General features: G+C 69.8%; 404 protein-coding genes, 9 tRNA genes, 1 pseudogene and 1 riboswitch (2 of these 415 running past the window's edge). Of the genes and pseudogenes, 193 read left to right on the top strand and 221 right to left on the bottom strand.

Annotated elements, in window-relative coordinates; translation table 11 throughout:
- Both D451_RS0112185 and D451_RS0112180 read right to left on the bottom strand, forming a co-directional pair.
- On the bottom strand, positions 1 to 589 hold the 5' portion of the coding sequence (locus D451_RS0112185) for an alpha/beta hydrolase (RefSeq protein WP_017534615.1). The gene continues 971 nt to the left of window position 1, outside the view; only the first 589 of its 1,560 coding nucleotides appear in the window; it begins with the start codon at positions 587 to 589; its stop codon lies off the left edge, out of view.
- A 77-nt stretch (positions 590 to 666) separates the two neighbouring features.
- Complete coding sequence (locus D451_RS0112180) at positions 667 to 1,839, bottom strand: DNA polymerase III subunit delta' (RefSeq protein WP_017534614.1); 1,173 nt, start codon at positions 1,837 to 1,839, stop codon at positions 667 to 669.
- Positions 1,840 to 2,293: 454 nt separating this feature from the next.
- Here D451_RS0112180 and D451_RS0112175 point away from each other — a divergent pair, with 454 nt between their 5' ends.
- Together D451_RS0112175 and D451_RS0112170 are read left to right on the top strand one after the other, a co-directional pair.
- Positions 2,294 to 2,953, top strand: a complete 660-nt coding sequence (locus D451_RS0112175) for a hypothetical protein (protein WP_241463325.1) — start codon at positions 2,294 to 2,296, stop codon at positions 2,951 to 2,953.
- A 107-nt stretch (positions 2,954 to 3,060) separates the two neighbouring features.
- Positions 3,061 to 3,882 (top strand): hypothetical protein, encoded by an 822-nt coding sequence (locus D451_RS0112170; RefSeq protein ID WP_017534612.1) that lies wholly within the window; start codon positions 3,061 to 3,063, stop codon positions 3,880 to 3,882.
- 51 nt (positions 3,883 to 3,933) lie between these two features.
- Here D451_RS0112170 and tmk read toward each other — a convergent pair whose 3' ends face one another.
- The 6 genes from tmk to D451_RS0112140 all read right to left on the bottom strand — a co-directional run bounded on the left by tmk (position 3,934) and on the right by D451_RS0112140 (position 14,962).
- Positions 3,934 to 6,042: a dTMP kinase gene (gene tmk, locus D451_RS0112165; protein ID WP_017534611.1), complete on the bottom strand. Its 2,109-nt coding sequence runs from the start codon at positions 6,040 to 6,042 to the stop codon at positions 3,934 to 3,936.
- A 393-nt stretch (positions 6,043 to 6,435) separates the two neighbouring features.
- The gene (topA, locus tag D451_RS0112160) at positions 6,436 to 9,261 is read right to left on the bottom strand and encodes a type I DNA topoisomerase (protein WP_017534610.1); all 2,826 of its coding nucleotides are present in this window, start codon (positions 9,259 to 9,261) and stop codon (positions 6,436 to 6,438) included.
- Positions 9,262 to 9,919: 658 nt separating this feature from the next.
- Positions 9,920 to 11,233 (bottom strand): hypothetical protein, encoded by a 1,314-nt coding sequence (locus D451_RS0112155; RefSeq protein WP_026125008.1) that lies wholly within the window; start codon positions 11,231 to 11,233, stop codon positions 9,920 to 9,922.
- Positions 11,234 to 11,556: 323 nt separating this feature from the next.
- Entirely contained in the window at positions 11,557 to 12,219 is a 663-nt protein-coding gene (locus D451_RS0112150) for a membrane protein (protein ID WP_017534609.1), read from the bottom strand.
- Between the two features lie 171 nt (positions 12,220 to 12,390).
- Positions 12,391 to 13,425, bottom strand: a complete 1,035-nt coding sequence (locus D451_RS0112145) for a hypothetical protein (protein ID WP_017534608.1) — start codon at positions 13,423 to 13,425, stop codon at positions 12,391 to 12,393.
- Between the two features lie 214 nt (positions 13,426 to 13,639).
- Entirely contained in the window at positions 13,640 to 14,962 is a 1,323-nt protein-coding gene (locus tag D451_RS0112140) for a M20/M25/M40 family metallo-hydrolase (RefSeq protein WP_014911468.1), read from the bottom strand.
- Positions 14,963 to 15,098: 136 nt separating this feature from the next.
- On the opposite strand from D451_RS0112140, the gene D451_RS0112135 reads away from it, so the two are divergent.
- Positions 15,099 to 15,186, top strand: a tRNA-Leu gene (locus tag D451_RS0112135).
- Between the two features lie 112 nt (positions 15,187 to 15,298).
- Here the strand turns inward: D451_RS0112135 and D451_RS0112130 are convergent.
- From D451_RS0112130 to D451_RS0112110, 5 genes are all read right to left on the bottom strand, one after another.
- Positions 15,299 to 16,552, bottom strand: coding sequence for an ATP-grasp domain-containing protein (locus tag D451_RS0112130; RefSeq protein WP_017534607.1), 1,254 nt, complete (start codon positions 16,550 to 16,552; stop codon positions 15,299 to 15,301).
- Between the two features lie 17 nt (positions 16,553 to 16,569).
- Positions 16,570 to 17,985, bottom strand: coding sequence for a methylaspartate mutase (locus D451_RS0112125; RefSeq protein WP_014911488.1), 1,416 nt, complete (start codon positions 17,983 to 17,985; stop codon positions 16,570 to 16,572).
- On the bottom strand, positions 17,982 to 18,404 hold the full coding sequence (locus D451_RS26450) for a cobalamin-dependent protein (protein WP_108914127.1): 423 nt from the start codon (positions 18,402 to 18,404) through the stop codon (positions 17,982 to 17,984). The genes D451_RS0112125 and D451_RS26450 overlap by 4 nt, the downstream gene beginning before the upstream one ends.
- 98 nt (positions 18,405 to 18,502) lie before the next feature.
- A complete protein-coding gene (locus tag D451_RS0112115) occupies positions 18,503 to 19,651 on the bottom strand; it encodes a hypothetical protein (RefSeq protein WP_014909382.1) in 1,149 nt (382 codons plus the stop codon).
- Between the two features lie 105 nt (positions 19,652 to 19,756).
- Positions 19,757 to 21,007: an MFS transporter gene (locus D451_RS0112110; protein ID WP_017534604.1), complete on the bottom strand. Its 1,251-nt coding sequence runs from the start codon at positions 21,005 to 21,007 to the stop codon at positions 19,757 to 19,759.
- 626 nt (positions 21,008 to 21,633) lie between these two features.
- On the opposite strand from D451_RS0112110, the gene D451_RS0112105 reads away from it, so the two are divergent.
- From D451_RS0112105 to D451_RS0112045, 12 genes are all read left to right on the top strand, one after another.
- Positions 21,634 to 22,380 carry an SDR family NAD(P)-dependent oxidoreductase gene (locus tag D451_RS0112105; RefSeq protein WP_014913549.1) on the top strand — a complete coding sequence of 249 codons (747 nt, stop codon included), beginning with the start codon at positions 21,634 to 21,636 and terminating at the stop codon, positions 22,378 to 22,380.
- A 45-nt stretch (positions 22,381 to 22,425) separates the two neighbouring features.
- Positions 22,426 to 22,752: a YciI family protein gene (locus tag D451_RS0112100; protein ID WP_014909441.1), complete on the top strand. Its 327-nt coding sequence runs from the start codon at positions 22,426 to 22,428 to the stop codon at positions 22,750 to 22,752.
- Between the two features lies 1 nt (position 22,753).
- Positions 22,754 to 24,067 (top strand): aminotransferase-like domain-containing protein, encoded by a 1,314-nt coding sequence (locus D451_RS0112095; RefSeq protein ID WP_017534603.1) that lies wholly within the window; start codon positions 22,754 to 22,756, stop codon positions 24,065 to 24,067.
- Positions 24,064 to 25,317: an ATP-grasp domain-containing protein gene (locus D451_RS0112090; protein WP_017534602.1), complete on the top strand. Its 1,254-nt coding sequence runs from the start codon at positions 24,064 to 24,066 to the stop codon at positions 25,315 to 25,317. Before D451_RS0112095 ends, D451_RS0112090 begins: the two co-directional genes overlap by 4 nt.
- 51 nt (positions 25,318 to 25,368) lie before the next feature.
- A complete protein-coding gene (locus tag D451_RS0112085) occupies positions 25,369 to 26,481 on the top strand; it encodes an LLM class flavin-dependent oxidoreductase (RefSeq protein ID WP_014909555.1) in 1,113 nt (370 codons plus the stop codon).
- 66 nt (positions 26,482 to 26,547) lie between these two features.
- Entirely contained in the window at positions 26,548 to 27,105 is a 558-nt protein-coding gene (locus tag D451_RS0112080; protein WP_017534601.1) for a flavin reductase family protein, read from the top strand.
- A gap of 16 nt (positions 27,106 to 27,121) precedes the next feature.
- A complete protein-coding gene (locus D451_RS0112075; protein WP_017534600.1) occupies positions 27,122 to 28,810 on the top strand; it encodes a GH3 family domain-containing protein in 1,689 nt (562 codons plus the stop codon).
- On the top strand, positions 28,807 to 29,703 hold the full coding sequence (locus D451_RS0112070) for an alpha/beta hydrolase (RefSeq protein ID WP_014911520.1): 897 nt from the start codon (positions 28,807 to 28,809) through the stop codon (positions 29,701 to 29,703). The genes D451_RS0112075 and D451_RS0112070 overlap by 4 nt, the downstream gene beginning before the upstream one ends.
- A complete protein-coding gene (locus tag D451_RS0112065; RefSeq protein ID WP_017534599.1) occupies positions 29,696 to 30,913 on the top strand; it encodes a mandelate racemase/muconate lactonizing enzyme family protein in 1,218 nt (405 codons plus the stop codon). Before D451_RS0112070 ends, D451_RS0112065 begins: the two co-directional genes overlap by 8 nt.
- Entirely contained in the window at positions 30,913 to 31,767 is an 855-nt protein-coding gene (locus D451_RS0112060) for a fumarylacetoacetate hydrolase family protein (protein ID WP_017534598.1), read from the top strand. The genes D451_RS0112065 and D451_RS0112060 overlap by 1 nt, the downstream gene beginning before the upstream one ends.
- A gap of 537 nt (positions 31,768 to 32,304) precedes the next feature.
- Positions 32,305 to 33,063, top strand: coding sequence for a hypothetical protein (locus D451_RS0112050; protein WP_017534596.1), 759 nt, complete (start codon positions 32,305 to 32,307; stop codon positions 33,061 to 33,063).
- A gap of 289 nt (positions 33,064 to 33,352) precedes the next feature.
- The gene (locus D451_RS0112045; RefSeq protein WP_017534595.1) at positions 33,353 to 33,997 is read left to right on the top strand and encodes a hypothetical protein; all 645 of its coding nucleotides are present in this window, start codon (positions 33,353 to 33,355) and stop codon (positions 33,995 to 33,997) included.
- A gap of 81 nt (positions 33,998 to 34,078) precedes the next feature.
- On the opposite strand, the gene D451_RS0112040 is transcribed toward D451_RS0112045, so the two are convergent.
- Positions 34,079 to 34,573, bottom strand: a complete 495-nt coding sequence (locus tag D451_RS0112040; RefSeq protein ID WP_017534594.1) for a hypothetical protein — start codon at positions 34,571 to 34,573, stop codon at positions 34,079 to 34,081.
- A 526-nt stretch (positions 34,574 to 35,099) separates the two neighbouring features.
- Between D451_RS0112040 and D451_RS26445 the strand changes: the two genes are divergently transcribed.
- From D451_RS26445 to D451_RS26440, 4 genes are all read left to right on the top strand, one after another.
- Positions 35,100 to 35,861 (top strand): IclR family transcriptional regulator, encoded by a 762-nt coding sequence (locus D451_RS26445; RefSeq protein ID WP_017534593.1) that lies wholly within the window; start codon positions 35,100 to 35,102, stop codon positions 35,859 to 35,861.
- Between the two features lie 5 nt (positions 35,862 to 35,866).
- On the top strand, positions 35,867 to 36,805 hold the full coding sequence (hutG, locus tag D451_RS0112030; RefSeq protein WP_241463323.1) for a formimidoylglutamase: 939 nt from the start codon (positions 35,867 to 35,869) through the stop codon (positions 36,803 to 36,805).
- Positions 36,802 to 38,001 carry a sodium/glutamate symporter gene (gene gltS / locus D451_RS0112025; RefSeq protein ID WP_017534591.1) on the top strand — a complete coding sequence of 400 codons (1,200 nt, stop codon included), beginning with the start codon at positions 36,802 to 36,804 and terminating at the stop codon, positions 37,999 to 38,001. The genes hutG and gltS overlap by 4 nt, the downstream gene beginning before the upstream one ends.
- Before the next feature lie 156 nt (positions 38,002 to 38,157).
- The gene (locus tag D451_RS26440; protein ID WP_014912668.1) at positions 38,158 to 38,418 is read left to right on the top strand and encodes a heavy-metal-associated domain-containing protein; all 261 of its coding nucleotides are present in this window, start codon (positions 38,158 to 38,160) and stop codon (positions 38,416 to 38,418) included.
- A 91-nt stretch (positions 38,419 to 38,509) separates the two neighbouring features.
- Here the strand turns inward: D451_RS26440 and D451_RS0112015 are convergent, their stop codons facing one another.
- From D451_RS0112015 to D451_RS0112005, 3 genes are read right to left on the bottom strand one after another with little or no spacing between them, the layout of a single operon-like run.
- Positions 38,510 to 39,451, bottom strand: a complete 942-nt coding sequence (locus D451_RS0112015) for an ArsA family ATPase (protein WP_017534590.1) — start codon at positions 39,449 to 39,451, stop codon at positions 38,510 to 38,512.
- The gene (locus D451_RS0112010; protein ID WP_014911971.1) at positions 39,442 to 39,723 is read right to left on the bottom strand and encodes a cory-CC-star protein; all 282 of its coding nucleotides are present in this window, start codon (positions 39,721 to 39,723) and stop codon (positions 39,442 to 39,444) included. The genes D451_RS0112015 and D451_RS0112010 overlap by 10 nt, the downstream gene beginning before the upstream one ends.
- 4 nt (positions 39,724 to 39,727) lie before the next feature.
- Positions 39,728 to 41,497, bottom strand: coding sequence for a carbon starvation CstA family protein (locus tag D451_RS0112005; protein ID WP_017534589.1), 1,770 nt, complete (start codon positions 41,495 to 41,497; stop codon positions 39,728 to 39,730).
- A gap of 141 nt (positions 41,498 to 41,638) precedes the next feature.
- Between D451_RS0112005 and D451_RS0112000 the strand changes: the two genes are divergently transcribed.
- A complete protein-coding gene (locus D451_RS0112000; protein ID WP_017534588.1) occupies positions 41,639 to 42,451 on the top strand; it encodes a hypothetical protein in 813 nt (270 codons plus the stop codon).
- A gap of 57 nt (positions 42,452 to 42,508) precedes the next feature.
- On the opposite strand, the gene D451_RS0111995 is transcribed toward D451_RS0112000, so the two are convergent.
- The 4 genes from D451_RS0111995 to D451_RS0111980 all read right to left on the bottom strand — a co-directional run bounded on the left by D451_RS0111995 (position 42,509) and on the right by D451_RS0111980 (position 46,641).
- Positions 42,509 to 43,873, bottom strand: a complete 1,365-nt coding sequence (locus D451_RS0111995) for a CoA transferase (protein WP_017534587.1) — start codon at positions 43,871 to 43,873, stop codon at positions 42,509 to 42,511.
- 166 nt (positions 43,874 to 44,039) lie between these two features.
- The gene (locus D451_RS0111990) at positions 44,040 to 44,771 is read right to left on the bottom strand and encodes a DUF6882 domain-containing protein (RefSeq protein WP_017534586.1); all 732 of its coding nucleotides are present in this window, start codon (positions 44,769 to 44,771) and stop codon (positions 44,040 to 44,042) included.
- A 9-nt stretch (positions 44,772 to 44,780) separates the two neighbouring features.
- Positions 44,781 to 45,446 carry a TetR/AcrR family transcriptional regulator gene (locus tag D451_RS0111985; protein WP_014909166.1) on the bottom strand — a complete coding sequence of 222 codons (666 nt, stop codon included), beginning with the start codon at positions 45,444 to 45,446 and terminating at the stop codon, positions 44,781 to 44,783.
- A 31-nt stretch (positions 45,447 to 45,477) separates the two neighbouring features.
- Positions 45,478 to 46,641 carry an acyl-CoA dehydrogenase family protein gene (locus D451_RS0111980; RefSeq protein ID WP_017534585.1) on the bottom strand — a complete coding sequence of 388 codons (1,164 nt, stop codon included), beginning with the start codon at positions 46,639 to 46,641 and terminating at the stop codon, positions 45,478 to 45,480.
- A gap of 168 nt (positions 46,642 to 46,809) precedes the next feature.
- Here D451_RS0111980 and D451_RS0111975 point away from each other — a divergent pair, with 168 nt between their 5' ends.
- Complete coding sequence (locus tag D451_RS0111975; protein WP_017534584.1) at positions 46,810 to 47,628, top strand: TIGR03084 family metal-binding protein; 819 nt, start codon at positions 46,810 to 46,812, stop codon at positions 47,626 to 47,628.
- A 31-nt stretch (positions 47,629 to 47,659) separates the two neighbouring features.
- Here D451_RS0111975 and D451_RS0111970 read toward each other — a convergent pair whose 3' ends face one another.
- The 3 genes from D451_RS0111970 to D451_RS0111960 form a co-directional block, all read right to left on the bottom strand.
- Positions 47,660 to 48,802 carry a hypothetical protein gene (locus D451_RS0111970; protein WP_238543897.1) on the bottom strand — a complete coding sequence of 381 codons (1,143 nt, stop codon included), beginning with the start codon at positions 48,800 to 48,802 and terminating at the stop codon, positions 47,660 to 47,662.
- A gap of 100 nt (positions 48,803 to 48,902) precedes the next feature.
- Entirely contained in the window at positions 48,903 to 50,102 is a 1,200-nt protein-coding gene (locus D451_RS0111965; RefSeq protein WP_017534583.1) for a DUF418 domain-containing protein, read from the bottom strand.
- Positions 50,099 to 50,734, bottom strand: a complete 636-nt coding sequence (locus tag D451_RS0111960) for a TetR/AcrR family transcriptional regulator (RefSeq protein WP_017534582.1) — start codon at positions 50,732 to 50,734, stop codon at positions 50,099 to 50,101. Before D451_RS0111960 ends, D451_RS0111965 begins: the two co-directional genes overlap by 4 nt.
- A 213-nt stretch (positions 50,735 to 50,947) precedes the next feature.
- Here D451_RS0111960 and D451_RS0111955 point away from each other — a divergent pair, with 213 nt between their 5' ends.
- From D451_RS0111955 to thiD, 3 genes are all read left to right on the top strand, one after another.
- A complete protein-coding gene (locus tag D451_RS0111955) occupies positions 50,948 to 52,180 on the top strand; it encodes a flavin monoamine oxidase family protein (RefSeq protein ID WP_017534581.1) in 1,233 nt (410 codons plus the stop codon).
- Between the two features lie 34 nt (positions 52,181 to 52,214).
- On the top strand, positions 52,215 to 53,390 hold the full coding sequence (locus tag D451_RS0111950; RefSeq protein WP_017534580.1) for an amidase: 1,176 nt from the start codon (positions 52,215 to 52,217) through the stop codon (positions 53,388 to 53,390).
- Positions 53,391 to 53,495: 105 nt separating this feature from the next.
- Complete coding sequence (gene thiD, locus D451_RS0111945; protein ID WP_017534579.1) at positions 53,496 to 54,299, top strand: bifunctional hydroxymethylpyrimidine kinase/phosphomethylpyrimidine kinase; 804 nt, start codon at positions 53,496 to 53,498, stop codon at positions 54,297 to 54,299.
- Positions 54,300 to 54,363: 64 nt separating this feature from the next.
- Here the strand turns inward: thiD and D451_RS0111940 are convergent, their stop codons facing one another.
- Both D451_RS0111940 and D451_RS26435 read right to left on the bottom strand, forming a co-directional pair.
- Positions 54,364 to 55,434, bottom strand: coding sequence for a ferric reductase-like transmembrane domain-containing protein (locus D451_RS0111940; RefSeq protein WP_017534578.1), 1,071 nt, complete (start codon positions 55,432 to 55,434; stop codon positions 54,364 to 54,366).
- Positions 55,435 to 55,509: 75 nt separating this feature from the next.
- Positions 55,510 to 56,010 carry a MarR family winged helix-turn-helix transcriptional regulator gene (locus D451_RS26435; protein WP_017534577.1) on the bottom strand — a complete coding sequence of 167 codons (501 nt, stop codon included), beginning with the start codon at positions 56,008 to 56,010 and terminating at the stop codon, positions 55,510 to 55,512.
- Between the two features lie 124 nt (positions 56,011 to 56,134).
- Between D451_RS26435 and D451_RS0111930 the strand changes: the two genes are divergently transcribed.
- The 3 genes from D451_RS0111930 to galK all read left to right on the top strand — a co-directional run bounded on the left by D451_RS0111930 (position 56,135) and on the right by galK (position 59,390).
- Positions 56,135 to 57,091, top strand: a complete 957-nt coding sequence (locus D451_RS0111930) for an EamA family transporter (protein WP_017534576.1) — start codon at positions 56,135 to 56,137, stop codon at positions 57,089 to 57,091.
- Between the two features lie 92 nt (positions 57,092 to 57,183).
- Positions 57,184 to 58,215, top strand: coding sequence for a galactose-1-phosphate uridylyltransferase (gene galT, locus D451_RS0111925; RefSeq protein WP_017534575.1), 1,032 nt, complete (start codon positions 57,184 to 57,186; stop codon positions 58,213 to 58,215).
- Positions 58,212 to 59,390 (top strand): galactokinase, encoded by a 1,179-nt coding sequence (galK, locus tag D451_RS0111920; protein ID WP_017534574.1) that lies wholly within the window; start codon positions 58,212 to 58,214, stop codon positions 59,388 to 59,390. Before galT ends, galK begins: the two co-directional genes overlap by 4 nt.
- 100 nt (positions 59,391 to 59,490) lie before the next feature.
- On the opposite strand, the gene D451_RS0111915 is transcribed toward galK, so the two are convergent.
- Positions 59,491 to 59,754 (bottom strand): GlsB/YeaQ/YmgE family stress response membrane protein, encoded by a 264-nt coding sequence (locus tag D451_RS0111915; protein ID WP_014912612.1) that lies wholly within the window; start codon positions 59,752 to 59,754, stop codon positions 59,491 to 59,493.
- A gap of 248 nt (positions 59,755 to 60,002) precedes the next feature.
- Between D451_RS0111915 and D451_RS0111910 the strand changes: the two genes are divergently transcribed.
- Positions 60,003 to 60,401: a helix-turn-helix domain-containing protein gene (locus D451_RS0111910; protein WP_017534573.1), complete on the top strand. Its 399-nt coding sequence runs from the start codon at positions 60,003 to 60,005 to the stop codon at positions 60,399 to 60,401.
- Positions 60,402 to 60,465: 64 nt separating this feature from the next.
- On the opposite strand, the gene D451_RS0111905 is transcribed toward D451_RS0111910, so the two are convergent.
- The 3 genes from D451_RS0111905 to D451_RS0111895 all read right to left on the bottom strand — a co-directional run bounded on the left by D451_RS0111905 (position 60,466) and on the right by D451_RS0111895 (position 62,492).
- Positions 60,466 to 61,077 (bottom strand): ATP-dependent Clp protease proteolytic subunit, encoded by a 612-nt coding sequence (locus tag D451_RS0111905; protein WP_017534572.1) that lies wholly within the window; start codon positions 61,075 to 61,077, stop codon positions 60,466 to 60,468.
- Positions 61,074 to 61,721: a ClpP family protease gene (locus tag D451_RS0111900; protein ID WP_026125006.1), complete on the bottom strand. Its 648-nt coding sequence runs from the start codon at positions 61,719 to 61,721 to the stop codon at positions 61,074 to 61,076. The genes D451_RS0111905 and D451_RS0111900 overlap by 4 nt, the downstream gene beginning before the upstream one ends.
- A 276-nt stretch (positions 61,722 to 61,997) precedes the next feature.
- On the bottom strand, positions 61,998 to 62,492 hold the full coding sequence (locus D451_RS0111895; protein WP_014911389.1) for a MarR family winged helix-turn-helix transcriptional regulator: 495 nt from the start codon (positions 62,490 to 62,492) through the stop codon (positions 61,998 to 62,000).
- Between the two features lie 248 nt (positions 62,493 to 62,740).
- Here D451_RS0111895 and D451_RS0111890 point away from each other — a divergent pair, with 248 nt between their 5' ends.
- Genes D451_RS0111890 through mnhG (D451_RS0111865) form a run of 6 tightly spaced genes read left to right on the top strand, consistent with a single transcriptional unit; the run spans position 62,741 to position 69,515 of the window.
- Positions 62,741 to 65,698, top strand: a complete 2,958-nt coding sequence (locus tag D451_RS0111890; RefSeq protein WP_017534571.1) for a Na+/H+ antiporter subunit A — start codon at positions 62,741 to 62,743, stop codon at positions 65,696 to 65,698.
- Positions 65,695 to 66,525: a Na(+)/H(+) antiporter subunit C gene (locus D451_RS0111885; protein WP_017534570.1), complete on the top strand. Its 831-nt coding sequence runs from the start codon at positions 65,695 to 65,697 to the stop codon at positions 66,523 to 66,525. The genes D451_RS0111890 and D451_RS0111885 overlap by 4 nt, the downstream gene beginning before the upstream one ends.
- A 2-nt stretch (positions 66,526 to 66,527) precedes the next feature.
- On the top strand, positions 66,528 to 68,186 hold the full coding sequence (locus tag D451_RS0111880) for a Na+/H+ antiporter subunit D (RefSeq protein ID WP_017534569.1): 1,659 nt from the start codon (positions 66,528 to 66,530) through the stop codon (positions 68,184 to 68,186).
- Positions 68,183 to 68,794, top strand: coding sequence for a Na+/H+ antiporter subunit E (locus D451_RS0111875; protein WP_014909047.1), 612 nt, complete (start codon positions 68,183 to 68,185; stop codon positions 68,792 to 68,794). The genes D451_RS0111880 and D451_RS0111875 overlap by 4 nt, the downstream gene beginning before the upstream one ends.
- Positions 68,791 to 69,108 carry a monovalent cation/H+ antiporter complex subunit F gene (locus D451_RS0111870; RefSeq protein WP_014911308.1) on the top strand — a complete coding sequence of 106 codons (318 nt, stop codon included), beginning with the start codon at positions 68,791 to 68,793 and terminating at the stop codon, positions 69,106 to 69,108. The genes D451_RS0111875 and D451_RS0111870 overlap by 4 nt, the downstream gene beginning before the upstream one ends.
- Positions 69,105 to 69,515, top strand: coding sequence for a monovalent cation/H(+) antiporter subunit G (gene mnhG / locus D451_RS0111865; RefSeq protein ID WP_017534568.1), 411 nt, complete (start codon positions 69,105 to 69,107; stop codon positions 69,513 to 69,515). The genes D451_RS0111870 and mnhG (D451_RS0111865) overlap by 4 nt, the downstream gene beginning before the upstream one ends.
- Positions 69,516 to 69,603: 88 nt before the next feature.
- On the opposite strand, the gene D451_RS0111860 is transcribed toward mnhG (D451_RS0111865), so the two are convergent.
- From D451_RS0111860 to D451_RS0111850, 3 genes are all read right to left on the bottom strand, one after another.
- The gene (locus D451_RS0111860; protein WP_026125005.1) at positions 69,604 to 69,981 is read right to left on the bottom strand and encodes a DUF779 domain-containing protein; all 378 of its coding nucleotides are present in this window, start codon (positions 69,979 to 69,981) and stop codon (positions 69,604 to 69,606) included.
- Positions 69,981 to 71,504: an acetaldehyde dehydrogenase ExaC gene (exaC, locus tag D451_RS0111855; protein WP_017534567.1), complete on the bottom strand. Its 1,524-nt coding sequence runs from the start codon at positions 71,502 to 71,504 to the stop codon at positions 69,981 to 69,983. Before exaC ends, D451_RS0111860 begins: the two co-directional genes overlap by 1 nt.
- A 112-nt stretch (positions 71,505 to 71,616) precedes the next feature.
- Positions 71,617 to 72,921: a GAF domain-containing protein gene (locus tag D451_RS0111850; RefSeq protein WP_017534566.1), complete on the bottom strand. Its 1,305-nt coding sequence runs from the start codon at positions 72,919 to 72,921 to the stop codon at positions 71,617 to 71,619.
- Positions 72,922 to 73,363: 442 nt separating this feature from the next.
- Here D451_RS0111850 and D451_RS28800 point away from each other — a divergent pair, with 442 nt between their 5' ends.
- On the top strand, positions 73,364 to 74,320 hold the full coding sequence (locus D451_RS28800; protein WP_014909239.1) for a hypothetical protein: 957 nt from the start codon (positions 73,364 to 73,366) through the stop codon (positions 74,318 to 74,320).
- A 94-nt stretch (positions 74,321 to 74,414) separates the two neighbouring features.
- On the top strand, positions 74,415 to 75,071 hold the full coding sequence (locus D451_RS0111840) for a hypothetical protein (protein ID WP_017534565.1): 657 nt from the start codon (positions 74,415 to 74,417) through the stop codon (positions 75,069 to 75,071).
- Positions 75,072 to 75,126: 55 nt separating this feature from the next.
- On the opposite strand, the gene D451_RS0111835 is transcribed toward D451_RS0111840, so the two are convergent.
- On the bottom strand, positions 75,127 to 75,309 hold the full coding sequence (locus tag D451_RS0111835) for a type II toxin-antitoxin system HicA family toxin (protein ID WP_234305798.1): 183 nt from the start codon (positions 75,307 to 75,309) through the stop codon (positions 75,127 to 75,129).
- Positions 75,310 to 75,344: 35 nt separating this feature from the next.
- On the bottom strand, positions 75,345 to 75,578 hold the full coding sequence (locus D451_RS0111830) for a type II toxin-antitoxin system HicB family antitoxin (RefSeq protein ID WP_014908519.1): 234 nt from the start codon (positions 75,576 to 75,578) through the stop codon (positions 75,345 to 75,347).
- Between the two features lie 242 nt (positions 75,579 to 75,820).
- Here D451_RS0111830 and D451_RS27320 point away from each other — a divergent pair.
- From D451_RS27320 to D451_RS0111815, 4 genes and pseudogenes are all read left to right on the top strand, one after another.
- Positions 75,821 to 76,795 (top strand): annotated as a pseudogene (locus tag D451_RS27320) (methyltransferase); the annotation flags it as partial.
- 220 nt (positions 76,796 to 77,015) lie between these two features.
- Positions 77,016 to 78,194, top strand: coding sequence for a beta-1,3-glucanase family protein (locus tag D451_RS0111825; RefSeq protein ID WP_017534563.1), 1,179 nt, complete (start codon positions 77,016 to 77,018; stop codon positions 78,192 to 78,194).
- Between the two features lie 155 nt (positions 78,195 to 78,349).
- Positions 78,350 to 79,486, top strand: a complete 1,137-nt coding sequence (locus D451_RS0111820) for a sensor histidine kinase (protein ID WP_017534562.1) — start codon at positions 78,350 to 78,352, stop codon at positions 79,484 to 79,486.
- Positions 79,486 to 80,088, top strand: coding sequence for a response regulator (locus D451_RS0111815; protein WP_017534561.1), 603 nt, complete (start codon positions 79,486 to 79,488; stop codon positions 80,086 to 80,088). The genes D451_RS0111820 and D451_RS0111815 overlap by 1 nt, the downstream gene beginning before the upstream one ends.
- A 20-nt stretch (positions 80,089 to 80,108) precedes the next feature.
- On the opposite strand, the gene D451_RS0111810 is transcribed toward D451_RS0111815, so the two are convergent.
- The 3 genes from D451_RS0111810 to D451_RS0111800 all read right to left on the bottom strand — a co-directional run bounded on the left by D451_RS0111810 (position 80,109) and on the right by D451_RS0111800 (position 82,593).
- A complete protein-coding gene (locus D451_RS0111810; RefSeq protein WP_017534560.1) occupies positions 80,109 to 80,588 on the bottom strand; it encodes a hypothetical protein in 480 nt (159 codons plus the stop codon).
- A 130-nt stretch (positions 80,589 to 80,718) separates the two neighbouring features.
- Positions 80,719 to 81,771: an enoyl-CoA hydratase/isomerase family protein gene (locus tag D451_RS0111805; RefSeq protein WP_017534559.1), complete on the bottom strand. Its 1,053-nt coding sequence runs from the start codon at positions 81,769 to 81,771 to the stop codon at positions 80,719 to 80,721.
- A gap of 228 nt (positions 81,772 to 81,999) precedes the next feature.
- Positions 82,000 to 82,593 (bottom strand): TetR/AcrR family transcriptional regulator, encoded by a 594-nt coding sequence (locus D451_RS0111800; protein WP_017534558.1) that lies wholly within the window; start codon positions 82,591 to 82,593, stop codon positions 82,000 to 82,002.
- 495 nt (positions 82,594 to 83,088) lie between these two features.
- Here D451_RS0111800 and D451_RS0111795 point away from each other — a divergent pair, with 495 nt between their 5' ends.
- Both D451_RS0111795 and D451_RS0111790 read left to right on the top strand, forming a co-directional pair.
- Positions 83,089 to 84,192, top strand: coding sequence for a WD40/YVTN/BNR-like repeat-containing protein (locus D451_RS0111795; RefSeq protein WP_026125003.1), 1,104 nt, complete (start codon positions 83,089 to 83,091; stop codon positions 84,190 to 84,192).
- 1 nt (position 84,193) lies between these two features.
- On the top strand, positions 84,194 to 84,478 hold the full coding sequence (locus tag D451_RS0111790; RefSeq protein WP_017534556.1) for a MoaD/ThiS family protein: 285 nt from the start codon (positions 84,194 to 84,196) through the stop codon (positions 84,476 to 84,478).
- An 8-nt stretch (positions 84,479 to 84,486) separates the two neighbouring features.
- Here D451_RS0111790 and D451_RS0111785 read toward each other — a convergent pair whose 3' ends face one another.
- Positions 84,487 to 85,731 (bottom strand): DUF418 domain-containing protein, encoded by a 1,245-nt coding sequence (locus tag D451_RS0111785; RefSeq protein WP_017534555.1) that lies wholly within the window; start codon positions 85,729 to 85,731, stop codon positions 84,487 to 84,489.
- A 137-nt stretch (positions 85,732 to 85,868) separates the two neighbouring features.
- Here D451_RS0111785 and D451_RS0111780 point away from each other — a divergent pair, with 137 nt between their 5' ends.
- The 3 genes from D451_RS0111780 to D451_RS0111770 all read left to right on the top strand — a co-directional run bounded on the left by D451_RS0111780 (position 85,869) and on the right by D451_RS0111770 (position 88,896).
- On the top strand, positions 85,869 to 87,086 hold the full coding sequence (locus D451_RS0111780; RefSeq protein ID WP_017534554.1) for a sensor histidine kinase: 1,218 nt from the start codon (positions 85,869 to 85,871) through the stop codon (positions 87,084 to 87,086).
- Positions 87,083 to 87,733: a response regulator gene (locus D451_RS0111775; RefSeq protein WP_017534553.1), complete on the top strand. Its 651-nt coding sequence runs from the start codon at positions 87,083 to 87,085 to the stop codon at positions 87,731 to 87,733. Before D451_RS0111780 ends, D451_RS0111775 begins: the two co-directional genes overlap by 4 nt.
- A 149-nt stretch (positions 87,734 to 87,882) precedes the next feature.
- Positions 87,883 to 88,896 carry a zinc-binding dehydrogenase gene (locus D451_RS0111770; RefSeq protein WP_017534552.1) on the top strand — a complete coding sequence of 338 codons (1,014 nt, stop codon included), beginning with the start codon at positions 87,883 to 87,885 and terminating at the stop codon, positions 88,894 to 88,896.
- Between the two features lie 72 nt (positions 88,897 to 88,968).
- Here the strand turns inward: D451_RS0111770 and D451_RS0111765 are convergent, their stop codons facing one another.
- Positions 88,969 to 90,435: an SDR family oxidoreductase gene (locus D451_RS0111765; protein WP_026125002.1), complete on the bottom strand. Its 1,467-nt coding sequence runs from the start codon at positions 90,433 to 90,435 to the stop codon at positions 88,969 to 88,971.
- 149 nt (positions 90,436 to 90,584) lie between these two features.
- Between D451_RS0111765 and D451_RS0111760 the strand changes: the two genes are divergently transcribed.
- Both D451_RS0111760 and D451_RS0111755 read left to right on the top strand, forming a co-directional pair.
- On the top strand, positions 90,585 to 91,346 hold the full coding sequence (locus D451_RS0111760; RefSeq protein ID WP_017534550.1) for a hypothetical protein: 762 nt from the start codon (positions 90,585 to 90,587) through the stop codon (positions 91,344 to 91,346).
- A gap of 53 nt (positions 91,347 to 91,399) precedes the next feature.
- A complete protein-coding gene (locus D451_RS0111755) occupies positions 91,400 to 92,074 on the top strand; it encodes an HAD family hydrolase (protein WP_017534549.1) in 675 nt (224 codons plus the stop codon).
- Here the strand turns inward: D451_RS0111755 and D451_RS0111750 are convergent.
- From D451_RS0111750 to D451_RS0111690, 13 genes are all read right to left on the bottom strand, one after another.
- On the bottom strand, positions 92,050 to 92,343 hold the full coding sequence (locus D451_RS0111750; RefSeq protein ID WP_014910635.1) for a DUF6221 family protein: 294 nt from the start codon (positions 92,341 to 92,343) through the stop codon (positions 92,050 to 92,052). The genes D451_RS0111755 and D451_RS0111750 overlap by 25 nt on opposite strands.
- Positions 92,344 to 92,448: 105 nt before the next feature.
- Positions 92,449 to 93,357: a transporter substrate-binding domain-containing protein gene (locus D451_RS0111745; protein WP_017534548.1), complete on the bottom strand. Its 909-nt coding sequence runs from the start codon at positions 93,355 to 93,357 to the stop codon at positions 92,449 to 92,451.
- A 21-nt stretch (positions 93,358 to 93,378) separates the two neighbouring features.
- Positions 93,379 to 95,130, bottom strand: coding sequence for a hypothetical protein (locus D451_RS0111740; RefSeq protein WP_036568006.1), 1,752 nt, complete (start codon positions 95,128 to 95,130; stop codon positions 93,379 to 93,381).
- Positions 95,091 to 95,777 carry an FHA domain-containing protein gene (locus D451_RS28265; protein ID WP_026125000.1) on the bottom strand — a complete coding sequence of 229 codons (687 nt, stop codon included), beginning with the start codon at positions 95,775 to 95,777 and terminating at the stop codon, positions 95,091 to 95,093. The genes D451_RS0111740 and D451_RS28265 overlap by 40 nt, the downstream gene beginning before the upstream one ends.
- Positions 95,778 to 95,786: 9 nt before the next feature.
- Entirely contained in the window at positions 95,787 to 97,133 is a 1,347-nt protein-coding gene (locus tag D451_RS0111730; RefSeq protein ID WP_017534545.1) for a vWA domain-containing protein, read from the bottom strand.
- Complete coding sequence (locus D451_RS0111725) at positions 97,117 to 98,379, bottom strand: PP2C family protein-serine/threonine phosphatase (RefSeq protein WP_014909997.1); 1,263 nt, start codon at positions 98,377 to 98,379, stop codon at positions 97,117 to 97,119. The genes D451_RS0111730 and D451_RS0111725 overlap by 17 nt, the downstream gene beginning before the upstream one ends.
- A gap of 17 nt (positions 98,380 to 98,396) precedes the next feature.
- Positions 98,397 to 100,688 (bottom strand): serine/threonine-protein kinase, encoded by a 2,292-nt coding sequence (locus D451_RS0111720; protein ID WP_017534544.1) that lies wholly within the window; start codon positions 100,686 to 100,688, stop codon positions 98,397 to 98,399.
- Positions 100,685 to 101,872, bottom strand: coding sequence for a hypothetical protein (locus D451_RS0111715; protein WP_241463322.1), 1,188 nt, complete (start codon positions 101,870 to 101,872; stop codon positions 100,685 to 100,687). Before D451_RS0111715 ends, D451_RS0111720 begins: the two co-directional genes overlap by 4 nt.
- A gap of 196 nt (positions 101,873 to 102,068) precedes the next feature.
- Positions 102,069 to 102,608, bottom strand: coding sequence for an AAA family ATPase (locus D451_RS0111710; protein ID WP_017534542.1), 540 nt, complete (start codon positions 102,606 to 102,608; stop codon positions 102,069 to 102,071).
- Positions 102,609 to 102,747: 139 nt separating this feature from the next.
- Positions 102,748 to 103,557 carry an HdeD family acid-resistance protein gene (locus tag D451_RS0111705; protein ID WP_014913048.1) on the bottom strand — a complete coding sequence of 270 codons (810 nt, stop codon included), beginning with the start codon at positions 103,555 to 103,557 and terminating at the stop codon, positions 102,748 to 102,750.
- A 224-nt stretch (positions 103,558 to 103,781) separates the two neighbouring features.
- Complete coding sequence (locus D451_RS0111700) at positions 103,782 to 105,068, bottom strand: citrate synthase (protein WP_026124999.1); 1,287 nt, start codon at positions 105,066 to 105,068, stop codon at positions 103,782 to 103,784.
- Positions 105,069 to 105,841: 773 nt separating this feature from the next.
- Entirely contained in the window at positions 105,842 to 107,464 is a 1,623-nt protein-coding gene (locus tag D451_RS0111695; protein ID WP_017534539.1) for a peptide chain release factor 3, read from the bottom strand.
- Between the two features lie 136 nt (positions 107,465 to 107,600).
- Positions 107,601 to 108,317 (bottom strand): TetR/AcrR family transcriptional regulator, encoded by a 717-nt coding sequence (locus D451_RS0111690; protein WP_026124998.1) that lies wholly within the window; start codon positions 108,315 to 108,317, stop codon positions 107,601 to 107,603.
- Positions 108,318 to 108,456: 139 nt separating this feature from the next.
- Here D451_RS0111690 and D451_RS0111685 point away from each other — a divergent pair, with 139 nt between their 5' ends.
- Positions 108,457 to 109,611 carry an acyl-CoA dehydrogenase family protein gene (locus tag D451_RS0111685; protein WP_017534537.1) on the top strand — a complete coding sequence of 385 codons (1,155 nt, stop codon included), beginning with the start codon at positions 108,457 to 108,459 and terminating at the stop codon, positions 109,609 to 109,611.
- A gap of 54 nt (positions 109,612 to 109,665) precedes the next feature.
- Here D451_RS0111685 and D451_RS0111680 read toward each other — a convergent pair whose 3' ends face one another.
- Both D451_RS0111680 and D451_RS0111675 read right to left on the bottom strand, forming a co-directional pair.
- Positions 109,666 to 110,481 (bottom strand): NAD(P)H-binding protein, encoded by an 816-nt coding sequence (locus D451_RS0111680; RefSeq protein WP_026124997.1) that lies wholly within the window; start codon positions 110,479 to 110,481, stop codon positions 109,666 to 109,668.
- 95 nt (positions 110,482 to 110,576) lie between these two features.
- Positions 110,577 to 110,822 carry a hypothetical protein gene (locus D451_RS0111675; RefSeq protein WP_017534536.1) on the bottom strand — a complete coding sequence of 82 codons (246 nt, stop codon included), beginning with the start codon at positions 110,820 to 110,822 and terminating at the stop codon, positions 110,577 to 110,579.
- A gap of 179 nt (positions 110,823 to 111,001) precedes the next feature.
- Here D451_RS0111675 and D451_RS0111670 point away from each other — a divergent pair, with 179 nt between their 5' ends.
- The 4 genes from D451_RS0111670 to D451_RS0111655 all read left to right on the top strand — a co-directional run bounded on the left by D451_RS0111670 (position 111,002) and on the right by D451_RS0111655 (position 115,348).
- Positions 111,002 to 112,186 carry a sensor histidine kinase gene (locus D451_RS0111670; RefSeq protein WP_017534535.1) on the top strand — a complete coding sequence of 395 codons (1,185 nt, stop codon included), beginning with the start codon at positions 111,002 to 111,004 and terminating at the stop codon, positions 112,184 to 112,186.
- Positions 112,183 to 112,872 (top strand): response regulator transcription factor, encoded by a 690-nt coding sequence (locus D451_RS0111665; protein ID WP_187294556.1) that lies wholly within the window; start codon positions 112,183 to 112,185, stop codon positions 112,870 to 112,872. Before D451_RS0111670 ends, D451_RS0111665 begins: the two co-directional genes overlap by 4 nt.
- Positions 112,873 to 112,971: 99 nt before the next feature.
- Positions 112,972 to 114,408 (top strand): glutamate decarboxylase, encoded by a 1,437-nt coding sequence (locus D451_RS0111660; RefSeq protein ID WP_017534533.1) that lies wholly within the window; start codon positions 112,972 to 112,974, stop codon positions 114,406 to 114,408.
- A gap of 22 nt (positions 114,409 to 114,430) precedes the next feature.
- The gene (locus D451_RS0111655; RefSeq protein ID WP_017534532.1) at positions 114,431 to 115,348 is read left to right on the top strand and encodes a glutaminase; all 918 of its coding nucleotides are present in this window, start codon (positions 114,431 to 114,433) and stop codon (positions 115,346 to 115,348) included.
- A gap of 22 nt (positions 115,349 to 115,370) precedes the next feature.
- Here the strand turns inward: D451_RS0111655 and D451_RS0111650 are convergent, their stop codons facing one another.
- The 14 genes from D451_RS0111650 to D451_RS0111585 form a co-directional block, all read right to left on the bottom strand.
- Entirely contained in the window at positions 115,371 to 117,083 is a 1,713-nt protein-coding gene (locus D451_RS0111650; RefSeq protein ID WP_017534531.1) for a serine/threonine-protein kinase, read from the bottom strand.
- Positions 117,084 to 117,346: 263 nt separating this feature from the next.
- Positions 117,347 to 118,447: a cytochrome P450 family protein gene (locus D451_RS0111645; protein ID WP_017534530.1), complete on the bottom strand. Its 1,101-nt coding sequence runs from the start codon at positions 118,445 to 118,447 to the stop codon at positions 117,347 to 117,349.
- A complete protein-coding gene (locus D451_RS0111640; protein ID WP_017534529.1) occupies positions 118,444 to 119,730 on the bottom strand; it encodes a cytochrome P450 family protein in 1,287 nt (428 codons plus the stop codon). Before D451_RS0111640 ends, D451_RS0111645 begins: the two co-directional genes overlap by 4 nt.
- Positions 119,731 to 120,002: 272 nt before the next feature.
- Positions 120,003 to 122,291 carry a heavy metal translocating P-type ATPase gene (locus tag D451_RS0111635; RefSeq protein ID WP_017534528.1) on the bottom strand — a complete coding sequence of 763 codons (2,289 nt, stop codon included), beginning with the start codon at positions 122,289 to 122,291 and terminating at the stop codon, positions 120,003 to 120,005.
- 18 nt (positions 122,292 to 122,309) lie between these two features.
- Positions 122,310 to 122,495, bottom strand: a complete 186-nt coding sequence (locus D451_RS0111630; RefSeq protein ID WP_017534527.1) for a hypothetical protein — start codon at positions 122,493 to 122,495, stop codon at positions 122,310 to 122,312.
- Between the two features lies 1 nt (position 122,496).
- Positions 122,497 to 122,706 carry a heavy-metal-associated domain-containing protein gene (locus D451_RS0111625; RefSeq protein ID WP_017534526.1) on the bottom strand — a complete coding sequence of 70 codons (210 nt, stop codon included), beginning with the start codon at positions 122,704 to 122,706 and terminating at the stop codon, positions 122,497 to 122,499.
- A 281-nt stretch (positions 122,707 to 122,987) separates the two neighbouring features.
- Positions 122,988 to 123,587, bottom strand: a complete 600-nt coding sequence (locus D451_RS0111620; protein WP_014911005.1) for a GNAT family N-acetyltransferase — start codon at positions 123,585 to 123,587, stop codon at positions 122,988 to 122,990.
- Positions 123,588 to 123,789: 202 nt separating this feature from the next.
- Positions 123,790 to 125,295 carry an alanine/glycine:cation symporter family protein gene (locus D451_RS0111615; protein ID WP_017534525.1) on the bottom strand — a complete coding sequence of 502 codons (1,506 nt, stop codon included), beginning with the start codon at positions 125,293 to 125,295 and terminating at the stop codon, positions 123,790 to 123,792.
- 145 nt (positions 125,296 to 125,440) lie between these two features.
- Positions 125,441 to 125,728: a GNAT family N-acetyltransferase gene (locus D451_RS0111610; protein ID WP_014911052.1), complete on the bottom strand. Its 288-nt coding sequence runs from the start codon at positions 125,726 to 125,728 to the stop codon at positions 125,441 to 125,443.
- Between the two features lie 135 nt (positions 125,729 to 125,863).
- Complete coding sequence (locus tag D451_RS0111605) at positions 125,864 to 126,802, bottom strand: DUF5996 family protein (RefSeq protein ID WP_014908784.1); 939 nt, start codon at positions 126,800 to 126,802, stop codon at positions 125,864 to 125,866.
- Positions 126,803 to 126,855: 53 nt separating this feature from the next.
- A complete protein-coding gene (gene narI / locus D451_RS0111600; protein ID WP_017534524.1) occupies positions 126,856 to 127,608 on the bottom strand; it encodes a respiratory nitrate reductase subunit gamma in 753 nt (250 codons plus the stop codon).
- Positions 127,605 to 128,336 carry a nitrate reductase molybdenum cofactor assembly chaperone gene (gene narJ, locus D451_RS0111595; protein WP_017534523.1) on the bottom strand — a complete coding sequence of 244 codons (732 nt, stop codon included), beginning with the start codon at positions 128,334 to 128,336 and terminating at the stop codon, positions 127,605 to 127,607. Before narJ ends, narI begins: the two co-directional genes overlap by 4 nt.
- On the bottom strand, positions 128,333 to 130,099 hold the full coding sequence (narH, locus tag D451_RS0111590; RefSeq protein ID WP_017534522.1) for a nitrate reductase subunit beta: 1,767 nt from the start codon (positions 130,097 to 130,099) through the stop codon (positions 128,333 to 128,335). Before narH ends, narJ begins: the two co-directional genes overlap by 4 nt.
- On the bottom strand, positions 130,096 to 133,782 hold the full coding sequence (locus D451_RS0111585; protein WP_017534521.1) for a nitrate reductase subunit alpha: 3,687 nt from the start codon (positions 133,780 to 133,782) through the stop codon (positions 130,096 to 130,098). The genes narH and D451_RS0111585 overlap by 4 nt, the downstream gene beginning before the upstream one ends.
- Before the next feature lie 173 nt (positions 133,783 to 133,955).
- On the opposite strand from D451_RS0111585, the gene D451_RS0111580 reads away from it, so the two are divergent.
- Positions 133,956 to 135,149, top strand: coding sequence for an MFS transporter (locus tag D451_RS0111580; protein WP_017534520.1), 1,194 nt, complete (start codon positions 133,956 to 133,958; stop codon positions 135,147 to 135,149).
- Between the two features lie 84 nt (positions 135,150 to 135,233).
- Here the strand turns inward: D451_RS0111580 and D451_RS0111575 are convergent, their stop codons facing one another.
- Complete coding sequence (locus D451_RS0111575) at positions 135,234 to 135,959, bottom strand: rRNA methyltransferase (RefSeq protein WP_017534519.1); 726 nt, start codon at positions 135,957 to 135,959, stop codon at positions 135,234 to 135,236.
- A 79-nt stretch (positions 135,960 to 136,038) separates the two neighbouring features.
- Positions 136,039 to 136,113 (bottom strand) — tRNA-Asp (locus D451_RS0111570).
- 98 nt (positions 136,114 to 136,211) lie between these two features.
- On the opposite strand from D451_RS0111570, the gene D451_RS0111565 reads away from it, so the two are divergent.
- Positions 136,212 to 136,619 carry an RNA-binding S4 domain-containing protein gene (locus D451_RS0111565; RefSeq protein ID WP_014908956.1) on the top strand — a complete coding sequence of 136 codons (408 nt, stop codon included), beginning with the start codon at positions 136,212 to 136,214 and terminating at the stop codon, positions 136,617 to 136,619.
- 45 nt (positions 136,620 to 136,664) lie between these two features.
- Here D451_RS0111565 and D451_RS0111560 read toward each other — a convergent pair whose 3' ends face one another.
- Entirely contained in the window at positions 136,665 to 137,453 is a 789-nt protein-coding gene (locus tag D451_RS0111560) for an alpha/beta fold hydrolase (protein WP_017534518.1), read from the bottom strand.
- 246 nt (positions 137,454 to 137,699) lie between these two features.
- Here D451_RS0111560 and D451_RS0111555 point away from each other — a divergent pair, with 246 nt between their 5' ends.
- The 3 genes from D451_RS0111555 (at position 137,700) to D451_RS0111545 (ending at position 139,430) form a co-directional block, all read left to right on the top strand.
- Positions 137,700 to 138,629, top strand: coding sequence for a PP2C family protein-serine/threonine phosphatase (locus D451_RS0111555; RefSeq protein WP_017534517.1), 930 nt, complete (start codon positions 137,700 to 137,702; stop codon positions 138,627 to 138,629).
- An 88-nt stretch (positions 138,630 to 138,717) separates the two neighbouring features.
- Positions 138,718 to 139,215: a DUF2975 domain-containing protein gene (locus D451_RS0111550; RefSeq protein WP_017534516.1), complete on the top strand. Its 498-nt coding sequence runs from the start codon at positions 138,718 to 138,720 to the stop codon at positions 139,213 to 139,215.
- Positions 139,215 to 139,430 carry a helix-turn-helix domain-containing protein gene (locus D451_RS0111545; RefSeq protein ID WP_017534515.1) on the top strand — a complete coding sequence of 72 codons (216 nt, stop codon included), beginning with the start codon at positions 139,215 to 139,217 and terminating at the stop codon, positions 139,428 to 139,430. The genes D451_RS0111550 and D451_RS0111545 overlap by 1 nt, the downstream gene beginning before the upstream one ends.
- Before the next feature lie 56 nt (positions 139,431 to 139,486).
- Here the strand turns inward: D451_RS0111545 and D451_RS0111540 are convergent.
- The 4 genes from D451_RS0111540 to D451_RS0111525 all read right to left on the bottom strand — a co-directional run bounded on the left by D451_RS0111540 (position 139,487) and on the right by D451_RS0111525 (position 141,480).
- Positions 139,487 to 139,560, bottom strand: a tRNA-Phe gene (locus tag D451_RS0111540).
- A gap of 29 nt (positions 139,561 to 139,589) precedes the next feature.
- Positions 139,590 to 139,664: transfer RNA gene (locus D451_RS0111535), tRNA-Asp, on the bottom strand.
- Between the two features lie 92 nt (positions 139,665 to 139,756).
- Positions 139,757 to 139,829, bottom strand: a tRNA-Glu gene (locus D451_RS0111530).
- A gap of 91 nt (positions 139,830 to 139,920) precedes the next feature.
- On the bottom strand, positions 139,921 to 141,480 hold the full coding sequence (locus tag D451_RS0111525) for a metallophosphoesterase family protein (protein ID WP_086003592.1): 1,560 nt from the start codon (positions 141,478 to 141,480) through the stop codon (positions 139,921 to 139,923).
- Between the two features lie 85 nt (positions 141,481 to 141,565).
- Between D451_RS0111525 and D451_RS0111520 the strand changes: the two genes are divergently transcribed.
- Together D451_RS0111520 and D451_RS0111515 are read left to right on the top strand one after the other, a co-directional pair.
- Complete coding sequence (locus D451_RS0111520) at positions 141,566 to 141,916, top strand: metallopeptidase family protein (protein WP_014911118.1); 351 nt, start codon at positions 141,566 to 141,568, stop codon at positions 141,914 to 141,916.
- 226 nt (positions 141,917 to 142,142) lie between these two features.
- A complete protein-coding gene (locus tag D451_RS0111515) occupies positions 142,143 to 143,480 on the top strand; it encodes an MFS transporter (protein ID WP_014912026.1) in 1,338 nt (445 codons plus the stop codon).
- A 165-nt stretch (positions 143,481 to 143,645) separates the two neighbouring features.
- On the opposite strand, the gene D451_RS0111510 is transcribed toward D451_RS0111515, so the two are convergent.
- The 11 genes from D451_RS0111510 to D451_RS0111460 form a co-directional block, all read right to left on the bottom strand.
- Positions 143,646 to 143,906: a PspC domain-containing protein gene (locus D451_RS0111510; RefSeq protein ID WP_014908525.1), complete on the bottom strand. Its 261-nt coding sequence runs from the start codon at positions 143,904 to 143,906 to the stop codon at positions 143,646 to 143,648.
- 186 nt (positions 143,907 to 144,092) lie between these two features.
- Complete coding sequence (locus D451_RS0111505; protein WP_017534513.1) at positions 144,093 to 144,704, bottom strand: TetR/AcrR family transcriptional regulator; 612 nt, start codon at positions 144,702 to 144,704, stop codon at positions 144,093 to 144,095.
- 226 nt (positions 144,705 to 144,930) lie between these two features.
- On the bottom strand, positions 144,931 to 146,133 hold the full coding sequence (locus D451_RS0111500; RefSeq protein ID WP_017534512.1) for an aminotransferase class V-fold PLP-dependent enzyme: 1,203 nt from the start codon (positions 146,131 to 146,133) through the stop codon (positions 144,931 to 144,933).
- Positions 146,134 to 146,253: 120 nt separating this feature from the next.
- Positions 146,254 to 147,228: an arsenic resistance protein gene (locus tag D451_RS0111495; protein ID WP_017534511.1), complete on the bottom strand. Its 975-nt coding sequence runs from the start codon at positions 147,226 to 147,228 to the stop codon at positions 146,254 to 146,256.
- Positions 147,229 to 147,316: 88 nt separating this feature from the next.
- Positions 147,317 to 148,189, bottom strand: a complete 873-nt coding sequence (locus D451_RS0111490) for a sulfite exporter TauE/SafE family protein (RefSeq protein WP_152472864.1) — start codon at positions 148,187 to 148,189, stop codon at positions 147,317 to 147,319.
- A 137-nt stretch (positions 148,190 to 148,326) separates the two neighbouring features.
- A complete protein-coding gene (locus D451_RS0111485) occupies positions 148,327 to 149,706 on the bottom strand; it encodes an MBL fold metallo-hydrolase (RefSeq protein ID WP_017534509.1) in 1,380 nt (459 codons plus the stop codon).
- 113 nt (positions 149,707 to 149,819) lie between these two features.
- Complete coding sequence (locus D451_RS0111480) at positions 149,820 to 150,392, bottom strand: rhodanese-like domain-containing protein (RefSeq protein WP_017534508.1); 573 nt, start codon at positions 150,390 to 150,392, stop codon at positions 149,820 to 149,822.
- Between the two features lie 240 nt (positions 150,393 to 150,632).
- Complete coding sequence (locus D451_RS0111475) at positions 150,633 to 150,884, bottom strand: metal-sensitive transcriptional regulator (RefSeq protein WP_014912014.1); 252 nt, start codon at positions 150,882 to 150,884, stop codon at positions 150,633 to 150,635.
- A gap of 223 nt (positions 150,885 to 151,107) precedes the next feature.
- Positions 151,108 to 151,569, bottom strand: a complete 462-nt coding sequence (locus tag D451_RS0111470; RefSeq protein WP_051067464.1) for an NUDIX hydrolase — start codon at positions 151,567 to 151,569, stop codon at positions 151,108 to 151,110.
- Positions 151,570 to 151,660: 91 nt separating this feature from the next.
- Entirely contained in the window at positions 151,661 to 152,323 is a 663-nt protein-coding gene (locus D451_RS0111465; RefSeq protein ID WP_014911812.1) for a response regulator, read from the bottom strand.
- Positions 152,320 to 153,483: a sensor histidine kinase gene (locus tag D451_RS0111460; RefSeq protein WP_017534505.1), complete on the bottom strand. Its 1,164-nt coding sequence runs from the start codon at positions 153,481 to 153,483 to the stop codon at positions 152,320 to 152,322. Before D451_RS0111460 ends, D451_RS0111465 begins: the two co-directional genes overlap by 4 nt.
- 329 nt (positions 153,484 to 153,812) lie before the next feature.
- Between D451_RS0111460 and D451_RS0111455 the strand changes: the two genes are divergently transcribed.
- Together D451_RS0111455 and D451_RS0111450 are read left to right on the top strand one after the other, a co-directional pair.
- Positions 153,813 to 154,739, top strand: a complete 927-nt coding sequence (locus tag D451_RS0111455) for an alpha/beta fold hydrolase (protein WP_017534504.1) — start codon at positions 153,813 to 153,815, stop codon at positions 154,737 to 154,739.
- A 227-nt stretch (positions 154,740 to 154,966) separates the two neighbouring features.
- Positions 154,967 to 155,566: a DUF4333 domain-containing protein gene (locus D451_RS0111450; protein ID WP_017534503.1), complete on the top strand. Its 600-nt coding sequence runs from the start codon at positions 154,967 to 154,969 to the stop codon at positions 155,564 to 155,566.
- Positions 155,567 to 155,986: 420 nt separating this feature from the next.
- On the opposite strand, the gene D451_RS0111445 is transcribed toward D451_RS0111450, so the two are convergent.
- Positions 155,987 to 156,349 (bottom strand): hypothetical protein, encoded by a 363-nt coding sequence (locus D451_RS0111445; protein ID WP_017534502.1) that lies wholly within the window; start codon positions 156,347 to 156,349, stop codon positions 155,987 to 155,989.
- Positions 156,350 to 156,389: 40 nt separating this feature from the next.
- A complete protein-coding gene (gene ctaD / locus D451_RS26430) occupies positions 156,390 to 158,066 on the bottom strand; it encodes an aa3-type cytochrome oxidase subunit I (RefSeq protein ID WP_017534501.1) in 1,677 nt (558 codons plus the stop codon).
- Between the two features lie 520 nt (positions 158,067 to 158,586).
- Between ctaD and D451_RS0111435 the strand changes: the two genes are divergently transcribed.
- Complete coding sequence (locus D451_RS0111435) at positions 158,587 to 158,832, top strand: hypothetical protein (RefSeq protein ID WP_241463320.1); 246 nt, start codon at positions 158,587 to 158,589, stop codon at positions 158,830 to 158,832.
- 51 nt (positions 158,833 to 158,883) lie between these two features.
- Here the strand turns inward: D451_RS0111435 and D451_RS0111430 are convergent, their stop codons facing one another.
- Positions 158,884 to 159,207, bottom strand: coding sequence for a hypothetical protein (locus D451_RS0111430; RefSeq protein ID WP_017534500.1), 324 nt, complete (start codon positions 159,205 to 159,207; stop codon positions 158,884 to 158,886).
- A gap of 159 nt (positions 159,208 to 159,366) precedes the next feature.
- Positions 159,367 to 159,741, bottom strand: coding sequence for an ArsR/SmtB family transcription factor (locus D451_RS0111425; RefSeq protein ID WP_017534499.1), 375 nt, complete (start codon positions 159,739 to 159,741; stop codon positions 159,367 to 159,369).
- Positions 159,742 to 159,836: 95 nt separating this feature from the next.
- On the opposite strand from D451_RS0111425, the gene D451_RS0111420 reads away from it, so the two are divergent.
- Positions 159,837 to 161,654: an MFS transporter gene (locus D451_RS0111420; protein WP_017534498.1), complete on the top strand. Its 1,818-nt coding sequence runs from the start codon at positions 159,837 to 159,839 to the stop codon at positions 161,652 to 161,654.
- Between the two features lie 53 nt (positions 161,655 to 161,707).
- Here the strand turns inward: D451_RS0111420 and D451_RS0111415 are convergent, their stop codons facing one another.
- The gene (locus D451_RS0111415) at positions 161,708 to 161,926 is read right to left on the bottom strand and encodes a hypothetical protein (RefSeq protein ID WP_014911533.1); all 219 of its coding nucleotides are present in this window, start codon (positions 161,924 to 161,926) and stop codon (positions 161,708 to 161,710) included.
- A gap of 165 nt (positions 161,927 to 162,091) precedes the next feature.
- On the bottom strand, positions 162,092 to 162,679 hold the full coding sequence (locus D451_RS0111410) for a TetR/AcrR family transcriptional regulator (RefSeq protein WP_017534497.1): 588 nt from the start codon (positions 162,677 to 162,679) through the stop codon (positions 162,092 to 162,094).
- Positions 162,680 to 162,856: 177 nt separating this feature from the next.
- Between D451_RS0111410 and D451_RS0111405 the strand changes: the two genes are divergently transcribed.
- On the top strand, positions 162,857 to 163,528 hold the full coding sequence (locus tag D451_RS0111405) for an NAD(P)-dependent oxidoreductase (protein ID WP_017534496.1): 672 nt from the start codon (positions 162,857 to 162,859) through the stop codon (positions 163,526 to 163,528).
- 238 nt (positions 163,529 to 163,766) lie between these two features.
- Here D451_RS0111405 and D451_RS0111400 read toward each other — a convergent pair whose 3' ends face one another.
- A complete protein-coding gene (locus tag D451_RS0111400) occupies positions 163,767 to 164,879 on the bottom strand; it encodes a hypothetical protein (RefSeq protein ID WP_017534495.1) in 1,113 nt (370 codons plus the stop codon).
- A gap of 219 nt (positions 164,880 to 165,098) precedes the next feature.
- A tRNA-Lys gene (locus D451_RS0111395) sits at positions 165,099 to 165,174 on the bottom strand.
- A gap of 313 nt (positions 165,175 to 165,487) precedes the next feature.
- Here D451_RS0111395 and D451_RS0111390 point away from each other — a divergent pair.
- The gene (locus tag D451_RS0111390; protein WP_017534494.1) at positions 165,488 to 166,144 is read left to right on the top strand and encodes a response regulator transcription factor; all 657 of its coding nucleotides are present in this window, start codon (positions 165,488 to 165,490) and stop codon (positions 166,142 to 166,144) included.
- Positions 166,145 to 166,171: 27 nt separating this feature from the next.
- Here the strand turns inward: D451_RS0111390 and D451_RS0111385 are convergent, their stop codons facing one another.
- On the bottom strand, positions 166,172 to 167,500 hold the full coding sequence (locus D451_RS0111385; protein ID WP_017534493.1) for a sensor histidine kinase: 1,329 nt from the start codon (positions 167,498 to 167,500) through the stop codon (positions 166,172 to 166,174).
- A 90-nt stretch (positions 167,501 to 167,590) separates the two neighbouring features.
- Positions 167,591 to 169,528 (bottom strand): serine hydrolase domain-containing protein, encoded by a 1,938-nt coding sequence (locus D451_RS0111380; protein WP_017534492.1) that lies wholly within the window; start codon positions 169,526 to 169,528, stop codon positions 167,591 to 167,593.
- A gap of 376 nt (positions 169,529 to 169,904) precedes the next feature.
- On the opposite strand from D451_RS0111380, the gene map reads away from it, so the two are divergent.
- Positions 169,905 to 170,681, top strand: coding sequence for a type I methionyl aminopeptidase (gene map / locus D451_RS0111375; protein WP_014912567.1), 777 nt, complete (start codon positions 169,905 to 169,907; stop codon positions 170,679 to 170,681).
- A gap of 116 nt (positions 170,682 to 170,797) precedes the next feature.
- On the opposite strand, the gene D451_RS0111370 is transcribed toward map, so the two are convergent.
- Genes D451_RS0111370 through D451_RS0111360 form a run of 3 tightly spaced genes read right to left on the bottom strand, consistent with a single transcriptional unit; the run spans position 170,798 to position 174,638 of the window.
- Positions 170,798 to 172,294 (bottom strand): NCS1 family nucleobase:cation symporter-1, encoded by a 1,497-nt coding sequence (locus D451_RS0111370; RefSeq protein ID WP_017534491.1) that lies wholly within the window; start codon positions 172,292 to 172,294, stop codon positions 170,798 to 170,800.
- Positions 172,295 to 172,331: 37 nt separating this feature from the next.
- Entirely contained in the window at positions 172,332 to 173,843 is a 1,512-nt protein-coding gene (locus D451_RS0111365; RefSeq protein WP_017534490.1) for an NCS1 family transporter, read from the bottom strand.
- Positions 173,844 to 173,903: 60 nt separating this feature from the next.
- A complete protein-coding gene (locus D451_RS0111360) occupies positions 173,904 to 174,638 on the bottom strand; it encodes an aspartate/glutamate racemase family protein (RefSeq protein ID WP_017534489.1) in 735 nt (244 codons plus the stop codon).
- 124 nt (positions 174,639 to 174,762) lie between these two features.
- Here D451_RS0111360 and D451_RS0111355 point away from each other — a divergent pair, with 124 nt between their 5' ends.
- From D451_RS0111355 to D451_RS0111340, 4 genes are all read left to right on the top strand, one after another.
- The gene (locus tag D451_RS0111355; RefSeq protein WP_017534488.1) at positions 174,763 to 175,434 is read left to right on the top strand and encodes a helix-turn-helix domain-containing protein; all 672 of its coding nucleotides are present in this window, start codon (positions 174,763 to 174,765) and stop codon (positions 175,432 to 175,434) included.
- Positions 175,435 to 175,581: 147 nt separating this feature from the next.
- Positions 175,582 to 176,685 carry a CdaR family transcriptional regulator gene (locus tag D451_RS0111350; RefSeq protein WP_036567997.1) on the top strand — a complete coding sequence of 368 codons (1,104 nt, stop codon included), beginning with the start codon at positions 175,582 to 175,584 and terminating at the stop codon, positions 176,683 to 176,685.
- Between the two features lie 52 nt (positions 176,686 to 176,737).
- Positions 176,738 to 177,970: a glycerate kinase gene (locus tag D451_RS0111345; RefSeq protein WP_017534486.1), complete on the top strand. Its 1,233-nt coding sequence runs from the start codon at positions 176,738 to 176,740 to the stop codon at positions 177,968 to 177,970.
- Positions 177,971 to 177,982: 12 nt separating this feature from the next.
- A complete protein-coding gene (locus tag D451_RS0111340) occupies positions 177,983 to 179,344 on the top strand; it encodes a GntP family permease (RefSeq protein ID WP_017534485.1) in 1,362 nt (453 codons plus the stop codon).
- 92 nt (positions 179,345 to 179,436) lie between these two features.
- Here the strand turns inward: D451_RS0111340 and D451_RS0111335 are convergent, their stop codons facing one another.
- Complete coding sequence (locus D451_RS0111335; RefSeq protein ID WP_017534484.1) at positions 179,437 to 179,946, bottom strand: SRPBCC family protein; 510 nt, start codon at positions 179,944 to 179,946, stop codon at positions 179,437 to 179,439.
- On the bottom strand, positions 179,943 to 180,248 hold the full coding sequence (locus D451_RS0111330) for an ArsR/SmtB family transcription factor (RefSeq protein WP_017534483.1): 306 nt from the start codon (positions 180,246 to 180,248) through the stop codon (positions 179,943 to 179,945). Before D451_RS0111330 ends, D451_RS0111335 begins: the two co-directional genes overlap by 4 nt.
- Before the next feature lie 96 nt (positions 180,249 to 180,344).
- On the opposite strand from D451_RS0111330, the gene D451_RS0111325 reads away from it, so the two are divergent.
- The 3 genes from D451_RS0111325 to D451_RS0111315 all read left to right on the top strand — a co-directional run bounded on the left by D451_RS0111325 (position 180,345) and on the right by D451_RS0111315 (position 182,765).
- Positions 180,345 to 180,812, top strand: a complete 468-nt coding sequence (locus D451_RS0111325) for a MarR family winged helix-turn-helix transcriptional regulator (protein WP_017534482.1) — start codon at positions 180,345 to 180,347, stop codon at positions 180,810 to 180,812.
- A gap of 158 nt (positions 180,813 to 180,970) precedes the next feature.
- Complete coding sequence (locus D451_RS0111320; protein WP_017534481.1) at positions 180,971 to 182,191, top strand: MFS transporter; 1,221 nt, start codon at positions 180,971 to 180,973, stop codon at positions 182,189 to 182,191.
- A 61-nt stretch (positions 182,192 to 182,252) separates the two neighbouring features.
- Complete coding sequence (locus D451_RS0111315; protein WP_017534480.1) at positions 182,253 to 182,765, top strand: DinB family protein; 513 nt, start codon at positions 182,253 to 182,255, stop codon at positions 182,763 to 182,765.
- Between the two features lie 72 nt (positions 182,766 to 182,837).
- On the opposite strand, the gene D451_RS0111310 is transcribed toward D451_RS0111315, so the two are convergent.
- On the bottom strand, positions 182,838 to 184,451 hold the full coding sequence (locus D451_RS0111310) for an MFS transporter (RefSeq protein ID WP_017534479.1): 1,614 nt from the start codon (positions 184,449 to 184,451) through the stop codon (positions 182,838 to 182,840).
- Between the two features lie 398 nt (positions 184,452 to 184,849).
- On the opposite strand from D451_RS0111310, the gene D451_RS0111305 reads away from it, so the two are divergent.
- From D451_RS0111305 to D451_RS0111260, 11 genes are all read left to right on the top strand, one after another.
- The gene (locus tag D451_RS0111305; RefSeq protein ID WP_017534478.1) at positions 184,850 to 185,650 is read left to right on the top strand and encodes an ABC transporter ATP-binding protein; all 801 of its coding nucleotides are present in this window, start codon (positions 184,850 to 184,852) and stop codon (positions 185,648 to 185,650) included.
- The gene (locus D451_RS0111300; protein WP_017534477.1) at positions 185,647 to 186,555 is read left to right on the top strand and encodes an ABC transporter permease; all 909 of its coding nucleotides are present in this window, start codon (positions 185,647 to 185,649) and stop codon (positions 186,553 to 186,555) included. The genes D451_RS0111305 and D451_RS0111300 overlap by 4 nt, the downstream gene beginning before the upstream one ends.
- Positions 186,556 to 186,599: 44 nt before the next feature.
- Positions 186,600 to 187,697: an ABC transporter substrate-binding protein gene (locus tag D451_RS0111295; RefSeq protein WP_017534476.1), complete on the top strand. Its 1,098-nt coding sequence runs from the start codon at positions 186,600 to 186,602 to the stop codon at positions 187,695 to 187,697.
- Positions 187,698 to 187,824: 127 nt separating this feature from the next.
- A complete protein-coding gene (locus D451_RS0111290) occupies positions 187,825 to 188,079 on the top strand; it encodes a DUF2795 domain-containing protein (RefSeq protein ID WP_014910634.1) in 255 nt (84 codons plus the stop codon).
- Positions 188,080 to 188,139: 60 nt separating this feature from the next.
- Positions 188,140 to 189,912, top strand: a complete 1,773-nt coding sequence (locus D451_RS0111285; protein ID WP_241463318.1) for a serine/threonine protein kinase — start codon at positions 188,140 to 188,142, stop codon at positions 189,910 to 189,912.
- A 158-nt stretch (positions 189,913 to 190,070) separates the two neighbouring features.
- Positions 190,071 to 190,226 carry a hypothetical protein gene (locus tag D451_RS28930; protein ID WP_017534474.1) on the top strand — a complete coding sequence of 52 codons (156 nt, stop codon included), beginning with the start codon at positions 190,071 to 190,073 and terminating at the stop codon, positions 190,224 to 190,226.
- On the top strand, positions 190,227 to 191,063 hold the full coding sequence (locus D451_RS26425) for a siderophore ABC transporter substrate-binding protein (protein WP_017534473.1): 837 nt from the start codon (positions 190,227 to 190,229) through the stop codon (positions 191,061 to 191,063).
- A gap of 79 nt (positions 191,064 to 191,142) precedes the next feature.
- The gene (locus tag D451_RS0111275) at positions 191,143 to 192,132 is read left to right on the top strand and encodes an ABC transporter permease (protein WP_017534472.1); all 990 of its coding nucleotides are present in this window, start codon (positions 191,143 to 191,145) and stop codon (positions 192,130 to 192,132) included.
- 22 nt (positions 192,133 to 192,154) lie between these two features.
- Complete coding sequence (locus tag D451_RS0111270) at positions 192,155 to 193,189, top strand: iron chelate uptake ABC transporter family permease subunit (protein ID WP_014909579.1); 1,035 nt, start codon at positions 192,155 to 192,157, stop codon at positions 193,187 to 193,189.
- Positions 193,186 to 193,941 (top strand): iron ABC transporter ATP-binding protein, encoded by a 756-nt coding sequence (locus tag D451_RS0111265; RefSeq protein WP_017534471.1) that lies wholly within the window; start codon positions 193,186 to 193,188, stop codon positions 193,939 to 193,941. The genes D451_RS0111270 and D451_RS0111265 overlap by 4 nt, the downstream gene beginning before the upstream one ends.
- 19 nt (positions 193,942 to 193,960) lie before the next feature.
- A complete protein-coding gene (locus D451_RS0111260) occupies positions 193,961 to 194,833 on the top strand; it encodes an aminoglycoside phosphotransferase family protein (protein ID WP_017534470.1) in 873 nt (290 codons plus the stop codon).
- A 16-nt stretch (positions 194,834 to 194,849) separates the two neighbouring features.
- Here D451_RS0111260 and D451_RS0111255 read toward each other — a convergent pair whose 3' ends face one another.
- Positions 194,850 to 195,767 carry an alpha/beta fold hydrolase gene (locus D451_RS0111255; RefSeq protein ID WP_017534469.1) on the bottom strand — a complete coding sequence of 306 codons (918 nt, stop codon included), beginning with the start codon at positions 195,765 to 195,767 and terminating at the stop codon, positions 194,850 to 194,852.
- 332 nt (positions 195,768 to 196,099) lie between these two features.
- Here D451_RS0111255 and D451_RS28260 point away from each other — a divergent pair, with 332 nt between their 5' ends.
- From D451_RS28260 to D451_RS0111220, 8 genes are all read left to right on the top strand, one after another.
- A complete protein-coding gene (locus D451_RS28260; protein WP_014911087.1) occupies positions 196,100 to 196,270 on the top strand; it encodes a hypothetical protein in 171 nt (56 codons plus the stop codon).
- Positions 196,271 to 196,383: 113 nt separating this feature from the next.
- Positions 196,384 to 199,281, top strand: a complete 2,898-nt coding sequence (locus D451_RS0111250) for a DUF4040 family protein (RefSeq protein ID WP_017534468.1) — start codon at positions 196,384 to 196,386, stop codon at positions 199,279 to 199,281.
- On the top strand, positions 199,278 to 199,586 hold the full coding sequence (locus D451_RS0111245) for a sodium:proton antiporter (RefSeq protein WP_014912702.1): 309 nt from the start codon (positions 199,278 to 199,280) through the stop codon (positions 199,584 to 199,586). The genes D451_RS0111250 and D451_RS0111245 overlap by 4 nt, the downstream gene beginning before the upstream one ends.
- Positions 199,583 to 201,106, top strand: coding sequence for a monovalent cation/H+ antiporter subunit D family protein (locus D451_RS0111240; RefSeq protein ID WP_017534467.1), 1,524 nt, complete (start codon positions 199,583 to 199,585; stop codon positions 201,104 to 201,106). The genes D451_RS0111245 and D451_RS0111240 overlap by 4 nt, the downstream gene beginning before the upstream one ends.
- Positions 201,103 to 201,480: a Na+/H+ antiporter subunit E gene (locus D451_RS0111235; RefSeq protein ID WP_017534466.1), complete on the top strand. Its 378-nt coding sequence runs from the start codon at positions 201,103 to 201,105 to the stop codon at positions 201,478 to 201,480. Before D451_RS0111240 ends, D451_RS0111235 begins: the two co-directional genes overlap by 4 nt.
- Entirely contained in the window at positions 201,480 to 201,737 is a 258-nt protein-coding gene (locus D451_RS0111230) for a monovalent cation/H+ antiporter complex subunit F (RefSeq protein WP_017534465.1), read from the top strand. The genes D451_RS0111235 and D451_RS0111230 overlap by 1 nt, the downstream gene beginning before the upstream one ends.
- Entirely contained in the window at positions 201,734 to 202,096 is a 363-nt protein-coding gene (gene mnhG / locus D451_RS0111225; protein ID WP_017534464.1) for a monovalent cation/H(+) antiporter subunit G, read from the top strand. The genes D451_RS0111230 and mnhG (D451_RS0111225) overlap by 4 nt, the downstream gene beginning before the upstream one ends.
- Before the next feature lie 115 nt (positions 202,097 to 202,211).
- Entirely contained in the window at positions 202,212 to 203,414 is a 1,203-nt protein-coding gene (locus tag D451_RS0111220) for an MFS transporter (protein ID WP_017534463.1), read from the top strand.
- A gap of 165 nt (positions 203,415 to 203,579) precedes the next feature.
- Here the strand turns inward: D451_RS0111220 and D451_RS0111215 are convergent, their stop codons facing one another.
- Together D451_RS0111215 and D451_RS0111210 are read right to left on the bottom strand one after the other, a co-directional pair.
- Complete coding sequence (locus tag D451_RS0111215) at positions 203,580 to 205,145, bottom strand: SLC13 family permease (RefSeq protein WP_017534462.1); 1,566 nt, start codon at positions 205,143 to 205,145, stop codon at positions 203,580 to 203,582.
- Positions 205,146 to 205,238: 93 nt separating this feature from the next.
- The gene (locus D451_RS0111210; protein WP_017534461.1) at positions 205,239 to 206,804 is read right to left on the bottom strand and encodes an SLC13 family permease; all 1,566 of its coding nucleotides are present in this window, start codon (positions 206,802 to 206,804) and stop codon (positions 205,239 to 205,241) included.
- Positions 206,805 to 207,059: 255 nt separating this feature from the next.
- Here D451_RS0111210 and D451_RS0111205 point away from each other — a divergent pair, with 255 nt between their 5' ends.
- Positions 207,060 to 208,010: a TAXI family TRAP transporter solute-binding subunit gene (locus tag D451_RS0111205; protein WP_017534460.1), complete on the top strand. Its 951-nt coding sequence runs from the start codon at positions 207,060 to 207,062 to the stop codon at positions 208,008 to 208,010.
- 10 nt (positions 208,011 to 208,020) lie between these two features.
- Here the strand turns inward: D451_RS0111205 and D451_RS0111200 are convergent, their stop codons facing one another.
- The 4 genes from D451_RS0111200 to D451_RS0111185 form a co-directional block, all read right to left on the bottom strand.
- Positions 208,021 to 209,424: a sensor histidine kinase gene (locus D451_RS0111200; RefSeq protein WP_017534459.1), complete on the bottom strand. Its 1,404-nt coding sequence runs from the start codon at positions 209,422 to 209,424 to the stop codon at positions 208,021 to 208,023.
- A gap of 1 nt (position 209,425) precedes the next feature.
- Positions 209,426 to 210,094, bottom strand: coding sequence for a response regulator transcription factor (locus D451_RS0111195; RefSeq protein WP_017534458.1), 669 nt, complete (start codon positions 210,092 to 210,094; stop codon positions 209,426 to 209,428).
- A gap of 182 nt (positions 210,095 to 210,276) precedes the next feature.
- On the bottom strand, positions 210,277 to 210,711 hold the full coding sequence (locus tag D451_RS0111190) for a DoxX family protein (protein ID WP_014908188.1): 435 nt from the start codon (positions 210,709 to 210,711) through the stop codon (positions 210,277 to 210,279).
- A 189-nt stretch (positions 210,712 to 210,900) separates the two neighbouring features.
- Positions 210,901 to 211,407, bottom strand: a complete 507-nt coding sequence (locus D451_RS0111185) for a MarR family winged helix-turn-helix transcriptional regulator (protein WP_017534457.1) — start codon at positions 211,405 to 211,407, stop codon at positions 210,901 to 210,903.
- Between the two features lie 609 nt (positions 211,408 to 212,016).
- Here D451_RS0111185 and D451_RS0111175 point away from each other — a divergent pair.
- Positions 212,017 to 212,259: a hypothetical protein gene (locus D451_RS0111175; RefSeq protein ID WP_014913016.1), complete on the top strand. Its 243-nt coding sequence runs from the start codon at positions 212,017 to 212,019 to the stop codon at positions 212,257 to 212,259.
- A gap of 92 nt (positions 212,260 to 212,351) precedes the next feature.
- On the opposite strand, the gene D451_RS0111170 is transcribed toward D451_RS0111175, so the two are convergent.
- Both D451_RS0111170 and D451_RS0111165 read right to left on the bottom strand, forming a co-directional pair.
- Positions 212,352 to 213,173 (bottom strand): hypothetical protein, encoded by an 822-nt coding sequence (locus D451_RS0111170; protein WP_017534455.1) that lies wholly within the window; start codon positions 213,171 to 213,173, stop codon positions 212,352 to 212,354.
- A gap of 173 nt (positions 213,174 to 213,346) precedes the next feature.
- Positions 213,347 to 214,633: a L,D-transpeptidase gene (locus tag D451_RS0111165; RefSeq protein WP_014911396.1), complete on the bottom strand. Its 1,287-nt coding sequence runs from the start codon at positions 214,631 to 214,633 to the stop codon at positions 213,347 to 213,349.
- A 328-nt stretch (positions 214,634 to 214,961) separates the two neighbouring features.
- On the opposite strand from D451_RS0111165, the gene D451_RS0111160 reads away from it, so the two are divergent.
- A complete protein-coding gene (locus D451_RS0111160) occupies positions 214,962 to 215,285 on the top strand; it encodes a DMT family transporter (protein ID WP_017534454.1) in 324 nt (107 codons plus the stop codon).
- Between the two features lie 31 nt (positions 215,286 to 215,316).
- Complete coding sequence (locus D451_RS0111155; RefSeq protein WP_014912109.1) at positions 215,317 to 215,940, top strand: TetR/AcrR family transcriptional regulator; 624 nt, start codon at positions 215,317 to 215,319, stop codon at positions 215,938 to 215,940.
- Here the strand turns inward: D451_RS0111155 and D451_RS0111150 are convergent.
- The 6 genes from D451_RS0111150 to D451_RS0111125 form a co-directional block, all read right to left on the bottom strand.
- Positions 215,920 to 217,962, bottom strand: coding sequence for an ABC1 kinase family protein (locus D451_RS0111150; protein ID WP_017534453.1), 2,043 nt, complete (start codon positions 217,960 to 217,962; stop codon positions 215,920 to 215,922). The genes D451_RS0111155 and D451_RS0111150 overlap by 21 nt on opposite strands.
- Positions 217,963 to 218,145: 183 nt before the next feature.
- A complete protein-coding gene (gene dacB / locus D451_RS0111145) occupies positions 218,146 to 219,753 on the bottom strand; it encodes a D-alanyl-D-alanine carboxypeptidase/D-alanyl-D-alanine endopeptidase (RefSeq protein ID WP_017534452.1) in 1,608 nt (535 codons plus the stop codon).
- A gap of 234 nt (positions 219,754 to 219,987) precedes the next feature.
- The gene (locus D451_RS0111140; RefSeq protein ID WP_017534451.1) at positions 219,988 to 222,213 is read right to left on the bottom strand and encodes an ABC transporter ATP-binding protein; all 2,226 of its coding nucleotides are present in this window, start codon (positions 222,211 to 222,213) and stop codon (positions 219,988 to 219,990) included.
- Positions 222,210 to 223,136, bottom strand: coding sequence for an ABC transporter permease (locus D451_RS0111135; RefSeq protein WP_014911617.1), 927 nt, complete (start codon positions 223,134 to 223,136; stop codon positions 222,210 to 222,212). The genes D451_RS0111140 and D451_RS0111135 overlap by 4 nt, the downstream gene beginning before the upstream one ends.
- Positions 223,129 to 224,139 carry an ABC transporter permease gene (locus tag D451_RS0111130; protein ID WP_014911460.1) on the bottom strand — a complete coding sequence of 337 codons (1,011 nt, stop codon included), beginning with the start codon at positions 224,137 to 224,139 and terminating at the stop codon, positions 223,129 to 223,131. Before D451_RS0111130 ends, D451_RS0111135 begins: the two co-directional genes overlap by 8 nt.
- An 82-nt stretch (positions 224,140 to 224,221) precedes the next feature.
- Positions 224,222 to 225,928 carry an ABC transporter family substrate-binding protein gene (locus D451_RS0111125; RefSeq protein WP_026124991.1) on the bottom strand — a complete coding sequence of 569 codons (1,707 nt, stop codon included), beginning with the start codon at positions 225,926 to 225,928 and terminating at the stop codon, positions 224,222 to 224,224.
- A 639-nt stretch (positions 225,929 to 226,567) separates the two neighbouring features.
- On the opposite strand from D451_RS0111125, the gene D451_RS0111120 reads away from it, so the two are divergent.
- Complete coding sequence (locus tag D451_RS0111120; protein WP_014910595.1) at positions 226,568 to 227,041, top strand: hypothetical protein; 474 nt, start codon at positions 226,568 to 226,570, stop codon at positions 227,039 to 227,041.
- 145 nt (positions 227,042 to 227,186) lie between these two features.
- Positions 227,187 to 227,801 (top strand): rhomboid family intramembrane serine protease, encoded by a 615-nt coding sequence (locus D451_RS0111115; RefSeq protein ID WP_014912491.1) that lies wholly within the window; start codon positions 227,187 to 227,189, stop codon positions 227,799 to 227,801.
- Between the two features lie 77 nt (positions 227,802 to 227,878).
- On the opposite strand, the gene D451_RS0111110 is transcribed toward D451_RS0111115, so the two are convergent.
- The 5 genes from D451_RS0111110 to dcd all read right to left on the bottom strand — a co-directional run bounded on the left by D451_RS0111110 (position 227,879) and on the right by dcd (position 233,628).
- Positions 227,879 to 228,811 (bottom strand): glycine betaine ABC transporter substrate-binding protein, encoded by a 933-nt coding sequence (locus D451_RS0111110; protein WP_017534449.1) that lies wholly within the window; start codon positions 228,809 to 228,811, stop codon positions 227,879 to 227,881.
- 584 nt (positions 228,812 to 229,395) lie between these two features.
- The gene (locus tag D451_RS0111105; RefSeq protein ID WP_014912923.1) at positions 229,396 to 230,325 is read right to left on the bottom strand and encodes a glycine betaine ABC transporter substrate-binding protein; all 930 of its coding nucleotides are present in this window, start codon (positions 230,323 to 230,325) and stop codon (positions 229,396 to 229,398) included.
- A gap of 49 nt (positions 230,326 to 230,374) precedes the next feature.
- Positions 230,375 to 231,595: an ABC transporter permease gene (locus tag D451_RS0111100; protein WP_017534448.1), complete on the bottom strand. Its 1,221-nt coding sequence runs from the start codon at positions 231,593 to 231,595 to the stop codon at positions 230,375 to 230,377.
- Complete coding sequence (locus tag D451_RS0111095; protein WP_014910182.1) at positions 231,592 to 232,620, bottom strand: quaternary amine ABC transporter ATP-binding protein; 1,029 nt, start codon at positions 232,618 to 232,620, stop codon at positions 231,592 to 231,594. The genes D451_RS0111100 and D451_RS0111095 overlap by 4 nt, the downstream gene beginning before the upstream one ends.
- A 417-nt stretch (positions 232,621 to 233,037) precedes the next feature.
- A complete protein-coding gene (dcd, locus tag D451_RS0111090; protein WP_014911499.1) occupies positions 233,038 to 233,628 on the bottom strand; it encodes a dCTP deaminase in 591 nt (196 codons plus the stop codon).
- A gap of 136 nt (positions 233,629 to 233,764) precedes the next feature.
- On the opposite strand from dcd, the gene D451_RS0111085 reads away from it, so the two are divergent.
- The 5 genes from D451_RS0111085 to D451_RS0111065 all read left to right on the top strand — a co-directional run bounded on the left by D451_RS0111085 (position 233,765) and on the right by D451_RS0111065 (position 236,114).
- Positions 233,765 to 233,838: transfer RNA gene (locus D451_RS0111085), tRNA-Gly, on the top strand.
- Positions 233,839 to 233,970: 132 nt separating this feature from the next.
- Positions 233,971 to 234,228 (top strand): hypothetical protein, encoded by a 258-nt coding sequence (locus D451_RS0111080; protein WP_152472854.1) that lies wholly within the window; start codon positions 233,971 to 233,973, stop codon positions 234,226 to 234,228.
- Between the two features lie 171 nt (positions 234,229 to 234,399).
- Entirely contained in the window at positions 234,400 to 234,579 is a 180-nt protein-coding gene (locus D451_RS0111075; RefSeq protein ID WP_241463317.1) for a hypothetical protein, read from the top strand.
- A gap of 746 nt (positions 234,580 to 235,325) precedes the next feature.
- The gene (locus tag D451_RS0111070; RefSeq protein ID WP_014911489.1) at positions 235,326 to 235,649 is read left to right on the top strand and encodes a MerR family transcriptional regulator; all 324 of its coding nucleotides are present in this window, start codon (positions 235,326 to 235,328) and stop codon (positions 235,647 to 235,649) included.
- A 156-nt stretch (positions 235,650 to 235,805) separates the two neighbouring features.
- Entirely contained in the window at positions 235,806 to 236,114 is a 309-nt protein-coding gene (locus D451_RS0111065) for a hypothetical protein (protein ID WP_017534445.1), read from the top strand.
- Between the two features lie 7 nt (positions 236,115 to 236,121).
- On the opposite strand, the gene D451_RS26420 is transcribed toward D451_RS0111065, so the two are convergent.
- Positions 236,122 to 237,042 carry a nucleoside hydrolase gene (locus D451_RS26420; protein WP_241463316.1) on the bottom strand — a complete coding sequence of 307 codons (921 nt, stop codon included), beginning with the start codon at positions 237,040 to 237,042 and terminating at the stop codon, positions 236,122 to 236,124.
- A 337-nt stretch (positions 237,043 to 237,379) separates the two neighbouring features.
- Here D451_RS26420 and D451_RS0111055 point away from each other — a divergent pair, with 337 nt between their 5' ends.
- The 8 genes from D451_RS0111055 (at position 237,380) to D451_RS0111020 (ending at position 243,565) form a co-directional block, all read left to right on the top strand.
- Positions 237,380 to 238,000, top strand: coding sequence for a hypothetical protein (locus D451_RS0111055; protein ID WP_017534443.1), 621 nt, complete (start codon positions 237,380 to 237,382; stop codon positions 237,998 to 238,000).
- A gap of 311 nt (positions 238,001 to 238,311) precedes the next feature.
- On the top strand, positions 238,312 to 238,566 hold the full coding sequence (locus D451_RS28580; RefSeq protein ID WP_241463315.1) for a hypothetical protein: 255 nt from the start codon (positions 238,312 to 238,314) through the stop codon (positions 238,564 to 238,566).
- A 410-nt stretch (positions 238,567 to 238,976) separates the two neighbouring features.
- Positions 238,977 to 239,270: a lactococcin 972 family bacteriocin gene (locus D451_RS0111045; protein WP_017534441.1), complete on the top strand. Its 294-nt coding sequence runs from the start codon at positions 238,977 to 238,979 to the stop codon at positions 239,268 to 239,270.
- Positions 239,271 to 239,286: 16 nt separating this feature from the next.
- On the top strand, positions 239,287 to 239,589 hold the full coding sequence (locus D451_RS0111040) for a lactococcin 972 family bacteriocin (RefSeq protein WP_014912390.1): 303 nt from the start codon (positions 239,287 to 239,289) through the stop codon (positions 239,587 to 239,589).
- A gap of 19 nt (positions 239,590 to 239,608) precedes the next feature.
- Positions 239,609 to 239,911 (top strand): lactococcin 972 family bacteriocin, encoded by a 303-nt coding sequence (locus D451_RS0111035; protein WP_017534440.1) that lies wholly within the window; start codon positions 239,609 to 239,611, stop codon positions 239,909 to 239,911.
- 57 nt (positions 239,912 to 239,968) lie between these two features.
- A complete protein-coding gene (locus D451_RS0111030) occupies positions 239,969 to 242,020 on the top strand; it encodes a bacteriocin-associated integral membrane family protein (protein ID WP_017534439.1) in 2,052 nt (683 codons plus the stop codon).
- 24 nt (positions 242,021 to 242,044) lie between these two features.
- The gene (locus tag D451_RS0111025) at positions 242,045 to 242,731 is read left to right on the top strand and encodes an ABC transporter ATP-binding protein (RefSeq protein ID WP_017534438.1); all 687 of its coding nucleotides are present in this window, start codon (positions 242,045 to 242,047) and stop codon (positions 242,729 to 242,731) included.
- A gap of 96 nt (positions 242,732 to 242,827) precedes the next feature.
- Complete coding sequence (locus tag D451_RS0111020; protein WP_017534437.1) at positions 242,828 to 243,565, top strand: hypothetical protein; 738 nt, start codon at positions 242,828 to 242,830, stop codon at positions 243,563 to 243,565.
- Between the two features lie 24 nt (positions 243,566 to 243,589).
- Here D451_RS0111020 and D451_RS0111015 read toward each other — a convergent pair whose 3' ends face one another.
- The 6 genes from D451_RS0111015 to D451_RS0110995 form a co-directional block, all read right to left on the bottom strand.
- Complete coding sequence (locus D451_RS0111015; RefSeq protein WP_017534436.1) at positions 243,590 to 244,711, bottom strand: PQQ-dependent sugar dehydrogenase; 1,122 nt, start codon at positions 244,709 to 244,711, stop codon at positions 243,590 to 243,592.
- A 34-nt stretch (positions 244,712 to 244,745) separates the two neighbouring features.
- The gene (locus D451_RS0111010; RefSeq protein WP_017534435.1) at positions 244,746 to 245,909 is read right to left on the bottom strand and encodes an FUSC family protein; all 1,164 of its coding nucleotides are present in this window, start codon (positions 245,907 to 245,909) and stop codon (positions 244,746 to 244,748) included.
- Positions 245,910 to 245,978: 69 nt separating this feature from the next.
- Positions 245,979 to 246,572 (bottom strand): O-methyltransferase, encoded by a 594-nt coding sequence (locus tag D451_RS0111005; protein ID WP_017534434.1) that lies wholly within the window; start codon positions 246,570 to 246,572, stop codon positions 245,979 to 245,981.
- A 275-nt stretch (positions 246,573 to 246,847) separates the two neighbouring features.
- Positions 246,848 to 247,549, bottom strand: coding sequence for a Crp/Fnr family transcriptional regulator (locus tag D451_RS0111000; RefSeq protein WP_014912800.1), 702 nt, complete (start codon positions 247,547 to 247,549; stop codon positions 246,848 to 246,850).
- 255 nt (positions 247,550 to 247,804) lie between these two features.
- Entirely contained in the window at positions 247,805 to 248,200 is a 396-nt protein-coding gene (locus tag D451_RS28405) for a hypothetical protein (protein WP_193789609.1), read from the bottom strand.
- Complete coding sequence (locus tag D451_RS0110995; RefSeq protein ID WP_275040952.1) at positions 248,197 to 248,709, bottom strand: ATP-binding protein; 513 nt, start codon at positions 248,707 to 248,709, stop codon at positions 248,197 to 248,199. Before D451_RS0110995 ends, D451_RS28405 begins: the two co-directional genes overlap by 4 nt.
- Positions 248,710 to 248,978: 269 nt before the next feature.
- Here D451_RS0110995 and D451_RS0110990 point away from each other — a divergent pair, with 269 nt between their 5' ends.
- Entirely contained in the window at positions 248,979 to 249,743 is a 765-nt protein-coding gene (locus D451_RS0110990) for a GntR family transcriptional regulator (RefSeq protein WP_017534432.1), read from the top strand.
- Complete coding sequence (locus tag D451_RS0110985) at positions 249,740 to 250,171, top strand: NUDIX hydrolase (protein WP_017534431.1); 432 nt, start codon at positions 249,740 to 249,742, stop codon at positions 250,169 to 250,171. Before D451_RS0110990 ends, D451_RS0110985 begins: the two co-directional genes overlap by 4 nt.
- A 45-nt stretch (positions 250,172 to 250,216) precedes the next feature.
- On the opposite strand, the gene D451_RS0110980 is transcribed toward D451_RS0110985, so the two are convergent.
- From D451_RS0110980 to D451_RS26410, 5 genes are read right to left on the bottom strand one after another with little or no spacing between them, the layout of a single operon-like run.
- Positions 250,217 to 251,398 carry a VWA domain-containing protein gene (locus D451_RS0110980; protein ID WP_017534430.1) on the bottom strand — a complete coding sequence of 394 codons (1,182 nt, stop codon included), beginning with the start codon at positions 251,396 to 251,398 and terminating at the stop codon, positions 250,217 to 250,219.
- Positions 251,395 to 253,710 (bottom strand): DUF5682 family protein, encoded by a 2,316-nt coding sequence (locus D451_RS0110975; protein ID WP_017534429.1) that lies wholly within the window; start codon positions 253,708 to 253,710, stop codon positions 251,395 to 251,397. The genes D451_RS0110980 and D451_RS0110975 overlap by 4 nt, the downstream gene beginning before the upstream one ends.
- Entirely contained in the window at positions 253,710 to 254,840 is a 1,131-nt protein-coding gene (locus D451_RS0110970) for an ATP-binding protein (protein ID WP_017534428.1), read from the bottom strand. The genes D451_RS0110975 and D451_RS0110970 overlap by 1 nt, the downstream gene beginning before the upstream one ends.
- Positions 254,841 to 256,343 carry a DUF5691 domain-containing protein gene (locus D451_RS0110965; protein WP_017534427.1) on the bottom strand — a complete coding sequence of 501 codons (1,503 nt, stop codon included), beginning with the start codon at positions 256,341 to 256,343 and terminating at the stop codon, positions 254,841 to 254,843. It lies immediately after the preceding gene.
- On the bottom strand, positions 256,340 to 257,587 hold the full coding sequence (locus D451_RS26410; protein WP_026124988.1) for an SWIM zinc finger family protein: 1,248 nt from the start codon (positions 257,585 to 257,587) through the stop codon (positions 256,340 to 256,342). Before D451_RS26410 ends, D451_RS0110965 begins: the two co-directional genes overlap by 4 nt.
- 560 nt (positions 257,588 to 258,147) lie before the next feature.
- Between D451_RS26410 and D451_RS0110955 the strand changes: the two genes are divergently transcribed.
- On the top strand, positions 258,148 to 259,530 hold the full coding sequence (locus tag D451_RS0110955; RefSeq protein WP_017534426.1) for a cytochrome P450 family protein: 1,383 nt from the start codon (positions 258,148 to 258,150) through the stop codon (positions 259,528 to 259,530).
- A 650-nt stretch (positions 259,531 to 260,180) separates the two neighbouring features.
- Positions 260,181 to 261,365 (top strand): carboxylate-amine ligase, encoded by a 1,185-nt coding sequence (locus D451_RS0110950; RefSeq protein ID WP_017534425.1) that lies wholly within the window; start codon positions 260,181 to 260,183, stop codon positions 261,363 to 261,365.
- Between the two features lie 105 nt (positions 261,366 to 261,470).
- Here the strand turns inward: D451_RS0110950 and D451_RS0110945 are convergent, their stop codons facing one another.
- Together D451_RS0110945 and D451_RS0110940 are read right to left on the bottom strand one after the other, a co-directional pair.
- The gene (locus D451_RS0110945) at positions 261,471 to 262,466 is read right to left on the bottom strand and encodes a carbohydrate kinase family protein (protein WP_017534424.1); all 996 of its coding nucleotides are present in this window, start codon (positions 262,464 to 262,466) and stop codon (positions 261,471 to 261,473) included.
- A complete protein-coding gene (locus tag D451_RS0110940) occupies positions 262,463 to 263,734 on the bottom strand; it encodes an AGE family epimerase/isomerase (RefSeq protein ID WP_026124987.1) in 1,272 nt (423 codons plus the stop codon). The genes D451_RS0110945 and D451_RS0110940 overlap by 4 nt, the downstream gene beginning before the upstream one ends.
- 179 nt (positions 263,735 to 263,913) lie before the next feature.
- Between D451_RS0110940 and D451_RS0110935 the strand changes: the two genes are divergently transcribed.
- Positions 263,914 to 264,762, top strand: coding sequence for an SDR family oxidoreductase (locus D451_RS0110935; protein ID WP_017534422.1), 849 nt, complete (start codon positions 263,914 to 263,916; stop codon positions 264,760 to 264,762).
- Here the strand turns inward: D451_RS0110935 and D451_RS0110930 are convergent.
- From D451_RS0110930 to putP, 5 genes are all read right to left on the bottom strand, one after another.
- Positions 264,755 to 265,588, bottom strand: a complete 834-nt coding sequence (locus tag D451_RS0110930) for an alpha/beta fold hydrolase (protein ID WP_014909098.1) — start codon at positions 265,586 to 265,588, stop codon at positions 264,755 to 264,757. The two genes, D451_RS0110935 and D451_RS0110930, sit on opposite strands and share 8 nt — an antisense overlap.
- 85 nt (positions 265,589 to 265,673) lie before the next feature.
- Entirely contained in the window at positions 265,674 to 267,014 is a 1,341-nt protein-coding gene (locus tag D451_RS0110925) for an acyltransferase family protein (RefSeq protein ID WP_026124986.1), read from the bottom strand.
- Between the two features lie 617 nt (positions 267,015 to 267,631).
- Positions 267,632 to 268,462, bottom strand: coding sequence for an ammonia-dependent NAD(+) synthetase (nadE, locus tag D451_RS0110920; protein ID WP_017534421.1), 831 nt, complete (start codon positions 268,460 to 268,462; stop codon positions 267,632 to 267,634).
- Between the two features lie 108 nt (positions 268,463 to 268,570).
- On the bottom strand, positions 268,571 to 269,155 hold the full coding sequence (locus D451_RS0110915; RefSeq protein WP_026124985.1) for a putative glycolipid-binding domain-containing protein: 585 nt from the start codon (positions 269,153 to 269,155) through the stop codon (positions 268,571 to 268,573).
- Between the two features lie 122 nt (positions 269,156 to 269,277).
- The gene (gene putP, locus D451_RS0110910) at positions 269,278 to 270,852 is read right to left on the bottom strand and encodes a sodium/proline symporter PutP (protein WP_017534420.1); all 1,575 of its coding nucleotides are present in this window, start codon (positions 270,850 to 270,852) and stop codon (positions 269,278 to 269,280) included.
- Between the two features lie 395 nt (positions 270,853 to 271,247).
- Between putP and D451_RS0110905 the strand changes: the two genes are divergently transcribed.
- A complete protein-coding gene (locus tag D451_RS0110905; RefSeq protein ID WP_014912394.1) occupies positions 271,248 to 271,427 on the top strand; it encodes a hypothetical protein in 180 nt (59 codons plus the stop codon).
- Between the two features lie 87 nt (positions 271,428 to 271,514).
- Here D451_RS0110905 and D451_RS0110900 read toward each other — a convergent pair whose 3' ends face one another.
- The 6 genes from D451_RS0110900 to D451_RS28795 all read right to left on the bottom strand — a co-directional run bounded on the left by D451_RS0110900 (position 271,515) and on the right by D451_RS28795 (position 282,791).
- Positions 271,515 to 272,735, bottom strand: coding sequence for an acyl-CoA dehydrogenase family protein (locus D451_RS0110900; protein ID WP_017534419.1), 1,221 nt, complete (start codon positions 272,733 to 272,735; stop codon positions 271,515 to 271,517).
- A gap of 268 nt (positions 272,736 to 273,003) precedes the next feature.
- Entirely contained in the window at positions 273,004 to 274,080 is a 1,077-nt protein-coding gene (locus D451_RS0110895; RefSeq protein ID WP_014908832.1) for a ribonucleotide-diphosphate reductase subunit beta, read from the bottom strand.
- 104 nt (positions 274,081 to 274,184) lie between these two features.
- Positions 274,185 to 276,725: a ribonucleoside-diphosphate reductase subunit alpha gene (locus D451_RS0110890; RefSeq protein ID WP_017534418.1), complete on the bottom strand. Its 2,541-nt coding sequence runs from the start codon at positions 276,723 to 276,725 to the stop codon at positions 274,185 to 274,187.
- A 144-nt stretch (positions 276,726 to 276,869) separates the two neighbouring features.
- A riboswitch (cobalamin riboswitch) is annotated at positions 276,870 to 277,069 on the bottom strand.
- A gap of 319 nt (positions 277,070 to 277,388) precedes the next feature.
- Positions 277,389 to 277,961, bottom strand: a complete 573-nt coding sequence (locus D451_RS0110885) for a hypothetical protein (RefSeq protein WP_014908700.1) — start codon at positions 277,959 to 277,961, stop codon at positions 277,389 to 277,391.
- A gap of 26 nt (positions 277,962 to 277,987) precedes the next feature.
- Positions 277,988 to 279,688 carry an NYN domain-containing protein gene (locus D451_RS0110880; protein ID WP_017534417.1) on the bottom strand — a complete coding sequence of 567 codons (1,701 nt, stop codon included), beginning with the start codon at positions 279,686 to 279,688 and terminating at the stop codon, positions 277,988 to 277,990.
- Between the two features lie 187 nt (positions 279,689 to 279,875).
- Entirely contained in the window at positions 279,876 to 282,791 is a 2,916-nt protein-coding gene (locus tag D451_RS28795; RefSeq protein WP_026124983.1) for a sigma-70 family RNA polymerase sigma factor, read from the bottom strand.
- Between the two features lie 230 nt (positions 282,792 to 283,021).
- Here D451_RS28795 and D451_RS0110870 point away from each other — a divergent pair, with 230 nt between their 5' ends.
- Positions 283,022 to 283,783, top strand: coding sequence for a hypothetical protein (locus D451_RS0110870; protein WP_017534416.1), 762 nt, complete (start codon positions 283,022 to 283,024; stop codon positions 283,781 to 283,783).
- Positions 283,784 to 286,006: 2,223 nt separating this feature from the next.
- Here the strand turns inward: D451_RS0110870 and D451_RS0110860 are convergent.
- The 5 genes from D451_RS0110860 to D451_RS0110840 form a co-directional block, all read right to left on the bottom strand.
- The gene (locus D451_RS0110860; RefSeq protein ID WP_017534414.1) at positions 286,007 to 286,879 is read right to left on the bottom strand and encodes a coiled-coil domain-containing protein; all 873 of its coding nucleotides are present in this window, start codon (positions 286,877 to 286,879) and stop codon (positions 286,007 to 286,009) included.
- Between the two features lie 11 nt (positions 286,880 to 286,890).
- Complete coding sequence (eccD, locus tag D451_RS0110855) at positions 286,891 to 288,216, bottom strand: type VII secretion integral membrane protein EccD (protein ID WP_014913391.1); 1,326 nt, start codon at positions 288,214 to 288,216, stop codon at positions 286,891 to 286,893.
- A gap of 84 nt (positions 288,217 to 288,300) precedes the next feature.
- Positions 288,301 to 289,278, bottom strand: a complete 978-nt coding sequence (locus D451_RS0110850; protein WP_017534413.1) for a TNT domain-containing protein — start codon at positions 289,276 to 289,278, stop codon at positions 288,301 to 288,303.
- A 49-nt stretch (positions 289,279 to 289,327) separates the two neighbouring features.
- A complete protein-coding gene (locus tag D451_RS0110845; protein WP_014912421.1) occupies positions 289,328 to 289,621 on the bottom strand; it encodes a pore-forming ESAT-6 family protein in 294 nt (97 codons plus the stop codon).
- A gap of 25 nt (positions 289,622 to 289,646) precedes the next feature.
- A complete protein-coding gene (locus D451_RS0110840; RefSeq protein ID WP_014909589.1) occupies positions 289,647 to 289,976 on the bottom strand; it encodes a hypothetical protein in 330 nt (109 codons plus the stop codon).
- 765 nt (positions 289,977 to 290,741) lie between these two features.
- Here D451_RS0110840 and D451_RS0110830 point away from each other — a divergent pair.
- The 7 genes from D451_RS0110830 to D451_RS0110795 all read left to right on the top strand — a co-directional run bounded on the left by D451_RS0110830 (position 290,742) and on the right by D451_RS0110795 (position 303,597).
- Positions 290,742 to 291,083 carry a DUF6507 family protein gene (locus tag D451_RS0110830; protein WP_017534411.1) on the top strand — a complete coding sequence of 114 codons (342 nt, stop codon included), beginning with the start codon at positions 290,742 to 290,744 and terminating at the stop codon, positions 291,081 to 291,083.
- A 135-nt stretch (positions 291,084 to 291,218) separates the two neighbouring features.
- Complete coding sequence (locus D451_RS26405) at positions 291,219 to 294,383, top strand: hypothetical protein (protein ID WP_017534410.1); 3,165 nt, start codon at positions 291,219 to 291,221, stop codon at positions 294,381 to 294,383.
- A gap of 21 nt (positions 294,384 to 294,404) precedes the next feature.
- The gene (locus D451_RS0110820; RefSeq protein WP_026124982.1) at positions 294,405 to 295,295 is read left to right on the top strand and encodes an immunity 49 family protein; all 891 of its coding nucleotides are present in this window, start codon (positions 294,405 to 294,407) and stop codon (positions 295,293 to 295,295) included.
- Positions 295,296 to 295,625: 330 nt separating this feature from the next.
- Positions 295,626 to 296,459 (top strand): immunity 49 family protein, encoded by an 834-nt coding sequence (locus D451_RS0110815; RefSeq protein ID WP_017534408.1) that lies wholly within the window; start codon positions 295,626 to 295,628, stop codon positions 296,457 to 296,459.
- Between the two features lie 108 nt (positions 296,460 to 296,567).
- Positions 296,568 to 298,013 (top strand): DUF6177 family protein, encoded by a 1,446-nt coding sequence (locus tag D451_RS0110810; protein WP_017534407.1) that lies wholly within the window; start codon positions 296,568 to 296,570, stop codon positions 298,011 to 298,013.
- Positions 298,014 to 298,179: 166 nt separating this feature from the next.
- Positions 298,180 to 302,163: a type VII secretion protein EccC gene (locus D451_RS0110805; protein WP_017534406.1), complete on the top strand. Its 3,984-nt coding sequence runs from the start codon at positions 298,180 to 298,182 to the stop codon at positions 302,161 to 302,163.
- Between the two features lie 861 nt (positions 302,164 to 303,024).
- Positions 303,025 to 303,597: a hypothetical protein gene (locus D451_RS0110795; RefSeq protein WP_017534404.1), complete on the top strand. Its 573-nt coding sequence runs from the start codon at positions 303,025 to 303,027 to the stop codon at positions 303,595 to 303,597.
- Positions 303,598 to 303,618: 21 nt separating this feature from the next.
- Here D451_RS0110795 and D451_RS0110790 read toward each other — a convergent pair whose 3' ends face one another.
- Genes D451_RS0110790 through cutA form a run of 3 tightly spaced genes read right to left on the bottom strand, consistent with a single transcriptional unit; the run spans position 303,619 to position 305,248 of the window.
- Positions 303,619 to 304,275 (bottom strand): GNAT family N-acetyltransferase, encoded by a 657-nt coding sequence (locus D451_RS0110790; protein WP_017534403.1) that lies wholly within the window; start codon positions 304,273 to 304,275, stop codon positions 303,619 to 303,621.
- Between the two features lie 53 nt (positions 304,276 to 304,328).
- The gene (locus D451_RS0110785) at positions 304,329 to 304,910 is read right to left on the bottom strand and encodes a hypothetical protein (protein WP_017534402.1); all 582 of its coding nucleotides are present in this window, start codon (positions 304,908 to 304,910) and stop codon (positions 304,329 to 304,331) included.
- Positions 304,907 to 305,248, bottom strand: coding sequence for a divalent-cation tolerance protein CutA (gene cutA / locus D451_RS0110780; RefSeq protein WP_026124980.1), 342 nt, complete (start codon positions 305,246 to 305,248; stop codon positions 304,907 to 304,909). Before cutA ends, D451_RS0110785 begins: the two co-directional genes overlap by 4 nt.
- A gap of 123 nt (positions 305,249 to 305,371) precedes the next feature.
- On the opposite strand from cutA, the gene pyrE reads away from it, so the two are divergent.
- Entirely contained in the window at positions 305,372 to 305,905 is a 534-nt protein-coding gene (gene pyrE, locus D451_RS0110775) for an orotate phosphoribosyltransferase (protein ID WP_017534400.1), read from the top strand.
- A 59-nt stretch (positions 305,906 to 305,964) separates the two neighbouring features.
- On the opposite strand, the gene D451_RS0110770 is transcribed toward pyrE, so the two are convergent.
- Positions 305,965 to 306,351, bottom strand: coding sequence for a RodZ domain-containing protein (locus D451_RS0110770; protein WP_026124979.1), 387 nt, complete (start codon positions 306,349 to 306,351; stop codon positions 305,965 to 305,967).
- A 415-nt stretch (positions 306,352 to 306,766) separates the two neighbouring features.
- Here D451_RS0110770 and fbaA point away from each other — a divergent pair, with 415 nt between their 5' ends.
- The 8 genes from fbaA to D451_RS0110730 all read left to right on the top strand — a co-directional run bounded on the left by fbaA (position 306,767) and on the right by D451_RS0110730 (position 315,896).
- Entirely contained in the window at positions 306,767 to 307,789 is a 1,023-nt protein-coding gene (gene fbaA, locus D451_RS0110765) for a class II fructose-bisphosphate aldolase (RefSeq protein ID WP_014912124.1), read from the top strand.
- 140 nt (positions 307,790 to 307,929) lie between these two features.
- Entirely contained in the window at positions 307,930 to 308,346 is a 417-nt protein-coding gene (locus D451_RS0110760) for a DUF3151 domain-containing protein (protein ID WP_014909881.1), read from the top strand.
- A 204-nt stretch (positions 308,347 to 308,550) separates the two neighbouring features.
- On the top strand, positions 308,551 to 309,834 hold the full coding sequence (locus tag D451_RS0110755) for an adenylosuccinate synthase (RefSeq protein WP_014912392.1): 1,284 nt from the start codon (positions 308,551 to 308,553) through the stop codon (positions 309,832 to 309,834).
- Positions 309,835 to 309,879: 45 nt separating this feature from the next.
- A complete protein-coding gene (purD, locus tag D451_RS0110750; RefSeq protein WP_017534398.1) occupies positions 309,880 to 311,130 on the top strand; it encodes a phosphoribosylamine--glycine ligase in 1,251 nt (416 codons plus the stop codon).
- Positions 311,131 to 311,215: 85 nt separating this feature from the next.
- A complete protein-coding gene (locus D451_RS0110745) occupies positions 311,216 to 312,121 on the top strand; it encodes a phosphoribosylaminoimidazolesuccinocarboxamide synthase (RefSeq protein ID WP_017534397.1) in 906 nt (301 codons plus the stop codon).
- 373 nt (positions 312,122 to 312,494) lie between these two features.
- Positions 312,495 to 313,790: a UDP-N-acetylglucosamine 1-carboxyvinyltransferase gene (gene murA / locus D451_RS0110740; RefSeq protein ID WP_014911077.1), complete on the top strand. Its 1,296-nt coding sequence runs from the start codon at positions 312,495 to 312,497 to the stop codon at positions 313,788 to 313,790.
- Positions 313,791 to 314,040: 250 nt separating this feature from the next.
- Entirely contained in the window at positions 314,041 to 315,306 is a 1,266-nt protein-coding gene (locus tag D451_RS0110735; protein ID WP_026124978.1) for a hypothetical protein, read from the top strand.
- Between the two features lie 80 nt (positions 315,307 to 315,386).
- Entirely contained in the window at positions 315,387 to 315,896 is a 510-nt protein-coding gene (locus D451_RS0110730) for a hypothetical protein (protein ID WP_017534396.1), read from the top strand.
- A 17-nt stretch (positions 315,897 to 315,913) separates the two neighbouring features.
- On the opposite strand, the gene hisC is transcribed toward D451_RS0110730, so the two are convergent.
- The gene (gene hisC, locus D451_RS0110725) at positions 315,914 to 316,996 is read right to left on the bottom strand and encodes a histidinol-phosphate transaminase (protein ID WP_017534395.1); all 1,083 of its coding nucleotides are present in this window, start codon (positions 316,994 to 316,996) and stop codon (positions 315,914 to 315,916) included.
- Positions 316,997 to 317,110: 114 nt separating this feature from the next.
- Between hisC and D451_RS0110720 the strand changes: the two genes are divergently transcribed.
- On the top strand, positions 317,111 to 317,812 hold the full coding sequence (locus D451_RS0110720; RefSeq protein WP_014909434.1) for a hypothetical protein: 702 nt from the start codon (positions 317,111 to 317,113) through the stop codon (positions 317,810 to 317,812).
- A 31-nt stretch (positions 317,813 to 317,843) separates the two neighbouring features.
- On the opposite strand, the gene D451_RS0110715 is transcribed toward D451_RS0110720, so the two are convergent.
- Together D451_RS0110715 and D451_RS0110710 are read right to left on the bottom strand one after the other, a co-directional pair.
- On the bottom strand, positions 317,844 to 318,839 hold the full coding sequence (locus tag D451_RS0110715) for a MauE/DoxX family redox-associated membrane protein (RefSeq protein ID WP_014912118.1): 996 nt from the start codon (positions 318,837 to 318,839) through the stop codon (positions 317,844 to 317,846).
- A 3-nt stretch (positions 318,840 to 318,842) separates the two neighbouring features.
- Positions 318,843 to 319,805 carry a hypothetical protein gene (locus D451_RS0110710; protein ID WP_187294553.1) on the bottom strand — a complete coding sequence of 321 codons (963 nt, stop codon included), beginning with the start codon at positions 319,803 to 319,805 and terminating at the stop codon, positions 318,843 to 318,845.
- A 387-nt stretch (positions 319,806 to 320,192) separates the two neighbouring features.
- Here D451_RS0110710 and D451_RS0110705 point away from each other — a divergent pair, with 387 nt between their 5' ends.
- From D451_RS0110705 to D451_RS0110695, 3 genes are all read left to right on the top strand, one after another.
- Positions 320,193 to 320,720, top strand: a complete 528-nt coding sequence (locus D451_RS0110705) for a SigE family RNA polymerase sigma factor (RefSeq protein WP_017534394.1) — start codon at positions 320,193 to 320,195, stop codon at positions 320,718 to 320,720.
- Positions 320,721 to 321,021: 301 nt separating this feature from the next.
- Positions 321,022 to 322,965: an ABC transporter ATP-binding protein gene (locus D451_RS0110700; RefSeq protein WP_017534393.1), complete on the top strand. Its 1,944-nt coding sequence runs from the start codon at positions 321,022 to 321,024 to the stop codon at positions 322,963 to 322,965.
- A gap of 106 nt (positions 322,966 to 323,071) precedes the next feature.
- Positions 323,072 to 323,158 (top strand) — tRNA-Ser (locus tag D451_RS0110695).
- A gap of 82 nt (positions 323,159 to 323,240) precedes the next feature.
- On the opposite strand, the gene D451_RS0110690 is transcribed toward D451_RS0110695, so the two are convergent.
- Complete coding sequence (locus D451_RS0110690; protein WP_017534392.1) at positions 323,241 to 323,495, bottom strand: hypothetical protein; 255 nt, start codon at positions 323,493 to 323,495, stop codon at positions 323,241 to 323,243.
- Positions 323,492 to 324,340: a hypothetical protein gene (locus D451_RS28790; protein WP_017534391.1), complete on the bottom strand. Its 849-nt coding sequence runs from the start codon at positions 324,338 to 324,340 to the stop codon at positions 323,492 to 323,494. The genes D451_RS0110690 and D451_RS28790 overlap by 4 nt, the downstream gene beginning before the upstream one ends.
- Positions 324,341 to 324,621: 281 nt before the next feature.
- Here D451_RS28790 and D451_RS0110680 point away from each other — a divergent pair, with 281 nt between their 5' ends.
- Positions 324,622 to 325,011, top strand: a complete 390-nt coding sequence (locus tag D451_RS0110680; RefSeq protein WP_017534390.1) for a DUF2267 domain-containing protein — start codon at positions 324,622 to 324,624, stop codon at positions 325,009 to 325,011.
- A gap of 84 nt (positions 325,012 to 325,095) precedes the next feature.
- On the opposite strand, the gene D451_RS0110675 is transcribed toward D451_RS0110680, so the two are convergent.
- On the bottom strand, positions 325,096 to 325,899 hold the full coding sequence (locus tag D451_RS0110675; protein WP_017534389.1) for an aminotransferase class IV family protein: 804 nt from the start codon (positions 325,897 to 325,899) through the stop codon (positions 325,096 to 325,098).
- A gap of 25 nt (positions 325,900 to 325,924) precedes the next feature.
- Here D451_RS0110675 and D451_RS0110670 point away from each other — a divergent pair, with 25 nt between their 5' ends.
- The gene (locus D451_RS0110670) at positions 325,925 to 326,308 is read left to right on the top strand and encodes a MerR family transcriptional regulator (RefSeq protein WP_241463314.1); all 384 of its coding nucleotides are present in this window, start codon (positions 325,925 to 325,927) and stop codon (positions 326,306 to 326,308) included.
- Between the two features lie 37 nt (positions 326,309 to 326,345).
- On the opposite strand, the gene D451_RS0110665 is transcribed toward D451_RS0110670, so the two are convergent.
- The 11 genes from D451_RS0110665 to eccD (D451_RS0110615) all read right to left on the bottom strand — a co-directional run bounded on the left by D451_RS0110665 (position 326,346) and on the right by eccD (D451_RS0110615) (position 350,842).
- A complete protein-coding gene (locus D451_RS0110665; protein WP_017534387.1) occupies positions 326,346 to 329,630 on the bottom strand; it encodes a right-handed parallel beta-helix repeat-containing protein in 3,285 nt (1,094 codons plus the stop codon).
- Positions 329,631 to 329,724: 94 nt separating this feature from the next.
- Complete coding sequence (locus D451_RS28175) at positions 329,725 to 331,344, bottom strand: hypothetical protein (protein WP_026124975.1); 1,620 nt, start codon at positions 331,342 to 331,344, stop codon at positions 329,725 to 329,727.
- A gap of 92 nt (positions 331,345 to 331,436) precedes the next feature.
- Positions 331,437 to 342,896, bottom strand: coding sequence for a WXG100-like domain-containing protein (locus tag D451_RS27880; protein ID WP_020379953.1), 11,460 nt, complete (start codon positions 342,894 to 342,896; stop codon positions 331,437 to 331,439).
- 11 nt (positions 342,897 to 342,907) lie between these two features.
- Entirely contained in the window at positions 342,908 to 343,267 is a 360-nt protein-coding gene (locus D451_RS0110650; RefSeq protein ID WP_014910582.1) for a hypothetical protein, read from the bottom strand.
- An 81-nt stretch (positions 343,268 to 343,348) separates the two neighbouring features.
- Positions 343,349 to 343,654, bottom strand: coding sequence for a YbaB/EbfC family nucleoid-associated protein (locus D451_RS0110645; protein ID WP_274517537.1), 306 nt, complete (start codon positions 343,652 to 343,654; stop codon positions 343,349 to 343,351).
- Entirely contained in the window at positions 343,575 to 346,652 is a 3,078-nt protein-coding gene (locus D451_RS28785; protein WP_026124974.1) for a hypothetical protein, read from the bottom strand. Before D451_RS28785 ends, D451_RS0110645 begins: the two co-directional genes overlap by 80 nt.
- Before the next feature lie 87 nt (positions 346,653 to 346,739).
- A complete protein-coding gene (locus D451_RS0110635; protein WP_017534385.1) occupies positions 346,740 to 347,141 on the bottom strand; it encodes a hypothetical protein in 402 nt (133 codons plus the stop codon).
- Positions 347,142 to 347,247: 106 nt separating this feature from the next.
- Entirely contained in the window at positions 347,248 to 347,544 is a 297-nt protein-coding gene (locus D451_RS0110630; protein WP_017534384.1) for a WXG100 family type VII secretion target, read from the bottom strand.
- A gap of 68 nt (positions 347,545 to 347,612) precedes the next feature.
- On the bottom strand, positions 347,613 to 347,942 hold the full coding sequence (locus tag D451_RS0110625) for a WXG100 family type VII secretion target (RefSeq protein WP_014911019.1): 330 nt from the start codon (positions 347,940 to 347,942) through the stop codon (positions 347,613 to 347,615).
- Positions 347,943 to 347,967: 25 nt separating this feature from the next.
- On the bottom strand, positions 347,968 to 349,419 hold the full coding sequence (gene eccB / locus D451_RS0110620; protein ID WP_017534383.1) for a type VII secretion protein EccB: 1,452 nt from the start codon (positions 349,417 to 349,419) through the stop codon (positions 347,968 to 347,970).
- A gap of 25 nt (positions 349,420 to 349,444) precedes the next feature.
- The gene (gene eccD / locus D451_RS0110615; RefSeq protein WP_014908538.1) at positions 349,445 to 350,842 is read right to left on the bottom strand and encodes a type VII secretion integral membrane protein EccD; all 1,398 of its coding nucleotides are present in this window, start codon (positions 350,840 to 350,842) and stop codon (positions 349,445 to 349,447) included.
- Between the two features lie 355 nt (positions 350,843 to 351,197).
- On the opposite strand from eccD (D451_RS0110615), the gene D451_RS0110610 reads away from it, so the two are divergent.
- The 4 genes from D451_RS0110610 to D451_RS0110595 all read left to right on the top strand — a co-directional run bounded on the left by D451_RS0110610 (position 351,198) and on the right by D451_RS0110595 (position 358,242).
- On the top strand, positions 351,198 to 355,145 hold the full coding sequence (locus D451_RS0110610) for a type VII secretion protein EccC (protein WP_026124973.1): 3,948 nt from the start codon (positions 351,198 to 351,200) through the stop codon (positions 355,143 to 355,145).
- Positions 355,146 to 355,214: 69 nt separating this feature from the next.
- Positions 355,215 to 356,351, top strand: coding sequence for a S8 family serine peptidase (locus tag D451_RS0110605; protein WP_017534381.1), 1,137 nt, complete (start codon positions 355,215 to 355,217; stop codon positions 356,349 to 356,351).
- Positions 356,352 to 356,509: 158 nt separating this feature from the next.
- Entirely contained in the window at positions 356,510 to 357,409 is a 900-nt protein-coding gene (locus D451_RS0110600) for an ABC transporter ATP-binding protein (RefSeq protein WP_017534380.1), read from the top strand.
- Positions 357,406 to 358,242, top strand: a complete 837-nt coding sequence (locus D451_RS0110595) for an ABC-2 transporter family protein (RefSeq protein WP_014912945.1) — start codon at positions 357,406 to 357,408, stop codon at positions 358,240 to 358,242. Before D451_RS0110600 ends, D451_RS0110595 begins: the two co-directional genes overlap by 4 nt.
- Before the next feature lie 43 nt (positions 358,243 to 358,285).
- Here the strand turns inward: D451_RS0110595 and D451_RS0110590 are convergent, their stop codons facing one another.
- Positions 358,286 to 358,891, bottom strand: a complete 606-nt coding sequence (locus tag D451_RS0110590) for a response regulator transcription factor (protein ID WP_014910940.1) — start codon at positions 358,889 to 358,891, stop codon at positions 358,286 to 358,288.
- Entirely contained in the window at positions 358,888 to 360,081 is a 1,194-nt protein-coding gene (locus D451_RS0110585; RefSeq protein WP_241463313.1) for a sensor histidine kinase, read from the bottom strand. The genes D451_RS0110590 and D451_RS0110585 overlap by 4 nt, the downstream gene beginning before the upstream one ends.
- Before the next feature lie 508 nt (positions 360,082 to 360,589).
- On the opposite strand from D451_RS0110585, the gene D451_RS0110580 reads away from it, so the two are divergent.
- The 3 genes from D451_RS0110580 to xdhC are packed head-to-tail and all read left to right on the top strand — an operon-like array spanning position 360,590 to position 365,248.
- The gene (locus tag D451_RS0110580) at positions 360,590 to 362,053 is read left to right on the top strand and encodes a xanthine dehydrogenase small subunit (RefSeq protein WP_017534378.1); all 1,464 of its coding nucleotides are present in this window, start codon (positions 360,590 to 360,592) and stop codon (positions 362,051 to 362,053) included.
- Positions 362,050 to 364,437, top strand: a complete 2,388-nt coding sequence (gene xdhB, locus D451_RS0110575) for a xanthine dehydrogenase molybdopterin binding subunit (RefSeq protein WP_017534377.1) — start codon at positions 362,050 to 362,052, stop codon at positions 364,435 to 364,437. Before D451_RS0110580 ends, xdhB begins: the two co-directional genes overlap by 4 nt.
- A 1-nt stretch (position 364,438) precedes the next feature.
- Complete coding sequence (xdhC, locus tag D451_RS0110570; protein WP_017534376.1) at positions 364,439 to 365,248, top strand: xanthine dehydrogenase accessory protein XdhC; 810 nt, start codon at positions 364,439 to 364,441, stop codon at positions 365,246 to 365,248.
- Between the two features lie 510 nt (positions 365,249 to 365,758).
- Here the strand turns inward: xdhC and D451_RS26400 are convergent.
- The 5 genes from D451_RS26400 to D451_RS0110545 all read right to left on the bottom strand — a co-directional run bounded on the left by D451_RS26400 (position 365,759) and on the right by D451_RS0110545 (position 368,814).
- Positions 365,759 to 366,805 (bottom strand): helix-turn-helix domain-containing protein, encoded by a 1,047-nt coding sequence (locus D451_RS26400; RefSeq protein WP_017534375.1) that lies wholly within the window; start codon positions 366,803 to 366,805, stop codon positions 365,759 to 365,761.
- Complete coding sequence (locus tag D451_RS0110560; RefSeq protein ID WP_014908989.1) at positions 366,802 to 366,969, bottom strand: BldC family transcriptional regulator; 168 nt, start codon at positions 366,967 to 366,969, stop codon at positions 366,802 to 366,804. Before D451_RS0110560 ends, D451_RS26400 begins: the two co-directional genes overlap by 4 nt.
- Before the next feature lie 126 nt (positions 366,970 to 367,095).
- Positions 367,096 to 367,599 carry a helix-turn-helix domain-containing protein gene (locus tag D451_RS0110555; RefSeq protein WP_017534374.1) on the bottom strand — a complete coding sequence of 168 codons (504 nt, stop codon included), beginning with the start codon at positions 367,597 to 367,599 and terminating at the stop codon, positions 367,096 to 367,098.
- 140 nt (positions 367,600 to 367,739) lie between these two features.
- On the bottom strand, positions 367,740 to 368,573 hold the full coding sequence (locus tag D451_RS0110550; protein WP_026124972.1) for an SAM-dependent methyltransferase: 834 nt from the start codon (positions 368,571 to 368,573) through the stop codon (positions 367,740 to 367,742).
- Positions 368,563 to 368,814: a hypothetical protein gene (locus tag D451_RS0110545; protein WP_017534372.1), complete on the bottom strand. Its 252-nt coding sequence runs from the start codon at positions 368,812 to 368,814 to the stop codon at positions 368,563 to 368,565. Before D451_RS0110545 ends, D451_RS0110550 begins: the two co-directional genes overlap by 11 nt.
- A 1,011-nt stretch (positions 368,815 to 369,825) precedes the next feature.
- Between D451_RS0110545 and D451_RS0110535 the strand changes: the two genes are divergently transcribed.
- From D451_RS0110535 to D451_RS0110520, 4 genes are all read left to right on the top strand, one after another.
- Positions 369,826 to 370,668 carry a helix-turn-helix domain-containing protein gene (locus D451_RS0110535; protein WP_241463312.1) on the top strand — a complete coding sequence of 281 codons (843 nt, stop codon included), beginning with the start codon at positions 369,826 to 369,828 and terminating at the stop codon, positions 370,666 to 370,668.
- Positions 370,580 to 370,840 (top strand): DUF397 domain-containing protein, encoded by a 261-nt coding sequence (locus D451_RS27300; protein WP_394296796.1) that lies wholly within the window; start codon positions 370,580 to 370,582, stop codon positions 370,838 to 370,840. Before D451_RS0110535 ends, D451_RS27300 begins: the two co-directional genes overlap by 89 nt.
- A gap of 209 nt (positions 370,841 to 371,049) precedes the next feature.
- Positions 371,050 to 371,259 (top strand): DUF397 domain-containing protein, encoded by a 210-nt coding sequence (locus tag D451_RS0110525; protein WP_017534368.1) that lies wholly within the window; start codon positions 371,050 to 371,052, stop codon positions 371,257 to 371,259.
- Positions 371,252 to 371,437 carry a DUF397 domain-containing protein gene (locus tag D451_RS0110520; protein WP_017534367.1) on the top strand — a complete coding sequence of 62 codons (186 nt, stop codon included), beginning with the start codon at positions 371,252 to 371,254 and terminating at the stop codon, positions 371,435 to 371,437. Before D451_RS0110525 ends, D451_RS0110520 begins: the two co-directional genes overlap by 8 nt.
- Positions 371,438 to 372,759: 1,322 nt before the next feature.
- Here D451_RS0110520 and D451_RS0110515 read toward each other — a convergent pair.
- The 3 genes from D451_RS0110515 to D451_RS0110505 all read right to left on the bottom strand — a co-directional run bounded on the left by D451_RS0110515 (position 372,760) and on the right by D451_RS0110505 (position 376,432).
- A complete protein-coding gene (locus tag D451_RS0110515) occupies positions 372,760 to 373,539 on the bottom strand; it encodes a hypothetical protein (RefSeq protein WP_017534366.1) in 780 nt (259 codons plus the stop codon).
- A 1,235-nt stretch (positions 373,540 to 374,774) separates the two neighbouring features.
- Positions 374,775 to 375,599, bottom strand: a complete 825-nt coding sequence (locus D451_RS0110510; RefSeq protein ID WP_017534365.1) for a helix-turn-helix domain-containing protein — start codon at positions 375,597 to 375,599, stop codon at positions 374,775 to 374,777.
- A gap of 323 nt (positions 375,600 to 375,922) precedes the next feature.
- Positions 375,923 to 376,432 (bottom strand): DUF6879 family protein, encoded by a 510-nt coding sequence (locus tag D451_RS0110505; RefSeq protein WP_241463311.1) that lies wholly within the window; start codon positions 376,430 to 376,432, stop codon positions 375,923 to 375,925.
- 173 nt (positions 376,433 to 376,605) lie between these two features.
- On the opposite strand from D451_RS0110505, the gene D451_RS0110500 reads away from it, so the two are divergent.
- Positions 376,606 to 377,148, top strand: coding sequence for a DUF6879 family protein (locus D451_RS0110500; RefSeq protein WP_017534363.1), 543 nt, complete (start codon positions 376,606 to 376,608; stop codon positions 377,146 to 377,148).
- Between the two features lie 723 nt (positions 377,149 to 377,871).
- On the opposite strand, the gene D451_RS0110495 is transcribed toward D451_RS0110500, so the two are convergent.
- Positions 377,872 to 378,174, bottom strand: coding sequence for a hypothetical protein (locus D451_RS0110495; protein ID WP_017534362.1), 303 nt, complete (start codon positions 378,172 to 378,174; stop codon positions 377,872 to 377,874).
- A 211-nt stretch (positions 378,175 to 378,385) separates the two neighbouring features.
- On the opposite strand from D451_RS0110495, the gene D451_RS0110490 reads away from it, so the two are divergent.
- From D451_RS0110490 to nshR, 3 genes are all read left to right on the top strand, one after another.
- Positions 378,386 to 378,949 (top strand): RNA polymerase sigma factor, encoded by a 564-nt coding sequence (locus tag D451_RS0110490; protein ID WP_017534361.1) that lies wholly within the window; start codon positions 378,386 to 378,388, stop codon positions 378,947 to 378,949.
- On the top strand, positions 378,937 to 380,013 hold the full coding sequence (locus tag D451_RS0110485; RefSeq protein WP_017534360.1) for a CU044_5270 family protein: 1,077 nt from the start codon (positions 378,937 to 378,939) through the stop codon (positions 380,011 to 380,013). Before D451_RS0110490 ends, D451_RS0110485 begins: the two co-directional genes overlap by 13 nt.
- Positions 380,014 to 380,178: 165 nt before the next feature.
- Complete coding sequence (nshR, locus tag D451_RS0110480) at positions 380,179 to 381,000, top strand: NshR/TsnR family 23S rRNA methyltransferase (RefSeq protein WP_014913237.1); 822 nt, start codon at positions 380,179 to 380,181, stop codon at positions 380,998 to 381,000.
- Positions 381,001 to 381,042: 42 nt separating this feature from the next.
- On the opposite strand, the gene D451_RS26395 is transcribed toward nshR, so the two are convergent.
- Positions 381,043 to 383,010: a M3 family metallopeptidase gene (locus D451_RS26395; protein WP_017534359.1), complete on the bottom strand. Its 1,968-nt coding sequence runs from the start codon at positions 383,008 to 383,010 to the stop codon at positions 381,043 to 381,045.
- A 223-nt stretch (positions 383,011 to 383,233) separates the two neighbouring features.
- The gene (locus tag D451_RS0110470; protein ID WP_017534358.1) at positions 383,234 to 384,784 is read right to left on the bottom strand and encodes an ABC transporter substrate-binding protein; all 1,551 of its coding nucleotides are present in this window, start codon (positions 384,782 to 384,784) and stop codon (positions 383,234 to 383,236) included.
- A gap of 380 nt (positions 384,785 to 385,164) precedes the next feature.
- On the opposite strand from D451_RS0110470, the gene D451_RS0110465 reads away from it, so the two are divergent.
- Positions 385,165 to 386,826 carry an ABC transporter ATP-binding protein gene (locus D451_RS0110465; RefSeq protein ID WP_017534357.1) on the top strand — a complete coding sequence of 554 codons (1,662 nt, stop codon included), beginning with the start codon at positions 385,165 to 385,167 and terminating at the stop codon, positions 386,824 to 386,826.
- A complete protein-coding gene (locus tag D451_RS0110460; protein ID WP_017534356.1) occupies positions 386,823 to 388,565 on the top strand; it encodes an ABC transporter ATP-binding protein in 1,743 nt (580 codons plus the stop codon). The genes D451_RS0110465 and D451_RS0110460 overlap by 4 nt, the downstream gene beginning before the upstream one ends.
- A gap of 56 nt (positions 388,566 to 388,621) precedes the next feature.
- Here the strand turns inward: D451_RS0110460 and D451_RS0110455 are convergent, their stop codons facing one another.
- Both D451_RS0110455 and D451_RS0110450 read right to left on the bottom strand, forming a co-directional pair.
- Positions 388,622 to 389,023, bottom strand: coding sequence for a VOC family protein (locus D451_RS0110455; RefSeq protein ID WP_017534355.1), 402 nt, complete (start codon positions 389,021 to 389,023; stop codon positions 388,622 to 388,624).
- A gap of 91 nt (positions 389,024 to 389,114) precedes the next feature.
- Positions 389,115 to 389,681: a GNAT family N-acetyltransferase gene (locus tag D451_RS0110450; RefSeq protein ID WP_017534354.1), complete on the bottom strand. Its 567-nt coding sequence runs from the start codon at positions 389,679 to 389,681 to the stop codon at positions 389,115 to 389,117.
- A gap of 141 nt (positions 389,682 to 389,822) precedes the next feature.
- On the opposite strand from D451_RS0110450, the gene D451_RS0110445 reads away from it, so the two are divergent.
- Positions 389,823 to 390,392, top strand: coding sequence for a DNA-3-methyladenine glycosylase I (locus tag D451_RS0110445; protein WP_017534353.1), 570 nt, complete (start codon positions 389,823 to 389,825; stop codon positions 390,390 to 390,392).
- Positions 390,393 to 390,438: 46 nt separating this feature from the next.
- Here the strand turns inward: D451_RS0110445 and D451_RS0110440 are convergent, their stop codons facing one another.
- On the bottom strand, positions 390,439 to 392,079 hold the full coding sequence (locus D451_RS0110440) for an ABC-F family ATP-binding cassette domain-containing protein (protein ID WP_017534352.1): 1,641 nt from the start codon (positions 392,077 to 392,079) through the stop codon (positions 390,439 to 390,441).
- Positions 392,080 to 392,230: 151 nt separating this feature from the next.
- Here D451_RS0110440 and D451_RS0110435 point away from each other — a divergent pair, with 151 nt between their 5' ends.
- The 4 genes from D451_RS0110435 to D451_RS0110420 all read left to right on the top strand — a co-directional run bounded on the left by D451_RS0110435 (position 392,231) and on the right by D451_RS0110420 (position 395,748).
- The gene (locus D451_RS0110435; protein WP_026124969.1) at positions 392,231 to 392,863 is read left to right on the top strand and encodes a TetR/AcrR family transcriptional regulator; all 633 of its coding nucleotides are present in this window, start codon (positions 392,231 to 392,233) and stop codon (positions 392,861 to 392,863) included.
- A 154-nt stretch (positions 392,864 to 393,017) separates the two neighbouring features.
- Complete coding sequence (locus tag D451_RS0110430) at positions 393,018 to 393,995, top strand: daunorubicin resistance protein DrrA family ABC transporter ATP-binding protein (protein WP_017534351.1); 978 nt, start codon at positions 393,018 to 393,020, stop codon at positions 393,993 to 393,995.
- The gene (locus D451_RS0110425) at positions 393,992 to 394,855 is read left to right on the top strand and encodes an ABC transporter permease (RefSeq protein WP_017534350.1); all 864 of its coding nucleotides are present in this window, start codon (positions 393,992 to 393,994) and stop codon (positions 394,853 to 394,855) included. Before D451_RS0110430 ends, D451_RS0110425 begins: the two co-directional genes overlap by 4 nt.
- A gap of 122 nt (positions 394,856 to 394,977) precedes the next feature.
- Positions 394,978 to 395,748, top strand: a complete 771-nt coding sequence (locus D451_RS0110420; protein ID WP_017534349.1) for a TetR/AcrR family transcriptional regulator — start codon at positions 394,978 to 394,980, stop codon at positions 395,746 to 395,748.
- Between the two features lie 31 nt (positions 395,749 to 395,779).
- Here D451_RS0110420 and D451_RS0110415 read toward each other — a convergent pair whose 3' ends face one another.
- The 4 genes from D451_RS0110415 to zwf form a co-directional block, all read right to left on the bottom strand.
- A complete protein-coding gene (locus D451_RS0110415) occupies positions 395,780 to 396,286 on the bottom strand; it encodes a thioredoxin domain-containing protein (protein ID WP_014908675.1) in 507 nt (168 codons plus the stop codon).
- Between the two features lie 200 nt (positions 396,287 to 396,486).
- Complete coding sequence (locus tag D451_RS0110410) at positions 396,487 to 397,125, bottom strand: bifunctional 4-hydroxy-2-oxoglutarate aldolase/2-dehydro-3-deoxy-phosphogluconate aldolase (protein WP_017534347.1); 639 nt, start codon at positions 397,123 to 397,125, stop codon at positions 396,487 to 396,489.
- Between the two features lie 79 nt (positions 397,126 to 397,204).
- The gene (gene edd, locus D451_RS0110405; protein WP_017534346.1) at positions 397,205 to 399,025 is read right to left on the bottom strand and encodes a phosphogluconate dehydratase; all 1,821 of its coding nucleotides are present in this window, start codon (positions 399,023 to 399,025) and stop codon (positions 397,205 to 397,207) included.
- Entirely contained in the window at positions 399,022 to 400,503 is a 1,482-nt protein-coding gene (zwf, locus tag D451_RS0110400; protein ID WP_017534345.1) for a glucose-6-phosphate dehydrogenase, read from the bottom strand. The genes edd and zwf overlap by 4 nt, the downstream gene beginning before the upstream one ends.
- Positions 400,504 to 400,710: 207 nt before the next feature.
- On the opposite strand from zwf, the gene D451_RS0110395 reads away from it, so the two are divergent.
- From D451_RS0110395 to D451_RS0110385, 3 genes are all read left to right on the top strand, one after another.
- Complete coding sequence (locus D451_RS0110395) at positions 400,711 to 401,898, top strand: ROK family transcriptional regulator (RefSeq protein ID WP_017534344.1); 1,188 nt, start codon at positions 400,711 to 400,713, stop codon at positions 401,896 to 401,898.
- Positions 401,899 to 402,172: 274 nt separating this feature from the next.
- Positions 402,173 to 402,862, top strand: coding sequence for a hypothetical protein (locus D451_RS0110390; protein ID WP_014911663.1), 690 nt, complete (start codon positions 402,173 to 402,175; stop codon positions 402,860 to 402,862).
- Positions 402,863 to 403,327: 465 nt separating this feature from the next.
- A complete protein-coding gene (locus tag D451_RS0110385) occupies positions 403,328 to 405,037 on the top strand; it encodes an LCP family protein (RefSeq protein WP_017534343.1) in 1,710 nt (569 codons plus the stop codon).
- Between the two features lie 240 nt (positions 405,038 to 405,277).
- On the opposite strand, the gene D451_RS0110380 is transcribed toward D451_RS0110385, so the two are convergent.
- Complete coding sequence (locus tag D451_RS0110380; protein WP_017534342.1) at positions 405,278 to 406,324, bottom strand: hypothetical protein; 1,047 nt, start codon at positions 406,322 to 406,324, stop codon at positions 405,278 to 405,280.
- A gap of 341 nt (positions 406,325 to 406,665) precedes the next feature.
- Positions 406,666 to 407,496 (bottom strand): hypothetical protein, encoded by an 831-nt coding sequence (locus D451_RS0110375; RefSeq protein WP_017534341.1) that lies wholly within the window; start codon positions 407,494 to 407,496, stop codon positions 406,666 to 406,668.
- Positions 407,497 to 407,809: 313 nt separating this feature from the next.
- Here D451_RS0110375 and D451_RS0110370 point away from each other — a divergent pair, with 313 nt between their 5' ends.
- A complete protein-coding gene (locus D451_RS0110370) occupies positions 407,810 to 409,564 on the top strand; it encodes a GAF domain-containing sensor histidine kinase (protein ID WP_017534340.1) in 1,755 nt (584 codons plus the stop codon).
- A 217-nt stretch (positions 409,565 to 409,781) separates the two neighbouring features.
- On the opposite strand, the gene D451_RS0110365 is transcribed toward D451_RS0110370, so the two are convergent.
- The 6 genes from D451_RS0110365 to D451_RS0110340 form a co-directional block, all read right to left on the bottom strand.
- On the bottom strand, positions 409,782 to 410,789 hold the full coding sequence (locus D451_RS0110365; RefSeq protein WP_017534339.1) for an ABC transporter ATP-binding protein: 1,008 nt from the start codon (positions 410,787 to 410,789) through the stop codon (positions 409,782 to 409,784).
- Between the two features lie 3 nt (positions 410,790 to 410,792).
- Positions 410,793 to 411,653 carry an ABC transporter permease gene (locus tag D451_RS0110360; RefSeq protein WP_017534338.1) on the bottom strand — a complete coding sequence of 287 codons (861 nt, stop codon included), beginning with the start codon at positions 411,651 to 411,653 and terminating at the stop codon, positions 410,793 to 410,795.
- Entirely contained in the window at positions 411,646 to 412,452 is an 807-nt protein-coding gene (locus D451_RS0110355) for an ABC transporter permease (RefSeq protein WP_017534337.1), read from the bottom strand. The genes D451_RS0110360 and D451_RS0110355 overlap by 8 nt, the downstream gene beginning before the upstream one ends.
- A 144-nt stretch (positions 412,453 to 412,596) precedes the next feature.
- Complete coding sequence (locus D451_RS0110350) at positions 412,597 to 413,340, bottom strand: SDR family oxidoreductase (RefSeq protein WP_036568032.1); 744 nt, start codon at positions 413,338 to 413,340, stop codon at positions 412,597 to 412,599.
- Between the two features lie 114 nt (positions 413,341 to 413,454).
- Entirely contained in the window at positions 413,455 to 414,093 is a 639-nt protein-coding gene (locus D451_RS0110345) for a DAK2 domain-containing protein (protein ID WP_193789607.1), read from the bottom strand.
- Between the two features lie 14 nt (positions 414,094 to 414,107).
- Entirely contained in the window at positions 414,108 to 415,103 is a 996-nt protein-coding gene (locus D451_RS0110340) for a dihydroxyacetone kinase subunit DhaK (protein WP_017534334.1), read from the bottom strand.
- A 327-nt stretch (positions 415,104 to 415,430) separates the two neighbouring features.
- On the opposite strand from D451_RS0110340, the gene D451_RS0110335 reads away from it, so the two are divergent.
- The 9 genes from D451_RS0110335 (at position 415,431) to D451_RS0110295 (ending at position 427,718) form a co-directional block, all read left to right on the top strand.
- Positions 415,431 to 416,630: a DUF418 domain-containing protein gene (locus tag D451_RS0110335; RefSeq protein ID WP_017534333.1), complete on the top strand. Its 1,200-nt coding sequence runs from the start codon at positions 415,431 to 415,433 to the stop codon at positions 416,628 to 416,630.
- A gap of 123 nt (positions 416,631 to 416,753) precedes the next feature.
- Positions 416,754 to 417,515 (top strand): L,D-transpeptidase family protein, encoded by a 762-nt coding sequence (locus D451_RS0110330; protein WP_014913200.1) that lies wholly within the window; start codon positions 416,754 to 416,756, stop codon positions 417,513 to 417,515.
- 146 nt (positions 417,516 to 417,661) lie between these two features.
- Entirely contained in the window at positions 417,662 to 418,408 is a 747-nt protein-coding gene (locus D451_RS0110325) for a protein phosphatase 2C domain-containing protein (RefSeq protein WP_017534331.1), read from the top strand.
- Positions 418,409 to 418,836: 428 nt separating this feature from the next.
- Positions 418,837 to 419,298 carry a hypothetical protein gene (locus tag D451_RS0110320; RefSeq protein WP_017534330.1) on the top strand — a complete coding sequence of 154 codons (462 nt, stop codon included), beginning with the start codon at positions 418,837 to 418,839 and terminating at the stop codon, positions 419,296 to 419,298.
- Between the two features lie 158 nt (positions 419,299 to 419,456).
- A complete protein-coding gene (locus tag D451_RS0110315; RefSeq protein WP_014908322.1) occupies positions 419,457 to 419,981 on the top strand; it encodes a PadR family transcriptional regulator in 525 nt (174 codons plus the stop codon).
- Positions 419,978 to 420,703: an ABC transporter ATP-binding protein gene (locus D451_RS0110310; protein WP_017534329.1), complete on the top strand. Its 726-nt coding sequence runs from the start codon at positions 419,978 to 419,980 to the stop codon at positions 420,701 to 420,703. Before D451_RS0110315 ends, D451_RS0110310 begins: the two co-directional genes overlap by 4 nt.
- A complete protein-coding gene (locus D451_RS0110305; RefSeq protein WP_017534328.1) occupies positions 420,700 to 423,054 on the top strand; it encodes an FtsX-like permease family protein in 2,355 nt (784 codons plus the stop codon). Before D451_RS0110310 ends, D451_RS0110305 begins: the two co-directional genes overlap by 4 nt.
- Before the next feature lie 54 nt (positions 423,055 to 423,108).
- A complete protein-coding gene (locus D451_RS0110300) occupies positions 423,109 to 425,898 on the top strand; it encodes a DEAD/DEAH box helicase family protein (RefSeq protein WP_017534327.1) in 2,790 nt (929 codons plus the stop codon).
- A 128-nt stretch (positions 425,899 to 426,026) separates the two neighbouring features.
- Positions 426,027 to 427,718 carry a choice-of-anchor I family protein gene (locus D451_RS0110295; RefSeq protein ID WP_026124967.1) on the top strand — a complete coding sequence of 564 codons (1,692 nt, stop codon included), beginning with the start codon at positions 426,027 to 426,029 and terminating at the stop codon, positions 427,716 to 427,718.
- 157 nt (positions 427,719 to 427,875) lie between these two features.
- Here D451_RS0110295 and D451_RS0110290 read toward each other — a convergent pair whose 3' ends face one another.
- Entirely contained in the window at positions 427,876 to 428,190 is a 315-nt protein-coding gene (locus D451_RS0110290) for an ArsR/SmtB family transcription factor (protein ID WP_020379952.1), read from the bottom strand.
- Between the two features lie 196 nt (positions 428,191 to 428,386).
- Here D451_RS0110290 and D451_RS0110285 point away from each other — a divergent pair, with 196 nt between their 5' ends.
- The 4 genes from D451_RS0110285 to D451_RS0110270 are packed head-to-tail and all read left to right on the top strand — an operon-like array spanning position 428,387 to position 433,463.
- Positions 428,387 to 429,994: an ABC transporter substrate-binding protein gene (locus D451_RS0110285; RefSeq protein ID WP_017534326.1), complete on the top strand. Its 1,608-nt coding sequence runs from the start codon at positions 428,387 to 428,389 to the stop codon at positions 429,992 to 429,994.
- Entirely contained in the window at positions 429,982 to 431,025 is a 1,044-nt protein-coding gene (locus D451_RS0110280) for an ABC transporter permease (protein ID WP_017534325.1), read from the top strand. The genes D451_RS0110285 and D451_RS0110280 overlap by 13 nt, the downstream gene beginning before the upstream one ends.
- Positions 431,018 to 432,790 (top strand): dipeptide/oligopeptide/nickel ABC transporter permease/ATP-binding protein, encoded by a 1,773-nt coding sequence (locus tag D451_RS0110275; RefSeq protein WP_017534324.1) that lies wholly within the window; start codon positions 431,018 to 431,020, stop codon positions 432,788 to 432,790. Before D451_RS0110280 ends, D451_RS0110275 begins: the two co-directional genes overlap by 8 nt.
- Entirely contained in the window at positions 432,774 to 433,463 is a 690-nt protein-coding gene (locus D451_RS0110270; RefSeq protein ID WP_017534323.1) for an ABC transporter ATP-binding protein, read from the top strand. Before D451_RS0110275 ends, D451_RS0110270 begins: the two co-directional genes overlap by 17 nt.
- A gap of 54 nt (positions 433,464 to 433,517) precedes the next feature.
- Here the strand turns inward: D451_RS0110270 and D451_RS0110265 are convergent, their stop codons facing one another.
- Genes D451_RS0110265 through D451_RS0110240 form a run of 6 tightly spaced genes read right to left on the bottom strand, consistent with a single transcriptional unit; the run spans position 433,518 to position 438,290 of the window.
- Positions 433,518 to 434,288 carry an urease accessory protein UreD gene (locus tag D451_RS0110265; protein ID WP_014909026.1) on the bottom strand — a complete coding sequence of 257 codons (771 nt, stop codon included), beginning with the start codon at positions 434,286 to 434,288 and terminating at the stop codon, positions 433,518 to 433,520.
- On the bottom strand, positions 434,285 to 434,986 hold the full coding sequence (gene ureG, locus D451_RS0110260; protein WP_051067462.1) for an urease accessory protein UreG: 702 nt from the start codon (positions 434,984 to 434,986) through the stop codon (positions 434,285 to 434,287). The genes D451_RS0110265 and ureG overlap by 4 nt, the downstream gene beginning before the upstream one ends.
- A gap of 40 nt (positions 434,987 to 435,026) precedes the next feature.
- On the bottom strand, positions 435,027 to 435,743 hold the full coding sequence (locus tag D451_RS0110255) for an urease accessory protein UreF (RefSeq protein WP_017534321.1): 717 nt from the start codon (positions 435,741 to 435,743) through the stop codon (positions 435,027 to 435,029).
- 8 nt (positions 435,744 to 435,751) lie between these two features.
- Positions 435,752 to 437,461: an urease subunit alpha gene (locus D451_RS0110250; RefSeq protein ID WP_017534320.1), complete on the bottom strand. Its 1,710-nt coding sequence runs from the start codon at positions 437,459 to 437,461 to the stop codon at positions 435,752 to 435,754.
- Positions 437,458 to 437,991 (bottom strand): urease subunit beta, encoded by a 534-nt coding sequence (locus D451_RS28950; RefSeq protein WP_017534319.1) that lies wholly within the window; start codon positions 437,989 to 437,991, stop codon positions 437,458 to 437,460. Before D451_RS28950 ends, D451_RS0110250 begins: the two co-directional genes overlap by 4 nt.
- A complete protein-coding gene (locus D451_RS0110240) occupies positions 437,988 to 438,290 on the bottom strand; it encodes an urease subunit gamma (protein ID WP_017534318.1) in 303 nt (100 codons plus the stop codon). Before D451_RS0110240 ends, D451_RS28950 begins: the two co-directional genes overlap by 4 nt.
- A 957-nt stretch (positions 438,291 to 439,247) precedes the next feature.
- Here D451_RS0110240 and D451_RS0110235 point away from each other — a divergent pair.
- A complete protein-coding gene (locus D451_RS0110235; RefSeq protein WP_017534317.1) occupies positions 439,248 to 439,727 on the top strand; it encodes a hypothetical protein in 480 nt (159 codons plus the stop codon).
- Between the two features lie 25 nt (positions 439,728 to 439,752).
- Here the strand turns inward: D451_RS0110235 and D451_RS0110230 are convergent, their stop codons facing one another.
- Positions 439,753 to 439,995, bottom strand: coding sequence for a hypothetical protein (locus tag D451_RS0110230; RefSeq protein WP_017534316.1), 243 nt, complete (start codon positions 439,993 to 439,995; stop codon positions 439,753 to 439,755).
- Between the two features lie 563 nt (positions 439,996 to 440,558).
- Here D451_RS0110230 and D451_RS28070 point away from each other — a divergent pair.
- Positions 440,559 to 440,699 (top strand): hypothetical protein, encoded by a 141-nt coding sequence (locus tag D451_RS28070; RefSeq protein ID WP_161628222.1) that lies wholly within the window; start codon positions 440,559 to 440,561, stop codon positions 440,697 to 440,699.
- Here the strand turns inward: D451_RS28070 and D451_RS0110220 are convergent.
- The 4 genes from D451_RS0110220 to D451_RS0110200 form a co-directional block, all read right to left on the bottom strand.
- A complete protein-coding gene (locus D451_RS0110220) occupies positions 440,692 to 441,054 on the bottom strand; it encodes a hypothetical protein (protein WP_014910472.1) in 363 nt (120 codons plus the stop codon). The genes D451_RS28070 and D451_RS0110220 overlap by 8 nt on opposite strands.
- A 675-nt stretch (positions 441,055 to 441,729) precedes the next feature.
- Positions 441,730 to 441,936, bottom strand: coding sequence for a hypothetical protein (locus D451_RS0110210; protein WP_152472843.1), 207 nt, complete (start codon positions 441,934 to 441,936; stop codon positions 441,730 to 441,732).
- Positions 441,937 to 442,039: 103 nt separating this feature from the next.
- Positions 442,040 to 442,115 (bottom strand) — tRNA-Arg (locus D451_RS0110205).
- 159 nt (positions 442,116 to 442,274) lie between these two features.
- Positions 442,275 to 443,528: an aspartate aminotransferase family protein gene (locus tag D451_RS0110200; RefSeq protein WP_014913256.1), complete on the bottom strand. Its 1,254-nt coding sequence runs from the start codon at positions 443,526 to 443,528 to the stop codon at positions 442,275 to 442,277.
- A 160-nt stretch (positions 443,529 to 443,688) separates the two neighbouring features.
- Here D451_RS0110200 and D451_RS0110195 point away from each other — a divergent pair, with 160 nt between their 5' ends.
- Positions 443,689 to 445,152, top strand: coding sequence for an NAD-dependent succinate-semialdehyde dehydrogenase (locus tag D451_RS0110195; protein WP_017534313.1), 1,464 nt, complete (start codon positions 443,689 to 443,691; stop codon positions 445,150 to 445,152).
- 66 nt (positions 445,153 to 445,218) lie between these two features.
- On the opposite strand, the gene D451_RS0110190 is transcribed toward D451_RS0110195, so the two are convergent.
- From D451_RS0110190 to D451_RS0110175, 4 genes are all read right to left on the bottom strand, one after another.
- Positions 445,219 to 445,917 (bottom strand): GntR family transcriptional regulator, encoded by a 699-nt coding sequence (locus D451_RS0110190; RefSeq protein WP_014911865.1) that lies wholly within the window; start codon positions 445,915 to 445,917, stop codon positions 445,219 to 445,221.
- A gap of 96 nt (positions 445,918 to 446,013) precedes the next feature.
- The gene (locus tag D451_RS0110185) at positions 446,014 to 446,760 is read right to left on the bottom strand and encodes a maleate cis-trans isomerase family protein (protein WP_014911557.1); all 747 of its coding nucleotides are present in this window, start codon (positions 446,758 to 446,760) and stop codon (positions 446,014 to 446,016) included.
- Positions 446,761 to 446,848: 88 nt separating this feature from the next.
- Positions 446,849 to 447,688, bottom strand: a complete 840-nt coding sequence (locus tag D451_RS0110180) for a maleate cis-trans isomerase family protein (protein WP_014910575.1) — start codon at positions 447,686 to 447,688, stop codon at positions 446,849 to 446,851.
- 95 nt (positions 447,689 to 447,783) lie between these two features.
- Positions 447,784 to 448,266 (bottom strand): DUF3830 family protein, encoded by a 483-nt coding sequence (locus tag D451_RS0110175; RefSeq protein ID WP_026124966.1) that lies wholly within the window; start codon positions 448,264 to 448,266, stop codon positions 447,784 to 447,786.
- Between the two features lie 326 nt (positions 448,267 to 448,592).
- Between D451_RS0110175 and D451_RS0110170 the strand changes: the two genes are divergently transcribed.
- The 11 genes from D451_RS0110170 (at position 448,593) to D451_RS0110120 (ending at position 458,162) form a co-directional block, all read left to right on the top strand.
- Positions 448,593 to 449,621 (top strand): D-2-hydroxyacid dehydrogenase, encoded by a 1,029-nt coding sequence (locus D451_RS0110170; protein ID WP_014912812.1) that lies wholly within the window; start codon positions 448,593 to 448,595, stop codon positions 449,619 to 449,621.
- 26 nt (positions 449,622 to 449,647) lie between these two features.
- Complete coding sequence (locus D451_RS0110165) at positions 449,648 to 451,168, top strand: amidase (protein ID WP_017534311.1); 1,521 nt, start codon at positions 449,648 to 449,650, stop codon at positions 451,166 to 451,168.
- 286 nt (positions 451,169 to 451,454) lie between these two features.
- Complete coding sequence (locus D451_RS0110160; RefSeq protein WP_014913384.1) at positions 451,455 to 452,126, top strand: response regulator; 672 nt, start codon at positions 451,455 to 451,457, stop codon at positions 452,124 to 452,126.
- A gap of 294 nt (positions 452,127 to 452,420) precedes the next feature.
- Positions 452,421 to 452,957 (top strand): DUF1062 domain-containing protein, encoded by a 537-nt coding sequence (locus D451_RS0110155; RefSeq protein WP_017534310.1) that lies wholly within the window; start codon positions 452,421 to 452,423, stop codon positions 452,955 to 452,957.
- 184 nt (positions 452,958 to 453,141) lie between these two features.
- Positions 453,142 to 453,372, top strand: a complete 231-nt coding sequence (locus tag D451_RS0110150) for a hypothetical protein (RefSeq protein ID WP_014911946.1) — start codon at positions 453,142 to 453,144, stop codon at positions 453,370 to 453,372.
- Entirely contained in the window at positions 453,369 to 453,773 is a 405-nt protein-coding gene (locus D451_RS0110145) for a type II toxin-antitoxin system VapC family toxin (protein ID WP_017534309.1), read from the top strand. Before D451_RS0110150 ends, D451_RS0110145 begins: the two co-directional genes overlap by 4 nt.
- A gap of 155 nt (positions 453,774 to 453,928) precedes the next feature.
- A complete protein-coding gene (locus tag D451_RS0110140) occupies positions 453,929 to 454,303 on the top strand; it encodes a superantigen-like protein SSL4 (RefSeq protein ID WP_014912455.1) in 375 nt (124 codons plus the stop codon).
- The gene (locus D451_RS0110135) at positions 454,293 to 455,924 is read left to right on the top strand and encodes a sensor histidine kinase (protein ID WP_014911494.1); all 1,632 of its coding nucleotides are present in this window, start codon (positions 454,293 to 454,295) and stop codon (positions 455,922 to 455,924) included. Before D451_RS0110140 ends, D451_RS0110135 begins: the two co-directional genes overlap by 11 nt.
- Positions 455,921 to 456,580 (top strand): response regulator transcription factor, encoded by a 660-nt coding sequence (locus tag D451_RS0110130; protein WP_014911085.1) that lies wholly within the window; start codon positions 455,921 to 455,923, stop codon positions 456,578 to 456,580. Before D451_RS0110135 ends, D451_RS0110130 begins: the two co-directional genes overlap by 4 nt.
- 113 nt (positions 456,581 to 456,693) lie before the next feature.
- On the top strand, positions 456,694 to 457,293 hold the full coding sequence (locus D451_RS0110125) for a DUF4956 domain-containing protein (protein WP_036568031.1): 600 nt from the start codon (positions 456,694 to 456,696) through the stop codon (positions 457,291 to 457,293).
- A complete protein-coding gene (locus tag D451_RS0110120; protein WP_014910772.1) occupies positions 457,290 to 458,162 on the top strand; it encodes a polyphosphate polymerase domain-containing protein in 873 nt (290 codons plus the stop codon). The genes D451_RS0110125 and D451_RS0110120 overlap by 4 nt, the downstream gene beginning before the upstream one ends.
- A 206-nt stretch (positions 458,163 to 458,368) precedes the next feature.
- Here D451_RS0110120 and D451_RS0110115 read toward each other — a convergent pair whose 3' ends face one another.
- The 3 genes from D451_RS0110115 to D451_RS0110105 all read right to left on the bottom strand — a co-directional run.
- Positions 458,369 to 458,653, bottom strand: coding sequence for a hypothetical protein (locus tag D451_RS0110115; protein ID WP_014908637.1), 285 nt, complete (start codon positions 458,651 to 458,653; stop codon positions 458,369 to 458,371).
- 414 nt (positions 458,654 to 459,067) lie between these two features.
- Complete coding sequence (locus D451_RS0110110) at positions 459,068 to 461,116, bottom strand: heavy metal translocating P-type ATPase (RefSeq protein ID WP_017534307.1); 2,049 nt, start codon at positions 461,114 to 461,116, stop codon at positions 459,068 to 459,070.
- A gap of 186 nt (positions 461,117 to 461,302) precedes the next feature.
- Positions 461,303 to 461,373, bottom strand: partial view of a phosphatase PAP2 family protein gene (locus tag D451_RS0110105; protein ID WP_036568029.1) — the 3' end only. The gene runs 685 nt beyond the window's last position; only the last 71 of its 756 coding nucleotides appear in the window; its start codon lies beyond the right edge, outside the window; it ends in the stop codon at positions 461,303 to 461,305.

Below are 461,373 nucleotides of genomic sequence, written 5' to 3'. Positions count from 1 at the left end.
TGTTGCGCATGAGGTCGGGCGCGTTCTCCTCGCAGGCCTCGACGAACGACCGGCTCGTGTCCTCGATCTGCTCCAGGCCCTCGGGGCTGAGGTCGGCGAGGTCGTCGGCGCCCCGCCCGGTGCCGTAGTCGGTACCGAGAAGGTCGTCGATCTCCTCGGTGTCCAGACAGGTCAGAGGTGTACTGCGGCCCACACCCCGAGGGTCGAAGCCCACCACGTCGAAGTTCGCGCGCACGGCCTCGCTCACGGTGTACGGAGAGTGATCGACGAAGTCGTATCCGGATCCCCCCGGACCACCGGGGTTGACCACCAGGGACCCCAGGGCCTCGTCCCCGGTCGCGGGGACGCGCTTGACCGCGATCTCGATCCGTTCCCCATCGGGGGCGTCGTAGTCCATCGGCACTTCGAAGACCGCGCATTCACTGCCGGGAAGGCCGCTCTCGCACTCCTCCCAGGCGAGTTCCTGCTCGGTGAACTCCACGGGCGCCCCGCCGTCCTCACCTGCCGTGTCCCCACCACCGAGACCACATCCGGAGAGCAGCACCGCTCCGGCGAGCAGTGTCGCCCCCACACGCACCCTGGCACCCACCCGTATCCGCCTCCACTCGTCGTCGTGCCCCGATTCTCGCGGATCGGGCCGATACCCGGCCCCTGGGGCCGCGGTGTTCAACCCGCCAACAGGGCGGAGGTCATCGCCTCCATGGCGATCTGCGGATGCACGTTGGCGGCGATCCGCTCACGACAGGCCATGATCGCGTCGATACGGCGGAGCGTGGACTCCGGGGTACCCGCGCGGGCGATCCGCTCCAGGTCCCCGGAACGTTCCCCGGTGGACAGCTCCACGGTGGCCCCGAGTTGGAGGGCGAGCACGTCCCGGTAGAAGGCCGCCAAGTCGAGCAGGGCCCGATCGTAGGAATCGCGTTTGATCCGGGTGGCCCGACGTTTCTGGCGCTCGTCCAGGTCCTTGAGGGCACCCGCCGCGCCCCGGACCGCCTTGGCCACCCCCTTACCGGTGGAGCCCTCGCCGAAGGCCGCCTTGAGCTCGTCCTTCTCCTTCTCGTTGAGGGCCGTGGTGAGCGCCTTGGACTCCTCCTCGGCGATCTCGTACAGCCGGGCGGCCGCGGTGACGCAGGCACCGAGCCCGTCGAGCCTCGCCGGGATGGCCAGCACCTCCTCACGGCGGCGACGCGCCTCCGGGTCGGTGGCGAGCTGCCGCGCCCGGTCCATACGGCCGGCCGAGGCCCGGGCCGCCGATTCGGCGGTGACGGTGTCCACGCCCTCGCGCATGACCAGGGCGTCGACGATCTGGCGGGTGCCCGGGGTGGCGAGGGTGACCAGCCGGCACCGGGAACGGATGGTGATCAGCAGGTCGTCGGGGGTGGGCGTGCACAGCAGCCACACCGTTCGGGGAGAGGGTTCCTCCACCGCCTTGAGCAGGGCGTTGGAGGCCGCCTCCGTGGCACGGTCGGCGTCCTCGAAGAGCACGATCCGGAAGTTGCCGCCGGACGGCTTGGAACCCGCGCGCAGGACCAGGTCACGGGTGGCGGCCACACCGAAGCTCAGCCCGCTGGGGCGTACGTAGAGCACGTCCGGGTGGGTGCCGGCGAGGACCTGATGGCAGGAATCGCAGTGGCCACAGCCGCCGTCGGGACATTGAAGGGCCGCGGCGAAGGCCCGCGCGGCCTCCTCCCTTCCGGACCCCGGCGGGCCGGTGAACAGCCAGGCGTGCGTCATCCCGGCGCCCTTCCCGCCCGCGATGAGGTCGGCGGCGCCGGCGACCGCCCGACTCAGCTGTGCGCTCGCCGCCTCCTGGCCGACGAGGTCGTCGAAGACCGTCAAGCTTGCCCCCCGGGCCACGTGGAATGTCCGTCCCCAGGATAGAAGTCCCCGACGACACCCGGACCGTTTTCCACAGCCCCTCTTCCCTGTGGGCCTTCGGCCGTCGCACCTCCCAGGGGGCGAGGCCGGCAGCGGCCAGAACCCAACCCTTCGGGCATTTCGACTAGATTGGTGCTCGACCACACGCGCCCGCTCCGCATCCGTGGCATCCCCCTGTCCCCCGAAACGGTCGGAGCGACCATGTCCCAGCCACCTCCCCCACCGCACCCGCCCCACGGCCACGGCCCGGGCTCCCCGTACCCCCAGGGCCCTTACGGCCCCGGGCCGCACGGACCGTCCCAGAACCCCCCCTGCGCCCTCCCCGAAGCGGGGTATGTCGACCGGCGCGAAAGCCGCTCTCGGCTGCGGAGGGGCCGTCGCCATCCTTCTCGTCCTCCTCTTGATGGGGGCGTGTATGTCGGTGCTCTCGGACGACCCCCCTCGTGAGCCCCGTGCCACGTCCGCACCGGAGGCCGTCACCGAGGCGGAGAACGAACAGGCCGTGGAGGAGGAAGAGGAGGAGGAGCCGGCGTTCCCCGAGCCCGAGACGTTGGAGTACAGCGGGGTCGGCGACTCCGTCGTCGAGATCGACCTCCATGACGACGCCCGCATCGCCACCTTGAGCCACGGCGGAGCCTCGAACTTCACCGTGCGCACCCTGACCTCCGGCGGCGACAACAGCGACATGCTCGCCAACGTCATCGGCGCCTACGAGGGCCGGGTCCTCTACAACGCCGGCGAGCGCGAGGAGGCCGCCGCCTTGGAGATCAGCGCGGACGGATCCTGGGAGATCACCCTGGAGCCCCTGTCCACCGCCGTCTCGTGGGGAGAGGACGAGGACGAATTCGTCGGTGCCGGAGACGAGGTCGTCCAACTGGCCTGGACCCCCGAGGGCATCACCGCTCTGAGCATGACGCACGACGGAGCGAGCAACTTCGCCATCTGGAGTTACACCAGCACCGACCGGGACCTGCTCGTCAACGAGATCGGCGCCTACGAAGGAGAGGTCTCCCTGGCCGCGGGCACGCTGCTGCTCGCGGTGACGGCGGACGGGAACTGGACCTTCACCCGCTGACCCGATGAGCCGGGCCGGGGGCGACCGCCTCCGGCCCGGGCCACGACGGGGATCCTTCGAGCGGTCACAATGGGAGCCTCGTCGTCCCCCGAGAGCACGGAGTCCTCGTGACCGCACCCCCTCCCTCCGGACCCGCCTCCCACCGTCTGTCCACCGGAACCCTCGTCGCGCTGGGCGGCGCCGGTCTGGCGACCGTCTTCCTCGTCCTGGTCACCATCGCCGCCCTCCTTCGATCGGTCCCCGACGGCGCCTCGGAACCCCCTACGGCCGACGCCTCGCCCACGACCCCCGAGACGACCATTGAGGCCGGTGGGGTGGACGACGAGCCCACCGAACGGAGGGGGACACCGGAGGCGATCGATCCACCGCCCTTCCCCGAACCCGAGACCCTGTCGGGCTCCGGCACCGGTGACACCCTCCTCGACCTGGGAGACCCCTTCGAGGACACCCGGATCCTCTCCTTCCGCCATGAAGGGGAAGGAGAGTTCATGGTGTGGGCCATGGAATCCGACCGCGAGACCATGAACCGGGTGGAATGGGCCGAGGGCCCCTATGAAGGACGTCGCCTGCTCGGCCCGTCGTTCCAGCACGAGGAGATCGCCTACCTGAGCGTCGAGACCGAAGGCGCCTGGGAGCTCGTCGTGGAACCTCTGACGGCCGCGGTCCCCTGGGAACCGGAGGACGATGTCTTCTCCGGCTCCGGTGACGAGGTCGTCCAGCTCTGGTGGGCGCCCAACGACATGGACGACCTGAGGATGACCTACGAGGAGGAGGGGCCGTTCAGCGTCAGGAGCCGGACCCTGGAGGACCTCGGCGACTCGATGGTCCTGTCGGACGGGCCCCTCGACGAGAGCGCGCCCCTGCGGGAGGGGACGGTCGTCCTGGAGATCGGGGCCCGCCGCGGCGGCGACTGGACCCTCACCCGCTGACACGACGAGGGCCCCTCACCGAAGATCGGCGAGGGGCCCTCGATCACGCTCCTATTCGGGCTTGATCACCGGGATCATGCCGGTGACCGCCTCCGAGTCCGCGTCGATCGGGTCCGGCAGCAGCGGACGCACCCGTCGCTGGATCTCCCGGGCGATCTTCTCCTGCGGTTCACGGGCGTCCAACACCAGGTACCGCTCCGGGTGCTCCTCGGCCAGCGCCCGGAAGCCCTTGCGGACCCGGTCGTGGAACTCGACCGACTCCGACTCGATCCGGTCGGCCGGGCCGCCCAGACGGGACAGGCCGTCCTCGGGCCGTACGTCCAGCAACACCGTCAGGTCCGGGACCAGGCCCTGCGTCGCCCAAGAGCTGATCTCCTGGACCTCCTCCGTGTCCAGGGAGCGCCCGGCGCCCTGGTAGGCGAGCATGGAGTCGATGTAGCGATCGCTGATCACCACCGCGCCCCGGCGCAGGGCCGGAAGGATCTCCTGCTCCACGTGGTCGGCCTTGTCGGCCGCGTAGAGCAGGACCTCGGCCCGGTCGGTGATGTGGGAGTTCTCCCGGTCGAGCAGGATGCCGCGGAGCCGCATCCCCAGCTTGGTGGCGCCCGGCTGCCGGGTGCCCACGACGTCGAAGCCCTGTTCGCGCAGCCACACCGTCAGGTCGCGGACCTGGGTGGACTTGCCCGCGCCCTCGCCGCCCTCCAGGACGATGAAGGTGCCGGTGATCTCGGGGCGTTCCCCCTCGTCGACCTCGGGGTCGATCCCGCGCAGGGCCGCGAACAGTTCCGGCAACAGGCCGGGGCCGGCCTCGGGGTCGTCGCCCTGGGCCTGTCGATAGCTCACCACGGCCAGGATCAGGGCGAGGAGACCGCCGACCAGCAGCACCACTCCGCTGCCGTTCAGGTCGTAGCTGAGCGGGCCTCCCAGCGGGATCTCGTGGTCGCCGGCCAGACCGGCCGCCAGCGGGGCCAGGATCGCCGCCGCGAGCAGGGCGATCCGGCCGGTGGCGTGCAGGAGGGCGAACGCGGGCTCGCGCTGTTCGTCCTCCACGTCGATCTCGATCAGCCGGGTCCCGGTCGCCCAGGTCAGGCCGGCGCCCATACCGAGGACCAGGGCCAGGACGGCGGACAGGACCATGTCGCCGATCGCCCCGGTGATGATCAGGGCCAGCGCGACCGGCACCACGGACAGGCCGAGGAAACGGCGGCGGCTGAACTTCTTCAGAACGCGCGGGGCGGCCACCAGGCCGAGGCCCAGACCGAGGAAGAGCGCGGCGACCAGGACACCGAAACCGGCGTTGCCCGCGCCGAGGTGCTCCACGTGCGGACGACCCACGCCGATCACCAGACCGCCGGCGGCCGCGGTGACCGCCAGGGCGATGACCACGCCGCGCGCGAGCGGGCCCGAGCCGACGGCCTCACGGCCGCGGCCGATGGAGCGCAGCAGTTCGGCGTCGCGGTTGGGGCTCAGCAGGGTCTTGGAGACCGCGTGCTTGGGCAGCGGCAGGGCCGCGACGACGATCGCGGCGACGAAGAAGGTGAGGGCGTTCAGGTAGAGGGCGACGTCCGCCTCGGGGGCGGCCATCGAGGGCATCAGGACGCCCAGCAGGTTGCTGATCGAGGCCAGGGCCGCGAAGAGCAGGGCCGCGATCGGGGCGGCGCCGTAGGTGGCCAGGAGGGTGAGCCGGTTGGCCTGCCCCAGCATCCTCTTGGGGACCAGACCGGGGATGGTCGCGTCCCTGGCCGGGGTCCAGAAGAGGGCGACGATCTCCGCCAGGAGGCCGGCGATCAGCAGCCACTGGAGGGCGAAGCCCGGGAACAGCAGACCGACGACGGGGATGGAGACGTAGAGGAGGCCTCGCAGGACGTCGCCGCCGACCATCGTCCACCGCCGGTCCAGCCGGTCGGCGACGATCCCGGCCAGGGGGCTCAGGAGGATCGCGGGGGCGAGCTTGATGGCGACGACCGCCGCCACCGCGAGGTAGTGGACGAGGGGGGAGCCGTCGGCGGTGAAGATGGCCGCGAGGGACACCATCGCCAGCAGGCTCAGCCAGTCACCCAGGCTGGAGAGGGAAAGCGAGACCCACAGCCTTCGGAAGGGTGTGATCGCGAGGACGTTCTGCGCCTCGGCCGGCGCTCCCAGGGGTGCAGATCTGCTCATAGCGCTCAAGATTATCGACGAGGGGGATAGGACATGACGGGCATCGGACACCTGTCCAAGAAAACGGGGGGCGCCTCTGGGGTGCGCACTCGTTTCAGCGCCCCCACCGGTCACACTCAGCGTAGTACGGAAGCCCCACCCCCGACAGGCCGTCAGGTTCCGTATACGTCACGAAACCCCCACGGTGCACCCTCGACCCGACCACCCGCCCTCCCACCTCAACCCAGGGGGTTGCCCGAACACGGCCCGAAGCGCCGGCGGAGGGCCGAAGCGAACACTTTCGGACCCCAGCCCCAGCAGGGGGTAACCCGCACCCACCCTCCCACCTCAACCCCCGGAGACCCCGAAACGAAGCGGAGGGCCAAAGCGAACACTCCCGGCGCCCGAACCTCTTTACTCGCCGGTCTTGGGTTCTCCGGTCTTCTTGGCGGCCGTCTTGCGCGTGGTCGCCTTCTTGGTGGTGGTCGTGGTCGTCTTCTTCGTCGTGGTCTTCTTGGCGGTGGTCTTCTTCGCCGTCGTCTTCTTGGCCGGGGCCTTCTTCTTGGCGGGTGCCTTGGCCCGGCGTTCGGCGAGGAGTTCGGCGGCGCGCGCGTCGGTGATCGACTCGACCTCGTCGCCCTTGCGCAGGGAGGCGTTGATCTCGCCGTCGGTGACGTAGGGGCCGAAGCGACCGTCCTTGACGACCATCTTGGCGCCGGAGGCCGGGTCCTCGCCGAGTTCGCGCAGCGGCGGGGCCGCGGCGCGGCGGCCACGCTGTTTGGGTTGGGCGAAGATGGCACGGGCCTCGTCGAGGGTCACCGTGAACATCTGCTCCTCGTTCTCCAGGGAGCGGCTGTCGGTGCCCTTCTTGAGGTAGGGGCCGAAACGACCGTTCTGCGCGGTGACGTCCTCACCGTCGAGCTGCCCGACCACACGGGGCAGGGACAGCAGGCGCAGCGCGTCCTCCAGGGTGACCGTGTCCAGGTCCATGCTCTTGAGCAGGGAGCCGGTACGCGGCTTGACCTTGGCCTTCGCCTTGCTCTTGGGCTTGGTCTCGCCCTCGGACTCCTCCGGTTCGGGGATGATCTCGGTGACGTAGGGGCCGAAGCGGCCGGACTTGGCCACGATCGTGCGCCCGGTCTCGGGATCGGTCCCCAGTTCCCGGTCTCCGCTGGGCTGGGCGAAGAGCTCTTCGGCCTTCTCCTTGGTGAGCTCGTCGGGGGCCAGGTCCTCGGGCACGTTCACCCGGACGCCCTCACGGTCCAGGTAGGGGCCGTAGCGTCCCACGCGGAGCACGATGTCGGTGCCGGGCAGCGGCAGGGAGCTGACCTCCTTGGGGTCGATCTCGGACAGGTGGTCGCCCACCAGGTCCTTGAGACCCGTCTCCTCCTCGCCGCCGGGGGCCCGGCCCCCGAAGTAGAACCGGCGCAGCCAGGGCAGGCTCTCGGTCTCGCCTCGGGCGATGCCGTCGAGGACGTCCTCCAGGCGCGCGGTGAACTCGTAGTCCACCAGGTTCCCGAAGTGCCGCTCCAGGAGCTGCACCACGGCGAAGGCGAGGAAGGAGGGCACCAGGGCGGTGCCCTTCTTGAACACGTAGCCGCGGTCGAGGATGGTGCCGATGATGGAGGCATAGGTGGAGGGGCGGCCGATCTCCCGCTCCTCCAGCTCCTTGACCAGCGTGGCCTCGGTGTAGCGCGCGGGCGGGCGGGTGCTGTGGCCCTCGGCCTCCAGGCTCTCCGCCTTGACCGGGTCGTCCTCGGACACGGCCGGGAGGCGACGCTCGCGGTCGTCGAGGTCGGCGGCCGGGTCGTCGGAGCCCTCGACGTAGGCCTTGAGGAAGCCGTGGAAGGTGATGATCTTGCCGCCGGCGCTGAACTCGACGACCTCTCCGCCACTGGAGGTGCCCTCGATGCGGACGGTGACGGATTCTCCGATGGCGTCCTTCATCTGGGAGGCGACGGTGCGCTTCCAGATGAGTTCGTAGAGCCGCAGCTCGGGGCCGCTGAGACCGGTCTCGGCGGGGGTGCGGAAGCTGTCGCCCGCCGGACGGATGGCCTCGTGCGCCTCCTGGGCGTTCTTGACCTTCTTGGCGTACACGCGCGGCCGGTCCGGCAGGTAGTCGCCGCCGTACAGGCGTCGCACCTGGTCGCGTGAGGCCTTGATCGCGTTGTCCGACAGCGTGGTGCTGTCGGTTCGCATGTAGGTGATGTACCCGTTCTCGTACAGCCGCTGGGCGACCTGCATGGTCTGCTTCGCGGACAGGTTGAGCTTGCGGGAGGCCTCCTGCTGGAGGGTGGTGGTGCGGAAGGGCGCGTAGGGCGAACGGCGGTAGGGCTTGCGTTCGACCGAGGAGACCGCGAATCCGGCGCCGGACAGACGTTCGGCGAGCCCGCGCGCGGCGGCCTCGTCGAGGTGGCGCACGTCGCGGTCGGAGCGGATGGTGCCCTGGGCGGTGAAGTCTCGGCCCGCGGCCACGCGCTTGCCGTCGACGGAGGCCAGGGTGGCGGGGAAGGTGCTGGGACCGTCGACGGTTCCGGAACCGGTGGCGTCGAAGACCGCCTTGAGGTCCCAGTACTCGGCGGAGGTGAAGGCCATCCGCTCGCGTTCGCGCTCGACCACCAGGCGGGTGGCCACGGACTGGACGCGCCCCGCGGAGAGCTTGGGCATGACCTTCTTCCACAGCACGGGTGAGACCTCGTAGCCGTAGAGACGGTCCAGGATGCGTCGGGTCTCCTGGGCGTTGACCAGACGGGCGTTGAGGTCGCGCGTGTTGTTCGCGGCGTGCCTGATGGCGTCCTTGGTGATCTCGTTGAAGACCATCCGTCGGACGGGGATCTTGGGCTTGAGCTCTTCCAGCAGGTGCCAGGCGATGGCCTCGCCCTCGCGGTCCTCATCTGTGGCGAGCAGGAGTTCGTCGGCCTCGGCCATGAGCTCCTTGAGCTTCTTGACGTGGGCCTTCTTGTCGGTGTTGACGACGTAGAGGGGTTCGAAGTCGCCGTCGACGTCGACGCCCAGCCGTGCCCAGGGCTTGCCCTTGTACTTGGCGGGGATCTCCGCGGCCTTCGTCGGCAGGTCACGGATGTGACCGATGCTGGACTCCACGACGTAGCCGCGCCCCAGGTAACCGGCGATGGTCTTGGCCTTGGCCGGTGACTCGACGATGACGAGAGCGGTGCCCGCTCCCTGGCGTCCGTTGTCCTTCGAGCCGTTCTTGCCGGCGCTGCCCTTCGTGGGTGGCACGCTGTTTCCCCTACGTCTAGCCTTACGTGTTTCTGTCGGCCGCGGTCCTTCGGCTCCCGTGGGAACCGACAGTAACCGAACTACAGGCATTCCCCCGTCGGTGAGCGGATCGGGGCGGCCTCGTGAGGGATCGTCCCTCGATGGTCCGTCACCCTCGCACCCACCGGCATCCGCAGAATAAGCGCTCAGGGAACCGGTACCGGCCCGTAATGAGCGAGAGCGACCATGGCGTCCCTCTCGTCGCCGCCGCCATCGACTCGGACGAGCACTTCGAACACACCATATTTATGACTTGCGTCACACTTGTCGACGGTAGGCGTGTCTTGACCCTGGGAATGCGGCGAGTCCTCCCGGTTATTCCCGGGAGGACTCGACTCACGTCACGGGCCTCCGATCGTCACCTTCCCCTCTCCGCAGTCCACCGCGTTCCTCACGGAACGGAGAGAGCGAAGGCGACCCCTCGACCCGACGCGTACGGCATCCGCGTGCCGCTCGCGGGACCGGTGCTTCGAACGGCGATCCCCACCTTTTCCGGAGAAGCCCGACCCACCGCAGTCCACCGCTTTCCTCACGGAACGGCGGGTCGTTCCTCCCCGGTCCGGCGGGCGACCGTGTCCGGCGCACCCCCCGCGTGGGCCCTCAACGGCCCACGTCGGTCCTACAGACCGACGCCCACGGCGCCCAGCAGGTCACCGACCGGGTCGACGGACGGGATCTCGGAGGCGTCGGGCAGCTCGGAGGCGCGCTCGGGCGCGTGCGTCTCGACGGCCTGGGCGGTGGTCTCGCTCAGGTCGTAGCCGACGGGCAGCATGTCGGAGACGGGCACCTCGGGCAGCTGGTCGACCAGCGGCACGCCGTCCAGAGCCGAGGACTGGGCCTCGGTCTCGGCGCTCTGGTGCACGACCTTGGCCTCGTCACCGGTGGAGCTCGCGCCCGCGACGCCCGCCACCGCGGCGACGGCGTTGCCGGCCACGTTCACGGGGATGTCGGCGTCGGCGACGAGCTGGTTGCCGCCGGCCAGGGAGGCGTTGCCGGAGCTGCGGACGTCGTTCTCGACCTCCTTGATCGTGGCCCCGCTGTCGGTGGAGGCCGCGCCGGCCACGCCGCCGACGGCGCCGATCGCGTTACCGGCCACGTTCACGGGAACGTCCAGGTCGGCGACGAGCTGGTTGCCGCCCAGCGCCGAGCCGTTGCCGGAGGTGGCCACCGACTGGTGCTCGCGGACGGGCGCCGACTGACGCAGCACGCCGGCGTCCACACCGGAGGTGTCGGGCAGGATGCTGGCGTTCGAGACGGCCTCGCCGAGCAGGTCGGCGGCGGTGATCGCCTCGCTCTGGTGCTCGACCGGCGCGCTCTGGTGCTCGACGGGGGCGCTCTGGTGGTTGCGCACGATCGCGTCGGCGTCGGTCGCGGCCGCGCCGGCCACGCCGCCGACGGCGCCGATGGCGTTACCGGAGATGTTCACGGGAACGTCCAGGTCGCCGACGAGCTGGTTGCCGCCGATCAGGGACCCGTTGCCCGAGGTGGCGACGTCCGGGTCGTCGTGCTTGTGGTGGTGCCCGTCGTGCACGACCTTGGAGTCGCTGCCGGTGGAGGAGGCCCCCGCCACACCTCCGACGGCGCCGATGGCGTTACCGGTGACGTTCACCGGCACGTCGCCGTCGATCACGAGCTGGTTGCCGCCCAGAACCGAGCCGTTGCCCGAGGTGTGCACCTCGTTGTGCTGGTGGTCGATCACCTTGGCGTCGGAGCCGGCGCTGGAGGCGCCGGCCATACCGGCGACGGCGCCGATGGCGTTGCCGGTCACGTTGACGGGAACGTCGGCGTTGACGACGGCCTGGTTGCCGCCCAGGACCGAGCCGTTGCCCGAGGTGGCCGCGTCGGAGTCGGCGAAGGCCACGCCGGTGCCCAGAGCGACGAAACCGGCCGCCAGGAGCATGGACTTCGCGGAGGTGCCAGCCCACTTACGCATGTGGGAAGTCCTTTCGAGGAAACGAGTAGATGAGAAGGTGTCGTGCGTGGGCCACAGGCCGTTCCACGTCCCTGGATGGAACGCGGGCCTTCGACCGAGGCCGGGGATCATCCGGTCGGCTCCGCACCTGGTCGGTGCGTGGTCTGCCGGTCTGTCGGGTGCGGTCGCGTCGCGTTCTCGCTGGCTGCGTTCACGGACGCCCTCACCCCGTCGATCAGCTCCGCTCTGGTTGAGCGGCGGCTGACGTGAACCCCGAGCACGTGGCCTCGGCCGGTGCTACGGGACTCGCGTCAACCCCCGGGCCCGAAGGCCCGGGAGGCCGATCAGGCTCGGGCCCTGCGGCGCTTGCCGAAGAGCAGCAGACCCACGCCGGCGGCGACGGCCAGGGCGGCGGCGGCCGCCATGCCGGTCAGCGAGCTCTGGTCGGCGCCGGTGACCGCGAGGCGGCTGTCGTCGCCCTCCGGAGCGGCGGGGCCGTCGGCCATCGCGGGGGCCGTCGGAGCGTCCGTGGCGGGGGTTTCGGACACCGGAGTCTTCTCCTCTTCGGTGACCGTTTCCTCTTCCTCGGTCTGGCCGTCGCGGTCGTCCTCGGGGGTCTCGGACGGATCCGCGGGAGGCGTCTCCCCGACCGGGCCCTCGGGGGTCTCCGGAACGCCCGGGGTCTCCTCGTCCTCGGGGACGTGGCCCTCGTAGCCGCCGTCGTCCTTGTCCTTCTCCTTCTCCGGGGTCTTCTCCGGGGCGGGGTCGTCCTTCTCGACGACCTTGGCCTCACCACCGGCGCAGGAGGCGCCGGCGATGCCCAGCACCGCGATGGCGTTACCGCAGAGGTTGACCGGCACGTCGCCGTCGACCACGAGCTGGTTGCCGCCGCCGAGCGAACCGTTGCCGCTGGTGACGGTGTCGGCGTAGGCGGTGCCGCAAACGGTGGTGGCCAGGAGTCCGGCGGCGATCAGGGCGGTGACTCGGGCGTGGATCGTCTGGTTCATCGGGTGTCGTGTCCTTTGGTCGACGAGGAAGAGAGAAGAACTGTTCGTCACTCGTGGACCGCGGACGGTTCCCGACTCCAAGAGCCCGGGAGAGAAGCACGCCCACCTCGAAGCGGTGGAGCGGCTGTGCGTGAGACGCACCGACCGGCCGCGATCCCTGCGGGGGAGCGACTAGTCGGGCGAGTAGGAGGGGTCGTCCGCGGCGTCGCGGACGACCAGGGTGGGGTCACCGGGAAGGGCGACCCGCTGGATCCGGAACACCAGGTGCCCGGAGCGGTTCATCAGGAACCCGGCGGCGCCGGGAGCGGGGAAGGACGGGGCCGACGCACCGGTGGCGTCGGGTCCGGCCTGGTGCTGGGAACCGCCGCCGATCAGGCGGACGCGCTCGGCGGAGGCGTCCTCTTCGGCGGTCTGTCGAGCGACGGACTGCGCGGCCTCGGCGGCCACACGCCATCCGGCCTCGACCACGTGGACCGGGACTCCGGCCTCGATCGGGGAACGGTGCCGTTCCCCCTCCTCGTCCTCACGCTGGGCGCCGGGGCGCTCTTCGGGGACGGAGGACGGTTCGGTCTCGTCGGAGGCTCCGAGGATCGGCAGCCCCAAGGGCGCGCCGGCCTCGGCGACGGAGTCGGACAGACCGTGGCCGACGGACTCGGAGAGCCCCTCGGTGACGCTGTCGACCAGGGCGGCCTCGCGCAGGGACTCATCGGTGGCCTCCACGACGCCCTGGCCGGTACGGGCGACCCCGCCGACGAGGCCGGAGGCCCCGCGCGCGGTCCCGTCGACGACCCTGGCGGTGTCGGTGACGACGTCGTCGGCGACCGAGCCGATCGCCGATCCCTCGATGGCCGAGGAGACGCCGCCGTTCCGGAGCTCTCCCACCGGCAGACCGGAGGTGTGCGGAGAGACGCCGTCGGCGAGGGCCTCGGTCGAGTCGGTGACCCGGGCCGTGGTCTCGGAGAGACGTCCCTGCCGGACCTCGTCCGCGGCCGTCTGTCCCGTACGCTCGGCGACCTCGCCGACCCCCAGGACACTGTCGACGAGACCGCCGGAGTCGGCGGTGGTCTCGCTGTGCGCGACACCCATGCCCCCGGCCAGCCACGCGACGGCGACGATCCCGGACAGGAGCAGCAGACGGGCGTAGGCACCACGGGCGTTGCGAGCAGCGAGGCCGTTGAACGGCCACCCCCGACTCGCGAGCACCATGGATGCCCCTTTCCTCGTCACTGCCACCGGACGGTCCCGTACGGGCACTCGGCCCGCGGTCGCGCTTCGATACCCCGGGAGATCCCGAAGCACCCTCGCACTGAAAGCAACCGTAGCATCACGTTGAGTGATCTCAGGTGGAAAAACGAACCGTGCTGAGAATTTCTCAGCACGGTTCGTCCCAGTTCAGGGGCCTAAGCCCGAAAAATTTCGGTCAGCTCATGTCAATAAAACGGTCCAGGACGCGGACACCGAACTGGAGGCCGTCCACGGGGACCCTCTCGTCCACTCCGTGGAACATGCCGGCGAAGTCCAGCTCCGGCGGCAGCCGCAACGGAGAGAACCCGTAGTTGCGCACCCCCAGCCTGGAGAAGCTCTTCGCGTCCGTGCCCCCCGAGAGGCAGTACGGGACCGCCTTGGCCCCGGGGTCCTCCGCCAGCAGCGCCTCGGACATGGCGTTGACCAGGCCGCCGTCGAAGGACGTCTCCACCGCGGGCAGGTGGTGGATGAACTCGCGACTCACCTTCGGGCCGAGCAGCTCGTCGATCTTGGCGAAGTACTCGTCCTCGGTGCCCGGCAGGAAACGACCGTCCACCTGCGCGGTGGCCTCACCCGGGATGACGTTGGCCTTGTAACCGCCGCCGAGCACCGTCGGGTTGAGGGTGTTGCGCAGCGTGGCGCCGATCATCTTGGCGATCGGGCCCAGGCGCGCCACCGTGGCGTCGACGTCCTTCTCATCGAAGGGGATCCCGAACTCCTCGCAGATCTCCTCCATGAAGGTCCGCACGGTCGGGGTGAGCTGGAGCGGGAACTCGTGCTCCCCCAGCCTGGCCACCGCGGCCGCCAACTCGGTGACGGCGTTGTCCTTGTTGGTCATCGACCCGTGTCCCGCGGTGCCGCGCGCGGTGAGCTTCATCCACGCGATGCCCTTCTCCGCGGTCTCCACCAGGTACAGGCGCCGGTTCTCGTTGACGGTGAACGAGAAACCGCCGACCTCGCTGATGGCCGAGTCGCAGTCGGCGAACAGCTCGGGGTGCTCGTTCACCAGGTACTGGGCGCCCCAGGTGCCGCCCGCCTCCTCGTCCGCGAGGAAGGCCAGCACGATGTCGCGCGGAGGACGGCGCCCGTCGCGCAGCCGCTGCCGCAGCATCGCCAGGACCATCGCGTTCATGTTCTTCATGTCGACCGCCCCGCGGCCCCACACGCACCCGTCGGCGACCTCGCCCGCGAAGGGATGGTGCGTCCAGTCCTCGGGGGCGGCCGGCACCACGTCGAGGTGACCGTGGATGAGCAGTGGCGGACGACCGGAGTCCTCGCCCGTGATCCGCGCCACGACGTTGCTGCGCCCGGGGTGCTTCTCGTAGATCCTCGACTCCACCCCGACCTCGTCGAGACGGCCGGCCACGTACTCCGCGGCCTTCCTCTCTCCGGGCCCGGAATGGTCACCGTAGTTGGAGGTATCGAACTCGATGAGCTCTCGGCACAGGTCGACGACCTCGTCCTCCGCCGCGCTCAGATCCCTGGTCGGTTCCACCATCTGGTTCTCCCGTCTCCGGCCGCACCTTTCGTCCTAGACACTGCCACGCCCACCCCTCGGCGGAAAACCGGTTCAGGCGCCCTCAGACCTTTGCTATGGTTGAACCTGTTCGGCGCGGGAAGCGCCAGACACCCACGTCCGGGTGGCGGAATAGGTAGACGCGCTAGCTTGAGGTGCTAGTGGCCGTTAAGGCTGTGGGGGTTCAAGTCCCCCCTCGGACACCAGAGAAGGCCCTGTTCGCAGGGCCTTTTTTCATGCCTCCGTTCGATCGGAGGCGGTACCCGCGCGCACGTCGCGGGCACCACCCCCTCAAGAGACACCGTTCGATCCGTCCGGTCAGCCCTCCACGGGCTCCGTGACGAACCGCACCGACTCCTCCAGCGCCCGAACGAGGTCCCGGGCCTCCTCCGGGGTGTCCGCGCCGACCAGGATGTGCGCCACCCGGTTACCGACCGAACGGTGCGGTTCGATGACGGCGCCCGGAGCGATCGCCAGCTCCGCGTGGATCACGTTCGGATGGGCCAGCACCTCGTCCCAACCCTCGACCGCCACCAGACGGCCCGAGGGCGGGGTGAGGAACCGGATCGCGGCCCCCCGGCGAGGCCGGAGCGCCTCCAGGTCGACGGGGGCGCCCAGCGCGTCGTCGTAGACCAGGCCGAACCATTCCAGACCGGGGATGACGTGCGGCAGCATGCGATGGATCCAGCCGCCCGCGTTACGGACGTGGACCTCGCCCAGGACGACGCCGCGCTCGGTCCACCACAGCTCCACGTGGAACTGCCCGTAACCCAGCTCCAGCGCCGTGAGGGCCGCCACGACCTGTGTCTCGATCTCCCGCGCGGTCTCATCCGGGAGGATCGCGGGGATGACGTACTCGGTCTCGAAGAAGTTCGGCGGCGGCAGCAGCTCCTTCGAGGTGAGGGCGAGGACATGGGGGGCTCCCCCGAGGAAGACGCCCTCCGCGCTGTACTCGGGCCCCTCCACGAACTCCTCGACGATGAAGGCGCCCCGGCTCCCCTCCGGGAGGAACTCCAGCGCGCCGGCGAGGTCGTCCGGGCCGGCGATCCGGGTCACCCCCTCACTGCCCATGGCGTCGCGCGGCTTGACCACCCAGGGCCCGGTGGACCCCTCCAGGAAGTCGTACGCCTCGGCCACGTCGGAGCAGACCAGGAAACGCGGCTGGGGGAACCCGGCGGCGGCCAGCTCCGCTCGTGCCTCGTCCTTGGTCCGGACCCGGTGGACCGCCTTCGGGGAGTTCCCGGGGCGCCCCAGCGCGGCCGCGACCTCGGCCACCGCCTCCTGGGCCATCTCCCGTACCCCGAAGACGACATCGAAGCGGTTCCCCGCCGCGACCTGTTCGCGCGCCCACGCCGCGCTCGCGCCGCGGACCTCGAAGTCGACGGCGGAGGCCTCGTCGGCCAGCTCGGTGATGGACGGCGTCGCCGCCAGGGTGGCCTCCTGGTTCGTGACGTGGACCTCCAGGCCACGCTCGCGTGCCTCACGGATCGCCGTTCCGACGACGTCGACGGCGAGGGTGGCGTTTCCGGCCCCTCCGACGAAGAGAAGTCGGGGACGAGGCTGATCTGTCATGTGGATTCCTCTGTGCATCAGGTGTGGCGGTACTGCTCTACGACCTCGGGGTCGGGCCGGGTCGGTGCCCCGGCGCCCTCCCCGAAGATGTTCAGGAAGTGGTTGATGTCGGAGGTCAGGCCCTTGACCATGGCCCCCATGTCGGAGGGGTCGCCCCGGTCGGCGAGGCTCTCCCTGTTGCGACGGAGCGTGCGTTCGGAGAAGGGCAGCGCCCCCGATTCCAGGTAACGGATGGCGCCGTCGGGCGCTCGGCGCGGGATGATCGCCGAGCGCGCGTACCGGCTGGCGCTGAAGGGGATGTCGAGTCGGCCCCGTTCGAAGGCGGACTCGATCCCTTCGTAGAGGTCGGGGGCCTCGAGGACCGGCTCCACGATCTCCGCCACCTCTTCCAGGACCCACTCCAGTTCGGCGCCCACGCGGTCCTCGTCGAAGGAGATGAAGTCCAGGAGCGGGGAGTTGGCCCGGGAGGCGAGCAGGAGACCGTCGATGTTGGCGCGTGTATCGGGGATCCCGTAGGCCTCCAGGTAGGTCTTGGTGATCAGCTTGGTGGCACCGCCCAGTCGGGCGAGCAGCGCTCCGTAGAGGATGAGGTCCTCGGCGTGCGACCTCTCCTTGGGGAAGAGCCCCATGAACTCGTGCAGTACCGCGTGGACCTCCACCTCCTCGGGGAGGTAGCGGGCCGCCAGGACGGGGATGGCCCGCAGGGCGGCCACGTCCTGCTCGAAGTGACCGCCCTGCGGGTAGGCCACGGAGACGCAGCGCACGCCCTCCCGGGTGGACGCCACGGCCTCCAGAACGCTGATGGCCAGGGATATCGACGGGGGCACGAGCACGGCGGTGAGCGTGCCGAACAGTTCGCGGTCGATGGTCAGACCTCGCTCGGCCAGTTCTCCGCAGAGCGCGTCCACGTCCCGCCACGCCGCCAGCGACTCGCTCAGGGGCACCGCCTTCGAGTAGGGGAGGTTGTACGAGATCCCTCCCCCTTCGAAGGAGGTGATGCCCGAGGCCACCGAGGTCTCGAACAGTCGGCGCGCGTCGGGGGAACCGTGCCGCACTTCCAGGGGTACGGACACGGCCTCGTTCAACTCCCGCCCCCTGGGCCATCCATGCGTGACCAGGGGGTATCCGTTGAGTTCGGCGGGGTTGCGCAGGAGCACGGCGCGGGCGTTGTCGAAACGTCGTAGGCGGGTGTGGGAATCGATGGTGAGCGTCAGGATGTCCGGCCGGGCATGCCGTTCCAGGTCCCGCAGCAACGTGGTCATCTGGCTGTGCGACCCCACACCGCAGCGCGGTTGCAGGGCCACGCGTCCCGCGTCGCGCGCCGCGCGCAGGACCTCCGCGGCGGTCGGTTTCCCCAACCCTCGGACGTAGGCGATGGTCTCCGCGAGCGGCGGAGGTTCCGGGGGGATCGGCGGAGGCGAGACGCCGTTCACCGGACCTCGGCCGGCCGCGCGCTGGGGGAACGGAATCCGTCCAGGGTGGCCGGGAGCAGCTCCGGATCGGACAGGATCATCTCGACTCCGAGCGCGTGGAACCGCTCATCGTCGACCGCTTCCTTGTTGCTTCCCACCGAGAGGTTGCCGCCGAGGATCACCGGGCAGCCCAGCAGGCCGTCGGCCCGGGCCGCGGGCAGGTCCTGGAGGTCCTCGTAGGCGTGTCCGTTGAGGCTGCCGATGATGACGGCCTCGGCGTCGGGGTGTTCGTCGTACGCGGTGGCGAACTCGGCGATCGAGGTGCAGGCGCCGAGGTTGACCACGTGGAAACCCTGGGAGCGCAGGGAGTGGGCGATGAGTTGGTTGGCCACGACGTGGGCGTCGCTGGCCGCCATGCCGAGAATGACTGTTCGGGTCACGGGTTCGTTCCTCATGTCATGTGCGACTCTCGGAGGTCTGGTGGGCCTGTCCGTGCGACGGTCTCGGCGGAGGAGAACCGGGCCGCGGGCACGTGGGATCAGTCGTCGAACGCGGCGAACAGTTCGCGTTTGCTGACCTCGCGCAACCGTTCGACGTCGTACTTCTCCGGGTCGGCGACGGACAGCGAGTCGAAGACCAGGTTGACGGCGGGGACCAGTCCCCAGGCCTGGTGGTAGGGCGGCCAGCCGGGGCTGCCCCGGTCGGCGTCCAGTTGGCGTTCGAAGATGTAGTTCGCCCACTTGGGGGTGGCCGGGTAGCGGTGGTGGTAGTCGTGTACGACCGTGTCCCCCGTCAGGACGAGGTAGCGCGCGGGCGCGTGCACGAACAGCATGCGCGTGGTCCATCGGGCCCAGGCCGCGAGGCGGCGGGCGGTCGGCAGATCGGGTGAGGGGGCGGGCTCACCGATGAAGATGGCGTTGGTCAGGCTGCCGAAGTACTCCTTGCCCCGGTGCACGGTCACGTCCTGGGAGGGGAAGGTGTGCTTGACGCAGAGACGCAGGGTGTTGCTCACCTGGAACAACGGGAAGAGCGGGACGATCCAGGCGACGAGCAGGATGTGCCAAGTACCGGTGACGATGGTGATGGTCGCGGCTCCGCCGTAGAGGGTGACCGCGATCGCCTTCTCCCTGATGTCCGACCCGTGCCAGAAGGACCGGATACGGGCCACCATGAAGTTCAGGTGGAACCAGGGCGAGAAGATCTTGCCCAGGACACGGCGCCACATCCGACGGCGGGTCATCCCCGGGTGCAGGTCCAGGCTCACCAGGAACGCCTGGACCGTGGGGTCGCGCAGCGTCATGTGGTGTGCCGCGTGATGGTCGCTGACGTGCTCTTTGCTGTACCGACCGAAGTGCTGGATGATCAGCAGACCCGAGGTGGCCCGGCCGATCGCGGCGTCCAGACGACGCCGACGGTACATATTGCGGTGAGCGCACTGGTGGTAGACCATCATCCGCAGGTTGCGCATGCCGTGCAGAGTGACGGCCCAGCCCGGGAGCAGGAGCAGGAGCCAGAAACCGGAGAGGACCAGACCGACGGTGCTGATCACGGTACCGATCAGCATGGAGGAACAGGCTCCGGCCAGGTGGAATCCGGGTGTCCACCAGCTCAAAGGACCCTGTCCGGAGATCGGCTTTCCGGTGAATATCGTGAGCGGATACTGGAGGAATCCGGGAAGGACGCGCATGGTTTCACGCGGATCCGACCTGTCAGCGTGATCTTTTGCCTCTAAACCATTTCCAACGGTTGTCATAACATTCTCCTCGTGGGAGGTGTCGATTCGTTCGAAGGATCATGATTCTGCGTTCTGCGGCTGTTCTTCGGGAAGTTCACGGAGTTTGACGACCGGCGACAGGAAAACCGGAATAAAGGCCGTCGCCATGAATACGCCACCCACCCACAGGGTGGCCTGCACTCCGATCAGTTCACCCAGTACACCGGAGAGCGCCGCGCCGATCGCGAGCGCACCGGTCAGGAGAAATCGGAAGGTGGCGTTCATTCGGCCGAGCAGACGGTCGGCGGTCATGCGCTGGCGCAGACTGACGCCGAGCACATTATCCATACCGATCTTGAACATGGCCAGGAACCAGCCGGTTCCGGCCAGGTAGAGCCAGACGCCCTGGCCGACCAGGGGCACGAGCAGGCCCGCGGGCGCCAGACACAGACCGACGACGCCGAGGGTCCGCCCGTAACCGAGTCGGGCCGCGACCGGTCGGGCGCATCGGGCCCCGCACAACAGGCCCACGCCACCGGCGGCCCAGAAGAGCCCCAATGTGGCCGACGACAGGCCGAGCTCACGGACGAACCAGATCGGGAGCATGGTGTTGACGACCGACGAGCCCAGGTTGGCGAGGGCCGCGGTGATCGCGAGGGCCCGGAGTTCCCTCTTGCCGAACACGTGCCGCAGCCCCTCCCCGATCTGGGCCCGCAACGGGGGTCCCTTCTCGGGGGCGGGCGCCGGGGGCGTGTGCCGTAGAGAGGTGAGTCGTAGGGCCGAGGCCAGGTAGGAGCAGGCACTGACCGCGAGGGCCACGGGTGCGGTGAGCAGTGCGACCAGAGCGCCGCCCGCGCTGCGACCGGCCACGTTGCCGGCGGCGATCAACGTGTTGATGTCGGCGTTGGCCTGGACCAGGCTTCGGCGGTCGACCAGAGAGGGCAGGACACTCTGCGATCCCACGTCGAAGAACACCGTGGCGCAGCCGTTCAACAACACGATCGCGTAGAGGTGGATCAGGGTCAGGGAGTCCGCCCACCAGGCGAGCGGCACGGTGAGGAACAACAACGCCCGACACAGGTCGGCGGTGATCAGTACCCGTCGATGGCTGATCCGGTCCACCCAGGCGCCGGCGGGTAACCCGATGAGGAGGAACGCGACGGTGCTCAGGGTCGCGAGCGCGCCGACCTGTCCGGGGCCGGCGTCCAGGGCCGCCACCGCGACGAGCGGCACGGCGACGTAGCTGACGTTGGTGGCGAGTTGACTGAGCGTGGAGGCGGTGAACAGCACACGGAAGTCACGTACGCGCCAAGGGGAGTCGGGTCGCATGGTCCGCCCATCCGATAGTGGGTGCTCGATCGCTGCTCAGGTACCTCGCCCACCGATGGTGCGGACGGACACCCATTCCCGTTTCTCGTGATCAATGGCCGATACCGGCCACGTATGTGAAGAACAATGGCCGAATCCAGCCACAAGAGGGCCTACGAACGACCCGAACCGGACATCAGTGCAGTGGAAAGGAAATTCCTCCGCGGTCGATTTTCGCGGAGTCGCACTCCCCAGATCGTGATCATGGCGCCTGAACTGCAAAGATTCAAAAAACATAAGTCGCATTTCCGATATGCGCGGCCATCAAGGTACCCACTTCCCTAGAGAAGTAGCAATGTGATTCAGGTCACATTGACGGCGACTTTAGGCTGTTGCACGATCGATTGCGTATCCCACGGCCACCAAGAGCCCTTTTCTCCGGCGCATTAATAAGCCCTCGAAAAGACCGGGAAAATTCAGCACCGGATTGCATCACCGACGATTCCGAGGCGAATCCGGTACCACCTTCTCCGCCCACGGCCGATCGAGCCGTCATCTCTGGTGCGAGCCCCCGATCCACCGGTACGGGCGACCCGGCAGAACGACTTTCCAGCACGCCATATCCCACACAGGCCAGGTGAAAGTAAGTGACCGCACGTACCGCCCTCATGATCGGCGCCGCAGGTGGAATCCTCTCCGAGGTCGCCCGGGAGCTCGCCGCCGGGGGACACCCCCTCGTCCTCTTCGACAAGGACGAGGAGGCCGTCACCCGTCTGGCCGAGGAGCTGTCGCCGAGGACGAAGGTCGAAGCGATCGTCGGCGACGTCACCGATGTCCCCGCCGCGGAGCGACTGCTGACGGAGATCACCGAACGCCACGCCCCCTCGATCCTCGTCAACGGGGTCGGCGGCGACACCCGGATCATCGGCTACGCCGACCTGGAACACCACCACTTCGAGCAGACCCACCTGGAGAACGTGGTCGGTACGTGGATCGCGATCAAGGTGGTCGCTCCACGCATGGTGCGGGACGGTTACGGCCGCATCGTCAACTTCGCGTCGACGGGCGGACGTACGTTCAGCCGTTTCAACAACGCCGCCTACGTCGCCTCGAAGGCCGCCGTCATCGGCATGACCAAGCAGATGGGGCATGAACTCGCCGGCACTGGTGTGGTCGTGAACGTGGTGGCCCACGGGCCGATCGCCACCGAGCGTGTGGCGGGCGCCCTCGAGCGTCGCGACGAGGCGGAGCGGAAGGCCGTCCTGGCCCGACTCCCCATGGGCCGGTACGGCACGGTCGCCGAGGCCGCCGGGAGCGTACTGCACCTGTGCTCCGAGAGCGCCGGCTACTCGACCGGATCCGTCATCGACATCAACGGCGGACTTTACATGTGAGGGCCTTCCCCGCCCTCGGTAGGAAACATCGCACAAGGAGCCGGTATGGCGAAGTTCGTCGTCGAATTCGAGTACAACGTGGACCGGGAGGGTCGCCAAGGCCTGCATCCGGCCCACGCGGAGAACCTCTATCGCCTCGCCGAGAGCGGCGTCCTGCTGCTCGGCGGCCCGGTCATCGGTGACAACGCCGGGCTTCTGCTCTACGAGGTGGCGGACCGCGAGGAACTTCGGAAAGTGCTGGACGAGGAGCCCTACGTCCGAGGCGGGGTCGTCGCCGGAACCCGGATCAGGGAATGGGCACCGGGCAAGGGCGCCTGGATCTCCGTACCCGACCGCGCCGAAGAGGCCCTCTCCTCGGAAGGTGGTCGCTGACATGCTCTCGTTCGATCATGATTCCCTGCACGCCGGGGTCGTCGACCCCGAGATGGGGTCCATGCGCGTCCTCAGCGAGACCGCGCTGCGTTTCCCCGACTCCCTGTCGTTCTCGTCGGGAGCCCCCTACGACGGGAACCACGACCTCACCGATCTCTCCCGCCACGTCGAGCGGTACATCGAGCACCTACGCGCCAAGGGCCTTCCCGAGGAACGCGTCACCCGGCTCCTCTTCCAGTACGGGCCGGTCAACGGCCTCATCCGGGACGAGGTCGCCCTGATGCTGAAGCAGGACGAGGACATCGACGTTCCGCCCGAGGCCGTCATGATCACGCACGGGTTCCAGGAAGCGGCCCTGGTCGCCCTGCGCGGCCTGATCACCTCGGCCGACGACGTCCTGCTGTCGGTCTCGCCCGCCTACGTGGGCATCCGAGGCGCGGCGCGCATGCTCGACGTCCCCGTGCACGGGATCCTCGAGGGCCCGGACGGGCTCGACCCCGAGGCGGTGGCCGAGGCCGCCCGCCGGGTGCGGTCCGAGGGCCGGAGGGCCGTGGCCCTCTACCTGGTGCCCGACTTCTCCAACCCGTCCGGCACGGTGGTCCCCCTCGCGGCCCGCCGCCGGCTGCTGGAGGTGGCCGCCGAAGAGGACCTCGTGATCCTGGAGGACAACCCGTACGGGCTCTTCGCCGCCGAGGGCGCCGCGCTCCCCACACTGAAGTCCCTGGACACCGATCGTCGGGTCGTCTACCTGGGCTCCTTCGCCAAGTCGACCTTCCCCGGGGCCCGCCTCGGCTACCTGGTCGCCGACCAGGAGGTCATCGATTCCGAGGGGAACACCCGTACCCTCGCCGAGTCCCTCTCCCCGGCCAAGGCCATGTTCACGGTCGGCTCCTCCACCCTCTCTCAGGCCGTGGTCGGCGGGATCCTCGTCGAGAACGGCTACGACCTGCGCTCCGCCACCCGTGAACTCGCCGCGATCTACCAGGAGCGACTGAGAGCGGCCCTGGACGCCCTGTCCGAGCACTTCCCCGACGGCGGTGACCACGGGGTCACCTGGAACACCCCGAGCGGCGGGTTCTTCCTGGTCCTGAAGGTCCCCTTCGTCGCCGACCTCGCGGCCATGGAACGTTCGGCCCGTGACCACGGGGTGAGCTGGGCCCCCATGAGCATGTTCCACCTCGACGACGACGGCGGGCGTCGTGAGATCCGCATCGGCTTCAGCAACCTCGCCCCCGACGCGATCCGCGAAGGGATCGCGCGGTTGGCCGGCTTCATCGAGAAAACCCCGCACGACACACCTGAGGAACGGTCTTGAACCCCGAAGCGCCCACCGCCGTCGTCGTCGACGGCTACTCGGCAGGAAACTTCTACCCGGGGGCCTTCGCCTCCGTCGGCGCCCGGGTGGTCCATGTACAGAGCACCCCGGAACTCATCCCGACCATGCGCGCCCCCGAACTCTCCGCCTACGCGGAGAACATCGTCTGCTCCGACGAGGAACGACTGGTCGAACTCCTGCGGCCCTACGATCCGATCGCCGTGGTCCCGGGTCAGGAGTCCTCGGTACGGGTGGCCGACCGGCTCAGCGCAGCCCTCGACGTGAAGTCCAACGGCACGGCGCTCTCCCCCGCCCGTCGCGACAAGTACGAGATGATCGAGACGCTGCGCCGGGCCGGGGTGCGCTGCGCCGACCAGATCAAGAGCGACGATCCCGAGCTGCTCGTCAAGTGGGCGCGGGACCGCGGCGCCTGGCCCGTGGTGGTCAAGCCGGTCGGTTCGGCCGCCTCCGACGGCGTGTTCGTCTGCGATGACGCCGAGGAGGTCCGGACCGCCGTCGAACGGAACCTGGGCTCCCGGGACATCTTCGGCTCCACCAACACCGAGGTACTGGTCCAGTCCTACCTGGAGGGGACGGAGTACATCGTCGACACCGTCGGAGCCGACGGCCATCGCCACGTCGCCGGGGTCTGGCGGTACGAGAAGAGGCCGTTGCCCTCCGGGCAGAGGGTCTACGACCGGGAGATCCTGCTGGCCCCGGACGAGGCGCCGGTCCCGGAACTCATCGCCTACGTGGACGAGGTCCTCGCGGCGTTGAACATACGGTGGGGCCCCGCCCACGCCGAGGTCATCGTCACCGACCAGGGGCCGGTCCTGGTCGAGATCGCCGCCCGTCTCAACGGTCTGGTGCACCCCGGCTTCCAAGAGCTGTGCCTGGGCGTCGACCAGGCCGGTCTCTCCGCGTTGGCCTACGCCCACCCCGAGAGGTTCGTCCGGGAGTACGGCGGCCGGACCTACCGCAAGCTCCGGTCCGCCTACAGCTACAACCCGGCCACCACGCTCGACGGTGTCCTGGAGAGCGTGGACCAGGACGTCCTCGCGCGGATCAACGAACTGCCCAGCGTGTTCCTGACCAGTCCGAAGTACGGGCCGGGCGATCGGATCCGCCCCACCACGGACCTGCTCTCGGCCGCCATGCGCATCTATCTGACCTCGGACGACGAAGATCGGCTCGCCGCCGATCATGAGGCGGCCCGCGCCCTCCAGGGGTCGCTCTACCGCCTGGCCTGACCTTCGGGCCCCACCATCGCCCCGCCCCTCTCCTCTACCGGAGGCACATCCGTGCACAGTCGTATAGGTATCTTCCTGTCCCCCGTCCACGAGACGGGACAGGACCCGCATCTGGCGATCCAACGCGACCTCGACCTCGTGGAGCTCGCCGACCGCCTGAACTTCGACGAGGCCTGGTTCGGCGAACACCACACCCTGGGCTGGGGTCTCGTCGGCGCCCCCGAGACCCTGATCGCCGCCGCGAGTCAACGCACCCGGCAGATCAGGCTCGCGCACGGCGTGGTCCCGCTCTCCGGCCACCACCCCTTCCACGTCGCCAGTCGTGCCGTACACCTGCACCACCTCTCCCAGGGCCGCTACATCCTGGGCGTGGGCCCGGGCGTCCCCTTCGACGCGCCCATGTTCGGCCTCGACGGGGCGACCCAGCGCAGGCGTCTGGACGAGGCGCTGCCGAGCCTTCTCGAGCTGGTCAACGGCGAGGGTGTCGTCGACCAGAAGACCGACTGGTACGAGCTGCGGAACGCCAGACTTCAGCTGCCCCGGTTCGGACCCGACCCGATCGAGGTCGCGCTGGCCACCTCCGGCACCTCGGTGACCAGCCCCCGCCTCATCGGCCGGTACGGACTGAGCATGACCTCCTTCGCCCTCCCGTTCGCGCTGATGACCCCGGGCGCCCCGGACCACATCGGCCTGGCCCAACAGTGGAAGTACGCGGAGGAGGCCGCCGAGGAGTTCGGCCGGACCCTGGACCGCGATCGATGGCGCATCGCCCTTCCGGTGCACGTCGCCGAGACCCGGAAACAGGCGTTCGACGAGGTCCGCGAGGGCTACGACCGCTGGTTGTTCGAATACTTCGGCAAGGCGGCGGGACGCGACGTCCAGCCCCCCGGTGTCCCTCGGGAGCAGCTCCTGGAGGCCCGGGTCGAGGCCGGCGGAGCCCTCGTCGGCTCCGTGGACGACGTGGTCGCCGGCATCCGGAAGATGCAGGAGGCCACCGGAGGCTTCGGCACCCTCCTGGTCTACGCCGCGGACTGGACCACCTACGAGAACACCGACCGCAGCCTCGAACTCCTGGCGCGCCACGTCGCCCCTCGGATCAACGGTGCCGCGGACCGGCCGCGGGAGGCCGTGGACCGGGCGATCGCCGCCCGTTCCTCCCGGTAAGACCTCGATGACCCGTCACGGCCGGGCGTCCGGGAACGAACGGTGGAACAAGGGGAGAGCATCCGCATGACGCAACAGAGCACGTCGGCGCACCGTCCCCTGGACCGGCGTCTGTTCCGGGACGTCCTCGGCCGTTTCGCCACCGGGGTCGTCCTCATCACCACGCGTACGGAGGACGGCCCCGCGGGCATGGTCGTCAACTCCTTCACCTCCGTCTCACTCGACCCTCCGCTCGTCGCCTTCTGCGCGGCCCGCACCTCGACCACCTGGCCGAGGATCCGGGCGACCGGAGACTTCGCCGTCAGCATCCTCGGAGAGGGGCACGTCGACCTCTGTCGACGTTTCGGCGTCCGCGCCGCCGACCGGTTCGCCGGACGCGGCTGGACGTCCACCCCGGCCGGCCACCCCGTCCCGGCGGACGGGCTGGGCTGGCTGGACTGCGCGATCACCGTGGTCCACCCGGCGGGCGACCACGAACTGATCATCGCCTCCACCATCGACGGCGCACCGACCGGACCGGCCGAACCCCTGGTGTTCCACGGGAGCCGGTTCCGTGTCCTGGCACCCGAGAAACCCACATCGACCGAGCCCATGACCCACCGGCGTACAGGAAGACCGAGCTGAGAAGGAAGCTGACATCGTGGGCAGTACGCAGTGGCAGAAGCACTGGCGCACGCGCCGTGTCCCTTTCGCGGAGGAATGCCGGCGGGCCGGGGAGGCCTTCCTGGTGGACCTGAAGGACCCGGCCACGGCACAGAGGCGGGTCCTCGACGACGTCATCGCCCTGTGCGCGGACTCGCTCCATTGGAAGGAGCGCGGTCACGACGTCCTCACGACGGCCCCGGACGCCTTCCGGGACACCCTTCCCGTGATGCGCTACGACGACTTCACCGAAGAGATCGACCGTGAGATCCGGACCAAGGGCGGAACCCTCTCCTGTAGCCCCGTCCTGCGCTGGTTGAAGACGAGCGGGACGACGGGCGTCCCCAAACGTGTCCCCTACACCCTGCACTGGCTGCTCAAGTACCGTATCCCCGCGATGCGGGCCATGTGGGGCGTCTACCTGGAACACCACCCCGAGATCCTCGCCCACCCGTACGCGGCGCTCGACACCCAGACCGTCTACGAGGACGTCGACGACTTCCTGGCCGGCGTCCCCTATCAGGCCATCAGCAACCGCCATCCGAAGATCAACGCCCGGGACTGGAACCCGCCGTGGTCCGCCGCGCCGTGGTTCGGCACCGCCGCGCCCTCCTCGCACTCCGGGCGGATGTACCACCGGATCCGCCACTTCCTCGGCGAGGACCTGCGCTTCGTCTCGGCCATCAACCCGAGCACCCTGATCTCGTTACGCGACCTCATCGTCGAGCACGGAGAGGACCTGGTCCGCGACCTCGCCGAGGGCACACTCGAAGGTCGGCCCCACACCGACCCCGACCCCGAGCGGGCCCGCCGCTTCCAGGCGGTCCTGGACCGGGGCGAGTTCACGCTCAAGGACGTCTGGCCGTCGCTGAACACCTACAGTTCCTGGTTGTCGTCCTCGGCCAAGCTCTACCTGCCCCGGTTGGAGGCCGTCCTCCCCGGGGTGTCCGCCATGCCGTTCATGAGCTGCGGAACCGAGGGGGTGACCACCATCCCCGTCGACGACTCCCTCGACAGCCAGCCTCTGGCGGTCGGCCAGGCCTTCTTCGAGTTCGTACCGGCGGAGACGGACCTGGGCGCCCTGCTCGACGCGGGCGAGCGGGTCGAGACCCTGCTGTTCGACGAGGTGGAGGAGGGTCGCGACTATCACCTGATCATGACCCAGGCCAACGGCCTGTACCGACTGTGGACCGGCGACGTCTACCACGTCGACCGGTTCGTGGACGGAACCCCGTGGGTGCACTTCGTCCACCGGGACGGGATCTTCCACTCCTTCACCGGGGAGAAGATCACCGAGACCCAGGTCACCAGGGCCATCGAACGGGCCATGACGGCGGCCGGACGTTCGGTCGGGCTCTACCTGTGCGGTCCGCGCTGGAGCGAGCCGCCGTACTACGTGATGGTCGGCGAGATCTCCGACCCCGGCGAGGAACAGGACCGTCTCCTGTCGGAGGGGGTGGACCGCGCGCTCCAGGACATCAACATCGAGTACGCCTCCAAGCGCACCAGCGGCAGACTCGCCCCGCTCACCTTCACCACCGTCCCGCACGGCGGCATCGCCGCCTACGTCGAGTCCCGCCGGCAGCGGGGCAACACCACCCAGTACAAGTACAAGCCCTTCCAGCAGGACACCGACTTCGCCGCCGACATCCTCGGCGACACGGCATCGACGGGAGCGCACCGGTGATCGAGACCAAGAGGCCGCCTCAGAACGTACGTCGAGAGATCATCACGCTGTCGGCCGACGACGGTGCCCGGCTGGCCCTCCACCTGTGGCGGCCCCGACGCCGCCCCAAGGGCGCGGTCTTCTACTTCCACGGGTTACAGAGCCACGCCGGGTGGCTGTGGGAGGTGGGGCCCCGGTTCGCGGACAACGACATCGCCTTCTTCGTCCTGGACCGACGCGGCAGCGGGGTCAGCGACGGCCCCCGCAACGAGATCCCGGACGTGGCCACCGTCATCTCCGACTACACCGTCGCCCTGACCCACGTTCGCGAGACGATCGGCGACGACGTCCCCCTGTCCCTCTTCGGGCACTGCCTGGGAGGGTCCTTCCTGGCCGCCCTGGTGCACCACGCCGACTTCACCGTCCGCTACGAGGCCGCCGTCTACTGCTCGACGTGGCTGGGACGGCTGCACTCGCTGCTCGGCGAGAGCGAACGGGCGGCCCTGGCCGCCGACACCGGAACCCAACTGTGGGACGCCGGTCTGCGGTCGGAGGACTTCACCGCGGTACCCCGTTACCAGCGGTTCATCGACGACGACGATCTCGCGATCCGGTCGATCACCCGCCGCTCCCGCGGCACCCTCCTGGAGCTGGAACGCCTCTACGTCGACCCGGACCACCCGGACCGGAGTGAACCTCCCCGTGTACCGACCGTGTTCGTGTCCGGGCTGACCGACCCCTTCCTCGACCTCGACGACAGCCGCCGCGTGTTCGACCGGATGGTCACCGAACGGGGCACGATCATCCATTTCCCGACCGATCGGCACTACCTCTTCTACACCGACGTCCGGGACGACCTCGTCGACTGGGCGTCCACCCACACCCTGCTCCAAGGCCTGGACCGGGATGTCTGAGTCCGGGGCCCGGCTGTACCGGGCGGCGCCGCCGATGCTGGCCCGGTTCGACCACCCGGCGGCCCGCCGTTCCACCGCCGACGGCCTCGTCCTGAGTCTGACCGTCGACGGCACGACCGGGGTCGGAGAATGCGCGCCGCGTTCCTACGTCACCGGTGAGACGACCGCGAGCGTGGGCGAGACCCTGCTCCGGGTCCCGATGGACCGGTTGTTCGCCCGGTTGAGGTCCGTTCCTCCGGAGGATCTCCTGGAACGGCTACGGGAGGCGCCCTTCGAGGAGGTGTTCGCGGAGGTCCTGAGTCCCGCCGTCGCGGGCGGTGCCCCCGGACGGAACAACAACCTGATCTGTCTGATCGAGACGGCCGTGCTGGACCTGATCGCCCGCCGCCTCGACCTCCCCGCCACCGACCTCGTGCCCGATCCGATCCGAACGTCCTCCGAACCGTCGATGCTTCCGATCTCCCAGGTCCTCGATCTGGGAACCGACGTCGACACCTTTCTGAACGAGCGCGGGCCCTTCCACTTCGTCAAGGTCAAGGCCTCCACCGACCTCGAACAGGACGTCCGTACGATCACGGCGATCCGGGAGCGGCTGGGCCCGGAGATCCCCGTCATGGTCGACGCGAACATGAGCTGGACCTCCGAGACCGCCGTGCCGAACGCCCTCCGGCTGCGCGACGTCGGGGTGGACCTCCTGGAGGAGCCGCTGCCCCCTCGTTCCTGGAAGGACCTTCGCGTCCTACGTCGGGAGACCGGCGTCCGCGTCATGTTGGACGAGTCGGTCCTCACTCTCGCGGACGCCCGGACGGCCGTGGACACCGAGGCGTGCGACGCCGTGAACGTGCGCGTCGCCAAGAACGGCGGCCTGTCCGCCTCGTCCCGTCTGATCTCGTACGCCCGGGGCACGGGCCTGGCCTTCCAGATCGGTGTACAGGTCGCGGAGGTCGGGCCCCTGATCAACGCCGGACGGGCCCTGGCCTTCCGCGCCCCGGACGCACTCACCGTCGAGGCCGGTCAGTCCGACCGCTTCTTCGCCGACTCCGACGTGATCGTCTCACCGCGCCCCCTGGTGGACCGCCGGACCAACACCCTGGCACCGCCCCCCGGCCCCGGCTTCGGTATGCGCCTGAACGCGTCCGCCGAACGCTGGGCCTCCCGGTCCTGGTACCACGACCGCTGGATCCCCGCTTCCTCCGAGGTGACCTCCTGATGCCCACCCTGTACGAATGCGTCCACCGGGGCGAGCGCCACTTCGGCCTCGACTCCCCCGGGGCCACCACCCTCCACCTGTACCCGCTCGGCGATCTCGATCTCCAGTCCACCCTGCTCGCGGCGAACGGCGACGTCCCCGCCCTCACCGAGGCCCTGACCCGGGGGCGTGAGGCGACACCCGTCCCCGCCTCCGACGTACGGCTCCGTCCGCCACTGCTGCCGGACTCCGTCGGCGACGCGCTGGTCGGTGGTTTCATGGCGACCCATCACGCCAAGGTCGACGCCGCCGAGAACACCATGCCCAACTGGTTCTTCAAGGGCCTCGGCGACGTCCTGAAGGTCCCCGGAGAGACACTGCGCGTACCGTCCGGAGCCGTCGCTTTGACGGAGGAGGCGGAGGTCGTCCTCGTCTACCTCACCGACCCCTCCGGAACCCCGCGCTACGTCGGCCACACCTTCGGCAACGACCTGACCGACATCGGTCGTTTCAAGCGGAACAACGGGCACCTCTCCTACGCCAAGCTCTGCGACGCGGGGATCTCCCCCTGGCTCTTCCTGGACGCCCCGCCCCGCCACGTCACGGGTCATGTCACCATCGAGCGGGACGGCGGACCCGTGTGGCAGGGCGCCTTCACCACGGGGACCAAGGCCATCCTGTACGACGTGCCCGAGATGATCTCCGGTCTCTTCGCGTACGAGGCGCTGCTCGCTCCGGGGCGTGTGCACTACGTCTACCTCGGCGCCGACCGCAGCAGCTTCCACAGTGGGTTCTCGATGGAGGGCGGTGACCGGATCGAGATGAGGTTCGGCACCCACGACGTCCTCCTGACGAACACGGTGGCGGCCCACTGAGCCCGAGACCCCTCTGCCCGACACCGGAGAAGGCCCTGTTCGCAGGGCCTTTCTCATGTCCCGATCCCTGCGCGGGAACGACGGACCCGGGCGAACGCTCGAAAAAAATCCTCATTCGGGAGAACCTCGGCGCCCCGACCGCCATCAGAACGCCCGAAAAGGAACAATGAGAGCACGCGGGACGACCCGCGAAGCGAAGGAGATAAAGCGGAACACGTGACCCGGGGTTCGATATGGAGAATCCCCCGGTACAACGGTCCGATCAGCATCCGAGAACGGTGTTCTCACCGCGGTCGGAACCGTGGAACGTCGACTGCGACGTCCACCCGATGAGACGAAGACCGAGGTCGAAGCGGATCTCGTCAAGGAACGCCGGCAGGGGCGCGCCCTCGTGAAGCGCGCCGGATCCGAATTTTTCGAAACACCGCGACCCGCCCTTCGCGCGTTTCCACATCCCCCGAAAATTCCGATGCCGTCATGGTCATGCCCGAATACCCGCAATTCAGCATCTCCTTCCGGGGGAAAGAAAGGAAGCGCATGAAGCGCGATATCCGCAACACCGTCCTGGCCCTCGCGACCTCCGGTCTGGTGATCGTGGGCTCCGCGGCCTGCTCCTCTCAAGAGGTGATCGACGCGGTGACGTCGTCCGACTCCGGACGGTCGGAGGCCTCCGATCGGACGGGAGAGGACGCGCTCATGGGACAACTGGAGTACCTCGCCCCGGGCGAGTTCGTCATCGACGGCCAGGCGTTCTTCGTCAGCGAGGAGACCCGCTATCTGGGCGGCCTCGACGTCTGCCCCGCCGAGGACGGGGTCGACGACGTCGGCTTCGGCGTCGTGGAATGCGACCTGGAGTCCTTCGAGGCCGCGGCCCAGGGGGAGGCCCCCGTCCACGTCAAGGCCGAGGCGGAGTCGGGTGAGAACGACGAGATCATCGCCGTGACGATCACCGAGTACGACAGCGAGACCCCGAACGGCTCCGGCGCGACGGACACCCCCGAGTCGGCTCCGGTCCCCGAGGACGGCGCCGCGGACGGGGCCTCCGAACTCGTGAGCGGCGACCTGGAGTACATCTCCCCCGGTGAGTACATGGTCGACGGCACGGCGTTCTACGTGGCCGAGGACACCGTGATCCACGCGGGCCTCTACGCCTGCGCCGGGGGCGTCCAGGACCCCGACACCGGCGACGTGATCTGTGACTTCGACCGGTTCGACGCCACCCTCGCGAACGGGACCGCCATCACGGCCGAGGTCGAGATCGTCGACGGCGTCGCCCTGTCGATCACCGAGTACTAGAACGTCCCTCCTCGTCGACGGGGCTCCCACCAGAAGCCCGGCGGCCCATCGGTCTCGCGAAGCGTGAGGCCGATGGGGTGCCGCGGGGTTCGGGAGGCGCACTCGATCGGACTCGACGGGGGACCGATCGAGCCCCGCCCCGAACACCGGAGAAGGCCCCGCGGGGCAGGGCCTTCTCTCGTGTCCGGGCTCTTTCCCACGGTCCGGGACCGAGCGTGTACGGCCGCACTCGCGAAAGGTGCGATAGTACGCATGACCCCCGCCCCCTTCATGACTCAGGAGTCCCCCCATGCGCCCTACCGGTCCTGGACCGTTTCTCCTCGCCGGAACCGCTCTCTCACTGGCCCTGACCGCCTGCGGCGGGATCGGAGGCGCGGACACCGAGACCGCCACGGAGGTCGACACCACCGGATTCACCTACGGTGACGTCCCCACCGAGAACCAGAGGGGCCCCTCCATCGACGAGTCGCAGATGCCGCCCGAGCCCGAACGCGGCGCTCCCCGGCACGAGATCAACGCCCACAACGCCCTGGTCAAGGTCTCGGAGATGAACTGGACCGCCGACCCCGACGCCACCTCCGAGTGCCCGCCGGACGTCGACCTCCAGGTGGAGAAGAGCTATAGCTGCGTCGTCACCTACATGGGCGAGGAGTTCGAGTACCTGGTCGAACTGGACGAGGAGCGGAGCTCGGAGAACTACGCGGCGGAGAGGGCCCGCCTGGTCACCGGACCGATCATCGTCGAGCAGCTGGAGCACACCATTCGCGTGTACAGCCTCCTGCCCTACATCGACTGCGGGTTCGAGGGCGAGGTGGCGGTCGCGGTCCTCGACGAGCATGTGAGCACCTGCACGGCCCTGGACGGCGCGACCGGTGAGACCAAGGAGTACGAGATCACCTACGGCCTGTCCGGTACGGCCGTCACCCCGCTCTGACCGCCGGGACGTCGTCCCATCGTCCTCGAAGAGGAGAAGGGGTCCGCCGACGGCGGACCCCTGACGATCGTTCGAGCACGGTCAACGGCCCGCCGCGACGGCGGCCTTCTCCCTGCGGTCGCGCAGCAGGGTGAGGACCCCGAGGGTCACGGTGGTGATCAGGCCCAGGATGGGCAGGCCGATCCAGGTGAGCCCCCACAGCATCTGTCGGGTGGAGGCGGTCTCGACCACGTGCATGGAGGCGACACCGAACTCGGTCTCGTCGTTGGAGCAGGAGAGCTTGTGGGTACCCGGCTCGACGACCGTCAGGACGTGGACCAGGTTCCACTCCTCCGCCCCGTAGGAGAAGGTCCCGGCACCGCGCATCTGGATCTCGCCCGGGGTACCGGACGGACGGTGGAACGAACACCCTCCGCCGAATGAGCGGCCGTAGACCCCGAGCTCTCCCAGGTGTTCCTCTCCGAGTTCCAGCTCGACCTCGAGGTTCTGTTCGGTCTCGGTGATGAAGTCCGGAGTGGGCTGACGTACCCAGGGGCCCAGGGCGAGGAGGACACCGAAGACCACGACCGTGGCCACCAGGGAGATCAGACTCGCGATGTATCCGCCCCGTAGACCGCGCCCCGCAGGAACATGCGGGACGGGTGGTGCTGCGGACGGCTGTGGGGGCTGGGGGGAAATAGACATGCCCGACATCATGTCAGTGAAGCGTGACAGGACGCGACGAAAACTCCGCCCCTCCGTCTCCGTCACGGGCGGCGGGGAGCGAACGGTGTGGAGGCCCACCGAAAGCCGAGGAAGGCCCCGCCCCGCGGGGCCTTCTCTCGTGTCCGGGCTCTTCTCCCACCCGCTCCCCCGCCTTGGGGGATCCTCGACCCGCTCTTTTCCCTCGTCACCGCCCCGGCGGGCCTCCTTCCTCCGCGAGGCCCCGCCTGAGCGCAACCTCACAGAACCGATCCCTCTTCGGCCCGCGCACCGGAACATAGCCTTCTCATTGGATGAGAATTTGCCCTTTTCATCCCTTTTGTCCGATCCATAGAGTGGGCCGGCCCCGAGTCCGCACCGCAGCTCGGAGCTCGCTCGGTCCGGGAAAGGGGGGGGCGCCATGTCCGCCGAAGCGACACCCGCGGATCCGGCCTCCGGCAACTCGGGGCGGACCACCGATCGCCTGCTCGGCGTACTGATGGTCTTCGCCGAGGCGGAGAGGGCCACCGCCGCGCAGGTCGCCGAGATCACCGGCATCCCGGTCAGCACCGTCTACCGAATGCTGGACCGGCTCTCCTCGACCGGGTTCGTGCAGCGTGTCGGCACCGGCCCCGACTACGGGGCGGGCCCCGTGGCGGTCCGGTTCGCCGAGAGGTACCGCAACGGCGCGCTGGAGCGCACCTCCATCGGTCCCCGACTGGAGCGGCTCTCGCACGAGTCCGGCGAACTGGCGGCCTTCATGGTGCCGGTCGGCACCGAAGCGCTGTGCGTGGACGCGGTCGAAGGGGCACGGGTGCTGCGCTGCTGCTACACCCGCGGAGCCGTGCGGCCTCTGCTGCGCGGGGCCACGGCCGAGGCACTGCTGGCCCACCTCCCCGACTCCCGACGCGAGGAGGTGTACGCCGCCTACCGCCTCCCCTCCGAACGGGTGCGGGCCCTGGAGGCCGCCCACCCCCTGGTGCGGGAACGGGGCGTGGCGATCAGCGAGAGCGCCCTCGACGAGGGCGTATGGGGCGCCAGCGCCCCTGTTCTCGACGATTCCGGCTCCCTGAGCGGGGTCGTCACCGTGATGGCCCCGGCGGCGCTGACCGAGCGCCGACGCCCCTACTACGTCCGTCTCGTCAAGGAGGCGGCGCGTGACTTGAGTGGAGGAACGATTTGAACAGGGTGGATCCCCCCGTCTGGACCGGACGCGACGACGGCCCGGGCGCCGAGCACCGGCGCTGGCACAACACGGTGCGACCGCTCGACCGCGCCGATCGGACCGGGACCGCGATCGTCGGCTTCGCCTCCGACGAGGGTGTGCGCAGGAACAAGGGCCGCACCGGTGCCGCCGAAGGCCCCGCCGCCCTGCGCCGTGCGCTCGCACCGCTCGCCCTCCACCGGGACGAGGCTCTGTACGACGCCGGAGACGTCCGTGTGGACGACGGCGATCTGGAGACCGGCCAGCGCGCGCTGGGCTCCGTGGTGGCCGAGGCCATGAGGGCCGGGCACTTCCCCATCGTGTTCGGGGGAGGCCACGAGGTCGCCTACGCGAGCTACCTGGGCCTGGACGGGGGCCTCGGGACGGACCGGACCCGCACCCTGGGCGTACTCAACATCGACGCCCACTTCGACCTGCGCGAGGAGTCCGAGCCCACCTCCGGAACACCGTTCCTTCAGATCTCCGAGGCGGAGAAGGCCCGGGGACGGGACTTCCGCTACGCCGTCGTCGGCATCAACGAGGCCGGGAACACCCCCGTGCTGTTCGACCGCGCCGACCGGCTCGGCGTCGAGTACCTCACCGACGACCGGTGCACCGCCGCCCACCTGGAGCGGGTACTCGACTTCGTCCGTTCCTTCCTCGACACGGTGGACGACGTCTACCTCACGCTCGACCTGGACGCCCTGCCCGCGTGGGTCGCGCCCGGGGTGAGCGCCCCCGCTCCGCTCGGCGTTCCGCCCGAGGTGGTGCAGGCCGTGGTCGAGGAGGTTGCCGCCTCTGGACGGCTGGCCCTCTTCGACGTGGCCGAACTCAACCCGTCCCTGGATGTGGACGGCCGGACCGCGCGCGTCGCCGCGCGCATGGTGGACCGCGTACGCGCGGGCAGAAGGCGGAGCGTATGAACATCTCCCTGGACCTGATCCAGACCACGACGCTGGCCGTCGCCCTGCTGCTCCTGGGCGAGTTCGCCCGGCGCCGTATCGGTTTCCTCCAGCGGTTCAGCATCCCCGGTCCGGTCATCGGTGGTTTCGCCTTCGCACTGGCCGTTCTGGCCCTGCGGGAGACCGGCGTGGCACAGCTGGAGCTGGACACCACGTTGCAGGACCCCGCGATGATCGCGTTCTTCACCACCATCGGTCTGGGGGCCAGTGTCAGCCTGCTCCGCAAGGGCGGCAAGCTGCTGATCGTCTATCTGCTGGCGTGCTGGACCCTGGCGATCCTCCAGAACGTCGTGGGCATCGGTATGGCCACGGCGCTGGGCCTCGACCCGGTGCTGGGCGTGATGGCCGGTGCCGTCGCCCTGGAGGGCGGCCACGGCGCCGCCGCCGCGTTCGGCCCCACCGCCGAGGCCCTGGGGACCGACGGCGCCACCGCGGTCGCGATCGCCGCGGCCACGTTCGGCCTGGTCGCCGGTGGTCTGCTGGGCGGGCCGATGGCCTCCTGGCTGATGAAGCGCCACGGAGTGAAGGTGCCGTCGGCCGCCGACACCGCCGCGACCGGAACGGTCGAGGTGGAGGAGAAGGAGGAGCCGGTCGGCTACGGCCCCCTGGTGAACACCGCCGTCCTGATCGGTGCGGTGATGGTCGCCGGGGTCGCGCTGGGCACGTGGTTCAGCGAGACGACCGGGTTCGTGCTGCCCTCGTACGTGGGCGCCATGGTGGTGGCCGCCATCGTGCGCAACGTGGGCGACCGGTTCGGCCTTCGCATGCACCAGGGCGCCCTGTCGCTGGTGTCGTCGCTGTCGCTGGGCCTGTTCCTGACCATGGCCATGATGAGTCTGAGGATCTGGGACCTGTACGCGCTGGCCCTGCCGCTGGTACTGCTCCTCGCGGTCCAGGTGATCGTCCTGCTGCTGTTCGTCGCTCTGGTGGTCTTCCGCCTGCTGGGCAAGAACTACGACGCCACGACGATGGCGGCGGGCATGGTCGGTCACGGTCTGGGCGGCACCCCCAACGCGATGGCGAACATGGACGCCTTCAACCGCCGTTTCGGGGTCCGTTCGGAGAAGGCCTTCCTGATCGTTCCGCTGGCCGGCGCGGTGTTGATCGACATCGTGGCGCTGCCGTGGATCGTGTGGTGCATCAACGCGGTGGCCTGACCGGAGACCGCCTCATGAGCGGCCCCGCGCCCTTTCCGGTGCGGGGCCGCTCCGCGTTCCCGGCCTCCCATGGTCCACCCAGATACCAGCAGGGGGTATATTCATCTCGGCCCCTCATACCTGGTAGGGGTATATGAGACCGAAGGAGACCCTTCCATGTGCACCACCTGCTCCTGCTCCACCGACTCCGCCGGTTCCACCGCCGCCACCGAGGACGCCCGGACCTATGAGGTCGAGGGGATGACCTGCGGCCACTGCGTGAACTCGGTGAGCACCGAGATCGGCAAGGTCTCCGGGGTCACCGACGTGACCGTCGACCTGGCCGAGGGTCGGGTCCGCGTCGAGGGCTCCGACTTCGGCGACGCCGAGATCCGCGCCGCCGTCGAAGAGGCCGGCTACAAGGTCGTCGGCGCCTGAGCCGCGCCGCGCTCCCGCCGTTCGCCACGTGAGCGGGAGCGCGTCCCGTCCCCGACCACCGGAGGAACGAGGTCCCGACCGGCTGAGGGGGTCAGGGGAGGCGTTCGACCAACGCGCGCAGGGCGTCGGGGCCCAGGGGTTCGCGTTCGCTCAACGCCAGTTCGACGGTGCCCTGGGCGGCGAAGCGTTCACGGACGGCGGTCAGGACCTCGTGGTCGGCGTCCCCGGGCACCTGGTTGATCACCACGGTGCCCAGACAGAACCCGGTCTCCGCCAGTTCCCGGGCCGCGCGGTCGGTCTCGGCCAGGACCATGCGGCGGGGCACCAGCACCAGACGGACCTCGGCGTCCTCACGGAGGCGTTCGGCGGCGCGTTCCAGCTTGCGGCGACGCGCGTGCAGTCGCTCCAGGAGGGGGTCGTCCTCGTTCTCCCCGGAGCCGCCGACCACCCCGACGACGAAGCGGTCCGCGTCGATGGCGCGTTCGCGTTGGCGGGCCAGCCCCTGGACCCAGGGGGTCAGCAGTTCGGGCAGGTGGAGCAGGCGTAGAAGGTGGCCGGTGGGCGCGCTGTCCACCACGAGCCGGTCCCATCGTTCGGGGACCTCCTCCATGGTGTCCATGAGCAGATCGGCCAGGGCGGACTCGGCCATGCCGGGCCCCGCCGCGGCGTGTTCCAGGTGGCGGGTGACCGCCGGCAGGATCTCGCGGGGCAGGGCGGCGGCCGCGTCGTCGCCGATCCCCCGTACACGTCGACGCAGAGCCGCGTCGGCGTCGGGTTCACGGGCCCACAGGTTCTCCGTGACCGGAACGGGGTCGTCCCCGAGGGGGAGGGCGAGGGCGTCACCGAGGGAGTGCGCCGGGTCGGTGGAGACGAGCAGGGTGCGCAGCCCCCGGTCCGCGAGGCGGAGCGCGTGGGCGGCGGCCATGGTGGTCTTGCCGACCCCGCCCTTGCCTCCGAAGAAGACGATGCGGGGCGCGGTGGGCTCGACCTTCTCGGCCGTTCTCGGCCCGCGTCGACCGAACATCAACAGCACACCCCCGGTCCACCCAGATCGTCGCGCCCCATGCGCTGGTGCCATTCGTGCAGATCGGCCACCATGTACGGGATCAGGTCGAGGGTCTCATAGGACACGGGCCCCTCCACCCCCAGGGTCTCCAGGAGCAGCAGGGCCCGCAGGGTGTCCTGCTGGGTGCGCGCCTCTCGGCGGATCTCCTGACGCCAACGAGAGGCGAAGACCGCGTCGTGGAAGGCCTCCACCCGTCTCCAGGCGTCGCGTACACGAGAGAGCGCACCCAGCGGGGTCACGTTCCTACTTCTCCTTCGTCTCGGAGGTCTCGGTCTCTTCGGCGACCTCGTCCAAGGTCTCCTCCTCGCCTCCCGGAAGGTCGCGCTGGATCCACGCCTTGCGCAGGGCGATCCCGGCCTCGACGACCAGCCAGATGGCCAGACCGAAGATGACGAAGTCGAGCGGCGCCATCAGGAACAGGTCGATCGCGGAGTCCGAGCGCAGGAACTCGATCAGGTTGACGATCAGCGCCCACGAGGTCATGAACAGCAGGAAGACCAGCGGGATCAGGATCGCGAGCGGGTTGCGCCTGCGCTTGGTCACCCACACCGCGATCACGGCGAGCGCCAGGCCCGCGGTGAGCTGGTTGGTGGTGCCGAAGAGCTGCCACAGCGTACCGAAGGCGAAGTCGCCGGGGATGAGCGCCAGGCCCAGCGGAACGACGGTGGCGACCAGGGTGGCCAGGGTGAGGTTGCGGGCCAGCGGACGGAAGCGGACGATCTCGGCGATCTCCTGGACGATGTAGCGCTGAAGGCGCACGCCGGTGTCCATGGTGGTGGCGGCGAAGCTGACCACCACGACCACGGCGAAGATGACGCCGACCTGGAGGGGGATCCCGAGGTTGGCGGCGAACTGCCCGACACCCTCGACGAAGTTCCCGGTGGCCCCGGCCGAGGCCGTGCCGAAGTCGCTGTAGATGAGGTTCCAGTCGGCCAGCGGCGACGCCGAGGCGGCGACCACGCCGGCGGTGCAGGCGAGGATGGAGCAGACCGCGAGGGTTCCCTCGCCGGCGGCGCCCAGGTATCCGACCATCCGGGTGTCGGAGGGCTTGTCGATCTGCTTGGCGGTGGTCCCGGAGGCGACGAGGCTGTGGAAGCCGGAGATCGCGCCGCAGGCCACGGTGATGAACAGCAGCGGGAACCAGGACGGGGAGTCCGAGGGGACGTCGGTGTTGATCGCGGGGGCCACGACCTTGTCCCAACCGATCAGGACTCCGAGGAAGATGACCACGAGGGCCAGCAGCATCTGGTGCAGGTTGATGTAGTCGCGCGGCTGGAGCAGCATCCACACCGGCAGTCGGGACGCCAGGAAGGCGTAGACGAACAGCAGGAGGACCCACAGCGTGTTGGGGGTCGTGCCGATCGCCTCGGCGATGCCGTCGAGCTGGATCGGGACCCGGACGCCGAGCGGGATGCACACGTACACCAGGATCAGGGCGACCAGGGAGGGCAGCAGGGCGGCCGTGCGTTTCCGGTAGACGACCTGGCCCACGCCGATGGCCAGCGGGATCGCGACCAGGATCGACAGGACCGACTCCGGGTAGGCCACGAAGAGGTTCGAGATGACCACGGCGAAGACAGCGTTGACCATGGTCAGCAGGAAGAAGATGATCACCAGGAAGAGCGTCCTGGCGCGCTTGCCGATGACCTCTCCGGTGAGGGTCCCGATGCTGCGGGCCTTGTGACGGACCGACAGCACGAGGGAACCGTAGTCGTGCACGCCGGCGGCGAACACGGTGCCGAGCAGGACCCACGCGAGCGCGGGGCCCCAGCCCCAGAACACGGCGACCGCCGGGCCGACGATGGGGGCGGCGCCGGCCACCGAGATGAAGTGGTGGCTGAAGACGACGTGACGGTTGGTGGGGACGAAGTCCACACCGTCCTTGTAGGTGTGCGCGGGGGTAACGAACCCTGGCTCCAGGGCGTACACACGGTCCGCGAGGTATCGCGAATAGTAACGGTAGCCGAGGGCGAAGACCGCTACGGACGCGAGGAGGACGAGGGCAGCGGGCATGGCCGTTGCCTACCTTTCGCATTCCGGGCCCGAATCGACGTTCTTTACCCTGGCCCTTCGCCCGGTATCACGCCGACTCGGACGATGGGTTAAAGTCACCAGAAATTAGCATGTGACTTCTCCGACTATGAAGGTCCGACCTTGAAAGACCTGATCACGGTTTGGCAGCGGTCCACCGTCGCGGAACTCTGTTGGATCTCCTCCTCCGGCCCCACAGGCGTTCCGGTGGTTCCGCTGATGTGGCGCGAGCGCCCCTGCGTCGCGCTCCCCTACTCGCTCGCGACCGCCGCCCTCACGCTCGGAGATCGTCGCGTCGCCTTCAGTGTGACCGAGGAGGGGGCAGGGGGGACCGGAGGGGTGGTCGGTGTCGGCCCGGTCGAGGTCGTCGAGGACCTGGAGGGGCGCGTCTTCGTCGACGCCCTGGTCGATCAGGAGACGCTCAAGCACCCGCCGACGCGGCTGCGGGCGAACAGCCTCCTGGCCCGCCGGGAGAACTGGTGGTGGGTACCGCGCGTGATCGTGTCGCTCGCCTCGGTGGAGGTCGAGCGGGAGACCCGTCCGCGTACACGCTCCTCCGACGCCCTCCTGGTCCGCGACCGCTCCGGCGTTCCCGAGGTCGAGGTGGTCACGGCCGACGATTGGTCGGACCAATCGGGGTCGAAGACGGCATTGTGGGCCCGAAATGGAAAGTCGTTGGAAGGGTCCGACGAACCGGCGTTCGCCTTTTCCCATCAGTACAGTCCCGATTTCGAACGTTGGGAACGTTGGTCCCGTTCGGGACGGCTCGAAGGCGAATATCTGCTGGTCGAGGAGGCGGAAGGGGCACCGGTCGGCACCGCCCCCTCCGGCCCGTTGCCGCCCTTCCGTCTCTGGGAGCGCTTCGGCAACCACCGATCGCTGGCGCGCGCCTGTCGACGGGGCATCGCCGAGGCCGAGGCCCGCCGTTCGGCCTGATCCCGGCCGCCCTTCGAGAGGTGTGGGCCCGCCCGCCCCACGGGCGGGCCCGTGCCGTCACGCCCAGGCTGCGGGGTCGGTGCCCCAGCGGCCGGCGGGGTGCCGCCAGTCCCCGGGGCCGCCTTCGTAGTGGATCGGCGGGAGGGCGTACCGCAGCCGCCCATAGGGGGACGAGGTCTCGGTCAGCCACGCCTCGGCGTCGTGGTGGCCCTCCGGCACCGGTTCCGGGACGACGTCGTGCAGCAACCAGGAGGCGGTACCGGCGAGGGAGAAACGCAGTTCGCGCCCCAGACCGTCCCCCTGCCGTTCGGTGAGCGCCCTCAGCACGCCCGCGGCCACCAGGTATCCGGTGCCGTGGTCCAGGGCCTGGGCGGGGAGGACGCCCGGTCGGCCGTCCGCGGGCGCCTCGATCGCCGCGATCCCGGTGGCGGCCTGCACGAGGCTGTCGAAGCCCCGCCGATCGGACCAGGGGCCCTCCCACCCCCAGGCGCACAGTCGGGCGACGATCAGTCCGGGGCGGCGGGAGATCAGTTCCCTCGTGGAGAGTCCGTACCGGTCGAGGGCGCCCGGGCGGTAGCCGGCCACCACCACGTCGGCGGTCTCCAGCAGCCCCTCGAGGACACCGCGGCCCTCGGCCGTGCCCAGGTCCACCAGGGTCGAGCGTTTGCCCTGGCCGGTGTCGATGTGACTGTCGGGGTCCTCCGGGGTGGCGGGCGGGTCGACCCGCAGCACGTCCGCGCCGAGGAGGGCGAGCGTCCGTGTGGCGACGGGGCCGGCGATGACCCTCGTCAGGTCCAGCACGCGCACACCGGACAGGGGGAGCGGTCCCGGCCCCAGGTGTCGTCCTCCGCTCTCTCCGAGCGTTCCGATCTCGACCAGGGGCGGGCGGTCCTCGGGAGGGGATCCGCGTTCGGGGGCGGGCGCCACGGCCACGGCCAGGCCGCCCGCCGCGTACACCCGTTCCTGGACCTCGACGGCGGACGTCTCGGCCAGCGTCGCCGCGAGTGTCTCGGGGTCGTCGTGGTCGCCGAGTTCGAGCGCCTCCGTCAGGCGCCGGCGATGGTGGGGGTAGTTGGCGTGGGTGCGCACCCAGCCGTCGGCCGTCCTCCAGAACCCGGAGAGCGGGGCGAAGGGCGTCGGCGCGCGGCCGTCGATCCGCAGATGTCGTTCGCTGATGAAGGCGGTGGCCACCGCCCCCGCGTCCACTCGGACACGCGGCGCCGGCCCGCCGTTCCGGGCCGCCGCGAGTTCCGCGGCGGCGAGGGAGCACGCTCCGACCGTCGCCCCGGCCGCCTCACGGACCGGCAGCGTCGCGGGCAGCACCGCTCCGGCGGAGACACGGGAGATCGGGACAGGGGGGTCGTCCGATCCGCCGAGTGCCCTCCAGACCCGGGCGGTCGTCTCGTCCGTCTCATGGTTCATGGGGTCATGCTCGCAGAGGGGCCGCGCGAAGGCGGAGCTCGGGGCGGATCGTCGGCGGGCACAGAGCCACCGCCTCGACCGGTGTCGAGGCGGAGGGCTCCCCCGTTCGTCCACGCTCATCGATCCGACCGGCCCTTCCGAGACGGAGGGGTCCGGATATGGAGGGTCAACCGGTGGTCGACGCCCCCGACAGGTTCCCCTCGATCCCCGAGATCCGGTTGTGCTCGTCGAAGGACACCTCGAAGGTGAAGTCGGCCCCTCCGAGGGTGATGCCGCTCCGCTCCGCGTCGACGAAACGGGGAGAGAGTCCGCGCAGGCGGGCGTAGGTGTACACGGCGCGCTTGTGGTCGAACAGCCGCAGACCGGAGATCCCCTCCTGGAGGATCCGCATGACCCGGGTGGAGACGGGGGCGGGCAACCTCAGGTCGGGGTGTTCGATGATGAAGGCCACCCGGGTGCCTCCGCCCGCGTCGCCGTTGTAGGAGAACCAGCGGCCGGTGAGGAGCTTGGCCGCCTCCGTGAGGGGGTGCAGCGCCAGGTGGGCCTCCTCCGGGGATCCGGGCAGGGAGACGAAGGGGACCTCGGGGTCGGCCAGTTCGGGTATCTCGTTGTCGCGGCCGAAGTCGCGCACGGCCGCGCCGAGGGCGGTCAGTTCCTCGGGGAAGCCGGAGGGGTTGGCCCAGCCCCACATCCAGGATCGGGGGCCGGGGGCGGCGCTGCCCAGGAGGTGGAACCGTTCGCAGATCAGGGGGCGCTCGCCGGTGAACTCGAAGCGGGCCGCCTGGAGGTCCACGTGCCAGTTGTGCTCGCCGAGGAACTCCTCCAGGTGGATCTGGTGTTCCAGGGAGAGCAGGGCCGCGTCGTCGAGCATGTCGGGAAGGGTGTGTTTCTTGCTCATGCGGTGATGCTATTTCCCGTCGCGGACACCGACCTCCTCCGGGCTCCGGGGAGGGTCCTCGTAGGCCAGGCCGATGCCTCGGGCCCACAGCCGGGTGGCGGTCTCCACGACCACCTCGGGGTCGTGTTCCTCCCCGTACAGGTAGAGCATCCGGGCCGTGTGCTCCACCATCCCGCCGAGCATGCTCGCCGTGGCCGCCACGTCGATGTCCGAGGAGGCGACCCCTTCCTCCTGGAGTCTGCGGGTGCCGGCGACGATGCGTTCGACGAACAGGCCCCGGATCTCCAGGAAGAGGGACCGGAAGAGGGGGTGCCTGGGCGAGATCTGTTCGATGACCTGCATGATCCGGGCGTTGTCCCGGTAGGCGTCCAGGAACCGACCGGTGGCGTGTCTGATGCGGTCGATCGGCTCGGTGCCCGGGGGCGCCGCCGAGCGGGCCGCGTCGAACATCTCTCCGGCCACCCCCTTGGCGACCTCGTGGAAGATCGCCTCCTTGGAGTCGAAGTAGGTGTAGAAGCTTCCGTAGGCGACACCGGCCCGACCGGTGATGCCGGCGATCCGGGTGTCCTCGAACCCTCGCTCCTCGAAGACCTCCCGCGCCGCCTGGACGAGCGCGCCCCGTTTACGGCGGCCTCGCTCGGTCGGCGGTCGCCCGGTCGTCGCCCGTCCGTTCACCGGTCGCCCCCTCTCCTCCCGGTTCGAAGGGTCAACGCAGAGGGAGGAACTTCGCGATGACCTCGTTCATGATCTCGTAGGTGCCGCCTCCGATGGAGAACACCCGGGCGTCCCGGTAGTGGCGTTCCACCTCGGTCCCGCGCATGAAACCCATCCCTCCGTACAGTTGGACGGCGTCGTCGACCACGCGGTCCATCGCCTCGGTCGCGGTGTTCTTGGCCATCGCCACCTCCGCGATGAGCGGTTCCCCGTCCTGGAGCCGTTCGGCGATCCCCCGAACGTAGGCGGTGGCGACCTCGGTACGACGGTGCATCTCCACCAGCCGGTGCCGCAGGACCTGCCGTCGGGCCAGAGGGCCGCCGAAGGCCTCCCGTTCGCGCACCCACTCCAGGGAGAGGTCGACGCAGCGCCGCGCGACCGCGCAGGCCTGTACGGACAGGCCGATCCGCTCGCTCGCGAACTGATCCATGATCTGGTAGAAACCGCGGTCCACCTCCCCCACCAGCCGATCGGCGGGGACCCGGACGTCGACGAGGGACAGCTCGGCGGTATCGGAGGAGTGCCAGCCCATCTTGTCCAGGGCACGGGTGACGGTGAAGCCGGGTGTGCCACGTTCCACGACGAAGAGCGAGATGCCCTCGTGGCCGGTGTCGGAGGTGCGCGCGGCCACGGTCACGAAGTCGGCGCGACAGCCGGAGGTGATGAAGGTCTTGCTCCCGTCGAGCACCCACTCGTCCCCGTCGCGGACCGCTCGGGTGCGCAGCCCGGCCACGTCCGACCCGGCACCGGGTTCGGTGATGCCGAGCGAGCAGATCGACTCCCCTTCCAGAGCCGGTCGGACGTAGTCGCGCACCAGGTGTTCGCGTCCGTCGGCGACCAGGGCCGGAAGGGCGATGGTGTGGGTGAACAGCGAGGCCAGGACCCCGGTGGGCACCCCGGCCAGGACGGCCTCCTCGGAGACGACGAGCTGGTCGAGCATCTCGCCCGCCCCTCCGACGGACTCGGGCTGACCGAGGCCGAGCAGTCCCAGGCGTCCCGCGGCCCGATGCAGGTCTCGGGGGAGACGCCCCTCCTCCTCCCATCGGTCCACATGGGGCAGGATCTCCCGGGCGGCGAAGGCACGGACCGTCTCACGGAGCGCGGCCCGCTCGGGGGTGTTCCAACGGTCGGTTCTCGGGGTGTCGGTCGCGTTCATCGGCGCACACTCGCATCCGTGTTCTGGGGGCGGACCTGGGTCGGGGCCTCTCGGTCGCCCGGAGGTGCGCGCCCACCCCTGGGAGACCCGGATCACCTTTTGTTATGGTGCGCGCAACATGACATGTCGGTCAACTCCGTTGTCCGGCCGCCACCGTGAGGAGACACCGTGGTCGACGTACACGCCCTCATCGAGGATCTGCGCGCGGAACAGGAGGAGTTGGCCGGTCTGTTGGCCGGGCTCTCCCCCGATGACTGGGCCACGCGCACCCCCGCGCCCGGTTGGGACGTCACCGACCAGGTCGCGCACCTGGCCTTCTTCGATCGGGCGGCGACGACGGCCCTGACCGACGAGGAGGCGTTCGCGCGAACACTGGCCGAGGCGGCGGCCGACCCGGAGGGGTTCGTGGACTCGGCCGCCGCTCCCCTGGCGGCCCTGCCCCCCGAGGAGCTGCTCCACCTCTGGGTCCGGTCCTCGGCGGACCTGCGCGAGGCGCTGTCCCGGGCTCCGGCCGGGACACGGGTGCCCTGGTTCGGCCCGCCGATGAGCGTGGCGTCGAAGGCCACGGCCCGCCTGATGGAGACGTGGGCTCACGGTCAGGACGTCGTGGACGCCCTGGGGGCGTCCCGTGAGCCCACCTCCCGGCTCGCGCACATCGTCCACCTGGCGCTGCGGGTCCGTCCGTACAGTCACATGGTCCGGGGGCTCCCCGAGCCGGCGGCCCCGGTGCGGGTGGAACTGACCGCCCCGGACGGCGGCCTCTGGAGGATGGGGCCCGAGGAGGCCGTGGACGTGGTGACCGGGGACGCGCAGGAGTTCTGCCTGGTCCTCACCCGCCGTCGCCACGTGGCCGACACCGACCTGCGATCTCGGGGGGAGGCCGCCGAGGAGTGGCTGGCGATCGGGCAGACCTACGCGGGCGGCCCCGGCGAGGGACGTCGTCCCGGACAGTTCGCCGAGACCGCGCGGACCGACGGGCCGAGTTGACCGCCCCGTCGACTTCGTTCGAAGGTCTCCGCTACATCAGGCTCTGGAGGAGGGGACCGAACTCCTGATCGGCGGTGTGCAGGGAGACCGACCTGGTCTCGTGGTCGACCTCGACGCGCACCTCGGACAGACGGGGAAGACCGTTCTCGGTGGTCCCCGGACGCCACCAGAACAGCTTGTCGGTGACGGGCTTGTCGGTGTCCGCGACGAAGCGCTCGGTGATCCCCTGGAGGGTCTCCATGGCCTGGATCGGGTGCGCTGTGCCCAGGACGTGGGCCATCACCACGGGCGGGGACGGGAACACCACGAGCGCGCCGTGCTCGGTCTCGCCCAGGTGACGGGCCAGCTCGTGCAGTCGGGCGTTGACGTAGAAGCCGCCCTCGGAGCCGATGTGCACGATCGGCACGTCTCCCGCGTTCATGCGGGAGACCTCGACCGGTTCGCTCAGGGAGCCCTCGACCGCCTGCGCGAAGGCCTGCTCCTCGGTGAGGCCGAGGTCGGAGAGCTCGCCGCGGTTCAGCGGTCGCATGCTCTCGGGCGAGTCCGCGACCACGGTCTCCACCACCCCGGCGGCGAACGGGCGGGTCAGGAGCCGCTCCATCACCCCTTCGGGGAAGGCCGTCTCCGGGTAGAGGCGCGAGCGCAGGGTCTCGCGGGGCGGGGCCTGCCGAGAGGTCACCTGGCGCGCCCGCTCCTCGAAGGAGGCGACGAAGTCGGCCGCGGCCTTGGACGCGGTGCCCTCGTCGGCCCCTTCGAGCGAGGCGAGGAGATCCTGGACGTTCTGCCGGATCCCCGTGCCGTCGGACATCGTGACGACCAGGGAGTCCGGGAAGTCGAAGTGGGCCCTGATCCCGCGCTCGGAGAAGGCGGACAGCAGGGCGTTGCGCCCCAGGTCCGTGGAGAGCGGAGGGTAGTGGGTGCCCACGGGGACCCCTCGTGAGCGGAGCTGCCGCAGCATGCCGAAGACGATCTGCTCGGCGAACTCCGAGTGCAGCTCGGGCGGGTGTCCGAGCACCTCGGAGACGGTGTCGGCGTAGTCGATGGCCAGGGGGTCGTGGCCCGGGATCGGGATCCGCATCCCGGTGGGCGGGAGCGCTTCGATCTCCACTCCGTACCGGGCGTAGGTCGAGGCCAGCAGGTTCAGGAAGGCCGCTTGGGCGTTCTGTGGGGGCATGTTCATGATGATGCTCCGGTGACGTCCGTCGTTGTCGTTCTCTGACGATTTCTCGTGTGGAACCGGGGGGCCGGCGTTCCGTTCCTTCTTCGCACAGGGTTCAGCGTGCCCGGGCCAGGACCTTCTTCTGGAGGGCCTCCAGGGGGCCGTGCTCGAAGCGGCGCAGCCACAGTGACGCGCCGACCAGGAGCGACAGGGACAGAGCCGCCCACAGCCCCATGACCCAGCCGGGGCCGGTGTCCGCCATCCGCTCGGTCAGGCCCAGGCCGAAGCCGTAGCAGAGGAACATCAGGACCACGTTCTGTGTGACGTATCCGGTCATCGCCATCCGGCCGAGCGCGCCGAGCCCGGAGGCCAGGGGGCCCCGGCCGGTGACCCGGTCCAGTACCCATCCCACCAGACCGATCAGACCCAGGGCCACCAGCGGTGCCGCCACGTAGCGGTCCAACAGGAACCAGTTCGGGCCGGCCAGGGAGGTGATCAGCGTCAACGGGACGCCCAGGCCGATCCCCCATCTCGACAGTCGGGTCCGGATCCGCCGTCCGGTCTCGTCCGCCCCGAAGGCCCCGGCACGGAAGAGGCGCACCCCCAGCAGGAACATGAACACCATCAACCCGAAGGTGATGATCGGTTCGATCCTCAGGGCCAGGGCGTTGTCCAGCCGGAAGGCGACCAGATCGGTGTAGGAACCGTGGGCGTAGAGGTCGATCGCCTCGGCGGGCACCCCCGTGTCCTCTTCGGGGAAGGCCGTCAGCGCGGCGGTCAGGAGCCCCATCGCGGCCAGGTGCAGGGAGAGCGACAGCCACATGACCGTGTTCCGCACCCGTTCCGAGCGGGTGAGCAGCCAGGCCACCAGCAGGGAGAGCACGGCGTACCCCATGAGCACGTCGGCGGCGAAGACGAGGGTGAAGTGCACCGCCCCCTCGACGAAGAGGAAGAGCGCCCGCCACTTGTAGGGACCCGGCCACCGTCCCGCCCGGCGGGAGGCGGACCGGTACTGGATCGCCAGACCCACCCCGAACATGAGGGTGAGCAGGGCGAGGAACTTGCCGTTGGCGACGGTCCGCAGAAGCCCCTCCGCGAGCGTGCCCACCGAAGGGGAGTCGAGGAAGGCGGCCATGGGGGTGATCCCGTCATTGCCGTAGAGCATCACCGATTCGCCGCCGGGAGCGGTGAACAGCCAGACGTTGGTGGCCAGCGTGCCCAGGATCGCCACCCCGCGCAGCACGTCGAGCAGGGGGAGTCGCCCGCTCGTGTTCCCCGGCTCAGCCGGTCTCGTGGCTCCGACCGTTCCGGTCATCCCCGGTCCCCTTCCGTGTTCCGTTCGTCGGTGTCCTCGCCGGCCGTGAAGAGCCGGTCGAGGTGGCGCCGGAGCATGGCGCGGGAGTCGGCGTCCCCGTACAGATCGGGGTTGGTCAGTTGGTGCATGGTCAGTCCATCGATCAGGGCGTCGAAGGCGCGCGCCTCCTCGGCCGGGTCCAGCCCTTCGGCCAGTTCGCCGCGTTCCCGTGCCGCGGTGAGGACCCGGGTGAACATGTCGATCACCGCGCGGGTGGCCTCTCCGTGCATGCGCGCCATCTCGGGGTCGGTGATGGTGGCGGGCAGGAACTCCAGCCAGACGGTGAGCTCCAGACGCCGTTCCTCGTCCTGTGGGAGGAGGGTGAGGGCCAGGCGGTAGGCGAGGTCGTGGATCGGTGGGACGGGGTCCACCGCCAAGAGCCGCTCCTCGCCCCGCCGGTAGAGGTGTTCGACACCGAAGCGCAGGAGCGCGGTCTTGCTTCGGAAGTAGCGCTGGACCAGGCCGACGGAGACCCCCATCTCGTCGGCGATGTCGGCCAGTGTGGTCCGGGCCAGGCCTTTGCGCGCGACGGTGCGCAGCAGGGCCTCGGCGACCTGGATTCGTCTCTCGTCATGGTCCGCGGTGCGTGGCATATAAAAATATTATGGGCATATTTTTATGTCCGCAACCTCTCCACGGCCCGGAGGCCTCCCGGTGCCGTCCCGGTGCCCGGCCGCCCCGATAATGCGGAGGCGGCGTCTCGACGGGTGAGGCGCTCACGAAGGTCTGGGGAGGCGGCGTTGACCACGGATGTCCACGGGTCGAAGGGAGGCCCTTCGCCTCCACTGAGCCGAAGATCCCTGCTGTTGGGCGGAGCCGTGCTCCTGGGAGGGGCGGTGACGGTGGGCGCCTCGTTCCGGACCCTGGGAGAGCGGTGGGACGTCGTCGTGATCGGCGCCGGGGTGGCCGGGCTCTCGGCCGCGCGCAACCTGAGCGACCACGGACTTTCGGTCGTGGTGGTGGAGGCCCGGGACCGGATCGGCGGCCAGTTGTACACCGACCGCGGCTTCACGTCGGTCCCGGTGGAACTGGGCGCGGGCCTGATCCACGGCCGTGACGCCTACACCTGGGAGCTCGTGGCCGAGGCGGAGGCGGAGACCGTCCTGGTCGGCCCCTCGGACCAGATCGCCGACCCTCTGCCGACCCCCGAACCTCCCCACGACGCCGAGGACGCCGCCGCCTATCTGACCCGCCTCGGGATCCCTGAGGACCGCTGGCCCCCGGTGTCCATCGACAACGAGCCGATGCACCGGTGGAGCGCCCGGTGGATGCACGACTCCGGACTCTTCGACTGGTGGTCGACGCCCCGGGAGAACTTCCGGGTGCCGGACGGCTACGACCGGATCCTCTCCCCGCTCGCCCATGGCCTGGACATCCGTCTCTCGCACGCGGTACGCCGGGTCCACTGGTCGGACCGGGGTGTGGTGCTGTCGGTGGACGCCCTGGAGGGGCCGACCGAGATCCGGGCCGACCGTTGTGTGATCACCCTGCCGATCGGGGTGCTCAAGTCCGGTGACGTCGTCTTCTCCCCCGAACTCCCGGACGACCACCATGAGGCGCTCCGGGCCTTGGACCGCACCGACGCCCTGAAGCTCGTCTACGAGTTCGACCGACCGGTCTTCCCCGCCGAGGAGGACGTGCTGGGGTGGGACGAGGACACCGGGTTCGTGTTCTGGTGCCTCTCTCGCGAGGATCCGGAGGTGGTGGTGGCCTGGGCCGCCGGGAAGAACGCCCGCCGGTTGACCGCCATGACGGTCGAGGACCGGTTCGCCGCCGGTCTGACGGCCCTGGCCGAGGCGTTGGACGAGACGATCCCGGAACCGGTGGCCCGGACCACGCACGACTGGGCGATGGACGAGTTCAGCGCGGGCGCCTACCTGTTCGTCCCTCCGGGCGCGCACGACGCCCCCGCCGCCCTGGCCGCCCCTGTCCGCGGGGTCCTGTACTTCATGGGAGAGCCCACCACCGGCGAGAACACCGTCGAAGGCGCCTACGTGAGCGGTTATGACGGCACCGATCTCCTCATGGCCGACCTGTGAGCGAACGCCCCCGCCCGAGCCCCGGGGAGGGCGTGTGACCCGAAGGACCGACACCGATCTCGCTTCCCTCGGAGCCGGAGAGACCGCCCACCTGGTGCGTTCGGGGCGCGTGACGGCGGTGGATGCGGTCGGCGCCGCCCTGGAACGGATCGACCGGGCCGATCCCCGACTGCGCGCCTTCACCGAGGTGTGGCCGGAATCCGCCCTGTCCAGCGCCGCCGCGATCGACCGGGCGGCGCGCCGTGGCGAGGTCCTTCCCCTGGCCGGGGTGCCGTTGGCGGTCAAGGCCTCCGAAGGGATCTCCTCGGTCCAGGCCGAGCGCCTGATCGCGGCGGGGGCCGTCCCCGTGGGGGCGGCCTCGATCCCCGGCCCGGGGACGGACTGGCGGACCTGGGGGGACACCCCTCGGGGGCGCACGGTGAACCCGTGGTGCTCCGACCTCTCCCCCGGCGGCTCCTCGGCAGGGTCGGCGGTGGCGGTCGCCGCCGGGCTCGTCCCGATGGCCACCGCGAGCGACGGGGCCGGATCGACCCGGATCCCCGCCGCGTGGTGCGGGGTCGTCGGCTACAAGCCGACCAACGGGCTGTTGCCGGCCCGCGACCGGGCCCGGCTGAACTCGGGCGGTCCGATCACACGCTCCCCCGCCGACGCCGACCTGTATCGCAGGGTCGTCCTCGGCGGTCCCGCGGTGAAGGCCCCGGTCACCACGCTCCGGGTGGGCTGGTCCGCCGACCTCGGGTTCGCCGACACCGACCCGGAGATCGCGCGCGTGGCCCGTGACCGACTACGGGCCTGGGAGGAGCGCTTGCCCGGCATGGAGGTGGTGGACGTGACGCTCGTGCTTCCCGACCCGGCCTCCTCCTGGTCGGCCCGGCGGAGCGGAGACGCCTCGGCGCGCCACGGCGGCCGATACGCCCCCTCGGCCCTCGCCGCCCTCCTCTCCGAGGTGGACCTCCTGGCCACCCCCACGACCCCGAACCCGCCGCATGGGCACGAGGGCCCGGGTGGCACCATGAGTGTGGATCTGACCTGGGCGTTCAACCTGACCGGACATCCGGCTCTCAGCCTTCCGGCGGGCTTCGACCGGAACGGTGCGCCCGTAGGTGTTCAGCTGGTCGCCGACCACCATCGCGACGGTGATCTGCTCGCCGCCGCCCGTACCTTCGAGGACGTCGGCGCGCTGTTCTCGGCGCCCCCGTCGGACGACTGATATGCCTGAAATGACCAGTTGTGATGCAATGTCCAGTGGGTTCGTGACCCGTCAGGGCCCCGACACCGCGCAACAACACAACGAACAGAGGGAGGTTGGTGTTCGATGACCAACCGCGCGTACGTGATCGCAGGGTCGGAGGCCACCGGCGGAGCCGGGATCCAGGCCGACCTCAAGGCCTTCCAGGAACTGGGCGTCTACGGTGTCGGAACGATCACCTGCATCGTCTCCTTCGATCCCGCGAACTCCTGGGGACACCGCTTCGTCCCGGTCGACCCGGGCGTCATCGCCGACCAGATCGAGGCCGCGACGTCCTGCCACGACCTGGACGTCGTCAAGATCGGCATGCTCGGCACCCCCGACACGATCGACGTCGTGTCCAAGGCCCTGCGCGAGCAGGAGTGGCGTCACGTGGTCCTCGACCCGGTCCTGATCTGCAAGGGCCAGGAGCCCGGAGCCGCGCTCGACACCGACAAGGCCCTGACCGCGCAGATCCTGCCGCTGGCCACCGTCATCACGCCGAACCACTTCGAGGCCCGCACGCTCGCCGGGATGGAGAGCCTGGAGACCGTGGACGACCTCATCGAGGCCGCCCGCCGGATCCACGAGCTCGGCCCTCGGCACGTGATCGTCAAGGGCGGGACCGAACTGCCCGGCCCCGACGCCGTCGACGTCCACTTCGACGGCGAGGAGGTCACCGTGCTGAGCGCCCCCAAGATCGGCGAGGAGCGGGTGAGCGGTGCCGGCTGCACCTTCGCGGCCGCGATCACCGCCGAACTGGCCAAGGGCGCCGAGGTGGGCGACGCGGTCCGCACCGCCAAGACGATGGTCCGCGCCGGGATCACCGACCGGCTGACCACCCACGCCCCCTTCGCCTCGGTGGTGCCGATCGCCCCCACCGAGGCCTGACGGCCCGGGTCGGGGCGGACGTTCCGCCCCGACCCGGAGTCGTGGTGTCACGGGAGGGGATCCGTCAGCGGGTCCTCTCCCTCTCTCGTGCCGCTCCGCCTCGGGGCGGGCGTGACCACGCCATGGCCACCGCCGTCCCCAGGATCAGGAGCAGGACGACCAGACCGCCCCAGACCATGCCCTGGTCGACCAACATCTCCCCGGCCGGCACGTCCGGCGAGCGACCTCCATCGTTGCCGGTCGCGACCACCCCCACCAGGAGCACGAGGGTGCCCGCGAGCGCCAGACGCGCGCCGGCCACGCCCAGCGCCCGGGCCCGTCCGAGGAGGTCCTCACCGCTCCACCGGAACCGTTCCTCCCGACGCAGCGGGGCCAGGAGACGGGCGAGCAGGAGCGCCGCCACCGGGATCTGGAGGAGCCACACCACCGTCCGGAACCAGCCGTCGAACCACACGTTGGTCCCGTACAGCAGGGTGTGCCAGACGCTCAGCACGTACACGACGATGACGAAGCGGTGCAGTACCCGCCATACGCGGGGGCCGGTCCAGGAACGGACGTAGTAGGCCAGGCCGAGCGGGATGGCGAGGTAGAAGGCGATCAGACCGATCAGGATCGCCACCTGGCCGGTCCCGGTCGAGTATCCACCGGGTACGAACACGTCCACGAAGGCGGAGAGGAGTCGGCCGCCCGGGCCGAGACCCTCCTCGTCGGCGCGGACCAGTTCGATGAAGAACGCGAGCATGTGCGCGAACATCAGCCCGATGGTGGTCAGGGAGGTGACGCGGTGCCAACGTTCCCACCGCGCGTGCGTGATCGGGGACCCCGATACCGGGGCCGAGGAGCGGATCAGGCCGAACATGATGGTGATCCACGCCCAGAGCAGCGCCGACCATCCGAAGGCCTGACAGACGATGTAGAGCCAGTACTCGCGCAGGTCGGCGAGGAACGGCATGACCATGATGGTCTGCGACGTGCCGGCCTCGATCCGGACGCAGAGGATCGCGAAGATGAGCGCCGTCACCACCAGCGCGGCGCCGGTGTCCGGTATCAGACGGCGGAGGTCGGCTCGGAGCGTGGCGCGATCCACCCGGGATCGTCGGCGCGCCGCCGACGCGGGTTCGGTTGTTTCGGACATGGGGGACCTTCCGTAGCGGGAACCACCATGACAGCGGATCCGGCCACGCGAGGCCACCCCCGTAACAGAGCGGGACTATTCGGGCGCGCCATCTCCCAGGGAGAGCAGGAGTTTGCGCAACAACCCGACCAGCCTCTCCTGTTCGTCGGGGTCGAGCCCCTCCAGGAGAACAGCTTCGCCGGCGACGTGTCCCTCCACGACGCGGTCGACCGTGGCCAACCCCTCGTCGGTGAGCCCGACCAGGACACGACGCCGGTTGTCCGGATCGACCTCTCGGTGGACCAGGTCGCGTTTGACCAGCCGATCCACGCGGTTGGTCATCGCGGAGGAGCCCACCATCGTCATCCGCACCAGGTCCCTGCCGGTGAGCCGGTAGGGGGCGCCGGCCCGGCGCAGGGTCGCCAGAACGTCGAACTCCCAGCGTTCGAGGCCCTCCTCCGCCAGGAGGTCGCCGATGCGCCGCCCGAGGATCTGTTGCAGGCGGCCGGTCCGGCCGATGATCGCCATGGGCGAGACGTCGAGGTCGGGACGTTCCCGGGCCCACTGCGCGAGGAAGAGGTCGACGGCGTCGTTCATCCGGCGATCATAGCGACGCGCGCTTGACGGTCTCGTGAGCACGAACATAATCTTTCGACATCGAAATATTCGATATCGAAAGGTAAGCCATGACACCCCCCGCCCGAAGACGGGAGGTCCTCCGGTGAACGGCCGGGGACGGATCGCCGTCGACTCCCTGCTCACCGCGCTGGCCCCCGTCGTCTGGGGCAGCACCTACCTGGTCACCACGGAGTTCCTGCCGCCCGACCGCCCGCTCCTGGCCTCCCTCGCCCGCGCGCTGCCCGCGGGCCTGATCCTCCTCGCCCTCTCCCGTGCCCTGCCCACCGGTGTCTGGTGGTGGCGCTCCCTGGTCCTGGGCACCCTCAACATCGGTGCCTTCTTCTACCTGCTCTTCGTCGCCGCCTACCTGCTCCCCGGCGGGGTGGCCGCCCTCGTGCTCACGATCCAACCCGTCATCGTCCTGTCCCTGTCCTCCCTGCTCTTGAGCGAACGGATCCGCCCCGCCCACCTCCTGGCCTGCCTCCTGGGCGCCGTCGGCGTGGGGCTGCTCGTCGTGGGTCCCGAGGCCGCCCTCGACCCGATCGGCGTCCTGGCCGGAGTGGCGGCGGCGATCTCGATGGGGACCGGTCTGGTCCTGACCAAACGCTGGGGACGCCCCGAAGGGGTGGGCCTGCCGGGGGTCACCGGCTGGCAGCTCACCGCGGGAGGGATGGTCCTGCTGCCCGTCACCCTGCTGGTGGAAGGGGTGCCGAGCACGATCTCGGCGGTCGAGCTGGCCGGGTTCGCCTACATGAGCCTGATCTGCGCGCTGCTGTCCTACGTCCTGTGGTTCCGCGGCCTGGAACGGCTGCCCACACTGGCGGTCTCCTTCCTCTCCTTCGCCAGCCCGGTCACCGCCACCCTGCTCGGCTACCTGGTCCTCCACGAGACGCTCACCCCGATCCAGGGGGCCGGGGCCGCGGCCGCGATCGGGGCGGTCCTGCTGGTCCAACTGACCGCCCACCGACCACCACCGCGACGCGCCCCGAAACGGCGCGCCTCATCGGTCGTCGGGGCACGGTCCGGTGGTTTCAGGGACGAATCCCCCCACGACCTTTGACAGGGTCACGGTGGCCCTTCAGACTCTCCTCCGACAGGACCGGACCACCCGCGGAAGGGCGCGGGTCCGGCCGCACGACGTCGGGAGCCCGGATGAGGAAGACCAGCGCCCGTCTGGCCGATGGCCGGGAGATCGTCTACTACGACGAGTCCGACCACGGCGACCGCGCGCACGTCGACCCCCGGGCCCTCCCCGCACGCCCCGCCGGCTCCGAGATCCGCCTGGACCCCTTGACCCGGGAACCCGTGGTGGTCGCCGCGCACCGGCAGGACCGCACCCACCTGCCGCCCGACGACCGCTGCCCCCTGTGCCCCTCCACCTCGGAACGGCACACCGAGATCCCCGCGCCCTCCTACGACGTGGTCGCCTTCGAGAACCTCTTCCCCGCGCTCGCCGGAGACCGGGGTCGCTGCGAGGTGCTCTGCTTCTCCGACGAGCACGACACCTCCCTGGCCCGTCTGGGCCCCCGGCGGATCCGCACCGTCGTCGACGCCTGGGCCGACCGCAGCGCCGTGCTCTCGGCACTCCCCGGCATCGAGCAGGTGTACTGCTTCGAGAACCGCGGACCGGAGATCGGGGTGAGCCTGCACCACCCGCACGGCCAGGTCTACGCGCTTCCGTTCGTCACCCCGCGCACCCGCGACGTCCTCGCCTCCGCCCGCGCCCACCGCGAGGAGACCGGCGGCGACCTGTTCGAGGACGTCCTCGCGGCCGAACGGGCGGGCCCCCGGGTGGTGCTGGAGAACGGCCACTGGACCGCCTTCGTCCCCGAGGCGGCCCGCTGGCCCGTCGAGGTGCACCTGTACCCGCGCCGCCCCGTCGCGGACCTCCCCGACCTCGGCGACGCCGAACGCGACGCCTTCGCCGAGCTGTACGCCGACCTCCTCGCCCGGCTGGACCGACTGTTCGACCTGCCGCTGCCCTACATCGCCGCCTGGCACCAGGCCCCGCTCCACGACGCCGAGGCCCGCTCCCTGTCCCGGCTGCGGCTGGAGGTGTTCTCCGTTCGCCGTGCCCCCGACCGCCTCAAGTACCTGGCGGGCACCGAATCCGGCATGGGCGTCTTCGTCAACGACGTCGCCCCCGAGACCACGGCGCGACTGCTCCGGAAGGCCGGCCGGTGAACGCCGACGACGGGCAGCCGGGACCGACCGTCCGGGCCGAACGGGCCGCGGAGGGGTTCCGGAGGGCGTTCGGGCGTTCCCCCGAGGGCGTGTGGGAGGCGCCCGGAAGGATCAACCTGATCGGTGAGCACACCGACTACAACGACGGCTTCGCCCTGCCCCTCGCCCTCCCCCGTACCCTGACCGTCGCCGCCGCCCGCCGCGCGGACGGTGTGTGGCGGTCACGGTCGCCGCGCTTCTCCGAGACCGTCGAGACGGACGGGGAGGCGGCCCCCGGTTCGGTCGACGGCTGGGGCGCCTACCCCACCGGCTGCCGGTGGGTCCTGCTCGACGAGGGACACGACGTCGGCGGGATGGACCTGTTCGTGGACGGCTCGGTCCCCATGGGCGGCGGACTGTCGACGTCGGCCGCGTTGTGCTGTGCCGCGCTGCTGGCCGCCACCGATCTGTACGGGATCGACGCCGATCCCGGGGAGGTGGCGCGGTGGGCCCGTCGGGCGGAGAACGACTTCGTCGGCGTCCCCTGTGGCGCCATGGACCAGCTCGCGGTGATGGCCTCCCGCGAGGGACGGGCCCTGTTCCTGGACTGTCGTTCCCTGACCACCGAGCCGATCCCCTTCGCACCGGACGAGCACGACCTGTCCCTGCTGGTGGTGGACACCCGCGCTCCGCACCGGCTGGTGGAGGGCGCCTACGCCGAGCGTCGGCGCTCCTGTGAGAGGGCCGCGCGCGCCCTCGGGGTACCGGCGCTTCGGGACGTCGACCTCGCCGGGCTGCCCCGGGCCCTGGACCGGCTTCCCGACGACCGGGCGCGCGCCCGGGTCCGGCACGTGGTGACCGAGAACGCCCGTGTGTTGGAAACGGTGGCGCTCCTACGTGAGGGGCGGGTCCGCGAGATCGGCCCCTCGCTCACCGCCTCGCACGTCTCGCTGCGCGACGACTACGAGGTGAGCGTGCCCGAGGTGGACACCGCCGTCGAGGCCGCCCTGTCCGCCGGCGCGTTGGGCGCCCGGATCACCGGGGGCGGGTTCGGCGGCTGCGTCATCGCCCTCGTGGACACCGACCGGGTGGCCTCCTGTGTACGGGAGGTGCGCTCCGCCTTCGCCGAGCGCGGTTTCGGGGAGCCGTCGTCCTTCGCAGCGCCCCCATCGGACGGGGCCCGGAGACTGCGCTGACCTCCCTCTCCCGGTCCGGAGACGAACGTCCGAGGCCGCCGGAGCGACTCCGGCGGCCTCGGATCGGGTCTTGGGCGCGACTGTGCGGTGGCGAGGTGGATCAGGCGGTACGTCCGGTGTTCTTGGAGTACATCCCGTCCACGAGGTAGACGATCCCCGCCGCCACCAGGACCTGGACGATCAACACGAACCAGAAGGCGTCCCAGATCATGGTGCCGATCCATCCGCCGATGAACGCGGCCACGATGCCCAGGACCAGGGTCAACCAGATCGGCAGATGCTGTTTACCCGGAATGACGAGTCGTCCCAGAGCGCCGATGATCAATCCGACGATGAGCGCGCTGATGATGCCGGTGATCTCCACGGGACCTCCCCCAGTAGACGCCCTCCCCTCGTTCCCCGTCACATGGGCCGGAACACCGGTTTCCTTCCCGACCTACGAACCTTTTGCCATGATTTGAGTGCCATGAGCACTCCGGCGTCTCCCGTCCGGATGTCCCGGCGTCACGGGGTTCTGCCGTGCGCAGAAGGGCGGACCGACCCCTCCCTCGGGACGGGGCGTCGGGCGTAGGGTCGAAGGGACGGAACGATCCGACCGCCCTGGAGGCACCCATGAGCGAGAGCGTCCTGCGCTCCTTGGACGATGCCCGCAGGGGCGAGCGTCCCGCCGAGCCCGCGGAGGAACCGCTCATGCGCGACCTCGTCGGCGAGCTGCTGCGCCGCACACGCCTGGAACGAGGGCTCACCCTCCGCGAGGTGGCCGAGGACTCCCAGGTGTCCCTGCCCTACCTCTCGGAGATCGAACGCGGACGCAAGGAGGCCTCCTCCGAGGTCCTCGCCGCGGTCTACCGTTCCCTGGGACTGAGCATCGCCGACGTGCTCGGAGAGCTCTATCGGCGTACCGCGCTCGCCCGTTTCGAGCGTGTGGGCGACCGGTCCACGGTCCTGACCCCGGCCTCCGCCCCGTCGACCTCCGCCCACAGGACCGTGGTCCTGTCCCTGGCGGCCTGAGGCGCTCCCCTTCCGCATCGGGGTGGAGCGACCTCCGTCGCCCCACCCCGTCGACCGTCTCGGCTCAGCCGGCCGGAGCGACCTCGCCCCGACCGGAGATCACGTTGTCCACCAGCCCGTACTCCCGGGCCTGGTCGGCGGTGAAGATCTTGTCCCGGTCGGTGTCGGCCCGCAGGCGTTCCCGGGGCTGACCGGTGTGCCGCGCGAGGATCTCCTCCACCTGGGAACGGACCCGCAGGATCTCCGCCGCCTGGATCTCCAGGTCGGCGGCCTGCCCCCGCCCCTCCCCGGAGGGCTGGTGCAGGAGCACGCGGGAGTGCGCCAGGGCGGCCCTCTTGCCGGGAGCGCCCGAGGCGAGCAGCACCGCGGCGGCCGAGGCCGCCTGACCCATGCACACCGTGGCCACGTCGGCCCGGACGAAGCCCATCGTGTCGTAGATGGCGGTCAGCGCGGTGTTGGATCCCCCCGGAGAGTTGATGTAGAGCTGGATGTCCGTCTCGTGGCTCTCGTGGTCCAGGTGCAGCATCTGTGCCATGACCACGTTGGCGACGTCGTCGTCGATCGAGGTCCCGAGGAAGATGATCCGTTCGGACAACAGTCGGCTGAACACGTCGAAGGAGCGCTCCCCGTTCGGGGTCCGCTCGATCACGGTCGGGATCGTGTAACGGCCGCTCATCGGGCGCCCCCTCCTCGGACGAAGCCGGGTGCGGTCCCGCCGAGACGCAGGCCGCCGCCCATCTGTTCGGCGCTCTCGATCACGTGGTCGATGAAGCCGTAGTCCCGGGCCTCCTCGGCGGTGAACCAGGCGTCCCTGTGCTGGTCGGCCGCGATGGTCTCCTCGCTCTGCCCGCTGTGTCGGGCGATGAGCTCGATCATGGTGCGCTTGGTGTGCGCGAGGTTCTCCGCCTGGATCGCGATGTCCGCGGCGGTCCCGCCCAGCCCGCCCGAGGGCTGGTGCATCATGATCCGCGCGTGGGGCATGCTGTAGCGCTTGCCCGGTGCGCCCGTGCAGGCCAGGAACTGTCCCATGCTGGCCGCGAAGCCCATGACCAGCGTGGAGACGTCGTTGGGCACGAAGTTCATGGTGTCGTAGATGGCGAGTCCGGCGGAGACGACCCCGCCGGGGCTGTTGATCGCCAGGGTGATGTCCTTGTGCGGGTCCTCGTCCGCCAGGAGCAGGATCTGCGTACAGACCCTGTTGGCGCTCTCCTCGTCCACCTGGGTGCCCAGCAGGACGACGCGGCTGCGCAGCAGGCGCGCGGAGAGCTGGTCGTCGAAACTCCCGCTCGGTGGGGTCTCCGCGGCGTATGTGGTCGGCATCGGCACTCCTCGGTCCGGCTCTCTTCCCGGGGGCGGACCGTGTGTCCGTCCGGGCCGGTGCCTTCAGCCTGCGCCGGGATACGCCGCGGTCTCCACCTTTTCGGCCGGGGGCAGATCTGCCCAGGGCAGAGGGGCGGACGAGCCGAGGGACGATGCTCGAAGAGCGTCGGTGGGGAGCCGGGCCCGTGATCGTTCCGTGTGTTCCTCGACACCCTCGTTCCGTCCGAGGGAGGGGCGGGCCCGGGTTCTGGGGGCCCGTGTCGTCGAGGCGCTGGATCAGCTCTCGTCTATGGCGGACCTCAGGTCGCGCAGGACGTCGAGGACGATCGGCCGTAGTGCCGGCCTGATCGCGTCGAAGACCTGTCGCTGTTTGTGCTCCATGGATTTGCGGCGCTCGGCCAGGACGCGCTCACCCTCGCAGGTGAGGGCGACGACGGTGCTGCGTTCGTCACGTTCGGACCGGCGCCGGACCATCATCCCCTTGCGCTCCAACTGCTGGATCATCCGGGTCGCGGACGGCGACGATACGCCGACGATGTGAGCGACGGCACCGACACTCGGTCCGTCCATGCCGCGTACCGCCTCCATGAGCAGCGACTGTGTCAGTGTGATCTCCTCGGCACCGCGATGCCCATGTCCGCCCCGGGAGCGGGCGTGGAGCGCCGCGTTGATGAGTTCTGTCCACACACGCTGGAACTCCTCGAGTTCCACCTCGTTCGAATCGGTGGATACCCGCTGCTCAGAGCGGGTCTCAGGGGTCTCGTCGAGCACGAAACGGTCCTCGCAGGATGGGCTCTGCGCGCGGGTCCCCGACCCGCGCGGTGGTTTGACGCATGTGTAGTCTAGCTATTAAATAGCTTGCGCACGCAAGTTCAAGTAGATCCATGCCCTCTCAAAACGGTAGCGACACCCCCGTCCACTGATCCGGTTGTGGGCGGCTGTCTGCTGCGAGGGCAGTGGACGTCCGTCCGAACACCCGGGCGGGCCCGGACCGGTCCGGGAGGGGCGCATTGACAACAGTGCTGGTCGCGCATTTCATCACCGCTGCGGTCGCACCGTTACTGGTGCGTCTGTGGGGGCGTAACGGCTTCTATGCCCTGGCGGTGGTCCCTGGACTGTCCACCGTGTGGGCCCTCTTCCAACTCCCGACCATCCTCGCCGGAGGCACCCTCTCCGAGTCCGTGGCGTGGGCCCCGCAGTTCTCGCTGCGGCTGGGCCTGTACATGGACGCGCTCGGTCTGGTCATGACCCTCATCGCCGCCGGCGTGGGCACGTTGATCCTGGTCTACTGCGCGCGCTACTTCGGCGACTCCGAATCCGGGCTGCCGCGCTTCGCGGGTGTGTTCGTCGCCTTCGCCGGCGCCATGCTCGGGCTCGTACTGGCCGACGACCTCATCCAGCTCTTCATCTACTGGGAGCTGACCACGGTCTTCTCCTACCTCCTGGTCGGGCACAAGGCCGAGTCCCAGGAGAGCCGCCGGGCGGCGATGACGGCCCTGACCGTCACCACCTTCGGCGGTCTGGCGATGCTGGTGGGCATGATCATGCTCGGCGAGACCGCCGGGACCTACGTGATCTCCGAGATCGTCGCCGACCCGCCCGAGAGCGGAGCGGTGGTCACCTCGGCCCTCGTGCTGATCATGATCGGCGCGATGTCCAAGTCGGCCCTGTTCCCCTTCAGCCTCTGGCTTCCCGCCGCCATGCAGGCTCCCACGCCGGTCTCCGGCTACCTGCACGCCGCGGCGATGGTCAAGGCCGGTGTCTACCTGGTCGCCCGCCTCACGCCCGCTTTCGGGGACGTCCCCGTCTGGCAGGTCATGGCGGTGACCTTCGGTGTGGTCACCATGATCTTCGGCGGCTGGAAGGCGCTCCGCCAGTTCGACCTCAAGCTCGTCCTGGCCTACGGCACCATCAGCCAGCTCGGTTTCCTCATCGCCCTCCTCGGCACCGGAACCCGCGCCGCCGCCCTCGCCGGTCTCGCGATGGTCGTCGCGCACTCCCTCTTCAAGGCCCCGCTGTTCCTCGTGGTCGGCATCATCGACCACAGCACCGGAACCCGGGACCTGCGAGAACTCTCCGGTCTGCGCAAGTCCATGCCCGGCGCCTTCTGGGTCTCGATCGTCGCCCTGGCCTCCATGGCCGGGCTGCCCCCCACCGCGGGCTTCGTCGCCAAGGAACTGGCCTTCGGCGCCTACACCCACGGTGGTCGGTTCGACGCCCTGATCCTGACCGGCATGGTCCTGGGCTCCATCTTCACCGTCGGCTACAGCCTTCGGTACCTGTGGGGCGCCTTCTTCGACAAGGAGGGCGTCTCCCCCACCCCGGTCCACGCCCCCGGAGCGCTCTTCCTCGCGCCCGCCGTGGTCCTGGCCGGGCTGAGCCTGCTCGGCGGCCTGTTCTCCAACCCGGCCGACCCGCTCTTCGCCACCTACGCGGACACCGTTCCGCAGGGTCCCGGCGAGGAGTACCCCACGTACCTGACGCTGTGGCACGGCTGGGAACTCCCGCTGCTGCTGTCGGCGATCTGCGTCGTGGGCGGTCTGGTGCTGTTCTACTTCCGCCACGGGGTGGCCTGGCTCGGCAATCGCACGGCCCTGTTCAACCCCGAACGCAACTACCGACGCATGATGGCCGGGCTGGAGACGTTGGCGCTCCAGGTCACCGGTAGCACCCAGCGTGGTTCGCTGCCGGTCTACCTCGGCACCATCCTGGTCGTCATGGTGGTCTCCGCGACCATCCCGGTGTTCACCGGACGCCTGTGGGAGCTTCCCGCCCCGCAGATCCGTCTGTGGGACACCCCGGTGCAGATCATCCCCGCCGCGATCATCATCGTGACGTCGCTGCTGATCCTGTTCGTCCGTCGCCGCCTCTACTCGGTCATCCTGGTGGGCATCGGCGGATACGGCGTGGCCTGCATCTACTACCTGTTCGGCGCCCCCGACATCGCGCTCACCCAGTTCCTGGTCGAGACCGTCAGCCTGGTCGTCTTCGTCCTGGTGCTCAGGCGTTTCCCGACCTACTTCTCCGCCCCCGCCCTGCGCGGGCGTCGGACCTGGAACATGGTCATCGGAGCGGCCAGCGGTGTGCTGGCGGCCGCGATGACGTGGTTCGCCCTGGCGGGACGTCAAGAGCCGTCCATCTCCGAGCTCTACCCGGAGGCGGCCGAACGGGCCGGTGGGGAGAACATCATCTCCGTGCTGCTGGTCGACCTTCGTGCGTGGGACACCATGGGCGAGATCTCGGTGCTGGCCGCGGCCGCGGCCGGCGTCGCCAGCCTGATGTTCGTGCGCCGCCGGGCCCAGCCCCGCAAGGCCCCCGGTGGGGTGATGGCGCTGTCGGTCACCAAGCCTCCGGCGCCCTCCACCGAGCAGGGCCGGGTGGACCTGGGCGAACTCCGATTCGCGCCCAAGGACATCCGGGTCAAGCCCGTATGGAACCGCACCTGGCTCCCCGGGGCCGCCGCCCTGCCCACCGAACGCCGATCGGTCATCTTCGAGGTGGTCTCGCGCTTCCTCTTCCCGGTGATCATGATCCTCTCGGTGTACCTGCTGCTCACCGGCCACACCGACGTCGGCGGCGGTTTCGCCGGCGGCATCGTGGCGGGTGTCGCCTTCATCGTCCGCTACCTCGCGGGCGGCAGGTTCGAGCTCTACAACACCGCGTGGGTCCAGCCGGGAGCCCTCATCGGCGCCGGTCTGGCCCTGGCCACGGGCACGGCGATCGGAAGCGCGATCTTCCTCGGCGACGTCCTCGCCGGTGCCCACGGATACGTCGACTTCGGCATCTTCGGAACGGCTCACCTGACCGTCTCGATGATCTTCGACATCGGTGTGTACCTGCTGGTGATCGGCCTGATCCTGGACATCCTGCGCAGTCTGGGCGCCCGCATCGACGAACAGATCGAACGGGACGCCGCCCTCGCCGGGGAGACCGAGGGTCCCGAGGCCCGCGAACGAGCCGAGGAGGTCACCTCGTGAACGAGTCACCCAGCCTGACCCTCGTCGTCGTCATCGGGGTCCTCGTCGCGGTCGGCGTCGTCCTCCTGCTGGAGCGCAGCCTCACCCGTGTGCTGTTGGGCTTCATCGTGATGAGCAACGGCGTCAACCTGATGATCCTCGCCATGTCCGGGACCCCGGGCAAGCCGCCGATCCTGTGGTTCAGCGGCGGCGAGGAGATGAGCGATCCACTGCCACAGGCGATGATCCTGACGGCGATCGTCATCACCCTGGGCCTCACGGCCTTCCTGCTGGCGCTCGCGTACCGGAGCTGGCAGTTGGAGGGCAACGACGAGGTCCAGGACGACGCCGAGGACCTCAGGATCGTTCAGGGCGAAGGGCGTCGCGCCGTTCGCCAGCGCTTCCTCAAGGAGCGACGCAAGCTGCGGGCGGACATCCGTCGTCAGCGCGCCGAACTCCAGGCCACCATCGCCGCGGCCGACGCCCAGGAGCTGGCCGAGCAGGCCCGCATCAAGGCCGAGATCGCGGCGGCCCAGGCCGAACTCGCCAGGTTCGAGGTCGAGGCCGAGGACGGCGAGGCCGATGAACGGTCGCAGGAGACCGTGCGTCGTCTCACCTACCGCCAACAGAGCATGGTCAACCAGGTGACGGAGCTGCGCGGCCGGATTCGTCTGGGCCGCAAGCGGCTTCGCGAACACCGGCGCGCCGACCGTGCCGCCGAGCGAGAACTGTGGCGCGAGCTGCGCCGCCGGATCCGCTCTCAGCGGCGGCAGGCACGGCAGACCATGCGGGCAGAGCGCGAACGCCTGGCCCGCGCTGAGGACAGCGACCTGCAAGGGAACGACTGACCATGGGATGGGACTACTTCGCCGGAATCATGCACTACCTCATCCCGCTGCCGGTGGTGCTGCCGCTCTTCGCGGCCGGGGTGAAACTCGCGCTGGGCATCCGCTGGCCCCGGGTCCAGCAGTGGCTGAGCGTCATCTCCCTGGCCCTGGTGCTGTTGATCGGTGCCGCCCTGATGGTGGGCGCCCACATGTTCGGTCCGCAGGTCGTGGCGGTCGGCGGCTGGGAGGCCCCGGTCGGCATCACCCTGGTGGCCGACCGGTTGTCCGCGCTGATGGTGACGGTCTCGGCCACGGTCACCCTGGCCGTGCTGGTCTACTCGATCGGTCAGGGCATGGCGGGCAAGGCCGAGGTCGCGCCGCTCTCGGTGTACCAGCCGACCTACCTGATCCTGGTGGCCGGTGTCTCCAACGCCTTCCTCGCCGGTGACCTGTTCAACCTGTACGTCGGGTTCGAGATCCTGCTGACCGCGAGCTACGTGCTGCTGACCCTGGGCGGGACGCAGTCGCGGATGCGGGCGGGCGCCATCTACGTGGTGGTCTCGCTACTGTCCTCGGTCCTGTTCCTGATGGCGATCGCGCTGATCTTCGGCGCGACCGGCACGGTGAACATGGCCCAGCTCGGCGAGCGGCTTCCGGAGATCCACACGGAGCTACGGCTGGTCCTCGAGGTGATGCTCGTACTCGCCTTCGGCATCAAGGCGGCGGTGTTCCCGCTGGCCGCCTGGCTGCCGGACTCCTACCCGACGGCGCCGGCACCGGTGACGGCGGTGTTCGCCGGCCTGCTCACCAAGGTGGGCGTGTACGCGATCATCCGTGCCGAGACCCTCATGTTCCCCGGGACCCAGCTCAACACCATGCTGATGTGGGTCGCGCTGGCCACGATGATCATGGGCATCCTGGGCGCGGTGGCGCAGACCGACATCAAGCGTCTGCTGTCGTTCACCCTGATCAGCCACATCGGCTACATGGTGTTCGGCGTGGCCCTGGGGACGGAGCTCGGCCTGGCGGGCGCGGTGTTCTACATCGCCCACCACATCACCGTGCAGACCACGCTCTTCCTCATCACGGGACTGATCGAACGCAGGGGCGGATCCACGTCACTGGACCATCTGGGCGGTCTGGCCAAGATCGCGCCGCTGCTGGCCATCCTGTTCTTCATCCCGGCGATGAACCTGGGCGGCATCCCACCGTTGTCGGGCTTCCTCGGCAAGATCGGTCTGCTCCAGGCCGGTGTGGACGTGGGCACCCCGCTGGCCTACACCCTGGTCGGCGCCTCGGTGCTCACCAGCCTGCTGACCCTGTACGTCATCGCCCGGGTGTGGAACTACGCCTTCTGGCGGACCCCCTCCGAGGGCACGGTGGCCGAGCCGGGCACCGTCCTGGAGGACAGTGAGGACGACGACACCTCGACCGCGGCCCTGGGCCCGGGCGAGGCCGTCGGCCCGTCCTCCCGTCTGGGCGCCACCTCGACGGTGGACACCCCGGTGGTGACCTCCGTCGTCCTGCCCAAGAGCATGGTCGGCGCCACGGTGGCCCTGGTCGCCTTCGGTCTGGCCATGACGGTCTTCGCGGGGCCGCTCATCGCCTACTCCTCGGACTCCGCGGTCGAACTGTTGCAGCGCACGCCCTACATCGAGGCGGTTCTCGGAGGTTCCCAGTGAACGACCTGAAGACCCGGAAGAAGGCGGGGGTGAACGCTCTACGTCGACGTCTGGGCAAAGTACAGATCCCGGTCGCGCTCGGGATGACGCTGGTGTGGATGATGCTCTTCAAGGGCTTCCAGCTGCGTCCCGAGGCACTCGGTACAGCGGCGGTGGGGTTCCTGGTGTCCGTGGGCATCATGATGCTCTTCCCGCTGCCGCCCATCTCTCCCGGTTTCCGTTTCTGGCCCCTCCAGTGCGTCCGCCTGTTCTTCTACGTCCTCGGCAAGATGGTGGTCTCCAGCTTCCAGGTCACGGTCCAGGTGTTCCGCCCCGGCCCTCCGGTCAAGAGCTCCGTCGTGGCGGTGCGGCTGCGCACCGACGCCGACCTGATGCTGGTGTGCACCGCGATCACGGTGACGGTGATCCCCGGCAGTGTGATCATCGAGGTCGCCCAGCCGGAGAAGATCCTCTACGTCCACGTCCTGGGCGCCGAGGACGAGGAAGAGGCGGAGAAGGCCAAGGAGAACATCCACATGCTGGAGGAGCGCATCGTCCGGGCCCTGGGCACACGCGAGAACATCGCCGATCTGGAGGCCGCCCTGGCCGCCGGGAAGGGGAGCGCATGAACATCCTCTGGACCATCGTGGCGGTCCTCCTCGGTGCCGCCGCCCTGCTGGGCACGGCCCGTCTGCTGATCGGCCCCAGCATCCTGGACCGGGCCCTGTCCGTCGACGTGCTGCTGGCCTCGGCCCTGACGGGGCTGGGCGCATACGCGGCCTTCAACCGTGACCCCACGGTGCTGCCCACCCTGCTCGTCCTGTCGATCCTGGGTTTCGTCGGTTCCATCAGCGTCTCCAAGTTCGTCGCCCGACGTCCCGAGGAGCACGCCGACAACCCCGTGGAACCCACTGAGGACTCCGGAGAGAGGAGGACGTCGTGAGCGATCAGCTCGTCACCGTCCTGGACTGGGCCGCGATCCTGTGTCTGCTGGCCGGTTCCCTGCTCTCCTTCGTCGCCGCGGTCGGCCTGATGCGCTTCCCCGACCTCTTGTCGCGCATGCACACCGCGGCCAAGCCGCAGATCCTGGGCATGCTGCTGGTGTTGGTGGGGATCGGGCTGCGGATACTGCCCGTGGAGGAGACCGGCGTGTTCGACTTCGGCACGCTGATCCTGGTGGGCCTGTTCCAGGTGGTCACCGTCCCCGTCGCCGGTCACATCGCCGCGCGGGTGGGCTACCGCACCGGCCGGATCCGGCGTGATCTCGTGGTCACCGACGAACTGGCCGAACGTCTGGACTCCAAGCACCGGGCGAACGAGGGCCCCGAGCCGGACCCCGCCCAGGGCTGAGCCCCGAAGCCACGGAGGACACGGGCGGGCCCGTCGGGAGTACTCCCCACGGGCCCGCCCTTTCCCCTCTGGCATGGGACCTCGTCCATCACCCCCCGTCGTCCATCAACCGGGACCTGACCAGGAACCGTCTCCCGGTCGGAGACTCCAGCGAGAACCCCGAACCGCGCCCGGGGACCACGTCTATGGTCAGGTGGGTATGACGCCACAGCTCGAACTGGGAACGCGACATCCACACCGGCACCGGCTCGGGCAGACCGACCTCCAGGTGCCCGAGGAGCACGTCGGCGGAGCCGACGCGGAACTCCCCCGCCGGATAGCACATCGGCGCGCTGCCGTCGCAACAACCACCGGACTGGTGGAACATCAGCGGACCGTGCTCGGCGTGGAGCTCCCGGATCAGGTCCGCGGCCTCGTCGGTGACCGCCACCCGCTCCACCGCCCCGTCCCCTTCCGGGGGCCGCATCAGAACAGCCCCATCGCCTGGTCCGAGTAGCTGACCAGAAGGTTCTTGGTCTGCTGGTAGTGGTCGAGCATCATCTTGTGGTTCTCCCGGCCGATCCCCGACTGCTTATAACCGCCGAAGGCCGCGTGCGCGGGGTAGGCGTGGTAGTTGTTCACCCACACCCGACCGGCCTGAATGTCGCGTCCGGCCCGGTAGGCGGTGTTGCCGTCCCGGGACCACACCCCCGCGCCGAGCCCGTACAGGGTGTCGTTGGCGATACCGATGGCGTCCGCGTAGTCGGCGAAACGGGACACCGACACCACCGGACCGAAGATCTCCTCCTGGAAGATCCGCATCGTGTTCCGACCCTCGAAGACGGTCGGCGTGATGTAGTAGCCGCCGGCCAGGTCGCCCTCCATCTCGGCCCGCTCCCCGCCGGAGAGCACCTTCGCCCCCTCCTTGCGGCCGATGTCGATGTAGGACAGCACCTTCTCCAGCTGGTCGTTGCTCGCCTGCGCGCCGATCATGGTCTCGGTGTCCAACGGGTCCCCCTGCCGGATCCGACCGACCCGGGCCAGGGCGTCGGCCATGAAGCCGTCGTAGAGGGAGTCCTGGATCAACGCGCGCGAGGGACAGGTGCACACCTCGCCCTGGTTGAGAGCGAAGAGGGTGAAGCCCTCCAACGCCTTGTCGTAGAACGCGTCGCGTTCGGCCGCCACATCGGCGAAGAAGAGGTTGGGGCTCTTGCCGCCCAACTCCAGGGTGACCGGGATGAGGTTCTCGGAGGCGTACTGCATGATCAGCCGCCCCGTGGTCGTCTCACCGGTGAAGGCGACCTTGCGCACGCGCGGGTTGGCCGCCAGCGGCTTGCCGGCCTCGACCCCGAACCCGTTGACGACGTTGACCACGCCGGGCGGCAGCAGGTCGGCGATGAGGTCGATCAGCACCATGATCGAGGTGGGCGTCTGCTCGGCGGGCTTGAGGACCACGGCGTTGCCCGCCGCCAGCGCGGGGGCGAGCTTCCAGACCGCCATGAGGATCGGGAAGTTCCACGGGATGATCTGGGCGACCACGCCCAAGGGCTCCTGGAAGTGGTACGCGACGGTGTCCCCGTCGATCTGGGAGGTGTGACCCTCTTGGGCCCGGATCGCACCGGCGAAGTAGCGGAAGTGGTCGATGGCCAGCGGGATGTCGGCGGCCAGCGCCTCGCGGACCGGCTTGCCGTTCTCCCAGGACTCGGCGACCGCGAGCCGCTCCAGGTTCTCCTCCATCCGATCGGCGATCCGGTTGAGGATCAGCGCCCGCTCCGCCGGCGAGGTGCGTCCCCAGGCCGGCGCGGCCGCGTGGGCGGCGTCGAGGGCGAGTTCGACGTCCTCGGCCCCGCTGCGGGCGGCCTCGGTGAAGACCCGTCCGGTGACGGGGGTGGGGTTCTCGAAGTAGCGTCCCCCCACCGGCGCGACCCACGCGCCGCCGATCCAGTTCTCGTAGCGCGACGCGTACTCGACGACGCTTCCGGGCGTGCCGGGCGGAGCGTAGATCGTCATGCGGTTGCCTCCTTCGATCCGGGCGCCGATGCTCGCGCACCGGCTCCGCGTGCCCACGGAACAAGAGGTCGTGACGCTAGTCACCCGGAGGTTGCGACCACGTTGCGCGCTCTCAGAGGCCGAGCCTGCGCAGCCGCCCCCGCAGGACCGCGTGACGTGGCGCGTCGGGTTCGACCGCACCGAGCGCCGCCTCGATCGCCCGGGGATCGTCCCGCCACTCGGGTCGCTCCACCCACTCCGCCAAGGCCCGGGGGTCGGCCCGCGCCGTGAGGACCTCGCACATCTCGGCGCGGAGTTCCTCACGCGCCTCGATCACCCCGGGCGCCTCGGAGCCGGGCAGGACGTGCCCCTCGTAGAGCTCGACGGCGCCCCGATCGTCGCCCTCGAGGAGGCACCGCCGTACCCGGTCGACGTCGGTGTCCAAGGGGTGGAGCAGGCGATAGGGCCGGGAGGCCAGCAGACCGGGTCCCAGCAGGCGACGGAGACGGGACATCTCCGCCCGGACCGTCACCGGGGCGACGCCCCGCTCGTGCAGCAGGGCGCCCAGAGCCTCACCGGTCAGCCCGCGCGGATGCCGGGTCAGCAGCAGGAGGATCTCCGAGTGACGCGCGCCGAGCTCGATCGGTCGCCCCTCCGTTTCGAGTCGCCCCCGGTCCCGGCCGAGAACGCACAACCGGGTCGGGGGCGGGGCTGCGTTCGGCCGCGCGGGCCCCGCCTCGTCCCCGTACGGGGAGAGCCCGTTCCGGGCCGGCGAGGTCGAGCGTCGGACGCGGATCTCCATCTCGGCGGCGGTCGCCGCCGCACGGACCAGGGCCAACGCCTGCGGAGAGGCCAGATGATCGTCGCCGGTCAGGTCCAGGACCCCCAGAAGCTCCCCCGTGTCAGGATCGCGCAGAGGCGCCGCCGAACAGCTCCAATGCTGAACGCCCCGACTGAAGTGCTCACTGGCGAAGACCCTCACCTCGTGGCCGAGGGCGAGGGCGACCCCCGGGGCGTTGGTCCCGGCCGAGCGCTCGTGCCAGTTGGCACCCTCAACGAAGTGCAGTTCCTCGCCTTTGGAGCGCAGGCCGTGGTCGCCCTCCACCCACAGCAGACGCCCCGACGCGTCCCCCACCGCGAGGAGCTGCGGCCCCGGAGCGTTCTCCAGGAGAAGACGCCTCAGCAGCGGCAGGGTCACGGCCAGAGGGTGGCGCTCACGATGACGGAGCAGGTGGGAGCCGGTGAGTTCGAGCGGCGGGAGGGTCCGGTCAGGGTCCACCCCGTGCAGGACGCTGCGCCGCCAGGACTCGCCCACCATGGGGCGCACGGCGTCTCCGAGGCGTCCGGAGCCGGTGAAGCGCTCGTGCGCGACGGCCACGTCCCGGCGCACGGTGTCGGGATCGGTCCCCCAGGACCACGCCTTCCATGAGCCCGCCATCGGCGTCCCTCCGTCACGGTCTCCCAGGACCCGATTGAAACCGCGCGGAGGGCATCTGACAAGGGGGTTCGGCCGGTTCTACCGGCGAGTCGCCCCGTTCTCTCCCCCTCTGTCCCGAACCGCGTCTCATGGACGCGAAGGCCCGCGCCGGAGCGGCCGCGCGAAGCGTCGGGCTTCACCCGATTCACGCCCTGTCAGCGGATTCTGCGACACTGCGCACATGGCACATCCCCCTCCGCGACCACCCATGCCCCGAGGTCCCTCCCGGCGGGTGCCCGGACCCGAAGGATCCGGTACGTGGGCGCCTCCCCGTGCGCGGAGAGGCCTCGTCCCACTGCTTCCGCTCACGGCCGTCGTGGTCGGGGTCGTCACCGCGCCGCGGCGCAGGGCACCTCACGCGTAACGGCCCCCGAAACCCCGAACGACACGGAACGGCACCCCGATGAACCACCCCCCTGAGTACCCGGCCATGTCCGAGACGCCCCCCGCTCCGCACGCCCCGCCCCCGGAACCGGATCCGAAGACCGTCCGGCCGAGCCGGCGCTGGTACTGGATCGGCGGCTCCCTCCTGCCCGCGGCCCTCCTCTTCACCGTCGTGGTGCTGACCCTCACCGAGTGGTACGACGTGCCGTTCTGGGTCGGTCTCATCTGCATCGTGCTCCTGGTCCTGTCGGTCCCCGCGAGCCTCGGCGTCGTCATCACGACGTACGCGGTCCGCGCCAACAGGATCTCGAGGGCACGGGCCGAGCGCGCACGCGTGATCAACGCGCCCCACGGGTACCCCTCCCCGATGGCTCCGCCCGTCGGCCCGCCCGTCCCCCGTACCCCGGCCATCCCCTCCGCCGACGTCCGGCCTCGGCGCCGTTGGTTCCTGTTGGCCCCGTTCTTCCCCCCGGTCCTCGTCGGTGTGGCGCTGCTCCTGCTCTCCCTGTTCGGGATGAACGCCTTCACCTCCACCGAGACGCCCGGTCCCCGGTCCGACGAGGTCGAGGGGTACGGCTCGACCACGTTCGTCGTCGACTCCGAGGACCTGGACTCGCTGGGCCTCTACGTCTCCCCGCGCGACGCGGAGGAGGTCACCTGCTCGTTCGAGGAGTCCTACACCCTGATCCGCTTCGCCGAGCGGCCCGTCGGCCACAGCTGGGACGACCGACGGCTGATGTACTCGTTGGAGGTCTCCTCCCCCGGCGAGTACACGATGACCTGCCAGGGCCCCTCGGAGGCCTCGTACGTCGTCGCCGAGACGCGCACCGCCCACGAGGACGATCGCCGCGGCGCGACGACCTTCCTCGCCCTCATGGCCGGAGCCGGCCTGGGCGTGCTGGCGATGATCGCGACCGTCATCACCATCGGGGTCCGTCGAGGGACCTACAGGGAGCGGATGGCCCGCGGGGCCTGAGCCCCCGCCCGGCCCGGTGGAGACGCCCACGCGCAACGAAACCGGGCCGGCGGGCATCCCAAGGGGTATCGGTCGTCCGGCGAGGAGGAGCCCCGTGAGCGTTCCGTACCCCCCTGCGCAGGGGCCCTACGGCCCCGCGCCGATCCACATCGATCCGAAGGAACTACGTCCCGGACGCGTCTGGTACATCGTGGGCGCCCTGGTCCTGGTCTGCGCTTTCGTCACCGCCCTCGTCGGCTTCGTGTTCTCGATGTTCTCCACCGTGGCCCTGCCCGACTTCGAGGCCCGGGCGAACGCGGGCGAGGAGGTCGTCTTCACCGTCGACGAGACCGACTTCCAGCTCGGCCTCTACGCCTCTCCCACCGGCGACCAGGGCATGTGCTCGCTCGTCCTGCCCGACGGCACCGAGGAGAGGTTCGGGTGGCCGGGCTACAGCCACTACGTGGAGGTCGGCGGCGAACGTTGGGAGCTGGTGGGCTCTCGAGGGATCGGTGAGGCCGGCGAGTACACCCTGACCTGCGAAGCGGAGCCCGGTGTCGACACGTTCGCGGTGGCCGACATCGGTGACGGCGGGGCCGGGTTCGCTCGAGGCCTGCTGTCCTCGTTCCTATGGGCGCTCGGCGCGCCGCTTCTGGGGATGGCGATCGGACTCCCGGTCCTGATCGTCACGGGCACCCGCCGCAGCCGGCACAAGCGTCGTCTGATGACCGAACGCCGCCAGTGGCCCCACGGCGGTCCCCACCCCGCCTGAACCCGGTTCTTCTTCCGATCGGCCCCCGGAGCCGTGCGGATCGACGGCGGACCGCTCAGAGGAGCTTGCGGAGCTCGTCCGCCGTCAATCCGGCCTGCTTGAGGATCGAGACCGTGGTCCCCCTCTTGAGTTCCTTGTGCAGTGGCACGATCACCACACGAGAGTCTCTTCGAAGCTTCGCATGGTCACCCTTGGTCCGAACATGCTCGAAGCCGACCTTCCGAAGCGCGGCGACCACTTTGGCACCGGAGGAGATCGGTATGTGGGAAGGGCTCACGCAGGCAAGCGTATGTCGATCTCCGTCGCTTTACTGGCCGTTCGCTCCAAGTGGCGCACGGCTTCCTCATCGTCCTCGAAGTACAGTTCCAACGCTTCGGTGAGCGCGGCCAGCGCTTCCTGTTCCGTCTCCCCCTGGGAGGCGATCTCGACGTCCACCGCGCGAGCCACGTAGCCACCGGCATCGTGGTCGGGCGTCACCGTGACGGCCAGGTGCAGTGTGCGGTGCATGATGCCAGCGTAACCCCGACCACGTCGAAACGTGTTGGCATTCGTCGGCAACGGTCGCCGACCGCCGGTAGACGTTGCCGACATGGGAACCGACCACATGCCCTGGGCCCGCGGGCCGTCTCCGACCTCGACGCTCCGGGGGCCACGTCCGCGATAGGCCGGGGCCCCTTGTACTCGGAGGGCGGATTCCTGGGTAGGGCGTCATCGGAAACGACCGTGGACGAACCCGCACAGGGGGCCCGATGGACGGAACGAACGCGCGCGCCCGGACCGGTGAGGTCGACCCGAGAGAGGCGGCCGACCGTCTCTGGGCACTGGCCAGCCCGGTCACGCCGATGGCGATCCGCGCGATCGCGACGCTGCGGGTCGCCGACCATCTGAAGGACGGGCCGCGTACCGCCGCCGAACTCGGCGCCTCGGTGGGGGTCGACCCCGAGGGGCTGGCCCGGGTGCTGGGGTACCTGGTCCGTGAGGGCCTGTTCACGCGGGACGGCGACCGGTTCTCCCTCACCGAGGTGGGCGCGGCGCTCCGGTCCGACCACCCGCACTCCCGGCTCGGTTGGTTCACCGCCGACGGCGCGCACGGGCGGGCCGACCTGTGCCTGGCCGACCTGGCCGAGGCCCTGCGCAGCGGAGAGAGCGCCTACTCGCTGCGGTTCGACGGTTCGACGTTCTGGGCCGATCTGTCCGACGACCCCGCGCTGTCCCGTTCCTTCGACGAGCTGATGGCCTCCCGGATGGCCGACCTGGCCCGGACCCTGGTCGGACTGTACGACTGGGACGCCTTGGAGCACCTGGTGGACGTGGGCGGTGGCGACGGCACTCTGATGCGGGCGCTGTTGCGGCGCGCGCCGCGGTTGCGCGGGACCGTGGTGGATCTGGCCGGCCCGGTGGCTCTGGCGGGCGAGGCCTTTCGGGCCGCGGGCGTGGCCGACCGGGCCGACGCCGTCGAGGGCGACTTCTTCGAACCGCTGCCCGTCCACGGAGACGCCTACCTGTTGTGCTGGGTGCTGCACGACTGGGACGACGACGCGGCCGTCGAGATCCTGCGACGCTGCGCGGAGGCGGCCGGGGTCGGAGGTCGGGTACTGGTCGCCGAGTACGGCGACGAGGGCCGGAAGGGTCGTGGGAACCGGGTGAGCGAGCTGGACCTGCGCATGCTGGCCTATTTCAACGGGCGGGAGAGGGACACGCGCGCCCTGTCCGATCTGGCCTCGAAGGCGGGGCTCCGCCTCGTGTGGAGCGAAGAGGAGAACGGGGCCGCGCTGCTGGAGTTCACCCCCGAAGGGAGAGTGATCCACGCCACACTTACACCTGTCACCACGGGTGACTCCACCGCCACACGAATCATCCCCCTTACCCCCATTGACGTGCGCTCGTGTTCCTGGCTCCATGGGGCCCACCTCTTCGAACCCGCTACTAGAGGAGAGAACGAACATGATCGACCGCAGGCTCTTCCTGGGTGGAGCGTCGCTCGCCGCCGCCACCCCCCTGCTGGGCGCCATCGCCGCCCCGGAGGGTTCCCGCCTCCTCCGACCCGCCTCCGCCACGACCAATCTGGGAGCGCTCCCGGTCAGCGTGACCAACGACAGCGGCCGCTACGGAGACGACGAGGTGCTGGTGTACATCGTCGGTACCGACCTGACCACGGGCCGGCACTGCCGGGTCGACGCGGACGGGACCCCGCACCCCGTGAGCCTCGACGACAACACCGACGACGGATACACGGACTACTCCATCCCCTTGGGCGCGCTGCCCGACGACATGACGCTCCCCTACATGTCCGGGCGGATCTACCTGGCGCTGGGCGGAAAGCTCGGGATCCGGATCGTCGAGGACGGCGACGGGAACCCCGCCCTGCAACTGCCCGCCGGTTGGGTGGAGGACGACGACGCCTTCGACGTCCTGCACGACACGGTGGAGTTCACGCACAACGAGGACGGGATGTTCTGCAACACCTCGATGGTGGACCAGTTCAGTGTCCCGATCGGTATCCGGCTGACCGGCGACGCCGACCAGAGCACCGGCTTCCTCCTGCCCGGCGGACGGGACGCGATCTTCGAGACCCTCTCCGCCGACCCCGTCTTCTCCCCGCTGGTTTTCGACGACCACCGTGTCATCGCCCCCGGTCACGCGCTCGACGTCGGACTCTTCCCGAACGACTACTTCGACCCCTACGTGGACCGCGTGTGGTCGCGCTACACGGACACCGACCTGAGGGTCACCACCAACGCGGGCACCTTCACCGGACGGGTCCAGGGCGACGAGCTGCTGTTCGACGGAGGCGTGGCCCCCATCCCCAGGCCGACCACGCGGGACGTGTTCTTCTGCGACGGGGCCCTGGCCGCCCCCAACGACGGGATCACCGGACCGGTCGCCGCCATCGTGGGCGCCGCGCTCAACCGTTCCACCCTGGCGGACATCGCCGAGCAGCCCACCGACGACCCGGCCGGGTTCTACCTGGACGAGATCGCCAACCACTACGCCGCCGTCTTCCACGAGCACACCGAGGACGGTAAGGCCTACGGGTTCGCCTTCGACGACGTGGCCGACTTCGCCTCCTACGTGCAGGACCACGCCCCCGCCGGCCTGGAGATCACCCTGACCCCGTTCTGATCGGATACCGCCCCGTCGTCCGCCCACGAGCGGGCGACGGGGTTCCGGTGTGACGTGGAGAGGCCCGGAACGATGACGCCACGTCACTGGTCGGCGCCCATCGGCGAGAGAATACTGAGGGTCGATCCCCGCAGTTCGACCGAGAAGAGCCGCACGTGACCACCGAGCCGGTCGAGACGACGCGGAGCCGTCTGCACGACCTGAACCTCCACATCGTCTCCGCCTCCCTCTCCTCGATGGGCGCCCTGCTGGCGGCCGTCGACGCCAAGACCTGGTGGCAGGCCCTTCTCCTGGCGATCGGGCTGACCGCGGCGCTGACGGCGGTCTCACGACGGACCGCGGGACGTCTCTCCGTCCTCCTGCCCTGCCTGATCGTCACCACGGCCCTCTGGTTCCTCGGGACGACGGTGGCGGACTCCCCGACGGCGGCCTACGGTTTCGCGATCGTGAGCGCGGTCGTCGCCTACCGGCTGCCGGCCCACCGGAGGGCGGTGACCCTGGGCGCGTTCCTCGTCCTCCTCCTGGGGATCGCGGTCCGACCGCTGTTCTCCGACGAGAGCCTCGTCGACCAGATGCTCGGTTATGTCGCCGTCCCCCTGAGCGTGGCCCTGACCGGGGTCATCATGGTCCACCTCAACCAGGTGATCTCCGAGCTCGTCACGGAACTGGACCGGGCCCGCGAGCATGAGGCGGAGCTGGCCGTGGCCCGGGAGAGGGTGCGGTTCGCCGGCGACCTGCACGACATTCAGGGCCACACACTGCACGTGGTGAAGTTGAAGACCACGCTGGCCCGCAGGCTGGTGCACGTCGACGCCGAGCGGGCGGAACGGGAACTGGAGGAGATCCACTCCCTGGTCGGCGACACCATCCTCCGTACCAGGGAGCTGGCCTACGCCCAACGTCGGCTCAACCTGTCCGTGGAGCTGGAGAACGCCAAGAACCTCTTCGAGGCGGCCGGGATCCGGGTGGAGGTCGACCGTGAGGGCGAGGTGGACGTACGGGCGGGCGAATCGCTCGGTCAGGTCCTCAGGGAGGCCACCACCAACATCCTCCGCCACTCCGAGGCCGAGCGGGTATGGATCTCACTGTCGGAGTCGGGGATCCGTGTGGTCAACGACGGTGCCGGTCCGGGCCCCACTCCTGAGCTCGGCGGGCTCGCCGTCCTCAGGGAAAGGCTCATCGACCAAGGGGGCGAATTGACCGTGGAGCGCGAGGCCGGACGGTTCACGACGGCGGCCTCTCTCCCCCGACCGCTCTCCGACATCTCCGCGACGACCGAGAAGGACCGTTGATGACCACCGTCGTACTCGTCGACGACGAGGCCCTACTGCGCAAGGCGTTGGCCGCGCTGCTCCCCCTCGAAGGCGAGATCACCGTTCTCGCCGAGGCCGAGGACGGCGCGCGGGCCGTGGAGGCCACGCTCTCCCACCGGCCCGACGTGCTCGTCATCGACCTGGAGATGCCCGGGATCGATGGGCTGGGGGCGGTCGAGAGGATCCGGCGAGAGCTCCCGGACCAGGTGGTCCTCATGCTGACCCGGCATGCCAGGCCCGGTGTGCTCCGCAAGGCGTTGCGGCTGGGTGTCCGGGGGTTCGTCGGCAAATCCGCCGAACCGTCGCATATCGCCACCGTGATCGCGACCCTGCACGAAGGTCGCCGGTGGATCGACCCGGAGGTGTCCGCGCTCGCCGTCATCGACGATTGTCCGTTGACCGAACGCGAGGTCGACGTGCTGAGGGAGACGGGCGAGGGGTACTCGGTGGCCGAGATCGCCGCCCGTCTCCATCTGGCCGAGGGCACGGTGCGCAACTACCTGTCGAACGCGATGAGCAAGACCCGGACGCGGACCCGGCACAAGGCGGCCCGGTACGCGCGCGAACACGACTGGCTCTGACCCCTCGGGAACCGGGAGGGTCAGACGGCGCCGGGGCGCGGGGCCGGGTACTCGGTCTCCCGGTACCAGTCCTCGGCCGAGGCGCTCTCGTTGAGCACCAACACCACGATCATGAGGATGAGAAGAGGTGCGAAGTCCCCTCCGGAGAACAGGGCCAGAGCGGCGCCGACACAGCCGAAGACCGCCGTGATCCGTACGAGCAGGCGGGTTCGACGGCCTCCACGCCCCAGGGTCGAGGCCACGTAGAACTCGAAGGCGATCAGCTCCACGACGGCCATGAGGGAGGAGACGAAGGCACCCGTGTAGAGACCGGGATACCCCTCCGCCTGAAGCTCGGGGACGACGTCGAACACGGCCGTGTCCCACGTGACCCTCCAGACCTCCGAGCCGCTCGTCGGCCCCCACCCGGTCAGGACGGCGAGGAGACTCAGGACGCCCAAGGTCGCTCGAATGTAGAGGATCACCTGGATCGCGGTGATGGTTCCGGGCCTGGGGGACATGGGGAGGTCCTCCTCCGCGCTGCTCTGGGCCGAGGCCCTTCGCCCCGGGAACGTACTCCCCTGTGACGGGCCCGAGGGGCGGCCGGTTCGGGACGGGGTCCGGGCGATCCTCCACCCGGACCCTCTCACGTCAGACCAGGCCCAGCGGTCCGCTCGGCGCGGGCGCGAAGGCGCGCTCGACATCGGCGTCGTCGACCTCGGCCAGCGTCGACGGCGTCCAGGCGGGGTTCCGGTCCTTGTCGACCACCTGGGCCCGGATGCCCTCGGCCATGTCCGGCCCGTTCAGGGCGGCGCAGGAGACCCGGTACTCCTGTTCCAGGACCTCCTCCAGGGACCCGGCCCGCCGGGCCCGTCGGAGCGCGGCCAGAGTGGTCTTCACCGAGGTCGGCGACCTGCTCTCGATGGTCGCGGCCGCCTCGGCGGCCTCCGGGGCGCCGTGGGCGCGCAACCGTGCGACGATCTCCTCGGCGTCGTCGGAGGCGTAGCAGGCGTCGATCCACTCCCGGTCGCGTTCCAGCGTGCCCGCCGCGGGCTCCTCGACGAAGCGGGCCACCACCTCGGCGATGGCGCTCTCGGAGTCGATGGCGGTGAGGGCGACCGCCAGTTCGGGCAGCCGCTCGGACGGTACGTGGTGATCGGCCAGGCCCACGTGGACGGCGTCGGCCGGGCCGACGGCGGTAGAGGTCAGGGCGAGGTGGGTGCCCAGTTCTCCGGGGGCGCGGGACAGCAGGTAGGTGCCGCCCACGTCCGGAACGAACCCGATGGTGGTCTCGGGCATGCCCACCTTGGAGCGCTCGGTGACCACACGAACGCCTCCGTGCGCGGAGACGCCGACACCGCCGCCCATGACCACACCGTCCATGAAGGCGATGTAGGGCTTGCCGTAGCGGGCGATCCGCGCGTTGAGCAGGTACTCGTCCCGCCAGAACCGCGCGGCGCGGTCGTCCCCGGCCAGAGCGCTGTCCCGCATGGCGCGGACGTCGCCGCCCGCGCACAGGCCGCGTTCACCGGCGCCGTCGATGAGCACCGCGACGACCGACCCGTCCTTCTCCCAGCCGTCGAGGGCGTCGGAGAGCATGAGGACCATCTCGTGGTCGAGGGCGTTGATGGCGCGGGGGCGGTTGAGCGTGGCGCGGGCCAGAGCGCCCTCGACCCGCAACAGCACCTTGGAGTCGTCGGTCATCGGGCGGCCCCGTCTCGTCCACGGACGATGGTCGGGTTCATACTCATGATCTCGTCGGTCCCTTCCGGATCTCGAACACACCCTCGGGTCGCGCACGATCCTCTCAGGGGCCGTCCCGTCGGGGCGGTCCGCCCCCGGAAGGTCGCCGCGGCTCCCCCGCCCGGCGCGTGAGCACGACGTACGACCCGCGACCACGGCCTCGTTCCCGGGGTCGCGGGTCCTCGTCGATCATCCTCCGAGAGAGCGCAGCAGCCCGTGGGCCTCCTCCACGTGTGCGGGGTGGGCCTCGGGGCTCTCGGCGAGTCTCATGGCGGTGAGTTCGCAGGCCATCGCCGTGTGGGCCGCCAGAACCGCGACCTTCTCGACCGCTCCGGCCTCGACCAGGGCTCCGGCCAGCCGTAGCGCCCGCTGTTGGCGGGTGAGCAGGTAACGGGATCTGAGGTCGACGCTCTCCCGGAGCAGCCGGGCCAGGACGGCCGAGTGCGCCGGAGAGAGCACGGCGTAGGGCTTGGTGACGGTGTCGGCCTCGCGGAGCAGGGCCAGTGCGGCCCCGAGGTCGGAGCCCAGGGGGCGACCCGCCTTGTCGCGCACGTAGGCGCACATGCGGTCCACCTCGTCGCACTCGTCGGCGAAGAGCACCTGTTGTTTGTCGCCGAAGTACCGGAAGAAGGTGGTCCGGCCGACCTCGGCCCGCTCGGCGATGGCCGCGACGGTCACGTTGTCGAATCCGTGTTCGGAGAAGAGTTGGAAGGCTGATGACACGATCATGGCCCGCGCCTTACGGCGTTTGCGCGCGTGGAGCGTGTCGGAGGGGTGTTGCATGAGGCGACCCTATCGATGGAACTCGGTACTTCTCGGTACGCGGGACCGACCATTGGGACGGTGGTCCCTAAACGGACGCGGAAGATCGAGGTGGCGGGAAATCGTCCGGGCTGTTCTAGGGATGGGATGCGTGCGGCACCCGAAGGCCTGGAGGATCTTCGGGGCACCGCTTGTTGGCCCGGGATTTTATTGCAAAGCGTTGGGAGACCGACAACCGCCTTCCGCTGAACGACGAAACCTCTGATCGGAAAGGGTTCCCCCCTGAGGGAAGTTATCCCTCCGGAGGGGTCTCTTTTCCGAGCGGCGCGAATAAACCACCTCGAGTAAATCGTTCGGGTTCCTAACTATTGACTTTTCCATGCGTCCGGAACCCGCCAACCAAGGACATATCTACACCTTCCGGACAGGCTCCCCCGGGGAACCACGGGTGAACGACCGGCGAATGTCACACCCCTGTGTCACAGTGGAGATCTAGGTCACATCATGGGGGGCGTGATGACGTATCTGCTGATCATCGGAACGCGCAAGGGCCTGTTCACCGCGCGCAGCGAGGATCGACGTTCGTGGGAGGTGCTCGGACCGCACCGGCTCGACGAGAACGACGACGCCGGAATGAGCCCGGTCTACACGGTCGGGATCGACCCGCACACGCACCGTCTGCTCGTGGGGACCGAGAGCTGGCACTTCGGCCCGAGCGTCTGGCACAGCGACGACCTCGGCCGCACCTGGACCGAGCCCGGCACCGCGCCGATCGCGTTCCCCGAGGACACCGACGCCTCCCTCGTCCGCGCCTGGCAGTTCGCCTTCGGCCCCGAGCCCGGAACCGTCTACGCGGGCGTGGAACCGCACGCCCTCTTCCGCTCCACCGACGGCGGCGACCACTTCACCCTGGTCCGCTCGCTCTGGGACCACCCGCACCGGGCCGAATGGTTCCCCGGCGCCGGAGGGGCCGCCATCCACACCGTCCTGCCCGGCGTCCTCGGCTCGGGTGAGCGCTTCCCCGAGGCCATCACCGTGGCCATGCCCACCGGAGGCGTCTACCAGAGCTCGGACGACGGGGAGAGCTGGGCGCCCACCAACCGGGGCATCTCCGCCGGGTTCCTCCCGGACCCCGAGCCCGAGTTCGGCCAGTGCGTGCACAAGGTGACCGTCGCGCCGGACGGTTCCTTCTACGCGCAGAACCACCACGGGGTCTATCGCAGCGCCTCCCCCGCCACCGAAGGGTGGCGGCCGATCGAGACGGGGCTGCCCACCGACTTCGGCTTCGCGATCGTCGCCCACCCGCATCGGGCGGAGTCGGCCTTCAACTTCCCCGTGGTCAGCCAGGAGGTGCACCTGCCACCGGAGAACCGGCTGCGCGCCTACCGCACCGACGACTCCGGGGAGAGCTGGCGGGCGATCGACGCCGGACTGCCCGAGGAGCCCTACTTCGGGATCGTGCTGCGCGACGCGGCCTGCACCGACGGGGCCGAGGTGCCCGGGTTCTACTTCGGGACCCGCAACGGCGACGTCTACGCCCTCACCGACGACGAGGAGCGCTGGCACCGTGTGGTCGCCCATCTGCCCGACGTGCTGTGCGTCCGGGCCGCGGAGGTGTGAGATGCGGGTGATCGTGCACCTGCCCGGTCTGTTGCGCTCCGACGCCGACGGGGCCGCCCACGTCCCGGTGGAGGTCGACGGCCCCGTGGCGTTGCGCGGGGTCCTGGACGCCCTGGTCGCGCGTCATCCGGGGCTGGATCGCAGGATCCGGGACGAGCGTGGGCTGTTGCGCAGGTACGTGAACGTGTTCGTGGACGAGGACGAGTGCCGGACCATCGGTGGTCTGGACGCCCCCGTCCACGACGGTGCCGACGTACGCCTGCTGCCCTCCGTCGCCGGCGGCTAGGGAGTGTTCTAGGCCGCGGTTCCGGTGCCGCCCGCGCTCGGAGCGGACGCCACGGCCTCCGTCTCGGCCACGCCCGTCTCGCGCCGCCGCATCGGCATGGGGCGCAGGTGGACGAGGCTCCTCCAGACCCACTCCAGGGGGCCCAGCCGGAACCGGCCCAGCCACCAGCGCGCGACCAGGGCCATCACCACGAAGTAGGTCACGCCCAAGGCGTAGTGGGCGAGCGTCGGGAGCTGCCCCTCGAAGGGCTTCAACACCAGGAACACCGCCGTGCTCGCCAGGTAGACCGTGAGCGTCATCCGCCCCAGCGGGGTCAGCGCCCCCAGGGCCCGGGCGACCCGGCCGTCCCGGCGGACCAGCCACCACACCAGTCCCAGGTAGAACAGCGCCCCGCCCATACCGGTGAAGGTTCCCGAGAGGGAGGTCATCATCTGGGCGCCCGGCTCGATCACGGGCATGCCCTCGGGGGTCATGATCGGCACCCCGTCGGCGTCCATCCTCATCGGGAAGAGCAGGTCGGAGCCGAAGAGGACCACCAGACCCATGACCTGCATGAGAAGGCCCGACCAGATCATCCGGCCGATCAGCCGGGTCCGCCCGGCGAAGTCGGGGTCGAGTTCGGGACGGCGGGCCAGCCACACGCCCACGCAGAAGAAGCCGAGCGTCTGCGGCACCAGGACGATCAGGACGCCCAGGTCGGCGCCCCCGAGGTCCAGCCCGTACTCGAACAGGGGGGCGACGGCGAACAGGCCGACCGCGGTCCAGAGCGGGCGCGCGACCGACCCCCGCAGCAACAGCGGCATCAACGGAGCCAGGAACAACGCGGTGATCGAATAGTGGGTGAGGATGTCACCGGAGAAGACCAGCAGGTGCGGGACGCCGAAGAGCACCCCGAGGACCGCGTAGCGGCGCAGCATGAGCACCAGGGGACGGCCGCCCCGACGGGTGGCGGAACGCCAGGCCAGGACGGCGCCGATCCCGAGCAGCACCATGAGCATGGCCCGGGCCTTGCCGGACATGATCAGGGTCAGGACACCGTCCACGATCGAGGTGAGGGTCCCCGTCTCCCGTTCGCCGACCATCTCCGCCGTGAAGGCGACGGCGGTCACGTTCATCATGACCACGCCGATCATCGCCAGCGCTCGGGCGACGTCCAGGAACGCCACTCGTTCCGTCCGGGCCGGAGGGCGCGCGACCGCGCCCTCGTGTGTCGTCGTGTCCCCGTCCTGGGGGGAGCGGACCGCTTCGTTCATGGGACTCCTCCTCGTCTGCCCGACGAGCTTCGCTCGGCGAGGGTCCCGCGCACATCGACCGAACAGCGGAAAGGTCCGACACCCGCTAGTCCTTTCGGCGGATGTCGACCCCGGCCCGGCGACCTAGTCTGGCCACCATGGCATTGAGCAGGTACCTTCCGTTCGACGCCCGGCCCGTCCTCGGAGCGCGCACGGGGGCGTTCCTGGTGTTCCTGGCCATGGCCGCGTTGTGGTCCCTGGATCTGAGGACGGTCCTGTCCTCGCGGCGGATCACCGACTGGATGGGGCCGCCGCACTCGGCCATGGACTTCGCCCCGGTGATCTCCGGGGCGGTGTGCGTCGTCCTCGTGCTCCTCGTGCTGTGGCCGCCTCGGGGGCACTGGACCACCTTCGTCGTCGGGGCCGCCGTCCCGCTGGTCGTCATCACGACCTCGGTTCTGCTGTGGCCGCTGCCCAAGGGCACCTTCGGCTATCCGATCGTCGCGTCCGAGGGCGTCGGCATGGTCGTGGCCGCGTCGCTGGTGGCCCTGCGCGGTCGGGTCTGGCAGATGCCGGTGGTGGCGACGCTGGTCTTCCTCGCGGTCTGCTCCGACTACCTGCGCGAGCCCTACGTCCTCGACGCGGAGAACGCCCTGCTCGTGGCCGTGCTCGGCCTGGCCCCCGGGCTGTACCTGCGCTGGCGCGCGGTCGACCGTGACGCCCGGGTCCGGCGGATCCGTGCCGAGGAACGGCTGGCCATCGCCCGCGATCTGCACGACGTGGTGGCGCACGAGGTGACCGGGATCGTGGTGCGGGTCCAGGCCCTGCGCCACGTGGCCGACCGCAGACCGGAGATGGTGCGGGAGGCCCTGCCGGAGATCGAGGAGGCGGGCGGCCGGGCGCTGGAGTCCATGCGCGGGATGGTCTCGCGGCTGCGCGGCCCCGAGGAGGCCCCGCTCGCCCCCGACCCGGCCGAGGGTCTGGCGGCCTTGGCCGCGCCGGCCTCGCCCGGCCGTCCTGAGGTATCGGTGCACGCGGACGCCGACGTCGCCGATCTGCCGGTGGAGGTGGGCACGGCGATCCTGCGTATCGCCCAGGAGTCGGTGACCAACGCCCTGCGCTACGCGCGCGGAGCGGATCGGGTCACCGTGGTGGTGGAGTCCGACGACGACACGGTCCTGCTCCGGATCACCGACGACGGTCGGGGAGGAGCACGGAGCGGTGGGCCCTCCGGAGGCGGGCACGGTCTGGTCGGCATGGCCGAGCGCGCCCGCATCCTGGGCGGTACGTTGTCGGCCGGGCCCGACGGATTCGGGCAGGGCTGGACGGTGCGGGCGGAGATCCCCGTATCCGGAGAGAGGGAACGAACACGGTGACGATTCGGGTACTGCTCGCCGACGACCAGCAGATGGTCCGTACGGGGTTCCGTTACATGTTGGACGCCGAGGACGACATCGAGGTGGTGGGCGAGGCCGGGGACGGTGTCGAGGCCGTCCGGCTCGCCCGGGAGCTGCGTCCCGACGTGGTCCTCATGGACATCAGGATGCCGGGGATCGACGGGCTCTCGGCCACCCGTCGGCTGGCCGGGCCCGGTGTGGTCGACCCGTTGAAGGTGGTCGTGGTCACCACCTTCGACATGGACGAGTACGTGCACGCGGCGTTGACCGGGGGCGCGGTCGGCTTCCTCCTCAAGGACGCCGGACCCGCGCTGCTGATCGAGGCGGTGCGGGCCGCGGCCCGTGGGGACGCGCTGGTCTCTCCTCGAATCACGGTCCGGCTGCTCCGGCACTTCGCCGAGGCGGGGGCGCCGACCCCGGCCCCGGACACGGGCGGGTTGACCCCGCGCGAGCTGGACATCGTGCGTTCGGTGGCCCAGGGGCGCACCAACACCGAGGTCGCCTCGGAGCTGTACGTCACCGTGAGCACGGTCAAGACGCATCTGGCCCGGGTCCAGGAGAAGCTGGGCGCGCGCAACCGTGTGGAGGTGGCCGCCTGGGCCTACCGCAACGGCCTCATGGAGTGAGCGGAGAGTCGTCCCGATCGGCCCGCTTGACGAAAAAGTAGGCGGGTTCTGACCCTTATCGCCCGTGTCGTCCACGTACCACCGAATACACGAAGCGTGATGATCGTGGTGGAGATCGTGCCGCCGATACGACTGTGAGGGAATGACCTATGGCCACCATGCGCGCGGCCCGGTTGAACATCACCGATCGGACCCTGAGCGTCACCGACGTCCCCCGTCCGACGCCGGGCCCCGGTCAGGTGCTCGTTCGTGTGAAGGCCGCCGGGGTGTGCCTGTCCGATGTCCACCTCATCGACGGCGGCCTGTCCCCGCTCTACCTGAAGGGCGACACGGTCACGCTCGGTCACGAGGTGGCCGGGGTCGTCGAGGAGACCGGACCGGACGTCACCGACGTCTCCGTCGGCGACCGGGTCGCGCTCCAGGCCGGCGAGCACGATCGCCGCGGCCGGGTGCTCACCCGAGGGGTGGACTACGACGGCGGGTGGGCCGAGTACGCGTTGGCTCGCGAGGACACGCTCGTGCCGATCCCCGACGATCTCCCCTTCGAGCAGGCGGCGATCATCCCGGACGCGGTCTCCACCCCTTGGGCGGCGGTCACCACCACCGGCGACGTGCGTCCCGCCGAGGCGGTGTGCGTGTGGGGCGTGGGCGGGCTGGGCGCCCACGCCGTCCAGCTGCTCCGTCTGGCCGGGGCCGCGCCGATCATCGCCGCCGACCCCGATGAACAGGCGCGTGAACGGGCGCTCGCCTTCGGCGCCGACGTGGCCCTGGACTCCACCTCGGCCGACTTCCTCACCAGGATCGGTCAGCTCACCCACGGTCGGGGGCTGGACGTCGCCTTCGACTTCGCCGGGGTGCCGATCGTCCGTGAACAGGCCGTCCAGGTGTTGGGGGAACACGGCCGTCTGGTGCTGGTGGGGCTGACCAACAAGCCGTTGGAGGTCCAGGACGGCACCCGCTTCAGCTATCTGAGGCAACAGGTCCTCGGCCACTACGGCTCCGAGGGCCGGGACGTCGTCCAGTTGGTCGACCTCGTACGCGCGGGCCGGCTGGACTTCTCCCGTTCCATCAGCGGGGTCTTCAGCCTGGAGCAGGCGCCCGAGGCCGTCGAACGCCTTCAGAACCGGGTCGGTTCCCCGGTCCGGCTGGTCCTTCGCCCCTGACCCGGATCGCACGACGCCGGCCGCCGCCGGGACCCTCCGGCGGCGGCCGCACCCGTGTGAGGACCGGTCTCCCTACCAGTCGGCCGGGCGGTAGTCCTTGAGGAAGCAACCGTGCAGGTCCTCGCCCAGCTCGCCTCGGACGATGGGGTCGTAGACACGGGCCGCGCCGTCCTCCAGGTCCAGCGGGGCGTGGAAACCGGCCTCGGCCAGCCGCTTACGCTCCGGGTGCGGCCGCTCGTCGGTGATCCACCCGGTGTCGACGCTGGTCATGAGGATGCCGTCGCTCTCCAGCATCTCCTCGGAGCTGGTCCGGGTGAGCTGGTTCAGAGCGGACTTGGCCATGTTCGTATGGGGGTGGCCCGGCCCCTTGTAGCCGCGGTTGAAGACGCCCTCCATCGCCGACACGTTGACGATGTAGGTACGACGGGCCGAGGAGGCCGCCAACGCCGGGCGCAACCGGTTGACCAGGAGGAAGGGCGCGCTCACGTTGCAGAGCTGCACCTCCAGCATCTCCACCGGGTCGATCTCTCCGGCCCTTCGGGTCCAGCTGTTGACCGGGGCCAGGTCGGGCACCAGGCCGCCCGCGTCGATCGCCCCTCCCGCGTGGGCCCGGTCCGGGTGGGCGGCGCCGGTGGTCAACGCCAGCGAGGTCAGCATCTCCGGGGTCAACGTGTGCGGGGCGACCCGGGCGATCTCCGTCTCGTCCGCGCTCTCCAGCGCCTGGGGGCGCACTCCACCGAGCACGAGGGGTTCGGGGAGCCCGGTCCCGGTCAGCGGCTCCGCCTCGGCCGCGATGAGCGGCGCGTAGGAGTCGGGAGAGCGCCGCACGGTCTGCGCGGCGTTGTTGATGAGGATGTCCAGTGGCCCCCGCTCCGCCACCGAGTCGGCCAGCCTCAGCACCTGGCCGGGGTCGCGCAGGTCCACGCCGATCACCCGCAGCCGGTGCAGCCACCGGTCGCTGTCGGGCATGGCGGCGAACCGGCGCACCGCGTCGTTGGGGAAGCGCGTGGTGATCGTGGTGTGGGCGCCGTCGCGCAGCAGCCTCAGGGCGATGTACATGCCGATCTTGGCCCGGCCACCGGTCAACAGGGCGTTGCGCCCGGTCAGGTCGGTCCTGGCGGCGCGACGTTCCCGGTTGAAGGCCGCGCACTCCGGACAGAGCTGATGGTAGAAGGCGTCGACCTCCTGATACTTCTGCTTGCAGATGTAACAGGGGCGGGCCTTGCGCAGGACCCCGGCCAGGGCCCCGGCGCTGCCGCTGGTCAGGGCACGACCGTTGGTCTCGTCGTCGATCCGGTCGGGTGCCGCCGTGGCCGTGGCCGCGAACACCGCCGCGTCGTGGACCTTTCGAGACTCCCTGCGTTCCCTGCGCCGCCGCTCCTTGAGGCTCTTGAACAGTCGGGCCGTGGCCCGCTGCAAGGTGATCGAGTCGGGGTGGTCGTCGGGCAGTTCCTCGGAGCTCGCCAACACCTCCAGGCACACCCGGAGTCTCTCCGGGTCGATACCCTCGACCGTCGTCCGCCCCACCGTCTCCGTCATCTCCGCACCCGTCGCCGTTCCCGAGCTCGTTCTCAGATCATCAGGAACCCTATGCGCAGGAACCGGCCACCGAGGACACACGGAGACCGCGCGCTCGCCGACCGGAGGCCGACGACGTCTTCTCCGAGGTCACACCATATGATCACGACATGTCGACCTCATCCCCCTTCGATCACTCTCGTCCCTCGGACACCCCGCGGAAGGACCCGGTGGCGGAGAAGGGGGATACAAGGCCCGTCGGCTGTGTTCCGACGCTCCTCACCTTCCTCACCTGCGGCGCTCTGGCACCCTTCACCTTCGCCTACATCGGTCTGCGCCACCGGCACAAGGGGGCCCTGGTCGGAGCGGTCTGTGCCTTCCCGGTCTTCCTGTACATCGGCCTCGGCGACGAGACCACCGTGCTCTGGAAGAGCGTCGCCGGCTGCTACATCGTGATCACCCTCATCGCCTCGTTCCTCCTGTACGGCGCGCTCGCGAACGAGGGCGCCCCGAAGGCCCCCGCCTCGGAGGACGACCCCGGGAACGAGCGGTGGCGCGGTGGGATCGACCACGAGAGCCCCGTGGACGCCTCCGTGCGGGAACGCAACGAGCGGGCGATGAGACGCGTCGCCGCCGGGGTCCGGCTGCGCGCCGAGGCGCGAAGACTCCTGGAGGAGGATCCGAGGGCCGCTCGCGAGCTGGGCGTGGGGCGTCCGGACCTGGACACCGGCTACGACGACGGCGGGCTGGTGGACCTCAACCGGGCCCCGGTCGAGGCGATCGCCGATCTTCCCGGGCTGACCCACGAGCAGGCCCTCGCCCTGGACCGGGCCCGTGCGGCGGCCCCGTTCCTCTCCCTGCACGACGCGCTGATCCGGGCCGACCTCCCACCTCACCTGGAGGACGAGATCCACGACCACGTCGTCTTCTGAGACCGCGGGTGGGTAGGTAGAGGGGACCCGGCCCCCACCCCCTTGGAGCCACGATGACCGGACGTCCCGAAGCCCTGGTGTTCGACGTACTCGACACGCTCTTCCCGCTCGGCCCCCTGGAATGGCGGTTCCGCGAGGCCGGCATCCCTCGCGTCCTGATCGCCCGCTGGTGCGACCACCTGATGAGGGACGCGTTCGCCCTGGCCCTTCTGGGCGAGGAGTACGGCTTCGAGGACGTGGCCAGGGGATCGCTGCGGGCCATCACCGGCCACCAGGTCGCCCCGGCCGCCGAGGACGCCATCGTCGCCGGTCTCACCCGGCTCGAACCGCGCCGTGAGGCCGCCGAGGCGCTCTCCCTGGCTCGGGACGCGGGTGTACGGACGGTGGTGGCGAGCCCTCTCGACGAGGCCGGGACCCGGTCGCTCCTGGAGCACGCGGGTCTGGATGTGGAGGTGCCGCCGACGACCGGTACGAGGGTGTGGAGGCCTTCTCCGTCCGCCTATCGCTCCGTCGCCGACGCCTTGGGGGCGGGGCCGGGCCGGTCGGGTCTGGTCACCGCCCACGGTTGGGACGTGGCGGGCGGGCGGGCCGCCGGTCTGGTGACGGGCTGGTCGTCCCATCTGGAGGGGCGTTTCCCCGAACTCTTCGGCGAGCCTCACGTCCGGGGGCACGACCTCGTCACGACGGTCGAGGCCCTCCTGGTCTACTTCTCCCAGGAGGGGTCGTAGTGGGGGTGGCCCCGGTAGACGGCGGCCAGGTGTTTGATGGCCAGTCGCCAGGCCAGGAGTTCCGACCAGGGGTCGCCCTCGACCTGAGCCCCGGAGCCGTCGATGATGCGCATGCTCGCGCCGTGCGCCTCGGTGTAACCCTGGAGGATCCCGCGTTTGGCCGTCACCTCGGCCAGCGCTCGTTCGCGACCGCGTGATCCCACGGGCACGGCCTTGGACGCACGTTCGTCCTCGTCCAGACGTGCCTTCAGGAACTCGACGATGGTCAACGGACAACTCCTCCTCTGTGCCTCCAAAGTCCTACATTCGGTTCAGTATCTTGCATACGACTCTTTCGAGCCACCCCGGCCGCCCGCTCTCACGGCCGGTCCCGGCTATTCGCAGCCCTCGAACTGCGGCACGTTGTAGGTCCGCTCCTCACCGTTCTCGTCGAACTCCTCGATACCGGTCCCTTCGAACCACTTCTCGAACAGTTCCTCGGCGGTCCCGTCCCGGTACATCGTGCTGATCGCCTCGTTGACCCTCTCGCAGGCGGCCACGTCCCCGTAGGGGAGCCCCACCCCGTACTTCTCGTCGGTGAAGGGGTTGTTCACCAGACGGAACTCGCCCGGATACTCGGTCATGAAGCCGGCCAGGATGAGGTTGTCGGTGGAGACCGCGTCCACCTCGCCCTCGGCCAGGAGCTCGATGCACCGGCTGTAGCTCTCGATCTTCGATTCCTCGCGCACATCGATGCCGAGGCCGGCGGTGATACGCGAGGTCGAGTAGGAGCCCTCTCCCTGACAGATGGTGCGGCCCTCCAGATCACGGGCCTCGAAGACCTCATCGTCGTCGGCGCGCACGAGGATGTCCTGTTTGGCCACGTGGTACGGACCGGCGAAGGTCACCCGGGTCTTGCGTTCGGGGGTGATGGAGTAGGTCGCCACCACCATGTCGGCCCGCTCGGGCGTCCCCGTGGGGTCGGTCTCGGGCGTGGGGGACCCGCCCGGCCCGGGTCGGGCCAGGAGACCGTCGCGCCGGGCCGAGGTGGTGCCGATGAACTCCACGTCCTCGATCCCCATGTAGTCGGCGATGTAGCGGGCCACGTCCACGTCGTAACCCTCCAACTCCCCGTCCTCGCCCCGGTCCCCCAGCCTGGGCTGATCCTCCTTGACCGCGATGACCAGGGAGTCCGCGTGGATCAGGGACTCCTCTTCACGGTCGGCGGAGCAGGCCGAGGTCACCGACAGGACGGCGACGGCCAGGGCCGAGACGGACCTCGCCCGGCGATGTCTGAACCACATACGGCTGTTCCCCGTCTCTCGTCAGCGATATTCGGCGAGCCGCGGCCGGACCCCGGCCACCACCAGGGCCAGTAGGACCACGGAGCCGACCGGAAGGCCCCAAACCCACGGGGCCACCCTCGCCTCTCCACGGGCGATCGCGGCGTCGAACCGTTTCTCCCGGTGCTCGGCGATCAGCCCGTCCAAGGCGACCGTGTAGCTCTGGAAGGCCCCTTCCTCGGGATCGGTCTCACCCGGCCGTTCCTTCGGACCGATCACGCCCAACCGGATCTCGATCGCCTTCTCCAGGTCCCCGTCCCTCATGGCCTCGCGCATCTCCCGATCCTCGGCCTGGAGATCGTCGTAGGCGTCCAGCACCCGGGCCAGTCTGGCCTCCTGTGCCGCCGAGGACCGCTCCTCGTCCCCCCGGCCCAGGTAGCCGAGGGCCCCCGGGTCGTTCTGGAGTCCTTCGAGTTCCTCGGGGGGCTCGGGGAAGGCCTCGGCCACCTCTCCGACCCTCTCGTAGTAGTCCTCCAGGGTGTCCGCCGGGCGGAACAGCACCTGTTGGGAACGTTCCAGGTAGACCTGTTGGTGGTTGTCGGCGCGTTCCACGTCGATGAGGTAGCGGCTCTGGTCCGCCTGCATGTCCATGCTGACGGCCCCGGCCCGGGCCAACGCCATGACCTCCTCCAGCCCCTCCTCCTTGGCGATCCTCTGCTGTTCGGAGCCGCTGCCGAGCGTCCAGACGACCCCGACGGCGAGCAGGATCGTTCCGGCGCTCGCGATGAGCAGGGGGATGTTGAGGAGGCGGCGGAAACGTGCTCTCAGATAGACCTGGAGCCCGACCAGGAGCACGAGCGCGGCGATCCCCCCGGCCCCCACCCACACCTGGCCGAGGAGCATCGAGGTCCGACCCTCCTCGTGGTCGACGCGCACGATCGCCGAGGATTCCAGGCCCAGGTTGAAGGCCTTGGGCAGGAGTTCCTCGTGCATCACCCGCGTCGCCTGCCGATAGGCGGCGAGGGCCTCGGGGTCCACCTCCCCGGGTGCCGCTCCGGCCATCTCGTTGAGTCGAAGCGCCTCCCCGACCAGCCGCTCGTAGGCGCCCATCCGGTCCAGGACGGCCCGGATGTTGTGATCCTGGGTGGTCCCGCCCTCGTTCTCCGACCCGACGTTCTCGTCATCGTCGTTCGTGCCCTCGTCCGCCCCGGCCTCGGCGCGCGTCACATCGCCCCCGGCCTCCCCGGTCCCTTCGGTCTCGTGGGTGGCGCTCGCGCTCGCCTCCGCTTCGGGGGCGGCCTCGTCGGAGGTCTTGCTCTCGGCGAGCAGGGCCGCCTCGAGAATGGCGTCACCCGCCTCCTCCCGGTTGGCCTCGTACTGTTTCAGGGCCCCCTCCCTCTGGGGTTGGAGGGCCTCGTCGGTACCCATGAGCAGCAGGTCGGCGACGCAGGCGTCCATTCCGGCCAGCGACAGATAGAGCTCGGTGGTGGCCATCGCCTGGGGGCCCGCCTCCTCTCCGAGAAGGGAGAGACTGCCCCGGGCCCGATCGAGCGTGACGGCCGAGGCCGCGAACAGCCCCACGATGGCGACGACGCAGAGGAAGGAGAGCGTCCACACCCGCACAGGGGTGGTGCGCAGGGCGGCGAGCGCCCAGGCCCGGCCGCCGCGCAGTCTCCGGACCGAGAGGTCCGTGATCGGGCGCGGGGAGACGCCCTGTTCGGGACGTCCCGCTCCCGACTCTGGTTCGGGGGACTTCAACGGCTCCACCCTTTCTGGAGGATGATGACGGTCCATGCGCCGAGGTAGATCCGGTCGCCGTCGTTGAGGGGGACCGCCACGTCACGACCGATGGGGTCGGCGGTCCCGTTGATCGTGGTCCCGTTGGTCGAGCCGGGGTCGATCAGGGCCCAGGTCCCTCCGGGGCGGGCCAACAGGACCGCGTGGATCTGGGAGACGGCGGGATCCCCCCCGGTACCGCCCAGATCGATCTCCGGCACGAGACCTCGGGCGCGGTTCCCCCGACCGACGCGCACCCGCTCTCCTTCGAGGGGCACCCCGCGTCGACGGAGTCCGACCGGGAAGACGATCCGTTCGGGGTCGAGCATCCCCTGGTCCACCATGTACTGGTAGTAGGCCGGGTCTGCGCCGACGATCGCACGCCAACGCGCTCCCCCTCGGCCGCCCTCGTTCACGGGGGGTTCGGCGGCGCGGGCGGAGAAGTCGTACCCGCACTCCTCGCAGAAGCGGCCGATCCGGGGCGTGCGGCACTCAGGGCAGGGGCCTCCTCGTTGCGCGGATCCGGGGGGCGGGGGGCGGGGCGGTCCGGCGGGACCGTGCCACGCCGGGGTGGGGGGTGTGTCGGACGGGGCCCGAAGGCGTCGCCCACAGATGTCACAGAAGTCGATGGCCGTGGAGTGATGCCCGGACGGGCAACTCGGCATGGGTCCCTCCTACACGGGTCCGGGGGTACCGTCGCCGACCCGTCCGTTCATCCGGGGTCGTGTGCGTACGGTCCGAGTCGAGTCGATGTCGAGGGTCATCTCGTCGACCTTGTCGACGCCGGGTTTGAGGCGGACGGTCCCGGTGGACGGATCGAGCACGTCGACGACCCGTCCGAGCAGCCTCTGCGTCTCCTCGTCCCCCGCCCCGTGCGCGAGCTCCACTGCGCGTCCGAGCCGAGTGGTGGCGGTCGCCTCGTCTCCTCCGCGCCGGGCCGCGAGCCCGTCCTGGATCGCCCGGGCCATCTCGACCCGGCCGGTGTAGTGGGCCACCCGGTTGTGGATCCCGGTGGTGCGGTCCTCGTCGGCGGTCCATTCGGCGAGGATGTTCCCCGAGGCCGGGATCCGGTCCTGCTCCGGTGTGGGGCCGGGCAGGACCACGCGCACCCATCCGGCGCGCAGGCGTCGACCCGGGGCTCCCGGTTCCACCTCGACGCAGATGTGATAGTCGCGGTTCTCGGTACCCCACGATCCGGTGGGGTGGTCGCGGGCCATCGGGACCCGTTCGACACCGCGTTCGGTGAGGTCCTGGACGGTGGGCGCGACCTGCTTGACGTAGCGCACGATGGAGTTCTTCGGGGTCCACAGCCGTAGCGCCACGTCGGCCACCGTCTTGCTCATGGAGGTCCGGGTCATCGCCCGGAAGTCGGCCGCCATGTCGGCGGGATCGGCGATGATGTCGGGGCCGGAGCCGAGGAACGCGGAGTCGATCCGGCGCAACTCCTCCACGTCCCAGTCGGTGCCCACACCGCGACAGTCGCAGACGAACGCGCCCTCGAACCGCCGGAGCACCTCCTCGAAGGAGTCGAACATCTCGTTGTTGCGACCATCGGTGAGAAGGATGGCGTGTTTGATGCCGTCGACACCCTCGAACAGGCGCGCGGCCCTGGTCAGCCAGACCCCCATCCGAGTGCCTCCGTCCGCCTCCAGCCCTCTCAACGCCTCCAGGGCCTCGGCCCGGGTCGAGGCGTCGAGCTCCACCGTCCGTTCGTCACGGGGGTAGATCATCCGCGCCTCGTGGGAGCCGCCGATCACCGCGAACCGGACCCCGTCGCGCAGCGTCTCGACGGCCGCGCGCGCCGCCCGTCCGGCCGCCTCGATCTTCTCGCCGTACATGGAGCCGGAGGTGTCGACGATGATCACCTCGCAGGCGCGCACGGAGGGATCGACGGACTCCGGCCCCCGCGAGGACACGTTCACGATGGCGTGCACCTGCCCTCCGCCCGGCGGCAGGCAGGGGTTCTGGAGGACCTCGACCCGGAACTCCGGTTCGGTGCCGAGGTCAGGCGTGCGCGACACGGGCACCTCCCGGGGATACAGGGATGACGACGACCGTGATGTTGTCCTTGCCTCCCGCCCGTAGGGCGAGTTCGACGTAGGTACGCGCGGCCTCCCGAGGCCGTTCGCCGGCGTGGGGCACGGCCTCGGCCAGCTCACGCGCCTCCGGGTGGTAGTTCCAGAGACCATCGCTGCACAGCACGACGGCACCCGGCCCGGTCGGGGCCACGGTGGACACGTGCGCGTCGATCTCGCCCGAGTCCGCCCCCATCCATGCGATGAGCGCGTGGGCGTTGCCCGAACGCATGGCCTCCTCGCGGGAGAGGGCTCCCATCTGCACCATCGCCTCGCTCCAGGAGTCGTCCCTGGTGAGCAGGGTCGAGGGGCTGGAGCCGGGGCCGTCGGCGAGCCAGTAGGCGCGACTGTCCCCGACCCACCCCACGGTGACCGTGCCCGCTCCGGGGTCCACGACCGCCGACACGAACGTGCAGGCCGGGGCCGAGGAGGGGGAGTCCGCGATGGCGGAGACGGCCCGTGCCGCGCGGGTCATGGCCTCACCGGTGGCCTCGCGGGGCTCGACGCCTCGACGCATCCCTTCGGCGAGCACCGCCACGCCCGCCTCCGCGGTGACCCTGGAGGCCTCGTCCGAGCGGGGCGAACTGGACACCCCGTCGCACACGACGGCGACGATGGTGCCCGGAGCGTGGGGGGCGTCGTCCGCGACCGCGCGGATCGCCATGGCGTCCTCGTTGCGCCTGTGTCGCAGCCCCCGATCGCTCACCCCGTGGGCCACGCCCGCCCGCGTCTCGACGTGGTCGCGCCCCGAGGGTTGCAGGAGGGCGCACTTCTCGCAGTAGCCGGTGACGACCCGTCCGGGACACCAGGCGCAGCGGCCGGGGTCGTCCGTCGAGGACGCTCCACCGGTCGAGGGGCGAGGCCGTTCCGCCTCGGTCGGGGCGGGGCCGCTCCCCCGCTCCGGTCCCGGAACGACGGTGTCGCGCCGGATGTTCAGGGTGACCTGCGCGTCGGGTTCCTCGCGAAGGTCGTCCGGGGTCGCCCCGGCCAGACTCTCCTGGGGGACGGTGGGCATATCGTCCAGGGACAGCACCTTGGTCTCCTGCGCGTCCCCGTTCGAACGCCCGTCCCGCCCGGCCTCCGCGGAGGCACGCGCGCGCACCTCCTCCGGAAGACCGCGGCCGCAGCCCTCGCAGAAGACATCGCCCGCCGACACACGGTCGGAGCATGCGGGACACCGCACCATCGTCATCGCCGTTCCTTCGCTTCTCACCACAGCGTCACAGGGCGCCGGGAGTTCGCCCTGTCGACGAGTCGGTAGCGTTCCGCGAGCCTCCCGGACCGATGCGCCAGAGAACGGTAGCGCCGTTCCAGGTCGGTCCGGACACCCCGCGAGGTGAACGGGCCGCCCAGGAGCAGGCCATCGGGCGGAGGGGCTCCCCCCTCCTCCAGCCAGGCCAGGGCCGACTCCAGGACCCGGACCGCCAGCCGGTCGGTGGACTCCCCGTCCAGGCCGAGCCGCTCCAACCGTTCCCCCGCCCTGATGAGGTCGGTGCCGTCACCGTCCTCGGTGGCGAGCAGGGAGATCAGGGCGGTCTGGGCACGAACGTACAGGCTGGACAGTTCGGGCACCGTGTCCAGGACCCGCAGGGCCGAGGCCCGATCGCCCTGGGCGATACGGATCCGGGCCAGGCCGAAGGCGGCGCTCACATAGGAGTGGTCGGTGGACCACACCGTCGCGTACTGCCGGGCCGCGATCTCGTGCTCCCCCGTGCGTTCACAGGCGATGGCCAGTCCGAGCTTGGGCGCGCTCTCCCCGGGCAGATGGGCGTAGAGCTCGTCGAAGTGGTCCCGTGCCTCGTGGAAGCGCCCCATGCTCAACTCGGCCACGGCCAGGTACCACATGGTGCGCCAGTCGCCGGGGATCGTGGTGCTGAACCTCTGGAGGACGTCGAGGGCGGCGCCGTGGTCGCCGACGGCCAGCAGCGCCCGGGTGAGGGCCAGCAGCGTCTCCGGGGTGAGCTCCGTGGCCGATCGGAGGGTCGGGATCAGCTCGGTGGCGGGCATGCCCGCGAAGCCGCGCAGGAGCTGCGCCGCGGGGTCGGACTGGTCGATCAGGGGCGCGGGCAGCAGGGCGGAGGCCTCGGTGGGCGAGGGCGGGGCGAGCACGCGGTCGACGTCGCGCGTCCCGGTCTCGGCGCCGCCGGTGTAGTTCTCCGGACCGAAGAGCACCGAGGCCGCGGCGTGGGGCGTGCCCTCGATGTCGGAGAGGACCTCGCGCAGCACCCCGGTGAGCTGATCGGCCATGTCCCCCGCGTCGTGGAAGCGGACGTCGGGCGACAGGTGGGTGGCCCGGCGAAGGAAACGGTCGAAGGACTCGTGGCGCCTGAGCAGGGGGGCCTCGTGCGCGGACGGGAGGCTGTGGAGGTGCTCGCGGGAGAAGGGGAAGTGGAGGGAGAGCACGGCCAGGGTCCGGCCCACGGAGTACAGGTCCGCGCTCACGCTGGGTCCGGGCCCCCGGAGCTCGGCCTCGGGGACCCGATAACCGGGGGTGGTGTAGACCGGGCTGACGGTGTCGTCCATCCGTCGGACCCCGCCCAGGTCGATGAGCTTGATGAACTCCTCGCTCTGGATGACGTTGTCCGGCTTGAAGTCGCAGTAGAGCAGGCCCCTGGTGTGCAGATGGCCCAGCGCCCTCAGACACTCCAGCCCATAGGCGATGACCTGTTCGACGGGTAGGACCTCGGTCCCGGTGCCCTGCTCCCTGCGCTCCTCCAGAAGTTGCCGCAGGGATTTGCCCCCCACGTACTCCATGACGATGTGCCCGCCGGGGATGCCGGTGCGCGGGTCCGGATGTTGGGAGAAGTTGATGATCTTGACGATGTTGGGGTGCTCGACCTCGGAGAGGAAGGCGCGCTCGGCCGCGGCCGCCTTGTGCGCCTCCGCGTCTCCCGCGTTGAGCAGCCCTTTGAGCACGACCCACCGGTCGTTGACGTTGCGGTCCCGGGCCAGATAGATCCAACCGAGCCCGCCGTGGGCCAGGCAGCCGAGCACCTCGTACTGCCCTCCGACCACGTCTCCCCTGACCAGTTTGGGGACGAAGGAGAACTGGGTGCCGCACTGGCGGCAGAAGCCCTCGGTGCGCCCCGGCCGGTCTCCGAGGGCCCGACCGACCTGATCGCCGCAGCCGCCGCAGAAGCGGTTCTTCTCCGACACGACCGGCGCGACCATGATCGCCTCGGAGGGGTCCTTCGTCGGGACCGGCGGGATCTGGACCAGACCCATGCCGAGCATGCCGCGCCGGGCGCCGCGCCCGAGGGAACGTACCCCGCGCCCGCCGTCCAAGGTGTCGGAGACGCTTCCGGGGTCGGATCGGCCCGAGATCCGGATGTCGTCGGAACCGATCGGATGCGAGAACGCGAAGGGTTCGCCGGGGCTCGGCACCGGCGCGGGGCGCCGCGGCCCCTGCTCCCGGTCCGTCCCGACGGGCTCCAGCCCGCACACGTCGCAGAAGCCGTCCTCGATCCGCCCCCGACACCCGGGGGACGCGCACTCGCTCATCCGCTCGCACCGTCCCGGTCCCCGGCCTCGTCGTCCGGGTCCCGGCCGTTCGCGAGTTCTCGGAGCGTCCTGTCGTACACGGTCAGGGCCGTGGTGGCCGCCCTCAGATCGCTGGGCGCGCTCCACAGTTCCCAGTGCGCGCGTACGTACGGGGCGACGAGACGACGGTGGCCGTCCAGCCCCAGACGCGCCGCGAGGGCCCGGCAGGAGTCCAACCGCCCGCGCAGTTCCGCCCGGCGCTGAAGGAGTTCGGTGAGGACCCGACCCTGCTCGCGGAGGGCGTCCTCGACGTCGTGGACGGCCTGCTGGATCCGGCCCAGCCGGCTTCCCAGCTCCCGCCAGTCTCCCCGGTCGCGCAGCTCGTCCATCTCGGCGACCGCGGCCCGAAGGCCGGGGACCGGGTCGAGGCGTTCGCTCGCCTCCGGAGAGGAGATCTTCTCGACCACGCGGGCGCGAAGCCTCTCGGTGCGCAGGGCGGCCTGTTCGACGTCGTCGATGGCCCAGGTGAGCCGCCGGACGCTCTCCTCATAGGAGTCGCGCATGCGCAGGGCGTCGCGGAGCTCGCCGCGTGTCCGGTCCAAGGCGTCCCGGAGCAGGAGCAGCGCGGAGGTGTCCACACCGTCGTCGACGACCAGGGCGAGCGGGTCGCCGTGCACGGTCTCCCCGATCCGTTCCAGGTTCTCCCGAAGCCCTTCATGGGCGTCCGCGGGCAGCTCGACCATGTCCGAGAGGGTGCAGACCTCCTTCCACATGGCCTCCAGCTCGCCGAGCCTGGGTTGGAGGACGTCCCACGCCGTCTCGATCGCGGAGACGGTCTCCGTGACGGCCTCGTAGTCGCCGGTCATCCGGGCGACCGCTTCGGCCGGGGCGACGTTCTCGCCCGTGGGAAGGGCGACGGACGCACCGGTGAGGAGGAGATCGAGTTCGGCCCGTGGATCCTCACCGCCGGCACCGCGTACGTGAGCGGCTCGCTCGACCACGGCGGAGAAGGCCTCGTGGCTCTTCCACAGGCGTTGGACCCGGGCGATCTCCGGTTCCCAGCGGCGTCTGGTCTCACCGGTCAGATCGGCGCCCTGGATCAGGCGATAGGCCCCGTGCCGGTCCAGTTCGGCGAGATCGAGGGCGACGCGCGCCGCCTCACCGCGAACGCGGTTGAGCGCGTGATCGATCCCCTCCCAGCTCATGGCCGGTCTGTCGAATTCGGACGCGCTCGCCACCTGCCGGATCACCCCCACCGAGCCGCCGTACTCCGACTCTCCACTCTTCGTGCTTAGAACGAGTGTGGCGTCGCACCCCCCGAACCACAAGGGATTCCCGCGTTACGGCCACGTACGGCCACACGTGTGTCGAGGGCTCCCCCGAGGTGTTCCGCCGATCCGGTCATCCCCGGGCGAGGGTGTCCAGAACGAAGCGGGCCCGCTCGACTACGGGGACCCTGGGCAGGAGGACGACCTCGTAGCCGCAGGAGGGGTAGGCCTCGCGCATCGCCTCGAAGGTGCGTTCGGCCTCCTCCGGGGACTGGTGCCGTTCTCCGTCTCCGGAGAAGATCTCCGGCCAGGGCGGGGCAAGGAGGACGCGACGGTGGTAGCGGAACAGTCGGGCGGCCTCCCGTACGTGCTCGGGGACGGGACGCCCTTGCAGGAGGTGGTAGCCGATCAGATCGGGCACGCCCCGATCACAGAAGACCGGCCCGTCGAGGAGGGAGGCCTCGCGGTGCGAACGGATCTCCCAGGAGAGCATCAGTTCCGCGAAGAGGGCGTCGTCCCGCCAGGCCAGACCCGGGCCGTCGATGTCCCGCTGGTCGCGGATGATCGCCCGCCCGGCCTCCACCGTACGCGCGTACCCGAGCCCGGCCAGGTGATCGATGAGCGTCGTCTTGCCCGAACCCGGGCCTCCGGTGACGACGACGAGATGGTCCATGAGGGGTCCTTACGTTCTCTGGGGGTGGCGCCCGGACGGGCCGGGACACGGAGGAGGGCCGAGCCGATCGCCCCGGTCCTCCGGGACGGCCGACTCGGCCCTCGATCGATCTCGGTGGGACGTACCCCCTGGAATCCTCTCAGAGGGCGCCGGGGTCGTCGGGGCGCTTCTTCGGCGCGCGGTGACGCCCCGCCCTCGGGTCGACCGTCTCGTTCTCCTCGGTGTTCTCACGCGGGGCGTTCCGGTCGCCTTCGTAGCCGGCGCGGTAACCGTCGGCGTACCCCTCGTCGAAGGGGCTCACCTCCCGCTCCTCCTCGGAGGTCCCCTCCGTCTCGGCGGTCGTCCGATCGTCGGCGTCCGCGGTCATCGCGCCGCCCTCGTCCTCGGCGAGGGTGTCGGCCGACCCCTTCAGACGGAAGCCGGCCACGGCCATGACCACACCGAAGACGATCGCGTAGACCGCGACCACGAGGACGACGGCCTGGGCGCCGGCCAACGGCCAGAACCACAGCATCAGACCGAAGATCACCGACAGGGCTCCGACGAAGATCAGCATCCATTCGGAGTCGATGCGGGAGCGCAACCGTACGGCCGTGACCATCTCGGCGATACCGGTGACGATCGCCCAGGCACCGATCAGGAAGACCAGGGCGAGGATCGCGACGACCGGCCAGAAGAGCGCCCCCAGACCGAGCAGGACGCCGATCACCGACTGGACGATCAGAGGCGTCCTCGTGCCCGGCTCCGCCCGGTAGGCGAAGACTCCCAGGGCGATGCCGTCCACGAGCGCGTAGACACCGAAGACGATGGCCAGGGCCAGCAGGGTCATCCCGGGCCAGATCAGGGCCAGAAGGCCGAAGATCACGGCCGCGCCACCGCGTACGACCAAGACCCACCAGTGCCGGCTCAGCTCACCGAGCATGTCACCGGCCAACGCGTTCCGGACCATGAGCAGATCCCCCCTCGTGCGGCCCCGCATCTGTACGGGGTTGCTCTTTGCCACTTCCCTCAACGTCGCACACTGATGACAGAAAGTACGCAAAGGACAAGGAAAGGGAGGTTCTACACCCGTCTCACGTGACCCACGCGACCCCCGGACACACGATCGCCCGCCCACGTCGTCGACGTGGGCGGGCGGTCACGCGTGTGCCCGCGAGGGGCGTTCGGGCGCGGCTAGCCCTGACCGGGGTAACGGCGCTCGCCGGAGCCGATGTAGTGCTGGCGCGGGCGCGCGATCCGGAAGGCCGGGTCGTGGAGCTGCTCGCGGTAGTGGGCGACCCAGCCGGGCAGACGGCCGATGGCGAACAACACGGTGAACATGTTGGTCGGGAAGCCCATGGTGCGGTAGATGACGCCGGTGTAGAAGTCGACGTTCGGGTAGAGCTTGCGCTCGGTGAAGTACGAGTCCTCGAGGGCGGCGGCCTCGAGCTTGAGGGCCAGCTCGAAGAGCTCGTCCGGGTTCTCGTCCCGGTCCAGGATCTGGCTGGCCAGAACCTTGATCTCCTTGCTGCGCGGGTCGAAGTTCTTGTAGACCCGGTGACCGAAGCCCATGAGGCGGACCTCGCGGGCCTTGACGCGCTCGAGGAAGTCGTCGATGGAGATACCGGAGTCGCGGATCTCCTCCAGCATCTCCAGGACGGCCTGGTTGGCGCCACCGTGGGAGGGGCCGGAGAGGGCGTTGATACCGGAGGCGACGCTGGCGAAGATGTCCGCCTGCGAGGAGCCGACGACGCGCACGGTGGCGGTCGAACAGTTCAGCTCGTGGTCGGCGTGCAGGATGAGCAGCATGTCGACGGCCTTGCTGAACAGGTCGCCCAGCTCGCCGCTCGCGGCGTTGTCGCCGAAGGTCATCCGGATGAAGTTGTCGACGTAGCCGAGCGAGTCGTCCGGACCGATCGGGGCCTCGCCGATCGAGTTGCGGTAGATACGGGCCGCGATCGTCGGCAGCTTGGCCATCAGCCGGATCGTGGCGAGTTCCACCTGGGCGTCGTCCGAAGGGTCGACGCTGTCGTCGTAGTAGGCGGCGAGGGTGTTGACGGCACTGGCCATCAGCGACATCGGGTGACCGTTGCGCGGCATCGCGTCGATGAACGCGCTCATCTCGGCCGGGATGTCGGCGTTGTCACGCAGCTTGTCGGAGAATTCCTTGAGCTGGGCGGGCTCGGGGAGCTCGCCGTAGATCACGAGGTAGGCCACCTCGAGGAAGTTGCTGTTGACGGCGAGGTCCTCGATCGAATACCCGCGGTAACGCAGGATCCCGGCCGCCCCATCGATGTAGGTGATCTTCGAGCTGCACGAGGCGGTGTTGCCGAACCCCGGGTCCAGGGTCGTCATACCGGTCGACCCCAGCAGGGTCTTCAGCTCGATGGTGCTCTCACCCTCGGTACCGGTGAAAACCGGCAGCTTCAGCACGCCGCCCTCGTAGTGGAGCTCCACCGTGCGCTCTTTGTCATCGCTCATGCCCGAGGTCAACCTTTCCAGGCGGGGGATACGTGAGGTGCATCGAACGCGGGGCGATCCGCCGCCACGTTCTTGATTCACTCGTTATTGTTCTGTTTTGTTAAACGACAGTTAAGCAAAATCATATAAGTTTCACCGATTCACGAACAGGTGACATGCAACACATACCCAGACGTGAGGATAATTACCACAGGGTGAAGATTTACAAACTTTGCCGACCATCGATAACACCGCGATCGCCCTGAGACACGACGGACGGTGACGGGGTTCTCCCGCCCACCTCCCGCCGGCCTCCTGGACCGGTCCCCTGGGCCGCTCGAGCCCCACCCGCACCCCCCGGCGGGAACGTCCTTCACAGATCCGGACATACCCTGATGGGGCCTGGTGCGACCAGGTGTTCGAACACGCCCTAGTGGCCTGGAATCAGGGTACCTTCGCCCTGATCAAGAGGGTCGACGCGGGGTGCCCCGGACTCGGTGATCTTGGCCTCTGATCCGCACCCCTGGAGCCCCCGAGGCCACAGGAAGCACCTTTTCCTACCCATCCCGTGGAGCGGATATGTGTGCCGAGAACGAGATTTCACACTCGTTCGGAGAAGAGGGCACATCGACCCCGTCGGTGTGCCGTCGGGAACACCGACCTTGGTCCCGAACCGGCTCGGCAATTGCCCTGGAAGAAGGCACCGGGAGATACAACCGGTGACGCCCGCGAACGCGTGGTGAACAACGGGAACGACCTTTGCCGAAAAAGGCGGGCGGGTCGCCGAAGGCCGACTACGACTCGTCGACACCGCCGGCGAGCAACGCCTCCATCCACAACGACGGATGGTCGCGCTCGATCACCTTGAGACGCCACTTGTTGTGCACCAGCACCAACAACTCGTCGTCGGAACGACGACGCAGCACCTCGGCGCCGGACAGCCCGTGCAGCACCGGAGCGGACTCGGCGTCGGTGCGACGCGCCACCGAGTAGTCCAGCGGCGAGACGTCGATCGGGCTGCGGAACTCCTGCTCCATCCGGTGCTTGACCACATCGAACTGGAGGGGGCCCACCGCGGCCAGGACCGGGGCCTGCTCACCGCGCACGTCCGAGGTCAGCACCTGGACGACGCCCTCGGCGTCCAGCTGGGCGATCCCCCGCTGGAACTGCTTGTACTTGCCCGCGTCCTTGGCCCGGGCCACCACGAAGTGCTCCGGGGCGAAGCTCGGGATCGGCGGGTAGATCACCTTGGGGCCGTCGTAGAGGGTGTCCCCCACCGACAGCGCCTGGGCGTTGACCAGGGCGATGACGTCGCCCGGGAAGGCCGTGTCGATCGTGGAACGGTCCGCGCCGAAGACCGCCTGGGTGTACTTGGTCGCGAACGGACGCCCCGTCACCGCGTGGGTGAGCACCATCCCGCGTTCGAAGCGCCCCGAGCTGACCCGGACGAAGGCCATCCGGTCGCGGTGGTTCTTGTCCATGTTGGCCTGCATCTTGAACACCTGGCCGGAGAACGGGGTCTCCACCGCCCGGGGCGCGTCCTTCTCGTCGACCTTGGCCGAGGGCGCCGGGGCCAGTCCCACGATCGCCTCCAGCAGCTGACCGACGCCGAAGTTGGACAGCGCCGCGCCGAACAGCACCGGGGAGGACTCCCCAGCCATGAAGGACTCGGGGTCGAAGTCGGCGCCCAGCGCCTCCAACAGCTCGATCTCCTCCTGAGCCTGGGTCCAGGCGTCCAGCTCGACCTCGGCGGCGCGGTCGGGGTCCAGGACCTCCTCGATGGCCTTGCGCGCGCCACCGGGGGTCCGGGTCATCTTGGTGTAGGTGCCCGAGCGACGGTCGACCAGCCCCCGGAAGTCGCCGGCGATGCCCACCGGCCAGTTGAGCGGGGTGGGACGCAGACCGATGCGCTGCTCGATCTCGTCCAGGAGCTCCAGCGGCTCCCGGCCCGGACGGTCCCACTTGTTGACGAACGTGATGACCGGCATCTTCCGGGCCCGGCACACGTCGAACAGCTTCAGGGTCTGCGGCTCCAGGCCCTTGGCCGAGTCCAGCAGCATGATCGCGCAGTCGACGGCGGAGAGCACCCGGTAGGTGTCCTCAGAGAAGTCGGCGTGACCGGGGGTGTCCAACAGGTTGAGGACGCGGTCGTCGTAGTCGATGCGCAACGCGGCCGAGGTGATGGAGATCCCTCGGTCCTGCTCCATCTCCATCCAGTCGGAGGTGACCCCGCGACGGTCGCCCTTGCCGTGCACGGCGCCGGCGGAGGAGATGGCCGCCGAGTGCAGCGCCAGGGCCTCGGTGAGCGTCGACTTACCGGCGTCCGGGTGGGAGATGACGGCGAACGTCCTCCGTCGGGCGGCCTCGTGGGCGACCTCGGTCTCCTGCTTGGTCGCGCCCGTCGTGTCCACGCTCATCCCCGCCGTTCGCCTCGCTTCGTCTCGTCTCCCGTTTTCCGGCCCCGTCCAGACTACGCTCGCGCGGGCGCGCGAACGACCGGAACCGATGGGAGAACGCACACGTGGAGGTCGCGCCGGGAAGCCGCCGGAGGGCTCACCCTCGTTCGTCGACCGCCGAGGCCACCCTCCGCAGGAGTTCCGCGCGTTCCACGCCGCTCGGATAGACCGCCACCAGGACCCGGTCCTCGCGTCCCTCGCCCCCTCGCGGCCCCTCGAACAGCGGCCCGGCCATGGCGCGGACCCGTCCCATGGCCCGGTCGAAGCGTTCCCAGATCCCCTCCGCCTCCGGGTCGCGCAGCCAACCGCGCAGCACGTGGTTGTGCGCGGCGATCAGGGCCGCGGCGACCACCTCCGCCTCCAAGGAGGGGCGCCCGCCTCCGGCGTGCTCGGCCAGATGGTGGCTGAAGGCCGCCTGGTAGCGCGCGGTCATCGCCACCTCCCGGTCGCGCAACCGATCGTGGGCGCGCACCAGCCGGTAGCGGGGCACCGTGATCTCGGGGTCGCGCACGTATCCCTGGAAGACCAACCGCGCGGCGGAGACCACCGTGTCCAGAGGAGGTTCCGGAGAGGCCTCCATGTAGCGCACGACCGTCTCGAACAACTCGTCGTGCTCGGCGAAGAGGACGTCCTCCTTGGAGCCGAAACGTCGGAAGAGGCTCCTGCGGCTGACCCCCGTGGTCTCGGCGATGCCCGCCATCGTGGTGGCCTCGTAGCCCTCCTCGGTGAACAGCCGCACCGCGGCCAGGACCACCTCGCGGGTCTCGGCGCGCTGCTGTCCGCCGCGCGCGGCGCGTTCGCCGTTCGAACCCATGACCGTCTCCTCCCCACCGGAGTGCCGGCGCGCCTCGTTCACGACCGCCGCCCCGGGCGGTGTACTTCACCACCCCCACCCTCTATTCTGGCACTGAATGCCATACAGCGGCACTTAGTGCCAGACACCGGGGAAGAACATGAGCGACTTCGACCTGTTCAAGACCAGCGAGGAGCACGAGGAGCTGCGCGCGGCGGTGCGCTCCGTGGCCGAGGACAAGATCGCGCCGCACGCCGCCGAGGTGGACGAGAAATCGGCCTTCCCTCAGGACGCCCTCGACGCCCTGACCGCGACGGACTTCCACGCCGCGCACATCTCCGAGGACTACGAGGGTGTGGGCGCCGACGCCCTCGCGACCTGCATCATCATCGAGGAGGTCGCTCGCGTGTGCGCCTCCTCCTCCCTCATCCCCGCGGTGAACAAGCTCGGCACGATGCCGCTGATCCTGGGCGCCTCCGAGGACGTCAAGCGGCGTTACCTGACCCCCGTGGCCCGCGGCGAGGCGATGTTCTCCTACGGCCTGTCCGAGCGCGAGGCCGGTTCCGACACCGCCTCCATGCGCACCCAGGCCACCCCGAAGGGCGACGACTGGGTGCTCAACGGCCAGAAGTCGTGGATCACCAACGCCGGTGTCAGCGAGTACTACACGGTGCTCGCCGTCACCGACCCCGAGGGCCGCCGCGGCCGCAACGTCTCGGCGTTCGTCCTGCACGCCGACGACGCGGGCTTCACCCTGGGCGAGCCCGAGCGCAAGCTGGGCATCAAGGGCTCCCCCACCCGTGAGCTGTTCTTCGACGACGTGCTCGTCCCGGGCGACCGCATCGTCGGCGCCCCCGGCGAGGGGCTGAAGATCGCCCTGCGCACCCTGGACCACACCCGCGTCACCATCGGCGCCCAGGCCGTCGGTATCGCCCAGGGCGCCTTGGACCACGCCGTGGCCTACGTCAAGGAGCGCAAGCAGTTCGGCAAGGCCATCGCCGAGTTCCAGGGCGTCCAGTTCATGCTGGCCGACATGGCGATGAAGCTGGAGACCGCCCGCCAGATGGTCTACGTGGCCGCCGCCAAGTCCGAGCGCAACGACGACGACCTGGCCTTCTACGGCGCGGCCGCCAAGTGCTACGCCTCCGACGTCGCCATGGAGATCACCACCGACGCCGTGCAGCTCCTGGGCGGCGCCGGCTACGTGAAGGACTTCCCTCTGGAGCGCATGATGCGCGACGCCAAGATCACCCAGATCTATGAGGGCACCAACCAGATCCAGCGCATGGTGATGGCCCGCCAGCTCCTCAAGTAGGCCGCGTTCCCCGGCCCAGGCCGTGTCCGTCGACACGGCCGGGGCCGGGGTCGTTCAGAGCACGGACTCCCGGATGAACTTGGCCATCGGCACCGGATCCCGTCCCAGGGCCCGGCGCACGTCGTCGGTGACCCGGGCCGCCTTTCCGTCGGCGATGGCCCGGAAGCGCTCGTTGAGCGTGTCCACGTACCGGTCGGACCAGCCCATGTTCGTGGCCCGGAAGTAGAACCCGGCCTCGTCCACCTTCTTGTACCGCCACACGGGGCTCTCGGTCCCCTTGGTCATCCGCACCACGTCGCGGAAGGAGACCGGGTTCGGGCCGGTGAGCGTGTACTCGTGCTCGTGGTGCCTCTTGTCGGTGAGGGCCGCGACGACGGTGTCGGTCACGTCCTTGGCGTCCACGAAGCTGACCTCGGCGCGCTTGGACAGCGGCAACTCCAGACGCCCTCGGCGCGAACGGGCGATCCGGGCGAAGAGCCCCTCGGTGAAGTCCTGGTCCAGCCAGTTGGGCCGCACCACGGTCCACTGATCGAACAGTTCCCGGATCCTGCGTTCCAGGACACGCTGTTCGGAGTCGGGCGGACCGCTCTCGGCGCCCATGGCGGTGACCAGTACCGCGGTTCCGACCCCTTTCTCGACGGCCCGTTCCATGAAGGCCCCGGCCCTCTCTGCCAGCCCACTGGCCATGGGGACCGTCACGAACAGGCTCTCCACCCCCTCCAAGGCGTGGTTCCAGCTGCCGGTGTCGGTCCAGTCGAGCCGTACCTCACCGTCCCTGGAGGCCCCCGCGGCGGGCAGGCCGCGTCTGCGCAGTTCGGTCAGGACACGTCGACCCACCTGTCCGGTGGCGCCGGTGACCAATGTGCTCATCGGGTGATCCCCCAGGTTCACGCACGGCTGCTCCGCCTGTCGACGCTACCTAGTGCCACGCGTGAAACGGGCGTGAAACGACACGACCGGAGGAATCAGGTGAGTCCTCTGCGGCGTGGGGAGAGCGATTCCATCGCCACGACGAGCACGATCCCGCAGACGGCGAGCCCGAGACCGGCCAGGAGCGCGTTCTCTTCGAGCCGGGGGATCGCGGACACGACGTGACGATCGAAGGCGTTGAGCACGACGCCCATGATCGGCTGGGCCCAGATCCGGTCGATGGCCCCGCTGACGCCCATGAGGAAGAGGAGGACCCCCAGGCCCTGGAGTACCTTGCGCATGACAGGAGCCTAGGAAGACGCCCCCCTCCGCCGGATCGGTCGACGGTGTCCCCCTCCCTCGCCGAGGTCGTTTCCTTCGGCACGGGGACACGACCAAAGTAGGATCCCGCGCGGCCTTCGGTATCGAGTCGCCGCGCCCTTCTCCCCCTCGACGCGTACGCTGCCTAGACTCCGAGGCGATGAACGACACGACCTCCTCCCGGCAGCGGTACCGACGCGGAGCGCGGGACTGGGTCGTGGACTCCCTGATGTTCCTGACCGCGCTGGGTTTTGGGTTCCTGGGGGCGATGACCCTGCCCGGCGAACCCGCCCCGCCGTCCCCACCGGACCCTTTCCGGGTCGCCGAGCAGCTCACCGCCCTGGCCGCTTGCACCGCCCTGTGGTGGCGACGCCGGTGGCCGGTACAGATCGCGGTGGCCCTGGTCGCTGTCTCCGCCTTCTTCCCGCTCGCCGGTGGAGCGATGCTGGTCGCCCTGTTCTCTCTGTGCGTCCACCGCCCGCCCAAGGTGGGGCTGGCGGTGTTGGCGCTGAGCTTCCTCTCGTCCTACATCGGCGCCCTGGTCCATCCCGACCCGTACGACACACCGTTGGTGACGGCGTTCCTGTTGAGCGCGGTCTTCCAGGGCGCGGCGGCCGGTTGGGGGCTTTCGGTACAGCACCGTCGTCAACTGTTCGACTCCCTACGGGAGCGGGCCGTGCACGCCGAGGCCGAGGCACGGTTGCGGGCCGAACGGGCACAGCATCGTGTCCGGGAGTCGATCGCCCGCGAGATCCACGACGTGCTGGGGCATCGCCTGTCGTTGCTCAGCGTGCACGCGGGCGCTCTGGAGTACCGGCCGGACGCTCCCCCGGAGGAGATCGCCCGCTCCGCCGGGGTGATCCGGGAGAGCGCGCACCAGGCCCTCCAGGACCTGCGCGAGGTGATCGGGGTACTGCGCGCGCCGGTGGGCGAGCTCCCCCAGCCCACCATGGCGGACCTGGACCAGCTGGTGTCCGAGGCCGGGAACACGGGGGCGGGCGTGGAGTTCGTGGAGGAGTACTCCGGCGAGGTCCCCGAGCGGACCGGGCGCACGGCCTATCGGATCGTCCAGGAGGGACTGACGAACGCGCGCAAACACGCGCCCGGATCCGATACCCGGGTACGGATCTCCGGCGGCGCGGGAGAGGGCCTGACCGTGGAGGTGGTCAACGGCGCCCCCGCACCGCCCACGGGGAGCGGTCCGGCCCGTTCCGAGAGGACGGGGGCCGGGCAGGGGCTGGTCGGTCTCGCCGAACGGGTCTCGTTGGCCTCGGGAAGATTGGAGCACGGGCGGACGGACGATGGTGGATGGCGCCTCTCCGCCTGGCTACCGTGGTCGGCATGAGCGAATCGGACGACGAGCGGCGGATCGGCGTGGTGATCGTCGACGACGACGCCCTGGTCCGGGTGGGCCTGGTGATGATGATGGGCGGCGCGCCCGACATCCGGGTGCTGGCCGAGGCCGAGGACGGAGGCCGGGTCGTCGACCTGGTCGAGCGCCACTCCCCCGACGTGGTGTTGATGGACATCCGTATGCCCTCGGTGGACGGGCTGACCGCCACCGAGTCGTTGCGGGCCCTCCCGGACCCGCCGGAGGTCCTGGTGCTCACCACCTTCGACGCCGACGAGCACGTGCTGCGCGCCCTGCGCGCCGGCGCCGCCGGGTTCCTGCTCAAGGACACACCGCCGAAGGAGATCGTGGAGTCGGTCCGTCGGGTGGCCCGGGGGTTCCCGGTGCTCTCCCCCTCCGTGACGCGGAGGCTGATGGACCGAGTGGCCGACGCCGATCACAGCGAGCGCGCGGGGCGGGCCCGGAGCCGGTTGGCGGTGCTCAACGCGCGGGAGACCGATGTGGCCGTGGCGGTGGGGCAGGGGCGGTCGAACGCCGACATCGCCTCTCGGCTGTTCCTGAGCGTGCCCACGGTGAAGACGCACGTGTCGAACATCCTCACCAAGTTGGGGCTGAACAACCGTGTGCAGATCGCGCTGCTCGTGCACGACGCCGAGTTGCTCGACGACGAACAGGACTGAACCCGACACTCCGGACAAGACTGCACCTTCTCCTCATCCGCCCCTCAGGTCACATACTGGTGGTGTTCATCACATCACCACCAGCGTGAGAGGTGCGCCATGAGAGGTCCCGCTCCCGACGAGGACGTCTACGCGGAACGACTGATGCGGCGAGGAGCGCCCAAGGGGGACTTCCCCGAACGGGGCACCGAGGCCCGCGTCGCCTACCAACTGGTGCACGACGAGCTCATGCTCGACGGGATCTCCCGAATGAACCTCGCCACCTTCTGCACCACCTGGGTGGAGCCCGAGGTCCGCATGCTGATGGACGAGTCGATCGACAAGAACATGATCGACAAGGACGAGTACCCGCAGACGGCCGAGCTGGAACGCCGCTGCGTGCGCATGCTCGCCGACCTGTGGCACGTGCCGGAGCCCTCCGACCCCGTGGGCATCTCCACGACCGGCTCCAGCGAGGCCGCCATGCTCGCGGGCCTGGCCGCCAAGTTCTCCTGGCGGGCCCGGCGCGAGGCCGAGGGGCGCCCCACCGACCGTCCCAACCTGGTCTGCGGCCCCGTCCAGGTGTGCTGGGAGAAGTTCGCCCTCTACTTCGACGTGGAACTGCGGCGGATCCCCCTGAGCGGCGACACCTACGTCATGACGCCCGACGACGTCGACCGGTACTGCGACGAGAACACCATCATGGTGGTCTGCAACTTCGCCCAGACCTTCACCGGCCTGTTCGAGGACGTGAGCGGTGTCGCGGCGGCCCTGGATCGTTTCGAGGAGCGCACCGGGCACGATATCCCCCTGCACGTGGACGGGGCGAGCGGCGCCTTCACCGCCCCGTTCGTCTCCCCCGACCTGGTCTGGGACTTCCGGCTGCCCCGGGTCCGTTCGATCAACGCCTCCGGGCACAAGACCGGTCTGGCACCGTTGGGGTCGGGTTGGGCGATGTGGCGGAGGAAGGCCGACCTGCCAGAGGAGCTGGTCTTCCAGGTCGACTACCTGGGCGGGAACCAGGCCACCTTCAACCTGAACTTCTCCCGCCCCGGCGGTCAGGTCGTCACCCAGTACTACGACTTCGTACGACTCGGTCGCGAGGGCTACCGGATGATCCACTCCGCCACGCACGAGACCGCCCGCCACCTGGCCGAGGGGGTTCGGGCGATGGGGCCGTTCGACCTCGTCCACGACGGACACCCGGACCGGGGGATCGGCGCCGTGTCCTGGAGGCTGGTCGGCGACGAGCCCTTCACCCCGTACGACCTCGCCGACCGACTCCGGACCCGGGGTTGGCTGGTCCCCGCCTACCCGTTGCCCGCCGACCGGGACTCCGAGGCCGTCCAACGGGTACTGGTCCGCCACGGTTTCAGCCGCGACATGTCCGACCTGCTGTTGGAGGACATCGAGAGCGCGATCGAGCACCTGCGCACCCACCCGCCCTCGGTCCCGCTCGGCAGGGACGAGGCCGGCGGGTTCAACCACGGCGCCCGTTCCGTCATCGATCGCGCCGACGTCCCGAGCCCTCGGCCCGCCCGGGAGTCACGACGGTGAACCGCGTCGGAGAGGGGCCGACATGAGCGAGTACTACGACGGGGTCCTCGACGAGGTGATGGAGCGGGTCCGGCCCTACGTCGGAGCGGGGACGGTCGCCGACTACATCCCCCAGCTGGCGAAGGTCGACCCGGAGCAGTTCGGGTTCACCATGGCCACCGTCGGCGGCGATCTGCACTCGATCGGCTCCGCCACCACCCGGTTCTCCATGCAGAGCATCACCAAGGTGTTCACCCTCGCCCTGGTGATGGGGCGCTCCGACCACAACGTGTGGGCCCGGGTGCACCGCGAACCGTCCGGGAACGCGTTCAACTCGCTCTACCAGTTGGAGTTCGAGAACGGGATCGCCCGCAACCCGTTCATCAACCCGGGCGCCATCGTCGTCACCGACCAACTGTTGAACGACACCGGTGACGCGTTCACGGCCCTGCGGGACCTGCTCCGTGAGGAGACCGGCTCACCCGACCTGGACACCGACCACAGGACCGCCGCGTCGGAGCTGGCCACCGGGGACCGCAACCGCGCCCTGGCCTACCTGATGTCCGGCTTCGACAACATGCTCGAGCCGGTACCGGAGGTGCTCGACCACTACGTGCGCCAATGCGCGATCACCATCAGTTGCGAGGAGCTGGCCCTGGCCGGACTCCTCCTCGCCCGTCACGGACGACGGGCCGACGGCACCTCGCTGCTCGACCAGGGGCAGGCCCGCCGCATCATGGCGCTGATGCTGACCTGCGGCACCTACGACGCGGCGGGCGAGTTCGCCTACCGGATCGGCCTGCCCTGCAAGAGCGGGGTGGGCGGCGGGATCCTCGCCATCGTCCCCGGCCGCTACTCGCTGGCGGCCTGGGGGCCGGGGCTGGGCGAGAAGGGCAACTCGGTCTCCGCCGCCCTGGCGTTGGAGGCCTTCACCGACATCACCGGTTTCTCGGTGTTCTGAGCACCGGTGACGTCGGATCCGATCAGTCCGCGGGGACGAAGGACTCCGAGATCCGGTCGAGCAGGGCGTGGTTGACCGACTGCGACTCGGGACTCACCAGGAACAGCGCGTAACCGATGTCCTCGGTGTGGAAGCCGCGGTTGATCGCGTGCATCTCGCCGTTACGACCGCTGAAGGTGAACTCCCAGTCGGCCGCGCTGACGTAGTCCCCGGCCCATTCGGCGTCCACGTCCTCGATCCCGATGAGCGAGTAGCCGGAGAAGTTCTGCCGGCCGATCGGCTCGAAGTCGCGCCAGTCGTCGCCGGCGTCGTCGTTGGGGTTCGACGTCTGATCGACGAGGAGGTAACCGCCGTCCGGGTTGCGGAAGTAGACCATGTGCTGCTGACGGTCGATCTCCCAGCCCTCGGGAACGTCCACGGAGAAACCGCTGGAGTCCTCGTGGCGGACGAGGAAGTCCCAGGGGTCCTCCTCTTCCTCCTCGGGCTCCTCTTCGGGTTCCTCCTCGTCCCGGGCGGACTCGTCGTCGGCCGGTTCCTCGGACGCCCCCGCGTCGGCTCGGTCGACGGGGTCGGGTTCCTCCTCGGCCCCGACCGCCGAGGCGACGTCCCCGGGGCTGCTCGCGCTGAGGTAGACGGTCGTGGCCACCCCGCCGAGCAGGAGGAGGAACACGAGCGTCAGGGCGGCGACGACGAGGGGGCGGGGCCGCCGTCCGCCCGTCTTCCGGGAGGCCTTGGGCGGCGGGGGCGGGATCGCGGGTCCGGCCCCGACCGCCTGGTCCACCGGGCCCTCGGGGGTTCCGGCGGCGTGCTCCGTCCCGCTCACGACCCCGGCCGGTTCCGGTTCGGGCTCCACGATGGCGGGCGCGGCGGCGACGGTGGTGGCGGTGACCGAGGGCGCGGCGCCCGCGGAGTCCCGGATCCCGCGCAGGAGGGAGCGGACCTCGCCGATGGAGGGCCGGTCCTCGGGACGCTTCTCGCACAGGGCCTCCAGGACGGGACGGAGCTCTCCCGCGTTGGGGCTCTCCGGCAGGTCCTGGGTGACGATGGCGGTCAGAGTGGCCATGGGCGTGGGTCGTTCGAAGGGCAGGGTGCCCTCGACCGCCTGGTAGAGGGTGATGCCCAACGCCCACATGTCCGAGGCGGGCGTGGCCGAACGACCGTGGGCGATCTCCGGCGCCAGGTAGCTCGGCGAACCGATGAGCAGGCCGGTGCTGGTCAGATGGGTGGCCCCGTCCAGATGGGCGATGCCGAAGTCGGTGAGGACCGCACGGTCGTTCCCCGCGATGAGCACGTTGCCCGGCTTGATGTCGCGGTGCACGATGCCGCGGTTGTGCGCCTCGGCCAGACCGGCGGCCATCTGTTCACCGATGTCGGCGGCCCGCTTCACGGTGAGGGCGCCGTCCGAACGGATGAGGTCGCCGAGGGAGGGCCCTTGGACGAGTTCCATCACGATCCACGGGCGTCCGTCCTCCTCTGCCACGTCGAACACCGTGATGATGGACGGGTGGCTGAGCTGGGCGGCGCTGCGCGCCTCGCGGATCATCCGGGTCCGCAGGACCTCGACCTCGTGCGCGGGGAGGCCGGGCGGTGTGGTCAGCTCCTTGACCGCGACCGGGCGGTCCAGAAGGGTGTCCGTGCCGCGCCAGACGCGGCCCATACCGCCCTCGCCGATGATCTCGTCCAGACGATAGCGGTCGACCAGGACACGTCCGGGGTCTGCTTCCGAACTGTTCATATGTGCGCAATCCTCGGGAGGGCCCGTTCACGTCGAAGGCGGGTACGTGACACGGGGCGGGGCAGGGGTACAGGGGACGGCTCGGGGGATCATGTCGAGTGTAGAAGCCGCTTCCCCTCCTCGGTGCTCTCTTCCAGGTGTGTGTGATGTTCCCGGGCGGGGTTCGAGGTACTCCGTACCGCCTCTGAGATGCGAGGACCCCGCCGAAAGCCACCACGATGACCTCGGCGGGGTCGATATGTCGGGCGTGTCCCGCGCCGACGTCAGGGTCTCGGGCGGACCGGCAGGGTCTCCAGGCCGTCGATGATGAAGGAGGTCATGGGAGCGGGCGCCCCGGTGGAGGGCGCCACCCGGAGCCCGGGGAAACGCTCGAACAGCCTGGGCAGCGCCTCACGGGCCTCCAACCGCGCCAGACCGGCCCCGAGGCAGAAGTGGCGCCCTCGGGAGAAGGACAGGTGCGAGGTGTCCTCACGGGTGACGTCGAACTCACCGGCGGTCGGCCCGTACCGTTCGGGATCCTTCCCGGCGGAGGTGTAGCCGAGCAGCAGCGGCTCCCCCTTGGGCAGGTGGATCCCGGCCAGCTCCATGTCCTCGGCGGTGTAGCGCATCGGAAGGTACGCGGCGGGGCCGGCGAAACGCAGCGTCTCCTCGATCGCCCGGTCCCAGGAGATCCCTCCTTCCCTGACCAGGGCGAGCTGGTCACGGTGGGAGTCGAGCATCGACACCGCGTTGACGATGAGGTTCATCGTGGTCTCGTGGCCGGCGCTGATGAACAGCACCAGGTTCCAGATGAGCTCGTTCTCGGTGAGCGCGTCGTCCTCGTCCCGGGCTGTGATGAGGGCGGTGGTCAGATCGTCTCCGGGGACGGCCCGTTTGGTCTCCACCAGGACGGTGAGCAGTTCCCACAGCTCACCGAAGATCGCGAAGGCCTCCTCGGGGGCGACGCCCTGGTCGAAGAAGGCGTTGACCAGACGATGCATCCGGGGACGGTCCTCCTCGGAGAGGCCGAACAGGTCGCCGATCACGGTGAGCGGCAACGGTTCGGCGAACGATCTCTTGAGGTCGACGACACCGTCCTCGCTCGCGGCGGCCTCCCGCTCCACGTCGTCCAGGAGCCTCTCCACGATGTCGACCACCGCCGGGCGCAACCGTTCGACCCGGCGCGGGGTGAACGCCTTGGAGACCAGCCTGCGCAGGCGGGTGTGGTCCTCGCCGTCCTTGGCCAACATGTTGTCGTTGACGATCCAGGAGATCAGCGGCCAGTCAGGCGGGATCTCACCGGCCGCGAAGGCCCTCCAGTGCCTCTTGTCCTTCTGGACCCTCGGGTCGGCCAGGGCCTCGACGACCGCGTCGTGCGTGGTCACGACCCATGCGTCCACCTCGCCAGGAAGGCGGACAGGTACGACAGGGGCGATCTTCCTGAGGTGCTCGGATTGGGAGCGGATGTTTCCGGGCGCGAGTGCGACTCGTTCCACGGTTCTCCTTCCTCGGGGGGTCTGGGCTCGGGTGGTCTGGGGGCGAAGTGGACGGGGAACCCGACCGGGATCCAGGACAGAGAGGAGAGGTGCCACCGGAGTTCCTCGCCGGGGAGCGCCGGGCTCAAACCCGGCAGCCGGTCGAAGAGGACGCGGAGGGCGATGACGGTCATCGCGGTGGCCTCGTCGCTTCCGGGGCAGCGGTGGTGCCCCACTCCCCAGGCCACGTGGGCGCGGTTCCTGGACGTGGCCATCCGTTCGGCGTTCTCCTCCACGAAGAACCGGTTGGAGGCGGCGAAGCCGAGCAGGATCGGCGAACCGGCCTCGATGACCCGACCGTCGTCCAGGGTCACGTCGGCCCGCGGGTAGATCACCGGGTAGTTGGTGATCGGCGGGTCCTCCCACAGCACGCGGTCCACGATGTCGGTCAGGGCGGTCGGCGAGGGGGCCCGGTCCCCGGGCAGGTCGGGGTCGGCCAGGGCGGCCCTGATCCCGGAGCCGATGAGGTTGGCGGTGGGTTCGTTGGCCGCGGCCACCACCAGGAGGAGCTGCATGATGACCTCCTCGTCGGAGAGTCCCGCCGGGTGCCGGATGAGCCGTGTGGTGACGTCGTCGCCGGGTTCGCGGTGTTTGGCCGCGACGACCTCGGCCAACGCCTTCTCCGCCTCGGTATTGGACCTCTCGGGGTCGATACCGAGCCAGAGGTTGCGCATGGCCTCGACGAAGCGCCGCCCCTGGTCGTGGTCGAACCCGAACAGGTCGTTGATGACCATGAGCGGGAGCATCCGCGCGTACTCGTTGAGGACGTCCGCCGTGCCGCGTTCGCAAAAACCGTCGATGAGCTCCCCGGCGCGGAGTTCGGTGGCCCGCTTCAGTCGATCGACGCCGACCTCCTTGAGGCCGTCGGTGATCGCCCTGCGATAGCGGCGGTGTTCGACACCGTCCACGAAGAGCGCGTTGGCCCGGGGCGCCATCATCGGCAGGAGTCCCGAATCGGGGGCGATACGCCCTTCGGCGAGGTCACGCCAGAGTCGAGGGTCGCGGCTGAACCTCGTGTCGTCCCTGGACCAGGAGATGAGGGTGGCGTAGTCGGTGACCAGCCAACCGTGCACCCCGGGCTCCAGTTCCACCGGGACGATGGGGCCGTGTTCGGCCCTCATCTCGGCGTACACGGCGTAAGGGTCCGGATGGGGCTCGCTCCGGTACAGCCGGGCTCGGGGGCATGTGGATCTCACGGGGACCTCGTTCGGACACTCATCGGAGAATGACCACGCCGTCACTCTCCGGAACGACACGGAACACACGAAAGCCGCTGAGGTTCGTGCGAACCCCCCTACGGGCGGGGGTCAAGCGCAAACCCTAGCGGCTCCACGTGCGGGTGACGAGAGTGCGAAACCCTGTCACACCGGGCTTTTCAGCCCTTATCGTGCGCGATTTCGTTCCCTTATGCCCCGGTCTCCTCGGTCAGTGGACGGAAGCGGCGCAGGCGCTGGCTATTGGTCACCACGAAGACACTGGACAGTGCCATCGCGGCGCCCGCGAGCATCGGGTTGAGCAGCCCCGCGGCGGCCAACGGAAGGGCGGCGGTGTTGTAGGCGAAGGCCCAGAACAGGTTGCCCTTGATGGTTCCGAGGGTGCGGCGGGACAGACGGACCGCGTCGGCCGCGGCCCTCAGGTCGCCCCGGACCAGCGTCAGGTCGCTGGCCTCGATCGCCACGTCCGTGCCCGTGCCCATGGACAGTCCCAGGTCGGCCTGGGCCAGGGCGGCGGCGTCGTTGACCCCGTCACCGACCATCGCGACCGTACGCCCCTCGGACTGGAGCCGCTCGACCACCGCGACCTTGTCCTCCGGCATGACCTCCGCGATGACCTCCTCGATCCCGACCTCCTCGGCGACGGTGCGCGCCACGGCGGCGTTGTCACCGGTGAGCAGGATCGGCTTCAATCCCAGGTCACGGAACTGACGGATCGCCTCGGCGCTGGTGGGCTTGACCGTGTCGGCCACGACCAGCACGCCTCGCGCCCGGCCGTCCCAGCCCACCGCGACCGCGGTGCGCCCCTCGGACTCGGCCCGGGAGAAGGCCCGCTTCAGTTCCTCGGGAAGCTCCTGGGACCACTCCTCCAGCAGCGCGACCCGGCCCACCAGGACGGCGTGACCGTCCACGACGCCCTGGACGCCCCGCCCCTCGATGTTGGCGAAGTCCTCGGGGGTGGGCAGGTCGCCGACGCGCACGGTGGCGCCGGTGGCGATGGCACGGGCGATCGGGTGCTCGGAGGCCTTCTCCAACGCGCCCGCCAGACGCAGGACCTCGCCCTCGTCCTCGCCCTCGGCGGCGGTGACCGAGGTCAGCGCCATCTTGCCGGTGGTCACGGTGCCGGTCTTGTCCAGCACGACGGTGTCGACGCGCCGGGTGCTCTCCAGCACCTCGGGGCCCTTGATCAGGATGCCGAGCTGGGCGCCGCGGCCGGTCCCCACCATGAGGGCCATCGGCGTGGCCAGGCCCAGGGCGCAGGGGCAGGCGATGATGAGCACCGCGACCGCGGCGGTGAAGGCGGCCCCGGCGGGGTCACCGGTACCGAGCCAGAAGCCCAGGGCTCCGACGGCGATCATGATGGCGATCGGGACGAAGACCCCGGAGACCCGGTCGGCGAGCCGCTGCACGGCGGCCTTGCCGTTCTGCGCGTCCTCGACCAGACGCGCCATCTGGGCGAGCTGGGTGTCGGAGCCGACCCGGGAGGCCCGGACGACGAGACGGCCGCCGGAGTTGACGGTGGCGCCCACGACGGCGGATCCGGGCTCGACCTCCACCGGCACGGACTCGCCGGTGAGCATGCTCATGTCGACGGCGGAGCTCCCCTCCTCCACCTGTCCGTCGGTGGCGATCTTCTCGCCGGGACGGACCACGAAGCGGTCGCCGACCTGGAGCCGGTCGACCGGCACGAGTTCCTCACGCGCCGAGGGACCCTCGCCCCGCAGCACGGTGACCTCCTTGGCGCCCAACTCCAGAAGGGCGCGCAGGGCGGCTCCGGCGCGACGCTTGGAACGCGCCTCGAAGAACTTGCCGAGCAGGATGAAGGAGGTGACGCCCGCCGCGACCTCCAGGTAGACGTTGGCCGAGCCGTCGGTGCGGGCGATCGTGAACTCGAACGGGTGCGTCATCCCCGGGACCCCCGCGTTGCCCAGGAAGAGGGCGTACAGGGACCACAGGAAGGCCGCGGTGACACCCAGGGAGACGAGGGTGTCCATGGTGGCGGTGCCCAGCTTGAGGTTCTTCCATGCCGCGATGTGGAAGGGCAGCGCGCCCCACACCACCACGGGCGCGGCCAGGGCCAGGGAGGCCCACTGCCAATAGGTGAACTGGAGCGCCGGGATCATCGCCATGAGGATGACCGGGGCGGACAGCAGCATGGAGACCAGAGCGCGGTTCCACAGGGCCCGCGTGGGGTCGGCCGGGTCGGCGTCGGCCTCGGCGGAGCCCTCGCTCCGCTCCGGGGTCGGCACCGTGGCCGTGTAGCCGGCCTTCTCGACCTGGGCGACCAGGTCTTCGACCGAGGCCGGTTCTCCCTCGAAGGTGATCTTCGCCTTCTCGGTGGCGAAGTTGACGCTGGCGGTGACGCCCTCCATCTTGTTGAGACGTTTCTCCACCCTGTTGGCGCAGGCGGCGCAGGTCATCCCACCGATCGCCAGTTCCACCGGCCCCGCCCCGGCGGGAGCCGTCTTGATGTCGCTCATCTGCCCCTCCAGGCATCGTCAGTGTTCGGTGAGGTCCTCTGGGCCCTGGTCCTGTCCGCCCGGCGGGGTCCCCTCCACGCTCTCGGCGTGGGTGTCTCCCCCGTCCGGCAGGACGGGGCCGGCCAACGTGCCGGCCCCGAACGCCGCGGCGAACACGACCACGAGACCCACGACGTAGAGTGCGAGTTTCGCGGTCACGCCCATGTCAGCCCGCCACCTCGTAGCCGGCCTCGTCGATGGCGGCGCGCACGGCGGCGTCGTCGATCGGACCCGCGGCGGTGACGGTGACCTTCTTGCTCTCCAGGTCGACCTTGACGTCGGTGACGCCGGAGACACCGGTGACCTCCTCGGTGACCGAGTTGACGCAGTGCCCGCAGCTCATGCCCTCGACGGTGTAGACGGCGGTGTCGGCCATGGATTCCTCCCGGTGTGCTCGCCCGCTCTTTCGCGGGCCCGTTCCAACACGGCCCAATATACCCCTAGGGGGTATGTGTATGTCAAATGTCGACGACGCCTCGTCGACGCCCGATCCCCAGATTACCCCCAGGGGGTAACAAGAGAGGGCAAAACCCCAGGTGGAACAGGAGAAGCCCCCGAGAGAACGGATGACCCGTCATCCGACCCTCGGAGGCCCTGGACACTCCCCGGCGCCCTCATGGCGCCACATACCCTACCCCCGTATCACCGGGGCGCACCTCAACCCGGCTTCAACTCCAGACGGGCCACCACCCGTTCGCTCAAGTGGTGCTGGGCCAGGGTGAACCCGACACGACGGAACATCTCCACCGTCCCGGTGTAGACCTCGGCGCTCGGGGCGCGCCCACCCGCCGTATCGACGGGATAGGCCTCCAGGACCCGGGCGCCGTTGGCCCGCGCGTACTCGATGGCACCCTCCAAGAGACGGCTTCCCTGACCACGCCGGCGCCGCTTGGGCGGCAACCAAAAGCAGACGAGGGACCATACGCCCGGCTCCTCGGGGTCCGCCGGGCGCAGGGTCCGAGACCGGGACAGACGGATGAAGTCCTCCCGAGGGGCCACGGACACCCAGCCGCAGGGCCCGTCCTCGTCATAGGCGATCAGGCCGGGCACCCGACCGTCCAGGGTGAGCCTGCGCAGCTCCTCCTTGTTGTCCACGCCGCGCCGGGAACGGTCGCAGGACACGCTGGCCGTGTGGTCCTTGGCCCTCCTCCGGAAGAACGTGCACCAACAGTGCCCGTATGCTCCGGTCGGCCCGAACAGGTTCTCCAGGTCGTTCCACCGCTCGGCGGTGGCCGGCTCGATTGAGACGATGGACATCGGACTCCCTTGCGAGGCACAACTTTAACCGCCACAACTGTGATCCAGCACACTAGCGGTGATCCGTGGTGACCGAAAGAACACGGATGCCCGAGAACGCCCACTGTTAGGGGTTTGTGCGTATTTTCGGGTGAATCAAGTGCCCCTGAATCACCGAAGGGGCGCGCCCGGAACCCGGACGCGCCCTCTCGACGACGATCGGTCAGGAATCCCGACCCGCGGGCTCACGGCCCTCGGTCGCCGGCTCCTCCCGAGGCTCCCAGCACTCCACACCGCGGATGTCGGGCATCCGGTCACGGGTGAACACCGGGTCCTTGCCCTGCTGACGCTGCACGGTGTAGTCCTTCAGCAGACGGCAGGCGATCACCGTCAGCGGGGCGATCGCGATCAGGTTGACCAGCGCCATCAGGCCCATCGTGGTGTCGGCGAGCGTCCAGACCAGGTCGATCGAGCCCAGGGAGCCCAGGAAGGTGGCGACGAGGAAGACCACCTTGTACCCGAAGAGGACGTTGCCGTTGCCGCTCAGGTACTCCACGTTGGACTCGCCGTAGTAGTAGTTGCCGAGCACCGAGGTGAACGCCACCAGGAAGATGATGAGCGTCATCAGGTGCAGCGCCCACGGACCCAGCATCGACATCAGGGCCATCTGGGTCATGTCGCCCTCGAAGGTCCCGTCCAGGTTGCCCTGGTAGCCGAGCAGGATGATGAAGGCCGTCACCGAACAGACCACCATGGTGTCCAGGTAGACGCCGAGGGTCTGCACCAGCCCCTGCTTGACGGGGTGGGTCACCGAGGCGCTGGCCGCCGCGTTCGGCGCCGAGCCCAGACCGGCCTCGTTGCTGAACATGCCTCGACGCACACCCTGGATGATGACCACGCCCAGGGCCGCGGCGGCGAACTCGCCCAGTCCGAAGGCGTTCGCGACGATCGACGTGATCATGCCGGGCACCAGCTGCCAGTGCATGACCATGATGATCAGACCGATCACGACGTAGAGGGCCGCGAAGAAGGGCACGAGCGCCTGGGCGGTGTGGGCGATACGGCGGACGCCGCCGAAGATCACCAGTCCGGTGAGCAGCACGAGCAGGGCGCCGATGACCACCGAGAAGATCGTGCCGGTCCCGGCACCGAGCTCACCGACGGAGTTGGCGACCGTGTTGGTGATGGTGTTGCTCTGTACCGCGTTGAAGACGAGCGGGAAGGTCATGATGAGGATGACCGCGAAGACCACGGCGAGCCAACGGCTGCCCAGTCCCCGTTCGATGTAGTAGGCGGGCCCGCCCCGGTATCCGGCCGGGTGCCGCACCTTGTAGAGCTGCGCGAGCGTCGACTCCACGAAGCTGGCGGCGCACACCACCAGCGCCATCACCCACATCCAGAAGACGGCGCCGGGGCCGCCCAGGGAGATGGCGACGGAGACGCCGATGATGTTCCCCGTGCCCAGACGCGCCGCGGCGGAGATGAAGAAGGCCTGCAACGAGGAGACGGCCTTCTTGCCGTCGGGAGCGATCTCCGGCTTGTTGCCCAGCACCCGGAACATCTCGGGGAAGAGCCGGAACTGCACGAAGCCGGTCCGGAAGGTGATGTAGAGGCTCACTCCGACCAGGAGCGGGATGAGGATCCACGCCCAGAGGACGTCGTCGTTGAACGTACCGATCATCTCGGTGAGACGAGCGTCGATCGTCGGTGCTGCGTCGGCGAGTATCACGAGGTGGGGGCTCCTTACAGGAAAAAGGGAACCGCCACCCCATGCCCACACGAAAGGACAGAACACCGACGAAGGCACTAAAGCGGCCCGATGTTCACACTTTCGTTACCGCTTCGGAGGCATAACGGCCTGTCGAACGGGCCGTTCACCCCTCGTGGACGAGATCCGCGTACTCCGGGTTGCGCTCGATGAAGGACTGGGCGAAGGGGCAGATCGGAACGATCCTCAGCTTCCGCTCACGGATCATGTCCAGGGACTCGCGCATCAACGTGCCGGCCACTCCGCGCCCCTCGAAGGCGGGTTCCACCTCCACGTGCGGAAGCGCCAGGACCCCCTCGGCGATCAGGTGGTAGGCGGAGAAGCCGATCACTCGGCCGTCCGTGCTCACCTCGAACCGCGACCGTTCCGGTGCGTCGACGACGGTCAGTTCCATGCCTGTGCCCCAACTCCGTGCGTCCGACACGCACGGAGTGTGCGCGTCGAGGTCCTGCAAAGGAAACGTTCCCATATCCCCCGCTCGCGCACACATCGGGCCCCGGCCCGCTCCCGCCGGGGCCGTCCGTCCGGGTCAGTGACCGGCCAGATAGGGGTCGGTCACCCCGCCCGGGCAGGCGAGGGCGTCGACGTCCCAGCCGAGTCTGCGGGCGCCCGCCAGGTAGGCGCTCTGGAGGAACTCCAGGACGGTGGCCCGCGGATCCTCGGTCTCGCGCGCGTCCGCGTAGCGCAGCAGCGCCAGGTGCCCGTGCCCGCTGGGCCTCCACTCCGCGAACGAGGGGCTCAACGGTTCCTCGGTGAGCCCCTCGGGCTCGGGCGCCGCGTAGGCGTAGAAGCAGGGTTCGGGGACGTTGTCGTCACCGAACCAGAAGCCGAAGCTCACCACCTCGCGCGAGTAGGCCTCGCGCACCAGCTCCCCCGCCTCCTCCGGCTGCACGATGGTGTGCGCCGAGAAGCGGGTGACGGCGATGTCGAAGGTGTGCCAGAAGTGGTGCACGGGGCTGGTCTTACCGGAGAAACCGGACGCGAACTCCTCCAGGATCAGATTGACCCGGCTCAGGATCCGCCAGTACCGCGTGGCGTGTTCGGGCACGTAGACGGCGTGCTCGTGGTCCTCAGCGAAGGGACGGTCGGCGTCGGGCAGGTCGAACGGGAACGCGACCGGGATCCCGCCGTCCACCCCCAACGAGTCCAGCGCCGATTGCAGACGCAGGTAGAACGAGGCGACGCTGTTCCCTTGGAGGGGGAACGAGGCGGTGTCACCTTCCAGGTTGCTCGCGATCAACAGGTGGCGGACGAAATCGAAGTCGATGGTGAAGATCGGGTTGCCGTCCACCATCCCCATCGGTCGGGTGGTGATCCCGCTTCCGGTCAGGTGGAAGGGCACGTTCCACCAGTGGTTGCGTCGCGGGCTGTGCTGTAGGCGGACCTTGCCCACGATCTGCTCGAAGCGGTGGACGGTCTGCTTGGTCTCGTTCCACTCTTCGAGCGGGAACGCCGGGAAGAGCTCCATGGATACTCCATAGGTGATGTGCGTTCGGCCGGCCGAGGCGCCCTCGTGCCGGTTCACCAGCCCCGTCGGGCCGGCCGTCGGGCCTGGCCCGCGGCGGCCGGTTGCGGGTCGCGGGTGCGGTAGACGACGTAGGGGCGGAACAGGTAGCCGACCGGCGCGCTGAAGGCGTGGACGAGCCGGGTGAAGGGCAGCAGGGCGAACAGCCCCAGTCCCATCAGGGCGTGCAGCTTGTACGGGGCGTCGGAGGCGGCCATGGCGGCCACGTCGGGACGCAGGATCCAGATCGAACGGAACCACGGCGACACCGTCTCCCGGTAGTCGCCGGTGCGTCCGCCCGCGAGCTCCACCCCCGCGAAGTACACGGTCATGCCCAGACCGGTCACGATCGCCAGGACCAGGACCACGTACATGAGCTTGTCGTTGCGGGTGGTGACGCTGAAGACCGGACCCGTGGTCCGCCTCCGCCAGACGAGCAGGGCGATCCCGGCGAGCGTGCAGAACCCCGCGATCAGCCCCAGGGAGAGCGCGCTCACGTGGTAGAGCGTGTCGGAGACGCCCAGAGCGCGCGTCCAGGTGTCCGGGATCAGCAGACCCACGACGTGGCCCACGATGACCACCAACAGACCGAAGTGGAAGAGCGGGCTGCCGATCCGCAGCAACCGTGACTCGTACAGCTCCGAGGAGCGGGTGGTCCAGCCGAACCGGTCGTAGCGGTAGCGCCAGATCAGACCGCCCACCACGAGCACCAGCACCACGTAGGGCAGAACGCCCCACAGCAGCAGGTCGACCGGACCGTACCCGCTCATGCGTTCCTCCAGGTCACGTCCGTCAGCGGCAACGGCTCCCGGGGGCGCACCACCCTGTAGGGCTCCATCCCCACGTCCTCGGCGGGCGGCCCCTCGGAGGCCAGACGGCGGGCGCGTTCCTCGTCGGCGGGGCGAGGCGAGGGGAGCGTGCTCCGGACCGCCTCGATCACCCCCGCGTAGGGGGTGCCGTGCTCGCGCAGGGCCTCGGACAGCAGGTCGAGACCGGCCCGGTGCAGGACCAGCAGTTCCTGACCGGCGTCGGCGTCCCCCCGCGCGGCGAACTCCAGCATCACGGCCAGGTGGTCGGGCAGCTCACGGGCGTGGACCCGCCAGCCCGCCTCCGAGTAGACCCGCTTGATCTCCGCCAACGCGTGACCTCGGCGGCGGGTGTCCCCGTCGGTGTAGTAGGTCATGTGCAGCGCCCTGCGACGACGCAGGTCGAACACGTCCACGTAGTGCGCGGACAGTTCGAGCTCCGGCGTGGTGGAGGCGTGCTCGCAGAACCCCAGCAGTTCGGAACGGGCCGACCCCCGGGGCAGCTCCGCGACGGCGCGCGCCACGAGCGGCAGCTGTTCGAAGAAGGTCTGGTCCGGGTAGCCGAGCAGGACCGAGGCGGCCTGGTGGGTGACGGCGCGGGCGTGCGCGCGGCGTTCGGCCCTCGCGGCTCCGAGCCAGCCGGGTCCGGTACGCGTCCCGTCGTCGTTCGTGCCGTCGGTGGTGGTTCTCATGTCCGACCCTCCTCACGCGGGCCGGGATCCCCGCCCCGTTCGTCGTCGGTGTCGCCACCCTCGCGGGGTGGGAAGAGTCCGTCGGGACGGCCGTTGCCGTCCCAGTTCAGCAGGTTGACGCGGCCACCGGTACCCGATCGCCCCTCGGCGGTCTGCCGTTCGCGAAGCGCGTGGAAGGTCTCCACCGACGCCTCGTCGGGACGTCCGGAGGCCTCCCCGAAGGGGACCTCGCCGCCCATCCCTCCCATGCCGGGGCCGCCGTCGAAGTCCAGGGAGCACCCGACCTCCTCGATGACCCCCCGGTCGGCCTCGTCCACCCCGTAGGCGGTCGGTACGACGTACCGCTCGTCGTACTTGGCCAGGGCCAACAACCGGTACATGTCCTCGATCTCCCCGCCGGTCATGCCGACGTCGGAGGCGATCGACTCGTCGCGTTCCTGTCCCAGGTTGATCCGGCGCATGTAGGAGCGCATGGCGGCGAGCCTGCGCAGCACCAGGTCGACCGGGCCGGTGTCCCCCGCCGTGAACAGTTCGGCCAGGTACTCGACGGGGATGCGCAACGTGTCGATGGCCCCGAAGAGGTTGTCCTTGTCCTCACCGTCGTGACCGGTACGGGTGAGCGTGTCCACCACCGGGGACAGCGGCGGAATGTACCAGACCATCGGCATGGTGCGGTACTCCGGGTGCAGCGGCAGCGCCACCCGGAAGCGTTCGGCCAGCGCGTAGACCGGTGAGCGGGCGGCGGAGTCCACCCAGCGATCCGGGATGCCGTCGCGGCGGGCGGCGGCGCGGACCGCCGGGTCGTCCGGATCGAGGAAGACCCCCAGTTGGGCCTCGTAGAGGTCCTTCTCGTCCTCCACGGAGGCGGCCTCACCGACCCGGTCGGCGTCGTAGAGGACCACCCCCAGGTAGCGCAGGCGTCCCACACAGGTCTCGGAGCAGATGGTCGGCATGCCCACCTCCACCCGCGGATAGCAGAAGGTGCACTTCTCGGCCTTGCCCGTCTTGTGGTTGAAGTAGATCTTCTTGTACGGGCAGCCGGTCACGCACATACGCCAGCCCCGGCAACGGTCCTGGTCGACCAGGACGATCCCGTCCTCCACCCGCTTGTAGAGGGCCCCGCTCGGACAGGTGGCCACACACGACGGGTTCAGGCAGTGCTCGCAGATGCGCGGCAGGTAGAACATGAAGGTGTCCTCGAAGGACAACCGCACCTTGTCGCCGAGCCTGCGCACGATCGGGTCCTGAGAGGCCAGTTCGGGGCCGCCGCCCAGATCGTCGTCCCAGTTGGCGCTCCACTCGACCTTCATCGGTCTTCCGGTGAGCGCCGAGCGGGGCTCGGCCACCGGGAAGTCGTCGCCCGCCGGAGCGTTGATCAACGTGTCGTAGTCGTAGGTCCAGGGCTCGTAGTAGTCCTGGATGGAGGGCATCACCGGGTTGGCGAAGATCGTGGCCAACCGTTTGAGCCGTCCCCCCGAACGCGGCACCAGTGTCCCGTCGGGCCGACGGACCCAGCCGCCCTTCCAGCGTTCCTGGTCCTGGTAGGTCCGGGGATAGCCCTGGCCCGGGCGGGTCTCCACATTGTTGAACCAGGCGTACTCGACGCCGCTCCGGTTGGTCCACGCCTGCTTGCAGGTGACCGAGCAGGTGTGGCAGCCGATGCACTTGTCGAGGTTCATCACCATGGCGACCTGCGCCATCACCCGGCCGATCGGTCTGGTGTCCCTCTCCCCCGTCGAACGGGACGTTCCGGCGTCCTTCATCGGTACCGCACCTCCGTCACGCGCTTGCGCACGACCGTGACCTCGTCGCGCTGGTTCCCCGTCGGCCCGAGGTAGTTGAAGGCGTAGGTGAGCTGCGCGTAACCGCCGATGAGGTGGGTGGGTTTGACGAGCAGTCGGGTGAGCGAGTTGTGGATGCCGCCGCGACGTCCCGTGGTCTCGGTCTTGGGCACGTCGATGGTGCGCTCCTGGGCGTGGTGCATGTAGACCGTCCCGGTCGGCATCCGGTGGGAGACCACCAGGCGGGCCGCCACCACACCGTTGCGGTTGACCGCCTCGACCCAGTCGTTGTCGGAGGCCTCGATGGCCTCGGCGTCGGCCACGCTCATCCAGATGGTGGGGCCGCCCCGGGACAGGGTCTGCATGAGCAGGTTGTCCTGGTATTCGGAGTGGATGCTCCACTTGGAGTGCGGGGTGAGGTAGCGCACCACCACCTCCAGTTGTCCGGTCGGCCCGAGCCGGGGCTCGCCGAAGAGCGACGACACGTCCAGTGGCGGCCGGTACACCGGCAACGCCTCGCCGAACTCGTGCATCCAGTCGTGGTCCAGATAGAAGTGCTGGCGCCCCGTGAGCGTGTGCCAGGGCTTGTCGTGCTCGAGGTTGATGGTGAAGGGCGAGTAGCGACGGTCCGAGGACTCCTTGCCCGACCATTCCGGGCTGGTTCCCACCGGCGTGGGGCCCCGCGCGGCGTCGGCGAAGACCACCCTGCGTTCGGCGGCGTGGGCGATCAGCTCGTCCATGTCGGTCCCGGTGCGCGCGGCCAGACGTTCGAACCCCTGGGCGGCCAGACGTCCGTTGCTGGTCCCCGACAGCGCGAGGATCATCTCGCAGACCTTGACGTCGGTGTCCAGGGAGGGGCGCCCATCGGCGACCCCGCCGCGCACGGCCCCGTTGCTCTCGCGGAGCCAGTCGATCTCCCGGTCCGGTGTGAAGGAGACCCCCTTGACCGGCAGCCCCTTGCCCTCCGCGAGCGGCCCCAGCGCGGCCAGTTTCTGGGCGACGGCCGCGTAGTTGCGACGGACCGGGACGATCCCCGGCATCGTCCGGCCCGGGACGGGGCGCTCCCCCGCCTCCTTCCAGTCCGGCGGCACACCGTGCGGCTGGGCCAGCTCCCCCTCGGTGTCGTGCTGATGGGGGACGGCCACCAGGTCGGTGACCTCGCCGAGGTGGTCGACCGCCAGCTCGCTGAACACCCTCGCCAGGGAGTGGAAGATGTCGAAGTCGGTGCGGGTCTCCCAGGGCGGATCGATCGCCGGGTTGAAGGCGTGCACGTAGGGGTGCATGTCCGTGGTGGACAGGTCGTGCTTCTCGTACCAGGTGGCGGCGGGAAGCACGATGTCCGACAGCAGGGTGGAGCTGGTCATCCGGAAGTCGAGGGTGACCAGCAGGTCGAGCTTGCCCTCCGGTGTCTCCTCCCGCCAGGTGACGTCCCTGGGCCGGTGGTCGGGCCCGGCCGGTTCGCTCTGAAGGTTGGAGTGGGTGCCCAACAGGTGTTTGAGGAAGTACTCGTCTCCTTTGGCCGAGGAACCGAACAGGTTGGACCGCCAGAGCGTGAGCGTCCGGGGCCAGTTGGCCGGATCGTCGGGATCCTCGGCGGCGAAGCGCAGCGTGCCGTCGGCGAGCTGGTCGGCCACGTACTCGGCCGGATCCCGCTCCCGTTCCAGGGCCTCCTTGCCGAGCTGGATCGGGTTGCGGTTGAAGGTCGGATAGGAGGGCATCCACCCCATCCGGGCCGAGGCGGCGACCAGATCGGCGGTGTGCCTGCCCCTGACCCGGCCCGGCCCCAGCGGGGACATGAGCGCGTCGGCCTTGTAGGTGTCGTAGCGCCACTGGTCGGTGTGCAGGTACCAGTAGGCGGTACCGGCCATGAAGCGCGGCGGACGCGACCAGTCCATCGCCGAGGCGTAGGCCGCCCAGCCCGTGGCGGTACGGCACTTCTCCTGACCGACGTAGTGCGCCCACCCTCCGCCGTTGACGCCCTGACAGCCGGTGAGCAACAGCAGGGTCAGAAACGAACGGTAGGCGTTCTCCCCGTGGAACCACTGGTTGGTGCCGGCCCCGAGCACGATCATCGCCCGTCCCCCGCTGGCCTCGGCGGTGTCGGCGAACTCCCGGGCGATGCGCACCGCCCGGTCGGCCGGAACCGAGGTCAGGGTCTCCTGCCAGGCCGGGGTGCAGGCGCCGTCCGGGTCGTCGTAACCGGCGGGCCAGACACCCGGAAGGCCCGGACGGGAGACCCCGTATCGGGCCAGGAGCAGGTCGAAGACGGTCGTGACCAGACGACCGGCGACCCTGCGGACCGGAACGCCCCGGATCTCGACCTCGGCCGAGCCGTCGGGGGTGTCGAAGCGGGGCAGGGCGACCTCGGCCGCCTCGGCGCCCGCCGCGTAGAAGGTGAGTTCGGGGACCCGGCCCTCCAGGTCCAGGTTCCACCGGCCCTCGCCGTCCTCGCCCCAACGGTGACCGATCGTGCCGTTGGGGGCGACCGGGGCCTCGTCGCCCTCGGCCCAGAACAGCGGCTTCCAGTCGGCGTTGGCCGTCTCCTCCTCCCCCTCCAGGTCGGCGGCGGTGAGGAACTTGCCCGGCACCAGACGTCCGTCGCGTTTCTCCAGGGCCACGAGGAAGGGCAGATCGGTGTAGGCGCGGGCGTACTCCAGGAACCGCGGGGTGGGCTTCTCGACGAAACGTTCCCGCAGGATCACGTGCCCCATCGCCATGGCCAGCGCCCCGTCGGTGCCCGGATGCGGGGCCACCCACTCGTCGGCGAACTTCGCGGCGTCGTTGTAGTCCGGGGAGACCACGACCACCTTCTGGCCCCGGTAACGGGCCTCGGCCATCCAGTGGGCGTCGGGCGTACGGGTGACGGGGACGTTGGAGCCCCACAGGACGAGGTAGGCGGCGTCCCACCAGTCACCGGACTCCGGGACGTCGGTCTGGTCGCCGAACACCTGTGGTGAGGCCACCGGCAGGTCGGCGTACCAGTCGTAGAAGGACAGCATGGAGCCGCCCAGCAGGTTCACGAAGCGCGCGCCCACGCCGTGGGAGACCATGGACATCGCCGGGATCGGCGAGAAGCCGGCGATCCGGTCCGGGCCGTACCTCTTGATGGTGAACACGTGGGAGGCGGCCGCGATCTCCAGGGCCTCCTCCCAGGTGGTGCGGACGAGCCCGCCCTTGCCGCGCGCGCTCTGGTAGCGGCGGCGCTTGGCGGGGTCGGTGGTGATCTCCTCCCAGGCCGCCACCGGATCGCCCAGACGTTCCCGGGCCTCCCGGTACATCTCGAGGAGGACACCGCGCGCGTAGGGATAGCGGACCCGGGTCGGCGAATACGTGTACCAGGAGAAGGCGGCGCCCCGGGGACAGCCCCGAGGTTCGTACTCGGGACGGTCCGGACCGACCGACGGATAATCCGTGGCCTGCGTTTCCCAGGTGATGATTCCGTCTTTTACATAGACATCCCAGGAACAGGAACCGGTGCAGTTGACACCGTGTGTCGAACGCACCACACGGTCGTGGCTCCAGCGGTCGCGATAGAAGACATCGCCCTCACGTCCGCCATGCCTGACCTGGGCCCGGTCATGATCGAGCGGCTCCGATCCGGTCAGGTAATTCCCCAATCGGAGAAGGGCATCGCCCGCCCCACCGCTTTTACCCTGTTCCGCCATGAAGACGACACTCCATTTGCCCACCCGTTGCCAAGACGAAGAGAAGAACCCGGGAAAGCACTTCCGGCCCCGACCACATTCCGTTAATAAATATGCCTCGTACGGCACGGATGTCACGTTTCCCACACCGCTCGGAGCGACAATCTCGATAGCCGACATATGAAGGAGCCGTAATGCGAGCGGAAGTCGGGGAGCGGACCACCCGCTCCGGGACGGCGGGTGGCAACCTCGCCCTGGCGACGGCGGCGTTCGCGCTGACCTTCTGGGCCTGGAACCTGATCGGCCCTCTGTCACGCACCTACAGCCAGGAGTTGAACCTGACCCCGGCCCAGACGTCGATCCTGGTCGCCTTCCCCGTCCTGGTGGGGTCGCTCGGCCGCATCCCGGTGGGCACCCTCACCGACCGCTACGGCGGCCGGGTGATGTTCACGGCCCTGTGCCTGCTGAGCATCGTGCCGACCTTCCTCGTCGGCCTCTCCTCCGCCTCGTACGGAATGCTGCTGTTCTGGGGCTTCTTCCTCGGCGTCGCGGGCACCTCCTTCGCGGCGGGCATCCCGTTCGTCAACGCCTGGTACCGCCCCGAGAGGCGCGGGTTCGCCACCGGCGTGTTCGGCGCGGGCATGGGCGGTACCGCGCTGTCGGCCTTTCTGACGCCCCGCCTGGTGGAGGGCCTGGGGCTGTTCACCACCCACCTGCTGATGTGCGTCGCCCTGGCCGTGATGGGCGTGGTCATGTGGATGTTCGCCCGTGACGCCCCCGAATGGCGGCCCCGGACCGAGCCCGCGCTCCCCCGCATCCGCGAGGCCCTCAAGCTGAAGGCCACCTGGCAGGCGTCGGCCCTGTACGCGCTGGTCTTCGGCGGTTTCGTGGCCTTCTCGACCTATCTGCCGACCCTGCTCACCACCGCCTACGACTTCGCTCAGACCGACGCGGGCGTGCGTACCGCCGGGTTCGCGGTGGCGGCGGTCGTCGCCCGACCGGTCGGAGGCATCCTGTCGGACCGGATCGGGCCCGTGAAGGTGTGCCTGATCTCCTTCTTCGGCACCTGTGCCTTCGCCCTGGTGCTGGCGCTGCACCCGCCCGCGGAGTTCCCGGCCGGACTCTCCTTCACCCTGATCGCCGTGACGCTGGGGCTCGGCACCGGGGCGGTGTTCGCCCTGGTGGCCAAGTTGGTCGAACCCTCCCGCGTGGGCACGGTCACCGGTCTGGTCGGCGCGGCGGGCGGCCTGGGCGGCTACTTCCCGCCACTGTTGATGGGCGTGGTCTACCAGGCCACCGGGGCCTACACGCTCGGCTTCGTCCTCCTGGCCCTGGTCGCGCTCCTGGTGGCCCTGTACACGACGCGGGCCTTTCGCCGGGTGGGGTGAGGCCGCCGCGCCCGATGGGGGCGGTGCGGGACGGACGTCCGTTCCGCGCCGCCCTCGGCTCGTCCACAGGCTGTGGACGGCCCCCTACAGGGCGGCCAGGTCCCGGGCCCGGAGCAGGACCGCCGAGCGGTTGCCGACCTTCACCCGCTCCAGCGCCCGCACCCCTTCGGGGAGGCGGACCCGGCGGGTACGGGCCGTCACCACCACCACGGAGTTGCGGGGCAGCACCCGACCCATCGAGGCGAGCAACCCGTGGACGGGGTCCTCCGGCGCCTCTCCGTCCCAGTGCGTCATCTCGCCATAGGGCACGTCGGTGATCACCAGATCGGCGTCGACCGGCTCGGTGAGGGAGAAGACGTCGGCCACGGCGGACTCGTGCGGCAGGTCGCCGCCCATCGCCGCCAACCCCGCGGCCAGGTCCCGCGCCGCCTCGGCCCGCTCCACGAAGGCGACCCTGCCGAAATCGCGCGCCGAACGTCGCAGTTCGCGCTCGCGTTCGGCCAGTCCCTCTGCGGTGAGGAGTTCGAGGTTGCGCGCGGCGATGCCGACGGCGTCCGAGGACACGTCGCTCGCGCGCACGTGGGTGAGCAGGTCGCGGTGGAGCAGGCCCAGGACGGTCACCAGATAGCCGCTGCCGCAGCAGGGGTCCCACAGGCGGACCCGGTCGCCCTCGACGTGCACCATCGCCCGCTGGAGGAGTTCGTCGGCCAGTCTGACGGGGAAGCCCGGGTATCCCGGTGCGGATCGCAGTACCTGTCCGCTCGCCAACGCCGAGTGGTCCGCACGCTCCGTGGCGTACCGGTAGCTCACAACCGTCCCCCGTCTCGCCTACAACGTCCCCGACAACGCCGAAGGCCCGGTGTCGGCGGACACCGGGCCTTCGATGCTGCGGTCCTGACGGGATTTGAACCCGCGGCCTCCACCTTGACAGGGTGGCGAGCACTCCTAACTGCTCCACAGGACCTCGTTGCGTGTACAACTCTAGCGCGACTTCGGAGCGCTTCGTACCGCCGGCGCCCTAGAGTGACTCGAAAGCCGTTCGTACGACGAGAGGATCCCGGCGTGACCGACCCGTCCACCCCTCTGCCCTCCGGCCCCGACACCACCCGGGTGGACCGGTGGCTGTGGGCGGTACGCCTCACCAAGACCCGCTCCGACGCCGCTCAAGCCTGCCGTGGCGGGCATGTGCGCGTCAACGACCGCCCCGCGAAGGCGGCCACCACGGTCAAGGTCGGGGACCGGGTGAGGCTGCGCCTGCACGGGATCACCCGGATCGTGGATGTGACCCACATCATCGTGAAGAGGGTCGGGGCGCCTCTCGCGGTCCGCTGTTACGACGACCTCACCCCCACCCCGCCGCCGGAGGCGACCGGGCCGGTGATCCGCCGCGACCGCGGGGCCGGGCGCCCCACCAAGAAGGACCGCCGCATGCTGGAGCGCCTGCGCTCCGACGTCCCCCCGCCCGCCTGACCCGAGCGCCCCCTGTCCCGGCTCCATCGGGCTGATCCGCTCCCTCTAGGACAAGGGGTGGTCGGCGAGGAAGTCGACGACCGCCTCGGTGGCCTTGGGCGCGGCCTCGTGCGGGTAGCCGTGCCGGGCGCCGGGCAGGATCAACGTCCGGGCGTCCGGGATCCGCTCGGCGAGCAGTTCGGCGTTGGCGACCGGGGTCAGCTCGTCGTCCTCGCCGTGCACCACCAGGGTCGGCGCCTGGATCAGCGGGAGGCGGTCCCACCCGTCGTGCTTGAGGCTGGCCTCGTAGTGACGACGCTGGGCCCGCAGCGGGTTGCGCGGAAGGATCCGGGCGACCGTCTCCGGGTGGGAGTCGGCCCACTCGGGCGTGTAGAAGAGGTGGGCGATGAGGACGCGCCCCTCCTCGGTGTTGGCCTTGCGAAGGGCGACCGACGCATGGTGGGGGCGCTCGACCTCGTTGTCCCCGCCGGGCGCGGTCGACCCCAGCACCAACGCCCCGACCCGTTCCGGCGCCGACGCGGCGAGGGTCTGGGCGACCTTGCCGCCCATGGAGAAGCCGTACACGTGGGCCCGGTCGATCCCCAGGTCGTCCAGGACCGCCTGGGCGTCCCCGGCCAGCAGTTCCATGCTGTAGGGCCCGTCGACGGGAGCGTCGCTGCCGCCGGTTCCGCGCAGGTCCATCCGCACCACACGGTGGTGTTCCGCGAGGTCGGTGTACACCCCCTCCCACATCTCGTGGTCGAGGGATTGTCCGTGGATGAGCAGCAACGGCTCACCCGCCCCGTGGACGTCGTACCAGAGGCGGGTTCCGTCGGCGGCGATCGCGTGGTTCACGTCAACGGACACTACCGGACATAAACGTCGAACGACCTGGGCGATCCCCCTCGACGGAGGGCACGGTAGGGTCTCCCACTGGTCGTGGTGGAGCACGGAAGGGGCCTCGTGGGGCACAGGCGCGTGACCGGGCTCGCACCCGGCCGTGAGGCTCCCCGCATCGGGGCACGTTCCACCCGTTCGGTTCGAACCGAACCCCCCTCGACGAGCATCTTCCCAGTACCCACCACCGGTTGAGGAGCGCGTATGAGAACCCCTGTCATCGCCGCCGACTCCGACCAGGGTCCGCGAGCCGACCAGGAGGACGCCCACTCCCATCGGATCCTCACCCCTTCCGAAGGGTGGTGCGCCTCCCTGGCCGACGGCTTCGGCGACCACCCGCGGACGGGTGAGGCCGCCGAGCTCGCCGCCCGCACCGCCACGGAGGCCGAGGGGAGCGCCCTGGACGCGCTCCGGGCCGCGTCCGAGGCGATCGCCCGCGTCCATCCGGGAGCGGACTGCGCGATGGTCCACGCCCGCCAGGGCGACGCCGACGACCTCGTCGACATCGCCTGGGTCGGCGACTGCCGCGTCTGGACCTGGAGCCCCTGCGAGGGGCTGCTGCGGCACACCAGGGACCATACGCAGGGCCAGAGGATGCGCGACCGGGGCATCTCGGACCATCTCGCCCGGATCCGCGACCACGCGCTGACCCGCTCCGTGGCCACCGTGCTCCCGGACGACATCGGCACCACCACCGCGCCCGCGGCGGAGCTGGTCCTGTTGACCTCCGACGGCGTGCACGACCACGTCGACGAACTCCTCCTCGCCGAGTTGGTCGACGAGCACGCGGACACCCCCGAGGCCCTCGCGCGCGTCCTGATCGAGGCCGCGCGGGAAGGCGGAAGTCACGACAACGCCACCGCGCTGGTCGTCCGGTCGCCGATGCGCGTCTCGGAGCATCCGTCCCGTCAGGAACTGATCCTGGGCGGGCTGGACCTGGTCGGCGGCTTCGATGAGGAGGAGCCCGCACTGCGCAGGCTCGCCGAGGATCGTGCCGTGGGGATCGCCTGCGACGGATTCCTGTCGCGCGACGGCGTCACCTACTGGTGCACGAAGGACTCCGACCACACGGACCACCACGTGAGCTGGCACGGGGTCACCTGGGCCGAATCGGAGTCGTACCACGTCTCCTGAGCACCCGCCTCAAGAATGGTGATCCACGTCACTCACAGAAACCCGTTCATCTATTGATTTTCGATAGGAAACGATCGATAGTCGATATATGGATCGCTACTTCATCATCCTGCTGCGCGCCGCCGCCCTCGCGGCGATCCTGGTCGGACTCTTCGGCCAGTTCGTGGTCATCCCCGGCATGGCCGCCGACGAGGTCGCCCTCGTCCCCCAGTACGCCCCCTTCGCCACTCCCTACGTGACGGTCGCCGTCCTCATCGTGGCCTGCGTCCAGGTCGCCCTCGGCGCCGTGTGGGCCCTGCTCGGCATCCTCGACCGCGACGCCCTCTTCACCCCCAGGGCCTTCCGGTGGGTGGACGTCATCATCGGCTCGACGGTCGTGGCGACCCTGCTCACCGCCGGGATCGCGGTACACCTGACCGTGGCGGACATCCCCGCCCCCAACGGCAACATGGACGTGATCGGCGCGATGGGCGCGGCGATGGTGACCACCGTCGTGGGCGCCGCCCTCGCGATGCTGCTGGTCCTGATGCGCGGGCTGCTGCGCAAGGCGACGAACCTCCAGACCGAGATGGCCGAAGTGATCTGATGGCGATCATCGTCGATCTGGACGTCCAGCTCGCCCGCCGCGGCATGTCGGTCGGAGAGTTCGCCAAGGCCGTGGGGATCACCCCCGCCAACGTCGCCGTGTTGAAGAACGGCCGGGCCAAGGCGGTGCGGTTCAGCACCCTGGACGCCATCTGCCGTGTCCTGGACTGTCAGCCCGGGGACATCCTCCGCCGGGTCCCGGACGCACCGGAGTGAACGGGCCGGACATGACGAACGCCCGGGGTCCGTGGCCTCCCGGGCGTTCTTCGATGTGGCTAGGGGCGGGGTCGAACCGCCGACCTTCCGCTTTTCAGGCGGACGCTCGTACCGACTGAGCTACCTAGCCGCGATCACCGACGATGTCGGCGATACCTGCGGTCCTGACGGGATTTGAACCCGCGGCCTCCACCTTGACAGGGTGGCGAGCACTCCTAACTGCTCCACAGGACCTTGTGGCGCTTCCACACCCGGCCGGTCCGACCCGGTGTGTCTCGCTGCGGTTCCCATTCTGCCAGATGTCCGGCAGTGGTCTGACCGCTTCGTACCCCCAACGGGATTCGAACCCGCGCTACCGCCTTGAAAGGGCGGCGTCCTAGGCCGCTAGACGATGGGGGCCTGTGTGACCCCCTCAGCATAGGGGAGATTCGCACCAACTCCAAAGTGATAACCGAATCCCGACGAATCCCCTGAAGAGCCGGGTCCCGGGTCAGGACGAGGGCTCCTCGCTCGGAGAACCCTCGTCCTCGTCTTCGGGCACCTCACCGACGACACGGTCCGGGTCGGCCTCGATATGCCGTTCGACCTGCGCGGACGTGAGGCCGATCCCCCCGAGATCGATGTCGTCGCGCGCCTGGAGTCTTCCGGTCTCGGCGTCGAAGTACAGCACGGAGGCCTGATAGGGCGTGGGCCGTCCCCTGCCCTGTTCCAGACCGCTCAGACCCGCGCCTCCGGTGGATCCCTGTACGAGGAACCGGGTGCCCAGGTCGGTGAGCTCGGTGGATCTGCTGTGCTCGTTCCCGGCCAGGGCCAAGGGGACCACCCCGTCGAACGGGCGGGCCTGGGTCCTGGTGTGCAGGATCGCCACGTCCACGTCGTCGTCTCCTCCGGCGATCGACGCGGCCTGCTCCTCACCCAGCGCCGCCACTCCGGCGGCGTCGGGGTTGAGTCGGGTGGCGTCCGGGGTGAACCGGGGATCGCCCGCCCCGTAGAAGGTGAGTCCTCCGACCTCGGCCACGTCGTCGTCGAGGACCACCGCGTTGGGCTGGGCCGCGACCGCCCGCTGCGTGCCCATCGAGTCGTGCTGTCCGCGCACCCAGACGTAGGGCACGTCCAGCTTGCCGATCTCCTCGGCGAAGGCGTCCTCGGCGGCGCTGCCCCGGTCGGTCAGGTCGCCGGAGTCCACGATCACGTCCACCGCGTACTGCTCCCGCAGGGTGCCGATGATGCTCCAGGACGCCGGGTTGAGCTGGATGTCGGACACGTGCAGGACGCGGATGACCGACTCGTCCTCGTCGTAGACCGGCAGGGTCGAGGTGGCCTCGTAGATCATCGCCACGTTGCCGACGAGGCCGGCGAGCTGCTCCTGGTACTCGCTGAACCGACTGACCACGTCGTCGGCGCTGCCCACCACCTGGGGAGCGCCCGCGATGAGACCCGTGTAGCGCGGCTCGGCGATGGCGCTGGGGTTGAAGGTCAGGGCGGCCGCGCCCCCGGAGGCCACCAGGACGACCAGGGTGATGAGGGCGCTCGCCAGGGCGCGCCGGGCGTTCCGGAACAGCAGGAACCCCATCAGGGCCGCCCCGAGGACCGCCACGATCAGAGAGCGCAGGACGAGGGCGATCACGCCGTCGGTGAGGTCGGCTCCGATGCCCGCCGCCATACGGTCGATGGCCTCGGGGTCGGTGAACATCTCCTCCGCGGCGGACAGACGGATGTCGGTGATGGCCGCCTCGATCCGCAGCGGCGCCGCGTGGGTGTCGAAGGCCAGCTGCCCCAGTGGGGCGACATTGACGACCGTCTCCCCGTGCCACTGCGGGCTCAGCGAGAAGGTGACGTCGGCCGGGCCGATGGGGGTGACCACCTGGCCGCCCAGGGCCAGGCCGAGCCAACCGCCGAGCAGACCGGCCACGACGACACAGCTCCAGCGCCACGGGCGTCCGGAGCGCCATCGGCCCAGGGTCGCGCGCACACGGCCGAGCAGCTCGCGCGTGCGGTCGAGGGCACCACGAAGGTCGTAAGCGCGGATCTGTGACAACACATCCCCCATCATGCCGTTGCCGGGGGCCGTTCCCAATGCTTCCTCCCGCGCAGAGTGTTATGTCTCTTCCGCCCCGCGCCGTGGAGGCCCCACAATGACAGGTGTGGTGGAACTGACACGTAGGGACTTCGAGGAACTGGTCGCCGACGCCCTGGACCGCATCCCTCCCGAACTGGCCCGGCTCATGGACAACGTGGTGATCACGGTCGAGGAGGAGTCCGAGGAGGGGCTCCTGGGCCTGTACGAGGGGATCCCGCTCACCGAGCGGGGCGACGCGTACTTCGGGGTGCTCCCCGACCGGATCTTCATCTACCGGAACAACATCTGCGGGATCTGCGATACCCCGGAGCAGGTGGTGGAGGAGGTCCGCGTGACCGTGATTCACGAGATCGCGCACCACTTCGGGATCGACGACGACCGTCTCACCGAGCTCGGCTGGGGCTGAGGCGCCCCTGGCCGGAAGTCCGCCGCTCCACCGCCCTCACCTGCGAGAACGATCCGTGCATCGCGTGGGTTCCCCGCGCAGAACAGCATTCACGGGTGTTACCGGGAGCAACGAATCAGATACGAATACTCCTGACCCGCTTGCAGGCCGGCCCGCGTTCCGGAACCGTTGGTCATGGGGATACGACTCAGCGTGATCACAACCCGGTAACAGTAGGGAGTGCCCGGTGGGCGATCCGAACATCGATAGGGACCCCGGTGACGAGGAGCGCGCGCCCTCCACCGAACGGGACGACACATGGCGGAGCAGTTACCGCGACGTCATGGCGATCGGCGAGTTCCGTTCCATCTGGCTGGCCCACGCCCTGTCGGTGATCGGCACCAACCTGCTGAACATCGCGACCGCGCTGCTGGTCTACAAGGTCACCGAGTCGGCCTTCGCGACCGGTGTGACGCTCGCGCTGAACTTCCTGCCGCCGTTGATCGGCGGCCCCTTGCTCTCCGGGCTCGCCGATCTCCTGCCCAGGCGTCGGGTCATGGTGGCCTGCGACGTCCTGCGGGCCTGCGTCATCGTCCTCATCGGCGTACCGGGCATGCCGATCTGGGCGATCTGGTGCCTGATGTTCTTCTCGGTCCTGCCGGGCATCCCCTTCGCCGCGGCCCGCGCGGCGCTGCTCACCCAGATCATCCAGGGCGAGCGCTACGTGGCCAGCACCACGATCATCCAGTTGACCGCCCAGTTGGGCATGCTCATCGGTCTGATCGCGGGGGGTATGACGGTGGCCGTCGTGGGCCCCAACGTGACGGTGATGGGGACGGGGCTGCTCTTCGCCCTGTCCGCGCTGATCCTGCTGGTGGGCGTCAAGGCGCGTCCGCTGCCCCCGCGCGAGGAGGCTCCGTCCGACGGTCCGGCTACGACGGGACGCCGCCCCCACCTGCTGTCGATGTTCCGGGACGGCGCGAAGCTCGTCTTCTCCGACCCCAAGCTGCGGGTACTGATCCTGATGGCCTGGCTCGCCGGTCTGTACGGCATCCCCTACGGGTTGGCCACGCCCATGGCCGCCGAGGCCGGCGGCGGCCCCACCGCGGCGGGGTTCATCATGGCCGGAGCGGCGATCGGGGCGTTGTTCGGCGGCCTGATCCTCACCCGTCTGGTCCCTCCGACGACCAGGATCGGATTGCTGGGGCCGCTCGCCGCGTTGACGTCGGTCCCGCTCCTGCTCTGGGTCTTCCAGATGCCGCTGTGGGCGATGGTGCTCGCCCTGGCGGTGTGCGGCGCGGCCGGCTCCTACCAGTTCGTGGCCAACGCGGCCTTCGTCCTGTGCGTACCCCGGGAGGGGCGGGCCCAGGCGTTCGGCCTGGCGGCCTCGGGCATCCAGGTGGCCCAAGGGGTCGGCATCCTGGTGTCCAGCTACTACGTGGAGTCCTTCGGCACCGGTCCGGTGATCGTCACGGCCGGCGCGGCCTCCCTGGTCCTCGGCGTCCTCTTGGCGGTCCTGTGGTCCCGCCGGTCCGCTGAGGTCATCGCCCGTATGGAGGAGACCGAGTCGGAGAAGGCGGCCTAGACCGCCCGGCCGGCCCTCTCCGACCTCACGGTCTCACGGGTCGGGGTCAGCACTCCGTACCCCCGTGGTCACCACGGGGCTCGCAGGCCTCTTCGGCCTCGTGCTCCTCGCACTGGACGCGCGCGTCCCGACGTCGCCAGTCGGGGTGTGCCCTCAAGCTCCACATCATCGATCACTCGGCTTTCCCTGGAAGTTACGGATGATCTGCTCCAGCAGAGAACGGCGCTCGCTCTCGGCCGGCATCAGCAGCCAGGCCACGATATAGACGAACACACCACTGAAGCCCAGCAGGGTGAAGACCGCGAAGAGGACACGGATCAGGGTGGAGTCGATGCCGGTGTAGGCGGCGATACCGCCGCAGACACCGGTCAGGAAACGGTCGGAATCACTGCGCTGGAGTCGTTTGCTCCCGAAGTTCTCGCTCATGGTTCCAGCCTGCCCGTTCGGTGCGACGTTTCCCATCGGGGACAGCCCTGGGCCGCCCCTGACTTCCACCCCCCGGCCCTTCCGGGGGAGGGTCCTCGGCGGGGCCGAACCCCGCGTGAGGTGTGACGGATGGGGCTGGTGTGACGTTCCGGAGATCTGGACCACACATGTCGGCGAAGGCCTCGATCAGGGGCGCTCGTCGCGCCCGAAGGCCTCTCCCAGGGAGCGGAAGGCGTGCCGCAGAAGGGTACGGGCCGCCTCGATATCCGGATCGTCCCCGTAGGGGACACGCTTCATGGTGTGCCGGATGACGGACATCGCGGAGGCGGCGATCAGCGAGGAGCGGATGTCGTCGGCGGGGGTGCCGGAACGTTCCGCGATGGCGGCGGCCAGTTCCTGTTCGGCCCGATGCAGTCGGGCGAGGAAACCGGGCAGAAGCTGGGGTTCGCGGTCCAGGAGCTCCTTGCGTCGGGCGGCCTCGGCCTGGTGCGTGGCGAGGTCTCCGGAGCCCAGGAGGGAGTCGATGAGCAGGTCGATGAGGTCTTCGACGAAGTCGCCGGTGGGCCCGCCCTCGACGAACACCTCGCGTTCGTGTTCACCGGGTGTGAAGGGTCCGTCCCCGAGGAGGGCCTCCTCCTTGGTGGCGAAGTAGTTGAAGAAGGTGCGCGCGGAGACCTCGGCCGCGGCGGCGATCTCCTCCACGGTCACGTTCTCGAGTCCGCGCTCCAGGGTGAGCCGAACCGCGGCGCCCTGGAGTGCACGCCTCGTGGCCTGCTTCTTTCTCTCTCGCAGCCCCATCGGTCCTCCCCAGTACACGACCAATAATTTCAGACCGTGCAAACATTCTCAATGTGTATTTTTTCACCCAACGCACGCGGGTCCGGCCCTTACGGACCGGACCCGCGTGCGGAGCGTGCCCTTGGGGGCACGCGTTGCTAGAAAGTACACGACGGCGGTGACACGGGGTAAGTGTCGAAGGCCCCGCGTGAACGCCCGTCGGCACCGGACCCATGGGGGATCCGGGCTACGCTCCCCCGTTCCGGGCTCCTCGGACGATGCCCTCGACGAGCTCCAGCGCCCGGTCCACCCTCTGCGGGGTGACGAAGTAGTGCGGCGAGGCCCGGACGATCTCCGTCAGGCCGCGCCGTTCCATATCGATCCGTGTCGACGCCTCTCGGCTCACCGTCACGGTCACGTCGGCGCGCGCCAGGGCGGCCACGACCTCGGGCGCCGGCACGCCCTCCACGTCGAACGTGACGATCCCCGAGTGTCGGGCCCCCAGGTCGTGCACTCTCACACCCTCGATCCGGGCGAGCCCCTCGCGCAGCCGGCCGCTGATGCCCCGGACCGCCTCACGGATCTCCGGGACGCCGAGTTCCAGGGCGTACCGCGCCGCCTCGATGAGCCCGAGCCGGTCCGCGATGCTCGATTCCCAGAGCTCGAACACCTTGGCGTCGTCGCGGGCCCGTGTCCGGTCCGGAGCGGTCCACTCCCCGCCGTGGTGGTCGATCTCGTCCAGGATCAGATCGTCCAGGATGGAGCGGCGCGCGTACAGGAAACCCGTCCCGCGCGGGCCGCGCAGCCATTTGCGTCCCGTCCCGGCGATGAAGTCGGCCCCGGTCTCGTCGGCTCGGCACGAGATCTGGCCCACGGACTGGCATCCGTCCAGGAGGACGAGGGCCCCCACGTCGTGGGCGGCGTCCACCACCTCGCGTACCGGGTTCAGCAGGCCGCCGTTGGTGGGGGCGTGCACGAGGGAGACGAACCTGACCCGCTCGTCCAGGAGTTCGCGCAGCGCGGTCGGGGAGACTTCTCCGGAGGGGTCGGAGGGAACGACCTCGACGCTCGCCCCGACCGCCTCGGCCCGACGCAGCATGGCGACGGCGTTGCCTCCGTATTCGACCTCGGTGATCAGGATCCGGTCGTTCTCCTTCAGGGGGATCGACCGGAAGGCCGCGAACCACGACCGCGTGGCGCTGTCGGTGAAGGCGATCTCCTCGGGGGCGCATCCGAGCAGTTCGGCGAAGACGGAGTAGCCCGCCTCCAGGTCCTCCTCCCGTTCCGCCGCCGCGCGGTAGCCGCCGATCTCCGTCTCCCTGCGCAGATGGTCGACGACGGTGTCGGCCACGCGCGCGGGCGCCAGGGAGGAGCCCGCGCTGTCCAGGAAGACCTGGCCGTTCCGGCAGCCGGGGGTGTCGAGTGCGGTCGTCTCCGGGTCGATCGTCATGTGCTCCACCGTTCCTCGTTCACCGGGGGGTCGCGCGCCCTCCCAGAGGGGGTGGAACGAGAGGGGCGCCGGGATCCTTGTTCCCTCGCACACCCCTCCCACACCCGGCCCGGGCCCGGCTCAGCCTCGGGAGGCCCGCTCCCCACGGGCCTCGCGCACCCGCACCAGTTGGGCCAGGAGGGCCAGCACCGGCAGTTCCAGGAGCGGCCCCACGACCAGGGCGACCGCGATCAGCGGCCGGTCGGGGAAGGCCGCCACCGCGATGGCCAGCGCGATCGGCGAGTTGCGCGCGGTGACCGTCATGGTCAGTGTCACCCGCTGTGCCGCGGGCAGTTTCAGGAGGCGGGAGAGCCCGGTCGCGATCAGGGGCAGCAGGACGAAGAAGATCAGCAGGGGCGGCACCAGGACCAGGAGGTCCGCGGCGTGGTCGAGCACGACCCGGGCCTGCCAGGCGAACATCGCGAACACGGCCGCGTACAGCAGGGGGAGCACGAGGGTTCCGGCCGGGGAGAGGATCCGGCGCTCCCGCCAGTCGGCCCCCTTCCAGCGCTGCGACGCCCAGCGCAGCAGCATCGCCAGGGCCAGCGGCACCACGAGTACCAGGAGCACCGACTCGGCCAGCGTGCCCACGTCGACCATCGCGGCCCGTCCGCCCAGCAGCAGCACGTACACCGGCAGCAGGAGGAGCTGAAGGACGAGGTTGACCGGTAGCAGGGCGGCCGCGATACCGGTGTGACCGCGCGCCATGGCGGTGAAGACCAGATACCAGTCCGTACAGGGGGTCACCAACAGCAGCAGGAGTCCGATGCGCAGGTCGGGTTCGCCGCCCAGCAGTCCGGCGCCCAGCGCCCAGGCCAGGGCCGGGGTGAGGACGAAGTTCAACACCAGACTGACGACCACCAGGGTCCTGGCGTTACGGACCTCGCCCACGTGGGCGGCGTCCATCTGCACGAAGACACAGGCGAGCATGGCCAGCAGGGCGGGCAGCACCACGTGTTCGGCGGCCGGGCCGATGGGCAGGAGCAGGCCCGCCCCCAGACCGGCGAGGGCCGCCAGGGCCACGAAGAGGCTCTGGAGGCGTTCGGCCAACGACATGGGTTCAGTTCTCCTTGAGGGGGACCGGCCCTGTCCACGGTAGACCTTCGAGTCGACTCGAAGGGTCGCCCCGGTCCCCGGGCCCGGGTCAGAGACCGCCGGCGCCGCTCGGGGCCGTTCGAAGAGGACAGCCCTCCCAGAGAAGGCGGCACATGAGGGCGGCGCCCGCCATCACCGCCGCGACCACGGCCAGGGCGAGGCCGATCACGCCCGGAAGTTCCTGGACGAGGACGAACAGGCCCATCACCAGGACGAAGACGCCGAACCCCTTCCTCAGGGCGGCCTCGGGCACGCGGGAGGTCAGCCGTGCGCCCAGGAGCGCGCCGACGACGGCCGCGGCGGTGATCGCCAGCATCGGCCCCCAGTCCGGGGTCACCGTCGTGAGGTAGCCGGCCAGTCCGGCGAAGGACTTCATGGAGATCACGAGCAGGGAGGTCCCGACCGCCACCGGCATGGACAGTCCGCCGAGGAGTGCCAGGGCGGGCACCACGAGGAACCCTCCTCCGGCTCCGACCAGACCGGTGACCACCCCGACGACCACGCCGTCGAGAACGATCCTCCGCAGCGGGAGTCTCCGCTCGGCACCGTCACCGGTGGACGTGGAGGCGCCTCTTCTGCCTCGGAGCATCGCGGCCGCGGTCGCCACCATCATGAGAGCGAAGGCGACCATCAGCAGGGTTCCGGGAAGGTGCCCGCCGACCAGCCCGCCGAGGAAGGCGCCGACCATGCCCGCGGCGCCGAAGACCGCTCCGGTGCGCCACTGGACGTTCCCGCGGCGCGCGTGGGCGACCATGCTGGTCAGCGAGGTGACCCCGACGACGAACAGCGAGGCGGCGATGGCCTCCTGTGGGGCCATGCCCGCGACGTAGGTCAGCAGGGGGACCATCAGGATGGAGCCGCCTCCCCCGAGCAGCCCGAGGGCCAGGCCGACCACCACGGCGAGGCCGATCACGACGATCATGTACATCCGTCTCTCACTCTCTCTGTGACGTGGAACCGCGCGGACGGCCGGAGGACGACGGTCGTCGGGGCGGCGGGGCGGGGCCCGTCCTCGTGGCGGTCATGCCGACGGGGGCGGGCCCCACCGTTCGCGAACGGTCAGCGGTTCAGGAGCCAGGCCGGGTAGCCGCCTTCGAGTTCGACCACGTCGTGGCCGGCGCGGCGCAGGGCCGCGGCCGCCACCGAGCTGCGCAGACCGGACTGGCAGTAGCTCACGATCGGCCCTTCGGGCAGGGTGTCGCGGTGCCACAGGACTCGGCCCGCGCTGAGCTGTCGCGATCCGGGGATGTGGCCGGACGCGTGCTCGCCCTTGTTGCGCACGTCCAGGACGAGGGCCGACTCGAAGCCCTCCAGCTCCTCGGCGGTGATGACGCTCGGCACGGTCTCGGGCAGCCCGGTCAGACCGGTGGTGTAGCCGGCGACCTCGTCGATACCGACCCTCATCAGGTGGTCGCGGAACCGGTGGGCGGTCTCCTGGTCGGACGCCAGCAGGACGAGGGGACGCGATTCGGTCTCCGGGTCGTAGGCCCAGGCCCCGAAGGTGGCCGCCTTGTCCGGGCCGGGGATGTGCAGCGCGCCGGCCACGGTGCCCCGGTGCACCTCGGTGTGCGGACGGGTGTCGACGAAGACGATCTCCTCGGCGTCCAGTGAGGCGCCGACCTCCTCGGTGGAGAGTTCGGGGAGCGGCGTCGACCGGCCCAGGATCCGCGGCCCCTCCTTGTTCTGCCGCTTCATCCGGGCGAAGTAGGCGTGGGCGTCCGGCTGTCCGCCGAGCAACTCCTCGACGAACCCCCGCTCGTCGTTCTCTCGCAGGTAGGGGGCCCACCAGGCGTTGAGGCGTTCGTATCCGACCGTGGTGGAGGGGAGGGCGCCGAGCGCCTTCCCACACGCGCTTCCGGCGCCGTGCCCGGGGTGGATCTGGACGTGGTCGGGCAAGGCCAGGAGGACGTCGCGCAGCCCCGCGAACAGCAGGCGCGCGCCCTCGAAGCGGGTGTCCACCTCCCCGGCCGCCTCGTCGAGCAGGTCGGGGCGGCCCACGTCACCGGCGAACACGAAGTCGCCGGAGAGCAGGTAGCCGGGGTCGTCGCTGAACGCCCCGTCGGTGATGAGGAACGACAGGTGTTCGGGGGTGTGCCCCGGGGTGTGCACCGCGCGCACCGTGACGTTGCCGATCTCGATGGTGTCCCCGTCGTACAGGCGCTCGGCGGCGAAGCCGTACTGCCAGTCCTTTCCGCCCTCGCCGGAGACGTGGATCCGGGCTCCGGTGGCCTCGGCGAGCTCTCGGGTGCCCGAGAGGTAGTCGGCGTGGATGTGGGTCTCGGTCACGTGGGTGATGCGCATGCCGTGTCGTTCCGCGAGGGCGAGGTACTCGTCGACGTCGCGGCGGGCGTCGACCACGATGGCCTCCCCTCGTGCCTGGCAGCCGATGAGGTAACCGGCCTGGGCGAGGTCCTCGTCATAGACGCGTTCCAACAACATGGCGTCTCCTTCCGGGTGGGGTGTTCTCTTCGATCCGATGGATACTCCGGGGAGTATCCGAACGTCGTGGTGCGGTGTCGGTCGCGAGCCCGGTGGGGCCCGCTAACCCACGGTCAGCGTCGGCCGCCGATGCGGGCGAGGGAGTCCTCGATGTCGACGTGGTTCTTCGGCTGGTTGTAGGGCAGGCGCGTCAGGGCCATGCCCATGGCGCAGGTGTCGGTCACCGCCGCGAAGGTCAGCCCGGCTCCGACGAACCCGGCGATGGCGACGGCCGGGGTCCACCACAGGGAGGCCACCGCCGAGACGAGGACGATGCTTCCGGCCACGAGCCGGACCTGCCGCTCCAGGGCCCATCTGCTGCGCCCCTTGACGACGGCGCCGCCCTGGGACTCCCAGGCGTTCATGCCGCCGTCCAGGACCACCGTGTCGCTCAGGCCGGCGGCGGCCAGGCTGTCCTGGCAACCGCGCGCCCTCTGCCCGGACTGGCAGACGAGGACGAGTCGGCCGCCGGCGTCGGCCACGATCCGCTCCAGGTGCCGGTCGACCCGCTGGGACGGCAGGTTGATCGCCCCGGGGATGTGCGAGCTCTCGTACTCGGCCGGGGTGCGCACGTCCACCACGAGGGTGTTCGGGTCGGACTCGAACAGGGTGCGGACGGCGTGGACGCCGATGGTGCGATCGGACATGGGTTCTCCTTCGTCAGGGTGGTCGGATACACCGGGGAGTATCCGTGGGTCGGGGTTCGGCGCCTCGCGCAAGGAAGAAAGGCCCGGACCCGCTTTTTCTTGGGTGGACCCCCTCGGCCCGTGTCACGGGATCGGGTCGTCGGCGACATTCTCGCGCCGCAGATCCTCCCATACACCGGGGGGTATCCTGGTCTCACACGTGACCGACGATGATCGGCTCACGCTCGCCCCTCGACCGGATCAGGCCAGGGACAGGAACAGCTTCTCCAGCTCGGCCTCGGTCAGCTCCGGCTCCTCGCCCCGCTCGCGCGCGGCGTTGCAGTGGCGCATACCGCCGGCGACGATCTTGAAACCGGCCCGGTCCAGGGCCCGGGAGACGGCGGCGAGCTGCTGGAGCACCTCGGCGCAGTCCTCGCCCTCCTCGATCATCGAGATCACACCGGAAAGCTGCCCTTGGGCCCGCTTCAATCGGGTCAGGGCGTCGCCCACCATCTCAGGCTTCATCTGGGTCCCTCCTCGCTCACGGAACACAACATACCCCCGGGTGTATATCTTCGCCAGTGATCGACCGCACACCGACGACGTCGCGCACCCCTCCCCCATCACACGAGACCCGTAGGGAACGGGGTTCCGCGCGGTTCCGAGGAGGATGGGAGGCCCGGGGTTCGTGACCACCCTCATATCGAGGGCGATCGTACCGGCCCGCGGGTCCGGCTCAACCGGAACGGCGTGAGAAGACCTCCCCCGCCAGGATGCGACGCAGTGCCGCCGCGCAGTAGTCGACCATGTCCACCGGGGGCTCGTCCGGCGACCACCAGCGGATCTCATCGTGCTTGTGCGGCTCCCGGTTACGGGGGACACCGGTCCATTCATGGCACAGGAAGAAGAAGTGGACCCACCCCCGCGGCCCTCGCCCGTCGTGGACGACGTGGACGAACCGCAGGTCGTCGGCGCTCACCCCGATGCCGAGCTCCTCCGCGCTCTCGCGCAGGGCGGCGGTCACGACGTCCTCCCCCGGATCCACCTTCCCCGCCACCCCGGCGTGCCACAGCCCCGGGGCGTACGGCAGGTCGGGGCCGCGCCGGGTCAGCAGGATCCGCCCCTCGCGGACCGGGAACACCTGCACGCTCAGCGCCGCCTCCCCGGAGAGGCGGGCCTCGCCTCCGCTTTCGTTCATGGGGCCATCATGAACGCCCCCGACGACGGAACGGTCGATGGGACCCACGCCCCTCCCCTTCGGGGACGGCCCGAGACGCGACCGCCCCCGATCAGGTCGCCAATCCGTGCCGGTAGGCGTAGACCACGGCCTGTACCCGGTCGCGCAGCCCCAGTTTGGTCAGGATGCGCGAGACGAACGTCTTCACGGTCTCCTGGCTGATGAACAGGCTCCGGGCGATCTCCCCGTTGGACTGCCCGTCGGAGATCAGGCGCAGGACCTCCAGTTCACGGGGGGTCAGCGGAAGGTCGTCGGGGATGGTGTCCCGGGTGGGCCGGATCCGGGCGGCGTACTTGCCGACCAACTGCCGAGTGACCTCGGGGTCCAGCAGGGCCGACCCCGTGAACACCGTACGGATGCCGTGCAGAAGCCGATCCGGGGGCGCGTCCTTGAGCAGGAACCCGCCGGCGCCCGCGCGCAACGCCTCATAGACGTACTCGTCGAGGTTGAACGTGGTCACCACGAGGACCTTGATCGGATGGTCGACCTCGGAACCGGCCAGGCGCCGGGTGGCCTCGATACCGTCGAGGACCGGCATACGCACGTCCATCACGACGACGTCGGGGCGCAGACGTTCGGCGAGCTCGACCGCGCTCTCGCCGTCGCCGCACTCGCCCACGACCTCCATGTCGGGTTGGGCGCCGATGATGGTGACCAGGCCGGTGCGGATCAGTACCTGGTCGTCGCAGACCAGGACGCGGATCGGAGCGCTCACTCTCCCTCACCCGCCGAGACCCCGGCCGGGATACGGGCGCTCACGGTGAAGCCGCCGTCCTCGCGCGGGCCCGCGGTGAGGTCGCCGCCCAGGACCTCGACGCGTTCGCGTAGACCGATCAGGCCCCGCCCGCTCCCTGCGGGCACGACGCCGGAACGGCCCACTCCATCGGTGCCGACGTTCACGGTGATCTCCTCCGGGCGGTGATGGACACGGACCGTCGTGCGGCTTCCGTGCGCGTGTTTGAGGGCGTTGGTCAGGGATTCCTGCACGACACGGTGGGCGACGAGGTCGGCGCTGCCGCGCGAGGCGGCCGGGGTGCCCTCCTCGGTGAACTCCACCGGCTGGCCGGCCTTGCGGGCCTGTTCCACCACGGCGAGCAGACCCTCGTCGTCCTCGGGAGCGGGGGTGGTGTGGTCGGGGTTGAGCACGTCGAGGAGGTGGCGCAGATCGGAGATGGCCCGCCGTCCGGTGTCGGTGACGGAGGCGAGAGTCTCGTCGAGTCTGTCGGGGGCCGCGGTCAGATAGCGCGCCGATTCGGCCTGGACCACCATCGCGGTCACGTGGTGGGTCACCACGTCGTGGAGTTCGCGGGCGATACGGGTGCGTTCGGCGGTACGGGTGGCCTCGGCGAGCAGGCGTCGACGTTCGGCCTCGGCGATGCGGGTGGAGCGCAGCCACGAGCCGATCCCCCAGGCGAGCGTCAACGCCAGGAAGAACACGACGTACTCGGGCAGGGTCTCGCCCTCGCCGACCCGGTGCAACGCGACCGACAGCAGGACGTAGAAGACCGAGGCCGCCACCACGGCGGTACGTCGGTACACGTGGAGGTGGGCTCCGACGCTCACCAGCGCGATGGGCAGCGCGGTGCCCGCGAACAGGTGGTAGCCGGACAGCTGGTCGAGGGCGAAACCGATCGACACCAGCGCCAGGCACACCGCCGGCCATTTCCTACGCACCGCCAAGGGCAGGCACTGGAGGGCGGCGGCGAGGAGGCCCAGGGAATCGAAGGGGCGCTCGGCCACTCCCCCGAACTGGGTGCCGTGGCCGTGGAGCGAGGGGATGAGGGAGAAGGCGAGGAGCAGCAGACCCAGGGGGAGGTCGCGCACGGTGACGTCGAGTCGCCGCCAGAGTCTTTGGAGCCGCCGGAGTCTGGTCACCGGGGCAGTGTAGTGGCGCTGTCCGCACCCCTGGAGCGCCTGTGAGCGAGGATCTCCGGCCGCCGTGGCATCGGATTCCGTGCCCGGAGGGAGGCCATTCGAGAGGAGGGGAACGTCGACGCAGGTGGGGCCGTCGCCGAAGGGCGACCCGGGCTTGTCCCCCATGAGAGCCACACGCGAGTGTCCACTCTGTGGTGACGACCCCGGATCGCGGAATCCGTAACGTTCTTCTCGGTCGCGGCACACCGGCCGCGGAGCGGGACACTCCCCCCGCACCGCCCGGAGCGCGCCCCCGCTCGCCACCCCCGATCCCCTTACCGGAGGCCCTCATGACCCGCACCACTCGGACCACCGCTCTGACCGCCCTGCTCTCCGCCGTGGCCGTCACTAGCCTCACCGGATGCTCGATCGCGTCCGAGGTCCGGGACGGGCTCGGCGAGGTCCGGACCGACCTGGAGTCCGCCGCCGAGGAGGTCATGACCGAGGGACAGCTGTTCACCGGCACCAAGATGCTGGAGGTCGAGGGCGGTTCCGTGAACGTCTCCTGCTCCGGCGCCCCGGTCCAGGACCGGCCGGTGATCGTCCTGATGGCCGGCATGGGCGACGGGCTGGACACCCTCGCCGACATCCAGGAGACCCTGAGCGAGCAGGACCGGGTCTGCTCCTACGACCGCTTCGGCGAGGGTGAGAGCGATCAGCCGACCGGTCCGCAGACCATCGACGACGGCAAGGCGACGCTGCGCGCGGTCCTCGACGACATCGCCGGCGACCAGGAGGTCGTGCTCGCGGGTCACTCGCTGGGCGGGCTGATCGCCGCCCGCTACGCCCCCGACGACCAGGACCGGGTGAAGGGGCTGGTGCTGTTGGACGCCACCTCCCCGACGATGATCGACGACATCACCAGGGTCATCCCCGAGTCCGCCACCGGTGAGGGCGCCGAGGTACGGGCGCAGAACCTCGCGATCTTCCAGGGCGAGAACCCGGAGAACATCACCATCGAGAGCGACCCGGAGGTGCGTTCGGCCGGGGACATCCCGGTGGAGATCGTCCGGCACGGTGTCCGGTACCTGGGCGAGATCGCCGAGTACGGCGACGACCTGGAGCGCGTGTGGACCGAGGGCCAGGAGAAATGGCTGGAGGTCTCCACCGCCGGCCGGCTCTCCGTCGCCGAGGAGAGCGGCCACTACATCCACGTCGACCAGCCCGAGGTCGCCCTCGACGCCATCCGCACCGTCACCGACCAGGCCGCCGGGTAGACCAGACCGCCGGCTAAGGGACCGGCGGGTCTGTGAACGGCGTCGCCCGCGAACACGGGCGGCGCCGTTCGTCATGTCCGGGATCGGAACCGTGACTCCTACGAGCGCCTCGCGCACCCTGAGCGACGAAAAGGACGGAATACATATCGTTTCGACGCGAGGTGGAACCAGAACGCCCCGGTCGGAGTCCATGACCTCGGTATAGCGACGAACATCGGGAGTTCACGATGCGGCAGATCCACCGTCAGGGAATCATCACCGGAGCGATCCTCGGAGCTCTGCCTCTGCTCCTGACCACCGGTTGCTCGTTCGAGTTCAGCCTGGGCGGCCCCTCCGCGGTGGACGCCGCGGAGGTCGCCGAACGGTCCAGCGAGATGTTGGAAGAGCAGATCGGTCAGGCCCCGGACGACCTCACCTGTGGCGAGGACCTGCCGGCGGAGGTGGGCGCGGAGATCCGCTGCGAGCTCACTCACGGTGGGGAGAGCCTCGGCGTGACCGTTACGACGACCGAGGTCGACGGGAACGACGTGCGGTGGGACGTCGTGGTCGACGACCTCCCGGCCGAGGAGGAGACGGCGGCCGCCGGGAGCGATGGCCGGGTCCCCGCGAGCGAGGTGGCGCGCGTGTCGGCCGAACAGTTGGCGGCCGTGGTCGGGCAGGAGCCCGAGGAGCTCACCTGTTCCGAGGGGCTTCCGGCCGAGGTGGGCGCGGAGATCCGCTGCAACCTCGTGGACGGCGGTATGAACTACGGCGTCACCGTCACGACGACCGCGGTGAACGGGACCGATGTCGAGTGGGACGTCAAGGTCGACGACGCCCCGCTGTAACCCCCGGCGAGGCCCCCGTACACGTCGGGTGCCGTGGGCGACGTCGCCCACGGCACCCGAGGATGCTAGGGAGTGTTTTCGTGGATGCTTTCGCAGGCACCGGCGGAGCCGGTCCTCAGCGAGCGGCCGCCGGGCGATCTCTCACCGGACGACGAGCGAAGCCGCCCCTACTGTGCCCCGCTACGCGAGCTCCGCAGGGTCGCACAGCGGGGGCCCGCCCGGGTTCGGCTGTCCTCGTCCGTGCTTGCTTTGAACGGGCGGCGCCGCGAGAGGAAGCCCGGCACCGCGTGAAACACCACGCGCGTCAGCGCGACCGGTGAAGGGTGGTGGCGGGTGACGTGGAGTTCGGGCTGCGCCGTAGGCGTCCGTTGAGGGTGGTGGCGGGTGACGGGTGGGCGGAATGATCCACAAAAGCACGACCTATTCGGGGGTCCCGGTCTGGCCTCGGTAGACGAGGTTGCGCAGACCCGTCACCGCGTAACGGGCGCCACCCCCGTCGGGGGACCGGAGGACGAGGACGTCCGTGCTCGGGTTCACGCGGTCGAGGGGGATGCGGGCCCCGTCCCAGGGGCCGCCGATCACCTCGAACGTGCCCTGGAACCGGTCCTTCGCGCAGAGCAGCACGACGACCAGGAGTTGGACCGCGCCCGCGACGACGAACAGGACGTTCCCGGTCCAGGTCCAGACCATCGTCAGACCCGCCATCGACAGGAGCAGGGCGAAGACCACGACGGCGTGGCCTCTCTGGGAAGCCCCTCCGCTCCCTCGGGCCTCGACGTTCACGACAGGTTCTCCTCTCCGTTGACCATGGGATGTTCGTGCCTCAGTCCGCCCGACCGCGTTCCGGATCGGTCCGGGCGGGCGAGCCCACGTACGGATGGTGCAGGTCGAAGGCGGGGCGCTCGGAACGGATCCTGGGCAGCGTCGTGAAGTTGTGTCGCGGCGGCGGGCACGAGGTGGCCCATTCCAGCGAGCAGCCGTAGCCCCATGGGTCGTCGACCTCCACCTTGGGGGCGTTGCGCACGGTCAGGACGATGTTCCAGATGAAGATGAGCGTCGAGGCGGCGAGCACGAAGGACGAGATCGAGGAGATCCGGTTGAGCTCGGTGAAGCCGTCGGTGGGCAGGTAGTCGGCGTAACGACGCGGGAAACCGGCGACCCCGAGCCAGTGCTGCACCAGGAAGGTGCCGTGGAAGCCCAGGAAGAGCAGCCAGAAGTGGAACTTCCCGAGCTTCTCGTTGAGCATCCTTCCGGTGAATTTGGGCCACCAGAAGTAGAAGCCCGCGAACATCGCGAACACCACGGTGCCGAACACGACGTAGTGGAAGTGGGCCACCACGAAGTAGGTGTCGGTGACGTGGAAGTCCAGCGGGGGCGAGGCGAGGATGACCCCGGTCAGACCACCGAAGAGGAAGGTCGCGAGGAACCCGAGGCTGAAGAGCATCGGCGTCTCGAAGGTGAGCTGGCCGCGCCACATCGTGCCGACCCAGTTGAAGAACTTCACACCGGTCGGGACCGCGATGAGGAAGGACATGAAGGAGAAGAACGGCAGCAGCACGGCACCGGTCGCGAACATGTGGTGCGCCCACACCGTGATCGACAGTCCGGTGATCGCGATGGTGGCGGCCACGAGGCTCTTGTAACCGAAGATCGGCTTGCGGCTGAACACCGGCAGGATCTCGGTGACGATGCCGAAGAACGGCAGGGCGATGATGTACACCTCGGGGTGGCCGAAGAACCAGAACAGGTGCTGCCACAGGATGGCGCCGCCGTGCGCCGGGTCGAAGACGTGGGTGCCGACGATGCGGTCGGCGCCCATGACGATCAGGGCCGCGGTCAGGACCGGGAAGGCCAGCAGTACCAGAACACCCGTGAGCATGGTGTTCCAGGTGAAGATCGGCATGCGGAACATCGTCATACCGGGGGCGCGCATGCACAGACCGGTGGTGATGAAGTTGACCGAACCGAGGATCGTGCCCAGACCGGAGACGATGAGGCCCATGATCCACAGGTCGCCGCCCAGACCCGGGGAGCGGACCGCGTCGGCCAGAGGATGGTAGGCGAACCAGCCGAAGCTGGCGGCGCCGCCCGGGGTGAGGAAGCCTCCGATGGTGATGAGTCCACCGAACAGGAACAGGTAGTAGCTGAACAGGTTCATGCGGGGGAAGGCCACGTCGGGCGCCCCGATCTGCAAGGGCATGATCACGTTCGAGAACCCGATGAAGAGCGGGGTCGCGAACAACAGCAGCATGATCGTGCCGTGCATCGTGAACATCTGGTTGAACAGCTCGTTGGAAACGACCTGATGCCCCGGAGAGAACAGCTCCATGCGCATCACCAGCGCCATCAGGCCACCGATGAGAAAGAACGAGAACGAGGTGATCAGGTACATGTACCCGATGACCTTGTGGTCGGTCGATGTCAGCCATGCGACGATGATCGAACCCTTTTTCCCCACCCCCTCGGGGGCGGAGGTCCGGGTTTCCGTCTCAACCGTCATGAGGATCCTCCTCAGTTCGTACGAAGAGGAGTCCGACCGGGGAGCCGTGAAGAACGGAGCGAGAACCGCGGGGGAGGAAGACGGACATTCTCCCGCCCCTACCCGGGATCGCTCCTCGAGTTGCACGGCCGGACGGCGACTCGACCTCGATATCCGATACCGGCTCGATGGACATTTCGTTCTCGCCGGCGACTCATGAGCGTTCCAGCCACTCGTCGCCTCAACCTAACAAGCGAAGCCACCCGACCTCGGGAAATGAGAGAAACCCGGCGCGCCCTTTTTTCAGAACACGGAGTTTCCCCCATATGCGATAGAGGAACGTCCGATCCCCGTCGACTTGGAATCGGATAATCGAATACCCTATTTCTCGCCATGAAGGCCGTAGTTCCCCATAAGAGCGGACGTCGCTCCGTGTTCTCCCGCCCTTGCACGGGCATGCTGGGACAGGAGGGGCGTTCGAGCCCGCGCGACCTCCGACCGACGGGGCGTCGGAAGGTGCGGGAGACCTCGGGGAGGGGACATGCCCGACGACGACACGCGAACGGGGGGCCGCTGGGGAAGGCCCAGGGTGTGGGTCGTGGTCGTGCTGATGATCGCCGCGTTCCTCGCGGGCGGGGTGGCGTTGACGCTGGGCCCGGCGTGGGAGTGGGTGCTGGCCGCGGCGGTGGTGTTCCTGCTGGGAGGCCTGGTCGCCGTGCCGATGGGTGTCTTCAGGGCCTCGGTCCGCGATGAGGGCGGACGGTCGAACGATCCTCGCGATCTCTGACCCGTCCGCCCTCCTCGTTCCGTCCGGCCTCGGCCCGGCGCATGCCGGGGCCTACCGAGCCTGGTGGCGCCGGGGCAGCGCCCGACCGCGGGCCTGGCGCCCCCCGGGAACGGGGAAGCGGTGGCGCGGGGCCCGACCTCGGCGCGGATCCCGAGGGGCGCCGTCCCCCTTGCCACGGGCACGAAGGGCCTCCAGCGGAGCTCCCGTCATGGGGGTGACCTCGAGATCGATACCGGTGAGCGGGGACACCCGTCCGATGTGGTGACCTCGCTTCGCGGCGTCGGCGTGTTCGTGGGGCATGTTCGCTCCCTGGGTGTCGTGAGGGCGGTCCTGACCGTCGATCGAGGTGACGACGGGGAGGGCGGGGTTTCGCATGCGTCTCCTTGAAGGGGTACTCCCGTGGCCGATCGACCACTATGCTTAAAGTACTACGATCAAAGTACTTCAAACGTAGTGGTTTGTCGAGCCGTCGATCGGATCCTCTCGAAAAGAGGAGAGAGGCCCAGGCCGAAGCCGCCGGAGAGACGAAGAGGACTAGCCCTCGCTCGCGGGACTCCAGGCGAGGACGAGGTCGATCAGCCCGGGGAAGCGGTGCCCGAGGTCGTCGAGGCGGACACGGCTGCGCCGCTCGAGGCCGTATTGGCGCTGGGTGATCACCCCGGCCTCTCGAAGGGCCTTGAAGTGGTGGGTGAGGGTGGACTTCGGGCGATCGAAGCCGAACCAGCCGCACGTCTGGTCGAAGTCCTCGGATTCCCGCAGGAGCCGCTGCACGATCGTCAACCTCAGGGGGTCGGCGAGCACGCCCATGACCCGTTCCAGCCGAATGTTCTCGACCGCGGGTTCGGGCAACCGCTCCGGCAGGTCGTCGGGCTCTCGGTCGAGACGGTACGTCGCTGCGAGGTTCGGCATGCCCCCACGGTACCTCCAGTACGAGTTGGTTCGTACTTGCTCTATAGTTCGAGTTTATTCGTACTAGTACGAGAAATATCGAACTGGGGGAGTTCATGCGGAGGACCGAGACCGAAGGGCGGGGGATCACCTGGTCGATGGCGGCGGCGATGACGGTGACGACCGTGTTCGTACTGTCGAACGCGCCCACCCCGCTGTACGTGTCCTGGCAACGCGAGTGGGGGTTCTCCTCCGGCACGCTGACGATGGTCTTCGCCTGCTACATGGTCGGACTGGTCGGATCCCTGCTCGTCGCGGGTCGACTCGCCGACCGGTACGGACGGCGGGTGGTGCTGATCCCGGCGCTGATCGCCGCCGTGCTCTCCGGACTCCTGTTCCTCCTCGCCCAAGGGGTGGCCTGGCTCCTGGCCGCGCGTCTGCTCGCCGGGATCTCGGTCGGCGGCGCCGTCACCGCCGGGATGGCCGCCGTGGTCGATCTGGCGCCCGAGGGTCGACGTCGGATCGGCGGGCTGATCGCCTCGGCGTCGATGGTGCTCGGCGCCGGCCTCGGCCCGCTCCTGGCCGGGATCACGGCACGGAACTCCGACTCCCCACAGATCTGGGTGTTCACCCTGGTCACCGCCCTCGCCGTCATCGCTCTAGGGGTCGGTCTACTCCTGCCCCTCCCCCACCCCGATCGCTCTCTCCCCTCGGGCGAGGGAGGACCGTGGCGGTGGCCGAGCCCGCCGCGGAACCGACGGCGCGAGCTGGTGTGGGGCGCGGCGACCTTCGCCCCCGGGATCACCGCGACCTCGTTCGTGCTCTCCCTGGGCCCCTCGGTGCTCGCCGGCCCGCTCGGGGTGGGAGATCCGCTGGTGGCCGGGCTGATCGCCTGCGTCATGTTCCTCGTGGCGACGGGCGTCCAGTTCGCGGTCGGACGCCTGTCGACACGCACCCACCTGGCCGTGAGTTCGGTGGCGGCGATCGCCTCGATGGCCCTGCTGGCCGGCGCGGTGACCGTCACCCCGGTGTGGCCCCTCTTCCTGACCTCCGCGCTCCTCGCGGGCGCCGCCCAAGGACTCGGCCAACTGGCCGGTCTGACCTTGATCGCCACCCGCGTCCCCCACGAGCGGCGGGCGGAGTCCAACGCGGCCCTCAACATCGCCGGATACGTGCCCGCGGGGGCGCTGCCCGTGGCGACCGGCCACCTCGCGGACGCCACCGGCCTGGGCGCCGCGGTGGTCGTGTTCGCCGTCGTCCTGGGCGTCTTCGCCGCCCTCGCCCTACCGATCGTGCGGCTGAGCACCGCACGTCACCCGAACCGATCCGAGAAGAGACGACAGAAGGAGCACGAGATGGAGAAGAACGGCGTGGAGCCACCGGAGCCGGGATCGACGCTGGTGATCGTCGCCCACCCCGACCTGGGATCCTCCCGTGTGAACTCGGCGTGGGTCCGCGCGTTGACGGAGGAGGGCGGCACCACCGTCCGTGTTCTCGCCGAGGAACGCGGGGTCGACGGTTTCGACGTTCGGGCCGAGCAGCGGGCACTCGCCGCCCACGAGCGGATCGTCCTCCAGTTCCCCTTCCGCTGGTACGGCGCGCCTCCGATCCTCGCCGAGTGGCTGGAGGTCGCCCTGGAGCGCGGATGGGCGTACGGCCCCGGCGGTCACGCGCTGGAGGGCAAGGAGTTGAGCATCGCGGTGTCCACGTGGTCGCGCGCGGACGACTACACCGTCGACGGCCGCTACCACCGGGTGATGAGCGAGTTGACCTCGCCGTTCGAGACCATCGCGGCCCGGGTGGGCATGCGCTACCGTCCGGGGCACTTCCTCCACGGGGTCGGGGATCTCACCGATGAGCGGTTGGCGGACGCGGCGCGCGACTACGCCCGCTGGTCCGCCGGTCGAGAGGACGGGGCGCTCCGGAAGGTGTGACCCCCGCGGTGTTCGGGAGGGCGGCCCGCCCTCCCGAACCGGCCGTCACCAGGTCATCCGGGCTTCTCCTCCAGGCGCAGGGCGACGCCCAGGGCGAAGAAGGTGGGCGCCCACTGCCCGACGAAGATGCCCCATCGGTCGGCGCGGTCGGTGCCGGCGTCCTCCTTCTTCTTCGACAGGGCCCAGGTCAGGAACGACAGGCCGATACTGGCGGTCCCGGCGGCGTAGGCCATCTCGGAGGTGACGCCCATCTCGGACAGCTTGGCGATCATGGTCTCTCCCTTTGGTCGGGTCTCGGTCCATGCTCACCTGCCCGAGAGCCCGTCAATATAGGCGCGCCTCGGGGTAAAACCTGCCGTGCCCTTCTTCGGGCGGCACCGACGCTCCGGAACCGCGGCCCTCGGGTATGCCCCTCTCGGTCCGACCCTCGGGGCCCGTCAGGGTACGCGCGCCAGGCGTCGCGCCGCCTCCACCACCGAGGCGCGGCGCCTGGCGTGCTCCTCTTCCGTGGGTTCCCCGGTGATCATCCGCGCCACCTGGGGGACCGCCGTCCACCAGCCGGCCAGCGACAGGATCAGGAAGGTGAGGTGGTCGGCGTCGATCGACCTCGTGATCGTTCCGTTCTCCTGGCCCTCGGCGACGGCGACGGCCCTGTGGCCGTAATGCTCGCGGCGTGACTCCTCGTCCGGCACCTCTCCCTCGAAGACCAGGCCCTCCCAGCGGAGGAGTCGGTTCAGTTCGGGGCGTTCGCGGTGGTAGTCGTACACGCGTCCCGCGTAGTCGCCGATCTCCTCCTCGGCGAACGACTCGACCGGAACCGCTCGGGCGACCTCGGCGAGCTCGTCGCGCAGCACGGTGGCGAAGAGGCTTCTCTTGCCGCCGAAGTAGTTGTACACCCGTTCCTTGTTCACGCCGGCGGACTTGGCGATGCGCTCGATGGTCGTGCCATCGGGCCCGAAGCGTGCGAACTCATCGACGGCCGCCTCCTTGATCTTTCGCTTCGTGCCCTCGGTGTCCCAGGCCATGCGGCGGCTCCAGTGTGCGACGAACTTCCAACGCGAGAGTTGTTATCGGTGGATCACGCTACTACGCTCAACTACAACGTTGTAGTTGGAGATTGGAATCGCGATGCCCCCTCAACGGCCTTCCGCTCTCTGCGTCACCATGTTCGACCGTTCGACCAGGAAAGAGGGTGTCAAGACATGACCCGGGTAACGATCCTCGGAGCCACCGGACGATCCGGTTCGGCGGTCCTCGAACTGCTGCCCCCTCACACCCGGATCACCGCGGCTCTTCGAAGGCCGGGTGACCGACCCCGACTTCCGACGACGGAACGGGAGGTCACCGAGGTCGTCGTGGACGTCGAGGACCCGGCGAGTCTGCGACGGGCCGTCGCCGACGCGGACGTCGTGGTCAACGCCGTCCGTATGCGCGGGGACATCGACCCCGCCGCTCTGGTCGAACTGCACGAACGCGTCATCGAGGCCGCGGACCCGCCCTCCAGCCCCGCCCCGTTCATCGTCACCGTCGGCGGCGCGGGATCGCTGCGGCTGCCCGATGGGACACGCTTCTGGCAGAGCCCCGCCTTCCCGGAACGCACCCTGCCGCGAGGGAGGGCGCACGCGAGGCTCCGCGACCACCTGGAGGAGGGGCGCGGTGGTGAGAACTGGGCGTACCTGATCCCACCGCCCGCCTTCGACCCCGACGGGCCTCGCACGAACAACCACCGCGCCTGGCCGGGGACGGCCGACGAGAGCTCCTCCCTCGAACGGTCCATCGGCTACGTGGACTTCGCCGAGGCCGTGTGCACGGCGGTGGAGGAGCGCTGGGCCGGTACCCGGCTGGTGGCCGGACCCGAGACCCGCCGGGTCTGACCCCTGGGCGGAACACGTGTCGAACGTCCGCGCGGAACGATCGAACGGCCGTCTCACGCGAAAAGCGTGTCGTTCCCTCGTTCAGAGGGCGGGTTCGGTCTAGCTTCGTGACGTTGTCGCCACAACACGGCCGTGGGGGAAGGGGGTCCCCGTCTCCGGCGGCCGCCCCCTCTTCCCCACGAACACGAAGCCCGCACGTGGACCTCGGTCCTCACGTGCGGGCTTCGGTACTTCCTCGTCACCGAGAGAGCTGTTCGTTCTCCTCATGGAACATGACCAGGACGTCGTTGGCCTCTCCGGGAAGCCGCTCCGAAGGCTGCAAGGGGGTGGGCACCTGGAGCGGGATGAGCTGCGAGGGCATCGGACGTGTGGAGGGAGCCGAGTGCAGCATGTGCTCGATGTTGTCGGCGTATCCGGCGAAACCCTCGGACTCGTGCCACGGGAAGCCCACACCCTGCGTACTGAGCGGGTCGAACCCCCACCGTGCGATCCTCGCCCGGGACTCCTGCTCCAGGGTCGGGTCGTTCTGGGCGGCCCGCTGCCTGACCTTACGGGCGATGACGAGCCCGATGCACGTGCCGGCGGCCAGCACCAGGGGCACGATCGACGGCGGGGTGTTCTCGACCGGCCTGATGGCCTCGCAGTCGGACTCGTTCATGATGATGTTGTCCGGATCGGCGAGGATGTCCAGGCACTCCTCGTAGGTGATGCTGCCGTGGGCCCTCTCGGAAGAACCTCCACCTGTCGCCTGTACGAGCCCATAGAAGAACAACTGGAAACCGAAGGAGATCGCGCACAGGACGGCCACGGCGAAGGCGACGAACGAGGCGATCCTGAGACCGTTCTGCTTCAAACGGGCCGGGTGGTTCCTGATGCGCTGCTTCTCACCTTCGGGAACCTCGGCCCGCGTCCGCTCGATCGCGTTCGCCCACGCGGTGCTCCAGGTCCGTTCACGGCTCCGCAGGAACGGGAGGAGGGAGACGGCGCGTTCCTGCCATTCGACGAACGCGACGCCTTCCGGTGTCTGCCGCCACATGGAGAACTCGTGCCGGGCGGTCTGCGCGGACACCGCCTGTTGAAGGGCATGCTGTTCCTGCTGAAGCCGGTGCTGCTCGTTCTGGAGGGCGAGCTGCTGCTTCTGTGTCCTCAACTGCCGCGCGCTGTTCATCGCGGTGATGCCGTTGAAGACCATGTTCACGCGGTTGGTGTACGCGATGCCTTTGAGGAGCTGGGTGTTCTGCGCCGCCGACCGGGCCGTGGCCGCGGACGAGTCCTCGATGTTGCTCAAGTGCTCACGCGACCGTTGGGTCTCGTCACCGATACGCCGCAGATGGTCTCTGTTGCTCCGCATGCCGTCATCGGGCCTTTCTACGTGGGGGGTTCAGGTGGCGTCGCCGATGACACAGTGCGGCGAGGGGAAGGGGGTCGGTCGATGAGGATCGTGGCCGAGGGCCGAGGATCAGCGTAGCGAAACGCCCGTTTCCGAGCCATCGCGAACGGACCGCGAACCCCGGGAACGCGAAAACCCCAGGGCGAGAACGCGCTACCGCACTCTGACCTGGGGTTTCTCTGGTAGGCCCCCGGGGGATCGAACCCCGAACCCACGGATTAAAAGTCCGTTGCTCTGCCGATTGAGCTAGAGGCCCATAGCGCATCTGATGTGAACAGGGAAGATGCCACCAGCGCCATATCCTACCGGATGCCGATGCGGCATAGGAGCACAGGACTCCCCCTCTATGAGCGGATATGAGGCGAGGGCTCCGATTTTCTCCCCACCGACCTCTTCAGGCCGAGGAAGCGCCCTCGGCCGGTTCGTGTACGCACAAGGCGCCGAGGCCCACACCCCTCTCCCCAGAGCCCGCGCTGATAGCATCGCGGTCGCTCGTGGCACGCTCGAAAGCCCTACCGGGCCGAGAGTTCGAGGCCCACGCTCACCCCTCTACGCGAAGGCGGCACTCCATGATCAGGGTGGTCCTGGTCGACGACCAGTTCGTCGTCCGGGCGGGTTTCCGGGTGATGTTGGAGATCGCCGAGGACATCGAGGTGGTCGGCGAGTGCGCCGACGGCCCCTCCGCCGTCGAGCTGGTCGAACGGCTTCGCCCCGACGTCGTCTGCATGGACGTGCGCATGCCGGGCGGCGACGGCCTGACCGCGACCCGCGAGATCCTCGCCCGCTCCTCCGGAAAGCCCCCGGCGATCCTCGTGGTCACCACCTTCGACCTCGACGAATACGTCTTCAAGGCCTTGGAGGTCGGCGCGAGCGGGTTCATCCTGAAGGACACCCCGCCCGACGACCTGGTGGAGGCGGTGCGCCGGCTCGCCGACGGCCACGGCCTGGTCGACCACACCGTCACCCGTCGCGTGATCGCCGAGTTCGCCAAACGCAGGTCCATGAACCGCGAGGAGACACAGGCCCATGGCCTGCTCACCGAACGCGAACTCGACATCGTCCGCCTGCTCTCCCGAGGCATGTCCAACGTGGAGATCGCGGAGAGCCTCACCATCGAGCCGAGTACCGTCAAGTCGCACCTGGGACGGGTGATGACCAAGATCGGTGTCCGCGACCGCTTGCAGACCGTCGTCTGGGCGTACCGCAACGGTGTCGCGACGCCGTGACCCTGTCCCCCACGCTTCGGGTGTCTCTCATCTGAGGGGCAGGATGAGCCGGACGCTCCACCCGCCCGTCTCGGTCGGCCCCGTCTCCAGGGTCGCCCCGACCAGGTCGGCCCGTTCCCGCATCCCGATCAGGCCCAGACCGCGGGAGACCTTCGCTTCTTCCTCTCGTTCCACACCGGGATCGTTGTCGACCCGGAGCTCGACCTCCCTCTCCCCTCGGGCCAGCTCCACCCGCACCGGCGCACCCCAGGCGTGGTCGCGCGCGTTGGCCAACGCCTCCTGCGCCACCCGGTAGAACATGACGTCGGCGACCGGCGGCAGCTCCAGGTCGGGTCCGCTCCGCTCCAGGACCACCTCGACGCCCAACTCGCGTTCCGTCTCGACCAGACGGTCGAGCACGGCCACCCCGGGGACGGGCGCGTCGCTCTCACCGGCGGCCTCTCCCCGACCCCCGTCCGGGTACTCTCCGGGATCCCGCAGGGCCCCGACCACCATCCGCAGGTTCTCCAGGGTCTCCTTGCCCTGACGCCGGATCCACCCGAGGGTCGGTGCGAGCGCCGGGGCGTCCCGGTCCGCCAGCTTCTCGGCCGCACCCGCCTGCACCACCATCCCCGAGAGGTGATGCGCGGCGATGTCGTGCAGTTCCCGCGCCATACGCGTGCGTTCGGCCCGGAGGGCGCCGTTCACCCGCTCCCGTTCCCGTTCGACCAGCCGGACCCGCTCCTGATGAACGTAACGCCTCCTCATGGAAACGTCGTTACCGACCAGACCCGCCACCCCGAAGACGAGGGCGGCGGACACCACCTGGGAGAGGCCCGCTATCACCGGGTCCGTCACGAGCGCGGGCGGTGCGAGGGAGGCGAACGGAGGCAGAGCGAACACGGCACCACAGACCCCGAAGACGAGCGCGATCGTCACGAGTACCCGGATGAACCGCTTCAAGGAGAGGGCGGTACCGCAGGTGTAGGCGGCGATGAACGGCGCCGGCCCCTGAAAGGTGGCGTCGGCCGGCAGGAGGAGCGTCATGCCGAGCTGGGCCGCCGCCACGATGGACAGACACAGGAGCGGGACACGCCGACGCAGACACAGGGTCAGGGACTGCACGACGGTCAGGGCGACGAGCACGGCCACGGCGGCCGGAGCGAACGGGGTCTCCTCCGCCCGGGCGAGCACCACCACCGAGTAGAGGAGGGCGATCGAGACCAGCGTGACGAACACGCCCAGAAGCAGGTCACGGCCGAACGCTCCGCTGAAGCCCGCGCGGGTGAGGGCGGCGTCGAACCGCGCCGTCATCCGGGAGGTGGGCGCCAGGGGCGGGCTCTGTGTCTCGGGGAGGGCGGGGGCGTCACGCCTCATCGTTTCCGTCCGGGTGGTGAGTGGGGGTGGGGCCGCGACAGCGAGGGCGGGGCACCCGATCCGAAACCGGTGATGCCCCGCCCAGGCTACTCAGAAGGTCACGCTGCCGGTCACCATCCCGTGCATGGTGGCGATCCAGCCGAGGCCCATCAAAGCCGCCAGGACGAGCACGCTACCGACGCAGCGCTCCAGTCCCTGCTTCCGTCGGATGTCGTCGAAGACCACCATCGCCGCGGAGAGGACCCCGAGCAGTCCCAGACCCTGCACGACCTGGAAGATTCGCAGCGTCCCGAAGGAGATCGGCTGGAAGCTCAGGGCCATCGATAGGGTGACCCCCCAGCCGGCCAGGGCGAGCAGGGAGAGGACCACGGCGACCCGGGTCAGGACACGTGCCCACCGACCGGTCTTATCGCGCTTGGGCCTGGACAGTCGCAGGCGGACGAGGGTGCCGATGGGCCAGGAGAGGACCGTGATCAGCAGGATCAGCACCGAACCGGCCAGGACCGACAGGACCACCGTGCCCGGGGTGTCCTCGTCCGCCGGCAGGAAGGTGAAGGCCGTGGTCCCGATCGCCCTGACCTCGCCGTCGACGACGTCCGCCGCCAACGTCCGGTGCCCGTCGACCTCACGCCACACCCAGGGTTCGACCTCCATGTACTCCGTCGGCCGCCCGGTCTCGGGGCTGGTCAGGACGATCGTCCCGTCCTCCGTGGCGACGATCCGAGCCTCGTCCAGGGCGTAGAGCAGCGAGACGAAGTTGCTGTGGATGGAACGTGAGGGCCGGTAGTTCCCCTCCAGCATCGCGGCGTGCTCCACCGCCGTGGACTCGACCTGACCACCGTCGGCCTGCTCGCCCGGGAAGTAGCGGTCGGCGAACCCCTCGGCCACGGCCAGGCGCAGGCTGTGGCTGGCGAGCCCGGTGTTCCCGCTGCTGTTCAAGGTGATGAAGATACCCGCGTTCTGCTCGGGGTAGATCTGCATCTCGGAGTGGAAGACGTCGGTGTCCCCTCCATGGCTGATGATCCGGTTGCCATTGCGCTCCTCCAGGAAGAAACCGAGCCCCATCTGGCCGCCGCCGGCGACACCGCCGAGACTCTCCTCGTCCAGGGCCGGTTCCCCCATGAGGGCGATCGTCTCGGGTTCCAGCAGGTCGGCGCCCTCGGCGTCCTCCATGTAGACGCGCATGAACTCGGCCATGTCGGTCGCGGACGACGTCAAAGACCCCGCCGGGGCGTCGGAGACGGTCTCGAACCGCTCGACCGGCGGCCCGTCGGCGGTGTCGTAGGCCTGCGAGAGCCGGGGGGCGAGGTCCTCCGGCAGGGGCTGGCGAGCGGTGGAGGAGTCCATCCCGGCCGGGACCAGTACGTTCTCCTCGACGTACTCCTCGAAGGGGACCCCGGCGACGTTCTCGACGATGTATCCGGCGAGGGCGATGCCGTAGTTGGAGTAGGCGGGCGTGGTCCCCGGCTCGTAGACCTGCTCGGGCGGATCGTTCATGACGACCTCGCGCAGATCCACCTCCTCGCCTTCGGAGAGCATCGCGTTGGCGATCCGCTCCTCGAAACCACCCGTGTGCGAGAGCAGGTGGCGCAGGGTGAGGTCCTGGTCGAAGGAGCGCTCCACCTCGAAGTCGAGGTACTCGTCGACGTCGGTGTCCAGGTCGAGTTCACCCTCCTCGACCAGCCGCATGACGGCGGTCGCGGTGAAGACCTTGGAGATCGATGCGATCCGGAAGAGCGTCTCCTCCGGGTCGACGGGCGTACCGGCCTCGAGGTCGGAGTACCCATAGCCGCGGGCGGTGAGCAACTCGCCGTCCGCGACGACGCTCACGGACGCCCCCGCGATCCGTGTCTCGTTCAGTTGGGCGGGCAGGAGCCCGTCGAGCCAGGCGTCGACGTCCTCCTTGGTGAGGGTCGCGTCGGCGCTCTCGGGATAGGCGACCCTCGGCGCGGGGGCGGGGCCGGTCTCCGAGGCCCCGGCGCAACCGGTCATGACGATCGCGGTGATCCCGGCGGCGACGAGCGCCATGAGGCGGTGGGGAAGCCTCCGGGACGCTCGTCCATCGGGGGGCGGACTGGTCGCGAACACGTACTGCTCCTGAGGATCGAGGTCTCGGGGCGAGGGGGTGGACCTCGCCCGCGGTGGGTGATCCCAGCATCGTGAAGACCGGTACGTCGGGTCTTCTGCCGTGAGTCGGCACTTGGTCTACGACCTTTGGGGGACCCCGATCCCCCACGTGTCGGTGTTCTCGGGCTTCTCGGGCCTTCGACCAGCGGTTCTGCCGCGCTTACCGGAAGCATCTCCGAACACCGCCTACCCTCGGTCTTCGGGGGAGGGGTGGTGATCCGTCCCGTGATGCCGATTACAATACCGGTATAGTTATTGGAGCACGAGAGGGCGCCGCATGATCGAGATCCTGAAACCCGAAGACGTGGAACGCGCGCGGAAGACCGGCGCCCTGGTCGCCGAGATCCTCCAGACCATGAGGACCCGCGCCACCGTCGGCACCAACCTCCTGGACATCGACCGCTGGACCAAGGAGATGATCGAGGAGGCCGGGGCCGAGTCCTGCTACGTCGACTACGCGCCCTCCTTCGGTGAGGGCCCCTTCGGTCACTACATCTGCACCGGCGTCAACGACGCCGTTCTCCACGGGCGCCCCCACGACTACACGCTCGCCGACGGCGACCTGCTCTCCCTCGACCTGGCCGTCCTGCTCGACGGGATCGCCGCCGACTCCGCCATCAGCTTCATCGTCGGCGAGACGCACTCCCCCGAAGACGTCGCGCTGATCGAGGTCACCCAGCGCGCCTTGGAGGCCGGGATCGCCGCCGCCCGCCCCGGGGCCCGCACCGGCGACATCTCCCACGCCATCGGCACCGTCCTGCGCAAAGCCGGCTACCCGATCAACTCCGAGTTCGGCGGCCACGGCATCGGCTCGACCATGCACCAGGACCCGCACGTGGCCAACACCGGCAAGCGCGGCCGCGGCTACAAGCTGCGCCCCGGACTGCTGCTCGCCCTGGAGCCCTGGGTCATGCGGGACACCGCCCGGCTCGTCACCGACTCCGACGGCTGGACGCTGCGCAGCGCCACCGGCTGCCGCACCGCGCACAGCGAGCACACGGTCGCCATCACCGAGGACGGCGCCGAGATCCTCACCCTGCCGAAGAAGGCCTGAGCCCACGGCTCGACCCCGCGCGCACGCACGACGCCCCCGCTCACCGGTGAGCGGGGGCGTCGTGCGTTCTCCCCTGCCCTCGAAGGGCGAGGACCAGGGGTCATGCGGGATACGCATCAGGCCTTGACGGCCTTCTTTCCGGCGGTCCGCGTGATGGCGTAGTGCAGGGCACCGCCGAGCAGCGCCCCGAAGATCCACACGAAACCGGACCACTCCGCCAGCGCGGGCAGCCACACCGCCGTGACGGAGAAGACCGAGGCCAGACAGAACGCGAACAACGCTCGCAGGTTCCAGCCCTTGGTGTAGTGGTACTCGCCGTCGGGCGACGCCGAGTAGAGGTCGTTCAGGTTCAACCGTCCCCGCCGCAGCAGGTAGTGGTCGGCGACGATGATCCCGTACAGCGGAGCCAGCACCGCCCCGAGGGTGTCGACGAAGGCGGCGATGCCGATCCCGTCGATGAAGGCCACCCACAGTCCGCCGATGGCGAAGCCGACCGCACCGGTGATGAGCCCGCCGGTCCTGGCGCTGATCTTGGCCGGCCACAGGTTGGCCAGCCCGTAGGCGGGCGGGATGAAGTTGGCGACCAGGTTGATGCCGACGGTGGCGATGAGGAAGGTCAGCGCCGCGACGACCGTCAGCCAGATGTTGTCGACGCGTTCGACGATGTCGGCCGGGTTGGTCAACGCCTCCCCGTAGAGCACCGAGGAGCCGGCGGTGATGATCAGGGTGAGGAAGGAGAACACGGCCAGGCTGACCGGCAGCCCCCACAGGTTGCCGCGCCGCATCGCCTTCTCGGATCTCACGAACCGGGAGAAGTCCCCGTAGTTGACGACCACGGCGGCGAAGTAGGCGACCATCGTGCCGACCACGGCCGAGAACGCGGCGAGCGTTCCGCCCGGGTAGTCCCCGTCGCCGGCGAACACGGTGCCCAGCGCGGAGAACAGCTCTCCGCCGGCCATGTACCAGATGACCCCGGCCAGGGCGATCATGACGACGTACACCGCGGGCCCGGCCCAGTTCAGGAAGGTGCCGATCCAGGCCATCCCCTTGGTGAACAGCGCCACCTGGAGCACGGCGACGATCACGTAGGAGATCCACCCGACCGCCGACAGACCGAGGAAGGTCCCCTCCGGTCCGGGGCCGAAGAGCGCCGTGATCAGCAGCGCCACCGCCGTGGAGGCGAAGTAGGTCTGCGCGCCGTACCAGAAGGTGGCGGTGATCCCTCGGATCAGCGTCGGGAACTGGGTGCCGTGCACGCCCATACTGGCGCGGGCCATGACCGCGTACGGGATCCCGTATCGGACGCTGGGTCGCCCGACGAGGTCGCACAGGAACATGACGATCACACCGGCGAGGATGATCCCGCCGAAGACCGCCCAGCCGTTCAGCCCGTAGGCGATGAACAGGGTCGCGGCGAGGGTGTAGCCGAACAGGCTCTGGATGTCGTTCGTCCACACGTTGAAGATCTCGAACGTGCCCCAGGACCTCTTCTTCCGGGGCAGCGGCGCGAGGTCGTCGTTGTACAGGCCCGGATCCGGGTCGTGGACGGTCAGGTCCGGTCCGGCGGCGGAGCCCGTGGGCTCTCCGCGCGCCGTGTCGGTGGGTTCGCTCATGGTCGACCTCGAACTGTCGTGGTGGTCTGGGGGTGGGTCACAGGTCGGTGCGGGTGTCGTCGCGGGCCAGGTCCTCGGTGTCGACGCGGCGGAAGCCGCCGCGTCCGGAGTCGTGGACCCAGCTCTTGCCGACGCTGGTGGCGAGGTAGGTGTCGGGGTGTCCCTCGGTGATCTCCGCCTGCGGGAACCGGGGCAGGATCCAGGTCCGCATCAGCACCAGGTAGGCGACGAAGGCGATGGGGAAGGCGATCACGTAGGCGTAGTCGGGTTGGAGGAGGGAGATCCCGGAGGCGAGGAACCAGGCGATGACGGCCGCCGGGTTGAAGCCTCGCGTGTAGCGGTACTGGCCGTGGGAGTCGAACAGGTCGGGCACGTTCAACCGGCGGCGGCGCAGGACGTGGTAGTCGGCGATCATGATCCCGGCGATGGCCGCGATGAACCCGCCGTAGTAGGACAGGAACGAGAACAGGTTGTCCAGGAGCAGCCACGGCATCACGGCGGTGCCGACCACCCCGGCCAGGACCACGGCCATCCGGTAGGACAGGTAGGGCGCGGCGGCGTTGACGAAGTTGAGCGCCGCGGGGATCACGTTGGCGGCCGTGTTGGTGGACCACTGGGCGAGGACCACCATCAGCAGCAGGAGGCCGAGCACGAACCCGGTGCTCTGGCCCTGGATGACCTCGATCGGGTTCCACAGGCCGGTGGTGATGACGGAGACGGCGCCGATGAAGGAGATCCACGCCTGCATCACCGGCAGGACGATGAACTGCGCGAGGAGGATACTGCGGTTGCGGCGCAGGAAGCGGCGTTCCTTGGGCTCGACGGCGACGAAGCGGGTGATGCTGGGGATGTCGACGGCCAGCGGCGCCCACACGACCATGTTGATGATGAAGAACGCGACCAGCGTCATGTCGTCGCTCTGGGAGGCGAAGGTCCAGATGTTGGTGCCTTCGAGGTCGGCGATGCCGTCGAGCGTGTAGTACATCCACAGGGAGATCGCCAGGATGCAGGGGGCGGCGATCGACGCGAGCCGTTCGATGGCCTTGATGCCGAGGGCGACGTTGACGATCTGCACGGCGAGGAACAGCGCGTACCAGAGCGGCCAGGAGCTGAACCCGGTCCAGTACTCGACCAGGCCGTTGATGGCCAGCGCGCCCAGGTAGGTCTGGATGCCGAACCAGCAGGCGGCGACCAGACCTCGGGAGACCGAGGGCAGGTGGGTGCCCAGGGTGCCGAAGGGCGCTCGGAGGTAGACCGAGAAGGACAGTCCGTGTTCGGTGCCGATGTCGGCGGTGAGGGTCATGATCACCGACAGGGTCAGGGTCGCGGCGAACACGACCAGCATCACCATCGGCAGGGAGAGACCGCCGGTGATGCCGTTGGCCCCGTACTGGAAGGTCGCGATGACCACGGCGAGGCCGATCCAGATCCAGACGAAGCCCCAGAGGGAGATGGGTCGCTGGGTGATCCAGGTGGGCAGGATGGATTCTTCGAGGAGGTTGTCGGCCGGGGTGTCACCGGTTCTGGAGGAGGGGACGGGGGCGTTCATAGGGGGCTCCGCTGTTCTTCAGGGGACGGGAGGTGCAGCGGTGGCGGTGGTGGGTCCGCCTCAGAGGCCGAGCGCGGTACTGATCGGCCAGTGGGTCACGGTCTTGGGCCGGGGTGCCGCGAAGGTGCTGATCTTGCTGGTGGTCAGGCCGAGACCGACGAGGGATTCGGCGAGGGCCACGGCGGCGGCGACGCCGTCGACGACCGGGACCCCGCAGGCCTCGCGGACGGCCTCGTCGAGTCCGGCCATGCCGCCGCAGCCGAGGACGACGGTCTCGGCGCCGTCCTCCTCGACCGCGGCCCTGGCCTGGGCGGCGACGGTCCGGACGGCGGCGTCGCGGTCGGCCTCCAGTTCGAGGACCCCGAGCCCGCTGGCGCGGATCGACGCGCATCGGGAGTCGAGTCCGGCCTGCGCGAGCCGTGCCTCGATCTGGGGCACCGTGCGGCGCAGGCTGGTGACCACGGAGTAGCGGTCGCCGATCATGACGGCCACGTGGGCCGCGGCCTCGGTGATGTCGACGACGGGCACGGAGCAGAGTTCCTGAAGCCCCTCCTTGCCGTGTTCGCCGAAGCCGGCCTGGACGACCGCGTCGTAGGGGTGTTCGTAGGTGGCGACGCGGTCCATGACGGCGACCGCGGACAGGTGGCTCTCGAAGTTGCCCTCGACGGACTCGGGGCCGAAACGCGGGGTGAGCGCCTCGATCTCGGTGCCCGGACGGGCGACGGCGCGGGCCTGGGATCCCAGAGCCTCGGTGACCGCCTCGGAGGTGTTGACGTTGACGAGCAGGATGCGCATGGGGGGTCCTTCCGGTTCGTCAGGGGACCAGGGGGTGACGTCCCACACATTTGAAGCTATTACTTCACACCTCCTGAAGCAATAGCTTCAAGCCGAAGAACGGGAATCTATACTGGGCGACACGATGGACGACGCCACGAGACCCCCTGACTCCCCGCCCTTCGACGGGAAGCGCTTCGGCCGGCGCATCCGGGAACTCCGCACGGAACGCGGCCTCTCCCTGAGCCGGCTCGCCGAACGCCTCGGCATCAGCGCCAGCGCCCTCTCCCAGATCGAACGTGGCAAGATGCGCCCCTCGGTGACCCGGCTGTACCAGATCATGACCGAGCTGGACGTACCGATGGCCTCGGTGTTCGGAGGGGAGGTCGACGCTCCGCCCGATCCCGACGCCTACAGCACCCCGTTCGGCGAGTCACCCGGACCGCACTGGGACCCGCCGTCCTCCGGCACCGCCACCACCGGCGGCGTCGCGTTGAGCCGCCGGGACGACGCCGCGACCCTGGAACTCGACCACGGGGTGCGCTATCGACGGCTCACCCCGGCCTCGGTCCCGGGCATGAACTACTTCGAGTCGGTCTATCCGCCCGGCTCCTACTCCAGCCAGAACGCCGAGTTCGTCCGCCACGGCGGCCACGAGATCGGCAACGTGGTGAGCGGCGTCCTCACCGTGGACGTGGGCTTCGAGAGCTACCAGGTCCGCGCCGGCGACTCGATCATGTACCCCTCCACCACCCCGCACCGCATCTCCAACCAGGGCGACGAGGACGCCGTCGCCATCTGGCTCAACCTCGGCTGACCGACCGCGCCCGGCGTATGTGCACAACGCCGTCCCGTCCACCCCGGACGGGACGGCCCGACCCCCGTGTCGGTGATCACCCTGTTCCTCCCGGATACGGGACCCAGGAGACGCCCCTCCCGGCCTTTGTCCCCGTATCCTTGGGTTATGCCCGAAGACCGGCGGCGGGCGCCCTTGAGCAGCGAACTCGCCCAGCGGGTGGTCGACCTCATCGCACCCACGATCAGTTACAACATCAACGTGATGGACGAGCACGGGACGATCATCGCCTGTCTCGACCCCTCCCGGGTGGGCAGTCTGCACAGGGGGGCGCAGCGGGCCATCGCCGAACGCCGCAGCGTTCTGGTGACCGTCCCCGAACCCGGCACCTCCGACCGCCCCGGCGCCAACGAACCCCTCTTCATCGACGGTGAGCTGCGCGGGGTCGTCGGCGTCACCGGCAGCCCCCGCGAGGTCGCTCCGTTGGCGAGGGTGGTCGCCCTCACCGTCCAGCTGCTCATCGCCCAAGAGCACGCCCAGGACGCGGTGAGCAGACGGCACACCGAGGCCCGCGACCTGATCGCGGCGCTGAGCTCGGGCACCACCCGCCCGGAGGACGCCCGGGGCCGACTCACCTCCGCCGGCCTCAACCCGCCCTGGTCACTGGCCCTGTGGGCGGCGGGCACCTCGCGCCCCGACGGCGGGGCCACCCCTCCCCCGCTGGCCGAGAGCGCCGCCGCGCGGGTGAACGGCAAGGGCAACCGCAGGGCCGCCGTGCTGCACGGCGCGTTGTGGCTGATCGGCAGTGGTCGGGCGCCCTCCCCGGACGCACTGCGGCTGCCGGCGGAGAGTCGGCACACCCAGGCCCCCATGACCGACGATGTCGAGGCCCTGATGTCCTACGCGGAGGAATCACGGGCGCTCTGCCGCCGGGTGGGCCTGTTGCCCACCGTGCGATGCCCCGAACCCTGGTCACGGGAGATCGCGGTGGCCGTGGCGCACCTGCCACGCCGCACGCTCCATCGGATCGCCGCGCGGGTCTCGACGCTCACCGACGCCCAACGGCGGACCGTCGTCGCGATGGCCTCGACCCACTCGATGCGCGAGGCCGCCGACGCCGTGTTCGTGCACCGCAACACGCTGCTCCAGCGGGTCGAGCGGATTCGTGAGGCCACCGATCTGGACGTCCGGGAGCCGGCACACCTGACCACATTGCAGATGTGTCTCTACGCCGAGGCCGCTTTGGGCACTTCGCACATATTCACCGTGTGAACCTTTGGGAAGTCTGGGCGCACCGCCGTCGAAATGTCCCGAATCGGATTCTATGCTCTGCGTCATGTCCAAGGAGATGCGCGAACAAGACGAGACGACGGACGCCGTGCGCGTCGTGGCGATCCCCGACTCGTTCAAGGGCAGTGCGTCCGCGATCGAGGTCGCGGAGGCCATGGCCGACGGAGCCCGGGAGGCCTACGCCGACCGGGGTGTCGCCGTGTCCGTCCACACCCTGCCGTTCGCCGACGGAGGCGAAGGGACCCTCGACGCCCTACTGGGCGCCTGGGGCACCAAGGCCCTCACCGTCGACACCACCGACGCCCTCGGCCGCCCCACCCGGGCCCGGTACGGGGTCTCGGCCGACGGTCGCACCGGCGTGGTCGAGGCCGCCGAGGCCAACGGCCTGCCCGGTGTCGCCGACGTTCCGCTCCAGGCACGCACGGCGAGCAGCCGAGGGGTGGGCCCCCTCGTCTCGGCCCTCCTCGACCAGGGCGTCGAGGAGATCCTGCTGTGCATCGGAGGCTCGGCCTCCACCGACGGCGGAACCGGCATGCTGAGCGCGCTCGGCGTGCGTTTCCTGGACTCCGAGGGCTCCGAACTCCCCGACGGGGGCGGAGAGCTCACGAACCTGGCCTCGCTGGACCTGTCCGGGCTCGACCAGAGGGCCCGCTCGGTCCGCTGGCGCATCGCCTGCGACGTCACCAACCCGCTGGTCGGGGAGCGCGGCGCCGCGGCGGTCTTCGGTCCGCAGAAGGGCGCCTCTCCGGAGGACGTCCGGGTGCTCGACGCCGGGCTGGCCCGTCTCGCCGACGTCCTGGCCGAAGCCACGGGACAGGACCTGCGCGAGGTCGAGGGCATGGGTGCGGCCGGAGGAATCCCCGTGACCATGTCCGCTCTCCTGGGCGCCGAACTCGTTCCGGGTTCGCGTATGGTCGCCGAGGTCCTCGACGCCGACCGGCTGCTGGGCGAGGCCGACCTCGTCCTCACCGGCGAGGGACGGTTCGACAGCCAGTCCCTCGGCGGCAAGGTGGTCGACGCGGTGCGTCGTCTCACCCCCGAGCACGTGCCCGTCGTGGTGATCGCGGGCAGTGTGTCGGTCACGGCGGAGGAACTCCGCCGCTCCGGGGTCACCGCGGCCTTCTCCATCGCCCGAGGTCCCCGGACTTTGGAGGAGATGCGGGAGGAGACCCTTCCCGAGATCACCTCGACGGCCTACCAGTGCTGTCGGCTTCTCACACACCCAGCGCTCCCGAGCACCGTGCAACCTGTGCCGGGCACCCACTAAGGAACCACGCCCGTGATCGACCTCCTCATCCTCCTCCTCTTGGTGGCGGGCATCGTGCTCGTCACCGCGCGGTGGAAGATCAGCCCCTTCCTCGCGCTGATGGGCGCCGCCATCATCGGCGCCTTCGCCTTCCGTCTCCCGGCGGACGAGATCGTCACCACCGTGACGACGTCCTTCGGGAACACCCTCGGCAACATCGGTCTGGTCATCCTCTTCGGAACCATGATCGGCGTGATCCTGGAGCGCTCCGGCGCCGCGATCGCGATGGCCGAGGCGTTGATCCGGGTGATCGGCACCCGCTTCCCGAATCTGACGATGACCATCATCGGTTACATCGTCTCCATCCCGGTGTTCTGTGACTCCGGGTACGTCATCCTCAACTCGCTGCGCAAGGCCATCACCGTGCGCACCGGCGTCTCCGCGCTGGCCACCTCGGTCGCCCTGATGACCGGTCTGTACGCCACGCACACGATGGTGCCGCCGACCCCGGGCCCGCTGGCCGCCGCCGAGAACCTCGGCATCACCGACAACCTCGGCCTCATCATCGCCGTGGGTCTGCCGGTCTCGGCCGTCGCCGCGCTCGCCGGTCTGGTCTACGCGACCTTCCTCTCGAAGAAGGAGTTCACGCCGCTCCCCGCCGAGAGCGAGAAGGACATCACCACGCAGTCCTACGAGGAGCTGCGCGAGAGCTACGGCAAGCTGCCCAACGCCTTCCTGGCGTTCTTCCCGATCCTGCTGCCGCTGGCCCTGATCTGCGCCGGCTCGATCGCGAAGCTGCCCTCCCACCCGATGGGCGAAGGCACCGTCTTCGACGTCGTGGCCTTCCTGGGCACCCCGGTGATCGCCCTGATCATCGGCCTGTTCTCCGCGATTCTGCTGCTGCGCGGCAACGGCAAGATGGCCCGCTTCAACGAGCAGATCCACGAGTCGATCCGCGTCTCCGCCCCGATCCTGCTGATCACCGGTGCCGGCGCGGCCTTCGGTGGCGTGCTCGCCGCCTCCTCGATCACCGACTTCCTGTCGGAGAACCTCACCGGTCTGGGCCTCGGCCTGGCCGTGCCGTTCCTGATCGCGGCGGCCCTCAAGAGCGCGCAGGGTTCGTCCACCGTGGCGATCGTCAGCACCTCGGCCATGCTCTCCCCGATCCTCGGTTCGCTCGGCCTGGCCTCTCCGGAGGGCATGGTCCTGAGCGTCCTCGCGATCGGTGCGGGCGCGATGGTCGTCTCCCACGCGAACGACTCCTACTTCTGGGTCGTCTCCCAGCTCAGCCGCATCCCGGTGGCCACCGCGTACCGCACGCTCACGGTGGCGACCGCCATCGAGGGTCTGGCGGCGTTCGGCGCGATCATGGTCGCGAGCGTCTTCCTGTTGTAGGACGCACGACCGTGTGAGCGGGCCCGTCCGGTGAGGGCGGACGGATCGGAGCCCGGGTGGAGGAATCCATCCGGGCTCTTTCGCGTGCGCGGTCAGTCTCGGAGCTCGACGGCGTAGAGTCCGGCGATCTCCTCGACGGAGCCCCACACCGTGTCGGTGGGCTCTCCATCGGCGGCCAGGGCCAGAGCGTCCAACATGACGTGCCAGCCGACCGCGAAGTCGACGGCGGGTTCGGGCACGAGCTCACGGTGCACGAGGGTGAGGCGGGTGCCGCCGGGGGCCTCCTCCAGCTCCCAGCGGACCACGGAGTCGGGCACACCCTCCCAACTCCAGCCGTGGACCAGCAGTCCGCTCCGTCCCGGTGGCACGACCTCGGTGACCGTTCCGGTGGCCGTACCCTCGTCGCCGAAGTCGAATCGGGCCTCGCCGCCCACGCGCGCGTCGATGGCGCAGCCGGGGAGCCAGCGGTCCAACCGCTCCGGTTCGGTGATCCAGGCCCACACCCGCTCCGGAGGATGGCCGAGCAACCGCTCGAAGCGGATCCCGAACGCTCCGTCGTCGCCGATGCCGAGTGTGCCGCGAAGGTCGCGCGCGTCGCTCATGTCTCTCCCTCGTCCATCGCCCTCTCCAGAGCGTCCAGGGCCCGATTCCAGCGCCCTCGCTGTTCGTCGAGCCAGTCGCCCACCTCGTCCAGGGCGGGCCCGTTGATCGAATAGAGCCGTCGTCGTCCGAGGTCGCGTACGACCAGCACCCCGGCGTCCACCAGCACCGCGAGGTGCTGCGAGACCGCCGGACGACTGATGGCGAAGTGCGCCGCGATCTCCCCGGCGGAGCGTTCTCCTTCGGACAGGATCTCGACCACGCGTCGGCGGTTCGGCTCTCCGATCGCCTCCAGAACATCCACGTTTTTATGTAAGCAGTGGCTTACGCTTTTGGTCAACCCCCGCCACGAAGGCCACACCGGGGGGCCATCCGCGGGAACACGACCTAGCCTGGGGGTGTGGACGCAACCTCGAACGACGCGGGACAGAGCACCGACGACGGCATCCCCGGACTTCTGGTCCGCCTTCTCAACATCAGCCAACGCCTGGGGCGGTACGCCGCCCAGGAGACCGGCGAGCGCACCTCCCCCGCCACCTGGCGGGCGTTGAGCGTGCTCCAGGAGAAGGGACCCCTTCGACTGGGGGTCCTGGCCGAGCACTGTCGGGTACGCCAGCCCACGATGACCACGATCGTCGAGGCGCTCATCCGCGACGGCCACGTCCTGCGACGCCCGGACCCGGACGACGGCCGGGCCCATCTCCACGAGCTGACGGGGACGGGCGAGGCCGCCCTGGAGGACTGGCGCGACCGGGCCGGGCGAGCACTGGAGCCGCTGTTCCACGACCTCACCGGGTCCGAGCGGGCCCTGTTGGCCGAGACCGTCGAGCTGTTGGACTCCCGACTGCGCGAGCCTACGGAGCGCTGACCCGGACCGTCGCCTCCCCTTGGTGCGCGGGATCACCCTCTCGCCCCCTGTCCGAACCCTCCCACGAGTCTTAACATAGGAAACCTATATAGATTTCCTATACAAGAACGGGGACCTCCGACCGGACGGCCGATCTCCCCCTCGGACAGGAGGCAGCGATGGTGGCGGGCACGACCCGAGAGCACACGGAGGCGAAGGAGGCCGCCTCCACCTGGGTGAAGGAGGAGTCCTCGATCCTCCACCAGCCGCGGGCGGTGTGGGCCGTCGCCTTCGCCTGCGTGATCGCCTTCATGGGCATCGGACTGGTGGACCCGATCCTGCCCGCGATCTCAGCGAGCCTGGACGCCACCCAGACCGAGACCTCCCTGCTGTTCACCAGCTACCTCGTGGTCACCGGCCTCACCATGCTGTTCACCAGCTGGGTCTCCAGCCGCATCGGCGCCAAGCGCACCCTGCTCCTGGGGCTCGGACTCATCGTGGTGTTCGCCGCCCTGGCCGGGCTGTCCACCAACGTCGAGCAGGTGATCGGCTTCCGCGCGGGCTGGGGCCTGGGCAACGCCCTGTTCATCTCCACCGCCTTGGCCACCATCGTCGGCGCCGCCTCCGGAGGCGCCTCCTCCGCGATCGTCCTCTACGAGGCCGCGCTCGGCCTGGGCATCGCCACCGGCCCCCTGCTGGGCGGGCTGCTCGGCGGCATCAGCTGGCGGGGCCCCTTCTTCGGCACCGCCGCGCTCATGGCGATCGGGTTCATCGCCGTCTCCGTCCTGCTGCGTTCCGGTGACGAACGCCCCACCCCGATGCCGATATCCGCGCCCTTCAAGGCCCTGCGCGAACCCGGGCTCCTCGTCCTGGCCTGCGCCGCGCTGTTCTACAACATCGGCTTCTTCGTCCTGCTCGCCTACACACCCTTCCCCCTGGGCCTGGACGAGATGGGGCTGGGCCTGACCTTCTTCGGCTGGGGCCTGGGCCTGGCCGTCACCTCGGTCTTCCTCGCCCCGGCGCTGACCTCGCGGTGGCCGCGCACCCACATCCTGTGGACGACGCTGCTCCTGCTCGCCGTCGACCTCGTCGCCGCCGGACTGTTCATCTCCTCCACCCCGGGCCTGATCACCTGCATCGTGGTGGGCGGACTCCTGCTGGGCGTACTCAACACCGTGCTCACCGAGAGCGTCATGGAGGCCACCGACCTGCCCAGGGCGGTCGCCTCGTCCTCCTACTCGGCCGTGCGCTTCCTCGGTGGAGCGGCCGCGCCGCCCGCCGCCTCGGCGATCGCCCAGGCGCTCTCCCCCGGGGCCCCGATGTACGCGGCCGCCGTTTCGGTGACCATCGCCGCGCTGATCGTCCTCGGCGGCCGGAGGATCCTGAACCGCTCCCACTGACGGCTCGCGGGCCCCGGAAAAGGAGTACCGTTCCCGGGGCCCGCCTGGCAGGATCCGATGAATGTCCGATCCTCGCCGTGACCTCCTGCTCGACCAGTACGAACTGACCCGGGCCCTGTTCGAATACCACCTGGAGCGGCTGCTCCCCGACGATCACCTCTGGGAGCCCGCTCCCCTCTGCTGGACCGTCCACCTCGACGATCGAGGCCACTGGGTGCCGGACTGGGCCGACGAGGAACCCGACCCCGTGCCGGTCCCGACCATCGCCTGGCTCACCTGGCACATCGGCTGGTGGTGGTCGACCACCCTCGACCACACCCTGGGGCGCCCTGTCCGCGAACGCACCGACGTCCACTGGCCCGGCGGGGAAGAGGCCGTGACCTGGATGCGCGAGCTCTGTGAAGAGTGGGCCGAGGCCCTGCGGGAGATCGACCTCGACGCACCGGCCGCCTTCCCCTGGCAGGGGGCGCCCGGTCGGACCAACGCGCACACCGCGGCCTGGGTCAACGCGGAGCTGATGAAGAACGCCGCCGAGATCGGCCAGCTCCGCATGGCGCGGGCCGCCTCCGCCTGAGACGCGTCGGGGCCGGAGCCGTCCGGTCGGCTCCGGCCCCGACCGCTCCCGCTCCGAGCGGGAGCGGAGGGTTCACCGGTTCAGGTGCGCGAGGTCGTGCTCCTCGTCCTCCGCCGCGCCGCTCTCCGAGGCGCGGTCCCCATCGGTCTCCTCCGTGGCGTCGAGACGGGTGTGGCGCAGCAGCCACAGGACCCCGAGGCCGGCCGGGACCAGGACGACCGCACCGAACACGTAGCCCGTCTGGACCGCCGTGGTGAAGGACGCGAACGCCGTGTCCAACAGCCCCGAGGCCTCCTCCGCCGGGAGCCCCGCGGCCACGCCGACGGCACCCCCCACGCTCTCCCCGGCCGCTTCGAGGTCCTGGGGCGAGAGGTCCTCGACCCCCGGGCCGGTCAGCCCGCTCCGGTAGACCAGCGTCGACAGACTGCCCAGTACGGCCAGGCTCAGCGCGTACCCGAGACCGCTTCCGACGTCGGACATGGCCGCCGCCGACCCCGCCCTGCGCACCGGGGCGCTCACCACGATGAGGTTGGCGCCGAGGGTGAACAGCGGGCCCAGGGCCAGCGCCAGCACCGAGGCGGCCACGATCAGGGGGATCACCCCGGCCCGCCCCACCATCAGACCCAGCGCGAGCGCCGACCCCGCTCCCAGGAGCAGTCCGCCGCCCATCGCGTAGGAGGGACGGATCCAGCGGACGAGCAGCGGCGCGACCATCCCACCGACGATCGAGGCGACCGCGGGGGCGATCATCAGCAGACCGGCGTGCCCGGGAGAGATCCCGAGCGTGGTCTGGAGGTACTGCACGAGCAGCATGTCGGCGGCCCCGATCCCCAGGAGCATGAGCAGCATGACGCCGAGGCTCGTCGAGAAGGCGGGGGTGGCGAACAGGCGCATGTCCATGAGCGGCTCGGGAAGGCGCAACTGTCTTCGGACGAACACCACCGCCAGGACCAGACCGACCGCCACCGAGGTCGTGTAGGGCCAGAGCGGACCGCCGCCGGAGGAGACGCTCTCGGCGATCTCCTGGAGTCCGTAGACGAGGGCGATGATCGCGGCCATGGACAGCAGGACGCTGGGGATGTCCACACCGCCCTCGATCTCCTCCTTCCGCGACGGCAGCAACGGGGCGAAGAGCAGGAGGAGCGCCGCCACCGGAACGTTCAACAGGAAGACCGCACCCCACCAGAAGTGCTCCAGGACGAGCCCGCCGAGCGGAGGACCGAGGGCCATACCGGTGGAGAAGGAGCTCATGACGACCGCGACGGCCAGGGAGAACTGCCGCGCCTCGGCGAACATGACCCGGAGCAGGGCCATGACGCTGGGCATGATCGTCGCCGCGGCCACCCCCATGAGCGCCCGGGAGGCGATCAGCGCCTCGGGGGTCGGGGAGAAGGCCGCCGCCAGAGAGGCCAGACCGTAGAGGGCGATCCCCGTCATCAGCAGACGACGGCGCCCCACCTTGGAGCCGAGCCAGCCCATCGTGAGGGCCAGGCTCACGGCGAGGAACTCGCCCGCGTGCAGGAACCAGAGCATCTGGGTGCCGCTCGGGGAGAGGTCCGCGGTGATCGAGGGCAACGCCAGGAACAGGACCGTCATGTCGGTGGCGACCATGAGCAGCGGCAGCGTCATCACCGCCAGTGCCAGCCACTCCCGCCATGTGGCGCGTCGGGGGATCTCGGTACTCACGGGGGCCTCTTTCTCTCGGGGCGGAGCGTGAGACCGACCGTAGAACCTCGACCTCGCTTGAGTTCAAGCGGTCCCCTCCGCGCTGTGCCCCATCCCACCCCCCCTCCGAGACGCTGGGAACACCCCTTCTCCGGCCGGACCAGCGGTAACGGGATCGACCCGGCCCCGACGGGGTACGAGTCCCTCCGGGAACACCCCCTCTGAACAGGGTGAACAAGCGCACAGCAGCGAGCAGGAAGAGACTTTCGTGCACTATCGTCACTTTGGTGGGGACCCGCAGGCGGGTGTCACGGGCCGGATCGACGGCCCCGGCCCGCCCGAGGACGAACACCTGGAGAGTGCACAGTGCGACACCACACCCGGGCCCGGCACGCCCGGCCGAGCCTCACGGACCCGCGGTGACCGCCGGGATCGAGGTGCGCGGCCTCACCAAACGCCACCCGGGCGCACGGCCCGACCGGCCCGCGCTCCAGGACATCGATCTGGAGATCCCCCACCGTCGCTTCGTGAGCCTCATCGGCCCCAGCGGTTGCGGCAAGTCCACGCTGCTGCGGATCCTCGCCGGTCTGGAGGGGCACGACACCGGGAGCGTCTCCCTGCTCGGTGAGAGTCCACGGCGGGCCAGTCGCCGCAAGGCCATCGGCCTGGTGTCGCAGACCCCCGCCCTGCTCCCCTGGCTCACCGTCCGCGCCAACGTCGCCCTTCCCGGCAAGGTCAACCGGCGTTCCGGCAAGGAGGTCGACCCGCCCGACGAACTGCTGCGCGCGGTCGGGCTCGAGGACGCCGCCGACCAGTACCCGCACCAGCTCTCCGGCGGCATGCTCCAGAGGGTCGCGGTCGCCCGGGCCTTCGCCCTGCGCCCGGACGTGCTCCTGATGGACGAGCCCTTCTCCGCCCTCGACGAGTTCACCCGCGAGGCGCTCCAGTACCAGCTCCTGGGCCTGTGGCAGCGCCGCGCGACCACGGTCGTGTTCGTGACGCACTCCGTGCGCGAGGCGGTCGTGCTCTCCGACGAGATCGTCGTGATGTCGGCCCGCCCCGGCCGTGTGCACGAGGTCCTCGACGTCGACCTGCCCCGGCCACGGGACAAGGACATCGTGAAGGGACCGCACATGCACGACCTGGAGGACCGGGTCCGCGCCTCGCTCCAGCGCGCATGGAAGGCCGGCGCGGCCCCCGACGACCTCGTCCCGCTGTGAGAGAGGAGGCGGGCATCGTCACCCGCACCACCGGACCGGACGAGGGCCGCGCCGTCGGCGTCACCACCTCCGGCCCGGCCAAGAACCGTCCGACGCCGGAGACGTCCCCTCCGGCCGTGTCCCGTGCCCGGCGCCGCTCGGTGTTCCACCCCTTCGTGTGGTCGCCGGCCGTCGTGGTCCTGCTCGTGCTGGCCGTCGCCTGGTCGGCGGTGGCCGACGCGCACCCCTACCTGTTGCCCCGGCTCGGGGAGGTCGGGGCGGCCCTGACCGGCGACCCGGCGCTCTTTCTGACCAACGCCTGGGCCACCCTGGGCATCGCCCTGGTCGGGGTGGGCGTGGGCGCCGGCTCGGCCTTCCTCCTGGCTCTGCTGATGTCGGAGATCCCGGTGGTGCGACGCGCGGTGATGCCGTTCGCGGTGGTCCTGAACGTCACACCCGTCGTCGCCATCACTCCGGCCCTGGTCGTGGCCTTCGGTTTCGGCATGACCCCGAAGGTGGTGGTCACCGCGATCATCACGTTCTTCCCCGTGCTGATCAACGTCGCCACGGGTCTGCGTTCGGTGCCCGTGCCGGTTCTGCACGTCTTCAGGACCCTGCACGCCTCGCGCTGGGAGGTGCTGCTGCGCCTGCGCATCCCCAACAGCCTCCCCTACACCCTGGCCGCGCTCCGGGTCGTGCTCCCGTTGTCCCTGGTCGGCGCGGTGGTCGCCGAGTTCGTGGCGGCGGGCTCCTCCGGCGGGTTGGGCACGATGATCCGCAACTCCGCCTCCACCGCCCGACTGGACCACGTCTACGCCGGGGTCGCCTGTCTGGCCGCGATGGGCGTGCTGCTGCTCGCCCTGGTGACCCTGGCCGAACGGCGTCTGCTGTTCTGGCACGAGTCCCGCCGTTCCACCCGAGCCTGAACCAGGCCCTCCAGCGCTCCGCACCGAAGAGAGAGATCCTCCGTATGTCCGCTCACGACCGCCGCCGGTCCCGCCTTCTCGGCCCGGCCGCCGCGCTGGCCGCCACCGCCCTCCTCGCCACGGCCTGCGGCGGCGGGGACGACGACGCCCGGGACGTCGCCGTGATCATCGACCAGGAGCGGTGCGACACCAACCGCGAGGCGGGCCCGATCACCTTCGTGACCGGCTACCACTACCAGGCCTCGGTCACCCAGCTGGAGGTCGTGGCGGCGGAGGCCATGGGGCTCTTCGACTCCCTCTGCCTGGACGTGACGATCCAGCCGGGCAACGGCGACCTGATGGGCAACGCGCAACTCGTGTCCGCCGGCACCGCCCACTTCACCGCCATGAGCAACGAGGCCGAGGTCCTCCAGGCCGACGCGCGCGACCACCGCATCGTCGGGCTGGCCACCTACGGGCACGTGCCCATCGCGACCCTCCTGACCGGAACCGACGTGAAGGACCTCACCGACCTGGAGGGCGGGACCCTGGGCCACCAGAGCCTGCTGCCCGCGCCCTTGGAGGCGATGCTGGTCGCCGCCGACGTCGACCTCGACTCGATCGAGCAGGTCGAGGCCGGCTACGACCCCGGGGTCCTGCCCCGAGGTCAGGTCCAGGCGCTCACCGGTTTCCGCTCCAACGAGCCCCACCGCCTCGACGCCATGGGCGAGGAGTACACCCAGTGGCTGCCCGAGGACTTCGGTGTCGTGGGCTCCTTCGGGGTGATGGTCGCCTCACCCGAATGGACCGAGGAGCACCCCACCGCCACCGAGGACTTCCTTCGTGCCGTCGCCCGGGCCTTCGACCACTGCTCGGAGGAGGCCGAGGAGTGCGTCGGATACGCGGCCGACCTCGACCTGGCCGGTTACGACACCGAGCACAACCTCCAGGTGTGGGACACCGAACGCGATCTTGTGGCCTCCTCGACGCCCGAGGGCGAGCCGCGCGGCTTCGTCGAACTCGAACTGACCGAGCGGGAGGGGGAGACCCTTCTGGACAACGGAGAGCTCGACGAGATCCCCGACCTGGGGCCGCTCTTCGACACCCGCTACCTGGAGGCCGTCCACGATGGCGGCGACCCGATCTGGCCCGACGAAGGCTGATCCGATGCCGTGACCTGCGGGGTTGAGGCCTTTCACGTCCGGGTAGTCCCCTCTGTGTCCGTGCGGGGCCGGCCGTGCTCCGCCCCGGCGGGTCACGGCCGGCCCCTTTCACGATCGAGGGGGCGACATGGGCGTCGAACGCGGTATCGAGGGGCTCCGACGGATCCTGGAGGGGGTGCGCTTCCCCGTGACCCGGGACACGCTGATCGACACGGCGTTGGAGGCCGGAGCCGACGAGGAGATCGTGAGCGCCCTGCGCGCGGCCCCCGCGGCCGAGTACAACGAGCCGAACGAGGTCCTGCGCGCGGTCCCGTTGCCGGATACCGAGCCGGGAGCGCACACCGAGTCGGCGCGGGCACGGGAGCGGGATCGTCGCACCTGATCCGACGGGTCCGTCGGGGTGCCCCCGGGGCGGTCGCGTGTTCGGTATGTTGGCCCCGTCATGCCCCGCCCCGGGGCGGCCCCGGCCCCCGTCCCCGAGTCTCGAAGGTTCCCGGTGACACCCCCCTTGGAAGCCCTACAGCCCCACGATCCCGAGCGCCTCGGCGATCGTCGCCTCCTCGGGCGCCTCGGCTCCGGTGGGCAGGGCACCGTGTACCTGGCGGTCGAACCCTCGGGACGGAGGGTCGCTGTGAAGACCCTCTCTCCGGAGGGGATGACCGATCCCGGGACGCGAAGACGATTCGAGCGGGAGGCCGAGGCCGCCGCCCGGGTGGCCTCCTTCTGTACCGCGGCGGTGATCGACGCCGACTTCACCTCCCCACCGGCCCACATCGTCAGTGAGTACGTGGAGGGCCCCACTCTGCGCAGGACGGTCCTCGACGAGGGTCCTCTGCGCGGTGGGGACCTGACCCGTCTGGCGGTATCGGTGGCGACCGCGTTGGTGGCCGTGCACGAGGCCGGCATCGTGCACCGCGACCTCAAACCCGGCAACATCCTGATGGCCCGAGGCGGACCTCGGGTGATCGACTTCGGGATCGCGCAGATCATCGAGGGTTCGGGCACCCTCACCCAGTCCACGATCGGCACCCCGGGGTACATGTCGCCGGAACAGATCGCCGACGGCCGGGTCACGGCCGCCACGGACGTATTCGCCTGGGGTTCGGTGATGGTGTTCGCCGCGACCGGGAAGGCGCCCTTCGAGGCGGCCACGGTGCCGGGGGTCCTGCACAAGGTGCTCAAGGTGGACCCGGACCTGGGCGGGCTGGCCGAGCCGCTGCGCTCACTGGTCGCCGCGGCCCTGGCCAAGGATCCCGAGCGGCGGCCGTCCTCCCTGGACGTCCTGCACAGTCTGTTGGGGCGAGGGCCCGTGTCCACGCCCGCCCCGGTCGAGGAGCCGGCCCCCGACCTCGACACGCCCGCCCACGCCGTTCGGCCGACCGCCTCCGCCGAGTCGCCCGAGACCGCCGCGCTCCCCCCGCCCTCGGGCCCACCGGTCGTGGAGGCGGCACCCCCTATCACCGAGACCGCGCCCGCCGTGCCGGCATCGGCCGAAGCACGACCCACCGCCGTTCCTTCCGAGGGCCCCGCGCCACGGGTATCCGGTCCATCGCCCGGGGTCTCCCTCTCCCCTGATTCCCCTCCCTCCCAGGAGACGCACAAGCCCCGTAGCGACGCTTCGGGCGTACCGCTCCCCCCGGACGACGAAGGCTCGCCCCCCGAATCCGACGGTGGCGACGGGGCACCGCCGAGAGAGCGCCCCTCGGTCTCCGTACCCGCCGGACCGCGGCGTCCGGGCCGCAAGGGTCCGCTCATCGGGGGTACCGCTCTGGCCTTGGCCCTGGTCGCGGCCCCGGTGGTCCTGAGCCTGCGCGCCCTCGGGGGCGAGGACGTCTTCGCCCCCTCCCCCACCTCTCTGGAGTTCGGCTCCGAGGTCGACGGGACCTGGGCGGGGGTGAACGGCTCGGGGCAGCGCGTCGTCGTCGAGATCGCCGAGGGCGCTGCTTCGGCGACGCTCTCGGTGCCGGAGCGCGAACAACAGGGCTGTTCCGGCACCGTCTCCCTGGAGAACTACACCGACCGCGGCTACGAGTCGGGCCTGGACGGCATCGAACCCGGGGCGTGCTTCGACGACGCGCGGTGGTCCATGGCCTCGCTCAACGCTGCGGAGGTCTACTCGACCGGCGAGGGCACCGTACGGATCGACCTGTACACGCTCTCCGACATCTCCGGTTCCGAGCCGACCGAAACGCTCACCCTGCACCCGGACGAGTGACGCCACCGCCCGATCGGAACTTCACAGCGACCTTCCCGACCCGCTCACCTCGGCCTTCGCCATTGAGAAGAACCTCTCAAAGGGGACCCCCGTCTCCTTTTCGTGACAATGGTTAGGTTAGGCTCTCCTTCGTTCACACACGTGGAGGAGAAATCGCCATGAAGTCCCCCGGGCATCCCATTACCGCGCTCTCACTGACCCTGGCGTCCGCCCTCCTGCTCGCCGGCTGCTCCGCCGGCGCTCAGGACTCCGAGGACTCCGTGGCCGCCGAAGGCGAGACCATCGAGGTCGAGGACAACAACGGCGCCCAGTAGGTGGCCACGCCGCCCACCTCGGTCGTCGCCCTCGACAACCGCACCTTCGAGACCCTCTCGGACTGGGGTGTCGAGCTGTCCGCCGCCGCCGTGTCGCTCATGCCCGACACCATCGACTACATCGAGGACGACTCGATCCTCGACGTCGGCACGCACAACGAGCCCGACCTGGAGACGATCGTCGCCGCCGAGCCGGACCTCGTCGTCAACAGCCAGCGCTTCGCCCAGTACCACGACGACATCGCCTCCCTCGTGCCCGACGCGACGATCCTGGAGCTCGACCCGCGCGAGGACGAGCCCTTCGACGCCGAGCTCAAGCGCCAGATCACCGTGCTGGGCGAGGTCTTCGACAAGCAGGACGAGGCCGAACAGGTCATCGCCGACTTCGACGCCGCCGTCGAGCGGGTCGAGGCCGCCTACGACGAGGACCAGACCGTCATGGCCGTCACCACCTCCGGTGGCGAGATCGGCTACCTGGCCCCCGGCGTCGGTCGTACCCTCGGCCCGGCGTTCGACATCTTCGACCTCACCCCGGCTCTCGAGGTCGACGGCGCCAGCGACGACCACCAGGGCGACGACATCTCCGTCGAGGCGATCGCCGACTCCGACCCCGACTGGATCCTCGTGATGGACCGCGACGCCGCCGTCGCCGCCGACGAGGACGGCTACGAGACCGCCGAGAACATCCTCTCGGCCTCCGAGGCGCTCTCCGGCGTGTCCGCGGTGAAGGACGAGCAGATCGTCTACATGCCCGTCGACACCTACACCAACGAGGGCATCCAGACCTACACCGAGTTCTTCAACGCGTTCGCCGACGCGCTGGAGGCCCGAGGTTGATCCGGTCCGACCGAAGGGAACGTGCCGGCGGTGCCACCGTCACCGCCGGCACGTACCGATGTGAGAGGTGCCCCCGGCGATGACGACCGTGACCTCGCCCCCGTCGCGTCCACGGAACAAGGGCCGCCTGTTCGACTGGAAGCTGCCGGTCGGCATCGCGGTCGTGGGCGCGCTGCTCGTACTGTCGCTGTTCACCGGCGTGTACGACGTCTTCGGCGCCGAGGACGGCGGCGAGATGTTCGCCATCACCCGTATCCCCCGCACGATCGCGCTCGTCCTGGCCGGCGCCGCCATGGCCATGTCCGGCCTGGTCATGCAGCTGCTGACGCAGAACCGCTTCGTCGAACCGACGACCACCGGCACCACCGAGTGGGCCGGGCTCGGGCTGCTCACGGTCATGATCCTGGTGCCGGGCGCGAGCATCACCACACGCATGTTCGGCGCGGTCCTGGCCGCGTTCATCGGCACGATGGTGTTCTTCCTCTTCCTGCGCCGCGTCACCCTGCGCTCCTCGTTGATCGTCCCGATCGTGGGCATCATGCTGGGCGCGGTGGTCAGCGCGGTGTCGACCTTCATCGCGCTCCAGACCGACATGTTGCAGAACCTGGGCGTATGGTTCGCCGGCAGCTTCACCTCGGTCCTGCGCGGCCAGTACGAACTGCTGTGGATCGTGGCCCTCGTGGCGATCGCCGTGTTCGTCATCGCGGACCGGTTCACGGTCGCCGGCCTGGGTCAGGAGATCTCGACCAACGTCGGTCTGAACTACAACCGGATCATCCTGCTGGGCACCACGCTCATCGCGATCGCCACCGGTGTGGTGACCGTGGTCGTGGGCAATCTGCCCTTCCTCGGGCTCATCGTCCCCAACGTCGTGTCGATGCTGCGCGGCGACGACCTGCGCAGCAATCTCCCCTGGGTGTGCCTGCTGGGGATCGGGATCGTCACCGTGTGCGACCTGATCGGCCGGACCATCATCATGCCCTTCGAGGTCCCCGTCTCCCTCATCCTCGGAGTCGTCGGGGCCGCCGTCTTCGTCCTTCTCCTGTTGAGGCAGCGTCGCCGTGGCTGAGATGACCGCTTCCCGCTCTCGCGTGACCGAGCCGCCCGCCGCGGCACCGTCCCCCGCTCGAACCTCCCGCACCCTGTCCACCGGGCGTGCCCGCCGCCGTTACTGGACCATCGTCACGGTCCTCTCGATCCTCGCGGTCGGCTTCGCCTTCGGGCTGCTCGCCTGGAACAACCCGATGCCCGTCGGGTCGGACGGCTTCTGGCGCATCGCCGAGATGCGCTCCACCAACCTGGTGGTCATGATCGTGGTCGCGATCTGCCAGGCCGTGGCCACGGTGAGCTTCCAGACCGTCACCAACAACCGCATCATCACCCCCTCGATCATGGGGTTCGAGGCCCTCTACATCGCGATCCAGACCACCGCCGTGTACTTCCTCGGCGTCGCCGGGATCATCGCGATCCAGGGGGTCTCGCAGTTCCTGCTCCAGATCGCGCTCATGGTCGGGCTCTCGATGCTGCTGTACGGCTGGCTGCTGTCCGGCAGGTACGGCAACCTCCAGGTCATGCTGCTGATCGGCATCGTCATCGGTGGCGGCCTGGCCTCGGTCTCCACCTTCATGCAGCGACTGCTCACCCCGAGCGAGTTCGACGTGCTCGCCGCCCGCCTGTTCGGCAACATCGCCAACGCCGACGCCTCCTACCTGCCGATCGCCGTCCCGCTGTGTCTGGGCGCGACCGCCGTGCTGCTGTGGAGTTCACGACGGCTGAACATCGTCGCGCTCGGTCGTGACGCCAGTGTGGGTCTGGGACTGAACCACCGCCGCGAGACCATGCGCGTGCTGTTCCTGGTGTCGATCCTGATGGCGGTCTCGACCGCCCTCATCGGCCCGATGACCTTCCTCGGGTTCCTCGTGGCCACCCTCGCCTACCAGTTCGCCGATACCCACGACCACCGGTACGTGTTCCCGGTGGCGGTGCTGACCTGCTTCGTCGTGCTCAGCGGCGCGTACTTCGTCATGCGGAACATCTTCTACGCGAACGGCGTGGTCTCGATCATCATCGAGCTCGTCGGCGGTCTGGTGTTCCTGTTCGTCATTCTCAGAAAGGGCCGGCTGTGATCACGCTGAAGGGTGTGCGCAAGGACTACGGCGGCGAGGTCACGATCGGCCCCGTGGACCTGGAACTCCCCAAGGGCGGCCTGACCGCGCTCGTGGGCCCCAACGGTGCAGGCAAGTCGACCCTGCTGACCATGATGGGCCGGCTGCTCGGTCTCGACGAGGGCACCATCGAGATCGCCGGGTACGACGTGGTCGAGACCGCGTCCAAGGATCTGGCCAAGATCGTGTCGATCCTGCGGCAGGAGAACCACTTCGTCACCCGCCTGACCGTGCGCCAGCTGGTCGCCTTCGGCCGCTTCCCCTACTCCAAGGGGCGCCTGACCGTGGCCGACGAGGAGATCATCAGCCGGGCGATCGACTTCCTGGACCTCACCGACCTGGAGCACCGCTATCTCGACCAGCTCTCGGGCGGCCAGCGCCAGCGCGCCTACGTGGCGATGGTGCTCTCCCAGGACACCGAGTACGTCCTGCTCGACGAGCCGCTCAACAACCTCGACATGCGCCACTCGGTGCAGATGATGAAGCACCTGCGCCGCGCGGCCGAGGAGCTGGACCGCACGATCGTGATCGTGCTGCACGACATCAACTTCGCGGGGCACTACGCCGACCGGATCTGCGCGGTCAAGGACGGTTCCGTCGTCGAGTACGGGACCCCGGAGCGGATCATGACCGACGAGGTGCTGACCCGGGTGTTCGAGACCCCGGTGACCGTCGTGGACGGCCCCAACGGCCCCCTCGCGGTCTACTACTGAGCCCGGTGACACTGGAACCATGCGCACCCCCGAAGCGGAGGTCGACGTCACCCCCGCGCTCGTCCGTTCCCTCCTCCACGACCAGCACCCCGACCTGGCCGACCTGCCGATCGAGGCCGTCGCCCACGGTTGGGACAACGTCCTGCTGAGGCTGGGCGAACGGTTGTGCGTGCGCATGCCCAGGCGCGAGGCCGGCGCCCGGCTCATCGTGAACGAGCAGCGATGGCTTCCCGAGATCACCGCGCGGGTGGGCGTGCCCGTTCCGGTCCCGCTGCGCACGGGCTCACCCGGTCGGGGCTACCCCTGGTCCTGGTCGGTCGCCCCGTGGTTCGAGGGACGTACGGCGGCGGAGGCCCCGGTCGGCGAACGCGGCACCCTGGTCGAACCCCTCGCGATCTTCCTGGAGCGGTTGCACGTGCCCGCGCCGGAGGAGGCGCCGAGGAACCCGGTCCGAGGCGTCCCCCTGCGCGATCGCCACGCACGGATCGTCGAACGTCTCACCGGGTCCTCCCACCCTCGAGCGGTCGAGCTCCTCGACCTGTGGAACTCGCTGGTCGACACCCCGGCCTGGAAGGGGCCCGCCCTGTGGCTGCACGGCGACCTCCACCCGGCCAACGTCCTGGTCGACGACACGGGACTCGCGGCCGTACTGGACTTCGGCGACCTCACCTCGGGAGACCCCGCCACCGACCTGGCGACCGCGTGGACGACCTTCGGCCCCGAGGACCACGCACGGCTGCGCGACCGGATCACCGGAGTGGACGACCACACCTGGTCCCGGGCCCGTGCCTGGGCGGTCGTCTACGCCTCGGTGCTCATCACCACCACCGACGACCACCCTCTCCTGGCCGCCATCGGCGAGCACACCGTCGTTCGCCTCCTGGACCGCTGAGGCGCGCGGAGTCCCCTCAGGGGGCGGTGGCCTCGTCCTGAGCGATCCCGTCCCCTCGACCGTCGGCGTGGGTGACCAGCTCCCGGACCTCCTCCGGGAACTCGTAGGGGGCCAGATGGCCCGCGCCCGGCAGGACGCACAGCTCGGTGTCGAGGAACCTGCGGGCCGGAGCGTGCAGCCGGGACGGCGGGAAGAACGTGTCGTCCTCACCGGTGACCACGGCGACGTTGTGGCCCTGCCAGGCCAACAGCGCCTCGGTGGACAGCGGCCCCGGCGCCAGGCTGGTACGGCACTCACGGCCCACCATCGTCATCCACCCCGCGAACGGATGGACGGGGTGACGGAAGTCCGGTCCGCTCATGAGGTTCAGCAGCCTGCTGCTCTTGTCGTCGCGGGGGCCGACCATCCACGGAAGGGCGACGCGCATCAGTTCGGGCGAGGTCGCGGCGTGCGTCAGCCCCGCCGGGCCGACCAGGACCAGCCCCTTGACCAGCGCGGACGGAGTCCCGGCCAGGGCCACGGCCGCGCCGAGGGAATGACCGAGCACGATCGCGGGGCGGTCCACCAGCGTGGGCAGCACCTCGTCGAACCAGGCGCCGTAGGCTCGGGCCCGGTGGCCCTTGGGGCGGACCCCACAGCTCAGCCCAGGCTGGCCGGGCAGGTCGACCAGGACGACGTCGCGTTCCTCGCTCATGTCCGAGGCGGGGGAGGCGCTGAGCGCGCTGTTGAAGTTGGTGCCACTGAGCACCACCACCGGCGCGCCGCGACCACCATCGAAACGGAAGGCCCGCGTGGGGCCGAGCGAGGTGGGGATCTCGGGGAGGGAGCGCAGATCGGGGTACTCCGAGAGCCGGTCCTCGCACCAGCCTCGGATTCTTCTCTCCGCCGACTCCGAGCGGTAGACGCGCGCGCCGTGAACGGTGGTCTCCGACATGGGCACCTTGGTTTCGGGTAGGGGACAACGCCTTCGCCGACCAGTCTTCCCGGCACACCTGAACAGGACCATATGCCCTCGAAGCTCCGGTGTACCCAGGTTGAGGCCATCCGATGCCGAGTCGTGGGCGAAGGGTTATTTTACCTGTTCAGGGGTTATATTGAAGGGAACGCCCACGCGTTGACGAGGGATTTTCCCAAAGAGAAACCATCTCGAACTGGACATACTCCCTCGTATCAACGAACATGGGCGCGGCGTCACTCGCCGCTCAAGGTGTGCCGGGAAGACTGGTCGGCGTCCTGACCGACCCATGTCACCGGAGCGACCAACGCATGACGCCCGACCTCTCCGCGCCCCGCCGCGCCCTGCGGCGAAGCCGCTTCTCAGAGCCGTCCGTCCTCCCGGACCAGCACGGCCTTCCCCTCGGCACCAACGGATACGTGACGTCCTGGGGCACCAACGCCCACGGCGAGCTCAGTGCCTGCCCGCCGGGGTCCGTCTGACGTCCAGACCCCCCGAGAACCACCTTCCGCTCCGTCACACCGCGTCCGTCGGCCGGGCCCTCATCGGCTCCCCCGGCCCGCCTCGTGGTGCTCAGCCGTGAAAGGACAGTGGCGTGGTGCTGCTGCTTCTCCTCATCGTGCTCGCCGTGACCGTCGCGAGCACCCCTTTACTGAACAGGTACCTGGGGCGTGACTCCGGATGGCCCATAGCCGCCGTGTTCCTCGCCCTGACCGTGCTGGTCGCCCTACAGGCGCCCCAGGTCCTGGGCGCGGGCACTCCGCTGGAGTTCTCCCGCCCCTGGATGCCACAGATCGGGGTCGAGTTCAGTCTGCGGATGGACGGCATCGGTTGGCTGTTCACCATGCTCGTGACCGGTATCGGCTCGCTGATCATGGCGTACTCCACCCGGTACTTCCCCTCGGGTCCCAGGCTCGGCTTCTACTTCCTGATGTCCCTCTTCGCGTTCGCGATGACGGGACTGGTGCTGGCCGACGACATCGTGCTGCTCTTCGTGTTCTGGGAGCTCACCACGATCGCGTCGTTCTACCTGATCGGACTGTCCGGCCCCTCCGCGAGCCGGCCGGCGATCCGCACCTTCCTGCTCACCGCCATGGGCGGGCTGGCCCTGCTGGGCGCGGTCGTCCTCCTGGTCGTGCGCACCGGCACCACCAGCCTGAGCGAGATCCTCGCCGACACCTCGTGGACCGGTGACACCGTCTTCGTCTCGGTGGTGGCCCTGCTGGTGATCGTGGCGGTCTTCACCAAGTCCGCCCAGTTCCCCTTCCACTACTGGCTGCCGGACGCCATGGCGGCCAGCACCCCCGTCAGCGCCTACCTGCACGCGGCCGCGATGGTCAAGGCCGGCATCTACCTGGCGATGCGGTTCACCCCGGCCTTCGGCGACGTCCTGCTGTGGAACGTCGTGCTCATCACCGCGGGTCTGATCACCGCTCTGATGGGCGCGATCTTCGCCCTCCAACAGACCGACCTCAAACGGCTGGCGGCCTTCTCGACCGTGAGCCAGCTCGGTCTGCTGGTGGCGGTCATCGGTGTGGGCACCCCGGCCGCCCTCGTGGCCGCCGCCGTGCACACCGTGGCGCACGCCCTCTTCAAGTCGGCCCTGTTCATGGTCGTCGGTCTGGTGGACATCCGAACCGGCACCCGTGACCTGCGCAGGCTCGGCGGCCTGCGGCACCGTATGCCGGTCACCGCGACCGTGGCGACGCTGTCGGCCCTGTCGATGGCGGGCATCCCGCCGCTGCTCGGCTTCATCAGCAAGGAGAACCTGTTCGAGTCGTTCCTGCACGCCCCCGGACCGGGCTGGTTCGGCCCGCTCGCCGGTGTCGTCGCGGTCGGCGCCTCGGTGTTCACCTTCGCCTACTCCTTCCGCTTCGTGTACCGGACCTTCTTCGGTACCTCCCGTAGCGAGGAGGGGAGCAGGGAGGCCGCCGCCACGGAGGCCGGTTCCGGCTTCTGGCTCCCGGCGGTCATCGCCTCCTTCGGCGGTCTGCTGCTCGGCCTGACCGTCCCGGCGCTGGACCCGATGGTCGACGAGGTGGCGTTCAACGCCACCCACCAGGCGGCCGACGCCCACCTGCTGCTGTGGCACGGCTTCAACGCCGCGTTGTTCATGTCGATGGCCGCCATCGGTATCGGCGCCCTGGTCTCCTGGCGCCTCCGCGTCGGCGACACCGTGGCGGGCCGGGACCTCATCCCCTTCACCGGGGTGAACGTCTTCGAGGCGATCCACAGTGGGATCATCCGCCTGGGCCGCCGCACCGGCGACCTCACCCGCAGCGACTCGCCCGCCTTCCACCTGGGCGCCCCCACCGTGCTGATCGTCGCCCTGGCCGCGGTCGTGGCGGTGTTCGGTCTGGACCTGCCGTCGCCCGCCGGACAGACCACCATGGGCCTGGACTGGGTCCTCGTGGGCCTGATGGCCGTCGCCGTCCTGGCCGCGACCATCACCCGCTCCCGGATGGCGGGTCTGACCCTGGTCGGCGTCGCCGGCTTCACCGTGGCGCTGTGGCTGTTCTTCCTCGGCGCCTTCGACGTGGCCCTCACCCAGTTCCTCGTGGAGATCCTGACGGTGGTCGTCGCCGTCCTGGTCCTGCGTCGACTGCCCCGCCGGTTCCACCCGGTCAAGGCCGGACGCAAGGCCCTGACCGCGGTCATCGCCATCGCGGCCGGGCTGAGCGCCGGTGTGGCGGCCTACGCGATGACCGGACGTCGAGAACTGTCCGCCGTCGCGGAGTACATGCTGGAACACGCCCCGGCCGACACCGGCGGCACCAACGTCGTCAACACCATCCTGGTCGACTACCGTGCGCTGGACACCTTCGGCGAACTGGTCGTCCTGGGCGTGGCCGGGCTCATCATCATCGCGGTGCTGCGCTCCAGCGACCTGCTGCCGGTGCACGCCTCCCGCCAGGTCGTGGTGAGCACCGACAACGCCGCCTACCCGGCCGCCGACAACACCGTCCTGATGCGGACGGTCGGCCGCTACCTGATGCCGCTGCTGGTCGTGTGGTCGCTGTACCTGCTGTTCCGTGGACACAACGAGCCCGGTGGCGGTTTCATCGCCGGTCTCGTGGGGGGTTCGGCCTTCGCGCTCCTCTACCTCGCGGCGCCCAGCGACGCCAGGGCCCGTATCCGACTCGCCTACCCGGCGATCATCGGTGCCGGTGTCGTGGTCGCGGCCTTCTCCGGGTTCCTCGGTTTCGTGGACGGTTCCTTCCTCAAGCCGCTGCACGCGGAGATCCCGCTGGCCTGGGGCGACTACTTCCACTTCACGACCGCCTTCGTGTTCGACGTCGGCGTCTACCTGGCGGTCATCGGTGTGCTGCTCACCGCGCTCAACGAACTCGGTCTCGAACGCGGCACCCCACCGGGCCGCTCCGGGACCACGACGGCGCCGTCGAAGGACGAAGGCGACGACGAGGAGTCCGCTCCCGCGGTCGAGAGCGACGCCACCGTCCTGAACGGCTCCACCTCCGGAGGTAAGCGATGACCCTCGCCATCACCATCGGGATCATGGTCGCGGGGGGCGTCTACCTGATGCTCCAGCGCGGCATGGTCCGCATCGTCCTCGGCCTCCTCCTGGTGGGGCACGCGGTGAACCTGCTGATCATGTCGGCGGGCGGCGTGTTCCGCCGGGACCAGCCCCTGGTCGGGTCCGGGACGACCCCGTTCATGGCCGACCCGTTGCCCCAGGCCTTCGTGTTGACCGCGATCGTGATCGCCTTCTCCATCGCGATCTACATGCTCACCCTCGCCGCCTCCGGTAGCGACGACGACACCGAGGACGCCTCATGAATTCCGCGTTGCTCCCTCTCTTCGTCGCGGTCCCCCTGGCTTCGGCGGGGCTGCTGACCTTCCTACCGGGGCCGCTGTGGTTGCGCAGGACCCTGTTCCTCGCCCCCAGCGCGTCCGTCATGCTCGCGGCCTCGTGGCTGATCTGGCTGACCCGTGACGGCGCCGTCTACGCCCACAACGTGGGGCTGTGGCCGAACGGGATCGCGATCCCGTTCGTCGCGGACGTCTTCAGCGCGCTGATGCTGTGGACCACCTCGCTGTTGGCCCTGGTCTGTTCGATGTTCGCGGTGGCCACCGGGGACGACAGGAAGACGTTCTTCGCGCCCCTGGTGCTGGTGCTCACCGCCGGTGTCTCCGGCGCCCTGCTCACCGGCGACATCTTCAACATGTTCGTGTTCATCGAGGTCATGCTGTTGCCCTCGTACGGACTGTTGGCGATGCTCGGCGCGTTGGGCCGCCTGCGCGCGGGCCGCATCTACGTCACCGTCAACCTGCTCACCTCGACGATCTTCCTGGCCGGCGTGGCCCTGGTCTACGCCGCCGCCGGCACCGTCCACCTGGGCGAGCTCGCCGGAGCCGCCAAGGAGTCGCCCATGGTCGCGGTCGGCATGGGCGTGGTCATCCTCGCCCTGTCGATCAAGGCCGCGGTCGTCCCGGTGCACGGCTGGCTGGCCCGCACCTATCCCTTCGCCTCCCCGGCCATCACCGCCCTGTTCTCCGGGCTGCACACCAAGGTCGCGATCTACGCGATCTACCGCCTGTACGCCTTGGTCTTCGACGGCGACTCCAAGTTCCTGTGGATCGGCGTCGTCGCCTTCACCCTCACCATGCTCATCGGTGTGCTGGGGGCCGTCGGCGAGAACACCACCCGCTCCATCCTGGTGTTCCACATGATCAGCCAGATCGGCTACATCCTGCTGGGCGTGGCCCTGTTCACCGAGATCGGCCTCATGGCCGGTGTGTTCTACCTGATCCACCACATGATCGTGAAGGCGTCCCTGTTCCTGTCGACGGGGGCGATCGAGCACACCCACGGCACCGGGGCCCTGGATCGATTGGGCGGGATCGCCAAACGCGAACCCCTCCTGGCACTGGTGTTCATGGGTGCCGCCTTCTCCCTGGCCGGGCTGCCGCCCTTCTCCGGCTTCGTCGCCAAGCTGACGTTGGTCATCGCCGCCGTGGACGACGCCCAATGGACCGTGGCGGTCGTGATGATCGGGGTCAGCCTCATCACCCTGATGTCGATGCTGAAGATCTGGGGCGGTGTCTTCTGGGGCAAGGATCCCCGGGAGGAGAACGGTGACGGGACCCCCGTCGCCGTCGGCTCGAACGGCTCCACGGTCACCGAGACGATCGCCCGACCGAAGATCAAGGCCTCCCTGATCATCCCGGGCCTGATCCTGACCGCGACCACCCTGTGCATCGGCCTCGGCGCCCAGGTCCTGCTGGACCTGAGCGCGCAGGCCGCGGCCGGACTGATGGACACCTCCGGATACGTCGAGGCGGTGCTGGGACGATGACCTACCTGACATGGGCGCTACGGCTGCTCTGGTTCCCCTTCTACGCCGGAGGGGAGATCGTGAAGACCTCCTTCCAGGTCATGTGGGACATCGTGACCCCGGGCAGTTCGGCCACCCCGGCCTTCGTCGAGGTACCGATCCGTGCGACCGGCGATCTGGAGGTCACGATGCTGGCCAATCTCATCTCCCTGACCCCGGGGACGGTGACGGTGGCCGTACGACGCGACCCCTCCACCCTGTGGGTGCACGGCCTCTACGTGGAGGACCGGGAGTCCTTCCAGAAGGAGATCCACGCCATGGAGGACCGCATCCTGGCGGTCACCCGTCCCAAGGGCGCCCCCGAGGGCGCGAAGAGCAAGGGGGGACGTAGCTGATGGAGATCATCGACATCGGTATCGGCGCGATCGTGCTGGCCATGGCCGTCGCCACCTACCGCATCCTGATCGGCCCCTCGGCCGCCGACCGGGGAGCCGCCTCCGACGTGGTCTTCTTCGGGTTCGTCGGCCTGGTCGCCATGCTGGGCTTTCGCCTGGACACCGAACTGGTCGTGGACATCGTGGTGGTGTGCTCCCTGATCGGGTTCCTGGCCGCCCTGTCCCTCGCCCGTCTGATCACCGGAGGCAAGCGATGAGCGTGCTGAACACCATCGGGATCGCCTGCATGATCGCCGGAGCCCTCGTGTTCCTGGTCGGCGCGATCGGCCTGCTCCGGCTGCCCGACTTCTACGCGCGGCTGAGCGGGGTCACCATCGCCGGCGCTCTGGGCACCGCGCTCCTGCTGCTCGGGCTGCTGCTGCACTACCCGTCGGTGGAGAACACGATCAAGATCGGCCTGGCCCTGCTGATCCAGTTGGCCACGGCGGCTGTGGGCGGCAACGCCATCGCCCGCGCGGGCTACCTGACCAAGGTGGAGCCGACCGAGATCACGAAGTTCGACGATCTGGCCGAATCCTCGGCCGGAGCCCCGGCCGAGGGCGACGACAAGGCCTGAACCGGCCGCCACGAGGGCCCCACTCCCGGGAACGGGGGTGGGGCCCTCGTCCCGTTCTCCATGTTCGGGGCTAGCCTTCCGGGGAACCCTCTCCTCCCCTCCCCGACGAGGTCGTATGCGCAATCCCTCCACCGACCGCACCGGGCCGCAGGCCGTCCTGGCGCTCGTCGCCCTGTTCATGGTCGCCGCCTCCCTCCGTCCCGCGTTGACCGGCGTGGGCGCGGTCCTGGAACAGATCGGGGACACCACCGGTCTGTCCTCCTCGGCCCTGGGCCTGCTCGGAGCACTGCCACTGCTCGGTTTCGCGATCGTCTCCCCCCTGGTCCACGGTCCGGCGAACCGGTGGGGCGTGGACCGGCTGGTGCTGGTCGCGTTGGTGGTGTTGTGCGCGGGGATCGCCGTCCGTTCGCTGCCGCCGATGCCGGCCCTGTGGATCGGCACCGCGATGATCGGTGTCTCCGTGGCCGTGGGCAACGTGCTCGTTCCGGTCATCATCCGACGCGACCGGCCCACCCACATCCCCCTGCTCACCGGGGTCAACACGGCGGTGATGAACTCCTCCGCTGCGCTGGCCGCAGGGCTGGCCTTCCCGCTGTCCCTGGTCCTGGGCGGTTGGCGCCCGGCCCTGGCGCTGTGGGCGGGTCTGGTCGCGGTGGCGGCCCTGGTCTGGGCGACACGGATGTACCGCTTCCCCACCCCGGCGATGTCCGTCCCCGCCCCCGTGGCGGGGCGGCCGGCGCCCGCCCCCGAACCCGAAGCGTCGGTATGGCGTTCGGCGAAGGCCTGGCAGGTCACGCTGTTCATGGGGTTGCAGTCGACGAGCTTCTTCACCCTCATCAACTGGCTGCCGACCGTCGAGGCCTCGCGTGGGGTCGCCCCCGCCACCGCCGGCTGGCACCTGTTCGGTTTCCAGATCGCGGGGATCCTCGCCGGGCTGGCCGTCACCGCGGTGATGGGGCGTCGGGCCGAACAGACCCCCGCCTGCCTGGCCGTGAGCGTGCCCATGGTCGTCGCCATGGCCGGCCTGCTGTGGCTGCCCCAATGGAGCCTGGTGTGGATCCTGATGGCCGGTGGGAGCACGGGCGGAGCCATCGTGGTGTCCCTCGCCCTGATCGCGCTGCGCGGAGGTACCCACCTGCGCACCGTCCGGCTCTCCGGGATGGCGCAGTCCATCGGCTACCTGCTGGCCGCGGGCGGCCCGGTGGCGGCCGGCGCCCTCGGACAGGCCACCGGCCGGTGGGAGACCGTCCTGCTGCTGGTGGGAGCGGTGGGCCTGGCCCAGACGACGGTCTCTCTGGCCGCCGGACGTCCCGAGTGAGCCGAGCGCCCCGGGCATGAGGAGGGGCGCCCCGCCCGCGTCCGCCGGACGAAGGCGGAGGTGGGCGGAGCGCCCCTGGGGTCCCGGGCGGTGTCGGTGTGGAGGGGACACCGCCCGGGGCGGGCCGCCCGTCTCTCTCTTCCGGACGGCCCTGGCTCGTGGAGACTAGAGGGAGACCCCCAGCGCCCAGCTCATCAGGCCGTACATCGCGAACATGATCATGATCAGCGCGGTCAGGTTGAACCACAGACCCGCGCGAAGCATCTCGGTGATCTTGACGTAGCCCGAGCCGAAGGCGATGGCGTTCGGCGGAGTGGCGACCGGGAGCATGAAGGACATCGAGGCGGCCAGGACCGCCGGGATGACCAGCGCCAGGACGTCGACGTCCATACCGACCGCGACACCGCCCATGATCGGCAGGAAGGTGGCGGCGGTGGCCGTGTTGCTGGTGAGCTCGGTCAGGCAGAGCACCAGGACGGTGACGGCCAGGATGAGCACCCACATCGGAACGCCTTCGAGGACGGCGACGCGGGTACCGATCCAGGTGCTCAGACCGCTGGAGGTGAACTGGCCGGAGATCGCGATACCGCCGCCGAACAGCAGCAGGATGCCCCAGGGCAGCTTCAGCGCGGAGTCCCAGTCGAGCAGACGGTTCTTCCGGTCCACCGGGATGATGAACAACAGGGCCGCGACGATCATGGCGACCATGGCGTCGGAGACACTGCCGATCCACGGGAAGACCGAGGCGAAGGCGTCGTTCTTGGCCAGCATCGGGGCCGCGATCCAGGAGAAGGCGGCGAAGCCGAAGACCAGCAGCACGAGCTTCTCGGCGCGCTTCATCGGGCCCATCTTCGAGAGCTCCTCGGCGATGAGCTCCTGGGCGCCCTCGATGCGCTTGACCTTGGGCGGGTAGATGAGCTTGGCCAACAGAACCCAGGCGATGACCAGGAAGATGATCGCCAACGGCACGCCCGCGAGCATCCACTCGCCGAAGCCGATGTGGATGTCGTGGTTCTCGGCCAGGTAGCCCACCATCAGGACGTTGGGCGGGGTGCTGATCAGGGTGGAGACCGAGCCGATGGACGCGGAGTAGGCGATCGCCAGCATCAGGGCGGTCGCGAAGTTCGCGTCGGTCCTGCCGTCGCGCAGCTGGGTGACCAGACCGATGACGGAGAGGCCGACCGGCAGCATCATCACGGCGACGGCGGTGTTGGACACCCACATACCGATGACGAAGGTGGCGGCCATGAAGCCACCGATGAGACCGACCGTGTTCGAACCGACCTTGGAGACGATCAGCAGCGCGATGCGACGGTGCAGGTCCCACTTCTGCATCGCCAGGGCCAGCATGAAGCCGCCCATGAACAGGAAGATGACGTCGGAACCGTAGGACGCGGAGACGTCCGGGACCGCCACACCGTCGATGAGCAGCGGGAAGAGCACCAGCGGCAACAGGGAGGTCGCCGGGATCGGGATGGGCTCGGTGGCCCACCAGATCGCGATCCACGCGGTGACCGCCGCGACGATCGACCCGTTGACGGACATGACCGTCTCGGTCTCGCCGTCACCGAGCGGCAGCGGCATCTCCGGCATGACCAGGTAGATCAGCAGACCGATGAGCGGTCCCGCGACGAAACCGATCACCCGTGAACGATTGGTGCGTTCCCCGGGCGTGCCCTTCTCCTTCTCGGGCTCTGTGCCCGTTTCCCTCGTTTCGGTGTTCGCCGCCATGGCGGGTCCTCCTGATCGTCGTCTGATCTCGATCGGTGTGGGTCGAAAAGGGCCGCCCGTCTCTCTCTTCCGGACGGCCCTGGCTCGTGTCGGCTACAGGGAGATCCCCAGAGCCCAGGTCATCAGGCCGTACATCGTGCCGAGGACCAGGAAGAGCGCGATCAGGTTCAGCCACAGGCCGCCCTTGATCATCTCGCCGATCTTGACGTAGCCCGAGCCGAAGGCGATCGCGTTGGGCGGCGTCGCCACCGGGAGCATGAAGGCCATCGTGGCGGCGAGCGCGACCGGCACCACCAGGGCGAGGACGTCCATGTCCATGCCCATCGCGACACCGCCCATGATCGGCAGGAAGGTCGCGGCGGTGGCCGTGTTGCTGGTGAGTTCCGTGAGGAAGAGGACCAGCGCGGTGACGGCGAGGATCAGCACCCAGGTGGGCACCCCGGACAGGAAGGAGACCTGGCCACCGACCCAGGCGCTCAGCCCGGACTTGGTGAACTGGGCGGAGATCGCCAGACCGCCGCCGAACAGCAGCAGGATGCCCCAGGGCAGCTTGACGGCGGTGTCCCAGTCCAGGAGCTGGGTCTTACGGTCCACCGGGATGAGGAAGAGCAGGACCGCGACGGTCATGGCGATACCGGCGTCGCTGACGCTGCCCAGCCACGGGGCGACCGAGGCGACGGCCTCGATGTCGGCGATCATCGGGACGAAGATCCAGGACAGGGCGGCGAAGGCGAAGACCGCCAGGACCAGCTTCTCGCCACGGGACATGGCGCCCATCTTGTCCAGCTCTTCGCGGATGAGCGTCTGCGCGCCCTCGACCTTCTTCACCGCCGGCGGGAAGAGACGGGTCAGCACGAACCACGCGATGAGCATGAAGACGGCGGCCAGCGGCACACCGGCCATCATCCACTGGCCGAAGCCGATGCTGATGTCGTGGTTGTCGGCCAGGTAGCCGACCATCAGGACGTTGGGCGGGGTACCGATCAGGGTCGCGACCGAACCGATCGACGAGGAGTAGGCGATACCCAGCATGAGCGCGGTCGCGAAGTTCGCGTCCGTACGACCGCCCCGGAACTGGGCGATCAGCGCGATGACGGAGAGGCCGACCGGCAGCATCATCACGGCGGTGGCGGTGTTGGACACCCACATGGTGATGAACCCGGTGGCGATCATGAAGCCGCCGATGAGACCGACCGTGTTCGAGCCGACCTTGGAGACGATCGTCAGGGCGATGCGCTTGTGGAGATTCCACTTCTGCATGGCCAGGGCCAGCATGAAGCCGCCCATGAACAGGAAGATCGTGTCCGATCCGTAGGAGGAGGCCACGTCGCCGATGGCCGCGCCCTCCACCATGAGCGGGAACAGCACCAGCGGCATCAGCGAGGTCACCGGGATCGGGATCGCCTCGGTGGCCCACCAGATCGCGATCCACGCGGTGATCGCCGCGACCACGCTGCCGTTCGCCGACAGGACCGGGTCCCCGCCGTCATCGCCGATCGGCAGCAGGATGTCCGGCATCGCGAAGTAGATCGCGAGACCGAGCAGCGGGCCGAGAACGAGCCCGACCAGGCGGGTCCTGTTCATGCCCGTGGAGGACTGCTCCTCCTGCTGTGTGTCCGACGATGCTTCCGGAGCATCGGCACCCTGCTGGGTGGCCATGGATCTTCCTCCTGGTGGGCCGGGGGTCGCGCCCTTAGCCGGAGGCCGTCATGTGGCAAGCGGGTTGCCGCTTGGTCTCCTCCGGGTGACTTCCATTGATCGACCACATGGTGTTCATCCCACGGCAATGTGCGCAACGCCACTGGGAGAGAGTTGGGATTCCTCTGACATAGGGCGACCGTCGGTGTAGAGGAGGGGACGCAGGGTGAGGCATGGGCCACAACATCCACTCGCCCGGCTGTCTAAGCTGCGAGTATGCGATCGACCGGACCGAGTAGACGGGCCGCCCTCCTGGGCGCGGCCGGAGCCTTCGTCGTCGGCTCCCTGAGCGGTTGCGCGCGCGACCCCGCCCCCGGGGTGGACCGACTCGTGATCGCCACCGGCCCGCCGGGGGCCGTCTACCGAGAGATCGGCGGGGTGCTCGCGAGTCTTCTCGACGAGCGCCTGCCCGGCCAAGAGGTGGTCACCGTGGAGACCGGCGCCTCCCACGACAACCTGATCCTCTTGGACCGCGGAGACGCCGACCTCGGTCTGGCCAACCTCGACTCGATCCTGGACACCGACATCGCCGTCGAGGGATCACGGGTCAGCGCCGTAGGACGGCTCTACGACAGCTTCGTGCACCTGGTCGTCACCGCCGACTCGCCCATACGCTCGCTCGGGGACATCGAGGGGGCACGCGTGTCCATGGGGACGGTCAACTCCGGAACCGAGTTCACCGCCGGCCAGATCCTCGACGTCCTCGACGTGCGTCCCGAGGAGCTCCGACTCGACCAGGCCGACTCCGCCGCCGCCCTGGCCTCGGGGGAGATCGACGCGATGTTCTCCCTGACCGGGCTGCCCACACCCGCCATCGCCGACCTGGCCGAGGAACGGCCCCTGCGGCTGGTCGACCTGTCCGACGCCGCCCACAGCATGGCCAGCACCTACCCCGAGGCCTACTTCCCCGCGACCATCCCGGCCACCACCTACACCGGGATCCCCGCCTGCCCCACCATGTCCATCCCCAACCTGTTGCTCTGCCGCGAGGAACTGCCCGACGAACTCGTTCGACGGATCACCGCCGCGATGTACACGGGGGCGGGCCGCCTCGCCGAACAGCGCCCCGAGGCCGCCCAGATCAACGTCCGCACCGGTATCTCCACCGGCATCGTGCCGCTGCACCCGGGCGCCGAACAGTGGTACCGGGAGAACAAGCCGGCCTGAACGCGCCCGATCACGAGAGCGAGGGCGGATCGGCCGGGGGCAGGGTGATGACCACCCCGAAGCCGCGTCTGCCCTCGTCGGCCAGACCGTCCCCGAGGGTGAGACGACCGCCCGCCTCACGGACCAGATCGGCGACGATCGCCAGACCGAGGCCCGTCCCCTCGGTGTTCTGGTGCCGGGACGAACGCCAGAAACGGTCCAGGGCGGCCTCCCGCTCCTCCTCCGTCAGCCCCGTCCCATTGTCGAGCACACCGATCCGCACCTCCTCGCCGTCCTCGGCGCGGACCTCGATGCGGGTCCCGCCGGACAGCCGCAGGGCGTTGCTGAACAACTCGTCCAGGATGCTGCCCAGCCCGCCCGCCGGGGCCAGCGCCCACACCAGGTCCGGCAGGTCCGTGGTCACCTCGATCCCCCGGGCCTCCCCCAGCGCCCGCCATCGGGCCTCCCGGGTCTCCACCACCCCGGTGACCTCGACCGCCTCGGTCCCGGTGACACTCTCCAACCGGGTGGCGGCCAGCAACGAGTTCAGCATCCGGTGCATCATCGTCGTCTCGTCGATCGCCACCTCGTGCGCCTCTCGCGCCTCCGCCCCCTTGAGGTAGGGGCCCAGGTTCTCCACGGCCAGACGCAGGCTCGCCAGGGGGTTGCGCAGCTGGTGGGAGGCCTCCGAGACGAACGAGCGCTGCCGGTCGAGCGCCCGCCGCACCACGTCCACCATCGTGTTGAAGGACTCCGTGAGCCGACGCAGTTCCGGAGGCCCTCGCTCGGCGTCCACCCGCACGTCGAGATCGCCCGAGGCGACCGCCGTGGTCGCCTCGTCCAGCCGCCGGATCGGCTGGAGCACCCACCGCGACAACGGCATCGCCGCCGACACCAGCAGCGCCAGCGGCAACAGACTGATCAGAGCCATCCACCCCCAGGAGGTGAGGATCCGCGCGCCCAGCCGATCGGCGGGGGCCACCAGCACCACCGCCCCGGCCACCTCACTGTCCCGGCCGATCGGCTCGGTGATGATCAGCGGATCGGTGTTCCACGGCCACACGGTGGTCGGCGGCTCGGGACGCTCACCGGCCAGGGCCGCGGTGACCCCACCGGTCGCGGTGGCGATCTCCAGCACCGTCTCCATCCGCGCCCGGTCGCCCGACCCAGTCACGACGGTGCCGTCGGGCGCCACCACCACGGCGGGGATCCCGTACAGCTCCTCGTAGCGGGACATCTCCTGGACCAGGGCGTTGCGCCGTTCGCTCTCCAGCGCGGTTCGAGCCAACGCCGCGAACCGGCCCGCGTCCGCGAGCCGGTCGACGTAGACCTCCTGGGTCTGCTGCTGGGCGATGACCGCCCCCAGGGGGGCCAGCACCGCGCCGACCATCACGAACGCCACCGGCAGCAGGATCGCCAACAGACGCCGGAGCACGTCAGACCCCGTCGAGCATGTAGCCGACCCCGCGCACCGTACGGATGCGCACGGCGTCGCCGACCTTGCCGCGCAGGGAGGCGATGTGGGTGTCCAGGGTCCGGGAGGAGGCCTCCCAGGCCGCGCCCCACACCTGGTCGAGGATCTGGTCCCGGGCCACCACCCCGGGGGAACGCGAGACCAGGAGCCGGAGCAGGTCGAACTCCTTACGGGTCAGCTGCAGGACGCGATCCCCCACCCGGGCCTCACGCGAGGCGACGTCGACGACGAGGTCGCCCACGCCGAGCGGCGGATCCTTCGGCTCGGGTTCGGCCCGCGCGTTCCTGGTCCGGCGCAGCACCGCCTCGATCCGCGCCAACAGCTCGGCCACCCCGAAGGGTTTGACCACGTAGTCGTCGGCTCCGGCACGCAGCCCGCGCACCCGGTCCCGTTCCTCGCTCCGGGCGGTCACGGCGATGATCGCCGTCTGCGGACGTTGCCGCAGCCGGCGCAGCAGGTCGATCCCGTCGGCGTCGGGCAACCCGAGATCCAACAGGACCACGTCGGCGGCGGGCGCCGAGAGAGCCCGCTCCGCGGTCGCCACCCGCTGGACTTCGAAAGAGGCCGACCGCAGCGCGGTCACCAGACCACGGGCCACACGATCGTCGTCCTCCACCACGAGAATGCGCATGGCTAGACATAGTAGGCACAGTTCAGACCCCCCGCCCCCGCCCACACCCCGTCACTTCAAGGGGATATGACGGACCGCCCTCGCCCGGACCGCTCTCTTGGGGGACCGCCGGGCGTGTGTTCCGGTGGAAACGAGGGCGGCCGCCCACCCGGTCCGTGGACGGCCGCCGTTCGACGAGAAGGTCAGGAGACGGGCACCGTCTCCCGCGTACGCCTGCGGTTCCAGGGCAGAACGGTGTCGAGGGCGTAGCGACCCCCGGAGAAGCCCAAGGCCAGGGAGACGACGCCCAATACCAGGAGCAGCTCAAAGCCGCCGAGCAGGGGGTCGCCGACGTGGGCGAAGTAGTAGGCGTTGCCCATCATGGCGGCGAGGAGCACACCCGCGAAGGGGAGGAGGAGACCGATCATGAGCGCGGCGCCCGCGCCCACCTCGATGGCCACGGCCAGCGCGGCCGAGAAGCCGGGGAAGGGAACGCCCATGGCGTCGAAGCCCGCGGTGGTCCCCGCGAAGTCCGTGGTCTTGGCCATTCCGTGGGCGATGAAGACGGCTCCGACGCAGACCCTGGCCAGCAGGGCGGTCAGGTCACCGATCCTGTTCCTGAGTGTCGGTTCGTTCATGATGGGTTCCTGTTCTGTAGCGGGATGGCCCCGGCGTCGTGGCCCGTGTCGAACAGCAACACTTGAGCTCACAACCTTTTGCCGGGAAGTCAGATGCTAATACGCATCCGCCCGAACACCTAGAGTGCGTGCGGATAAGTTGAGAACGCCACACGATCGCCCAGGTCGGAACGGTCGACGGAATCAGGTTCAGTCGGTGGCCCGAGGATCTTCCGGGTCCGGGTACCGGGGCTCCTCCCCCTGAGGGTCGAGCGCGCCCAGCATCGACTCCGAGATCTCACGGAGCTGGTCGACCTGCTCATGGGTGAGCGTGTCGAAGACCAGCCGCCGCACCTCCCGCACGTGACCGAAGGCCGCCTCCTCCAGGGCCTTCATGCCGGAGTCCGTGATCTCGACGATCGTCGTGCGCCGGTCCTCCGGACGTTTGAAGCGACGGATCATCCCGTCCGTCTCCAAACGCGCCGCGGCGTGGGACAGACGGCTCGGCGAGGAGCGCAGCAGTCGCGCCAGCCGGGTCATCGTCAGTTCCCGCTCAGGGGCCTCGGAGAGCATCGCCAGGATCTGGTAGTAGGCGTGCGGTATCCCGGCGTCATGTCTGAGCTGCCGGTCCAGGGCACCGTCCAGCAGATGGACGGCCATGAGGAAGGTCCGCCAGGTCCGCTGTTCCTCACCGTCGAGCCATCGTGTCTCGATCATCGGACCCACGCCCTCCCACAGAATACTTGAGCGTTCAATTGTTTTCGCGCTTCCGATCGCCGACTCCTCAAGCCCGGGCGACCACCCAGAAGGCACACCCGTGGCAGGACTCGAACCCACCACGAAGCGAGGCGCGAACCCGGTCGACCGCCCACTCGGTCGTCACCGGCCCGCCTCGACGCGGACGATCCTCGCCCTCTCCGCGCACACGAGGGCGCTCCTCCCGCCCTCGACCACGCCGCGGCTCCCACCCCGCCGACCCACGCTCACCGGGGGTCTCCGCAACGCTACTACGACGTAATGTCCCCTATCCCGGGCGTTCCGGAACCCTCCGACACACCCGAAGATCCCGGCACCGTGCCAGGTGGGAGACACCGACCGGGCCACCCGGCCGGCCGAAACGAGCCCCGTAAGACCGTTTCGTCCGTTACCGATCCAGTGTTCTCTCTGATTTCACCGCCGATCCGCGCCGTTCACCCCTTACAGCGCACCTCACCGCCATAGAGTTCCGGCACGCGGAGAGACACGGAGCTCCGACGCCACGGCCGCGTTCTCACTCGCGGCACGGAGCCGCACCCTCGTGTCCTCCAGGACCACGAGGAGGCTCCTATGGCCTATTACCGCATCCGACTCAACGACGGCACCTCCCACACCCTCCAGGCGGCACGTATGCGCACCGACGCGCGCAGCCTCTACCTGGAGGAACCCGTCGCGGGAGACTGGCGCGAGGTGTTCAGCAACCCGATCATCGATATCGACGCGATCCAGCGCCGCTTCACCGAGAACGACGGAAGCCAGACCTGGCTCCCCGAGTACCTGCCCGCCCCCGTCGGCGGTGTCCGCGCCTGGTGAACCCACCACCCGCGGGTCGATCTCCCGCGGAGACGGTGAACACCCGGGGCGGCGCCTCGGAAAGCGCGAACGCCCGTCGAGACGCGCCCTGTTCAGAGCAGAGAACGGGCGAGGAAACGGGCTCGAGGGGCCAGCCGGGCGTGGGTCGCGTCGTCGCGCTCGGCTCGGACGACCCGCGCACAGGCGATCAGGTGCGCGATCCGCCCCTGATCGCCTTCGAGAAGGTCACGGAAGACCGTACGGACCCGGGCCGCCGTCCGAGGCTGGGTGAGCGCGTAGACGTGCAGGGTGGCGGCGTCCAGCCCTCGGGGGGCCACACCCCAATCGTTCCAATCGACCAGACCCAGCGGATCGGTCACGTTGGCCCAGTGCAGCCCTCCGTGGGCGCTCTCCCAGACCTGGACCGTCAGATCGACCCCGCGCGCCTCCGGCAGCACCTCGGGGATCGCGAGGATCTCCTCCCGGGTGACGCTGCGATGACCGGAGGGGCTGGGAACCCGGCTCAGCCGGTCCAGACAACCGCGCAACCCCCGCCACCACCGGGCCCCGAGTTCGACCGGCCGTTCCAGGGCCCGGGTCGACGAGACGGGACGGCCGCCGAGACGTTCGGTGAGCAGGGCGTGAAAGGGGCTTCCCGCGACCGACGTGTAGTCGACCAGCAGCCTCGGGTGCGGGATCTCGTCGCCGATCAGGTCGTCCAGGACCCAGGCGCTCATCCAGCGTTCGAAGTCCGGTTCCGGAGCGGTGACCACGCGCAACCAGGCCGGTTCCCCCTCCGCGGTGACCACGGGCCCGCTGAGCGTGTGTCCGGAGAGCCCTCGATGCAGTCGCGCGCCGTGTGCGGGGGTGACGTCCAACTCGCCCAGGGCCTCGTACCAGGCACCGGTGAGCCGGGTGATCGCGGTGGTGTCCACTCCCCTATCCTGCCCCGGAGTCCGTGTGGGAAGGGCCGTTTTCGGTCAACTCGTCGCGGAGGCCACGAACCGGGTCGCCGGGCCCGCACACGCGAAGGGGCGCCGCGATGCCGTGGCACCGCGACGCCCCTCACGTCGTTCCGATCCGGGCCCGTGGGCCGGGGATCCGGTCGTTACAGGTCCTCACCGTGGACGGAGCCCGGGGTGCCGTAGGTGGTGGTCTGCGGCGTCTCGGTCACGCTGCCCTCCATCCACTCGTCCCAGGACTTCTGCCAGTAACCCCAGCCGTTGTCCCACTCGAACTCGCGGTCGGTGCCGGTGGTGTCGAGGATGTCGCCCATCAGGGTGTTGTCGAAGAACCAGCGGGCGTCGTCCATGCGCAGGTTGGTGCACCCGTTGGAGGTGTTGGCCGAACCGATGTTGCCGTTGTAGGAGGCCTCGTGGACGAACTCACCGCTGTTGGAGGTACGGACCGCGTACTGCACGTCCACCAGATAGGAGCCCGGGGCGTCGGAGGGGATGCCCACGGTGCTGGAGTCCATGGTCAGCTGCTCATAGCGCTCCATGAGGACGTGCGTGCCGGTCGTGGTGGTGTCGAATCGACGGTTGGCCGCGCCGTTGCTCACCTCGATGGTGCGCTCGTGCTCACCGTCGATCTCGACGACCATCTCGTGGTCGGGCACGTGCATGGTCGCGATGAGCTCACGGCCGATCTCGAAGTTGATCTGGTAGTTGCGCACGCCGTAGACGCCGTCGGAGGCCTCGACGCCCGCCAGGTTCAGGTCGACGGAGACCTGCTGGTAGGGGTCCCAGTACTCCTCGGGGCGGAAGACCGCCATCTGGTCGGTGACCCAGTTCCAGGCGCCGGAGATCTCCTGCTCGGCGACCACGTTCATGGAGTTCTCGACCTGGGCCTTGTTGGCGACCGGCAGGTCGAAGTTGATGACGATGGGCATCCCGACGCCGACGGTGTCACCGGAGCTCGGGAAGTTGGAGACCAGTTCGAGGCTCTGGCCGGGGGTCGCGGCCAGGGTGGTGAACTCGGCGGCGAACTCGTCCTCCTCGCCGGCCTCGTTCTCGCCGGTGGCGGTGACCACGATCTCGGCGCCGGGCCGCAGGTTCCAGTCACTGACCCACTCGGTGCCGTCCTCGTTGAGGGTGCCGGTCATCTCGTACAGATCGGCGTCCTCGGAGTCCTCACCCTCCTCGTCCGGCACGACCTGGTCGATCTTGACGTCGGTGATGGTGCCGTTCTCGGCGTTGACCCGAACGGGGGTGTTGGGCGCGATCTCCTCGCCGCCTTCGCCGGGGGTGATGCTCAGCTCGACCGGATCGGCCGTGCTGTCGGTGGTCCCCTGCGTCTCAGCGTCATTGGACGTACAGGCGGTCGCGGCGAGCGCGAGCGCTACAAGTCCGATACCGAACCGGCGCGTCATCGCCGACTGGGTCATGCCCGTCACGTCTGAACCTCCATAGCTGAGAACTCGAACCCGGCCCACGCCCTGCTTAGATGCACGAGTTCGGAAAAGGTTCTGGAAACTCGCGTATCGGTCTGGTGCGGTTATCGGATGGTGTCCGCCCACCTTGCCCGGAACCGCCGAGAATACAGCCAGGGGGTACATGGCCGGTCCGTCGGGGGGTGAGGTTCCGGCCACCCGAAAGCCGCTCCTCTTGCCCTTCCATGATGCCCCGCATAGAATCTTGTTCGTTCGCTCAGGTTTCTGGGGGCGAAAAGTTGTTCACTTGACCAGGTTTCTCTGAGGTAATCGAACGAGAAGGAGCACGGATATGCCGTGGATGTGGCTGGCAGGGGCGATCGTCCTTGAGGTGCTCGCCACCACCTCGCTGAAGCTCTCCGAGGGGTTCACCCGTCTGGTGCCGTCGATCATCGTGGCCCTCGGATACATCGGCGCCTTCTACGCCCTGGCCCAGGCCCTCGATAGAGGTATGCCGCTCGGGGTCGCGTACGGGACGTGGGCCGCGATCGGCATCGCCCTCGTCGCCATCATCGGAACCGTCGCCTTCGGTGAATCGCTCACCTGGGTCCAGATCGGCGGCATCGCCCTCGTCCTCGCCGGGGTCATGGCCCTGGAGTTGGGAGGACAGCACTGAGACCCACGACCTTCCGGCAGGATGGGATGCCGTGAACACCGCATATACCTCCGATGATCCGGAGAACATCAGCGACGGCCGGCTGCGCAAGGGAGAACAGCGACGTCGGCTCCTGGTGAACGCCACCATGGACGTCATCACGAACGAGGGCGTCACGGCGGTCAGCCAGCGTCGGGTGGCCGCCGAGGCCGGGGTGCCGCCGAGCACCGTCACCTACTACTACGCGACCATCGACGACCTCCTCGTCGACGCCCTCACCCGGGTCAACAACGCCTACGTGGCGGTGGTGGAGGGTCTGCCCGAGGACCCCGACGAGGCCCTGCGCGGCTTCGCGACGCTCATCGCCGAGGGCGTCGGCCCCGACCGGGCCCACGCGCTCGCCGAGATGGAGCTCTTCCTCCTCGCCGCCAGACGGCCCGCCCTCGGCGAGCAGGTCGACTGCTGGTACGACGCCGTCGACGCCTTCTTCGCGCTCTACCTGCCCGATCCGGCCGCCCGTGCCGGAGTGATCGCGGCCTCCGACGGTTATCTCCTCCGTTGCTGTGTCATGGAGCCCCCGCCCTCCGCCGATGAGGTGTACCGGGCGCTGCGTCGCCTGATCGACCGGGAACGCGACGCCGGGACGACCCCGGCCTCACCCTCCGCGCCGGTCTGATCGGCGCCGGGCCCCCTCCGCGCCGTCCTGGACCATGTCCACCAGCAGACGCAGCACGAACATCGCCGTGGTCGCCAACAGGACCCAGGCCAGCAGGTTGAGCGCCTGAGTGTGCGTGGCCAGCTCCTCCCAACGCACCCCCGGACGCTCCGTCACGTTGAACAGCCCCACCGACATGAACCCGGTGACCACGGCCAACACGGTCATGACCGCCCGCCGCACCACCGAGCGCAGCAGTCTCCGGTCCTCCGGATGGGCGAACATCCTCGCCTGCACGGTGAACCGGCCCTTGTGCAGTTGATCGGTGATCCGGTCCAAGCGGCGCGGCAGTCGGCGCAGCGTCGGCATCAGCGCCAGCAGTTCGCCGACGGCGGCCTCTCTCAGGTTGTCGGTGCCCAACCGCTCCGACATGTGCGCTCCGGCGTACCGTTTGGCCTCGGAGACGGTGTCGAAGCCCGGCGCCAGGAACACCAGGGTCCCCTCCAGGGTGGCCAGGGCGCGGAACACCCCCGCCAGTTCGGACGGCAGGACCAGACCGAACCGGGCGACCAACAGCAGCAGCTCGGTGAACATGCGCATGCTGGTCGTGGTCCCGCTGTGCAGGTACCGCGCCATGAACTGCCCGAGCGACCGGCGCAACCGCTCGGCGTCGATCTCCCCCGGATCGTCCACCACGTCCAGAAGGGTGTCGGTGAGCAGTACGGCGTCGCCCCGGTCGATGGCCAGGAGCATCATCTGGAGCGCCTCGCGGGTCTGGGCGTCCAGCCGCCCGACCGAGCCGTGGTCGAGCAGCCCCACCCCGCCGTCGTCGAGCAGCAGGATGTTGCCCGGGTGCGGGTCGGCGTGGAAGATCCCGCTGGCGAGGATCTGCTCCAAGAGGCAGTCCAGGAGCGCCCGGGCCACCTCCTCGCCCTGTTCCTCCGGCAGTTCGACCCCGTCGATCTGGCGTCCGTGCAGCCGTTCCATCACCAGGACCCGTCGGCTGGTGTAGGCCTCGTACACCTGGGGGATCCGCACCGGGGAGTCGGCCGCCGCCTCGGCGACCGCGACGATGTTGGCGGCCTCCACCTCGAAGTCGAGTTCCTCCAGAAGCGCCTCACCGAACCCTTCGGCGAGGTCGCGCACCCCGATCGCCGGTCCCCAGTCGGTGTGCTCGTCGACGCGTTTGGCGAGTCTGCGGATGATGTCGAGGTCGCGTCGGACCACCGGGCCGATCCCCGGCCGCTGGACCTTGACCACCACCTCCTCTCCCGTGCGCAATCGTGCGGCGTGGGCCTGGGCGATGGAGGCCGCGGCGAGGGGTTCGGGGTCGAACTCGGCGAACACCTCGTCGATGTCCCGGCCCAGTTCCAGTTCCACGCAGTCGCGGATCCGCTCGTAGGGGACCCGGGCGGCCTCGCTGTGCAGCCGCCCCAGCTCCTCGATGAACACGGCGGGCAGCAGCTCTCTGCGGGTGGCCAGCACCTGCCCGAGCTTGACGAACACCACCCCGGCCTCCTCCATGGACCGGGCCAGGGAGCGGGCCGACCTGCGCTGGGCCGAGGTGTCCTCCATCCCTTCCCTGCGGCCGATGACGTAGCCGCCGAGGCCGTGCCGGACCAGGATCCACACGATCCTCCGGTAGCGGCCCAGGCGACCGAACAGGTCGGTGGCCTCCCGGACCATGGCGACCGGCCGGACCCGGGTCCCCCGCGGCAGCAGCAGTTCCAGGGCGACGAAGGCCAGCATCGAACCGACGGCCATGCCGAAGAGCATGAGCGCCAGAGAGCCCGGCTGTTCCATGTCCATCGGGTGGTCGCCGGTGAGCACGTCCAGGGACCCGTAGTAGGCCAGGATCGCCCCAACGGCCCCGACCGGGGCCCCGAACAGCGCTCCCAACGCCAGCCGGGGCAGGTTGAACGGCACGTTCATGAGCCTGCTGGCGATCTTGCCCAGCCCGAACAGGACGAGGACCAGCACGGCCAGGGAGACGACCTGTTCGATGATCATGCCGAAGACCGAGGCGACGGTCAGTGGTTCCATGACGCCTTTCCTACTGACGAGGATCGAGAAGGGGGAGGCGGGACGACGGGAGGGGTCGCGTCGGGGTCCCAACAGTGCCGGCTTCTCCGGCGGGACGGTACCCCGCGTTCTCAGCCTGTGGACAAGTGGCACACGAAGGGCCCGCCGGTTCGACCGACGGGCCCTCACCTCGATGTTCGTCCGTTAACAGGCGGCTTCCCAGGAGCATTCCAGGTCTCCGCCGACCGTCACGGGGACGTCCTGCCGGAGGGTGGCCGCCCGTGCCCCGTCATGGCCCAGGTACTCGGCCAGGCGCACGACGATCGCGTCCTGGACGTGGAGGGGCGCCGACCCGGCGTGACCGTTGTTGACCACGCTGAAGTACAGCTCGCCGCCGTCCGGCCCTTGGACGTAGCCGGACAGGGCGCTCACCCCGCTCATGGTGCCGGTCTTGCCCTGGGCGACCCCTTCGGCCGGCGTGCCGCGCATCCGCGAGGCCAGGGTCCCGCCCACGAACGGGTCCTCGTCCCCGGCCACCGGCAGGGAGTGGTGCCAGACCTCGTACCACGGAGCGTCCTGGACCCGGTCGAGCAGCTCGACCACGGTCCCCGCGGTGACGCGGTCGGTCCTGGAGAGCCCCGAACCGTCGTTGAGCACGAGGCCGGAGGTGTCGACGCCGATCCCGCGCAGCGCCTCGTCCATCCCGGCCAGCCCGGCCGCCCACGTGCCCTCGTCGGCGGTGTGGCGACCGATGCTCTTGATCAGCATCTCCGTGTGGCCGTTGTTGCTGAACTTCATCAGGGGGACGAGCACCTCTTCCAGCGGCATGGAGGTGTGCTCGGCGACCACGCCGGGGTCGTCCCACTCGGCGGGGACCTCGCCTTGGGCGATCTCCCCTTCGACCGTGACGCCGTTCTCCTCCAGCGCGCGGGCGAACACGTGGCCGGCCATGCCCGCCGGTTCGTCCACGGTGCGCAGCGCCACCGAGGGGGCGGCGTCGGCCGGCAGGGTCCCGGTCACCGTGATGGTGTTGGTGCCCACCGGGCGGTCGATCGAGAGGGTGTTCCCACCGCCGGCCGGTCCCGTGACCGCCCGGTTGTCGACCTCCACGTACCCTTCGGCGGCGCCGGGGGCCACCTCGACGGGCTCTCCCTCACCTCCGGCGGTGACGGTCACCTCGGTCACCCCGGTGTCGTAGCGGTCGCCGTGGGCCACGGTGAGCGCGGAGATCTGGGCCGAGTACGCGTACGGCTCGTCCTCGGGCCACCAGTCGTCCACGAGCCGCTCGTCGTCGAACCAGGTGTCGTCCGCGTACAGGTCGCCCACGGAGGTGACCCCGGAGGCCGCGACCTCGGCGGCCATGGAGTCGAGGTCGTCGGCGCTCAGCGTCGGGTCGCCGCCGCCGACCAGGTACAGCTCGGGGACGTTCGGGCCCTGTTCCTCCGCCACGACCTCGGTCTCGAAGGTGTGGTCGGGGCCGAGCACGTCCAGGGCCGCGGCGGTGGCGAAGAGCTTCATGTTGGAGGCGGGCAGCAGGGAGGCGTCGGTGTCACGCGAGTACAGCACCTCGCCGCTGTCCGCGTCGGTGACGACGACGCCGGAGGTCGCCCCCTCCAGTGCGGGGTCCTCCAGGATCGCGTCGATGTCGGAGCGCAGTTCGTCCACGAGCTCGTTCGTGGCGTGCTCCGTCGCCATCGCCGGGGCGGCGGAGGCGATCACGGAGAGGGGGATCAAAGGGACGGTCACCAGTGAGGCGGTCAGCCATCCGACGTCGCGTCGTCTGGCCCGCCGATGGGGGTTGGCCGGTGCCACGGGGTTCTCCTTCACAGGAAACTGATCAAAGAACAGGAGCCGGGTCGAAACTAGCCGAACCGGACCCCTCACACCAGAGCATTCCCATTACCCAGCGTGTCGCAACATGTACTATTTGTTGTTATTTCTGTGGAACGTAAAGCTCAACGGGCCGGTGCCCGGAGAAGGATCTCTCCGGGCACCGGCCCGTTCTCATGGACGGTTCGCCACCGGACGAACCGGTGGCGAGGCGGGTCAGATCAACTCCACCGCCTGGGAGTAGTGGCAGGCGTCCTGGTGCCCGGTCCCCCGATCCCGCAGCTCCGGAGGCTCCTCCACGCACTTGGTGCGCTCCGCCTCGGACAACTCTCCGGCGAACTTCGGACAGCGCGTCCGGAAGCGACAGCCCGAGGGGGGATCGGCGGGGCTGGGGATGTCACCGGTGACGATGATCCGCTCCCGGGTCCGCTCCTTGACCGGGTCGGGCAGCGGGATCGCCGAGATCAGCGCCTGGGTGTACGGGTGCGCCGGAGCGCTGAACAGCTGCTCCGTCGTGGCCGTCTCCACGATCCCGCCGAGATACATCACGGCGACGCGGTCGGCGATGTGCTTGACCACCGACAGGTCGTGCGAGACGAACAGGTAGGACAGCCCCAGTTCGTCCTGAAGGTCCTCCAGCAGGTTGATCACACCCGCCTGAATGGACACGTCCAAGGCCGAGACCGGCTCGTCCAGGACCAGGACCTTCGGGTTGAGCGACAGGGCGCGGGCCACGCCGATGCGCTGCCGCTGACCGCCGGAGAACTCGTGCGGATAGCGGGAGCCGTGCTCGGGGTTGAGCCCCACCAGCTCGAGCAGCTCCTTGACCCGCCTCCCGGCGTCCTGACGCCCGCTCCCGTGGATGCGCATCGGCTCGGCGATGATGTCCGTGACCGTCATACGCGGGTCCAGCGAGGCGAACGGGTCCTGGAAGACCAATTGGAGGTCCTTGCGCAGCGGACGCATCCGCCGATCGGACAACCCCTGGATGGGCCTCCCCCGGTAGCTCACCTCACCCGAGGTGAGCCGGATGAGGTTGAGGAGCAGCCGGGCCGTCGTGGACTTGCCGCACCCCGACTCGCCGACCAGCGCGAGGGTCTCCCGCTCGCGCAGATCCAGGGAGACGCCCGAGACGGCCTGCACCGCTCCGACCTTGCGTCGCAACAACCCCTTGGAACGGATCGGGAAGTGCTTGACCAGGTGGTCCGCGCGGAGCAGGATCTCGGGCTCGGCGGAGGTGTCGGCGGTCTCCGCCGCCCCGTCCTCGTCGAGGTAACCGTCACGGGCCTCCGAGACCAGGGCCTCGGCCCGTTCCACCTCGGCCACGGACTCGGCCCCCTCGGTGTCCACCGAGGTGACCTTGAACAGGTCGGTGGCGTCGACCTCGATCAGTTCCTCGCTGAAGTGGCAGGCCGCCGAGTGGAGATCGACCTCCCCTTCTCCGGCGGGACGCCTCTCCTCCCCCTCCTCGACGAGGAGCAACCGCGGCTCCTCCTCGTGGCACCGGTCCCTCGCCATCGGGCAGCGCGGGGCGAACCCGCACCCCGAGGGCAGATCCCGCAGCGAGGGCGGGGCGCCGAGGATGGGGGTGAGCCGGTCGCCCCGATCTCCGTCCAGACGCGGCAGCGAGCCGAGCAGGCCCAGGGCGTAGGGCATGCGCGGCCGGTAGAAGACCTCCTCCACCGACCCCATCTCCATGATGCGACCCGCGTACATCACGCCCACCCGGTCGACCTGGCCGGCCACCACGCCGAGGTCGTGGGTGATGAGCACCAGGGCGGCCCCGGTCTCCCGACGGGCCCGCTGGAGGGCGTCCAGGACCTGTGCCTGGACGGTCACGTCGAGCGCCGTCGTGGGTTCGTCCGCGATGATCACGTCCGGGTCGTTGGCCATCGCGATCGCGATCACCACGCGCTGGCGCATACCGCCGGACAGCTCGTGCGGGTACTGCTTGAGCCGCTGCTCCGGCGAGGGGATGCCCACGATCTCCAGAAGCTCCAGCGCTCGTGCCAGAGCCTCCTTCCTACTCACCTTGCGGTGTGCGTGCACCGCCTCGGCGATCTGGTATCCGACCGTGTAGACGGGGTTGAGCGAGGTCAGCGGGTCCTGGAAGATCATCGCGATCCTCTGCCCCCGGACCTCGCTGATCCGCTTGTCGTCGAGCCCGATGATCTCTCGGCCCAAGAGCCGGGCGGACCCCTCCACCTTGGCGTTCCTGGGCAGCAGACCCATGATCGCCATGGATGTCACGGACTTGCCCGACCCCGACTCCCCCACGATGCCCAGGGCCTCGCCCCGGCGCACCTTGTAGGAGACCTGTCGGACCGCGGGCAGCGGGCCGTCGTCGGAGGGGAAGGTGACGCTGAGGTCGCTGACCTCCAGCACCACGTCGTCGGTGTCCGCCACGGCGGTGTGTCCCTTGTTCTCGTACTCAGTCGTCATCGCCGCACCCTGGTCTGTCGGGGGTCGAGGGCGTCCCGGAGGCCGTCACCGATGAAGTTGATCGTCAGACAGATCAGCACCAGCAGCACGCCCGGCGGATAGAACAGCCATGGACGCGTGGACACCGCCGTGCGCGCGCTGCCGATCATCTGGCCGAGGGAGATGTCCGGCAGCTGGATGCCCAGCCCGAGGAAGGACATGCCCGCCTCCGCGAGGATGGCCACCGCCACCAGAAGGGTGGCCGCGACGATGATCGGTCCGGCCGCGTTGGGCAGCAGGTGGCGGAGGATGATCCACGGCGCCGAGGCCCCCGACGCGCGGGCCGCCTCCACGAACTCCTGTTCCCTCAGCGACAGGACCACGCCGCGCACCACTCGGGCGATGGTGGCCCATGAGAAGATCGAGATGATCAGCGCGATCGCGGACCAGGAGGTCCCGGCCCCGCTGTTGCCCGCGATCGCCGCGGCGGCCACGAGCAGCGGGACGATCAGGAAGATGTCCACGACGCGCATCATGAACGCGTCCACCCGGCCGCCGTAGTATCCGGCGGTGGCGCCCCACACGGAGCCGAAGGCCGTGGACAGCAGCGAGACGGTGAAGGCGACCTTCAACGTCTGCTGGGCACCACGCATCAGCTGGCCGAGGACGTCGTGTCCGGCGGCCGAGGTGCCCAACGGGTGGGTCCCGGAGGGCGGCTGGTTACTCGGGATCTCCTTGTAGACCGTGTGGTCCCAGGTCCAGAGGAAGGGCCCGAGGAACGCGAACAGGGCGATGATCCCCAGGAGCACCAGGCTGATCATCGCGGGCCGGTGTCGGCTGAACCGGATCAGGATGGTCTGGAGCTGGGTCTGGTCGGCGCTGCTCTTCTTCCGCTTCTTCGCCGGGTCACGGCGCGCGCTCTTCGACATGCCGTTCTCACTCATAGCGAATCCTCGGGTCCAGCACGGCGTACAACAGGTCGGCCACCAGGTTGGCCAGGATGACGATGGTGCCGCTGAGCAGCAACCACCCCATCAGCGCGAAGGAGTCGTTGTTGTCCACCGCGGTGATGAAGAAGTCACCCAGACCGCGCCACTGGAAGACCACCTCGGTGAGGATGGCGCCGTCGATGACGCCCGCGACACCGATGGCCACCACGGTGGTCAGCGGGATGAGCGCCGTGCGCAGCGCGTGACGCCGGATGACCGTGTGGTTGCGCAGCCCCTTGGCCCGGGCCAGACGCACGTAGTCGCTGTTCATCACCTCCAGCATCGAGGTGCGCTGGTAGCGACTCCACGAGGCGAAGCTGATCAGCATGAGCACGATGGTGGGCAGCGCCATGTGCGCGAAGGCGTTCAGGAACTGGTCCCACAGCGGCGCGCCCTCGGCTCTGAACCGCCCGTCACCGATGGTGGCGAAGATCTGGTCGCCCACCAGCTGGTTGAACTTGACGCCGGCCGCCTGCATGATGCCCGCGAACCAGAAGGTCGGCAGGGCCAGGGCGAGGAAGCCGACGAAGGTGAGGGTGTAGTCGAGTTTCGAGTACTGGCGCAGCGCGCTGATCACACCGGTGATGATCGCGAGGCCGAGCGCGAAGACCATGGCCGCGCCCACCAGGCGCAGGGTGGTCCACAGGCGTTCCGCGATGGCGGCGCCGATGTCGTAGTGGGGGCCCTGGGTGGAGGGGCCGAACTCCCCCTGGAGCAGGCCGATGTCGCCGTTTCCACCGATTCCGGTCACCCACAGCCAGTACCGCTCCGGCATGGAGCGGTCGAGGTAGAGCCGCTCCTCCGCCTGTTGCAGTACTTCCTCTGTGGGCGGTGGCTGGGCCATCCGGATGTCGGCGAGCGGGTCACCGGAGACGTCGATCATCACGAAGGTGAGGATGGATGCGAGGACCAGGACGGGAAGAGCGCCCAGGACGCGCCGCATCGTGTAAACGAGCATGGGAGTGATCCTTCAGGGGTGGACGAGGACCGGCCCGGCCCCGGGAGGGTGTCCCGGGACCGGACCTGGGTGGTTCGCCGAACTAGCCGGCGACGTCCCACTCACCGATGTTGTACGTGGCTCGGTAGCTGGACTGAAGGTTGTCGTGGACGTTCACGAGGCGGTCGGAGTTGGCGAAGAAGTAGTTCGGCTCCGCCATGATCGGGAGGACGTAGGCCTCCGGGACCAGGATCTCCATGGCCGCGTTGGCGTGCTCGGCCGCGGTGTCCAGGTCGGGGGCGTTGGCCACCTGGTCGGCCAGGTCGTCGACCTCGTCGTTGGAGTAGCCGCCGAAGTTGCTGCCGCTCTCGGAGTGCCAGAACTGGTCCGGGTTGCCGGTGAAGTACGGGGAACCCGACCAGCCGTACTGGACGATGTCGTACTCCGCCGCGGCGAGCATGCCGCCCAGGTCGTCGGTCATCTCGATGTTGGTCGTGATGCCGATCTCGGAGAGCTGGGCCTGGATGAGCTGGACCGAGGTGTTGCGCACGGTGGAGTCGGTGCTGCGCAGACGGAACGGACCGATCTCCTCGCCGTCGAGGGTGAGGGTCCCGCCGTCGAGCTCGTAGCCGGCCTCCTCAAGGATGCTCTTGGCCTCGTCGATGTCGCCGGTGCCCTGCGTCTCGCCCTCGAAGTGGTCGACGTAGTAGGGGCTGTCGCTGCCGAAGACGTGGTTGTTCTTCAGCTCGTAGTCCGGGTAGCCGGCACCGAAGTTGCGGTTGGCGATGTCGTCTCGGTCGATCGCGGTGAAGATCGCGCGGCGCAGCTCGACGTCCTGGAGCGTCTCGTTCTTCAGGTTGAGGTCGACGTGCTCCCAGGTGGCGCCCTCGGCGATGGTCACCTCGGCGTTGGCGACGTCCTGGAGCTGGAGGATCACGTCCTCGCTGTAGTCCGCCGGGTTGCCCCCGTCGATCTCACCGTTGATGAAGGCGTTCACGAAGGTGCCCTCGTCGGTGTTGTACGGCATGGTGATCTTGTCGAGCAGGGGCTCCTCACCGAAGTAGTTCGGGTTCGGCTCCTTGACGACCTCGTTCTCCAGGTCACCGGCGGTGATCATGTACGGGCCGCCGGACCACTCGGGGCGCTCGGCGTGCAGCCAGTCGTAGTACTCGCCCAGCTGGTCGGCGTCGTCGACGTCCCAGCCGTTCTCCTCCGCGAGGTGGGCGGGCAGGAAGCCGCCGGACTGGCTGTGGGCGTCGAACAGGCTCATCCACTCCGGGTCGGCGAGCCCCTCCTTCAGTCGGAAGGTGGCGGTCTTGCCGTCGGCCTCGACGGACTCGACCTTGTCGAAGCTCGCGGCGGCGCGGGGGTCGCAACCGCCGCAGTAGCCCTCGTCGGGCGAGGTGCCGAGCATCCAGGAGACGCGCAGGTCCTCACCGGTCATCGGCTCGCCATCACTCCACACGGCGTCCTCGGCGAGGGTGATGGACCACTCGAACGGACCCTCGTCGGGGTCGTCGTTGATGAGCTCGGGCTCCTCCGCGAGGACGTTCATGTCGTACTCGTAGGTCCCGTCCGGCTGCCACTGGCCGGTGTAGGGGAGCACACCGGAGAGCATCTGGACGACGTAGACACTGCCACCCGCGAGGCTGGTGGCCTGCCAGGCGCCGGGGAGGCTGTTGATGACCCAGGTGACCTCCTTGGGCCCACCGTCTCCACCTTCTCCGTCACCACTACCGCAGCCACCGACCACCAAGACCGTCGACGTCGCCGCGGCGGCGAGTGCCAACGTCTTTCGACGTTCGAACATGGTCACACCCTTGATCACTCATGCGAACAGGACACGGGGTGACACCTCACCGGCACACCCCACAAAAATAGGCGATTGGTCGATAAGAAGACCATTGAGTGAAATATATGTACAGCCCTACTGCCTATTTCGTGACACATCCGCAACCGGTCCGCCTCCACCACTCCCGCCCATGATTCACACATCCTTGACATCCCGGCAACACTCGATATCGATCGACGTCCCCGCAGGCCAGGAGTGACCAAGACGACCGGTAAAACGCCGGGGATTCGGACAGCGGAGAAAGGATTTGCGGCCGAATCTCGACATCGAACTGCCACGACTTAAAAGTCAACAATGTTTAACTACAGGCCAGACAGAACCGATCACAAAGAGAGAAACAGACAGAACGCACCTTTTGCGACAGAAGACAGCAGACAAGGATCTTTCACCACGTCATGTCGGCCCGATGAAACATGGGATGAGCCGATCATTAACCCTCCCAGCACCTGGAACCCGCGGCCCGAGCCCCCGGCCTGTCCTGAACCCCGGTGACGGGATGACCGAAACCGAGGCCCCCATACCCGCGAAGCGGATAGGGTTCCGTGTGACGACCTCCGTCATCCTCAACGCCCCGCCCAAGCGAGAGAGGCATCCGCCGTGTCCGAATCAGTCCGCCTGGTCTGCCCCGCGGGCCGCAAGTACGTGGAGACGTGGGCTGGTTACGCTCTGGTGATCCTGGGCCTGGTGACGGTGATCGTCGACCCCGGCCACTGGGCCAACATCACCCTCGGCGTCCTGCTCGCGCTCGGAGGCATCGCCTCTGCCGTGCACGGCCACATGATCAAGAACCCGGTCCTGGAGTTCGACGGCGAGGAGCTGCGCTACGAGCGTGGGGACTACGTCGTCGAGGTGGCCTTCCGCGACATCGGCTCCTACCACCTGCTGCCCGGGCGCATCCGTTCCCTGGGCCTGTACGACCGCACCGGACGCCCCAAGCTCTTCCCCTCACTGGCCGGCCGCCGCACCGCGCGCCGCTACCTGCCGCTGACCGGCATCACCAACCCGGCCAAGGTCGAGACCTTCATGTCCGCCGCCGGGATCCCGCCCCACCAGCGTTCCCTCTCCGGCTGATCGCCCGCCTCGAAGATCCGGGAGATCCCGCGTGCCCCCTCAGAGCCACTGAGCGAACGCGGATCGATCGGACATTCGTCCTCAATCGCCACACACACCGCGCAGGACATACCACCACAAGAGCTGTTCCTTTACGCTCAACAGTGTGAAGCAGTCCAGAATCACCGCCATCCTGACCGTAGCGGGGATGCTCGCGGCCATGTGGGTCTTCGAGATCCTCGACACCCCTCTCGGGGGCCGACTCGACCAGCAGTTCGGGGTGCGCGCATGGGACATGGGCGCACCCTGGACCGTGCTGACCGCGCCGTTCATGCACGGTAACTTCGCCCACCTGATCGGTAACTCCCTGCCCTTCCTGGTCCTGGGGTCCCTGGTGGCCTTCAGCGGCCTGGGCCGGTTCCTGCTCACCACCCTGATCGTGGCCGTCGTCAGCGGCGTCGGCGTGTGGCTGCTCACCCCCTCCGGGGTCGTCACCGTCGGAGCCAGCGGCCTCGTCTTCGGCTATTTCGGCTACACCGTCCTGCGCGGCATCATCGAACGCAGGACCGTCGACATCGTCATCATGATCTGCGTGGTCATCTTCTACGGGACCATGATCTGGGGCGTCCTGCCCCAGCATCCCGGGGTCTCCTGGCAGGCCCACCTGTTCGGCTTCCTCGGCGGCCTCCTGGCCGCCTACGCGCTGCCCAGGCGCGAGAAGCCCGGGCGCCGGGTCGACCAGTGGAACACCGGGGCCCAGGGCGGCTACTACGCCCCCTGATACCGACCGCGCCTTCGAACACACGACGGGGCCCTCTCCAGAGCGGAGAGGGCCCCGTTCCCGTTCATCGAGGTCCCCTAGAACTCCAGGCCCTCGGCGTCCTCGCCCAGGGTGCGCTCCAGGAACAGGGGGTTCTCCGCCAGCCAGGCGCGGGCGCCCTGCTCCGGATCGGTGACGTCGGGGCCGACCGTGAACGCCTCCAGCGAGGCCAGCTCGTCGTCGGTCATCGTCCAGTCCTCGATCCAACCCGACAGCTCCGGATAGTCCGCGCCGAAGCCCTCACGTCCGAGCGCGTGCAGGCTCTCCACCCCGCCCATCAGCCCCTGGGGGTCCTCCAGGTCCTTCAGGCCGTACTGGGCGTAGGCCGGATGCGGACGCCACAACGTCACCACGATCGGCTCACGCTCCGCGATCGCCGCGTCCAGTTCGGCCATCATTCCGGCGCCCGAGGAGGTGACCAGTTCGAAGTCCTCGTCCAGGCCGTAGCCCGGCATGGTCTCCTCCCGGGTGACACGGGTCAGACCGGCGCCCGGGTCGATGCCGACGATCCGATTGTCCAGCTCGTCGGCGATCCCCGGCAGGTCGTCGATGGAGTAGACGTCCTCCATGTAGTCGGGGACCGTGAGGGTGAGCACGGCGTTCTCGTACCAGGAACCGAGGCTCTCGGTCCGATCCCGGATCTGTTCCATGTACTCGTGATGGGTGACCGGAAGCCAGACGTCCAGGTAGAGGTCGCTGTCCCCCTCGGCCACGCCCTCGAAGGCCGCCTCCACGTCGACGTCGGTGATGGTGACGTCGTAGCCCTTCTCCTCCAGGATCGCCCGCCACATGTGGGTGACCGCGACGTCCTCTTCCCAGGCGATCATCGCGATCTCGATCTCGTCGAGGTCCTCGGGCCCCGAGCCGAGGCCACCGATGAGGTTCCCGTCCCCACCCGAGCAGGCGGTCAGCAGGAGCAGACCGGTCAGACCGGCGGCGACCGGACCGACCACACTCTTACGGCCGTACATCGTGGGTTCTTCCTTCCCTCGTGCTTGTGCGGCACCGGCCCATGCCGAGGGACGACCCGGATACACGGACGCACGACGACGGCCATGGTCGGGGTCGACTGCGGGAACGGGGGCCGGGTTCCAGCGGACCAACTCCCACCGGTGCGGGCCGGAGCACACACCGGTGACATCGCGAACACGGCGGCCGTGACCGCCCGAACGGAGATCGATTCATCCTAATCCGGACGAAAAACCCAAAAAGCCCTATAGCTCCGGGCCTTCGACGTCATCGGCCGAAACGGGCCCCGTGACCCCGGCCCTTTGAGGGGCGACAACCGGTCCCCCATCTCTGGAACACCGCCGTACCCGTCGATGACCTGGTCCGACGTTCCGAAGGACCACCCCTACGCCCCTGATCGGGCTCACCGTCGATCCGCCCGACAGTGCGCAAAAGCACGCCGGGGCGTGCCGACCTCCACTCCGCCGCGGAACCTTCCAGGTTCCACGAACGGAGGACGCGATCGGCACACCCCGGCGGGATGCGATGGACCGGGCGGCCACGGCCGCTCCGGGAGAGGCGGTCGCCCGGTCCGAGAGGAGAACTCCTAGAACTCCAGGCCCTCGGCGTCATCGCCCAGGACGCGCTCCAGGAACTCGGGGTTCTCCGAGAGCCACACGCGGGCACCCTCCTGGGTGTCGTCGGCGTACTCCTCCAGGGCGAGCGCCTCCAGCGAGGCCAGCTCGTCGTCGGTCATCGTCCAGTTCTCGAGCCAGCCGGACAGCTCCGGGTAGTCCGCGCCGAAGCCGTCGCGGCCGACCGCGTGGATGGTCTCGGCGTCGCCCATCAGGCCCTCGGGGTCCTCGAGGTCCTTCAGGTCGTGCTTGGCGTAGGCCGGGTGCGGACGCCACAGCGTCACGACGATCGGCTCCTCCTCCGCGATGGCGGAGTCGAGCTCGGCCAGCATCGCGGCGGTGGAGGACTCCACCAGCTCGAAGTCGTCCAGGCCGTAGCCCGGCATGGCCTCTTCCTTGGTGACGCGGGTCAGACCGGCGCCCGGGTCGATGCCGATGATCTGGTTGTTCAGCTCGTCCGCGTACTCGGGGAGGTCCGCGATGCTGTTCACGTCCTCCATGTACTCGGGGACGGTGATGGTCAGCACCGCGTTGTCGTACCAGGAGCCGAGGTCCTCGAGCTGGTCCCCGTAGTCCTCCCAGTAGTCGGCGTGGGTGGTCGGCAGCCAGGTGTCCAGGAACAGGTCCACGTCGCCGTTGGCGGCGCCCTGGTACATCGGGGCCACGTCGACGTCGGTGACGGTGACGTCGTAGCCCTTCTCCTCCAGGATGACCTCCCACATGGCGGTGGTGGCGATGGCCTCCTCCCAGGCGATCAGCGCGATGTTGATCTCCTTGTTGTCGTCACCGCCGCCCTCGGAACCGCCGGTCAGGTCCTCACCGTTGCCTCCGCACGCGGTCAGCAGGAGCACACCGCTCATGCCGGCGGCGGCCAGGCCTGTCATTCGCTTACGGCTGTACATCGTGGGATTCCCTTCCCTAGTGCTTCTGTGGAACCGGCCTGCCTCGGGATCAAGCACCGACGCGGGCCTGCGGGCTGTTACGGGTGACGGCGGCGGTGAGGCGGTCCAGGAAGATCGCCAGGATGACCACGGCGATACCGGCCTCGAAACCGAGCGCACCGTCGTTACGGGTGATGCCCTGGTAGACCTGGCTGCCCAGGCCGCCCGCGCCGACCATGCCCGCGATGACGACCATGGACAGGCCCAGCATGATGACCTGGTTGACACCGGCCATGATCGTGGGCAGGGCGAGCGGCAGCTGGATACCGGTCAGGATCTTGTGTCTGGGGGCGCCGAAGGACTCGCCCGCCTCCACCAGCTCCTTGTCGATCCCGCGGATACCGAGCTCCGTCAGACGCACGCCCGGGGGCATCGCGAACACGATGGTCGCGACCACACCGGGCACCGTGCCGATGGAGAAGAAGAAGATCGCGGGGATCAGGTAGACGAACGCAGGCAGCGTCTGCATCAGGTCCAGGACCGGCTTGACGATCTTGCTGAGAACGTCGTTGTAGGCGGCCAGGATGCCGATCGGGATCGCGATGACCACGGCGATGAGGCTGGCCACCAGGACCAGGCCCAGGGTGTCCATCGCGTTGGACCACTGGCCCACCGAGGCGACGACGGTCAGGGCGATCAGCCCGAAGAGACCCATGCGCCAACCGGCCACCGAGAGCGCGAGCAGGCTCAGCAGCAGGATCATGAGCAGGGACATCGGGTTGGTGACCAGCATCGGCAGGAACAGCCAGCCGAGCAGCACCAGGACCAGCCAGCCACCGGCGACGATCCCCGTACGGACGCGGTTCGCGCGGTCCACGAGCCCGAGCGCGGTCACCGCGATCAGGAAGACCAGGGAGATCACGAAGTAGGGCTCGACCGTGGTGTCGAACAGGTCCATCGCCCACAGGAACAGCATCGGAACGCTGTTGATGATGGTGGTCGCGAGCTCGAACTGCGCCTGACAGATGTACAGGGCGGAGACCACACCGATGATCACCATCAGCGGGATGCGACGCGAGCGCACCAGCGGCACCGCGATGATCACCGCGGCGATGAAGGCGAGCTGGCCGGCCGCCGGGTCCACGAAGAACCCGGACAGGACGGAGACCGCCCAGCGGATGAAGTCACCGGTCAGCTCGAAGAACAGACCGAAGTTGGACTTGAGCCAGGCGTTGAACGCCTCGAAACCGGCCCCCAGAGGAAGGCTCGGCGGGAAGTCGACGGGTGTCACTTGTTCTCCTCCCCGTTCGCGGTGGCGCCGAGAGCGGCGAGCACGGACTCACGGGTCACCATGCCGAGGACCTCGTTCTCCTCGGTGACCACACGAAGGCGGTCGGCCGAGGAGACGCTCGGGTACAGGTCGGCGACCAGCGTGTCCGCGGTGACCGCGGGCGCCCCGGAGTCGACGGCGATGTCGGCGTCGATGACCGACGAGGCGGTGAGCACCCGTGTGCGGTCGACGTCCTCGACGAAACGCTCGACGTACTCGTTGGCCGGAGCGTTCAGGATCTCCTCGGCGGCGCCGATCTGGGCGACACGGCCGTCACGGAGCACGCAGATCCGGTCGCCGAGGCGCATGGCCTCGTTCAGGTCGTGCGTGATGAAGATGATCGTCTTGCCCAGGCTCTTCTGGAGTTCCAGGAGCTGGGTCTGCATGTCGCGGCGGATCAGCGGGTCGAGCGCGCTGAAGGCCTCGTCCATGAGGATGATGTCGGTGTCGGCCGCCAAGGCGCGGGCCAGGCCCACGCGCTGCTGCATACCACCGGAAAGCTGCTGTGGGAGCTTGTCCTCCCATCCCTCCAGCCCCACCAGGGCGAGGGTCTCCTTGGCCTTCTCGAAGCGCTCGGCGCGCGGGAGACCGCGCAGCTCGAGGCCGTAGGCCGCGTTCTCCAGCACCGTGCGGTGCGGAAGCAGGGCGAAGTGCTGGAAGACCATGCTGATCTTCTCGCCCCGCAGCTTGAGCAGGTTCTTCCTGTTCAAGGCGGTGATGTCCACCCCGTCGACCTCGACCGTACCCGCGGTGGGTTCCAGGAGGCCGTTGAGCATACGGATCAGGGTCGATTTACCCGATCCGGAGAGTCCCATGACGACGAAGATCTCGCCGGGTCGGACCTCGAAGGACACGTCGATGACCGCAGCGGTCACGTCGAGGTCGGCGATGGTGTCGCGGTGACTTCCGTCGGCGAGCCGTTCCACGGCCGCCTTCGACTGTCTACCGAACACCTTGTACAGATGGTCTGCGCGTACTGCTGGCACGGTCTCCTCTACGGGGCTTTCCCAGCCGCTAAGGCGCGCTGGGGAAGTTCACCCCCACCGTCTGCCTGGCGGTTCCCACAGGTGAGTGGTCCGCGCAGAGCCCCCCGTGCGCGCCCAGAACGGGCTAAACCACCACCTGGTTCACGTCGGGAGGCAACCTTACCGAGATATGAACGCACAGCTCGGGCCGCATGTCACTAGCAGATAACATGTTTAAGCAAGGTAAAACGTGTCTTCCGACCTATGACACGGGTTGCAGAGCCTGCAAGATGCCGCAATGTGATCTATGCCACAGCACTTTTTCGGGCGATGAGGGTCACAATCGGATGACAGGCATGATATGCCACAGAAAGTGTCAGCCCATGACCGTACCGTAAGGCCTTCTCGGGGGCCGGGGCGCCCCCGATCCGGCCTCGATCAAGCGTTCTCGCCGTTGACCTTCGTCCGCACGAAGTTCTGGAACGAGCGCGACGGCGTGGGACCGCGTTGCCCCTGGTACCGGGACCCGTAGGCGGCGGATCCATAGGGGCGTTCCGCGGGAGACGTCAGCTGGAACATGCAGAGCTGTCCGATCTTCATCCCCGGGTAGAGCTTGATCGGCAGCGTCGCCACGTTGGACAGCTCCAAGGTGACGTGCCCGGAGAATCCCGGGTCGATGAAGCCGGCGGTGGAGTGGGTGAGCAGCCCCAGACGCCCCAGGGAGCTCTTCCCCTCCAGACGGCTCGCGATGTCGTCCGGCAGGGTCACCACCTCGTAGGTGGAAGCGAGCACGAACTCCCCCGGGTGCAGGATGAAGGCCTCGTCCCCATCGGTCTCCACCAGTCGGGTCAGGTCCGGCTGTTCCGCCGAAGGATCGATGTGCGGATACTTGTGGTTCTCGAAGACCCGGAAGAACCGGTCGAGCCGAACATCGATACTCGACGGCTGGATCAGAGAAGGGTCGAAGGGATCGATCCGGACCCGCCCGGCGTCGATCTGCTTGTTGAGGTCACGATCGGAGAGCAACACGCTCCGAACCTACCGCCTGCGAGAACGGCCGGGACGGGCTTCCCCCACGGCCACCGTCTCGCGCCGACTTGCCCAGTCGCCCCGAAGTTGGGCTAGGATAGCCATCGTTGGCCGCCACACCCCCGGCGCGACCCACGCGGATGTAGTTCAATGGTAGAACTTCAGCTTCCCAAGCTGATAACGCGGGTTCGATTCCCGTCATCCGCTCCACGACACACAAGGCCAGGTAGTTCGAGGCGACTCGGACCCTGGCCTTTCGCGTTCCCGGGGTCCCCTAGGCTCCATGAGCCGTGCGACCCGACTCGTCCTACCGGCGAGAGCCGGCACCCCCGAAAGGACACCGTGCCCGGACCAGAGCGATCCCGACGTCCTGAGCTGAAGATCCGAGTCCTCCGGATGGGCGGGCTCTGCCTGATCTGGTTCGCCGTGTCCGCGGTCCTGCTCTTCTCCTTCGGCCAGGACTGGAGAGCACTCGCCGTGGTGAGCCTGCCCATCCTCGGGTTCTTCGTCACGGCTCTCGTGGCGCTGCGCTTCGGTCCCTTCCCCAAGGAAGATCACGACGTCCCCTCGGATGAAGGTCCACAAGAGCCCACCGCGTAGCCCGCGATCACGACGATGTCGTGCCGTTAGAAGAAGCCACGGCGACGGCCCGAACGAGGCACTCTCCAGCCGACTCGGTGCCACACCTGACCACAGAGCGGGAGCCCCCACCTCATGTCTTTCTCTTGGGCGTCACGACCTTGGTTTCTGGCTGTGAGTGTCCTCCTCACCATGGCCGGAGCCGTAATGCTCTGGCTGGATCCCGACATCATGGTGCCGTTCCAAATGTGGATGTTCACGATCGTGTGGGCGATGAACGTGGTGGGCTGGGTCGCCCTGTACGTACTCCATCGAGTTCGTTCCCGGGATCGTCAGCAGGTCTCGTCTTCCAGCGACGAGCCTGATCTGTAGCCCTCGGCCATGACGGTGCCATCGATGCCCGACGGGGTCGTGACGAACGTCTGGACGAGTTGCTCTCCGGACGTGTTCCGGTCGCCCCCGCCGGCGAAGCCGAGTGGATCACGAACGGCACTCCCCTTCGTCGACCGTGCGCACGAAACGGGGCGGACCCGGGAGGGGTCGGCGACCCGGGCAGGCCGGACCAACGGAGAACCGGTCTCGACGAGAACCGAAAACCTACAGCGGCCACAGTAGACATAGACCTTCCGCCCCGGTATATTTTCTGTCGTAGCCACAGAGATACACGGCTTGACCACCGGATACGCCGGTGGAGAGCAGGACGGCTCGACGGTGTGCACGTGCTTCAAGACACCGGGGCCGGTAGTACCGGTCTCTCGCTCGCACAGGGGGGACCACAGCAGGAGAAGTACGCGGTAGGGCTCGACCGGCGCACGGTTGTCAGGCGTCGGGAGCCGGTAGGACCGCAGTCGAAAGTAACGCACGAAGTGAGAAGCGAGAGGAGTAGATGCCATCAGGATCGCCCGGGCGAGGAGAGGTTCCGCTCGGGTACCGCAGGCCCCTGATTCGGAAGAAGGTGGTCCACGGTCACACAACCGCGATCCCCGCGATCCCGTTTCGGCTTTACCTCGGGAAGCGGAAGACCGGCAGCGACCGGTAGGTGGTATTGAACTCTCGGGCCCCGGTGCCGTACGGCACTGGGGCCCTCGACGTGCGTTCAGGAGAAGAAGGACACGCACTTGCCCCGTCCCGAGACCGGTAATCGGTTCGACGATGACGACTATCCCGCTTACACCGTGGGCGCAGCGGCGGAGATGATCGGCGCCACGCCGGCCTTCCTACGCGCCCTAGGCCAGGCCAAACTGATCGAACCCCTGCGTTCGGAGGGCGGCCATCGCCGCTACTCCCGCTACCAGCTCAAGATCGCCGCCCGTGCCCGCGAACTCGTGGACGAGGGTACGCCGATCGAATCCGCCTGCCGCATCATCATCCTCGAGGACCAGCTGGAGGAGGCCCGGCGCATCAACGAGGAGTTGCGCGCCACCGACCCGCCCCGGACGTGAGGCCGCACCGAGGCCTGCGGCGGAACGGGGATCACAGAGGTTCTCGCCCGGAGATCGTGCCATATGCCCTGGTCCGGGACGTTCAGGTGCGGCTTCGGGGGGAACAACCGTGGAAGAGACCACGCTGGTGAGTTCTTCGGGAAGGAGGGCCACGCCATGACCCTCTCCATCACCGCATACGTCGGATACAGCCACCTCTTCCCCGGGGCCCGGTTGTGGCTCGAGACCTCCGGAGAGAGACTCGAACACATGCCGGAGGTGTTCGCCTTGGAGTTCTCCGACGGCTCCTGGTCGAGCGCGCACCTGTTCCATGAGCCGGGCGACGGCTCCTGGGAACTCATCGTGGAGGGCTATTCCACGAAACGGGGGACCCCGGTCGACGAACGGGTCTGGACCGTCACGGCGGCCGAGGCCCTCGAAGGAGGCCTCGAGCTGAAACTCGGCTCCCGCCTCCCCTCGGGGTGATCGCCCACTACCATCGCTCGGCCCCGACCGGTTCTCCGGCGGGGTCGAGCCGTGTGTGCAGCCAGGACATGAAGGCGCGGTAATCGGCGGACGCGCTGACGCGCACCGGGGTCCCCCGCTCGGCCTCGGTGGTGCGGCCGATGGCGTCCACGGTCAAGGGCATGGGGGTGAAGTCCACGAAGGGCTCCCCCAGGGCGACGCTCAGGGTCAGGGCGTCGTGCTGCCTGGTGGACGGGTGGAACCCGGCGAACCATCGGTCGAGGTGGTCGACCAGTAGGGACGCCCAGGCGGGGGTGTTCGGCGCGCTCAGCGCACGGTACAGAGGATGGTCGGCGGCGATCTCGGTGTCGGGGACGAACGTGATCTCGGAGGTGACGAACTCCGGGGGCTCCAGTCGTCCGTCGGCGATGGCCCCGAAGATCGTGTGGACCGCGGCCACGTCGAGCCGGAAGTTGTGTTCGGCGCGTTCGGGCGCTCGGTAGCGCAGGGCTCCGCCCATCTGGGTGACCCGGAGTCTCGGGGCGACCTCGGGGGCCCGTTCGAGCAGGAGGGCGAGGTTGCTCAGAGGCCCCATTCCCACCCAGCGGATCGGGCCGGGGCGGGTGGCGGCGATCGCGCGGACCGCGGCCACGACGTCGGTGTCCTGGGGCGGGATCGTGTCAGGGACGAGGTCTTCGACGCAGTGGTGGCGGGTGGGCGAGAGCGCGGCTCCGGCGACGACCGGAACGTCGGCTCGACCGATCTCGTTCAGCAGGTGCCGGGCGAACCTGGCCCGGCCTCCCTCCCCTTGATCCCCCGTGGTCTCGTCCGAGGTGAGGATCAGGGCCAGGTCGGGGACGTGGCGGGCCGCCGCCGCGACCGCTATGGCGTCATCGGCGTCGCCCCCGATGTCGGTGTCGATGATCAGGGCACCTCGTCGAGACCCCATCGCGCTCTTCTCCATCCGTTCCCTCCTCATGGTCGCTTCGTCGTTCTCCGGTCGGGACGGGCCCAGGCGACGATCGTGTGGACGGGCCGGGGCACGGGGGCCTCTTGCGTCGGGGATGTGATCCGTGGTCACCCTAGAACCCGGAGTGTCATGTGGGGCAGGCGGGGTTCGCGACCCCGGACGCCCCGCACCCTCACCGGAGAATCGGCTGGTCACGAACACGCGAAGCGACCGTCCGCCACCGCACCCCGTTCACCAGCGCAAACGCCGTAACCCCAGTTGAGCGGCGTTTCGCGCGGGGGCCCGGGGGCAGAGAAGGTCGCAGGAGGTACCCCCCGTGGAGACCCAGACCGTCATCATCCTCGTGATATCCGTCCTGGTCGTCCTCGCCGGAGGAGCCGCGTTCCTCCTCGCGCGCAGGCTCCTTCCCGCCCGGCGGACCGCACGGCTCAGGGAACGCTTCGGCGCGGAGTACGACCACGCCGTCCGAGCCCACGGGAACCTCGCGGAGGCCGAGCGTGACCTCTCCGCACGTCTGGACCGGAGGAGGGGGTTCTCCCCGCGGCCCCTCTCCGACGAGGAGAGACGGGACCACGGAGACACCTGGTCCGTGATCCAGCAGGGTTTCGTGGACGATCCGGTCGGCGCCGCGCGCGACGCCCGAGGTCTGGTCGAGACCATCATGACGGACCTCGGATACCCGGGCCTCCCCTCCGGAACCGATGACGACGCGGGGTTCGAACGCGTGGCCAGAGCCTTGTCCGTGGACCATCCGGAGGCCGTGGCCGTCCTCCGGCGTGCCCACGCGGCCGGGCGTCCGGCCATGGACGACCGGGAGCACACCGAGAACCTCCGTGAGGTGCTGATCGCCTACCGGGGGCTGGCCGACGCCCTGCTCGGAGGCCTGCCGACCACAGGAGACGCATCGCGCGGAGAGCGGATCGAGGAGGCGGATTGAGCGGTTTCGACGATACCGATCAGACGGCGCCGGAGCGGCGTGAGGTCCGTTGGACCCTGCGCGCTCGGGAACCTCGTGTGCCCGGGCAGAGAACGGACCCTTCCGCTCCGTCCGAGAGCCGAGGGCCACGGGACACCGGAGTGGAGCGGGAGGCGGAAACGGTGGAGCGACCCACGAGTGCGGTCCGGGACGACGAGAGCCCACGGCCCGGATCGAAGGAGGCGACCCGTCCTCGTGAAGGTGAACGGGCCGACGATCGGAGAACCCCCGCCCCCGACTCCACCGGCTCCCGGCCTCTCCGGCCGCATGGGATGGACGCGGCCGAGGTCCGGAGGCGTTGGCGAGAGATCCAGGGCGGCTTCGTCGACGGTCCCGGAGAGTCCGTGCTGGAGGCCGACGCTCTGGCGGCGGAGATCACCGAAGCCCTGGTCACCGCGTTGGAGCGGCGACGAGCGGCACTCCGCGCCGCCTGGGACGGCGATGAGAAGGCCGATACCGAGACGCTCCGGCTGGCCCTGCGCGAATACCGTGCCTTCATCCAACGGCTGAACGGCAACGAGGGCTGACCTCTCTCCTCGGAGGGCCCGTGCCTTGGAGCGCGGGCCCTCCGACCGTTGCCCGCTTTCTCTTACCGGGGTGAGGGGCGTCGTACCCGACCGGTGCATCGGGCGGATGCTCGTGGTCGTCCTTCCCTCTCCGGGGCCGTTGGACGCCTTCCCTGAGTGCTGCTCAGATCGACGCCCCCTGCCCAGAAATTCCTGTTTTCGCGATGATTAACCCCTTTTCACTCGCCGCTTTTACCTTGAACACGGACCCGCTTTTTGATTCTGGCCGCATACGGCCAGAAAAGAGAAGTAGCGAAAATCCATGGCAAGACTGGTTTTCAAGGGAGGGCGGGAAGGGGTCCTCATCGACGGTCCCCTTTCACACCTTCTCGCACGATTCCACAGGCGACCATCACGGAAGGAAGACCGCCATGAGGAGGAGTGTCCTCGGAGGGTCGATCACGGCCCTCCTCACCACCGGAGCCCTCGCCGGCGCCATGGGCGCCGCCCTCGCCGCCACCTCCATCGGAGGCGGAACCTGGCATCACGGTGTCACGGAGACCAGCGTCTACTCGAACTATCACCACCCGTACAACTGCCACGGCTCCACCGCCGTGGGCACCTACACGGACCGTTCCCGGAACACCGAGCCCGGACGCACCTCCCACGCGGGAGCCCCCAAGGCCTGGACCAATAACCAGTCGTACTACCGCAACGGTTGTTGAACCGAAAAGGGACACCGTGAAAAATCTCGAGAACCTCCTCCTCGTTCTCCTTCTCTCCATCGGAACCCTCATGGGGGTCTCCGGAACCGCCCACGCCGCCTATTCCCTCATCGGGGGTGGGGAATGGAGCCGCGGGGTCACCGGAGCCCCCGGCGCCGGCACGGTCTACTCCCGCTATCTCCACGGCACCGCCTGCCACGGAGCCACCGCCGTGGGCACCCGTACCGTCCGCGTCGACGAACAACCCGGCCGCTGGGCGCACGCCGTCGCCCCCAGGGCCAACGCCAACAACCAGACCTACTGGCGTAACCACTGCTGATCCGCGAAGGGGTACCTCCGTGTCCACCCTCGAACGTCTCGTCATCGCCGTACTCGTCACCGCGGGGCTCACCGCGGGCTCCGTAGGCACCGCGCACGCGGCACGCTCCCATGTCGGAGGCGGGGTATGGGAGCGCAGCCTCACCGGCGTCCCCGGCCAGGGCCTGGTCCGCTCGCACTACCACCATCCGAAGAACTGTCATGGGGCCACCGCCGTGGGCACCCATACCGAACGTGTCGGCGCCCCGGCCGGCGCCTGGGCCCGGGCCGAGGCCTCCCGCGCCCTGGCCAACAATCAGCAGTACTGGCGTAACGGCTGCTGATCACGGAGGCATCCGCGGCCCTCGACCCCCTACCGCTCCTATGAACAGGACCGCCAGGTGCCCGACCGGACCCTCTCCTTCGCCTACACGGCGTGCGTCGTGTTCGCCGTACTCGTCGCCTTCCTCCTGGCCGCCACCGCCGAACGGACCATCTACGTACTCGACGACGCCGAACTGATCTGGATCACCGAGAACGACGGCACCCACGCGACGGACGAGGTCGCGCGGACCGTCCAGGAGGTCGCCGACGCCCATGGGGCCGCGATCGGCTACAGCGTCCTCGACGTGGACGAACCCTCCTCGAAGGCCCACATGTACCTGGCCGTCTCCGACCCCGACTCCCGCTACGCCGACTGGCTGCGCGACGGCTACCCGTCCTTCGGCCGAGGCTTCACCGTCCAGACCCACCCCATCACCGACTTCGGCCGGGTCGGCCCCAACGGCTACTACCTGTTGTTCGGAGCCCCTGAGGCCGAACCGGCCCTGCGCGCGGCCTTGGCCGAGCACGGTCTCCACGAGGCTCCGGGCACACGGACGACCCGGCTGTGGCATTTCTTCTCCGGCGGCCCCCTGCTCCACCTCGTGGTGATCGCGCTGCTCGGCACCATGACGGCCACCGGCGCCGGGGTACTGCTCGGCTCACGTGAGCACGCCGTCAAGCGGTTGCACGGGTGGTCGCGAACGCGCGTACTGCTTTCCGAACTGGTCCGGATCGCCCGCCTGTGGGCCGTCGTCCTCCCGGTGACGGCCGTCCTCACCCTGATCCTGCTGTGGTTCTACAACGGGGGGAACCAGTTCGGCTTCCACGCCCGCCTCACGGTGCTGTTCCTCGTCGTGTTCACCCTGCCGTGCCTGGTGGTGCACGCCTGCGCGCTCGCCCTATCGCGGACGGTCGGGATCCTGCCCGCTCTGGAGGGAAGACTCCCCGTCCTCGGCGCCCTCGTGGCGATCAACGCGGTACGGATCCCCGCCCTGGTGCTGACGCTGGTCGTCCTGGGCACCGTGGTCTCGACCGCGCAGAGTGTCCGCGACCAGCGTTCGGGGCTGGAGATCTATGAGAGGTATGGCGACACCTCGCGCCCCGCGCTCAGCGCCGACTACGGCTGGGCCGACGCGGAGGCGGTCGACGGGTTGCTCGGTCCGTGGCTGCGGCGGGTCGACGTCACCGGGGACATGGTGTTGTCCGTGCTCCTCTCCCCCGGGGAGTTCCTCCCGGTCGGGGCGGACCCTACCGTCATGGACACCCCGATCCTCGTGGTCAACGACGGCTATCTACGCGCGGAGGAGGTCCTGTCCCCCACAGGAGAGCGTTACGGCCCGGACGAGAGCGTGCGGCTGCTCCTGCCCGATCCGGCTCTCGAGCACGAGGCGGACCTGCGCCAAGGGGCGGCCGGTTGGCTCGCCATGAACGGCGAGGAGGGTCGGGGGCCACCGAGGATCGAGACGGCGCCCCTCGCCGACGATCGGAGCGTATTCGTCTACGGGGCGCAGGAACGTCTCGGTGGTACGAGCCCCCTGGTGGAGGACCCGGTCCTCGTCGTGCTGCCCGCCGGAAGGGTGCTCTCCGACAGCGGCTACGTCGACCACATGTCCGCCCGGCAGACGATCTTCCCCGACCCGGACGTGGTGGAGACGTTCCGTTCCGAGGACCCGTGGGCGGCCCGCTACATCTCCATGGTCGAGACGCTGGCCACCAGCGCGCACAGGACGTACGACCTCACGTCGGGGATCCTGCGCGACTCCCTGCTCAACCTGGTCGGAGCGGGCGCGATCCTGCTGCTGACCGCCATGGCCGCGTGCGTCGTCCACGTCCGCGTCCACGCGCAGAGGATCTTCGCCCGGCACCTCTGCGGCCACTCCTTCCTCACCACGCACCGACGCCTGTTGGCGGTCGAAACGGCGATCGCGCTGGGTTTCGTGGGCTGGACCGTCCTCGATGCCCTCCGTACCGGTGCCGGACCGCCCGACCTCGCGCCTCTCTCGGCACCCGACGGAGGCGCCGGACCGCTCCACGCGGTGGGCATCGTCCTGCTCTCACTGGCCCTCACCCTGGGCACCCTCCTCCTCTTCCACCGACGCATCGTCCGCGAAGGCTCCTCCCAGGCCTGACCCGACCCGACCCGAGGGAACGACATGATCACCCTGGAAGCTCTCAGCAGGTCCCACGGCTCCCGTGTCCTGTGGAAGGACCTGGATCTCGCCGTCGAGGCGGGGCGAACGCTCGCCCTGGTCGGTGCCAGCGGGTCGGGCAAGACCACCCTGCTCAACTGCATGGGGCTGTTGGACGAACCCGACTCCGGGCGGATCCTGTTCGAGGGCACCGACCTGACCCGGGCCGGCCCCGGACGGCGGCGCCGGTTCCGCCGCGACCACCTCGGCTACCTGTTCCAGGACTACGCCCTGGTCGAGAACGCCACCGTCCGTGCCAACCTCGACATCGCCCGCCGGCGGGGTTCGGGCCTGGATCACGAGCGGGCGTTGGAGCGGGTCGGTATGGCCGGACGCGCACGAGAGCGGACGCACCACCTGTCCGGGGGCGAGCGTCAACGTGTCGCCCTGGCCCGTCTCCTGGTCAAGGACCCGTCCCTGGTACTGGCGGACGAACCGACCGGGGCCCTGGACGAGGGCAACACCGGCGCGGTCGTGGAGCTTCTCCACCGGATGAGCCGAGAGGGCCGCGCGGTGGTCATCGCCACGCACGACGAACGCGTGCGCGACGCCTGCGACACCGTCCTCGATCTGGGCCCGTCACGAAACACCGTCGTCGGGGCCGGTTCCGGCAAGCCCCTGAAAGGTGGGGATCACGGCTCGGAGGGGTAGCATCGGGGACGATTCTCCCCCGTCCGCGTGCCCCCGGCCTCCGGAGCCGGCGAGAGCCGTGCGACGGATCGACCCCGGGACACGGAAACGGACGGCATGGACGCTGAAGAGACCCAGGTCATGGCCAGGACCGCTGAGTTCACCATCACCACGAGTTGGGAGACCCAGGTCCGGGGGCGTGTGGCCGCCGCCGTCGACCGGTTCCGCGGCCCTCTCACCGAGCTGGTGGAACGCGACGCCAACGACGGTGACACACGACTGCTCGTCGCCGACTTCTTCGATGTCGGGCTGAACTTCAGCAAATACCAGGACCTGACCACCGAATTCCGCACCAGCGGCGACTCGATCGACTACGCGATCGTCCTGGAGGGCGAGCTCTTCGCCCCCATCGACGTTCGTCGGATCGGGCAGGAACTGGACCTGCGCAACATCCAGATGTCGCGGCGCCTGGCGGCCGAGCGGGGCGCGGAGTGGGTCTTCCTGACCAACGGTCGGGTCTGGCGGGCCTATCACCTGCGTCCCGACGGTGACGGTCACACACCGATCCCGATCATCGACGTCGACATCCTCGACGAGGAGGGCTACGACCGCGCCGTCGACGGACTGTTCCACATGACACGCGAGTCGGTGGAGCACGAACGTCTGGAGGCGCTGCGCCGTTGGCGGGAGGCGGTCGAGGCCGCGCCCCTGGCCGAATCCCTGGTGAGCGACGAGGTCGTGGCCGCGATACGTTCCCGGCTGCGCGAGGACTCCGGACACCGCGGCCACCTGGGCGAGGACGAGGAGATCCGCCGTGTCCTCACCGAGGAGGTCGTCTCACGCGGCCTGCTCTGACCTCGCCGCCCTTCGGTCTCCGCCTCATTCCAGGGGAACTCCCAGGACACGGTCGTCGCCCTCGGCGGGCGTGCCTCGGGAGTCCCGGTTGCTGGTGGTCGCCCACAGGCCGTCGCCCTCGGGGGTGGCCACGACGGTGCGCAGGCGTCCGTACTCCCCGACGAGGTGGTCGCGGGGTTCGCCGACCGTCCCGTCTCCGGTGAGGGGCACCTCCCAGAGGCGTTGACCGCGCAGGGCCGCGACCCAGAGCGAGTCGCCGGCGACCGCCGCCCCGCTCGGAGAGGCCTCGGACGGTTCCCAGGTGAGCAGCGGGTCGGTGTACTCGTCACCGCCACCGGGACCCTCGACCACCGGCCAGCCGTAGTTGTTCCCCGGTTCGATCAGGTTGACCTCGTCCAGGGTGTCCTGACCGAACTCGATCGCGTACAGGTTCTCCTCGTCGTCCCAGGCCAGGCCTTGGACGTTACGGTGCCCGTAGGTGTACACGAGGTCGTCGAACGGGTTTCCGGGGGCGGCCTCCCCGTCCGTGGTGATCCGCAGGATCTTCCCGGCGAGCGAACCGGTGTCCTGGGCCGCCTCTCTGTCCTGGGCGTCACCGGTGGCGACGTACAGGTGGCCGTCGGGGCCGAAGGCGATCCGTCCCCCGTTGTGGGTGGAGGCCGCCGGGACACCGTCGAGGATCACCTCGGCCTCGCCGAGTCTCCCGGTGTCCTCGTCGTAGTCGACCCGGGCGACCCGGTTGTCGGATGCGGCGGTGTAGTACACGTAGACATGGGGGTTCTCGGGGAAGTCCGGGTCCACGGCCAGTCCGAGCAGTCCGCCCTCACCTCGGGGCGAGACCCCCTCGACCGTTCCCGCCTCCGAGCGTTCCCCCTCCCAGTCGACCAGGGCGACCTCCGCGGAGTCGCGTTGGGCGATCAGCGCCGAACCGTCGGGGAGGAAGTCGATCCCCCACGGTACTTCGAGGTCGGTGACCAGGTCGCTCGGTTCACCGAGCGAGGTGCTCCCGCCTTCGGTGCCCACCCCCGTGCCCGTCGTGACCGCCTCGTCGGTGGAACAGGCGGTGAGCAGGAGTAGGGATCCCAGAACGGCGAGGGGGCCGGTCGCACTTCGTTTCGTCCGGATGCGCGTTCCTATGCGTGTCATGTCGCAGATCTGCCCACTCTGCGCGCGCGTACCCTTACTCGAGGTCGCCGCGTTCCCCTTCCCGGGTGGTGTTCTCGTACCCCTGATGGAGCTCCTCCAGCAGACGTTCGGTGTCGGTGAGCAGGGCGCTGTACACGGGCCAGCAGGCGTCGTCCCACCTCTCGCGCACCTGCTCATGGTTCTCGTCCACCCCGCGCAGCGTGTCCTCGATCAGGGACCGTAGCTCCTCGGAGACGACCCGATGTTCCGGCTCCTCCTGGTCGTGGACCAGCCGGAAGATCTCGGAGGCCCGCTCCAACAGAGGCGCGAGCTCACGAAGGAAGGCGTCGTCGGGCGCGGGGAAACGGGAGCCCTCGCGCACCGTGGTGCGCAGTGTCCGCACCAGCGACTGCACGTGACGAGAGGACCTGCTCAGCGCCTGGATCCAGTCCCGGTAGACGTCCAGACCTCCGTCCGGGATCCGCCGGGGGGCCACGAGGCGTCGTGGGTTGAGCCGGAACCGGTCCTCCTGCCTGCGTACGGACTCCAACGCGTTGCTCACGACCCCGTCGAGCCCGTCGGCGGCGTCGCTCCATTGGTCCAGGTCCAGCCCGTCCTTGCCCTTGGACAGACCGTCGGCGATCTCGCCCGTGAGGGAACGCAGGTTCGACGCGAAGTCCAGCACGGCGTTCTCGGCGTCCTTGAACCTGATCGCCGGGGCCAAGAAGACGTTGGTGAGCAGGGCGCAGACCGCGCCCACGCAGACCATCGACAGGAGGGAGCCCAGATCCTGGGCATCGGTGGCGGTGCCGCCGGCCAGGGCGAAGGCCGCGACCACCGGGATCTGGGTCCCCTGTTCACCGAAGAACCGCACCTGCCCGAAGGCCAGCGCCACCAGGACGACCAGGGCGAACGACCAGACGGTGGCACCGACGGTGAGGCCGGTGAGCCCGGCGACCAAGGCGCCCGCGAACACCGCGGCCACGTACCGACCGGACTGGAGCACCGACCCGTACACGCTGGGCCGGACGACCAGGAGGGCGGTGAAGGGCGCGAAGCCGATCTGGGTGGACGCGCCCAGAAGGTAGGCCACCACGTAGGCGAGCGTCGCGGCCACCGCCGACTTGAGGATGATGACCGCGGTCTCGCGCTCGAACCCACGTCTGCTGTAGACCCGGTCGAGCCTGCGCCGCAACCTCCGCAATCGTGTATCGATCATGCTTCTCCCGACCGCACTCGGATCCGGACGAGAGGACCCGCCCGGTACGCTCACGAACGTTCGAAGGCGTTACTTCCGCACCATGACCAGCACGCCGCAGGACCAGCCGAGCAGAGGAAGGCGCTCCCAGCCGGCGCGCGACTCCAGGTTCTCCAAGAGCCCTTCCACCGCCAGGCAGTGGTCCTCGGGCTCGGAGGTGCGCTCGGGCTGCCTGGCGAGATCGTCCACCACGTAGAAGCCGCCCCGGTCGACCAGGGAGAGGGCCTCGTCGAGGTGGGTGAACTTGCCCGGGCCGGTATTGGCGAACACCATGTCGTATCCGGGTCCATCGTCGGTGGCCCGATCGGAGAGCCAGGTGCCGCCGTCGGCCTCGAAGATCGTCACACGAGGGTCGGCGGTGTGGTGGCGACGCGCCACGCCCAGGCACTCGGGGTCGTTGTCCAGGGTGTCCAGCCGGGCCCGCTCGTCCATCCCCGCCAGAAGCCACGCGGTGCCCACCCCGGTTCCGGTCCCCAGTTCGAGCACCCGGCCTCCGGGCTTGGAGGAGACGAGGGCCCTCAGGAGGTGACCGACGGCCTCCTCGCAGGACATCCCCAGGCCGAGACCCTCGGTGTCGACCTCGATGGCGTCCAGGGTGCGGGGTCGCGGAACGGACTGTGTCATGGACACGAGGCACTCCCTGGTCGGTGCGTGCAGGTCCGTCCAGGCTAAGCCCGACGAGCCCGATGATCCAGGAGGTGGGGGCCGCCGGAATGGTGCCGTCCTCACCACTCCGGCGACCGTCACCACTCGGATCCCCCGGGTAAGCGACGCCGGAGGACTGAGCGCTACCCGAACGGGGGTGAGAGGTCGGGCATGGTGCCCGAGAGCATTGTGCCCGGTTCGGCGGCGGGAAACCACCGACCAGTCCGCAATTCGGACATGAGGGCCCCGGACCCTCACGCGTTCTCGTAGACCCCGTTCAGCCTCTCCATGTCCACGATCACGACATTGCGGTAACTCGACACCAACAGCCCCTCGGAACGGAACCGACGGATCGCGTTGCCGACGGCGTCGGTACGGGCCCCGATGAGCTTGCCCAGATCCGTGTGCGAGAGCCGAACGCCCAGGTCGGTGCCGAGAGGGGTGGACGTGCCGTGCCGCTCGGCCAGGTCGACCAGCACCCGGGCCAGTCGGGCCTCCACCTCGTAGCCCACGAACTCGGCCCGATGCCGGTCCGCCCACTCCAGACGCTCCCCCACCATCGCCAACAGCGCCCGCCAGGCCTCCGGGTGCTCCTCCAGGAACGACTCGAACACCGAGTGCGGGAAGACCCGGACCGACAGGGCCGAGCACGAGGTGACCGTCGCGATGGCCGGGGTGTCGCGGAACATGCTCAACTCACCGACCAGGTCGCCGCGCAGCCGGATCCCGAACATCGCCTCCGTGCCGTTGCGCAGCACCGAGGTGACCTTCACGCAGGCCGCGTCTCCGGGCTCGTCCTCGGGAGGTCCCAGCAGCATGACCTGCTCGTCCTCGTCGCCTTGGGCGATGAGGACCTGGTTCGCGGGCAGATGGCGCGGTGGCGCCAGTGAGAGCAGTCGGGAGGCCGCGAGGTCCCCGACTCTGGACATGAAGGTGCCCGCCGGCCAATCGGTCATGCGTCCTCCCCCTCGATCCCCCCTTCATCATGCCCGTGTGTCCCCCGAAGCCACGGGAGGGCGCGGAAAACACGAGAACTCGTGACTTTGGTCCGGAATCCCCAGGTCAGGACTTCGCATCGACCATCGGGGAGAAAGGGGCGAACCTCTGGGGGCAGGGCGGGGACACCTCCATCGTTCCTCTCGGCCTCGGGAGAGCGCGGAAGCCGGCCGCTCCCAGACGCCAGGTCGCACGAACGGCACGGGCCGAGCAGATCAGGACGGAAAGGTCCAAGGGGTCAGGTGCCCCAGCAGCAGCCCCACGCTCATGGCCAGGGCATAGCCGGCCGGTTTCCAGCCCATGCGACGAGGCTTGCGATGACCGGCCGGACGCCGCCGAGGTGGAGTGGAACAGGACGTATACGCACGTGCTGGACCACTCCTGACCGGCGCGGTCATCCAGTCCGGCAGTTCCCCGTAACGCAGGCGATGTTCCACTCGGGGGTTACCGCGCATCTGGGAGAGCATCACCCGTTCTCGCCGGGCCCGGTCCTCGGAAAGCCCCGGCTCGTCGGTCGGCGAAGGGACATCGTGCTTCGGACGGTTGAACCGATGGCCTCGGGGCGCGTTCAGAACACTGCGCAGGTTGCCCGACATGCTCATGACGGTCACGAGAGTCCTCCGCACGTACAGGCGCGAGTGGCGTAGGTGAACTCCGCCCACAGCGCCGTGATCGGCCCATCCGAAGTGGTGGGGTCCGTCCAACGCCGGATCCCCCACTCAGTGGCGAGGTTGTGGATCATCGACAGACCCCGTCCGGGTTCCGCCCTCTCCCAGCTCTCCAACGAGCATCGGGCGGAAGCCCTCGACGGTCGGCTCACGAGGTGGTCGCCCGATACCGAGAGCCGAAGGGTGGTCTCCCTTCCCATGACGATCGGCGTGGAGAGCATGCGGAATACCGACCCGCCGGAACAGCGAGAACGCGGGTGGGAGACCGTGTGGGCGAAAGCCTCGCTCGCGCAGAGCTCGATGTCGTCGCGGATCTCCCGGGGCAGGCCCATGAGCGTGGACAGGTCGGCTCGAATATCGGAGCGGAATCGGGGACAGGTAGAGGCGTCTCCGGGATAGCGGCGGATCGCCCATCGCCGTCCCGGGTAGGCGGGGGCAGGGGTTCGAGGCACAATGGACACGTCGGCAACTCCTTGTTCAAGGGGTCGGTTGTCGACCGGCCTCGGTGGGTGCGGCTACACCCCCGAGGCCTTTCGCATGTCGAGCGAGTACGCCCTCGGACTGCGAGAGGTCGATGTGACGACGATAGAAACTTATGGCATAACCGTCAACACATATGCCATAAGTTTCTCGGGTTCCCGCCTCGATGCGTGTGGGGAGCCCGGCCTACCCCCGCGCTACGGTGAGACGCGAGTACACACAGTCGGAAGGGACACTCTGGATGAGCACCCTCGAACCGCCCCGTGCGCGGTACAAACAGGTGGCCGCGCTGTTGCGCGACGCCATCCGGAGGGGTGACTACACGCCTGGCACGACTCTGCCCAGCCAGCCAGAGCTCGCCCGGACCTACGGACTCAACCAGAGCTCCATCAGCCGGGCCATGTCCATGCTTCAAGCCGAAGGTTGGATCCGAACCGAACACGGTCGTGGATCCGTCGTGCTGGAAGTGCCGACCGTGAAACGTGTTCGAAGGATCGATCGGGACCATCGGACTTCGCGCAGCGGCAGTTCCTACGCGGAGGAGATCGCCGAGTCCGGTATGTCCCCTCGAACCGAACTCGTGTACTGGGGCGAAGAGACGCCTCCCGAAAGGATCGCCGAGGTTCTTCGGCTCGGTCCGGAGGACACCGTGCTGATGCGCAAGCGTCACATGTTCGCCGACGACAAGCCAGTACAAATGGTGATCTCCCACATACCCATGAGCGTCGCCGGAAGCACCGACATCGCCATGCCCGACACGGGGCCGAGCGGCATGTACGAACGCTTGGCCCGACTCGGCTTCGGACCCGTGCGGTTCTGTGAGGACATCGAAGTACGGGGAGCGTCCTCCGAAGAGTCCGCCTTCCTCGACATCGCTCAAGGACAGCCCGTCTTCCAGGTCCTACGCACCGCCTTCGATTCCGAAGACCGCCCGGTGGAGGCCTGCCTCAACATCCTCGCCGCTCTACGTTGGCGTCTCACCTATAGCTGGGAGCAGCAGCGATGAGCGATGCCGCCCTCCACAGTGTCAGCGTCAGTGGGATCGTGCTCCGCCCCGAGGACGGGAAGGTGCTCGTCATCCAGCGTGCCGACGACGGACGGTGGGTCCCTCCTGGTGGGGTTCTGGAACTGGCGGAGACACCGGAACAGTGCGCGGTGCGTGAGGTACGGGAGGAGACCGGCGTCGAGATCCGGCCGTTGAAGCTGACCGGTGTCTACAAGAACATGAAGCTCGGTGTGGTCTCTCTGGCTCTGTTGTGCGAACCGATCGGCGGCCACGCTCGACCCTCCGACGAGGCGTTGAACGTCTCCTGGCTCGACCCCGATGAGGCGATCCGAGCGGCACCGGAGGCTCGTGGCATCCGTATCACCGATGCTCTCTCCGGCGACGGCCCTTTCATCCGTGTGCACGATGGGACGCATCTACTCATGTAGAGGGCGGGCGGGGCCGCGGAGGATCCGGCCCCGCCCTGGAGCGGTCTACTCGTCGAGGTGTTTGTCGACCCAGGCATCGAGGGGACGGCCCTGGATGGCCGCCGCCATGAGCTCCGGGAACATGTCCGGAGTGCAGGCGAACGCCGGCACGCCCAGCTCCGCGAGGGCCGCCGCGTTGCGGCGGTCGTAGAACGGCGCGCCCTCGTCGGACAGCGCCAGCAGGACGACCACCTGCACGCCCGCGGACTTCATGGCCGAGACCCGCTTGAGCATCTCCGCGCGGACCCCGCCCTCGTAGAGGTCGCTGATCAGGACGAAGATCGAGTCCTGAGGCCGGTCGATCAGCCCCTGGCTGTAGGCGATCGCCTTGTTGATGTTGGTCCCGCCGCCCAGCTGGGTGCCGAACAGCACCTCTACGGGGTCGGTGAGCTGGTCGGTCAGGTCGACGACGGCGGTGTCGAAGACGACCAGGGAGGTCTTGAGCGTGCGCATCGAGGCGAGTACCGCCCCGAAGACGCTCGCGTAGACCACCGAGGAGGCCATGGAGCCGCTCTGGTCGATGGCCAGCACCACGTCCTTCTGCACCCCTCGACTACGGCGCCCGTGCCCGATGAGGGTCTGTGGGATCACCGTGCGGTGCTCGGGCAGGTAGTGCGCGAGGTTACGGCGGATCGTGGCGTTCCAGTCGATGTCGGAGACGCGACGCGGTCGGTGGGTCTTGGTCGAGCGGTCGATCGCCCCGCCGATCTCCGAGCGGGTCTTCTGCGCCACCCGCTTCTCCAGGTCCTCGACGACCTTGCGCACGATCTCCCGAGCGGTCTCACGTGCCTCGGCCGGCATCACCCGGTTGAGGGAGAGCAGGGTGCCGACCAGATGCACGTCGGGTTCGACGGCCTCCATCATCTCGGGCTCGAGCAACAGTTGGCCGAGCCCCAGCCGTTCCATGGCGTCGGTCTGCATCACCCGGACGACGGACGTGGGGAAGTACTCGCGGATGTCGCCCAACCATCGGGCCACACGGGGCGCGGATCCACTGAGGTCGGCCCCCCGTTCACCATCGCCCACCCCGCTGCCGGTGGTCCGGGAGCCGCGGTTGTACAGGGCCGCGAGGGTCGAGTCCATCGCCTGGTCGCTCCCGCTCAGGGTGGCGCAGTCGGCGTCCCCGCCCAGGACCAGACGCCAGCGTCGGGCCCGTTCGGTGTGGCCGACCTCGGTGGTGGCGTTCACGCGCCGCTCCTTTCGAGCAGTCCCAGTACGGCGGCGACCGCCGGAGCGGCCCGCCTCTCGTCCACGGGTCGTCGTTCCCGGACTCGAGTACCGCCGCCGGTGTCGAGCCTGGTCACGGCGGTACCGATCTCCTGACGTTCGCCTCCCCCGAAGGCCCCGAAGGTACGGCGCAACAGCGGCAGGATCGCGACGAATCGCTCCTCGGAGAGCCCCAGGAGCCAGGTGTCGATCAGACCCAGCAGTCGGTCGTCGTGCACCAGGATCAGCCCGCTTCCCTGAAGGAAGCCCTCCAGCCAGGCGACCGCCCGGGTGGGTTCGACGCCCGGGGACATCACCAGCCCCAGGCGTCGACGCAGTTCCTCGGCGTCGACCCGCCCGGCGTCGGTGAGGATGCGATTGACCCGACCGGCGATCCGCCCGGGCACGTTCTCCCGTACGGCCAGGTCGGCGAGGGTGTCGAGCCATTCGGTCAGGTCGTCGCCGAGCAGGGTGGCGGCGCCGTTGGTCTCGTCGATCGCCTGGACGAAGCGGCCCGCGGCGTCGTCGTCCAGTCCGCGTACCGCGCCGACCAGACCGATCCGTACACGGGTCAGGATCTCGCGGGCGACGGAGCGCAGGTGGCCGCCGTCGGTTCCGCGCACGTCGCCGTAGCGGGTGGAGCGGGCCAGCGGGGGCAGCGCCGACATCAGGTGGGTGATGTCGGCGTCGGTGGCCGCCCGATCGGTGAGCCGGGCGAGCACCTCCGGCAGGGCCTCGCCGAGATCGGCGAACAGGCACTGTTCGGTGAGCTTGGTGAGGGTGGGCAGTTCGGCCGCCTCGGCGATCTCCACCGTGCGCGCGACCGCGGCGGAGGAGACGGTGGTGCCCCACCGCGCGGCCTCGATGAGGGCGACGTCCATCTCGGGGTGCCAGCGCAGTCGCCAGCTCTCCCGGAAGGTGCCCCGGCCTCCGCCTCCGTGCGGGGTCGGGATCCCCCACTCGACCCCGAGCAGGCGGAGTCGGTGCAGCAGCACGCTACGTGCTCGGTGGCTCTCCTTGCGCAGGTCCAGGTCGAGGTCGCGTTCGAAGGCCTCGGGCTTGAGGCGCAGCCTCTTCTGTTCGGCGATGAGGTCGCGCTGGAGCGGCACCATCGGGGTCTCCGGCGGCACCGACCCGAGTCGTTCCCCGATCGCCATCCGGCCGTGCACCAGGGCGGCGCGTGTCCCCTCGCCCTCGCACAGGACCGCGGTGACCGCCTCGGAGACCTCGTCGAGTCCGGCGAGCGGGCGCCCGCGCAGCACGGAGAGGGTCTCGGCCAGCCGCACGCCCTCGATGACGTGGGAGGAGGACACCTGCTGCCCCTCCTCCCTCAGCAGCCGGGCGGCCTCGGTCAGCCACCGGTGCACCGGACGATCCGGAGCGGTGAACAGGTGGTGGTACCAGCCCGGGGAGGTCACCCCGGCCCCGTATCCGCCGGCGGACGCCAGACGTCCGTGGGTCCACGGCACCCAGGTCGCCGCCGTCTTCACCTTGGGCAGCCCCTTGAGCAGGGCGACGTCGTCCTTGACCTTGTAGTCCGCCAGGTCGCGCAGGGCCGGGGCGTGCCAGGCTCCGCAGACCACGGCGATCCGCTCGTGCCCCTGTCGGAGCGCGGCGCGCAGGGTCTGACGCATGTGGGCCTCGCGGCGCGCCTCACGGCCGGTGGCGGGCCCGGCCTCGGCCCGGACGGCCGCCATGGCGTCGGCGATCGCGGGGAAGGGAGAGGGCTCCCCGTCTCCACGCTGTTCGACGACGTCGTCCCACCAGCGTTCGGCGTCGTCGTAGCCGGCCGCCGCGGCGAGCACTCCGAGGGGGTCGATCCGTTCCCGGGGGGGTTCGGTCTCCTCCTGTTCCTCTTCCTCTCCGTCGGTCGTCTCGGCCGCGGCGAGCCGTTCGGCGAGGGTGTGGGAGGCGGGCAGGTCGCAGAAACGCACCGGCACGCCGTTCTCGTGGGCGTGGCGCAGGGCCGCCCACTCGGGCGAGAAGCTCGCGAACGGCCAGAACGCCCATCCGTCCGTGGAGCGTCGGCGCGCGGCCTCGGCCGCCTCGGCGTCCCGTTCGGCGTCCTTGCCCTTCGCCTTGGGCGTGTCGGCCAGGTGCACCAGCAGTGCCACCGGCGGTTCGAGGCCGCCGACCAGGGAGGTCAGGGCGTCGGCCTCGGGCGGTCCCTCGATCAGGACCAGGTCGGGCTCGATCTCGTCCAGGGCGGCCACCACGGCCCGGGCCGAACCCGGACCGTGGTGGCGGACTCCCAGGACACTCACCTTGGAGGTGTCCGTACGGGACGATCCCATCAGGCGCCCACCTCACGGCAGGCACGGTAGAAGTCGGTCCAACCCTCGCGCTCGCGGGCGACGGTCTCCAGGTACTCGCGCCACACGACCCCGTCGGCGACCCGGTCCTGGACGACGGCGCCCTGAATGCCGGCGGCGACATCGGCCGGTCGCAGGATCCCGTCGCCGAAGTGCGCGGCCAGGGCGATCCCGTTGGTGATCACCGAGATCGCCTCGGCGGTGCTCAGGGTGCCGCTGGGGGACTTGAGCTTCGTGCCGTTGTCCTCGGTGACTCCGGAGCGCAGCTCGCGGAAGACGGTCACGACGCGCTGGATCTCGGTGAGGCTGGTCGGCACCTCGGGCAGTTCCAGGGAACGGCCGAGCTGCTCGACCCGCTGGGTGACGATGCGCACCTCGTCCTCGGCGCTGTCCGGCACCGGCAGCACCACGGTGTTGAAGCGGCGGCGCAGCGCGCTGGACAGGTCGTTGACGCCCCGGTCGCGGTCGTTCGCGGTGGCGATGATGTTGAAGCCACGCTGTGCCTGGACCTCGATGCCGAGCTCGGCGACGGGCAGGGCCTTCTCCGACAGGACGGTGATGAGTCCGTCCTGCACGTCGGAGGGCATGCGGGTGAGCTCCTCGATGCGCCCGATGGACCCGCGGGCCATCGCGGTCATGACGGGGCTGGGCACGAGGGCGGCCTCGGAGGGGCCCTCGGCGAGCAGCCGGGCGTAGTTCCACCCGTACCGGACCGCCTCCTCGGAGGTACCGGCGGTGCCCTGGACGAGCAGGGTGGAGTCACCGGCGATGGCGGCGGCCAGGTGCTCGGACAGCCAGGTCTTGGCGGTTCCGGGGACACCGATGAGCAGCAGGGCGCGGTCGGTGGCCAGGGTGGCGACGGCGACCTCCACGACCCGGCGCGAGCCGATGTACTTGGGGGTGATCTCGGTGCCGTCGTCGAGGGTGGCGCCCAGCAGGTACCGCGTGACCGCCCACGGGGACAGCTTCCAGCCCGGGGGACGCGTGCGGTCGTCGACCTCGGCCAACGCCTTCAGTTCGGCTGCGTAGGTCTGTTCGGCGTGGGGGCGCAGAGCGGTACCGGCCCGGGCGGCGGACTCGGTGCCGGCGGGGGAGGCTTCGATGGTGGTCAACTAGAGCTCCTTGTGCATGTCTTGGCGAAGGCGGAGGGTCTCGCGGAGGCGGAAGTAGACGTCGGCCTCCTTCTCGTACGGCGCCTGCTCCGGGAGGAGCGCCAGGTGTTCGGGGGGCATGTGGGCGGCGATGGTCTCGTAGAGCAGCCGGTGGCCGCGTACTCGGCGCCGTTCGGTGGTCCGGGCCGTCCATCGGGCCACGCCCTCGGACAGCCCGGGTGTCCAGGGGGCGTCGATGGCGAGGAGCAGCCGGCCCAGGGCCTCGGGGTAGGTGATCCCTTCCAGGAGGGCGAGGACCCGGTCGCAGCGTTCGGCCGCCGGGAGCGGAGCGAAGAGTACGCGCAGACGCTGCCGTCCCCGTCCGTCGGCGTCGTCGCCCGCCACGGCGGCCAGGCCGATCTCGGGGTCGTCGAGTACCGCGCGGGACCAGTCGGCGTCCCCTCGCAGACAGACGGCGTCGACGAGCGCGTCCCTCGTCTCGGGGTGGGCCGCGGCCAGGGCCAGGACCCCCGCCGGGTCGGTGTCGAGCCGTTCGGTCCACACGTCCAAGGGGGTGTGGACGATCAGGACCTGGACGCGTTCCCGGCGCTCTCTCGGGCTCTCCCTCGTCTCCGTCGGCACGGCCAGGGCGAGGTCGCGGAACAACCCGGTCTCCGAGGCCTCCGGGGTGTCGACCTCGAACACCCACGAGGTGTCGCGATCGACTCTCAGCCGACGCCGCAGATGGTCGCGGAGCCGATGGGCGTGGGCGCTGTCGGGCAGGCGGGAGAGGAGGGCCAGGGCGCGGCCTCGGACACCGGCGCCGCGGTCGTCCAGCGCCGTCTCCAGCAGAGGTTCGTCGTCCGGCCCTAGATGGGGTTCGAGGGCGTCGAGGAGGGTCTGCCGGACCTCGGCCTTGGACTCTCCGGGCCAGGCCTCGGCGAGCAGGGTCCCGGCCGTGGCCGGGTCCTGGGCCCTCAGCGCGAGCAGGGTCCTGCGACGCTCTTCCGGCCCACCGGCCTTCCAGGTCTCCTCGTCGAAGGTGTCGCCCGGCAGGGGTTCTGCCGTCACGAACGACCAGACCGGGTTGAGTCCGGCCAGCCAGGCGCCCCGGGGGCCCGCGGCGGCGGCCACCGCGGGGCGCAGAACCGCGGTGCGGTAGGCGCGGTCGAGCAGGTCGGGAAGCCGCTCGTAGGGGACGCCTCGTCCGGAGCGGGCCGCCAGCTCCAACCATTCGGGCAGAAGGTCGGGGTGGGAGGACAGGACGAGGTCGAGGAGTCGGGCCGCCGTGTCGCCGACCCTGGGCCGAGGGTCGGGCGCGTCGGGAGCGATGGGGGTGGCGGCGTGCGCCGTGTACCCGGCCTGCCGGCGGATCGTGTCCAGGGCGGCCAGGTCGAGCAGGGCCTCGGCGTCCTCGTCGCGAGCGGGCATGCCGGCCACGGTGGCGACCGAGCGTCGGGTGGTGCCGATCAGGGCGGTGGAGACCAGGTGTTCCCAGTCGGGGGTCTCGGGAGCGGGGTTCACAGGACGGTCGCCTTTCCGTCTTCGTCCCACAGGGTCATGGGGGTCAATCCGGTCCTGGGGGACCATTCGGCGGCCACGGTGGCGGGACGCCCTCCGGTGACCGCGAGGTGGCTCCACAACGTGGCGGTGTCCATGGGCAGCGCGGCCCCGTTCCGATCCGCCAGATACCAGCGCTCCTCTCGGGCGGGCGCGGCGGCCTCCAGCACGACCGGCCACGCCTCCAGCCACGGATCCGCGGCCAGGGCGAGGGCGTAGGAGTCCAGAGCGGCCTCCACGTCCCCTCCCTCGGGGCACGAGACGGGGCGCTCGGTCATGGCGTCGGTCCGGACCGCTCGGAGACCGTCGGGGTGGAAGGCGAGCTCTCCCTCGACCTCGATACCCCCTCGGAAGGGGGGCTCCGGGCTCTCCCCGGGACGGAAGAAGGTGAGGGTCAGGGCCCACCGGTCGCTCTCCGCCCCGCGCAGCCAGGTCCGGAGAAGACGCATGCCGTCGGGGGTGAGCCCCTCGCGGTGACCCAGGACCCGCCAGGTGTCCTTCACCCGCTCACCGGATGACAGGACCTCCTCGGTACGGGTGCTGATACCCACGCGTGAGCGCAGCACCGCCCGGGTCCGCTCGTCGACGCCGTCCCTGGAGAGGTAGCCGTCGACCAGCAGATGGAGCAGGCCGAGTCGTTCCAGCACACGGTCGGGCCAGTGCTCGCCGCCGCCCCGCTGGGGCAGCATGGTGACCAGACCGGCCGCGCCTCCGGCCTTGGCGTCCACCAGCCGTTTGGCCATCCGGTCCCAGTGGCCGTACTCCAGTCGGGGCACCTCGGCCAGGCCGCTGTCGACCTGGTCGTTCAGCCACACGCGCAGTTCCTCGATCCCCGCGGCGACCGTCTCCTCCCTGGCCCGCAGGGTGGCGGCGGCCTTCTCCGGGTCGACGGGGGTGGCCGCGGCCACGGCCGCGCGCTGTTTCCGCGCCGCCCTTCCGGAGAGCCAGGAGTTGACCCATTCGGGCTTTTCGTCCCTCTTTTCGACCTCTCCTCCACTCCACAGAGCGAGGAGGGCCAGAACGTGTTTGCAGGGAATCTTCCGGCTGGGGCAACTGCATTTATAGGCGGGCCCCTCACCGCCGTCCAGATGTACGGCTGCCAGGTACGGTTTGGACCCGCTCCCTTTACACTCACCCCACACGGCGGAGGTCCCGCCGCCGTCGGCGGCGACCGTTCCGCACTCGGGCCAGAAACCGGGCCGGGCCACCTTGAGTGCCGCCTTGTGTGATGAGGAATCCGGGGCCAGAGCCCACACCTCGTCGGTAGTCCATCGATCGCTCACACAGACGACACTAGAGGGCACCACCGACATTCCGGCGGTTCGCGGACCGCCCCCGCACACCTCTTCCGACGACCTTTCGCGGGCGCTCCGACCGGCGAGGTCTCGACGTCCGCGCCACCCACCCCGTCCCGCCCGGTACGCCGTACGCCGCCCGTCACCGTCCGTGGGCGTCGAAGCGTCGGACGTCACGGCCGCCCCCGATCGTCCCGGAAAACGGAGATATCACCACAGAGGCCGAGAAGAACATACTTGTAACACGGCGACCCATAATGCAATCACGATAAATGAATGTCTGAATTGCTGAACGACCCTCATTAACTTAGAATGAGCCACCCTCGGCCGCATATCCCTACACGAACGCACAACCGAACATCAGAGGCCGGTTCAACCCCGTTTCCCCCTTCACATCACCATGGCATCACCTCGTCTTCTCGAAGGGAGCGAAGCGGACCACGAATCCTCATTCCGGTAGTCCGCGCACCCGTATGACCACCACCCGAAACGACGGCGAGACCCCCGCGTCCGTCTCCGGTTGCCCCGCCGACATCACCCGCCTGTACGGGAACTCTCCGCCCGGCGGCCGCGACGACCTGTGGAAGCGCCTGCGCGAACGACACGGCCCCGTCGCACCGGTCGAACTCGAACCCGGTGTTCGCGCCTGGCTGCTGCTCGACTACCAGGAGAACCTCACCCTCCTCCAACAGCCGCACCTGTTCTCCCGGGACACCCGCCGTTGGCGCGAGGCCATCGAAGGCCGCGTCGATCTGGCCAAGACCCTCCCGATGATGTCCTGGCTCCCCAACGCCCTCTACGCGGACGGCGCCGAGCACACTCGACTGCGCGCCCCGATCATGGACGGCCTGGCCAAGGTCGACATGACCGCGACGGCCCGCATGGTGCGCCAGATCGCCGACGAACTGGTCGACGCGTTCGTGGCCCGGGGCAGCGCCGACCTGATCGGCGAATACGCCTCCCCACTGCCGACCCTGGTGATCAACCGGCTCTTCGGCCTGCCCGACAGCTACGGGCACATGCTCGGCGACCTCACCACCTCCGTGTTCGGCGAGGACGCCGAACGCGCCGAGGAGGCGGTCGCCCGCATGCAGCAGTACTTCGCCGGTCTGGTGGCGCGCAAGGCCGACAAGCCCGGGCCCGACCTGGCGAGCCGAATGCTCGAACACCCGTCGGGCCTGTCCCCGAACGAGGTCGCCTACCAGGCGGCTCTCATCATCAGCGCGGGCCACATGCCCACCACCCACCTCGTCGGCAACGCCATGCGCACCCTGCTCACCGACGAGGTCATCCGCGCCGCCCACGCCGACGCGCGTCTGCCCACGCACGATCTCCTGGACCACGTGATGTGGACCAACACCCCGCTCCAGGTCCTGGCGGGACGGATCGCGCTCCGGGACGTGCGGATCGGCGAGACCCAGATCCGCGCGGGCGACGCCCTGCTGCTGGCGATCGACGCGGCGCACCGCGACCTGACCCTGCGACGCGGGCAGACCGCGCCCGACACCGGCCTGGCCGCCGGAAGCCGCGCCCACCTGGCGTTCGGCGCGGGTCCGCACAGCTGCCCCTCGCGCGACCTGGCCAGAATGATGGCCTCGATCGGGGTCTCCGTACTCCAGGAGCGCCTGCACGGCCTGCGGTCGGCGGTGCCCCCGGAGGAGCTGCGCCTGATGCCCTCCCCGTTCCTGAGGGGACTGCGCGAGCTTCCGGTCACCTTCCAGCCCGACACACCGAAGGGCGCTCCCGGGCCCCTGACCCAGGAGATGGAGCCGGTCCAGGCCGTGGCGGAGGAGGAGACCCCTCCGGAGGACCTGCTCGGACGACTGTTGAGCTGGTGGCGCGGCCTGCGCGGCTGACCCCGGCGCCCACCGGCCCTTGAGGACCGGTGCTCACGGCGAACGCCCCCGTACCGGGGCCGTGTTCGCGATACGAACGGGGCGAACCGGAAGGATCCCGGTCCCCCGACACCGAACCCTCCTTCGACGAGGGCCCTGACCCACGACGGCCGCGCCGTCCGTGGACCACCGCCGTCCGAGCCGGAGGAAGACCCCGCTCCGAAACCCTCTTCCCCTCCCGTTCCCCGCCGCCGACCGGACATCGAGGACCAGGGTCGACAGACGGGCGCGCACTCGCCGCCCGGGGAGAAGGGAAGAGGGGCCTTTCGGAAGGCCCCACGTGCTCGCCCTGGTGAACGAGGACCCTTGTGAGAGAGGGGAGAATTCGAAAGCCCGGTGTGGAAGGCGTTTCCTTCGACCTGGAACACGTCCCCGAAGAAACGTGATGACGATCACCACCGCTTTCCCATCCTCCTCCGATCCGCCTTTCGTCACCCCTTTTCCGGAGGATCACGCTCCGACGCTGCACGGACACCTCATCGATGAATGCGGCAGACGCGACATACAACTCTCTGGATAGCTTTTTCTTCTCTTCTGGACACTGTCGTGGCCTCTCGGCACGGGATATCCAGTGCGGGACACCCCAGGACGGAACGGCAGAGAGGACCCGCATGAAGAACCACTCCCTGACCGCGGTCGACCACCGTGCCCCGGTCGAGGCCGCGGACCGACCCCTCACCTTCGGTGTGGAGGAGGAGTTCTTCGTCGTCGATCCGCGCACCCGCCGGATCCTGTCCCGAGCCCCCGACGTCCTGGCCCGCGCACGCGGCCTCACCGACCGGCTGTGCGGGGAGTTCACCGACGCCCAGGTCGAGGCCAACAGCCCCGTGTGCGCCACCGCGGAGGACGCCCGCGACTTCCTGACCGCCGCCCGCGAGGAGCTGCGTCGGGCGGCCGACGAGGTCGGGCTGGCCGTGGCCGCCACCGGAACACCGATCCTCGGCGACCCCGCGTCGGCCCGGGTCAGCAAGGGCAGGAGGTACTCCGACATCTCCGCCCGCTTCGGCACCCTGCGCGAATCCCACGTGGTGTGCGGCTGTCATGTTCACGTGGGCATCCCCGACCGGTCCACGGCCGTGTCCGTCAGCGATCACCTGCGCCGTTGGCTCCCGTTCCTGGTGGCGCTCTCCGCCAACTCCCCCTTCCACGACGGCCACGACAGCGGCCACGCCAGCTGGCGAACGGTCACCTGGAACCGGCTCCCCTCGGCCGGACCGCCCCCGCTGTTGCGTTCTCTGAGCGAACACGAACGCGCGGTCCACGAACTGTCCGACACCGGGGCGATCCTCGACCGCCACATGGTCTACTGGGACATCCGCCTCTCCGACCACCTGCCCACTCTGGAGATCCGGGTCGGCGACGTGGCCGCGACCGCCGAGGAGGCCCTGCTCTTCGCCACCCTCGCCCGCGGTCTGGTCGGCCGGGCCCTGATCGAGGTCGGGGACGGTGCCCCGGCCCCCGATATCTCGGGCCAGACCCTGCGCGCCGCCGTCTGGCGGGCCGCCAGGGACGGACTGGAGGGGTTGATCCCCGACCCGTTGACCGGCGAGACCCTCCCCGCCGCCACCGCGATGGAGCGGCTGCGTCGGGCCGCCTTACCCGGTTTGGCGCTCACCGGGGACACCGACCTCGTCTCCGAACTGCTCGAACGGGTTCTGGCCGTGGGTTCGGGCGCCGCCCGCCAGCGTGCCGTGTACGCCGAACGGGGGCGGATGAGCGACGTCGTGGACCATGTGCTCGCCCAGACCCGGGAAGGGCTGGCGGCCGCCCCCCGTCGCGGACGTCCCCTCCTCTGAGACTCGGGACGCCCGAGGGGCGAAGACCCGCCGGCCCCGGGCTTCGAGGGTCGTCGGCGGCCCGGCCCGGGGCGGGCCCCCTCCACGCCCGCCCCGGGTCCGTCCCTAGGAGGCGACGCCGTTCTCCGAGAGAGCGGCGTCCAGCTCCGCACGAGTGGGCGGGTCGGCCCCTTCACGGGTGACCGTACGCGCCGCCGCCGTGGCGGCGTGGGTCAGCAGGGAGACCAGATCGCCCTCGGTCAGCCCCGAGAGCCGTGCGCGCGGGTCCTCCCCCAGACGTCCGTCCAGGTCGAGGCGGTGCAGCAGGGCGCCCATGAACGAATCGCCGGCACCCACCGTGTCCACCACGTCCACCACGGGAGCGGGCACCGAGGCCGACACCCCGTGCGAGAGGGCGAAGGCGCCCTTCCCGCCCAGGGTGACCACGACCAGAGCCGGACCCAGGGCCGCCAAGGCCTCGGCCGCCTTCTCCGGGGAGCGGTCCGGGTAGAGGAAGTCCAGGTCCTCGTCGCTGGCCTTGACCACGTGCGCCCGGGCGACGTGCCGCAGGACCAGGGACCTGGCGGTCTCCGGATCGCCGATCACCTCACGCCGGATGTTGGGGTCGAGGGAGACCGTCACCCGTCCCCGAGAGTGCTCCCGGCTCAACAGCCCCTCGATGAGGGCCGCGCCCGGCTCCCGGAACAGGGCGATCGAGGCCGCGTGCAGGGCCACGACCTCGACGTCCAGTTCCCTCGGCAGTTCCTCGGCGCGCCAACGCCAGTCGGCGGCGTCGTCCATGCGGAAGTCGTACACGGCGGCCCCGTCCGCGCCCAGGGTCGCCAACGCCAACGCCGAGGGCTCCTCGGCGTCGATCAGACCGGCCGGGTCCAGCCCCTCGGACAGCAGTCGCTCACGGATCATGGCGCCGAACCCGTCGGAGCCGATCCGGGCGAGCAGCCGGGTGGGGATCCCCAAGCGGGCCGTGGCGACCGCCGTGTTCGCCGGCCCCCCGCCGGGAGAGGCCTTGAGGGTGCCCGGACCCCGCCCCGCGGGCAGCAGGTCCATGACGTTCTCCCCGATCACCACGAGGCGGGGCGAGGCCCCCTGTCGGTCGCTCATGTGTGCTTCCTGTTCCGTCCGTCGGCCGGCAGCGCGGCCGCGATCGAGGTGGACAGGCCGATCTGCGGCAGGAGAACGGCCTGATAGGGGTGGTAGACGTCGGGTTTGCCCGCCCACACCGAGGCGGCCGGGTTCCCGTCCGGATCCAGTTCGTGTCGCCAGCCGCCGTGTTCACGGTCGACGTGGAACCGGTCGGCATAGGCCCACCAGCGTTCCAGATGTTCGCCGTAGGAGGCCTTCCCGGTCCTCTGACCCAGGGTCCAGGCGGTCATGGCGGCCTCGGCGATCACCCAGTGCATGCGCTGACGCACCACCGGACGGTCCTCCCAGTCCAGGGTGTAGACGAAGCCGTCGGTGCCGTCGGTGGCCCACCCGCGCCGTACGGCGTTGTCGAAGAGGAGTTCGGCGTCGGTGAGCGCCCAACCCGGCACCGGCTCCCCCGCTCGCTCCAACGCCTTCTCCAGATGGACGAGCAGACGGGCCCATTCCAGCAGGTGGCCGGTGGTGCTGCCGAACGGCCGGAAGGGGTGGTCCGGACGATCGCGGTTGTAGTCCGGAAGCGGTTCCCAGTCGGGGGTGAAGTGCTCGGGAAGCCGCCAGTCGTGGGCGGCGGCGACACCATGGATCAGACGCTCGGCGATGGCGGCGGCCCTGCGGACCCACCGTGTGTCACCGGTGACGTCTGCCGCGGCGAGGAAGGCCTCCACACAGTGCATGGCGCTGTTGGCCCCGCGGTAGGACTCGGTGGTGCTCCAGTCGGCGTCCCAGCTCTCGCGGACGCAGTCGGCCGAGGGCTCCCAGAAGTACTCCTCGATCACCCCGAGGGCCTCGTCGAGCAGCTCCCGGGCCCCCGGACGCCCCGCGTGCGCGGCGCTCGCCGCCGCGAGGACCACGAAGGAGTGCGGGTAGGCGGCCTTCCCCGGAAGGGTTCCGGAGCGCTCTCGTACGCTCGCGGCCCCGCCCTCGGGGACCTCGTCGAACCAGCCCCCCGCCTCGGCGTCGCGTAGCGGCCCGGTCAGGGCGGCCACCCCGTGGTCCGCCAGAGCCGCCGCGTCCGCGTCTCCTCGCAGATGCGCCAGCGAGAACACATGCGTCATCCGAGCGGTGATCCAGGTGGCGGTCGGCCTCCCCGCCTCCACCCCGCCCCGCGCGTCCAAGTGGCCGAACCCGTCGGGGACCACGGACCCGGCGGCGAAGCGGACCAGACTCCGCTCCTGCTCCTCCAACCATGCGGCCCCACCCGGAACCGGGCGTGTCGATGCGCTCAAACCAGTGCCTCCTCGGGGGTCGTTCAGCGCGTAACGCTATCCCCCGCCGGCCGCCCCGGGAAAGCCCTCACGGCGCCGTCTCGGATCCCGATCGGGTAGACCCTCGAAAAACCGGTCGCCCGACGCCGACCGGGCCGGCAGGATCCTTGCGACCGAGCGGCGCGAACCGAGGAGGCCACATGCCCCAGCAGGAACGGCCGGACCGGGAGGAGACCGCGGCCGCCCCGCCGCTCGCGCGGGATCCGCTCCCCCTTCGAGGGAGGACGGCGCTCGTCACCGGCGCGGGACGGCGCGGCGGCATCGGCTACGCGGTGGCGCGGCGACTGGCCGCCTACGGGGCCTCCGTCATGCTCCACCACTTCCGTCCGCACGACGAGGCACAACCCTGGGGCGGGGACGACATCGACGCGGTGGTCGAGGGGGTACGTTCGGTCCTGGCCTGCCCCGAGACCGGGGTGGAGCAGATCGAGGCCGACATGGCCGACCCCCGGACCCCCGAACGGGTGGTCGAGGCGACCATCGCCGAGTTCGGGCACCTGGACATCCTGGTCGCCAACCACGCGCGCAGCGGAGGGGACGGCTCTCTGGCCGAGGTCACCGCCGAGATGCTCGACGGACACTGGGCCGTGGACGCCCGATCGCCGCTGCTCCTGGCCAAGGCCTTCGCCGAACACCACGACGGTCGCCCGGGTGGTCGGGTGCTGTTCATGACGTCGGGACAGTCGCACGGCCCCATGCCCGGCGAGGTCGCCTACGCCTCCGCCAAGGGCGCTCTGGCGCAGATCACCCCCACCATCGCCGCCGAGTTGGGGCCGAGGGGCATCACCGTCAACACGGTCAACCCCGGACCGGTGCAGACCGGCTACATCGAGGGCGACCTGCTGGAACGGGTGGTGCCCATGTTCGCTCTGGGACGTTTGGGAGAGCCGGACGATCCGGCTCGTCTGCTGTCCTGGCTGGCCACCGACGAGGCCGCGTGGATCACCGGTCAGGTGATCAGCTCCGAGGGCGGCTTCCGGTTCACCTGAGCGGTCGGAGCCACGGGTGTTCGTGCGGTCCCCGATCGGCGGCGTTGCAGGTCCACCGGATGTGCTCGGCCACGGTGAGGGGGTCGTCCGCCATCGGGATGTGACCGACCCCCAACATCGACACCATGCGCGCGTTGGGCACGCGCTGATGGGCGTGTTCGGCGCTGGAGGGCAACAGGGTCCGGTCGCGGTCGCCCCAGGCGATCGTGACCGGACAGCCGATCGGGCGGGCGGAGAAGTCGTAGTCGGCGATCTTGGGCACCATGCGCACGTACGGGGCTCCGGGTTCGAGCCCCTGGACACCGAAACGGGTCGCCTTGGCCTCGGGCGAGGAGGGGTCCCCCCGCAACGCGATCCGGGCCGCCGCGCGCGCCGGCGGTGTGTCGGCCAGACGCTCCTTGAGCGGCATGGGAAGCCGGGTCGCCAGGTTGGCGACCATCCCCACGGTGCGCATGCCCCAGCGGGCGAGGGTGTCGGAGAAACCGGCCGGGGAGAAGACCGTGACCGATCCGGCCACCCCTTGGACGCCCAGTTCCAGCGCGATCGAGCCGCCCAGGGAGTTGCCCGCCAGGTGGGGGCGCTCGATGCCGTGCAGTTCGCAGAAGTCGCGCACGACCCGCACGAGGCTGTACACGTCGTAGTGCTCCTTGGGCCCGGGGGCCGGGGACTCCCCGAACCCCGGCAGGTCGAGGGAGAACACCTCGTAGTCGTCGACCAGCCGGGGCGATACCGACCGCCAGCTCTGTCTCCGGTCACCCAGCCCGTGCAGCAGAACGACCGGGCGGCCGTTGCCGTGCCGCTCGAAGGCGATGCGTCCGGGGTCCATCAACCCTGTCTACCCCCTGCCGTCCGCAACGCCACTCGACGTTGGGACGAAACTGAACAAAAGGTGACCTTCGCTTGACCCGGGATCACACTCCGAGCGGAACCCGGGCCCGTCGCCGAGGCGCCGCCGTCAGCAGCAGACCCACCACGATGGCCGACAGACCGAACACCGGCGCGGAACCGAAGCCGAGCCCGGTCACCGTCAGGGTCAGCAGTCCCCCGCCGAGCAGCGCGGCCGCGATCAGCACCCTCGGCAGACCCGGGTCCCCGCTGAGCACCCGAGGCGGTTCCTCGAAGCGCACGGCCCAGTGGGCCAGCGGAAGGATCAGGGGCACCAGGACCACCAGTCCCAGCACTCCCCACAGCAGCCACAGGCCGGTCATCGGCTCAGGGGTATCGATACCCAGTCCGAACACCACCACACCGGCGACCACGCTGATCGGCAGCATGTGCCACAGGTACACCGTCATCAACTGAGGACACACACGGTCCAGCATCCGGGCCGGTCCGGGACGATTCGACCAGGCGACGATCAGGTCGCGGAGCAGCACCGCCACCCCGATCTGCACCGCTCCCAGAGCCGCGAGGACCAGGGTCGGCGGGGCCACGTTCGAGGTCTCGGCCGCGAACACCCCGGTCATGTTCAACGAGTAGGGGCCGAACGCGGCCAGGGCCAGAGCGGCCACGGCCCCGGTCGCCGCCAGACCGAGCGCGTGCGGGCGCCCGATCGCACCCGTCACGTAACGGAGACCCAACTGGTGCACGCCCAGCCAGACGAAGGCGATGTTCAGGTAGCCGAACCACTCCACACCGAAGTTGAAGCGGACCGTGTCCACCACCACGGCGCCCGCGAGCAGCGCCGCCGGAACCCACCAACCGAACCGTTCCTGCGCGGCGACCAACAGCGGGGTCGCCATGACCACCAGCACGTACACCGCCAGGAACCACAGCACCATGCCCGCCGCGCCCGCGCCGACCAGGACCGGCTGGGCCGGGGCGCCGCCCAGGACCGCCAGGTGGCAGGCGAGGATCCACACCACCGCCAAGGGCACGACCGGCCAGGCCAGCCGGCGCAACCGCTTGGCCCACCAGATCCGGGCCGGAACCCCCCGCTTCGAGGCCGCCCGCCAACTGATCAGATTGGCCGCGCCGCCCACGAAGAAGATCAACGGCATGACCTGGGAGATCCAGGTCAACGCGAACCCGCCGTCGGAGCTGAGCACACTGCCCGCGGCCAGTTCGCCCTGGGTCTGCACGCTCAACACCGGCAACCACCAGTGCTGGACGACCACCAGGGCCATGACGAACAGGCGGAGCACGTCGAGGAAACGGTCCCGGGCGGGCTTCGAGTGGGCGGCGGGCTCCACGGCCGGGGCCGCGGAGGAGGTGGGCGGCCGGTCTCCCACGGGGTCGACGGTCACGGTCATCGGCGGTCGCTCCTTGGTCATCCCGAGAGCGAACGGCCGCGCGAGGGCGCCTTCGGTCACTCCGAACGGGAACAGAAGTGTCGACACGTCCCCGTGTTCCCCGGGGATCGGGACCACGAGTGGCAATCGATGACGCGTCGTCGATCATGACCCTAGGCGTGACGGCCGTTCGGCCGCGATGGCGCAGGATCCCCTCCCGAAGGGTGGCCGGCCCACCTTGGTGGGGTAGTGCCGGCACCACCATCTACTCGGAGGGGCGAGTGACGGGAGGGCTTGGTGTGCAAGGTACCGGATGCGGTGCTCCCCCCGGAACCGGGAAGCCGGCACACCCGGTCTCCCACAGCGGCCCCGGGGGTGTGACGGGTGCGCGGTCTCCTACTCCGGCCACGGGGGGGTTGCCCGTTCGGGCGCCGGCGGGGTTCTGGAGGTGCCGCAGGTGGGGTCGCGAGGAACGAGTGACCCCACCGAAGGTGCCGAAGGTTCCCGCCTCCCTTGGCGCCCGAACACGCGCCGAAGCGAAGCGGAGGCGCAAAGCAAACACTTTCGGACCCCGACCACAGCAGGGAGTAACCCGCACCCGCCATCCCACCTCAACCCCCAGGGGGCGCCCGAACCGCTCAGGGCGCGGTGGGCAGGGCCCGCTTGTGGGCGGTGACGCGGTAGCGGTCGATGAGCGCTCGGGCGACCTCGTCGTCGACGGGGCGGCCCTCCAGGAAGGCGTCGATCTGGTCGTAGGTGACGCCGAGCGCCTCCTCGTCCGGCTTCTGGGGGCTGAGCGTCTCCAGGTCGGCGGTGGGCACCTTGTTCACCAGGTCGTCCGGGGCGCCCAGGGTGGCGGCGACGGCCCGCACCCTGCCCTTGGTGAGGCCGCTCAACGGGATGACGTCCACGCCTCCGTCGCCGTACTTGGTGAAGAAGCCGGTGATCGCCTCGGCGGCGTGGTCGGTGCCGACCACCAGCCCGCGGAACCCGCCGGAGACCGCGTACTGGGCGATCATCCGCTGGCGGGCCTTGACGTTGCCGATGACGAAGTCCTCGGCTGCGTGGTCGGTGTAGGTCATGCCGCCCTCGGTCAGGGCGGCCGCCATGGCGTCGGTGGCGGGGCGCACGTCGACGGTCAGGCACCGGTCGGGGGCGACGAAGTCGACGGAGCGGGCGGCGTCCTCCTCGTCCTTCTGTGTCCCGTAGGGCAGGCGCATGGCCACGAACTCGGCCTCGTATCCGGCCTCGCGGGCCCGGTCGACGGCCAGGCGGCACAGGCGTCCCGCCGTGAGCGAGTCGACGCCGCCGCTGATGCCCAGGACCAGGGCACGGGACCGGGAGGCGACGAGCTGATCGGTGAGGAAGGAGACGCGACGCTCGATCTCCGCGGCGACGTCGAAGTCGGCGGTCACACCGAGGTCGCGGATGATCTCATCGCGGGCCCGGCTCTGTTCGGTGTCGCTCACGTGCGCTCCCTCTGTGTACTGCGTGTGCCCCTCCGATTATCGCCTGCCCTGGTCGGTGGGGTGCTACGGCCGTGTGAACTCTACGCTCCCGCCCCGCCGTCGTCCCGCTCAGGGGTCGGGGCTCCAGCGTCGGACGAAACGTTCGTAGTCGACCACCACCCCGTCCCCGTCGACGGAGATCCGGTACTCGCCGTGGAGGGGGTCGCGGTAGGTGTACAGCTCCAGCCCGTTCTCGGCGTGATGGCGGGTGTAGCGCTGACGGACCCGGCGGATCCGCAATGAGGGGATGTCGATCCACACCACCGCGATATCGCGGTGTTCGCCGGGGCGAAGGCCCAGGCGGCGGATGGGGAGGGTGTTGGTGAGGGGGGTGGCGGCGATGTCGACGTCGAGGCAGCCGACCAGCTCTCGCAGTTCGCCGCCCTTCCCGTCGCTCCAGTGGCCGCCCTGGGCTTGGAGGGTGACCGTCTCGGTGCCCGCCGCGGACAGCACCTCGGCGTGGACCCGTGTGGTCGCCCAGGCCAGGTCGGTCCACACGGTGAAGCGGGTGAGGAAGCGTTCCTCCCGTGCGAAGACGGTCTCCCCCGCCTCCAGCCGGAAACCGTCCGGTTCGGGAAGGAGCGTGCCGATCCCCATCCCTTCCGGAACGTCCGTGCGGGCCCACGCTGTCGGGTGTTGCGGCGGTGACGACATGTCACCGTTCTACCGCTACGGGGCGTGCGGGCGCCAGAACGCCTTCCGGGCCCGTGCGTTGACACGCACGGGCCCGGAAGGCGTTGAGCGGCGGGGAGAGGGATTTCTCCCCACCGACGGGGTCAGACGGCGGCGGTGGGCTTCTCGTCGTGTCCACCGGACTTGAGCTCGGCCTCGACACGGTCGAAGTCGGCCTCCATCTGCTCGCTGACCTTGCCCAGGCCGTTGAAGAGCAGGATGGACAGGAAGCTCAGGGCGACCGCCGGGACCATCGCGTACAGGCCGGTGCCGAGGTAGGCGCTGTCGAGGATGTCCCAGAGGATGGCGGACGAGCCGCCGACGATCATGCCGGCGAGAGCGCCCGCCCAGGTCATGCGCTTCCAGAAGAGGGCGAGCAGCAGGACCGGACCGAAGCCCGCGCCGAAGCCGGCCCAGGCGTAGCCGACCAGGTCCATGACCGAGCTGTTGCCGTACAGCGCGACGAGGGCCGCGATGATGGCGACGGCGACGACGGTGCCGCGGCTGATCCACAGCAGCGAGCGGGGCGAGGCCTTCTCATCGACGAAGGCCTTGTAGCCGTCCTCGGTGAGCGCGGAGGCCGCGACCAGGAGCTGGGAGTCGGCGGTGCTCATCACGGCGGCGAGGATCGCCGCCAGCAGGACGCCCGCGACCAACGGGTTGGTCAGGGACGCGATGAGGCTGGGGAAGACCTGCTCGGGGTCGCCGAGCGGGGTGTCGAAGTAGGCGATGCCGATGAAGCCGACCAGGACCGCGAGGATCATGGCGCTGACCGCCCAGGCGACGCTGATACCGGCGGCCTTGGGGATGTCCTTCACGGAACGGATGCCCATGTAGCGGGCGAGGATGTGCGGCTGACCGAAGTAGCCGAAGCCCCAGGCCAGGCCGGAGACGATGACGACCGCGCCGAGGGTCTCGGTGGTGAGCCAGGCGCCGGTGTCGGCGTCGAGGGAGGTACCGCCGAACGCCGACATCAGCCCTTCGGCCTTGTCGGTCACACCGTCGGTGAGGCCGCCGAAGCCGCCGAGCACGCTGATCGCCATGATGGGCACCACGAGCAGCGCGATCCACATCATCATCGCCTGCACCACGTCGGTGTAGGAGACGGCGAGGAACCCGCCGAGCACGGTGTAGAGCACCACGATGGCCACGCCGATGGCGATGGCCGGCGCCGGGTCGAGCCCGAAGACCATGTCGAAGAGCGAGGCCATCGCCACGAGGCCGGAGGCCACGTAGAAAAAGTAGAAGACGATGATGAGGATCGCGGACACGGCGCGCAGCAGGCGCGTGCGGTCGTTGAAACGGTTCTCCAGGAAGGAGGACAGGGTGAGGGAGTCGGATTCGGCTCCGGTGCGGGAGTCGGTGACACGCTCGGTGTAGACGCGCAGGCGCGGGGCGATGATGAGCCAGCTGCCCGCGAAGCCGGAGGCCAGACCGACCGCGATCCAGGCCTCTCCCAGACCCGACACGTAGATGGCGCCGGGAAGCCCCAGCAACAGCCAACCGCTGAAGTCGCTGGCGTTGGCGCTCAGACCGCTCACCCAGCTGTTGAGGCTACGACCACCGAGTACGAAGTCGGCCTGCGAGACGGTGCGCTTGTAGACCCAGAGCCCGATACCGACCATGCCGGCGAGATATACGCCGAAGATCACGATCGACCCGATCGAGGAGTCTTCCACCCGTCACTCTCCCTTCCCTGACAAGCGCATTCCTGACTCAACGCGCTCTTTACGAACTTTGACCGCGATCATGGAGCCTTGTAGCACCGGACACAATGCCTTGTGTGCGGAACAACATCTGTTCGAGACCCCACCGAGTCATTGACCAGGCATGATTGTTCGGATGGCCAGCGCCTTACACTCCTCTTTGTCGTATCGGACATAAGAGGAGCGGATCGTGACGAGGCGTACGCTCCGCGACAGATCGCGTTCTCGCGCCGGACACCTCCACCGCGCACCCGCCACGCTCCCCGGAACACCCGGCTCCGGACGGCGACGAGAGGGAGCCGAGGATCGATCCACCGCGACGATCCGTACGAGTAGTGGGAAGGGTCCGACCGGGCTACCGTGGCCGCATGGACGCACAACCCGCCGCCATCCGCGCCCGCAGCATCGGCCCCTCGGGGATCTGCCCCCGGGGCGAGCACGACTGGAAGCCCTCCGCCCCCGGCTCGGCCCGCCACCTGTGCACGAAGTGCAATTCGATGATGACCCGCAACTACGAACCCGAGGTCGCCGAACCCGCCGCGGACTGACGGCGTTCGTCGCCCGGCCGATCCACACTGGCACGGCGGAGACGTGTACGCCCCTCCCGGCTCCGCCGCCCCGTTCCTCCCTCGGCCCTACGCCACGAGCGGTGCCGCCACGGGCCCCGACTCGGAGACGGCCACCCGATCCGCGAGTCGCTCGGACCACTGGCCCCGGTCCACGCCCAACGCCGCCTCGCCCAGCCTGAGCAGCTGCACGTCCGAGGTGCCCGCCGGGGCGAAGATGTGGTGGGCGTCGCGCAGATAGCGCTCGATCGGACGATCCGTGTACAACCCGCGGGCCGCGTGGATCTCCATGGCGTTGCGCGCCGTGTCCAAGGCGTACTCGACGTTGACGAGTTTGGCGTTGATCAGCTCGTGGTCACAGGCCGCGCCCCGGTCCAGCAGGGACACCGCGTGGTACAGCGACAGCGTCGCCATCATCAGTCGGGACTGCATCTGCCCCAGTTTCAACTTCACCGAGGGCACCTCGCACAAGGGCCTGCCGTAGCGGTGCTGTTCGGAGGCGTAGGCGCAGGTCTCCTCCACCAGGGCCCGATGGATGCCCAAGGCCACCGCGGCCAGGTTGGCCCTGCCGTACAGCACGCTGGACGAGTAGGCCACCGCCAGCCCGTCCCCCTCCTCCCCGAGCATGTTGGCGGCGGGGACACGGCAGTCCTCGAAGATCAACTCCCCGAAGCTGAACCCGTGCAACCCCATCGTGCCCTCATGCGGGCCCAGGGAGAAGCCGGGCCGATCCGACTCGACCAGGAACGCGGACAACCCCCGCGACCCCTCCCCGGTCCGGACCACCACACCGTGCAGATCGCCGACGTGGCTGTTGCCCACGAACACCTTCCGCCCGTTGAGCACGTAGTCGTCACCGTCGCGCACGGCGCCGCCGGTCATCCCCAGGACGTGCCCGCCGGACCCGTACTCGGTGACCGCGATCGTGGGCAGGCACCGCCCCGCCGCGACCCTCGGCAGCCAGGCCGCGCGCTGGGCCGGGTCCCCGAAGTGCACGATCTTGGCCACCCCCAGCTGGGAGGCCTGGACCATCGCGCCCATCGCCCCGCTGACACGGGACATCTCCTCGATGATGATCGTCTTGGCCAGGTGCCCCGCGCCCATACCGCCGTAGGCCGGGTCCACGGTCACACCGATCCACCCCTGCTCCGCGATGAGCCGGGACAGTTCGTGGTCCACATGGCGGCGCCGCTCCATCTCGGGGATGCGGGGGGCCACCTCGTGCTCGGCGAACTCACGTACTTCAGCACGCAGTCGCCGGTGCCGCTCGTCTCCGAAAACGTGATCCATTGCGGGTTCTCCCTCGGTATGGGGGGACTACCTGGTCGCACCCTGGTCCGATGCCTTCGAAGGGGATTCGTTCACGCTCTGGCCTGCCCCGGCCATGACCTGGCCGGAAGCGGTCGGCACCCCGATATCCATGCGACGGAGGAGTCGGGGGTGGCCGAACGCGAAAGAGGCCCGGGGCGCGCGCCGCCCCGGGCCCCGGCAAGGGAGAGAAGGAGGAAGAGGATCCGTCCTACGGATCACGGCGGAGGCCCCGAACGCCCCCGAAAGGTCAGTCCCAGTCCAGACCGCCACCGGTCTGGTACTCGATCACCCTCGTCTCGAAGAAGTTCTTCTCCTTCTGGAGGTCCATCATCTCCGACATCCACGGGAACGGGTTCTCCGTCTCACCGAAGATCGGGGCCAGACCGATCTGCTCGGCGCGGCGGTCGGTGATGAAGCGCATGTACTGCTCGCACAGGTCGGCGTTGAGCCCCAGGACCCCGCGCGGCATGGTCTCGCGGCCGTAGGCCACCTCCAGCTCGCAGGCCTCCGTCAGCATCCGCCGGACCTCCGCCTGGAACTCCTCGCTCCACAGATGCGGGTTCTCGATCTTGATCTGGTTGATCACGTCGATGCCGAAGTTCAGGTGGATCGACTCGTCGCGCAGGATGTACTGGTACTGCTCGGCGATACCTACCATCTTGTTGCGACGACCCAGCGACAGGATCTGCGCGAAGCCGGTGTAGAACCACATGCCCTCGAAGATCACGTAGAACGCGACCAGGTCCCGGAGGAAGGCCTGGTCGGCCTCGGGCGTGCCGGTGCTGAAGTCCGGGTCCTCCAGGTTCTGGGTGTACTTGAGGGCCCAGGCGTCCTTCGCCGTGATCGAGGGGACCTCCCGGTACATGTTGAACAGCTCGCCCTCGTCCAGGCCGAGGCTCTCGCAGATGTACTGGAAGGTGTGGGTGTGCACGGCCTCCTCGAAGGCCTGACGCAGCAGGTACTGGCGGCACTCGGGATTGGTGAGCTGACGGTAGACGGCCAGGACGATGTTGTTCGCGACCAGCGACTCCGCCGTCGCGAAGAAACCGAGGTTGCGCTTGAGCATGAGCCGCTCGTCCTCGGTCAGCCCGTCCTTGGACTTCCACAGGGCGATGTCCGCCTGCATGGCCACCTCGGTGGGCATCCAGTGGTTGTTGCAGCCGGCGAGGTACTTCTCCCACGCCCAGGTGTACTTGAGGGGAAGAAGCTGGTTGACGTCCGCGCGGGCGTTGATCATCGCCTTGTCGTCGACGTTCACACGGGCGGCGTCGCGCTCGATCTCGCCGAGGCCGGTCGTGTCGTTGTTCTCGGAAACCGTGGTCATGCTCGGTACTGGTCCGTTCTCCGGTCGAGCCGGGTCTTCTCTGCGGGGGCGGAGTGCGAGGAAGGAGGGGCGTCCGCGTCCGCGCGCGGACGCCCCCGGCCGGATTACTGGCAGGCCTCGCACTCGGGGTCGTCGATGGAGCACGCCTGGTCCTCGACGATCTCGAACTCCTCCTCGACCGCCGTGGGCTCGGCCACCGGCACCGGGGCGGGGCTCGGAGAGGGAGCGGGCGCGGGGGCCGGAGCGGGCGCCGGGGTCGCCGACACCGCGTTCAGCCGGCCGTCGGTGCCCTTGAGGGTGCTCTTCTCCACGTGCGTGGCGCTCTGCGCGCGCAGGTAGTACGTGGTCTTGAGCCCCGAACGCCAGGCCTTCCGGTACAGGGCGTCCAGCTTCCTGCCGCTGGGGGCCGCCATGTACAGGTTCAGCGACTGGGCCTGGTCGATCCACTTCTGACGACGCGAACCGGCCTCCACCAGCCAGGACGGGTCGACCTCGAACGAGGTGGCGTACAGGTCCTTCAGGTCGTCCGGCACCCGGTCGATCTCCCCCAGGCTGCCGTCGTGACGCTTCAGCTCCGCGACCATCTCCTCGTCCCACAGGCCGCGTTCCTTGAGGTCGCGGACCAGGTGGTCGTTGACCACGGTGAAGTCGCCGGACATGTTCGACTTGACGTACAGGTTCCGGTAGACCGGCTCGATCGACTGGTTGACGCCCGTGATGTTGGCGATGGTCGCGGTGGGGGCGATCGCCATGACGTTGGAGTTGCGCATCCCCGTGGTGCGCACCCGCTCGCGCAGCGAGTCCCAGTCCAGCGTCTCACCGCGGTCCATGTCCAGGTCGCCGCCGCGGGCCTCGGCGAGCAGCCGCAGCGAGTCGATCGGCAGGACGCCGCGGCTCCACAGGGAGCCCTCGAAGGTCTCGTAGGAACCGCGCTCGGCGGCCAGCTCCATGGACGCCTCGATCGCGTAGTAGCCGATCAGCTCCATGCTCTCGTCGGCGAAGCTCACCGCACCTTCGGAACCGTAGGGCGTGCGGAGCTCGAACAGGGCGTCCTGGAACCCCATGAGCCCCAGCCCGACGGGACGGTGACGCATGTTCGCGCGTCGGGCCTCGGGGATCGTGTAGAAGTTCACGTCGATGACGTTGTCGAGCATGCGCACGGCGGTGCGGACGGTACGGCGCAGCCGCTCGACGTCGATGCCCTCGGCGCTCACGTGGCGGGCCAGGTTGACCGAGCCGAGGTTGCAGACCGCGACCTCGTCCTTGTCGGTGTTCAACGTGATCTCGGTGCACAGGTTGGAGGAGTGCACCACACCGACGTGCTGCTGCGGCGAACGCAGGTTGGACGGGTCCTTGAAGGTGATCCAGGGGTGGCCGGTCTCGAACAGCATGGTGAGCATCCGACGCCACAGGTCGACGGCGGGCAGCGTCCGGTGGACCTTGATCCGCCCGGCCCGCGCCTCGGCCTCGTAGCGCTCGTAGGCCTCGACGAACTCCAGACCGTACTTGTCGTGGAGGTCGGGGACCTCGTCCGGGGAGAACAGGGTCCAGCTCCCCTGCTCCTCCACACGCTTCATGAACAGGTCCGGAACCCAGTTCGCGGTGTTCATGTCATGGGTGCGGCGGCGCTCGTCGCCGGTGTTCTTGCGAAGGTCGAGGAACTCCTCGATGTCGATGTGCCAGGTCTCCAGGTAGGCGCAGACCGCGCCCTTGCGCTTCCCGCCCTGATTGACCGCGACGGCGGTGTCGTTGGCGATCTTCAGGAAGGGGACGACGCCCTGGCTCTTGCCGTTGGTGCCCTTGATGTGGGAGCCCAGGCCGCGGACCGGGGTCCAGTCGTTGCCCAGACCGCCCGAGTACTTCGACAGCATCGCGTTGTTGCCGATGCCGTGGAAGATCTCCTGGAGGTCGTCACCGATCGTGGTGAGGAAGCAGGAGGAGAGCTGCGCGCGGACCGTGCCCGCGTTGAACAGGGTGGGCGTGGAGGCCATGAAGTCGAACGAGGACAGCAGCTCGTAGAACTCGATCGCGCGGGCCTCACGGTCGTCCTCGTTGAGGGCCAGGCCCATGGCGACGCGCATGAAGAAGGCCTGCGGCAGCTCGTAGCGGACGTCGTCGCTGTGCAGGAAGTAGCGGTCGTAGAGGGTCTGGAGGCCCAGGAAGGTGAACTGCTCGTCGCGATCGGCGTGCAGGGCCCGCCCCAGCACGTCCAGGTCGAACCCGGCCAGGGCGGGGTCGAGCTGGCCGAGCTCGACGCCCCGGCGCACGTAGGCCGCCAGGTAGCCGGCGTAGCGGTCGCCCATCTCGGTCTGCCCGGCGGTCTCGTGGGCGTCGAAGACGAAGCTCAGCGCCTCGGTGCGGAGCTTGTCGAGCAGCAGACGCGCGGCCACGTAGGAGTAGTCCGGGTCGACCTCGACGAAGCTGCGGGCGGCCATGACCAGGGCGAGCTCGACCTCGGAGTCGGCGATGCCGGGGTAGAAGCCGCGCCGCGCCTCGTCGAGGACCTTCTCCGCCGAAACACCGGTGAGACCCGCGCAGGCCTCGGCCACCACGTGTTCGATCCGGTCGATGGCGGTGCCAGGGCCACCCTCGTGGGTCTGCGTGGGCCGAACGGATACGGGCGCGGCCTCGACGTCAAGGGTCATAAAGCGGCTCCAACCTCGGTAGAAGAGTCCCCGGGGGCACACGAGTGAGCACGCGGCACGCAGCAGTGGAGGTGTACGTCGAACCTGTACGGTCCACCGGTGGGTCGCGGCGGCTCTCCCTCGAAGCCCCGTCGTCGTACGCACCTGGGGTGCGTGCGGGTGGCAGGTCTTCGGACTCGTGGGCTTCCTACTCCACCGTCGCTTCCCAGGGCCTGAACGGCTCCCAGTGCCTATGACGGCTTTCGTTCCCACTCACCGCTGCGGGGCAGTCCCGGATTCGCACCGGGTTCCCTCTTGCCTCACCCGCCCCGGAGGGCCGGTGAACCACCAGCGGGAGCGATACTACATCTAGGGGATGGTGGGTTGGTACACCGCAAGATGATGGCGTGTCGCGGGTTCTTCGGACGTATCGACCGTGGCCGGATCCCGCCGCCGAACATGGTATGAGGGGGGCGAGACGGCCCCGCCCGGGGCCGCTCTCACCCGGCGGGATCGATGCTCCCACAGGGTGCGGGGCGATCGGGACCACGCCCGAGAACCCGCCGCAGGCCCCCTCCTCCCCCTCGCGTCGCTCGGGGCGGGGAAGGAAAGCTCACACGAAGCCGGCCGCCTCCGGTCGCGGGCCCGGGGTCGTCGACGCTCCGGGCCGCGGATCGGCCGGGTTCACACCTCGTCGAGGATGAGGTCCAGGTCGTCCTCGGGCCTGCCGAGGTCGGATCGGATACGGAACCGGATTCTCAGCAGTTCGAGGAAGAGGTCCTCGACGTAGGGGCTCCGCGAGCATCCGGCGTGGAAGCGCGCGCCCGCGGTGGCCCAGCGTTCGGCCCCCTCCAGGTCGTCGTGCGCGTACAGCGCCTCGGCGACGTGGATGAGGGTGGGCAGCCCGGCGGGACCGCCCGACTCCAGGCGTTCCAGGTGGTATTCGGCCTGGCGGCGTTCGTCCAGTTGCAGGAGGGCGCCCGCGCTCAGGGCGTGCGGGTCGATCACGGTGACGCCGCCGTCGTCGATCGCCCGCTGGTAGGCCGAGCAGGCACGCTCGAACTCTTGGGCGATCTCCCACTGTTCGCCCGCGCGCACGAACAGTTCGGCGCGGCCGACCTCGCTTCCCGCGTCGACCCGGTTGGCCAGGTCCAGTAGTTGGGCGGCGATCCGACCGTGCTCACCCGACCGGACGGCGTGGAATTCCAACCGGTCGAGTTCTGCCGTCGTCACGTGGGTCAACCGCATCGCCCCCATCCCCTACTCGCACTCCCGCGCGCCGATCAGGTCCTGGCACGTTCCAGGGCCTGCCAGAACCCTTGGCGCAGTCCGTCACGGACCTCGTCGCGCAACAGGTGGTCGATCGGGAGCGAGGAGCCCTGAAGCAGGCGGGCCTCCAGGTCGGAGGGCATTCGTGGCCGTCTGGCCAGAACCGCCTCCACCCATAGGGCCGGAGCCTCGCGTGCGATCGACTCCGCGAAGTCGTTCCCTTCCCTGTGCGCGACATGCACCGCTTCATCAACGGTATGCGGGGCGGGGCCCGTCTGCTGGGCATATCCAGGACTGGGGGCGGATTCCTGGTGTCCCCTGGGGCCGAATCGGTCGTCGTACTCGGGACCAGTAGGCCGCCGCTCCCCGAAACGGGGGTCGGCGCCACCGCGGCGTGCGGCGTCAGCTTCCGTACTGGTCCCATAGGTAGGGTTTGGGTCCGACCCACCTCCGAAACCCTGGTCCTCACCGGGGCCGCCCCCGTATCTGGGGTCGGGTGCGGGTGGGGTTCTGCGGGGCGGAGGTCCCTGGGGGGCGTCGGTGGCGAAGGAGACCTGCGGGCCCGTTCCGGGGTCGAAGGCGGCCTGGGGGCCGGTACCTCCGAAGGCCGGTTGGGGTCCGGTGCCACCACCGAACCCGGGCTGGGGTCCGGTGCTGTCGTAGCCCGCAGGGCCCGTACCGAGGCCGGGGGCCGTGCCGTTCGGGGGCGCCGAGGGAAGGCCGTAGCCGTTCGGTTCGGCGCCGCGCATCGACTGGTGGGCGCCGGTGCTCGGGGGCGGGTAGGGGGTCTGGCCGTTCTGGCCCGCGGGGGAGCCCGGGTAGGCGGCGGCGCCGTTGACCGGTTGTCCCCCGGTGGGGAAGCCGTTGGCGTCGATGCCCCCGGAGGCCCTGTTCTCTCCGCCGGAGCCAGCCAGGTGGTCGCCGCGTTGCTGGGCGAGGGAGCGTCGCATGGCGCGCAGTTGCTCCATGGCGCTGCCCTGGGGGACGGACTGTCCGCCGGTGCCGGCGAACATGGCCTCCAGTCCGCCGGTGGAGGTGTCGGCGGGCTGTTCGGGCTGGGCGCGACGCCCTCGTTCCGCGGAGCGGGGGCGGGCGGGCGCCTGTTCGGGGACCGGTGTGGCGCGCCCGTTGGCGAAGGGGGTGGTCGTCTTGGCGGCGTTCTCCTGGGTGGATCCGCCGCCGGAGAGCAGTTCGACGTGGGGGCGCAGGTGGCCCGCGCCGATCTCGATGAGGTCGTCGCACTCCTGGCGCAGGGACCGGGAGATGGTCCAGTTGCCCTCCACCGAGATGTGCACGACGGTGACGCGCACGCCCATCTCCTGGACGTCGGCGACCACCGGGGCCATGTCCTCGTCCCCGCTGACCAGGACCGCATCGCACAGGACACCGGTCCGGGCGAGTGTGGTCAGGTCGCGTTGGACGTAGCTCTCCACGCCCTCGCGGCGCCCCGGGCGGATCCGGGCGGCTCTGAACTTGATGCCGGGGATGTCGGCGATGCCGTCCTGTTCCTGGGTCCTCCGGTCGTCGGCGATCGCCTCGTACCAGTAGCAGCGCAGGAGCGGCAGCCCCGTGCGGTCTCGCGCGACCTCGTTGAGGAACTGGACGAGACCGGAATAGTCCCAGGCGACGGAATCCCGGTTACGGGTTCCGTGTACGGCCATCGCGCCGTCGGCGAGAAGGTATCCCGCGTCGACGAACAACGCGCAACGGTCCACGTGACACCGCCCCCTTCCCTGTCGATCTCTGGGGCCATATCCATGACCGGGGCACAGCCTAGCCAAATCCGTCTGGTTTTGCGTTCCGCCTGTGAATACCCACGGTTATGGTCTTGCTACTCAACGGCGATTCCCCTGGATGTCCGTGGTTTTCCGAGCGCTGTGAACAGCGCCTCGATAACCGGGATCAGGTGCGCATAGGGGCCGCGAGTGCGATGACCCCCACCAGTAGCGCGTCCTGTTCGGAGAGGATTCGGATTTCCGATTCCCTGCCGAGCACCGCGTCGAATCGCGTCACGTCGGTACCGAAGGTCATCGGATCCCCGTCCGCTCCACGCGCGGAACCCACGAAGGCGTTGTCGACGGTTCCCGGCCCTTCGGAAGGGGCGTGGGGGACACCGTCGATCAGGACACGGTCGCCGCCCAATTCGGCGTCCCCTTCCCAGGCGACCACGTCGACCCCGGTCCGGACCGCCGTCGGGAGCAGCCCCGAGACCGGGAAGGCCGTTCCGTTCGAGTCCTGGAAGACCGCCGAGGTCTCGTCCAGGACCATCGCCTGCTGGTACCCCTCCACGGCGGGGTCCTCCAGGACCAGGACCAGGCTCCAGCCCGCGTAGACGCCGCGCCCCTCTTGGGCGGGGACGTCGGCGACCCACCACTGCCCGCCGCCGGAGGCGCGCACCAGGTCGGTGACGTCGGCGAACGACTGGTAGGCCGAGTAGGCGGGCAGGTCGGCGGAGCGGGTCTCGGTGGCGGTGACGGTGGTGTAGGCGGCCATGCCCGGCCCCTTCACCCGCGCGGTCGGCACGCCCGGGTCCCCGGAGGCGGAGAAGTACAGCCCGGCCCAGCGGACCGAACCGCCCTCGGGAAGGGACCAGGTGGCGGAGCTGGAGGAGGTGGTCGTGGGGTCCTGGTCGCGGTCGAGCGGGGCCATCACCCAGTTGTCGTTGTCGATGCCCTCCCCGGAGCGGGCGCGGGCCTGGGCGCAGTCGCCCTCCTCGTGCTCCTCCGGTTCGTCCTCGTCGTCCTCGTCCCGGTGGTCTTCGCCCGGGTCGGTGGGTTCGACGGTCTCCCCGGGAAGCTCGGGGGGTTCGGGTGTCAGGGGAGGTCCGGTCGGAGCGGGGTCCTCGTCCTCGGGGGACGGCGCCTCCGGGGTCGGGTATCCGGGCGGTCCGTCGGGTGTGCCTTCCCCGCCTCCGCCGAGCAGGTCGTCGAGGGCCTCGCCCGCGTCCTCGGGAGAGACGTGGTCGGCGGGGGCCCGCCCGAGGTCGGCGTCCTCCTGTTCGGGGAGCGGGAGGGTGGGCCCGGGGTCCTCCGTCGGGGCGGGAGGGGTCGGCCCGGGAAGGGCCTCGGGGGTCTCCGGTATCCCGGGGGTGCCCCACCAGGGCCACGGCCAGGTGGGCTTCTTCGACTCCTCGGGTTCGGTACAGGTCATGAGGGAGTTGCCGACGGCCTCCGTGCGCACCTGCCCCGCCGTGGCGTACCGGGCGGGGATCCCTTCGGAGGTGACCCCGCGTTCGCCGGTGGCCCGATGGCTCACGTTCCCAGAGGAGATCACGACCCCGGCGGGCACGTCCACGTCGGCGTCGGGGGCCACCCGAACGTCGAGGAAGTGGGTGCTGCTCTCTCCCGCGGCCATGCCCGAACGCACGCATTCACCGCCGCCGCTCCCGGCCGAACAGCCCCAGTCACCGTTACCGGAGGCCATCGGGACCGCGTTGCCGGCTCCGCCGGAGGAGATCATCTCCACTCCGGGAGGGAGGGTGATCTGGGCGAGGACGTCCTCGGCCGTGTCCTGCCCGGTGTTGAGCACGTCGAGGACCATGATCCCCTCGCTGCCCGGCACGAGCGACCCGACCGGGTCGATGCCCACGGCGAACTCGGGCAGCGGTTCCTCGGGGGCCGGTTCGGGTTCGGGCTCCTCGGGGGCGGGCGGCGGGTCCTCCTGGGGGTCCTCCGGTGCCGGATCCTCCGGTGCCGGGGCGTCCGGTTCCTGGGGCGCGGGCGGGTCCGGGACCTCCTCCAGGGGAACGTCGGCGGGCGGGGCCGGTACCGGAGCGGGCTCGTCCGGCGTGGCGGGCGGCGGGTCGTCGGGGGTGTCCTGGGCCGGGGGCGGCGGGTCCTCGGCGGGGGCGTCGATCGGCGGTGCCGCGGCCGGGGACGGCTCCTCGGGGATCGGTGTGTCCCCGCCGACCAGGGCGAAGGCGACGGCGACCGCCATGCCGGCGGCCGCCGCGGCTCCGGCCGTGGCCTGCTGCCCTCTTCGGGACATCCGATTCCACCAGGCGCCGCCGGCCGTCGCGCCGGGGACGGAGGCCAGGTAGCCCGTGGCGCCGAAGCCGACCACCAGGGGCAGCATGACCCCGCGCAGTCCGACGTTGACGTCCATCAGCTCCGCGTACACCTCACGGCACTCGCCGCAGTCGTCCATGTGCCGGTCGACCTTGGTGGTGTCGCGTTTGGACAGACCTCCGCGCACGTAGGCGCCCAGAAGGCCGATGGTGGGACGGCAGGCCTCCGCGGTCCCACTGCCCGCCAGGTGCATCTGGAGGTAGGCCTGGCGCAGCCCCTCGCGGGCGCGGTAGGCCAGGGCCGCCACCCCGTTGGGGTTCATGCCGAGGATGGTCGCCGCCTCGGCGGGTTTGACCCCTTCGATCTCGGTGTGCCACAGGACCGACTGCCAACGTTCGGGCAGGGAGAGGAAGGCGCGCGCGATCAGCGAACGTTCCAGCCCCTCCAGTGCCGGGTCGACGAAGGGCTCTCCGGCGTCGAAGCTCTCCATGTCGTCCGTGACGACCTGGCGCTTCTCGCCTCTCCCCCGGTCGTAGGCGGCGTTGCGCACCGCCGTGAGCAGGTAGGGGCGGAAGGCGTCGGTGGGCCCTCCCCCTCGCTGTATGACGCTGAGCACCTTGGTGAACGCCTCGGCGACGGCGTCCTCGACCTCGGCCTCGCCTCTCAGGAGCTGTCTGGCCAGCCCTCGGGCCGCTCCGGCGTGACGCTCGTAGAGGGTTCCGAAGGCCGCGTTGTCACCGGCTTTGACCTGTCGGATGATCTCGGCGTCCCCGAGAAGCGTCTCTGTGTACTCCCCATCGGCGTCGGTCACCCCGCGGCGCCCTTTCAACTCTTGGGCCGCCCCCGCCACACGCCGGAACCGGGTTCGGGGGGCGGGGGTTATCGGCGTCCGAAAACACGTGCTCGAAAAAATATCCCGTATCCGCGTCATGGGCGCCACCGATCTCCGTGATTAGGGGTGAGGGCGAACGGAGACGGCCCGTCGCGGGGGCGCGGGCCGACTTCGTTCACCTGGGAGAACGACGACCGGGAGCGGAAGCAATGGGCGAGACCGAGGTGGGTTCCGGAGCGCGGGACCGAATGCTCCATCGTGCCCGGGAGCTGCGTGCGCCGTGGAGACGTCGATCACGTGAGGTGGGTTGGGGCCGGTTCGAGGACTGGTGGACGCCTTCGGTGGACGCCCTGTGCACGGCTCATGTAGCCGGTGACGACCTGTCCGGTCCCTGCGCCCGTCTCGGAGAGGCGCGGGCCCGGGCGGGGTTCGGTATCGGTCCGTCCTTGGAGGATCTCGACGCCTTCGCCCGGGCCGTCGGCTGGGAGCAGGTGCCGCTCCCCCTGGCCCGTTCGCTGGCGGAGGGCTGGGAGCGGGGCGGCCGTAGCCGGGGCGACTGTCAGGACCCGTTGACCGGTCTGGCCAACAGCGAATACCTGCGCACCCGGGTGGGGGAGCTCTATCGGGGTGTCGAGGACGGGGTCCCGGCCGCGTTCGGGCACCACCTGGTCGTGGTGGCCCTGGACCCGGCGCTCGACCCCTGGCGGCGGACGGCACGGCTGATCGTGCTCGGCCACGAACTACGTCGTTTCTTCACCCGTGGAGAGTCGGTGTGCCTGGTCAATCGGGCGCGGATCGCGGTGATCGCCACCGAGGACCCGGACGCGAACGGCTCCCTGACCCGGTTGAGGGACGAGGTCTGTTGGGAGCACGGGGCCGCGGTGTGGTCGGCTCCGCTCCCCTCGTCCCACCGTGAGGCCTCGGCTCTGCTCGACTCCCTGGACGGCGGGGGTGACCGCGCCGACGTATGACCTTCCGACCGCCGTTCGGCGCGTGAGGGCCCTCCTCGAGGGGGAGGCGCCCGTGCCGAGCGGCACCGCCGACCGCCGCGCGACGCTGAGGGGACGGAGCGTGGCCGGTCGGCGGCCCCGTCCGACGGTGATCCTCGGGTCTTCTGGCCCCCTCGAGAGGGCGGCCCGGGACACCGTCGGACGGTGGGCGCGGACGTCCGCGCCCCAGGGGCGCGTTCGCACAGGGGAGGCGGACGCGCCCCGCCCGTTCACTCGGGCCGAGGCGCTCCCGTGCGGTTCAGCCGACCTTCAGGCGTCCGAGGCTCGCTCGGAAGAGCGTCCTTCCGACGAAGGACGTGGGGACCGGAGGCACGTTCGCCACGCGCTCCTCGAAACCGCCCGGTATCGGCGCGGATCGGTCCGTCTCAGAGGCGGGGCCGGTCCACGACACGAGACCCGGTTCGTGGAAACCCGGGACCGCGGCCTCTCCGTCGGGGGCCGGGGTCCCCTCGACGAACGGGGCGGGAGGCTCCACCGGGGCGGGGGCCGGGGCCGTCTCCGGTGAAGGCGCGGGTGGGGGCGTGACCGTCTCCGGTGCGGGGGACGGCGGAGACGCGAGCTCCTCCCGTGGAGGTTCGGGTGGTGCGGCCTCCTCCCGTGGAGGGGTCGCGGGAGCCGCGTCCGCCTCTCGAGGAGGGGACGGCGGGTCCGTCGGCCGCGGGCCCGCGGGGGTGACGGCCGGCTCCGGTGTTCCCGGCGTGGCCGGAGGGACCGCAGGGCGGGGCGTCTCGGAGGGCCCCGGTGGTGCGAAGGGTGGCGTCACCCCTCTGGGAGGCGTGGGCGGGGGCCCGTGGTGCGGTCGAGGCGCCTGGGGCCCGGTGTCCGGCCGCTGTTCCGGTGGGACGTCCCTCGACGGCCCGGTGGGCGCCGTGGGGGCGACCGGGGTTCCCATGAGGAAGGCCTCGGCCATCGTGTCCAGAGAGAGGTCGCGTGCGGGCCCGGCGGGGCTCTGCGGACCCGACGGGGCCTGGGCCGCGGGCGGTCCGGGAGGTCGCTGCGGCCCGGACGGCGCGGAGCCGGCCCCGGGCGGCCCGGCGAGCGGACGTCGGGGACCCGAGGGCGGCTGCGCGGGGGACCGGCCCGGAGGGTTCTGCGGACCGGAGGGCACGGAGGCGGGGCCGGGCGGCCCGGCCTGGGGACGTCGCGGACCTGGCCGGGGAGGTCCTGGAGGGTGCTGCGGACCCGACGGAGCCGAGGCGGGAGGGACCGGCCCGGCCGGAGGACGCTGCGGACCCGACGGAGCCGAGGCGGGAGGGACCGGCCCGGCCGGAGGACGCTGCGGACCCGACGGGGCGTGCTGAGGGCCCGACGGAGCATGCTGAGGGAACCGGCCCGCGGGGTTCTGCGGACCGGACGGCGCGGAGAAGGGACCGTGCGGGCCGCCGGGAGGAGGCTGCGGACCCGACGGAGCCGAGGCGGGAGGGACCGGCCCGGCCGGAGGACGCTGCGGACCCGACGGAGCCGAGGCGGGAGGGACCGGCCCGGCCGGAGGACGCTGCGGACCCGACGGAGCCTGGGCCGGAGGGGGCCCGGGAGGCCGTTGAGGGCCCGAGGGCGCCTGGGCCGGGGATCTCCCCGGAGGGTTCTGCGGACCGGACGGCGCCTGCGAGGACGGAGGACGCTGCGGTCCCGAGGGGATCCGAGGGCCGGAGGCCGGTGGGGAAGGGGGCCCGGGGTGCGGTCGAGGACCCGAGGGCGCGCCGGCGGGACCGTGCGGCCGTTGCGGTCCGGACGGTGCCTGCGGCGGCGGAGGTCCCTGCCGTTCGGAGGGGCCCGACGGGGTCCGCCCCGCACCGGGAGAGGCGCTCGGAGGGCGCTGGGGACCCGAGGGTTCCGGTGCGCGCTTCGGTCCCTGCGGCTTCTGCGGTCCGGACAGGGGCAGGGCCGGGCGCTCCATCCGCACGGTGACGTCGTCGGCGTCCGGTTCCTCCGGGGAAGGCGGCGTGGCCGAGGGCTCGGGATCCCGCTTCGGTCCCCGCGCCTCCCGAGGGTCGGACAGGGGCAGGGCCGGCCTCTTCATGTGGACGGTCGTGTCGTCGGGGTCCGGTCCCTCCACGGGGTCCTGCTCCCCGGAAGGAGCGGAGAAGGAGGTCGGGAACGTGTGCCAGTGCCCTCCCTCCGCGTTCTCGGAGGTGGCCGCCCCCTCTTCGGGACGGTCGTCCTCGGGCGTGCGCTCGTCCGCGCTCATCGTCCACCCTCCGTGCTCGATCCACCGTCGACGGCCCGGGCCAGCGCCTCTACCGCCACCGCCTGCACCAGCCGGTGCGTACTCTCCGCGATCCGGTCGGGCAGCGCCTCGATCCGCTGCTCCAGATGGCGATCGGGCGGTAGGACGATCACCGCCGCCCCGCTCTCCTCGATGATCCGCGCCGTGCGCGTCACGTCGAGGTCCTGTCCCGCGTCCTGTTCCCGGGCCAGGACCACCACGGTCCGAGCGAGTTCGGCCGCGTTCTCGCCCGAGGCCACATCGTCGAGTTCCCGCCCCAGGCGCACCACCTCCTCGCGGGTCGCCCGCACCACCCGGACCCGGGAGTGCGCGCGGGCCGCCATCGTCTCCAGGAACCCGCCGCCCCGTTCACCGGCCACCAGGGTCACCCCGAAGAACCGGGACACGGGCAGCAGCCCCGAGGCGTACGTTCCGCCGTCCTCGGGGTCGGTGCGCGCCGTCCACAGCCGATCGGTGACCTGCCCGAGGCCGTCACGGACCGTTTCGAACGCGGCCGCGTCGGTCGCGCCCAGGTCCCCGGGCTCAGAGGCTCCCAGCCGGGTCGCCAACGACGGCTCCCCTGTCTTGGCGTCCACCACCAGCACCCGGTCGTGCCTCAGGTGCGCGAGCGCCCGCGCCATGAGCGCGGCCACCACGGTGGCGTCGGCCCCCGTACCCACGTCGTCCACGGCGATCCGGCGTCCGGTCACCGTGGACCGCTGCAACCCGGATCCGAGTTCGACCGCGCGGGCCACCCCGTCCACCGGCCCCAGCGGCCGGAACAGGAGGCGCCCGACCCGCCGGGCCCACCCGTCTCCGAAGACCGGCCTCACCCTCTGTTCGACATCCATCGTTCCCCCGCTCAGAACGTCTCGAGGAGACGCTGGTAGGTCCCGAAGGCCCCCACCGCCAACGGCACCAGCACGATGACGGCGACCGCCTCGCATCTGCTGGTGATCCCGCGCAGGCGAGCCCGCACGTGTTCGGGCTGTTCGACCGACAGCACCACGGCGGGGATCGCCGCGACCGCGGCGACCGTCCCGAGGGCGGGCCAGATCCCCCACGCGTACGTCTGGGTCAGGGCCAGGAGGAAGGCTCCCGCCACCACCAGGCTCGCCACGACGAGCACGGCCTTCTGCACGGTCAGCGGGAAGAGCCGGGAGCGGCTGGCCACGACCACGGCCAGAGCCACCGCCAGCCCCGCGGTCCACGGGTCGAGCTGCGAGGCCAGCCCGACGCCGGCGGTGACGGCCGCCGCCGCCACGGCCACTGTGGCGATCACGAGACTGCGGTGCGCGTCGGCCACGGAGGAGAGCACGTCTCCCCTGGCCACGTCCTCGCCCGCGTTACGCCGATCGTCGAAGACCGCCAGGCCCGAGAACATCAGGGCCAGCCTCAGGATCGTGCTCAGCAGCACCACGCAGGCCACCGTCATGACGGCGGCGACCTGATGGGCCGGAAGGCCGAAGGCGGCCGCGCCCGACCAGACCACGGCCAGGGCGAGCCCGGTCCCACCGCCGATCAGACCGCCCCGGCCCAGGCCGGAGGTGAGCCCGAGCATCAGGACCAGGCCGGCGACCAGGGCGACCGATCCGCCCCAGCGCGCCCACTCCGGCCAGCCGAAGAGGTCGCAGGCGAGCCACAGGGTGAGTACACCGACCGCCGCGCCCGCCATGGACAGCGCCGTGCCCAGCGGTTCCCGCCAGAAGGCGCCCAGGGCCGCGCCCGCGACCAGGAGCAGGGCCGCGACCACAGCGAGGCCGGTCATCCCTCCGGTGGAGGGAGAGTGCAGATGACCGAGCCAGGCGCCGAGGACCGCCAACGCCACCAACGCGGCGGTGGCGGTCCAACGGGCCGCCGACGGGGTCCATCGCCCGCTGTGGTCGTCGATGGCCTGGGAGACCGCTTCGGGCACTTCGTGCACGACCGGGGCGGGGACCGGGTCCTCGGCCCGCACCAGCCGCAGCACCGCGCCGTCGGCCACCTCCCGCTCGGCGAGGGTGGTCTCCCCCACCAGGGCGGTCCCCGATGTGGTGACCAGGTGGCGCGACCGGGCCGGGTTCTCCACCGGGTCGCCCAAGAGTTCGAGTACCTCGGGCATGAGGGCGCCCACAGGCTCGTCGGCGGGCAGAACCGCGTCGACCCTGCGCTCCTCGCCCACGAGCGTCACGCGGCTCCAAGCGGTCATGGTCCTCCTATCCTGCGGGATCGTCATGGTCGTGTCGGGGGTCGCGGCTCCGGGGCGGTCCGACCGCGCCGCCCCGGGCCGAGGTCAATCGGGCACTTCGGTGACGGCGACGCGTTCGACGTAGCCGTTCCCGATGAGCCAGCGCAGGGTCGGCGCCGGCGGGGTCTCGCCGAAGCCGGCGGTGTCGAGGGTGAAACGGATGCCGCCCCCGGGCAGGTCGCCCTCGGCGGGCGCCGTCGTGGCGGTCACCTGGAAGGGGTGGATCACCCGGTAGCGGTGGTAGAGGGGTTCGCCGTCGGGGTCGGCCCGCGCGTGCTCGGGAAGGCCGCGCTCAGCGAAGGGCGTGCCGTCCGGGCCGAGGTGACGTCCGCTCTCCTGACCGAAGGCGTCCACCAGGTCCCCGGGTTCGAGGGTGTGCAGGTAGGAACCGCCGCTACGCTGCTCCAGCTCGTCGCGGACCTTGTCGGCCAGCGCGGTGCTCGCCGCGGCGGCCTCCGTCTCCTGCGCGGAGGTGAGGGGCGCGGGGTCGGCCTCGACCGTGGCCAGCTCCTGGTGGAGCCAGCGCGCCGTCTCGTCCTCGGTACGGAACTCCGCTCCGGGGCGGCCCTGGTCGTGGTCCATGACGGACACCGAGAGGTAGCCCTCGGAGTCCTCGGTGATCAGGTAGTAGCTGTCCACCGTGCCGGGGTCGGGGCGCGGGTCTCCGGGGAGCACGTAGAGGCTCGGCGCCACCCCGGCCTCGTCGAGTTCGGCGCGCAGTTGGTCGAAGGTGACCTCGCTGCCGACCCAGTTCCCCGGGGTGGGCGGAAGGGCACGGGTGGCCGGGCCGGAGGCGGCCTGCTCCTGCTCGACGCGTTGCGTGCCGAGCCGGTGGTCGATGAAGGACCAGCCGACCGATCCTCCGCAGACCACCGCGGCCAGGCAGACGCTGCCGATCACCTTGGCGATGTTCTCGTCCAGGCGCCGCCGCGTGCGTCCGCCTCCGAAGAGCACGGCCTCGCGCAGGCGTTGTCGGCGTACGGCGACGGACTCGAGCAACTGACTGTCGTAGTCGCGTGCCACCCGTGCTCCTCGCTACCTCTCGTCGCTGAATGCCCTTAGGGGGCGGGGGTCAGATGCTCTGGACCGCGCTGTTGGCCCGGCTCAGTGTCTCCTGGGCGGTGGAGTCGTTGGTCTCCAGGGTCTCGCGGACGAGGCGGATGATCTCCCGGACCTCGTTGGCCGCGTTGTGCCACTTGAGTTCCTTCTCGCTGTACTCCTCGGAGACCCCGGTGGCCTCGAACTCGGACATCGCGGTGCTCACGTCGGTGTCGCGCTCGCCGATGATGCCTTCGAGTCGGTTCATGATGGTGTTGATGTTGCCCTGGGCCTCCTGGGAGGCGCCGAGATCGTAGGCGTTCTTCATCTGGTCTCTCCTGTGGGGGTGAGGATCAGCGGAACTTGGCGCCGTCGAAGTTGGCCGCGCCCATGTTGGCGTTGGCGTCGTCGGCCATGGTGTCGGCACCGCCGACGAAGGCCGCGTTCATGCCCTCCTGGCCGACCTGGATGGAACCGAGGCCCGCGCGCAGGTCGGACGCGATGCCGTCGGCCCGCGCCTTGAAGGAGTCGAAGGCGGCCTTGCCCGCGCCGTCGAACTTGCCGGCGAGCGGCTCGGCGGCCTGGACGAGTTGCTGGACGAGCGAGCTGAGTTCGTCACCCGAGCCCGCGGTGTTCTGTCCGAGAGTGGTCAGCGTCGCGTCGCCGACTTCCCAGCGTGACATCCGTTCACCTGTTCTTTCTTCGGGGGGTCTTCGCGAGGCCGTCGCCTCCCGTACCAGGGATGACGCGCGCGAAGCACCGACGGTTCGGAAGAACAACAAAGCCGTACAAGAAACACGATGCCCCAGAGAGGGAGAAACCGCATCCTACAAGTGGAGGGTGACGGAAAAGGAGACGGGCCGGCCCCGTAACACGGGAGGCCGGACGAGGCCGGTGATCACCGAAGAGACATCCGGCGACTCCTGAGACGAACGAAGAAAGGCGGAGCGAGATGCACGCCACCTCTCCCCTATTCGCGCAGGTAAGAGCGGGTTTTGAAAACTCCCCCCTCGTACCGGCTTCTCCCGTCTTTCCTGGTTGTGCCAACATCGGCGACGAACCTTCCTCCCGCTCCGCCCGGATGCCCCTCGAGGACGAGGGAGGAACGAGAACCGATCCGGCCTGTCACACGTCTGAGAGAACATCGTGAAGTTCGAGTTGATCGATCTCCCAGAACCGACGCCCTCCTCATCCGACGAACCCACCGAGCACGAGCCGGGCCTCCCCCCGGTGAGGGTCGTCGCGGAGCGGGCCCGCGGGCGTGTGCGCGCGGAGTCCGAGGCCCTCCGCGTCACCCTCGACCGGATGTGGGAGTCCATCGCCTCATCCGATCCAGAGCACACACCTTCGGCATCCACCCCCTCTGTGTTACCGACCGGCTTCCGCCCCGAAGCCTTCTCACGCCGCGATGACTGAGGCACCGCCACGAACACGAGAGGAGACGTTCCATGTCCAAGTGGAACCTTGATACCGAGGCCGTGGGCGTCGTCCTGGAGACCGTCGCCGGCCACTTCGGCGAAGAGGGCAGTGGAGAGGGCTTCGTCGGTATCTTCGACGAGCTCCAGGACAGCCTCGAACAAGCCGGCGAGTACTCCAAGGACGACGCCGTCAACATGGCCCTGATGGAGTTCGCCGGACACTACTTCGGAGTCCTGGGCGGCATGGCGTCACTGACCACGTCCGCCATCTCCGGTGCCACCCAGGCCACCATCCATTACATCGAGGGCGATCTGGAGAACGCCGAGGAAGCACAGAGGAACGCGGGTGTGATCCCCGACCCCGAGCCCTAGCCGGCTCCGTTCCGCTCCGGCCGATCTCACCCCGACACGAACCCCTCCCTCTCGGGACCGGCTGCTCCGCCCCGTCAGCCGGTCCCCACTCTGGAAACCCCATGGTCCTCCTTTGACAGATGATGGTGACCCCCCTTGTCGAATCTGATCGATCCGAACTCCTTCCCCATCCCCGAGACCCTCACCCATTCACTCGACTACGTTGCGGGCAGGCTCACGCGCCAGGGCGATGAGCTCACCACCGTGGTCGGGGACATCACCAGCTCGTGGAGCGGTCTCGAAAGCTGCTACTCCGCGCCCGAGAGTGCCGACCTGCTCACCGTCCTCAGCCCGCTCACCGGTGACGCCGAAGAGGTCTCCACCGCCCTCTCCACCACGGGCGACGCGCTCAGCGCGTTCGCCGAACGCGTCGCCGAGATCAAACAGGACTGGTACGCCCTGCGGACCGAGGCCCGCGAGTTCCTGAGCAGTATCGATTACGGGGAGAAGGAGGGCTGGCGCGACGGCAGCGGGTTCTGGTTCTGGAAGGAGGAGAGCCCCGACGTCGTCAAGCACAATGAACTCTTGGAACGTCGAGACGCGCTGGTCCTCGCTTATGAAGAGGCCGCCCGCGACTGTGCCAACGCCATCACCTCGCAGTTCGGCGGCACCGAGTTCGTCGCCGGTTCGACAGACGGGACCCCACCCGCGGAAGGCCAATTCGCGTACGGGTTCGACGGGGCGGTCGATCTGCCCCCGGAGTGGGGGAGCCCGCAGGACACCGACCACGCCTGGTACAACGACGCCGGCGACGCCGTCGGCGACTTCTTCGTCGGTATAGCCGAGGACGCGGGCGGCGCGATCGGTATCCACAGCGCCACCAACGGCTGGTTCGGCGCCAGTTGGGGGGACAACCTCGCCGAATACTGGGGGGACGCCTTCTACGGAGCGGCCGCCATGGCCGGTTTCAGCCGCGACGAGGAGGGCTGGGGCTGGTCCGGTTCCACGATGAAGGACTCCTGGCGGGACGCCGCGCACGCGATGGTGCCGTGGGAGGAATGGGGCGAGCGGCCCTGGTACACCATCGGCACCGCTGCGCTCAACATCGGCTCGGTCGTGGCCGGTGTCGCCCTCAGCGCCACCGGTGTGGGCGCTGTCGTGGGCGCTCCGTTGCTGGCCTGGCGGGGTTCGAAGGTGCTGAGCTCCGTGGGCGGCGGCCGCACACCGGACCTGGACACCCCGGATACCCCGGACACCCCCCGACTCAGTCAGGCCGAACTGGCACGGATACCCCGCTACGGCGACGGGCCCGTCACCCCGGTGGACCTGAGCGGAGTGGACGCCGCCAAACTCGACACCTCCGCGCTCGGCCGGATGAACGAGTCCCTGGAACGGCTCTCCACCGCCCGCAGCGGTGGCGGCGACGGCAGTGGCACGGGCAGACCCGGCGGTTCCGAGACCGACACCCAGGGGACCGGCGCCCGCCCCACCACCGCGGGCAACACACCCGACACGGAACGCACCGAGCGGCGCTCCCCCGTCGGCCGCAAGGACGACGAGACCGAGAACCCCACCGCCGGACAGCTCGAGGACACCCAGGACTTCCTGGACGGCATCGACCAGGAGTCGACCAACTCCGTCCGCGAGGGCGCCCAGCGGGAACAGGACAAGTGGGTCGCCGAGCAGACCGTCCCCGACGACGCGTCGAGCCTCTACGACACCCCGGTGCAGCGCTACGAGAGCGAGCCCGCCCGCGTCGAGGCACCGGTTCAGGAGAAGGTCGGAGCCGGTGTCGGGGCTGAGGGCGGAGGCCTCAAGGTCAACGCCCACAGCGACAACGGCCACGTCAACGCCAGCACCGATACCACCGGCTCCCCCATGGACACCCCCCGCACCGGCGGTAGCGGTGGACACCACCTTCTCGGCTCAGAATCCGGCCGTGGCGGCACCCTCGGCGGCAACGGAAGCAGCGGGGGCGGTGGCGGTACCGGCGGCCCCGGCAACGGCAACGGTAATGGCGGCGTCCCGGGTGGCCGGCTCCCCGACGACCCCAACTCCTCGGACCGCCCCAACGACCGATCCGACGCTGAAGACCGCCCCAACGACAGGACCGACACCGACGATCGGCCCAACGACAAGTCCGACTCGGAGACCCGCCCCGACGGCACGACCCCGGTCAGGGATCAGGACCAGGGCGACAGCGGGCGAACCGACGACTCCTCCTCCGACAACGGCGACAAGCCCGAACGGCGCCCTGACCGGGATGAGGAGAGAAGACAACAGAGGATGGAGCGGGCCGAGAAGTACATCAGGGACCTATACGGAAAAACAAAAGAAGCATTCATTAATGAATTTGTCGACCGAGTCAACAAGTTCACCGAACTCAGGGAGATTTTCTACAGAAAGGACGGCATCAGACATAGCATTGACGACAAAATCGATGGGCACACGATCCCCGAGCTATACAGGGACGAGAACGGAGTCTTCAGAACCAAGGATACAATCCCAACAGGGCCCAATCCGACATACATATCTCAAGAAAAGAAGATTCTCTTCCCGGCCGACCCAAATGATCCAAAGAAGCCCGAACTAGATGATCTGGCACAAAAGAGACTCGATGCAATCCACGAAAACAACAATAAAACTACAAGCACGAACGAGGACGGAAAATCCATCAATGGCCTAATGTCCTCGGCCTCAGAGACCTACGGCGAGGTATCCGCAAATCACTACGCGCCGAAGATTTTCGACGGACAGACTACTGTTTCAGTAAAAACCCCCAATCCTTGGGGAAACAAAGAAGAGATCATACTACCCAAGGTCGAGGAAGGGAATCTTCTCGAGAGACTCGAGTCTCCCCCGGGCGGGAAAAACTACCAATTCGATATGATCCATTGGCAACCCCAGGACATATTCGTTATCACTGAAGCAAAGGGAGATATTGACACATCCCTGGGGCACCGAAAAGTCGAAACACCGAGAGGCGAAAACACCGAAGCAACCACAGAAAGCCGGAACTCCGGAACAACCGAAGAAAACGGGTCAGGCCCCCACACCGTACGACACAAACAAGGAACCTACCCGTACCTCCGGGCGACAATATCAGAAATGCTCAGAAGAGGAGACACTCCCAACGCCCCAAAGGACACGAGCGCAGATCTTTCAACCACAGGTAAAATCAATGAGATGCACCTGGCAGAAAAACTACTCGAAGCCCTCGACAAAGGCAACCTCTACTACGCAGAGGTCAAGGGCGTGACCACAGAGGACGGAAAACACGGCGGAGTCGCGTACAGCCTCTACGACGTCTACCAAAAATAACAACTAGAAGGATTGTAGAACTTGCTCTCTGACATCCCCAAGCATGACACCGGAAAGCCGCATTTCTGGGACTACATGGAGTTCTTTGAAAAAAGGATAGAAAAAAGAGTCTCTTGGCTGATAAATAGCCCAATGATGGCCGGTATGGCCATGGACGCCGTCGGCCTAGAGTCCTTGAATTATCTGTCCGTCGACCGCAGGGCCTCAGAGATTACGACTTGGGAGGCCTGGACCACCTGGATGCAGGTCGCCGAAGCACCCTTCGCCATGTGCACTCTGGAGCCGGGGCAGACCACAGAACGCCTCATCAACCAGAAGACCCGCACCCTGAAATACCTCCCACCCAGCAACGCATGCGATGCCGGAGGTTGGTTGACCGCCTTCTTTCTCGCCGTCACCTGCCGGGATGAAAAGCGCGTCTTCTCCCTTTGCCAGATCTCTCCAGAGTTCCTACGTGAGGCCTCCGAGATCGAGGGAGGAGGTTACGACGATTACATCTATCCCTGGATCGCAGCGGTTCAAGATTTCATCCTCGATCGCCCCACTCTGGGCGAGAACCTCTACCAGGCCATGGATCTTTCCCAGCCGCAGAATGCCACCATCAGCAGGGCCGAGGTTCTGGATTCACTGGTCTTTCCGGTGATGAACGCCTTCTATCGATTTGTCCAACAGGACACCGCTAAGTTCAACGAGGCCATGGAACAAGGCCTACGCCTCTTCCACTCCTACTACACCGCCGATGAGGAACGAGCCGAGAACATCTACGGAACCATCCCGACCCACCTCTTCGGAATCGCCTGCCTGGCCTACGACCTCGCCCAGGTAGTGCCCGACTTCAACCCCGACCTCGACACCCCCTACTTCCCCGTACATATCCTCCACCGAACCCGCCGCAACGACATTCCTATCTGACCCGAAATTCCGAAGGAGTGAAAGCACCGGCCAACACGAATTAGCCCCTATGGCTTGACTGAAATCAACGAAGCCTCAAAATACCCGAGACATCCTTGATGGATGCCTCTCCCACCTCGACCCCGCTCTTTCACCAGAGGAATCGGGAGACGCCTCCTGGTGTCATGCCATGGCATGACACCAGGAGGCGATCATTATTTTCTATTGCCATCGAATCTTTATAATGGGGAGAATACAATGACGAGAGCCCCTCCCCTCCTCTAGGAAGAGACCGAATTGCTAGCCGACATCCCCAAGCATGACACCGGAAGGCCACACTTCTACCGGCTCATGGAAGGTTTCCCAGAAGAAGCCGAGGGCGAGGTACAGAGCCTGATCGGCAAGCCCTGGCTGGCCGGCATGGCCGGAGACCTACTCCGCTCGAACGCCATGACCTGTCTGGCGATGGACCCCAGGGCTGCGGAGATCCTGACCTGGGAGACCTGGACCACCTGGATGCAGATCGCCGAGGCACCCTTCGCCATGTGCGTCCTGGAACCGGACCAGACCACCGAACGCATGATCAACCAGAAGACCCGCACCCTGCACCACCTACCCCTCGGCTACACCTGCGGCGCGGGCCCCTGGCTGAACGCCTTCTTCCTGGCCCTCACCTGCCGAGACGAGCAACGCGTCGCCTCGCTCTGCCAGATCTCCCCGGAGTTCATCCGTGAGGCCAGTGAGCACAACGGCGGAGCCTATGACGAGTACGTCTACCCCTGGATCGCCGCGTTGCAGGACTTCATCCTCAACAGGCCCACCCTGGGCGAGAACCTCTACCAGGCCATGGACCTGTCCCGGCCGGAGAACGCCACCATCAATGACGCCGAAGGCCTGAACTCGCTGGTCTTCCCGGTGATGAACTCCTTCTACCGGCTCGCCCAACAGGACACCGCCAAGTTCGACGAGGCCATGGAACAAGGTCTCCGTCTCTTCCACGCCTTCTACACCGCCGACGAAGAACGAGCACGGGAGGAAGAGGGCACCATCCCGCTCGCCCTCTTCGGAATCGCCTGCCTGGCCTACGACATGGCCCAAGGCACCGACTTCAACCCCGACCTCGACACCCCCTACTTCCCGAAGCACATCCTGGAGCGCTCCCGTCACGGTGAGATGCCCATCTGACCCTTCGCCCGCCGATGTCGCACGCGGTCGCCGAGGGCGGAGGGGCAGGCGTTAGCGTGAGCGTTCAGCCCCTGTCCTCCCACCCCGCCGAGCCCTGAGGAGCCCCCTTTGAGCCGCAACGTGGTCGCCTTGGTGCCCACCGCCCCCGACCGACGTGCCCTGATCCACGCGCTCGCCGCCGCCGACCGGGATCTGCGCGTGCGGATGGTCGCCGACGGCGCCCTGGTGGAGCTCCTCGACGAGGAGGGCCGGGTGGTGGCGAGTATGCAGGCCGCCCAGCGGTTGACCCTGGCGACGGAGGCGGATCGTCTGCTCGCCTCGGAGATCGCCGACGACCTGCCCGCGCAGCCGTACTGGGTGGAGGCGCGCGGGACGCATCTTCCCGGGGTGGACCCCACCGGTGTGGTGTCCCGTTTCGCGCGTTCCCTCACCGATCGGCTCGGTGGTGTGGTGTGGACGCCCGAGCCGGCGCTGCCGTCCCCGGCCCCCTTCCTGACCGGCTCTTCCGAGCGGCCGGCGATCGCGGCGGTCACCGAGCGGGCCGCGGTGATGGTGGAGGACCGTCCCCTGGTCCCGCTGTCCCCCTGGGTGGTGGACGCCATGTCCCACCACTCCCAGGAGGAGACGGGGTTCCAGCTCCTCACCCCGCATACCGCCCGTCTCACCCACGCCCTGGCCAGAACCCTGCGTTCGCCCGCCGCCCGTTGGGTGGTCCAGGCCCCCGGGAACCGCTACTACGACGGTTTCTCCGGGCTTCCGCTGCGTTGGGACGAGCGGGAGGCGTTCGTCGTGGACCGGGAGGCGGCGGAGGAGGGCCCGCTCGAGGAGTACCGGCCCGACCGGGCCGATCACGCCTCCCAGCTGCTCGTGGATCTGACCGTGGAGCATCCCGCCGAGAACGGGCTGGTGTTGGGCGAGGCGGTGGAGCTGATCGGCGAGATCCTCGCCGGGGCCGGCCCGGCGGTCTGGGGTACGGCCGAACCGCTCACCCAGGAGTGGCGCCGCGCGGTGTTCACCCGGACCGTCCGGATGAGGGCGCCCCGCCCCACGCTGGCCGTGTTCTCCGGGCTTCGGGGTGAGGGGGTCCGCCCGTTCGAGGGGACGGTTCGGGTCAGCCGGACCGCCTCGGGGGTACGTGAGGCGATCTCGTGCGTGATCGGTTTCCCCGAGGGTGAGGAGCACGACCCGTCCGCGCTTTCCGCTCTGGTCAAGGCGCTCACCGAACGGGAGCTGCTGCGGACCTTGACGGTGCACCGGCTGCACGGCCGATCCGACCTGACGTACGCGCCGCACTGGGTGGGGCCGCCCATCCCGGTGGGGATCGCGTTGGGGGTGGAGGCGGTGTCCGAGGTCGGCACCGAGCACGCGGTCAAGGCCCCGGTCCGTCCGGTCCCCTTCGGTTCTCCGATGGCCCCGGCGCTCTGGTACTCGGTGGGCACGGGGATCGAGGAGGAGTCCTGGCCGCGGTTCCGGGCTCTGATGACGCATCTGACCCCCGACTCGGTCTCCTCACCCGGGTCCTCCTCCGAGAACGCACCCGCTCCGGGGGACTGACCCCGGGCGCCGTCGGCCGTGCGTCCGGGAGAACGCTCCGCCCGGCGTCTCCCCTTCCATGACGGAAGGCCCGCGGAGTCCTGTTCGGTAGGGTTCTCACGAACCCCCGGGCGCCGCCCCGTCTCAGCCCGCCCACCCCCGTCAGGCACCGCCGAGAGGAACGCCGATGAGCCTTCGCGTCGTGCACCGCCCAACACGCACCGTGCACCCCGCACCGGCGCAGGAGCCCCACGAGGTCGAGGCCCCGCCGACCCTTCCCGACGGCAAGGCGCAGGGGAATCCGCTGATGACCATCATGCCGGTGGTCGGCATGATGGTGTCGATGACCGTCATGATGGTCATGCGCAACCCGGCGTTCATCGCGTTGGGCGGTGTCATGTTGGTGGTGGCCCTGCTCGCGGCCGCCGCCATGTTGTTCTCGCGCCGTGGACAGGTCGGCCGTCAGCGCCGTCAGCAGCGGGATCTCTATCTTCAGTACCTGGAGGAGCTGCGCGAGGAGCTCACCGGGTGGGAGCGGTCGACCCGTTCGCACGCCCGACTGTTGGATCCGCCGCCGGAGGCCCTGTACGACGTGGTCCGTGATCCCACCCGGTTGTGGGAGCGTCGCCGTAGGCACCGCGACTTCCTGCGCGTGCGAGTGGGGACCGGTCTCACCGAGGGGCGTCCGCTGCGGCTGGCCGAGCAGGGCACCGCGCTCACCCCCACCGACCCGTTCATGCTCTCGGAGGCTCAGACGGCGATCCGGCGGTTCGAGACGATCCCCGACATGCCGCTGACGTTGCCCTTGGACATGGCCGGGGACGTGAGCGTGGTGGGTGAGCGCGAGGACGTCATGCGGCTGGTCCGGGCGCTCATGGCCCAGTTCGGCGCCTTCCACGCGCCCGAGGACGCCGGGCTCGCGGTCTCCTATCCCGAGGAGCGCGCCGAGGACTGGGCGTGGCTGCCCTGGCTGCCTCAGGTGTTGGACCCGCAGCGGCGCGAGGGCGGGGCGGCGGTCCGCCTCATCGCCCCCACCCCGGCCGAGCTGGGCGGTCTGCTCGCCGACGAGCTGCGCGCGCGCACCGACTTCGCGTCCGAGGTGCGACGGGGTATGGGCAAGCGCGAGGCCTATCAGATGATGCGTCGTCTCCTCGTCGTCCACGACACCCACGGCGAGGTCGCCTCCGAACTCGTGCGCCCCGATGAGGCGGTCGACCCCGGTTCGCTCGCGGTCACCGTGCTGCACCTGGTTTCCCGACAGGTGGACGAGCCCGGGGACGTGAACGTGCGGATCACCGTGGAGGGCGACCGGATCCGGATGGAGGAGCTGCGCGGCTCCGACCCCGTGGTGACCGTCGGCACCCTGGACGATGTCTCCGACGCCGTGCTGACCGGTCTGGCGCGCATGCTGGCGCCGCTGAGGCTGTCCCCGGAGTCGGTGGAGGAGACCGCCCAGGAGGGCGGCTCGGTGGACTTCCCCGCGATGATGGGCGTCCAGGATCCGGGTGCGATGGACGTTCCGAGGATGTGGTCGCCGCGGAGCGAGCGGGCCTTCCTGCGGGTGCCCATCGGGATGGACGACATGGGGCGCCCGGTCATCCTGGACCTGAAGGAGTCCGCCCAGTTGGGCATGGGCCCGCACGGGCTGTGCGTGGGCGCGACCGGTTCGGGTAAGAGCGAGATGCTGCGCACCCTGGTGCTGGCGTTGGCGGCCGGGCACTCGCCGGAGCAGGTCAGCATGGTGCTGGTCGACTACAAGGGCGGTGCCACCTTCGCGCCGTTCGAGAGCATGCCGCACGTGGCCGGGGTGATCACCAACCTGGAGGACGACGCGGCCCTCATCGAGAGGGTGTACTCGAGCCTGTCGGGCGAGGTGCAGCGCCGGCAGCAGGTCCTGCGCGACGCCGGGAACGTCCCCAATATCGGTGACTACCTCTACAAGCGCCGGCACGATCCGAGTCTGCCGCCTCTGCCGCATCTGCTGGTGATCATCGACGAGTTCGGTGAGCTGCTGACCGCCAGGCCCGACTTCATCGACCTGTTCCTGTCGATCGGCCGGATCGGCCGCAGCATCGGTGTGCACCTGTTGCTGTCCAGCCAGCGGATCGAGAGCGGGAAGCTGCGCGGTCTGGAGACGTACCTGTCGTACCGGCTGGGGTTGCGCACGTTCTCCGAGGAGGAGAGCCGCACCGTCCTCAACACCCCCGACGCCTTCCATCTGCCCTCGCTGCCCGGCTTCGGGTATCTGAAGGTGGACACGAGCGTGTACCAGCGGTTCAAGGCCGGGTACGTGTCGGGGGCCTACCGAGGCCCGGTGGCCGAGGAGGAGCCGGACGAGGGGCGGCCGTCGGTGCGCCTCTACACCGCCTACAACGAGGACCCGGAGGAGGCGGTGGACACCGGGGGCGGCGCGCAGGAGGAGAGCCCGATGCCCTCGCGCACCGTCGGCCCGACCCTGCTCGACGTGATGATCTCGCAGTTCGGCCGACACGGGGATCCGGCACGGTCGATCTGGCTGCCGCCGTTGCCTCACGCCGCGGCCCTGGACACGCTCGTGGGGGCTCCCGAGCGCGGCGACTCCGGGCTCCGGCTGCCCGGGGACCGCGAGGCGCTGCACGTGCCGATCGGCCTGTTGGACGACGCCACCAAGCAGTGGCAGGGCGTGTGGGAGCTGGATCTGACCGCCTCGGGCGGGCACGTCGCCGTCATCGGTGGCCCGCAGAGCGGTAAGACGACGTTGCTGCGCACCCTGGTGCTGTCGCTGGCGATGACCCACACCCCGCAGCAGGCCGCGGTGTACTGCCTCGACCTGATGGGCGGCGGTCTCCAGGCGTTGTCGTCCCTGCCGCACGTGGGCGGGGTGGCCGCGCGGACCGACGGCGAGCGGGTGCGGCGGACCGTCGAGGAGGTCCAGGGCATGCTGGAGCACCGTCAGGAGGTGTTCCGGGAGCGGGGCATCGACTCGGTGGCCCAGCTGCGTCGCAGGCACGCGCGCGGTGAGGTGCCCGAGTTGACCAGCGCCGACGTGGTGCTGGTCATCGACGGGTTCGGTGCGCTGCGCAAGGACTTCGAGGACGTCGACACCATCGTCAACGATCTGCTCCAGCGCGGTGGCGGGTACGGGGTGCACGTGGTGGCGGGCATGTTGCGCTGGAACGACGTGCGCATCGCCGTGCAGTCCAACTTCGGGCAGAAGCTGGAGCTGCACCTCAACGACGCCTCCGAGTCCACGATCGACCGCAAGCTCGCCGAGACCATCAGTGCGAAGGCCCCCGGGCGGGCACTGTCCGACTCGGAGTTGTTCGGTCAGGTGGCGTTGCCCCGCATCGACGGGGTGGACACCGACGACGAGCTGGGCGAGGCCGTGGAGAGCGCCGTCCGGGAGATCGACGGCGCCTGGGCGGGCCGTCGGGCGCAGAGCGTTCGGGTGCTGCCGCACCGCCTGTCGGCGCGGACCCTGCCCACCCCCGAGTCCGAGTCGCGTCTGGTGCCGATCGGGGTGGACGAGCGGGCCCTGGATCCGGTGATGCTGGATCTGTTCGATCGGGATCAGAACCTGCTGGTGCTGGGGGACGGCGAGTGCGGCAAGACCAACCTGCTGCGGCTGATCGCGGAGGGGCTGGTGGCCCGCTACTCGTCGGACGAGGTGGTGTTCGCGGTGATGGATCCGCGGCGGACCCTGCGCGAGGTGGTGCCCGAGCCGTACATGGGCGGGTACGCGAGCAGCCCCAAGGTGTGCGCGGGGCTGGCCGCCGGTGTGGCCAAGGAGGTGGAGGCGCGGGTTCCCGAGGACGGCGACCTGGACGCCTTGGAGCCGGGGTCGATCAAGGGGCCGCGCATCGTGGTCCTGGCCGATGACTACGACGTGCTCACCACGGCCGGTCAGAAGCCGCTGGCCCCGTTCGTGCCGTTCGTGTCCAACGGACGCGACATCGGCCTGCACTTCGTGGTGGCCCGGCGGGTGGCCGGCGCCGGGCGGGGGATGTTCGACCCTCTGGTGCAGGCGGTCCGGGAGATCGGGACGAGCGCGCTGATCATGTCCGGCGACCGTTCCGAGGGCCAGCTCCTGCCCCGGCTGTACGCGAGCGCGCAGCCTCCCGGCCGTGGCCGGTGGGTCCGCCGCGGTGGCAGCCCCCACCTGATCCAGACCGCTCTTCGCGACGAGGACTGAGGAGCGGGTCGACGCCCCGGGTTCAGGCCTGGCCCCCGGGCCTGTCTCCGGGGCCGAAGGTGCGGTAGGGGTCGGTGGCGTAGGAGGGGGCCGGGATGTGGAAGGGGCCGTTCGGCGGCATCGTCGGACGGGCGGGTTCCGGCCGTTCTCGGGGCGCCGAGTCCCACGGGGCGGCGACCGGTCGCTCGCCGTACCGCGTATCGGCTCCGGGGCCGGTGTTCCACCGGTCGGACCGGCCCGCAGTGGGTGCGGGCCGTCCCGGAGGGTTCTCCCCGGGGCGAGGCCGCGCGTTGAGGAAGGCGTCGGCGTAGACGTCGCCGGCGATGACCGGTGGCCGCCGGGGCGGCGTGGGGGCCGATGGCCGGGGAGGCAGAGGTCGTGCCCCCGATACCGAGGGTCCGGTCGGGAACGAGGGGGGTCCCGAGGCCGGAGGGCCCGGCGGGACCGGGGCCGAAGGGCGTGGGGCGGCGGGCGCGCCGGGGTTCCACGCGGGGTGGGCCCCCGTGGGCCCCGTGGGCCTCGGGGGCCTCGGGGGGTGGGGCCGGGGAGGGAGCCGAGGTTCCGGAGGGGGTCCGGGATAGGCCGGCCCGGTCGGAGGAGCGCCGATCCCGGGCCCGTTCTCGAAGGCGACCGGTGGTCGGGGGCCCGGGTCGGCCCGGACGTGCGGAGGCCGGGGTGCCTCATCCGGTTCTCCGGCCCTCGACCCCCGCGTCGCGTGTTCGCTCATGGGCTCTCTCCCTCGTCAGCCCTCACTTCGTGTGAGCCTCCCCAGGAAAGCACACCCGTGTTCGTGTTCGACAGACGGGCGACCCGGCCCATAAAAGGATCAAAACGTACATTTCGGGTCGTTATTATCAGTCAATGTTCACACGATTCTCGGGGTTCCTCATCGGGTCGTTCTTCGGCCTGGTGTTCGTTCTGGTCAACGTCGGACCCCCGCTATCCCCCGCCCTGATCTGGGGGATCCGCGTTCTCGCGGTGACCATGGCCGCGGCCGTCATCGTCCTGATCATCCTCATCTCCCGCCGAGAGTCCACTCAGAACGCACAGCCCCCTTCCGACGCCGAACCGGAGGAACCGCGGTTCGGCCCCTTCTTCGGCGTCGTCGTCCTCATCGAGTTCGCCCTGATCTTCGCCGGGGCCACTCTGATCGGCCGTCTCGGTCTCCCTCCCGAGACCGGGGTCGCCTGGGTCGCCCTCGTCGTCGGCCTGCACTTCTTCCCGCTGGCCTGGAAGTGGCGACAGCGTGAGCTCGTCTTCGTCGCCTGGTACGCGACCGTGCTCGGCGCGATCGGACTGGCCCTGGTCGCCGCCGGTCTCCCCGCCTGGGCCCCGCTCGTCAGCGGCGTGGTGACCGGCTGCGGGATGCTGCTCGGCTGCCTCCTCGGGATCGTCCCCCTCTACCGGCGGGCCCTCGCTCCCTCCGAAGCCTGACGTCCGCCCGCCAGCCCCGTCCTATTCGGGGAGTTCCCCCACCCCGAAGTAGGGCAGGGCCGGCTCCAGTCCTTCGATCTCGACCGGGACAGTGCGGTGCTCCTCCCAGTCCCGCCGGGTCAGCCGGTAGCGCAGTTCTCGGACCCGCCGCCCACGCACCTCGAGGTGGTCGATCCCGTCCGGGCGATAGCCCAGACGCCGGGACACCCCGATGGAGGCCGCCGAGGTGTCGAAGGCCTCGGTGACCGCGTCCAGCGCGCCGAGCCCCTCGAAGGCCAGATGCAGGATCGCCGCCCGCATCTCGGTGCCCAGGCCCCTGCCCTGATACTCCCGGGTCAGCCAGGATCCGCTCCCCACCTGGCGGGTGACCGCGAAGTCCTTCGCGTTCATCTCCTGGAGCCCGATCACCCGCCCCTCGAAGATCACGACGGCGTTGAAGGCCCACCGTTCGGGGGTCCAGGCCGCCATGGTGCTCCAGTTGTGCTGGATCACCACCCGTCCCAGCCGCTCCGGGCCCTGGTCCGTCCAGGGTTGTCGGAACGGCATGGTCTCCGGGTCGTGGACCCCTCGGAGCGCGGCGTCGGCCAACGCGGAGAGGTCGGCGTCGGTGGGCATCCGCAGACGGAGGCGGGGCGTGCTCAGACCCACTCCGAGCGGCGGGAAATGGTCACTGATCATGCCCCCGCATTCTTCTGCCCTCCGCCACCGGATGTCACCCGGTTTATCGGTGCTCAGCGAACGAGTTCGTCGATGAGCGCCACCAGTGCCTCGGCCGTCCGCCCGGGTTCGGCGACCGCGTCCTGTACCGTCCATCCCCGCATCCCCGCCAGATGGGCGGGGTGCGCGTAGGCGGGATCGGTGAGCAGGTAACCGCAGGGCGCGTCCGGCCAGTCCGGGACCGTGGGCAGACGTTCGGTGCGGTAACCGGCGGGTTCGTCCGCACCGGCCGGGATCCCCGTCAGATCCTGGTCTCGGGAGATCTCCTCACGTGTGGGGCTGCCGGGACGCGGCAACGGGGCGTCGACCAGCACGTAGCCGAGGACGGGCCGGTGGGCCGCCCGTTGGGCCGCGCCGACCGCTCCGAGCAGGGGGCCCGAGTCGCCCCGGGCCACCAGGACCGTGGGCTCGTCGGTCGCGACCAGGCGGTTGATCTCCAGGCTCGCCCGGGCCACGTAGCGCGCGGCGTGGGGCGCTGTGAAGTCGTCCGTCACCTCGGGCAGGACCGCCGCGCGGCCGAGCGCGTCGAGGTCCCGGTCGATCCCCGGCGGGGAGAAGGGGGCGCCGAGGGTGGGGGGTAGAAGGACCGTGATCACGCGGGGCCGCCCCCGCGTGTCTCGTCCCGGACCCAGGCGAGGTAGCCGGGGTTGCCCCCGACCACCGGCAGGGCCACGACCTCGGGCACGTCGTAGGGGTGGATCTCGACCAGGTGGGCGACCAGGTCGTCCAAGCGGTCGGACGCGGTCTTGATCACGACCTTCCACTCCTCGTCCGCCCGGACCTCCCCCTCCCAGCGGTAGAGGCTGCGGTGCGGACCGCCGACCTGGGCACAGGCCGCCAGTCGGTTCTCGATGACCGAGCGGGCCAGCTCCTCGGCCCCTTCCCGGTCGTCGATGGTGGTCTCCACCCTGACGACATCGGCACGTTCTGACATGGTCACCCCATCGGGACGGTGTTGTTCCGGGTCGGGCGGGATCGTGCGAGGTCGCCGGTTCGGCGCCCCGCCCCTCGTCGTCCGGTCCGAGGGGCCCCACCCGGTGTTCTAGGCTCACTGATCATGAGCGAACGTGATGAACTCCTGCGTCAGATCAACGATAAGGCGGTCGTGCGCGGGAAGGTGACCCTGTCCTCCGGCCGGGAGGCCGACTACTACGTCGACCTGCGCCGGATCACCCTGGACGGGGAGGCCGCGCCGCTGGTCGGCTCGGTCCTGTTGGACACCGTCGCGGACCTGGAGTTCGACGCGGTGGGCGGTCTGACCCTCGGCGCGGACCCGGTGGCCACCGCGATGCTGCACGCCGCGCACGCGCGGGGACGGCGCCTGGACGCCTTCGTGGTGCGCAAGGCGGGCAAGGCCCACGGGTTGCAGCGCAGGATCGAGGGTCCGGACGTCAAGGGGCGGCGTGTGCTGGCCCTGGAGGACACCTCCACGACCGGTGGCTCGGTGATGACCGCGGTCGAGGCGTTGCGCGAGGCGGGAGCCGAGGTGGTGGCGGTCGCGCTGATCGTGGATCGCGGCGCGCGGGCCCGACTGGAGGAGGAGGGCCTGGAGTACCGGCCGATCTTCGAGGTGTCCGACCTGGACGTGTGAGTCCGGCCTCTCGGTGCGGGCGGGGTCGATGCCGGCCCCGTCCACCGGGGTCCCGGGACTCAGGGGTTCAGGGTGAAGGAGTATCCGGGGTCGCGGTCGGAGACGTCGCGCGGTTCCCCGTTGACGTAGAGCTCGACGGCGGTCGGATCGCCGATGGCGACCTCCAGGCCGTCGGTGTTCTCCCGGTAGTGCACCGAGTCGCCCTGGACGACCTCCTGGTCGAGGAGGACGTCACCACCGGGCACACGGACGAAGACGCTGGTGGACTCGCCCACCACGTCGATGTACAGGGCACCGGTCTCGGTGGTGTCCACCGGTTCGGCGGCGACCTCGGACGCGTTGACGCCCTCGGAGGCACTGCCGGTTCCCGGGATCGAGCGGTACAGGAAGTACCCGCACAACGCCACGAGGGCCACCAGGAGCGCGACGGTCCCGACGATGGCCATCACTTGGCCAACGCCCTTCGGATCATTCCTATGCCGTCCCACGGCGATGAATGTAGCGCGTATCACGGCAAAAAGCGACAGCAGTCGTCCTGAAGACCCGCTTCCACCACTGGAAACCACAAAACGGTAGGTAAACCGCTTTTCTTCCCGACCCCTCCGTCGTCCTCTCCGGCACCCCTCGTAAGCTGCGGGTACGTCGACATTCCCGGCCGTTTTGGTCTAGACCTTTCAATCGGCTCCGGGGATTCGAGATACTTGAACGACACCTGGTGGACACCCCGGACGAACGGCCCGCCTCCCGGGCCTCCCCTCACGACCGGTCCCTCCACCGGGGCAACGCACACGGGGTGCCGTCGGCACGCAGAGTAGGCGCCGGCGGACGCTCGCTCCAGGCCGAACCAGGGAGAGTCAAGCCATGCCCATCGCCAGCCCCGAGGTCTACACCGAGATGCTGAGCCGCGCGAAGTCCCAGGGCTTCGCCTACCCGGCGATCAACGTGACCTCCAGCCAGACGCTGCACGCCGCGCTGCGCGGCTTCGCCGAGGCCGAGACCGACGGCATCGTGCAGATCTCCACCGGCGGTGCCGAGTTCCTGTCCGGCGCCTCGGTGAAGGACATGGTCACCGGCTCCGTCGCCTTCGCCGAGTTCGCTCGCGTCGTCGCGGACAAGTACCCGGTGAACGTCGCCCTGCACACCGACCACTGCCCGAAGAACAAGCTCGACGGTTTCGTCCGTCCGCTGCTGGAGATCTCCAAGGAGCGCGTGGCCAAGGGCCGGGAGCCGCTCTTCCAGTCCCACATGTGGGACGGCTCCGCCGTGGAGCTCGAGGAGAACCTCCAGATCGCCGAGGAGCTCCTGGCAGCCTCCAAGGCCGCCCGGACCATCCTGGAGATCGAGGTCGGCGTCGTCGGCGGTGAGGAGGACGGCATCGTCGGCGAGATCAACGAGAAGCTGTACACCACCCCGGAGGACGCCCTGCGCACCGCCGAGGTCCTGGGCCTGGGCGAGAAGGGCTACTACATGACCGCCCTGACCTTCGGCAACGTGCACGGCTCCTACAAGCCCGGCTTCGTGAAGCTGCGCCCCGAGGTGCTCAAGAGCGCCCAGGAGGCCATCGCCGAGCGTTACGGCAGGACCAAGGCCTTCGACTTCGTCTTCCACGGTGGCTCCGGCTCCACCCTGGAGGAGATCCACGAGGCCATCGACTACGGCGTCGTGAAGATGAACATCGACACCGACACCCAGTACGCCTTCACCCGCCCGGTCGTCGACCACATCATGAAGAACTACGACGGTGTGCTCAAGATCGACGGCGAGATCGGCAGCAAGAAGGCCTACGACCCGCGCGCCTACGGCAAGGTCGCCGAGGCCGGCATGGCCGCCCGCGTGGTGGAGGCCGCCCAGCACCTCAAGTCCGCCGGCAACAAGATGAAGTAGGACCCGGAGTCCTTCGCGGTGCCCGGTGGCCTCGGCCGCCGGGCACCGTTCGTCTCCCCCCTTCCCCGGGCGCCGACCCGGCTCCGACGTGGACCGGACCGTCCTCCGGAAGGGTCTCGTCCCGGTGGCAGGATGGAGGCATGAACCTGCACCGGAACCTGCTGAACGAGCCGCCCGAGACGCGCCTGGCCGACGACGCCGAGGCGCGCGAGGCCCTGGCCGCCTCCGACGACCCCACCCCGGTCGCCGGCCGTTTCCCGTCCTACTCCGCCGCGTGGGCCCGTCTGGCCGAACTCGCCCTGGCCGACGGCCGGCCGGTCGCCGCCTACGCCTACGCCCGCACCGGGTACCACCGGGGCCTGGACCAGCTGCGCCGCTCGGGCTGGAAGGGCCACGGCCCGATCCCGTGGGAGCACGAGCCCAACCGGGGCTTCCTGCGGGCCCTGCACTACCTGGGCAAGGCCTCCGAGGCCATCGGCGACACCGAGGAGGCCGAGCGCTGCTCGACCTTCCTGCGCGAGTCCAGCGCCGAGGCCGATCGGGCCCTCAACGGCTGATCCGCTCCGATCCTCGCGTGCCGGGCGTTCCGGGAACGCCCGGCACGGTGTGACACGGGCACCCCACGGCCGCTCTCAACCGAGATGCGCAGGTCGTGTACGCTCAATACGCAACGGCCCCTGTCGCTGCCTTGCGCCAGGGGTTGATCCATGTCCGGGGTGGGAAAAGCCCTGTTCAGGTGTCGAGCGAAGAGGTAGAGACCAATGCCGGCGATCACGCTCGTGGGTGCCCAGTGGGGCGACGAGGGCAAGGGCAAGGCGACCGACCTGGTCGGTGAACAGGTGGACTACGTGGTCCGCTACCAGGGCGGCAACAACGCCGGCCACACGGTGGTCATCGGAGACCAGAAGTACGCCCTGCATCTGCTGCCCTCCGGCATCCTCTCCCCGAACGTCGTTCCGGTCATCGCCAACGGCGTCGTCATCGACCCGGGGGTGCTGTTCGAGGAGCTGCGCGGGCTTCAGGACCGGGGTGTGGACACCTCGCGTCTGCTGGTCTCCGCCAACGCGCACCTGATCATGCCCTACCACCGGGCCCTGGACAAGGTCAGCGAGCGCTTCCTCGGCAAGGGCAAGATCGGCACCACCGGTCGCGGCATCGGCCCGGCCTACGCCGACAAGGTCTCCCGCCAGGGCGTGCGCGTTCAGGACATGTTCGACGCCAAGATCCTCACCAAGAAGATCGAGTTGGCGCTGCACGACAAGAACCAGCTCCTCACCAAGGTGTACAACCGGCGCGCCCTGGAGGCCGGGCCCATCATCGAGGAGTACCTGGGCTACGCCGAGCAGCTCCGCCCCTACGTCGCGGACACCTCCCTGATCCTCAACAAGGCGCTGGACGAGGGCAAGACCCTCTACCTGGAGGGGTCGCAGGGCACGCTCCTGGACATCGACCACGGCACCTACCCGTTCGTCACCTCCTCCTCCCCCACCGCCGGCGGCGCCGCCGCGGGCGCGGGCATCGGTCCCAACCGCATCTCCAAGGTCGTGGGCATCCTGAAGGCCTACACCACGCGTGTGGGTTCGGGCCCCTTCCCCACCGAGCTCCTCGACGAGCAGGGCCAGTGGCTGCGCACCCAGGGCGGCGAGTACGGCGTGACCACCGGTCGCGACCGCCGCTGCGGCTGGTTCGACGCCCCGATCGCCCGCTACGCCACCCGGGTCAACGGCGTCACGGACTTCTTCCTGACCAAGCTCGACGTGCTCACCGGCCTGGAGCGGATCCCCGTGTGCGTGGCCTACGACGTCGACGGCGTGCGTCACGACGAGATCCCGATGACGCAGACCGACTTCCACCACGCCACCCCGATCTACGAGTACTTCGACGGTTGGACCGAGGACATCACCGGTGTCCGGGAATTCGACGATCTTCCCGAGAACGCGCGGGCCTACGTGCGTACTCTGGAGGAGATGGCGGGCGCCCCGATCTCCGCCATCGGCGTCGGACCGGGCCGTGAAGAGACCCTCGAACTGCGTCCCCTGGTCTGACCCGGCGACCACCGTCCCTCCAGACAGAAGAAGAGGCCCCCTTCAGTGAAAGCCCTCGTTCTCGGCGGCGGAGGCCGCGAACACGCACTCGTCCGCGCCCTGTCCCTGGATCCGGGCGTCACCGACATCCACTGTGCCCCCGGTAACCCGGGCATCTCGGAGATCGCGGAGAACCACGTCCTGAACGTGACGGACGGGTTGGCCGTGACCGAGCTGGCCGCGCGCATCCGCGCCGAGCTGGTGGTGATCGGTCCGGAGGCCCCGCTGGTGGCGGGCGTGGCCGACGCCCTGCGCGACCGGGGCATCCCGGTGTTCGGCCCGGACCGTGAGGCCGCCCGTCTGGAGGGCTCCAAGGCCTTCGCCAAGGAGATCATGGAGGCGGCCGGGGTCCCCACCGCCAAGGCCCGCGTGTGCCGCACGCCGGGTCAGGTCTCCGACGCCCTGAACGAGTTCGGCGCCCCGTACGTGGTCAAGGACGACGGACTGGCCGCCGGTAAGGGCGTCGTGGTGACCGAGGACCGCGGCGCGGCCGAGAGGCACGCCCGCGAGTGCGGCCGTGTCGTCATCGAGGAGTACCTGGACGGCCCCGAGGTGTCGCTGTTCGTGCTCACCGACGGCGCCCACGCGCTGCCGCTGCTGCCCGCGCAGGACTTCAAGCGCGCCTACGACGGCGACCAGGGCCCCAACACCGGGGGCATGGGCGCCTACGCCCCGCTGCCCTGGGCCCCTCCGGGCCTGGTCGACGAGGTCATGGAGACCGTCGTGCGACCGACCGTCTCGGAGATGAACCGTCGTGGGCTCCGCTACCAGGGCCTGCTCTACGTGGGTCTGGCGCTGACCTCCCAGGGGCCGCGCGTGGTGGAGTTCAACGCGCGGTTCGGCGACCCGGAGACCCAGGTCGTGCTGGACCGTCTGGCCACCCCGATCGGCGCGGTCCTCCAGGCCACCGACACCGGCGGGCTGGGCGCGATCGGCTCGCTCCAGTGGAAGAAGGGCGCGGCGGTGACCGTCGTGGTCGCGGCCGAGAACTACCCCGGGGACCCGACCAAGGGCGACCTCATCGGCGGGCTGGACGCCGCCGGGGCCATGGAGGGCGCCTACGTGCTGCACGCGGGCACCGCCTGGGACGGGGCGCGCGAGGTCAAGTCCAACGGCGGCCGTGTGCTGAGCGTGGTGGGTACGGGAGCGGACCTGCGTCAGGCCCGCGAGCGCGCCTACGAGGCGGTCGGGAGGCTGGACCTGCGCGGTTCCTTCGACCGCACCGACATCGCCGAACGCGCCGCCGCCGAGCTCTGACTCGTCGACTCCGACAGGGAGGGTCCGGCCTCGTCGACCCATGGGGCCGGGTCCTCCTTCCAGGCAGAAAGCCGGAAGGAACATCATGAGCGGTTTCGTCACCGTGCCCGAGCCCGTCCAGGTGCCCGGACTGACCCACCTGCACACCGGTAAGGTGCGCGACCTGTACGCGACCGCCTCCGGCGACCTGGTCATGGTGGCCAGCGATCGTATCTCGGCCTTCGACTGGGTCCTGCCCACGGAGATCCCCGGTAAGGGGCGTCTGCTCACCCAACTGTCCCTGTGGTGGTTCGAGCGTCTGGGCGATCTGGTCCCGAACCACGTGGTCTCGGACACGCCGCCCGAGGGCGCCCCGGCCGACTGGGCCGGCCGTACGCTCGTCTGCGAGCGGCTGGACATGGTCCCCGTGGAGTGCGTGGCCCGCGGCTACCTCGCCGGTTCCGGACTCGCCGAGTACTCGGTCGACCGCACGATCTGCGGGGTTCCGCTCCCCGAGGGGCTGACCGACGGTTCGGAGCTGCCCGAGCCGATCTTCACCCCGGCGGTCAAGGCGGCGGTCGGCGATCACGACGAGAACGTCTCCTTCGACGTCGTGGCGGCCGAGCACGGTGAGAGGCTCGCCACGGAGCTGCGCGAGATCACCCTGCGTGTCTACGGGCGCGGTCGGGACGTCGCCCGGGAGCGAGGGGTGATCCTCGCCGACACCAAGTTCGAGTTCGGACGGGATTCCTCCGGCGCGCTGGTCCTGGCCGACGAGGTGTTCACCCCGGACTCGTCGCGTTACTGGCCGGCCGACGAGTGGAGCCCCGGACACGCTCAGCCCTCGTTCGACAAGCAGGTACTGCGCGACTGGCTGACCTCGGGCGATTCCGGTTGGGACCGGGCTTCGGAGACCCCTCCGCCGGAACTTCCGGACGACGTGGTGGAGCGCACTCTGTCCCGCTACAAAGAGATCCATGAGCGCTTGACCGGGACAAAGCCGGTGCTCTGACACGCGGCGCGCGAGTGATTCAGCGCACGCGGTCACCGAATGGGCCGCGAAAGCGCGTATGGTGGTGGAGTCGTGCGCAATGCCGGAGTAACGGTCAGCCATACGCGCGACCCTTGGTCTCTCCCTCAGGCGTAACGCCACTTTGGTCGTTTGGCGGGACTCTATCCGCGATCTGCGGGTATACCACGTTTTGGGCCGGTATGCGCCGGCGGTTGCTATAGAGTCTTCGCGAACCGAACGGTTCAATGGCCGCGCAGGTCACACGCAAGATGGTCGCAACGTTCCAGGGGAAACCCGCGTCTCAACCTCACATAGGCGAAACCCGACGAGGGTGACCTTTTTTCACATCTGCCTCACAAAGGAGCACATGAGCATGGGCCAGGAGGTTCGTTACCGCGTCCGCGGCGGACGCCCCCTCAGTGGAACGGCGTTCATCCAAGGCGCGAAGAACGCCGTCCTGCCGATGATCGGGGCCGCCCTGCTGGCGGCCAAGGGCCGTACTGTGCTGCGGAACGTTCCGGTCATCGAGGACGTCTACCGCGCACTCGAGCTCGCCGAACACGTGGGCGCCAAGGTCGCCTTCCACGAAGCGGAACGCACCGTCGTCATCGACGCCTCCGGCCTCAACGACCCCGAACTCGCGGTTCTGCCCGCCGAGATCGCGGCCCGCTTCCGCGGCTCCGTGCTCTTCGTTCCGGCCCTGATGCACCGCACCGGCCGTGCGCGCATCGAGGGCGTCGGCGGATGCAACCTGGGCAGCCGGAACCTGGACTTCCACTACCGCGGCTTCGCCCGTCTGGGCGCCGAGGTGACCGAGGACCCCGAGCGCAACCACATCAACGTGGAGGCGAGCAGGCTCCGCGGCGGTCGGCTGTACCTGGACACGCCCTCCCACACGGGCACCGAGAACCTCATCATGGCCGCCGTGCTCGCGCCCGGCACCACCGTGATCGAGCACGCGGCCCTGGAGCCCGAGGTCCTCGACGTCATCGCGTTCCTCAGCGCCATGGGCGCGAAGATCAGCGGTGGCGGCACCGGTCTGATCACCGTCGAGGGCGTCGAAGAGCTCACCGCGGTCGAGCACACGATCATGTCGGACCGCATCGACGCCGGTGTGTTCGCGATGACCGTCGCCGCGACCGGTGGCGAGGTCAGCCTGGTCGGCGCCAACCTGGACCACCTGGGTGTCGCCCGCTGGAAACTGGAGCAGATGGGCGTCGGCTTCTCGCAGGAGGGCGCCGTCCTGCACGTCCAGCGGGACCCGTCCGTGCCGCTGCGGCCGATCAACGCGGTCACCTCTCCCTTCCCGGGCTTCGCCACCGACCTTCAGTCTCCGCTGATGGCCCTGGCCACCCTGGCCGAGGGTGAGAGCTACATCCACGAGGCCATCTACGACGGCCGCTTCGCGCTGGCCGACGAGCTCAACAAGATGGGCGCCAAGATCGAGGTCGAGGGCACCCGCGCCATCGTGCACGGTTCCACGAACCTGCGCGGCGCCGAGGTGATCGCCCACGACCTCCGTACCGGTGCCGCCCTGGTGCTCGCCGGACTGGTCGCCGAAGGTGAGACAATCGTTGCGCCTGGTTATCTGGTGGACCGCGGTCACGCCCAGTTCGCGCAGCGTCTCGCCACGCTAGGCGGCGACGTGGAGCGCGTCACCGTCTCGTAGCTGTCGTAAGCGCAGTTCAAGCCGGGGTGGGAGGCCTCCTCCCACCCGGGCTTTCGGCGTTGATATGGAAAACGATCTTCTTTGGCCCCGCACAATGGGTACGATCTCGGCAATCATGCCGTGACAGAGATCGGGTCGGGAAACCAGTGGGCGCACATAGTGAAGAGCGTGGAATGGTAGCGGGGAGCAACCCGAGGTGAGTGCCCAGCGTACTGGCGATTTGACGATCGGCGTCATAGGACCCCATGAGGTGGTCGAACGGGTCATGCTCATGGGTCCTGGGTCAACAGGACCTCTCAACGCCAGACTCATCGCCGCCGCGTACCGAGATGAGCAAGAGGCGACGGACAAGGTCGTCAGGCTGGGTTCGGCGATCGATGCCTATCTGTTCGCCAGCCCTGTCCCCTACGAGTTCGCACGGAAGGCGGGCGTGTTGACCATGCCCGCGACCTTCGTGCCGCTCGGCGGGGCGAGCCTGCACGAGGCCCTGCTCCGAGCGACCCTCGACGATCGCTACGACCCCACCAGAGCGAGTCTGGACGTGCTCGGCAGGGCCGACGTGGTGGAGGCCTACTCCGAGGTCGACCTGCCGGTGGACGGTATCCACGTGCACGAGGAGCTGACCAACACCGCTCAGCTCACCTCGTTCCACGAGGGGTTGTGGCGGCGCAAGGCCACCAGGATGGCGATCACCTGCGTCCGCGGTGTCGCCGAGCGCCTGGAGGCGATCGGGGTGCCGGTGATCCGGCTGCGCCCCACCAACGCGGGGGTGCGCAGCGCTCTACAGACCGCCGGTCTGCTGGGTGCCCACCACCGTCTGGAGGAGGCCCAGCTGGGCGTCGTCGTGGTCGACGTGCCCACCCTGCGCGACTCCTCCCGCCGCTCCACGCCCCGTTATTGGCGTGAGGAGCTGCGACTGTCCCTGCACCGTCTGCTGCTCCAGGAGGCGCACCGGATCAACGCGACCGCGCACCGCCTGGACGACCACTCGTTCATGATCACGGCCACCCGCGGTTCCCTCGTCACCGCGACCGAGGGGTTCCGGCAGCCGCCGTTCGTGGAGCGGATCAAGGCGGAGCTCGGGATCGCGATCGAGGTCGGCATCGGCATGGGACGCACCACACAGGACGCGGAGTCGCACGCTCGCGCGGCCCTGAACCGCGCCCAGGCCTCGCGACAGAGCTTCGCGGTGGACCGTGAGGGTCGTTCCCTGGTCCCCGCCCAGCGCGCGCCCGCACGGCAGTCCTCCGAGCCCCTGCGCACCAAGGGACGCGAGACCCTCATCCGTCTCTCGGAGAAGATCGCGGAGGAGGACGGTCCTCTGGTCGTCGACGCGGAGAACGCCGGGCGCATGCTCGGGGTCACCTCCCGGACGGCCCGACGGCTGCTGCGCACCCTGGTGGAGGAGGGGTTGGCCTGGCCGCTGCCGCCCAACCGCACCCTCCAGCCGGGACGCCCGCGGCAGCTCTACCGGCTGATCGTGGAGAAGTTGGACAAGGACGCGGCCGGCAAGTAACCGGTCGACCACGTGGAAGGGCGGTCCCCATCGGGGGCCGCCCTTCGCGCGTCCTCGGGCCGTCGGGAAAAATCGCCTCCATGACGCGACGACGGCTCACCACGCTCGCGATTCTGGAGACCGCCAACGTCTTCTGGTTCGCGCTGGTCTTCTTCGGCCTGCTGGGAACACCGACCACCGGTGCCAACCTGGCGGGTTTCGCCGTGTGCTCGGTGTTGTTGATCCAGGGTTCGGCCTACTGGTACCTGAAGCTGCGGCAGCTGGACCGGGGCGAGCGGCTCCCCGCCGGGATGGCCGTGTTCAGGGTTCTGCGTGTGGTGAACCCGATCCTGCTGCTCGTCTCGGGCGCCTACATCGGATGGACGCTCCTGGGCGGGGTCTCCTGGTGGACCGAGGTGTTCCTCGGGATCGTCCTGTGGGTGCTCGCCGTCCTGGAGCAGGTGAACTACTTCCACATCCAGTTGTCCTACGACAACCGTGCCGACCTGAGCAGGCTCATGCGGACGCGACGACTGCGCCGCTCGCACCTGGCCCGTGATCTGGGTCGTGCGCGACGGGCGCCGGAACCGGTCGGTCCTCGGCGCCCGTGACGAGATCCTTCGAGGGGTCAGCGACGGTCGGAGAAGACGGTCGCGACCGCGAGGAAGGCGTCGTTCTCCTCGGGTGAGGCGATGGTGACGCGGGCGCCCTCCCCCTGGAAGGGGCGAATCGCGACACCCACCTCGGCGCAGGCCGCGGCGAAGTCCAGGGTCCGCTCTCCCAGACGCAGCCACACGAAGTTGCCCTCGGTGGGGGGAACCGTCCAGCCGGCGTCCAGAAGGGCGCCACGGACGCGCTCGCGCTCCGCGACGGTGGCCTCCACGCGCTCCAGGAGTTCCTCCTCGGCGTTCAGGGAGGCGATCCCGGCCGCCTGGGCCAGGTGGTTGATCGCGAAGGGCACGAGGGTCTTGCGGACCGCGCCGGTCACCTGCGGGTGCCCGACGAGGAAGCCCAGACGCACGGCGGCCAACCCGTAGGCCTTGGAGAAGGTGCGCAGGACGGCGACGTTGGGCCGGTCCCGGTACAGGGAGATCCCGTCGGGGACCTCCGGGTCGCGCACGTACTCGCGGTAGGCCTCGTCCAGGATCACCAGGACGTGGTCGGGGACCCGGTCGAGGAAGTCGACGAGCTCCGCCTCGCGCACGGTGGTCCCGGTCGGGTTGTTCGGGTTGCAGATCAGCACCATGCGCGTGTTGGCGTTGATCGCCTCCAGCATGGCCTCCAGGTCGTGCCCCTCCTCCTTGAGCGGCACCTTGACCGAGGAGACCCCGGCCAGTTCGACCAGCAGGGGGTAGGCCTCGAAGGAGCGCCAGGCGTAGACGACCTCGGTTCCCGGCTCGCCGACGGCCTCCAAGAGCTGCTGGAGCATGCCGACGGAGCCGGCGCCGAGGGCGACGTGATCCTCGGGCACGCCCAGACGTTCGGCGAGGCGGGTGACGAGGTCCTCGGCGGCCGGGTCCGGGTAACGGTTCAGGTCGGCCGCCGCCTCGGCGATGGCCTCACGGACGGACGGGAGCGGACCGTAGGGGCTCTCGTTGGAGGACAGCTTGATGGAACGACCGTCGGGCCCGACGATCTTGATCCCCGCCCGGTAGGGAGGGATGGACTCCAGTACCGCCCGCAGATATGGCGATTTCGACTCCGACACCATTGTCCTTCCTCAATACTTTGTGCTAGCCCCGCGACACTCTCAGCTATGACAGGTCCGGGTCGGTCACCGCTCCAAGTGGAAATATCGCACGAACCAGGAGATATCACCATGCCTATGTCCCGCACCGCCCCCACCACGCGAGCCGTGGCCGCGGCCGTCCCCCTGGCGGTCCTCTTGGCCGCCTGCGGCGGTCCGGAACAGGAACAGAACGACGGCCCCGACACGGAGGCCGCCTCGGCACTGCACGAGGCCCAGCCGTTGAACGTCAGGGACGCGACCCCGATGCCCGAGGGCAGCGAGAGCGGCACCTACTCCGACCTTGTCACAGTCCAGTACTCCGAGGAGGTCCGGGCCGCGACGGTGCTGGACAAGCCCGAATGCCTTGACGCCGCCAACCGGTGGGGGGAGTTGGACGCGGTGCGCGAGGCGCCCGCCTCCGTGGCCGCCTACGAGTGGGAACCCGGCACGATCTCGCACATCCTCGTCCAGCTGGACGAGGGGGCCGCGACCGAGGCGCTCGCCACCGAGCCCCCGGAGAGCTGCTCGGAGTACACCGCCACCTACGAGGACGGCACCAGCTCCGATTACGGGGTCGCCGACCTGGACCTGCCCGAGGTGGGCGACGGCTCCCGGGCCTTCACCGTCCAGGTGACCGACGACAGCGGGGAGAACCACATGTACACCGTCATGTACCGCAACGGTGGTCTGCTCGGCACGGTCTCGATCATGGGACAGGGCGACCCCGCCGAGTACGAGCGGATGCTCATGGACTTCAGCGAGGCCGCCATCGACCGACAGGAGCAGATGCTGGGGTGAGGCGCCGCCGAGGGCGGGGCCCCGCCCCCGCTCAGGCCCCGGCGCCCTGGATCTCTTTCGAGGGGCCGCCCGGCATGCCGCGACCGGCCTCGCCCGGAGGCTCCTCCGCCAGGGTTCCGGGCTTGGGGCCGCCACGCCCCTCGGCCTCGTCCCTCTTGGCCGCCTGACGCGGCTTGGGCAGCCTGCGCGGCGGCCCCTGGAGGTCGAGGGTCGTGACCGCTCCGAAGGTGGCGATCACCGCGCCGCTCTCACGGTCCACCAGGGCCGCGCGCACGCCGGTCCGGCGCGGTCCGCCGATACGGACCGCGTAGACGACGTCCACCCGACGACCGTGTCGCATCCCGTCGTAGCGCAGGAATCGCCAACAGCCGTGACGCCAGGTGTCCTCCGGCTCGTCGGCCAGCATCACCTTGGCGTTGGTCCGCCAGACGTCGCTACGGCGCAGACGCCTCAGGGAGCGACGTGGAGACCCCTCCCGCAGTGCGCACGGCTCGCCGGTGGTCGCGCGCGAGAACACCTCGCGCAGCTCGGGGCTGAGCAGCCCCAGCAAGAGCAGTTCCACCCCGAGGACGATCCCGTGGGTCACGGTGGGTTCCGAGGCCGACGTCCATCCGTTGGGGCCGAGACCGATCGTGGTCGCCGCGGCCACCGCGAGCAGGGACGCCCGGGAGAGCGTCCGCCACCCGATCGGTTCGCGGCTCAGCCCGCCGAAGCAGCCGCAACCGGCCTCCGGGTCGCGCCGCCGGACCACGAGCAGAACTCCGACGGACACGGCGAAGAGCAGCACGGTGAGGCAGCGGACCACGTCGGCCGCCGGCCCGGTCAGGGTCAACAGACCGACCGCGAGTCCCACCTCCGCCAGACAGGTGGCGAGGGTGACGGGGCGGCGCAGTCGCTGTGGAACCAGGAGCGCGGCCCCCGTGCCCGCGGAACGCGGAGAGGCCTTGGCCGCCGCGCCGAGCAGGAGCAGCGCCGCCAACAGGGGCGCCTGCACCTCTCTGATCGCTTCGAGGATCTCCGGGAACATCGATCATCCCTCCTGGTTCGCGACGGTCATGGTCGCGTTGAAGCAGCCGACCTCCAACAGGCCGCCCAGGGCGACGAAGGAGGTCATGGTGAGAGAGGCGATCCGCCCCGCCGCCCGGGTCCCGCAGGCCGGGCACAGGTCGCAGAACCAGCTGTCGGAGGCGGCGCAGTCGATGACGGGCACGACCGCCGTGTCCCGGGTGCAGTCGTTGCGCAGGCTGAGCGTGGCCCCCGTCGACAGCAGCGGCAACGGCAGACACGAGGTCCTCCGGTCGCATCGGCCCTCATGCCCCGACCGGTCCAGTGCGGGGTAGGCGGCGCCCGGCGCCTGGGCCCGGGGGTCCAGGTGGGACGAGCGGCCCCGGGCCGGGTCGTACCAGCTCACGATCCCCTCGACCGTCGTGGAGTACTCGCGGACCGGCGGTCTACGTGGAGAGGCGTCCAGCGGGTGGGGCGGCTGGGTGGTGGCCGGGCGGGCCGCCCACACGGCGCCGTCCTCCCAGATACCGACCGCGTCGAACAGGTACCCCGGCTCCAGCCTGGGGTGACGGACCGTGATCCGCCCCGAGGTCCGGTAGGGCAGGACCACGGTGGTCCGAGGGCGGCCATGGCCGGGATCGAGGGTGAGCGTGTCCCCCTCCCGTTCCACGATCACCCCGGTGGCGCGGGCCACCCGCGCCCAGACCCGTTCGGCGATCAGGCGGCCGTCCTGCGAGCACCGGACCACAACGTCGTCGCCGGGGCGCAGTTCGGTGGCGAGGATCTCTCCGCCCCGCCAGAAGGTGGTGCTGTTCTCGTAGAGGAAGCGTTCCTCCCCTCGCGGGGTGGCCAGGCAGAACATGTACCGGGTCGCGTCCACGACCACGCCGCGTACGACGCGTTGGTGGATCGGGGTGGGTTCGGGTGCGGCCGCGGCTCCGAGCACCGTCGACGTGAACCGACGGCGTTCCCGACCACTGTCCGTCATCACTGACATGTCCTTCGCGCCCCCTGTCGCCCGACTCGTCCATCAGTGCCCATTGTGACCCTCGATTTCACGAACACTCGCTCACACGCCGTGACGGCACGGTTCGTGCCGGTGACATTTCCCGGGTATTGCATGATCGCGCCCTTTTCCCCACATCGCCACCACTCTCGGTGACGACATGAGCATCGCGCACCGACCGAAGAGACTTCGCGAAGGATGTCGCTTAGGAGAGTGTCCAACGCGTTCGCGCGGTTTGTCGGCACGTGGTCGCCAGGTGCCCGGACGTTTGCGTTCGCTGTGTGACAGTGAGAATCAAGGGCGGCGACCGAGGCCGCAGGGAACACGACGATGTCGCGTGACGGGAGTCGGCGCGACCTGTGAAGGTCGGTGGTCGGCGTGACGGGAACCACCCGTACCCCCAACTCCGAGGAGTTCGGCCGCTACGTGGCCGAGCGCGGCCCCGCGCTGCTGCGCATGGCCCGATCCCTCACCAACAGCCACGCCGACGCCGAGGACCTCCTCCAGGCGGCGCTGGTCAAGACCTTCCTCGCCTGGGGCCGCATCGCCAACCCCCGGGCACGCGACGGCTACGTCCGTCGGGCCATGGTCAACACCCAGATCTCCGAATGGCGCCGTGCCCGACTCGACGTCTACCCCACCGACGAGATCCCCGAGCAGCGCGTGGACGACCCCACCTGGCGCAGCGATCTGGCCGACGTCGTGACGCGGGCCATCGACCGCCTGCCCGACCGTCAGCGCACGACGGTGATCCTGCGCTACTACGAGGACCTCACCGAGGCGCAGATCGCCGAACGCCTCGGCGTGACCATCGGGACCGTGAAGAGCACCCTGTCCCGCTCCGTCGAGAAACTGCGCCGCGACGCCGACCTCATCATCGAACGCACCACCGGCTGACCGACCCGGCCACCAGGCCCCCTCCCCGTTTCGAGGACACCGACGCGCCGCGGACACCGGACCACCGGCCATCGGCGCCCCACCGCGCACTTCGCGCGGGACCGATTCGCACGGGGAATCGGATCGCGACTATCCCACCGGATTCCCCACCGACATCTCCCACGACCCTCCCAGGGCAGGGCGACCGCATCGAACTGGAGTGCGATCCGGACCGCCCGCAACCCTCCGGCGCCCTTTCGAACGACACCCCTCCCGGTCATCATCGGCCCTTCCGATCCGCCGAGCTCCAGGAGGAACCCCCGTGCGCACCCGCCACGCCGTCAAGGAACCCGCCCCGGGCGACGGCCTCGACCTGCCCGAACTCGCCCCGCCCCAGTGGAACCGGCACGGCTCCACGATGCTCGACTCCTCCTGGATCCGGATCGCCCGTCACATGCCCTCGCTCCTCGGCCGGGCCACCACCCTGGCCTGGCGGAGCGGCCCCGGCGACGTCGTCGCGACCGTCCTGTTCAACCTCGGATCCGGCGCCGCCACCGCCTGGGCGCTGGTCGCCACCACGGCGGTGCTCACCGAACTCTTCGCCGAGGTCCCCACCCCGGAGCGGATGGCCTCGGCCCTGCCCTCCCTGCTCCTGTTGCTCGCGGCCCTGGTCGCGCGGGGAGGCTGCGGCGCCCTGGCCGGACGCGCCCAGGCCCGACTGGAGCCCAAGGTCGTGCTGACCGCCGAACGGCGCCTGCTGCGCGACGCCACCGCCGTGGAGCTGCGCTCCTTCGACGACAGCGACTTCCACGATCACCTGTTCCGCTCCCGTACCCGCGGCTGCGACGAGGCCGGCGCCCTGGTCCGCCAGAGCGCCGACGTGCTCACCGGACTGGTCGGCATCGTCGCCGCGGCCGGGGTGCTGAGCGCCCTGCACCCCGTCCTCGTCCCGCTGCTCCTCCTGGCGATGGTCCCCCAGTGGTGGGGCGCCTCCGCCTCCGCTCGCATGAGGTACCGGATGCTCCTGGCGTTCACGGAGGGCCACCGCCGCAAGTACATGCTCGAACAGCTCATGACCTCCCGGGACAGCGCCGCCGAGGTCCGGTCCTTCACCATGGAGAGCCGTCTGCTCACCGAGTTCGACCGGGTGGCCCGCCGGGAGCTGGACGTCCACCTGGGCCTGGCCACCCGCCAGTCCATGGTCCGCCTGGCCGGCGACGCCGCCGGAGGTCTGGTGACGGCCGGCGTGTTCGCGGTCCTCGCCCTCCTCCTGACCCAGGGGGTCGTGCCGATCGCGGTCGCCGGGACCGCCGTCGTGGCCGTCCGCGTCGCCCAAGGGGCGCTGGCCAACGCCCTGCACGCCGTGACCCGGGTGTACGAGTCGGGCCTGTACTTCTCCGATCTCGTGGCCTTCCACCGGCAGGCCCGATCCCTTCTCCCCCGCCCCGGCCTGAAGCCCGCCCCGACCGGGTTCGAACGGATCGAACTGCGCGACGTGACCTTCGGCTACCCCTCCGGAGAGGGGACGGCCCTGAAGGACGTGACGCTCACCCTCCATCGAGGCCGGACGATCGCGCTGGTCGGCGAGAACGGCTCGGGCAAGAGCACCCTCGCCAAACTGCTGTCCGGTCTGTACACACCGCAGAAGGGCGTCGTGCTCTGGGACGACACCGACCTCTCCGAGGTGGACGGGGTGAGCCTGCGCGAACGGATCTCGGTGATCGCCCAGGACCACACGCACTGGCCGCTGACCGCGCGCGGCAACACCGTCATGAGCAGCCCGAACGACGCCGAACGTCTGACCCGCGCGGCCACGGCCGCCCAGGCCGATCGTGTCGTGGCCCGCTTCGAACACGGCTGGGAGACCCTGCTGGACAAACGCTTCCTCCACGGCGTCGAACCCTCCGGCGGCCAGTGGCAGAGGCTGGCGGCGGCCCGCTCCTTCTACCGGGGCGACGACGGCGACGCGGTTCCGCTGCTGATCGCCGACGAACCCACCGCCGCCATGGACGCCCGCGCCGAGCACGGCTTCTTCGCCTCGGTGCACGACCACGCCCGACGTACCGGCGCCGCCGTCGTGTTGATCACACACCGCCTGGCCTCCGTGCGCATGGCCGACCACATCGTCGTCCTCGAGCGCGGACGTGTGATCGCCCAGGGCACGCACGACGAACTCATGGCCGGCGACGGCCTGTACCGGGAACTGTGGGAACTTCAGGCGAGCGCCTACCGGGCTCCGTCGGTCCCCCACCCACGCGAGCCCTGACCTGCGCCGGGAGGGGGCGAGTCCGGTCCGTCCCCTCCCGGCCCACGCCGCCGCGCGAGATTCGTTTTGCGCAGGGACCCCCCGCTCTGTAGGCTGGTCGCAGCCAGGAGGATTCGCCTAGAGGCCTAGGGCGCCGCACTGCTAATGCGGTTGGGGGGCAACCCCCTCATGGGTTCAAATCCCATATCCTCCGCCGGTCAGAAGGGGTTCCTGCCCACGTGGTAGGGACCCCTTCGTCGTGTCCGGCCCGGCTGCGCGCGAATGAGCGTTCCCGCTCACTCCTCCTCGATGCCCTCCTTGGGCGTGCGGAGTCGCGCGGCGAGCCGGTAGTCGACGCGCACGTCCTCGTAGACCACCCCGGTCTCGACGGGACGGGGCAGACCCGAGCGGTCGCCGCTCACGGTGCCCTCGGCCCCCGGTTCTCCCCCGTAGCGGGACTCGACCTTCGATGTCTCATGGAACGTCAGTTCGTCCGCGGAGAGCGACGCGCCGATCTCCACGTCGTACTCGGACGGTCTCCGGGTGTTCACTTTCCGCCCCCGCTCTTGCCGCCGGAGCGTCCGGTCTTCCGTTTCGCCGTGCTCCCGGCGTTCTTGCCGGCCTCCTCTGCCACACCGCGGGCCGCCTTCGAGGCGTTCTTCGCGGTGTCCCCGGCGCCCTCGCCGACGTCCTTCACCGCGTTCTCGGCACCCTCTCCGACGTCCTCCACGGCGCTCCCTGCGCCTTCGCCGACGTCCTTCACGGCGGTGCCCGCGCCTTCGCCGACGTCCTTCACCGCGCCTCCGGCGCCCTCGCCCACTTCCTTCACCGCGCTTCCGGCGCCCTCACCGACGTCCTCCACGGCGTTCCCGGCACCCTCACCCAAGGCCCCGACGGCGCGGCCCGTGCCGCCCGCCACCTCTTGGATCCCGGCCCCCACACCCCGGGTCACCTGCTCCAGGATCTGCGGGTTCGCGTCGATGGTCTGGAGGACACGGGCGATGATCTCCCGAACGTTGTCGAGCCTGACCTTCAGCAGCGCCTGGGCCTCGACCCCCTTGATGCCGAGGTGGACGCGGCCCAGGCCCACGTCCGCCCCCACCTTCAGGTTGAGCAGGTCCAGCACTTCGGCCTGGAGTGAGACGGAGGCCGCCAGGTTCTCGACCTCCAGCTCGATCTCGTCGACCTTCAGGGTGGGGACGTCGAGGAGGACGTCGGTCTCCCCACCGTCTCCCGAGGCGCCGACGGGCTCGGGGGCGTTCTCCGGCCTCTCCGGGCGTGTGTTCTCCGGGTTCTCCGTGTTCTGGTCCGGCCCGCGTTCCTTCGCGGAACCCCCGGTTCCCTCGCTCTTGGTCCGGCTTCCGGTCTTACCGGTCTTCGGAGTGTTCTGGTCCACCTTCCCCGCACCCTTCCGCGTGGTCCGACACACCCCGCGGTATCCACGCCCTCCCGGGAATGTGTCGCGTCCGACCGGCCGCGACCCGGACCCCCGTACCGGATGTCCGGTTCGTTGCCGTTCACGAATATCGAGGGCGTGTCCGCCCCATGTACCCGAGCTCGGCTCCGGGAAACGATCCTTCCTGGTGAGAGCCGGTTTCCAGGGGTCCGTGATTCACCGGGCGTCCGTGGGCAGGGTGTTCATCGAAGGCACTCGCAGTCCACGCACGAGGGGGAACGATGCGCTGCGACGAGTTCCTGGCCGAGGTCCGTGACGTCGGGGAGTACGAGGACCAACGCGAGGCCGAACAGGTGACCCGCGCCGTGTTCTCGGTCCTGGCGGAACGGCTGCCGGGCTCCACGCTCGACCATCTGGCCGCTCAGATCCCGGAGCCGCTGGACGAGGCTCTCGACCCCGGTGACCGGCTGGAGGCCGAGCCGTTCGGGGTGGAGGAGTTCTACGTCCGCGTTGCGGAGGAGACCGGGGCCCGGCCTCTGACCGCGCGCCAGGATTCCGGCGCGGTGCTGAGCACCGTGGCCAAGTCGGTGTCGGGGGGTGAGCTGAACCAGGTCCTGAGCCACCTGCCCTCGGGATACGCGGTGATGTTCGGCAAGCCCGATCTGGCCTGAACGGGGAGGTGGTCGGCGCCGAGGCGGTACCCCGGCCGCGAAGGGGCCCTGCCCACGTGGCGTGGGCCCCTCCGTCGTTCTCCGTCACAACCGGACGGGCGACTCGGACGCGAAGGCCTCGTGCAGGAGCTTCGCGAAGGTCGGGTCCTCCGACAGGTTCCGGTCGCCGACGCGCGACACCGGGATCGCCGGACTCCAGGAGTTCATGACCACGGCGGCGAGCTCGGCGGAGAGATCCTCCTTGCGCACCTCCCGACGCAGGCGGGGGACGCCCATGGCCTCAAGTCTCCGGTCGAGGATCCTCATGGTGATCCCGGTGAGCATGTCCGCCTCGGGCCAGATGACGGACTCCCCGTCCCAGAACGCCAGGTTCCAGATGGTCGCCTCGCTCAGCCGCCCTTGGCGGTCCTCGAAGGCGGCGTCGTCGAACCCTCGATCGTTCGCCAGCCTCAGGTAGTGGGTCTTGGCGATCTCACCGACGTGCTTGATCTCGGGGAGTTCCCGTTCATGCCGGGCGACGTCCAGGGCGAGCGGGCCCTCGGGCGGTGTCGCCGGGTCCGTGACCTTCACCAGCATGTCCAGCCCCGCGTCGGGGTCGGCCGCCTGGAACTCCCCGGAGCGCGACGTGACGTAGGCGGTCACCGTGGCATCCGGTGTCGCGTTCTCCACCGCCGAGCGCAGGTATCCGAGCACCGTGTCGTCGGACAGGTGACGGCCGAAGAGCCGGTCGCTGGCCGTACGCAGGCGGTCGAGGTGGAGGTCGAGCCCCCGCACCGCGCCGTCGCGCACCTGCATGGCGGTGAAGTGGACATAGCCTGCGAAGGCCATCGGGGCGAGGTCCTGGGCGGTGGCCTCACGGTCGTTGATTCGCGTGATCGAGTTCGTCATACGGGGACTGTAGGAGTTGACACCAGTGACAAGTGCAAGTCGGGACGAGATGGACCTTCTCCGAGTCGGTGATCTCTCCGAACTGACCGGGGTGAACACCCGCCTGCTCCGCTACTACGAGAACCAGGGGCTCATCCGCGCCGAGCGGTCCACCGGGGGCCATCGGCTCTTCGACCCGGCGGTGGTCGAGCAGGTCCGCAGTGTCCGTCTGCTCTTGGCCGCCGGGCTGCCGACCCGCGTCATCGGCGAGCTCCTGGAGTGCATCAACGACCCGGACCGGTTCGAACCGTGCGCCGTACCCACGCTGATGGAGCACCTGGTGGACTACGACGAGCGGATCGCGAGCCTGGTCGGCACGCGGGACACCCTCCAACGACTGATCGACGCCTCGACCGGCGCCCGGGCGTGACGTCCACCCGCTCGGGGCGGGTGGACGTCGGGGAGGGTCAGGGCACGTCGGCGGGGGTGAGCAGGGTCAGGTCCTCGCGCGTGGGATCGGTCAGGGCGATGGTCCGGCCCGCCTGTCGGGTGATCATGCGTTCCAGGACCTGGCGCGCGTACCGGGCGTTACCGAAGGACTCGGTGCGCGGGACCCCGGCGAAGTGCTCGCCCAGCGCGGCGGCGGTCTCGTCCGGGACGGTGAACCCGCCGGCCGTGGCCATACCGCCCACGATGGAGACCAGTTCCTCGTCGGAGTAGTCCTCGAACCGGACGTGGTGGGAGAAGCGCGAGGCGAGTCCCGGGTTGGAGTCGAGGAAGCGTTGCATCTCCGCGTTGTACCCGGCGACGATCACGACCACCTCGTCGCGGTGGTCCTCCATCAACTTGACCAGGGTGTCCACGGCCTCCTGGCCGAAGTCGCCGTTGGCCCCGACCGGGGTGAGGGTGTACGCCTCGTCGATGAACAGCACGCCGCCGCGCGCCTTCTCGAAGGTCTCCAGGGTGAGCTGGGCGGTGTGTCCGATGTAGCGTCCGACCAGGTCGGCGCGGGCCGCCTCGACCACGTGCCCCTGCGGGAGCACGCCCAGGGCGTGCAGCAGTCGACCGTAGAGTCGGGCGACGGTGGTCTTACCGGTACCCGGAGGGCCCGCGAAGACCAGGTGGTGGCTGAGGGTCGGGGCGGGCATCCCGATCGCCCTCCGACGCTCGGCGGCGACCAACACGTTGACCAGGTCGTTGACGGTGGACTTGACGTCGGACAGGCCGGTCAGCGCGTCGAGTTCGGCGCGCAGGCTCGCGACGTCGTCCCCGCCGGGCCCGGAGGCCTGCGCGGCGACGGCCCCCAGGTCGTCGGGGGTGAGGATGGTGAGTTCGGCGGGGTCGGCGGGCGGGTCCTCTCCGAGCCGGTGCGCCTGGCGGTCCACCATCTCCTCGAAGACCTTGCGGGCCTCACGGCCGTTACCGAACGCCGGGCCCTTGGGCAGGGCCTCGAAGTGCTGGAGCAGCAGCGGGCGCAGGTCCGGGGAGAGCGTGTACCGGTGGACGGAGCCCAGACGCTCGACGATGCTCACCAGTTCCTCGGCCTGGTAGTTGGGGAAGGTGATGGTCCGCGCGAAACGCGAGGCCAGGCCGGGGTTCGAGGAGAGGAACCCCTCCATCTCGGCCGCGTATCCGGCGACGATCACGACCACCTCGTCGCGGTGGTCCTCCATCAGCTTGACCAGGGTGTCGATGGCCTCCTGGCCGAAGCCCCCGTTGTCCTCGGAGGAGAGCGTGTAGGCCTCGTCGACGAACAGCACGCCGCCGCGGGCCTTCTCGAACACCTCGGTGGTCTTGATGGCGGTGGCGCCGACGTACTGACCGACCAGGTCCGCGCGGGCGGCCTCGACGACGTGCCCGTAGCGCAGGACGTCCAGGTCGGCCAGGACCCGACCGTAGAGGCGGGCCACGGTCGTCTTACCGGTGCCCGGGGGGCCCGCGAAGACCAGGTGGCGGGCGACCGGCGGTGAGGGGAGCCCCATCTCGGCGCGGTGGCGGGCCATCTTGTTCCGGTTGATGAGGGTGGTGACCTCGTCCTTGACGCTGTCCAGACCGATGAGGGCTTGGAGCTCGGCCAGCGGCCCCTTCTCCTCGTCGTCCTCGGGGTCGTCGGTGGTTGCCCCGCCCGATACGGCGTCGGCGGGAACGGCGTCCGGTCCGTACAGATCCTCGGCCTGGTTGCCCTCGCTGGTCAGCGCGTTCACCTGGATGTCGGCGTCGGCGACGGTCTGGCGCAGCCCCGCTCGGGCGTTGGCGCGCACCGTGCACCCGTCGAGGACGACGTTCTCGCCGCTGCCGACGAGCACTCCGTCTCCGCCGTTGCCCACCAGTTCGCAGGAGCGCAGCACGGCTCGGCCGCCGGCCGCCACCAGGACGCCGTTGCGGGTGTTCTCGTGCGAACGCACGCGCAGTGCGGTGATCTCTCCTTCGGCGTGGACGGCCACACCGTCTCCGCCGCATTCGGAGGCCTCGCTGTCGCGCAGGTCGAGCACGGCGCCTCCGGTGGCGGCGAGGCCGTTCTCCCTGGCGTCGATGACGCGTACCCCGCTCAGGGAGGCCCGGGCCCCGGCCGCCGCGTACACGCCGGTCCGGCGGGGGCGGGAGACCTCGAAGTCCTCGACTCGACCGCCGCCTCCCTCCCAGCGGACACCGTGGCCGCGTGCCCCGGTGACCGTGCCGTTGCGGAGGAAGGGGGCCGCGCCGGAGAGGATCTCGACACCGGTGCCGGCGGTGCGTTCCACGATGACGCGGTCGAACTCGGCGGTGGAGTCCTCGGCGACGTGGATTCCGGCGGCCTTCGTACCGTGCACGGTCAGACCGCTGAAGAGGGTGGAGGAGCGGCCGGTCACGGCGACCCCTTCGGCTCCGGCGTCCCTGATCTCGCACTCCCGGAGGTGGCCGCGGGCCTTGTCCTCGGCCGCGATACCCGTGCCGCCGCTGCCGGTGACGCGGACCCGCTCCACACGCGGGTCGGTTCCGGCGCGCAGGACCAGGCCGCGGCCGGCGGGCCTCTCGATGACGAGGTCCTCGACGGTCACGGAGGAGCGGGTGGAGATCACGACGCCGTCGTCGGCGACCGAGTGAACGCGCAGGCCGCTCAGGCCGGTGGCCGCGTGCTCGTCGATCACGACGGCGGCCTTGGTGGTCCCCGAGACCGTGCAGTCGCTGATGTGTCCGGCGCCTCCGCCGGCCGCGTAGATCCCGTTGGCTCCGGCGTCGCGGATGGTGCACCGACGGACCTCGGGGGCGCCCTTGTCGTTGATGACGACGCCGCTGGTACCGACGTCCTCGATCACGCAGTCCTCGATCACGCTGATCTGTTCGGAGGTGACGACGATGCCGGCGCCCTCACCGCAGCGCACCGTGCAGCCCCGCAGCGCCAGGGCCCCGCTGTCCCGGGCGAGCACCGCCGCCCAGGCGGATCCCTCGACCTCGCAGTCGGCCAGTTCGACCTGTCCGGCGGCGACGTCGACCACCGGGGCCTCCTTGTCGCGGCCGCGCAGGACGAGACCGGTGAGCTTGACCGCCTCGGCCACCGAGGTGACGGCGGTACCGGAGGAGCACAGGATCTCGACGGTCCCGGGGCCGTCGGCCGCCATCAGCGTCACCACGCGTGAGAGCACGAGCTGTTCGTCATAGCGGCCCGGGGCCAGGGACAGGACGGCACCGTCACCGGCGCCGGCGAGGGCTTCGCCGATGGTGCGGAACTCGGCTCCGCCGGAGGGGTCGACCGCGCGCACGTGACGGTTCATCGTCTGTCGTCTTCCTTTCTGTGCCCGCGGGCCGGGGCGGCCCGCGGGCTTTTCCTACTGTGCCGGTCAGGGGTCACCGGCGGCTACTCGTCGGTCAGCGGCACTCGGTCTCGACCACCGAGATGGGCAGCTGCGGGGCCTCGCCTCCCTCGGGGATGGCGCCCCGGTTGCGTGCGCGCAGCGTGAACGAGTTCCCTTCGGGCTGGAACTCGGTCAGCGCCCAGTACCGGCCGCCATCGGGCTTGGTGACCTCGAAGCCGCCACGGAAGCCGCCGTCGGTGTTGTCACCGTCGAACAGCTCGTAGTGCATCGGGACGCCGTTGGCCCAGAGCGGTTCGGAACCGTTCTGCACGAGGATCTTGACCGTGCAGGTGGAACCGGGTCGGTTGGGCCAGAACGTCCACTCCGCGGAGGTCCCGCCACCGTCGGGGTCGCCGCTCACGGACATGACATCGTAACCGTCGACACATCCGCGCTCGGTGTAGCCCGAGGGGCCCGAGCGCCAGACGCCATCGCCGTGCACGCGGTAGCGTGCGCCTTCGTTGCTGCAACCGGGGCCGGAGACGGCGAAGAAGGACTCGGGCTCGGGCTCGGGTTCCGGCTCGGGTTCCGGCTCGGGCTCGGGTTCCGGCTCGGGCTCCTGCGGGGGCTCGGGCTCCCGCCGCTGCTGCTCGTCGGCCTTCTCGTTCTCCTGCTCCCGGGCCTCGGTGCCCTCGGCGCCCGGCTCGGTCTTCGATCCGGCCTGCGCGGTGAGCGGCTCGGCGACCACACCGTCGGGCGCCTCGCCCTCGGCGTCGCCCTCGTCCTCCTTCTCGGCGTCCTCGTCGGAGTCGGTCTTCTCGGAGCCGGGCTTCTCGGACTTCTCGGAGTCCTCGCCCCCACCGTTCCGCTCGTTCAGCAGGATGTCGAGCAGCGAGCCCTTCTCGACGGTCACGCCCTGGGGTTCGCCGGTGACACCGCCGCCCTCGCCGTCGAGACCGTCGGTCCCGGTGCCGTCCTCGTCATCGTCGTCGGCGCCTCCGCCCGGAGGAACACCCTGCGGGCCTCCGGACGAGGGGTCCACGGGACGTTCGGGAAGGCCGCCGCCGCTCGAGCCCTCGGCGCCACCGCCCCCACCGGAGGAGGGGTCGGACTCGGTCTCGTCGCCCGCTCCGGGGAGGACCGGGCTGTTCGGCTGTACCTCGGGGACGTACCCCTGCACGCCCGTGCCCGAGGACGAGGCGGAGGCCGAGTCCGAGGCCAGGCCCGAGGCGGAGGAGGAACCGGACGCCTCCGGGAAGGCCCCCGAGGCGAGATCGCCCTGGAGCAGCATCTCGTTCTGGTGTTCCTTGGCGGCGGACAGCCCGAACGGGGCGGCCACCAGCATCAGGCCGGCGATGGCCGCGACCGCGAGGACCGGGCGGCCCGGACGATAGCGGTCCTCCTCGGCCTTCTCGGCACCGTCGGCGGCCTTGGCCGCGTTACCTCGCAGTGTCAGGGCCGAGAGCAGCGCACGACGGCCACGCTCGTTTCCGTCCACCGCGGTCTCACTCGCGACGGAGGCGGTCGGGGCGGGGGTGGGAGTGGGTGCGGTATAGGGGGCGGTCTGGCCTTGGCCTTGCTCGGCCGGGGCCCCGATGGCGTCCCTGGCCTTGGCCGAGGGCGCCTCCCCCGTCGAGCTCAGCACGGGCCCCGTGCGGTGGGGACCGCGCGGTGCCTCGTTGTTGTCGGTCATTCTTCGTTTCTTCCTTTCGGAAACCGGAGGTGCTCCGGCGTTTCGGGGGCGGCCGCGAAAAGCGACTCGTGTGGAGAGGGTCTGTGGGCCCGTCAACTCGATGAGGACGGGGAGAGGGCCTGCATGAAGTGCTGGAGCATCGCCGGGTCGACGCCGCCGGAGGTGTCCGTGGGCGAGAGGGTCGGGGTGGACGGAGGGACCGTAGGGGCGTAGGCCGGGTGGGTCTTGCGCAGGGCCTCGAAGTAGGTGTCGAGGGTCTCACGGTGTTCGCGCAGTTTGGAGAGCAGGTCGGCGCGGCGCTCGATCAGGCCGCTCAGAGCGTCCACCGTCTCCTTGGAGAGACCGTGGGGGGTCCCCTGGTCTTCTCGGAGCCCCTTCAGCCCCTCCCGCGCCGCCTCGTTCGCCTCCTTGTCCTGGTCCTTCGAACGATCCCAACCGGGACCCTCGGCGCCGAGGCCGAGGTAGTCGCGGACGGCCTCGACCCCGTTGGAGGTGCGATCCGACCAGGCGCTCGGTTTCAGCGAGGGGTCGAAGGACAACAGGTCCATGGCCTTGCGGGCGTTCCTCCGATCCTCCTCCGACCGGTCCAGCCCCAGTTCCTTGTCGACCGCGCCGTTGAGCTCCTTCTCGGATTTGGCCGCCGCGTCCTGGCGGTCGGCGACGCCGTCCCACGCCTTGATGGAGTCCGCGCTCACCCCGCCGGCGAGCTCCTTGACCTGGTCCAGGCTCAGCCAGACGTCGACGGTGGTCGTGGTCGTCTCGGCCTTCGGGGCGTCGGACCCGGTGTGCTGGGCGACGAGCAGGGCGTCGACGGGGAACCGCACCAGGTATCCGCGTCCCTTGACGGGGGCGTCGGCGACGGTGTGCACGGTGGAGGCCGACTGCTTGCCTCCACCCGCCGCCGTACTGGCGGAGCCGGCACCGGTCGTGCCGCCGCCGATGAGGGCCGACCCCTCCTGGAAGTCGGAGACCGGCTGGTCCACGGCCTTCATGCCCGAGAGGTCAGCCCCATGGGTGAGGGCGGTCGATCCGGAGTGGGACACGGAACGCTCGTCGCGGTGGACCTCCGTGGACTCCTTCCCGGTCGACAGTTCACCGGTGGCCCCGATGATGGTGGCGCCGTCCGGGTCGATCTGGGTGAACAGCTTCGTCTCCAGCCCGGGCACGACGAAGGGCCCGTACGGGTCCTTGCCGACCAGGGTCGCGCCGTCTCCCCCGGACGCGTGGCCGAACAGCCCTCTCAGCACGTGCCCGTCCACGGCGGCCCCGAGCATGGGGCCGCGGGACCCCGCCCCGTTCCGGCGGAGGTGTTCGACGGCCTCGGCCACGTTGTTCTGCCGAGAGGCATCGGGGTTCCAGCCCATCGCCTTCGCCTCGGCGATCAGCGCCGCGTCGGCGATGGGCCCCTGACCCACCGCTTCGACCATGGGCAGGATGATCTGGTCACGGCCCAGCCCGTTACGCCAGTCGGTGGCGAAGGAGGAGATGTCCTTCGCACCGTCCGTGGTGGGCGTGAACGGCGTGGGTCCCCGGGGGGTCTCGGTCTGCGGGGGCGGGGTCGACGCCGAGGGGCCGCCCTTGGGCGGGTCGGGGAGGAAGGTCCCCGTCTGGAACACCTCGGTGCGCGGGCCCACGTTGACCGACGAGCTGAAGGCCGCGCCCCGCGAACCGCTTCCGTACCAGTGGTCCAGGGACAGGGTGAAGTCGATCTTCATCGGCGTGGTGGCGGTGATCCCGGGGGCCTTGATCGTGCGCGAGGTCGTCTTCGTGTCGGTGTCGGAGGTCAGCTCCGTGGAGGTGGTCGCGCTCTCCCAACCGGTGCCGGCGCTCAACGTCTTGGTCTGGTAGCGGTCCTTGGGGAAGGTGGGGGCGCCCTTGTCGTCGGTTCCGGTCGCCGCGACGGGATTCCATCCCCCGTCCAAACCGGCGGTCACGCCCTTCTTCTTCTGCTTGCCTTTGGACTCGTTGTGCTCGGAGGACTCCGAGACGGAACGTTCCGAGGACAGCCCTGCCTCGACCGAGTGGAGGTCGGAGTCACCGTCCCGGCTCAGCCCTAGGCGCAGCCAGCCGCTACTGCTGAAGCGCTGCCCGCCGAGCGTGCCCTCGCGCACGTTGACCGGCAGGACCAGACCACCCGTCTGGAGCCGGAGGTTGTCCCCTCGTGTGTAGCCGGCCGAGAGGGCGGCGCGGATGTCGCTCTTGCTCTGTTCGGTGAGTTCGACCCCCTGGTCCTTCACCTGTTGGAGGATCCCGTCCACGGCCGCCTTGGTGTCGATGCCGTTGAGGGCGTATCCGGAGGTCTCGTTCCCGGGGACGAACGTGATGTCCTTCGGGATCTCCCGGGCCTTCCCCAACGCCCCGTCGAGCCCCTCCGGGGAGGGCAGAGCGTTCTTCTGGGCCAGGTCGAGGACGCGGTAGCGCGACTCGGTGGTGCCGGACTCGGTGTCGTCCCGGGTCTGTTCCCGGGTGCCGTCGTCCTGAGTGTTCTCGGACCGATCCCGGTTCTCATCGTTCCGCTCGTTCTCGGCCCGATCCCGGTTCTCCCCGTTCCGGTTCCGGTCACCGCCGTTCTCGAGCGGGGTCTTCGAGGTGGACCCGTTCCCCTCCGTCGTGGAGGTGATCGGCACCGAGACGAAGGCGTTCCACTGGGTGCGGATCTTGCTGTGCACCTGGAACTCGTCGGAGGTGGTCACCTTCACGGTGCTACCGCCGAAGGAGAGCTTGTCCTCCCCTCCGAACGAGTTGGTGTCGCCCTTCGTCGTCGTCTGTTTCGAGGCGTAGGGCGTCGCGCCCGCCGAGCCGCGCAGGCGGTTGTTCCTGCTGTCGCCCTGGTTGAGGACCGCCTCGCCCTTCAGGCCGGCCGTGACGTTGTGCCCGGAGCTATCGCTGCTACCGGTGATCCGGTCGGACTCGGACTTGTAGGTGAGGTCGATGCCGCCGTCGAGCACGGCGTCGGAGGTGTGCATCGACTTGCGTTCGGCGCTGATGTCGACGTTGACGTTGGAACGGCGGATCGTACCGTCCTCGAACTGCGCCTTCAGGGGGAGCCCGCCGTCGTGGACGTCCATCGTGTGGGCGGCGAGTGCCTTGGGCGAACTGAGGACGTTCCAGTGGCCCATGACCGCCTCACCGGAACGCGAGGCGGCGGTGTAGCCGGGGGCGGAGCTCACGGCGTTGTGGATACGGTCCTTGAGCCCGGGCGACGTGGAGTGCTTGGGCGCGTGCGGCAGACCGTCGAGGTCGAGGTCGGCCCGAGAGCGGTGCGGCCGGTTCTGGTCCTGGTCCTGACGTTCCTCGTTCCGCTCCGGCGGCGGACGCAGACGGGTGTCGCGGTCTTGAGCGAACCGGTGGTCCTTCTCGCGTCCCTGCGCAGTGGCGGCCTCGTCGTGCCTGAGCCGTTCCTGCTCCCGGGCCCGGGTGAGCCGTTCCTCGCTCCCGGGGATCCTGTCCCGCGCGGCCACCGACTCGTTCCGGTCGTTCCGGGCGGTCTCGACGTCCCGCGCCGCCTGCCGGGCGTCCTCCGCGGATTCGTCCGCCCGCTGTCGTCCGGTGTCGGCCTCACTCCGCGCGCCGGCGGCGCCCTCCTCCTTCGCGGTCGCCTCGTTCTCCTTGCCGGAGGCCTTCTCGCTCTGGGCGTCGGCCTTGTCCTTGAGGTCCCGGGTCTCCCGTGCCGTCTCCTCCGACTTCGTTCGAGCGTCGTGGACCTCGGAGGACTCGGGGGTCGGCCGTGGCGTCGGTGTGCCGGACGCGTCGCCTTCCTTGGAGGAGGGGCCCGTGGCATCGGCGTAGGCCGATTCGGCGTCCCGGACCGCGTCGGCCGCCTGCCGTTCGGCGTCGTTCAGAGCGTTCCAGTTGTCGAGCGCCCTGTGCCAGGCCTGGTCGGCGGCGTTCCGATCGGGGTTCTCGCCGAGCGCGTCCACCCCGGTGTCGAGGAGGTCGGGCAACGGCGGCGGGGTGCGGCGTTCCCCCGGAGGGGGTGTCCCCTCTCCTTCGGGACGGTTACGGGCGTCCGTCTCCGTCTGAAGCGCGTCGACGTAGGCCCACGCGTCCTCGATCGCCTCCCGCCTGCGTTCCGCGGCGTCCTTCAGATCCTGGGCGGCGTCCGCGCGTTCCCGGGTCGCCTCGGTCCTCAGGTCGCCGGCCTGTTTCTCGGCCTCGGCGGCCGTGTCCTCCAGGTTCCGCGCGTTCTCATCGTCCTGGGAGGCCTTCTTCTCCCTGCTCTCCAGCTCCTTCTCGGCCTGGGTCAGGGCGTTCTCCCGCTCTCCGAGCCGGCCGGCGAGATCGTTCAGACGGTTCAGTTCGGCGCGGGCCTCCTCGGTCTGTCGGCGGGCCTCGCGTGCCGTTTCCAGGGCCTCCCGGGCCGCTTCCCGGGCCTGGGTCGCCTCCGCGTCTCGATCGGTCGTCGGGGTGATCGGGGCGCGTTCACCGGACACGGGCACCGTCTTGGGCCCCTCCAACAGGATCCGAGGCCTCTTCGGATCCGTGCCGGAGCTCTCCGGGGTCACGTCGACGAGATCGGAGTCGGTCCCGAGCCTCATCTTGAGTTCGAGCTCGTAGGACCACGTCTCCAGAGCCCCCTTGGCGCTGGAGGAGGCCTCGACCCCGGCCTTGCGGTTGCCGGACAGGGGCGTCGCGTTCTCGTTCTCGTAGGAGTATCCGCCTCCGACCTCGAAGATGCCCTTGGGCAGACCGGCGGCCGTCGATCCGACACGGGTCTGGATCATCGCCGTGGCTTCGGCACTGTAGGTGGTGGTGTTCTGCTTGCCCGCCGCCTGCGCCGTCGACGCGTTGAGACCGGTGCTCAGGGATCCACCGCTTCGAGAGCCCTCGAACCGCGCGTCGGTCAGCTTCCCTTCCAGGTGGAGGGTGATGAAGTCGGCGCCGTCCCGGTCGTCCTTCTTGATCGACGACGTTCCGGGCATCTTCTCGACCAGCGAGCGCCACGTTCCGGGGGCGGGCGTCAGGGCGTTGCCCAGGCCACCGGTGCGCAGGTGGATCGGGGTGCCGTCACCGATCAGGTTGCCGGTCTCGTCGATCGCCGCGCCGACCATCTCGTAGATCTTCAGCGTGTTCTCGACACGCAGGTCGGCCCCCTGCCACAGCGTCCTCCAGAAACCCCGGCCCTTCGGTTTGGCCCCGGAGGGGTCGGTCACCAGCTCGGGGTGGGCGTCGAAGACCTGCTGGTGGATCTTCTTGGCCGCGACGGTCGAGGGCGATTCACCGTTGGAGTCGCGCAGGCGTCCATCGCTCCATTCGGACCGTAGCGGGACCGCCTCGCTCACGTTGTCCACGCGTTCGCCGTTGAGACCGGGTGTGGTGGGCTCGGTGGGGGTGTCCTCCGTGCTCCGGTCCGTATTGTCCGAGGCCATGGCCAGGGCGTCGGCGGTCGTCACCTGGTCCAGGGTGGTCAGGTCGAACGTGCCCGACCGTACCGTGGGTCGGTCCTTGGACGATCCACCACCGTTCTCGGTGTCGTTCGTACCACCCGTGTTCTCCGAGGCGGCGGTGGTGGTGTTCGTGTTCCCGGTGGTGTTGTTCGTGTTCCCAGCGGTGCTCGTGGTGCCCGTGTTCCCCGAGCCACCGGCGGTGGTGTTCGTGTTCCCGGTGGTGTTCGTGTTCCCGGTGGTGTTCCGAGTGGTGGAGGGCTGATCCTCGGTGGTCGTGACCGTGTAGGTGCGGTTCACCCGGTAGAAGGCGGAATCGCCCTTGCTCCCGGGGCTGTAGATGCGCTCACTGCCGTGTTCGACACCGCGCGTGTACTTCTGGGTGCCCTTGACCCCTCCGGTCACCTCGGGCCCCACTCGAAGGATCGACGATCCGTCCCCGGGGATGATCGTGCCGATGAAGGCGGCCCCCGCCTTGAAGTCCTCCTTGTTGGTGCGCCCCGCGCTGTTCTGGGCGTTGTTGGAGAACTTGTCGGTGTCGGAGAAGGAGGAGTCCTTCATCTCCGGCCCGACCCGCTCATAGGAGACCGGGCCGCCGCTGATCTCCACGTACTGGGTGTTGCCCTTGTCGTCCTGGTAGGGGAAGCGCAGGACCTTCCCCTGGTCGGCCTTTCCGAGGTTGTCGCGCAGGGTCCGCATGTCGATCGGAAGGTCCTTGGGAAGACCGCCGTCGAGGATCCCGATGGTGCGCGAGAAACGGGGGGCCTTGACCGGAGCTCCGGTGCCGTCATCGGTGCGGAACCGCTCCGGGGGCCTCTGCCGCTCGGGGGTGGGGCTCTGGGCGTCCGTGGAGGACCCCTCGCCGTTGGAGGACTCCGTGGTGGACGGGTCGGCGTCCGCGTCGCGCACATGGCCCGCCAGGACCACGTCGACGACATCGTTCAGTCGGTCGGAGAACTCGACCCGGGTGGGCGGCCCCGCCGGCGGCCCCTCCTGTTCGTCCGTCCCCTGCCTCCGGTCATCGGCCCCCCGCTGATCGGAGGTGGTCGTGGACGGTGAGGGAAGTGGAGAGACCTCCAGGACCGCCGAGACGGTCATGTCACCGGTGAAGCGTGAGGGGTCGTCCCCGTCGACGTCGACCTTGCGCTTGTGACGACGTTCCGCGCTCATCTGGAACTCGTTGCCGCGCTGGCGGACCGCGAAGGACGTCTTCAACTTCGGGGCGACCATGGCCACCTTGCCGAAGATCTCTCCGATGACGGTGATGGGGAGCCCGGGGTTGAAGCTCTTACGCCCCTGTTGGGAGCCGGTGCCGACGTCCTTGGCCCGGTTCTCGGTCGCGTTCCCGGCGTTGAGCCTCCGATCGGGGGAGCCGGTGGTGTCACGCCATTCTCGATCGACGGTCAGCCTCACCTCGCCGCGCGGGGGCGGTGTGGTGCCGTTCCCGTTGACGCTGACGCCGGTGGAGGCGTCGTGGACGGGGATCGTGAACACGTCGTCCGGACGGGCACGTCCGCTACCGATGAGGTCGAGGGCGTTGGCGAGGGCCTCGGCGTCCGGCCGCACCCCGTTCTCGGCGAGCTGATGGGTCAGACGCCGGCGCAGCCCCTGAACGTCGACGTCCGGGTTCACATGCAGGCCGGAGTACCCGTCCCCGTTGGAGATGGGGCCGATGTCGGCGAGCATGTCGAGCATCCGACTCGTCTCCGGGGAGACCGGCTTGGGCGGGGTCTCCTCACCGGTGGTCTCAGCGGTCACCTCAGGAGTGACCTCGGGGGTCACCTCAGGAGTCACTTCAGGAGTGACCTCGGGAGTCACCTCAGGAGTGACCTCAGGGGTCACCTCGGCGGTGACCTCGTGCGGTGGCCCCTGCGGCTCGGTCGTGCTCCGGTCCTGATTCGCCGGCCTCTCCCTCTGCGGGGTACCGGAGGACTCACCGGAGGTGTCGTCGGTACCGCGGACGCGACCCTTCCAAAGGTCCTTCAGAGGGTGGCTCTCGGGCTTCTTGCCGTTGCCGCCACCGTTGTCCTCTCCGCCCCCGCCCTTCTGCTTGAACAGGTCGGAGAAGGGCCCGGCCGCGCGATGGTTCCCACCGCTCTCGGTGGTCACCGGGGTGGGGCCGCTCGGCATTCGGGACAGCGGGGACTCCATACCGGCCCCGCGCGCCCGGTCGAGGGCGCCGTCCCAACGGCCGTCCGAGGTCCACTCGCCGACGACGCGGTCGAAGTCGCCCTTCAGCCGATCCGGCAGGTCGGCGCGGACCTGGTCGTCGCCGCGGCCTCTCACACGATTGTCGTAGGCGGCGCCGAACAGGGCGATGGTGTCGTCCTGGTTCCTCGTCCCCTCGGGGTCGAGCAGGGCGGCCAGGTCGCGGTGCACGGAGTTCGGAAGATCGCCCAGCCGTGTCGGTCCGTCGTAGCGCGACGCCCCGTTCACCTGGTTCTCGATCTGATCCAGGTAGTGGTTCAGGATCTGCGGGGGCCTGCCGTCGCGTCCACCGGGGGCGTCCATGTAGCCGCCGACCTCGTGGACCGCGCTGGAGTCCGGTGAGGCCCGGAACACGGCCGGGGGGCGACCGGATCGTTCCTGGGAGGGGTCACGGTACTCATCGTCGAGCCCGACCCTGTGCAGGGCCTCGTGCAACCAGACGTCGACCCCGTCGTCCAGCCGCCAGTTGGCGGTGTCGCTGCGTCCGGGCAGATCCGGGTTGTCGTGGACCCAGGTGACGCCGGAGTGCGGTCGTCCGTCGGGCCCTACCTGCTCCACACGGATGTGGAGCTGGTCGCCGCTGCCGGGCAGCCGGTAGCGCTGGTTGACGACCTCGTCGAGACGGTCCATGAAGTTCCGCCGGGCCGTGTCGGCCTGTTCGGGGGTGACCCCGGGGCCGGTGTCGAAGTTCATCCGGATCGTCAGCTCGGTGACGTGCGTCGGGCCGTCCGGGTCGGGGTTCGGCAGAGGTATACGACGCACGTCGAAGCCGCGTTCGGCGATCGAGACGATCGGATCGTCCTTGCTCGACCCGTGCAGGATCTCGACGCCGTCGGTGTCGACACCGGAGCGGTCCCGGTTCGCGCCGACCCTCGTCGGTTCGACGTCGTCGCGAAGGTTCTGCCAGTCGGTGGGCGGGCGCAGCCCTTCGGAGACGGTGGCGGGGGCGTCCGGATCGGGGCGCGGCTTCGGTGCCGGCGGGGTGCCGGCCGGTCCTCGCCGTCCGTCCCCGGTGGTCTCGGGGCCGCCCTGCGCGTGGGGGGTGTTCTGGGGGGCCATCACGACGGGCGCGGGCCCTCCTTCGGGGTGCGGGGTCGTCCCGTTCGCACCGTCGTTCTGGTGTGTGGTCGCGCCGGAGTCGTCGTGGGTCGACGCCCCCTGGTCGTCGGGGTTCCGGCTCACGGGGGTGTCGGAGTCCGAGGACCGGGTGTTCTCGTCGCCGGTGTCGTCCTGGAACGGTCGGGTCTCGGGGTCCGTGTTCTCGGAGCCCGTGTTCTCGGGGTTCGCGGTCGTCTCGGAGGCGCCCTCGTTCCCGGCCCCGTTCGGGCGGTGGGTGGACGCGCCGCCGTCGTTCGCGCCCTGCCCGGCCGGGTTCGTCGCGGGCGGGGGTTGCGTGTGGGAACCGGTGTCGTCGTCGCGGCCCCAGTCTCCGGTCGTCTCGCCCCGGTCCGGTGTGTTCTGGTTCGGGGGTTCTTGGCCGGGGGTCTCCCGGGAGCCCCGGTCCGGTGTGTTCCCCGCCGTCTCGTTCGCGCCGGGGGTCGCGTTCGGATTCGGGCTCGGGTTCGGGGACTCCTGTGCCTGCGGCCCCTCGTTCGGGTTCTCCCGGACCGGCGCGTTCCGGTCCGGAGTCCCCTGGTTCGGGGGCTCCTGTCCCGCCCCGTTCGGGTTCGGGGTGACGTTCGGGTTCGAGGCCTCCTGATCCGGGACCTCCCGGACCGGCGCGTTCTCGGAACCGTTCGGCTCCCGCACCACACCGCCGCCCTCGGACCCCTCCTGAAGCGGGGCGTCCTGGGAGGGGGGCCTCTGGGGGTCCTGGTCCGGAACCCCCTGGCCCGGGTTCTCCTCGACCGTCGTGTTCGGGTTCGAGACGTCCTGGTTCGACGGATCCTCGTTCGGAGACCCCTGGGGCGGGGTCGCCGGGTTCGAGGTCTCCTCGTTCAGAGGCTCGTGGCCCGGGGTCTCCTGCCCCGTCTCGTCGGGGTTCGAGACGTCCTGGGACAGGGCCTCCCCGGTCCCGTTCGTGTGACCGGCCCCCTCGGGTCCGCTCGGGTTCGACGAACCCTCACCGTCCCCGTTCTCCTCGGTGGGGCGCTCCCGATCACCGTTGTCCTGGTTCTGTTCACCGATGACGGGGGCGTCGCCGGCTCCCTCGTTCTCCGAGGACGTGTTCTCCCGATCGCCCCGGTTCAGGTGGTCGGAGTCGTTCTCGTCCGGGGTGTTCACGGGCCGGTCGGAGGACTGCTCCGAGGTGTCGCCCGCGGTGGAGGACTCGTTCGAGCCGCCGTCCTCGTTCGGCGGCGCGGCGGGGCGGTAGGGGCCGTTGTCGGACTGACCGCTCGTGTCAGAGGACTCGGTGGTGACCTGCTGGGGCGGCGGGGGCGGGGGAGGTGCCGAGGTCTGTGTGGTGTCGGACGACGTGTTGTCGTTCTGGGAACCGCGCGAGTCTCCCCCGCCCTCGCCGGTCGAGGAGGAATCGTTCGACGAGGTGGCGGTGGACGAGCCGTTCGTCGAGGAACCGGATTCCGACGGCGGTCCACCGGCCGGGTTCGAGGAGCCCGGTCCTTCGCCCGTCCCGCCCTCGGGAGCGCCCGTGGTCGGCGGGGGCGGGGTGGGGACGCCGGGCGGCGGGCCGGCGTTCTTCAGTTGGTCGATGAGCAGCAGGCCGCCCTGGGTGAGGCTCTGCTGGACCGCTCCGGAGACCAGCCCCGAGACCCCGGAGAGCCACGTGATGGAGAAGGTCTTCTCGTCGCTGAAGAGCAGGTTGAACAGGCCCTCGCTGAGCATCCCCTGGGCCGCGTTGGCGATGCCCCCGCCGCCGAGCTGCGCCAGGAAGTTCTTCCAGTGCGACCCCACGTCGGAGAGACCATTGCGCACCCCGTTGGGCACACCGTTGGTCAGGAAGTCGCTCAGCTTCGGGTCGATGCCGCGGCCGTACTTGCTCACCACGTCGCTCAGTGCGTCGTTGAGCCCGTCCCTCCCCCAGTGGCGGGAGAAGGCGTCGGCGTAGCGTTCACCGAACTCGCGGGCCTGGTCTCGACTCATCGAGTCGCCCAGGGAGTCGGCGAAGCTGTTCCCCATGTCGTTGCGGAAGCGTTCGGCGTCGATCGGACGGTTCCACCCGGGCCGGTTGTCCATGCCGTAGGGGCGCAGCAGGTCGTCGCTGTTGCGACCCATCACGTCGCCGATGCCCTCGGGCAGCCCCTTGCCGGGACCGCCCGTAGGGAAGTGGTCATCGAGTTGTTTGGTGATGGCCGGGCCGGAGGTGTTGTTGAGCAGCTTGTTGAACTGGTTGGACAGCGCGCTACCGCCGAAGGCGGCGGCGGTGCCGAGGAAACCGTCCAGCATGGCGCCCTTGGCGGCGTCCTCGGTGAGCTTGTGGTCCCACTCGTCGCGGTAGCCGTTGTCGATCTGGATGCGCTGGATGAGCGCGTCCAGCGTGAGCGCGAAGAACTGGCTGATCGCCATCTGCTGGAGCAGTTCGGCGAACAGTCGGAACAGGACCCGCCCGATGACGGTCTTGGTGATGGCCTTGAAGATGGGGATCTTGGCCAGGGAGGCGCCGAAGGTGTACGGCGCCATCGCGATCGCCCAGGCGATCTCCAGGGCCAGCTGCACGAGCTGACCGATGATCATCCACTTCGCGTACTGCACCTGGGTGGCCGCGTTGTGGACGTACTCCTGGAGACCCCGGGCGACCGCCGTGCCCTCGCCGAGGTAGTTGCGCTCCCCCGCCGTGAACTGGTCCACCGACTCGTCGAAGAAGTCCGCCGCCGTGGCGTCGAAGTTCTCCCGCACCTTGTTCTTGATCCGGATGACGAGCTGGGGGAGCTCGACCTCCAGACGGTCCGCGGCGGTGCCGTAGACCTGGGCGAGTTCCCACAGCCGCGTCTCGTCGGCGGTGGGCCACTCCGACCCGGTCAGGACCGCGAACAGGTTGCGGAGTTCGGGGGGCAGTTCCATTCCCATCGGGGTCAGGGCCTCCCGCTGCCGCCGGTCAGACGGGTGTTCTGGGTACCGATCAGACGCGTCGCGCTGTCGATGCCGTACTGCTCGGAGCGTCCGAACTGCTTGGCGGTGTCGATCGTGGCCTCGGCGGTCTTCTCGAAGGCCTTGCCGAGCGTCGTCAGGAAGACCCCGAACCCTTCGCGGTTCGGGACGTAGTTCTTCTCGAACGACTCGGCCACGGCGTCGCCCTCGCCCCAGCATTTGCCCAGAGCGTCGACCGAGTCGTTGAACCACCGGTCGATCGCGCGTACTTCGGCCGCGAGTTCGTGGATATCGGCGCCGTCCCTGGCGACCGCCTCCGGGTCGATCGAGATGCGATCCGACATGGCCTCTCCTTCCTCCTATGTCGTCGTGGTGTCATCACGGTGTGGGCGGGCGGAGGGGACGTGTCCCCTCCGCCTCGTCGGTCAGGTGGGCGGGTGCACCCTGCCCAGGCCGAGCTCCTCCAACAGGGCGGTGGGGTCTCCCGCCACCGCCTGTTCACGGGCGGCGGAGTCGCCCGGGATCAGCCCGCCCATGGCGTCGGAGACCTGTCGGGCCACGTCGCGCCGGGCGCGTTCGACGACCTCGACGATGGCCGAGGCCAGTTCGGCGGGCGCCATCATCCGGTACTTGTCGGTGTGGAACCTCAGCTCAGCGATCTCGCCTCTGGCGTTCACCGTCACGCTGAGCATCCGATCCTTGGACACCGCCTCTGCGGTAACCGACTCCAGGTTTGCGCTTGCCTCCGCCAGGCGCTCCTGGGTCTGGCGAAGTTGTTCGAGGGACCTCTCCATCTGCCCCTGTAGGGACATGTCCAACGCCGCTCACTCCCTTGTCTTTTCGGGTTCCGGGCCGTCCCAACGAGGCGGGTCCGCCCCGTGCGGTGGTGCCCCACACCTTCTCGTCCTCGGCGAGCCAGGTGGTACGGGTGCGTTCCTGCCCGCCGGCGCCACCACCGGCGCCGCCCGCTCCGCCCGGAGGCATCATGGGCATACCGGGGGTGCCCGGGGTACCGGGTGCACCGGGGGTGCCGACCGACCCCGGCGAGAGGGAACCGTCCGTTCCCTGACCTCCACCGAAACCGCCCCAGGGGCTGGTTCCGCCGGGTCCGTTCCCCCGACCGCCTCCGTTGCCCTCGGACGAGCCTCCGACGGAGCCCGAGTCCGGACGGGCGGTCATGCCGCCCCCGTCCGAGCCTCCCAGGGAGCCGCTCCCGGGGGGCGGTGTGAGCACGGATCCGCCGCCGCCTCCTCCGATCGAGGAGCCGCCCGAACCGAATCCGGATCCCGAAGAGGAGTTCAGGTCGCCCGATCCGCCGAGGCCGTTGGATCCGGGGGACGGGTAACCGCCGCCTCCACCGCCCGGAGCGTCGAGGACCGGGGGGTCGGGGAGTTCGATACGGTCCCCGCCCAGATCACCGGAGCCTCCCGAGCCGCCGAGGCTCGGGCTGTCGGGAAGCCCCGGACGGTTCGTCCCGCCCGAGCCGCCGAGGCCATCGGAACCGCCCGGGTCGCGGGAGCCGACCGGGGTCTGGGAACCCTCGCCTTCATCGGCGTTCGACCCGCCCGAGGACGGGTCCAGGCCTCCAGGACCCTCCAACCCGGTGGGCACGCGGACCGGAGGAGGCGGGACGGAGCCGAGCCCTTCACCGTCCGTGGAGGAGCCGAGGTCCCCGTAACCGCCCTGAGGCGGTCCTCCGATGGTGGAGGACGAGCCACCACCCTCGATACGAGAGCCGTCCGGACTCAGGACGGTCCCGTCCGGAAGCCGGGTGCTGCCATCCGGGAACAGGGTGCTGCCGTCCGAAAGCCGAGTGCTGCCATCGGGAAGCACGGTCCCGTCCGGAAGCCGGGTGCTGCCGTCGGGGAGCAGGGTGCTGCCGTCCGGAAGCCGGGTGCTGCCATCCGGGAACAGGGTGCTGCCGTCCGAAAGCCGAGTGCTGCCATCGGGAAGCACGGTCCCGTCCGGAAGCCGGGTGCTGCCATCGGGAAGCACGGTGCTGCCGTCGGGAAGCAGGGTGCCGCCACCGGGGAGCGGAGTTCCCTGGTCCCGTCGCCCGGTGCCGGCAGGCCCACCTCCCGTACCGCCACCGGATCCGCCGGGCCCCATGACACGCATACCCGGGGTGAGCGGCGGAGGGACCAGGCCTCCTCCACCCGACCCTCCCCCTCCGTCTCCCGACGAGGAGAGGTCGCCTCCGAGCCCATCGAACGTCCCCCCGGAGCCGGGCCCTCCGAGGCCGTCCCCCGAACCGCCGAGGTCACCCGAACCGCCGAGGTCGCCCGAGCCGCCCGTGATCTCCTGGCCTCCGGAACCACCGGGGATGTCGCTTCCACCGCTCTCGGGGGTCTGGTTCCCCAGATACTCGTCGATGATGTCCTGAGCCGTACGGTCACCACCGGGGCCGTTTCCACCGCCGCCGCCACCGTCGTTACCGCCACCGTCGCCGTTCCCCCCGAGGTCGCCGCTGCCGCCGTCACCGTTGAGGTACTTGTCGAGGAGATCCTGGATCGAGTCTCCGCCACCATCCCCGTCGTTGTCGCCGCCGCCGTTGAGCAGCTCATCCAGGCGCGTCCTCAGGTCGGTCTCGTCATCGCCGCCGCCGTTGAGCAGCTCATCCAGGCGCGTCCTCAGGTCACCGTCCCCGTCGTTGTCGCCGCCACCGCCGAACAACTCGTCGAGGATCGACTTGAGGTCGTTGTCGCCGGACCCGCCCGGCCCGTTGCCACCGGTCGTGTCGTTGGTGACCGGCGGCGGGACGTAGGGCCTGATGGACGAGGAGGAGCTCGAATAGGCACCGGAGACCGTGGTGATGCCGTCCAACACGACCTTGCGCAGGTCGGCCAGGCTGTTCCACCACCGGTCCTTGATCTCCGTCTCGAAGGTCTTCCACGTGGATTCCTGGTCGGTCGGCAGATCACGGATCCTGATGTTGCTGCCGGTACCGCCCACCGTGGTGACGTGGGGACGCTGCTCCTCCCACCAGGTACGGATGAGTCGTCGAGGACTGTGGTTCGGATCGCCGATCCACTTGTTGTACTCATCGATCACCGCGTCGATGTAGGTGGGGCTGACGGCGGCGCGCGCCGAGCTCACGGCGTCGGCCGCCGGGTCGAGCATGTTGCCGAGGCTCCGGAATTCGAGGGCCAGGCTCCTCATGTACTGGCCCAGGGCGGTGGCCCCCGCGCCCTCGAACTTCTCGTTGCCCGGGTCGAGTTCCTTGTACAGCGTCCAGAGTTCGTCGTAGCGGGCGTTGGCGAAGTCCCGGTAGTCTCCCAGGTCGGTCTGGATCCGGGTGAGAACGCTGTTGTTGTAGCTGGTGCTGCCCCTCTTGGAGTCGGCGGCGGCGTTGAGGATCGTGGGGAACCGGTCGATGAACCTCCCCCACACGGTGTCCCCGCGCTCCTTGATCGCGTCGTTGAGGTGGACGCCCGTGTACACGGCGAAACCCCGCTCGAAGCCGCCGAGCAGGTCGGCGTCGGAGGATCTGCTGTCGAAGCCGAACCACTCGTCCGCGTCCTTGGGGTCACCGACGTCCCAGAAGTAGCTGGCGAACCAGTTGGTGTCCTTCACCGCCTGGGCCGTGCCCATGGGAGGGACCGAACCGTCGCCCTCGAGATCGGCGAAGACGTTGATGGCGTGGGCCAGCTCTTCGCTGTCGGTGACGCCTTCTGCCTCGGGGACAGCGGGATCTGTCCCCTCCTTCTCTGGAAAGTCCTCGTCTGCCATGGAAGTTCCTCGGGGCGGAGTGGTGGAGGGATCCGGACGGTGAGCGGAGGACGGTGACGGGCCGCCTCCGCACGGGGCGTCCCGGGTCTACTTGGTGGGGTCCGTGGTGGTGTCCCCGGTGGTGGAGCCGCCGGTGGTGGAGCCGTTGTTCATGATGGTGTTGACCTTCGAGGCGTCCAGCTCGGCGTCGGACTCCAGCTTCTCGAAGAAGAGATCACTGTCCTGGATTCCGCTGTGCATCACGAGCAGGCGTTCCTCGAGCCTCGTGATCTCGGCGTGGAACTTCGTCAGGACACCGCTCACCTCGGCGGCGAGCACGGCGGCCGAGCCCATCAGGTCGCCGTTCCCGAAGGGGACGTTGATGGACTCCTTTCCGTAGTGTTCGGCGGAATCGCTCTTCTTCTCCGACACCGCCTGCTGCATCGGTCCGATGCGCTGCGAACCCAGGTTCTGGAGGTAGCCCTTGGTGACCCTGGTCTTCTCTGACACGTCCTGCCCCGTCCTCTCTCGTCCTGTCCGTCGTCGGACCTTCCACCGACCCGTCCCCGGCCGCGGCGCGGCCCGAGCGGACCCTCACCGCGGCCGAGGGAGACGGTCAGCGGCGGGAGTTCCAGTTACCGGCTTCCTGGAGGTCGCCCCGGCGGTAGCGTTCGGTGATGTCGCCCAGGGAGACCTGCGCGTGGCCGAGCAGCGCGCGCATGTCGGCGACGTTGCGGCGCCAGGCCAGCAGGCGCTGGTCGTACTGGTCGGCGGCCTCACCGACCCAGTCGGACTTGACCGCCTGGACCTTGGCGTCCAACTCGTTGATGGCCTGCTCGATGATGTCGGTCTGCTTGCGCAGGTCGATGCCGGCGTCGTCGGCACCGCTGTACTTGATCTCGAATCCGTCCATGGGTATGGCTCCGGTTTCTCTCGATGGTGCGCCCCGGTCGTGGGACGTTCGGGTCGGGTCGGATCGGGTCAGCGGGAGACGTCGGACTGGTTCGGGTTGAGCTGGCTGATCCAGTTGGCGGTCACCATGTTCTCGTCCTCCATGGCGTGGAAGTTGCGCTCGGTGCCGCCGAGGATGCCGATCATGTCGTTCATGTCGTTGGTGATCAGGCGCAGCTCTTCGAGCCACTTGACCAGCGCCGTGTCGTACTGACTGGCGGCGCCGCCCTGCCAGTTGCCGCCGAGCAGGTCCCGGACTCCGTCCACGCTGGTGTAGACGCCGTTGCAGGTGGTGTGGGCCGTCTCCATGGCGTCGCGGCCGGTCCGCATCGCCTGGTCGGTACTGCGCATCATCGACATGGGAGTCTCCTGATTCTGTTGGGGGTCACTGGGAAAGGCACCGGGGCTCCCCCGGTTTCGCGAGGGCACCGGCGGGTTCGGCGGCGTCCTGCGGGGTCAGATCGGGCCCGGTCGGGAGAAGGTCCAGTAGGGCGGTGGAGACCGCGGGAGCCTCACCGGGGGTGTAGCCCAGCATCCCGGCGGCGTCGGCGTCGGGCACCGGGTACTTGCTCCCGGTGTCGGTGATCAGGAAGTACGAGCCGCGCAGCGCCGACCCTCCCGCCGGGGTCGCCCTGACCAGACCGCCCTCCCCGGACGGGATGTCGATGAGGTCGGGGGCGGTGCAGGCGGCGGTGCTGCCCACCGTGGGCCGTGCGGCCCGGCCACCGATATCGGCCGGAGAGGTGAGCGCGAGCGCGAGCGCGCCGTCCCCCTGGTCGATGACGCACAGTGCCGCGCCCTGGGGGTCGGTCAGCGGGGGCGGTGTGGCGGGCAGGCCATCGCCGGTGATCGCGTCCTCGCCGGACAGGTGTGGGCGCAGCTCGTTGACGGTGAGCTCGATCGGTTCGGCTTCGCCGCCCCCGTAGGCCTCCTCCGCCGTGAGCGGGTGTCCCAGCAGCAGGCGGGCGTGGGTCGGATCGGTGGGGGTGAGGCCGTCCCCGGTGAGGACGTAGAACTGCTCGGAGCCGCTCTCGTTGGCCGGGACGGTGAAGACCTGTCCGATACGGGTGTCGGCGCCGCCCACACGCGGGCCGTCCTCGCCTCGTCCCTCGACGTCGAGCGCGGTGAGCCCGGGGCCGGCGGGCACGCCGTCCAGGACGGCCGCCGCGACGGGGTGGGGCACGACGGTGCCGTATCCCAGGGATTCCAGGGCGCCGTTCTCCTCGTCGACGGCCAGTCGGGCGCCCTGCCACAGCAGGTGGATCCCACCGCCGGGTCCTCGGACCAGGACACCGTCGTCCTCCCCGACGGGGGAACCGAACGGCGACCGGCCCAGGGTGAGCGAGGTCAGGGTCTCGACCCCTTCTCCGGTGTCGACGGTGGTCGCGCACACCTGCCAGACCATGGATCCCTCGGCGTCCGTGGCGGGAAGCCCGTCGGGCGCGCCGGGGATGCCCAGCGGGGATCCCACCGGGGTGCCTTCCAGGGAGTCGGCGTCGACCCGGACCGGGGTGGGGTTGGACGCCAGCAGCAGGGCCGAGGCCTGGTTGGTCACCGGCCAGAGGACGCCGTCCGAGAAGACGTACCGGCCCGCCCCGTCCTTGACGACGACGAGGGTCCCCTCGTTGCGCCACGAGGTGGCGCCGCCGGGGAAGATCAGGCCGAAGACGAGGAAGCCCACGCACAGCAGCACCGCGAGGATGAGCCCGATGAGGGTGCCGTTGCGGGTACGCCGTAGGGGCGCCTCGACGGCGTTCGGGTCCGCGGCGGCCATGGCCGTGGAGAGCCGGCGCACCATGAACGAGTGCGCCTGTACCTGATCGCGACGGGTCTGCATCAGACCACCCGCCTTCCGGTACGCGTCATCCGCCGATCCCCCTCAGCAACGCCAGCAGCCCCAGGTTCGCGGGCACCAGGCACACCAGCACTATCGCGGCGAGGCTCTGGAAGAGTTCCCCGGCCCGTCCCCAGTGCGGGATGGGACGGTTCCCCGGCACGGACCAGGCGGCGAGGAGCAGTCCGAGCGCCGCGACCAAGAGCAGACCGAACAGGACCATGCGGGCCGTGTCGCCGCCGACGAGTCCGCCACCGACCGCCATCGCCACCAGCCCGTACGCGCCGGCGCCCAACAGGCACACCCGGTGCCACAGGCCGCTGAGACCGCGCGCCTGGAGCAGCAGGATCAGCGCGACGCAGACGCCCGCCGTGGAGGCCAGGCCTCCGGGGTGGGCGGCCAGCACGGTCATCGAGGCGGCGCACACCGCTCCGACGACGGCCAGAAGGCCACCGAGGTAGTGGTCCGCGCGCTGGGCGCGGGCGCGCACGTCGCGGGCCGGGTGGGGGTCGATGTACTCGCCCAACTGGTCGACACCGTCGGGCAGCGGGGGCAGACGCATCCCCGACAACCGGAAGGCCAGGGCCGGCGCGAACGAGCAGAGCAGCAGGACCAGCGCGGCGGCGGAGACGGCCACGCCCTGCGGCGGGGCGTTGTCCCAGAACATGAGCAGGGCGCCGGCGGCCGCGGTGAACAGGGCCGTGCCGATGATGGCCGTGAAGAAGGGCAGGCAGGCGGCCACGGCGGCGATCGCGAGGACCGCCGCGCCGGTCGCCGTCGACGCCCCCGAGAGCATCCGCGCCCCGATGAGGGCGTTGCCGGGGTCTCCGCCGGGCAGCGTGGCCCCGGCGAAGGCCATGAACAGCACGGCGGAGCCACCGGTGACGGCTCCGGCGACGGGCGCGTCGAAGGCCCGGGCCGCGGCTCCGGCCGCGAGCAGGAGAAGCAGCCCCGTGGCCGCGGCGGTGGAGCCCGCGAGCCAGGTGGGGCCGAGCAGTGTCAGCAGGGCGAGGGCCCCGAGGAAGCCCACGGCGGCGGCGCCGGTCAATACCCGCCTGGAGACGACCGGGCCCCACCCGTCCGAACGCTCGGACAGCGTGTCGGCCACGCCGTCGACGAGGTCGTCGAAGTGGATCTCCGGCATCTGGTCGGCGCGCTCGCGCAGGTAGAGCGTCTCGCCATCGGTCAGGCCGAGCGTCTCGACCGTCTCGGACTCGTCCAAGGGCGGCGACCCCAGTCGCTGGAGCACCCAGCCGCCGTGTTCGAGTCCGCTCTCGTCGAGGTCCTCGGTCTCACCCTCCGCGTAGAGCAGGAACGTGGGCAGTAGCTCGGCCAACGGCAGGTCGCAGGGGACCGCGATCTCGAAGGAGGCGTTGGGAGCTCGTACGACCAGACGGCACAGATCGGCGGCGACGACGTCCGACATCGGTCCTCCTCGCTGGACGACGGTGACTGGGTCGGTTTACGGGCATGGATAAACACACCCGTGGAGGGGACTCGACCGGGAGCACCATTCCTTTGCGGAACGGCTTGGGAGGGCGCTCCCGTTCGTGAAACGCTGGGCTAGACTAGCACCACTTCCGGAATTCCGGACATGATGTTTCGGAAACTCCACCATCGGGATACCGGCGCTCATTTGAGCATCCGACACCCACCCTCCGGTAACCGAATCCGACTCTAGGGTTCGACCATTCACCCCCGCCGCAATTACACCGGGTCGGTCCGCCCGACACCCCCGCAGCGGACCCCGGCCGTCCTGGGGCAAGAGAAGGGATACGCCGATCAGCACCATCCTCGTCCGCAGGCCGGCCCGTCGCCCGGGCCCCGAACCGCCCGAGGGCGAGCTCTCGCTCCAGGAGCCGCCGGTCCTCCCCGAGCAGGAGAACAGCATCTCGGGGGTCTTCATGTACCTCCCGATGGCGCTGAGCTCCCTCGCCATGGTGATGATGTTCCTCCGACCGTCCGGGGCGGGCGCCCTGGGCACGGCGATGCCCTTCATCGCCGGTGGAATGATGCTCGTCGGGGCGGTGGCGATGGTCGGCGGCCAGATCCTGCGCGTACGGATCGAGCGCAGCCGCCGGATCTCGGGGGATCGCCGGGACTACCTGCGCTACCTCGGCCAGATGCGCCACCGCGTTCGGGACGTCGTGGTCGCCCAACGTGAGGCACGGGCGTGGAACGGCCCCGACCCGGACGCCCTGTGGTCGCTGGTGCGCACCAGCAGACTCTGGGAGCGCCGCGGGGCTCACGACGACTTCGCGGAGATCCGCATCGCCGTGGGCGAGCAGCCCCTCCAGACGCGCATCGCCCCGCTGTCGACCAAGCCGGTGGAGGATCTGGAGCCGCTCTGCGCGCACGCGCTGCGCCGGTTCATCAACGCCTACGGCACCGTCGCGGACTTGCCGGTATCCCTTTACCTCAGGGGGTTCGCACATCTCGGACTGTCCGGGGAAAGCGAATCCATCCGATCAATGGTGCGCGCGCTCGTGGGTCAGGTCACAGTTTTTCACGCGCCGGATGAATTGCGCGTGGTGGCTTGTGTGAACGACGAGCGAATGGCGGACTGGGAATGGATGAAATGGCTCCCGCATTGCATGCACCCGACGGAACGGGATGGAGCCGGTCCCGTCCGTCTGATCGCCTCCGACGCCATTGAGCTGGAAAGACTCGTCGGTCCGGAGCTGGCGGACCGTCCGCCCTTCGACCCTCAGGCGGTACCCGGGCGTGACGAGCCGTTCACGGTCATCATCGTCGACGGCGGAACCGTGCCGCAAGGGTCGAGATTGCTCAGCGGAGGCTTTCGCAACGCGATCGTGATCGAAGTGGGAACCGAGCGCATGTGGGATGGAGCACCCCATACCCTCTCACTCCGGGTCGAAAAGGACTCCATGGAGATGTGCGAGTTGGACCGCTCCGGACGCGAATCCTTCTCACATTTGGGTCGCCCCGACACCCTGGACCTGCACCGGGCACGCGCCCTGGCCCGGATGATGGCGCCCTATCGGGTGAGCGTCTCCGCCGACGTGGTGGAACCACTGACCACGGACTTCGATCTCACCACCCTGCTGGGCATCCCGAACCTGCACACCTGGGACGCCGCCCGCGAGTGGGAGCGCGAACGTCCGGAGAGCCGGCTGCGGGTGCCCATCGGCATCGCGGCCTCGGGCGCCCCCTTGGAGTTGGACCTCAAGGAGTCGGCACTGGGCGGCATGGGCCCGCACGGAATGCTGATCGGCGCCACCGGTTCGGGCAAGAGCGAACTGCTGCGCACGCTCGTGCTGTCCCTGGCGCTCACCCACTCCTCGGAGCGGCTCAACTTCGTCCTGGTGGACTTCAAGGGCGGCGCCACGTTCATCGGTCTGGACGGGCTGTCCCACACCTCGGCGCTGATCACCAACCTGGCCGACGAGACCTCCCTCGTGGAGCGTATGCAGGACGCCCTGCACGGTGAGCTCGTCCGCCGTCAGGAGCTACTGCGTTCGGCGGGCAACTTCAGCTCGGTGCACGAGTACGAGAAGGGCCGCAGGAGCGACCCGACCATGGAGCCCATGCCCACGCTCTTCGTGATCGTGGACGAGTTCAGCGAGCTGCTCGCCGCCCACCGGGACTTCATGGAGCTGTTCGTCATGATCGGCCGCCTCGGCCGAAGCCTGGGCGTGCACCTGCTGTTGGCCTCCCAGCGGTTGGACGAGGGGCGCATGCACCAGTTGGAGAGCCACCTCTCCTACCGGATCGCGCTGCGCACCTTCTCGGCGATGGAGAGCCGGGGCGTGCTCGGCGTGGCCGACGCCCACCAGCTCCCGCCGGCGCCCGGTTCGGGCTACCTCAAGTCCGACACCGAGGAGCTGACCCGGTTCAAGGCCGCCTACGTGTCGGGCCCCTACCGCGCCAAGCGCCGCGCGGCCCGATCGTCGACCGCCGCCCGTGAGATCACCCCGTTCCTGCCCGGTTACGTGGCCGGTCCGCCCGCCGTCGTGGCGGAACCCGAGCCGGAACCGGCGGAGGAGACGGACACGACCCTCCTGGAGACGGCGTTGGAGGCGGTGCGCGACGTCGGTCCGCCCGCCCGTCAGGTGTGGCTGCCGCCCCTGGGCCAGGCCCCCACCGTGGCGGAGATGCTGCGTTCCGAAGGGGCGACCTCACTGCCCGCCTGGGGCGCGGAGCCGGTACTGACCGTGCCGGTGGGCCTGGTCGACCGCCCCTTCGAGCAGCTGCGCACCCCGCTCACCGCCGACCTGCGCGGCGCGGGAGGGCACACCGCCGTCATCGGCGGACCGCAGAGCGGCAAGAGCACCCTCCTGGTCTCGCTGATCACCGCGTTGGCGCTCACCAACACGCCGGAACAGGTGCAGTTCTACATCCTGGACTTCGGTGGCGGCACTCTGCGCGGGGTCGCCGACCTGCCGCACGTGGGCGGGATCTGCGGCCGTATGGACGTCGAGAGGGTCACCCGTACCGTCGCGGAGATGACCGCGCTACTGGGTCGCCGCGAACAGTTCTTCGCCGATCACGGCATCGACTCGATCGGCGCCTACCGACGTCGAAGGGCGGCCGGGGAGTTCTCCGACCAGCCCTACGGCGACGTGTTCCTGGTCATCGACGGCTGGGCCACGGTGCGCTCGGACATGATCGACCTCATCGCCGACATCACCCAGATCGCCCAGCGCGGCCTCAACTACGGCATCCATCTGATCGTGGCCTCGCCCCGTTGGGCCGACGTGCAGTCCAGCCTGCGCGACCTGCTGGTCACCCGGTTCGAGCTCCGTCTGGGCGACGCGGTGGACTCGGCGATCAACATGCGCCAGGCCGAGAAGGTCCCCCGGATCCCCGGACGCGGTCTGACCGCCGAGTTCAAGCACTTCCTGTCCGCCCTCCCGCACATGGAGGAGGGGCCGGAGGCGTCGGTGACCGATGTCGTGGAGACGATCAAGGAACGGTGGGACGGGCCGTCCGCGCCCCAGGTGCGGCTGCTGCCCCTGTCCCTTCCGGCGTCGGAGCTGCCCTCCCCCGAGGCCGGCCCGAAGATCGCGCTGGGCCTGGAGGAGCGGCGTCTGGAACCGCTGTGGCACGACTTCTCCGTCCTGCCGCACCTGCTCGTGGTCGGGGACAACGAGAGCGGCAAGACCAACATCCTGCGGCTCGTCACCCGCACCATCCGGGAGCGGTACAGCGCCACCGAGGCGCGCGTGGTCGTGGTGGACCCCCGTCGCGGCCTGTTCAACGCGATCCCCGAGGAACAGCGCCTCGGTTACGCGGTGACCGGTGAGAGCGCCCGCGAGATGATGCAGGCCGCGGCCCAGGCGCTCAAGCCGAGGTTGCCCGGACCGGAGGTCACCCCCGAGCAGCTGCGCGAACGCTCCTGGTGGACCGGTCCGGAACTGTTCGTGGTCATCGACGACTACGACCTGTTGAGCTCCGGCGGTGGCGGCCCGCTGACGCCGCTCATGGAGATGCTGCCCCACGGTGCCGACATCGGCTTCCACCTGATCCTGGCGCGCGGCGCCGGTGGTTTCAGCCGCGCCATGGGCGAGCCGGTGCTGCGGATGCTCATCGACGCGAACACGCCCAGCATGGTGCTGTCCTGCCCGCCCTCCGAGGGTGTGCTCTTCGGGTCGCTGCGCCCGCAGCGTCTGCCTCCGGGCCGCGCGCTGCGCTTCGACCGCCGCGATCCGGTGAAGGTGCAGCTGGCGCTGGACCCGGAGACGGAGGAGGCGGCCGCCCGCGACTGACGGACGCGGGCCCGGTGAAGAGGAGACGACCGCTCGAGCGGTCGACGCTGGAGAGGAAGGGAAGGCCCCGTGTCGAACGGAGCGGAACGCGAGCGGCTTCGGTTCGGGGCCGGGATGGGTCTGACGGCCGCGCTGTTCCTGGTGGCGTCCGCACCCGCGGCGGCGGACGAGGTCCCGCCCGCGCTGTCGCAGGTGACACCCGAGCTGCCGGGGGACGCGTGCGCGCCTTCCTCGGAGGAGACGGTGGATCAGGAGCTGTGGACCGAGAACGCCCTGGGGCTGTCCCGAGCCCGTTCCGTCTCCTCCGGGGCCGGTGTCACCGTGGCCGTCGTCGGTTCGGGGGTGGACGATTCCTCGGCCGCGCTCGACGGGGCGGTGGAGGGGGCCGGTGAGGACTGCGTCGGGTTCGGGACCTTCCTCGCCGGGGTCGTCGCCGCCCGGCCTCTCCCGGACAGCGGTCTCGTGGGCGTGGCCCCGGAGGCCCGTGTACTGGCGGTGCCCATCACCGGCGCCCGGGGCGGTGCCGACGCCGACGCGGTCGCCGAGGGCATCACCGACGCCGTGGACGGCGGGGCGGACATCGTCCTCGTGGGCGTCGCCGTCCCCGTCGGGAGCTCCGCGCTCGAGGCCGCGGTGGACACCGCCGTCGAGGAGGACGTGCTGATCGTGGCCCCCTCCACCGCGCTCGTCCAACGCGAGGCCTACGCGGCGGTCCCCGCCGCACGCGGCGAGGTCCTGGGGGTGGCCGGTACCGACACGGACGGCTCTCTCCTGGTCGGCGGGGCCTCGGCGCCCGACCTCACCGCCCCCGGACAGTCGGTGCTGAGCCTGGCCCCCGGCGGTGACGGACACGCCGTGAGCGAGGGGGACACGGTCGCGGCGGCGTTCGTGGCCGGTGTGGCGGCGCTGGTGCGCTCGCACGACCCCGAACTGAGCGCGCCGCAGACGGCCGAGCGGCTGGTGCTGTCGGCGTACCCGGGTCCCGGGGCCGGTTTCGTCGACCCCGTGGGCGCTCTGACCAGGTTCCTGGGCCCCCGGTCGGGGGACGGCGTCGAGGAGGAACGGTTCGCGCTGGACCTGCCCATGGAGCCCACGAAGGGTCGTGTCATGGCCGTGGTCGGGGCGACCGCCCTGCTGGTGACGGTCTGCGCGGTCGGTGCCGCCGCGGTCCGCCGTCGCAAGGCCAAGGCGGCCGCCGCCCTCTGAGCCCCACGGTCTCCTCCGTCGACAAGGGCCCCGAGCACGTCTCAGGGGCCCTTCCCTCTCTCCCACCCCTGACATTCGTCACGGCGGTTTCATGACTCCTGATCCGGGTCCTCGAGCCGTGTCCGGTCCATCGTGGAGACATGACGACCACTACTCCGGTGATCGAGGTCCGTGCGCTCACCAAACGCTACGGAGAGGTACTCGCCGTCGACGATCTCTCGTTCACGGTGGAGAGCGGCCGTATCACGGGTTTCCTCGGCCCCAACGGCGCGGGGAAGTCGACGACCATGCGCATGCTGCTCGGTCTGCACGCCCCCACCTCGGGTGACGCATTCATTATGGGAAAGCGTTACCGGGAGCTCCGTGACCCGATGCGCGTCGTCGGCGCCCTGCTCGATCCCAAGTCCGCCCATCCCGGCCGTACCGGGCGCGATCATCTGCGCTGGCTCTGTAGGGGTGGGCGCATCCCACTGAAGCGCGCCGACGAGCTGCTCGGCCGGGTGGGGTTGGAGCACGCGGCCGACCGCAGGGTCGGCGGCTATTCGCTGGGCATGTGCCAGAGGCTGGGCATCGCCGCGATGCTCTTGGGCGACCCGGGCGCGCTCCTGTTGGACGAACCGCTCAACGGCCTGGACCCCCAGGGCATCGTGTGGCTGCGCGACCTGCTGCGCGGACTGGCCGACGAGGGGCGGACCGTGTTCCTGTCCAGCCACCTGATGAACGAGATGGAGGCCACGGCCGACCACGTCCTCGTCGTCCGTTCCGGACGACTGGTCGCCGACGTCTCCGCGGCCGAACTGTCGCACCGTGCCGGCGGAGAGAGCGTTCGTGTGAGCAGCCCCGACGCCCGCGACCTGGAGATGCTCCTGCCCGCGTCGGCGACGGTCACCTGGAAGGAAGCGGACACGTTCACGGTGACCGGCGTGCCCGCCGCGGCCATCGGAGACCTGGCCGCCGCGCGGGGTATCGCCCTGCACGAGCTGGCCACCGATCGTATGCGGCTGGAGGACGCGTTCATGGAACTGACCGCTCGGCCCGAGAAGGAGGGACGGCGATGAGCACGGACGCGCAGGCCGAACAGGGTCGGGGCGGCTCCGTCCCGGCCGACACGGGCGCCGGTAGGAGCGCGGGTTTCATCACGGCGTTGGCCGCCGAGTGGACCAAGCTGACCACGCTCCGTTCGATGCGTCGGGCCCCCGTGGCGTGCGCGGTGACGGGCGGGCTCGTGGCCGCCCTGTTCCTGCTGACCCTCGAGGCGACCGTGGGCACCCCGCTCTCCCAGCAGAGCGCGACCGAGGTGGCGAGCACCAGCGCGCTGGGGGCGGACGCCGCCGCGCTGCTGATCATCGTCCTCACCGCGGCCTTCGCCACCTCCGAGCACGGCACCGGGCTGATCGCCTACACGTTGACCGTCACCCCGGGGCGTGGACGGCGGTTGGCCGCCGCCGCGACGGCCGTCGGTGTGTGGGGCCTGCTGTGCGGTGTCCTGGCCGCTCTGACCGCCTACGCGGTCGGACAGGCCGTGGCCCTGGGGGCGGGCGCGCCCGTGGTCGGCCCGACCGACCCCGCGACCGCGAGAATGCTGGCGGGGGCCGCTCTGATGTCCCCGTTCTACGCCGTCGTGGCCCTGGCCGCCGCCGAGGCGACCCGTTCCCTGCCGGGTGGTGTCGCCGGAGCGCTGGCCGTGCTCGTGGCCCCCACCCTGATGTCCTGGGTTCCGAGCGGGGCCCTCGATCCGCTCCTCCCCTTCACCCCCGCCGAGGCCCTGCACGCGGTGGGCGGTGTGGGCGGCCCCGACGCCCTGGGGCCGTTCGCGGGGTCGGCGGTCCTGGGTGTCTGGCTCGTGGTGATCCTGTTCGCCACCCGGTTCGCCGCGAACCGCGACGTCTGATCGGGTCGGCGCCGACCTTCCCGGCGCCGACCCGATCACCCGCTCACAACCAGCCGCGTTCGTCGGCCACCATCGCCGCCTCGGAGCGGCTCCGGGTCCCGGTCTTGCCGATGGCCGAGGACAGGTGGTTGCGAACGGTGCCCTCGCTCAGGCACAACCGGGCGGCCGTCTCCGAGACGACCCGACCGGCCAGGACCTCCCGGAGCACCTCCCGCTCTCGCGGGGTCAGCGGGTTGACGCCGTACGCCAACGACTCGGTGGCCAGCACCGGGTCGACCACCCTGAACCCGGCGCCGACCCTGCGCACCGCCTCGACCAGCTCCTCCGGGGGCGCGTCCTTGACCACGTAGCCGAGAGCGCCCGCCGCCATCGCGCGTGCCAGATAGCCCGGCCGGCCGAACGTGGTGCAGATCAGGACGCGACACTCGGGTACGCGGCTCCTGATCTCGGCGGCGGCCTCCAACCCGTCCTTGCCCGGCATCTGGATGTCGAGCAGCGCCACGTCGGGCCGGGTCCGGCGGGCCTCGGCCACGGCCTCGTCGCCGGTCCCGGCCTGGGCGACGACGGTGATGTCGGATTCGAGTTCGAGCATGGAGGCGAGCGCGCCGCGCACCAACGCCTGGTCGTCCGCGAGAAGAAGCCTGATCACCGTGTGTCCTCGTCCTTCGCTCCGTCGTCGTGGGCCGCCGGGAGTTCGGCCCTCAGGAGGAAGCCGCCGTCGGGTCCGCGTCCGACGCTCAGCGTCCCGCCCTTCTCGGCCATCCGTTCCTCCAGTCCGCGCAGACCGTTGCCCTTGCGGATCGGCCCCCGGCCGGGGCCGTCGTCCTTCACGACCACCCAGTCCCGGCCCAGGCGCACTTCGAGTTCCCGGGCGCCGGAGTGGCGCACCGCGTTGGTGATCCCCTCCCGCACCACGTATCCGAAGAGCTCCCGCGCCTCGGGGTGGACGTCGTCCACGGCCTGGGGAAGCCGGCCCTCGATCCCGGCCGAACGCAGTACCGTGCCGGCCGCGGCCAGCTCGCCGGCCAGGGTCGTCACGCGGTAGCCCGACACCGTTCCGCGAACGTCCGCGAGCGCCTGCCGGGCGATCAGCTCCACCTCGCGCGCCTCCGCCGCCTCGGCCTCCCTACCGGATTTCTCCAAAATCCTGCGCAGGAGCCCCGTCTTGACCGTGATGGTGGTGAGGCTGTGGCCGAGGATGTCGTGCAGGTCCCGGGCGAACCGCTCGCGCTCCTCGACGACGGCGAAGGCGGCGATCCGGTCGCGGGCCCGGCGCAGCTCGGCGTTGGCCTCGACCAGCCGGATGAAGAGGATCATCGCGACCCCGACCGAGGAGAGCAGCAGCAGCTCGGACAGGGTCTCGCCGATGACGCCGGTCGTGAACGCGGCGACGGCGAGCGCGGCCACCACCACGACGACCACGCTCCCCGCGAACGCGGTCCGGGTGAACGCGATGATCACGCAGAGCGCGAAGACCAGGACCCAGGCGTTCTGGAGCCCCATGAAGAGGACGAGGGCCGCTCCGAGGGCCAGGAGCGTCACGCACATCGACATGCGCGCGATCCACGACCTGGTCTCTCCCAGGGCCACGAAGAGGAGGGAGAAGGCGACGTAGGCGATCCCGATCCCCTGCGCCCAGGCCCGCCGGTCCGGGGCCAGGTCACCGATCACGACGAACGCGTAGGGGAGCATGAGCAGGCCGAACACCAGGCTCAGCCCCGCCGACGCCCAGAGCACACGGCCGCCGCGCAGGTAGGACGGCGGCTCGAAGAGGCGCCGGACGGACCGTACGGCCCGTCGCCCGCCGGCCACGTGGTCCCTCGTTCCGGAACTTGTCATGGGAGGGGTCGTTCAGGTTCGGGCCGGGTCATGGCGGGGACGCCGGACGACGGCCGGGGAGAGTACGACGGCCCATGCTACAAGCACCCCCACCACGAGGATCGTGTCGACGCTCGATGGACCGGCGAGGTCCTTCTCCGCCGCGTTCGGAGGCGGCCCCGGCTCCGGGGCCCTTGACCGATGAGACGTGAACCACTACTTTGCGGGGAACGTCGACCCATGGCCATCGAAAGGAGGCGACCCGCCGATGCACACCGGTCAGGATCTCGGTCGCCTCGCCCAGCGCACGGTCTGGGTTCCGGGTCGAATCGCGCACGGCTGCTGAACGCGCCGTCCTGAGGTGTCCCCTCATGGGCACCCGTCTGTTCTCTTCCTTCTTCGCGGCGCCCCGCCGCCGTGTGCCCTTCCGCGCCCGTCCCCCTCCTGTGGCGCGCCCGAACACAGAAAGCCACGTGACCATGGCGAACACGACATATCGACCGAGCGCTCACCGAAACGACGGCCCGTCATGGTAGCGGCGAGGATCACGGTCAACGGGGAGAAGACACCGCTCTCCCCGGCCCCCGCGCACACGACGGTGTTGGACCTGCTCCGCGAACGCGGTCTCACCGGGACCAAGGAGGGCTGCGCCGAGGGCGAGTGCGGGGCCTGTTCGGTCCTGGTCGCCCGCCCCGGCGTGGACCGGCCCACCGACTGGGTGGCGGTCAACGCCTGCCTGATCCCGGCCGCCGCCCTCGACGGACAGGAGATCGTCACCTCCGAGGGTCTGGCCACCCCGGGTGAGCCGGGAAGGCCGCCCCGGCTGCATCCGGTCCAGGAGGAGATGGCGGTCCGCGGCGGCTCCCAGTGCGGCTACTGCACGCCTGGCTTCGTATGCAGCATGGCCGCCGAGTACTACCGGCCCGGCCGTTGCGCGCACGCGGACACCTCCACCTCGGACGATGCCGAGCACGGTCCGAACGGGTTCGACCTGCACGCGTTGAGCGGGAACCTGTGCCGTTGCACCGGCTATCGTCCGATCCGCGACGCGGCGTTCGCCGTGGGAGAGCCCGCCGACGAGGACCCTCTGGCGCGCCGCCGTGAAGAGGAGCCTCCCGCTCCGGTCGCCACCGAGTACGTCCGGGAGGGCCGGGAGTTCCTGCGTAAGGAGACCCTGGCCGAGACGGTACGGGTTCTGCGCGAGCTACCCGAGACGGTGGTGGTCGCGGGCAGCACCGACTGGGGTGTGGAGGTGAACATCCGCTCCCGCAGGGCGGACCGCGTGATCGCGATCGACCGGCTGCCCGAGCTGCGGGAACTGCGCGTGGAGTCCGACCACATCGAGATCGGGGCGGCGCTGACGCTCACCGAGGTCGAACGCCGGCTCGACGGCGCCGTCCCGCTGCTGGCGGAACTGTTCCCGCTCTTCGCCTCCCGGCTCATCCGTAACAGCGCGACCCTCGGCGGGAACCTGGGCACCGGCTCCCCCATCGGCGACGCTCCGCCCACGCTTCTCGCGCTGGAGGCGTCGGTGCTGCTCACCGACGCCGACGGTGAACGCGAGGTGCCCTTGTCCGACTACTTCACCGGCTACCGGCGGAGCGTGCGCCGTCCCGACGAGCTGATCCGCGCGGTGCGCGTCCCTCTTCCGCTGTCGCCGGTCGTGGCCTTCCACAAGATCGCCAAGCGCCGCTTCGACGACATCTCCAGCGTGGCGGTCGCCTTCGCCCTCGACATCGAGGACGGGATCGTCCGCAAGGCGCGGATCGGCTTGGGCGGTGTGGCCGCCACGCCGATCCGGGCCCTGGCCGCCGAGGCCGCTCTGGAGGGCGGGTCCTGGTCGGTGGAGAACGTCGAGGCCGCGGCCCGGGTGCTCCAGGGCGAGGGCACCCCGATGAGCGACCACCGCGCCGGCGCCGAGTACCGCTCGGCGATGCTCGGCCAGAGCCTGCTGAAGCTGTACGCGCAGACCACCGAGGCGGTGTCGTCATGAGTCACCTGTCAGAACGTCCCGAGAACCCCGTCGTCGGTCTCTCGGTGCCCCATGAAAGCGCGACCCTGCACGTCACCGGCGCCGCGCTCTACACCGACGACCTGGTCCACCGGACCAAGGACGTGCTGCACGCGCACCCGGTCCAGGTCATGACCGCCCACGGCCGGATCACCGCTCTGCGCACCGACGCGGCACTGGCCGTGCCCGGCGTGGTCCGGGTGCTGACCGGCGCCGACGTGCCCGGGATCAACGACGCCGGGATGAAGCACGACGAGCCGCTGTTCCCCGACGAGGTCATGTTCCACGGCCACGCGGTGGCCTGGGTGCTCGGCGAGACGCTGGAGGCGGCCCGGCTCGGCGCGGAGGCCGTCGAGGTGGAGGTCGAGGAGCTGCCCTCCCTGGTGACGGTGCGGGAGGCGATCGAGGCCGACAGCTTCCACGGCGCCCGCCCCGTCCTCCTGAGCGGCGACGTGGATTCCGGGCTCGCCGACTCCGCCCACGTGTTCTCCGGCGAGTTCTCCTTCTCCGACCAAGAGCACTTCTACCTGGAGACGCACGCGGCGCTGGCGCAGGTCGACGAGGCCGGGCAGGTGTTCGTGCAGAGCAGCACCCAGCACCCCTCGGAGACCCAGGAGATCGTCGCGCACGTGCTCGGGCTGCACAGCCACGAGGTGACCGTGCAGTGTCTGCGCATGGGCGGCGGCTTCGGCGGTAAGGAGATGCAGCCGCACGGGTTCGCGGCGATCGCCGCGCTCGGCGCCGTGCTGACCGGCCGTCCGGTGCGGCTGCGTCTCGACCGGACCCAGGACCTGACCATGTCCGGCAAGCGGCACGGGTTCCACGCCGAGTGGCGGATCGGTTTCGACGACGACGGCCGGATCCGGGCCCTGGACGCCACCCTGACGGCGGACGGCGGTTGGAGTCTGGACCTGTCCGAACCGGTGTTGGCCCGCGCGCTGTGCCACATCGACAACACCTACTGGATCCCCAACGCGCGCGTGGCCGGACGGATCGCCAGGACCAACAAGGTCTCCAACACGGCCTTCCGCGGTTTCGGCGGCCCTCAGGGCATGCTGGTGATCGAGGACATCATGGGCCGCTGCGCCCCGCTGCTCGGGCTGGACCCGATGGAGCTGCGGGAGCGCAACTTCTACCGGAAGGGACAGTCGACCCCCTACGGGCAGCCGGTCGTGCGGCCCGACCGGATCACCGCGGTCTGGGAGCGGGTCAAGGACGACGCGGACCTCGACGGACGTCGGCGTGAGATCGCCGCCTTCAACGCCGCCCACCCGCACACCAAGAGGGCGATCGCGGTCACCGGCCTGAAGTTCGGGATCTCGTTCAACCTCACCGCCTTCAACCAGGGCGGCGCGCTGGTGTTGATCTACAAGGACGGTTCGGTCCTGATCAACCACGGCGGCACCGAGATGGGGCAGGGCCTGCACACCAAGATGTTGCAGGTCGCCGCGACCTCGCTGGGGGTGCCCCTGGAGAAGGTGCGGCTGGCGCCCACGCGGACCGACAAGGTGCCCAACACCTCCGCCACCGCCGCCAGCTCCGGCACGGACCTCAACGGCGCGGCGGTGAAGAACGCCTGTGAACAGCTCGTCGAACGGCTGTCCCAGGTGGCCGCCACCCGTCTGGGAGTGAACCCGTCGGACGTGCGCATCGTCGACGGCGTCGCCCGGGCCCTGGGCGTCGACGAGGAGCTGGCCTGGGACGATCTGGTCTACACCGCCTACTTCCAGCGGGTGCAGTTGTCGGCGGCCGGTTTCTATCGGACCGAGGGGCTGCACTGGGACGCGAAGACGTTCAAGGGCTCACCCTTCAAGTACTTCGCCCACGGCGCCGCCGCGACCGAGGTCGAGGTGGACGGTTTCACCGGCGCCTACAGGGTCCGACGGGTCGACATCGTCCACGATGTGGGCGACAGCCTCTCCCCGATGATCGACATCGGGCAGGTCGAGGGCGGCTTCGTGCAGGGCGCGGGCTGGCTGACCTTGGAGGACATGCGTTGGGACACCGGTGACGGACCGAACCGGGGCCGGCTGCTGACCCAGGCGGCGAGCACCTACAAGCTGCCGAGCTTCTCGGAGATGCCCGAGGAGTTCAACGTGAAGCTCTTGGAGGACGCCACCGAGGAGGGCGCGGTCTACGGCTCCAAGGCCGTGGGCGAGCCCCCGCTGATGTTGGCGTTCTCGGTGCGGGAGGCGTTGCGGCAGGCCGCGGCCGAGTTCGGGCCGGGCGGGGTCGGCGTCGAGCTGGCGTCGCCCGCGACACCCGAGGCGGTGTACTGGGCGATCCAGGCGGCCCGTCGTGGCCATGACCTCCTCGCCGACGAGGGCCGTGTCCGCGACGACGTGGAAGCGCTGAGCGGTGCCTGACATGACGTGGATCGCCGCGGTCGCGGGGTTGCGGGAACGCCGGGAGTTCGGCGTGCTCGCGACCGTCGCGACCGTGCGCGGCCACGCCCCGCGCGACGCCGGGGCCAAGCTCGTCGTGGGACGGACCGAGACGTGGGGGTCGATCGGCGGCGGCAACGTCGAGGCGGTCGTGATCGACCGGGCCCGGGAGATGATCGCCGTCTCCGGTACGGAACCGGAGCTGATCGACTTCGCCCTGAACGACAAGGTCACCGGCCCGCACGGGGTGCAGTGCTGCGGCGGCACGGTCTCGGTGCTGCTCGAACCGTTGCCGACGGTACGGGCGGTGGCGATCTTCGGCGTCGGTCACGTCGGCCTGGAGCTGGCGCGCGTCCTGGCCCGACAGGATCTCGACCTGCACCTGGTCGACAGCCGCTCCGAGATGCTGACCGAGGAGCGGCTCTCCGTGCTGGCGGACGCGGTGGCGCGGGTCCGCGCGCACCACACGCCGCTGCTCCCGGAGGAGGTCCTGGAGGGTCTGCCGCCCGGGGCCCACGTCCTGATCATGACCCACGATCACGCCGAGGACGCCGCGCTGTGCGACGCCGCCCTGCGCACGACCCATCTCGGTTCCATCGGGCTGATCGGCTCGTCGGCCAAGTGGGCGCGGTTCCGCCGACGCCTCGCCTCCGAGGGCGGTCATGACGAGGAGGTCATCGATCGGATCAAGACCCCGATCGGGCTGCCCGACGTCACCGGCAAGGATCCGGCGACGATCGCCGTAAGCGTGGCCGCCGACCTGCTGCGGACCTTCGAGGCCGAGACGGACTGAGCCGGATCGAGGAGGGCCCCGCCGTACAGCCACGTGCGCGGCGACCCACCGTGGAGGTCGCTCTCGGGCCGCCGCTTCGAGGGTCTCGATGGTCAGGGGCCGCACCCGAGGGGCGATGCCCTTCGGGTGCGGCCCTCGCGGAGGGCCCCTATCGAAGCCGCCGGGTCTCCAGTCCCGCGGCTCCGACATCCAGCCGGCCCTCACGTTCTACGCCGCTCCGTCCTACCTCGTGCGGAGCGGAAGGTCTTCGATCCACACCACCCCGGGCCGCCTTCCTGGCCCCTGGGCGGTCGTGTTCTCGGGTCTGGCGGTCGGGCCGGTATGTGAGCGGCCCGACCGCCAGGCCCCGGGGCGGCTGCGACCTCTCTGCCGTTCGGGTGAACGTCGCCGTGCAAGAACGACGCTCCCGAGGGTCGGCTGAGCGGTCGAAGCCCGCCACCATCCGGCCGGGGTGTCGAATCGACCTCTGACCCAAGAGCGACACCCCGCCGGAGCCTGCGCTCCGAGGTTCTACTCGGACCCGACCTCGGTCCCGGGCCCTGTGGAGAAAGGCGGGGTCGGGGGTGGCCGAGGTTCGGAGACCGCCAGAAGGTCCCCGGCCGGTATCCCCGGGTCCTCCCCCGCCCCTACTCCTGCGGAGGTCTCCACACTGTTCGCGTGTGCCTCCGTTCTTCCCTCGGAAGCCGCTGTATTGGTCCGGTCCTGGAGTCGTCGGGCGTGGTGTTCGATCAGCTCCAGTGACCGACGGGCGTCCAGGGCGTGCTCCTCGACCAGCCGGTCGAAGGCCTCGGCGTAGGCGCGTGTGTCCTCTTCCTTCTTGGAGGCGACCACCCGTCCTCGGTGTTCGGTGTGCAGCACCGGAGGTAGCCCGTCGTCGAAGTCGAAGAGTGTGAACCCGCCCAACGTCCCTGAGTGCAGGCCCGCTTCTTCCGGGATGATGTGCAGTTGTACCGAGGCGGAGCGTTCCACCAGGTGGTGCAGCTGGCGCACCATCACCTCCGGAGCTTCGGGCCCCCCGACGATCCTGCGTAGGACGGCTTCGTCCAGGACGTAGACCTGTTCCGGTACCGGGTTGCGGGTGAGCATGACGCCCTGGCGGCCCATCAACACATCCACCAACCGATCCACATCCTCAGCCGGGTCGGTCATCGAGCAGAGTGCGTGCGCGTAGTCCCTGGTCCTCAACAAGCCCGGAACCAGCGCGGGTGCGCATTGGCGGATCCGTGCCGCGCCCATCTCCAGCCCCACGTAGTGGCGCTCCTCGGTGGTCAGGGCGTGGCGGTTCGGGTGCCACCAGGGTTTGTCGCGGGCCTTGCGGCCGATCTCCTGTAATTTCCTCCCCTGTGCGGTTCCGAGCAGTCGGTACAGGTCCAGCAGGGCGTCCAGGTCGGCTTTGGGTAGTACCTGGGTGCCGCCTTCGTAGCGCATCAGTTTGGCGTGCGACCACTCCAACGAGCGGGCCACCTTCTCCTGCGTCAGACCGTTTCCACGGCGGAGTGCGATCAGCCGGTGGATCAGCAACGCCTGGTGGACGACGGGGCCGCGGTCGTCGATCATCGTCCGGGCTCGGTGAGCAGGCGTTGGACGTCGGCCTTGAAGTAGCGGCGGTGGCCGCCCAGGGTGCGGACCCAGCGCAATCTGCCTTCCTGGGCCCACAAGCGAACGGTCTTGGGGTCCACCCGGAAGGCCTGGGCGACCTCTTGGGGGGTGAGCAGGTCCATGGGGTCGACATCCGGCTGCGTCATGTTCTTCTCTCAGGGGGTCGTTGTCGGAAATCAGGGGAGAAGTGGTCGTTCGCCGCACCACGGCCCAGAAGCACCGGGCCGTGGTGCGGCGAGCGACAAGGGTCAGCGTTCTCGTAGTCGTGTCCGGGCGGTGTGGAGCGCGGCCAGCACTTGGACCAGGCGTCCTTCGGCGTCGTCCAACAGCGCGTTCCTGCGGGCGGGGCTGTTGCCGGCCCATTGGGCGCGGGTGAGGTAGCGGGCGGCGTCCTCGGCGGCGCTCGCCCCGGCCAGCAGGGTGGGACCGTAGGCCGGGCGGGCGGCCTGGTCCCACACGGGGCGGGTGCCTTCGACCTGCCGACGCCGGGTCTGAAGCGGCAACTGGGCCTGGTCCCACAGTAGGTAGGCCTGTTCCCGTCCTTCCTGGTCGGCCTCGTAGGCGTCCAGTAAGCGGATCATGAGCTCGTGGGAGGGGCGGATGCGTCCGGTCTCGATCCGGGAGACCGTCGACTGATCCACCCCCGACAACCGGTAGCCGCTCAACCCGGCCGTCTTGCGCAACCGCTTCAAGTGGACGCCGAGGGCTTTCTTGGACTCGGTGCAGAGGGAGTCCGCGTCATGTTCGTTCACTCGAAGACTCCAGATCGGAGAAGGGAAGCGGGTGATCGGGCCCGGCGGGCGGGCCCCGGAAGGGCGCTCATGGGAGCGCCCCTCCGAGACACCGGCCCGGTGTTCCGCACCTTGCGGCACGGGGCTTTTCCACAGCCGCATCAGCAGGGCCGACTGGTTCCGGTAAGGGTGGTCAGGGCGGCGATCGGCGGCTCTCCCCTGCCTGGGTCGTTCGGCGGCGAGACGTGCCACCGCCAACCCGATTCCTCGAAGACCTTCCGCAGCCCGTCCGACTCGCGTGCCACCAAGCGGGTATCCGAGCCCTGCTCCTGGGCTTGGCCGGTGTAGACGTCGGCGGCGCCGACCATCCCGGACAGATGGGTGATCCCCCAGCCGCTTCCCGGAGCCAGCCTCGCGGCGAGTGCCTCGACCAGGCCGGCCAGTTCTTCGTCTTGGAGGTGGTCGAGGGTCAGGGTGGAGAGCACCCCCACCGGCACCGACAGATCCAGATGCTCACCCAGAGCCGAAGCCAGGCTCTCCGGGTAGCGCAGATCCAGGTCGAGGACGTGCACGTTGCCTCCCCGGACCCGGGCCGGATGCTCCCACCAGGCGCGGGCGGCGGCCAGGGCGGCCAGATCATGGTCGACATAGACCGTCCTCGCCCGCGACCCCCACAGCACCCGGCCGCGCTCATGCGGGGCCCGGCGCATCGCCGGCAACCCACAACCCAGATCGATCACCTGGGGAAAGGAGTGGCAGACCGCGTCCACCACACACTCGCGCGCCTTGCGGTGCACCAACATCTGACCCGCCAAGGCGGGTGAGGCCTCGGCCATGCGCACGGCGACATGGCGGTCCTGGCTCCAGGAATCCTTGCCGTAGTCCAGGTAGTCGAACGTCCGGGCCGCGTTGGTCAACGCCCATTCCTCACGATCCAACAAAGTGCCGCTGCGGGCCGCGCCCCAGGCCGGAGGCTTCCGCGTTTCAGCGCGCATCACGCCTCCTCTGGGTGCGCTCGGCCGGAGGACCGGGCGGCATCCCGTAGTGGGCGCGCAGCCGGGACTCCAGCATTTCGGGGGTGGGTTCGATCTGGCTGCGCCACGGGGCGCGAGGGTGATGGTGGGTGGCCAGCCAGAACCGTCCGGTCCAGGCGATCTTGTGCGTACGCCCCCAGCGGGCGGTGAGCTCGGCCAACACCTGCGCGGGAGGGGCCCAGGTGTCGCCGTACTCATCCATATGAACGCCCTCGTGCGTGCGAGCCCGGACGCAGCGGCGGGTGCGACCTGAAGAGGTCAGATGGGCTTCTAAGCAGGACCTGTTCACGAGACGACCCCCTCGGTTTCACAGAGCCGGTCGAGCAACGCGACCGCCGCCGCAAGGTCACCGGAGGAAAGCGCCACCGACAACGCGGCCCGCGCCTGACACATCCGCGCCCGAAGAAGCGCGGGGTCGTGCTCACCCGGATGTGCGACAGGAGTGGCAGCCGGGGTGGAGAAGAGGGAGGAGCCGGCGGCCCCAGAACGAGAACGCGAACAGAGAGGCACCGAAGCGCCAAGCGAATCGGATGTGCCGGTCGGCCAGGGCGATCCGGAAGTGACGGCGGACCTGCCGGCCGTGGCGGGAGCGGGGAGTCGGAGGGCGTCGCTCAGAGCGGACAGGAACGCCTCGGTCTGGATATCCATCATCGTCACGCCACCTCCAGGAGGGGTACCGGGGCACCGATACCACCGGGCCTCGGACGGGGGATCGGGTGAGGAGTGCGCTCCTCTTCACGCCTTTGCGAAGACCCGATGTCGATCAGGACAGCGAGACCGAGCCGCGAGCGATCGATGGCCGCGTTACGTGCTCGGCGTCGTCGAGCCCGATACAGGTCATCGAGAACGTAGGGACGGACCGCATCGACCGAACGGTCCTCAGGCCCATGCACAGGCCTGACCAGGCTCGGGAGAGCAGGAAGAGACGGGCGTCGGTACGGCGCCGGAGTCGCGTAGCGGCGGGAGCGGGAAGACCGGCGCCGAACCAGAAGGTTGCCGAGAACTTCCTTCATCAGCGCTACTACCGCATTAGCGTGGATCACGTCGGTTACATACACGTACTGAACTCCTCACTGTGTGTTCCTAGGCACAGCCAGGAAATCATGAAAGTAACAAGTTCTCAAGGAGTTGATGAAAGTAACGTCGTTTGATGTAGGTCTGTCCGGACTAGACTCGCGGCATGGATCGCCGTACGCACTCCCCTACCGTCCGCTTGCGCAGACTCGGGCGTCTTCTACGTCGCGCACGTGAGGAATCCAACCGCTCTCAAACCGAGGCGGCGAAGCTTGTTGGCTGGTCCCTGCCGAAACTTGGCAGGCTCGAGGCAGCCGAGACCAGGCGCATCAAGCCGGACGACCTAGCAGCACTCGCAGAGCTCTACAGCGTTGGCGCTGACACCCTCGCCATGTGGCAGGAACTCGCAGCACAAGCGAAGGAGCGTGGGTGGTGGGCGAAGTACAGGAAGAGCGGCATCTTCACGGATGATCTGCCGGATTTCGAGTCCGAGGCCAGCGCGATCCGCACATACGAGCCTCAGGTGATCCCTGGACTTCTCCAAACACCGGAATATGCCGAACAGATCCTCCGAGAGGGGCAAGCTCAAGACGACGGCGCCATCGCAGCTCGTGTGGATGCACGGATACGTCGACAGGACATCCTTCATCGCCACCAGCCACCGGAGTACTGGGCCATCATCGACGAGTCCGCCCTACGCAGGGGCATGGCCGGGTTCCCTGAGGTGATGGTTGACCAAATCAAGCATCTGTTGCGGATGGCAACGAGATCCGGGGTAACCATTCAGGTGCTTCCCTACACAGCTGGGGCGCATGCAGCAAGCAGCGGTTCCATCGTCATCATGGACTACGCCGAGGCAGTGGACCCCTCGATTGTTTACGTGGAGTCCTACGCCGCTAGCCTGATGATGGAGGAGCCCGCCGAGATCAACCGCGTGAGCAGCGTTTTCTCTCATGTGTCTGCGTCGGCTCTCTCTGGCGCTGAGTCCGCTGAGTTCCTCCGCGCCATCCTCACAGAAGCAGAAAGTGGGTCCGATGTCTGACCTGGAATTTCGCAAGAGCAGCTACAGCGGCACAGGAAACAACTGTGTCGAGGTCGCCGACACCCCTGGGGCCTCCGCCGTGCGCGACAGTCAGACCCCCGAAGCCGGCCACCTCTTCTTCCCAAGCTCAGAGTGGGCAGCGTTCGTTACGACCTCTCGTAGTGGTCGCTAGCCATCTAGAAATCATGTGGCCCCCTGGTCGTCGACCAGGGGGCCACATGTGCCTAGAAACACTGGTGCGAAGCACCAGTGGCGAGTCTACCTTGCGAAGGACTATCCGCTATTGCCTTTCCCTAGCAGACACACGACCGTTCTCCATCGCTCCTGAACCTGCGGGTTACCCTGAGGCTCCCCCAGCACCCGACTCAGGAGCGATGGACGATGCCACTCCCCCAAGCCGAAACCCTCACCTTCCGCAAGTCCAGCTACAGCGGTGCCCGTGACCAGAACTGCGTTGAGGTCGCCGACGTCCCCGGCGCCTCGGCCATCCGCGACTCCCAGAACCCCGGCTCAGGACACCTCACCTTCAGCAGCAGCGAATGGACCGCCCTCCTCACCACCACCCGCCGCACGGAGGCCCACCATGCCTGAGACCCCCCGCACCCTGAACTTCCGCAAGTCCAGCTACAGCGCGAACGAGTCCGCATGCGTCGAGGTCGCCGATACCCCCGGTACCTCCACCATCCGCGACACCAAACGCAGGTCGGACGGCCACCTCCCCTTCCCCACCAACGAATGGGCGGCCTTCCTCACCACCCTCACCCGATAACCCCCAAGACCAACCAGGCCCCGGAAGCACCAGCTCCCGGGGCCTCGCCACTCCCAAAAACAACCCCACATGCATGGGGAGCAGAGGGTCCGTGTCTTCGACACCCTCGCCAGGGAGGGTCCATCCCCACATGCGTGGGGCTCAGGAGCAGTTCGGTGTCGGTAAGTACGGTAAGCGCAGTCCATCCCCACGTGCGTGGGGCTCAGTGGCGGCACGACCCGGGCCGAACCGCGAAGTACGGTCCATCCCCACGTGCGTGGGGCTCAGGGGTTGAAGCGGATCGCGTAGGTGTTGCGAGCCGGTCCATCCCCGCGTGCGCGGGGAGCAGCGCTTGGCCATCTTGTGTGCCTGTCGATACTCGGGTCCATCCCCGCGTGCGCGGGGAGCAGTGCGCGTTCTCGTGGACGTGGGAGAGTGCCCCGGGTCCATCCCCGCATACGCGGGGCTTAGACCACCGCTCCCTGAGACACCACCGAGATCGGCAGTCCATCCCCACGTGCGTGGGGTTCAGGGCCGCTCTCGCCAAGGCGTTCGAGCTCGCGGCGGTCCATCCCCACGTGCGTGGGGCTCAGGGGACCCGAGGTTATCGCGGCGTCCGCGTCGGTAGGTCCATCCCCACGTGCGTGGGGCTCAGCCCGTCGCCTACGGGTGGCCACTCCAATGGCTCGGTCCATCCCCGCGTGCGCAGGGAGCAGCTCTGCATTATCGAATTTGTAGGCCCTTGCCGGGGTCCATCCCCACGTGCGTGGGGAGCAGACCCGCAACCTCACCGGAAACCTCGGCGCCCTGGGTCCATCCCCACGTGCGCGGGGAGCAGGCCGGTGAGGTGCTGGATACGGTCCGGGATGCGGGGTCATCCCCGCGTGCGCGGGGAGCAGCCACGCATTTTCCGGGGATGACCTCGCTCATCGGGGTCATCCCCGCGTGCGCGGGGAGCAGCCACGCATTTTCCGGGGATGACCTCGCTCATCGGGGTCATCCCCGCGTGCGCGGGGAGCAGCCTCCCGGCGCCACCGATGCCGGATGGTCGATGGGGTCATCCCCGCGTGCGCGGGGAGCAGCCACGCATTTTCCGGGGATGACCTCGCTCATCGGGGTCATCCCCGCGTGCGCGGGGAGCAGCCTCCCGGCGCCACCGATGCCGGATGGTCGATGGGGTCATCCCCGCGTGCGCGGGGAGCAGTCTTCCTGACCTGCAACGCTATCCCGAGCAACCCACCATTTCTGCACGTTGTCGAGAAACAGACAAAACCGGCACCCCTCAAGCACCCATCCCAACACCACTCCCCCACCACCCTGGACACCCTCGCAGGGAACAGTCTCTACAACTTCAGATGCGCGTGCCAGGCCTTCGCCGCGTCCAGCATCGCTTCCAACCACCGCTCGTCAGGACGGAGCCGGGCGTAGTGGCGATGCATACGCACCTGCGCGAGCGCGAACGTCACCAACGCCCCTCGGTCCAATCGCCCCCACAGCGCGGAGGTGGCCAATAGCTTCTCCACCTCGGCCGGATCCTGTTCGGCGGAGACCAGCTGCACCGCCAACGTCGAGGGCATCACCACCGGAGCCGCCCGGGTGGGCCAGGCCCAGTCCACGACCCACACCCGGTCGTCGGTGTCCACCACGATGTTGCGCGGGTGCAGGTCCGCGTGGGTCAGATGGTTCCCACGCAGGACGGACCACTCGTCCTCGGCCAGGGCCCGGTCCCACCGGTACTCCACCCACGGCTCCGCGACCCGCGGAAGGGGGAGCGCGGCGATGCGATCCATCGCCTCGACCACCCGGGGCAGATCCGGTGACCCCGCGCTGTAGTCGGTCGGCCGGGCGTCGATGACCTCGAACCCCAGAGCGAACCACCCCTGGCCCCGGGCCTGCCACAGCAGCTCAGGAGCCAGACCCCCCAGGTGGGGGTTGATCAGCCCTTCACGTTCGGCCTCCTCCAGCCGGCCGCCCGGCCGGTCCGGGGTGGCCTTGACGAACACGCGGCCGTACTCACCGGTGACCACCGCCGTGGTGCTGGCGCTGTACCCCTGCGTGACCGGTTCCACCTGGATGATGGGCCCGGTGCGCGGGGTGATGAGTTCTCTCAGCCTCTGATCCACGCTGGGTCTTCCTAGCTACGGGGAGGGCATTCGGACAGACCACATCGACACCTACGTGACGGGCCCATCCCCGCATGCGCAGGGAGCAGTACGGGATCTGGTCTGTTCTCTGCATCATCGGGGGTCCATCCCCGCGTACGTGGGGAGCAGGGGGCGGCGGGCGGCAGGAGCAAGTGGCGGGAGGGTCCATCCCCACGCGCGTGGGGCTCAGGCCCAGGTCGGGCAGGGGCCAGCGATGCACGTCGGTCCATCCCCGCGTGCGCGGGGAGCAGGCCATCACCCAGGCCGGCCCCCGCGCCCAGCGAGGTCCATCCCCGCGTGCGCGGGGAGCAGTACACCAACAACGCCCAGGGCAAGGGCGCCACGGGTCCATCCCCACGTGCGCGGGGAGCAGTACACCAACAACGCCCAGGGCAAGGGCGCCACGGGTCCATCCCCGCGTGCGCGGGGAGCAGACTCGGCCTGTTCGCGGGGGCCGCCATGGCCGGGGGTCCATCCCCACGTGCGTGGGGTGCAGAGTACCGGCCAAACTGGACATGACCGCTCACTCGGCCCATCCCCACGTGCGTGGGGCTAAGTAGCGAGCGGCGTCGAGTGAGTGGTCGGCGACCGGTCCATCCCCACATGCGTGGGGTTCACCGCGCGGATCTGGATCGCGCCTACGGGGCGCACGGTCCATCCCCACGTGCGTGGGGTTCAGGGCCTGAGCGATGAAAGATCCAATCGTCGTGGCGGTCCATCCCCACGTGCGTGGGGCTCAGTGCAGTTCGAGGAACTCGCTGCTGCCGTTGGTCGGTCCATCCCCACGTGCGCGGGGAGCAGGCCTGGGGAGTCAGGGCCGCCCGATCTTCGCCGGTTCCATCTCCGCGTGCGCGGGGAGCAGCCTACGACATCCCCACACCGGTGGGGACACACGGGGCCATCCCCGCGTGCGCGGGGAGCAGGTCGCCCTGGCCCGCACCGCCCCGGCCAAGGAGGGGCTATCCCCGCGTGCGCGGGGAGCAGGACCACGCCGAAGACCACCCGGTCGCGATGGAGGGTCCATCCCGCGTGCGCGGGGAGCAGCTCGCTCTCGACCCTGTCGACCCGTTCGATACGGGTCCATCCCCGCGTGCGTGGGGAGCAGACTCTTTGACCTGGAAACTTACCAGTGGCAAGCAGTCGTTTTTCCAACTTCCCGAGAAACAGACAAAACCGACACCACTCGTCTCCTTATCCGCCCACCATCCACTGTCTCAGACCTCGAACCAGGAGCGGATCCGTTCACGGGCCTGGTCTCCGAACAGCGCGTGCTCCTCGTACATAGCGAACAGCTCCCGATAGGTCTCCACGTCCTGCGGCTCACGGAATGCCAACCGGCCGGTGAAGATCTCCACCGTGGCCAGCCTGTCGTCGTAGACGGTGAAGGTGTTCATCGGCCCCCTGGGCAACACGGTCCCCAGAGGGATCACCCCCAACCGCACCCGCTCCAACCGCGAGACCTCCACCAGACGGGCCGCCTGCTCGGCCATCCCCTCAGGAGGCAGGATCGCCCACCGCACCGCCTGCTCGGTGAGCAGGAACGTGAACGAGCATGCTCCCTCTCGCAACGCCTCCTGGCGGGCGATCTTCTTGGCCACCGTCGGTGAGACATCACCGGGCGAGTGTGTCAGAGAGGCCCTGATGTACTCCGGGGTCGCCAACAGCCCGGTCACCATCGTCGGCAGAAAGTACCGGGCCTCGGTGGCGGAGGCCTCCAGAGACCGCAGCTCATGTTGCCGGGTCTCCAACCCCTTCCGCCACAGCTCCCGCTTGCCCTGCCACTCGGTGTTGGCCGCCCTCACCTTCGCCAGCACAGGACCGGCCTGTTCAGGGGACACTTCGAGCGCTGTGAGGAGGCGGTCCAGGTCGACCAACGTGGGGATCAATCTCCCCGTCTCGATCTTGCTGATCTTGCTCTGGGACATGGAGCAACGCCGTGCCAGCCGCTCGCCTGAGAGACCGGCGCCCCGGCGCAGCTCACGCAGCGTCTCCCCCAGATTCCCTGAGGCGACCGCGAGTTCATCGGGCTCCAGTGCCATCCTGTGTCTCCTTAACGAACGAGAACAGAAATCCCATCTCGATCGTGGGCCTTTCTCCTGTCCGCCAGGCTTCCCGCCAAGGAGCCGATTCGGATCACCGGTGAAGAACGTGCTCACTCCAGGCCCATCGCCGATCGGACCACTCCAAGCTATCCACGACGGAGAGGAGAAACCAGGAGAATTCCCGAAACGGAATAGTTCTCCGGAACCCTCACTCCGGGCGAGCATAATTTGAGCGGGAGAAACGAACTTTCACGAGCCTCGACAGCGACACCGGCCTCGTTTCAGGGCGCCCTATGACCGCCCGCACCAGCGCAGATTCCTCAGACGACGCGGTAGTCGGCGTGCGGGATGGCGCGCCCCCAGACCGCGTCGAAAGCACTCCGGCACAACTCGATGTCCACCGGGTCGGTGGAGACGACGATGTCCTCCATCGCCCCCTCCCCCGAGTAGTGCATGAAGACGACCTTCTCCCCATCGATCAGGTAGAAGTCGTTCCCTGGAAGCGCCAGGGAGGAGACCGTCCTTCGCGGTACCCAACGGATGTCCTCACCGGCCTCCACTAGAGGAAGCGTCGTGCTGTGCGCCCACCTCTGATAGCGGCTCAGTGGCTCGGACACCACGAGCGCCCGGCGGAAGACCTTCCCCTTCGCCCTACCTCGACGGAGGGTGTCGCACCAGCCGTCCATCCACGCGAAGTCGTCCTCCTCGCCCTCGGCCCACTTCGCGAAAGGGAGGATCTCGGCCTGCGTGCCATAGGAGTCCCTCATCTCCATGTGCAGGCACTCCGACTCGAACTCCTCGAAGAGTCCATCGAATTCATCCTGACCCATCGCCATAACCACTCCCGAGAGAGGAACCGAAACATCTCGCCCGGAACTTGTACCATATTTCTCTACACAGGACCTCCATTCCTCCTTCAAGGACGAAGTCCCCCTGTCAGAACGAACCGATCATGACAGAATCCATTCCACCTACCGCCCCAGCGATGACGTGAAGGGAACCAGTGAACAGGTTCATCGAACCCGGGCCGGACTTCCGTGAGCTCTTCTTGTCCTTCGAGCACACCGCCTTTCGCCTGGAGACACGCGACCACTACGGCGCCCCGTACGAACAGGAATCGCTACGCCGCTTCCTCGCCGACGAACCGGACGACCTGCCCTGGATGCGGAGCTGGCTCGACATGATCCGAGAGGCCACCGCCGCGGGCCGTCTCTTCTCCCGTGTCCGTGTGGTCAGTACCCCGCTCACCGACTACAGCCGCTTCGGCGTCTGGTGCTCGCGCTTCACCACCGGCGCGGGTGAGGACATCCGCTACCTCGAACGCGGCCGGGCCGAAGACTCCGGCCTCCCCCGGCACGACTACTGGCTGTTCGACTCCCGGACCCTGCTCAAGATGCACTTCGACGACTCCTCCGTCTTCCTCGGCGGCCAGATCATCGAGGATCCGCAGGAGATCGTGCGGCACAACCACTGGCGTGACGTGGCCCGCCACCACGCCGTCGAACGCGAGGACTTCGCCGCCGAACAGCGACTCCAGCGCGTCTAACGCCCACGCACATCCTCTGCCGCAAGAGGCGCCCCCATGGTCCGCCGTCCCGAACAGCGGGCGGGCCCATGGGGGCGTCGGCGAACAGAGCCATCCCCACATGCGTGGGGCTCAGCGCGGTGGTGTGGAGGACATGGACGCGTACGCCGGTCCATCCCCACGTGCGTGGGGCTCAGGGATCGACCTGCTGATCCTCGGAGGCGGGCTCCGGTCCACCCCCAAGTGCGTGGGGCTCAGGCGGCGTTCTTCAGATCGGGCAAGGCCCGCAGCGGTCCATCCCCACGTACGTGGGGCTCAGATGTGTGACCCATGTGTGCCCCATGGGTGTACCGGTCCATCCCCGCGTGCGCGGGGCTCAGCTCGTCCAAGGCCACACCGTGCTGTACGTGTCCGGTCCATCCCCGCGTGCGCGGGGCTCAGTAGCCGCCGTAGAGGCTGTTGGTCCTGTAGACCGGTCCATCCCCGCGTGCGCGGGGCTCAGGGAAAATGACCTGCGGAAACAGAAGCCGTTATCTTCCCGCAACCTTCGGTTGGCGGTGGCCTCCGCTTCTCACTCATCCCTACCACAGCCCCACAGAGCCGACCAGAACTCACCAACGCCCCACCGACTTCAGCCGATCCCCGCGTCCGCCCCGCCCAGGAACGACACCCGACCCGCCTCCCGGGCCGAAGCCCTCGCCTTCCGCGAGTCCGGCTACGGCCTATCGCCTGGTGCGCCGACGATCACTCGGAGCGTTCCAGGCGGTGGGCGTTGAACGAGAGCACCAACAGCACCGCCCCCATCACGAGCAGCGCGATCGCCCACGAGGCCACCGGCGCCGTGGCGGTCGCGCATCCGGAGATCCCGAATTCCTCCGGAGGCGTGGAGATCTCGGTGTAGGCGAACCAGCCGAAGGACTCCGTCCCCTGGCTCCCGGACGGGCTCCACCATCCCGCCCCGCAGGGCCCACCGGGGACCAGCCCCAGAGCGACACCACCGGCGATCAGCGTGACGGCGGCCGCTCGAACGATCTGGACAGGGGGCATCGGCTCCTCCTCTGGAGGGACGGGGGGACGGACGAGAGGTGCGGCGGCGAGCATAGCCTTCGAGAGCGCGATGGCCCCGCAGCGGGGAGCGGAACGCCCGAGGCCCCGTGTCCCGGCCTGCACGAGAAGCCTCGAAAAAAAAAATCTCCTCCCGACCGAACACACACCCCCTCCACCGACATAGAGGGGTGAGAGAACGGGAGGAACGCCGATGCGACGAGGCCGGGCCGGAGACGATCACTCCGACCAACGCGACTTCAACGCCTTGTTCGAAGAGCACTACGACGCCGTCTATCGCTACGCGCGACGGCGTGTGGGGCCCGATCAGGCCGACGACGTCGCCTCAGAGGCTTTCGTGGTGGCCTGGCGACGCCGCGACCGACTCCCTCCGGGCCGAGAACTGCCCTGGCTGTACGCGTGCGCACGACGTATCGGTCTCGCGCACCACCGTCTGGAGCGGCGCCAGGGATCGATCGCCGCGTCCTTGGAGCGAGAGACCGACACGACCCACCACGACGACACCGATCGGGTCCTCGACCGCGACCGGGCCCTGGCGACCCTGGCCCGGTTGACGGAGATCGAACGTGAACTCGTGATGCTCGTGACCTGGGAGGGGCTCGACTGTCGGCAGGCCGCGAAGGTGGTCGGCTGCACCCACGTCACCGCTCGCGGACGCCTGCACCGGGCTCGAAGGAAATTGACCGCGTACATGAAGGCGGACGCCCCCGAACCCGCTCGGGTCCGCGTCCCGAAGGAGGTCTCGTGGACGACCTGACCGCTCTGCGCGCCGCGTTCGACGGCACCGACCCCGCCGCGGACGCCCGCCCCACCCCCGAAGCCCGCCAGAGGGCGCGCGTCGAAGCCATCGCGAGATTGAAGGAGCACGAGACCATGACCCGCCCCCTGTGGAAGCGCGTCCCCGTCCTGGTCGCCGGAGCGGCCACCGCCGCCCTGGCCGTGGGCGCCGGAGTGATCGTCCTGCCCGGCGACGACCACGTGGGCATCCCGCTCGCGTACGCCGCCCAGCCGGAGCCCATCGAGGTGACCGGAGGCGACCCCGTCGACGGGACGGAACGGCTGACGGAACTGGCCGACATCGCCGCGGAGCGCGGCGCCGCCCCCGGCGAGGGCGACGTCGCCTTCGTCTCCACCAGCGACGTACAGTTGCACCGGCTCACCGCCAACGCCGGTGACGAGGACCCGCCGGAGTCCTACGGCTACCGCTTCGTCCCCTACGACCGGACCGGCTGGGAGGCCCCGAACGGCGACGTCCGTCGGGACTCCGACCCGAAGCCGCCGTTGGAGGCCGGTGGCGCGGAGGCCGACCACGAGTGGTTCCTGGAGCAGGGGAGCGAGTCCTACGAGGACACCCTGCACGAGAGCCTGGTGTGGCCCGCCGATCTGCCCACCGACACCGAGGGCATGCTGGAGGTGCTCGCCGACTACGGCGAGGGCCCCGAGGACGAGTCCCTGCCCGCGCTGACCAACGCCGTCGACAGGCTGTACGAGTCGCGTCCCCTCTCCGGTTCCGAGGAGGCCGCCGTGCAGCGTGTGCTCACCGAGGTCGCCGACGTGTCCTACCTGGGCTCGGCGACCGACTCCCTCGGCCGTGAGGGCGAGCTGTTCTCCTTCGAGGTGGAGGACGAGGGTCTGGTGACCGAGGTCCGCTACATGTACGACGCCGAGGACGGCGCGCTGTTGTACCGCGACGCGACCCTGCTGGAGGAGGCCCCCGAGTACGGCGACGCCGCCGACTTCGGACTGGAGTACCCGCTCCTGACCGAGCAGGTCGGTTTCGTCTGGTCGGGCTGGGTCGGCGCGATCGGCGAGCGCCCCTGACCCCTCCCCTCTCCCCTCCCCCGAGGCCCCGCGCGGTCGACCGCGCGGGGCCTCGCCCGTCCCACCCCGGGAGGGCGGGACGGGGGGACGTGGCAGACTGGGGACCTCGGTCGACGCCTCGGCGCACCGTCCCCGAACACCACAGCCGCAGACGAGAATGGGCCCATGGACAACCTGGAAATCATCGAAAACGCTTCCGATCCCGCGGTGCAGAGGATCCTCGATGTCACCAAGAGCTCCAGGGCCAACATCAAGACCACGCTGATCGAGGACGCCGAGCCGCTCACGCAGTGCATCCGGGCGGGCGTGGAGTTCATCGAGATCTACGGGATCGAAACGCAGCCGCCGTCCGAGGAGCTGCTGGAGCTGTGCCGTGAGCGCCGCATCCCGGTCCGGCTGTTCGCCACCTCGGTCGTCAACCAGGTCTTCAAGGGCGAGCGCAAGCCCAAGACCTTCGGGATCGCCCGGGTGCCGCGCCCCTCGCGGTTGAGCGACATCGCCCGCAGGGGCGGCGACGTCATCGTCCTCGACGGGGTGCGCATCGTCGGCAACATCGGCGCCATCACCCGGTCCGCGCTGGCGCTGGGCGCCTCGGGCATCATCCTCGTCGACAGCGACCTGACCAGCGTCGCCGACCGGCGTCTGATCCGCGCCAGCCGCGGCTACGTCTTCTCGCTGCCCATCGTGCTCGCCGAACGCGAGGAGGCCATCTCCTTCGTGCGTAAGGAGGGCATCCCGCTGCTGGTCCTGGACGCCGACGGCGACGTTCCGCTCAAGTCGCTGGGCGACAACAAGGAGCGGCTGGCCCTGCTGTTCGGAAGCGAGAAGGGCGGCCCGTCGGAGATGTTCGAGGAGGCCTCCTCCGCGTCGATCTCCATCCCGATGATCAGCTCCACCGAGTCCCTCAACGTGTCGGTCTCGGTCGGCATCGTGCTGCACGAGCGGATCGGCCCGAACTTCGAGGCGCGTCGGTCCGACCCGAGGTGAGCCGGGCCCGCCCCGACGGTCGACCGTCGGGGCGGGCGTCGGTCAGTTCAGACCCTTGCGGGCGAGCAGCGGCTCCATGCCGGGCTCGCGCCCGAGGAAGTCGCGGACGGCGTCCATAGAGTCGACGCTGCCCCCGACGGCCAGCACCTTCTGTCGGAAGCGGTCTCCGCTCTCGCGGCGCAGCCCGCCGTTCTCCTTGAACCAGTCGACGCTCTCGGCGTCCAGCACCTCGCTCCACACGTAGGAGTAGTAGCCGGCGCTGTAGTCGTTGGAGAACACGTGCATGAAGTACGAGGTCCGGTAGCGCGGACGCACCAGCGGGTGGAGCGCGCCCACCCGCTCCAGGGCCTCGATCTCGAAGGCCTCCGGGTCCTCGACCACGGTCCCCGGCGCCAGCCGGTGCCAGGACCAGTCGAGCAGGGCGGCCGCCAGGTACTCGAAGGTCCCGAAGCCCTGGTTGAACTTCTCGGCCGCGGCGAGCCGGTCCAGCAGCTCGGTCGGGACCGGCTCGCCGGTCTCGTGGTGCTTGGCGTAGTTGGCGAGGATCTCCGGCCAGGTCGCCCACATCTCGTTGACCTGGGAGGGGAACTCCACGAAGTCGCGCGGCACGCTGGTGCCCTCGACCCGGGGGTAGCGCACCGACGACAGTAGGCCGTGGAGTGCGTGCCCGAACTCGTGGAAGGCCGTCTCGACCTCGTCGAAGGTGAGCAGGGTGGGGCCGGAGACCGGCTTGGTGATGTTGAGGTTGTTCACCACGACCGGCTTCTCGTCGAGCAGGAAGGACTGTTCGACGAGGTTGTGCATCCACGCGCCGCCGCGCTTGGTGGGACGGGCGTAGGGGTCGAGGAGGAACAGCCCCAGGGCGGTGCCGTCGCCGTCGAAGACCTCCCACACCCGCACGTCGTCGTGGTATCCGCGCAGGTCGGAGCGTTCGGTGAAGGTGATCCCGTACAGGCGCGTGGCCGCGTACAGGACGCCGTCCTCGATCACACGTCCCAGCTCGAAGTAGGGGCGCAGCTCGCTCTCGTCGAGGTCGTAGCGGGCCTTGCGGACCTGCTCGGCGTAGTAGGGCCAGTCCCACGGCTCGATGTCGTGGCCGGCGTGCTCGGCGAGCGCCGCGGCCTCGCTCTCGACGTTGCGGCGGGCCGGGCCGACCAGACGTCCCAGACGCTCCTCGACCGCCTCGACGGTCTTGGCGGTCTGGTCGGCGACCTTGAACGAGGCGTGGTCGGGGTAGCCGCGCAGTCGGGCCTGCTCCGAGCGGATCGCGGCGACGCGCACGGCGATCTCCCGGTTGCGCGGGGCGCGCTCCACGCTCAGGGTGTACAGCTTTTCGCGGGTGGCCCGGTCGGTGAGCTGGGCGAGGGCGGGCTGCACGGTGGTGTTGAGCAGCGGGAGCACGTACTTCCCGGCGCTCTCGATCGCCTGGATCTGCGCCTCGTCGAGCCCGTCGAGGTCGGAGACGTCCTCGGTGACCAGCGCGGACTCGGTCGAGGCCCGGACCAGGTTTCGGGAGAACTCGGTGCCGAGCTCGGCCAGTTCGGCGTTGAGTTCGCGCATGCGCTCCTGGCCGGCCTCGTCGAGGTCGGCACCGGCCTTGATGTAGTCGAGCCGGTAGCGCTCCAGGAGCGTGGCCTCCTCGGGGTCGGAGGTGGTGACCCGCTTGATGCGGTCCCACAGGCCCCGGTCGAGGTAGATCGCGTCCCGGTGCCGGGTCCCCTTGGGCGAGAGTTCGCGCTCCAGTTCCTGGACGGCCTCGGTGGCGTCGGAGCCCGCGAGGGTGTGCAGGACGGTCTCCACCCGGTTCAGGGTCCGACCGGAGCGCTCCAGGGCGGCGATCGTGTTCTCAAAGGTGGGGGGTTCGGGGTCGGCGACGATGGCCGCGACCTCGGCGAGGTGTTCGGCCACGCCCTGATCGAAGGCGGGCCGGAAGTGCTCCTCGCGAATCGCCGCGAAGTCGGGGAGACCGTAGGGCAGTTCGCTGGGCGTCAGGAACGGGTTGTCGGTCAAGGATCGTGCTCCTCGTTCGTCGGCGCGGACCCGGCCCCACCACGCTGTTCTCGTGGCGAGGGCCCCGTGGCGGGTCCGTCTATGGTGCGCGTCGGTGGCGCGTGCCCGGTGCGTGGAGTGATCCGCCGGGGCGGGTCCACGGTGTCCGGGGTGCTCGTGCTGTTCTACCGTGCGCCCCGTCACCTGTCACCCGCCCGCCCCCCGTTCTCCGTTCGGGGCGTCCCTACTCGTCACCGATGACGTGCGGGTCCGGGGCCGGGGCGTCGCCCGGCTCCAGGGGCATCTCGACGATGGGGACGAAGCGTCCGGTGGCCTCGCCCGCGCCCTCCGGGCTGTAACCGAGGGTGCCTCCACCGGCCCGGACCTCGTGGGCGGTGTTGAGCAGTGTCATGCGGGCGCGGACCTCGTGGGCGGTCGGCGGTCCGTCCGCGTCCCCCAGTTCGTTGGTCATCCTGATGGCCTGCGCGGCGACGGCCACGGCGTCGTGGTTGACCAGCGCGTACCCGTTGCGCAGCCCTTCGGGGTCGTGTTCGGTGGAGGGGAAGTGCTCGATGTAGGCCTCACGAAAGGCCCGGTAGCCCTCGGGGGCGTCGGCGGAGCCCTGGGGGACGAGGTTCCATCGTGTGTCGATGCCCGAGGCGTAGACCAGGGTGAGGTCGTTGTCGGCGAGGAAGGCCATCCGCCCCTCCTCGTTGAGCACGCTCAGTCCGGTGGCGACGAACATGATGCGCATCGGCCGGTCGCAGGTGGAGGCGGCCAGGCTCTCCATGAACTCGTCGAGGTCGGGGGCGCGTCCGGCGAAGAGGACCGTGTCGGCCCCGGAGACGCAGACGTTCATGGTGACCTCGGCGAACAGCCCTCGCACCGGGTCGTCGCCGACCGTGGTCCCCTCGTACTCCTGGACGGGTCGACCGTCGATGTAGGGGTCGAGGTGTTCGGTGTAGGCCTGTTTCAGGGAGGCGACGAAGAGGTCGGGTTCGGTGCGGTCGTAGACGATGATGGCCCGCGCCCGTTCGTCGAGACCGTCGAGGTGGCCTCGGAGCGCCTTGATGTACTCGGTGTTGCTCGGGGCCACGCGGAGCACGCCGGGCAGTGTCGGGTTCTCCTCGTCTCCGGCGTCGTCGATCCCTCCGGGGCCGTGCGCGAGTCCGTCCGCGGTGAGCGCGGTGGAGACCATGGGGATGCCCTGGCCGTCGAGGGTCCGGGCGATGTCCCTGGCCGAGGCGATGCTGACGCCCATGCCGGTGACGGCGACGAGGGGGCGTTCCTCGTCGCGGGCCATGTCGACCAGGTCGTCCACCACGGGTTCCCACTGGTGTTGGCGGCTGCCCATGTTGGCGACGACGAGCTGGATCCGCGGCGTCCGATCTCCGAAGTCGTGGGTGTCGTTGGCGCGTTTTTGAGCCGTATAGGCGCCTTCCAGGGACCTGAGCATCCGTCCGGGGTCCATGGGGCTGACGGGGTCGAAGGTGAAGGTTCCCAGAAGGGCGACCCGCACGATGGGAAGGTCGTCCCCGAGCGCGGCGACGCGTTCGTTCTCCTCCCGGATGAGTTCCTGCACCCGGGTGAAGTCGTCGTGGAAGACGTAATCGCCCTCGGTGACGCCGACGCATTCGTCGGCGATCTCGCGGACCCCGTTGTTCGGGCCGCCGCAGGTGAACCGGTCCCACATCAGGAGGGTGGTGGCCACGACGGCGAGGACGAGTGCGGCGGCGGTGCCCAAGAGCAGGCTCCTCTTCCGGTCCGCACCTCTCCAGCCGGCCGGATCGGCCATCCCGTCACCTCTCTCGCTCGGCGGCCCGTCTCTGGGTGATGCGCGTTCTCCCCCGTTCTATGAGCGTGCTCGCCATTCGCAACAGATGCGTTATAAGAATTCCGCGAGGAATATCCCTGAAAATCACCTGAATCACTTTTGAACCCTTAAGTAATGTTCCGAGATCACCAAGCGTGCCCTTCCCGCTCGCTCTCCGCACTCCCCCGAAACCCGGTGGAGACCGGGCCGCTCTCCCTGCTCTCATGAAGGGGAGAAGAGACCTTGGGAGGCCTCGCTTGGTTCAGACGTCGGATGTCCCCGGCCCCTGGGGGACACTCCCCCTTCCGCGTTCGGCCCTACCGCCCACCGGCTCGCCCGATACGCGCGGTCCGCTCCGCTTCGTGTGGTGGCTCATCACCCGGCAACCGGGACGGATCCTGACCGGCACCCTCTACGGGACCCTGTGGATGACCACCGTCATGATCCCGCCCTATCTGATGGCCCGCGCCATCGACGACGGGCTACGGGCCGGACGGCCGGGCGCGCTCGTCCTGTGGGTGGCGGCCATGGCCGCGGTGCTCCTGTTCAACGTGGCCATGTCGGTCCTACGGCACCGCACGATGACACAGGTGCGCATGGACGCCGCGCACCGGACCATGCGCGTGGTCAACGGACACTCCACCGTGCTCGGATCGTCCCTGGCCCGTCGGGTCTCCTCCGGCGAACTGTCCACCGTCCAGGCCGCCGACGTCATGCTCATCGCGCACATCCTCACCATGACCGGGCCCGGGGTGGGCGCGGTCATCGCCTATGTCGGCGTCGCGGTGCTCCTGGTGGGCATCTCCCCGTTGCTGGGCGCGATCGTGGTGATCGGCGTCCCGGTCCTGGCGGTGGTGATCGGCCCGCTGCTCGGCCGGCTCCAGGATCGGGAGCGGAGCTACCGAGAGCACCAGGGCGAGACGACGGCGCTGGCCGCGGACATCGTGTCCGGGCTGCGGGTTCTGTGCGGGATCGGCGGCAAGGACCACTTCGCGCGACGGTACCGGGACCGCTCCGGGGAGCTGCTCCACCAGGGCTACCGGGTCAGCGAGACCACGAGCTGGTTCCAGGCGGTGACCTACTGCCTGCCCGTGATCTTCCTCGGCGCGGTCACCTGGGTGGCGGCCCGGTTGACGCTGGACGGACAGATCACCGTCGGCGAGGCCGTCGCGGTCTACGGGTACGTGGCCCTCCTGATCATCCCGATCCTCTTCCTCATCGAGGGCGCCACCGGGCTCGTCCAGGGCCTGGTCTCGGTCCGCCGGGTGCTGCGGGTGCTGACCCTGGAACCCCCGCTCGCCGGCAGCGGGATGAACCGCCCCGGTCCCGAGGAGGACGCGGAGCTGGTCGACCCGGCCTCCGGTGTGACCGTGCCTCCGGGACGGTGCACCGCGCTCGTGTCCGCCTCTCCAGAGGAGGCCGCCGCCGTCGCCGACCGGTTGTGCCGCCACACCGACTCCGACGTCCTCTGGGGCGGGATCCCCCTGCGCGACGTGGGGCTGAACGAGGTGCGCGAGCGTCTGCTGCTCTGTGACAACGAGTCGTACCTGTTCGCCGGCTCCCTGCGCGAGGTCCTCGACCCGCACGGCCGGTTCCCCGACGAGGAACTACGTGCCGCGCTGCGCACGGCCGGGGCGGTCGACGTCCTCACCTCGCTGCCCGACGGGTTGGACTCACGAGTGGAGCCCCAAGGGCGCAACCTCTCCGGAGGGCAGCGTCAGCGGGTCCGGCTGGCCCGCGCCGTACTCGCCTCGCCCGAGGTCCTGGCGCTGGTGGAACCCACCTCGGCGGTGGACGCGCACACCGAGGCGGCGATCGCCGAACGGATGGTCGAGGCCCGCAACGGACGGACCACCGTGGTCGTGGGCACCTCGCCCCTGCTGTTGGACCGCGCCGACCGGATCGTCCTCCTGGTGGACGGGACGGCCGTCGCCGTCGGCACCCACGGCGAGCTGATCGCCTCTCGAAGGGACTATCGCGCGCTGGTCCTGCGCGGCGCGGACGAGGAGGGGGAACGAGCATGAGCGAACGTCTTCCGGTGGCCGACCGGGCCCGGGTCCGCCGCGACCTCGGTCGCGTCCTGAGCGACGAGCGCGGACGTGTGGCCCGGTTGGTGACGCTGACCCTGATCTCCGGGGCGGCCGGGCTGGTCGGCCCGTACCTGCTGGGCCGGATCATCGACATGGTGGAGGCCGGCACCGCCACGGCCGGAGCGATCGATCTGATGGCCGCCGGCGTGGTGGTCGCGGCCTGCGCCCAGTTCGTGTCGACCCGGTACGCGCGGCGGGCCACGTACCGCTTCGGCGAACACGTACTGCTCCGTCTGCGCGAGGACTTCGTGGGCCGGGTGCTGTCGCTGCCCACCCGGGTGGTGGAGCGTTCGGGGACCGGCGACCTCACCACGCGCGCCTCGGCGGACGTGGCGACGGTGGGACAGACCCTGCGGAGTTCGGTCCCCGACATCGCCCTGTACGGCCTTCAGGTCGTGGTGCTGTTCGCGGCGATCTTCTGGATCGACCCCCGTCTGGGGCTGTGCGCCGTGGTCTCGTTCCCGCTGATGTACCCGGTGGCCCGCTGGTATCTGCGCCGTTCCCGTGAGGCCTATCTGGCCGAGGGTTCGGCCCTGTCCGGGGCCTTGGAGAACGTATCGGCGACGGCGGAGGGCGGCCGCACGGTCGAGGGTCTGGGGATCCAACGGGATCGGATCGAGGCCACGGAGCGGGACGTGGAGCTCCTGTACCGCGCGCGGCGCGGCACACTGCGGCTGCGCTCGGTGCTGTTCCCCTTCACCGAGGCCGTCTTCCTGCTGCCGACCGCCGTCGCCCTGTTGGTGGGCGGCCTGCTCTACCTCGACGGCGGGATCGCCCTGGGTGCTCTGGTGACCTGTCTGCTCTACCTCGAACAGGCGTCGAACCCGCTGATCCGACTGACCCAGTGGTTGGAGGACATCCAGCGCGCGGGAGCGTCGTTCGCCCGCCTGCGCGGGGTGCAGGAGCTGCCCGAGGAGTCCGCGGAACCCGGCCCGGAACCGGCGGACGACCGGATCGAGTTCGTGGACGTCCACTACGCGTACGTGCCCGGCCACGACGTGCTGCGCGGGGTCGACCTGGAGGTGCGGCCCGGTGAACGGTTGGCGGTGGTGGGCCCATCCGGCGCGGGCAAGACCACGATCGGTCGGCTGTTGTCCGGAGCCGACGTGCCCGGTTCGGGACGGGTGCTGGTGGGCGGGGTCCCGATCGGCGCTCTGGCGCCGGAGGCCCTGCGCGAACGGGTGGTCCTGGTCGACCAGGAGCACCACGTGTTCACCGGGACCTTGCGGGAGAACCTGGAGCTCGCCGCCCCGGGCGCCGACGACGAACGGCTGACCGCCGCCCTGGAGTCGGTGGGCGCCGATTGGCTCCGTGACCTGCCCGAGGGGCTGGACACCGCCGTGGGATCGGGCGGGGCCGCGTTGGATCCGGCACGGGCCCAGCAGGTGGCGTTGGCCCGGGTGGTGCTGCTCGATCCGCGCACGGTGGTGTTGGACGAGGCCACCTCGCTGCTGGACCCGCGTACGGCGCGCGCCGCCGAACGTTCCCTGGCGGCCGTGCTGGAGGGCCGGACGGTGATCGCGATCGCGCACCGTCTGCACACGGCGCACGACGCGGACCGGGTCGCGGTGGTGGAGGACGGCCGGATCGTCGAGCTCGGTCCGCACGAGAAGCTCATCGACGCGGACGGCGCCTACGCCGCGCTGTGGGCCTCCTGGCACGGGACCGACTGAACGGAAGGGGCGGGGCGTGGTCTTCCCGCCCTCGCCCCTTCCGGACCGTCGAACGGCTACTCGCCCGACGGGCTGAGGAACTCCAGGCGGTTGCCGTTGTTGTCGAAGAGGTGGAAGCGGCGGTATCCGGGGAGGTTCTCGTCCCAGACGAGTTCGTGTCCGGCCGCGATGATCCGTTCGGCGAGAACGTCGATCTCGCGGACGAGGATGCCGGGGTGCGCCTTGCGCTGCGGCACGAACCCCTCCTCCACCCCGAGGTGGAGTTCCAGGTCGTCGGCGCGGACCCACAGTCCGCCGCGGGCGACCAGGGCCGGAGGCTTGGGGACCTCCACGAAACCGAGGACGTCGACGTAGAAGGCCCGGCAGGCGTCCTCTCCCCCCGGCGGCAGGGGGATCAGTACGTGGTGGAGACCGAACCCGAGGTCGGTGGTGGTCTCGGTGGGGTGGGGGGTGGTCATGGCTCCTCTTTCAACGTCGTCGTGGAACCGGCCCGGGCCCGGGGTCGAGCACACCGGGCCAGTATCTCGATGTCGAGGTACTTGAGGAAGACTACTCGCCCGACGGTGCGGGCGAAGGGCGTTCGTAGATGTGCTCCAGACCGTCGCGCTCGTCCCACTTCTCGCCGACGCGCTCGAAGCCGAAGCCCGCGATGGTCGCCAGCGACCCGACGTTGTCCGGGCGGATCGAGGCGAGCACCGCCGCGACCTCCGGAGAGGCGTCGGCCTTGCGGAGCAGCTCGGTGAGGGTTGCCCGCGCATACCCTCGACGGCGCTCCTCCGGGGCCACGGAGTAGCCGACCTCCACACGGTGATCGCCGTCCGGAGGTCCGTGGAAGCCGGCGAACCCGACCACCCGGCCGTCGTCGGCGTCCACCGTCACGTTCGTGAGCCAGCCCGCGCACGCCGGATCGGCTCGGAGCTGCCCGAGGCGGTAGTCGGTGACCCAGCGGACCTCCTCGGAATCGAAGTGATCCCCCAACTCCAGGTCCAAGAGGCGGCCGGCCGCCGCGACGTCCCCCTCGCTCAAGGCGACGAGGACGGGTTCGGTCATCTCCACCAGACGCACCCGAGGCGCCCGGGGTCGGTCCTGTTCGAAGTCCGTGTTCGTGTCCGTCACCGCCCCATCCTTTCTCCGGGGCGGTCGGGGGGACAAGGGGTTTTCACACGCCGCGACACGGCCTTCACGGTGAGGTCTCCGGATCGTCGCCGGCGTCGGGGACGATGGACGGGACCCCCTGCCACGGCTTCGAGGAGACCCATGTCCGACGACGACCGCCGCTGCTCCTGGGCCCGGAACGCCTCCGAGACCATGACCGCCTACCACGACACCGAGTGGGGCCGCCCCTCGCACGAGGAGCGGTACCTGTTCGAGATGCTGATCCTGGAGGGGGCCCAGGCCGGCCTGTCCTGGTCCACCGTGCTGCACAAACGGGAGAACTACCGGCGGGCGATGGACGGTTTCGACTACGACCGCGTCGCCGAGTACGGGCCGGAGGACACCGAACGCCTGCTCGCCGACCCCGGGATCATCCGCAACCGCCTCAAGATCGCCTCCGTGGTGCGCAACGCCCGCGCCTTCCGGAAAGTGCGCGAGGAGTTCGGGAGCTTCGACGCCTACCTGTGGGACCGGGTGGACGGGACCCCGGTGGTCGGCCACTGGACCTCGCCCGACCAGGTGCCCGTCACCACGGACCTGGCCGACCGGCTGAGCCGGGACCTCAAACGGCGGGGCTTCGGTTTCGTGGGCGGCACGATCGCCTACTCCTACCTCCAGGCCACCGGCGTGGTCGAGGACCATCTGGTGACCTGCCCGGCCAAACCGTCCTGACCCCGGGGCCGCCCTCCGTCTCCGATGGGACGGCCCCGGGCCCGGGTCAGCCTCCCTCGACCGGTGGCCGGCCCCGTTCCAGGGACCACCGGCGGGTCGCCCCGATCTCCTCCAGGAACCGGTGGTCGTGCGAGACCACCAGCAACGCGCCCCGGTAGGCGTTCAGAGCCTCGACGAGCCGGTCCCGGCCGTCCAGGTCGAGGTTGTTGGTCGGCTCGTCCAGGATCAGCAATCGCGGAGGAAGGTCGGCGAGCAGGAGGCGGGCCAACGCCACCCGGAACCGCTCCCCTCCGGAGAGGTCGGCCGCCCTCTGGTCCACCCGGTGCCCTCGGATCAGGAAGCGCGCCAGCCCGGCCCGGAGGGTCCGTGTTCCGGCCGAGGGAGCGGCCGCGCGCAGGTTGTCGAGGACGCTCGCCTCCTCGTCCAGGACGTCCAGCCGTTGGGGCAGGTAGCCGACCCGGCCGGTGACGTGCGCGACCCGGACCGGAGGGCCGTGGCCCGTCTCCGCGGCCGGTTCCCCCGAGGCCCGGGCGACGATCGCCCTGAGCAGCGTGGTCTTGCCCGAACCGTTGGGTCCGGTCAGGGCCACGCGTTCGGGGCCTCGCAGGTAGAGCGCCCCGGCCTCCGGCCCCGGCACGGTGTCGCGCAGTTCGAGGACGTCGTGGCCCGCGGGGACCTCGGTACCGGGCAGCGTGATGCGGATGGTGTCGTCGTCCCGCACCGCCTCCTCGGCGCGTTCCAGCCCTTCGCGCGCGGCCTCGAGCCTCTCCTCCTGGGTGATGCGGTGGAGGCCGGCCGAGACCTGGGCCTCGCGTTTGCGCTGGTTCATGATCACGCGCGGTTCGCGCTTGGTGTCGTACTTCTTCTGTCCGAAGCGGACCCTGCGGGCGAGCTTGATCCGCGCCTCGGCGAGTTGGCGGCTCTCCCTGCGCACGTCGGCCTCGGCGGAGCGCACCGTCCTGCGCGCGGCCTCCTGTTCGACGGCGAGCCGTTCGGTGTAGGCGGTGTGGTTCCCTCCCCAGGTACGGACACGTCCGTGACGGAGCTCGGCGATGCGGTCGACCCGGTCCAGGAGCTCCCGGTCGTGGGAGACGACGATGAGCACCCCGTGCCAGTGTTCGACCGCCTCATAGAACCGTTCCCTGGCGTCGCGGTCGAGGTTGTCGGTGGGTTCGTCCAACAGGGTGACGTCGGGGCGACGCAGGGCGATCCCGGCCAGGGCGGTCAGCACGGTCTCGCCCCCGGACAGGGTGGCGACCCGCCGGTCCAACGGGTGCCCTTCCGAGGCGGAGAGGTCGACGCCGAAGCGTTCCAGTCGGGCCAGGGCCCGTTCCTCGATGTCCCAGTCGGAGCCCACGGCGGTGAAGTCGGCCTCCTCGCCCCGCCCGGCCTCGATGGCGAGGAGGGCGTCGCGGATCCGATCGACCCCGAGCAGTGCGGCGACGGTGGTGTCGGTGGCGAGGGGGAGCGCCTGGTCGAGGAGCCCCACCTCCCCGTCGACCGCGACGGTGCCGGAGGTCGGGGTGAGCCGTCCCGCGATCAGGGAGAGCAGGGTGGACTTACCGCTTCCGTTGCGGCCGATCAGTCCGGTGCGTCCGGCACCGAAGGCGGTGGTCAGGTCGGCGAGCGGCGTGGTGCCGTCAGGCCAGGAGTAGGTGAGTCGGTCGCAGACGACGGCGAAGGTCACAGGGCCTCCCGAGAAGGTGGGTGAACGGTCGGGAACGCGGGGTCCTGCGCTGTTCGCCCATGATGATCTCCTCCTCGGGTCGACTATTGCGACTGTTGTCGCATGAACAGCATCGCACGAGGATGCAGGCAAATGCAACTACAGTTGCGTTATGACTTCTCAGCACCCCACTCCGGGAGACGCCCGCCCCGGAGGCCGCACCGCCCGCAACACCGCCGCCGTCCTCCAGGCCACCCTGGACGAACTGGGAGAACGCGGCTACGGAGCGATCACCGTCGACTCCGTGGCCGCCCGATCGGGGGTGCACAAGGCCACCGTCTACCGCCGGTGGGGCGGAGTGGACGGACTGGTGCGCGCCGCCTTGGAGCACTCCACCGAACGCCACTGGGAACCCGAACTCACCGGCTCCCTGTACACCGATCTACTGAGGCTCGTGGAGACGGTGACGTCGGGCTTCACCGAGGCCCCCGAACGCGAGGTGTCGGCCGCGGCGGTCGCGGCGGCCTTCGAGTCCGAGGAGGTCGCCGAGGCGCTGCGCCGCTTCATGTCCGACCGACACCGGCGTGCCGCCGTGATCGTGACCGAGGCGATCGCCAGGGGCGAGGCCCCTCGGGACACCGACGCCGAGGAGGTGATCCGTTCGGCGATCGCCCCGGTGTACTACCGACTCCTCATCAGCCGTGAACCCGTCACCGCCGACGACCTCCGCCGGGCCGCCTCGATCACCGCCGCCGCGGCGGCGGCCGGGACCTTCACGGGAACGCCGGGACCGCCCACCCCCTGACCCCTCGAACCCCGACGCCACCACATCCCCCCTCCGACCAGGCACAACGATGGCGAAGAAAATTCTTTATGGCATAAGGAAATAACTCCGAGGGGTGGGCCGTTCCCAGTTCCGTACGACGTACTGTACGTAGTACGCCAACCGGGAGGGATCCATGCCCACACCACGGAGAGCGATCACCGTCCGAGGACTCGGCCGAAGGTTCAAGGACCGTTGGGCCCTGCGCGGACTCGACCTGGAGGTCGATCGGGGCACCGTGCACGGCCTCCTCGGGCCGAACGGGGCCGGTAAGTCGACGACCGTCCGCGTCCTCACCACCCTGCTCCGCCACCACGAGGGCACCGCCGAGGTCGCCGGCCACGACCTGGCCACCGAGGGCGCCCTGATCCGGCACCGGATCGGGCTGGTCGGCCAGAACGCCGCCGTCGACGAGGTGCTCGGCGGCCGCCAGAACCTGGAACTCTTCGCCCGACTGCACCACCTGGGCCGCCGGGACGCCCGCCGAAGGGCCGACGAGCTCCTGGAACGCTTCGACCTCGCCGACACCGGCCGGCGGCCGGTCTCCACCTACTCGGGAGGGATGCGCCGCCGTCTCGACCTGGCCGCCGGGATGATCCTCGCCCCGCCCCTGCTGTTCCTCGACGAGCCCACGGTCGGCCTCGACCCCCGCGGCCGCGAAGAGGTGTGGTCGGCGGTCCGCGGGCTGGTCGACGACGGCACCACCGTCCTGCTCACCACCCAGTACCTGGAGGAGGCGGACCGGCTGGCCTCGCGGATCTCGGTGATCGACCACGGCCGGGTGATCGCCGAGGGGAGCCCGAGCGGCCTCAAGTCGCGGATCGGCGGGGACCGGATCGACGTGGTCCTCACCGACGAGGGATCCCTGGAACGCGCCGCCGCGCTGGTGGAGCGGGCCACCGGCTCCCCCGTGCGCACGTTCCGAGAGGAGCACCGGATCAGCGCCGAGGTGGAGGACCGCGCGGCCGCCCTGACCCGTGTGGTCCGGGCCCTGGACGACGAGGGACTGCGCGTGGCCGACGTCCTCCTGCGCCGTCCCACCCTGGACGAGGTCTTCCTCCATCTGACCGGCACCGAGGAACACTCCCACCACGGAACGGAGGTCGGCCGATGACCGCGACCGACACGCACACCGGTGACCGCCCGTCGCCTCTCCTCGCGCCCGCTCCTCCGTCGGGCCCCCTCCCCCGCCTGGGGTGGGCCCTCGCCGATGGCTGGACGGTGGCCCGTCGCGATCTCCTCCATTGGGCCCGCGGCCCTTGGGAACTCGGCTTCGGTCTGCTGTTCCCCGTGCTCATGGTGCTGATGTTCGTCTACCTGCTGGGCGGATCCATGTCGGTGCCCGGCGGCGGGGACTACACCGAGTACCTCATGCCCGGCATGTTCGCCATGGTCATGGTGTTCGGGCTCGGGGAGACCGTGACGGCGGTGAGCACCGACGCGAACCGGGGCATCACCGACCGGTTCCGCTCGATGCCCATGGCCTCCTCGGCCGTGGTCGTCGGTCGCTGTCTGGCCGACATGATCCGTTCGACGCTCACCCTGATCGTGCTCATCGGTTTCGGCCTGGTCGTCGGCTGGCAGTGGCACGGCCCGTTCGACCGGGCGCTGCTCGGCTTCGGGCTCCTGCTCCTCTTCCGTTTCGCTCTCGTGTGGATCGGTATCTACGTCGGACTCGTCGTCCGAGGTCAGGGCGGCATGGCCGTCATCCAGACCCTGGAGTTCCCGTTCGGTTTCCTCTCGAACGCCTTCGTGGCCACCGCGACCATGCCGGTGTGGCTCGGGACCGTCGCCGACTGGAACCCGCTGTCGTCCACAGTGGCGGCCGCGCGGGAGCTGTTCGGCGGCCCGAACGTGATCGGTGAGGGGTGGATCGCCCAGAACGCCCTTCTCATGGCGGTGGTCTGGCCGCTGCTCCTGGTGGCGGTGTTCGCCCCGCTGAGCGTGCGCCGCTACCGAGGTCTCGGCGGCTGAACCCGAGCGGGCCGTGGCCCCGCCCGCTCCCCTCTCCCCCGCGTGAAGGTCATGGGGCGCGACCGTCGACGGGCGTACACTGACCCGTACGCTCTACGGACCAGCAGTACCAGGACGGACCGATGCCCCCGCAGCCCAGCAAGAGCGGTGATCCCGCGCGCAGCCTGTCCCTCCTGTGGCGCACTCAGGAGCCCGCGCCACGTCGTCGGGGCGGACCCGGCCTGAGCGTCGACCGGATCGTGGCGGCCGCCACCGAGATCGCCGACTCCGAGGGGTTGACCGCGCTGTCCATGCGCAGGGTCGCCGAGTCCCTCGAGGTCGGCACGATGTCGCTCTACACCTATGTCCCCGGCAAGGGCGAACTCATCGACCTCATGGTCGACGCCGCCTACGGGGACCTGGACACCCGGGACCGGAGCGGGCACTGGCGTGAGCGGCTGCGCGGGATCGCGTACGCCAATCGGGAGTTGTACGTCCGCCATCCGTGGATGTTGCAGGTGGTGACCATCCGCCTGTTGGGGCCCAACCTCATCGCCAAGTACGACCACGAACTGTCCGCCGTGGACGGACTGGGGCTGAGCGAGGTCGAGATGGACTCCACCGTCAACCTGATCGACGGCTATGTGGAGAGCGCCGTCCGACAGGCCCTGGGCGCCGAACAGGTGGCCCGCGAGTCGGGCATGGACGACGCGCAGTGGTGGCGTACCTACGACCCGCTGCTGACCGCGCTGGTCGATGAGTCCGCCTACCCGACGGCCTCTCGTGTCGGCACCGCCGTGGGCCGGGCCCACCAGGCCGTCCACGACCCGGAACACGAGTTCTCCTTCGGGCTGGAGCGGGTCCTGGACGGCGTGCAGGTCCTCGTGGACTCTCGTTCCACGAACACCGGCTGAGCGGCCCGGGACCCGCTTCGGGCCCGGGTCCTCACTCGAGCTCTTGGGCGATGGTCTCGTCCAGTTCGGAGACGGTCATGGCCCCGGAGACGGTCGTGTGGGTGCCGTCCGAGCGCAGGAAGACGAACGAGGGCGGGCTGATCACCTCGAAACCGCCCCAGATGGTCCCGTACTCGTCGATCAGGGTGGTCATGTCCTCCAGCCCGTTCTGCGCCTCGAAGGCCTGGATCTCCTCCAGTTCCGCGCGTCCGGCGACACCGTGGAAGTCGATGTTCTCGTAGGCCTGGTCCGTCGCCGCGACGACGGAGGCCAGTCCGGAGCACTCACCACAGTCGGGGGTCCAGAACCACAGGACGGCGGTCGCCTCCGCGAGGGTCTCTCCGTCGAACTGCTCGCCGTCGGTGGTCTGGGCCTGGAAACGGAGGGCACGGTGCACCTCCGGGGAGGGCTCGGTCTCGGCCTGAGCGGGGCTCACGGCCTCCTCCGGCTCGCTCGCGCAGGCCGTGAGCGTCAGGCTCAGGGTCGCCGCTATGGTCATCAAGGTTCCACGACTCGCGGTCGCGCCCATGTCTGCACCTCATTGTGGGGGGTCTGCGGGGGGTGATCACAGAAGCGCACGTGTGCGACCACTGTGACGACAGTGCAGTATGCCCGCTAAGAGCTCCAAGGTCACCCCTTTCGGACGCCCCGGGCACTTTCGGCTTCACCCTCCCGATTATGGCGCATGTCACATGGGGTTCAGGTGCGCAGGGAGGAGGCCTCCCGGGCGAGGCCGGTGATCTCCTCCCAACGCCCGGAGGCGATCAGGGCGGCCGGAACCGGCCAGCTCCCGCCCACACAGCCCACGTTCGGCAGGGCCAGGTAATCGGGGGCGTTCCGTCGGGTGATGCCCCCGGTCGGGCAGAGTCGGGCCTGCGGCAGCGGGCCGGCGAGGGACTTCAGGAACGCGGTCCCGCCTGCGGCCTCCGCCGGGAAGAATTTCATCGAGGTCGTCCCCCACTCCATGAGGGCCATCGCCTCCGACACCGTGGCGACCCCGGGCAGGCACGGCAGGCCGGTGTCGAACATGGCCCGGAGCAGGTCGGGGGTACTACCCGGGCTCACCAGGAAACGCGCCCCCGCCTCGGTGGCCGCCTCGACCTGCTCGGCGTTGACGATGGTGCCGGCGCCGACCACGGCCTCCGGCACCTCGGCCGCGATCCGCTCGATCCCCGACAGGGCGGCCGGGGTCCGCAGGGTCACCTCGATCCCGGGCAGGCCGCCCGCCACCAGGGCACGGGCCAGGGGAACGGCGTCCTCGGCCTCCTCCAGTACGACCACCGGCATGACCGGGGCCAGGGCGAACAGGTCCTCACCGGAGCGGGGGACGGTCCTCATGATGTCGTCTCCAAGATTCGTGCCGTATCGATGGACGCGTGGGGGCGGCGCGCGGAACGCCGCCCCCTGACGCGGTGGTTCACAGGCCGAAGACGCCGGCCCCGGCCTCCGCCGGCCCGACCGCCCCGCGCAGGACGGAGAAGAGCTCGCGTCCGGTCCCCGCGGCGGAGGAGACCGACGGGCGGGCGTCCTCGCGTCCGTCGAGATCGGCCAGGACCTCCAGTGTGCCCCGGTTCGCGTCCAGCCGAACGATGTCGCCGTCGCGCACCCGGGCCAGCGGACCGCCCGCCTCGGCCTCGGGAGAGACGTGGATGGCGGCGGGCACCTTGCCCGAGGCCCCGGACATCCGTCCGTCGGTCACCAGGGCCACCTTCTGGCCCCGGTCCTGGAGCACGGCCAGCGGAGGGGTGAGCTTGTGCAGTTCGGGCATCCCGTTGGCCCTGGGGCCCTGGAAACGCACCACCGCGACGAAGTCTCCGGTCAGCTCTCCGGCGGCGAAGGCCTCCTGGAGCTCGGCCTGGTCGCCGAAGACCCGCGCCGGCGCCTCCACCACGTGGCGTTCGGTCGCCACGGCCGACACCTTGACGACGGCGCGACCGAGGTTGCCGGAGAGCATGCGCAGTCCCCCGTCGGGGGCGAAGGGCTCCTCCACCCCGCGCAGCACCGTCGTGTCGGCGCTCTCCTTCGGCCCTTCCGTCCAGACCGGCGCCGAACCCTCCAGACGGGGCACGCGACGGTAGCGGTCCAGCCCCCGACCGACCAGGGTCCGCACGTCCTCGTGGAGCAGCCCGGCGTCGAGCAGGGTGGAGATCAGGAAGGCCATGCCGCCCACCTCGTGGAAGCGGTTCACGTCGGCGGCGCCGTTGGGGTACATCCGGGTGAGCAGCGGCACCACCGCGGACAGGTCGGCGAAGTCGTCCCAGGTGAGGTGGATGCCCGCCGCGCGGGCGATCGCCACCAGGTGGAGCGTGTGGTTGGTGGAGCCGCCGGTCGCCAGCAGCGCGATGACCGCGTTGACGATCGCCCGTTCGTCGATCTGCTCGCCGAGCGGAACGTGGTCCTCGCCCAGGGCGGTGTTGCCGAGCACGCGCCGGGCGGTCTCGGCCGTCAGCGCGTCCCGGAGGGGGCTCCCCGGCTGCTCGAAGGTGGCGCCGGGCAGGTGAAGGCCCATGACCTCCATGAGCACCTGGTTGGAGTTGGCGGTGCCGTAGAACGTGCAGGTCCCGGGCGCGTGGTAGGCGGCGGACTCCGCTTGGAGGAGCTCCGTACGGCCGACCTCGCCGGCCGCGAAACGCTGTCGGACCCGCGCCTTCTCCTTGTTGGGCAGACCGGAGGGCATCGGACCGGCGGGGACGAAGGCCACCGGCAGGTGCCCGAACGACAGCGCGCCGATGAGCAGGCCGGGCACGATCTTGTCGCAGACCCCGAGCATGAGGGCGCCGTCGAACATGTCGTGCGAGAGGGCCACGGCGGTGGCCATCGCGATCACGTCCCGGCTGAACAGGGACAGCTCCATACCCTCACGGCCCTGGGTGATGCCGTCGCACATGGCGGGCACCCCGCCGGCGAACTGGGCGACGCCCCCGGCCTCGGACACCGCGGCCTTGATGATCTCCGGGTAGGCGCCGAGCGGCTGGTGCGCGGAGAGCATGTCGTTGTAGGCGGAGACGATCGCCACGTTGGGGGTGACGTCTCCGGACAGGGCGAGCTTGTCCCCGACCCCGCAGGCGGCGAAGCCGTGGGCGAGGTTGGCGCAGCCCAGCGAGGTGCGGGCGGGCCCTCGTCGTACCGCCTCCCGGATCCGCTCCAGGTAGGCCGATCGGGTCGGGGCGCTGCGTTCGGCGAGACGCCGGGTGACCTCGTCGACGACGGGATGGACGTCGGGGTGTCGTTCGCTCATCGGGGGTTCTCCTCTTCGTGCCAGGTACGACCGGTGGAGCCGACGAGCCGTCGCGCGCCCTCGGGCCCGGGGCCACCGGCGGGGTAGGGCTCCGGGGCGGGACCGAGCTCGTCCCAGGCCCGGATGATCGGGTCCACCCAGCTCCACGCGGCCTCGACCTCGTCGCGGCGGATGAACAGGGTGGGGTCGCCGGCCAGCACGTCCCGGAGGAGCCGTTCGTAGGCCTCGGGCGAGCGGGTGGCGAAGGTGTCGGCGAAGCTGAGCTCCAGGGGGACCGGGCGCAGCCGCAGCGTCCCGGCTCCGGGGACCTTGGCGGGCATGGTGAGGTGGATGCCCTCGTCCGGCTGGAGTCGTATGACGAGGGCGCCGGCGCCCGGCAGCGAGGCGGCCCCGGGGAAGATCGTGTGCGGGACGTCCTTGAACCGGACGACGATCTCCGAGCGGGCGTGCGACATGCGCTTTCCGGTGCGCAGGTAGAAGGGCACCCCGGACCATCGCCAGTTGGCCACCTCGGCCTTCAGGGCCACGAAGGTCTCGGTGTCGCTGACGGCGGGACCGCCCGCCTCGTCCAGGTAACCGAGGACCTCCTCGCCACGGACGGTGCCGCTCGTGTACCGGCCTCGGACGGTGTGCTCGGCCACGCTCTCCCCGGTGAGCGGCCTCAGGGCCCGTAGGACCTTGAGCTTCTCGTCCCGGACGGCGTCACGGTCGTAGGCCGACGGCGGTTCCATCGCGGTGAGGCACAGAAGCTGGAGCAGATGGTTCTGGACCATGTCGCGCATGGCCCCGGAGGTCTCGTAGTAGCCGCGCCGGCCGCCCACCCCGACGGTCTCGGCCACGGTGATCTGCACGTGGTCGATCCAGCGGGAGTTCCACAGGGGTTCGAGCAGGACGTTGGCGAACCGCAGGACGAGCAGGTTCTGCACGGTCTCCTTCCCCAGGTAGTGGTCGATCCGGTAGATCCGGGACTCGTCGAAGACCGCTCCGACCTCGTCGTTGATCTCCTGTGAGGAGGCCAGGTCCCGCCCCAGGGGCTTCTCCATGACCACGCGGGACTCGGGGGTGACCAGGTCGGCTTCGCGCAGCCCTCGGCACAGGGCGCCCGAGATCATCGGCGGCACGGCGAGGTAGAAGACGCGGTCGTGTCCGGGGGTGAGGGCGTCCGCCAGGTCGGCCCAGCCGGTGGAATCTCCGCCGACGTCGATGTTCACGTGGGAGAGGCGGCCGAGGAAACGGCGCATGACCTCGGGTTCGACCACCTGGACGGCGTTGTGTCCGCGGATCGCGGCGTCCGCCTTGTCCCTCAGGTCGGCGTCGGTGAGGCCGTTCCGGGAGGCCGCGACGACGCGTGTCCTCTCCTCCAGGTGACCGTCGCGGTCCAGGAGGTAGAGGGAGGGGAGGAGTTTGCGCATGGACAGGTCGCCGGTTCCACCGAAGATCACCAGGTCGGTGGGGTGGGGCGGGGGCTGCGACTGCATTCGGTCGGCTCCTGCGGGGAGGGGAGGGGAAAAGGGGAGGAGAGGGTGGGTCGCACCGTCTCGGAGGTGGGGTGGGGGAGGCAGGCCCGCTGGACTCGTTTCGAGAGTAAGCCCGATATGGTCAAAAACCAAGCACACTTTAGAACATAACTTTACAGAAGTGCACGATCTTCGCTCCGCGCGATCGGACGAATGGTTCAATGAGGCATGGCCAGAACCCCAGGACGCCTGTCCTCCACCTCCACCAGCGGCCACATCCTGGAGATGATCCGCACCGGTACCGCCACCAACCGGTCGGAGATCGCCCGGGAGACCGGCCTCTCCCGCCCCTCCGTCGCCCTGCGCATCACCGAGCTGATCGAGAGCGGTCTGGTCACCGAGGGCACGAGGGCCGCCTCAAGCGGAGGCCGACCTCCCACGCTGCTGGAGTTCAACGCCTCCTGCGGCCTGGTACTCACCGGAGCCCTGGGGATGGCCCGCAGCCAGGCCGCGGTGTGCGATCTCGACGGCCGGGTCCTCATGCGCACCCCCGGCTCCCCCGACATGGAGCAGGGCCCCGACACCACCGTCCCCTGGCTCCTGGAGACCTGGAGCGAACAGATCGCCTCCCTGGACCGCTCCCCCGACGAGGTCCGCGGCGTGGGGATCGGCCTGCCCGGAACGGTGGAGTTCCACGCCGGCCGGGCCGAGGACCGACCCGTCCTGGGCCGCTGGGCCGGGGTCGCCCTGGCCCCCCTGATCACCGAACGCTTCCCCGTGCCGGTGATGGTGGACAACGACGTGAACGTGATGGCCCTGGGCGAGCACATCGCCGGAGGCCACGGCCACACCGACGACATGGTGTTCGTGAAGGTCTCCACCGGCATCGGCGCGGGTCTGGTCTCCGGGGGTAACCTGCTGCGCGGCGCCCTGGGCGCGGCCGGGGAGATCGGACACATCCCGGTGAGCGACGGGGGCGGTCTGCCCTGCCGTTGCGGCAACACCGACTGCCTGGAGGCGGTGGCGGGCGGACGTCGCCTCCTCGCCCTCGCGGCGGAGGAGGGGCACGAGGTCTCCGGACTCCAAGAGCTGGTGCGCCTGGCCACGGAGGGGGACCCGGTGGCCGTCACCCTGGTCAGGGGCGCCGGCCGCCGTCTGGGCGAGGCCCTCGCCGGAGCGGTCAACCTGCTCAACCCCGAGGTGATCGTGCTCGGGGGAGACCTGTCCGAGGCCTACGACCACCTGGTCGCGGGGGTGCGCGAGGTGGTCTTCCAACAGTGCACGGCGCTGTCGACCCGGCAGTTGAGGATCGTTCCGAGCCGCCTGTGGGACGACGCGGGCGTGCGCGGCTGCGCGGCCATGGTCACCGAGAGGGTGCTCTCCCCGGACGCCGTGAACAGGCTGTTGGCCGAATAGGTCGCGGAGGTCGATCGCACCCGTCGTCCACAGCCTGTGGACGACGGACGTTCATTCGACGTTCCCCGAAAGGACGGGACTCGCCCCCTCGTACTCCGCCGTCGCCGACACGCCTTTGAGCTGCGCCGACGCCCTCCGGTGCGATGTCGGCCATGTCGTGACACTTGACAAGAAGCACCCTTCTACCGAATAGTCACGCACCCGAGTCCACCCCGCACACCCCCGTCACCCCGTGACCCTGCCCCGTGCGGTCTCCCGCCCGGAAAGGTCTCCCGTGGATTTCTTCGAGAACCCCGTCGTGCTCGTCCTGCTGGGCGCCGGCGTCAGCCTGGTCACCAGCGTCGTCGTCACCGCCCTGCACGCCCGCCAGATCCGCCGCGCCGAGCTGCGCACCGCCACGCGCGCCGCCGCCCGGACTCTCACCAGCGCGTTCATAGCCGAACGCGACGGCCACGGGGACAAGACCGAGTTCCTGCGCGAGGCCGAGCTGACCGTCATGTCGATGACCGACCGCAGGACCCGCGAGCGTCTGGCCGACGTGGTCCGTCTCCTGCGCGAGCACGAACTCCCCGAGGTCGAGCAGTTGAGCGGGGTCGGCGCCGCCACCGCCAAGCGTCTCCTGTGCGACCACGCCCTGGAGGTCCTGGGCTCCCACCTGCGCGCGGAGCGGCTGCCCGAGGTCCCCGCCCTCATGCGCAAGATGCTGAGCGTGGAGGAGGAGGCGCTGAGCATCCACTCGGGCGAGTCCGCGCCCCGCCCCTCGGAGCCGATCGAGAAGAGCTCGGTGACCCCGCGCCCCCGGCACACCGGAGGCGGTACGACGGCCAAGGGCACCGGGGCCCGCAAGAGCACGAAGACGACCAAGAGCGCCGCCCCCAAGGCGACCGGCAAGAGCGGCCGGAGCGCGAGCGCCCCCGCGGAGAAGCGGGACGCCGAGAAGGAGAGCGCCTTCTGGGACGACTGATCCCGCCGTCCGCTCCCGGCGGAACGGGTATTCGTAGAAGGGCGGAACGCCCCTCTCACGACCTACGACCCCACGGCGGGTCAGAAGTGATTTCCGAGGTCACACGTGAGAAAGTCGGGCGGGATGGCGCTCACGGGCGCGCATCCGGCGAAGGAATTGTGCGGCGCAATTGTGGTCAGGAACCTCGCGCATGGACAACCCGAACGCGCACTCGATGCGAACTTCACTTAGGATCACTGTCACACGCGGGTTCCGGCATCTTCGGCACCCCTTGTCCTGTGGTGTCCCCACCTCCCCCAAGGGCGACTCGGACCCCTTCGACGTCTTTTCGGCCAAGATTCCGGACAGCCTGCGTACAACCCCCCGCGCGACCTCCGACCTGCCCCGGACCCGGACGCGTGACCCTCTCGGGTCGGTGTCCGACGTTGGTACGCCCAGCCGTCCGCACTCACCGAGATTGTCACGATGACCGCTGACGAGAACTCCACCGAACCCGACGAGGGCCGGACGCCGGACGAGACTCCGGAGACCGGTTCCGAAACCGAGCCCCACGGCCGGGGGGATTCGGGGGACCCCGCCCCCGGAGCCGACGAGGCGGGCTCCGACCCGGTCGACGACCCGGACGGCACCGACCCCGAAGGGACCTCCGACGAGGCGGCGCCCCGTGACGGGGACTCGGAGGAGGACCCGGAGACCGTCGTCATCGATGTCGACCGACCGGTCACCACCTCCGAGGACACCGCCCGGGAGAGATCCGACGCGGATGACGACGCTCCCGAGGAAGAGGCCGGAACGGCCGAGGCCGACGACGCCTCCGCATCGGTCGAGGCCGCCTCCGCGCCCGGAGACGACGAGGGCTCCGATACGGAGAAACCGGCCGCCGAGAGCCCCGAGCGGTCCGGCGAAGCGGAGGAGACCGCCGAGGAGACCGAGACGCCCGTGGCCGCCGCCGCGGTTCCGGCGGCCTCAGGAACCGGCCGCCGGAACCGCCGACGTCGTCTGCGCCGGGCCGCCGTCTGGACCGCGGCGTCCCTGACGGTCCTCATGTGCCTGGGCGCCGCGACCGCCTACGGCTACTACCGCTATCTGCGTTCGGACATGGTCCAGCACGACATCGGATCGGTGCTCAGCGACGAAGAGCGGCCGGACAAGATCAACGACGCGGTCAACATCCTCTTCATCGGATCCGACGGGTACGAGGAGGACAGCCCCGCCTACAGCCAGGAGTTCGAGGGCGAACGCTCCGACTCCCTGATGCTCGCGCACATCTCCCCCGAGAACCGGGTGTCGGTGGTCAGCTTCCCGCGCGACTCGCTCGTGCAGCTCCCCCAGTGCGACCCCTACGCCAAGACCGAGGGCACCTACGGCTACTTCGGCATGATCAACGCCGCGATGTACCACGGCGGACCGCCCTGTGTGGTGCGGACCATCGAGTCGCTCACCGACATCAGGATCGACCACTTCGTCCACCTGAGCTTCGCCAGCTTCCGCGACGTCGTCGACTCCATCGGCGGGGTGGACATCTGCATCCCCGAGCCGATGCAGGACCGGCGCTCCAAGCTCGACCTCGACGCCGGGGATCAGACCCTCGACGGCGAACAGGCCCTGTCCTTCGTACGGGCCCGCTACGACATCGGCGACGGCGGGGACATCGGACGCATCGACCGACAGCAGATGTTCATGGCCGCGCTCGCCGACCAGGTGACCGACAGCGACGTCCTGACCAGCCCGAGCAAGCTCAACGGCATCCTCCAGGCCGTGGCCCGGCACAGCGCCACCGACCGTGAGCTCTCCCTGGACCGCATGCTGTCCATCGCGGTCACCATGGCCGACGTGGACCTGTCCGACATCGAGTTCCACACCGTGCCCTGGTACCAGGCGCCCTACGACCCCAACCGGGTCATGTGGTACGAGGAGGAGGCGGCCGAGCTGTTCGAGGCGATCCGGGAGGACCGCCCGCTCCCCGCCCTGCTCGCCGCCGACGACGGCCCCACCCCTCAGGAACCTCCGACGGCCTCTCCTACCCCGGCGGACTCCTCCGCCCTGGAGGAGGCCGAGGCGGACGTGGACCCCGACGAGTCCTCGCAGGACGTCGCCCGCCCCGGCGAGGGGCGCAACGCCACGTCCAACCCTTGCCAGGACGGCCTCGGATTCGGGACCGGCGAGGAGCACTGACACGAAAAGGTCCGGCCCCCTCCGCACCATGCGAGCGGAGGGGGCCGGACCATGAGCGACGCGGCCCCGGAACCCCCTCCGGGGCCGCGTCGTCGTCCCGGGCGGCGGGGACTCGACCCGAACCGCCGGTACACGCCGGGAACCCCCACAGTCCCCATTGGCGTCCCGATCGACGGGGGTGGTCACGCGCGCACCGCCCAGGACGGTGCGCCCACCGTGAACGGCGGGCGCACGTTCGGATCAGAGCAGGGGCAGGCCCAGCCCTTCGAGCAGGTTCAGGTCACCGGGCAGCGCGTCGGTGACCCCGCCGACCCCGGTGGCCTCGGTGGCCTCGGGGAGGGCGGCCGGCCCGCCGCCGATCTCGGGCTCGCCCAGCTCGGGCAGGCCCTGGACGCCGACCAGGTCGCCGCCGACGTCGGACGGGATCAGGTCGGTGGTGCCGTCGGCCAGGGGCAGGGTCTCGCCCTCCACGGGGACGACGGAGCCCGGCCCGGACTCGACCAGGGAACCGACCGTGTCGGCGACCCCGGCGACGTCGATGTCGCCACTACCGCTCATCGGCAGGGTCTCGTCGACGTCCGAGGGCAGAAGCGTGGTGATCCCGCCGGTCAGGTCGGCGTTCTCACCGGCGTCGAGGCCGACCGGGCCGCTCATGGGAACGACCTCGCCGACCTGGGACAGGTCGGGGGCGTCCGTGCCGGTCAGGTGCGAGGAGGTGTCCTGGACGCCTCGGCCGACACCGTCGCCCAGTTCGGTGACGGTGTCGCCGACGTAGGGGAGCTTGGTGTCGGTGTCGCTCATCGGCAGGATGTCGCCGCCGCCGACCCGCGACAGGGCGTCCACGAGGGAGGAGACGGGGCTGATGGAACCCCCGCTGAGGGGCAGGGTCTCGCCGGCGCCGTTCAGCGGCAGGCTCTCGGTGGTCTCACCGAGGTCGAGGGGGCCGACACCGGTGGAGTTGTCCTTCCCGGTCTCCACCGGGGCCTGGGCGGAGACGCCGTCGCCGACGACGTGTCCGATCGCGTCCGTGGGGCTGCCCGACTGGTGCCGGACATCGGGCTGTGCGGAGATGTCGCCGGGCTCGACCTGGATCAGATCGCCGACAGGGGTACCGACGCCTTCGGTCAGGGCGGTGGGGACCTGGGATCCCAGGTCTCCCAGGGGGAGGCCGTCCGTGACACCGCCGAGCGTGTCGGCTCCCGCGATCCCGGCCCCGAGGGCGACGAATCCGGCGGCGCCGGCGGCCACCAGCATGGTCCGGGCGGAGGTACGGGCGGTGTGGAACATGAGAGTCCTTCCGGAGTGTGTTTCGTGTCCGTGTCGCTGATTCCGACGGGGCGGTCTCCCGCTCCGTCGCCGGGGTCCGTCCCCCTGGCCAGGGGTTCGGGATCCGGTCGTGCTCTGGTGGAGCTCCTCCGGTCGACTCCCCGTCGCGTCTCTGGAAGAGGCGGTGCGGGTCGGACCGGACACAGTCGGTAGGTCTGGCGGACCACCGGCTGACGTGAACCTCGTCGATGAGGTACGGGGCTCACGTCAACCCCCAGCTCCCGGCTGGGAAGGCGTGCCAGGGGACCGGTCGCGCGGAGGCGGGCCGTCGAGGGCCCGGCGCGGTACCGGTGGGTGGTCCGTTAGTCCGGAGAGAAGGTGGGCTCGTCCGTGGACTCGGCGGGAGCCGAGCGCAGGACGTGCCGGGCGGCCTCGAACAGGCCGGGCATGGGCGCCGGGGCGGAGACGGCGTTGAGGAAGCCGGCGACGGCGGGGCCGGTCGCGGTTCCGCCCGAGGCGGGGGCCGGTGCGGTGGCGGGAGCGCCGGCACCGGCGGAGATACGGTCGAGACCGTCCTCGACGACCTCGCGGGCGTCATCGCCCTCGTCGTGGACGACGTTCTCACCGGCGGGCGCGACCGCGGCCACCAGGGCCTCGGGCGGCTCGGGCGCTTCGGTCGTCGCGGGGTCGGTGGTCCCCTCGTCGGGGAGGGTCCTCTCCTCGGTCTCGGTGGGCTTCTCCACCTCGACCGGGCTCTCGCTCCGCGCCGGGGCCGGGTCGGAGACCGGGCCGGTGAGCGGTGCGAGAGACTCGGGGAGTCCTTCGACGGACGGCGTGGAGGCCGCCCGCACGGTGTCGTGCACGGTCCGGACGGGCTCGGAGGCCTCGTTCTCGACCGCGCGAGCGGTCTTGGAGGCGTCCTCGACGGTCCGGGTCGCCCGCTCCCCCACGGCGGTGACGGTGTCACCGATCGAGCCGCCCAGCGTCTCGGCGCCCTCCACGACGGAGGGCCCGGTGGGCAGGGCGGGTTCGGTGAGCACGAGCTCCTCGGCCTGGGCCGAGCCGGAGGTCAGCCACACGGTGAACAGGATCCCCATGACCAGACCGGCGAACAGGAGGGCCCTACGGAGTGGTTCCGGGCACACGGAGGGACGGACGCCGGTGGCGCCGACCGTACCGTGGTATCCAGACACCGGGGGTTTCCTTCCGCCGTGCTGTGGGTCCTCCCCCGACGAACGAGGGGCCGACAACTTGTGGGGGTTCATGTGAATGGCACCGGAAACATGATCTTCCGGGCGTTCGGCACCAGGTCGCAGAGGCCTTCGTGTGCCGACTGACCGCGACGTTAGCATGAATTACCGGCCCCCCGTCCCCGTTTCCGAAGGAATTGATCCGCCCTCCCTGCCGACTTCTGAGCACCCAGATGTGGCAAAACGGGAAAAAACCAACGACAATTCAACTATTAGCCCTCAACCCCTCAACGGCTCTGCGGAGGTTGACCCACACATGACCGAGATCCCTCAGAGCCACCGGTTGTCCCCACGGCCCCTGGTGTCCCCACAACCCCTGGGCGAGCTTCTCGCCGAGATGCGTTCCCGAACGAACCCGGGACTGTCCGCCCAAGGACGGGTGGACTCCCTGCTCCAGGCGGTACTGACCATCGGTGGCGACCTGGACCTGGCCACCGTCCTGCGCAGGTTGACGGAGGCCGCCGCCCACCTCGCGGGCGCCAGGTTCGCCGGACTCGGCGTGATCGGCGAGGACGGCGGCTTCACCGAGTTCATCGCCGTCGGACTGAGCCGGGAACAGGCCGAACGGATCGGCCGCGCCCCGAACGTGCCGCGCGCGCCCTCCCACGGGGGTTCGGCGCTCCACTACTCCGACCTTCCCGACCATTCGGACCTGGGACACCTCTCCGACGACCTCCCCGGAAGGGCGGGGTTCCTCGGGGTACCGATCCAGGTCCGCGACGAGGTGTTCGGCAACCTCTACCTGTCCGAGAAGGAGAACGGCGGCGACTTCGACCGGGAGGACGAGGCGATGGTCACCGCGCTGGCGACCGCCGCCGGCGTGGCCATCGAGAACGCCCGCCTGTACGAGGAGACCCGGCTGCGCGAACGATGGCTGGGCGCCTCCACCGAGATCACCACCCGGCTGCTGTCGGGGGCCGACACCAACGAGGTGTTGGCCTACATGGCGGCCCAGGCCCGGGAGATCGCCGGGGCGGACACCGCCGTGGTGATGCTGCCGGACCCGCACGCGCGGGGGCACCTGTTCGCCGAGATCGCCGACGGGCCCATCGCCCAGGAGATCCTCGGGACCCCCGTGGACATCCACGACTCCGCCTGCGGCCGGGTGTACGAGACCGGCGAGGCCATGGCCATCCCCGATCTGCACCAGGCCAACTGCCCGATGCTGACGCACCGGGGCTACGGCCCGGGACTGCTCGTACCGTTGGGCACGCCCGGTAACACGCGCGGGGTCCTGCTGTTGGGCAAACTGACCGAGCGGGCCCCGTTCGACTCCAACATCCGACGGATGCTGCACTCGTTCTCGGCCCAGGCCGGGGTGGCGTTGGAGCTGGCCGAGGCGCGTCGGGACACCGAGCGGCTCGTGGTGCTGGAGGAGCGCGACCGCATCGCCAAGGACCTGCACGACGTGGTCATCCAGCGTCTGTTCGCCTCGGCGATGACCCTGATGAGCACGGTCCGCCTGATCGGCTCCTCCGAAGCGGAGGAACGGGTCCAGCGCACCATCGACGAGCTGGACGGCACCATCAGGGAGATCCGCTCGACCATCTTCGACCTCCAGAATCCGCCGAGCCGACGGGACACCTCCCTGCGCGGACGGATCCTGAGGTTGGCGGAGAACACCGCGCACAGCCTCGGCTGCCATCCGGGGGTGAGCCTGGACGGGCCGATCGACGCACTGGTCCCGGACGAGGTCGGCGAGCAGTTGTTGGCGGTGCTGGGCGAGGGGCTGACCAACGTGGCCCGGCACGCCCACGCCACGGAGGTGCACGTCTCGGTCGTCGTGGAGGAGATGGCGGTGACCGGGAGACCCACCGCGTTGACACTGACGATCACGGACAACGGTGTGGGGCTGCCCGAGGAGGGGCGCCGCAGTGGTCTGCGCAATCTGGACGAGCGTGCCCGGGCGCTGGGCGGCGGCTTCACCGCGCGGCGCGGCGAGCTCACGGGCACGGTGCTGACCTGGCGGGTCCCCGTTCCGGACCCGGAGCCCGGTGTGAGCACCCTTTGAACGTTCCATCGCCGAGCGGGAGCGGACCCTTTCCGGGCCCGATCCGTTCGTTTCGTCACCCTGGGCGGAATGGCCACGATCGCCCCGGGAACGACGAAACGGCACGCACGTATCGTCCGTGACGCGACTCCGTCGTGACGGAACAACGCAACGAAAACGCGTTCGGCCCGAGCGGGGCGGGCCGGGCGCGACACCGCCCGGCCCGCCGGGCCGGCCCTCAGGAGGCGAGGGCGCCCCGTTCGGGGGCCGCGCCCCGGTAGAGGGCCGATACGACCGTCTCGATGTCGGGTTCGCGGAGGGTCAGATCGACCACCTCGTGGTCCCGCGCCACCCTCTCGATCACCCGGGCCGGGTTGTCGGCCAGTTCCAGCCACTGGCGCGGCCCCTCGACCCGAACGGTACGGGCCCCCTCCACCTCGATCTCCGGGACCGGCGCGGCCAGGTCGACCACCAGGACCCGCGGGGTGGGGACGGTGGCGCGCAGCTCCGAGAGCCCTCCGTCGAAGGCCAGCCGTCCGTGGTCGATCACCATCACCCGATCGCAGAGACGCTCCACGTCGCCCAGGTCGTGGGTGGTGATGAGGATGGTGGTGCCGCGCTCGGCGTTGATCCTCAGCAGGAACTCGCGGATGGTCGACTTGCTCACCACGTCCAGGCCGATGGTCGGCTCGTCCAGGACCAACAGGCTCGGGGCGTGCAGGAGGGCCGCGGTGAGGTCGCCCCGCATGCGCTGACCGAGACTGAGCTGCCGCACCGGGGTGTCCAGGAAGGGACCGAGTTCGAGGAGTTCGGTGAGCTCGGCCAGACGCTCGGCGTGGAGGTCGGAGGGGACCCGGTACAGGTGTCGGGTCAACGTCAGGCTCTCGCGCAGCGGAAGGTCCCACCACAGGGTGGTGCGCTGGCCGAACACGACGCCGATCTCCCGGGCCAGCCGGGTCCGGTGGCGCGAGGGCTCCATCCCGGCGACCCGCACCGTGCCCGAGGTGGGGGTGAGGATGCCGGTGAGCATCTTCATCGTGCTCGACTTACCGGCGCCGTTGGGTCCCAGATAGCCCACGATCTCTCCGGGACGGACCGTGAAGGTGACGTCCTCGACCGCGGCGATCCGGCGTCGGGTCCTGCGCAGGAAGGGGCCTTCGGAGCGCACGTAGTCGCGTCCCAGACCGACCGCCTCGATGATCGGCCCCCGTTCGGGCGCCCGGTTCGTGTTCTCGTTCGAGGTCATGGCTCAACTCCCGGTGGATCGGTAGTGGCGCAGTCCGAACCGCCAGGCCAGGGCGGCGCAGACGCAGAGGAGGACGGCGACGAAGGGACCCGCGTAACGCAGGCCCTCGGGCATGCCGAGCGGATCCGACCGGTCCAGGACGAACAGCGCCGGCTGCCAACTGATGAAGGCGAGAGGGACCACGTAGGTGACCGACCGGACGATCTCGGCCCCGTAGATCGCCAGGGGGTACTCGGAGAGGGCCTGTCCGCCGTAGGTGAGCGTGTTCGCGGCCTCCCGGGCGTCGGCGACGAAGAACTGGAGACAGGCGGTGATCACCCAGATCGCCCCGCAGATCAGGACCCCGGAGAGCAGCATCGTCGGTAGCAGCAGCGCCTTGGCCACCGTCCACTCGATGTCGGCGCCGGCCAGGGAGACGCCCAGGAGCACCAGGGCGGGGACGACCTTGCCGAGCCTGCGCGGGGAGAACTCGTCCGCCGCCAGTTGGATCAGCGGGGAGACCGGGCGGATGAGCATGGCGTCGAGGGAACCGGTGCGGATGTGCCGGCCGAGACGTTCCACCGAGCCGATGAACAGGTCCGCGATCCCGAAGGCGCTCGCCGCCAGGGCGAACACCATCAACCCCTCGTACACGGTGAACCCGGAGAGGGAGCCCGCGTGGCCGAACAGGATGATCACCGCGCCGGCCTGGGTGAGGACGCTCACCGCGACGGCCAGCGACATGAGGATCATGGAGAGCGGGTACTGGGCCGCGGAGCGCACCCACGTCCAGGCCAGCAGCCGGTAGTCCCGGAACGGGCGGAGGAGGTCCCCGACACGAGGACGCTCCGGGCCCGACCGGGCGGGGACGTTCGTGTCAGCCACCCTGGACCACCACCCTGCGCGTGGCGACGGTGCTGAGCCACGCGCCCAGAGCGAGCAGGACGACCGCCCAGAAGGCCTGGAGAGCCAGCCCGCCGAACGCGCCACCGCCCGGCAGGGTGTCCTTGCCCAGGAGGATCTCGGTGGGTATCTGCACCATCGACGCCCAGGGCAGCAGACGGAGCGTGTCGCCGATCGCCGTGGGGAATAGCGCCAGCGGCAACAGCATCCCGGCGGCGATGGGGCCGATCAGACCGGTCACCATCCACACCCCGCGGGTGTCGAGGATCCAGAACCCGCTGAGCGAGTACAGATAGCGCAGACCGAAGCCGACCAGGGCGGCGAGCGCCACCGATACGAGGAAGGCCAGGGCGTCGCCCACCCCGCCGGGGAGGGTCGCGTCGAACAGGATCAGGCCGACCGCGAAGACCGGGGCCCCTCGGAAGAGGAGACCGAACGTGGCCCTTCCCAGGTCCTGGGAGAGCCACCATCCCTGGAGGGAGAGCGGACGGAGCAGATCGGTGGCGATCTCACCGGTACGGATGTGCTCCGCGAGGTCGAGGGAGGGGGCGACGCTGATGACCATCGTGACGGTCAGGAGCATCTGCCCCACGAAGACCTGGGTGACGGCGTCACCGGCGTCGTAGCCGTTGATCTGTGGGCGCGCCTCGAACACGGAGAGCAGCACCATCGCGTTGATGGCGCCGAAGACGGCGTTGGTGAGGGCACCGGCCGCGGTGGCGGCGCGATAGGTGGAATGGCGGCGTAGCCCTCGGGCGTACACCGCGAGGTGGACACGCATGGACGCGGCTCCCCTTGGCGGATCGAGAACGTGCATTCGGCACGTCCCTGGGCCGAGGGGCCAGGTCCGGGTCGCCGCGAAGAAGCGACGTTAGCACGGCTCGGGCGGGGATGGTGGGGTGCTCGTCCCACCACCCCCGCCGGCTCACCCGCGTCCGGCGAAGGGCATCTCCCTGGCCATGACCGTGAGGGAGGGGACGTTGACGTCCAACGGCAGGGACACGATGTGCGCGATCGTGTCGGCGACGTGACCCGCGTCGATGGTGGGTTCGGGCCGGACCGAACCGTCCGCCTGGCGGGCGTTGGCGCCGATCCCCGCGGTCATGGCGGTGGCGGCGTTGCCGATGTCGATCTGGGTACAGGCGATGCCGTGGGCGCGCAGGTCCAGGTTCATGGAGGCGGTGAGGCCGCTGATCGCGTGCTTGCTCACCGTGTAGGCCACGCTGGAGGGGCGGGGCACGTGCGCGGAGACGGAACCGTTGTTGATGATCCGTCCGCCGCCGGGCTCCTGCTCCCGCATCATCGCGGCGGCCTCGCGCGCGCAGTACAGGGATCCGGTGACGTTGGTGTCGAGGGCCTCTCGCCAGGCCTCGTCGGTGATCTCGTCCACCGAGGCGGTCGCGCCGAACACCCCGGCGTTGTTGAACAGCACGTCCACCCGCCCGTACCGTTCGCGCACCGCGCGGAACAGCGCCCGGACCGACTCCGAGGAGGTCACGTCGGTCTCGACCACGCTCGCGCCGGGGCGCCCGTCCGCGGTCTCCTCCAACGTCTCGCGTCGACGGCCGGCCAGCACCACGGAGTGGCCGTCGTCGAGCAGACGGCGAGCGGTGACCCGCCCGATCCCCGCCCCGGCCCCGGTGATCACGACGACCTTGTGGTCGTTCACGGTCCTGCCCTCGGTACCCACGTCGGCCCCCTCGTTCGCTCTTTCGAACGGGAGCCTACCGAGCCGGTCCGCCCGGGGGTCCACGGGCCTCCGCGCTCCCCCGGGCGTCGTCGTTCACACGTCCTCGGCCGCCTCGAAGAACCAGGCCACGGCCACCGCCCCGGGGTCCAGCACGTCCTGGGCCCGCTCGCCCAGATAGCTGGCCCGGCCCCTGCGGGCGATCATCCCGCCGGTGGAGTCGGCCCCCGCGCGGGCGGCGCGGGCCGCCTCCGCCACGGCCTCGCGCCAGGTGTCCGAGGTACCGGAGGTGAGCGCGTCGGTGGCCGGCACCATCGCGTCGACCATGGTCTTGTGGCCCACCTCGGCCCCGCCGAGTCGTCGGACCGCCTCGGTGGCCGTGCCGAAGGCCGCTCCCAGATCGACGACGGACCAGGGCCTCTCGGGCCCCGCGCCCAGTCGACCGAACCACAGGCCGAACAGCGGGCCGCTCGTTCCGCCCGAGGCCAGGAAGGCGTCGGACACGGTCTGGAACACCCGGGCCGGGTTCTCCCCGGTCCGGTCGTCACCGTCCAACCCCGCACGGGCGCGTTCGAGCGCGGAACCGATGTTCCATCCGAAGTCGCCGTCCCCCGCTCTGCGGTCCAGGTCGGTCAGCTCGTCCACACCGGCGGCCACCCGGTCGGAGAACACGGTCAGCCACGCCTTGGCCGCCTCGCCGCTCAGTTCGGCCTCGGCCCTCGTTCCCTCGGTCATCTCCACCGCTCCCCTCACCAGACCAGCGCCGGGGTCCGTACCGGCGCGTCCCACAACTCCACGAGCCCGTCGGTCATCGCGGTGAGCGTGATCGACAGCCCCTTCATGTCCAACGAGGTCACGTACGGGCCGACCAGGGAGCGGGCGACGCGGACGCCCCGACCTCCCAGGACCCGGCGCGCCTCATGCGCCGCCACCGACAACTCCAGGCCGTGGGTGGCGCCCAGGCCGTTGACGATCATCGACACCACGTCCCCCTGACGGACGCCCAGCCGCTCCATCAGGGGCGTGACGAGGGCTTCGACCATCGAGGCCGCCTCGGTGACCGGCCGGGTCTCGATCCCCCGCTCTCCGTGGATCCCCACCCCGAACTCCATCTCCCCCGGTTCCAGGTCGAAGGAGCGGAGGCCGCTCATGGGGTGGGTGCACGCCTCGAACGCGATGCCGAGGGTCGCCGACCGCGATACCACCTCGCGGCCCAGGTCGCGGACCTCGGTGATCGGCGCTCCGGCCTCGGCGGCGGCCCCGCAGATCTTCTCCACCGCGACGACCGCCGCGGTCCCCCGACGACCGGGGCCTCCGTCGTCCTCGCTCTGGGTGGCGAGATCGTCGTCGACCAGTACCCGTTCGACCCGGTGCGTCTCCGCGAGGAGTTCGGCGGCGATGGAGAAGTTGAGGACGTCGCCGGTGTAGTTCTTGACGATCATCACCGTGCCCTCGCCGGAGTCGGCGGCCCGGATCGCCGCGCGCACCTGGAGGGCCGTGGGGCTGGCGAACACCTCGCCGGGTACGGCCGCGTCGAGCATGCCGTACCCCACGAACCCGGTGTGCAGGGGTTCGTGACCGGACCCGCCGCCCGAGATCAGGGCGACCTTCCCGGCGGCCGGTTCGCGTCGTGTGACGAACAGGGGGTCCGTATGCGCGTCGACCAGGTCGCCGTGGGTCTCGACGAGGCCCTCCACCGCCTGTCGTACCAGGGTCTCGCGCTCGTTCATGAAGAACCGGCTCATGCCGCCTCCCGGGTCGTCGGGGATCCCTCGGACCGGCGCTCGGTTGGCCGGACGCCGTTCCCTCGATCTACCCGCTTTCCACCGATCGCCCCACCCGTCTCCCCCGAACCGTCCTCACCGCTCCGACCGGCCGTCCCCCGTGGCCGAACGACCGACCCGCGCGCCCGTCGAACCGGTCGAAGGGCCGGCCGGTCGACCGATGCCTCCGAAGCGCCCCCGTCGGGACACTGGAGCTCCGGTGGAGACCGCCGCGCGCCCGCCCCTCGGGCCCCTCCGCCGGAACGCGAAGACAGGGTGCGGTACCCGCCACGAGAGAGGAAAGTCGACATGTCGATACAAGCGGGCGGTCCGGTCGACCCCGGGCTCCCACCCGCCTCGCCCCGTCGCCTGGCCCCGGACCTCGCGCGCGGGGCCATGCTCCTGCTCATCGCCATGGCCTACGCCGGTGTGTACGCGGGCGGTGGTTTCGGCACGGACGTGTCCGCCGACCCCCTCCAGGACCGGATCGCGGCCCTGTTCACCACGCTCTTCCTGGACAACCGGGCCTTCCCGATGTTCGCGATCCTCTTCGGCTACGGCATGGCCTGGATGGTCGCCCGGCAGAGCGCCCGGGGCACCTCCGAGCGGGAGATCCGCCGTCTGCTCCGCCGCCGGGGATTCTTCCTCCTGCTCTTCGGTGCCGTCCACGCCTTCCTCGTCTTCCCCGGCGAGATCCTCGCCTCCTACGGGCTGGCCGCGTTGGTGACCGGCCGGCTACTGTTGCGTTCGAACCGGACGATCGTGCGGGCGGCGGTGGTGTTCGCGGTGTTCTACGTCGCCACCGTGCCGCTCGCGTTCATCGGTATGAACATGGGCGAGTCGCAGGGCGGCGAGGTGGAGTTCGCCCTGCCCGGTTACCTGACCGCCGGGGACTGGATCGAACGTCTGGTCTTCCTGCCGTTCGGCCCCCTGTTCATCGCGGTCGCCTTCCCGCTGTTGCTGCTGGTGGTCCTCGGTTACCTGGCCGGGCGCGCGGGTCTGTTGGACGACCCGGCCGCGCACCGGGGCCTGCTCGTCAAGGTCGCCGTGTTCGGCGTCGGCCTGTCCGTGCTGGGCGCGGTGCCCTCCGCGCTCACCTCCCTCGGATACCTGTCCCCGGACGCGGTTACCGGCGGGCTGTTCATGGGGGCGCAGGTGCTCACCGGTGTCCTGGGCGGCGCGGGCTACGCGGCCCTGTTCGCCCTCTGGGGGACCCGGCTGGAGGCGGACCCGGGGCCGGCGGTCCGGGCCGTCGCGGCGATGGGCAAGCGCTCGCTCACCTTCTACCTGTTGAATTCGGTGCTGGTCGCGATCCTCCTCCACCCGGACCTGGTCGGTCTGGGCTCCGAGGTGGGGTCCGCCGGTGCCCTCCTGGTGGCCGCTCTCGTCTGGTCGATCTCCCTCGTGCTCGCCGCCCTCCTCGCGGCCCGGGGCCGACCCGGCCCTCTGGACCTGTTGATGCGCCGCTGCGTCCACGGCGGCCGTGCGAAGAGCGAGGCGCGGGCCTGACCTGCGCCGAGGGATCCGGAGCCTCTCGAGGCTCCGGATCCCTCGCTCCGCCGGGTGTTCCGCCTCTCACGGATTCGGGGGTCGAGGGGGCGAGAGAACGGGTTCTGTGGGTAAATGGAACGTATGGTCTCCCCCCGAACCCCCTTCAGACGGAACGCCGCCCGAACGACCCTTCTCCTCGGCCCGGCCTGCGCCCTGGCCCTGAGCGGAGCGCTGCTCGCCTCCCCCGCGCACGCCGCCCCGACCGCCCCCGCCTCCTCCCCCGTCGCCGAGAGCGCCTCGGCCATCACCTCGGACCTGCGCACCGGTGACACCGGCGACCAGGTGACCGCCCTTCAGGAGCGCCTGAGCGAACTCGGCTACTGGATCGACGGCGTGGACGGCCAGTTCGGCATGCACACCGAGCACGCCGTCATCGCCCTCCAGAAGGCCGCCGGCATCGACCGGGACGGCATCGTGGGTCCGGCCACCCGCGCCGCGCTCGCCGAGGGCACCGTCCCCACCCCCACCTCCTCGGGAACGGCGGTGGAGATCGACCTCGAGCGCCAGCTCCTGCTGGTGGTCGTCGACGGTGAACTGAACAGTGTCATCCACACGTCGACCGGTTCCGGACAGCCCTACGAGGGCTCCGACGGCGACGAGCGGATCGCCACCACCCCGGAGGGCACCTTCGCCGTCTTCCGCGGCGTCGACTCCTGGGACCCGGGGCCCTACGGTGCGCTGTACCGGCCCAAGTACTTCAACGGCGGCATCGCCGTGCACGGCTACCCCAGCGTCCCCGCCCAGCCGGCCTCCAAGGGCTGCGCACGGGTGAGCCTGGCCGCCATGGACTGGCTCTGGGAGCAGGGCCACCTGGAAGAGCACGCCACCGTGGTGGTGCGCTGACCCTCGACCCCGGGCCGTCCCTCCCTCGCCGGGAGGGGCGGCTCTCGTCATGCACGGGGTCCGCATCGCCCGTGTCGAAGGCGATGTGAGCCGGACGACCCCCTTCGGGGAGAGTGCGATCCCTCCCCTCGGGTAGGACGTGGCCCGTGCCCTTCCTCCTCGCCACCGAAGCCGCCTCCCCCGACCGCCCCAACGAGGACTTCGCCGCGGTGACCGCCTCCGCGGCGGTACTGCTCGACGGTGTCAGCGCTCCGACGGACACCGAGAACGGCTGCTCCCACGGGGTGGCCTGGCACGTTCGCAGACTCGGGGCGCTGCTGTTGGCCGGGATCGACGCGGGTCTCTACCTGCGGGACGCGTTGGCGGAGGCGATCACCACGGTGTCCGCGTCGCACGAGGGGATCTGCGACCTCGGGAACCGGGAGACCCCCTCGGCGACGGTGATCGCCGTCCGGATCGACGGGGACGAACTGGAGTACCTGGTGCTGTCCGACTCGGTGCTGCTGGCCGAGGAGCGGGGCGGACTCAGGCTGGTGGCCGATACCCGGTTGGACGATCTGCGGCCGCGTGTGGAGCCCGGAACCGCGATCCGCGCGTGGCGGAACGTCCCCGGGGGCTTCTGGACCGCCGGGGCCGACCCTCGCGCGGCGGAGGAGGCCCTGACCGGAACCCTCCCCCGAGGTCCCTTTCTCGCGATGTCCGACGGGGCGAGTCGCTCGGTGGAGGTCTTCGGGGACCTGTCCTGGCGTGAGGCCTTCGCCATGGCCCGTGACCTGGGTCCCCGGGCTCTGGTGGAGCGGGTCCGCGCCTTGGAGTCGGACGATCCGACGTGTCGTCGCTTCCCCCGGGGCAAGGTCCGGGACGACGCCACCGCGCTCTGGTGGACCCCCTAGTTTCGGTCGTCCTTAATTAATGGTTTCGGTCAACCTTTTCTAGAGTTCAGAAAGATCGTCTTTCCCGACACGCCCGAGCGGGACGGGTAAATGAATACACTCGGCTTTGTGATCACTTTCCGTGGCACCCCAGGTCACCTTTGGTGTTCTTTCCCGAAAAAAGATCGAGAGAGGGCCCCCTAGCGGACCGTAGGGCCCGCGCGAAAGAGACCAACGCCTCTCACAGACCCGGACACCAGGCGCTTTCGTGTGTCGCCTTCATCCGGTAGATTTCCCTGTAACCGATCGGTCGGTGTTCACGCCACAACATCCCCATCCGCCGATCGGTGATCACAGAACCCCCTTTGTCCCCACCCGTGTATCACGGGTGCGGGTGAGTGTATTTCCATGTCCTCGGCCGTCGTGGTGACCGCCGAAAAGGAGACCGAGTGAGTGTCCCTGGCGTCCTCGAACCGACCGGTCCCAACCGAGCGTTCTCCCGGGACGGTCGGCCCCAGCGTGCCCATATCGAACCCGTGAGATCGGAACCGGAACCCGAGACCCCCGAAGCGGACGACCGCCCCAACCCGGCGGACGCCCGTACTCCGGAGGAGTTCCTGCTGACCATGCGCCGCTATCTCGCCTGGGCGGGCGGCTGGTCCTATCTCGAACTGGAGTACAAGTGCGGCGGCGTGGTCGCCGCCGACAAGTTCCAGCGCGCTCTGGAGGGCACCGAGCTGCCCGGCTACGTGTTCCTCATGGCCTTCGTGACCGCCTGCGTCGGCACCGACGAGGGCGAACGTCTGCGCTGGGCCACCTCCTGGCACCGGCTGCGCCGCGCGGCCCGTGCCGCCGAGCCCGCCAGACCCCACCTGCACGGGCTGCCCGGAAACCGGACCGACCCCCGCTGATCCCTCCCGCCCCGGGCCTCGCCGGCCCGGGGCGGGCCTTCTCACCACGGCCCCGCCCACGTGACCTTCGGGCCCGGCCGCCCCCTCACCGACGTGCGCCCGATCCACCCGCAGCCAGCTATACATGGTGTGTATAGACGTTGTGTATAGTCGCGATCATGTCCCTGGGAACCACCCTCCTCGGCCTGTTGGAGCGCAGCCCCCAACACGGCTACGACCTCAAGAACGCCTACGACGAACGCTTCGCCACCAGGCGCCCCCTCGCCTACGGGCAGGTGTACGCCACCCTCTCCCGCCTGCTGAAGAACGGTCTGGTGGAGATCGAATCGGTCGAGGCCGGCTCGGGCCCCGAACGCAAGCGCTACGCCGTCACCGACGCGGGGGTCACCGACGTCGAACGGTGGCTGTCCCGACCCGAGAGCCCCGAGCCCTACCTCCAGAGCACCCTCTACACGAAGGTCGTGCTCGCCCTGCTCACCGGCCGCCCGGCCGACGAGATCCTCGACGTCCAACGCGTCGAACATCTGCGTCGGATGCGGGAGTTCACCCGCCGCAAGAGCGAGGGCGACCTCGCCGAGCAGCTCATCTGCGACCACGCCCTCTTCCATCTGGAGGCCGACCTGCGCTGGCTGGAGCTCACCGCCGCCCGGCTGAACGACCTGGCGAAGGAGGTCCGCCGGTGACCACCGACCTCTCCCCCCACCCCGGTGGAACCCCTTCCTCCTCCGCCGTCCCCCTGCTCACCGCCTCCGGGGTGAGCCGCTCCTTCGGCCCCACACCCGCCCTGCTGGACGCCTCCCTCACCCTCTACCCCGGAGAGATCGTGGCCGTCATGGGCCCCTCCGGCTCCGGAAAGTCCACGCTGCTGCACTGCCTCGCCGGTGTGGTGCGCCCCGACGAAGGCCGGATCGAATACGACGGCACCGACCTCACGACCGCCTCCGACACCGAACTGAGCGCCCTGCGTCGGACCGAGTTCGGCTTCCTCTTCCAGTTCGGTCAGCTCGTCCCCGAGCTCTCCTGTCTGGAGAACGTCGCGCTCCCCCTGCGCCTGGACGGGGAGTCCCGACGCCGGGCCGAACGCACCGCCGCCCACTGGCTGGACCGCCTGGGCGTGGGCGACCTCGCCGCGAAGACCCCGGGCGAGTGCTCGGGCGGCGAGGGCCAACGGGTCGCGGTGGCCCGGGCCCTGGTCACCCGCCCCCGGGTGGTCTTCGCCGACGAGCCCACCGGCGCGCTCGACTCCCTGAACGGCGAACGGGTGATCCGCCTGCTCACCGACGCCGCCCGGGAGAGCGGGGCCGCCGTGGTCGTGGTGACGCACGAGGCCCGGGTCGCCGCCTACGCCGACCGGGAGGTCGTCGTGCGCGACGGCCGTACCCGGGACCTCGGAGGGGTCGGATGAGCCCGCGCGAGGACCCGCCCACCGGGGCCCGACGCGGACGGTCCCGATCGTCCTTCCTCAAGGACCTCCGGCTGGGCGCGCGGCTCTCGCTGCGCGGAGGCCGTGAGGTCGTGGCCAGGACCCTGCTGACGGCGCTCGGGGTGGGCATCGCCACCGCCGCCCTCCTCCTGGCCGCCTCCCTTCCGGTCATCCTGGACAACCTGGGGGAACGGAACGCCGAGCGTATGGACTACCAGGTGGCGGAGTACCCGCCGCCTCCCCCGGGCGACGACACCCTGCTGTTCAAGGTCACCGACACCGAGTACGAGGGCTCGATGATCCGCGGGCGACTCCTCAGGGCGGAGGGGGACGACCCGCCGCTCCCGCCCGGGGTGGAGACGTTCCCCGGCCCCGGAGAGATCGTGCTCTCCCCGGCCCTGGCCGAACTCCTCGACGACCCGGAACGGTCGGCGCTCCGACGCGGGTACGACCACACCGTCATCGGAGAGATCGGCCCCGAAGGCCTCATAGGGCCGCACGAACTCGCCTACTACCTCGGCGACGACGACCTGACCCTGGACGACGGCGCCGGCCGGCTCCCCGGTTTCGGCGGTGAACAAGGATCCAGCGACGAACCCGTCATCCTGCTGCTCGGCGTGGTGGGCGTGGTCGTCATGCTCACCCCCGTGGTGGTCTTCCTCGGAGCGGCGGTGCGCTTCGGTGGTGAGAAGCGCGACCGTCGCCTGGCCGCGTTGCGGTTGATGGGGGCCGACCGCGGCGCCACCCGGCGCATCGCCGCGGGCGAGACCCTCCCCGGGATGGCGCTCGGTCTGTTGCTGGGCGCCGGGCTCTTCCTCGCCGGTCGCCCGATCGTGGAGGCGGTGCCGGTCTCGAGCGGCCTGTACACCGCCGACGTGGTCCCGCATCCCGTGCTCGCCCTCCTGGTCCTTCTCGGTGTGCCCCTGCTGGCCCTGTGGGTGGTGCTCGTCTCCCTGAGCCGTGTGGTGATCGAACCGCTGGGCACCGTCCGCCGTGCCGAGCGACGCCGCCCTCGACTGTGGTGGCGGCTCCTCCTGTTCGTGGCGGGCATCGCCCTCATCCTCCTGAGCATGCGGATCGATCTGGGCGGGGTCGGATGGGCGCCGCTGATGGCGACCGGCCTGTTGGCCGCGCTGTTCGGCACGACGGCCGTGCTCCCCTGGCTGCTCGACCGGCTCTTCGGCCGGGCCTCGGGCGGCCCGCTCTCCCTCCAGCTGGCCCTGCGCCGTCTGGCCGCGGCGGGCGACGGCCCCGTCCGCGCCGTCGCCGGGATCGTGGTGACCGTCGCGGGCGCCATCGCGTTGCAGAGCCTGTACGCCGGCGCCTGGCAACAGCTGACGGTGTTCCAGGCGGAGTCCGTCGAGGAGGCGTACGAGGAGATGGAGTTCGGAGCGGCCGGGTACCAACTCCAGGCCGATCTGCGCGAGGTCCCCACCTCCGCCGAGGTCGACGCCCTCGTGGCGGAGGTCCCCGGGCTGGAGAAGGCCCTGGCCTACGAGGAGACGTGGGGCGCCACCGCCGAGGGCTCCGACGTTCGGATCGTGATCGCCGACTGCCCGTCCCTGCGCGAGATGGCCGACCTGCCGGGGTGCTCCCCCGGAGACGTCTTCGGCGACGTGGCGGGGGTGGAGGCCGGCGACACCCTGCTGGTCGGCGCCGGGGAGGAGGTGGAGCCCGCCGAGTGGACGGTGCCGCGGTGGTCCACGTTCGAGGGACCTCCGCTCGACCACCCCTGGTACTCGGAGGCCTCCGTGCCGGACGCCGTCCTCGCCACCCCGGAGGCCATGAGGCTACCGGAAGGCCTCTCCGTCCGGGGCGAAGTGTGGCTTCGGGGCGACCCGTCCGTCCCCGAGATGCAGGAGGAGCTCCAGGGTTCCATCAGGGCCTTGGACCCCGCCTCCAGCCTGCTCTTCCCGGTCGCCTTCGTCGCCGACCCCGACATGCTCGACATGCGTGACGCGCTCATCGCCGGCGCCCTCGCCTGTCTGTCGATGATCGCCGCCGGGCTGGTGGTGGGCACGATCGAGCAGGTCAGGGAACGCAAGAGGGTGCACGCGGTACTGACCGCCTTCGGCACACGGCGACGCACCCTGATCGCCTCGGTGCTGTGGCAGACCACGCTCCCCGTGCTCTTGGGCATCGTCTTGGCCGCGGTGGCCGGGACCACCCTGGGAGCGCTGGCCCTGATCGCGGTCGACCTCCCCGTGACCTTCGCCCCGGTCGACATCCTCATCATCACCGGCGCGGGTGTGGTGGTCGCGATGCTGACCACGCTCCTGGCGGTCCCGGCCCTGCTGCGGACCATGAGCCCGGAGGGGCTGCGCTCGGAGTGAGCGGGAGGGCCGGGGCCGCCGAGGAGGCGGTCCCGGCCTGGCTAGTCTGGGGGGATGTCGCAGACCGGGGAACCGACCGCGGCCGGACCGTCACCGGGCACGGCCCCGCTGAGCGGCGCCTTCTGGCCGGGCGAACCCCGCCCGTACCAGAACGACGCGCTCGCCCGGGTGGACGAACGTTGGGCCGAGGGCGACCGGCGGACCTGGATCGTGCTGCCGCCCGGCGCCGGCAAGACCCTGGTGGGGTTGGAGGCCGCGCGCCGGCTGGGGCGCCGCACCGTGGTGCTGGTCCCCAACACCGCCATCCAGGGCCAATGGATCCGCCACTGGAGGGCCTTCGAGCGCCCCGAAGGGTGCGACGCGGGCGACGATCGGGCTCTCGGCGACGCCGTCAACGTGCTCACCTACCAGTCTCTGGCGGTCTTCGACCCCGACGCCGAGACCGACGAGGAGGGACGCTCCGCCACCCCCGTCCGCGACAGGCTGCACGCCAACGGGCGGGCCCTGGTGGCCGCCCTGCACGGCGCGGGACCACTGACCCTGCTGCTCGACGAATGCCACCACCTGCTCCAGGTCTGGGGGCGTCTGCTCGCGGAGATCCTCGACGAACTGCCCGACGCCCACGTGATCGGGCTGACCGGCACCCCCGCCGGAAGCCTCACCGCCGCCGAACGCGACCTGGTCGACCGGCTGTTCGGGCCGCCGATCGTCGGCGCCTCCCTGCCCGCCCTGGTGCGCGACGGATATCTGGCGCCCTTCGCCGAACTGGTGCACGTCACCGAGCCCACCCTGACCGAGCACGAGTACCTCGCCGGGCAGGGCGCCCGCTTCGCGGCCCTCTGCACCGATCTGCTCGAACCCGGGTTCGCGGACACCGATCTCCTCCCATGGTTGGACGCCCGCTTCGTCTCGCGGGACGCGGAGGAGGGCGGCGGTGTGGCCTGGGGGACGCTCGCCGCACGCGACCCCGCGCTCACCGACGCGGTACTCCGCCTGCACCATCAGGGCCTCATCGCGCTGCCCGACGGGGCCCGCCTCCATGAGCGGCACCGGCATCCGCCGAGGGCCGAGGACTGGACCGCGCTGATCGGCGACTACGCGCGGCACTGTCTGGACCCCGACTCCCCTCGGGACCGTGAGGCGCGCGAACGCATCCGCGCCGCGCTGCCGTCCGTGGGCCACCACCTCACCCGCAAGGGGGTCCGCAAGGGCGCCTCACCGGTGGACCGGGTCCTGGCCCGCAGCGCCGCGAAGTCCCTGGCCACGGTGGACATCCTCGCGACGGAGTGGGAGGCCATCGGACCGCGGTTGCGGGCCCTGGTGCTGTGCGACCACGAACGCGCCTCCGCCCGCGCACCGGCGGCGTTGCGCGGGGTGATCCCCGACGACGCCGGTTCGGCCTGGCTCCAGGTGGTCCGGCTCGCCGCCGATCCCCGCACGAGCGTTCTGGAGCCGGTGCTGGTCACGGGTCGGACCGTGGCGACCGGACCGGCGACCTCGGCGGCGCTGGTGGAGTTCGTCCGTTCGGAACTCCCCTCGGTGGACCCGGTCGTCCGCGAGGTCGACGGGCTGCACGTGTTGGAGGGGGCGTGGACCTCGCGTTCCTGGGTGGGCGCGGTGACGCGCTTCCTGGAGAGCGGCCGGTCGCACGTGCTGGTGGGCACGCGCGCCCTGCTCGGGGAGGGGTGGGACGCCCGCGGGGTCAACACGGTGGTGGACCTGACCACCGCGACCACCCCGACGGCGGTCGTCCAGAGCCGGGGGCGGGCCCTGCGGCTGGATCCCACGTGGCCGGAGAAGGTGGCGCACACCTGGACGGTGGTGTGCGTGAGCCGTGAGCATCCGCGCGGGGCGGCCGACTGGGACCGCTTCGTCCGCAAGCACGAGGGCTATCTGGGGGTGGACGCGGACGGCGGGATCATGAGCGGGATCGCGCACGTGGATCCGGAGCTCTCCCCCTACGAACCGCCCGAGGACCCGGGCCGGGTCAACCTCCGAATGATCGAACGCGCGGCCGACCGGGAGGGGACCCGCGCGCGTTGGCGCCTGGGTGCGGGCTACGAGGACGTGCTGCTGCCCACGCTCCGGGTGCGCGGCCCGCGTTCGGCCCCGGTCGACCACGGACCCGACGGGGTGGTGGCCCGTCCGGAGCAACCCGAGGTGACGGTCGGCGAGGGCGGGATCGTGCCCGTTCCGAGAAGGCTGCCGGCCGCGCGCGACCTGGGGCTCGTCTGGATCGCGGGTCCCGTCATGGCGGTGTTCCTCGTGGCCGGCCTCCTCCTGCCCTGGCTGTGGGCGCCGGCCCTGGCCGCCGCCGTGCTCGCCGGGGCCTCGTGGTGGCGGGCGTTCGGGCGTACCGCCCGGGAGGCCGAGAGGCTCCGCGCCCTGGCCCGCGCTCCGGTCGAGACGGCCCGTTACGCCTGTGCCGTGGCCGACGCGCTGCGCTCGGTCGGTCTCTCCGGCACGGGGGCGCGAGGGGTGCGGATCCATGTGGACGGCGATGGCGTCTACCGGTTCACCCTCGACGCCCCGGAGGCGGCGGCGCTGTTCACCGAGGCCCTCGACGAGGTCCTGGGGCCGTTGGTCGGCGAACCGCGCTATCTGGTCCCCCGTTACGTGCTCACCGGTTCCGATGAGGAGACGGTGGCCGTCTTCCACGCGGTGCCGTCGGCCTCGGGGCGGAACCGGAAACACGCGCTCGCCTTCGAGCGGGCGTGGAACCGGTGGGTCGGTCCGGGCGAGGTGGTCCACACCCGTTCCGACGCGGGCCGCGCCCTGCTGTCCGCCCACCGAGGGAGTGCCCCGCTGGAGGTGTCGACCGCCCACCGCCTGACCTGGGAGTGAATCGGACAGCACATCGAGGGGTATCGGGTACGCCCCTTCACCCGAAGGTCATCGGATGTTCGGGTTCCCCTCGTCCCGAGATGGTTGGGTGCGTGAGCATCCCCCTCTCACGAACCTCAGGAAACACCATGCGCAGATCCCTCACCGCCGCGGCCGCCCTCGCGTTCGGCCTCACCCTGGCCTCCCCGGTCCAGGCCGACGAGGCCCCCTCCTACGGAGCCCCCGAGGCCACCGAGGCCATCGGCCTCTCCGTGCTGGGCACCTACAACACCGACGTCTTCGACTCCTCCGGGGCCGAGATCGTCGCCCACGACCCGCGCACCCAGCGCCTGTTCGTGGTCAACGCCGCCGCGGCCGTGGTCGAGGTCCTGGACGTGTCCGACCCCGAGAACCCCGAGAGGCTCTTCGACCTGGAGACGGCCGGGGTCCGGGCGGCCGACGGTTCCGTGGTGGAGCGGGGCGGGGCCGCCAACTCCGTCGCGGTCCACGGGAACGTGGTGGCCGTGGCGGTGGAGGCCGCCGACCGCACCGACGACGGCTGGGTGGTCCTCTTCGACACCTCCGGCCGGTCGGTGAACGCGCTCCGCGTGGGTGCCCTGCCGGACATGTTGACCTTCACCCCCGAGGGACGCACCCTGCTGGTGGCCAACGAGGGCGAGCCGAACGACGAGGTCACGGTCGACCCCGAGGGTTCGGTCAGCGTGATCGCGGTGAACCGCAGGCCCGCCTCGCTCACCCAGGACGACGTGCGCACCGCCGACTTCCGCGCCTGGGACGAGGGCCGCGAACTCCACCCGGACGTGCGGGTCTACGGCCCGGACCTGTCCACCGGCGAGCCCGGGACCCCGGGGCGGGTCGCCCGGAACCTGGAGCCGGAGTACATCGTCGCGGACAGCCCCCACACCGCCCACGTGATGCTCCAGGAGGCCAACGCCTTCGGCGTGCTCGACCTGCGCACCGCCGAGATCACCGACATCGTCCCCCTCGGCGTCAAGGACCACATGGAGCCGGGGAACGGGTTCGACGCCTCCGATCGGGACGGCGAGATCGCCATCGAGAACTGGCCGGTCCTCGGCATGTACCAGCCCGACGGCTTCGACGGCTACCGGTGGCGGGGACGGACCCTCCTGGTGACCGCCAACGAGGGCGACGCCCGCGACTGGGACGGCTACTCGGAGGAGAGCCGGCTCAAGAACCTGGACGTGTGCGAGGACTCCCCGCGCGTCCAGGAGTTCCTGGAGAACAACGATCAGGGGATCGAGAGCGTCGAGGAACTGACCGCCGACGAGAACCTGGGCCGACTCTCGGTCAGCGCCGCCGAGGGTCTGCGCGAGGACGGTTCCTGCTACGAGGAGATCCACTCCTTCGGCGGCCGTTCCTTTTCGATCTTCGGGGACGACGGCGAGCTGTTGTTCGACTCGGGCTCCGACTTCGAGCGGATCACCGCCGAGGCGGCCCCCGAGTTCTTCAACTCCAACCACCGCGAGAACAACTTCGACGGCCGCAGCGACGACAAGGGCCCCGAGCCCGAGGGCCTCGTCCTGGGCAAGGTGAAGGGCCGTACCTACGCGTTCATCGGCCTGGAGCGTGTGGGCGGGGTGATGATCTATGACGTCACCGACCCGCGGAACGTGACCTTCACCGATTACGTCAACAACCGTGACTTCGGCGCCGACCCGAGCAGCCGTGAGGCCGGTGACCTGGGCGCCGAGGGTCTGACCTTCATCAGCGGCGGCGACTCACCGATCCCGGGCGTCCCGGTGCTCGCCGTGGCCAACGAGGTCTCCGGCACCACCACGCTGTTCCGCATCGACTCCTAGAATCGGCATCGACCGCCGACGGGGCGGGTGCGTCACCTGTGACGTGCCCGCCCCGTCGGCGTTCCCGAGGTTCGCGCGCTGGGAGAGGTGGGCGGGTGTGCCCATGTGCGCGGGGACGTGAGATGTCGAGGGCGGCCGGGCGGCCCCGTCGGCGTTCTCAGTGTTCGGCGCCCATCTGGTGCAACAAGGCGTGCACCGTGGTGTCGACCAGCGTGTAGCGCACGGTGCGCCCGTCCCTCTCGTCCTGCACCCATCCCTGAAGACGCAGGGTCCTCAGGGCCTGGGACGCGGCGACGTCGGTGATCCCGGCCATCTCGGCGAGCTCGCCGACCGAGGCCTTGGCAGGTCCGGCGTGGTGCATCGCGGCCAGCAGGCGCAACCGGGTCGGGTCTCCGAGCAGGCGGAACCGGTCCGCCCAGGCTCCGATGTCGATCTGGGCATCCGTAGGAGGTCGTTCACTGCGGGAGGTCATCGGGTCCATTATCCCCGATCCGGGCCGAAGGGTGACAGTCGTCTCCGATCCCCCCGAAAGGGGCACGCGCCGTGACCGGGATCGAGGGCCCTGTGGTCGACCGCGTGGCCGGCGCGAACGGGACATACCTTATCATCTGATCAGATGGTCAACTATTCGCCATCGAAAGACCACGACTCCGACAAGGAAGCAGTGAATGACCGGAACCGTCCCTACACGTGCCCTCCTCGCGACCGCTCTCGTACCGACCCTTCTCCTGACCGCCTGCTCCGGCGCCGCCGAGACCGAGGCCTCCGGAACCCCCACCCGCATCGTCCTCGCCGACGCCCAACCCGTCGGTGAGTTCGACCCCGTCAACGGCTACGGCGAACTCGGCGTCTCCCCGATCTTCGAGGGCCTCCTGCGCCCCGAGTCCACCGGCGACGACGCGCTCCCCGAACTCGTACCGGCCCTCGCCGCAGCCCCTCCCGAACCCAACGACGACAACACCGTCTGGGACGTGGAGCTGCGCACCGACGTCACCTTCTCCGACGGCTCGGCCTTCGACGCCGAGGACGTGGTGGCCACCTACTCCGCCGTGCTCGACCCCGACACCGCCTCGGAGGTCGCCGGTTCCTACTCGATGATCGAGTCGGTCACCGCCCTCGACGACCACAACGTGCGCTTCACCTTGAACGCCCCCTACTACGCGATGCCCGCGCGGCTGACCCTGGGCATCACCTCGTCGGAGGAGATCACCTCCGGGCCGGCGGCTGACTCCGGGCGCGACCGGAACCCGATCGGCACCGGCCCCTACGTGCTGGCCGACCTGAGCGCCGACCAGGCCGTCTTCGAGGTCAACCCCGAGTACCACGGCCCGGAGCCCGAGGTCACCGAGATGGTCGTCCTCTCCATCCCGGACGACAACACCCGGGCCCAGCGCATGCGCGCCGGTAACATCGACGGCACCGTCCTCCCACCGGTGACCGCCGCGACCTTCGCCGACGTCGACGGCTCCGAGGTCCTCCCGGTCCGCACCGCCGAGTGGCGCGGTCTCTCCCTTCCCTCGGACAACCCCTTCACCTCCGACCCCGACGCCAGGCTCGCGATGAACCTGGCCGTGGACCGCGACGGTGTCGTGGAGAACGTGCTCGCCGGGCACGGGCGCCCCTCCCACACGCCGATCCCCGACGTCTACGGTGAGGCGCACGACCCGGACGCCGTCTTCGAGTACGACCCCGAGACCGCCGCCGACCTCCTCGACGAGGCCGGCTGGGAGGAGGGGTCCGACGGGATCCGGGTCCGCGACGGCGACCGCGCCGAGTTCACCCTCTACTACCTCGCCTCGGACAACCTGCGCCGCGACCTGGCCACGGCCTTCGCCGCCGAGATGCTGCCCCTGGGCATCGAGGTGGACATCCAGGGCGCCTCCTGGGACGAGATGGAGAAGAACACCGCCGAGGCGGGCATCCTCCTCGGCGGCGGGGACAAGCCCTACGACCTGGACACCCAGGTCTACGCCACCCTGCACAGCCGCGAGGACGGCACCTCCACCTACGAGAACCCGGGCGACTTCTCCATCCCGGGAGTCGACGAGGCCCTCGAAGAGGCCCGGGCCACCCTGGACCCCGACGAGCGCGTCGAGGCCTACCGCAAGGTCCAGCGGGCCTACATCGAGAACCCGACCTACGTGTTCATGGCGTTCGTCGACCACACCTACATCGCCGCCGAGGACGACTGGGATCGCGGCCCGCTCGTGCTCGAACCCCACGCCCACGGGGTCTCCTGGGGCCCCTGGTGGAACCTCGCCGCATGGCGTCGATGAGCTCCGATCCCGCCCACCGTGTACAGGACCGGCGTCGCCGGACCCGGTGGCGGGATCGCCGCCGTGAGCTGGCGGGACTGGTGGCGCGCCGCGTCGCCATCGGACTCCCGATGCTCGTGGGACTGAGCGCGCTGGTGTTCCTGCTCGCCGCGCGCTCCCCGTTCAACCCTCTCGCCGCCTACCTGGGCGCGGGCTATCAGTGGACCACCGCCGAGCAGCGTGAGTCCCTCGGCCGGGCCCTGGGGTTCGACGTCCCCTGGTGGCAGGCCTGGTGGTCCTGGGCCGGCGACCTGCTCCGAGGCGATCTCGGCTGGTCACGGGGGTACTCGATGCCGGTCTCGGAGGTGTTCGCCGAACGTCTCCCCTGGACCCTGCTGCTCTCCGGCACGGCCCTCGCCCTGGCCATCGTCCTCGCCCTGTTCTGGGGCACGGTCGCCGGTCTGCGCCCGGGGTCGTGGTCCGACCGGATCATCACCCGCCTCGGCGTACTGGTGCAGGCTGTGCCCCCGTTCGTCCTCGCCCTGGGCTCGGTCACCACGTTCGCGGTGATCCTGCGCTGGGCCCCGGTCGCGGGGGCCGCCGAGCCCGGCGAGCCCTACACGCTCGGCGGGGTGGCGACCCACCTGGTGCTGCCGGCCTGCACCCTCGCCCTCACCCAGCTCCCCTGGCTCCTGTTGGCGGTGCGCACCGCCGTGGCCCGGGCCCGCGGCTCCGAACCGGTCCGCGCCGCCCGGGCGCGCGGGGTGCCCCCGGCCACGGTGGTCACCGCGCACGTGCTGCCCGTCTCGCTCGCCCCCCTCGTGACGATCGTGGGCGCCCGGTTGCCCGAGCTCGTGGTGGGAGCGGTCCTGGTGGAGGAGATCTTCGCCTGGCCCGGGATCGCCGCCGCCCTGGTGGCCTCGGCCCAGTCGCTCGACTTCCCCCTGCTGGCCGCCCTCACCGTGGCCACCACCGCCGTGGTGCTGCTCGGTTCCCTGCTCGCCGACTCCGCCTACCTCTTCCTGGATCCGAGGGTGAGCGCCGATGTCTGAACCGACCACGCGGCCCCGCCGACGCCGGGCCCTGCGTCCTCTGCCGGTGGCGACGCTGCTCGTCCTCATCGGCTACGCCGTCCTCGCACCCTGGTGGGCGGGAACCCAGACCGCCGACTTCTCCCAGGCCCTGCTCCCGCCGGGCCCCGGACAGTGGTTCGGCACCGACCACTCCGGCTACGACCTCTTCGTACGCTCCGCCGAGGGGCTACGGGTGTCGCTCCTGATCGCCCTGGTCTGCGCCGTGGTGGCCACGGTCCTCGGTGTGGCCGTGGGGGCCGTCGCCGCCACCGTCGGCGGCCGGATCGACCGCCTCCTCATGCGCGCCACCGACGGGGTGAACGCCCTGCCCCACCTTTTGATCGGTGTGGTCATCGTGGCGCTCTACCCCGGGTCGCTGACGGCGATCATCGCCTCGATCTCGCTCACCCACTGGCCGCAGATCGCCCGTGTCGTCCGCGCCGAGATGCTCTCGGTGCGCTCCTCCGAGTACGTCGAGGCCGCCTACCTGTGGGGTGCCTCCCGTGGTCAGGTGCTGTACCGGCACCTGCTGCCCGCGGCGCTCCCCCAGGCCGCGGTGGGTCTGGTCATGCTCGTCCCGCACGCCGTCTGGCACGAGTCCACGCTCAGCTTCCTCGGTCTGGGGCTCTCCCCCGACGAGGCCAGCCTGGGAACCCTCCTCGAAGTGGCGCGCGGAGACGTGTTCACCGGGGCCTGGTGGACGTTGGCCGCCCCGGCCGGGGTGCTGGTGGCCACCACGTTGTCCGTGGCCGGGCTGAGCAACGCGCTCGGCGGCCGAAGCCGATCCGCCCTCGGTCGCGGGCGTGGCCGGGACCCGCTGGCCGGGATCGTGACGGAAGGTTCCGACCGGGACGACGAGGGCACGGGGGCGACCTCCACCGCCCCACCGCTCGTCCGAGTGCGCTCCCTGACCCTGCGACTGCCCACCGAGGACGATCGTTGGGTACACGCGGCCACCGGGATCGACCTGGACCTGCGCGCGGGCGAACTGACCGCCCTCGTCGGCGAGTCCGGTTCCGGGAAGTCCACCCTCGCCTCGGCCCTGTGCGGGCTGTCGCCCGCGGGCACCCGATCGTCGGGAAGCGTGTCGATCGACGGCCGGGAGATGCTCGACGCCGACGAACGCGCCTGGCGCGGACTCCGAGGCCGGACGATCGGCCTGGCCGCCCAGTCCGGGGCCGAGACGTTCACACCCGTGCGACGGGTGGGACCGCAGATCGCCGAGGTGATCGACGCCCTGGGCACCGAGGTCTCCGTCCCCGAACTCCTGGAGCGGGTCGGCCTGGAGGCCGATACCGCGGACAAGTTCCCGCACGAGCTCTCCGGTGGGATGGCCGTGCGGGCCGTGACCGCCGCCGCGCTCGCGGGCGAACCGGCCGTGCTCGTGGCCGACGAACCCACCGCCGGGCTCGACCCGGAGCTCGCCGCGCAGATCCTGCTCCTGCTCCGCCGGGTCGCCGACGCGGGCACGGCCGTCCTCGTCATCACCCACGACCTCCAGGTCCTGGAGACCACGGACGTCGCCGACCGGATGGCGATCATGTACGCGGGACGGATCGTCGAACAGGGCCCCGCCCGCGACGTGCTCACCGCTCCCGAACACCCCTACGGGCGGGCGCTGATGGCGGCGCTTCCCGCGCACGGACTGCACCCGCTCCCGGGGCTGCCGCCGGAACTGACCGACCTGCCCCACGACCACTCCTTCGCCGACCGGACGGGAGGAACCGATGTCGCTGACCGCTGACCGCGTCACCTGCCGCTACGGGGATCACGTGGTCCTCGAAGAGGCGAGCCTGACCCTCGAACCCGGCCGCGTCCTGGGGCTCACCGGCCCCTCCGGCAGCGGTAAGTCCTCCCTGGCCCGGATCCTCACCGGGCTGCGTCCCCCCGACGGGGGGACGGTGCTGGTCGACGGCGAACCGGTGACCACCCGACGAGGGCGGATGGACGGCCGCGTCGGGCTGCTGCACCAGTCGCCCCGGGCCGCCACGGACCCGAGGATGCGGCTGCGGAGGATCATCGCGGAACCGTTCTCGGCCCGAGGTCGCTCCGGGCCACGCGGGTCGGAGGCCGACGACCGGGTCGCCGAACTGGCCCGGAAGGTCGGCCTGACCCCGGACCTGCTCGACCGTCACGGCGATCGGGTCTCGGCCGGCCAGCTCCAACGGGCGTGCGTGGCACGGGCGCTGGCGGCCTCACCGCGCTACCTGATCTGCGACGAGCCCACCGCCATGCTCGACGCCGCCTCCACCGCGACCATCGCGCACCTGCTGTCCGAACTCGCCGCCGAAGGGGTCGGCCTCCTCGCGATCAGCCACGACCACGCGTTGTTGAACGCCTGGGCCGACGAGGTGGGGGACCTGAAGGAGACCACCTCCCGCACGGCCGAACCGCTCGCCGATCACACCGTGCGGTGACACGACGAAGGGCCGGGGAGCGCGCTCCTCGGCCCTCGGCGATCTCGACGAGGCTCAGGCCGCCTCGTCCTCGTTCTCCTCTTCATAACCGACCGGGTCGGCGAACCCCGACCGCCATCTCCCCCAGGAGTCGGCGACCGCGGCCTCGGCCTCGTGTGCCTGGCCGGCCACGGCCCGGGACAGCGCCCCCGGACCGTGCAACAGGGTCTCCTGCACGCCCACCGACCGTTCCGGTCGGGCTCCGAGCAGGAAGGTCGAGGTCATGACACGGTTGCCGCCCATGACCCCGGGGGCCCCGGCCAGCACCGGATCGCGCAGATCCAGGTCCTCGACCAGCAGCGGCCGTCCGTCGACGTCCGCCCGGGTGAGCGAGCGCAACGGCCCCCCGGACGACTCGTAACTACGGCCCATCACCAGGGTCTCGTGCACCAACGCCCGACCGGAGCCGGACAGGTGGACGTTCATGTTCCGGGTGATGTCCGCGCCCGAGGTCACCACGAACGGGGCGCTGCGCCACACCAGACAGCCGCCGTCGGCCACCCGCAGATCGGCCCGCCAACTCGCGGAGCCGCCACGGGCGTCGTAGGCGACCATCCCCGACGGTTCCACCAGCTCCAGCCACACGCCGGGGCCGACGGAGACCTCCATCCGCAGGTCATCGCCGGCCAACAGCAGGGCGTAGGTCCCGAGCAGGGCCACCCGAGCGGCCCCGCCCCGAACACCCAGGGGCTGGGCCCTCAGATACGTTCCACCGACCAGGTCGGTCATGCGTACACGACCACCGACCCGCTCGACGGTGATCCGAGCCGCCACGGTCCCGCTCATGCGTGCTCGTGGCCGTCCTCGCCACCCTCGTGGGTGTGCGTGGTGCCGTCGGCGTGGCTGTGCGGGGCCATCGGGCCCGGGTCGCGGGGCACGTGGGTGCCGGAACGGTAGTCCGCCAGCACCTGGTGCACCCACCCGGCCAGAGCCTTGATGGAGACCTCGTCGTGCTGGCTCAGAGCCAGCACCGGAAGCCCGCCGCGAGAGGCCTTGGCGTCGGTGACCATCTGCTCGGCGTCGACCCCCACGTGCGGGGCCAGGTCGGTCTTGTTGACCACGAGCAGGTCGGCGCGCTCGATGCCCGGGCCGCCCTTACGGGCCACGTCGCCGCCACCGGCGACGTCCAGGCAGAAGATCTGCGCGTCGGCCAGCGCCGGGCTGAACGTCGCGGTGAGGTTGTCGCCACCGCTCTCCACGACGACCAGGTCCAACGGAGCGAACTCCGCCTCCAGGTCCTCCACGGCGAGCAGGTTCGGCGTGACGTCGTCACGGATGGCCGTGTGCGGGCACGCGCCGGTCTCCACAGCGTGGATCCGCTCGATCGGCAGGACCCCGGCCGCGCGCAGCAGGCGGGCGTCCTCGTCGGTGTAGATGTCATTGGTGACCACGGCCATGCTCAGCTCGTCGGCGAGCTCGCGGCACAGGGTCGCGATCAGCGTGCTCTTACCGGTACCGACCGGCCCGGCCACACCCAGGCGCATGGCGCGGCGGGTGCCGGTGGTCGCGTTTCCTTCGGTCTGCTCAGGCAACGAAGATCCTCCTGGTCTTGACTTGATGTTCGAGAGACCACCCCTCGATCTGAGGAGCGGTACGGGCCGGCAGGTCGTCGATCCCCTCCACCGCGAGCGCCTCGGCGACCACGGAGGAGATCACCCCCTCGGCCCCGAGAACCCACCCGGCGGCGTCGACCGGGTCGACGGGTGCGAGCTTCAGCGCGGCGGAGGCCACCGTCTGGGCGTCGTCGTACAGACTCACCCGGGCGACCTCGGCCTCCTCCGACCCCATGACGGCGGCCACCACCCCGAGGGCGATCGGCCGTTGCGGGGCCCGTCCCAACGTGCGCAGCGCCTTCACCGCCGGGTGTTCCGGCCACAGACGGTCGGCCAGACGGACCAGCCCACGGCCGAGAAGCCCCGAGATCTCCCGGAGCGGAGCGCTCGGCGAACGGGCCAACAACGCCTCGTGCACGTCGGCGAGGGCATCGGCGTCCACGCCGAGCCCCTCCGGTCCGGCCTCGATCCGGCCGGGGACGAACGCGCCCCCGACCGCTCGATACGCCAGGACCGAGGCCGCCGCCTCCGCCAGACCCACCGTGCGCATCCGGGCCTCGATGTAGGCGGGGATGCGCTCCACCGGCAGGCCGTCGAGGAGCGCGGGTTCGAGTCCGGCCGAATAGGTGTGACCGCCCACCGGCAGTCGGGCGTCGGCCAGCAGCAGTGTGCCCAGTCCCGTGCTCACACGAGGACCTAGAACATCGTGTACCGCTGCGCGAGCGGTACGACGTCCACGGGCTGCGGCTTCACGAACTCGCCGTTGATACTGATCGCGAACGTCTCCGGGTCCACGTCGATATCGGGCAGAGCCGTGTTGTTCGGCATGTCCGCCTTGGTGATGTCGCGGGTGGGCTTCACGCCCACCAGCTCGCGCTGGAGCCCCAGCCGCTCGGCCAACCCGTCCTCGATCGCCATCGGGGACACGAAGGTCACCGCCAGGTCGGCCGCCGACGTGGCCTGCGCGGCCAGGGTCGGCCGCACCAGCACCGGCTGCGGAAGGGGGACCGCGCCGTTGGGGTCGCCCAACGGGGCCGCGACGATCGCCCCGGACTTGATCACCGCGGTCGGCCGGATACCGAAGAACGCCGGGTCCCACAGCACCAGGTCGGCCATCTTCCCGGGCTCGATGGAGCCGATCACGTGATCGACGCCGTGGGCCACCGACGGACAGATGGTGTACTTGGCCACGTACCGGCGGGCACGGGCGTTGTCGGCGGGCAGCTCCGAGGGGAGCGGACCGAACTTGTTCTTCATCACGTGCGCCACCTGCCACGTGCGGGAGATCAGCTCACCGATACGACCCATCGCCTGGGCGTCGGTCGAGGTGATCGCGATCGCGCCCATGTCCAGCAGGACGTCCTCGGCCGCCATCGTGGACGCGCGGATCCGGGACTCGGCGAACGCCAGATCCTCCGGAACACGCGGGTTCAGGTGGTGCACCACCAGCAGCATGTCCAGGTGCTCGTCGACGGTGTTGACCGTGAACGGCAGCGTGGGGTTGGTGGAGGCGGGCAGGACGTTCGACTCACCGGCGGTGATGATGATGTCCGGCGCGTGACCACCGCCCGCGCCCTCCGAGTGGAAGACGTGGATACCGCGACCGGCGATCGCCTCCAGCGTGTGCTGGACGTAACCGGTCTCGTTCAGCGAGTCCGCGTGCAGGGCCACCTGGAGACCGAACTCGTCGGCGCCGCGCAGCGCGGCGTCGATCGCGGCGGGGGTCGCGCCCCAGTCCTCGTGGACCTTGTAGCCGCCGGCCCCGGCCAGGGCGTCCTCGGCGAGCGCCTCCATCGACACCGTGCTGCCCTTGCTGAACAGCAGGATGTTGAGCGGGAACTTGTCCAGGGCGCGGTGCATCGTCCGCAGCGCGTGCGCGCCCGGGGTCACCGTGGTGGCCTTCGAACCCTCGGTCGGCCCGGTACCGCCACCGATCAGCGTGGTCGTGCCCGTCGTGAGCGCCTCGTGCATCTCGATCTCGCTGAGGAAGTGCACGTGGGTGTCGACCGCGCCCGCCGTGAGGATCTTGCCCTCACCGGCGATCACGTCGGTGCCCGGACCGATCAGCAGATCCGGGTGCACACCGTCCATGACGTCCGGGTTACCGGCCTTGCCGATCGCCACGATACGACCGTCGCGGATGCCCACGTCACCTCGGATGATCCCCCAGTGGTCCAGGACCACCACGTTGGTGATCACCAGGTCCAGGGCGCCCTCGGAACGCAGGGTCATGCCCTGCCCCATCGACTCACGGATGGTCTTACCGCCACCGAAGACGACCTCGTCTCCACCCGCGGTGCGATCCTCCTCGACCTCGATCCACAGATCGGTGTCGCCCAGGCGGATCTGGTCCCCGACCGTGGGTCCGTACAGCTGTGCGTACTCACGGCGGTCGATGCGGCTCACGGCTGCTGCTCCTCTGTGTCCTCTGTCGCTTCCTCGGCGTCCGCTTCCTGATCGGCGTTCTCGGCGGGCGGGGCCTCGGTGGGTACCACCTCGGCCGGGTCACCGTCGTGCGCGTCCACCTCACCGACGCGCATCGCGGTACCGGAGGCGCGCTCCGGCTCGGGCACGTCGACACCCGGGGTACCGAACGGGACCACCGGACGCGGGGTACGCTCCCCGGTCTCGGGCTGCTTGCTCAGGTCGTGGATCTGTAGACCCGGGACGTACCGTCGGCCGCCGAAGGCGACCAGTTCGACGGTGCGGCTCACGCCGGGCTCCAGGCGGACCGAGGTACCGGCGGGAACGTCCAGACGGAACCCCTGGGACTGTTCGCGATCGAAGCGCAGAGCCGGGTTGGCGTCCGGGAAGTGCAGGTGAGAGCCCACCTGAATGGGGCGGTCACCGGTGTTGACGACGACGAGGGACAACCGTTCGCGGTCGTCGTTCAGGTCGAGGGGGGTGGAGCGGGTACGAATCTCACCGGGAATCATTGGATCGGCTCCGTGATCGTGACGAGCTTGCGTCCATCGGGGAAGGTGGCCTCGACCTGGACGTTGGGGATCATCTCCGGGACCCCGTCCATGACCTCGTCCCTGGTGAGGACGTTGCGACCCTCGCTCATCAGCTCGGCGACCCTGGCACCTTCTCGTGCCCGCTCGATCACCCAGCAGGACAGCAGCGCTACCGATTCCGGTTGGTTGAGCTTGACGCCCCGTTCCCGTCGATCCCGGGCGATCATGCCCGCGACGGCCAGGAGCAGCTTCTCGGTATCGGAGGGAAGTAGATGCATGAACCACCTCTCAACGATTCGTTATGGGTTTGGTAGCAAAAACCAACCCATCTAGGTTTTAGCACGTGAGAGGCGTGCGGCAAGCCCACCCCTCGCCAGAGAGACGCCTCAGGATGCCTCTCGGTGTACCGGGAAGCCCTGTCGGACAAGGGAAAACACCGCGACCGAGGTGCGACAAACGCTGGTACATTTTTTGGCGAGATGACCCCCTCCGCCCCGCTCCGACGGAGTGATCGGGACGCCTCCGGGACGAGCGCGCGTTCGCGTTCTTTCGAAGGCTCCGACGGGGTCGTTCGGCATCCCCTCCGACGGCTCGGTCACCCCCTTCGACGTTCCACGGCATCGGGCCCGCGAGGCCTCCTCCCCCGCTCCGGCGACCCGCCCGCCCCGACGGCCGGAGCGACGCGTCCGCGGACGGACCACACGAGGTCCCTTCGAGAGAACACACGACAGCACCCCGATTTCACGCCGATCAATCCGCCGTTACACCCGCGTGAAGAGATCCCGGAAAGGGAATTCCGGCAAGCGAGGAGAAGCCGATCCCGCCCTTCGCCGGAGGCTTCCGGTGGGCGGACGCCCCTCCCCCGAGCGTCCTTCTCCGAACCCCGAACCCGCCCTCCACCAGGCACTCAACCCCGGCACCCCATCACCCCGTCAGGTCCGGGAACAGCGCCGATGTCGGAAAAACGCACCCCGCCGACACCACGGAGAACCACCGCCCCGGAACGAAACGAAAGCGCCCCGGAGAAGCCCTCGCACAATTACCTGATTCCCGACCGGACATGCATTGAATTCCTCATGGAGGGCCACCGCACCACCGCGCACGACCCACCCGGACGCCCGAGCGGACCGTTCCGTTGCCCCATGGCTGAAATCGGTCACCAGCCCACAAATCAGCACATAGACAACAGCAGCGCCCTACAGTCCAGAGGAGATCGACGACAAGGAGCATCCCCCATGCGTTCCTCCTCCATCGCCGCCTGCGCGGCGCTTCTACTCACCCTCACCGCCTGCACCCAGGCCGACGCGGGTGACAACACCACGGACCGGACGGCATCGAGCCCGGAATCCGCCCCCACCCCCGCGACCACACGCGAGGCCGCCGAACAGGCGATGGAGGGCGACCCCTGGTACGAGAGCCTCACCGACGAACAACTCGACCTCATCCACGATGGCTCCGCGGACCTGTGCTCCGTCGCCGACGAGGAGATCACCTACGGCGAGGTCGAAGACGGCGCGCAGTCCATGTCCTACACCCGGACCCTGGTGATGCAGATCGGCCTGGCCGGCGCTCTCGCGGCCGTGAACAAGGGCGAGGAGGTGGAGGAGTCCGCACGTCGATTCCTGATGACCTACATCGGCGAGGACTGCCCCGAGCACACCGACGCGATGATGGTGATCCTCGACGAACAGCGCGACGTCCTCTTCGGCTCGTAGCCGGAAACCCCCGAGCGGCCCGCCATCACCGTCGGGCCGCCCCTCCCTTTTCAGAGAAGGCCACCCGGCTACGACGCCGAGTCTCCCGATGACACAGCAGGGACAGCCAGGACGCCATCGCGAACGCCATCACACCGACCGCCATCTGCGGCCACATCGGCTCCCCCACCAGAGGGCCGGCGGCCACCAGCAGCGTGAGGGCACCGGCGAACATCAGCGCACCGCACACCCTCATCACCAGAAGCCCCTGAGCGCTGAGATTCTCCATCACGAAGACTCCTGTTCCCCGGCTACGACGTGGGTCCACAGCGCCCACCACAGAATCAGACCATCCTCCCCGGTGGCCCTCACAACCTCGAGCCTTTGGGAAGAGCGATACCTCTCCGGCGATCGCAGCGTCCTCGAACGAGGACAAGAACCTCTTGTCCTCGTTCGAGGACGGGGTGGTCACGATGGTCGAAGAGTTCGCTCTGACAGGGTGGTCCAAACTGGGCGGGCTGGTCAGAGACACCCGACTCTCCAAAGGCCTCAGCCAAGCGACTGTGGCCTCACAGGCCGGCGTCGCCCGCTCCTGACTGGCCCGGGTCGAGGCGGGGCACCGCGGTGTCGAGCTGGAACCCCTGCTCCGATTGCTCGACGCCTTGGACCTGACGCTGATCCTGAGATCGACCACCGAGAGCGTTCAGGAGACGGACCCGCCACCCGACCAGGCCTCCACAGGGGCAGCGGTCCCTCCACGAAAACCACGGCAGGAGCGGGCCCACACCGAGCCACGCTCCGCATCGGAGGCCCGCCGAGCATCGTGGGGTCTGCCCATCGGAGATGGGGACGATGATGCCTGAACGTCTGTACGTCCTGCTGTCGGGCGAGATCGTGGGCCACCTGGACCGCGAATCCCCCGATCAGGCACCTTCCTTCCTGCCCAACGTGTCCTCACGTGCTCTCGTTCGAGCTGCTCGAACCTCTATGTAGGGCCCTGGCAGGCCTGATGACAGGTCCAGGTGAACACCTCGTCGAGAATCGTCGGAACGGTCTCATCCGGATCCAGGAACTCACCGTCATAGCCGATCCCGTCCACCCCCGAAAAGACCTCCGAAAGATGGTCGAACAGACTCTCGGGCACCGCGGCCTGGTCATTCTCGTCGACCTCGGGTTCAGCGTGGGCGCGGGTCACCACACCTGGCCGAGGGGTGATCCAGTCCCCCGCAGCGTCCTTCCCGAAAATCCTCACGTAAAGGCGATGTGGGTGTGGTTCCCCTCGCTCCGGAGGAGACAGAGTCTCGTCCACCAGAACTTCCAGAACGGCGCCCTCGAACCTTCGCTCCATCGGTGCTCTTCTCCCTATCGACCGGCACGGCCCGACCACCCTCCCCGGATCACCGCGAACGCGAAGGCCGCTCGAAACGGTGTTCTGGGAGACGATGATCGGCGCGCTCACCCTGCCACAACAGTCCGGCGCCCGTAGAGGAATCCGGGAAACGCTCTCGGCCTGCGCGCCTATCGCAGGTGTCTTCCGTTAAGCGGTGGGCCGGCCTTCTCCTTCGGAAGAGGTGGCCACTCCGCGGGGACGTACACCGGCGTGCGGCTATATCGCCGACTCTCCTTCTGCCGAGGAGGTGAGCCGATGGGAGTCCGCGGCGTGTCGGCGCCTCTCCCGGGCGACCCATATGAACATCGGGGTGTACCAGAGCAGCAGTGCCGCGAGGGCGTAAGCCCATCCTGCGTAGGAGAGCAGAAGAAAGACGGCCAGGTTGGGCACTCCATGCCTGAGGACCATCCAGCGATCCACTGATCCGGTGTCGTTCATCGGGTGGGGGCTCCCGCTCTGTGGCCGTGGGGGTGACGCTGATGCCGCCCCCTACCGATAAGACAACCCGGGCCGGACCACTCGCGCAAGCCCCCGGCCCGAGAGGCGGAGCGGACCATCCCTGCGTTGGAGGCCCACTCCCGACAGATCCTGAACCGCTCGAGCGGCTGAACCGTCAAGGCCCCGTTGCGGCGGCTACGACGTGGGGCCCTTTTCGGAGGCGGCCGCTCTCCGGGCTCGGTAGGCCTCGACCAGCTTCCAGACCCCCACCGACACTCCCAGACATGACATCCAGGAGAAACGACCCTCCACGACCCAGATGACGATGGCCGACGGCACCCCTATGACGACCATGCATCCGTAGAGGACCATCATCCCCGGGCTCTCGGCTCCGTCGTTCACCGTTCGGGCTCCGCTCTGGGGGTGAGGGACTCTCGACAGCGGAAAAGAGACCGCCGGGCCTGTGTGGTGTGCAGGTCCGGCGGTCTTCTCCACTGTCTCAAGGTGGCGCACTCGGGAGGACTCGAACCCCCAACCTTCTGATCCGTAGTCAGATGCTCTATCCATTGAGCTACGAGTGCAGGTATTCGGTTGTGTGTCGCCCGGGCGGGCTCTGCGCTCTCCCTTGCGACGTCTCCGACTCTATCACGGTGTCGGAGTGCCTTTGCGCCATTTTCCGGTGTGACCCGGACCATGGGTGCGCCGCCACCTCGGACGGCGCCCCCATGGGGCCCTGGTGGCTAGGAGACGGTCTCCTCGACGGAGGCCGCCCACAGTTCGAGGGCGGTGTCGACCTGGTCGCCATCGACGATGAGCGGCGGGATGAAGCGGACGACGTTGCCGGCGGGGCCGCAGGTCAGCAGGAGCAGGCCGTTCTGCGCGGCCGCCTGCTGGGCCTTCTGCGCGGACTGGCCGTCGGGGGTTCCGTCGGCCTTGACGAACTCGCAGGCCCGCATGAGGCCCCGGCCCCGGACGTCGCCGATGGCGGGGTGGGCCTCGGCGATCTTGGCCAGCCCCTGGTGGAGGCGCTCGCCCTGGCGGGCGGAGTTCTCCACCAGACCCTCCTCCTGGATGACCTCCAGGGTGGCGAGGGCGCCGGCGCAGGCGACGGCGTTGCCGCCGTAGGTGCCGCCCTGGGAGCCCGGCCAGGCCTTGTCCATGATCGCGGCGGGGGCGGCGATGGCGGAGATCGGGAAGCCGCTGGCCAGCCCCTTGGCGGTGATGACGATGTCCGGACGCACACCGGAGGGCTCGTGCCCCCAGAAGGTGCCGGTGCGACCGAAGCCGGTCTGCACCTCGTCGAGGACCAGCAGGAACCCGTGCTGGTCGGCGCGCTCGCGCAGCCCCTGAAGGAAGGCGTCGGGGACCGGAACGTAGCCGCCCTCGCCGAGGACGGGCTCGATGAAGACGGCCGCGGTGTCCTTCGGGGAGGTCACCGTGGCGAACTGGTAGTCGAGCTCGCGCAGCGCGTAGGCGACGGCCTCCTCCTCGGACATGCCGAGCCGGTAGGCGTACGGGAAGGGCGTGACCACGACGCCGGGGACGAGCGGGCCGATGCCGGCGCGGATCTTGGTCCCGGAGGTGGTGAGGGAGGCGGCGCCCATGGTGCGTCCGTGGAAGGAGCCCTGGAAGACGACGGCGTTCTGACGCCCGGTGGCCTGGCGTGCCAGGCGCAGGGCGGCTTCGACGGCCTCGCTGCCGGAGTTGACGTAGAACAGGCGGTCGAGCCCTTCGGGCAGGACCTCGCCGAGACGTTCGGTGAGTCGCAGCAGGGGCCGGTGCATCACGGTGGTGTACTGGCCGTGGATCAGGGTCGCGACCTGCTCCTGGGCGGCGGCGACCACCTTGGGGTGGCAGTGGCCCGTGCTGGTCACCCCGATGCCGGCGGTGAAGTCGAGGAAACGGCGGTCGTCCTCGTCGTACAGGTAGACACCCTCGCCTCGTGCGGCGATGACCGGTGTCGCCTGCTTGAGAACCGGGGAGAGTTCCGCCATGCGATGGCCTCAATTCCTTGTATCGGGTTCCGTAGGATTGTTGACAATCGACGCTGCTATGGAAACATCCGGGAGCGGCGGTGTCCAGAGGACGCACGCCGGGCAGTTCTGACACCACAGGCCGTCCCGTCGGGTCGGCCCGTCGACTGAGGAGCGAAACATGTCGGATCGGGAAGTACGGGTCGTCGAACAGGTGAACAAGGCGCTCTTCCTCGGCGGGAAGTGGCGTGAACCCGCCTCGGGTGCCTCCTTCGCCGTCGAGGACCCCTCGACCCGAAAGGTGCTGTGCGAGGTCTCGGACGCGGGCGAGCGGGACGCCATGGAGGCCCTCGACATCGCCGCCAAGGCCCAGCCGGGCTGGCAGCGGACCGCTCCGCGCGAGCGCGGCGAGATCCTGTACCGGGCCTACGCCCTGCTCATGGAGCGCCAGGAGGATCTGGCGACCCTCATGACGTTGGAGATGGGCAAGCCCCTCGCCGAGGCGCGTGGGGAGATCGCCTACGCGGCCGAGTTCTTCCGCTGGTTCTCCGAGGAGGCGGTGCGGATCGAGGGCGGGTTCTCCCTCTCACCGGACGGGAAGTCGCGCTTCCTGATCATGAAGCAGGCGGTCGGGCCCTGCATGCTCATCACCCCGTGGAACTTCCCCATGGCGATGGGGACCCGCAAGATCGGCCCGGCCATCGCCGCGGGTTGCACGATGATCCTCAAGCCGGCCCACCAGACCCCGCTGTCCGCGCTGGCGCTGGCCGGGATCCTCACGGAGGCGGGGCTGCCCGAGGGTGTGCTCAGTGTCCTGCCGACCACGGACCCGGGTGGGATCACCGAGCCGCTGCTCACCGACGGGCGGATCCGCAAGCTCTCCTTCACCGGTTCGACGGCGGTCGGCCGCAGGCTGCTGGAGCAGAGTTCGGGTCAGGTGCTGCGCACCTCCATGGAGCTGGGCGGCAACGCGCCGTTCCTGGTGTTCGACGACGCCGACCTGGACGCCGCGGTGGACGGGGCGATGCTCGCCAAGATGCGCAACATCGGTGAGGCGTGCACGGCCGCGAACCGCATCTACGCCCAGTCGGGTATCGCGGAGGAGTTCTCCCGCAGGCTCAGCGAGCGCATGGGCGCGCTCCGCCTGGGCCGGGGGCTGGAGGACAACGTCGACGTGGGCCCGCTCATCGACGACAAGGCCCGGAAGAAGGTGCAGGACCTGGTCGACGACGCCGTGAACCTCGGCGCGAACGTACTGGTGGGCGGCGGACCGGGCGACGGTCCGGGGCACTTCTACCGGCCGACGGTGTTGGCGAACGTGCCCTTCGCGGCGGAGCTGTCCCGCACCGAGATCTTCGGTCCGGTGGCCCCGGTGATGCCCTTCGAGACGGAGGAGGAGGTGCTGCGGGCCTCCAACGACACCGAGTTCGGGCTGGTCAGCTACGTGTACACCCGTGACCTGAACCGGGCGCTCCGGGTGGCCGAGGCGCTCGAGACCGGCATGGTGGGGTTGAACCAGGGTGTCGTGTCCAACCCGGCGGCCCCGTTCGGCGGGGTGAAGCACTCCGGCCTGGGCCGTGAGGGCGGTCGGGTCGGCATCGACGAGTTCCTGGAGTCGAAGTACGTCGGCATCGGCGGGCTCTAGAGGGCGCGAAGACGGGCCCCGACCGCGACGGACCGTGGTCGGGGCCCGTCGGGTTCGTCGTTCCGGTCAGTCCGAGGTCTCGTCCTCGGCCGTCGCCTCGTCGGCCGTCTCGCCGTTGATCCGGTCGACGGTGTCGAGCATGTGGGTCTCGATCAGGCCGAGTAGACGGTTCTCCTCGCCCTCGACGATCGCGTCCAGGATCCTGCGATGTTCCTCCAGGAGCTCCTCGGGTTCGGGGTAGACGTCCTGCATCACGGTGAGGCACATACGGGTCTCGACCAGCAGTGTTCGCGCCATGCGCTCCAGACGCGAGTTGCCCGAACAGCTCACGAGGGTCTCGTGGAACTCCTGGTCGGCCTCGCTCATCGCGTGGCGGTCCGCGGCCGCGGCGGCCCGGGCCAGCCGGTCCAGGGCCGGGGTGAGGCGGGCCACGGCCTCACCCCTGTTGCCCCGCATGATCAGCTCGCAGGCGGTCCTCTCCACCGCGAGCCGGGCGACGTAGACGTCCCGGACGTCGTCGGGTGTCAGCTCGCGCACGAACAGGCCCCTGTGCCGTTCACTGCGGAGCAGCCCTTCTTGGACCAGGCGTTGCATCGCCTCACGGAGCGGACCCCGGCTCACTCCCAACCGTCCGGCCAGGTCGGCCTCGCCGAGCTGGTCCCCCGGTGAGAGGGAGCCGTACATGATCGCGGCGCGGAGCTGGTCGGCGATCAGCTCGGCGGTGGACCGCCGTGGGACGGGACGAAGTTGGCCGGGGGCCGACATGGGACTTCCCTTCTCGGGACGTGGTCTGAACTCGATCGAGAATACGGGGACGTGCCGGACATCAATGGACGAATCGGCACGGATGGGTCCCCGAGGTCATCGCCGTTCGAAGGCGTCGCGGACCGTGGAGGTTCCGGAGCGGAACAGGTTCCCGGGCCCCGGACGCGACTCGCAGCGGCCGACCAGACGCAGCCCCTCCCAGACGCTGACCTGGTTGGCTGTGAGCACCGTCTTGCCCAGCAGGGCCTCCATCGGGTCGATGAGGTCGGCGCTGTGCAGGGCGGTGTCCGGGACCAGCACGGCGTCGGCGCCCGGGTGGTCGTTGGAGATGACGAAGTCGAGCGCCTCATCGGGGTCGAGCCGCCCCACCTCCGCGGCGGTGACGATGCCGTGGCTGGCCAGGGACAGGACGGTGACGCCGGCCTCGGTGAGGAACCGTTCGAAGCGTCGGGCGACGTCGTCGGGGTAGGTCGCGGCGATCGCGACCCGGGAGAGGCGCAGTTGTCGTAGGGCGTGCACGAAGGCGAAGGAGGTGCTGGAGGCGGGGACGCCGACGACGTCGCGCACCCCCTGGACCTGCCGACGCGCCCCGTCCCAGCCGAAGACGAAGCTTCCGCTGGTGCACGCCCAGATGGCGGAGTCGATCTCCATCGCGGAGAGCTCCTCGGCCCCCTTCGAGAGCACCTCCTCGCTGCCGACGTCCAGTAGGGCGTCGACCCGGTGGGCGTCCTCGCGCATGAGCGTGTGCACAAGGGGCAGTTCGACGTCGTCGATCTGCGAGGCGAAGGTCTGGTAGTCGTCCTCGGCGCTGAAGCCGGGGTAGAGGATTCCGACGCGGGTCATGCTTCTCCTCAAGGTCTGTGGGGCCCACCGGGGCGGCCGGCCGTCGAGGTCGGGACCGCCCCGGTGGGTCGTTGGTCGAACGGTCGGTTCAGCCGACCCCGGTGGGAGCCATGCCGATCAGGCTCTGTCCGTGGGCGACCGCCCGGTGGCCGGCGGCCCGCATGACCGCCCACATGGTGACCTGGTTGGCCGCGATGACGGGTTTGCCCAGCTCGCGTTCCAAGGGCGCGATGATGTCGTAGGTGAGGACGTTGGTGCAGCTGATGAAGACGGCCTGGGCGTCCGGTCGGTCGGCCTCGTGCACCGCGCGGGCGACCTCGGAGTAGGTGACCTTCCAGATGTGGCTGAGCAACCCCAGCCCGACGCTGGAGGTGACCCCGACGCCGTGTTCGGCCAGATAGGCCAGGAGCCGGTCGGTCACGCTGTCCACGTACGGGGTGACCACCGCGATCCGGTCGGTGCCCAGGGTCTCCAGGGCGCTGATCAGCGCCCCCGACGTGGTGACGGCCTCGGGCGCCCCGGCCGTCAGCATGGTGTGGCGCAGCGTGCGCTCCCCGTGGGCTCCGTGGACGAAGCTTCCGGACGCGCAGGCGTAGCCGATGGCCAGGGGCTCGGGCGCCATGAGCTCGCGTACCGCCTTGCCCACCCTCTTGCCCTTGCTGAGCGCGGCGGCCTGGTCGACCGTCACCGGAACGCGCACGTAGGGCAGGCGGGTGATGAAGAGCGAGACGTCGTCGGGCGTCCACCGCCATAGTTCGCGGTCGAGAGCGAAGTCGTAGGGCGCGATGACGCCCACCCCTGCCTGCCAGGGTGTCGTCGTCGACGCCGACAGTTCGACGATCTCGGACGTCTCCGGCTGTACGGGGACGGCCGGGGTCATGGGGTCGAAGCCGCCCGCGGGGTTCGGTCCGTTTCCCTCGGTTCGCATCGGTCACTCACCTCCCGTTGATGTGCTCTGTGGTGATCGTTCGGGTGTGTCGGTCGATTCGTCGGTCTCGTGCCGTCTCGGCGCCACGGGGCCGGTCAGCGTTCCAGCCGTTCGTACAGGAGACGCTCACCGACGCTGCCGGAGCGCCAGACGTCGTTGCAGGCCTCGGCCATGGCGGGCAGGTTCTCCACGACGGTGGCGAACACGTTGCCCGGCACCCAGCCCACGTCGCCGTTGAGCAGCAGGTTGTTACGTCCGTAGAAGAGGGCCAGATCGATCACTCCGGGAAGGTGGCCGATGCCCTTGTCCTCCTTGAAGGAGCGGTCGAGCATGCCGGAGTCGAAGGAGAAGTAGACGATGTCCCCGGGGATGGGTGTGACGGTGGGGTTCTCCTGGCCCGGTTCGGGATCGGCGAACCTCGGGACCATCGTGTAGACCTCGTTGCGCGCGTACTTGGCGTGTTGGACCGCGTCCCCTTGCGGGAGGGCGTTCCATACCGCCTCGCAGGTGCGGGGCGCGTCCTCGTCGAGGAGTTCGGCGACGCAGGAGACCCCGCGTCGGGCGAGCGTGACTGTCATGTACCTGGGCAAGTGGGATCCCTTCGGCGGGGCCTACGTGCTTCCTTTGTGGGACGGTCGGCCCGGGGTCCTGTTCCGGGCCTGCGGGGTCACGGCACTGTTGATTGTCGACAATCTTATGATCAACCCTCCGAATGCGGCAATAGACCCGTCTAGTACGGGTATCCCCAGATCGCCGACCGGGTATGAGGTGGAGCTTTGTCGTACGACAGTCCTTTTGTGGATTGTTGACAATCCTATGCGGGCTCCCTAGCGTTCTCCGTGCAGGGCGAACCCTCACCCCGACGGCACCAGTCCAGAACCCGTCAACCGGAAAGCTCACGCCAGTGAACCGTCCGCCCAGTACCGCCACCGTCTCCGCACCCGAACGGCCCAGGCTCCTCGTCCTCCACGGAGAGGAGACCCCGTCGGGGCTCGAACGTCTCCACGACCACCCCGGACTCGGCGAGGTCGTCCACACCACCGCCGACGGACTCGCAGGAGCGCTCCCCGGAACGGACGCGCTCCTCGTCTGGGACCTGTTCACCGAGGCCCTGTCCGCCGCCTGGCCCAAGGCCGACTCGCTGCGGTGGGTGCACGCGGCCACCACCGGTGTGGACAACCTGATGTTCCCCGGGCTCGTGAACAGCGACGTCGTCGTCACCAACTCGCGCGGTGTCTTCGACGAGCACATCGCCGAATACGTCCTCGGGCTGATCATCTCCTTCGCCAAGGACTTCCCGCGCTCCTGGGAGCTCCAGCGAGAACGGCACTGGCTGCACCGCGAGACCGAACGCGTCACCGGCAAACGGGCCTTGGTCGTCGGCACCGGCCCGATCGGCCGCGCGATCGGCCGCAAGCTCACCGCCATCGGGATGCGGGTCGAGGCCTCGGGCAGCCACGCCCGGGAGGGCGACCCCGACTTCGGCCGTGTGTACGCCTCCCACCTCGACCCGGATCACGGCCCCGGCCTGCGCGAAGCGCTCCCCGAGGCCGACTACGTGGTCGTCGCGGCGCCGCTCACCGACTCCACACGAGGTCTGGTCGACCGGCCCTTCCTCGACCTGATGAAACCCACCGCGCGGCTGATCAACGTGGCCCGCGGCCCCATCGTCGTCCAGTCCGACCTGGTCCGAGCCCTGGAGGCGAACTCGATCGCCGGGGCGGCCCTGGACGTCTTCGAACGGGAACCGCTCAAGGCGATCAATCCACTGTGGGGCCTGCCCGGGTCCGTCGTCTCACCGCACATGTCGGGTGACGTGATCGGTTGGCGCGACGACCTGTGGGAGCTGTTCCTGGACAATCTCGACCGCTACCTGGGCGGGCGGGAACTGCGCAATGCCGTGGACAAGGACCGGGGTTACGTACCCGGCTGACCCCTCGCGTGACTTGGGAGGCTGTAGTGACGATCCGTTCCGACCGAGCCGGGGCCGACGACACCGGCTCGGGCCTCGGTGCGGCCCCGACCGGAACCGAGCCGGGGGCCGCCCACACCGTCCCCAGGGCGCGTTCCGGCGACCGCACACCGGCCGACCTGTCCGCCGAGCAACTGTTGAGCGCCTACTCCACCGGGGAGCTGTCCCCGGTGGAGGCGGTCGCCTCGGTGCTCGCGCGTATCGAGCAGGACGATCCGGCGCTCAACGCGTTCTGCCTGGTCCGCCCGGAGGAGGCCTTGGAGGCCGCCCGCGCCTCCGCCGAACGGTGGCGACGGGGCGAGCCCGCGGGACGGCTCGACGGAGTGCCCACCTCGGTCAAGGACATCCACCTGACCAAGGGGTGGCCGACCCGCAAGGGGTCGAGGGCCTCCTCCGCGGAGGGGCCGTGGGAGGAGGACTCCCCCGTGGTGGCCCGCCTGCGCGAGCAGGGCGCCGTGTTCGTCGGCAAAACCACCACCCCCGAGCTCGCCTGGAAGGGGGTCACGGACAACCCGCTCACCGGTATCACCCGCAATCCGTGGGACCCGTCCACGACCCCGGGAGGGTCGAGCGGAGGTTCGGCCGCCGCCGTCGCCGCCGGCATGGGTCCGCTGGCCACCGGCACCGACGGAGGCGGTTCCATCCGGATCCCGGCGAGCTTCAGCGGGATCTGCGGCATCAAGCCCACCTGGGGGCTGGTCCCGCACTACCCGGCCAGCCCGTTCGGTTCGCTGGCGCACACCGGGCCGATGACGCGGACCGTCGGCGACCTGGCGCTCATGCTCGACGTGATCTCCGGCTTCGACTCCCGGGACTGGATGGCCATGCCCACCCCGCCCCCGGGGCTGGCCGAAGCGGGGCGCGGCGAGGACCCGAGGGCGCTGGTCCAGGGTATGCGGATCGCCTACAGCCCGACCCTGGGCGGCCAGTACGTGGACCCGGAGGTGGCCCGGGTGGTCGCCGACGCGGTGCGCGTGTTCGAGGAGCTGGGCGCCGAGGTGGAGGAGGTCGACCCGGGGCTGCCGGACTCCAGGCACGAGTTCCACGTGCTCTGGTACACGGGGGCCGCGAAGGCCACGGAGGCGCTCACCGACGCCCAGCGCGAACTCCAGGATCCGGGGCTGCGGGAGATCATCGAGGAGGGTCTGACCTACTCGGCTCAGGACTATCTGACGGCGATGGCGTTGAGGATGGCCATGGGCGCCCGGATGGGGCGCTTCCACGAGACCTACGACCTGCTGCTGACGCCGAGCATGCCGATCGTGGCCTTCGAGGCGGGCCTGGAGTCGCCTCCGGGGTCGGACGACCGCAGGTGGACGTCCTGGGCCGGGTTCAGTTACCCGTTCAACATGACGCAGCAGCCGGCCGCGAGCGTTCCCTGCGGGTTCGGCGGCTCGGGACTGCCGATCGGACTCCAGGTGGTGGGTCCCCGCCACTCGGACGCCCGGGTGTTGCGCGCCTGCCGCGCCTTCGAGCTGGCCCGCCCGTGGGCCGGCCTCAGGCCCTGATCCTCACCGCCGCCGCCCGTCCCGGATCCGCTCCGGGGCGGGCGTTTTCGCGACCGGATGCGGTCGGCCGGGCCGAGGGGCGATAGGTTGACTTCGGCACCGCGGCCACCACGTCCGAACCGTGGGTGAACAGGGGCTTTGAACGGTCGCTATGCACTTTGTCCTGAAATAGGACTTTTGGCAGGTCACTTCGATGCCCTAAGACCCCCGCTGGACCTCGTCCACGTATTAACGTCTTTCTCGGAGTGATGTCGCGAGCCTCAGGAGACGGGAAGAGGGAGAACCGATGGCGGGCGGTGGGACCGAAAGGCCTCAGAAGCGGATCAGGGTCTTCCTCGTCGACGACCACGAGGTCGTTCGACGCGGTGTCGCCTCGCTCTTGGAGACCGAGGACGATATGACCGTGGTCGGCGAGGCGGGGACCGCCGAGCAGGCCCTGTCGCGCATCCCCGTCGTCCTGCCCGACGTCGCCGTGCTCGACGTCCGCCTCCCCGGCGGCTCCGGGGTCCAGGTGTGTCGTGAGATCCGCTCCGACCACCCCGAGATCGCCTGCCTCATGCTCACCTCATTCGCCGACGAGGACGCCCTCTACGACGCCGTCATGGCCGGTGCCGCCGGCTACGTGCTCAAGCAGATCCACGGCGCCGATCTGGTGGGCGCGGTGCGCACCGTCGCCTCCGGTGGCTCGCTGCTGGACTCCGGGAGCACCGGAGCGATGCTGGAGCGCCTGCGCGGCGCCCAGGCCGAGCCCGACCCGCTGGCCGAACTCACCCCGCAGGAGCGTCAGATCCTCGACCTCATCGGCGAGGGCATGACCAACCGGCAGATCGGCGAACGCCTCTACCTCGCCGAGAAGACCGTGAAGAACTACGTCTCGGCCCTACTGGCCAAGCTGGACCTCAAGCGCCGTACCCAGGCCGCGGTCCTGGTCGCCGAGCTGCGCGGCCGCCGCTACTGACGGTCCGCCCCTCGCCCCTTCCACGCGAGGGCCTTCGCGCACACGCCGGAAAACCCCTTGAAGTCGGCCCCGGAGCCTCGTAGGTTGCCCGGGACCGTTCATCGTGAAGACAGGGGAAGTACCCGCGTGACCCCGCCTGCCCTTTGACCTGACACCTTTCGCTCAACGTGAGGCCGACCATGCCGTCGGCTCCGCCGGGCTGCCTTCGAGCGCCCGGTAGTACAGCGTTCGAGGCCGCGCGTAATCGGCCTCGTGTCAGGTTCGAGAGCACTCATGTCTTCACAACCTCATACCGTGCCGTCCTGGACCGTCCGTCGGACCGGGCTGCCCCTGCTGTCGCTGCGGTGCGTGGACTGCCGATCGGAATCGGCCACCACCGGCGAGGGCAGGTTCCGCGTCAACGCCAACGGCGGACGACTGGACGTGTGGCTGCTGGTCCGCTGCGTGGGCTGCGACCGCACGAACAAGCTGACCGTGCACGAGCGCGCGGCGGTGGGTTCCTTCGACCCGGCCGTGCTGGACGGATACCACGCCAACGACCTGGACCTCGTGACGTCCCGGCTGTTGGATCCGGCTCTGGCACGGCGCCACCACTTCACACTGGACTGGCGTGACGCCTGGCGGCTGGACGCCCCGACGGTGCCGATCGACCATGCGTGGCCGATCGGGTCGAAGGTCGTCTTCGACGCTCCGGTGCCGCTGCGTCCCGATCGGCTCCTCGCCCGAGGTCTGGGCCTGAGCCGGAGCGAGGTGGCGCGCCGGATCAAGGCCGACGTCTCACTGCGCCGTCCGAGGAACACCGATTTCGCGTTCACACTGATGCCCGTCTGAGGACGGGACCCGTCCCGCCCGGGGAGGCCCGTCGACACGGGTCGCCCCGGGCGGGGCCCTCCGGAGCGGAGGGGCCTCCCCTCCCCCCGCGCGCGACCACTCTCTCGTCACCCTTCTCTTGCCCGAACCTCGACCGGGTATTGTGGGTATTACCCACATGGGGATTCAGGGAAGGAGTGGCACGATGGAACTGGTCAAGAGAGGCAGCCGAGGGCGTATCACCCTGGGAGAAAAAATCCTCACCAGCGAGTACTACGAAGTGGAGATGGCCGAGGACGGCACCGTCATCCTTCACCCGGTCAACGTCACCCGGGCCAACGCCCAGGTGTTCGAGGAGAGCAGCGGGAGCATGACGACCTCCGTCACCAGGGAAGACGTCACAGACGCCATATCCGAGATAAGGGAGGGCCGTTGATCGTCGTCGACACCTCGGCCCTCATCAACGCGCTCACCTCTCAGGGAGAGATCGGCAAGGTCGCCCGCGATCGACTCGGCTCCGAAGAATTGACCGCGCCCGCCCTCATCGACTGGGAGGTCTCCTCGGTCCTGCTCTCTCTGTCGAAGCCCTCACGAGGTCGGGCCGCCGGACTACCTCGGCATGACCGCGACCTGGCCATGAACGCCTTCGAACGTTTGACCATCGTTCGTTACGGTCTCCACCCCTTGTGGCCTCGAATGCGAGAGTTGGCGAACAACCTCTCCGGTTACGACGCCGCGTACGTCGCCTTGGCCGAACAACTGGACGTACCTCTCGTCACCGCGGACCGGCGCATCGAGCGCGGAGCACGAACCACCGCCACCATCGAGGTCCTCTAACGACGCATGAACCCCCGGGCGGGGCCCTCCGGAGCGGAGGGGCCTCCCCTCCCCCCCCCCCGCGCGCGACCTGGGAACATGAAGATCTCCTCATCTTCGTTTCATGAGGACTTCGTGTGGATCGGGCAGGCTCGGCGAATATGAGATCACCTTTGATGCCACTGGTCACAGGGGCGTTGACGGTCGTCCTCGTGGCCTCCGCGGCTCTGGTCTGGGTGCTGTTCCTGCGCGCTCCGGAGTCGACACCCGTCTCCGAGGTGGTGATCGGGACCTCGCCCGAGGACGCGTCGCCCGACCCCACGGACGAGGGCGTGGTGTCGCCTCCCTCGACCGTCACCGGCGAGGAGGAGCCCGCGGCGAGCGAACGACCGTCGGAGCCCGCGGAGACGGAACCTCCCCCATCGCCGACCGGTTTCCCCGTCGACTGCCTCGACGGCGCCTCCGGCCACGAGAACTGGGGAGAGGACCAATGGGAGAGCTGGTGGGACGCCTGCCTGGAAGCACGGTTCGAGGACGACGATGACGACTGACCCCGACGAATCCCCCGACTCCACCACCGTGCGGATACCCCCCGGAGGCAGACCCGGGGGCGGGTCCGGCGCGACCTCGCTCTTCCCGACGATGGTCATCCGCGGACCTCAGCCCGAACTCCCCCAACGGCGGCGGATCCCCGCTCGCCTGCTCATCATGGCGTGGCTGGTCCTGCTGATGACCGCCGTCCTGGTCCTGGTCAACGTCGTGACCTGGAGCGCCCTGACCACCCGAGGCGAGGAACGGGTCGACCGGGCGTTGAGCCAGGAGACCGCGGAGTTCGAGGAGTTCGCCTCGATCGGGGTCGACCCCCGCACCGGCGAGCCCTTCACCGACGTCTCCTCGCTCATCCGGGTCTACCTGGAGCGTCAGTACCCGGACGACGCCGAGATCCTCTTCGGCTGGGTCGACGAGAGCACGGGCGAGTCCTCACGGCAGCGCGGCGGCGCACCCGGCGGCGAGGCCCCGCCCGCCGACTCCGGGCGGCTCCGGCACGGCCAGGAGCCTCCGCACGACCTGTCGGCCGACCCCGAGGCGGTCGGGGAGATCCTGGACTCCCCCGACGCCCGCGGCTCCCTGGACACCCCGGCGGGCCCGGTCCGCTGGGAGAAGGTGCGCGTGCTGCCGCCGGACGGGCGGGACGGCCCGGCCGGATGGTTCGTGATCGGCTACTTCACCGCCGAGGAACAGGACACCATCGGTTCCACGATGGGCACGATCGCCCTGGTGAGCGGGCTCGGCCTGCTCGCGGCGGCCACCGCGGCATGGTGGGTGGCCGGGCGCATCCTCGCCCCGGTGCGGCTGGTCCGCCAGACCGCCGCGGCCATCGGCGAGGAGGATCTGACCCAGCGCATCGAGGTGTCCGGGCGGGACGACATCGCGGCCCTGGCCGAGCAGTTCAACAGCATGCTGGACCGGCTGGAGGGCGCGTTCACCGCCCAACGCCGGTTCGTCGACGACGCCGGACACGAACTGCGTACCCCCATCACGATCGTGCGCGGCCACCTGGAGCTCATGGGCGACGATCCGGAGGAGCGTCGTGAGGTGGTCCGGCTGGTCACCGACGAGCTGGACCGGATGGGCCGTATCGTCGAGGACCTGTTGCTGTTGGCCAAGGCGCAGCAGCCCGACTTCGTCCGCCCCGAACCCGTCTCCCTGGCCGAGCTGACCAGCGACATCGACGCCAAGGTCCGTCCTCTGGGAGACCGGTCGTGGCGGCTGGAGGCGATCGCCGACGGCACCGCGAGGCTGGACCCGCAGCGCGTCACCCAGGCGATGGTGCAGTTGGCGGCCAACGCGGTCCGCTACTCCCCCGCCGGTTCGACCGTCCGGATCGGTTCGGCCCTGGTCGGTTCGGACGTGCGTCTGTGGGTGTCCGACCAGGGGTCGGGGATCCCCGCCGAGGACCATGGTCGCGTGTTCGAGCGCTTCTCCCGGGGCCGCCGCACGGAACGCGGCGAAGGGGGCGCCGGGCTGGGGCTGGCGATCGTACGGGCCATCGCCGAGGCCCACCACGGCCGGGTCGATCTGCGTTCGGCCCCCGGTCAGGGGTCCACGTTCACTCTGGTCCTGCCGGTCGATCGGCCCGCGGGAGGAAGCATCGGAAGGGAACAGGCTTGAGTCGCGTACTCATCGTCGAGGACGAGGAACGGATCGCCTCGTTCGTCCGCAAGGGGCTGACCGCCAACGGGTTCGCCACCACCGTGGTGGGGACCGGGGCCGACGCGGTCGACTACGCCGTCACCGGCGGCTTCGACCTGATGTTGTTGGACCTGGGGCTGCCGGACACCGATGGTTTCGACGTCCTGCGTCGGCTCCGGGCCATGGGGGTGGATCTGCCCGTGGTGATCCTGACCGCCCGGGACGGGGTGCGCGACACCGTGACCGGGTTGGAGATCGGGGCGGACGACTACGTCACCAAACCGTTCCGCTTCGAGGAGCTGCTGGCGCGGGTCCGGCTGCGGATGCGCAACGAGCGCACGGCCGACCTGACGGTACTGCGCGTCGGAGACCTGTCACTGGACCTGAGGACCCGTCGGGTGTCGGTGGAGGAGGCCACGGTGGACCTGACCGCGCGCGAGTTCGCTCTGTTGGAACTGCTCATGCGCCATCCGGGGCAGGTGATGACCCGACAGCAGATGTTGTCGCACGTGTGGGGCTACGACTACGACCCCGGTTCCAACGTGGTGGACGTGTTCGTGCGCGCCCTGCGTCGCAAGGTGGGCGCGGAGCGGATCGTGACGGTGCGGGGCATGGGGTACCGGCTGACCGGCTGATCCGCGGGTGCCGGAGCGCTTCGAGGATTCGTTCCGGGGTCGTGCGGCGTTCATGAGGATTTCCTCATCCGAGGCTCATGGACGTCTCACGACCGCCCCACAGGATGATGGCCATGATCTGGTTCGCTCTCGCGGTCGACCTGGCCGCCATCACCGTGTTGTCCTACGTCCTCTACTTCCGTCGGCACGGCCGTCGTGATCTGGTGCTGGCCTACGTGGCCCTCAACGTCGGCATCTTCGCCGTGGTCGCGATGATGGCCCGCCAGGAGGTGGGGCTCGCGGTCGGGTTCGGCCTGTTCGGTGTCCTGTCGATCCTGCGGCTGCGCTCGGATCTGATCAGCCAGGGCGAGATCGGCTACTACTTCGTGGCGATCTCCCTGGGCCTGGTGAACGCGATCGCGCCGCCTCTGGTGATGATCGGTCTGAACGTCCTGCTGCTGGGGGTGCTGTACGTGGCCGGACACCCGAGGCTGTTGCCGCGCACCCAGCGTCGGATCATGACGTTGGACGTCGTGCACGAGGACCCCCTGGCGCTCCGCCAGGACCTGGAGGGTCGCCTTCGCGGCAAGGTCCGGCACGTGGAGGTCACCGAGGTGGACTACGTGCGCGACCTCATGGTGCTGGACGTCCGCTTCCAGGTGCCCCCTCCCGAGTCGGTCCCCCGTACCGGGCAGCGGACCCGCCCCCTCGCGACGCTGTGGGGTGGCCGGTGAGCGTCCGCCCCTCCCCCGCCCCGACGGGGTCCCTCGCCGCCGGGAACGACCTCGACCCCTCCCCGCTCGGGCCGATGCCGCCCGGACTGGAGCGGCTACGCCCCCTGTCCCTGGCCGAGACCAACGAACGCGCCTCCCTGGTCACCCGCACCTGCCGCAAGTACCTGGTGCCCGTGAGCTCGATGTCCGACCTCTTCGCGGGGGCCGAGCGCGACTTCGGGGTGCTGGAGATCGGCGGCCGGACCTCCTTCCTGTACTCGTCGACCTACCTGGACACACCGGACCTGAGGACCTTCCACGACCACCGGCAGGGGCGCCGACTCCGGTACAAGGTGCGCACCCGCACCTACCTGGACACGGGCACGAGGATGTTCGAGGTGAAGACGAAGGGCGCGCGGGGGATCACCGACAAGGTACGGATCGAGCTGCCGATGGAGACGCCGGAGGATCGGCTCACCCCGCGGACCCGGCGGTTCCTCGATCGGACCCTCGACCGGTGCCGGCTGGGATCCCCGGACACGTTGACCGCGTCGGCGGTGACCGACTACCGCCGGAGCACGGTGGTCTCCCTCTCCGGGCTGGAGCGGGTGACCGTCGACACCGGGCTGGTGGGGTACCGCGGGGATCGCATGGTGCGCATGCGGCCGGACGTGGTGCTGCTGGAGATCAAGACCCGGGGTGGACTGACCCCGACCGAGCGTCGTCTGCACGAACTCGGGTTCCGTGAGGCCCGTTTCAGCAAGTACGCCGCGGCGCTGGCCGCGCTCGAGCCGGGACTGCGCGGCAACCGTTGGCTGCGGGCGATGGGGCTCTGCCTGGACCACCCCGAACCACGCCGCGATCTCCTCGCCGAGAGGCGTGGGGCATAGGAGGAGGTCACGGACGCGCGTGATGTTTCACGTGGAACATCCGCCGCTCTCCGGCTCCTTCTCGAAGAGAGCCGCCGCCTCGTAACCGGTCGAGGCGGCGGCCCCATCGCGTGCCCCTCCCGCTACAAGAGGGCGATCACGACCTCACCATGGTCGCAGTCGCGGTGACGCGGGTCCAGACCACCGACGAAGGTGGAACCGGAAAGTCATACGAACCCGGGATCGGTGAGGGCCCGCGCGACCCGACGCCAGTCCACGTCGCCGAGACCGCCCCACCGGAGGTCCTCCACCACCGCCTTCAGGGTGCGCAGATCCCAGTCGTCGGTGATGGGTATGTGGCCGTCGCGATGGTCGCGCACCAGCTCGGTCACATAGTTCCGCAGGTGGTCGGAGCCCCTGTGGGCGTGCCGACGCGCCTGGGCGTGCCATCGGGCGTCGTGCGGGATCCAGGCCTCGATGACCTCGGTGGGATCGGGGGTGGCAGGGGGCACTAGGACCGCCCGTTCCCCGCCGATGTTCCGGAACGAACACCGAGTGGGCGTTGACAGTTCCTGCACTTCTGGTTCACTCCGCCGTTCCAGCTTCCGCAGTAGTCGCAGTACATGAGAGCTCCTCCCCGCCTTGTTCGTGCCGAGACTAAGGCCATTCCGGAGTCGGGAGGTGTGGAACGGGACAAGTGACCGCTCTGAGGTGGGTGTTCACAAAGTGCCCTCTGTGACGGCAGGGACTCATGCGAACTTTTCGTGGGCGAGAAGACGATCACCGCCTTCGGCACCGGGTGGGGCGTCGGGTCGGGATCGTGCCCTCCCTGGGCGAAGCGGATGGAGGGGCGCGACGATCCCGCCGCCGGCCGTGAATCACGTCCGACGGGATCCGTCGCGCCCCTCCCGTCGAGAGAGCGTCCCTCAGTCGGCCGGCCTCAGGTCGAGCCGCCGCAGAAGCTGGGCGTTGAGCGCCACGATGATCGTCGACAGGCTCATCAGCACCGCGCCGACCGCGGGCGCCAGCACGATCCCGATCGGGGCCAGGACGCCGGCGGCCAACGGCACCGCGACCACGTTGTAGCCGGCCGCCCAGGCCAGGTTCTGGATCATCTTCCGGTAGCCCGCCTCCGAGAGCCGACGGACCGAGAGCACCCCGCGCGGATCGTCTGAGGCCAGCACCACACCGGCGGACTCGATGGCCACGTCGGTGCCCGCGCCGATGGCGATCCCCACGTCCGCTCGGGCCAGCGCCGGAGCGTCGTTGACCCCGTCGCCGACCATGGCGACCCGGTGCCCTCGTTCCTGGAGGTCACGGACGACCGCGTCCTTCTGGTCGGGCAGGACCTGGGCGAAGACCTCGTCCAAGCCGAGCCGCTCGGCCACCGTGTCGGCGACGTTGCGGGCGTCACCGGTCACCATCGCCACCCGGACGCCCTGCGCCTGGAGGTCGCGCGTGGCCGCGGCGGACTCCGGGCGGATCTCGTCGGCCAGCGCCAGAGCGCCGACCACCTCTCCGTCGGAGACCACGTGCAGGACGGTCGCCCCCTGGTCCCGCCAGGTCCGGGCGCCCTCCACCAGCTCGGAGGGCTCGTCGAGCCCCAGGGACTCCAGCAGCGCCGGCCCGCCCACGTAGGCCTCGGCCCCGTCCACGGTGGCCCGGACCCCGCGTCCGGTGAAGGAACGGAGGTCGGTGGCGGTCGGCACCGCCCCCCGCTCCTCCGCCGCCCGGACGATCGCCCTGGCCAGCGGATGTTCGGACTCGGACTCCACCGCGCCGGCCAGGGCCAGGACGTCCTCGCTCCGGCGCCCCGTGGCGGCGATCGTCCCCGAGAGCGCCGGCGTGCCCTTGGTCAGGGTCCCGGTCTTGTCGAACAGCACCGTGTCGATCAGACGGGTGCGTTCCAGGGCCAACCGGTCCTTGACCAGGATGCCGTTGCGCGCGGACAGGGTCGTGGAGATCGCGATGACCAGGGGGATCGCCAGACCGAGGGCGTGCGGGCAGGCGATGACCAGCACGGTGACGGTCCGTTCGACGGCCTGGCCGCTCTCGCCGAGCAGCACTCCCCACACGAACGCGGTGATCACGGCGGCGGACAGGGCGAACCAGAACAGCAGCGCCGCGGCCCGGTCGGCCAGGGCCTGGGAACGGGACCTGGAGGCCTGCGCCTCGCTCACCAGGCGTTGGATCCCGGCGAGGGTGGTGTCGTCGCCGACGGCGTCCACCCGGACCCGGATCGAGGAGTCGGTGGCGACGGTGCCGGCCACCACCCGATCCCCTTCGGACCGGGTGACGGTGCGGGACTCACCGGTGATCATCGACTCGTCGACGGCCGCGCTCCCCCGGACCACGTTCCCGTCCGCGGGCACCCGTCCTCCGGAACGGACCAGGACGGTGTCCCCGAGCCGCAGGTCGGAGACGGCGACCTCCTCGATCCGCTCCTGATCGTCGACCCGCTCGGCCCGATCGGGCAGCAGGGCGGCGAGGGCCTCCAGGGCTCCGGAGGCCTGCCCGAGGGCGCGCATCTCCAACCAGTGCCCGAGGAGCATCACCACGATCAGGAGGACGAGCTCCCACCAGAAGTCCAGACGCATGCCGACCACCCCGAGGGTGGCGAGCATGCTGGAGACGAAGGCGACGGTGATCGCCATCGCGACCAGGGTCATCATGCCGGGGCGCCGGTCGCGCAGCTCGGCGGGGAGCCCGGACAGGAACGGCCATCCTCCATAGAGGAAGATCACGGTCCCCAGGATCGGGGGGATCCAGGTGAGGGCCTCGGGGACCTCATAGCCGAGCCAGGTGGAGATCATGTGGCTGGTGAACACCACCGGGACGCTCAGCAGCAGGCTCCACCAGAAGCGTCGGCGGAACATCGCGGCGTGGTCGCCGTGCCCCGCGTGGCCGCCATGGTCACCGTGGCCCGCGTGTTCCTCTTCCCCGTGCCCGTGTTCGTCGTGTGCGCCGTGATCCATGTGTGCGCGGGTCCGAGCCTGTCGTCGCGCCGTACCTCGCCCGGCCCTTCCTCCCCACCCATCCAGTACCCGACCGGGGTATCCGTTACGGGGATGTCCGCGAGTTCCGCGTGTCACACACCTCGTCCGGACACGAGAAGGGGCGCCCGTCGATCTTCGACGAGCGCCCCTCTTCGCGCGGTCCGTTCAGGTCTTGAGCTCCGACTCCTTGCCGTACCAGGGCCACCACTGCACGGTGTGACCGTGCGGGATCATCC

It is taken from the genome of Nocardiopsis alba DSM 43377 (assembly GCF_000341225.1).
Lineage (GTDB): Bacteria > Actinomycetota > Actinomycetes > Streptosporangiales > Streptosporangiaceae > Nocardiopsis > Nocardiopsis alba.
Note: the sequence above shows the minus strand (reverse complement) of the source record. Positions and strands in the feature narration are given on the sequence as shown.

Excerpts from the sequence above, each read along its gene's own strand:
- D451_RS0112175 (WP_241463325.1), top strand. The coding sequence starts at position 2,294 with ATGTCGGTGCTCTCGGACGACCCCCCTCGTGAGCCCCGTGCCACGTCC.
- tmk (WP_017534611.1), bottom strand. The coding sequence starts at position 6,042 with ATGAGCAGATCTGCACCCCTGGGAGCGCCGGCCGAGGCGCAGAACGTC.
- D451_RS0112155 (WP_026125008.1), bottom strand. The coding sequence starts at position 11,233 with ATGCGTAAGTGGGCTGGCACCTCCGCGAAGTCCATGCTCCTGGCGGCC.
- D451_RS0112150 (WP_017534609.1), bottom strand. The coding sequence starts at position 12,219 with ATGAACCAGACGATCCACGCCCGAGTCACCGCCCTGATCGCCGCCGGA.
- D451_RS0112145 (WP_017534608.1), bottom strand. The coding sequence starts at position 13,425 with ATGGTGCTCGCGAGTCGGGGGTGGCCGTTCAACGGCCTCGCTGCTCGC.
- D451_RS0112140 (WP_014911468.1), bottom strand. The coding sequence starts at position 14,962 with ATGGTGGAACCGACCAGGGATCTGAGCGCGGCGGAGGACGAGGTCGTC.
- D451_RS0112130 (WP_017534607.1), bottom strand. The coding sequence starts at position 16,552 with ATGACAGATCAGCCTCGTCCCCGACTTCTCTTCGTCGGAGGGGCCGGA.
- D451_RS0112115 (WP_014909382.1), bottom strand. The coding sequence starts at position 19,651 with ATGCGCGTCCTTCCCGGATTCCTCCAGTATCCGCTCACGATATTCACC.
- D451_RS0112110 (WP_017534604.1), bottom strand. The coding sequence starts at position 21,007 with ATGCGACCCGACTCCCCTTGGCGCGTACGTGACTTCCGTGTGCTGTTC.
- D451_RS0112100 (WP_014909441.1), top strand. The coding sequence starts at position 22,426 with ATGGCGAAGTTCGTCGTCGAATTCGAGTACAACGTGGACCGGGAGGGT.
- D451_RS0112095 (WP_017534603.1), top strand. The coding sequence starts at position 22,754 with ATGCTCTCGTTCGATCATGATTCCCTGCACGCCGGGGTCGTCGACCCC.
- D451_RS0112080 (WP_017534601.1), top strand. The coding sequence starts at position 26,548 with ATGACGCAACAGAGCACGTCGGCGCACCGTCCCCTGGACCGGCGTCTG.
- D451_RS0112065 (WP_017534599.1), top strand. The coding sequence starts at position 29,696 with ATGTCTGAGTCCGGGGCCCGGCTGTACCGGGCGGCGCCGCCGATGCTG.
- D451_RS0112060 (WP_017534598.1), top strand. The coding sequence starts at position 30,913 with ATGCCCACCCTGTACGAATGCGTCCACCGGGGCGAGCGCCACTTCGGC.
- D451_RS0112050 (WP_017534596.1), top strand. The coding sequence starts at position 32,305 with ATGAAGCGCGATATCCGCAACACCGTCCTGGCCCTCGCGACCTCCGGT.
- D451_RS0112045 (WP_017534595.1), top strand. The coding sequence starts at position 33,353 with ATGCGCCCTACCGGTCCTGGACCGTTTCTCCTCGCCGGAACCGCTCTC.
- D451_RS26445 (WP_017534593.1), top strand. The coding sequence starts at position 35,100 with ATGTCCGCCGAAGCGACACCCGCGGATCCGGCCTCCGGCAACTCGGGG.
- gltS (WP_017534591.1), top strand. The coding sequence starts at position 36,802 with ATGAACATCTCCCTGGACCTGATCCAGACCACGACGCTGGCCGTCGCC.
- D451_RS26440 (WP_014912668.1), top strand. The coding sequence starts at position 38,158 with ATGTGCACCACCTGCTCCTGCTCCACCGACTCCGCCGGTTCCACCGCC.
- D451_RS0112005 (WP_017534589.1), bottom strand. The coding sequence starts at position 41,497 with ATGCCCGCTGCCCTCGTCCTCCTCGCGTCCGTAGCGGTCTTCGCCCTC.
- D451_RS0111995 (WP_017534587.1), bottom strand. The coding sequence starts at position 43,873 with ATGAACCATGAGACGGACGAGACGACCGCCCGGGTCTGGAGGGCACTC.
- D451_RS0111990 (WP_017534586.1), bottom strand. The coding sequence starts at position 44,771 with ATGAGCAAGAAACACACCCTTCCCGACATGCTCGACGACGCGGCCCTG.
- D451_RS0111980 (WP_017534585.1), bottom strand. The coding sequence starts at position 46,641 with ATGAACGCGACCGACACCCCGAGAACCGACCGTTGGAACACCCCCGAG.
- D451_RS0111970 (WP_238543897.1), bottom strand. The coding sequence starts at position 48,802 with ATGCCCCCACAGAACGCCCAAGCGGCCTTCCTGAACCTGCTGGCCTCG.
- D451_RS0111965 (WP_017534583.1), bottom strand. The coding sequence starts at position 50,102 with ATGACCGGAACGGTCGGAGCCACGAGACCGGCTGAGCCGGGGAACACG.
- D451_RS0111960 (WP_017534582.1), bottom strand. The coding sequence starts at position 50,734 with ATGCCACGCACCGCGGACCATGACGAGAGACGAATCCAGGTCGCCGAG.
- thiD (WP_017534579.1), top strand. The coding sequence starts at position 53,496 with ATGACCAACCGCGCGTACGTGATCGCAGGGTCGGAGGCCACCGGCGGA.
- D451_RS0111940 (WP_017534578.1), bottom strand. The coding sequence starts at position 55,434 with ATGTCCGAAACAACCGAACCCGCGTCGGCGGCGCGCCGACGATCCCGG.
- D451_RS26435 (WP_017534577.1), bottom strand. The coding sequence starts at position 56,010 with ATGAACGACGCCGTCGACCTCTTCCTCGCGCAGTGGGCCCGGGAACGT.
- galT (WP_017534575.1), top strand. The coding sequence starts at position 57,184 with ATGAGGAAGACCAGCGCCCGTCTGGCCGATGGCCGGGAGATCGTCTAC.
- D451_RS0111910 (WP_017534573.1), top strand. The coding sequence starts at position 60,003 with ATGAGCGAGAGCGTCCTGCGCTCCTTGGACGATGCCCGCAGGGGCGAG.
- D451_RS0111905 (WP_017534572.1), bottom strand. The coding sequence starts at position 61,077 with ATGAGCGGCCGTTACACGATCCCGACCGTGATCGAGCGGACCCCGAAC.
- D451_RS0111900 (WP_026125006.1), bottom strand. The coding sequence starts at position 61,721 with ATGCCGACCACATACGCCGCGGAGACCCCACCGAGCGGGAGTTTCGAC.
- D451_RS0111880 (WP_017534569.1), top strand. The coding sequence starts at position 66,528 with ATGGGATGGGACTACTTCGCCGGAATCATGCACTACCTCATCCCGCTG.
- D451_RS0111870 (WP_014911308.1), top strand. The coding sequence starts at position 68,791 with ATGAACATCCTCTGGACCATCGTGGCGGTCCTCCTCGGTGCCGCCGCC.
- D451_RS0111860 (WP_026125005.1), bottom strand. The coding sequence starts at position 69,981 with ATGCGGCCCCCGGAAGGGGACGGGGCGGTGGAGCGGGTGGCGGTCACC.
- exaC (WP_017534567.1), bottom strand. The coding sequence starts at position 71,504 with ATGACGATCTACGCTCCGCCCGGCACGCCCGGAAGCGTCGTCGAGTAC.
- D451_RS0111850 (WP_017534566.1), bottom strand. The coding sequence starts at position 72,921 with ATGGCGGGCTCATGGAAGGCGTGGTCCTGGGGGACCGATCCCGACACC.
- D451_RS28800 (WP_014909239.1), top strand. The coding sequence starts at position 73,364 with ATGAACCACCCCCCTGAGTACCCGGCCATGTCCGAGACGCCCCCCGCT.
- D451_RS0111830 (WP_014908519.1), bottom strand. The coding sequence starts at position 75,578 with ATGCACCGCACACTGCACCTGGCCGTCACGGTGACGCCCGACCACGAT.
- D451_RS0111825 (WP_017534563.1), top strand. The coding sequence starts at position 77,016 with ATGATCGACCGCAGGCTCTTCCTGGGTGGAGCGTCGCTCGCCGCCGCC.
- D451_RS0111815 (WP_017534561.1), top strand. The coding sequence starts at position 79,486 with ATGACCACCGTCGTACTCGTCGACGACGAGGCCCTACTGCGCAAGGCG.
- D451_RS0111810 (WP_017534560.1), bottom strand. The coding sequence starts at position 80,588 with ATGTCCCCCAGGCCCGGAACCATCACCGCGATCCAGGTGATCCTCTAC.
- D451_RS0111805 (WP_017534559.1), bottom strand. The coding sequence starts at position 81,771 with ATGACCGACGACTCCAAGGTGCTGTTGCGGGTCGAGGGCGCTCTGGCC.
- D451_RS0111800 (WP_017534558.1), bottom strand. The coding sequence starts at position 82,593 with ATGCAACACCCCTCCGACACGCTCCACGCGCGCAAACGCCGTAAGGCG.
- D451_RS0111795 (WP_026125003.1), top strand. The coding sequence starts at position 83,089 with ATGACGTATCTGCTGATCATCGGAACGCGCAAGGGCCTGTTCACCGCG.
- D451_RS0111790 (WP_017534556.1), top strand. The coding sequence starts at position 84,194 with ATGCGGGTGATCGTGCACCTGCCCGGTCTGTTGCGCTCCGACGCCGAC.
- D451_RS0111785 (WP_017534555.1), bottom strand. The coding sequence starts at position 85,731 with ATGAACGAAGCGGTCCGCTCCCCCCAGGACGGGGACACGACGACACAC.
- D451_RS0111780 (WP_017534554.1), top strand. The coding sequence starts at position 85,869 with ATGGCATTGAGCAGGTACCTTCCGTTCGACGCCCGGCCCGTCCTCGGA.
- D451_RS0111770 (WP_017534552.1), top strand. The coding sequence starts at position 87,883 with ATGGCCACCATGCGCGCGGCCCGGTTGAACATCACCGATCGGACCCTG.
- D451_RS0111765 (WP_026125002.1), bottom strand. The coding sequence starts at position 90,435 with ATGACGGAGACGGTGGGGCGGACGACGGTCGAGGGTATCGACCCGGAG.
- D451_RS0111760 (WP_017534550.1), top strand. The coding sequence starts at position 90,585 with ATGTCGACCTCATCCCCCTTCGATCACTCTCGTCCCTCGGACACCCCG.
- D451_RS0111755 (WP_017534549.1), top strand. The coding sequence starts at position 91,400 with ATGACCGGACGTCCCGAAGCCCTGGTGTTCGACGTACTCGACACGCTC.
- D451_RS0111745 (WP_017534548.1), bottom strand. The coding sequence starts at position 93,357 with ATGTGGTTCAGACATCGCCGGGCGAGGTCCGTCTCGGCCCTGGCCGTC.
- D451_RS0111740 (WP_036568006.1), bottom strand. The coding sequence starts at position 95,130 with ATGGACCGTCATCATCCTCCAGAAAGGGTGGAGCCGTTGAAGTCCCCC.
- D451_RS28265 (WP_026125000.1), bottom strand. The coding sequence starts at position 95,777 with ATGCCGAGTTGCCCGTCCGGGCATCACTCCACGGCCATCGACTTCTGT.
- D451_RS0111725 (WP_014909997.1), bottom strand. The coding sequence starts at position 98,379 with ATGACGATGGTGCGGTGTCCCGCATGCTCCGACCGTGTGTCGGCGGGC.
- D451_RS0111720 (WP_017534544.1), bottom strand. The coding sequence starts at position 100,688 with ATGAGCGAGTGCGCGTCCCCCGGGTGTCGGGGGCGGATCGAGGACGGC.
- D451_RS0111715 (WP_241463322.1), bottom strand. The coding sequence starts at position 101,872 with ATGAGCTGGGAGGGGATCGATCACGCGCTCAACCGCGTTCGCGGTGAG.
- D451_RS0111710 (WP_017534542.1), bottom strand. The coding sequence starts at position 102,608 with ATGGACCATCTCGTCGTCGTCACCGGAGGCCCGGGTTCGGGCAAGACG.
- D451_RS0111705 (WP_014913048.1), bottom strand. The coding sequence starts at position 103,557 with ATGGTCCGGAACGCGTTGGCCGGTGACATGCTCGGTGAGCTGAGCCGG.
- D451_RS0111700 (WP_026124999.1), bottom strand. The coding sequence starts at position 105,068 with ATGAGCGATGACAAAGAGCGCACGGTGGAGCTCCACTACGAGGGCGGC.
- D451_RS0111695 (WP_017534539.1), bottom strand. The coding sequence starts at position 107,464 with ATGAGCGTGGACACGACGGGCGCGACCAAGCAGGAGACCGAGGTCGCC.
- D451_RS0111690 (WP_026124998.1), bottom strand. The coding sequence starts at position 108,317 with ATGGGTTCGAACGGCGAACGCGCCGCGCGCGGCGGACAGCAGCGCGCC.
- D451_RS0111685 (WP_017534537.1), top strand. The coding sequence starts at position 108,457 with ATGAGCGACTTCGACCTGTTCAAGACCAGCGAGGAGCACGAGGAGCTG.
- D451_RS0111680 (WP_026124997.1), bottom strand. The coding sequence starts at position 110,481 with ATGAGCACATTGGTCACCGGCGCCACCGGACAGGTGGGTCGACGTGTC.
- D451_RS0111675 (WP_017534536.1), bottom strand. The coding sequence starts at position 110,822 with ATGCGCAAGGTACTCCAGGGCCTGGGGGTCCTCCTCTTCCTCATGGGC.
- D451_RS0111670 (WP_017534535.1), top strand. The coding sequence starts at position 111,002 with ATGAACGACACGACCTCCTCCCGGCAGCGGTACCGACGCGGAGCGCGG.
- D451_RS0111665 (WP_187294556.1), top strand. The coding sequence starts at position 112,183 with ATGAGCGAATCGGACGACGAGCGGCGGATCGGCGTGGTGATCGTCGAC.
- D451_RS0111660 (WP_017534533.1), top strand. The coding sequence starts at position 112,972 with ATGAGAGGTCCCGCTCCCGACGAGGACGTCTACGCGGAACGACTGATG.
- D451_RS0111655 (WP_017534532.1), top strand. The coding sequence starts at position 114,431 with ATGAGCGAGTACTACGACGGGGTCCTCGACGAGGTGATGGAGCGGGTC.
- D451_RS0111650 (WP_017534531.1), bottom strand. The coding sequence starts at position 117,083 with ATGAACAGTTCGGAAGCAGACCCCGGACGTGTCCTGGTCGACCGCTAT.
- D451_RS0111635 (WP_017534528.1), bottom strand. The coding sequence starts at position 122,291 with ATGAGCGACATCAAGACGGCTCCCGCCGGGGCGGGGCCGGTGGAACTG.
- D451_RS0111630 (WP_017534527.1), bottom strand. The coding sequence starts at position 122,495 with ATGGGCGTGACCGCGAAACTCGCACTCTACGTCGTGGGTCTCGTGGTC.
- D451_RS0111625 (WP_017534526.1), bottom strand. The coding sequence starts at position 122,706 with ATGGCCGACACCGCCGTCTACACCGTCGAGGGCATGAGCTGCGGGCAC.
- D451_RS0111620 (WP_014911005.1), bottom strand. The coding sequence starts at position 123,587 with ATGTCCATCGTCTCAATCGAGCCGGCCACCGCCGAGCGGTGGAACGAC.
- D451_RS0111610 (WP_014911052.1), bottom strand. The coding sequence starts at position 125,728 with ATGGAACTGACCGTCGTCGACGCACCGGAACGGTCGCGGTTCGAGGTG.
- D451_RS0111605 (WP_014908784.1), bottom strand. The coding sequence starts at position 126,802 with ATGGAGCTCTTCCCGGCGTTCCCGCTCGAAGAGTGGAACGAGACCAAG.
- narI (WP_017534524.1), bottom strand. The coding sequence starts at position 127,608 with ATGAGCGGGTACGGTCCGGTCGACCTGCTGCTGTGGGGCGTTCTGCCC.
- narJ (WP_017534523.1), bottom strand. The coding sequence starts at position 128,336 with ATGAGAACCACCACCGACGGCACGAACGACGACGGGACGCGTACCGGA.
- narH (WP_017534522.1), bottom strand. The coding sequence starts at position 130,099 with ATGAAGGACGCCGGAACGTCCCGTTCGACGGGGGAGAGGGACACCAGA.
- D451_RS0111585 (WP_017534521.1), bottom strand. The coding sequence starts at position 133,782 with ATGGCGGAACAGGGTAAAAGCGGTGGGGCGGGCGATGCCCTTCTCCGA.
- D451_RS0111580 (WP_017534520.1), top strand. The coding sequence starts at position 133,956 with ATGCGAGCGGAAGTCGGGGAGCGGACCACCCGCTCCGGGACGGCGGGT.
- D451_RS0111555 (WP_017534517.1), top strand. The coding sequence starts at position 137,700 with ATGAGAACCCCTGTCATCGCCGCCGACTCCGACCAGGGTCCGCGAGCC.
- D451_RS0111550 (WP_017534516.1), top strand. The coding sequence starts at position 138,718 with ATGGATCGCTACTTCATCATCCTGCTGCGCGCCGCCGCCCTCGCGGCG.
- D451_RS0111545 (WP_017534515.1), top strand. The coding sequence starts at position 139,215 with ATGGCGATCATCGTCGATCTGGACGTCCAGCTCGCCCGCCGCGGCATG.
- D451_RS0111525 (WP_086003592.1), bottom strand. The coding sequence starts at position 141,480 with ATGGGGGATGTGTTGTCACAGATCCGCGCTTACGACCTTCGTGGTGCC.
- D451_RS0111520 (WP_014911118.1), top strand. The coding sequence starts at position 141,566 with ATGACAGGTGTGGTGGAACTGACACGTAGGGACTTCGAGGAACTGGTC.
- D451_RS0111510 (WP_014908525.1), bottom strand. The coding sequence starts at position 143,906 with ATGAGCGAGAACTTCGGGAGCAAACGACTCCAGCGCAGTGATTCCGAC.
- D451_RS0111505 (WP_017534513.1), bottom strand. The coding sequence starts at position 144,704 with ATGGGGCTGCGAGAGAGAAAGAAGCAGGCCACGAGGCGTGCACTCCAG.
- D451_RS0111500 (WP_017534512.1), bottom strand. The coding sequence starts at position 146,133 with ATGACGATCGACCCGGAGACGACCGCACTCGACACCCCCGGCTGCCGG.
- D451_RS0111495 (WP_017534511.1), bottom strand. The coding sequence starts at position 147,228 with ATGTCGTTGGCCGAACGCCTCCAGAGCCTCTTCGTGGCCCTGGCGGCC.
- D451_RS0111490 (WP_152472864.1), bottom strand. The coding sequence starts at position 148,189 with ATGATCGTCGTGATCGGCCTCGCCGTGGTGGTCGGCCTGGCCCTCGGG.
- D451_RS0111485 (WP_017534509.1), bottom strand. The coding sequence starts at position 149,706 with ATGTTGTTGGAACGCGTCTATGACGAGGACCTCGCCCAGGCCGGTTAC.
- D451_RS0111480 (WP_017534508.1), bottom strand. The coding sequence starts at position 150,392 with ATGTCCGATCGCACCATCGGCGTCCACGCCGTCCGCACCCTGTTCGAG.
- D451_RS0111475 (WP_014912014.1), bottom strand. The coding sequence starts at position 150,884 with ATGGTGGGCGACGCCCTGACCCGATTGAAGCGGGCCCAAGGGCAGCTT.
- D451_RS0111470 (WP_051067464.1), bottom strand. The coding sequence starts at position 151,569 with ATGAACGAAAGCGGAGGCGAGGCCCGCCTCTCCGGGGAGGCGGCGCTG.
- D451_RS0111455 (WP_017534504.1), top strand. The coding sequence starts at position 153,813 with ATGACCCGCACCACTCGGACCACCGCTCTGACCGCCCTGCTCTCCGCC.
- D451_RS0111450 (WP_017534503.1), top strand. The coding sequence starts at position 154,967 with ATGCGGCAGATCCACCGTCAGGGAATCATCACCGGAGCGATCCTCGGA.
- ctaD (WP_017534501.1), bottom strand. The coding sequence starts at position 158,066 with ATGACGGTTGAGACGGAAACCCGGACCTCCGCCCCCGAGGGGGTGGGG.
- D451_RS0111435 (WP_241463320.1), top strand. The coding sequence starts at position 158,587 with ATGCCCGACGACGACACGCGAACGGGGGGCCGCTGGGGAAGGCCCAGG.
- D451_RS0111430 (WP_017534500.1), bottom strand. The coding sequence starts at position 159,207 with ATGCGAAACCCCGCCCTCCCCGTCGTCACCTCGATCGACGGTCAGGAC.
- D451_RS0111425 (WP_017534499.1), bottom strand. The coding sequence starts at position 159,741 with ATGCCGAACCTCGCAGCGACGTACCGTCTCGACCGAGAGCCCGACGAC.
- D451_RS0111420 (WP_017534498.1), top strand. The coding sequence starts at position 159,837 with ATGCGGAGGACCGAGACCGAAGGGCGGGGGATCACCTGGTCGATGGCG.
- D451_RS0111415 (WP_014911533.1), bottom strand. The coding sequence starts at position 161,926 with ATGATCGCCAAGCTGTCCGAGATGGGCGTCACCTCCGAGATGGCCTAC.
- D451_RS0111410 (WP_017534497.1), bottom strand. The coding sequence starts at position 162,679 with ATGGCCTGGGACACCGAGGGCACGAAGCGAAAGATCAAGGAGGCGGCC.
- D451_RS0111405 (WP_017534496.1), top strand. The coding sequence starts at position 162,857 with ATGACCCGGGTAACGATCCTCGGAGCCACCGGACGATCCGGTTCGGCG.
- D451_RS0111400 (WP_017534495.1), bottom strand. The coding sequence starts at position 164,879 with ATGCGGAGCAACAGAGACCATCTGCGGCGTATCGGTGACGAGACCCAA.
- D451_RS0111390 (WP_017534494.1), top strand. The coding sequence starts at position 165,488 with ATGATCAGGGTGGTCCTGGTCGACGACCAGTTCGTCGTCCGGGCGGGT.
- D451_RS0111385 (WP_017534493.1), bottom strand. The coding sequence starts at position 167,500 with ATGAGGCGTGACGCCCCCGCCCTCCCCGAGACACAGAGCCCGCCCCTG.
- D451_RS0111380 (WP_017534492.1), bottom strand. The coding sequence starts at position 169,528 with ATGGCGCTCGTCGCCGCCGGGATCACCGCGATCGTCATGACCGGTTGC.
- map (WP_014912567.1), top strand. The coding sequence starts at position 169,905 with ATGATCGAGATCCTGAAACCCGAAGACGTGGAACGCGCGCGGAAGACC.
- D451_RS0111370 (WP_017534491.1), bottom strand. The coding sequence starts at position 172,294 with ATGAGCGAACCCACCGACACGGCGCGCGGAGAGCCCACGGGCTCCGCC.
- D451_RS0111365 (WP_017534490.1), bottom strand. The coding sequence starts at position 173,843 with ATGAACGCCCCCGTCCCCTCCTCCAGAACCGGTGACACCCCGGCCGAC.
- D451_RS0111360 (WP_017534489.1), bottom strand. The coding sequence starts at position 174,638 with ATGCGCATCCTGCTCGTCAACGTCAACACCTCCGAGGCGGTCACCGAG.
- D451_RS0111355 (WP_017534488.1), top strand. The coding sequence starts at position 174,763 with ATGGACGACGCCACGAGACCCCCTGACTCCCCGCCCTTCGACGGGAAG.
- D451_RS0111350 (WP_036567997.1), top strand. The coding sequence starts at position 175,582 with ATGCCCGAAGACCGGCGGCGGGCGCCCTTGAGCAGCGAACTCGCCCAG.
- D451_RS0111345 (WP_017534486.1), top strand. The coding sequence starts at position 176,738 with ATGCTCTGCGTCATGTCCAAGGAGATGCGCGAACAAGACGAGACGACG.
- D451_RS0111335 (WP_017534484.1), bottom strand. The coding sequence starts at position 179,946 with ATGAGCGACGCGCGCGACCTTCGCGGCACACTCGGCATCGGCGACGAC.
- D451_RS0111320 (WP_017534481.1), top strand. The coding sequence starts at position 180,971 with ATGGTGGCGGGCACGACCCGAGAGCACACGGAGGCGAAGGAGGCCGCC.
- D451_RS0111315 (WP_017534480.1), top strand. The coding sequence starts at position 182,253 with ATGTCCGATCCTCGCCGTGACCTCCTGCTCGACCAGTACGAACTGACC.
- D451_RS0111295 (WP_017534476.1), top strand. The coding sequence starts at position 186,600 with ATGTCCGCTCACGACCGCCGCCGGTCCCGCCTTCTCGGCCCGGCCGCC.
- D451_RS0111290 (WP_014910634.1), top strand. The coding sequence starts at position 187,825 with ATGGGCGTCGAACGCGGTATCGAGGGGCTCCGACGGATCCTGGAGGGG.
- D451_RS0111285 (WP_241463318.1), top strand. The coding sequence starts at position 188,140 with ATGCCCCGCCCCGGGGCGGCCCCGGCCCCCGTCCCCGAGTCTCGAAGG.
- D451_RS28930 (WP_017534474.1), top strand. The coding sequence starts at position 190,071 with ATGAAGTCCCCCGGGCATCCCATTACCGCGCTCTCACTGACCCTGGCG.
- D451_RS0111275 (WP_017534472.1), top strand. The coding sequence starts at position 191,143 with ATGACGACCGTGACCTCGCCCCCGTCGCGTCCACGGAACAAGGGCCGC.
- D451_RS0111260 (WP_017534470.1), top strand. The coding sequence starts at position 193,961 with ATGCGCACCCCCGAAGCGGAGGTCGACGTCACCCCCGCGCTCGTCCGT.
- D451_RS0111255 (WP_017534469.1), bottom strand. The coding sequence starts at position 195,767 with ATGTCGGAGACCACCGTTCACGGCGCGCGCGTCTACCGCTCGGAGTCG.
- D451_RS28260 (WP_014911087.1), top strand. The coding sequence starts at position 196,100 with ATGACGCCCGACCTCTCCGCGCCCCGCCGCGCCCTGCGGCGAAGCCGC.
- D451_RS0111245 (WP_014912702.1), top strand. The coding sequence starts at position 199,278 with ATGACCCTCGCCATCACCATCGGGATCATGGTCGCGGGGGGCGTCTAC.
- D451_RS0111240 (WP_017534467.1), top strand. The coding sequence starts at position 199,583 with ATGAATTCCGCGTTGCTCCCTCTCTTCGTCGCGGTCCCCCTGGCTTCG.
- D451_RS0111235 (WP_017534466.1), top strand. The coding sequence starts at position 201,103 with ATGACCTACCTGACATGGGCGCTACGGCTGCTCTGGTTCCCCTTCTAC.
- D451_RS0111230 (WP_017534465.1), top strand. The coding sequence starts at position 201,480 with ATGGAGATCATCGACATCGGTATCGGCGCGATCGTGCTGGCCATGGCC.
- mnhG (WP_017534464.1), top strand. The coding sequence starts at position 201,734 with ATGAGCGTGCTGAACACCATCGGGATCGCCTGCATGATCGCCGGAGCC.
- D451_RS0111220 (WP_017534463.1), top strand. The coding sequence starts at position 202,212 with ATGCGCAATCCCTCCACCGACCGCACCGGGCCGCAGGCCGTCCTGGCG.
- D451_RS0111215 (WP_017534462.1), bottom strand. The coding sequence starts at position 205,145 with ATGGCGGCGAACACCGAAACGAGGGAAACGGGCACAGAGCCCGAGAAG.
- D451_RS0111210 (WP_017534461.1), bottom strand. The coding sequence starts at position 206,804 with ATGGCCACCCAGCAGGGTGCCGATGCTCCGGAAGCATCGTCGGACACA.
- D451_RS0111205 (WP_017534460.1), top strand. The coding sequence starts at position 207,060 with ATGCGATCGACCGGACCGAGTAGACGGGCCGCCCTCCTGGGCGCGGCC.
- D451_RS0111195 (WP_017534458.1), bottom strand. The coding sequence starts at position 210,094 with ATGCGCATTCTCGTGGTGGAGGACGACGATCGTGTGGCCCGTGGTCTG.
- D451_RS0111190 (WP_014908188.1), bottom strand. The coding sequence starts at position 210,711 with ATGAACGAACCGACACTCAGGAACAGGATCGGTGACCTGACCGCCCTG.
- D451_RS0111185 (WP_017534457.1), bottom strand. The coding sequence starts at position 211,407 with ATGATCGAGACACGATGGCTCGACGGTGAGGAACAGCGGACCTGGCGG.
- D451_RS0111175 (WP_014913016.1), top strand. The coding sequence starts at position 212,017 with ATGGCCTATTACCGCATCCGACTCAACGACGGCACCTCCCACACCCTC.
- D451_RS0111160 (WP_017534454.1), top strand. The coding sequence starts at position 214,962 with ATGCCGTGGATGTGGCTGGCAGGGGCGATCGTCCTTGAGGTGCTCGCC.
- D451_RS0111150 (WP_017534453.1), bottom strand. The coding sequence starts at position 217,962 with ATGGAACCACTGACCGTCGCCTCGGTCTTCGGCATGATCATCGAACAG.
- D451_RS0111140 (WP_017534451.1), bottom strand. The coding sequence starts at position 222,213 with ATGACGACTGAGTACGAGAACAAGGGACACACCGCCGTGGCGGACACC.
- D451_RS0111135 (WP_014911617.1), bottom strand. The coding sequence starts at position 223,136 with ATGAGTGAGAACGGCATGTCGAAGAGCGCGCGCCGTGACCCGGCGAAG.
- D451_RS0111130 (WP_014911460.1), bottom strand. The coding sequence starts at position 224,139 with ATGCTCGTTTACACGATGCGGCGCGTCCTGGGCGCTCTTCCCGTCCTG.
- D451_RS0111125 (WP_026124991.1), bottom strand. The coding sequence starts at position 225,928 with ATGTTCGAACGTCGAAAGACGTTGGCACTCGCCGCCGCGGCGACGTCG.
- D451_RS0111110 (WP_017534449.1), bottom strand. The coding sequence starts at position 228,811 with ATGTACGGCCGTAAGAGTGTGGTCGGTCCGGTCGCCGCCGGTCTGACC.
- D451_RS0111105 (WP_014912923.1), bottom strand. The coding sequence starts at position 230,325 with ATGTACAGCCGTAAGCGAATGACAGGCCTGGCCGCCGCCGGCATGAGC.
- D451_RS0111075 (WP_241463317.1), top strand. The coding sequence starts at position 234,400 with ATGGCCGGAGCCGTAATGCTCTGGCTGGATCCCGACATCATGGTGCCG.
- D451_RS0111065 (WP_017534445.1), top strand. The coding sequence starts at position 235,806 with ATGACCCTCTCCATCACCGCATACGTCGGATACAGCCACCTCTTCCCC.
- D451_RS26420 (WP_241463316.1), bottom strand. The coding sequence starts at position 237,042 with ATGGGGTCTCGACGAGGTGCCCTGATCATCGACACCGACATCGGGGGC.
- D451_RS28580 (WP_241463315.1), top strand. The coding sequence starts at position 238,312 with ATGGACGCGGCCGAGGTCCGGAGGCGTTGGCGAGAGATCCAGGGCGGC.
- D451_RS0111045 (WP_017534441.1), top strand. The coding sequence starts at position 238,977 with ATGAGGAGGAGTGTCCTCGGAGGGTCGATCACGGCCCTCCTCACCACC.
- D451_RS0111025 (WP_017534438.1), top strand. The coding sequence starts at position 242,045 with ATGATCACCCTGGAAGCTCTCAGCAGGTCCCACGGCTCCCGTGTCCTG.
- D451_RS0111020 (WP_017534437.1), top strand. The coding sequence starts at position 242,828 with ATGGACGCTGAAGAGACCCAGGTCATGGCCAGGACCGCTGAGTTCACC.
- D451_RS0111015 (WP_017534436.1), bottom strand. The coding sequence starts at position 244,711 with ATGACACGCATAGGAACGCGCATCCGGACGAAACGAAGTGCGACCGGC.
- D451_RS0111010 (WP_017534435.1), bottom strand. The coding sequence starts at position 245,909 with ATGATCGATACACGATTGCGGAGGTTGCGGCGCAGGCTCGACCGGGTC.
- D451_RS0111005 (WP_017534434.1), bottom strand. The coding sequence starts at position 246,572 with ATGACACAGTCCGTTCCGCGACCCCGCACCCTGGACGCCATCGAGGTC.
- D451_RS0111000 (WP_014912800.1), bottom strand. The coding sequence starts at position 247,549 with ATGACCGATTGGCCGGCGGGCACCTTCATGTCCAGAGTCGGGGACCTC.
- D451_RS0110990 (WP_017534432.1), top strand. The coding sequence starts at position 248,979 with ATGAGCACCCTCGAACCGCCCCGTGCGCGGTACAAACAGGTGGCCGCG.
- D451_RS0110985 (WP_017534431.1), top strand. The coding sequence starts at position 249,740 with ATGAGCGATGCCGCCCTCCACAGTGTCAGCGTCAGTGGGATCGTGCTC.
- D451_RS0110975 (WP_017534429.1), bottom strand. The coding sequence starts at position 253,710 with ATGGGATCGTCCCGTACGGACACCTCCAAGGTGAGTGTCCTGGGAGTC.
- D451_RS0110955 (WP_017534426.1), top strand. The coding sequence starts at position 258,148 with ATGACCACCACCCGAAACGACGGCGAGACCCCCGCGTCCGTCTCCGGT.
- D451_RS0110950 (WP_017534425.1), top strand. The coding sequence starts at position 260,181 with ATGAAGAACCACTCCCTGACCGCGGTCGACCACCGTGCCCCGGTCGAG.
- D451_RS0110945 (WP_017534424.1), bottom strand. The coding sequence starts at position 262,466 with ATGAGCGACCGACAGGGGGCCTCGCCCCGCCTCGTGGTGATCGGGGAG.
- D451_RS0110935 (WP_017534422.1), top strand. The coding sequence starts at position 263,914 with ATGCCCCAGCAGGAACGGCCGGACCGGGAGGAGACCGCGGCCGCCCCG.
- D451_RS0110930 (WP_014909098.1), bottom strand. The coding sequence starts at position 265,588 with ATGGACCCCGGACGCATCGCCTTCGAGCGGCACGGCAACGGCCGCCCG.
- D451_RS0110925 (WP_026124986.1), bottom strand. The coding sequence starts at position 267,014 with ATGACCGTGACCGTCGACCCCGTGGGAGACCGGCCGCCCACCTCCTCC.
- D451_RS0110915 (WP_026124985.1), bottom strand. The coding sequence starts at position 269,155 with ATGTCGTCACCGCCGCAACACCCGACAGCGTGGGCCCGCACGGACGTT.
- D451_RS0110905 (WP_014912394.1), top strand. The coding sequence starts at position 271,248 with ATGGACGCACAACCCGCCGCCATCCGCGCCCGCAGCATCGGCCCCTCG.
- D451_RS0110900 (WP_017534419.1), bottom strand. The coding sequence starts at position 272,735 with ATGGATCACGTTTTCGGAGACGAGCGGCACCGGCGACTGCGTGCTGAA.
- D451_RS0110895 (WP_014908832.1), bottom strand. The coding sequence starts at position 274,080 with ATGACCACGGTTTCCGAGAACAACGACACGACCGGCCTCGGCGAGATC.
- D451_RS0110890 (WP_017534418.1), bottom strand. The coding sequence starts at position 276,725 with ATGACCCTTGACGTCGAGGCCGCGCCCGTATCCGTTCGGCCCACGCAG.
- D451_RS0110885 (WP_014908700.1), bottom strand. The coding sequence starts at position 277,961 with ATGGGGGCGATGCGGTTGACCCACGTGACGACGGCAGAACTCGACCGG.
- D451_RS0110870 (WP_017534416.1), top strand. The coding sequence starts at position 283,022 with ATGGGCGAGACCGAGGTGGGTTCCGGAGCGCGGGACCGAATGCTCCAT.
- D451_RS0110860 (WP_017534414.1), bottom strand. The coding sequence starts at position 286,879 with ATGGATGTCGAACAGAGGGTGAGGCCGGTCTTCGGAGACGGGTGGGCC.
- eccD (WP_014913391.1), bottom strand. The coding sequence starts at position 288,216 with ATGACCGCTTGGAGCCGCGTGACGCTCGTGGGCGAGGAGCGCAGGGTC.
- D451_RS0110845 (WP_014912421.1), bottom strand. The coding sequence starts at position 289,621 with ATGAAGAACGCCTACGATCTCGGCGCCTCCCAGGAGGCCCAGGGCAAC.
- D451_RS0110840 (WP_014909589.1), bottom strand. The coding sequence starts at position 289,976 with ATGTCACGCTGGGAAGTCGGCGACGCGACGCTGACCACTCTCGGACAG.
- D451_RS0110830 (WP_017534411.1), top strand. The coding sequence starts at position 290,742 with ATGTCCAAGTGGAACCTTGATACCGAGGCCGTGGGCGTCGTCCTGGAG.
- D451_RS0110815 (WP_017534408.1), top strand. The coding sequence starts at position 295,626 with ATGGAAGGTTTCCCAGAAGAAGCCGAGGGCGAGGTACAGAGCCTGATC.
- D451_RS0110805 (WP_017534406.1), top strand. The coding sequence starts at position 298,180 with ATGAGCCTTCGCGTCGTGCACCGCCCAACACGCACCGTGCACCCCGCA.
- D451_RS0110795 (WP_017534404.1), top strand. The coding sequence starts at position 303,025 with ATGTTCACACGATTCTCGGGGTTCCTCATCGGGTCGTTCTTCGGCCTG.
- D451_RS0110790 (WP_017534403.1), bottom strand. The coding sequence starts at position 304,275 with ATGATCAGTGACCATTTCCCGCCGCTCGGAGTGGGTCTGAGCACGCCC.
- cutA (WP_026124980.1), bottom strand. The coding sequence starts at position 305,248 with ATGTCAGAACGTGCCGATGTCGTCAGGGTGGAGACCACCATCGACGAC.
- pyrE (WP_017534400.1), top strand. The coding sequence starts at position 305,372 with ATGAGCGAACGTGATGAACTCCTGCGTCAGATCAACGATAAGGCGGTC.
- D451_RS0110770 (WP_026124979.1), bottom strand. The coding sequence starts at position 306,351 with ATGGCCATCGTCGGGACCGTCGCGCTCCTGGTGGCCCTCGTGGCGTTG.
- fbaA (WP_014912124.1), top strand. The coding sequence starts at position 306,767 with ATGCCCATCGCCAGCCCCGAGGTCTACACCGAGATGCTGAGCCGCGCG.
- D451_RS0110760 (WP_014909881.1), top strand. The coding sequence starts at position 307,930 with ATGAACCTGCACCGGAACCTGCTGAACGAGCCGCCCGAGACGCGCCTG.
- D451_RS0110755 (WP_014912392.1), top strand. The coding sequence starts at position 308,551 with ATGCCGGCGATCACGCTCGTGGGTGCCCAGTGGGGCGACGAGGGCAAG.
- D451_RS0110745 (WP_017534397.1), top strand. The coding sequence starts at position 311,216 with ATGAGCGGTTTCGTCACCGTGCCCGAGCCCGTCCAGGTGCCCGGACTG.
- murA (WP_014911077.1), top strand. The coding sequence starts at position 312,495 with ATGGGCCAGGAGGTTCGTTACCGCGTCCGCGGCGGACGCCCCCTCAGT.
- D451_RS0110730 (WP_017534396.1), top strand. The coding sequence starts at position 315,387 with ATGACGCGACGACGGCTCACCACGCTCGCGATTCTGGAGACCGCCAAC.
- hisC (WP_017534395.1), bottom strand. The coding sequence starts at position 316,996 with ATGGTGTCGGAGTCGAAATCGCCATATCTGCGGGCGGTACTGGAGTCC.
- D451_RS0110720 (WP_014909434.1), top strand. The coding sequence starts at position 317,111 with ATGTCCCGCACCGCCCCCACCACGCGAGCCGTGGCCGCGGCCGTCCCC.
- D451_RS0110715 (WP_014912118.1), bottom strand. The coding sequence starts at position 318,839 with ATGTTCCCGGAGATCCTCGAAGCGATCAGAGAGGTGCAGGCGCCCCTG.
- D451_RS0110710 (WP_187294553.1), bottom strand. The coding sequence starts at position 319,805 with ATGACGGACAGTGGTCGGGAACGCCGTCGGTTCACGTCGACGGTGCTC.
- D451_RS0110680 (WP_017534390.1), top strand. The coding sequence starts at position 324,622 with ATGCGCTGCGACGAGTTCCTGGCCGAGGTCCGTGACGTCGGGGAGTAC.
- D451_RS0110675 (WP_017534389.1), bottom strand. The coding sequence starts at position 325,899 with ATGACGAACTCGATCACGCGAATCAACGACCGTGAGGCCACCGCCCAG.
- D451_RS0110665 (WP_017534387.1), bottom strand. The coding sequence starts at position 329,630 with ATGAACCGTCACGTGCGCGCGGTCGACCCCTCCGGCGGAGCCGAGTTC.
- D451_RS28175 (WP_026124975.1), bottom strand. The coding sequence starts at position 331,344 with ATGACCGACAACAACGAGGCACCGCGCGGTCCCCACCGCACGGGGCCC.
- D451_RS27880 (WP_020379953.1), bottom strand. The coding sequence starts at position 342,896 with ATGGAACTGCCCCCCGAACTCCGCAACCTGTTCGCGGTCCTGACCGGG.
- D451_RS0110650 (WP_014910582.1), bottom strand. The coding sequence starts at position 343,267 with ATGTCGGATCGCATCTCGATCGACCCGGAGGCGGTCGCCAGGGACGGC.
- D451_RS28785 (WP_026124974.1), bottom strand. The coding sequence starts at position 346,652 with ATGGCAGACGAGGACTTTCCAGAGAAGGAGGGGACAGATCCCGCTGTC.
- D451_RS0110630 (WP_017534384.1), bottom strand. The coding sequence starts at position 347,544 with ATGGACGGATTCGAGATCAAGTACAGCGGTGCCGACGACGCCGGCATC.
- D451_RS0110625 (WP_014911019.1), bottom strand. The coding sequence starts at position 347,942 with ATGTCGATGATGCGCAGTACCGACCAGGCGATGCGGACCGGCCGCGAC.
- eccB (WP_017534383.1), bottom strand. The coding sequence starts at position 349,419 with ATGCAGACCCGTCGCGATCAGGTACAGGCGCACTCGTTCATGGTGCGC.
- eccD (WP_014908538.1), bottom strand. The coding sequence starts at position 350,842 with ATGTCGGACGTCGTCGCCGCCGATCTGTGCCGTCTGGTCGTACGAGCT.
- D451_RS0110595 (WP_014912945.1), top strand. The coding sequence starts at position 357,406 with ATGAGCACGGACGCGCAGGCCGAACAGGGTCGGGGCGGCTCCGTCCCG.
- D451_RS0110585 (WP_241463313.1), bottom strand. The coding sequence starts at position 360,081 with ATGACAAGTTCCGGAACGAGGGACCACGTGGCCGGCGGGCGACGGGCC.
- D451_RS0110580 (WP_017534378.1), top strand. The coding sequence starts at position 360,590 with ATGGTAGCGGCGAGGATCACGGTCAACGGGGAGAAGACACCGCTCTCC.
- xdhB (WP_017534377.1), top strand. The coding sequence starts at position 362,050 with ATGAGTCACCTGTCAGAACGTCCCGAGAACCCCGTCGTCGGTCTCTCG.
- xdhC (WP_017534376.1), top strand. The coding sequence starts at position 364,439 with ATGACGTGGATCGCCGCGGTCGCGGGGTTGCGGGAACGCCGGGAGTTC.
- D451_RS26400 (WP_017534375.1), bottom strand. The coding sequence starts at position 366,805 with ATGATCGACGACCGCGGCCCCGTCGTCCACCAGGCGTTGCTGATCCAC.
- D451_RS0110560 (WP_014908989.1), bottom strand. The coding sequence starts at position 366,969 with ATGGACCTGCTCACCCCCCAAGAGGTCGCCCAGGCCTTCCGGGTGGAC.
- D451_RS0110550 (WP_026124972.1), bottom strand. The coding sequence starts at position 368,573 with ATGCGCGCTGAAACGCGGAAGCCTCCGGCCTGGGGCGCGGCCCGCAGC.
- D451_RS0110545 (WP_017534372.1), bottom strand. The coding sequence starts at position 368,814 with ATGGATGAGTACGGCGACACCTGGGCCCCTCCCGCGCAGGTGTTGGCC.
- D451_RS27300 (WP_394296796.1), top strand. The coding sequence starts at position 370,580 with ATGTGTCTGCGTCGGCTCTCTCTGGCGCTGAGTCCGCTGAGTTCCTCC.
- D451_RS0110525 (WP_017534368.1), top strand. The coding sequence starts at position 371,050 with ATGCCACTCCCCCAAGCCGAAACCCTCACCTTCCGCAAGTCCAGCTAC.
- D451_RS0110520 (WP_017534367.1), top strand. The coding sequence starts at position 371,252 with ATGCCTGAGACCCCCCGCACCCTGAACTTCCGCAAGTCCAGCTACAGC.
- D451_RS0110510 (WP_017534365.1), bottom strand. The coding sequence starts at position 375,599 with ATGGCACTGGAGCCCGATGAACTCGCGGTCGCCTCAGGGAATCTGGGG.
- D451_RS0110505 (WP_241463311.1), bottom strand. The coding sequence starts at position 376,432 with ATGGGTCAGGATGAATTCGATGGACTCTTCGAGGAGTTCGAGTCGGAG.
- D451_RS0110495 (WP_017534362.1), bottom strand. The coding sequence starts at position 378,174 with ATGCCCCCTGTCCAGATCGTTCGAGCGGCCGCCGTCACGCTGATCGCC.
- D451_RS0110490 (WP_017534361.1), top strand. The coding sequence starts at position 378,386 with ATGCGACGAGGCCGGGCCGGAGACGATCACTCCGACCAACGCGACTTC.
- nshR (WP_014913237.1), top strand. The coding sequence starts at position 380,179 with ATGGACAACCTGGAAATCATCGAAAACGCTTCCGATCCCGCGGTGCAG.
- D451_RS0110470 (WP_017534358.1), bottom strand. The coding sequence starts at position 384,784 with ATGGCCGATCCGGCCGGCTGGAGAGGTGCGGACCGGAAGAGGAGCCTG.
- D451_RS0110460 (WP_017534356.1), top strand. The coding sequence starts at position 386,823 with ATGAGCGAACGTCTTCCGGTGGCCGACCGGGCCCGGGTCCGCCGCGAC.
- D451_RS0110455 (WP_017534355.1), bottom strand. The coding sequence starts at position 389,023 with ATGACCACCCCCCACCCCACCGAGACCACCACCGACCTCGGGTTCGGT.
- D451_RS0110445 (WP_017534353.1), top strand. The coding sequence starts at position 389,823 with ATGTCCGACGACGACCGCCGCTGCTCCTGGGCCCGGAACGCCTCCGAG.
- D451_RS0110435 (WP_026124969.1), top strand. The coding sequence starts at position 392,231 with ATGACTTCTCAGCACCCCACTCCGGGAGACGCCCGCCCCGGAGGCCGC.
- D451_RS0110430 (WP_017534351.1), top strand. The coding sequence starts at position 393,018 with ATGCCCACACCACGGAGAGCGATCACCGTCCGAGGACTCGGCCGAAGG.
- D451_RS0110425 (WP_017534350.1), top strand. The coding sequence starts at position 393,992 with ATGACCGCGACCGACACGCACACCGGTGACCGCCCGTCGCCTCTCCTC.
- D451_RS0110420 (WP_017534349.1), top strand. The coding sequence starts at position 394,978 with ATGCCCCCGCAGCCCAGCAAGAGCGGTGATCCCGCGCGCAGCCTGTCC.
- D451_RS0110415 (WP_014908675.1), bottom strand. The coding sequence starts at position 396,286 with ATGACCATAGCGGCGACCCTGAGCCTGACGCTCACGGCCTGCGCGAGC.
- D451_RS0110410 (WP_017534347.1), bottom strand. The coding sequence starts at position 397,125 with ATGAGGACCGTCCCCCGCTCCGGTGAGGACCTGTTCGCCCTGGCCCCG.
- edd (WP_017534346.1), bottom strand. The coding sequence starts at position 399,025 with ATGAGCGAACGACACCCCGACGTCCATCCCGTCGTCGACGAGGTCACC.
- zwf (WP_017534345.1), bottom strand. The coding sequence starts at position 400,503 with ATGCAGTCGCAGCCCCCGCCCCACCCCACCGACCTGGTGATCTTCGGT.
- D451_RS0110395 (WP_017534344.1), top strand. The coding sequence starts at position 400,711 with ATGGCCAGAACCCCAGGACGCCTGTCCTCCACCTCCACCAGCGGCCAC.
- D451_RS0110385 (WP_017534343.1), top strand. The coding sequence starts at position 403,328 with ATGACCGCTGACGAGAACTCCACCGAACCCGACGAGGGCCGGACGCCG.
- D451_RS0110380 (WP_017534342.1), bottom strand. The coding sequence starts at position 406,324 with ATGTTCCACACCGCCCGTACCTCCGCCCGGACCATGCTGGTGGCCGCC.
- D451_RS0110370 (WP_017534340.1), top strand. The coding sequence starts at position 407,810 with ATGACCGAGATCCCTCAGAGCCACCGGTTGTCCCCACGGCCCCTGGTG.
- D451_RS0110365 (WP_017534339.1), bottom strand. The coding sequence starts at position 410,789 with ATGACCTCGAACGAGAACACGAACCGGGCGCCCGAACGGGGGCCGATC.
- D451_RS0110355 (WP_017534337.1), bottom strand. The coding sequence starts at position 412,452 with ATGCGTGTCCACCTCGCGGTGTACGCCCGAGGGCTACGCCGCCATTCC.
- D451_RS0110345 (WP_193789607.1), bottom strand. The coding sequence starts at position 414,093 with ATGACCGAGGGAACGAGGGCCGAGGCCGAACTGAGCGGCGAGGCGGCC.
- D451_RS0110340 (WP_017534334.1), bottom strand. The coding sequence starts at position 415,103 with ATGAGCCGGTTCTTCATGAACGAGCGCGAGACCCTGGTACGACAGGCG.
- D451_RS0110335 (WP_017534333.1), top strand. The coding sequence starts at position 415,431 with ATGTCGATACAAGCGGGCGGTCCGGTCGACCCCGGGCTCCCACCCGCC.
- D451_RS0110330 (WP_014913200.1), top strand. The coding sequence starts at position 416,754 with ATGGTCTCCCCCCGAACCCCCTTCAGACGGAACGCCGCCCGAACGACC.
- D451_RS0110315 (WP_014908322.1), top strand. The coding sequence starts at position 419,457 with ATGTCCCTGGGAACCACCCTCCTCGGCCTGTTGGAGCGCAGCCCCCAA.
- D451_RS0110305 (WP_017534328.1), top strand. The coding sequence starts at position 420,700 with ATGAGCCCGCGCGAGGACCCGCCCACCGGGGCCCGACGCGGACGGTCC.
- D451_RS0110300 (WP_017534327.1), top strand. The coding sequence starts at position 423,109 with ATGTCGCAGACCGGGGAACCGACCGCGGCCGGACCGTCACCGGGCACG.
- D451_RS0110295 (WP_026124967.1), top strand. The coding sequence starts at position 426,027 with ATGCGCAGATCCCTCACCGCCGCGGCCGCCCTCGCGTTCGGCCTCACC.
- D451_RS0110290 (WP_020379952.1), bottom strand. The coding sequence starts at position 428,190 with ATGACCTCCCGCAGTGAACGACCTCCTACGGATGCCCAGATCGACATC.
- D451_RS0110285 (WP_017534326.1), top strand. The coding sequence starts at position 428,387 with ATGACCGGAACCGTCCCTACACGTGCCCTCCTCGCGACCGCTCTCGTA.
- D451_RS0110280 (WP_017534325.1), top strand. The coding sequence starts at position 429,982 with ATGGCGTCGATGAGCTCCGATCCCGCCCACCGTGTACAGGACCGGCGT.
- D451_RS0110275 (WP_017534324.1), top strand. The coding sequence starts at position 431,018 with ATGTCTGAACCGACCACGCGGCCCCGCCGACGCCGGGCCCTGCGTCCT.
- D451_RS0110270 (WP_017534323.1), top strand. The coding sequence starts at position 432,774 with ATGTCGCTGACCGCTGACCGCGTCACCTGCCGCTACGGGGATCACGTG.
- D451_RS0110265 (WP_014909026.1), bottom strand. The coding sequence starts at position 434,288 with ATGAGCGGGACCGTGGCGGCTCGGATCACCGTCGAGCGGGTCGGTGGT.
- ureG (WP_051067462.1), bottom strand. The coding sequence starts at position 434,986 with ATGCGCCTGGGTGTGGCCGGGCCGGTCGGTACCGGTAAGAGCACGCTG.
- D451_RS28950 (WP_017534319.1), bottom strand. The coding sequence starts at position 437,991 with ATGATTCCCGGTGAGATTCGTACCCGCTCCACCCCCCTCGACCTGAAC.
- D451_RS0110240 (WP_017534318.1), bottom strand. The coding sequence starts at position 438,290 with ATGCATCTACTTCCCTCCGATACCGAGAAGCTGCTCCTGGCCGTCGCG.
- D451_RS0110235 (WP_017534317.1), top strand. The coding sequence starts at position 439,248 with ATGCGTTCCTCCTCCATCGCCGCCTGCGCGGCGCTTCTACTCACCCTC.
- D451_RS0110230 (WP_017534316.1), bottom strand. The coding sequence starts at position 439,995 with ATGGAGAATCTCAGCGCTCAGGGGCTTCTGGTGATGAGGGTGTGCGGT.
- D451_RS28070 (WP_161628222.1), top strand. The coding sequence starts at position 440,559 with ATGATGCCTGAACGTCTGTACGTCCTGCTGTCGGGCGAGATCGTGGGC.
- D451_RS0110220 (WP_014910472.1), bottom strand. The coding sequence starts at position 441,054 with ATGGAGCGAAGGTTCGAGGGCGCCGTTCTGGAAGTTCTGGTGGACGAG.
- D451_RS0110200 (WP_014913256.1), bottom strand. The coding sequence starts at position 443,528 with ATGGCGGAACTCTCCCCGGTTCTCAAGCAGGCGACACCGGTCATCGCC.
- D451_RS0110195 (WP_017534313.1), top strand. The coding sequence starts at position 443,689 with ATGTCGGATCGGGAAGTACGGGTCGTCGAACAGGTGAACAAGGCGCTC.
- D451_RS0110190 (WP_014911865.1), bottom strand. The coding sequence starts at position 445,917 with ATGTCGGCCCCCGGCCAACTTCGTCCCGTCCCACGGCGGTCCACCGCC.
- D451_RS0110185 (WP_014911557.1), bottom strand. The coding sequence starts at position 446,760 with ATGACCCGCGTCGGAATCCTCTACCCCGGCTTCAGCGCCGAGGACGAC.
- D451_RS0110180 (WP_014910575.1), bottom strand. The coding sequence starts at position 447,688 with ATGCGAACCGAGGGAAACGGACCGAACCCCGCGGGCGGCTTCGACCCC.
- D451_RS0110175 (WP_026124966.1), bottom strand. The coding sequence starts at position 448,266 with ATGACAGTCACGCTCGCCCGACGCGGGGTCTCCTGCGTCGCCGAACTC.
- D451_RS0110160 (WP_014913384.1), top strand. The coding sequence starts at position 451,455 with ATGGCGGGCGGTGGGACCGAAAGGCCTCAGAAGCGGATCAGGGTCTTC.
- D451_RS0110150 (WP_014911946.1), top strand. The coding sequence starts at position 453,142 with ATGGAACTGGTCAAGAGAGGCAGCCGAGGGCGTATCACCCTGGGAGAA.
- D451_RS0110140 (WP_014912455.1), top strand. The coding sequence starts at position 453,929 with ATGCCACTGGTCACAGGGGCGTTGACGGTCGTCCTCGTGGCCTCCGCG.
- D451_RS0110135 (WP_014911494.1), top strand. The coding sequence starts at position 454,293 with ATGACGACTGACCCCGACGAATCCCCCGACTCCACCACCGTGCGGATA.
- D451_RS0110125 (WP_036568031.1), top strand. The coding sequence starts at position 456,694 with ATGATCTGGTTCGCTCTCGCGGTCGACCTGGCCGCCATCACCGTGTTG.
- D451_RS0110110 (WP_017534307.1), bottom strand. The coding sequence starts at position 461,116 with ATGGATCACGGCGCACACGACGAACACGGGCACGGGGAAGAGGAACAC.